Raw genomic sequence first — 456862 nt, forward strand, 5'->3', positions numbered from 1 at the left:
CGCTGTGGCAGTGGCTCGGCGGCACCGGGCCCGCGGCCGAGGTCGAGCTCTACGCCAACCTCAACCGGGCCCCCGGCGGCCGGGCCCCGAGCGAGCTGGCCGGCACCGCGGCCGCCGCCGTTCGGGCGGGCTTTCGCACCGTCAAGCTGGCCCCCTTCGACACTCCCGGCGGCGACCGGCTGGCCCACCTGGGTCTGGCCCGGGTGCAGGCCGTGCGCGCCGCCGTCGGCCCGGACGTACGGGTCCTGGTGGACTGCCGCGAGCGGCTGCCGCTCGCCGAACTCCTGCCGCTGCTCGAGCCGTTCGCCCGGCTCGGGGTCGGCTGGCTGGAGGACGGCGTGGGCATCTCCCGCCCCGCCGAGCTGGCCGAGCTGCGTCGGCGGACCGAGATCCCGCTGGCCGGCGGCGAGTTCGCCGACCATCCGTGTCAACTCGCAGCCGTGGACGGCCTGCTGGACATCGTGCTGCCCGACGTCAAGCACGCCGGCGGCCCCCGGCAGGCGCTCGCGCTGGCCCGCGCGGCCGGCCCGGCCCGGGTCTCGCTGCACAACCCCGCCGGACCGGTCGCCACCCTGCACAGCGCCCACCTGGCCGCCCTGCTGCCCGCCGAACCGCTGGAGTTCGCCTTCGGCGAGGTCCCCTGGCGGGCCGAGCTGCTCACCGCGCCCGAGCGGATCGGCGACGGCCGCCTCACCCTGCCCGACGGTCCCGGCCTGGGCGCCGAACCCGACCTGCGGCACCGGGCGATCGTCCCGGCCTGGCGCGGCTCCTGTCCCCTCCCGGAGTAGCCGACGCCGGAGGGGCTCCTTCGCCCGGAGGAGCGGCGGCTGCTCGAACCGGTCCTCCACCGGACGGGTGGCAGCCACCACCGCCAGGTGGACGGCGTCCCGCTGTGACCCGCCGGTCGACCCCCGCCGGTCAGCTGGATTTTGCCGAACCGGTACCAAATGTTGGGTGGTGGGCTGCCTGGTCGCAACTACGACAGGTCCGGGCCACGTCATAGGATCAACAGCACCGCGCGCCGCCCAGCAGTTGGATCGGCGCCGCCCGGACCCACCCCGCCCCCGGGGCCACCCACCCATCGGAAGTGTCGCACCGTGCAGCCGCCGTTCGCCCGTTCCCGTACCGTCCTGTCCGCAGCCGCCGTCCTGGCCCTGGCCACCGCGCTCAGCGCGTGCGGCGGCGGTAGCGGCAGCGGCGGCGATGCCAAGGCCGCCGCCAAGCCCGCGCCCAGCGGGTCGGCCTCCGGGAGCGGCTCGTCGAGCGCCTCGGCCGGCAGTTCCTCCGCGTCCCCGGCCGCACCGCCGGCCTCGCCGACCCCGACGCCGAGCGCGTCGAGCAAGGTGCTGATGCCGACCGGTCCCGCCACCCAGCTGACCAAGGCCCGCGACACCGCCGCCGGGCCGATCATGATGACCACGCTGGCGGGCCCGAAGTCCGGGGTCACCGGCAAGGTCTGGGTCTGGCTGCCGCCGGAGTACAACGACCCCAAGTACGCGAACTACGGCTTCCCGGTGCTCACCCTCTACGCGGGCGGCCAGAGCAACGGGTACAACACCTGGACCGACGACCAGCTGCCGATCCAGGTGGCCGACGAGGACCTGGTCAAGCAGAGCAAGGCACACCCCTTCATCATGGTGATGCCGGTGCAGAACCTGGTCTCCAACGAGAGCCAGAGCCTGGACTGCAGTGACATCCCCGGCCAGCCGAAGATGGGCACCTGGATGTCCCAGGACGTCCCCGACTTCGTCCGGGCCAACTTCCGCACCCTGAAGAGCCGGGACGGCTGGGGCCTGATGGGCGCCTCCACCGGCGCCTTCTGCAGCGCCAAGCTGGCGCTGGAGCACCCGGACCAGTTCAAGGCCGCCGTCCCGATCGACGGGTACTTCAACCCCGACTCCTCCTTCTGGAAGGGGCACGAGGCGGAGCGGCTGGCGGGCAGCCCGGACGTCATGGTCGGCCAGGGCAAGGCCGACGTGCGGATGCTGGCCACCGCGGGCGGCGCCACTCCGGACGAGGTCAGGCTGGTGAAGGCCTGGATCGCCAAGGCCGCGCCGCCGCTGAAGATCGACTACTACGAGCAGCCCGGCGGGAAGCACCTCACCTCGCACTTCAAGAAGATGATCCCGGACACCCTGCAGTGGCTCACCCAGAACATGGCGGGGCCGTCGGCGCCCTGAGCCGGCCGGCGTGCCAAGGTGTTGCTGACCAATCGTCAGTAACGTCTGTTTCGTCCCGCGCACGTCTGTGACCTGCACGGCAATCGAGCATTGATTCACTCCTGATCGACTGTCAGCACGCTGGACCTCGTCGTCCCCCGCTCGGCCCCCGCGGCCGGCGGGCGGCGACCGCCGAGTCCCGACGCCCGCCATGACAGTCCTGAAGAGAGTGCCATGCAGCCGCATCTGCTGTCCGTCCCCGCCCAGCGCGGCCCCAGTGAGGCGGTGCCGGCCGTGCGCCCTGTCCGTTTCGCCGGTATCCGCCTCGTCCACGCCGCCCTGCGCCGGGACCTCGCCCGCATTCCCACCGCCCTCCGGCTGCTGCAGCCCGGGGACGAGACGACCGCTGCCGCGCTGCAACGGCACTGGGACTTCCTCACCGCGATGCTCACCTGCCACCACGAGCAGCAGGACGTCCGGCTCTGGCCGCTGCTGCGCCGCTTCGCGCCCGAACTGCGACTGCTGGTCAACTGGCTGGAGGACGACCACCACAACCTGGACCACTCCTTCACCCGCACCACCACGCTGATGCGGGTCGGCACCCGGGACCCGGCCAGCGCCTGGCCGGTTGCCTACGCGGTCGAGGAGTTGGCCGCCCGCCTGGAGACCCACCTGCGGATCGAGGAGGAGCAGGTGCTTCCCGTGATGGGCGAGCTGCTCTCCGCGCAGTCCCGGGTCGGCACCCTGGGCGAGCTGCTCGACCTGCTGCGACTGGCCGAGGGGCCCGGCGCGCCGGATGCGCTGGCCTGGCTGCTGGAGGGCGTGGCGGCCGAGCAGGTCGATGCGCTGCTGGCCGAGTGCGACGATCTGACGGTTCGCCAGTGGCCGCACTGGCAGGCGGTCTACGCGCGGTGCTCGGAGCAGCTGTGGGGCGCGGTGCCGACCGGGGAGTGACGTCCCGTGCCGATCCGGCCCGGGCCCGCCCGGGTTGCGCCGGCCGGGACTTCCGGTGCTGATGTGACCGGCGTGGCGCAGAAGTTGACGCACATTCGGGCTACCCGCGCTGGCGCCCGGTGACAGCGCGTGCTCAAGGTGGAGACAGGCCGTAACGGCCCTGAACCCCCCCCCCTTGGAAGGAAGCTCAACCCCATGCGCAGTCCCATGCACGGCAAGTGGACCACGGTCCTGCTCACCACCGCGCTGGCCGGCAGCATCGCCGCCACCACCGGTATCGCCGCCAGCAGTGCCACGCCGGACCGGCACCCGATGATCCAGCCCGAGGTGGCCGCGCCGGACGCGGCCAAGACCCTGGAAGTCGTCGGCGACCTCGGCGCGGTGCTGAACAGCGTCGGCGAGCTGGCCACCGCGAGCCAGCCGACCGGCGGCGCGGCGGTGGACCCGGCGGCGCTGAAGTCGAAGCTGGCGCAGCTGGACGCGGCCTCGGGCAAGCTCAAGGCGGCGCTGCCGGCGGCCACGGCGCCGGGGCTGCCGACGCTCCCGTCCGGCCCCGCCGTCCCGTCGGCGCCCGGCGTCGGCTCCGCTCCTGCTGTTCCGTCCGCGCCGGGCGCACCCTCCGTGCCCAGTGCGGTCACGCAGCCGAGCGCTCCGGCGGCGCCGTCGGCTCCGTCCTTGCCGTCCGCTCCGTCTGTGCCGTCCGCTCCGGCCCTGCCGGCTGACCCGGCCGTGCCCGGTGCCGTGTCCGGTGTGCCGGTGCACATCCCGGTGCCGGTGGTCAACGGCGGACCGCTGCAGCGGGTGACCCCGCCGGTCGCGGTCGGCAGCGTCGAGGACCAGCTCGCCGCGATCAAGCAGCACGCGACCGACCTGGTCACCGCCGCCTCGGCCAAGAAGCCCGACGCGGCCGCCGTGCAGGCGGCCCTCACCCCGCTGTCCGCCGACACGCTCGGCCTGAGCACCGCCACCGTCACCCGCCTCACCGGCGTCTGACCGGCGACCGGCCGGCAACCCGACCGGCTTCAGGCCGACGGCGCCTGACCGCCGCCGGACCGAGCCTTCGCAGCAGGGCCGGGCCGATTCCGGCCCGGCCCTGCTAGCGTCCGGCGGGTGTCCGCCTTCTTCGAACCCCAGCTCCGCACCCGCCTGCGCGCCGCCGAGCGGATCCTGATCGCCGGCGCAGGCGGCGGATTCGACGTCTACGCCGGGCTGCCGTTGGCCCTCGCGCTGCGTGCGGCCGGGCACCAGGTCCATCTGGCCAACCTCTCCTTCAGCCACCTCTACGGCCTGCCCGACGAGGTCTGGCAGGCGCCGGACCTGGCGCGGATCCGCTCCGACACGGTGACCAGGGACAGCTACTTCCCGGAGCTCGCGCTGGCCCGCTGGCTGCGGCTGCACGGGATGCCCGACACCGTCTGGGCCTTCGCCTCGGTCGGCGTCCAGCCGTTGCGCGCCGCCTATCAAGCACTGATCGACCACCTGGGCATAGACGCCGTTGTGCTGGTCGACGGCGGCACCGACATCCTGCTGCGCGGCGACGAGGCCGGGCTCGGCACGCCCGAGGAGGACATGGCCTCGCTCGCGGCCGTGGCCGGCCTGGAGGGACTGACTGAGCGCTTGGTCACCTGCCTGGGCTTCGGCATCGACGCCTACCACGGCGTCAACCACGCCCTGGTGCTGGAGAACCTCGCCGCCCTCACCCGCACCGGCGACTACCTCGGCGCCTTCTCCCTGCCCGCCGACAGCCGCGAGAGCCGGCTCTACCTGGACGCCGTCGCCCACGCCAGGCAGGCCACCCCCGACCACCCGAGCATCGTGCAGGGCTCGGTGGCGGCCGCGCTGCGCGGCGAGTTCGGCGACGTCCGGTTCACCGCCCGCACCCGCGGCAGCGAACTCTTCATCAACCCGCTGATGACGCTGTACTTCACCGTCACGGTGAGCGGCCTGGCGGCCCGCAACCTCTACCTGGACCGCCTGGAACAGACCGTGTTGATGCGTCAGATCAGCACGCGGATCGAGGAGTTCCGTGACGAGCTGCCCCGGCAGCGGCCGCCGCGGGCGTACCCGCACTGACCGCGGGGAAAACCGCTTGCCGGTGGTTCGGTCGGCGGGGCAGGCTGCCTGGCATGTCCGACGTCTCCACGCTCTTCTCGCACGGCCGGCTGACCAGCGTCCCGCGCAAGGCGGCTCGCCGCGAGCAGCTCCTCGTGCACCTTGCCGACACCCTCTTCACCCCCGACCGGGCCTACACCGAACCCGAGGTCAACGCCGCCCTGTTGACCGTGCACGAGGACTTCCCGGCGCTGCGCCGCTACCTGATCACGGCCGGCCTGCTGACCCGCAGCCGGGACGGCAGCAGCTACCAGCGGGCCGGCGCCTGAGGAGGCACCGCCCTCGGTCCACCCGCTGTCCTCGCCTCACCCCTTCCGGGCCGCCGCGAGGATCTTCTCCGTGGTGTGGAAGAAGCGGCTGGTGCCCTGCCCGGCGTACGCCTTGCCGAACACCGCCGCAGGGTTCCCGGCCGGCCGGCCCGCGATGTGGCGCGCCACCACGTACGCCTCGCCCGGGGTGGCCGCGATCACCTCCAGGTCGCCCTTGGAAGAACGCACCGGCAGCACCAGGTCGGCCGGCAGCGGCTCGGAGAGGAAGACCACGCAGAGCCGGACCTCCGGTGTGATCTCCACCCCGGCGAACGGCTCGCCCGCGACCGCCGCCGCGACCTCGTCCACCGTCCGCAGCATCACCGGCACCGGATAGCCCAGCGCCGCCGCCAGGTGCTGCTCGATCCGCCGGGTCAGCGCTGCCCGGTCCACGTCCGGCTCGGCGCGGAAGAAGACGTTGCCGCTCTGTATGTAGCTGCGCACCTCCGCCAGCCCCAGCTCGCCGAAGAGCTCCCGCAGCCGCTCCATCTTGACCACCCGCCCGCCCACGTTCACCGCGCGCAGGAAGGCGATCCAGATGGTCGTCACGACGGCAGCACCGAGCGCAGCGCCTCCGGCGTCCGGGCGATCACCGCGTGCCCGTCGTCGGCCGTGATGATCGGGCGCTGCACCAGGATCGGGTTTTCCGCCAGCGCTGCCAGCCAGCGCGCCCGGTCGCCCGGCTCCCGCCCCCAGCTGCGCATCCCGAGCTCCTTGGCGACCGCCTCGTCGAGCCGGGTGATGTCCCACGGGTCCAGCCCCAGCCGCTCCAGCACCACCTCGAGCTCAGCCACCGAGGGCGGGTCCTCCAGGTAGCGACGCACCGTGTACTCGGCGCCGGCCTCGTTCAGCTCGGTCAGCGCGACTCGGCACTTGCCGCACCGCGGGTTGATCCAGATCTCCATGCCCTCAGCCTACGCAGCCCCACTGACACCCCCGCGTAACCCGCCACTCCCGATAAGGCTTGCTTACCGAACGGGACTTTGGTCCCGTCCAGCCAGGTCGTAGGGCCTCGGCCCGGCGGCGGATCGGTACGCGACGATGGGAGACACCGTCTGTACCCGGAGAGACGTCCTGCTTCGAGACATCGTCCCGCTTCGAGACATCGTCCCGCTTCGAGACATCGTCCCGCGTCCCGTTCCCACCGGCCCGAGGAGGTCCGCCGTGTCCTTTCGCGACGGCACCACCGCCACCATCGACCAAGGGGTCGGGTTCCCGCCGCACTGGGTGCGCTGGCTGCCCACGCTGCTGATCGTCATCGATCTCGTCGTGGAGGTCGCCTTCCCGCAGGCCACCGCGGCGGGCTTCCTGCTCACGGCGCTGCCGGTGCTGGTGGCCTTCGGTTTCGGCCCGTCGGTCACCGCGGCCTCCGGGCTGGGCGCGCTGGTACTGCAGATCGTGCTGGCCGCCCGGGCCGGGCACCTCTACGAGCACCACCACGTCTGGGTCTACCTCTCCACCCTGCTGGCCGCGCTGGCCGGCGTGATGCTGGCCCACCAGCGGATCCGGCAGGCCCGGCACCTGGTCCGGGCCCGCACGGTGAGCGAGGCGCTGCAGCGGACCGTGCTGCACCCGGTGCCCGAGCAGGTCGGCGAACTGCGCACCGCCGGACGCTACCGGGCCGCCCAGGCCGAGGTGGCGATCGGCGGCGACTTGTACGAGCTGTGCGAGACCGGGTTCGGCAGCCGGATCCTGCTCGGAGACGTCCGCGGCAAGGGCCTGGAAGCCGTCCGCACCGTTGCCGACCTGCTCGGCGCGTTCCGCGCGACCGCCCACGAGACGGCCGAACTGACCGAACTGGCCGAGCTGTTGGACCGTCAGGTGCGCCGCGGCGCGGTGGAGTGCGGGGACGACGAGCTCTTCGTCACGGCCCTGCTGCTGGAGCACCGGCCGGGCGCCGACCACCTCCGGGTGGTCAACCGCGGCCACCTCGACCCGGTGCTGCTGACCGGCGGCACGGTGCAGACCGTGCACTGCCGCCAGGACCTCCCGCTCGGCCTCGGCCACCTGCGCGCCCAGCCCGCCCCGCCCCCCGCGCTCGTCCCGCTCGCCGGCGGGCAGACCCTGCTGCTGCACACCGACGGCCTCACCGAGGCCCGCGACCCCGAGGGCCGCTTCTACCCCCTCACCGACCGCCTCGCCACCCGCTTCCACGGCCGCACCGCCGTCACCCCCGAACAACTCGTCGCCTTCCTCGGCGACGACGTCCAGTCCCACGGCGGCCCCGCCACCGACGACCTCGCCCTGCTGGCCCTGAGCCCGAGGCCCGACCCAGAAAAGCCATCGCTGCAGCTCAGACCCTGCTGAGCTGCAGCGATGGAATCGGAGGACTTCGCGTCCAGGGTCAGTGCTGGAGGGTGAGGACGCCCGGTCGCCAGGGGAGTTGGTCGTAGGGGCCGCCGGCGTTGGGGGACTTGCCCTGGTAGAGGAGCTGGAGGTTGCAGGGGTCGATGGTCATGGTCTGGTCGGGGTTGTTGCGGACCAGGTCGCCGTGGCTGATGTCGTTGGTCCAGGTGGCGCCGCTGTTGGCCTTGCCCGCGAAGGGGTTGTTCTCGCTGGCGGCCTGCGGGGTCCAGGAGCCGTTGAGGCTGGAGGCGGTGAAGGAGCGGAAGTAGCGGCCGCCGGAGCCCTGTGCCTCGACGATCATGAGGTACTGGTTCTGGTCCTTGACCTTGTAGACCTGCGGCGCCTCGAACAGGTTGTTCACCGAGTCGCTCATGACCGTGGTGTAGGAGGAGCCGAAGCTGCTGGGGAAGTTCCCGATCGGCATGCTGGCCCGGTAGATGCTGCCGTTGTCACCGGCGAAGAACAGGTACATGTTCTGGCCGTCGGCGATCAGGGTCTGGTCGATCGGGCCGGTGCCGGAGTTGGGGATGCTGCCGGTGAACAGCGGCTGCGGTGCGGACCAGCCGTTGGGGTTGGTGGGGTCGCTGGAGGTGCGGTAGATGAAGGGCCACTGGCCCCACTGGTAGGCCAGTACCCAGATGTTCTTGGGCGCGAAGTAGAACAGCGTGGGGGCCACCGTGGCCTGGCCCATGCCGGTCTGGCCGGCCGAGGCCATGTCCGACCAGTTGGTGAAGGGGCTGAACATCATCGAGCCGTACGAGGATCCCGACACGTTCGAGGCGTAGACGAGGTGCTTGCCGTTGTACACGACGTCGGTGAAGTCCTTGAGCGAGACCCAGCCGTTCGCCGGTTGGGCGAGCGAGCCGGTCGAGGACCAGCGGTAGGTCGAGGGCAGGGAGCAGTTGCCCGGCGGGGTCGTCCCGGACAGGCCGGTCCATTGTTGGTTGCTGTGGCCGTTGCAGGTCCAGATCTCGACCGCTGTGCCGTTGGCGGTGGCGGCGCCGGTGACGTCCAGGCACAGTCCGGACTCGACTCCGACGATGGTGCCGTCGGAGTTCACCCGCCACTGCTGGTTCGCTCCGCCGGTGCAGCTCCAGATCTGTACCCGGGTGCCGGCGGTGGTGGCGTGGTTCGGGACGTCCAGGCACTTGTTGCCGTAGACGGTCAGCTGGTTGCTGGACGTCGACGTCCACTGCTGGTTCGTCCCGTTCCAGCAGTCGTAGATCTGCAGGGACGCGCCGTCGGTCTGGCTGGCGTTCTGCACGTCGAGACACCGACCGGAACCCGTGCCGCGCAAGGCGCCGCTGGTGTCCGCCTGAGCCGGGGTGGCGACGAGCAGCGCCGCCAACGCCGCCACGGCCGCGACCACGGCGATGAACATCACGGACAGCTGCCCGCGACTGGAACTTCGTCCGCGCATGGGGACCTCCTTTGTGAACGGATGGAGCCGTGACCCGGCTTTGTCGCCGCCACCATGTGCGCGCCGCCGTGGGCGCGCATCAAGGGTCGGCCGTCTTCCCGGAGGGGCGCAGGGGCTCGGCAGAGCCGCGCGCCCCTGCGGCTCAGCTCACCTGAAGTTCCAGTGCTGGTTGGCGCCGCTGTTGGAGTCCCAGATCTGGACGGGAGTGCCGTTGGCGGTCTGACTGCCGGGAGTCTCCAGGGCTCGGCCGCTGGCGGCGTTGGTCAGCGTGTAGGAGCCGTCGCTGTTCTGGGCGGCCTTCCAGTGCTGGTTGGCGCCGCCGTTGGAGTCCCAGACCTGCATCCTGGTCCCGTTGCCCGTCTGGTTGCCCGGCTCGTCCAGGGCCCGGCCGCTGGCGACGTTGGTCAGCGTGTAGGAGCCGTCGCTGTTCTGGGTGGCCCGCCACTGCTGGTTGGTGGCGCCGCTGGCGTCCCACACCTGGAGCTGGGTGCCGTTGCCGTTCTGGCCCGCCGGCTCGTCGAGAACGCGCCCGGCGGCCACGTCGGAGAGCGTGTAGACGGTGCCGGAGGTGATGCCGCCGCCCGGAGGATTGCCGCCGCCGCCCCCGGAGCCCAGGGTGATGTTGGAGCTGCCGCTGCTCTGGTAGCCCTCGGTGGCCAGGATCTCGTAGTTCATGGTGCCGAGGTTCATGCCGGCCCTGGACCAGGCGTCGAAGTGGTTCCCGACGGTGATGGTTCCGCCGGTCCGCTTGGACTGACGGACGCTCCAGTACTGGTTGAAGGTCCTGATGCCCTCGATCGAGGGGGCGTTGACCCGCGTCGTCTCGTAGATGTCGTACGTGCCGCCGTCGCTGGTGACCGTGCCCTTGTACGTGCCGGTGGGCTTGTAGGAGCCGTAGTTGTCGACGATGTAGTACTCGACGAGCGGGTTGGTGCTCCAGCCGTAGAGCGACAGATAGGCGTTGCCGTTGGTGCTCCAGGTGCCCGAGTAGGTCACCGGGTTGCGGGACCCGGTGCTCCAGCCCTTGCCGGCCACGAAGTTGCCGGCGTTGCTCCAGGAGGTGCCATAGTTGCCGCCGCCGTTCAGCGACATCGAGGCCGCACCGTCGCCCTGGGTCCAGAACGAGTAGAAGTATCCGCCGTCGTTGCCGGTCTGGTTCGTGGTGATGGTCGCGGCCTCGGCGGTGCCGGGCAGGATCAGGACGGCCGCGAGGGCCGGCGCGAGGACGCGCGTCCTGCCGGCGATCCGCCGGAGGCGGCCGGCCCTGCGGCTCTTGGGGTGGGGGGAGTTCACGGGGGTGATCCGTCCTGTCGATGAGTGGGGGTGGGGGCGGCCCTGCGCCCGCACAGCGGTGCAGGAAACCGACTTGTCATCAACATCGCTTCGTCCGAATCCAGTTGGCACATGTGACCCGGATCCAAGGCCGTTCGGACTTGTCGACGGCGACAGTGTTGGCCTGCGCTCGACAGGCTGTCAATACTTTCGACTGATACCGCGAAAGTATCGCCTGTTCTCAAATCCACCCTCACCAACAAAAGTGCAGGCCGGGCACATGGCGGCCGATGCAAGCCCGGGAACTGGACCAATGCCTTGCCGATGCCCCACGATTGCCCTCGGGCGGGCTGTAACTTTCAACAGCAAGCGTTCGAAAGTTTCGCTATGGCTCGCACTGAGCGAAGCGGATCTGTTGTCGGCTTGACGTGATGATTGCGTCATTCTATCGTCGATGCATGCTCTTCCCTACGCCTTCTCTTGCCGTCGACGACAAGCGGGTGCTTGACGAGATCGAGCGCATGCGCCTCGCGCTGCGGAACCAGGTTCGTACGGCCCCGGTCAAGTGGACCGAGGGCCTGCGCAAATTCCTGACGGCCGATGCCGTGGCGGCTTCGAACTCCATCGAGGGCTTCAGGGTGTCCACTGTCGATGTCGAGGACCTGTTGGAGGGCGAGCGCGATGTGGAGGTGTCAGAAGAGAATCGCGAGGAGACGCTCGCTTACCAGCGGATGATGACGTACATCCAGGCATTGCACGACGTCGATGACTTCTCCTACAGCAAGGGGTTGCTCAACGCGCTGCACTGGATGCTGCAGGGCCATCGCCACACAGTGCGGAAGCCAGCCGGCCAGTGGCGCCGTGGACCGGTATACGTGACCGATGCCCGCGATCCGAGTATCGCCGCCTACACCGCACCTGACGCGGGGGATGTTCCTTCGCTGATGGAGGAGTTGGTGGACTGGCTAAATATCGGCGACGACATGCATCCACTGGTGAGGGCCGCGATGGCGCATCTGCACCTGGTGTCGATCCATCCTTGGGCCGACGGGAACGGTCGGATGTCGCGCTCGCTGCAGACTCTCGTGATCGCCCGAGAGGGCGTCCTCGCCCCGGAGTTCTCCTCGATCGAGGCCTGGCTGGGGCGCCCGGGAAACACCTGGGAGTACTACCGGGAACTGGGACGCCGAGGCTCCGAATACCTGCCCGACCAGGATGTCTCCGGGTGGATCCGCTTCAACTTGACGGCCTACCATCAGCAGGCGCAGACCGTGCAAGGCCGCTTGGACAGGTCCGGGCAGGTCTGGGGCCTGCTTGCGGACTTTGTCGAGGGCGCGAGCATGGACGAGCGGATGGTGACGGCTCTGCACGACGTGGCCATGGCCGGCCGGGTGCGACGCTCGCGTTACGAACACGCGGAGGGGCTGAGTGTGCAGCAGGCGCAGCGGGATCTGCGTGAGTTGGTCACCGCTCAGGTGCTTGAGCCGGTAGGCCGCACTCGGGCCAGGTATTACATGGCAGGACCGCGTTTCCCGGAGCGGGCACTAAGCGTGGCACGCACTCCGATGCGCCTCGTCGACCCGTTCGCTGGCTGAGATCGGTCGCGTCAGCCGGTGGGCCGACGCGTGGTCGCGCTTGTCGCGCAGTGGCCGGGGCCCGCGCGGTATCAGGACGGGCCCTCGGCCGGGCCGGCGGTCGTGCCTCGGCCGAGGGACTCCGGCGACGGTTCGAGCCAGCCGAGGCTGGTGGCGGTCATGCCGGCCTGGAAGCGTGACTTGGCCCCGAGGCGGCGCATCAGCGCTGCCATCATCCTTCGTACCGTGCGCAAGGAGACGCCGAGTTGGCGGGCGACGAAGTCGTCCGAGTGTCCCTGCCCCAGGAGGCGCAGCAGTTCCACCTCCTGTGCGCTGGCCTCGCTGACCGGGGCGTCAAGGGGGTCGGCGGTCCCCTTGAGCACCGACGCCGAGCGCCACACCTGCTCGAACAGTGCCAGGCAGACGCTCACGACGCCCCGGTGCCTGATGATCAGGGCCCCCTGCCGGGGGTCGTCGGGATCGACCGGGATGACCGCGAGCGAACGATCGGCGACGATGAGGCGCATCGGCAGCGTCGTGGCGGTTCGGATGTCCGCCCCCGAACTGAGCATCCACCGGGCGTAGCCCATGGTCTCCTGACTGTTCCGGATGCTCTCCACGTAGACGGTGCGCATCTGGACGCCGCGGGCGAGGGTCTCGCTGTCGAGGTCGTGACTGGCCTGCAGCACGTCCTTGGACTGGGGCCCGCCCGGCACCAGGGTGGCCACTTCGGAGCAGGTCTCCGCGGCCAGGCGTTCGAGTCGTTGCCGTACCTCGTCGAGCCCCACGACGTGCTCGACATTCGGAAGCGTGCCGGAGTGGCCGGCCTTCCGGTAGACGGCCGCCAACTCGGCGATGTGCCGCTTGGCCTGACGGACCGACTCCCAGCGGTGATGGACCTCGGCCTCCTCGGCGGCCAGGATCGCACTGAGCCTCATGTCGGGGTCGACCGGAACCCAGTCTCCCGCGGAGCCCGATCCGTGGTCCAGCAGTGCCATGTCCGCCAGGGCGTCCAGGGCGTCCTCGACCGTGCTGCTGTCAAGGCCCAGGTGGCGACCCAGCCCGTCCAGGTCCAGGTCCGGCCGCTCCAGGAGCGCCCGGTAGACCAGGTAGGAGGATCTGTGCAGCCCCAGAGCCTCGAACGGCTGAGCCGGAAGTGGATTCTCGTCTCGGTCGATCCGGATCGATGGCATCGTCGCATCCTTGTGAGGCCCAGGGCGGGGAGGAGTCGAAGCGCTTCGTCATCGAAGCCTTGAGATCTACAAGATCAGGACTATAAGCACCGAACTTATTCTTCGTCTACCGACTCCAATCGCTTCGACGATATTCGACAGAAAACCCTCGTCCTCACGTCCCAGAGGCGTGGATCAGGCCGTGTCGCCGCCAATGTCCGTGTGCCAGGCGCCCTCGGTATCCGGTTGCGCGGCACGGCCGTTGATCCGGACGGAGGTGGTGTGGGGGCCGCCGACGAGCGGGGGGAAGAACACCGCCCGGACGGGCAGCGGGCCGGTCGAGGTGAGTTCGACGGACGGGCCGGTGCGGACCAGCTCCAGGCGGGTCGTGCCGTTCTCGTCGTGCACCACGGCGTGGCCGTCCCCCGTGGTCCAGCAGACGACCGTGATGTCCGCCGAGTCACCGTCACCGACCGTGGCCCGTGGGGTGGTGGTGGGGATCAGCGCGCCGTTCCGCACGAACAGCGGGACCTGGTCCAGCGGCTTGGCCACCCGCAGGTGACGGCCGCCGGTGTGGAACTCCCCGGTCCAGTAGTCGATCCACTGTCCGTCGGGCAGGTACAGGTGCCGTTCCCCCTCGGGACTGGTGATCGGCGCCACGAGCAGGTCGGGGCCGAAGAGGTACTCGAGGTCGGCGGACCAGGTGCCGGGCTCCTGCGGTGCGTGCATGGCCAACGGGCGCATGATCGTGGCCCCGCTCGTCCCGGACTCGACGGCGGCCGAGTACAGGTACGGCATCAGCCGGTAGCGCAGCCGGACCGCGTCGACGACGGCCCGGTCCACCGCGTGCTCGAAGTCCCAGGGGTAGCGGGTGCTGGTGCCGTGGAACCGCAGCATCGGCGAGAAGGCGCCGAACTGGGCGGAGCGCGCCATGAGGTCAGGGGCGGGCGTTCCGGTGAAGCCGCCCACGTCATGGCTCCAGTACGGAACGCCGCTGAACGCGTACGACAGCCCCCCTCGCAGCGTGGAGGCCATCGCGGCGAAGCTCGTGTTGTTGTCGCCGGCCCACTGCCCGCAGTGGCGCTGGCCGCCGGTGAACGAGGAACGGGCCCAGACCACGCGGTGCCCGGCCACCTGCTCGGTCACGTCGGCGACGGCGTCGTTGAAGAGCAGTGAGTAGACGTTGTGGAGCTCCTCCCCGGTCATCCCGTTGGAGGCCGAGGCGTCGACCGGGACGCCCTCGCCGAAGTCCGTCTTGAAGACGTCCACCCCCTGTTCCAGGAGCGGCCGGAGCAGCCCCTGGAACCAGGCGGTCGCCTCGGGGTTGGTGAAGTCGGTGATGCCGCACTCGGGACGGGACCCGTGCCAGACGTCGGCGACATGGACGGAGCCGTCCGCGCGCTTGAGGAAGTAGCCCTTGCCCGCGCCTTCCTCGAAGAGCGGACTCTCGACGCTGACGTACGGGTTCATCCACACGCAGACCTTGAATCCGAGGTCGTGCAGCGCGGACAGCATGCCCGCCGGCTCGGGGAACCGGTCCTCGTCCCAGCGCAGGTCGGACCAGCGGTCGGATCGTTGCCAGTAGGCGTCCAGGTGGAGCACGTCGCAGGGGATGCCGTGCTCCCGGATCCGCCGCGCCTGCGCCAGGGTGCCCTCCTGGTCGACCTTCAGGTAGCCCGTGGAGATCCAGGCGCCCAGCGCCCACCGGGGAGGGGTCACCGGCCTGCCGGTGAGCCGGTGGTAGCGGTCGAGCGTCTCCGCGGGCGTCGGACCGGCGATCAGGTAGTAGTCCAACTGGTCGTCGGGCACGGTGATCTGGACGCAGGAGTGGGTGGAGTGGCAGATGTCGAACTCGGTCGCCATGCCGCTGTCGACGAGGACTCCGTAGCCGCGGCTGGACAGGTACAGGGGGACGTTCTTGTAGGAGCGTTCGGATTCGGAGCTGAAGGCGTCGTAGTTCCAGGTGACGATGCGCTGACCCCGCTTGTCGAGTCCGGTGAACTTCTCGCCGAGGCCGACGAAGTGCTCGTCGGGACGGGCCGCGAAGGTCTCGTGGTAGGCCAGCACCCCGCCGTCCGGGCCGAGGGACCTGCCGAAGGGCAGCACCCGCAGTTTGAGGCTGATGTCGGACTCGTCCGTGTTCTGCTCGGTCAGCAGCGTTCCGGTCGCGTCGTGGAACCGTATCCGCCACGGGTCGAAGTCGATGGTCGCGCTGACCGCGCCGGCCTGGAGCCAGGCACCGTCGGCGCCGATCTCGACCCGGGCCCCGGCATGGTGGCCCGGAGTCACCAGCCGGGTCGCCGCGGCCGAGCGCGTCACCGTCTCGGCGGTGGGGGCCAGCCGGACCCGGATGACGCCCTCCCCGGCGGCCCTGACGTCGATGAGCAGGTGGTCGCCGGTCGACATCAGCGCTCGCAGCCGCAGGCCTTCCCGATCGTGGGAGACCGGCTCGGCGGAGAGGACCCGACTGGGTCCCTCGTCTCCCGGAGCGAGGAGCGGGAGGTCACGGGGGTCGGCGACGTGGGTGATCCAGGGGGCGAGCGGTTGACGGTAGGGCATGCGGGTCCTCCTCAGGAAGTGGTGATGCCGTGCAGGGCGTCGTGGATGGTCAGGAGTTCGGCGTAGCGTCCGCCGCGTGCGAGCAGTGCCGTGTGGTCGCCCGCCTCGATCACCGCTCCCGCCTCCATGACCAGGATCAGGTCCGCTTCCCGGACCGTGGAGAGACGGTGCGAGACGATCAGGGTCACGGTGCCGCAGGCCTCGGCGAACCGCCGGGACATCGCCAAGTGGCGTCGGAAGACCGCCTGTTCGGTGGGGGCGTCCAAGGCGGCGGTCGGCTCGTCGAGGATCACCAGCAGGGGCGCGGTGCGCATGGCCGCCCGGGCCAGTGCCACACGCTGCCACTGGCCCTCGGACAGGTCGACGCCGCCGAGCTCCCGTCCCAGCGGGCTGTCCAGTCCGTCGGGCAGCCCGTCCGCCACGACCAGGGCGTCACCGTCGGCCAGCGCCCGGTGCAGGGCGTCGGGGTCGCTGCTCCGGCCGAGGTCGCCTATCCCGACGGCCTCACGGAGCGTCGTCTGGTAGCGCCCGAAGTCCTGGAAGGCGACGGACAGGCGTTCGCTCCACGAGGACGGGGCGAAGTCGCGCAGGTCGGTGCCGTCCACGGTGATCCGCCCCCGCTCCGGGGGGTACAGCCCGCACAGCAGTTTGACCAGCGAGGACTTGCCCGAGCCGTACTCGCCCACGACGGCCACCGTCGCGCCCGCGGGCAGGTGGGCCGACACCGAGTCGACCGCGGCCCTGGTCGACTCCGGGTAGCGGAAGGTTACCTCGTCGAGGGTTATCCCCTTCCTGAGCAGGTCCGGCGGGCGCAGGTGCGCTGACGCCGGCGCCGGCGCGTGTTCCGCGCTGTAGCGGAGCAGCCAGAGGCAGGGCTCCAGTGCCTCGGCGCCGTTGACGACGTTGCTGACGCCCTCGACAGTCAGCTCCACCTGACGCCGCAACTGCCCCGCGAGGGTTATCGCCAGCAGCAGGTCGCCGGCAGAGCAGGCGCCCGAGGCGGCCAGGTGGGCCGTGTAGGCCAGGCAGCCGGCGTAGGCCGCGGTGAAGACCAGCCAGCCGGCGGACGTCAGGACCGCCGCGCGCCGTCGGACCCGCTGCCGGATCTCGGTCGCCGTGCGCCACTGGTCGGCGCGCAGGGACAGCAGCCGGGGCGCCGCGCCGCAGATCATGATCTCCTTGGCCGAGCCAGGTGAGGTGAGGAGCCCGAAGAGGTCCTCCTCCAGACGGGTGCTCTCGGCGGTCGCCAGCATCGACGCCCGGATCGCCTTCTGCGTGTGGCGGTTCACCAGGAGCGGGACCGGTGTGAAGAGGATCAGCACAAGCAGGACCGGGTCGACCTGTGCCAGCAGGAAGACGCTGCCGACCAGGCTGGCCAGGCTGCCGATCGACTCCAGCGGGAGCCAGGCGGCCGCCACCAGGGTCGGACCGCTGCCCAGGGTCAGCGCGACCCGGTCCAGGTACACGGGCCGCTCCAGGTGGTCCAGATGGGGCAGGCCGGCCACGGCCCCGATGATCTCGCGCTCGAGGTCCATCCCGATCTGCTCGCTCAGGTTCCCGCGCAACGCGTGCCTGGTGTTGATCCCGGCGTTGACGATGAGAAGGCATCCGGCAGCACCGGCCGCCGCGGCCAGGACGTGGGCGGCGCTCCGCTGCCCGGTGCCCTCCACCAGGGCGCGCACGCTCATCGCGAGGACGGCGACGGCGACGCTCTCGGCGGCGATCAGCGCGGTCAGCAGAGCGCTCGTGCCGGGGGCGGAGCGCCAGCAGCGGCTGAGCAGGAGCTTCCAGAAGGCGATCCTGGCGTTCACAGGGCCTCCTCCTGCCCGGCGAAGAGTTCCGCGTAGACGCCGTCTGCGGCGAGGAGTTGTGCGTGCGTCCCGGTCTCGACCACCCTGCCGTCGGCGAGGCAGGCGATCCGGTCGGCCTGTTGCACCGTGGAGAGCCGGTGCGAGATCAGCACCACGCTGACGTCCGGCAACCCGTGGACCACTCTGCGGAACACCTCCAGTTCGGTGCGGATGTCGAGATGGGCGGTGGGTTCGTCCAGGACCAGGATTCGCGCGCCGCGCTGGACCGCGTGCATGGCGCGGGTGAGGGCGATGTGCTGCCACTGGCCTCCGGACAGGTCGACCCCCGCGGTGTACTTGGACGACAACGGGGTGTTCCAGCCGGCGGGCAGACGCTGGATCAGTTCCGTGCTGCCGGCCGCCCGGGCCGCGTCGGCCAACGCGGCCTGACCGGGCGCCTCCGAGCACGCGCCCAGGGTGACGTTGTCGACGACGCTCAACGGGTACTTGACGAAGTCCTGGAAGACCGCGGCGAGCCCGCGCCACCAGTCGGCGGGGGCCAGGGCCGCGATGTCGACGCCGTCCGCGGTGATCCGGCCGTCCGTCGGCCGGTACAGCCCGGCGAGCAGTTTGGTCAGGGTGGTCTTGCCGGCTCCGTTGCGGCCCACGAGGGCCAGCACCTCGCCCGGACGGATCTCCAGGTCGCATTCCTCCAGCACCGGCCGGTCCGCACCCGGGTAACGGAAGCCGACTCCTTCGAACCGCACCAGTGGAGCGCGGCCGGGGGCGTCCGGCCCCGGTGCGGCCGCCGTCGGCGAGGTCGGTGCCGTCGGGGTGCGCGGGCTCCGGCCGGCTGCCAGGCGCGCGCCCAGCCGGTCCAGTGCGGCGGTGCCCGAGGCTCCGCCGGCCACCACGACGGTGTCGTGGTCCGAAGCCGCGAGGGACAGCAGACCGATGACCGCGGCGAGCATCGCCCCCAGGTCGCCCGGGTCGACGTGCCCGCGCATCGCCCCGAGTCCGAGCGCGGAGAGTCCGGCGAGCGCGGACAGGGCCAGCAGCGCGAAGGCGGTCCACTGCCGCCAGTTGAGTTCGGAGCCCCGGCGCCAGACGGGCTCGACCCGGCTCCGGAAGCTCTCCTGCCAGTGGTCGCTCACCCATTCCCGCAGCCCGAAGACCCGTGTCTCCTTGGCTGCGCCAGGGGCGATCACCTGTTCCCGCCAGTAGCGTTCCCGGCGGGCCGCCGCGGCGCCGTTCGCCGACACCTCGGCGACGGCCATCGTGTTGCGGCTGAGGACGCCACGGGTGCCGAGGACCGCGAGCAGCATGAGCAGCAGCAGCCATGGGGAGTACCGGACGAGCACGGCCGCGCAGGCCGCCGCCTGGAGGCTCCGGAAGAGCAGCCTCAGCTGCGACACCGCGGCCTGCCCCGGCGTGCTCTCGGTCCAGTTGGTGGGAGGACGGGCGGAGGCGAGCAGCAGGTCGTCGCGCACGGCCGGCTCCTCCAGCAGCGTGATCCCCGAGGCCCCGGTGACCAGTTCGGCCACGCGCGCGCGTTGGGCGCCGTCGATCCGGCGCGCGGCGAGGACCCGCAGCGCCGAACCGGACACATCGGCGGCCTGGCCGACGAGGAGCGTCCCGGCGAGGAGGGCCAGGGGGGCGACCCAACTCCCTGAGTGGGCGGTTGAGCCGGTCACCGAGCGGATGAGCACGCCAGTGGCGATCGCGGCCACGGCCGGCTGCAGCGCCTGGACCAGGAACAGCAGCGCCAGCACGGTGACGGTGACCGCTCCGGCGGGCCGCAGCGCACGCAGGAGCCGCACCCGGCTTCGCACCAGGGTGGTGACGGGCATGGTTTGGACCGACCTTTGCGTCATGGGACGAGGAGCCCCCAGAGGAGTAGGGCGTTGAGACCGGTGATCAGCAGGGTGATCAGTGCCAGCACAGTCGTCGTGGCGGGGTGGTTCACCAGTTCGGCCATGACGTCGCGCCGAGCGCTGAACCACAGCAGCGGCAGCAGGGCGAACGGCACCCCGAAACAGAGCACCACCTGTGACCAGACGAGGGCCTGGGTCGGATCCACCCCGGCCGCGAGCACGCCGAGTGCGGGGACGAGCGTCACCGCTCTGCGCAGCGGGCGGGGCACGGAACGGCGCAGGAAGCCCGACATGACCGTCTGCCCGGTGTAGGTGCCCACGGCGGAGGCGGCGAGGCCGGAGGCCAGCAGGGCGAGCGCGAACATCAGCGCGGACGCGCCGCCCGCTCGGACGGCCACGGCCGCGTGGATCCCGACCAGGTCCTGCAGCACCCGCCCGGGCAACAGCTGTGCGGCGATGAGCAGTATCACCGTGTTGAGCAGCGTGGCGGCACTGAGGGCGACGGCCGTGTCCACCCGGGTTCCGCGCAGCATCCGCCGCCGCGCCGCTCGGGACGCGGCGCCGGGGCACAGGTCCCGACGGTGCTCGGCGCTGAGACTCGAGTGCAGATAGAGCGTGTGCGGCATGACGGTCGCTCCGACGATCCCCGCGGCGAGAACCAGGCTTTCCGGTCCGGCGAAGCCCGGTGCCAGGCCGGCGCCCAATGAGTCGACGGAGACGCCGGCTCCGGCCAGGTCGTAGAGGAGGGCGACGGCGATCAGCACGAGCAGTCCCGCCACGGCCGATTCGAAGCGCCGGACCCCCCTCGTCTCCAGGGCGAGGACGCCGATCGCGACCGCTCCCGTGATGAGCCCGCCCACCACCAGGCGGACGCCGACCAAGAGGTGCAGCGCCAGCGCACCGCCCACCACCTCGGCGAGCTCGGTGGCCACGAGCACCACCTCCATGAGCCCCCATAGCACGAGCCGCACCAGCCGGGGCAGGTGCAGCCGGCAGAGCTCGGCGAGGCCGTGCCCGGTGGCCATCCCGAGTTTGGCGGTGACCGTCTGCACCAGCACGGCCATGGCGCCGGCCGCGCAGACGACCCACAGCAGCCGGTAGCCGTAGGCGGACCCGGCGGCCATGCCGGTGGCGAAGTTGCCCGGATCGACGTAGGCGCTGGCGGCGACGAACGCCGGTCCGAGCATCGTCCTGGCGTTCGCGGTACGTCCGCCGGGCGCAGAAGTGGACAGCATGGTTCCCTCCAGCAGCTGACGGAAATGGGATTCGGCCGCCGACCGGGAGAGGGCGAAAGCGAGCATGCAGGCCCTGGGGCGGCATGTCAAGAAAGCGGCGATTGGCAGGAGAGTGCCGCCGCGCGTGGCTGCCAATGATTTCCCTGGCCGATTCCGGGGACCTGCTGAATCATCGGTGGAGGGATTCGGCCGAAGGGCTTCTATCGACTGCAGGAATGCTTCTCCGCCACGATGCAGAGGATTGCTATGACACAAATGGGATACCGGGTGCTCGAAGAGCGGCCCGTGCCGCCCGCACCCCAGGACGACGCCGAGACGGTCAGGACCGCGGTGAACGCCCTGGTCACGCTCTGGGACCCGGGCGCCCGACTGAGTGCTCCGATGTGGCGGCGCACCGAGCGGCTGGGCCGCCGGGTCCTGGCGCAGCTGGAGCGGGCCCTGCCGGAGGCCGAACGGGCCCCCGCGCTGGACCGGCTGCGGGAGGCGCCGCTGGACCGGGGGGCGCAGCACCGCCTGTCACACCTGGTCGAACAGGCGCTCGCCGCACCGGAGACGGACACGGACGGACTCCGCGCCGCGGCGGCGGAGTTCCGCGGCAGGAGCCGGATCGTGCTGGACACCGGCGCCCGCCACGACTCGAGTCCTGAGGCGCCCGGCCCGGACGGCTCTTCCGGCGGTTCCTGGGAGGTGACCGTCGTGCTCGACTTCCGTGACGTCTCGTCGGCCGACCGCCTGCGGAACACGGTGGCGTCGGTACTGGCGCTTCGGGACCAGAGCCTGGGCCGGGAGCGCTACCGCATCGTGGTGGTGGAGCAGGACGGCACGCCGCGGCACGCGGCGCTGCTGCACGGGCTGGTCGACCGCTACGTGCACGCCGGCAACGACGGTGACTACAACCGGAGTTGGGCGCACAACGTCGGCGCGGTGGCCACCAGCGGCGCGGAACGCTGGCTGTGCTTCCTGGACGCCGACGTGCTGGTCGACACCGGCTTCCTGGAACGCCAGCTCGACCGCCTCCGGCAGACCGGGGCCGCCGCCCTGCTCCCGCACGCGAGCCTGCACTACCTGGACGCCCGCTCCTCGGCGCGGGCGATCCGCCAGCGCCTGTCGCGGCCCGGCGGCGCCGTCGACGCCGAGTCCCTGCACGGTTACCAGCTGGTCACCAACCGGGGCGGCTGCATCTTCGTGGACAGCGACCTGTTCCACCGGATCCACGGGTTCGACGAGCGCTACGAGGGCTGGGGGGACGAGGACAACGAGTTCTACGAGCACCTCTCGGCGCACACCGGCATCACGCACACCGCGGAGGTGCTGCTCCATCTCGACCATCCGCGCCCGGAGATGGAGCGCGACGGGCACCGGGCCAACGAGTGGCTGCTCGGCCTGTCGGAGGGCAGGCCGACCCACATCGGGAACCGCGGCCGCTACCTGCGCGAGGGAGAGCACTGACATGACGACCCCCCTGACCGAGCTGTTCGACCGGCACTACCTCGCCTTCTGGCAGCGCGAACTGGGTGCCGACCGGCTGGAACGCGAACAGGGCCTGGCCGTGCGCCTCGGCGCCCTGGCCCCCGGCGACCGCGTGCTGGACGTCGCCTGCGGCTACGGGCGGATGAGCATCGGCCTGGCCGCGGCCGGAATGGACGTCACCGGCGTGGACATCAGCGAGCAGCTGCTGGCCGAGGCCCGTGTCCGGGCCGCCGCGGCCGGCGTCGAGGTGGCGTTCCGGCCGGCGGACATGCTGGACCTGGACGGATTCTCCGGCTTCGACTGCGCACTGCTCTGGTTCACCAGCTTCGGCTACTTCGACGACACCGACAACGAGCGGGTCCTGCGGCAGGTGTTCGACTGCCTGGCGCCGGGTGGCCGGCTGCTCCTGGAGACCAGGCACTGGGACCGGATGCGGCGACGCTTCGACCCGGTCACCGTGCGGACCGCCGGCGAGGACACACTGATCGAGCACCACAGCTACGACGCCCAGACCGGCGTCCAGCGGACGCAACAGACGCTGCTGGTCTCCGGCCGGCGACTGGAGCGGGTCGGCGTCCTCAGGAGGTACGGCGTGCCCGAACTCAGGGCGCTCTGCCGCGGCGTGGGCTTCAGCTCCGCCACGGCGTACGACGGGTTCGGCGAGCTGCTGGGGCCGGACAGCGACCGCTGTGTGCTGGTCGCCGTGAAGTAGCGGGCGCCGATGGCACCGAGTTGCCGTGGACTGCAGCTGCCAATGACGGCCGGGAAAATCGTTGTTCCGGTGCGTACGGCTCACTAGCATTGAAGTCGTCGGCAGGAATCCGTGCAGGTGTGATTAGTCGAACCACCGCAGATTTCATCCATTTCATTCTTCTATTTTCCGGAGAAACGCCTTGTACCGCTCCGTTCTGCTCGCCGCCCGAATTCTCTTGGTTTCGGCGCTGCTCGGCGCAGGCATTTCCGCGCTCGCCGGCACCGACTCCGACCGGGCTCCTTCCGCCGCCGGCGGACTCACCTCCACGTCGGACACCTGGGGATGGGGCTGAGTGCGCGCACTGATCATCACCTCCAGTTTCCACCCCGTCGTCGGGGGTGCCGAGACCTACGCGTACGAGGTCGCCCGGGGGCTGGCGCAGGCGGGTCACCTGGTGCACGTCGTCACCGACCTCCCCAGGGGCGCGCGGCCGGGGAGCGGTTTCCCCCAGGACCCCGAGGGCGTCACGGTCCGCCGACTGCACCGGTTCCGGGAGCTGCTGGCGGACGAGAGCAAGATCTACTGGGAGCAGATGGCATTCGGTCTGCACCCTGAACTGGAGTCCTGCGCCCTGGAGTTGCGGCCGGATGTGGTCCTGACCAACAGCCTGGACACCGCCGTGCTCGGAAAGACCCTCGCCCTCGCGCTCGGGATCCCCTGGGCGGCGGCGTTCCACGAGCAGGATCCGGCCGCCGAGCCGCTGGGCGGCGCCCGGATGCGGCTGGTGTACCAGGTGCTCGCGCCCGATCTGGTCCTGGCCGGCTCGGAGTTCTACGCGGACCGGGCCAGGCGCTGGGGGCGTCCGGAGCACGTCGAGGTCATCCACCACGGCGTGGACACCGACCGGTTCCACCCCGGGGCCGGCGGCTGCGGCGTCCGGAACCGGTACGGAGTCCCGGACGGCTCCGTGCTGGTGGTCTGCGCCGGGCGCTTCAAGGCCCGGAAGGGCCAACTGGAGACGCTCCGGGCATTCGCGGTGCTGCACGAGCACGACCCGGCCGCCCGGCTGCTGCTGGTGGGAAGCGTGAGTTCGGCCTCGGAGGAGTACGCCCGGCAGCTGGAGGCCGAAGTGGACCGGCTCGGACTGCGCGACGCCGTCCGGATCGACCGGGAGGTGACGTTCGACCGCATGCCGGCCGTGCTCGCGGCGGCCGACATCGTGGCCCAGCCGAGTCATGCCGAGGGCCTCGGACTCGCCGTGCTCGAGGCGATGAGCAGCGGGCGGGCGACCGTCACCACCGACATCACCGGCGTGCGGGAGATCCTCACCGTGCCGGGCATCGCCGAGACCGTGCCGCCCGGCGAAGTCGCCCCGCTCGCGGCGGTGCTGGTCCGGCTGGCAGCGGACCGGGACGGACGGTCGGCCCTGGGCGGACGGGCACGCGAGCACGTCACCGCCGCATTCTCACGACAGCGCATGGTGGCTCGGACCGAGTCCGCGCTGGCCGCGCTCGTCGCCCGCAACGACACCCGACTGGAGCGCCAGCATGTTTGACACACCGCCGTCCGTGATGTGGTGGAACGGACGACTCGTCCCCTGGGCGGCCGCCACGGTGCACGTGACCTCGGAGGTCGCCACCCGGGGAACGAACGTCTTCGAGGGCCTGCGGGCCTACTGGCAGCCGGGGGAGCGCCGGCACGCGGTCGTCCACCTCGACGCCCACCTGGAGCGTCTCGCGCAGTCGGCGCGGCTGATCCGGTTGCCGGAGGCGGCCACCGCCGAGCACATCGCCCTGCTGCGCACCGGGGTCGGCGAACTCGTCCGCGCGATCGGCGCCGCCCAGGACCTCTACCTGCGCCCCACCCTCTACATCGAGCAGGGCCGGTACGGCTGGCGGCCGGAGAAGGTGAAGCTCGGCAGCTACATCGCCGGCTACCCGGCCGATCCGACGCCGACCCGTCCGATGGACTGCATCGTCAGCTCCTGGCGGCGGACCCCCGACACCGCGGTCTCCCCGTTGATCAAGGTCGGTGCCGCCTACCAGGCATTCCGCCTGCCCCGCATCGAGGCGGAGGTTCAGGGCGCGGACGAGGCGATCCTGCTCAACACCCGGGACACCGTGGCCGAGACCGGCGGGGCCGCGGTCTTCCTGGTCCGCTCCGGTACGGTCGTCACCCCGCCGCTGGCGGACGGAGTCCTCGACAGCATCACCCGACGCACCGTCATCGGTCTGCTGCGCACCAGCATCGGCCTGCCCGTCATCGAACGCTCCATCCCCCGGAGCGAGTTGTACATCGCGGACGAGGCCTTCCTGTGCGGAACACTCGACGAGGTGCGGGCGATAGGGACCATCGACGGCCTGTCCATGGCCGCCGCACCCGGGCCGGTGACCGCCGCGGTCCGTGACGCCTACCTGGCGGCATGCCGGGAGGGGAAGGATGGCGGTCCTGCTTCACTGCACCTGATCGACACCTTGGAGGCGCACCGTGCAACAGCATGACGACCAGTGGATCGCGGAGTTCGCCCGGCTCGGACACCCCTCGGCGGAACCGCTCGCCGCAGGCATGGAAGGGGCCGTCTACCGGCTCGGCAACGGTCTGGTCGCGAAGGTCTGGGCCCGGCGGACCGAGGCCGAGCTGGCCCGGCTCAAGGAGTTCTACGACGGTCTGGCGGACCGGGGGTTGACCTTCGCGACTCCGCGGATCCTGCGGATCCACACCACCGAGCGCGGGAACTGCACGGTCGAGGCGGAGCTCCAGGGCCGGCCGCTGGCCGAGGCGGCAGCGGTCCCGGCCGGCGGGATCCCCGGTCCCGAGGTCCGCGACCGGGTCCTGGACGTGCTGGCGGAACTCGCCGCGGTGTCCTCCCCCGAGCAGCTCGGCCAACTGCCGGTACTGGACGAGACCGACCCGTTCCGCCGGCGGGACCAGGGCTGGACCGACTCGCTGAGCGCCCTGATCGACCGCCGGGTCCGTCAGTTCGCCGGCCCGCTCTGCGCCGTGGTGCCCGACCTCGACCACAAGGTGGAGCAGGTGCGGCGGCTGCTCAAGGACTGGGGTCCGCGCCCCGAGGGACTGGTGCACGGCGACCTGACTCCGGCCAACATCCTGGTGGACGCCGAACTGAAGCCGACCGCGGTGCTGGACTTCGGCTTCCTGTCCTGCCCCGGCGATCCGGCGTTCGACGCGGCGGTGACGGCGGGCATCGCCGACATGTACGGGCCCCAGGCCCGGCAGATCGAGGAGCGGTTCGACACCGACCTGGCGCAGCGGTTCGGCTGGCCCCGGGAGCTGCTGCAGCTCTACCGGATCGCCTACGCGCTCATCACCAGCAACGCCTACGATCCGCGGGGAGAGGACGGGCACTTCGCCTGGTGCGCGCGGATCCTGCTGCGCGAGGAGACCGCCGCCCTCCTGGAGGGCGCCGCGGCGGCGGGGCCGTGACGAGCCGTCAGGTGGCGGTCCTGGCCGGCGGCCGGGCCACCCGGCTCGGCGCCCTGGCGGAGCAGCTGCCGAAGGTCCTCCAACCGGTCGGCGGCCGTCCGTTCCTCGACGTCCTGCTCTCCGGCCTGGGACGGCGCGGCTGCCGGCGGGTGCACCTCTGCCTCGGGCACCTCGCGGAGCGGGTGGAGGAGCACCTGCGGGTGCGCCCCGGACACGCGGTGGCCGTGTCGACGAGTACGGAGAGCGGCGCTGCCGGCACCGCCGGCGCCCTCGTCGGCGCGGCCGACCACCTCGACGAGGTCTTCGCGGTGGTGATGGGAGACACCTACCTCGAGTTCGACGTGGCGGACCTGGTCCGGCAACTGCCGCCCGGGGCACTCGGTCTGATGCTGGTGACCCGTGCGGCGACCGAGGTTCCCGCCAACGTCGCGGTGAGGGACGGGCTGGTCACGGCGTACGACAAGCACGGTGTCCGCGGCGGGCTCACCGACACCGGAGTGGCGGTGCTGCGCAAGGAGGCACTGCGGCTGGTGGCCCACCGCCCGCTCCCCGCCGACCTGGCCGAGCTGTTCGGTCTGCTCATCGACCGCGGGCAGCTGGCCGCGACGGTGGTCGACTGCCGCTTCTTCGACATCGGCACCCCCGAGCGCATCCAAGTCCTCAACGACTGGCTGTCCGACGCAGCCACAGAAACGAGCCAGGAGCAAGCCTCATGCTGATCGACCATGGACCGGCGCTGGTCACCGGGGCCGCCGGGTTCATCGGTTCCGCGCTGGTCGCGGAACTGCTCCGGCAGGGTGTGCCGGTCACCGCCGTCGACCGCCTGCCCTGGACGGACGCCGACCGGCTCCACCAGCTGGCAGGGGCGAGCGGCTTCGGCTACCACCCGGTGGACATCGGCGCCGACGGCACCCTGACCGACCTGCTCCGGGGGCAGGACGTCGTCTACCACCTCTCGGCGAACACCGAGAACCGGCCCGACCGGGCCGGACGGGACAGCGATCTCCGGGACACTGTGGGCGGCACCGTGGCCCTGCTGGAGTCACTTCCCCGCGAGCACGCACCGACCGTGGTCCTGACCTCCAGCCAGCTCGTCTACGCGGCCGACGGACGCGGCGGTGCGGTCACCGAGGCGGCCGGGACGGTGCGGCCGATCACCCGTTTCGCCGCCGGCAAGGCGTCAGCGGAGGCGTTCCTGAGCGCCTACGCCCACGAGAACGGACTCCGGACGGCGGCGTGCAGGCTCTCCAACGTGGTGGGCCCGGGAATGCGCCGGGGCATCGTGCACGACATCGTCCAGCGGTTGCGGGAGGATCCGGAGCGGATCCGTCTGCTGGGCGACGGGTGGCAGACCCGAAGCTACCTGCACGTGGCCGACTGCGTTTCCGCACTGTGCGCCGCGGCGTCGCTGCGGGAGACGTTCCGCGCGGTCAACGTGTGCAACACCGACGCCATCAGCGCTGCCGAGGTGGCCGCGGTCGTCGCGGAGGAGTTCCCGCACGGGAACCCGTCGATCAGCACGGCCGGCGGCGGCCAGGGGTGGGCCGGCGACCTGCCGACCCTGCGGGTGCACCCGGAGGTGCTGCTGGGCCGGGGCTGGCGTCCCGTCCGGGATTCCGCCGCCGCGGTGCGGGACACCGCCCGGTCGCTGTTCGCGACCCTTGACGACCGGACGAGCGCATGAGCGCGCCGGCCGAGCAGTGGACCGTGCACGGCAGCAGGAACCTGTACACCAGTCCCTGGGTCGGACTCGACCTGGTGACGGTGCGGCCTCCCGGCCATGACGCCTACGACCACCATGTCGTCCGGCTCCCCGCGGCCGTGGGAGTGGTGCTCCACGATCCGGACCGCGGCGTCCTGCTGCTGCACCGGCACCGGTTCATCACCGACACCTCCGGATACGAGATCCCGGCGGGCGGCGTCGAAGCCGGCGAGAGCGTCGAGGCCGCGGCGGCCCGCGAGGCGCACGAGGAGACGGGCTGGCGCACCGGGCCGGTGAGCAGGCTGCTCACCTGCAACGCCTCGGACGGAGCCACGGACCAGCGGTTCCACCTGGTCCACGCCCGGGCCACCGAGTACACCGGGCCGCCGGCGGACGCGTACGAGGCGTCCTCGTTGAGCTGGGTGCCCGCGACGGAGATTCCCGGACTGATCCGGCAGGGACTGGTCCCAGGAACGCTCAGCACCGTCGCCCTGCTCTTCGCACTGCAGTTCAACTTCATCTGAGGCGAGGACTTCTCCCGCCGCGAAATCATGGCAGGAACGAGGATTGGCAGATGAGCGACGCTCATTCATGGGATTTTCCATGGTCGACGTCGGGGCCGGTGGTCCCCTACGGTGCGACGGAATCCGAAGGCACCCTCAACGCGGCGCCCAAGGCCGTTCTCCTGGACATCGGGATGACGATCATCCACCCGAGCGGGCGGGTGATGCTGGACGAGATCAGAGCCGACTTCCCGGGGCACCGGGCGACCGAGCAGGACTGCGTCGCCGCCCTGGTCTCGGCGGCCGAGGCCCGGCACCTTCCGCTGCCGCACGGTCTCAGCGGCGACGAGAAGGTGGGTGTCGCCTGGGGGGCGCTGCTCGGTCTCGGCCGGAGCCAGTCGCTGCGGATCTGGCAGCGGGTACACCGGCGTCAGGACCTCTACAGCGAGCTCGACCGTGAGGCCGAGGCGCTCTTCGCGGGCCTGCGGCAGCGGGAGGTGCGCGTCGCGGCGGTCTCCAACGGGGTCGGGATGCTCGACGGCGAACTCCGGCACTACGGGATCGACCGCCATTTCGATCTGGTGATCGACTCGCAGGACTTCGGCGCGGAGAAGCCGTCGCCGAGCATCTTCCTGGCCGCCTGCTCGGCGCTGGACATTCCGCCCCATGACTGCTGGTTCATCGGCGACGGACTCGTGAATGACGTCCTCGGTGCCAGCGCGGCGGGAGTCGGCGCGGCGTTCCTCTACGACCGTTTCGGCATGCATGCGAAGCTCCCCGGAATACGGCGCTTATCCCGACTCACCGAGATATTCAAGGAGTTCTAGTGGAGCCATTCCTCTATCACGTGCACGGTATGGGCCGGTTCGACTTCTCATCCATGCAGCCGGACGATCTGCTGCCGCTCGACGCGCTGGCCGCGGAGCGTGGGCAGGAGATCCTGCCCACGGTCTTCCTGCGACGCGAAGCCCTGCCCGGCCTCGTCGACCTGCTCAAGCAGTACGACGCCCTGCGCGCCGAGGGGCAGCTGACCAGGATCGCCGGATTCGCGGTCGAGGGTCCGCTGCTCGGCCCGGAAGGCGGTGTACCCCAGGCGGGGAAGTGGACCCCCCGCGAGGACGAGTGGCGTGCCCTGGCCGAGCTCGGCGATCTGGGGCTGCGCTACCTGGTCATGGCCCCGGACTCACTGGACCTGCACGACCGCGTGGGACCGGGCCTCGACTTCGCGGACCTGCTGGAGCTCTTCTACGACCACGGCTGCCGGGTCGCGCTGGGCCACTTCGGCCACCACGATCCGGAGACCAGCGCGAGGCGCACCCGTGAGCTGATCGCCCACCTGCACAGCGTCTACGAGCCCTCCCCCCACCTGGTACTGACGGACCATCTCTTCAACGACATGCCCCGGCGCTTCACCCATGCCTGGCGGACCCCCCAGGAGCGGATGCACCGGCCCGCCCAGCTCGCGGAGTTCCTGGCCCACGACTGGGAGACCAGCGACCTGGACGACCTGCTCGGTCCGGTGCCGGCCACCTTGCTGCGGGCCACCAGGGACGGCCTGGTCACCCCGTGCCTCAACTTCGACGGCCTGCACGTGGACCTCGAAGTGTGCCGCAGGACCGTCGAGTACCTCGGCGCGGACCGGCTGATCGCCCTGACCGACCACATCGAGGTGGACGCCATGGCGGGGGAGGCACTGCTCCTGGACGCCGACGGACTGTGGCGCCGCAAGGACGGCATCGTGGCCGCCGGCTCCACCGACTACGCCGGTCAGCGGGCGAACATCCTCGCCACCGGGTTCGACGAGTCGGTGGTCGCCGCGCTGTTCGACACCGTCCCCCGGGCCGCCATCGGCTACCGTCCGCGCCGCCGGCCGGCCCCGAGCGGGAACGGAGCCGCCCGGTGACCCCCACCCGGAGCCAGACGCTGGGCGCACCCCCCGTCCACGAGGGGCACGCGCGCACGGCGGCCGGATACCTGGAGGAACTGGCCCAGCAGGCGGCCCGGATCAGTGTCCACGACCTCGCGGACTTCACCGGACTCGTCGTGGAGACCCTGGTCGCCGGCCGGACGGTCTTCGTCGTCGGCAACGGCGGCAGCGCGAGCACGGCGGGGCACATCGCCTGCGACTGGCTCAACGCCTGTGCCCGGGCCGGGATCCGCGCCCGGATCACCAGCCTCGCCGACAGCGTCTCGACCATGACCGCCCTCGCCAATGACACCGCCTACGACGAGGTCTTCGCCCGCCAACTGGACCTCCAGGGCGCTCCGGGCGACCTGCTCGTCCTGCTCAGCGTCAGCGGCGACTCCGCGAACCTGCTCGCGGCGGCCCAGCGCGCCCGGCAGCGCGGAATGCGGATCGCGGGACTGCTGGGCAACGAGGGCGCGGTGACCCCCTACTGCGATTCGCTCGTGGTGTGCGGCGGAGGGGACTACGGCCTCGCCGAGGACCTGCACCTGGTGGTCAACCACATCGTGGTGCGCGCGCTGGGCGGCGGTGCCGCACTCCGGTACCCGAGGCCGGAGCCGGGCCGGTGACCGTGCACCGTCCCCTGTTCCTGCCCGGGTCGCCGGCTCCGGCCGAGCAGCGGCGCGGCCTGCTCCTGTGCGACCGCGACGGCACCGTCATCGAGAACCGGTCCGACTACGTCCTCTCTCCGGCGGACATCGTCCTGCTCCCCGGTGCCGTGGCCGCCCTGCGTGCGGCGGCCGGGCACGGCCTTGCCCTGGTCTTCGTCAGCAACCAGTCGCCGGTGGGGCGAGGGCTGCTGACGGAGGCCGACTGCCTGCGCATCCAGCGGACGCTGGTGGACCGCCTGGAGGCCGAAGGCGTCCCGGTCGCCGGCAGCTACCTCTGCCCGCACGCCCCGGAGAGCGGCTGCGGTTGCCGCAAGCCGGCGCCTGGCATGCTCCGCCTGGCCCAACGCCGGTTCGGCGCGGCTCCGGAGCAGTGCGCACTGATCGGAGACAGCGTCGAGGACATGGACGCGGCAGCCGGAGCCGGCGCCCGGCCGGTCCTGGTGCGCACCGGCAGGGGAGCCGAGCACGAGCCACGGGTGCGCGCCCGTGCCGATCTGGGACACGTGGCGGTGGTGGCCGACCTCGGCGCCGCGGTGGAGTCGCTCATCGGGGACGGGACCCGCTTCGGCCGGAGGTCGGCATGAGAATCGCGGGCGTCGTACTGGGCGCCGGTGCCGGCACCCGGCTGCGGCCGATGACGGACACGCTGGCCAAGCCGCTGCTGCCGGTCCTCGACCGGCCGATCGTCGGCTACACCCTTGACCACCTGGTCGCCTCGGGTGTCCAGGAGATCTTCGTCAACCTCCACCACCACGCCGAGCAGGTGCGGCGAGCGCTGGCCGTGCTCGGCTGCCCGGTGCCGGTCACCGGCCGGGTCGAACCCCGCCTGTCAGGACCGGCCGGCGCGCTGCGGCTCTTCGACCGGGAACTCGCCCGCTATGACGCCGTACTCGTGGCGTCCGGGGACGTCCTTGTCGAGCACGGGTTCGACGGCCTGCTGGCGCGCCATCTGGGGAGCGGCGCGCCGCTGACCGTGGCCGTCACCAGACGCCGTCGGGCGAGCAGGTTCGGCGTCCTCGATCTGGACGGCGACGGCCTGGTGAGGGGCGCCAGGGAGAAGCCCCCGGTGCCGGACGCGGAAGTTCACTGGGTCAGTGCCGGCGTCTACTGCCTGACCCCGGAGCTGATCCGGGCCTTCCCCGAAGGCGTGAGCTACGACTACGCCGCCCAGCTGATCCCGGATCTGCTCTCCAGCGGTTCCCCGGTGGCGAGTTGGGCCGTGCCGGGCTACTGGCGCGACATCGGGACGGCCCAGTCGCTGCGACAGGCCAACCTCGATGCCGTACGCGGAGGCGTGCACATCGGAGCGGGGGCCCGGATCGGCGAGGACGTGCAGCTCCGCGGGCCGCTGGTGGTCGGAGCGGGAGCCGAGGTCGGTGACGGCGCCTGGCTGGAGGACACCGTGGTGCTCCCCGGCGCCGTGGTTCCACCGGGCAGCGTGCTCATCGGCGCGCTGGTGGGACCTGCGGGCGACTGGACGCGGCAGCACGGCGGATGCGGGCGGGAGGTCGCACATGCCCCGGAGTGAAGCCGACAGCGGAGCCACGGTGATGGCGAGGGCGCCGCTGCGGGTCTCCCTGGCGGGTGGCGGAACCGATCTGCCGAGTTACGCCCGCAGGTACGGCGGTCAGGTGCTGAGCTTCGCGATCAACCGCTACGTGGCAGTGGCGGTCCATCCCCGACACTTCGACGGGACGCTGCGCGCGACCTGGGAACAGCCGGAACGGGCCACCCGGGCCGATGAGTTGGAGAACCCGTACGCGCGGGCCGCGCTGGCCCGCACCGGTCTCGACGGAGCCATGCAGCTGACCTCGTTCAGCGACGTCCCGAGCGGCACCGGCCTGGGCAGCTCGGCCGCCTTCACGGTGGCCCTGCTCCACGCCCTGCGCCACGGTGAGCAGCCGAGTCCGCGGGAACTCGCGGAGGAGGCCGCCGCCGTCGAGATGACGGACCTGGCACGGCCGGTGGGAAAGCACGATCACTATGTCGCCGCGTTCGGCGGCCTGCGGCTGCTGCACATCGATCGCCGGCTCGCGGTCACCGTGGAGGAACTGCCGGTCTCACCGGCTCTGGAAACCTACCTGCGGGAGGATCTGCTGCTGTTCCACACCGGCACGTCCCGGGACGCGGGCCGGATCCTGGCCGACCAGGACCGCAGGACGGAGCGCGACCACTCCGGGACCGTCGACGCGCTGCGGGCGATCCACACGCTCGTCGACCGGATGCGCGAGGCGCTGCGGGACGACCGGGTCCGGGACATCGGCCCGATCCTGCACGAGCACTGGCTGCACAAGTCAGGTCTGAGCACGAAGGTGTCCTCGGCCCGGATCGACCGGCTCTACCAGCTGGCGGTACACGCCGGCGCGGACGGCGGGAAGGTCCTGGGCGCCGGCGGCGGGGGCTTCCTCCTGGTCAGCTGCCGACCGGGGCGGGCGGAGAGCGTGCGTCGAGCCATGCGCCGGGCCGGAGCCCGGGAACTGCCCTTCGGAACGGAAACCGACGGATCCCGCACCACGGCGCTCGTCCCGGGAAGCCTGCGGGCGGGTGGCGACGCCGCATCGTCGGACACGACATGAGGAAGGCCCGTCGATGTATCCCGTGCGGGTACGCCTGCTTCACCCGGGCGTCCCGGAACCGCTTGACCACGAGAGGCTGCGGCACGAGCTCGTCGCGTCACCGGGCGCCCCGGAGGGCGGGGCCACGATCGCCTGGGCACGCTCCTGCGAGGCCAGCCGGGAGTTGCAGATCATCGTCTTCGTCACGGCGACGACGGCCGAGGACTCGGTACGGCACTGCCGCCTGAGCATCGTGTCCATGACATCAAAGCGGAGGCTGCTGGACGGCTGGACGATGACGTCCTGCAGCTTGGGGCTCGGCCCCGCTCCACGCCGCTCTTCGGATCGAATTGAGGGACTTTCATGACCAACCATCGGGGCTACGCCATCCTCGGCGCCCCCAGGACAGGGTCGAACATCCTGTGCGAGGTGCTCACCGACAGCGGGCGGGCCGGAAACCCGGACGAGTGGTACGGACCGTCGAGGCTTCACCAGCGGCTCGTCGACTGGGGCCTGGCACAGGCCGATTCCTCGCCCACCATGCCGCGGGCCACATCGTGGTACGACTACCGCCAGCGTCTGCTCAGCGAGACGTCGGCCGGCGGCGTCTTCGGCCTGAAGCTCTTCCACTACCAGGCACGGCCGTTACTGCGGAGCGGCCAACTGGACAGCCTGTCGGACTTCCTGCCCGAACAGTGCCGTGCGGACCTGAAGGTGATCCTGATGCGCCGCGACGACATCGTGGCGCAGGCCGTCTCCGTCGCCGTCGCGCACAACACCGGCGTCTACCTCGCCGGCCACCGACCTGTCCGCACGACGCGGCGGTTCTGGGAGCAGGACACGGAAGACGATGCGGCAGCGCAGGTGCTGCTCCGGTCGCAGGAGCACGACTACGCCCCGGAGTGGATCGACCGGATCGTCGCCGGGCTGCGGGCCGAGTACCGGGCCTGGGACGACTGGCTCTCCGGGCAGGACCTGCCGGTCCTGACCATCAGTTACGAAGACATGGTGCAGCGGCGTTCCGCCACCCTCGAACGTGTGTGGGACCACCTGGAACTGGGCCGCAGGAGCGAGTTCCCGCCCCCGCGGATCAGCAAGCAGGGCGATTCCCTCAACGCTTCGATCGCCGAACGGTACACGTCCTGGCTGGGCGGGACGTCCCGATGAACAGGAGGAGGACCGGTGCAGTCGATTGACTCGATCGTCGATTCGCTGTTGTCCCGGCTCTCGGTGGACGAGAAGGTCGGGCTGCTCCACCAGTACGCGCCCGCCGTCCCCCGGCTGGGAATGGCGTCCTTCCGGACCGGGACGGAGGTCGTCCACGGTGTGGGCTTCTGCGGAGTCGCCACGGCTTTCCCGCAGGCGGTGGGGCTGGCGGCGTCCTGGGATCCGGAGCTCATGCGACGCGTGGGCGACCTGGTGGGCAGCGAGGTCCGGGCGCTGCACGAGCGGGACCCGTCGATCGGCCTGAACGTGTGGGGGCCGGTCGTGAACCTCCTGCGCGATCCCCGGTGGGGCCGCAACGAGGAGGGGTACTCGGAGGACCCGACGCTGACCACGGCGCTCGCGGTGGCCTACTGCCAAGGACTGCGCGGCGACCATCCCACCCTGCTCCGGGTGACGCCGACGTTGAAGTCGTTCCTCGCCTACAACCACGAGACCGACAAGTTCGACCAGGATTCCCAGGTGCGGCCCAGGGTTTTCCATGAATATGATTCCCGGCCGTTCGTGGATTCCGTGCGAGCGGGTGTCGTCTCGGGTGTGATGCCGTCCTACGGACTGGTCAACGGGCGTCCGAACCACGTGGGCGAGCACCTGCGTGCGCTGTGCGAGGAATTCCCCGACCTCGTCGTCGTCTCCGATGCGTTCGCGCCGTCGGACCTCGTCGAGAAGACGGGGTACTTCGCCGAACGCGAGGTCGCCGCGACCTCGCTGATCCGCACCGGGCTGGCCAGCTTCACCGACCATTCGGCCGACCCCGGCCCGACGAGGGACACGATCCGCCGTGCCCTCGACCGCGGGCTCCTGGTGGAGTCGGACCTCGACGGCCCGGTGCGTCGGATGCTGCGCATGCGAGCGCTGACCGGAGAGTTCCTGCAACCCGGCGAGGACCCGTACGCGGGCCGGGAAGTCGAGGTCGGAACGGGAGCCCCGCAGCGCGAACTCGCCCGTGAGGCAGCCGCGCGGGCGATCGTGCTGCTCCGCAACGAGCGGGGGACCCTGCCGCTCGACCCCGGCCGACCCATCACGCTCGCCGTCGTCGGCCCGTTCGCCGACCGGGTGTGCAGCGACTGGTACGGCCCCGAGCCGCCGTACGAGGTGACGCCGCTCGCGGGGTTGCGGGAGCGCTTCGCCGGCAGTTCGGTGCGCCACGTCGAGGGTGTCGACCGGGTGGCGTTCCGGCTGGCCGGAACGGACCTGCACGTCACCGCGGTCGCCGAGGACGGCGGGGGAGCGCTGTGGCTGGAGCCCGGAGAGGTCGACGGCAACGGACTGTTCGACGTCTTCGACTGGGGCGAGGGGGGTCTGTCGTTCAGGGCCGTGGCGAACCGGCGTTTCCTCACCTGCTCCCGCACCGGAGAGCTGGTGAACGACAAGGAGCGGCCGTGGGGCTGGGTGATCCGCGAGACCTTCCGTCTCGTCCCCTCCGGTGACGGGCACCTGCTCTACAACACCGCTGTCCGCAAGTACGCCGCGGTGGTCCCGGGCAGCCGGACCCTGGTCGTGGCGGAGGACCCGGCGTCCGCCGCGGTGTTCGTCGTGGACCAGGTGTCGGACGGGGTGGCCGAGGCCGCGCGGGCCGCTCGTGACGCCGACGCGGTCGTGGTCCTGGTGGGCACCTACCCCCAGATCAACGGCCACGAGATGTGCGACCGCACGGAGCTGGAACTGGCGCCGCGTCAGACGGCGCTGGTCCAGGCCGTGGCCGAGGCCGACCCCTCGGCGGTGGTCGCGGTGGTCAGTGGGCACCCGGTCACCATGGAGGGCGTCGACGAACAACTGTCGGCCGTCATCTGGTCCGCACACGGAGGCCAGGAGTTCGGGACGGCGCTCGCCGAGGTGGTCGCCGGCGACCGGGCCCCGACCGGGCGTCTGCCCCAGACCTGGTACCGGTCCGTCGACCAGCTGCCGAGCCTCTTCGACTACGACATCATCAAGTGCGGCGGCACCTATCTGTATCTGCGGGAAACGCCGCTCTACCCGTTCGGGCACGGGCTGTCCTACACGTCGTTCGAGTATTCGGACCTCGGTACGGACACCGACACCGTCTCCGGGGAGCAGGGATTCACGGTACGCGTCACGGTGGCCAACACGGGCGGGGCCGAGGGTGAGGAGGTCGTCCAGCTCTACCTGCGCGCACCGGACGGCCCCGTGCCGCGGCCGCTTCGCCAGCTCCTGGCGTTCCGCCGGGTCAGCCTGGCCGCAGGAGAGACCGCAACGGTGGAGATCCCGGTCGACGCCTCGCAGTTGGCCTACTGGGACGTTGCGGGACGCCGGTGGCGGGTCGCACCCGGCTCGCACGAGATCATGGCGGGGAGCTCCTCGGGGGACATCCGGCTGAGCACGAAGGTGGACGTGCGGGCGGACGCCGCACCGCCGCGTGCCCTGGGGCCCGCCCTGGTGCGGGCAGCGGACTTCGACGACTACCGCGGGGTCCGCCTCGTGCCGGAGCACACCATGTCCGGCGACGCGGTCGCCGCCGACGGGGCCGGCAGCTGGCTGCTGTTCCGTGACGTCGACCTGAGCGGGGCGCCCGACACCTTCGTCGCCAGAGTGGCCGGCGTGACGGCCGCGGCCTGCCGCCTGGAGGTGCGCCTCGACGATCAGGAGCACGGCCGGATCCTCGCCAGTGTCCAGGTGGCGTCCGACCCGGAGAGCGGGGGATGGGCGACCGTCCGGGCATCCTGTGATCCGCTCCACCGGATGGAAGCGGTCCACGACGTCTACCTCAGGTTCACGGGTCCGGCGAAGGTGTCCGCTTTCGCGCTGTACCGCCTCGGTTGACATCGCATTCGAATCACTCTCAGATCGCGACTACCTCGTTCATGGAGCAGTGGAAATGAATTCATCGGGATTCGAGGCAAGTACCCTGGATTACTTGCAGGGGTGGGGATACATAGTCTTCGAGGGATCGTCAGGGGTGGAGGAGCAGGAATACCTGGCGGAACTCGTCCGCCGCACGTCGGCCCGGACCATCCTGGAGATCGGATTCAACGCGGGCCTGTCGAGCCAGGCGCTGCTGGCGGCGGCGCCGGACATCCGTGTGGTCTCGTTCGACCTGGGGGACCACGCGTACGTCCACCAGGCCAAGGAGTACGTCGACCGGCGTTTTCCCGGTCGGCACGAGCTGATTCTCGGTGACTCCCGGACGACTCTGCCGCGCTACGCGGCGAGGGCCGATCGGCCGCTCTTCGACCTGGCGTTCGTCGACGGCGGCCACGAAGTCGAGGTGGCGCGTGCCGATCTGCGCAACGCGAGGGCGCTGTGCCGGCCGGGCGCCCACGTCGTGATCGACGATCTGACGCCCTGGCGTCCGTGGGGCGTCGGTCCGACCGCCGCGTGGCGCGAGGCGATCGCGGACGGCTTGATCGTGCAGGAAGAGGTACTCGTGGACGGCGTACTCGTCGACGAGCCGAGCGAACCCGGGGACCGGGTCTGGGCATGGGGGAGGTTTCTGTGAGCAGCATGCAGGGCGAGGCGCACATGACGGATGTGGACATGACGATCCTCGCGGTGTCGGGAAGCCTGCGGGAGGGCTCCTTCAACAGCCGGCTGGTGAGGCAGGCCGTGGAACTCGCGCCGTCCGGAGTCCTCGTCGAGGTCTACGACCGACTGCGCGACATACCGCCCTACGACCAGGACGACGACGGCGAGGACGTGCCGGAGCCGGTCGCGGACCTCCGGCGCCGGATACGTCATGCCGACGGGCTGCTGATCCTCACACCGGAGTACAACTACAGCCTCCCCGGACAGTTGAAGAACGCCATCGACTGGATGTCCCGGCCGTTCGGCCAGTCCCCGCTGGCCCGCAAGCCCGTGGCCATCGGCGGAGCTTCGACGACGGGCTTCGGCACCGTCCGCGCGCAGCTCGCGCTGCGGCAGACGCTGCTGTGGACGGACTCCCGGCTGGTCGTCAAACCGGAGCTGCACCTGGCGAAGGCGCACGAGAAGTTCGACAGCTCGGGCGAACTGGCCGATGAGGCCGCCAGGATGATGCTCGGCGACCTGGTCGCCGCGCTCGCCGGACTCATCACCGAACAGCGCAAGCTCGCGGTGGATCTCCCGTAGCGACATGGGAAGGCGGTGGCCGTGAATCGACTCGACACGGCCACCTCGCCTTACCGGAACGGCCCTCACGGGCGCGCGGGTGGGGCGCGTCCGTGAGGGCCGTTCGGTCGGCGCCGTCACACTCCGACGGGCTGCCACTCCTGGTTGGTGCCGCCGACGGCGGGCCACTGGATGATCTTGGCGCCGTCGGCCGTCGAGCCGCCGTTCACGTCCGCGCACAGGCCGCTCTTGACGTTGATCAGGCGGTAGTAGCCACTGGACGTCGGTACGAGCTTCCACCATTGGTTGACGCCGTTGGTGTCCGACCACTGGTCGAGCGCCGTGCCGTTGGTGGTGGAGCCGCCGGGGTTGTCGAGCACCTTGCCGCTGTTGACGTTGGACAGGCGGTACGAGCCGTCGTAGTCGGGGATCAGCTTCCACTTCTGGTTGGCGCTGCCGGACCAGGTGAACTGGATGGCGGCGCCTCCGTCGGCCGTGGAGGCACCGGAGATGTCGATGACCTTGCCGCTCCTGCGGTTGACCAGCTTGAAGGCTCCGGTGAGCAGGCCGATCGTGATCGTGGTGCTCGTGCCGGCGGTCAGCGACACGGTTCGGGCGTGGTTGCCCAGCGAGGAGGTCGTCACCGTGGCGGCGGTGCTGACGGACGTGATGCCCCGTCGGCAGATGAAGGTGATGTCCTGGTCGATGTCCGAGGTGAGCTCGACGGTGGCGGTACGGGCCGCGGTGTCCCACGTCAGGGACTGGACGCTGATGCGGTTGCGGCCGCGGACGCCCTTGATGGTGCCCTGGGCCAGCTGGTCGGGCAGGGCGGGAAGGATCTCCAGGACACCGGGGCGGCTGTAGACCAGCGCCTCGGCCAGGACGGCGGGGATGGTGTTGGCCGCGTCGCAGTTGTAGATGTTCAGGTTGGGGTTGTGGGAGGTCATCAGCGACCGCCAGACCATGTTCTTGCCGTAGATCTTCAGCAGGTTGGCGTACACGCCGGCGCCGTCCTTGAGGCGGGCGCGGGCCAACGCGCGGTGCAGGCTGCCGTGGGCCGAGAAGTTCGCGTCGGTGCGCAGGTCCAGCGCCCTGGCCGCGACCTTGACGAGATCCGGCCGCTCCTCGGGGTTGATCTCGTGCAGCGGCCAGGCCCCGTACATGTGCTGCACGTGTCGGTGGTCGTAGCGGTCGGTCAGGCCCGGCCAGGACCATTCGGCCAGCGCCCCGTCACCGTTGACGGTGTAGTCGGGCAGCTTGGCGAGCAGGGCGGTCCAGCGGGCCACGCCCTGGCCGCTGCCCTGTTCCAGGCCGAGCTGGTTGGCGGCGTCGATGGCGGCCCGCAGGGCGTGCCGGCCGGCCATGATGTCGCCGGTGGCGTTGATGGAGAAGGCCTGGCCCGTGCTGGTCGGGGTGTTCTCCATGGAGAAGGAGGGGACGAAGACGGCCTTGCCGTTGGAGTCGGTGCGGGTGAGGAAGTCCTCGTAGAACAGGGCGAGTTCCATCAGGGCGGGGCCGAGCTTGTCCTTGAAGAAGGCGGCGTCGCCGGTGACCTGGTAGTACTCCAGCAGCGGGTAGAGCATCCAGTCGGCGCCGCCGGTCCAGGCCTCGCCGGGGAAGCTGGCGTTGTTGAAGTGCAGCATGTGCCCGTACTCGCCGTCGGTGCGGGAGGGGGCCATGAAACCGCGGGCGCCGTAGAGCCGGGCGGCGTTGTCGCGCCAGTGCGCCAACTGGCCGAGGACGAGGTCGAAGTACCCCTCCATGGCGTCGCTGAGGTCGAGGATGTTGCCGCCGGAGACCTGGAAGTTGACGTTGGCGTCGGTGGTGAAGTCGTCGGCCCAGGAGCCGGCCCAGGTGCCGGTCCAGATGCCGGTCAGGCGGGGCGGCAGGACGCCGCTCGAGCTGACGAACAGATAGCGGCCGGAGTCGTACATGCGCTCCAGCAGCGCCAGGTCGACCGCGCCGCTGTTGGCGTTCTGGCGGGCGATGAGGTCGCTGGTGGCCAGCTGCCGGTCGGCGGTGGAGACGTTCAGGTCGATGCTGGAACGGTCGTACATCGCCTGGTGCTTGGGGGCGTGTCTGCCCAACAGGGTGGCGTAGTCGGCGGTCAGTGAGGCCAGCGCGGTCTGCAGCGGCTTGGCGTCCCAGCCGGTGGAGGTCTCGTACCGGCCGAGCTTGGTCAGCAGCAGCACCTTGGTGGCCTTGGCGACCACGAGGGTGCTTCCGCTTGCCGTGACCGAGGCGCCGGTTCCGGAGACGACGACCCGGGTGACGCCCTCGTAGCCGAAGGCGCCCTGCCCGGCGGGGTAGGTGCCGCGCAGGTTCAGATAGCCGTCACCGCTGGAGACGGTGGCGGTGGTGGCGTAGGAGACGCTGGTCGGCGTGCTCTCCAGCGCGGTGTTGACGCTGAGGGTGGTGTCGACGGTGCGGCCGGTGGCGGGCAGCAGCTCGTGCACGATGACCTGGTCGGCGCGGGAGACGAAGACGTGGCGCTTCCAGGTGCCGAAGGAGTCGGTCCAGGTGTGGGTGACCTCGCCGGTGCGGAAGTCGGTGATCCGGGCGAAGTCGTTGACCGTGGTCATGCCCGGGGTGCTGAGCTGCAGCTCGTAGCCGGGGTGGAACGTCTGCGTCCACTTCAGGTTCCAGCCGTTGGCGAAGGTCGACGCGGCTCCGGCGTAGTCACCCGCCAGCGCCTTGTTCCGGGCCGGGTCCAGGACGGCGGTCAGGTCCGGGGGCATCGTGTTCCGGGTGCCGTTGGGCAGCACGAACCGGTGGTGGTTGAAGATCATCTTCTCGAGCGTGGGAGCCCCGTAATACACGGTGCCGTACTCGCCGTTGCCGCTCAGGAAGCCGTCGGTCCAGGCCGAGGCGGTGGCGTTGTCCCAGGTGCCGCGGTCCGGGAGGGTGACCTGGGGCGGGACGGCCGCGGCGGCCCGCTCAGCGAACACGAGACCGGGCAGGGTCGTGGCGCCGACGGTCAGCGCGGCGGCGGTGAGGAAGTGTCTGCGGTTCAGGGGGTGGTCGGGCAGGTTCACGAGGCGACTCCGTTGTCTGATGCCTGACGGTGGGTGGGGCCATGCGCCGACGGGCAGCGCCGGAAGGGAAGCCGTGGGGGGCTCTGGGCCGACCGGCGCTGCCTGCCGTGATCGTGGTGCGTACTCGGAGCGGTGGTGCTGCGGCCTACGGGGTCACGGTCAGCGCGGGCATCATGTCGGCGGTCGCGTTGGTGAGCTTCCCGGAGCCGTTGGCGCCTTCGGAGCTGATGAAGCGCAGCTCGTGGTTGGTGCCCGTGTCGCCGACGGCGAGCAGGAGCGTGGACTGATGGGCCGCGAAGGCGTTCTGGACGAAGGAGGTGATGTCGACGGTGATGTCACGGCCGTCGACGGCGTTGCCCTGGTGGGTCCCGCCGCCCTCGGGGATGACGGTCGAACCCAGCGCGAAGGTGGCAGACCTGGCGACGGAGGAGGTCGTGGCGGTGAAGCTCGGCCGGTTCTGCCAGGTCATCGTGGAAACCGGGCAGGACGTGCCGCCGCCGGTGCAGCTGGTGTCGCTGACGGGCTGCACGAGCAGCTGGTCGGTGTCGGTCGACGCGACCGTGGTGTAGCGGTGGCCGACGTAGGTGAGGTGGAGGGTCGCCTGGCTCGGGGCCTTGGTGAAGCTGCTGAGCGGGAACTGGAGGTAGGAGAGCTTCCCGTCCCCGGATCCGGTGGTGTACTGCTCGCCCATCAGGCCGACGCCGGTGTTGCGGGTGATCAGGGTCAGGTCCGAGGAGTTGTTCGTGCTCTGGTCGCCGACCCACGCGCCCACCCAGGTGTCGCCGCTGGTGGCGGCGCCGTTCTTGACGTTCTGGGTCTGGCCGTTCGCGGCCGTGTAGGTGGTGGTCAGGCTGCCGACACTGCTCGTGGTGAGCGGGAGCTGGCCGCTGTACTCGACGAGCTGGCCCGCGACGCGGAGGTTGTTCAGCGTCGCGTTCGTGACGCCGGTCATGTTGTTCGTGGTCTGCTTCGAGAACCACACGTTGTCGAGATTGATGGTGGGGATGGGGGACTTGACGTACGTGTAGGTGTTCCCGGACCCGTCGGGGTTGGGGGCGTACCCGTAGTTGGCCTGCTGGTCGGCGGTGACGGTCTGGGTGGTTCCGTTGCCGCCGTTCACGCTGATCGATCCCGAACCGAACCGGGACGAGTCGATCGAGCTGTTCTTCACCACGAGGCTCTGCAGGCGCGGGTACGTGTCGTGGCTGTTCATCACGGTGATGCCGCCGACCAGGGGCGACACCGAGTTGAAGTTGTCGAACGTGTAGTTGCTGATCTGGTGGCCGTTGGTCTGGTAGCCGAGGCGGATCGCGTTGCCGGCGTTGACGGCCCAGTTCAGGGTGTTGCTGACCGAGATGTTCTTCGAGTCCTGGTCGTCCCAGTGGTTGGAGTCGAACCCGAGCTGGCCCGCGACGGTGTCGTAGGCGCCGATCGCGTTGACGTAGCCCTGGACGTTGGCGCTCGAGGTGCCGAGTGCGAAGTTGTTCCAGACGCCGGAAGCGAGCGGGGTGAACTCGTTGCTGGGGTTGTAGTGACCGGACGCGAACGCGTCGTCGTTGCCGAGGGTGAAGACGTTGTTGGCGGTGATGTCCTGGCCGCTGGCGAAGTCCGTGCCGTCCACCCACGGCTGGGCGTACGGGGTGAGGGCCTTGATGTTGTTGAACGTGACGCTCTTGGCAGTGTGGGTTTCGAAGTTCCACTGCTTGGCGTTGCGCTCGTAGGTGTCGTTGAAGGTGATGTTCGAGGAGTGCAAGACCATGACGCCGCCCTGGTGCTGGCTGCGGTAGGCGTCGTGCAGGTCACCGCCGCCGGAGGAGTTGTAGTTCGCCACTCCGTTGGCGTCGAAGACCCCGCGGCCGTCGACCTCGACGTTGCTCGAGTTGACGATTCCGATCGCCGGCTCGAAGGCCTCCATGTAGGCCTGGACCCGGTTGAGCAGCAGGGCACCTTCGTCGGTGTAGACCTTCAGCTTGCCGCCCTTGAGCTTGCTGCCGTCCACCCCGTTGACCTGCAGGCCCGACCACAGGTAGGTGCCGTTCGGGAAGTAAAGGGTGTTGAGCTGCGTGGGGTTGGCCTTGATGGTCTGGATCGCGGCCTGCAGGGCGAAGGTCTGGTCGCCGGCGGCCATCACGCGCTGGTTCGGGTAGCGCACGTTGGAGGTGTTGACGCTCACCAGGCTGCCCGCCGAAGTGGCCTGGCCGGCCGGGATGGCGGTGCCGTCGACGGTGCGTCCCGCCATGGAGCTGGTCGTCGCGGCCGGCGCGGTCTGGGCCGCGCTGTTCGGGTGCGCAGCGAGGTACTTGGCGGCGAATTCCTGGAAGTTGACGACTCCGGTCTGCGTGTTGACGCCCGAACCGTCCGACGCGTCGGTGGTGTCCGGGCGCAGCGACGGGTCCTCGATCGGGTCGTTGACGACCGCCAGGTAGGGCTGGCCGGCGACGTTGGTCGAGTCGCCGTTGACCATCACGATCGCCTCGTTCAGCCCGGCGCCCGCCGCCAGCTGGAACGTCAGGGTGTGCTTGTCCGTGCTCACCGACACGCTGCCGGCCGGGTAGTAGCGCGCCGGGTAGACGTTCACCGTGTTGATCGTGGTGCTGGGCAGCGTGACCGTGATCGTCGGCGTCCGGGAGTCCGACGCGAACCGCGCGATGTCGAAGTTGTGGCCGTTCTGGGTGTACTGCACGGCCGGGACGGAGGTACCGGCGACCTGCACCTGGTACTTGGTCGACGTCACATCAGGCGACGTCGTCGTGCCGCCCCCCACGCCCGACGGTGCGTAGGTGTGGACCGTGACAGCGGTGGCGGCGTGGGCGGAGACGGCGCCGGTGAGCACGAGGCTCGCCGCCGCGATGGCGGCACTGGCGGTGACCGCGATGATGCGGTTGACGCGCGAGGTGCCCCGCGCCGACGTGGGGTTCGGGGCGGCTTCGTCGCCGGCCGGTCGGATCATGCTGGTCTCTCCTCAGGACTGGACCGTTCCAGGTCTGTTCGGCGCTCGCCGGGGACGGCGCGGAGCCTTGGCGACACCGCTGTCGAGCTGCTGCGACTGGTGGGGGCTGTCGCTACCGAGAGGACCGAGAGGGCCACTACGACGCACCTGGTGGGATGGCACGCGGTGACGTCGAGTGTTGGTTGGTGGGGTGGACCGGGACGGCTCCACGGCGTTGACCGATCCACACGATCGGCGTGGCGGGGATGTTAATGGCGCGTTTCCCGGGACGTCAACGGTCCGCGCGCTCGCAATGCGCGGGACCATGTAGGACATGCAATGCCTCTCGCCGTTCACGTAACGGCTACATCACGGTCTTCCGGCGCCGCCTTGCCCTCGCGCGGCGTGCGGTCCTACGCTGACGCCACTTCGTGGATCGATAAAAGTTCGGGAGCGCTCATGGTGACAATGGCGGAGGTGGCCGCTCGGGCAGGAGTCACCAAGCAGACCGTCTCCAACGTGGTGGCCGGCAAGAAGGTGCGACCGGAGACCCTGGCGAAGGTGAACACGGCGATCGCCGAACTCGGCTACAAGCCGAACCTGGTGGCGCGCTCGCTGCGCACCGGCAGCACCTCGACCGTGGGGCTGTTCGTGCCGTCGGTGGCCAATCCGTTCTACTCGGAGGTGGTCGAGGAGGTGGAGAACGTCCTGGTCGGCCACGGGTACAACCTGCTGCTGGCCACGACGCGCGACGACCCCGACTACACCCGGGCCCACCTGGAGAACCTCACCGCGCGCTCGGTGGACGCACTGCTGGTCGCCGGGGACAAGGGCGTCGAGCAGCAACTGCCGATGCTCACCGCGGCCAGCTTCCCGGTCGCGCTGTTCGCCTGGGAGAGCGACCCGCCGACCACGCTCCCGGTGGTGTCCATCGACTACGAGCACGCCGGATTCCTGGCCGGGCGCCACCTGCGCGAGCTCGGCCACCGGAACGTCGCGGTGATCGCCGACCTCCCCTCCCACGCGCTGCGCGTGGCCGGGTTGCGCCGGGCGTTCGCCGCCGACGGGCTCACCATCGACGACCGGAAGGTGTTCACCCGTACCAGCGACGACGCGGCCGGCGGGTACGACGCGGCCCGCACGGCACTGGACGCCGACCCGGAACTGACAGCACTCTTCGCCACCCACGACGTCCTGGCCGTCGGCGCCATCGAGGCGGTGGTCCGGTCCGGGCGGCGGGTCCCCGAGGACGTCAGCGTCGTCGGCTTCGACGACATCGCGGAGGTCGGCCGGATCGACCCGGCGCTGACCACGGTCACCTTCCCGAAGCGGGAGATGGCTCAGCAGGCCGTCGAACTGCTGCTGCGCGCCGTCGACTCCGGCCGGCCGCCGACCAACGTCCTCTCGCTGCTGCGCCCGACCCTGACGGTCCGGGACAGCAGCGCTCCGCCCCGAACAACCGCCTAGCACCCGAAGCCGCTCGACCTGCACGTGATCCAGGGAGCCGGCGGCAGGTCCCGCTGTGCCGTCTCCCGTCACCTCGACGACTTCCGAGAGGAACCTTCACCGATGAACGACCCCGACGCCTACGTCGAAGACCGGTCACCGGGCATCGGACGGCTGCGGCCGCGCGCCGCGTTCGCCTCCGACCTGCCCTCGATCGCGCTCGACGGCGACTGGAGATTCCGCCTGGCGTCAGGGCTGGACGACCTCACCGGTGACTTCGCCGCACCGGAATTCGACGACGCCGGCTGGGACTTGCTCGCCGTGCCGTCCTGCTGGCAGATGACCGGCCTGCCCGGCGAGCCGCGCTACGGCACCCCCGCCTACACCAACATCCTCTACCCGTTCCCGGTCGACCCGCCGCGGGTGCCCCGGCAGAACCCGACCGGCGAGTACCGCCGCGAGTTCGAGGTTCCGGACGGGTTCCCGGCGGCTGACGCGGTGCTCCGGTTCGAGGGCGTCGACTCCGCGTTCGCGGTCTGGCTCAACGGGATCCGGCTCGGCGACGCCAAGGGCAGCCGGCTGACGACCGAGTTCGACGTCCGCCCCGCTCTGCGTCCGGGGCGGAACGTGCTTGCGGTCCGGGTGCACCAGTGGTCGTCCGGCAGCTACCTGGAAGACCAGGACATGTGGTGGCTGTCCGGGATCTTCCGGTCGGTGTCCGTGGCCGCCCGAGGTGTCGAGGACTTCTTCGTCCACGCCGCCTACGACCACACCACGGGCCGGGGCAGCCTGGCCGTCGACGTCACCGCCGCGACCCGGGTGTCCCTGTCGGTGCCCGAGCTCGGCATCACCGGCGCCGACCCGGCCGGACCGCACGTGATCGACGGCGTCGAGCCCTGGTCGGACGAGAACCCGCGCCTGTACGCGGCGGAACTGGTCTCGGAAGCGGGCGAGCGGATCCCGCTGCGCATCGGCTTCCGCACCGTGACGGTCGTGGACGGGGTCCTGACCGTCAACGGCCGACCGATCTCCCTGCGGGGCGTCAACCGCCACGAATGGCACCCGTTGACCGGGCGGACCCTGACCGAGGACACCATGCTGGCCGACGTGCTGCTGATGAAGCAGCACAACATCAACGCGGTGCGCACCAGCCACTACCCGCCCGACCACCGCTTCCTGGACCTGTGCGACGAGCACGGGCTGTGGGTGTTCTGCGAGGGCGACCTGGAGACGCACGGTTTCGAGCCCGGCGGCTGGCGGCGCAACCCCAGCGACGACCCCGCTTGGCGCGAGGCCTACCTGGATCGGGCCGCGCGGCTGGTGGAACGGGACAAGAACCACCCCTCGGTCATCGTCTGGTCGCTGGGGAACGAGGCCGGCCGGGGAGAGAACCTGGCCGCCGCGGCCGCGTTGATCCGCCAGCGCGACGACAGCCGCCTGATCCACTACGAGGGCGACTGGGCGAGCTGCTCCTACGTCGACCTGTACTCCCGCATGTACATGGGCGTGGACGAGTTGGCCGCCGTAGGACGCGGCCAGGAGGCCCCGACCGCCGATCCGGCCGACGACGCCCACCGCCGTTCCCTGCCGTTCGTGCTGTGCGAGTACGGACACGCCATGGGCAACGGCCCCGGCGGCCTGTCCGAGTACCAGCAGGTCATCGAGACGTACCCGCGCCTGGCCGGCGGCTTCATCTGGGAGTGGATCGACCACGGGATCGCCCGGACCACCGAGCGCGGGGACTCCTTCTACGCCTACGGCGGCGACTTCGGCGAGGAGATCCACGACGGCAACTTCGTGGCCGACGGGCTGCTGTTCCCCGACCGCACGCCGTCGCCGGGCCTGGTCGAGTTCAAGAAGGTCATCGAGCCGCTCCGGATCCACATCGACTCGGCGGCACAGCAGATCGCCGTGCACAACCTGCACCACGTCCGTGCCAGCGCGTACCTGGGCTTCCGGTGGAGCGTCGAGGACGGCGGCGAGCCGGTCGGCTCCGGCGACCTGACCGTGCCCGCGGTCGCACCGGGCGCGACGACCGCCGTCGCATGGCCCGCCGACCTCGCCGCCGCTCTCGACTCGGCGCGCAAGAACGGCTCCGGCCAGGAGGTCTGGCTGACCGTCACCGCGGTGCTCGCCGGCGACGAGAGCTGGGCCGCGGCCGGCCACGAGATCGCCTGGGGCCAGGGGCTGGTGGTTCCGGCCGGCTCGCCCATCCCCTTCACACCGGCGCCGGCGACCGCCCACGACGGGTACCTCGCCCTGGGTCCCGCGCGGTTCGACAGTCGCACCGGCGCGCTCGTCCGGCTCGGCGACCTGGAACTCGACGGCCCGAGGCTTGACGTCTGGCGCGCCCCGATCGACAACGATCTGCTCAACGCCTTCGGTGAGCCGCAGATCCCCGCTTGGCTCGCCGCCGGGCTGCACCGGATGCGCCACGAGGTCCTGGGCGTCGAGCCCGACGCCTCGGGACTCACGGTCACCGCCCGGCTCGCCGCCGCCGGGTCCTCCTCCGGGCTCGACGTGGTCTACCGCTGGACAGCCTTCGACGGACCGGTCGCGGACCGGGCCCGGATCCGGCTGGAGACCACCGTCACCCCCGACGGCGCATGGTCGGTGCCGCTGCCCCGCCTGGGCGTCACGATGTCGCTGCCCGGCACCGACGCCGAGGTCGAGTGGTTCGGCCCCGGTCCCGGCGAGGCCTACCGCGACTCCCGAACCGCGGCGCGCGTCGGACGCTACCGGTCGAGCGTCTCGGCGATGCAGACCCCCTACCTCCGCCCGCAGGAGAACGGCAACCGCCACCAAGTCCGCCACGCCCGGATCACGGCCCCGGGCGGCACCTTGCTCATCACGGGCGACCCGGTCATCGACCTGACCGTGCGCCCCTGGAGCACCGAAGCCCTGACCACCGCGACCCACCAGCACGACCTGGTTCCCGGCGGCAGGCTCCATCTCCACCTGGACCAGGCGCACCACGGCCTGGGCAGCGCTGCCTGCGGACCCGGCCCCTCGGCAGCGTCCGTCCTGGCAGCGGTCCCGACCGTGTTCGGCGTCGAATTCAGCACCGGCTGGTAGGCGGGCCCAGCCCGCCCGCCCACCAGCGATCCAGCAAGGCTCCCCACCCCACCGTGACCAAGAGGTTCCCCACATGAACAGCACGACCATACGCACCCGCAGATTCCTGGCCTTCGCCACCGTGGCGGTCCTCGCGGCCGGCGTCAGCGCCTGTAGCAGCTCCGCCACCTCCTCCACCGGATCCGCCGCGGAGCCGAGCCAGAACGGCCCGGTGAGCATGGAGTTCTGGGGCTGGGCCCCCGGCTACGACAAGATCGTCGACCAGTGGAACGCCGCCCACCCGAACACCAAGGTCACCTTCAAGAAGATCCCGTCGGGCGGCAAGGGCGGCTACACCCAGATCACCAGCGCGATCACCGCGGGCAAGGGCCCGTGCCTGGCCCAGATCGAGTACGGCACCATCCCGTCGATGCTCGTGAAGAGCTCGATCATGGACATCACGCAGTACGCGAACGCCGACATGGGCAAGTACGTCCCGTCGACCGTCTCGGCCTCCACCATCGGCGGCAAGGTCTACGGCATCCCGGTGGATGTCGGCCCGATGGTCCTGTTCTACCGCACGGACCTGTTCACCAAGTTCGGCATCGACAAGCCGCCGGCCACCTGGGACGAGTACCAGGCCGACGCCCAGAAGGTCGCCGCCGCCGACGCGAGCGTGAAGTTCGGCACCACCCCCATGGACGGCAACGACCTGGCGGCCTTCAGCCTGCAGACCGGCCAGTCCTGGTACTCGACCAGCGGGGCCAGCTGGACCGTCTCCATCGCCAACCCCGGCACCCAGAAGGTCGCCGCCTACTGGCAGGGCCTGAAGGACAAGAACCTGGTGATGCCCAACGGCAACGCCTGGGACCCGCAGTTCGACAAGGCCGCCGAAGCCGGCAAGGTGGTGTCCTTCGTCAACGCGGCCTGGGCCGCCGGCGGTCTGAAGGACGACCTGAAGGACCAGTCCGGCAAGTGGGCGGTCGCCCCGATGCCGACCTGGAGCGCCGACGACAGCAAGACCTCCAGCAACGGCGGCTCGGCCACCTCGGTGATGACCGGCTGCAAGACCCCGCGCGAAGCCGAGCAGTTCGCCGCGTTCCTCTCCTCCGACCCCCAGGCCGTGAGCACGGGCATCACCGTCGGCGGCCTGTACCCGGCCTCGACGGCCGGGCAGGACGACCCGTCGCTCGCAACCGGTGACCCGTACTTCGGCGGCCAGAAGGTCAGCGACGTGTACAAGGCCTCCGCCGCGCACATCCCCACCACCTGGACCAACGGCCCGACCTACCAGCAGGTCGAGACGGACTTCACCACCGCCATGGGCCAGGGCAGCTTCCCGGACGCCGTCGGCAAGGTCCAGACCTCGACCGTCGCCGCGATCAAGCAGCTCGGCCTGTCGGTGACCGGAGGCTGAGGCAGCGGAACTCCCGCCGCTTCTATGGGTTCCCGCGGCCTCCGCGGGAACCCGCACCCTGATGACGAACCGCCCAGCGAGGTTTCCATGAGCAGTACCAGCAGCGCCCGGACCGCGTCACCGCCGCAGCCGGTGGCCGCAGTTCCCCGCGGCGCCTCCCCGGCCCGTAGGCCCCGGCGCGCCGGCCGCCGCCCTGCCGCGGTGACCGCGTCCGGGTTCCTGGCGCCGTTCGCGGCGCTGTTCCTCACCATGATGGTCGCGCCGATCGGCTATGCGATCTACGAGAGCTTCTTCACCGTCCAGCGCGCCGGTCTGTTCGGCGGTGCGCAGTCCACCCGGTTCGCGGGACTCTCCAACTACCTCGCCGCCTTCCGCGACCACGACTTCATGGCGTCGATCGTCCGGGTCGTGCTGCTGGGCTGCGTCCAGGTCCCGGTCATGCTCGGCCTGGCCCTGCTGCTCGCGCTGCTGCTGGACTCCCGCTCGGCCCGGCTGCGGAAGACCTTCCGGTTCATCTACTTCCTGCCGTACGCGCTCCCGGGGGCGATCGCCGCGGTGATGTGGTCCTTCCTCCTGGTGAAGAGCCTGTCGCCGTTCACCGGCCCGCTGTCCCACATCGGCATCACCACCGACTTCCTGTCGCCGTCCTGGGTCCCGGTCTCGATCGGGAACATGATCACCTGGGGCTGGACCGGCTACAACATGCTGATTATCTACTCCGCGCTGCAGACGGTCCCCGGCGAGGTGGTGGAGGCCGCCGCGCTCGACGGCTGCACCGGATGGCGCCTGGCGTGGCACGTGAAGATTCCCCTGGTGCGCCCCGCGCTGGTGATGACCACGATCTTCTCCATCATCGGGACGGCGCAGCTGTACACCGAGCCGGCGGTGCTGGTCGGCGCACGCATTCCGGGCGTCTCGCCGAAGTTCTCCCCGATCATGAACACGACCCTGGGCATGGACGTGGGCGGCCAGAACCTGGCAGCCGCCGAGTCTGTGGTCCTCGCCCTGGTCACCCTCGTGCTCTCGTTCGGATTCCTGAAGTACACCCAGCGCAAGGGAGCGATGGCATGAGCGTCGTCCTGGACAGCCGACCGGCCCGACCGGCCCGACCGGCCCGCCGCGGCGGCGAGATCGCGAGCAGGACCGTCGTCAACGGAGTGCTCGGCCTGATGGCCGTCTACACGCTGATCCCGCTGTGGTGGCTCTTCGTCTCCGCGACCAGGGGCTCGGGTTACCTCTACACCGGTACGCCGCTGTGGTTCTCCCACTTCGACCTGATCACCAACATCAGCAACGTGCTGAGCTTCGACGGCGGCGTCTTCTCCACCTGGCTCGCCAACAGCGCGCTGTACAGCCTCGTCGGCGCGACCGTCAGCACCCTGCTGTCCGCGATGGCCGGCTACGCGCTGACCAAGTTCAGCTTCCGCGGCCGCGAGAGCGTCTTCAACGTCATCCTCGCCTCGGTCCTCATACCGGCGCCGATGTTCGCCCTGCCGCTGTTCCTGCTCATGGCCAAGCTCAACCTCACCGACTCCTACTGGTCGGTGCTGCTCCCCAGCTGCGTCAGCCCGTTCGGCGTCTACCTGTGCCGGACCTTCGCCGGGTCGTCCGTCCCGGACGAACTGCTGGAAGCCGCGCGGATCGACGGAGCGGGCGAGGCGCGCACCTTCTTCAGGATCGCCCTGCCGCTGATGGCCCCGGCGCTGGTGACCGTCTTCCTGTTCCAGTTCGTCGGCATCTGGAACAACTACCTGCTGCCTTCACTCATGCTCAACTCCGCCTCGCGCCTGCCGGTGACGGTCGGCCTGGTGCAGTGGCGGTCGGAGTTCGCCAACGGCGTGTCACCGCTGCTGCCGATCACCGGTGCCTTCCTGTCACTGATCCCCTTGCTCGTCGCCTTCATCAGCCTCCAGCGCTTCTGGCGCAAGGGCCTGACCGCCGGCGCCGTCAAGTAGCGCATTCCCCCGAGCACGAACGAGCACGGGTTCCGCATGGACGTCGTCAACCTCGTGCCTGAATACCGTTTCCGCAGGTCAGCGAGGCGCTGACCTGCGGAAACGATGAGAGGTCGAACTGCGTTTCCGCAGGTCGGAGGGCCCTTTACAGGTTGAAGTAGAGCTCGAACATGCCTCTGACCTGCAGATATGGCGGGCTCACAGAAGATCGTTTCACGACCAGTGCACACGACGCTGCCCCAACTGATGAGATGCGTCGAGATGGACCGAGCAGTGCCGAGGGGTCGCGCCGGCTGCTCGCGGTGGGCGCTACGCAGTGCTATCGAACTCCTGCGTCCAAGGCGGCCTGCGACCAAACCGCGACCGCGCGACGCACCAGATCCGGTTCACTCGGCCGATGCCGGGAAGGCGGAGCCGTAGTCGGTGAAAAGCATCGACCTTGTGCCGTGTGACCTGCGAACTTTCGCCGGTCGCCGCGAATGGGCGAGGCCCGGGCACTGTCACGTCCAGACGGGCGTCTGCCAGAATCGACCGGTCGGTGGACAGAGGCGAGGAGGCTCGCGTGGGCGGGGACGAGGTGCGGTCGCGGATCCCGCAGCTGCGGCTGGACGAGCTGCTGGAGGAGTTGCAGGCGCGGATCGACGCGGCCCGGGGTACCCGTGACCGTGTGCACAGCCTGCTGGAGGCGGTGCTGTCGGTGGGCCGAGAGCTGGATCTGACGCAGGTGCTGCGGCGGATCGTGGAGGCTGCCACGGTGCTGGTGGACGCCCGGTACGCGGCGCTGGGGGTGATCGGTCCGGACGGCGAGTCGTTGTCCCAGTTCCTGACCGTGGGTCTGGACGAGGAGGAGATCGGCCGGATCGGGCCGTATCCGACCGGCAAGGGGATCCTCGGCGAGCTGATCCACCACCCCGAGGCGCTGCGGCTGGCGGATCTGGCCGCGCACCCGGCCTCGCACGGCTGCCCGGCGCACCACCCGGTGATGCGGACCTTCCTCGGGGTGCCGGTGAGGGTGCGGGAGGAGGTGTTCGGCAACCTCTACCTGACGGACAAGAGGAACGGGGAGCAGTTCGACGCCGACGACGAGTCGGTGATCGCGACGCTGGCGGTGGCCGCGGGGGTGGCGATCGACAACGCGCGCCTCTATGAGGAGGCGCAGAGCCAGCAACGGTGGCTGAGCGCGAGCGCGGAGATCACCCGTGGCCTGCTGTCGGGTGCCACGCGCGGCGAGGTGATGGAGCTGATCGCGCGGCGGGCGCTGGAGATCACCGGTGCCGAGCTGGTCGACCTGTCGGTGCGCGAGGGAGACGGCGATGGGCTGCGGGTCGAACTGGCCCTGGGGGGCGACCCGTCCGCGCGGTCGGGGATCCACCTGCCGCTGACCGGGACGCTGTCGGGGGAGGCGTTCAGCCTCGGTTCCCCGGTCACGACCCTCGATCTGGCCGAGGACCCCCGGCTGACCGGCGGGCCGCGCAGGTTCTCCGGCCTGGGGCCGGCGGTGGCCGTGCCGCTGGGCCGGGCGGACGGGCAGATCGAGGGGGTGCTGCTGCTGGCCAGGCAAACAGCGGAGCGGGCCTTCACGGAGCGCGAGATCGGTCCGCTGCTCGGGTTCGCCGACCAGGCCGCGCTGGCGTTGGAACTGGCGGACCGGCGCCGGGACGCCGAGCAGCTGGCGATGCTGGAGGACCGCGACCGAATCGCCCGTGACCTGCACGACCTGGCCATCCAGCGGCTGTTCGCGACCGGGATGACGTTGCAGAGCGCGGCCCGGTTCATCGAGCACCCCGGAGCTTCGGATCGAGTGCTGCGAGCTGTCGGGGACCTGGACGAGACGATCAAGATCATCCGCTCGACGATCTTCGGCCTGAGGGCGCGCGAGGATTCGGTGGCCCAGGGGCTGCGTTCGCGGGTGGTGCGGGTGGTCGAGGAGGCGCAGGCGGCGCTGGGCTTCGCGCCGAGGCTGAGCATGGAAGGCCTGCTCGACACGGACGTTCCGGGCCAGGTGGCCGATCACGTGGTGGCGGTGCTGGGCGAGGCATTGAGCAACACGGCCCGGCACGCGAAGGCCGGCCGGGTCGAGGTGGCGTTGCGGGCGACTGGAGCCGAGGTGGTGCTGACCGTGCAGGACAACGGTGTTGGCATCCCGGAGCAGGGGCGGCGCAGTGGGCTGCGCAACCTGGCGGACCGTGCCGAGAGCCTGGGCGGGGCGCTGGAAGTGTCGAGTCCGCCCGAGGGCGGGGCCCGGCTCGTCTGGACGGTGCCGTTGGAGGGCTGATCGCTGCCGAGGGGAACGTGGCCGCGCGTTTTCGGTGTCAGCGGTGCGGGGCAAGGGCGGCGGCGGGCAGGAGGCGGCCGGTTACCCACTCGGGGCGGATCCGGACGGTCACCTGGCCGGCGGGCGGCGCAGCGGGGGCCCGAGCGGCAGCACCTTCCCCGGTGGTCTCGGCCGTGCCGAGGAGGGTGACGCTCCAGCCGCTGCCGTCGGCTGTGCTGATTTCGTCGGCTTGGAAGGCGACGAGTGTCCCCGCGACCGCGCGAAGGAACTCGGAGCCGGCGGTGGCCTGCAGCACGACGCTGCCGTCATCGTCGAGGCGGTAGCGGGTCGGCAGGACAGCGGGCAGAGCGCCGACGGTGTAGACGACGCGCCCGACCGGTGCCCCGGCCAGCAGGCGCAGGCAGTGCCGCTCATCGAGCGGCGCGGTGTCAGGTGTCATGGCATTGATGGTCGTCCGGTGCCGGTGGGTGCGGGAGAGGCCGTTGGTCCCCCGGCCGGTGGCCGGGCGGCCCGACTGCCAGGGGCAGGAATCAGGGGACGCGCCGGCCGGCTGCCTTGTCGTGGGCGGCTAGGGCTTGAGTGGCGATGACGGCGGCCTGGACCCGGCGCTCCACGCCGAGCTTGGCCAGCAGACGGGAGATGTGGTTCTTGACGGTCTTCTCGGCGAGGTAGAGGCGCTGGCCGATCTGTCGGTTGGTCAGGCCCTCGCCGATCAGGGCGAGGATCTCCCGCTCGCGGTCGGTGAGCTGGGGGAGGTCAGAGGTCTGCGGGGCGGTGTCGCCGCGCAGGCGGGCCATCAGGCGGGTGGTGGCTCCGGGGTCGAGCATGGACTGCCCGGAGGCGACCGTGCGGACGGCGGAGACGAGGTCGGTGCCGCTGATCTGCTTCAGCACGTAGCCGGCGGCTCCGGCCATGATGGAGTCCAGCAGCGCCTCCTCGTCGTCGAAGGAGGTGAGGATCAGGCAGGCCAGCTCGGGCATGCGCGAGCGCAGCTCGCGGCAGACGGTCACGCCGTCGCCGTCCGGCAGTCGCATGTCGAGGATCGCCACGTCGGGACGGAGTGCGGGTACCCGGGCGAGTGCCTGCTCGACCGTGCCGGCCTCGCCGACCACGGTCAGGTCGGGTTCTGCGTCCAGCAGGTCGTGCACGCCGCGCCGGACCACCTCGTGGTCGTCGAGCAGGAACACCTTCACCGGGTCGCTCGCCCGGTCCGCCGTGCTGTCTGCCATCACTTCTCCGTACCTGCTGGACCCGCCGCCGGAACGGGACGAGTGGGGATCGTTGGGCAGTCTGCCTGTCGCTCAGCCGCGTGCGGTAGGGCCGGACGGCCCTACTTCTCCCGGTCACGGGCGGATGGAGCCGGCCGACTGGGCCGCAGCCGAGTCCTGACCGTCCGCCTCCGGTAACTCGACGCGGCGTCGGGGAGTGGGGCAGCCGGCCGGTCCATAGCCGATGCGCAGCAGCATCTGCGGGGCGCAGCGGCCGTGTTCCGGGTCAGCCATCCGCGCACGCAGGTCCGGTGTCGGAGGTACGCCGGGTTCAGCTGCGCCGAGGACCGTCGGTGCCGGGCCGGCGGGCGGCCCGTCCGGTCCAAACGGGTTCCAGCTCGGCCCAGGCGCGCTGCCAGGCAGTGTCGGCACGGTGGTCCAGCGATCGAAGGCGCAGGCCCAGGCCGGCGGCGATGAGGACGAACAGGAGGCCCACGGCGAGCAGGCCCACGATGACGGCGTCGGAGACGAGGTCGGCGGTGCCGGCCGGGGCGGTGGTCAGCCTGCCAGTGTCGGCGACCCAGACGCCGACGGTGGAGCCCGCCTGGGCCTGTCGGCTGACGCCCACGGTGCCGGACTGCTGTTGCCCGGCGGGGTACGTCCAGGCGGCCGTGGCCTGGTAGCGGGGGGCCGCGGTGTCGGTTGTGTCGGTCGTGGTGCTGGTCGAGGTGAGCAGGACGGCGTTCAGGTGGTGCAGGCGGGTCGCCGCCGCAGCGACGCGATGCTCGGCCGAGTCGAAATCGGTCCACGCGGCGGTAGCACCGAGCATGAGGGCCAGGGCGGTGGCCACGGCGGCGAGGAGCCCGGCTCGGCTGCGGGCCCGGTCCTCGGGCCGGGCCAGCTCGTTGCGTTCGGCGCCGAGTGCCCGGCACAGGCCGCGGCGCCACGGGCGGATGGGAGGGGTGCGGGGAGTGCGGGTCATGGTCGGACTGCCCTTCGGCGGTGGGTGAGCGGCTGGGAACGGGCGAGGCGGGCTCAGGCGTGCGGGATCACCGCGACCGGGGCGGCGGCGTGGTGGAGCACGGCGTGGGTGACGGGACCGAGCCGCATGCCCAGGGGGTGGTGGCGGTCGTGGCGGCCGACGATGACCAGGTCGGCGCCTTCACCGGCTGTGACGACGGCGCGGGCCGCGCTGCCGTGCCGGACCTCGACGACGAGCGGGACGTCCGGGTGAGCAGCTCGCCCCGCGGCGAGCGATTCGGTGAGCAGGCGTTTCACGGCGGCCTCCCGCGCGGCGATCTCCGAGCGCGGCGGAACCCAGCTGGTGGCGGCCCACAGCGGCACCGGATCCCAGCCGTGGACGGCCCGCAGGCGCACGCCGCGCCGGGCGGCCTCGGCGAAGGCGAAGTCGACTACGGCGCCGGCGGATTGACGGGTGTCGACCCCGACGACGACCTCGCCCCGGGACACCGCGCCGTTGTGGGCCGAGGCGGGCCGGTCGGCCCGGACCAGGACCGCCGGGGCGTTGACGCGAGCCGCCACCGCCAGTGCGACCGAGCCGGTCAGCAGGCCGGCGAAGCCGCCGAGGCCGCGTGAGCCGAGTACGAGGAGTTCCTGGCCTTCAGCCGCCTTGACCAGCGCGTCGACCGGATCGTCTCCGATCACGGCGGTCTCGATGACGAGCCCGGGGTGGTCAAGGCGGATGCGCTCGGCGCACTCGGACAGCGCCCGGAGCGCGGCCGGGCGCAGGTCGCCGGGCCGGAAGTCGCCGGTGTCCTCGGCGTCCTGTGGGCTGAGCCAGGGCCAGGCGTGCAGCAGCCGCAGCGGAGCGCCACGGCGTTGCGCTTCCCCGGCGGCCCAGGAGGCCGCGCTCTGGCTGCTCGGGGATCCGTCGATCCCGGTCAGGACATGGCGGGTCATCAGTGCTCTCCTCCAGGTCGTCGGCTGACCCTGCGGTCAGGACGTCTGCTCGGTCCTTCGCTGAGAGAACTCTCTCGGTGGGGATCCGGTCGGGCCCAGGGACCGACCGGACCGAGGGGTGGGCCAGTGGTCCCTGGCCGCAGCGGATCCCGGGCTGGTGGGGCCCCGGGACCAGTGGGGCGTGGGGAGGGGACCGGTGGCGCCGTGAACAGGGCCCGATGGTCCCTGGGGTGACCGTCGGTCGGGACCTCAGGATCTTCACCGTGAGCGACGGACGCACCGGTGTCCGTCTCCCCGGAGCACATCGCAAAGGAGTACTCGATGTCCGCACACGGTCGCGGAAGAACACAGCAGGGCAAGCCGGTTGACGGAACCGCAGGAGCAGGCGGCGGCTTCGGGCTTCCCGCCGCGACCGCGCTGGTGGTCGGCAGCGTCATCGGTACCGGGGTGTTCGCGCTGCCGTCCGCGCTGGCACCGTACGGGCCGATCGCGCTGGTGGCGTTCGTGCTGGTGACGATCGGCGCGCTGGCACTGGCGATGGTCTTCGGGCGGTTGTCGGAGCGGGTGCCGGGAAGTGGCGGACCGTACGTCTACGCCCGGGAGGCGTTCGGCGAGTTCGCCGGGTTCCTGACCGCCTGGTCGTACTGGATCACGGCCTGGGCCGGGAACGCGGCCATCGCGGTGGCCTGGGTCGGCTACGTCGAGGTGTTCGTCAACAAGGGCCACCACACCTGGGGTTCGGCCGGGATCGCGCTGGCGGGCCTGTGGCTTCCGGCGATCGTCAACCTGACCGGTGTGCGCAACATCGGCGCCTTCCAGGTGGTGACCACGGCGCTGAAGTTCCTGCCGCTGGCGTTCATGGCAACGGCCGGCCTGCTCTTCATCAAGGCGGGGAACTTCGGCGCGTTCAACGCGAGCGGCGGCTCGGCGCTGGGCGCCGTGTCGGCCGCCGGAGCGATCGCGCTGTTCAGCTACATCGGCCTGGAGACCGCCTCGGTGGCGGCCGGCCGGGTCCGGGAGCCGAAGCGGAACGTGCCGCGGGCCACCGTGTACGGCACGCTGGCCTGCGCCGCGATCTACCTCCTCGGCACCCTGGCGGTCTTCGGTACCGTGTCGCACACCCGACTCGGCTCCTCCACCGCGCCGTTCACCGACGCCATGAACAACATCGCGGGCGGCCACTGGGCCGGCAACCTGGTCGCCGCCGCGGCGATCATCTCCGGCCTCGGCGCACTGAACGGCTGGACCCTGATCTGCGCCGAGATGCCGCTGGCGGCGGCCCGCGACGGGCTCTTCCCGGCCGCCTTCGCCGGCACCCGCGGGCCCGGCGCGGTGCCGGCCTTCGGCATCGTCTCGGCCACCGTCCTGGCCTCGGTGCTGACCGTGGTCAGCTACACCCGCTTCACCAAGGTCTTCACCGAGATCGTGCTGCTGAGCGTGCTCACCGCCGTCATCCCGTACCTGGTCTCGGCCGCCGCCCAGCTGTCCTGGCTGGTGGTGCGCGGCCGTCAGCAACTGGAGCGGCGGCGCTTCGCCCGCGACGTCACCGTTGCGCTGCTCGCCCTCGCCTTCTCGTACTGGTCGATCCAGGGCAGCGGCTACCAGACCGTCTACTACGGCCTGTTCACCATCCTGCTCGGCATCCCCGTCTACATCTGGCTGAAGCGCCCGAAGACCGCGGCCCAGACCGCAGCCTTGACCGGACCCACCGAGGCCGAGCCCGCAGGCCCCACCGCTGCGCCCCTGCCGAAGGCGGCCCGCGCCGCCCACCCGGTGGGCCTGCCGACCATCCTGCGCCGTGCGCTGACCGCACGTCATCAGCACTGAACCCCGAAGGAGCACCACCCATGTCCACCATGCGTGTCGATTCCGAGGCGGGCCGCCTGCGCCAGGTGATCCTGCACCGCCCGGGACTGGAACTGTCCCGGCTGACCCCGCGCAACGTCGACGAGCTGCTCTTCGATGACATCCTGTGGGCCAAGCGGGCCCGCGAGGAGCACGACGCCTTCGCCCAGGTGCTGCGCGACCACGGCGTGCGCGTCCACCACTACGCCGACCTGTTCGCCGAGACGCTCGACCTCGCTCCGGCCAGAGCCTGGTTGCTCGGCCAGGTCGTCACCCCGGCCACCGTCGGCCCCGCCCTGGTGGAGCCGGTCCACGAGCTGTGCCGGCAACTCGACGGCCAGACCCTGGCCGAGTACCTGATCGGCGGCGTCCTCAAGACCGATCTGCCGCTGCGCAACCCGCACAGCCTGGTCTGGCGCACGCTCGGCGAGCAGGACTTCGCGCTGCCGCCACTGCCCAACCACCTCTTCCCGCGCGACAACTCCTGCTGGATCGGCGGCCGTTACAGCCTCAACCCGATGGCCAGGCCCGCCCGCCGCCGGGAGACCCTGCACACCGCCGCGATCTACCGCTTCCACCCGCTGTTCGCGCAAGCCCCGCCCCCGCTGCTCGACGGCACCACCACGGCTCCCGGCCTGAGCCTGGAGGGCGGCGACGTGCACGTGCTCGCACCGGGTGTGGTCATGGTCGGGATGGGAGAGCGCACCACCGCCCAGGCCGTCGAAGCCCTGGCCCAGCAGCTGTTCCTGACCAACACCGCGCACCGGCTGATCGCGGTGCGGCTCCCGGAAAGCCGCGCGTTCATGCACCTGGACACCGTCATGACGATGATCGCCCGCGACACCTTCGCCGTCTATCCGGGCCTGGCCGACCGGCTGCACTCCTGGACCCTCACCCCCGCCCCCGAGCGCCCCGCAGGCTTCGACGCCACCCCCGACACCGACCTGGCCGCCTCCCTCGCCGAGGCGCTCGGCCTGGACAAGGTCAGCCTCCTGTCCGCAGAGCAGGACGTGCGGGCCGCCGAGCGCGAGCAGTGGGACGACGGCAGCAACTTCCTCGCCCTCGAACCCGGTGTGGTCGTCGGCTACGAGCGCAACACCACCACCAACACCCACCTGCGCAAGCAGGGCATCGAGATCGTCACCATCGCCGGATCCGAGCTGGGCCGCGGCCGCGGCGGCCCGCGCTGCATGAGCTGTCCCGTCCAGCGCGACCCCGCCAACTAACTGTCCCCCAGGAGGAATCCGTCATGACCGCCAACCTGCACGGCCGCCACTACCTGCGCGAACTCGACTTCACCGCGGCCGAGATCCACCAGCTGCTCGACCTCGCCGCCGACCTCAAGGCCGCTCGCGCGGCCGGCACCGAGCGCCGGCACCTCACCGGCAGGCGCCTCGCGCTGATCTTCGAGAAGAACTCCACCCGCACCCGCTGCGCCTTCGAAGTCGCCGCCGCCGACCAGGGCGCCACCACCACCTACCTCGGCCCCGACAGCTCCCACATCGGCCACAAGGAGTCGGTGGCCGACACCGCCCGGGTGCTCGGGCGGATGTACGACGGCATCGAGTACCGCGGCTTCGCCCAGGACACCGTCACCGAACTCGCCCACCACGCCGGCGTGCCGGTCTACAACGGCCTCACCGACGAGTGCCACCCCACCCAGAGCCTGTGCGACGTGTTCACCATGCGCGAGCACAGCCGCAAGCCGCTGGAGCAGATCTCCTTCTGCTACCTGGGCGACGCCCGCAACAACACCGCCAACTCGCTCATGGTGATGGGCAGTCTGCTCGGCATGGACGTGCGGATCGCCGCCCCGCGCGAGCTGTGGCCCGACCCGCTGCTGGTCTCCGAGTGCCTGCTGCTCGGGCAGGAGAGCGGCGCCCGCTTCACCCTCACCGACCGGGCCGAGGACGCCGTGCGCGGCGCCGACTACCTCTACACCGACGTCTGGGTCTCGATGGGCGAGGACCACGACCGGTGGAAGGAGCGCATCGACCTGCTGCTCCCGTACCAGATCAACGCCAAGACCATGGCCGCCACCGGCAACCCGGACACCGCCCTTCTGCACTGCCTGCCGGCCCTGCACGACCGGCGCACCGACCTCGGCGCCGAACTCGCCACCGAACACGGCCTGGAGGGCCTGGAGGTCACCGACGAGGTCTTCGAGTCGCCCGCCTCCCTGGTCTTCACCCAGGCGGAGAACCGCATGCACACCATCAAGGCGATCCTCGTCGCCACCCTCGGGAGGGACTGACCATGCGCATCGTCGCCGCCCTCGGCGGAAACGCCCTGCTCCAGCGGGGCGAACACCCCGACGCCGCCGTCCAGCAGCACCACATCCATGACGCCGCCCGATCACTGGCCGAACTCGTCCTCGCCGGAAACGAACTCGTGATCACCCACGGCAACGGGCCGCAGATCGGCCTGCTCGCCGTCGAGAGCGAGAGCGACCCGGCCCTGACCGTCCCCTACCCGCTGGACATCCTCGGCGCGCAGACCCAGGGCATGATCGGCACCCTGCTCGCCCGCGAACTCACCGGCCGCCTGCCCGGCCGCGCCGTCACCGCCCTGGTCACCCACACCGAGGTCGACCCCCACGATCCCGCCTTCAAGCACCCCGACAAGTTCATCGGCGGCCAACTCACCGACCATCAGGCCAGGATGATGGAGCTCGACCGCGGCTGGACCTGTGCCCGCGACGGCGACCACCTGCGGCGCACGGTCCCTTCGCCCCTGCCGAAGGCGATCACCGAGGTGCCCGCCGTCCGCGCTCTGCTGGCGACCGGAGCCGTCGTGATCGCCGCCGGCGGCGGTGGCATCCCGGTCGTCCGCAACCCGGACACCGGCCAGGTGCGGGGCGTGGAGGCCGTGGTCGACAAGGACCGCACCGCCGCCCTGCTCGCCGAACAGCTCGACGCCGACGCCCTGTTGATCCTCACCGACGTCACCCACGTGTTCACCCGCTTCGGCGCGGCCCACCCCGGCCCGCTCACCACCGTCACCCCCAGCCGGCTGCACGAGCTCGACCTGCCCGCCGGCTCGATGCGTCCCAAGGCCGAGGCCGCCGCGGCGTTCGCCGAACGGACCGGCAACCTCGCCGCCATCGGCCCGCTGGACGACGCCCTCGGCGCGCTCCTCGGCACCACCGGCACCACGGTCCGCGCACTGCCCGCGCCGGGTGGTCGGGGACCTGCGGCCCTGCCGGCAGGACCTGCGGCCCACGGCCCCGCCGCACCGCACGCGGCAGCCTGAACCCACCACGAAGGGAACTGTGATGAACCGTCTGCAGACCGGGCCCACCACCGATGTCCTGGTGGAGACCCGCGGCGAGGTCACCCTGGCCGCACCCGACTACGCCCGGACGAAGATGCTCGCCGTGCTGGCGCGGCTGGACGAGCCGGTCCTCGCCGCCCGGGTGAAGCTCACCCAGGAGGCCAACCACGCGATGGCCAAGCCGTCGCTCGCCCAAGCCATCGTGGACCTGAACGGCAGGCCGGTTCGGGCCCACGTGGCCGCCGCCACCATGCAGGAGGCCGTCGACCTGCTCCAGGACCGCCTGAACGCCCGGATCGCCCGCGTCCGCCACCACCGGGAGCACCACCGCCACCACGCGAGCGCACCGGTCGGCCTGCCGGACGGCGCCCGACACGAGCACCGCCCGCAGCGCCACGCCCGCGGTGAACAGGAGCGGCGGATCGTGCGGCACAAGTCCTACAGCCTGGCGCGGCAGACGGCCTGGGAGGCGGTGTTCGAACTGGAAGCCATGGACTACGACTTCCACCTGTTCACCGACGCGGCGAGCGGCTGCGACAGCGTGGTCCACCGCGACCCGGCCGACGACGGGTACCGGCTGACCACCACCGACCCGCAGGCCGAACCGGTGCCCGGGCTGCCGGTGACCACGCTCGACGTGCCGCAGCTCGATGCGGCCGACGCGGTCGCGCGCCTGGACCTCAGCGGCCTGCCGTTCGTGTTCTTCACCGACGCTGCCACCGGCCGCGGGAATGTGCTGTACCACCGCTACGACGGCCACTACGGCCTCATCACTCCCGTGCTGTAGAGGCATGGGTCAGGCCCGGCGGCCGTGGGGGTTCGGCCGGGCACGAAGAGCAGAGCCGGGGACGGTGTGGGGCCGTCCCCGGCTCTCGCGTGCCCGCTGCACGGTGGCGGGGAACCCGGTCAGCGCAATTGCCCGGTGGGTCTTGCCTCGTCGGTCCGGCGCGCTGCTTGCGCCGTGCGCCGGCGGCGCAGCTCCGGTGGCGTGGCAGCGGTTCGCGTCGGACACGGTCCACTCGTCCAGGACTCCACGGCACTGGGCGGCGGTGACGGGTGGCAGGTCACGTTCCCGGCCGATCCGGGCGGATCACCGTCAGGTGCCGGGTCCGGCGAACGCCCTCGGAAGGTCGGTACAGGCCGGGACAGCGAAGAGGGTGGTGGACGCCCGGGCTTGCCGGAGTCCACCACCCTCGATGTTGTGGGCGGGTCAGTCGTGCGGGACGACAGCTACAGGTGACTGCGCGTGGTGGAGTACGGCGTGAGCGACCGGCCCGAGCCGCATGCCGGCGTGGTGGTGCGGGCGGCGCCGGCGGCCCACCACGAGGAGTTCCGCGTCGGCGCAGGCATCGACCAGGGCCGCCGCTCCGCTGCCGATCCGGCTGTCCCGGACCACCACGACCTCGGGGTACTTCTCCTGCCAGCCGGTCATCGCCAGCGTGAGGAGTTCGTCCTCGATCGTCCGGAACTGCTCGGCCTCCGGCTGCGGGGGCACCCAGCCGGCGTAGCCCCACACCGGCGGCGGCGTCCAGCCGTGCACGGCGCGTAGCACCGCGCCGCGCCGGACGGCCTCGCGGAAGGCGAAGTCGAGGACGTCCGCGGCGGGCTCGCGGGTGTCGACACCGACGACCACCTCGGGTCCGTCGGGCTGGGCGGGGCGCTCGGTCTCGCCGGAGCGGACCAGCACGGTGGGGACCTCGCTGCGGGCGGCGACGGCCAGACCGATGGAGCCGACCATGAGTCCGCCGAAGCCGCCGAGCCCGCGGGAGCCGAGGACCAGCATGTGAGCGTCGGCGGCCGCGTCGACCAGCACGTCGACCGGCTCGCCGCCCCCGATCAGCTCGGCGCGGATCTCCAGGCTCGAATGGGTGATCCGGATCGCCTGCTTGGCGTCGGACAGCATGCGTGTGGTCAGGGCGCGGACATCAGCCGGTTGGCCGGGGTCGGCGTGGAGGTCGTCGAGCCAGGTCTGGGCGTGGACCAGGCGCAGCGGAAGGCCCTGGCGGGCGGCCTCGTCGGCCGCCCAGCGGGCGGCGGCGATGCTCTGCGCCGAGCCGTCGATCGCGGCGAGCAGGTGGTCGGCCATGGGTGAATCCTTTCCGGAGTGGGGTACGCGGGACGCGTGATCGTGTCGGGCCAGTCTTCGTGGGCGCGGGTTGTCGGACCAGGGCCGGCCGGTGCCCGGCGCGCGGTCCGAAGGTCCTGTAGCGGGCACCGGCCCGGTTGCGGTGTTCACGCGAAGGCGGTCCGCAGGGCCCGCAGGGCTGTGGCGGGTTCGGCGAGCGCGTGGTGGACCGGCGGGATGGGCGGCTTGAGGCCGAGCAGCTGGTAGACGGCGTGCATGGCGCCGCGCACGGAGTACTCGACGGTGAAGACGACGTCCTCGGGGATCTCGACGTACTGGCCGAGGAAGGCGAAGTTGCGGGCGCCGTGCGGGATCACGCGCGGGCGGTCGTGAACGGCGCGGCGGGCGAACTGGCTGGTGATGTAGGGCATCATCACCGTGGTCACGGTCGTGGTGGCGCGGACCTCGTCGGCGATGGCCTCGAAGCCGAGCTGGCCCAGGAGTTCGCTGAGGATCTCCTGCCCGGTGCACTCGGCCATGGCCTTGCCGGTGTGCTCGCCGGGGTGTCGATGAACAGGCCGTAGCCCCACAGGGTGAACACATCGTCCGGCTGCCCGTCGAAGTGCGGCGGGCGGGGGACGACGATCGACATCAGCCAGGGCGAGTCCTTGAAGGTCATCAGGGCGCCCGTGCCCGGGGCGTTGCCGCTGAACTCCTCGATCCGCTTCAGCAGCGGATGTCGCCGTCCCGGATCAGGAAGGCCGCGGCGGCCAGGGCGGCGATCCCGCCGCCGACCAGGTAGGCATTCGTCTGACGCGCACTGTCGATCATGTCGTGTTCCGTTCGTTCGCTGAGGCCGGCCCTGCGACAAGTCAGCAGGGGGTGCCGCCAGCCTCCGCTGGCGCCTCCGCCGGCGCAGGCGCGCGGGCCGACGGGCCCCGCGCTCCAGGGCCGTTCGTCCTCGGCGTTGCGCCCATCACGCCCCGCCCGGGTTGTGCGGGAGGTTCGGCTGGGCCGCAAGTCCCTCTCCCAGCCGCTGGGCCATGACCCGGTCGGCCCTGTGTCCGGCCGGGTGCGGGGCGTGACGATGGACATGGCCCGCCGTCGGCGGCCAGCGAAGTCGACCGATTCCCAAGGAGACCGCCGCCATGACCGTGACCGCTTCAACGCCCGGAGAGCCGGACGAGGCCGAGCTGCGGGCGCTCGATGCCCACTGGCGGGCAGCCAACTACCTGGCGGCCGGTCAGATCTACCTGATGGCCAACCCGCTGCTGCGCGAGCCGCTGGCACCCGAGCACATCAAGCCCCGCCTGCTGGGCCACTGGGGCACCTCGCCGGGCCTGAACCTCGTGTACACCCACCTGAACCGGGTGATCTCGCGGCGTGACGTGGACACCGTCTGCGTCTGGGGCCCCGGCCACGGCGGCCCGGCGGTGCTGGCCGGCTCCTGGCTGGACGGCAGCTACACCGACACCTACCCGTCCGTCACCCGCGACGAGGCCGGGATGGCGAAGCTGTTCCGGCAGTTCTCCTTCCCCGGCGGAGTTCCCAGCCACGTCGCCCCCGAGACTCCCGGCTCCATCCACGAGGGCGGCGAACTCGGCTACGCCCTCTCGCACGCCTACGGAGCCGCCTTCGACAACCCCGCCCTGCTGGTCGCCTGTGTGATCGGCGACGGCGAGGCCGAGACCGGCCCGCTGGCCGCCTCATGGCACGGTAACAAGTTCCTCGACCCGGTCCACGACGGCGCCGTGCTGCCGGTCCTGCACCTGAACGGCTACAAGATCGCCAACCCGACGGTGCTCTCCCGGCTGCCCGAGGCCGAACTCGACGCCCTGCTGCGCGGCTACGGCCACGACCCGCTGTACGTCACCGGCGCGGACCCGATGGCCGTGCACCGCGCGATGGCCGCCGCGATGGACACCGCACTCGACAAGATCGCCGCCATCCAGTACGAGGCCCGCACCGACGGCTCCACCCGGCGCCCGCACTGGCCGCTGATCGTGTTGCGCACGCCCAAGGGCTGGACCGGCCCGCACGAGGTGGACGGTGTGCCGGTCGAGGGCACCTGGCGGGCCCACCAGGTGCCGCTCGACCAGGTCCGTGACAACCCTGAGCACCTCGCGCAGCTGGAGGCCTGGCTGCGCTCGTACCGGCCGGAGGAGCTCTTCGACGAGCACGGTAAGCCCACCGCGCAGGTGCTCGCCTGCCTTCCCGAGGGCCGCCGCCGTCTCGGCGCCAATCCGCACGCCAACGGCGGCCTGCTGCTGCGCGAGCTGCCCCTGCCCGCCCTGGAGCGCTACGCCGTCCCGGTCGACAAGCCCGGAGCCACCCTCCACGAACCCACCCGCGTCCTCGGCGACCTGCTCGAACAGGTGATGGCCGACACCGCCGAGCGCCGCGACTTCAGGATCGTCGGACCGGACGAGACCGCCTCCAACCGCCTCCAGGCCGTCTACGCCGCCACCGGCAAGGCATGGCAGGCCGACACCCTGCCCACCGACGAGCACCTGGCCCGCGACGGCCGGGTGCTGGAGATCCTCTCCGAACACACCTGCCAGGGCTGGCTGGAGGGCTACCTGCTCACTGGCCGCCACGGCCTCTTCTCCTGCTACGAGGCGTTCGTCCACATCGTCGACTCGATGGTCAACCAGCACATCAAGTGGCTGCGCACCAGCCGAGAGATCCCCTGGCGTGCGCCGATCGCCTCGCTCAACTACCTGCTCACCTCGCACGTCTGGCGCCAGGATCACAACGGTTTCTCGCACCAGGACCCCGGCTTCGTCGACCACGTGCTCAACAAGAGCCCCGAGGCCGTGCGGGTCTACTTCCCGCCGGACGCCAACACCCTGCTCGCGGTCGCCGACCACGTTCTGCGCAGCCGCGACTACGTCAACGTCGTGGTGGCCGGCAAGCAGCCCTGCTTCGATTGGCTGAGCCTGGAGGAGGCCCGCGCCCACTGTGCCCGCGGCGCCGGGATCTGGGAGTGGGCCGGCAGCGATGACGGCAGTCGCGAGCCGGACGTGGTGCTCGCCTGCGCCGGCGACGTGCCCACCCAGGAGGTGATCGCCGCCGCCGAACTGCTGCGCCGTCACCTGCCGGACCTGGCGGTCCGGGTGGTCAACGTGGTCGACCTGGCCCGGCTGATGCCCGCCGAGGAGCACCCGCACGGCATGCCCGACGCCGAGTTCGACGCCCTGTTCACCCGCGACAAGCCGGTGGTCTTCGCCTACCACGGCTACCCCTGGCTGATCCACCGCCTCGCCTATCGCCGCACCGTCCACCCGCACCTGCACGTACGCGGCTACAAGGAGTCCGGCACCACCACCACGCCCTTCGACATGGTCGTGCGCAACGACCTCGACCGCTACCGCCTGGTCATGGACGTCATCGACCGCGTCCCCGGCCTGGCCGTCCGAGCCGCCGGCGTCCGCCAGCAGATGGCCGACCAGCGCAGCCGGCACCACGACTGGATCCGCGAACACGGCACCGACCTGCCCGAGATCGCCGACTGGCAGCCGGGCAGCTGACCCGGACCCAAAGGCGCTCCACCCGAAGGAGACGATCACCATGGACCTGCCCGTCACTGTCGGCGTGGACGGCTCCGAGGCCAGCCTGGCGGCCGCCGACTGGGCCGCACGGGAGGCGCTGCTGCGCGGCCGCCCGCTGCGCGTGCTGCACGCCCTGCCCCTGATGCCGCACCTGCTCCCCAGCTGGAGCCGACAGGCCCGGGCCACTGGTGACCTGCTCCACGAGGTCCGGCACGTCCTCGCGGTGCGCCACCCGCAGTTGCTGGTCCGCACCGACGAGGTCCACGATGCCGTCACCTCGGCGCTGGTCGCCGCGGGCGAGGACGCCGAGCTGCTGGTCCTCGGGGCGCGCGGCAGCGGCGGCTTCCCGGAGCTTCGGGTCGGCTCCACCGCCCTGCACGTCGCCGCCTGGGCCGGCAGTCCCACGGTGCTGCTCCCGGCGAACGGCCCGGGCACGCATCCGCGCGAGCAGGTGGTGCTGGGGCTGGACGCCCGCCGCCCGGCCGAGGCGGCGCTGCTCTTCGCCTTCCTGGCCGCGCAGAGCTACGGCCTCCCGCTGCGGGTCGTGCATGCCGGGGCAGGTCCGGCGGGGGTGGGCGAGGGCCGCATCGGCGAGGCCGCGCTGCTCGCCCGGGTCCTGGAGCCCTGGAGGACGGCCCATCCCGAGGTCGAGGTGGTCGCGGACACCGAGGGTGCCGCACCGGGCCCGGCGCTGGTGGAGGCGTCGGCCAAGGCCCGGCTGCTGGTGCTTGGCCGCCGCCCGGCGGATCGGGTCGGCCTGCTCGGCCCGGTGGCCCACGCTGTTCTGCACCACGCCGACTGCCCGGTGGCGGTCGTGCCCGAGGCGTGAGAGCAGCCCCTGACCGGGACCTTCGGGACCGGTCAGGGGCTGCTCGGCCTCTGTGACCGGCCGTCGCCCGGCGCGAGCCTGTCCGTCAGACACGAGGTCGCGCACATCGGTCCGCGACCGCAGAAACGAAGGAGGTCGTGATCATGTCTCACGCTGTGGTGGTGGGGGTGGACAGCGCTCGGCCCGGTGCCGAGGTACTCGCCTTCGCCTTCGGGCAGGCCGCCGAACGGGGAGTGAAGCTGCGGGCGTTGGAGAGCCGAGATCTGCCCACCGGACGGTACGTGACGGCGGCTCCGGTGGACCCGCCGGAGATCACGAGCGCGCTGGCGGCTGCTGCGCTGGTCCGGCTCCAGGACGCGCTGGCGCCCTGGCGGGAGAAGTTCCCCGAGGTGCGGGTCGAGGCCGAGGTGACCGGCTGGCCGGCCGGGAAGGCCCTGGTGGAGGCATCCCGCAGCGCTTCGCTGGTGGTGGTGGGTCGACGGACCCCGAGGATCCGGCCGGCCGTGCCCGGACTGGGCGCCGTGGCCCACGCGGTGCTGCACCACACGCACAGCCCGGTCGCGGTCGTGCCGCACGACTGACCGGCAACGCGGTGGTGGCCGTGGCAGGACCGACACCAGGTCCTGCCACGGCCACCGGCGTGTCCGGCCCCCGGACGTGGTGACCCCGGCAGCCTGTGGACGAGGGACCTTCGGCCCGCAGGCGTACCCCAACGGCCGCCTCCCTGTACGGCGTTGCTCGGGAAGGCTGTGGGTGTAAGCGCGAGCGACGCCCGCCAGCGCACGATCCCCGGATGAAGAACCGAAAGGTGGTCCCGCCATGCCCCGCCGACCGCAGGTTGAGGAACCGACTCCTCCCGCCCCCGCCCCAGCCAGCACCACCGCCGTCGACGCCTTGGTCGCCCACGCGCTGACGGCTCTTCGGGAGTACGCCGACTTCACCCAGGAGCAGGTCGACCACATCGTCAAGAAGGCGTCCCTGGCGGCACTGGCCAAGCACACCGCGCTCGCGGCCCTGGCGGTCGAGGAGACCGGGCGCGGCCTGTTCGAGGACAAGGCCGTCAAGAACGTGTTCGCCTGCGAGAACGTCACCCACGTGATGGCCCGGACGAAGACCGTCGGGGTGGTGCGCCGGGACGAGATCGACGGGATCGTGGAGATCGCCGAGCCGGTCGGCGTGATCGCCGGCATCACCCCGGTCACCAACCCCACCTCCACCACCATCTTCAAATGCCTGCTGGCGCTGAAGACCCGCAACCCGATCGTGTTCGCCTTCCACCCCGCGGCGCAGCGCTGCTCGGCCGAGGCGGCCCGGATCGTACGGGACGCTGCGGTGGCGGCCGGAGCGCCGCAGTCCTGCATCCATTGGATCGAGCAGCCGTCGATGGCGGCCACCCACGCCCTGATGAACCACCCGGATGTGGCCACCATCCTGGCGACGGGCGGCAACGCCATGGTCCGGGCCGCGTACTCCTGCGGCAAGCCGGCCCTCGGCGTCGGCGCCGGCAACGTCCCCGCCTACGTCGAGAGGAGCGCCGACCTGAAGCGGGCCGTCAACGACATCGTGCTGTCGAAGACCTTCGACAACGGCATGATCTGCGCCTCCGAGCAGGCCGTCATCCTGGACGCGGAGATCCGCGAGGCCGCGCTCGCCGAGTTCCGCACGCTGAAGGCGCACCACGCGAGCGCCGAGGAGAAGGCGCTGCTGGAGCGGTACCTGTTCGGCGCAGGGGAGGGGAGCTCCTGCGCGGGGGAGCGGTTGAACGCGGAGGTGGTGGGCCGCAGTGCCCCGGAGATCGCCGCGGCGGCCGGGTTCGAGGTGCCGGGCGACACCTCGGTGATCCTGGCGGATGTGGAGCGGATCGGGCCGTCGGAGCCGCTGACCCGGGAGAAGCTGTGCCCGGTGCTGGCCGTGCTGACCGCATCCTCGCGTCGCGAGGGCGTCGAACTGGCCGCGGCGATGGTGGAGTTCAACGGGCTTGGGCACTCGGCTGCCGTACACACCGAGGACCCGGCGTTCGTCGAGGAGTTCGGGCACGCCGTCAAGGCCTGCCGGATCATCTGGAACGCGCCCAGCTCGCAGGGCGGCATCGGTGACGTCTACAACGCCTTCACCCCCTCGCTGACGCTCGGCTGCGGCTCCTACGGTCACAACTCCGTGGCCGGGAACGTCTCGGCACTGAACCTGCTGAACATCAAGCGGATCGGGCGGCGCAACACCAACATGCAGTGGTTCAAGGTCCCGCCGAAGATCTACTTCGAGCGCAACAGCATCAAGTACCTGGCGAGCATGCCGAATGCCCACCGGATCGTCATCGTGACCGACCGGACCATGGTCGAGATCGGCCACCTGGAGCGGGTCCGGGGCATCCTGGACCGCCGCCGGGAGCCGGTCGAGGTCCGGGTGGTCGACTTCGTCGAGCCCAACCCGAGCATCGACACCGTTCGGCGGGGCGCCGAGCTGATGCGCGATTTCCGGCCCGACACCATCGTCGCGCTCGGCGGCGGCTCGCCGATGGACGCGGCCAAGGTGATGTGGCTGATGTACGAGCACCCGGAGGTCGACTTCGCCGACCTGAAGGAGAAGTTCTTCGACATCCGCAAGCGCGCCTTCACCTTCCCCGACCTCGGCGAGAAGGCGAAGCTGGTGTGCATCCCGACCACCTCCGGCACGGGAGCCGAGGTCACCCCGTTCGCGGTGATCACCGACACCGCCACCGGCCAGAAGTACCCGCTCGCCGACTACGCGCTCACCCCGAGCGTCGCCATCGTCGACCCGGCGCTCACCACCCACCTGCCCAAGGACGTCACCGCCGACACCGGCTTCGACGCCCTCACCCACTGCATCGAGACCTACGTCTCCGTCTACGCCAACGACTTCACCGACGGCCTGGCCCTGCACGGCATCCGGCTGATCTTCGACAACCTGGAGCCGGCCGTCACCGACGGCCCGACCAACCCCGCCGCGCGGGAGAAGATGCACAACGCCGGCACCATCGCCGGCATGGCCTTCGGCTCCGCCTTCCTGGGCGTCGTGCACGCCATGGCGCACACCCTGGGCGCCACCTTCCACGTAGCCCACGGCCGCACCAACGCGCTGCTGCTGCCCCACGTCATCCGCTACAACGGCGTGGCCCCCGCCAAGGTCACCAGCTGGCCCAAGTACCGCAGCTACGTGGCCCCCGAGCGCTACCAGGCCATCGCCCGGATGCTCGGCCTGCCCGCCGACACCCCCGAGCAGGGCGTCGAGTCCCTGGCCGCCGCGGTCGAGGAACTGCGCGACCGGGTGGGTATTCCGCGCTCCTTCAAGGAAGTCGGCGTCGATGAGACGGCCTTCCTGGCGGCCCTGCCGCAGCAGGCGATGAACGCCTACGAGGACCAGTGCGCCCCGGCCAACCCCCGGATGCCGCTGCTCGCCGACATGCAACAGCTGATGCGCCAGGCCTTCTACGGCGACCGGTCCTGACCACCACCGAGCGAGAAGGGCACCCCGACCATGACCACACAGCAGCACGGGACCGCGAGCGCCTGGAACGGATTCCAGGGCGACCAGTGGCGCGAAACCATCGACGTGCGCGACTTCATCCAGCACAACTACACCCCCTACCAAGGGGATGCCTCCTTCCTGGCCGGGCCCACCGAGCGAACCCTCGCGGTCTGGAAGCAGATCAGCGACCGCTTCCCCGAGGAGCGGGCGAAGGGGGTGTACGACGTCGCCCACGACATCCCCGCCGGCATCACCGCGCACGCCCCCGGATACATCGACCGGGAACGGGAACTGATCGTCGGCCTGCAGACCGACGCCCCGCTCAAGCGCGCGATCATGCCCAACGGCGGCTGGCGGATGGTCGCCGGCGCGCTGAAGACCTACGGCTACCCGGTCGACCCGGGGTTGGAGAAGGTCTTCACCGAGTACCGCAAGACCCACAACGACGGTGTCTTCGACGCCTACACGCCCGAGATCCTCGCCGCCCGCAAGGCAGGCGTCATCACGGGCCTGCCCGACGCCTACGGCCGCGGCCGGATCATCGGCGACTACCGGCGGGTGCCGCTGTACGGCGTGGACCGGCTGATCGAGGTGAAGCAGGCGGAGAAGGCCGGACTGGACCACTTGCCGCACGATCCGTCGCGGCTGGAGGAGACCATCCGGGAGCGTGAGGAACTCGCCGAGCAGATCAAGGCACTCGGCGAGCTGAAGCAGATGGCCGCGAGCTACGGCCATGATGTCTCCGGCCCCGCCACGACGGCCCGCGAGGCGGTCCAGTGGCTCTACTTCGCCTACCTGGCCGCCGTGAAGGAGCAGAACGGCGCCGCGATGTCGCTCGGCCGCACCTCCACCTTCCTCGACATCTACCTGCAACGGGACCTCGAAGCAGGGCGGTTGACCGAGGAGCAGGCGCAGGAGCTGATCGACGACTTCGTCATCAAGCTGCGGATCGTGCGCTTCCTGCGCACACCCGAGTACGACGAGCTGTTCTCCGGCGACCCGACCTGGGTGACCGAGTCCATCGGCGGCATCGGCCAGGACGGTCGCCCGCTGGTGACCCGCACCTCGTTCCGCTACCTCCAGACCCTCTACAACCTCGGCCCGGCTCCCGAGCCGAACCTGACCGTGTTCTGGTCCCCGCAACTGCCGCGAGGGTTCAAGGAGTTCTGCGCCAAGGTGTCGATCGACACCTCCAGCATCCAGTACGAGTCGGACGAGCTGATGCGCCCGCGCTTCGGCGACGACACCGCCATCGCCTGCTGCGTCTCCGCGATGCCGGTCGGCAAGCAGATGCAGTTCTTCGGAGCCCGGGTCAACCTCGCCAAGACCCTCCTCTACGCGATCAACGGCGGCCGGGACGAGATCTCCGGCGCCCAGGTCGGCCCCGCCACCGGTGTGCTCAGCGGTGACGTCCTCGACTACGAGGAGGTGCTCGCCAAACTCGACCAGCAGCTCGACTGGCTGGCCGCCACCTACGTCCACGCGCTGGACGTCATCCACTACATGCACGACAAGTACGCCTACGAGCGCCTGGAGATGGCCCTGCACGACCGCGACGTCCGGCGCACCCTGGCCTGCGGCATCGCCGGCCTCGCGGTGGCGGCGGACTCGCTCTCCGCCATCAAGCACGCGACCGTCCACCCGGTGCGGGACGACACCGGCCTCGCCGTCGACTACCTCGTCGAGGGCGAGTACCCGGCCTACGGCAACAACGACGACCGGGCCGACGCCATCGCGGTGCGGCTGGTCGAGGAGTTCATGGACAAGGTCCGGAAACAACCCGCCTACCGCGGCGCCGAGCACACCCAGTCCGTCCTCACCATCACCTCCAACGTCGTCTACGGCAGGAAGACCGGCGCCACCCCGGACGGCCGCAAGGCCGGCGAACCGTTCTCCCCGGGCGCCAACCCGATGAACGGACGCGACCGCCACGGCTACGTCGCCAGCGCCCTCTCGGTGGCCAAACTCCCCTACGAGCAGGCCGAGGACGGCATCTCGCTCACCAACACCGTCACCCCCGACGCACTCGGCCGCACCCGCGAGGAGCGGAGCGCGAACCTGGTCGGCGTGCTGGACGGCTACACCGCCTGCCACGGCTTCCACATGAACGTCAACGTCCTGGACCGCGGCACTCTGCTGGAGGCCATGGAACACCCCGAGAAGTACCCGCAGTTGACCATCCGGGTGAGCGGCTACGCGGTCAACTTCGTCCGCCTCACCCGCGAGCAGCAGCTCGACGTGATCGGCCGCACCTTCCACGGCGCGCTGTAGTAGCGCCCACCAGCACGCGGTGCCGACGCCCTCCCCCGACCACGGGCGTCGGCACCGCGCCTTTGTGCAAGGAGAACCGCGATGACCGAAACCGCCGCCGCTCTGGCCGGCGTAGCAGCACCCCTTCCCTGCCCGGTGACCGGCATGCTGCACTCCTGGGACCTGTCGACCGGCGTCGACGGCCCAGGGACGCGCTTCGTCGCCTTCCTCGCCGGCTGCCCGCTGCGCTGCCTCTACTGCCACAACCCCGACACGTGGCACCTGCGCGACGGTCGGCGCACCACCGCCGACGAGATCGTCCAGGAGGCCGCCAAGTACACCGAGTTCATCCGCGCCTGCGGCGGCGGTGCGACGATCAGCGGCGGCGAGCCGCTACTCCAGCCGAGTCTCACCGGCGAGCTGTTGCACCGCTTCAAGCACGAACTCGGCCTGCACACCGCCCTGGACACCTCCGGCTTCCTCGGCTCCCGCGCCACCGACGCGCTGCTCGCCGACACCGACCTCGTCCTGCTCGACATCAAGTCCTGGGACCGCGCGCTCTACCGGCGCCTGACCGGGCAGCGGCTCGCTCCCACCCTGGACTTCGCCCGACGCCTGGCCGGCCTCGGCACCGAGGTCTGGATCCGCTTCGTCCTCGTCCCGGGCCTCACCGACCTCCCCGGGAACATCGAGGGCGTCGCCTCCTTCGCCGCCTCCCTCGGCAACGTCGCCCGGGTCGACGTGCTGCCCTTCCACAAGCTCGGCACCGCCAAATGGCGCGCTCTGGGCCTGGAGTTCACCCTCGACGACACCCCGATGCCGACCCGCGACCAGGTGGCCGCGGCTCGCGCGGGGTTCGCCGCCCACGGGTTGCACGCCGTCTGATCGCGCCTGCCACACCCGCTCCCCGGTACGGTCGAGCCTCACGGCTCGTTGACCGACCGGGGAGCTTCGTCGTGCTCGCGCCGCGTGCCCTGATGGAGCGGCGGCGCGGTTCCGGGCTCCGGAGCATGGTTGCGGGGCAGCGACCGGGAGCTCTGCAACGCAAAAGCGCAGTGGCCGGCCGCGATCGCGTCGCGGTCGGCCACTGCGATGTGGTGGGAGCTCAGCGCAGCCAGGAGTGGTCACGCACGACCGGGAGAGCGGCCCAGCGGCGGCTCAGCCCCCTGCCGTCACTTGCGGTGCATGGTGTGCAGGGCCTGGGCCAGAACGTGCGGGTCGTGGTGGCCCTTGTGGACGGCGGGCGGCTGCTTGTCGAGGCCGAGGAGCTGCGCCACCGCGGTCCAGGCGGTGCGCACGGAGTACTCGACGGTGAAGACGACGTCGTCCGGGACCTCGGCGTACTGGCCGATGAAGGCGAGGTTGGTGGAGCCCTTCGGGACGACCTGCGGGCGGTCGCCGTGGCTGCGGACCAGGAACTGGCTGGTGATGTAGGGCATCAGGCAGGGGACGACGGTGGATGCCTCGGCGACGCGCCCGGCGGTGGCGGCATCCACGGCCAGGTGGTGCAGAACCTCCTGGAGGATCTCCTCCCCGCTGCACTCCCGCATGGGCTTCTGGACGTACGTTCCGGGCTTGTCAGGGAAGAGCCCGTAGCCCCACCAGACGGACACGCCCTCGGGCTGCTGCTGGTAGACCGGCTGGCGGTTGACCACGACGGTGAGCAGCCAAGGGGATTCGGTGAGGGTGAGCAGGCCGCCGCGGCCGGTGGCACGGCCGGTGAACGTCTCCATCCAGTCCAGGAAGGCCGGGTCCTTTGCGGTGACGGTGAAGGACTCCCAGGTGGAGTCGGTGACACTGCGGTCGAACACCTCCGGGCGGCCGAAGTTCTCGCGGCCGCGGGCGATGCGGTGCCACAGCAGGAAGGAGGAGGGGCTGCGCGAGGTGCGCGGGCCTTCCGGCGGGGTGGTGTGCGAGCCGAGGCTGGAGTCCGCGGTCATCGAGCCGTTGGTGACGAACACCAGGTCCTCCGGGGCAACCGGCAGGTCGGCGTGGGCACCCGCGAAGTGGATCCGCTCGACGCTGGTGCCCGTCCCCGCCCGGAAGGACAGGTCGGTCACCCGGTGGCCGGTGTGGATCCGCACCCCGTGCTCCAGCAGCCAGGCGGTCAGCGGGCGGACGATCGAGTCGTACTGGTTGTACCGGGTGCGGTGGATCCCGGACATCGTCTCGAACTCGGGGAACAGGTGCACGAAGCGCAGCAGGTAGCGACGGAACTCGATCGCGCTGTGCCAGGGCTCGAAGGCGAAGGTGGTGCACCACATGTACCAGAAGTCGGTGGTGAAGAAGTCCCCGCTGAAGCAGTCCGTGATCCGCTTGCCGTCCAGCATCCGCTCGGGTGTGGCCAGGCAGGCGACCAGCTCCAGGCGGTGGCGCTCGGAGAACCCCATGGCGTGGCCGTCGCGGATCGCTCCTCCCGCGCCCACCAGCCGGGTGGCGTCGTCCCACGGGGACTCCTGGTGGGAGTCGTAGACGTCCTGGGTGACGGAGACTGACGGGTCGTCCAACGACGGGATGCCGGACAGCAGGTCGTAGGTGCACCGGAACTGGGCCTCGAACATCCGCCCGCCGCGCATCGTGTAGCCCGCCTCCGGGTTGCCGCCCGCGTCCAGGCTGCCGCCGACCTCCTCCTGCTCCTCGAAGACGTGGATGTCGCTGCCGGCGAAGCCGCCGTCGCGGATCAGGAACGCCGCGGCGGACAGGGCGGCTATGCCGCTGCCGACCAGGTATGCCTTTGCCATCGGAATACTCCTCAACTCTGCTGTGCGAAAAGTGGTGTTCGTGTCTGACCGGCCGGTCTGAGGGGCGCTCTGCTGATCGGGTTCGTCGATCGGGGTGTGGATGCCGGCCTGCCCTCGGCCGGCCGCCCGGGCCTTGGGCCATTGGTCGCTGGTGGGGGAACAACGGTCCCGGCGAGACGGCCTCTGTGGGCTGGGCGCGGATTCCAGGCGTCCTCGGCCCGCCAGGTGACCGGGCGGGCTGCGGGCGGTTTGGCGCTCAGGGAGCCAGGTCCCGGCGCAGCAGCAGCGGGTGCGCGGCGGCGATCCCGGCGAACCCGACGGCCACCAGGACGGCGAACGGGCCCCAGGCGATCGTCCCGTGGGCGAGCGCGTCACCGGGCGTGTAGTAGTGGAACGGGCTCAGGTACCGCAGCGGCGCCGCCGGGTGCCAGGCCATGGCGACGAAGTTGAGGGCGAAGCCGACAGCGCCGAACGCGATGGTGGCGCCGATCACCTGGGCCCGGTGGCGAGCCGCAGCCGAGACGGCCAGGGCCGGACCGGACAGGCAGAGCGTGAACGCACAGCCCGCCAGACCGGCCGCGAGCACGCCGCGCAGAGGGACCGCGTGGTGGAGGGCGGGAGTGAGGGCCACACCACCGGCGACCGCCAATGTGGCGGCGGCGTTGAGTGCCAGCGAGGCCGCGATCACGGCGGCCGCCCGTTCGGCCAGCAGCCTCAGACGGGAGACCGGACGGACCATCAGCAGTTCCACGGTCCCGGACTCGACGTCGGCCGCGACAGCAGCCGCCGCGAGCGAGCCGATCGCCGTCAGCTGCATGGCGATCCAGAACGGGTGCACCAGACCGGCCCCGAGCAGACCGGGGTAGCTGGCGATGGACACGTCACCGGTCGATCCGGAGAACGCCTTCAACGCATCCGGTCCGGCCGGGCCGGTCCCGGCGAACAGCTGGGCCGGCGGCACCGCCCGGATGACGGCCACGATCAGAGCCTCGAAGACGACCATGCCCGCTGCCAGGAATGCCAGCATCCTGCGGCGCCGGTGCAGAGCCAGCCAGAACAAGGGGAACCGGGCCCTCACGACCGCACCTCCGCTGCTTCGACGTCCTGCCGGTACAGGTCGAGGAACGCCTCGTCCAGCCCGGCCTCCTCCACCGACAGATCCGCCACCGGCAGCGCGGCCAGGAGCTCACGCAGTCCCGCGACCAACTCTGTCCGCGGGACGAGCAGTTGGACCTCGTCCCCGTGCCAGCGCGGTGACCAGCGCTCCGCACGCCCCAGGGCCCGGGCTCCCCGGCCGTCGGCCAGGACCAGCCGCACCCGCCTGGCGCGCTCCTCCCGCAGAGTGGACACGGACCGTACTGCGACCAACCGCCCCGCCCGCACGAGCGCCACCCGGCCGCAGGCCCGCTGCACCTCAGGCAGCACGTGGCTCGACAGCAGGACCGTACGTCCCGCGTGCGAGGCCTCGTCGAGCAGCGCGAAGAAGACCTCCTGAACCAGCGGATCCAGACCCTCGGTGGGCTCGTCCAGCACCACCAGCTCGGGATCGTGCTGGAGCGCCTGGACCAGGCCCAACTTCTGCTTCATTCCGCGCGAGTACTCCCGCACCGGACGGCCCAAATCGGCTGCCGACAGCCCGAGACGCTCGCACAGCTCCGAGCGGCGGAACGTCGCGGCGCCCTGCAGATCCCCGAGCAGCCGCAGTGTCTGAGTACCGGTCAGCTCCGGATACAGGCGAAGTTCTCCCGGCAGGTAGCCCAGGCGCGGGGCCAGGCGCCGGTGGTCGGCTGCCGGGTCCAGGCCCAGCAGCCGGATCCGTCCGGCGCTCGGCCGCAGCAAGCCCACCAGGCAGCGGATGGTGGTGGTCTTCCCGGCGCCGTTGGGGCCCAGGAACCCGAAGATCTCGCCGCGCCGCACGGTGAGATCGAGGTGGTCCACACCCGCCTTGTGGCCGTAGTACTTGCTCAGTCCGGCCAGCTCGATGGCCGGCCCCTGGCGCTCCATACCCGCCTCCCTACATCGCGGCCGCCTCTGTGGAGGCTTCGTCTCGCGCACCAACTGCACCGCACCGAGCCGGGCGGTGACAGGGACTCATGGGCCCTGATCGGCAGGCCCGTCGGTCCCGGGTACGGCAGTCGTCTCGCACCGGGGCTGAAGGTCCCGGCACGGCGGCCCCCTCGGCCCTTCGCCACCGCGTGCCGGCCGGCCGATGGTGGAGACGACCACAGCGAAGGGGAGCAGAACCGTGACCGAGCAGAATGAACCCCAGCGGCGGATCGTCGTCGGCGTGGACGGATCGCCGTCCTCGATCGACGCGCTGCGCTGGGCCGTCGACCAGGCCCGCACCCGCGGCGCCGTCATCGAGGCGCTCACTGCCTGGCAGTACCCGGTCTCCACCGGCTGGACCGTGCCGATCGAGGCCTACGAGGACCTTGCCGCCATCACACGCAAGGTCCTCGACGACGCCATCGTGCAGGCGGCCGGCTCGGCATGCCCGGTCGAGATCCGGCCCCGGGTGGTGCAGGGCGGCACCGTGTCCTGCCTGCTGGAAGCGGCCCGGGGCGCCGACCTCCTGGTCGTCGGCAGCCGAGGCCACGGCGGTTTCGTCGGCGCGTTGCTGGGCTCCGTCAGCGGCCACTGCGTGCAGCACGCGCCGTGCCCCGTCGTCGTGGTCCGCCACTCGACAGCCTGAACACCCGACCGCGCGACACCGTCCGTCCCGGACCTGAGCCGGACGCCACACCGTACCCACCACACCCGACCGCGCGGCCCTGGGGCCGCCGGCACCAGAGAAGGAGTGAGCCGATCATGCGACACCGCATCGTGGGAGAGCTGATGACCCGGGCCGTCGTGCCCGTCCGGCCCGAGACCGGCTTCAAGGAGATCGCCCGCCTGCTCGCCGAACACGACATCACCTCCGTGCCCGTCCTGGACCACGAGGAACGGCCGATCGGCCTGGTCTCCGAGGCCGACCTGCTGCTCAACGAGGCCGCCCAGGAGGACCCCGCCGGGCTGCTGCTCACCCCGCAGTTGTCGCCCGACGAGCACACCCGCAGCCGCGCCGCCACCGCCGAAGGCCTCATGACCAGTCCGGCGGTGTGCGCCCGGCCCGAGTGGACCGTGGTCGAGGCCGCTCGCCTGATGCAGCGCGAGCACCTCAAGCGCCTGCCCGTCGTCGACGAGGCCGGACGCCTGGTCGGCATCGTCAGCCGAAGCGACCTGCTGCGCGTCTTCCTCCGCCAGGACCGAGCCATCAACGAGGAGATCACCCACGAGATCCTCGACCGCACCCTGGGACTCGCCCCGGGCTGCGTCGACGTCCGGGTCGACGAGGGCCGGGTCACCCTGAGCGGCACGGTCGAGCACCGCGCCCTGGTGTCGGTGGTGGAACGGCTGTGCCGGAGCGTGGACGGTGTCATCGACGTGACCAGCCGCCTGGCCTACCGCACGGACGACACCGCTGCCCTGCACCCGGTCCGCTGACCAGCTGCGCACCACCCCGTGCGCCCGGAACCCGATGCTCGCGTTCGGCGGACACAGGGTCCCGGCGCCGGGGTGCGTCGCGCTGGTCCACCGGCCGCGCGCGCCAGGCGTGGCGTCGGGATGCGATGACCGACCAGCGATGGTTGGGCCGACCGTATCGGCAGCCGATCGAGGTCAGAGGCCGAGGATCTCCTCCACCGGCCGCCGGGCTGTCCGGCCGCTTGTGCCGCGATCGAACTCAGTGCACTCCCACTTCACATCGCGAGCCCCAGGGCCTTCGACACGAGTCAGCCGCACGGCGTTTCCGCACGTCAGAAGCCCCTTTACAGGTCGTAGTAGAGCTCGAACATGTCTCTGGCCTGCGGGAAAGACGGTCTCATAGAAGATCATTTCACGGCCAGCGCACACGCGGCGGCTTCAACGGGTGAGCGGAGTTGAGAAGCGCCGAGGGGTGACGAGGATACCGCGCTGGCTGCCCGTGTCGGTTGCTACGCAGCGCTACCGCCCATCGGCCCTGCAGGCCGGCGACGCACGGCTGGCTTCGGCCTCACGCAGAGGCGGCCAGCGGTGCGGGCAAGTCGACGCCGGGCAGCTGCGGGATGCCAACCGAGTGGCCGCTACGGTCCTCCCGGTGGCCGCGCGGGCCAGTCCGCGCTGACCGGCGGGTACGTAGGTTTCCCTCATCGGCGGTAGATCGCGACAGAGGGAGGCGGACCCGTGGAAGACACCCAGTACGACACGTGTGTGATCGGAGCGGGACCTGCTGGACTGGCGGTCGCGCGGGCGCTGGCGGAGCGGGATATCCCGTACACGCATATCGAGCGGCACACGGGCCCAGGGGGTCTGTGGGACATCGACAACCCCGGTGGTCCGATGTACGAGTCGGCCCACTTCATCTCCAGTAAGACCCTCTCGGGCTTCGGCGGGTGGCCGATGCCGGACCACTTCGCCGACTACCCGTCGCACCGTCAGATCTTCTCCTATCTGACGTCGTTCGCCGACGCGTACGGACTGACGGGCCGGATCGAGTTCGGCACCGAGGTCCGCAGCATCGGGAAGAACACGGACGGCAGTTGGACGGTGACGCGGGCCGATGGGCGGCAGAGCGCCCATGGGCAGGTCGTGGTGTGTACGGGCTCGCAGTGGCATCCCAACGTCCCCGACCTGCCCGGTCACTTCACCGGTGAGGTGCGGCACACGGTCGGTTACCGCAGCGCGGACGAGCTACGGGGAAAGCGCGTGTTGGTCGTCGGGGCCGGGAACTCGGGCTGCGACATCGCCTGCGACGCGGCCCGGGCCGCCGACCACGCGGTGATCAGCATGCGGCGCGGCTACTGGTTCATCCCCAAGCACCTGTTCGGCCGGCCGGTGGACACGATCGCGCAGAGCGGGCCGAAGCTGCCGATGTGGTTGGAGCAGCGGGTCTTCGGTGCTCTCCTTCGCCTCATCAACGGCGACCCGCGCCGGCTGGGCCTGCAGAAGCCCGACCACAAGTTGTTCGAGACGCACCCCGCGATCAACTCGATGCTGATCCATCACCTCCAGCACGGGGACATCACGGCCAAGCCGGGGATCGCCCGTACCGAGGGCAGGACGGTGCACTTCACCGACGGCACCCGCGACGACTTCGACCTCATCCTGTTGGCGACCGGATACGTGCACAGGGTGCCGGTCGCACAGCAGTACTTCGGCAGTGAGCAGCACCCCGATCTCTACCTGTCCTCGTTCTCCCGCGAGCACCGGGGGCTGTTCGGCGTCGGCTTCGTGGAGACGAACTCCGGGGCCTACCAACTCTTCGACACCCAGGCGCAGTTGATCGCCGGGTTCATCCAGGACACGCAGCGCGGGCTGCCGAGCGCGCAGCGCTTCGCCGACCTGATCCGAAACGACCGTCCGGATCTGTCCGGCGGACTCAAGTTCGTCGCCTCGCCCCGGCACACCGGCTATGTGGACGGCGGGGCCATCGTGAAGCACCTGGCCAAGGTGGCCGGTCAGATGGGCTGGCGCACCCAAGGCAACCCGCCCTCGGCCTCGGCCCGCCAGCCGGCGGTGCAGTCATGAGCTACGACTTCAGCGACAAGGTCATCCTGGTCACGGGCGGTGCGGGCGGGATCGGCAGTGCCCTGTGCCGCCGGTTCGCCGCCGGCGGCGCGCGGTGCATCGTCGTCGACATCGACGGGGTTCGCGCCAAGCAGGTCGCCGGTGACCTCCCCGGCCCCGGGCACACCGGGCTGGACTGCGACCTGCTGGACCGCGCCGCGGTGCAGCGGCTGTTCGACCAGGTCGCGGCCACCGACGGACGCCTGGACGTCCTGGTCAACAACGTCGGCATGACCAGCGCCGAACGCTTCGACGTGCGCAGCATCGAGAGCATCGAGCGGGAGATCAACCTGAATCTGCTCTCCCCGCTGATCACGACAAGGATCGCCATCCCGCTGCTACGTTCGTCGAGCGACGCCCGGGTGGTCACCATGGTCTCCCTCGGGGGCATCTTCCCGCTGGGCGAGACGCCGATCTACACCGCCTCGAAGTTCGGGCTGCGCGGCGCGATGCTCTCCATCTCGCTCGACCTGCGGGACAAGGGCATCCTGGCCGGGTCGGTGCTGCCGTCGGCCACCGACACCCGGATGCTCCGTCAGGAGGCCGTGGACGGCGGCAACGCCATGCAGTTCCAGGACCCGCCCCAGCAGCCCGCCGACGTCGTGGCCGCAGTGGTGAGTCTGCTGGACAGGCCCCGCCTGGAGGTCTATCCCAAGCTGAGCGAGTCCCTTCTGGTGCGGCTGGCGATGCTGGCCCCGAACCTGCTGCCCAAGGTCTTCCCGCTCTTCCGCGGGCGGGGCGAGCGCGGCATGGCCCGCTACCTGGAGGACCTGCGAAGCCGAGGGCTGGCGCGCCAGGTCGACGGCCGTTGGGAACTCGTGGAGGAGGCATGACCGTGACGGATGCGACCGACGAAACGGTGCTGCGGGTGACCAACCCGGCGACCGGAGAGCTGCTCACCGCACTGCCCGCTGTGAGCGCCCGCCAGGTCGCCGAGGCGGCCGAGCGGGCCCAGCGGGTCTTCGAGAGCGGGTCGTGGTCCCGACTGCCGCCCAGGGAACGGGCGTCGGTGCTGCTGCGGCTCGCCGACCTGATGGAACGGGACGCCGAGGCGCTGGCCCGTCTGGACAGCGAGGACGCGGGCAAGCCGATCACCGAGTGCCGCACCGGCGACGTGCCCGGTGCGATCGAGTCGATCCGCTGGTTCGCCGAGGCGGCCGACAAGCTCTTCGGCCGTCTCGCCCCCACCGGCCCGGACCACCTCGGGCTGATCAGCCGCGAGCCGGTCGGGGTGGTCGCGGCGATCCTGCCGTGGAACTACCCGCTGGCCATGGCCGCCTGGAAGGTCGGGCCCGCGCTCGCCGCCGGCAACTGCCTGCTGCTCAAGCCGGCCGAGGCGACACCGCGCTCGGCGCTGCACCTGGCGCGCCTCGCCACCGAGGCCGGTCTGCCGGAAGGGGTGCTGACGGTGCTGCCCGGTCACGGGCCGGTCGCCGGTGCGGCGCTGGCCCGCGATCCCCTGGTGGGGGCGCTGTCCTTCACCGGCTCCACCGCCACCGGGCGCCGGATCCTGACCGACGCGGCGCAGACCAACTTCAAACGCGTCTCGCTGGAGATGGGCGGGAAGAGCCCCCAGATCCTCATGGCCGACGCGCTCGGCTTCGGCGACGAGCTGATCGACAACATGATCGAGGCCGCCTTCCTGACGATGGGTCAGAACTGTACGGCCGGCTCGCGCGTGCTGGTCCACCAGGACATCGCCGAGGAGGTCCTGGCCCGGTTCGTCGCCGCCGCTAAGTCGCTGGTCGTCGGCGACCCCTGCGAACCGGAGACCCGCATCGGCCCGCTGATCAGCCACGCCGCCCGAGACCGAGTCGCCGCCGCCGTGGATGCCGCCGCCGCGGCCGGCGCGCACATCCACACCGCGGGCCTTCCCGGCGGTCTGCCCGGCGCCGGCGCCTACTATCCGCCCACCGTCGTCACCGGAGCCCCCGTCGCCAGCGACGTGCTGACGCAGGAGCTCTTCGGACCGGTCGTCACCGTCCAGACATTCACCACCGAAGCTGAGGCGATCCGCCTGGCCAACGCCACCGAGTACGGGCTCGCGGCCTCCGTGTGGACCCGCGACCTCGATACCGCACTGCGCCTGTCGCGCGACGTCCAGGCCGGCGTGGTCTCCGTGAACGCCTACAGCGAAGGGGACATCAGCACTCCGTTCGGCGGTTGGAAGCAGTCCGGATTCGGCGGTGCGGAGAAGTCCACCGCGGCCTTCGCCCAGTGGACCCGGGAGAAGACCATCTGGATCCGCACCCGCTGAAGGCCGACGATGACCCACCACCTTGCCCACCCCGTACAGCCGGCTGCGCCGGTCGAGGAGCGGCCGAGGCTTCGCGGCGTCCTGCACGCCGCGACCGCCCCGCTCGCCCTGGCCGTCGGCCTCGCCCTCACCGCCACCGCTCCCGACGGCCGGGGCCGAGCGGCCTGCGCGGTCTTCGCCCTCACCGCCACGCTGCTGTTCACCACCAGCGCCGCATACCACACCGGCCGATGGACCCGCGGCACGGAAGAGGCGTTGCGCCGCCTCGACCACGCCAACATCTTCCTGGTCATCGCCGGGACCTACACCCCGCTGGCGGTCCTGCTGCTGCCACCACCGGCAGGCCGGGACCTGCTCTGGACGGTCTGGGGCGCGGCGGCGGTGGGCACCGCGGTCCAGTTGCTGTGGCCCGCCGCCCCCCGGTGGCTCTCCGCCCCCGTCTACCTCGCGGTCGGCTGGATCGTGCTGCTGTTCATCCCGGACTTCGCCCACAGCGGTCGGCCCGCCGTCCTCGCCCTCGTCCTGGCCGGGGGACTGCTCTACAGCGCGGGCGGCATCGTGTACGCCCGCAAACGCCCCGACCCGTCACCGGCCTGGTTCGGCTTCCACGAGGTGTTCCACGCCCTGACGACCGCCGCGTTCGCCGCGCACGCCGCCGCCATCGGCCTGCTCACCGCCCGCTGACGCCGCCGGGCTCCTCGGACCGCTCGAACCGCCTGCGCAACTCCAGCGGGGCCACTCCGTGCCAGCGGCGCACGGCGCGGCGAAGGGCGCGTTCGTCGGAGAAACCGGCCTGGTGTGCGACCTCGCGCAAGGTCGGTTCGGTACGCCGCAGCAGCTGTTCGACCCGTTCGCGTCGTACCCCGTCGACGATCGCCTCATAGGTGGTGCCGCAGTCGGCCAGCCGCCGGCGCAGGGTGCGCTCGCTGGCCGCGTGCCGACGCGCCTGCTCGGCGAAGGACGGCACCGACGGGAGGCCCTGCGCGATCGAGACCTCCAGTACTTCGAGCAACTCCTGCTGGTCGCGGCGGGCCGCCACCTGAGCGTCCAACAGCTCGAGCACCGAGGCGAGGACGACCGGGTCGCGGCCCGGCATCTCGGTGCGAGCCCACGCCGGATGGACGACGTAGCGGTTGTCCTGCGCCGCGAAGCCCACCGGGCAGGCGAACAGGTCGCTGAACGGGGTGAGGTCACGCGGGGCGGGACAGACGAACGCGACCCGGCTCGGAGCGAAAGCCGGGCCGACGATCAGGCGGGTCAGCGTGAGGACACTGGAGAACGCCTCCTCGGTCAGGAAGACACCCACTGCTGGGTCGAGGGCGGGGTCGGGCAGCCTCGCCCGCAGCACGAAGCCGTCCTCCTCCGCCCCCGCCGACCAGACCGTCATCGCTCCGGACAGGTTCTGGTACTTCACTCCGGTCCTGATCGCGTGCTCCAGGGTGTCGCAGGCCATCAGCGCGAAGCCGAGCAATCCCCACGCGGTCAGTTGCTGCGCCGAGCCCACCCGCAGGCCCAGACGTTCGTCCCCGGTCAGCTCCAGCGCGCGGCGGATGACGGTGCTCCCCTGGCGGTACGAGACCCGCAGGGCGGCGGACCGCATCACGGCCTCCTCCAGGCCGACCCGGGCCAGTTCGGGCCGCAGGTCGATACCGTCCTCGGCGGCGACCATCGAGAGCGAGCGCAGGATGTTCGGCGGAATGGTCGCCGAGGTGCTGCGGCTGGTTCCCGGCGGACTCGCCGGGCCAGGGGTATCGGGCATCGCGGTCCCTCTCACCAGGACGTGGACAGGGCCGGTAGGACCACTGTAGACGGGCGGACACCTCCGGTTCGCGTGGTGGCCGCTGGAGTCCGGCGCCTGGCCTCCGGCGCCCTGAGTCCGGCCCGATCCGCTCCGTACGGTTGCGGCAATCCGATCCTTCGAGATGCGCCGGTGCCCATCGAGCGCCCGGCAGTCAGGCGCGCCATGACCCTCTTCTTGCAGGCCGCGGTACCGGCTGAGGACCGCCGAAGCGGCCCTCTCGCGGGCGCCCGACGAGTCACGGCAACCGCGTTCGCCGCCCAGGGCGCCGCCGTGGCGGCGGTGTTCACCACGGTGCCGGGCATCCAGCAGCATCTCGGGCTGTCGTCGCTGACGACCACCGTGCTGATGGTCACCGTCGCACTTGCCGCAGGCGCCGGCAGCTTCGCCGGGTTGGCTGCGATCCGCCGCGTGGGCGCGGTCGCCGCCATGCGCTGCGCCGCTGTGGCGACTGCCGCCGCCCTGCTGCTGATCGGGTGGGCGCCCGGTCAGGCAAGCGTCACCGTCGCCTACCTGCTGTTCGGAACGGCCCTGGGTGGCATCGACGTCTCCGTGAACACCCGGGCCTCGGCGGTCGAGCGGGCGTACGGGCGCAGCATCTTCTCGTCGTTCTACGCCCTCTGGAGCGTGGGAGGCGTCGCCTCGGCCCTGCTGACCGCGGGCCTGGCCCGCCTCGGCGGGCGGCCCGAGCAGATCCTGACCGCTCAGGCCGTCCTCGTCCTCGCTCTCGCCCTGACCATCCGCTCCCACCCGATCGCGGACACGACGGCATCCGGCACACCGTCCGAGACCGCCGCGGTGCCGCTCGGCCGGAGGACGTGGGCCAAGCTCGTCCCGTTCGGCCTGGTCCTCCTCGTCGCGTACGTCATCGACTCCACGGTCTCGGCCTGGTCGACCGTCTACCTCCACCAGGTCCTCGCCGCATCCCTGCCGACGGCTCCTCTCGCCTACGCGGCGTACCAGGCGGGCACCATCACCGGACGAGCCTGCGCTGACCATCTGATCCGCAGGACGGGGCCGGCCGCGGTGATCCGCGCCACCGCGCTGGTCGCCGCCACCGCCCTGGCCGCGCTCGCCGGGGCTCCCAGCTGGCCGTACGCGATTGCGGCAGCCGGGTTCGTGGGCCTTGGCGTCTCCGCGTTCACCCCGCTGTGTCTCGCCACCGCCGGGCGGCTGCAACCCGATGCCGCCGAAGCCATCCTCGCCCGCCTGAACCTCTTCAACTACCTGGGCGTCATCAGTGGGGCAGCCGTAAGCGGGCTCATCGGGTCCAGCGGCCACTTCCGTCTCGCATTCGCGATCCCCGCGGCCCTGGCCCTCCTGCCGCTGGTCACCGCTCGTGCTTTCGCCCACGACGCCCGACTCAACCCAGGGGCGCACCACTCCTGAGGTGCGCAGGGCCGACGCGCGGTGCTACCCGGCGTCTTGGGCAAGGGACTCGATGCCCACCTCGATGAAGCGCAGGGCAGTCACCATGGCCTGCTCAAGCTCGAACTTCTCGGTGCCCGTGAAGAGCTCGATGATGACGGCGGTCGCCGCGGCGGCCGCCATGCGCGGGCCGACGGTCTCCGGGGCGACGCCGAGGTCCTCGGCGACGACTCTGGTTGATTCCGGCACCGCGAGCAGTTGGCCGCCCAGAGCGACGACGAGCTCGACGTGCAGGACTCGATCGGTCGCGCCACCGCCACGGCGGGCAGCGCCGTGGCCTTCGCCGGCCTCACGGTGATCATCGCGCTGGCGGCCCTGTCGGTCACCGGTATCCCGTTCCTGACCGTCATGGGCCTGGCCGCGGCATTCACCGTGCTCCTCGCCGTCCTGGTCTCACTCACCCTCGTGCCGGCGGCGATGGCCTTCGCCGGTGAACGACTGCGCCCCCGCGCCGAAAGCGGCCACCGCACCCGGAGCGCACGCCGCGGCCGCGACTCCCGCGGCACGTGGGGCCTCGCCTGGGCGCGCATGATCACCCGCCGACCCGTCGCCGCACTGCTCGTCTGCCTGGCAGCTCTCGGCGCCGTCGCCCTGCCGGTCGGCCACCTGCGTCTCGGTCTGCCCGGCAGCGAGACCCAACCGGTCACCAGCACCCAGCACCGCGCCTACAACCTGGTCAGCCAAGGATTCGGGCCCGGCTACAACGCCACCGTCACCGTCGCCGTCGACACCACCCGTGTCCCGGCCACCCAGCGCACCGCAGTGCTCGACAACCTGGCCGACGTCAGAGCACCTACTACAGGTCGAAGTAGTGCTCGAACGTGCCCCTGACCTGCGAGAATGGGGGTCTCACGAAAGATCATTTCACAACCAGTGCACACGCGGCGGCCATGACGATGAGATGCGGTGAGAGGCGCCGAGCGGAGACCACGAGGTCGGGTCGGCGGCCCACCGTGAGGCGCTACGCGGTGCTACTGAACTTGAAGCAGTTCCTGTAGCCGGGGCTCCACCGCCTTCAGCTCTTCCCTCTTCCTTCCCCAGTGTCGGCGGGGTTAGTCGGACGGTCTGTGCGTTGTGGTGCCGAGCGCGGGCGTGCCGGTGGGTGTCGACGAAGCCGGGGTGAGGATGGTGCTGGTGGCGTCGACGACCACGGCGTCGCCCGCGCTGAGGTCCGAGCCGATGGCGGTGATGGTGTCGCCCTCGATGAGGAGGTCGCCGTGCTCGATGATGCCGAGGTCGGGGTCCAGTCACCCTGGCCGGCGACGGTGTCCGCCGTGGCCGGCCTGGGCGCTACCGCAGATAGTCGCTCGCCTTGGCGCCGAGGACGTTCAGCAGGGCCAGGGCCTCGGCGCCGGGGGATCCCGGTGGCGCGGTGAAGAGTACGAGGTACTGGTCGCGGTCGGTGAGGGTGAGGGTGTCGCAGTCGACGGTGACCTCGCCGACGGTCGGGTGGCGGAACGTTTTCGTGAGCATCGGCGCGGCCTGCACGTCGTGCCGTTCCCAGAGCCGGGCGAAGTCGGGGCTGGCTTGGCGGAGTTCGTCGACGAGGCCGGTCACCGCGGGATCGTTGGGGTAGCGGGCGAGGGTGGCGTGGAGCTGCATCACGACGCCCAGCCGGAAATCGGCGGCGTCGGAGATGCCGTAGAGCGCCGCCTCGGCGGGCTGCGGCCCGGGGAAGGCCCGGCGCGCGAGGTTGCGCTCCTCGGGGGCGAGCTGGGAGAAGTCCTCCATGAGCGCGGCCGCGAGGTCGTTCCAGGCGAGGACCTCGCACGCGGCGGACATCACGAAGCCGGCCGTATGCGGCAGCCGCTGAAGAAGCGCGAGCACGCTGGGGCGGACGTCGCGCCGGTGCAGTCCGGCACGGTTCGGCGCGGTGCCCGCGAGGACGTGGAGATGGTCGGACTCGGCGTCGGTCAGCCGCAGCGCTCCCGCGATCGCGGCCAGCACATCGCCCGAGGGGCGTGGCGCCCTGCCCTGTTCGAGGCGGATGTAGTACTCCGTGGAGATGTGCGCCAGGACCGCCACCTCCTCGCGGCGAAGACCTGGCGTGCGGCGTCGCGGGCCGGAGGGGAGGCCGACGTCCTGCGGGCGGAGCCGCTCGCGGCGGCTGCGGAGGAACGCCCCGAGTCTCTGTTTGTCCATCAGCCCAGTGTGCGCGCGGCGCGGTGACGGATCCTGGTACAGCCTGTGCCTGTATCCGGCCGGCAGCCGGCCGGACGCTGTTGCCATGACGAACAACACGAACTCCGCCGACAGCGCACCTATCGGTCTGCTCGCCGGCAAGGTCATCTTCATCACCGGTGCCAGCCGCGGCATCGGGGCGGCCGCGGCCCGGCTCTTCGCCTCCGAAGGCGCCGCCGTCGTGCTCGCCGCCCGCAGCACCGACGCCCTGGACCGCATCGTGAAGGAGATCCGCGCGGACGACGGCGTCGCCGACGCCGTCACCCTGGACCTCGCCGACCCCGCGAGCATCCGCGCCGCCGTCGACCGCGTCGAAGAGCTGCACGGACGGCTCGACGGCGCTTTCAACAACGGTGGGATCGCCCAGCAGCGGCCCGGCCCGCTCGACACCACGAGCGACGCGGACATCGACGGGCAGTTCGCGGTGGACTTCCGCTCGCACTGGACCGCCATGACCGCCGAGGCCGCGCTCATGCGGCAGCACGACGGCGGGGCGATCGTCAACACATCCAGCATCGGCAGCCGTCGCGCGGTGCCGCCCCTGCCCGCGTACGGCGCCATGAAGCGCGCGCTCAACAGCCTCACCGAAACCGCTGCGGTGACCTGGGCCCCGGAGGGCATCCGGGTGAACGGCATCACTCCCGGCGGCACGGCCACGGAGATGATGGAGGAGTGGGAGGCAGCGACTCCCGGCATCATCGAGGCCAGTACCGCGGCGACACCGCTCGGCCGGATGGCCGAGCCCCGCGAGGTCGCCGAGGTGGCCGCGTGGCTGCTCAGCGACCGGGCCTCGTACGTGACCGGCGCGATCATCCCGGTCGACGGCGGCGCCGGCGCCTGAACACGAACAGGGCCTCATACAACCGTGGTCTTCAAGTGCTGCCGCTCATGACCCCGACCTACTGGAGGGGGAATGCCGGCCGCCGGTGGACTGGACGTCCAAGTGTCCGGCCACGCTGCACCTGCGGGGCCGACCGTTTGAGCGTTTCAGGCCGCAGCTCGCCACCACCCAGCCGTGACCGCCGCCTGCGCGCCGCCGACCCGAACGCCGCGGCGGAGAGTTGGTTCGCCCTGATCAATGCCTGGATGTGTCGAGTTCGATGTGCTCGATGTCGTTGTCCAGGAAGGTGGTCAGGGCCTGGGCTTCGGTGTGGACGGCTTCCCGTTCCGGGGCGGTGAGAGGGCGCAGGGAGCTGATGTGGAGTCGGTGGTCGCGCACGGTCCAGGTCGCGGTGACGCGTCCGTCGACGAGGACGGTGCGGTGGCCCGCGACGGACAGACCGAGGTGGGGAGCGTCGATGATGCGGCTGCGGTCGTGGTAGCCCAGGATGGCGTTGTCGAAGGCCGGAAGGAACCGGACGGGGGCCGGGGTGTCGGGGTGCGGGCGGGGCGCGTCGGGCAGGTCGAGCAGTTCGCGGCCGCGTTCGTCACGGAAGACGACGAGTTCTTCGCGAGCGGTTTTGACGGCGGCGGGAAGGCCGGCGAGGCCGCACCAGGCGCGCACGTCCGCGCTGGCGGCGGGCCCGTACGCGGCGAGGTAGCGGAGCAGCAGTTGCTGTCCGACGGGATCACTGCCGTCGGCGGGCAGGGGGTCGATGTCCCGTGCCAGCCAGGTGCTCAGCGGCAGGTTGCGTACTCCGGCGGTCTGGCGCCACAGGCCGCGGGGAGGGAGTTGGGCCATCGGGATGAGGGCTGCGACGAGCAGCTCGCCCAGGACACGGCGCGGTGGACCGGGCCAGCGGTCTTCGAGAGCTCGAACCAGCTCGGTCATGGTGCGCGGCCGCTGGTCGGCCATGACCGAGCGGCCGGCGGCGGCGACCTCGTCCATGTCGATGCCGGCCAGTTCGCGCCGGTAGGTTCCCAGCACTCGCTGGCGCAGCATGGTGTCGTGGCGGGCTCGCCAGGCGAGCGCGTCGTCGGCGGTGACGAGGTGGACGGTGCGCCGCATCAGGTGGGTGCGCACCACCTTTCGACCGGTCAGCTCATCGTCCAGTTGGCCGGGTAGGAAGTCGCAAAGGCGGGACCACAGCCCGGTGAAGGGTTCGTGAGGCTCCTGCGCCTGCATGCCGCACAGATGGGCCACTGCCTGCGACACGGAGCTGTCGCTGCGCTCAAGCAGGTGTTGGCGGGCGAGGGTGGCGCGATTGAGGGCGCGGGTGTCGAGGACGGTCATGGCACTCTCACGCGACGGCCTGCCCGTGAGACGGGCACCGTCGGATGGCGTCCCGCTGTGTGGTGTAGCCGATCACGGGTGAGGTGTGCGCGGGCTCGCTCCCGGGGCGCACACCCGCAGGGGCCTCACACTCCCTGAGCATGGGTCAGCCACCGTGCAACTCTCCGATGTGAACGGGCAGTTCAACGAAGGAGACGCACGGTGGCCCTGTCCCAGTCTGACCTACTACGCCTGCTGGAGTCACTACGTTCGGCAGACGGGCTCGAACTCGTCCGCGGGGTGGCCGAGCGGATGCTCCAGGAACTCATCGAGGCCGAGGCCACCGCGAGGATCGGCGCCCAGTGGAACGAGCACACCGATACCCGCACCGCGTTCCGCAACGGGCACCGCGACAAGACGCTGACCACCGCGGCCGGCGACCTCGATCTGGCGATCCCCAAGCTGCGGGCCGGCAGCTTCTTCCCCGCCCTGCTGGAGCGACGCCGCCGGATCGACCAGGCCCTGTACGCGGTCATCATGGAGGCCTACGTCCACGGCGTGTCCACCCGCTCGGTCGACGACCTGGTCAAGGCCCTGGGCGCGGACACCGGCATCTCCAAGAGCGAGGTCTCCAGGATCTGCCAGGATCTTGACGGGCAGCTGACCGCCTTCCGGGGCCGGCCCTTGGACCACGTCCGCTTCCCCTACGTCTACCTGGACGCGACCTACTGCAAGGCCAGGGTCGAGCACCAGATCGTCTCCCGGGCCGTGGTCGTGGCCACCGGCATCACCGAGGACGGCGGCCGCGAAGTGCTCGGGGTCATGGTCGGCGACAGCGAGACCGAACTTTTCTGGACCGAGTTCCTTCGCTCGTTGCGCGAACGCGGCCTTGCCGGAGTCCGGCTCGTGATCGGCGACCACCACCTCGGGCTGGTCAAGGCCATCCGCAAAGTCATGCTCGGGGCCTCCTACCAACGCTGCAGGGTCCATTTCCTACGGAATGTGTTCAGCGTGATCAACAAGGAAGCCGGCGAGATGGTCGCCGCGACGATCCGCACGGTCTTCGCCCAGTCCACCGCCGAGGGGGTCCGCACCCAACTCGACACCGTCGCCGACATGCTCGGCGCCCAGTTCCCGAAGGTCAAAGCGATGCTGCTGGAAGCGAAGGACGACCTGACCGCCTTCGCCGTCTTCCCGGAACGACATTGGAAGAAGATCCAGTCCACCAACCCGCTGGAGCGGATCAACCGCGAGATCAAACGCCGCACCGACGTCGTCCAGGTCTTTCCGAACGACGACGCGCTCCTGCGACTGGTCACCGCCGTGCTCTTCGAGCTCCACGACGAGTGGATCGCCTTCCCCCGCCGCTACCTGCCCGAAGGCAGCATGGACCAGCTCTACCCTGCCAAGCTCCCCGAAAGCGCCCCCGCACTACCCAACACGCCCACCGACTGATCGGCTACACCACCAAGCGGGACACGACCCACCGTCGCAGGTCCGTGTGGGCGGGTTTCCGCTGTTGTACGTGTCCGGCGCCCGCGCCGTCCGGGCCGCCCACGGGGTGGCGGCGGCTCGGACGGCGCGGTTGGGCCAGGTCGGTCGGGTTCAGCCGTTGTACGGCGCGGTGACGTCCAGGACCCAGGTGACGCCGAAGCGGTCGGTGAGCATGCCGTACAGCGGCGCCCACTGTGCGGGCTCCAGGGGGCTCACGATGGTCGAGCCCGCGGCGAGCTTGCCCCACAGGGCGCTGATCTCCTCGGCGTCGTCTCCGCGGACGGAGACGAAGAACGAGTTCTCGCCCTGGTCCCAGGGCAGCTGCGAGGGCACGTCGTAGGCCATGACGTGGAAGCCGTTGTCGCCGACCACCTCGCCCCACATCACCCAGTCCGCCTCGCTCTCGTTCCGTACGGCGCCCGCGTCCTTGTAGGTGACCGCGACGGTGCGCCCGCCGAAGACGGACCGGTAGAAGTCCAGTGCCTCACGTGCGGTGCCCCGGAAGTTGAGGTGGGTGGTGGTCGTGACGGACATGATTCGTTCCTTGCCTCGGTGTGACAGATGTGCGCCGTCGGTCATCGGTGTCGAGCGGCGGCTGCCGTGACCTGGGGGTCGCGCCTCCCGAACGGCTCGTATGCCACGATGGCAAAGGTAGAGGACAGGAAGTGTCCGGTACTCCGGGGAGGATGGGTGTCATGCAGAAGACGTCCGCCCGGCTGCTCGCGCTGCTCTCGCTCCTTCAGACGCCCCGTGCCTGGTCCGGCGACGATCTCGCCGAGCGTCTCGGTATTGCCTCGCGCACCGTGCGCCGTGACATCGACCGCCTGCGCGAGCTCGACTACCCGATCACGACCGTCAAGGGACCGGCTGGCGGCTACCGCCTGGAGGCCGGCACCCACCTGCCGCCGATGCTGTTCGACGATGACCAGGCCGTTGCCCTGGCCGTCGCGCTGCAGACCGCGGCCGCCGGGACCACCGTCGCCGAAGACGCCTCCCGTGCGCTGGCCACGCTCCGCCAGGTCATGCCGGCCCGCCTGCGCCACCGCATCGACCTGCTTCAGATCACCCCGGTCCAGGCGCCTGTGGCAGCCGGCGACGCCGTCGAGGTCGACGCTCAGGTCCTGATGGAGCTGAGCCGTGCCATCCACGCCCGGGAGGAACTGCGCTTCGACTACGCCCCGGGTCCGGGCACCCCGCCCGACGCCGCGCGCCGCGTGCAACCCCACCATCTGGTCACCTGGCGCCATCGCTGGTACCTGGTGGCCTGGGACCTCCACCGCGAGGACTGGCGCATCTTCCGCGTCGACCGCATCCGGCCCCGCACGCCCACCGGCCCCCGCTTCGCCCCGCGAGACCTCCCCGGCGGCACCGTCTCCACCTTCGTCACCAGCCGGTTCCGCGGCAACGACGGCACCACCACCGACTGGCCGTGCCGGGGCGAAGTCATCCTCCACCTCCCGGCCGCACACGTCGCGCCCTTCGCCGAGGACGGAATCGTCGTGGACGTCGGCCCCCACCGGTGCCGGCTCATCCTCGGCTCCTGGTCATGGACCGGACTCGCCGCCGCGATCGGCCGCTTCGACACCGATGTCGAAGTCATCGACCCACCCGAACTGGCGGCCGCGTTCGGGGACCTCGCCGCCCGCTACGCCCGTGCAGGATCGTTCGCGGCGGCGTGGACCGACCGGACCAGGGAGGGGTCCGAATCGTCAGGGGCGAAGCCCTCAAGGACTTCCAGCAGCACCAGCACACCCATACTTCGACGGTGCACTCAGCGCCTGGACAGCGCACCCCGAGACCGCCAGCGCGCCCACCGTGGCGCGGACGCCTAGCGTGATGGGTATGACGTGGACAGACTTCGTTACAGACATCGCTCTGGAACGGGACACATTGCTTCGCGCCATGCCGCTCGTCCCCGCCACTGCCGGGGGTGACTTTCGCGGCACCCTCGATGTGGCGGCAGATCATGTACACGCCTTCGTGTCGGCCAATGATGCGTCGATGACGCCCGAGGGCTGTGTCGCCTTTCTCCGTATCCGTCCTCTGCTCTTCGGGATCGCGTGGAAGATCCTTGATCGCTTCCACGAGGAGGCGTTCATTCAGGCTGGCGAAACGCCGGATCAGAGCAGGGGATTCTCGATCAAGGAGAAACGCAGACTCGCCCGGAGCCTGGTCGGGCAGCCGGGGTTCCTGCCGGCCGAGGTCTGGGAGGCCGTAGCGCTCACCTACGACGGCACCGCCCTCATGCGTCACAGCATGGTGCACCAGAGCGTATGGGTGGACGGCGCGGACGCCCTTGTGGGCACTGACAGTGGCGGCGGGAGACTCCGACCAGTCACAGCAGACGAGCAGGAAGCGCTCGTGCACGTCGCTCTCCGCCGGGTGGAGGCGGCCGAGCTGTTTACGCTCGACACCCGAACCGAAGGCGATCTGCGAGCTCAGCTGGACCGGCTCAAGGGCATTCACAAGGTGACCCTCGCGGGGGCGGTAGTCCTGACCGGGGTTCCCGAGCTGACCGTCATCCTCGCCCCTGCGCCTGGTGGGGGCGGCTACGTCTTCGACACGCCGTATGTACGACAGCGTTCTCCGTTCAGGGCGGCGCAGTACTGCGACCTCGTGGTGAACTTCCGCGACATGCCCGGCGTTAGCCTGCGCGGTCGTCTGGAAGATGCACCGGACCGACAGGTGTTGTTGGAGCCCGATCAGCCGCCGGACTGGTTCAGAGAGATATCGGCCAGGCTCAAAGACGGTCCTGACGATGGCGAACTCCCAGTCTTCGTCAACCTCAGACGGTTCACGCAGGTTCTCAGCTGCTGTGGCTGCGAATCCGCTACCGTCCTTGGCCCAAGCAAGGGCAACGACGTTCCGCTGCACCGGTTCAGGGAACAAGCGCCCGCCAGGTGTGGGTGTGAACCGCATGGACGAATGCTAGTCATGGGGCCGGACGGTCGACAGAGGTGCTGCTGACGCGCAGTGGTCCAACCTGGTCGGGTTGAGCCCCGAGCGGAAGACGGCCCGGGCACCGTTGCTCTCTGTAGCTGGAGCAACGGGGCCCGGATGGGGCAACCTCGACTGGCGACCCGTCAGTCCGGCTTGGCTCCCGGTGCACAGCGGGTGCACATGAGGACGAGGACGGACGGGAATCGCCGAGAGCTCAGGAGAGGTATTTTCCCAGTTCAGGGGCCCTGTAGTGGTGGTTTGCCGAGCAGGTCCAACGACCCCGACTCAGAGGTCGTAGTTCTGATCGAACATGCCTCTGACCTGCGATAACAGGGAGCTCGCGGAAGATCATTTCACAACCGGTTCACACGCGGCGATGATGACGATGAGCAGCGGTGAGAAGCGCTGAGCGAAGACCGCGATGTCGAGCCGGCTCTTCGCCGTGTGGCGCGGTGCGGGGCTACTGATCGTGGCGGTGTGACGTCGTTCCACTCAGCGGTTTTGTGGGTCGACCACGGCGGCGAAGAAGTGTCGAAGCATGGTTGGAGCTGTCGCCTGTACGAGTCCGTGCCCGCCGAATCGGTACACCTGGTATCCCTTGAGCCGTAGGGCCCGGTCATCGGCGACCATCTTCGAGTACAGGCGTGGAGAGGCAATGTTGCCCTCGGTGGCGAAAGAAGCAACGCGCCCCGGTCCACGATGACCAGCATCCCTGCGGCCAAGCCGGCCTTCCTGATCATCAGCTCCGGCTCGCCGCCGTTGAACCCCCAGTGCCTCGTCGATCTGTGCGTGCGTGGCACACAATGTCAGCGTCGCCACCCCCACCTGCGGGAACCCCGCTTCGTGAAGCGGGTTACCCTCCGCAAATTAGGCCTGCTTCGGGCCGGCAGCCTCGTGGTCACTCAGAAAGACGGCCTCGATGCCGCGGAGGAAGACCTCAATGCTCAGGTCGAGCTGCTTCCTGTCGTAGGTGTCGACCCCGCGCGCGACGATGCGGGTGAAATTCTCGAACGCCTGCGGGTCACGCCCTTCGAGCCCTTCGCGGGTGAGTCGCAGCCGCAGACCTACTCCGATGCGCGCCACGAGGAGCGCATCGCGCGCGTACGCCCAGCAGATATTGGTCAACAGGGCGAGCGACCGCACGGCGGCCTCGTCGTCGAAGCCCGCCTCCGTCAGTTTCTTCACGACGGCTTCGGTCGGCTCCGCGAACCTCGCGAAGACCGAGCTGTCCGGCTGGAGGTGCACGGAGAGCGCATCGGCGGCGATCACATAGTCGGTGTAGGCCCTCGCGTAGAGGCGGTACGCCTCTTGCCATGAGGCGTCTGGCGGGATGTCGAGGTCCGACGAAGTCTCCGAGAACGCGTCGAGTGCTACCAGCCGCAGCAGCGATTCCCGGTCGCTGACGTGGTGGTTCACGGCCTTCCGGTCGACGCCGAGCTTGTCGGCGACGGCCTGCATGGTCAGCTCGTCGGCGTCGAGGGACCGCGCCGCAGCGATGATGCGCGCCAGGTCTAGCCCCGCCCTGCGCCCGCGCGTCCTCCGGCCGCCGGAAGGCGGTGTCCGTTCTGCGGCTTCCATGGTTGTTGTCTCCTGCGTCTCAGAGGGGTTGACGGGGCGCACACCCGAGCATAGCTTGCTGGCGAGTACTAATTCCCGGGCGGGAATTAATGGGTGAAGCAAACGAAGGAGTTCGATGATGGGCGCTGTCGCCGCAGGTCACGGCAACAAGCAGACCAAGAAGAAGATCACCAGGGAGGACTTGCTCGGTACGGAGAAGCGCTGGCGGCGCTTCGGTGAGCCGACGCCGGCCGGCGGTTCGCAGCACGAGGACGGCACTCCGGACTACGGCATCTTCGGCCCGGGCAGTGTCGTCTGGGAGGTCCTCCTCCACCCGGCGACCGTCGTCTTCCTGAACGCCGCCCAGGGAGCGGTGCAGACGAAGGCGTACAAGCCGATCGCCGCGGGCCTGCGCGATCGCGACCCGGTAACCCGCAAGGCGCGGGAAGGCACGCTGACCATGATGGACGTGTTCGACCGGCTGTCCCGTAACTCGGGCATGCACGCGCCCATGTGGCTCGGTGACTCAAAGACCGCCAAGCTGATGGCCAAGCACCTCCACAACATCCACAAGAAGGTGTCCGGCGATGTCATCGACACCTCTCGGCCCGAGCTCGGGGGCTACGCGGCGAGCGAGCCCCGCGACGCGATGTGGGCCGCGCTGACGGAGATGCACCCCATGCTGCGGGTCTACGAGGCCTTCGCCTTCCGCGATGGAAAGCTGCCGCACCGGCTGTCCCCGGAGCAGCGCGATCAGTTCATCGCCGAGGCGGGGGCGTACCTGAGGCTCGTCGGGGCCTCCGAGGAGGAGATCCCCACGACGATGGCCGAACTAGGGGCCCTCTATGAGACGTACGCCGGCCTCTTCGAGCCCAGCAAGACGTTCAACAACATGCCCGACACGGGCCAGGACTGGGTCAAGCTGTCTGGGCAGGTGGTTCTCAAGAACTTCCACATCTCGCACCTGCGCGCGCTCATCCCGTACCTGCTGCAGACCGCGCTGATCGATCTGCCCGTCACGGGCACGCTGCCGGCCAAGACCCGCCGTTCTATGGGCCTCAGCCCACGCAAGGACAAGGCCGCGGTCGTGGCGGCGAAGCTCTTCCTTCCGCTTGCCTGGCTGATGCAGCAGGGGCCGTACGAGCGTTATGTCCTGCGTCGCATGTGGGGGCCTGACAGCATCGCACTGCTCGAGTCTGCCCGCCGTCTGCACGAGCAGGCCCTCGCGCAGCGCGCCGTCAGCCAGCTCATCGGCCAGTCGATGGACACAGCAGCACACGCCTGAGAAACGCACCGGTCGAGACCATCCGGCCTGCCGGCTCGCCTCGGACCGGCAGGCCGGTCCTGGGTAGCCGAGCACAGCATGCAGGTCCTGCAGAACTCAACGATTCGAGGAGTACGTTCGTATGTCCCCTCTCATTCCCGCCCCTGCGCCCGAACACATACGCCGGGAAGAGCTCGACCGGCTCGTCGCCCTGCAGCGGGCGGCCTTCCGCGCCGAGGGAGATCCTACCGCTGAGGTCCGGCGCCACCGCATCGACCGGCTGGTGCTCGCAGTACTCGATGCCGCCGACGAGCTCGCCGACACACTGGCCGAGGACTACGGTCGACGCCCCAGCACCCTTACCAAGGCGAGCGAGATTCTCGGCCTGGTCGAGGAGGCTCGGCGCCTGCGCGACGGGCTCGAAGGGTGGATGAAGCCAACCCCGGTCGATGGTCAGGTCCCGGCCTTCATCCAGCAGAAGCCTCTCGGAGTCGTCGGCGTCATCACCGCCTGGAACTTTCCCGTGGGCCTGGCCGTCCGGCCGGCGCTGGACGCGCTGGCCGCCGGAAACCGCGTCATCCTGAAGTTCACCGACGTCCATGTCCGCACCGGGGAGGTCTTCGCCCGCGCGGTGTCCAAGTACCTTCACGAGGACCAGGTCACCGTCGTGTGCGGAGACGTCAAGACAGCCCAGGAGTTCTCCGATCTCCCCCTCGACAAGATCATCTTCACCGGCTCACCCGCCGTGGGCCGGCTGGTGGCCTCGGCCGCTGGGGCGAACCTCGTGCCCGTCACCCTGGAATTGGGTGGGAAGAACCCTGTGGTGGTAGCCCCCGACGCCGACCTGGATCTGGCCGCGCACCGCGTCGCGGGCACCCGGATGCTCAATGGCGGCCAGGTCTGCCTCTGCCCGGACTACGTCTTTGTACCCCGGCAGCACATCCAGGAGTTCACCGCCTCCCTGCAGGCTGAGCTGGCAGGGTTCTTCCCGACCTATGTGGACAACCCAGCGGCTGTCTCCCTGGTCAACGAGCGCAGCTTCGACCGGGTCCTGGGGCTGATCCAGGATGCGGAGGCGAAGGGGGCCAAGAAGATCACGGCCGTCGAGGAGGAGCCGTCCCGCAAGGTCCGACTGATTCCGCCGACGCTGCTGCTCAATGTCCCAGCCGATGCGTGGATCACGAGTGAGGAGGTATTCGGACCTGTACTGTCGATCCACCCCTACGACGACATCTCCGAGCCCCTCAACTACATCGCCGACCACCCGTCGCCTCTGGCTGCGTACTGGTACGGCGAGGATGGGGAGGATTTCCACCGCTTCCTGAACCACACTAATTCCGGTGGTGTCACCCGCAACGACGGCCTCCTTCACCACTCCGCCGACGCCCCCTTCGGTGGCGTCGGCAACTCCGGCACCGGCGCCTACGGCGGCAAGGCCGGCTTCGACGAGTTCACCCACCGCAGAACGGTGGCCGCCCAGACGAGCCCGCTCGGCTACACCGACGGCATGGTCGGCTCCGCCTTGCTGGCTCAGGGCCTGGTGGTTGGTATCGACCAGGCGATCAGCGGTGCGGCGGCGGAGATTCGCGAACGGCTCGGCCTGCGATGAGAATCGTCGGCGCGCCTCCCCCTCTTCCATCACCATCCACCTCCGTACGACCATTCCTCCCTGGATTCGTCGCGCCGGCAGAGATCCTTGGCGACCCCGTCCACCCGCGCCGAGGCGGCGGAGAGACGCCGGTTGCCGAGGCGGCGGTGTCGGCCTGGGCAGCCTTCGGGATACGAGCCTTAGGCTGCGCCGACCACGCAGTTGCAACGGTGTTCGGCCTGCATTGCGGGCCGGCCACCCAACTGCGGCTGCGTGGCGGGGCCGCGGTGAAGTTCTGGCATCTGTCGCCGACTGTCACGAGGCCCTGCGGTTGGCACACTGCGCCCGGAAAGACCTCGGCGAGGAGACATGGATCTCGGTCTCGGTGGCCTGGCGATCGTTCGAGGAGCAACCGAGCGGTGTGCGCGAGGTCGAGGACATCCTCAGGGTGGCGTGTGCGCTGAAGCGCCGGTCCGGGGTCTACCAGCTCGATGACGTGGCCGTGGAGTTCGCGGTGGCGAGCAGTCCGGAGGTGTCCTGGCACCTCGCGAGGCTGATCAAGCCGGTCGTCACCCGGCCCGAACTGCTGGAGACGCTGGAAGCATTGATCGCCTCGGACCTGACACAACCCCGGCCACGGCGTCAGCGAGCCGAACCGATCCGGCAGGACAGGCGTCAGCGAGCCGAACCGATCCGGCAGGACAGGCGTCAGCGAGCCGAACCGATCCGGCAGGACATAGGCAGCGCGGCAGGCGAGTGAATGGAGCGCAGCCGAACTGGACATTGACGCCGACCACATCGTCGTGCGCCGCCAGCGCAAACGGTGGTCCCTCCGGCGAACTCGCCCTGCTGCTGGAGTCGCCGTCTTGGTACTGCGGGCAAGTACGGGAGCACTCTCGGTCGTCTGGTCACCCCGGCAACGGTTGTTCGGCCCAGATCGTCTTGCCCAAGGCGGTTTGCCGGCTGCCCCATCGCTGGGTGAGCTGGGCAACCAACAGCAGTCCGCGGCCGCCCTCGTCGTAGATGTGTGCTCGGCGCAGATGCGGTGAGGTCGAGCTGCCGTCGGACACCTCGCAGATCAACGTACGGTCGCGGATCAGCCGCAGTTGGATGGGCGTATGACCGTACCGAATCGCGTTGGTGACCAGTTCGCTGACGACCAGCTCAGTAGTGAAGGCGGCGTCCTCCAACCCCCATACGGCGAGCTGCTCGGTGGCGTTCTGGCGAGCGGCCGCCACCTGCGCGGGGTCCGGCGGCAGCTCCCAGGTGGCCACCTGGTCGGCTCCCAAGGCCCTGGTGCGGACCAACAGCAGGGCCACGTCATCGGCGGGACGTTGAGGTAGCACGGATCTCAGCACCGTATCGCACACTGTTTCGAGCTGATCACTGGACGGAGTCAGTGCGCGGCACAGCTCGGAGATGCCGCGGTCGATGTCGCGGTCGCGGCTCTCGATCAGCCCGTCCGTGTACAGGGCGATCAGTGAGTCCTCTGGTAGTTCGAGTTCCGTTGCCTCGAAGGGGAGCCCTCCTATCCCCAGCGGAGGACCGGCAGACAGCGCGACGAGTTCCGCCACGTGGTTGGGCAGCGACACTACCGGAGGCGGATGTCCGGCGCTGGCCATCGCCAGACGGCGGGAGGCTGGGTCGTACACCGCATACAGGCACGTCGCGCCCAACTCGGCGACGTCCGCGCCGCCGCTTGTGTCCATGGCCAGATGGATCACCATGTCGTCGAGGTGGGTCATCAGCTCGTCCGGCGGCAGATCGACGTCGGCCAAAGTTCGCACGGCCGTACGCAGCCGCCCCATAGTCGCCGAGGAGTGGATGCCGTGCCCGACGACATCGCCGACGACCAGGGCGACCCGACTTCCGGACAGCGGGATCACGTCGAACCAGTCGCCGCCGATGCCCGCCACGGAGCCGGCTGGGAGATAGCGGTGGGCGACCTCCACCGCCGCCTGCCCGAGTAGCTGCTGCGGAAGCAGGCTGTGCTGGAGGGTCAGCGCAGTAGACCGCTCACGGGCGAACCTGCGGGCGTTGTCCACGCACACCGCGGCCCGGCTCGTCAGTTCCTGGGCGAGGGCCACATCGTCGGCGGTATACGGGTCGGGGCTCACCCCGCGGGCGAAGACCGCAACGCCCAGCGTGGTACCCCGGGCCTGCAACGGCGCTGTCAGCAACGAGCGGACAACCAACCCGCGCTTCTTGTGTTTCCGAGCCAGGGCGGCGCGCACCGGGTGCTCCGCAATCCACCGATCGAGACCAGGGTCTCCGGCCCTGTTGAGCACCGGGTGACCGTACGCCAGTGCCTGGGCGGGCGGCGAGAAGGGAGGGTATGCGTCCGTCTCCCCTATCGGGACGGCGGTCTCCAGAAGCTCCCCTACGTCTGATCGGTGCGCCACCCGGCGCATCACGACGTCAGTTTGCTCTGCGTTCGGGTTGGGTTCCTCGGCCCCCAGTACCCAGTCCAGCAGGTCTACGCTGGCGAAATCGGCGAAGCCTGGTACAGCGAGCGTCACCAGTTCCTCCGCGGTCTTCATCACGTCCAGAGTGGTCCCGATCGAGGTCGCGGCCTCGTTCAGCAGGGCCAGTCGCTGCCTGGCCCGATGCTGTTCGCTGCTGTCGAACGCTGCCATACCGACCGCGACCAGCTTTCCGCCAGCGTCCCGTACTGGCCACATCTCAACGTTCCAGGCGTGCTCGCCGCCTCTGGCAAGCGAACCGCCGTAGCCCTCGAAGTGCACGGACATGCCAGTTTCGAGCACCTTTTGCTGGTGCTGTAGCAGGAGACTGGCACTGGTTTCGGCCAGAGTGTGGTCGGTGAGCGGCCTCCCCACCAGCTCCGTCTCGGCAAGCCCCATCCCCTGGGATGCCTTGGTGTTGAGCCGCAGAATGCGCTGCTGGGTATCGAAAGCGGACAGTCGAACGGACGCCTGCTGAAACACCTGCTCGGCCACCGTCGGCTTCAGCGTCCCGGGCTCCGACACGGTGACCAGGAATCTCTGCGGTTCGCCCTCCCCCTCCAGCAGAGGGCAGGCCCTCAGGGCCAGCTCCATGGTGCGGCCGTCCCGGTGCCGCAGGGTGACCACACCGCTGAGCGCGGTCACCGCCTCATCAGGTATGTCCCCTACGACGAAACCCTTCGCTTTCCGGCCCACGACGTCCTCTGCGCCGTATCCCATCAGCCGCTGGAGAGCCTCGCTCCATCCCAGCACGATGCCCCGTTTGTCTATGATCGCCACAGGGTCGCTATGCGCCATACCACCAAGAATGACCCCCGCGCCGTATCCGAACAACCTGTCTGTGTGTCAAGCGGCCTGAGCGAGGTGGGTCCGTTGGTCGCCTTTCATGATCCGGTAGACCACGTTGGACAGCCGCCGTTTCAGGGCTCGTCGGGCCTCTGCCGGCGTCTTCCCTTCCGTGATCTTGCGCAGGTAGTACTCCTGCCCGACCTCCAGGTCGGCGCGCAGCTGCTCTGTCCGCACAAAGGCGAGAGAGCCGGAAGCGCTTGGGGCGGTATGCCCATAGGGCCGGGTGCTGCTGAGTTTGGTGTACGCGGCCTGCAGTGGTGCCATGTGATGGCACAAAAGGCCTACCACTCGGGGTTCCGTGAGGCGGAGCCGATCCAGTCGATTGAAGCTGGATCGCCGGCGAGCTGCCGGGTCAACCCAGGCGAGACTGGCGGACAGTCGCCCAGGACGCCTGGTGGCCGTCGCCAGCGAGCTGGACTGCCACCACGCATAACGCGCGGCTGGGAAGACCCCAGCTGCGCATATGCGCGGACGCGGCCTGATCAACTACACGCACAACGGTCCCCGGGAATCGCCGCCTTGGCGGAAGCACCGTTCTCATTGCTCACGCGGGGCGTACCAGGCCGCCGAGCATCCTTTCCAGCAGGTCGTTGTTCGCGTTGAAGCTGGCCACTGACGCGGCGATGTTCTCCTCCTGGTCCATGTCCTGCCAGGAGACGGTATATCCGGCTTCGCGGGCAAGCTGGGCGAGGAAGGCGCGCTGGGTGCGACCGTTGCCTTCTCGAAAGGGGTGGATGGCGTTCACGTCGCCGTACAGGTCGGCGAGGCCTCGGATGAACGCCGGGCGCTCCAAGCCTTGCAAGTGATCGTTGTCGGCGAGCTTGCGGAACACGTCCTCCGCGAAGGAGGCGATGTGGATAGACGGGCAGAACGATGTGCCCTTGGAGATCTCAATGGTGCGCAGCTCCCCGGCCCACGGGTACACGTTCCCGAAGATCCGCCGGTGGAATGCTTGCAGGTGTGCGAGGTTGTAGCTGCCTGGCAGCGGCTCAGCGTCCAGGATGGCGAGTTCTACGGTGGCGATGTCCGCTTCGGCTTCGGAGAGCTCTGCTGCATTGGTACTGACTTCGGCGTTTCAGGGTGATGGTGGTGGCAGGTCCAGGGAGAGGCCGGTCCCGGCGAGGAAGCCGTCGAGGATGTCGGGGCGGTACTGGAGCCGTTTGAGCCGGTTGCGGACGAGGGCTTCGAGACGGTCGACGGCGACCGAGGAGAGGTTGGCCAGGCTGTGCTTGACGTGCGCCCAGAGCCACTCCACGGGGTTCAGGTCCGGCGCGTAGGCGGGCAGGATGTATACGGTCAGCCAGTTCCTGGCGGCGACCAACTCGCGCATCACGTGGGAGACATGGGTGTTCAGCCGATCCCAGACCCGCACGATCGGCGCCTTCACCAGATGGTGGATGCCGTCGATCAGGCCGATGTAGTCGCGCTCGGAGAGGCTCCGCCGCTCGCCCTTGCGACCGGTGTGCCGCCGGATGCGGTGGGACAGCCTGGTCCGGGAGCCTGGCCGCACGGCGATCAGCCCAGCGACCGAGACACGTCCGGAGCGGCTGCCGGAGACCTTCACGACCGGGGTGATGCCCCGCCGTCCCCAGGTACGTCCACGGGGCGGCCTGCGCGTGAAGCCGGCCTCGTCTTCGAAGCAGACCCACCCATCGCAGTCCGCCCGGGCTCTTTTACCTCCGCCCAGGTCACCTCCGTCCACGCGGTGACGGCCTGCTCGTCACGTTCCGCAGCCCGCCTAGCGGGCATCTGCGGAGTGAAGCCAAGTCTGTGCATCAGCCGTGTAGCGCCCGAGACGCTGTACGAGACGTGGAACTTCCGCCCGATCAGCGTGGCCACCCGCGCTGCCGTCCACACCTGGTCCTCCACCCAGCCGTGCGCGGCCGGGCCCTGGTCCAGATACCCGGCGAGCTTCTCCAGGCAGCGCGGGGACAGGCGGCACCGCGACCCACCCGGGCCACGTGATGCCAGCGCCTCGACCCCGCCCTCGCGCCACAACTGGTGCCACTGGTAAGCCGACTTCCCACTCACCCGCAGGCGCCGGGCCACCTCCGCCGGCTTGACCTCCTGCTCGAACAGCTCGGCCGCCTGCATCCGCACCGTCTCCCGGCGCAGCCGTCCTGAAGCGGTCAGCCCGCCCCCATCCGCGTATCTCACACCCCATCGGATACAGCCACCACACCGAGCTCGTCAGGCAAACCGGGACAGTTCACCCTGGCGCGCCGAAGTCAGTAATGCCGAGACTGTTTCGGAGGACGCCGTTGGGCTCGCTGTAGGGGTCGGTCACTCAGCTGCCTTGCGGGTGTAGCGGGCGAGGGTGCGGGCGCGCAGGGCTGCGGCGTCGAGTTCTCCGCGCGCGTAGGCGTCGAGGTCGGTGGTGGTGTCTGCGCTGACGCGCAGCCCCTCGGCCTCGGTGGAGCCGATGGCGGACGCGACCGCCGCTTGGCGGCGCTGGGCTTGCTCGTTTTGTTCGTGTCGCTGGTATCCCTCCAGGGATGCGACGTCCACCCGGCGGTGGGTGCCGACCATGCGGAACTCGATCGCACCCTTGTCGAGTAGCTTGATCAGGTGCGGCCGCGAGACGCCGAGGGCCTTCGCTGCCTGGATGGTGGACACTTCCACGCTCGTAGCGATCACCTCGACCGCGCGGCCGGAGGCGATGAGCGCCATGGTCTCCATGAAGGCTGTCAGGGCTTCGCGCGGCACCTCCATGGTGACCTTGCCAGCCTCGGCGACAGTGACATGGAACGTCTCGGTGTTGCTGGTGAGGGCGTCACGCAGGCATGGCACGGCCTCCTCGACGGTGCGCTTACGCTGCTCTTTCCGCGTGCGCTGTGCCGGGCCCCCACGCAGCGCCAGCGGGTCCTCTGTGGGGCGCTTGCGCAGCTTTTTCCGGGCGCGGGACGTTCGGATCTCGTAGGCGGAGGCGGTCGCACTGTCACCGGTGGCGTGCTTCGCCTGCCTGATCGGTTGCTGTTCCTGGTGGGTCACGGACATAGGTGCGGTTCCCAGCTTCGAGTGGCTGCTTCACCCCTAACCATATGAAACAAGTGAGTCAAGTGCAATATGTGAAACTACTTGGAGTGACAGATGTGTCGCCTTGGGTTTCCGGAGGGACTCGTGCGGCAGGGAGCTGGCGCGGGCGAGTGCAAAGTGGCAGTCCTGCTGGCCAGACTCGGGACAACGGCGCACAGTCGACGACTACTTGGCGTCACGTGAGCATGGGGCGCGCCGTGGCGGTTCAGGTCGCTCAGGGGCTGTGTCCGGCGTCATGGTCGGTGAGTGCGGCCATGGCTTGCCAGGCTTCCCACATGGCCTCTTCGTCGTAGTCCGGCACTACTAGGTCAGGCGTCAGATCGTCGCTGACGGGGTCAGAACACACCCTCAGCTCCCACTCGTTAGTGAAGCGGAGCTGGTCCTGCACGGGGTGGCCTGGTTCGAGCTGTTGCTTCCAGCCTTGATTGCTGACCTTGGGGCCGTCGGTGGCTTTGATCTGGCTGCGCCAGGCTGGACCGAGCCGGGGGATCGACGGGCGGGCATCGACCTCGTCGATGTCCTTTCCCGACCCCTTGAGTACTTGCTGCATAACGCTAGCGATGTTGCTCTTGGCCACGTCGTTGTCATACGTGGGGTACAGGCTAGGGTCCACCACGAGCACGATCCGGTATCCCTCGTAGTCGTGGTCGGTGTTCCAGAGCCGGACCTCTGCCACCATCACGTCAGCGATCATCCGCGCCGTGTCCGTCTGCCCGAGGTGGTGAGCGAGCACGGCGCTCGTGCCGAGCAGCCGCTCACTCACCAGGGGCGCGTTCACATCGGCGTCCAACGGCAGGGACATGTTGGGTGACGCCAACTCAGCACTCATGCATGGAATTGTGGCAGGTGATGCCGACAACTTGCCTATCTGGGCGCGTATTCACTCAGCATGTGCCTGAACGTCGGCCACACCCGCAACCTCGGCGACCGCGTCATGCTCGCTGGAGGCTTGGGACGCCGCCGGCCTCACGCCTGGCAGTCGTTAGCTGAGCGGGGGGCGCTACCCGACCGTGATTGCGCTGCCCAGGGCCTCGACGGCGTTGGTGAGCACGGCGGCTCCGGCGATGTTGATCAGTAGTAGGCCCAGGGCGAAGGCTTTCTGAGCATTCGTCATCGTGCATTCGGTGAGGGGTCCTGACGGCCGTTGGCGCCGGCCAGGCCCTCGCCGAGCTCGAACAAACCGCCCGCCGCCACGACCCGGCCCGCGCCGACCAGTGGCTGGCCAAGGCCCGCAGTCTGCTGGATGGTCTTGGCGGTTGAGAGGGCGTTCCATCTCATTGTTTTGTTGAAGAATTACTAGGTTGGTGATGGTTCATGTGCCGCGCCAGGGCGGGGGTGGCGTTAGCCAGCCGGCGGGTCATGAAGTTAATCATCGCGAGTTGCCCAGGCTTCGGACCGGCGGAGACGTGCCGCGTAGTCCTGGGCGAGGCGTCGGTGGGCGGTAAGCCACGAGACCTGCGCTCGATTGCCCTCAGGGCGCGCGTGGTCTTGGCGCCGACGATTGGTCTGCACGATCCTGCCGTTGCGGATGTGTGCATTGTCGGCGGAGACAGGACTGCGTGCTTGGCGACCGTCTCTGGGTGTGGTCGGGGTCCGGCTTGGCGATGGTGATCTTCGGCGTCACCTCCGGCGAGGCCCTGGCCGACGGGGTCGGCCCGCTGATCGAGGTGCCGGTGCTGATCGCGATGGTGTACGTCTCCCTCGCCTGGCGCAGGAAGTTCCCTACCCGGGACCGCCTGAGCGCTACGTATAGCTCGAACGGGAAGATGTCCGCCAACTTTCCAGAACATCAAGAGAGTTATCGACAGGAACGACCTGATGTGCTACCAATTGACCTGGAACCTCGGGCAGGACCCGGGGCCTTCGGGTCAGGCATCCGAAGGTGCTACCTGGAGCAGCCAGCCCAGGACGCCCGTCCGCAACGGCCGGGCCGTGTCTTGGAAGCCGCAATGGCTTCGTTCGGGTCCTCCCCGCGATGGGGTGGACGGCCCCTTGTGCGGACCGGGGAGCGCAACGCCCCCCATCTCAGCAAGCGTTACCTGATCTCTCGCAGATCTCAACGAACACACCGCGATGGTGTGGCGCAGCCTCGGGCCCTGCGCCTTGACAGGTCACCTGTCGTCGTTGAGGTCCTGCCGTCGTGTCGGCCTCCTCGCGCGGGTGACTCCGTACACCGTCGAGGAGAAATGTGATGTGGTCCGTTCTCGGGGATATCGCTTCCGCGTCCCCGTGGCTCGTGCTGTTCCTGCTGTTCATCGTGGTTTCGGCTCTGGTCGCCTCCATGGCCCTGTGCCTGCGCGGTACCCAGGCGGTGGAGCGGCCGGCGATCATCCGGGCGCTCGCCGAGCTGGTCCGCGCCCTGCGGGGTGGGGCATGCCGCTGATCAGGCCCGGCGCAGGCCGCCCCGCACCGTCGGGGCGGCCTGCGCCGGCCAGTCGATCCGGCGAACTGACCGGCCGCCGCGGCAACATCGGGCCTGACTCGTGCGCTCAGGTCTCCAGCTTCGCGGCGTCGACCCAGCGGGCCAGGACGCTCAACGCGGTCAGCTGCTCCAGAGCCTCGTGCTCGGGCAGCTCCGGCAGGCCGGCCTCGTGGCTGTTGGGGTTCGAATCGCGGCGAAGCAGCCTTCCGCAAACGCCGCGACACCGCGGTGGATGCTGGCGAAGGTCTTGTTGCTGCCGTTGCCCATCCCCCTACCTTCTCGGGGGTCCTCTCGATCGGTGGGAACTGGCGAGCGGGGATGGTGCTTCGCGTGCGGGAGCGGCAGTGCTGGCAACAGATCGAACCTGTTGAGTCGGCAGCCTACGAGCGATGACTACTGAAAGTAGCGAGATAGCGTACTGCCCAGTGCTGGCAAGGGCAACGGAGTGATCATCGCGAGTTCGATCTACGCGTGCTCATTTCACACTCATTTCACATTGCGAGCCCCAGAGGTGCTGCAGCTGCCTCTTCTCCAGGCGTTTCCGCAGGTCAGGACCTTGCCTGACCTGCGGAAACGATGAGAGATTGAACTGTGTTTCCGCAGGTCGGAGCACCTACTACAGGTCGTAGTTCTGATCGAACATGCCTCTGACCTGCGGAAACAGAGGCCTCTTGGAAGATCATTTCACAACCAGTGCACACGCGGCGGCCATGACGATGAGACGCGGTGAGAAGCGCCGAGCGGAGACCACGAGGTCGAGTTGGCGGCTCACCGTGCGGCGCTACGCGGTGCTACTGATCGTGAAGGTGCGAGGTCTTACGCTGATGCCGCCGAGGACGGCCAGGGTCGGGCCCGCGCAGCACACCGCACAGGCGGCCATGGCCGCTGCACCGGCGCCGACGGCGCCCCAGGGCCGGGACGGACGCGAAGCCGGCGCGGTCATGAGGTAGCTCCGAAAAGGTCGGCCGGCACCCCTGCGGCGGCCTCGGGGGCCCGTGCCTCCAGTTGAAAGGCGGTCGGGGTCAGGTGCAGGGTGAAGTCGAAGAACGCGCAGCAGCCCTGCTCCGCCGCGGCGAGAACCGCGACCTCGCCGGCGAGCTCGGCATCGGCGGGGAAGGACAGGCGGAGGCCGTCGGCGATCTCCTTGCGCGACTCGGCCTTGCTGACCAGCCGCTGCCACTGCTCGGTGCGCTCGTCCAGCTCGGCGCCGCTCAGCGTGCACGCCACCGGGATGTCCCGCCACGGCTCGACACCCTCTTCCGGGCGGGTCGTTGACAGCGTCACCGACCCGGGCCCGGCGGCCGGGGCGCTGGAGGTGGTACAACCGCAGTCCGGACCGCATGCCCCTGCGGGCGCCGGGCCCGACAGCTCGGCGTGGACGCCGGCCAGGTGGGTGGAGAACGCGCGCAGCTCGGCGATCCGGCCGTCGGTCGCGGTGATCCGGTCGGCGACCAGCGGCAGCATCCGCGCCCGGACGGACGCACACACCCCTTCCTCGCGGACGCCCAGGAGCTCGCGGATCTCCTCCAGGGCCAGGCCCAGCTGCTTGGCCGAGGAGATGAAGGCCAGGCGCTCCACCGCGTCCTCGCCGTACACCCGGTATCCGGATGGGGTCCGGTCGGCAGGCAGCAGACCGGCGTCCTCGTAGAAGCGCAGCGTCGTTGCCGGAACACCGGAGCGCTCGGCCAGCTGCGAGATGCGGTAGGTCGTCACACCGCCGACGGTAAACCTTCGACCCGACTCGAAGGTCAACAGGACCGCCAGTGTTTGGCGAGGGAAGCCGTCACGTCGGTGGGCGGTTGGGTGATCGTGTGGCCGAGTGGCCGATGGTGAGGGCTGCGGCGGCGAGGAGGACGGCAAGGGTCGCGTAGCCGCTGGTGAGGGTGGCGGCGGTGGCGACGCCGCCGACCAGGAGGGGGCCGCCCGCGTCGCCGAGTTCGCGGCCGAGTTCGGCGGCTCCCATGGTCTGGCCGAGGCGCTCGGCGGGGGTGGTGGAGGCCAGGGCGGCGAAGCCGATAGGGGTGATCAGGCCGGTGCCGGTGCCGATCAGGGTTGCTGCTGCGAGGACGCCGGAAAGCCCACCGAGCATCGCGCAGGCCAGGCCGAGGGCGGTGGTCAACAGCCCGGCGGTGAGGCCGCGACCGATGGTGAGCTGTCCCGCGTCGAGGGCTCGGCCGGCCCGGGGCTGCACGATGGCCGCGCAGGCGGCGAGCACGGAGACGGCCGCTCCGGTGGCGACCGGGCCGAGGCCGGCTGCGGCTCCGGTGATGGGCAGGAACCCGACGCCGACGGAGAGCGCGGCGGTCGCGCAGGCCAGTGCGGTGGTGGGTCGAAGGAAACTGCCCTGGGTCATGCGGCGGGCGAGGTCGATGACGGTCTGTCGGGCGCGGGGCAGTGGTGGCACAGCGGGTACGGTGAGGGCGGTCCAGCCTGCGACGGCGGCGGCGAGTGCGGTCATGACGCCGAAGAGGAGTGGCAGGCCGCCGGCCCAGACGGTCAGTCCGCCGAGGAGGGGGCCGGCGGTGTAGCCGAGGCTCTTGTAGAAGCCGTAGGAGCCGAAGGCGCGACCGTGCTTGGTCGCCGGGTTGAGCCTGGCAACGAGGGCGGAGGCGGCGGGGGAGAAGGCGGAGGCTGCCGCGCCTTGGCCGAGGCGGGCGAGCCAGAGCAGCCCTGTGTTGTGGGCGAAGACGAAAGCGGCAGAGGCCACGGCGAAGCCGATGAGGCCACCGAGCAGGACGGGGCGGGCTCCTACCCGGTCGGCGAGGGTGCCGAAGACGGGCTTGAGGAGAACTTCCGCGCCGTCGTAGAGCGCGAGCAGTCCGCCGAGGACGAGCAGGGATTCGGCGCGGTGGGAGGTGAAGTTGCCGAGGTTGGCGGCGATGGCGTGGGCACCGAACGCGGTGGTGAACCCGGCCGCGTACAGCGGCCACATCTGTCGGCGCGACGCTGTGGGTGTAGTCATCGGTCGGGTTCTCCTCACGGCGGGCTGGGGCAATCGTCGCAGGATGCGCGCGTCCGCCAGTGGGTCCGGGGGTACCCACTGGCGGACGCGGTCGGTTAACCCGCAGCGATGGCGGTGAGCACCTTGGTCCGTGCTGCCTTGACGGCGGGCAGGACCGCCGCCGCCAGGCCGGCCAGGGCCGAGCCGGCGAGGACAGCGAGGATGGTGCTCCAGGGGATGCTGAGGGCGGTGATTCCGTAGAGGACGAGGACCCTCTGTCCGGCGATGCCCCATGCGAGGCCGAGGCCGAGGCCGAGCAGCGCGCCGTGGACGGCGATGAGCACGGATTCGAGCCGGATGAGCCGGCCGATCTGCCTGCGTGAGGTGCCCACCGCGCGCAGCAGGCCGATCTCGCGGGTGCGTTCGATCACGGACAGGGCGAGGGTGTTGACCACGCCGAGGACGGCGATCACGATCGCGAGGGCGAGGAGGGCGTAGACCAGGTAGAGGACGGTGTCGACCTGGCTGGTGATCGACTTCTTGTAGTCGGCCTGGCTCTGGACGCTGACCTGGGGGTAGCCCGCGAGCGTGGTGTCGAGGGCGGCCTGGACCTGCTTCTTGTCGGCGCCGGGAGCGGTGTTGAGGTAGAGGGTGAAGTCCTGGGCCTCGGGGGCGAACCGGCTGAGGGTGTCCAGGGAGACCTCCCAGCTGCCGCCGTCCTTGCCCGCGCCCGCCGGGGGCTTGCTGATCGCGCCGACGGTGAGGGTGCCCGCGTTGCCGTTGAGGAAGTGGAGTTCGACCTTCGAGCCGATGCTCAGGCGGTCGGCGTTGGCGGTGGTCTCATCGACCATCACCTTGCCCGCCGCGACGTCGGCGGTGGAACCGGCCACGTACTGCGGCTTGACGGCCTGGTCGACGGTGGCGACGTCCACGCCCGACAGGACGAGCTGGAACCCGTTGAGGTGCGCGACCGCATAGCGCTGGCGGGTGACGGCCTGGATTCCGGGGATGGTCTTGATCTTGGCGGTGACCTCGTGGCCGATGGGCTGCTGTCCGTTGCCAGACAGGGCGTAGTCGGCGCCGAAGGTGTTGTCGACGTCGCGGTTGACGGAAGTCGTGAGCGAGGCCGCGAGAACGGCGACCGCGCCGACCAGGGAGAGGCTGATCATCAGCGCGCCCGCCGTGGCGCCGGTGCGGCGCGGGTTGCGTACGGCGTTGAGGCGGCTCATCCGGCCCACCGCGCCGAACAGCGCCGGGTAGAAGGCGCCGAGGCCGTGGACGACGACCCGGGAGAGCGCCGGGCCCAGGACGACGAGCGCGACGAGGGTGGCGACGATGCCGCCGCTGAGCAGTCCGGCTCCGGTGGTCAGAGTGGCGTGGTACTTCGCCGCGCCGGCCAGGGCTGCGCCGCCCGCCAGCAGGAGCGCTGTGCCCAGGGCGGAGCGTACGGCCAGTGGCTTCGTGGCCGGGGTGGAGGCTTCGCGCAGGGCGGCCATCGGGGAGATGCGGGCGGCTCGGCGGGCCGGCAGGTAGGCGGCGACCAGGGTGGTAAGGACGCCGATCGCGTAAGCGGCCGCAGGGGTGGCCGGGTTGATGACCAGTGCGGTGCCGGACAGGTCGACGCCGAAGCTGGAGATCAGGCTCTTCAGCCCGGCGGCGAGCCCGATCCCTGCGCCCAGGCCGAGGGTGGAGCCGATGACGCCGAGCAGCAGGGCCTCGGTCAGGACCGAGCGGGTGACCTGGCCGCGTCCGGCGCCGAGCGCGCGGAGCAGGCCGAGTTCGCGGGTGCGCTGGGCGACCAGCATGGAGAAGGTGTTGAGGATCAGGAAGATCCCGACCAGCACGGCCAGCCCCGCGAAGCCGAGCAGGGCGAGGGTGACCACGCTCAGGAAGGAGCTGATCTGCTGGGCGGCGGTCTGCGCCTGCTCCTCCTTCGTCGCGATCGAGTAGCCGTCGCCGAGGGCGGTCTTGATCTGCTTCTGGGCAGTGGTGTGGCTGGTGCCGGGTGCGGTGTCCACGGTGACGCCGGTGAAGACGTCGGGTTTGCCGAGCAGCGCGTGCTGGGCGGTGGCGGTGTCGACGTAGACCATGGTCACGCCGGGGTTGCCAGTGGCGAAGGTGACGATGCCGACAACCGTGCCGGGGGTGGAGCCGGTCGGGGTGAGGATGTGCAGCGGGTCGCCGAGATGGATGTTCTTGTGCTGGGCGCTGGCCTGGTCGATGACCAACTCGCCGGTCTTCGTAGGTGCGTGGCCCTGGGCGAGGTGGACTTGGGGGTCGTCGCACCAGTTCTGGCCGAGCGTGGGCGCGCCGGTGGTGGGGCCGACCGGCTTGTTGTTCTGGTCGACGACGGTGAGGTTCTGGAGGCTGATCTGGCCGTGTGCGGCCTGGACGCCGGGTACGGCGGCGACCTTGGCCACCACACTCACGGGAAGGGTGGGCACCTCGCCGGACAGGGCGCGGTCCTCGATCTCCGGGGTGAATGCCTGCTTCGGCTTGACCGTGACGTCGGCCGCGGTGGAGCTGGAGATGGAGGTGAAGGCGGTGTTGATGGTGTCGGAGAAGACCAGGGTGCCGGAGACGAAGGCGACCCCGAGCAGGACGGCCAGGGTGGAGAGAGCCATGCGGCCCTTGTGGGCGAGGAAGTTGCGAAGGCTTGCCTTGATCATGGTGGTCCGTCAGCTCTTTCGTCCGGCGCCGTCGAACTTGCGCATCCGGTCGAGTACCGAGTCGGCTGTCGGGTCCAGCAGCTCGTCCACGACGCGGCCGTCCGCGAGGAAGACGACCCGGTCCGCGTAGGATGCGGCGACCGGATCGTGGGTGACCATCACGATGGTCTGACCCAGCTCGCTCACCGACTTGCGCAGGAACGCCAGGACCTCGGCGCCCGCCCGGGAGTCGAGGTTGCCGGTGGGCTCGTCAGCGAAGATGATCTCCGGTCGGCTCGCCAGCGCGCGGGCGCATGCGACTCGCTGCTGCTGGCCGCCGGACAGCTCGGACGGCCGGTGCTTGAGGCGCTCACGCAGGCCGACGGTGTCGATCACCTGGTCCGCCCACGCCTGGTCCGGCTTGGCGCCGGCGATGTCCATTGGCAGTGTGATGTTCTCCAGCGCGGTGAGTGTCGGGAGCAGGTTGAACGCCTGGAAGACAAAGCCGATCTTGTCCCGGCGCAGCTGAGTCAACCGCTTGTCCTTGAGTGCTGTGATCTCGGTGTCGCTGATCCAGATCTGCCCGGTCGAGGCGTTGTCCAGGCCCGCCATGCAGTGCATCAGCGTCGACTTGCCCGAGCCGGACGGGCCCATGATCGCCACGAACTCGCCGCGCGACACGGTCACGTCGACCGAGTCCAGTGCCACCACCCGGGTCTCGCCGCTGCCGTACGCCTTGGTCAGGCCCTGCGTGCGGGCCGCGATGGTCTGTTGCGGGGCGTGGACCGCCGTTGCTGTGCTCACGCACGTCCTCCTGGGTTCGCTGCCGAGGCATGCGCGGGCGCGAGGCGGCATGGCAGACTCTGGGCAGGCAAGCAGCTTCTACGAGAACGTAGAACTTCTACGTCGACGTAGAAGATAGCGCAGGAGGTGACCAAGTCCGTGGGCGTGCACGAACCCACTGCACCCGAGGGCAGGGGCAAAGGCGAGCTGGAGGCCGAGATCCTGGCCGCGCTGCACCGGGCGGCCCCCGAGGCGCTGACCCCGGGCGAGGTCCGCGAACTCCTGGATGGGCGGCTCGCTTACACCACCGTGGTCACCGGCCTGTCCCGGCTGCACGACAAGGGTCTGCTGAAGCGCAGCAAGCGCGGGCGGGCCTTCGCCTATGCCCCTGTGGCCGATGAGTCCGGGCTCGCCGCCCGCCAGATGCGCAAGGTCCTGGACGGCCGCCGCGACCGGGAAGCCGTGCTCACCCACTTCGTCGACGAGCTGTCCGCCGACGACGAGGAACTGCTGCGACGCCTGCTGGACACCGGGCAGTAGGGCTGCCGCGATGCGCTACGTCGTCTACTTGCCGCTGCTGTTCCCGTTGCTGGCCGCCGTGCTGGCTCGGCCGCTGGGCGAGCGGCTGCCGCCCCGCCTGGCCACGTGGCTGCTGAGTCTCGGGGCGCTCGTACTGGCCGCCGCCAGCACCACCGTCCTGGCCCTGCTTTCGATCACCGGTCTGATCCGCATTCCCCTGCTCGCCCGACTCGCGCACGGACACTGGTCGGCGCAGGCAGCCCAGCACCACGACCCGGCCTCGTTCTCCGTCGCCCTGCTGTCGGGCGCGCTGCTGGCCGCCGCCGCCGGGGCAGCGGCCCGGATGCTGTGGCGCCGGGTCCGCACCCTCGCGGCCTCCGCCGCTGAGGCCGCCTGCATGCCCGGCCGGGATCAGCTGGTCGTCGTCGACGATCCTGCCGCAGAGGCATACGCCGTCCCGGGCCTGCCGGGCCGCATCGTCGTCTCCACGGGCATGCTCGACGCCCTCGACCCCATTGAGCGCGAGGTCCTGCTCGCCCACGAACGTGCCCACCTGAGACATCATCACCACCTGTTCGTGGCCCTCGCCCAGTTGGCCGCCGCCGCCAACCCGCTGCTGCGGCCACTCGCCGGTGCTGTCACCTACACAGTCGAACGCTGGGCCGACGAGAGCGCAGCCAGCTGTATCGGTAACCGCCGCCAGGTCGCCCAAACCGTGGGCAAGGCCGCCCTCGCCGCCCAACGCACCCGAGCCCGGACCCGGCTGCGCGAAGCTCCCTGGGCGGCCGCCGCCCTCGGCATCCTCGGCCGCCTCGTGCCGAGCGGACCAGGCCCTGTGCCTCGCCGAGTCGCCGCGCTCCTGGCCCCACCGCTTCGCCGGCGCCCCCTACCTCTTGCCGTCATCGTCGGCCTTCTGCTGGCAACCGGCTTGTGCGCCGCCGAGGCCGTCCACGATCTCGAAGCCCTGCTCGAACTCGTCAAGCACGCGGCGTCGCGAGGTTGAGCCGGCCGAACGACGGTCACCTGAGGGGGGTACTCAGTGAGGTTTCTGCACGTCAGGACGACGGCGCACAGCCAACAACTACTCATCGCCCCGTCGCCGGGGGCTACGCTGTGGCGGTTCAGGCCACTGAGAGGGTTTTGTGCCGAGATCGAACTCAGTGCACTCTCATTTCACACCGCGAGCCGGTGAGCCTTCGACGGTAACCCTCTCGCAGACGTTTCCGCAGGTCAGCGAAGTGCTGACCTGCGGAAACAACGAGAGACCGAACTGCGTTTCCGCAGGTCAGAGGTGCCCCTACAGGTCGAAGTACTGATCGAACATGCCTCTGACCTGCGCAAATGATGGTCGAATAGAAGATCATTTCATAATCAGTGCACACTCGGCGGCTTCAACGGATGAGATGCGCTGAGAAGGACCGAGCAATGACGAGGGATCGCGTTGCTCTTCTCAGCCTGTCGCGTCTGGTCAGCGCGACTTGCCCGTGCTGGCGCTAAGGTCTCCGCCATCCATGGCCATCGCTTCACCCGTCGACGAGAACCGGCGGGGTATCTGCACGGCCATGACTTTGGGTGCGGGTGCGGGCCGGGCAGCCGCGCTGACCGCCGAGTCGGGCGGCGCACGGGCCGCCCGGGGGCGTGAGTCCGCGCACCGCCGTCCTGCGGGTGGCAGGTATCAAGGGCAACGAGAGCGGCTTGGACCCTTCACGCTCCCGCGTCTCATGCTGCGTGCACACCCCATCACCGGGCCCCGCAGGCCGCAGGCCCGGTCGTAGGGAGCATCGGAGAATGAAACTGATGCGGCAGCCGTTGGGCTGGCAGGCGACCCGCGGGCTCCAGTGCGGTTGGAGCCCAGGGTGCTGGTCCTGTGCGAGGGCGAACTTGCCGTGCGTCTGTCGTGGGCGCTTGGCGATGACATCGTCACCGCCGCGCTGACCGAAAGAGGCGAACCCGGTACCGCCGCACCTCGCGGACTCCTTCGCGCCGCCGCCGGCAACCATCAGGGCGGGTTCCGAATGGTTGGAGCGAGTGCTGCTGCTACTTCGGGTGTCACGGGCGATCGGTGAGGTGCTGGCGGAGGGCCGCGAGTCGGGCGAGGCAGGCGTCGATCGAGGCGATGGCGGTGTCGATCTCGGCGCGGGTGCGGTCGCCGACCTGGTCGAGCTGATCCTGGAGCCGCTGCCAGCGTTGCTCAACGGTGGCGTGATCAGGTACGTCGCTGGTCGTTGTCATGGCGGAGTTGTTCGGGTGGGCGGTCAGGATCTCGAGACGGAACGCGCGGTCCGGGTGGCCGCGGTTGGGCGCGCTGGGTGGGGCGGGTGTCTCCCTCATCAGCGTCATCCTCTGGATGGCTCAGAAACTTGTCATCGGATGGATGACATGTTAGAACGGATTCAGGTGAAGCGCACTGGCAACCCTTAGCCAATGGAGGTGTTTCGCGATGCTGATGCGCACTGACCCGTTCCGCGAACTTGACCGTCTGACCCAGCAGTTCCTGGGCACGAACGGCACTTGGTCGCGTCCGGCCCCGATGCCGCTGGATGCCTACCGCGTGGGCGACGAGTACGTGATCTCCTTCGACCTGCCTGGGGTGGACCCGCAGGCGATCGACATCGACGTCGAGCGGAACATGCTGACCGTCAAGGCCGAGCGCCGTCCGCGCCACGAGGGTGAGGGCGTGAAGTGGGAGCTGTCCGAGCGTCCGCTCGGCGTGTTCTCCCGCCAGGTCATGCTGTCCGACACGCTCGACCCCGAGGGGATCAGCGCCGACTACGACGCCGGGGTGCTGACGCTGAAGATCCCGGTCGCCGAGAAGGCCAAGCCCCGCAAGATCGCGATCAGCCACCGCAGCGACCGCAAGCAGATCCAGGCCTGACCCCACGTGAGCGGGGCTGTCCCGCGCGGCTCCCCCCACCGTGCGGGACAGCCCACCCCCGGGCCCCACCCGAACCCGCCCCCGAGCACGCCGAGTGCTGTGCAGGCCGAACCGACAGCGAGAACGCCATGCACACCCTCCACACGGCGGCCGCCCTGGTGACCGCCCGCGGTGACCTCGACCTCGCCACCGCCCCCGAACTGCGACGCAGCCTGAGCGCCGCACTCCGGGCGAGCCGCGAGGTGGTGTTCGACCTGGCCGGCGTGGAGTTCATGGACTGTGCGGGCTTGGGTGCGCTGGTGCACGCCCAGAACCAGGCCGACCGCCTCGGCGCCCGCCTGATCCTGCGCGGGGCCGGCCCCCGAGTGCTGCGCCTGCTCAGGCTCACCGGCCTGAACCGGCGGCTGATCGTCGAACCCCGACTGCGGGCGCGTGCAGCGCCCGCCCGGATGGAGGGAGATGCGAGGTGACCCTGCGATGGGAGGCGTTCTTGGAGCGCGTCCAGGAACGCGGCGAGTACACCACCGCCCAGGAGGCCGAGCGCGCGGCCCGCGTCGTGCTCGCCCTGCTCGGCGCACACCTGGTCGGGCAGGTCCGTGCCGAACTCGCGGCCAGGCTGCCCGAGACCCTCGCCCTGGTCCTGCTCAACCCGCTGCAGGCCGCCGAACCGCTCACCGCGGAACGGTTCGTGCACGCCACCGCAGCCTGGATCGAGGGCGCCACCGAAACCACCGCCGTGTGGGACATCGGCGCCGTGCTGTCCACAACCGCCGACGCCGCGGGCGACGACCTCATGGAGCGCATCCTGTTCCAGCTGCCGCCCGGCTACGACGTCCTCTTCGGCCGGCCCCAGCCCGGCCGGCGGCCCTGACCCACGCCTGCCGCCCCAAAAGCGGCCTGCCACGTACGGAAGGCACTCGACATGACCTGGCACCACCTCGTCCAGCGGGTCCGCGACCTCGGCCGCTACGACAGCGACCGCGAAGCCGAACACGTCCTCGACGCCGTTCTCGGCATACTCGGCTCCCAGCTCACCGGCGACGAACGCTGCGACCTGGCCGCCGCCCTGCCCGAACGCGCCCGCGCCGCCCTCGTCGCCCCGATCCCCCTGACCGAACCGGTCACCGCCCCCGCCTTCGTCGAAGCCGTCGCCCGCAACCTCAACACCACCCTCGCCGGCGCCCGCTGGGACGCCTCCTGCGTCCTTGCCGCACTCACCGACCTGGTCGGCGAGGAGCTCACCGACCGCCTCCTCGCCTACCTCCCCCGCGGCTACGCACTCCTGTTCGGCCGCGCCGACCTCACCCCCGCCGCCGCCTGACCCCGTACCGGCCAGGACGGCCGAAGATCCGTACCACGCGCATGAAAGGGCGAATACCGGTAAGCGGCGAGCGCGCGGGAGCGCTCCAGCAGCAGGTCGACGGTGTGTCGTATGTGCTCGGCGATGAAGTCCGCGTCCTCGGTGCGCCCGGCCGCGCGGGCGGCCAGCACGCTGGGGGTCACCTTCTCGACCACGTTCCGCACGTACCCGCCGGCGGTGGTGCCGTCGGCCACGGCGGCACGGGTGGCCGCGACCGCGCCGCACGCGTCGTGGCCGAGCACCACGACCAGCGGGGAGCCGAGCACGCTGACGCCGTACTGGATGCTGCCGAGCACCTCGGGCCCGGCGACGTGTCCGGCGGTGCGGACCACGAACAGGTCGCCCAGCCCCGGTCGAAGATGATCTCGGCGGCCAGCCGGGAGTCGGAGCACCCGAACAGCACTGCGAACGGGCTCTGGGCCGGCGCGATCTCCGTGCGGCGGGCGGCGTCCTGGTTCGGGTGCTCCGGTGAACCCGCGACGAACCGCGGGTTGCCGGCCATCAGCATCTCGAAGGCTTCCCGGGGCGTCGCAGCAAGAGCTTCGGTCATGGCCGCAGACCACGACCAGGCCCTGTCGTCCGCGCGGGCACCCCCTGTCCGCCGCCTCGCCCGCCGGTTGTGCCCGTCGTGCCCCGGCGGACGCACTGCTGCGGGGAGACAGAGTATCGAGCCGGGCGGCCAGTTGGCCTGCTGCGGCGATCAGGAATCGGAGTAGCTGAGGTCCCCGACCGTCCAGCTGCTGATGTCCTCGATGGCGATGCGGTACATGCCGCCGGTGTGGGGCAGTCCGAAGTCGCCCTGCAGGATCTTCGCCCGGTGGAGATGCAGATGGGTGGGCCGTGCGGGCGGGGCGTCGGTGGGCGGGGCGAAGAGAGCGGCGAAGGGCTTCAGGTGCTCCGAGGCATGGAGGACCTCGGCCACCCGCTCCAACCACAGGGCCACCGGGGCGAGCCTGCCGGTGATCACGGCCCCGGGGACCACTACGGTCAGGGACATCTGGTTGCTGTGCTCGGACTCGACCATCGCCGCGATGTCGATGAGCAGCCCGTCAGGGTTCGACATGTCCCACAGAATATGACACGGCCCTCCGCGGGCCCAAGGGCCTGGGCAGCTGCCATGGCAGCCACGAGCCTTGTGCCTGCCGCACGGCAGCCGTGAGGACCGGGCCGCCGCCTGGATCGCGCGGGCCGGCGGTGACGAGCAGGGCCGGCGCCGAAGGTGGTGACGGTGGAGCCAGCAGAGCCGAGGACCTCCGGCAGGTCCAGCATCAGCTCGCTGCACAGGGCAGGGTGATGTGCTCCTGTCGCGACCCGACCTGGTGGGGGCGGGACTTCTCGCTCTCGGGGCGGCCTGCGGTGAGCACCTGCCGCTCACCGCAGGCCGGTCTCGTCGGCCTGGCGGGCGGGTCAGGTGTCCGCGGTGGGCTCCTGGCGCTGTTGGGAGAGGCGGAGTTGTTCGTTGAGGCGCAGGGCTTCTTCGAGCTGGTCTTCGAGGATGACGATGCGGCAGGCGGCTTCGATGGGGGTGCCCTGGTTGACGAGGTCGCGGGCTCGCATGGCGATGCGTAGTTGGTAGCGGGAGTAGCGGCGGTGGCCGCCGTCGGAGCGTAGGGGGGTGATGAGGCGGTGTTCGCCGAGGGCTCGTAGGAAGCCGGGGGTGGTGCCGGTCATCTCGGCGGCGCGGCCCATGGTGTAGGCGGGGTAGTCGTCGTCGTCGAGCTTGCCGGGTGTGTCGGGGCTGGCCGTTGTAGTCACTGCACCTCTCTGGTTCTCGGGGAGAACGCGTCGAGGGGCCCCGGGGCCGTTTCGGCTCCGGGGCCCCGAAGGGGAACAACACCATCTACCGGCCTGGGCCGGTCCTTCTACTTCCGCACTGCCCCGAAGTAGGGGCGTGCGGGGATCGCGTATGCGTGACCGGAAACCACCGTCCTTGCCTTGGGGTCTGCGGTGTCCGCCCGGGCGAGTGTTCACGGGCCGGGCGATCCTGATGGCGCTTGCGCCCTCCGTTCATCCTCTGTACTGAACTGTCACTTCGGTACTGCTGGTACTGCACCTGCTGAACTGCGTACTGCTGGTCGGTGGCGGTAACGGCCCACCCGGTCCGGCAGCCCGGGCCCGCCGGCCGCCCCGCGTCTGCGGTGGCCTGGAACCCCACTGCCCGGACCCCTCGGCACGCGCGCCCGCAGTCTGGGCGCCTTTGCCGAGGCCGTGCCTGTCTTGCGACTGCCGGTACTGCACTCACTGAACTGCGTACTGCTCGATACCGCTGGTGGCGGCCCCTGATGCCTGCGGGCCGCCCGGTCCGGCAGCCAGTCCCGTCGCCGTCCTGCACCTGCCTGGCTTCGGAACTCCACTGCCGGACCGAACTGCGAACTTCGGTCCAACAACCCGGCCAGTTCGTGTCTGGCCGGTATCGCCGACTGCTGTCTACGAGAGAAACGTTAGACCCGCCCGCGAGCAATGTCTACTCCGGCGCGGATAGATTTTGCGGCGCCGGTGAGTGAGGTAGTCTCCCGCTGCGCGGCGGCGGCAACCCCCCGAGCCGCCGCCCGCCAGGCCAACAGCCAGGGGTCCTAGCGACTCTCGGCGGGGACACGCCCACAGACCTGCCCGACTCGGCGCACTGCCACTGGGCTTGACAATGATCGCGGGTCGTTGACCTGCGGCAATGCTCGCCGATGGGGTCGTGAAAGGCCGCTGGATCAGTGGCATTGCGGCTGGGCGGTGCCCGGTGCCGGTCGTGAAGGCTCAGCAGACGGTCCTGGTCGGGCTCGGCCTGATCCGTCCAATTCCGCTCAGGACAGGTGCAGCGCCGCCGCCGTGGGCGGGCAGGTCGAGGATGTCGATCCCGATCCGCGCCCGGCACAGGCACTCGAAGTCCACCGACACCATGGCTCCGCGATGCCCGAGGAGGGGCCGGCGAAGCGAGCCGGTCCCCAGGCCCACGCAGCTCCCCGGCGAGGCAGCGCGGCCAGACGGCCGGCGTCCCGGCACGATGCACAGATCGGTGTCGGTGAGGGATTCCAGGCGGAGCTTGTCGAGGGCGTCGGAGGCGTTGGAGATCAGCTCGCGCAGGAAGATGTCCTTGTTCGAGTAGATCGAGTGGATCACCAGCTGCAGCAGCTGGCGGGTCTCCGCCTGGAACTCCAGCGTCTGGGTCGGGCTGGCCACGGGGGGTGTCTCCTTCAGTGGAAGGGTTCGGGTCGGGTCAGGTCGCCGGGGCAGGCCGGGCGGGCGGTGCCGGGGCGGGCGGTGCCGTAGCAGGACAGGAAGAGTTTCCAGCCGTCGCGGCATTCCAGCGTCGCGCCGTAGCGCACCGCCGGCGGATCCGGGCGGGTGCTGTACCGGTCGACGCGAACAACATCACTGGCCGCGCCGTCGGCCGTCGCGGCGGCGACCAGGGCCTGCTCGACGAGGGCAACCGCCACAGGCCGGCCCGTCAGGTCCGGCACCTGCGTCTCCTCGGTGGCAGTACCAGCAACGGCCTGGGCGGGGGCGGAGCCGTCGGCACCGGTGATGGTTCACCACACCTGCCCACCGCCGTCCAGGGTCACGGTCAGTCCGTAGGGGCTGTCGTCGCCGCGCCTGTCGGCGGCGGCGATGCCCGGGATCTCGGGGGTGCGTGTGATCAGCAGCTGCTGCAGGTCGGCTGGAGTCATGGGCGTCGGCTGGGATCGGAGTACGGATGGTCTTCACATGAGGGCCCAAGGCGTCGGCTGGCGCTCTGCCTGCCGGGGCGGGCCTTCGACTTGGGAGCGGGTCAGCGGTGCGCAGGCCGCGGCCCGGAAGGGGCGCTACTGAGGGCGGTCACGCACCGGCCGGGGGTGTGCGGCGCTGCCGTCCGCTGTGGGCCCGCAGCTGGTCGGTTCGGGTGGTGAGCTCGTCGAGGCGGCCGGCGATCGTCGGGTGGTCCGCTTCCAGGAAGGGCCGGGTCTCGGCGAGCGGGGCGAGCAGGCGGGAGGGGTCGTTGTCGCCGAGCGCGTCCAGCAGGCGTTCTATGGCGGGGGCCGCCGAGGTGGTGAGGTCGTCCAGGGCGCCGATCTGCCCGGCGAGGCGGCGCAGGTCCGCGGCGTTGTCGCGGGCCCAGGTGGTCACCGCGCGGTCGGCGGCGCGCTGGTCGCGGACGGCCTGGACGCGCTGCTCGCCGGTGCTGCCTGCCACGGTGCCAGCGTCGGTGTTCGGGCGCATGCGCAGGTAGCGGCGCTCGGCGGCCTGGCGGCTTTGGACGCCCATCGGTTCGGCGAGGTCGGCCCAGGTGGCGCCGGCACCGCGGGCGGTCTCGATCAGACCGGTCTCCCAGCCGGCGAGTTCCTCACGCAGGTGGCGCAGCAGCAGGAGCGCGGACAGCGCACCGCCCGGGTCGTGCTGGCCCGCGTCGTCCGGAGGTGCGTGGCGGGCGGTGCGGGCGGCGGCGTCCATCATGCCCAGCGCGGCGGCGGCGGCCAGGAACGAGGCCGGGCCGACCCCGGCCGTGCCGGTGTCCTGCGAATACATGTCGTCACTCTTTCGCTGACTGAGTGTTTGTCATCCTCTGGATGACATGCTACAACGGTTCGTGTCGCGCCGCACCGGTGCGAGCAAGAGCTTCTGGACCGGAGGTGTCCGACGATGTCCATGCGCACTGCGGTGACCCACCAGGCGCCCCCCGCAGCCGGGTCGCAGCCGGCCCCGATTCCGATGGACGCCTGGCGCGAGGACGACCGTTTCGTGATCGCGCTCGATGTGCCCGGCGTCCCGCTCGAGGCGATCGAGGTCGAGGCACTGGGGCGGATGGTGACCGTGAAGGCCGAACGTCGTCCCGCCCCCCGCGGTGAGAACGCGCGCACCCAGCTCGCCGAGCGCTCCCACGGGGTGTGCGAGCGCCGGATCCAGCTGGCCGACAGCCTCGACCCGGGCCGTATCACGGCCCACCTGCAGGACGGCGTCCTGACCCTCACCGTCCCCACCGCCTCGGCCTCCCCGCCCCGCAAGATCACCATCCAGGCCGGCGAGGCCGGACAGCCGTCGCCCATGGAGAACGGACCGGCCGTCCCCGCCGCGGCGTGACCTGACCCCGCGCGAGGCCGACGCCGTACTGCTCGGGGTTGCCCACCACTTGCGGGCCTGGACCTGGCCGCAAGCGTTCAGCTGGCGGCATGGCGGCCGGAGCTGTACCTGTCGCACGTGGTCTTCGCCCCTGCCGGGTGGCCCGGTGTGTCGCTGTCTGCAATCGCGCCATGGCAGCGACCAGCCGCCCGCGCCGCTCCACGCCTGCCGGTGGCCTGTCCACGGAAGGCCACCGACACCGGAGCCTTGACTCCCCACGACGCCCGACCATCCGCTATGTCATCTATTTGGCGACATATGCCTCTTGTCACTGAAAAGGTGACATGCCTGAGCGGATGCGTGAGCGCGTCGAAGTCGCCCGTTGATACAACGAGGAGGTACTCGACAATGTTGATGCGCACCGACCCCTTCCGCGAGCTGGACCGACTCACCCAGCAGTTCTTCGGCACGACCGGCACGTGGTCGCGACCGTCCGCGATGCCGATGGATGCCTGGCGCGACGGCGACATGTTCTACGTCCAGTTCGACCTCCCCGGCGTCAGCCCGGACGCGATCGACCTGGACGTCGAGAAGAACACGCTCACCGTCAAGGCCGAGCGCCGCCCCGCCCAGCGCGGCGACAACGCCGAGGTCCAGCTCTCCGAACGCCCCCTCGGTGTCTTCTCCCGGCAGCTGTTCCTCGGCGACGCCCTCGACGTCGAGCACATCACCGCCTCCTACGAGGCAGGCGTACTCACCCTCACCATCCCGGTCGCCGAGACCGCCAAACCCCGCAAGATCCACATCAGCGGCGGCAGCGACCACAAGGAACTCCAGGCCTGACCCCCATCGGGCCTGGTGCCCCAGAGGAAACCTGCCGCACGGGCGGAACACCCCCGCCGCCCGTGCGGCACCCCTGACCCGGGCCCTGCGCCGAACCGCGCAGGCCACGAAACCCCGCTGTCCACGGCGCTGCCTGCTCAGGCCGCTCTCGCTGGTAACGGATGACTGCCGCGAGATGAGCGCCGGCTAGGAGTGTTTCCAGGTCAGCATGGACGGCATTCGGTCAGCAGTCGTGCGGTTTTGCGGGCAGGCTTCGACGCAGCGGTGCGGCAGTTGCGGCAGCGGTGTCCGGACGTCGGCGTACACGTCGAGGACAGTCTGCCGGGCGGTGACAAGGCCGCAGAAGCGACGGATCGCGACGGCCAAGTCACGCAGACCCGCCAGCCGGAGACCTGAACTGGCGCCCCGCAAAGTACGGCTCTAGCAGCTGAACAGGCCGATGGCGTGGCCGTCGTGGTCCACTACCGGCCACCTGTCCAGGCCGCGCGAGCGCATGGCGGTGGCCGCGTTGGCGGCGGGCATGTCGGCGGTTGCGAACGGGGCGCGGTCGAGGACGATGTCGCGCACCGCAGTGCGCTCGGTGTACCAGGACCGGGCCTGGAACGGCGCGAGGTGCAGGCGGGTCAGCAGCCCGGCGCAGCGGCCGTCGTCGGCGCGGACCAGAAGGTGGTCCGCGCCGGAGCTCTGCAGGATGTCCATTGCTATGTCGGCCGTGACATCGTCGCTGATCTGCAGCTCCGGGTATTTCATGAGGTCGCCGACGGTGGTGGTCACGGGGCGTTCGAGGGTGGTGGTCATGGGCGGATTCCTTCGCGTCTCCCGCCGGCGGTGGCGGTGATCAGGGCACTGGCGGTGGGACGGTCGGCGGTGCCGGGGGCGGGTTCCTCGCGCGGTCGTCGTGGCAACCGAGTGTCGCCCACCGGTGCATGGTGCGGGCCCGGGCCGTGTCGCGGCCCGGGCCCGCACGGCGTCCTATGCGGCGAGAGCAACGCGCCTCGGCGCTGCACTGCGCGAGCCGCCGGCGGTCTGCGGGTTGCGGCCGGCGTAGGCGGGTCGGCGGCGACGGCCCCGGCTTGCGGAGGCGCTGCGGCGCGGGCGCTCGACCACGGGGTCGGCGATCACGGCGGGGATGCCGGTGGGCACGCGGGCGCCGGTGATGCGGGCCAGCTCCTCGTCTCCGGCGCTGACCCTGGTGGTGACGGGGGTGATGGCGGCGGTGGCCATCATGCGGGCCATCTCACGGCGCTGGTTGGGCAGGACCAGGGTGACGACGGTGCCGGACTCGCCCGCACGGGCCGTGCGCCCGCCGCGGTGCAGGTAGTCCTTGTGGTCGGCCGGCGGGTCCAGGTTGACGACCAGGTCGAGCCCGTCGACGTGGATGCCACGCGCGGCGACGTTGGTGGCGATCAGTGCGGTGACCTGGCCGTTGCGGAACTGCTCCAGGGTGCGGGTGCGCTGCGGCTGGGACTTGCCACCGTGCAGGGCCGCCGCCTTCACGCCGTTGGCGAGCAGGTCCAGCACCAGGCGGTCCGCGCCGTGCTTGGTGTCGGTGAACATGATCACCCCGCCGTCACGGGAGGCGATGTGGGCGATCGTGGCGTTCTTGTCGAAGTTCTGCACGTGCAGCACGTGGTGCTCCATCGTGCTGACCGCTCCCGCGGACGGGTCCACCGAGTGGGTCACCGGGTCCTTGAGGAAGCGGCGCACCAGCCGGTCGACGTTGCGGTCCAGGGTCGCGGAGAACAGCATCGTCTGGCAGCCTTCGGCGACCTGGTCGAGGAGTTCGGTGACCTGCGGCAGGAAGCCCATGTCGGCCATCTGGTCGGCCTCGTCGAGCACCGTTATGGCGACGCCGTCGAGCTGGCAGTCGCCGCGCTGGATCAGGTCCTTGAGCCGGCCGGGGGTGGCCACCACGACCTCCGCGCCACGGTTCAGCGCCTGGGCCTGGCGCCCGATCGGCATGCCGCCCACCACGGCGGTCATCCGCAGGCGTACCGCGTGGGCGAAGGGAGTGAGCGCGTCGGTCACCTGTTGGGCGAGCTCGCGAGTGGGCACCAGCACGAGCGCCAGCGGGCGGCGCGGCTCGGTCTTCTGCCCGGCGATGCGGGCCAGCACGGCGAGACCGAACGCGATGGTCTTGCCGGAGCCGGTGCGGCCTCGTCCGAGGACGTCACGCCCGGCCAGCGAGTTCGGCAGTGTTGCGGCCTGGATCGGGAACGGAGTGGTGACGCCCTGGCGGGTCAGCACTGCCAGCAGTGCCTTCGGCATCTCCAGTTCGGCGAACGCCTCGACGGCCGGCAGCGCCGGGGTGGTGCTGACCGGCATCGCGAACTCGCCCTGCGGGGAGGAGTTCTGACGGCCTCCCCGCCCGGAGGAGTTGCGGCCGTCGGCGGGCCGGTCGCCGTAGAAGGAACTGCCGCCGGAGCGGGATCCGTGGCCGGTGCCGCCGGAGCGGGAGTTGGAGCTCTGGTAGGAGGAGCGACGGGAGCGGTTCATGTGGAGACCTTCCTCGGGGCGGCACGTCACGAGGAAGGCTCCGGAGCGCGGGGCGCCGGCGGAGACCGCAAGGGAACGGGCCAGAACATGTGACGGGCGAAGCGTGGACGGAAGAACCGTGCGGCACGTCACCTGGGGTCGGCGCTCACCGAAAGGGTCGGGAGCGCGAACCTCGAACCGTGGGATCTCACGGCAGGGCGCCGATCCGGACGCGGCGCTGGGCGTCTCGCGTGGGGATGGCCGCCAGTGGCGAAGCCAGGGGGCTTGAACAGCCGGGGATGCGCAATGCGGAGGGGCCCGCACCGAGCGTGTACGCGGTGCGGGCCCCTCGCTGCCAGGCGGGTGCCTCAGCAGAAAAACTACAGCGGACGAATGTTCTCGGCCTGCGGGCCCTTCTGGCCCTGCGTGACGTCGAACTCGACCTTCTGGCCCTCGAGCAGCTCACGGAAGCCGTTGGCGTTGATGTTCGAGTAGTGGGCGAAGACGTCAGCGCCGCCGCCCTCCTGCTCGATGAAGCCGAAGCCCTTTTCCGCGTTGAACCACTTCACAGTGCCATTAGCCATAAAGAAATCTCCTTCAAGGGGCTGTCCGAAACACGCACAGTGCGGGCCTCGAGTGCCGCGATGATGACCCACCCGGGGAAGAGCCGGGAAACAGAAATGCGCCCGCGAAACATCAGCAGGCGCACACAAAGTTCATGGGAACCACTACTGCAACTAAGACGACTCTTAGCAGGCCCCGGCCTTCCGTGGTGGATTATTTCACTCCCGGTTTTGCAGGGGCCTCCCCTCGGGCCCGCCGCCCCCGAGTCGCCAGGGACGCCAACGCTCGCTGCGGGCAGGGTGGTTGACGGCATAGCGCTTGTCCGGGGCGACGGCTCCACTGGCAGTGCGACCAGGGCGAGCCCCGAGGCGCGCCGCGTGGACTCTCGCCACTGCGGCCCCGGGTCGGCCCCGCCACTGGTTCCGGTGGAGACAGGGGACGGCACGATTCGAATTCCGGCCCGTCCACATTCGAGTTCCACCGAAAGGCCCCGCTCCCGCGATTTCCGGCGCATACTGCAAGGAATGACGAAATCAGCAGCAGTCCGCTGGCCCCTGCCCACCAGCCCCTTCAAAGTCCGGGGCCAGGCGCCGCTCAAGCGGTTCGCCGTCGGCGACCGAGTCACCCACGACCGCTACGGGCTCGGCCGGGCCATCGGCGTCGAAGGCGACGGCGACATCGCCGTACTCGTCGACTTCGGATCGCGGCAGGAGCGCATCACCCAGCCGTACGCCGCGATGTTCAAACTCTGACCGCGGGCGCCCCGCGCTTCTCGGCCGATCGTGCCGCACCGCTCGCGGGTGGTCCCTGCGCCGAGGAACGACGGCGCACCGTCGCCTCGGCATCATCCGGGGGCTCCTACCCCGGGCATTGATCCCGATGGCCGTGTCGAACGGGCCCCGCTGGTCCCTGCCCCGACGGTAGCCGGAAGGGAACATGACGATCGGCGCCGCGCTGGCCGACCGCCAGTGCGGCGCCGGCGGCCGTCAAGCCCCACGTGAAGAGGGCTCCAGTCCGCTCACCACCCCCCGAACAAGCCATGGACCACGTCCTCGGCTTCTGGGTTCAGCCACCCTCCAACACCTGACGACCGGCGAACCTCACATAGCGTCACCGTACGAGCAGCTGACTATCGCGAAAAGGGTGAAACGTCAGTTGTACGCCAGCGCCAGAACGACCGTGACCGTGCACAGGACGTAGTCGGTGCGGGCGCGGGGCTGCAGCGCCGCCAGTGGCCATGCCATCGCGGTGTACCACGGCATGGACCACGGCGCCGCGATGTTCCAGCCCAGCGCCAGCGCGTGCGCCGTGCGTGCCTGCTCCAGACCCGGCCCGACGGTCGCAGCGCCACGGCGAAGGAACACCCACCCCAGAATCAGCGTCAGCAGCGGCCAGGACACGCTGATCACGGCCGCCGCGACGGCCGGTCCGCTCCCGCCCCACGAGAGGCCCGCCCACTGCACCACCTGCCACACCGAGGATCAGTCCGGTGGCCAGGTACACCAGGGCGTTCGCTGCCATGAGCACACCGATCGTCACCAGGACTTGGCCGCCCCCGATGTCCGCGGCGACGCGCTGGATGAACGTCGCAACCGGCCCGTACACCGACGGAGTCCGCAACCAGACGGTGCTCACCAGATGGGCGTAGTCACCACCCAGGTCGGCCGGAACTACCCGTCGCGCACTACATCCGGAATCCCGCGGGGCCGCGTACCGCGGCGGTGGCGAGTTCCTTGACCCGGGCGCCGGGTACGGGCACTCCGGGGGCTTGCTGGGCCCAGGCCACGATGTCCGGCACGGCGGTGAGGCCGGCCGGTGGCTGCCCCAGCCCGTCATCGTGCTCGTCGCCGCCATCGGGGGCCTCTTCCGTGCCCCCCGCCAAGCCCCCAACGCCGACTCCTGAGTCGCTCGCCCCGCCCTCCTCAGCGGCAGCTCAGCAATAGAAGGTCGTACTGACAGCACTGCGGCTTGGGGGTAAAGCTCGAACTCGGCCTGTGCCGCAAGATCCTCGGAGCGGCTTCCGGTCGGGCGGGGGCCGCCTGTCGCCACGCCCAGGTGAAGCTGACGGATCGCAGCGGCTCCGCGGGCCCGTTCTCCGTTTCACACTCATTTCACATCGCGAGCCGTCAGGCCATCGGCGGCGGCTCCGAAGACAGCGTTTCCGCAGGTCAGAAGGGTGTCTGACCTGCGGAAACGCTGAGAGATCGAATTACGTTTCCGCAGGTCAGAGGGGGTCCTACAGGTCGTAGTTCTGATCGAACATGCCTCTGGCCTGCGGAAACATGGGTCTCACGGAAGATCATTTCACATCCAGTGCACACGCGGGGCCCTTGACGATGAGACGCAGCGAGAAGCGCTGAACGGTGCTGAGTAGGCCGCCTGTGCCGTCCAGGTCGGGTTGCTACACAGCGCCACCGACCTGGGCGGCGCGAGGACAGCGCTGGGCCCCGGATCGGAGGCTAGGCGGCCAGGCGGTAGCGCCGACCGAGTGCCTTACGGGCCTTCTCGAAGACCGGGCCACGCGGTGGACTTACCTGCGGATGGTGAAGGCCGGGTCTTCGTGGCCGAGGAGATCGGCGAGCGTGTAGATGTCGACTCCCTCGTTCAGCGCCTCAGACGCAAACAGGTGCCTGAGTGAATGCATCATCTTGTCCCGGCATCTTTCCCGCAGTCGGCCACGGCCAGGGTGATGTCCCGCCTCGTGGTGTATCCGATCAATCGACGGGCGCGTTGGTGGTGTTGGGTAGCGCGGGGGCGCTTTTGCGTGTCAGCGCCGTAGATCTTCTGCGCTGACCGGGGGCCGTACTGGCCAGATTGGTTCGGTCACGGCGGTCAGAACTCGTTCACCCACTCCGGTGACGGCGGTGGCAGCAGGGCGGGCGAGTCGTCGATGGCATGCCGAGAGACGTTGAATTCGTCGACTGGACAGTCCAGACGGACGCCGAAATGCGTCAGATGCTCGCTGCACGGTCAAGTGAGGCAGAGAACGACTTCGCCGCATCTCGACCGCAGAGTGGCAGCCGCGGCGACCGCACCTGACGGCTCGCCGCACAGCAACGGGCCTGTCGGCGGCGGCTGAACCGTGACCCACTTTGGTCGGTCGAGATCTGACCCTTTTCGCGTCGTCAGCGCTCGTGTTCAGTCGTTGTCGGTGGCGGGGACGCGACCGAGATCGCGGCCCCGCATGCGGTAGGACTCGCCCTTGAGGGAGTGGACCTCGGCGTGGTGGACGAGCCGATCGATCATCGCTGCGGCGACGGTCTCGTCACCGAACACCTCTCCCCAGCGCCCGAAGGGCTTGTTGCTGGTGACGATCACGCTGGCCCTCTCGTATCTGTTCGAGATCAGCTGGAAGAACAGGTTCGCGGCCTCGGCCTCGAACGGGATGTAGCCCACTTCGTCGACCACGATCAGCGGGTAACGGCCGAGTTTGATCAGCTCGTCCTGGAGCCGTCCTGTGTGGTGGGCGGCGGCTAGGCGGTCGACCCACTGGGCGGCGGTCGCGAACGCGACCCGGTGGCCGGCCTGGCAGGCCCGGACGGCGAGCCCGGTCGCCAGGTGCGTCTTGCCGGTGCCCGGCGGCCCCAGGAAGATCGCGTTCTCGCGGGCGGCTATGAAGTCCAATGTTCCCAGGTGGCCGAGTTGTTGGCGCGTCAGCCCGCGCAGATGGGTGAGGTCGAGTTCCTCGATCGTCTTGATCGCGGGGAAGCGGGCGGCGCGGATGCGGCCCTCGCCGCCGTGGCTGTCGCGGGCGGAGACCTCGCGCTGCAGGCAGGCGACGAGGTATTCGAGGTGGGTCCAGGACTCGGCCTGGGCGCGTTCGGCCAGCCTTTCGGCGGCGTCCAGCAAGGCCGGGGCCTTCAGTGCGCGGGCGCAAAACGCCAGGTCGGCTGCGGTCTGTCGCCCGGTGCGGGCCTGGCCGTCGGGCTTGGCCGCGCTGGTCGTGGGGGTGGGTGTCATCAGGGTTCCTCCTTCCCGGCGCCGCCCTCGATGAGGGTGAACATGCGGTCATAAGTCGCCAGTTCGCGTTGCTCGACCTCGATGCCGAGGCTGTCCGGGGCCAGCAGGGCGGCTCGGGCGGTGGCCGCGCGGGCGGCTTGCTGGCGGATCGCCTCGCCGCGAAGGAGCTGGGCCGCAGCTGCGTGCTCGGGGTCGGTCAGGGTCTGGTGGCGGGCCCAGCAGCGGGTGTGCCGGGCGACGACGTCGTTGCCCGCGATGACGCTGACCTCCTCGTTGTCCGCGCGGACCATCACGGTCTTGCCGATGGCGCGCGGGTGGACGGAGTAGTCGTTGGTGTCGACGCGGACGTAGTGGTCGCGGCCGATGCGGGTGTGGAAGCGCCACCAGCTGGGCGGCGACACAGGCGGAATCTGGAGCATCGCGGCCCGGTCCGCCTCCCAGCGGTCGATGGGCCGGGCGTCGATGGAGCGGTGGATCCGCCGGTTGGCGATCTGCAGCCAGGCTGCCAGCTGGGTGTTGAAGTCGGTGGGTCCGGTGAAGGTGCGGCCGGGCAGGAAGCTGGTCTCCAGGTAGCCGTTGGCGCGTTCGACCAGGCCCTTCGCTTCCGGGTCGCGGGGGCGGCAGAGGTGGACCCGGGTGGCCAGCAGTCCCGCGAACGCCGCGAACTCGCTGGTCAGCCTGCCTTTGCCGACTCCGGCTTCGTTGTCCCAGACCAGGGTCTTGGGGACGGCTCCCCAGCCGTCGGCGAGCAGGCGCCAGTGCCCGTCGATCAGGTCGCCGGTCTGGCGCGACGGCAGCATCCGAGCGGTGATCACCCGCGAGTAGCCCGAGACGATGACCAGAACCGGCGGGCGGCCGGACTGGCCGTAGCCGAGCGGGATGTCGACGGCCGGGAACCACAGGTCGCACTGCGCGAGCTCGCCCGGCTGGTAGACGGTCCGCGAGACCGGGTCGACGGGCAGGTAGGCCGGCCGCAGCTCACGCACTCGTTCCTTCAGGATCGTCAGCCCGCGGGTCCATCCGATCCGCTCGGCGATCACTGTCGCGGGCATCGTCGGCGTCTGTTTGAGCAGCTCGCGGATCGCGGGCTCGAACGCGTCGACCGCCGATCCTTTCAACGGACGCTGGTAGACGGGCGGCTGGTCGGTGGCCAGGGCCCGCTTCACCGTGTTCTTCGAGATGCCCATATGGCGGGCGATCGCCCGGATCGGCATCTGCTCGGCCCGATGCAGCCGACGGATCTCGGCCCAGTCCTCCACGTGGATCACCCTCTCCTCCTGACCCTCTATGAAGATCAGGATGATCAGACGATCGCGAGGTGGGTCACCTTTGATCCGCCGTTCAGCGGTCAGTTTTCACCCGTCGCCGAGAGGGCCTTTCGCGAGCGCATCCGGATGCAGGTCGCCGAGCTGTTCGCCCTGAGAACGACATGCAGCGGCCGCGAACCCCTTGACGGCATCTGGTCACTGCTTGATGCGGCATCACGCCGGCAAGTTCGTTCGACGAGGGTTAGTCGAACAGGTTCTCCAGGGTGCTGTCCCTGTCCGTAAGGTTCTGCTCCGCCCAGATGATTTTGCCGGTCGTTGTGTAACGGGTGCCCCAGCGGCGGGTGAACTGCGCGACGAGGAACAGACCACGGCCGCCTTCGTCGGTGGTGCGGGCGTGCCGCAGGCGGGGTGAGGTGCTGCTGCCGTCCGAGACCTCGCAGATCACGACGTCCTGCCGGATCAGGCGGAGGCGGATGGGCTCCGCCCCGTAGCGGATGGCGTTGGTGACCAGCTCGCTCACGATGAGTTCGGTGGTGAATGCCAGGTCGTCGAGTCCCCACGCCGCGAGTTGTGTGGTGGCCAGCTTGCGCGCGTTCGCGACCGCTGACGGTTCGGGGGGCAGGTCCCAGGAGGCCACCTGGTCCTGGCCGAGAGCGTGGGTGCGGGCGAGGAGCAGAACGACGTCGTCGGACACGGGCCCGTTGAGCAAGGTCTCGATCGCGGCACCGCAGACCGCGTCCAGCGTCGGACCGGGACGGGTGAGGGCGGTGCGCAGCCGGGAGACTTCCTCGTCGATGTCCCGGTCTCCGCATTCGACGAGACCGTCGGTGTACAGGGCGATCACCGTGCCTTCGGGCAGTTCCAGCTCGGCGGATTCGAACGGCAGCGTCCCGAGTCCTAGATGACCTATTCCAAGGGGTGATGTGCGGCGATGGGTGAGGGCGCCGTGATCATGGTGTGGGCCGAGCAACCCGGGGATCCCGGCGGTGCTTCTCTACGTCGAGATCGAGTAGGTGGATGCCGACCAGCAGCCCAGTGCTGACGTGGAAGGCGGGCGTGGAGCCGGGTGGCTGTTACACCCCGGTTCGGTATGCCTCCAGGTGGTCGGCCAGCGCTGTGGGGTGGCCGAGCATAGGGCAGTGGTCGCCCGGCAGTTCGTCGGGTGTAATGCCCAGGCGCTCCCGCACGATCCGGCGCATGTACTCGGCGGGGAAGAAGTGGTCGTCCCGGGACAGCAGGAACTTCGTGGGCACATCCGGCCACGCGGCCAGTGGCCATGGCTTCATGAACGGGGTGGCCGACTGCGTGCGCGTGTGCTTCTGAGCCTCGGCGGCGAGTTCTGGCGGGGTGTCGTGGTGGAACAGAGCGGTGTCGTCGTCGGGGTCCCTGCCGTCGCGTTCGTCTTGTTCGCGCCTGGCCTGCTCGTAGCCAGTGTTGGCCCACCACTGGCCCGGACTCTCGCCCGGTGCCGGGATCTGTGCCTGCAGCATCACCAGCAGGTCCACCGGCACGCGATCGCACACCAGCGGGGCGGTGAACCCGCCGAAGGAATGGGCCACCAGGATCAGGTCGGCGCGATCACCGATGGCGTCGACCACGGTGTCGGCGTACTCGGCCAGCCCAGCCGAGTCGTCGTCGCACGGCAGGTCCACCGCCACCACGTCATGGCCCCGCCCACGCAGCTCGGCCTCCAGCAGATGCCAGTACCACGGGCCGGACGCGGCACCGGGAATCAACACGTACGTAGCCATCGTCAGTGACCCCCTCGGTAGCAGACGCGGTGCCTCAACGCCGTCGCTCGGCCCGTCGAGGCACGGCGAGCGAATGCCCCACCGCTGGGCTGGAGTTGTCCACGCACTCGGGAGGACTTGGTCCACGCGGTGAGGAGGCGAGGGCATCCATGATCATTGTGTGACGAACAATCTGGACACCCTCGCGACCGCACTCTATGTGAAGACCGACGACTTGCTGAAGGAATCGCCGCAGTTCGCTCCGTGGCGGCCAGCCGTGGGCATCGCGCCGCAGCTCGGCGACGCCGAGCTGGTGACGCTGGCGATGATGCAGGCGATGCTCGGCTTCACCTCCGAAGCCCGCTGGCTGCGGCACGCCCACGCCCGCCTGCGGCACCTGTTCCCCTACCTGCCCCAGCAACCCGGCTACAACAAGCGGCTGCGCAAGGCCGCCGAATTGATCCGCTACGTCACCCGAACGCTGGCCCGCGATACCACGCTGTGGACCGACGACGTGTGGGTCGTGGACTCCACTCCGGTCGAGTGCGGACGCTCCCGTGAGACCGTCAAGCGCTCCGACCTGGCCGGATGGGCCCAGTACGGGTACTGCGCCAGCCACTCGCGCTACTTCTGGGGGCTGCGGCTGCACCTGGTCTGCACCCTGCACGGCCTGCCGGTCGCCTTCGCACTGACTGGGGCCAAGGCTGACGAACGCGAGACGCTGCTCGACCTGCTCGCTATCGAGCCGCAGCTCACCGCCGAGCGCCCGGGCCAGACGCTGATCGGCGACAAGAACTACTTCGGCCGGGAGTTCGAGCAGCAGCTGGCCGAGCTTGACATCCGTCTGCTGCGGCCGGCCCGCAAGGGCGAGGCCGAGCGGGCCGGATTGCAACTGTTCAAGCCGCTGCGGCAGGTCATCGAGTCGGTCAACGAAACCTTCAAGGGCCAGCTCGACCTCGAACGGCACCGCGGTCGCACGCCCGGCGGCGTGGCCGTCCGCGTCCTGCAGCGCATCCTCGCGCTCACCGCCGCCATCTGGCACAACAACCGCACCGGCCAGCCGATCATGCGGGCGTTGACACCCTACGACCACTAAACCTCTTGGAATCGACCATCTAGGGGAGGTCCCGGCGGCAACTCAGGCAGGGTGGCGGTGCCGTCCGGCCGGACGAGGACCGGCGGGAGGTGACCTGCGCGGGCCAGCGTGCACCGGCGGCTCACCGGGTCGTAGACGGCGTACAGGCACCTGGCTCCCATGGCGGCGGCGGCCTCCTCCTCGTCCCGGCTGTCCTGTTCCACGAGGCTGATGACGAGGTCGTCCAGATGGGCCAGGAGTTCGTCGGGCGGCAGGTCGAGGTCGGCGAGTGTGCGCACGGCCGTACGCAGCCGTCCCATGGTGGCGGCCGCGTGGATGCCATGACCGACTACGTCTCCGACGACCAGGGCGACCCGGGCGCCGGACAACGGGATGCTGTCGAACCAGTCACCACCCGCACCGAGTGAGGCGCCCGCCGGAACGTAGCGTGCCGCCACGTCCACTGCGGTTCCTCCGGTCAGCCCGTGGGGCAGCAGGCTGCGCTGCAACGCGAGGGAGGCCGTGCGCTGCGCCAGTTCCATGGACAGGACGGTGGCGCCGTGCTCCAGCGCGATCTGCGCCCGGTCCCCGGCCGTCCCGGCGGGATCCATCAGTACCAGTACGCCGAGTACGTCGGCGCCCGGGCTGGCGACGGCTATGAGTCTGTCGCCCTCTCTGACCGGTCGGCCCTCCTGTAGGGCCCGGCGGAGAATCCGGTCGCGCCGACTGCGGGGATCCCTCCGGTAGGGCTCTGGGCGGTCCGGTCCCGCCCAGGCCCGCAGATTTCCGTGACGGTCCTCGACCGCGACCGGGTGGCCGGTGAGCTCGTGTACGGCGCGGGCGATCCCTTCCTGGCCCTCACCGGCCACGGCGACCTGGGTCAGCCGTTCATGAATGCCGATAGTCCGTTCCAGCGCTTCGACCGCGTCGGCCAGTGCGGCGTTCACGCCCCGCAACTCCTCGGCCGCAGCCCGCTCCCTGGCATGCAGCCGCACGTTCGCCAGGGCCACCCCGATGTGCTGGACGAGAACACGAAGCAGGAACTGAACGGCCTCCGACGGCGCCTCCTGTGCGTCCACAACGCAGTAGCCCATGTGCTCCCGAAGACAACGCAGCGGCAGTCCCCAGCCCCACGCCCGGCCCGGAACGTCGACCGCCCCGCCGACAGGCCCGAGTCCGCGCAGCTGCTCCTCGACGCGGAGCCGTGCCTGTTTCGAGGGAAGGCGTGTGAAGCGATCCTGCCACCTCCCGTCCAGGTACACGCCCACCATCCGGCAGGAGCTGATCGAGGGAACCGATGTCGTTGCGAGGTCGAGGATCTTCTTCTCGCTGTCACTCTCGGTCATCACCATCGAGAGCATGAGCAGCCCGCGCAGGTTCGACAGCTGATCGCGCAGCTGCACGTCCCGGGCCGCTGCATCAGCGGGGCCGCCCACGGTCACTGCCTGAGGGTGTGCAACTCGTCGGGCTGGAGGTAGTAGGGGTTGTCCAACACCGTGCCCCCGATGAGCATCTTGGGATGGGTCTTAAGTACGTCCACGAGGACATCGCCGCCGAACTGGTCAAGTTCGTACAGGCATAGACCCACCATCGGGCTGCGCTGCACCACCTGGTTCAAGGCGGCCTCGTATCCCACCAACGCCTCGACGCCGGGCATCTGGCGCAGGGCCCACTCCATCTCTCCGACCATGCGGGTGAAGCCGAAGCCTGCCTGCTGGGCCTTGTCGATGTTGCGCTCCCAGAAGTCCAGCACGGTCTGCGCGGAGAACGGGGCGCCGCGCAGGATGCTCTCCGCCGACGTGTACATCTCCAGTTGGTGCCGGTCGAGTGCCGAGGGGACGTCGACCTGGCTCCGCAACGTGTCGAGAAGTCCTTCGGCGTCGGCGCTGTCCATCGTGCCGACGCACATGTGGCCGGCGTCGAGCCCCTGCCGCAGGTACGGGAGCACGACCGCGTCGCGATCCGCCCGGGTCGGGTAGAACACGCATATGTGGTCGCCTGGGAAGATCCGAAGGCCGGAGAGGCCGAGGGCTATGGATTCGGAAGCCATCTGCATCGTCCCTTCACTGGTCAGCATAATCGCCGGGTCCTGCTACCGCTCGTGCCGGAGAGCGGCACCGGCGGAGGGGCTCGGATACCGGCGATCCTGCCAAGGTGCGGGTGACGGACGCGGACGCAGAGCAGGGTGGCCTTCCTCGACACCCTCCTCGTCTCCGCCGACCCGGACGCCGCTGAACCCCACGAGGTCGAGATCTCGAACCGCAGCGGCCGTGCCGGCGTCCGCACCTCGCACGCCACCGAGCTCGTGGCGCGCGGCCGCTGATGGGCTGGGCCCCCGAGAGGGATTGCGCGACCTCGCAAAGGCCCGGCGGGTCGGCATCCATGCCGCGCTCGGTGGCGCCCAAGGCTGTCGCGTGCGGCTCAGTCTCTATGCTGCGATTGGTGGCATCCGGCCGCAGTCTGTACGACCACCCACCCCTCCGGCTGAGAGCTGGACAGGCTGGCTCTGTGCATGGTGACTATTGGTGACGGTAAGAAAACGACATGACAGCCCGCGCGAGATCGCGGACGTCGCCTTTGCCCCGCCGGTCGGCATACCGACCGGCGTCGAGGTCATGTCCCTGGCGGAACTGCGTGAGCGGGCCGCCGTCCGCATGGCCAGGGTGGGGCTGCGGACACCGCAGCGGCCGACGTTCCACCACCTGATCACTATCTCCAGCGGCTCCTTGTGGCACATGGTGGATTTCACCAGCTACGCCCTCAAACCGGGCTCCTGGCTGTGGGTCCGGCCCGGTCAGGTGCAGCAGTGGGGTGATCTGCACGAGGCCGAGGGCACTCTGGTTCTCTTCGAGCGCGATGTCGTTGATCCGGGCACCGTGGCAGCCGCGCGTGTGGACGATCCGCACGCACCCGTGCTCCTGGTTCCCGACCCGGAGGACGGCCACGCCTTGGAGATGGCCGTGCATCATCTGGCATTCGAGTTCCAGGCGCTGCGCGGCATTGCGCTGGAAGCTCATGTGGCGGTGCTGCGCCACCTGCTGGCGGTTCTGGTGCTGCGCCTTTCGCAGGGCACGGCGGCGGTCGGCAGCCCGGCCCCGGAGCCGGGGGAGACCTTCGTCCACTTTCGTGACGCGGTCGAACGCGACTTCGCCCGGACGCGCCGCCTGGAGGACTACGCCCGGGCGCTGGGCTACTCGCCCCGTACCCTCTCCCGGGCCACACTCGCCGGCGCAGGGGTGGGAGCCAAGGAATTCATCGACCGACGGGTGGTCCTGGAAGCCAAACGCCTCCTCGCGCACGGCGACCAGTCGGCCTCCCGTATCGCGGCACAGCTCGGCTTCACCAGCGCCACCAACTTCAGCAAGTACTTCCATCAGCGCACAGGTCAGTCTCCGATCGCCTTCCGCGCAACCGTGCGGGGTCACTCCTCGGAGAGTGGGGAGAGCGGCGGGGGCGATGGGATCGGTACCGGATGACCAGGGCGGGGAGGGCCGCTCCTGCGAGCGGTGCCACCAGGTAGATCCACAGATGTGACCAGTAGACGGGTTGGTGGGCCCAGACGGCGGGGCCGAACTGGCGGGCGGGGTTGGCGGACCCGCCGGTGAGGGTGCCGAGGATGACGATGACCACGGCCGTGGCGAAGGGCAGGGCGGCCGGGATCCAGCGTGTCCACGCGGGGCGGGACATCGCCAGCAGGGCGACAGCGAGGATCGCCGCGGTGGCGGCGGCTTCGGCGGTGAACAAGGCGGCGGCCGACAGGGAGGGAGCGGGCCGGACCGCAGCGTAGGCCATACGATCGCCGACAACCGGGCCCCAGACGAGGCGGGCCAGGCCGGTGCCGGCCAGGGAACCTGTGAGCTGGGCGGTCATGTACGGCAGGACGCGGCGGCCGGGGAAGGCGCCGGCCACCCACAGGGCGAGGGTGGCGGCCGGGTTGAGGTGGCCGCCGGACCGACGGCCCCACGGTGAGGACAGCGCCCATGCGAGCGCCGCCCCGACGATCACGGCCACGGCCGCGAGCTGGAGGTGCGGGTCGGGCAGGGCCAGGCCGGGCGGGGAGGCCATCACCCATCGGACGGCGGTGACCAGGACGAACAGCACGCCGCCGGTGAGGGCGAACTCAACGGTGGCCGCGGCCCGGGCGGTCGTGCCGCCCGAAGGCGCGGGGGTTCCGGCGGCCCCGGCTCTGCCGGTGCCGCCGGACGTCGTCCCGGTGGCCCGCCGCGCGGGCACACGGGCGGAGGTGAGCATCGCTCAGCCCCACGTCATCTCGCCGGTGGCGACCTTGGCGCCCAGGTCCAGGGCCACCAGGAGGCCCAGGTCCGGGTGGCGCTCCAAGAGCGCGGCCTTCAGCGCCTCGGAGTCGTTGCCGCTCGCGGCCAGCTCCTTCTCGAACTCGGCGAGGTAGTTGCGCGTGTACGCGATCACGGAGGCGTCGGTGGCGGAGTCGGCGGAGCGGTGGCCGGCCACAACGAAGCGCGGGGCGAGCCGCTCCATCTCGTCAAGCGTCTCCGCCCAGGCGGACCGCTCGCGCGGCTTGGCGGTGTCAGCGGTCCACACGTGGAGGCCGGCGAAGAGCAATACCCCGCCCACCACCGCGCGGTCCTCGGGCTGCCACAGGTACTCCGTGCGCCAGACCAGGTCCGGGTGGCCGCCGCGGAGCTCGAAGTCGTGGCCCTCGATGCTGACGCGGTCCCCGTCCAGCACCTCCGGAATGATCACCTCCGTGGGCAGATTCCGGCCCAGGTGCGCCCAGGTCTTGAGCTTGCCTTCCCAGCTGGCCTTGATCCTCTCCACGGTGGTGACTGTGGCGACGATCCGGACGTCCGGGAACGCCTGGCGGATCACTTCCAGGCCGAAGTAGTAGTCGGGGTCGGAGGTGGTGACCACCACGGTGGTCAGCTGCTTGCCGCTGTCGATGATGTCCGCCAGCACCCGGTGCTGCTCGGCCAGTGTGAACTGGCCGTCGACGAGCAGGGCTTCGCGCTCGCCGGTGATCAGGACGGACGACTTGTGCAGGCCGGTGTCGTCGGCGGTGTGGACGGTGTACGTCAGGGTGGTCGACATGGGGTACTGCCTTTCCGGGTGTTGTGGTCGAAGTGTTGTAAGGGTGGGTTCAGGCGCCTGTGGCGACGGCCAGGTGCTGGTCCAGGGCACAGGTGAGCGCGTCGGCCGAGGAGACGGGACCGCCCAGACGGTCGGTGCCGTGGGCGGTGTGCAGCAGCAGTGTCGGGTAGCCGTCAACGCCCAGACGGCGCACCTTCAGGAAGTCGGCCGCGGCCTCTGCACGGGTGGCGGTCGAGGCGTATGCGGCCGTCACCGCGTCGGCGTTCAGGCCCAGTTCGGCGGCTATGTCCCGGTAGACCTCGGCGTCGGAGAGGCTACGGCCGTCGACGTACCAGGCGCGCTGCATGGCGGCGGCGGCATCCAGGGCGTTCGCGCCCGGCTGGCTGCGCAGGGCGACCAGGCCTGTGGCGGCGTCGGCGGAGTCCATGACCACCGTGCCGTCCACCAGCGCGGCACCGTAGCCGTCGCCGAACGTGACACCCGTCAGCTGGGCGATGCGCTCGTTGGCCCCGGGGATGTGCGGGTAAGCGGACACCGGCAACGCGCGCGTGCCGGTGAACAGGCCGCCGGACAGCACCCTCAGCTCGATCCGGTCCGCGTTGGCGGCGGCGAACTCATGGAGGGCCGGGCCGAAGCCGTAGCACCACCCGCAGTAGGCGTCGAAGGCGTAGGTCAGTGGAATGCGCCCCGCGGAGGTCATCATGTGTCGTCCTTTCCGAATTCCGTCAGCCAGCTCCCTGTCTCTGCCGGCTGACACCCTCAAAGCTAGGGTCGGAACACGCGCACCCTCGGATACGAGGACGACAAGCCATGGTAGAAAACTGACACTCTCGTGATTCTCCTCAGCGGCGGACCGGTCTCGACGACGTCGTCGCAAATGTATGAGTGGCTGATCGGGCCGGGTGGCGTCGATCCGACGAAGATCGTCGTCGCAGGTGACTCCGCGGGTGGCGGCATGAGCGCCGCGCTGCTTCTCAGGCTCAGGGACGCCGGTCGGCCGGAGCGTTCCTGATCTCGCCGCACCTGTCGGGGAGACGTTGACGTCACGAGTGGCTGTCGACCCGTTCTTCGGGAACAGCGGCGTGCTCGCCGCGATCACGGGCGCGGCGCGGGTGCCAGCGACAGAGCCGGAGCCCCTGTGGCACAGAGAGCAGGGACCATTCGGTTCCATTGAGGGCAGACCGGGATCACGCCTTCCTCGCGTCGCGTATGAGGGTGACGAGCACCTTCTTGCCGGTGGGCGTCGTTTGGGCGCTGAGGCGCCCGTTGGAGAGATGGCTGAGCATGGCGAGTCCGCGGCCACGCTCTCCCATCTGCGTCAGTAGCGCGTCGGCGTCGGGTTCGCTGAGGGGCGAGTCGTGAGTCGGCGGTGCCGGACGGGGGTCGACGGGCGGGAGCGTGCTGCTGTGGTCGTGACACTCCAAGAGGTAGGTGGGCCCAGCGTTGTGGAGAAGGAGGCGGTAGGGGCCTTCGGCGTGTTCGGTGGCGTTGGCCGCGAGCTCGGAGGCGGCCAGGACGACGTCATCGATGCGGTCCTGCGCGAAGCCGAGCGCGTGCAGGGCTTCGGCGACATGGTGGCGGATGTGGACGGTCGGGTGATCCGTCGCCGCCGTCCACTCGCAGGAGAGCACGGCGCCCGCAATCGGTTGGCATGCGGACCTCGTGCGGTCCTCCTGACGAGGGGGACGGCGGTCGACGGCGGAGGCGAGCGCCTCATGCTCAGGTGCCTGTGTGATCCGACCACCGCGATGGTGCGGGGTTGCGGTAAGCATCTGAAGCTCGCGGTTCGGTATCAGTAGGTGTGGGCGGGTCGTCGCACCTGCCGAGCCCAGTCGAGGACGTCGTCCGCGACGGTCTCCCAGCCCTCGTGCAGGGCCGTGCCGTGGTCCCGGCCGGCGTACTCCTTGTACTCAGTGAGCGCCTTGGCCCGTCGGTAGCGGCGATGGGTCTCGCGGACCACCGCGGCCGGCACGATGTGGTCGGCCGTGCCGCCCACGAGCAGCAGCGGTGCGCGGTCGGAGTTGTCGAACCGGATGGCGGTGGCGGCGCTGCGCGCGGGGGTGAAGTTGGCGAAGCCGGCCTGGAACAGGGGACGGCCCACGCCGGGCACGGACCAGCGGGCGCGCTCGGTGGCGGCCTGCTCCTTGGTGACCGTGTTGGCGAAGGCGTAGCGGAACTGGCGGTCGGTGAGCTTGACGGTACGGCGCAGGTTGGCGGGGTTGCCGAGAACGGGCCGGGTGGCGAGCAGCGTGGACAGCGGCAGGCGCAGGACGCCCTTGGCCTGCGCGGGGTGCAAGGCGACGCCGGCGGCGCCGAGACCGCGGTCCAGCAGGATCTGGGTGACCAGGCCGCGAAGGAGTGGCCGATGATGACGGGCTGCTCGTCCAGGGTGCGCAGGAAACGCTCGTAGTGGTCGGCGATCTCTCGCACACCCAGGCCAGCGGGCGCCCGGTCGTGGTCGAGCGGCTCGTGCAGCTCGGAGACGCCGGGCCAGGCCGGGGCGTGGACGGTGTAGCCCTGGGCCTCGTACCGGTCGATCCAGGGCCGCCAGCTGTGCGGGCTCAGCCACAGACCGTGGATCAGGACGATGGACTTCGTGGACATGCTCACCACTCCTTCGATTGAGACAGACAGTTCTGTCTTGCCTCAAGCAGAGCATCCATGCAGGCCAGTGTCAAGACAGACCTGTCTGTTACTCTGGGGGCATGGATGCTGTGACCGACCGTGCCGCCCCGAAGTCGCAGCCGCGTGAGCGGCTGCTGGAGACCGCGTCCAAGCTCTTCTACGCCGAGGGGATCCAGGCCGTCGGGGTGGACCGGCTGATCGCCGAGGGCAGGGTCCCCAAGGCGACGTTCTACCGGCACTTCCGCAGCAAGGACGATCTGGTGCTGGCGTACCTGCGCGGTCGCGACGCCGCCATCCGGGCCCAGTTCACCGCCGGCGCCGCCGAGGTCGCCTCTCCCGAGCAGGTGCTCGACCTGCTCGTCGCCGGGATCGCTGAGGAGACCTGCGGCGCCGGCTTCCGGGGCTGCCCGTTCATCAACGCCGCCGCGGAATACCCCGACCCCGAGCACCCCGTCCGCCGGGCCATCGACGAGCACCGGGCTTGGTTCCGCGACGCCCTCACCTCCCTGGCGGCCGCCTGCGGACACCCCGATCCGTCCGCCGCCGCAGCCATGCTGGTCCTGCTGCGTGACGGCGCCATGGTCGGCGGCTACCTCGACGGTCCGGCCGTCTCCGGCGCGCTGGCACAGGGCGCACACGCCGTCCTGGGCCAGTCGTCGTCTGCTGCCTGAGTTCCCAGGTCGGCGGGCATCCAGGCGTGCCGGAAGGCTTGGGCCGCACCGATGGCCGCAGACGGGGTCCGCCGGACGCCCAGGATCGAATGGCCGGAACGGCGTGATCGCCTGGAGGCCACACCTTCATGGCAAGGCGCGAGGAGCCCCGGGCCGCAGCGCGGCTCGAGGCTCCTCGCCTTGTTCTACTTCGTCTCAGTTGGCGTGCAGGGCCTTGCGCAGGACGTCGACGGCCTGGTTGATGGCTGCCTCGGCGGCGGAAGTTTCACGCAGGGCATTGAGCATCACGAAGTCGTGGATGATCCCCTGGTAGCGGACCGCGGTGACGGACACGCCGGCTTCGCGGAGCTTGTTGGCATACGCCTCGCCCTCGTCGCGCAGGACGTCGGCCTCGGCGGTGATGACCAGCGCCGACGGCAGATCCCCGAGCTGCTCGGTCGTGGCCCGAAGGGGCGACGCGGTGATCTGGGCCCTCTCGGTCTCATCCGTCGTGTACTGGTCCCAGAACCACTGCATGCCGTCGCGGCGCAGGAAGTAGCCCTCGGCGAACTGGTGGTAGGAGGGCGTGTTGCAGCTCGCGTCGGTCACCGGGTAGAACAGGACCTGCTGGACCAGCGGGACATCGCCGCGCTCCTTGGCCATCAAGGTGAGCGCGGCGGCCATGTTGCCGCCGACCGAGTCCCCGGCGACCGCGATTCGGGTGGCGTCCAGGCCCTTGGCCGCACCGACGCGGACCACCCACTGCGCGACCGCGTAGTTCTGCTCGATGGCGACCGGATAGCGGGCCTCGGGCGACAGGTCGTACTCGGGGAAGACCACGGCGGCGTTCGCGCCCACGGCCAGCTCACGGACCAGGCGGTCGTGGGTGTGGGCATTGCCGAACACCCAGCCCGCACCGTGAATGTAGATGATCACCGGGAGAGGGCTCTGGCTCCCGACCGGCTTGACGACGCGGGCCCGGACGGAGCCGGTGGGGCCGCCGTCGACGGTGATCCATTCCTCGTCGACGGCGGGCTTGGCGATGTCGCCGGACTGCACCTCGTCGACGGCCTTGCGGCCCTCGGCCGTGGCGAGGTTGAACAGGTACGGCGGGTTCGCGGTGGCCTCGGCGAAGGCCTGTGCGGCGGGTTCGAGGACAGGACGGGGCACGGTGTTCTCGGTCATGACGACCTTCCATGGATCTTGTGCAGCGGGGTGAGAGGTGCCGGCGGGCTCCGCAGGGCGCGGTCACAGGGATGCCCTCGGCGGGGATTTGGACCCGGGCGGGGTGGGCCTCCGCCGCCCGTGGAAGCGGCGGAGGCCGATGGTAGGCCGGTCAGCCCCGGGCGACGACGGCCTTTTCGATGAGGCTCGTCACGGCGCCCGGGTCGGTCAGCGCGACCGCGTGCGGCGCGTTGACCTCGACGGTGTGGGCGTGGGCGCGCGCGGCCATGAACTTCTCGGCGGCCGGCGGGATGGTGTGGTCGTCGCTCGCGACGAGGTACCAAGACGGGATCGTCTTCCAGGCCGGGGTGCCGGAGGGCTCGACCAGCCCCTGCGCGGTCAGGGGGCGCTGGGTGGCCGCGAGCTCGGCGGCGGTCGCGTTGTTGAATCGGCCGCTGAGGAACACGTCGCGGTACTTGTCCGCCTTGAGGTAGAGGTCGATACCGGTGCCGCCGACGCCCTGCGTGAACGGGACGGCGTTCAGCGCGGTGGGGACCGGCGCCTTCGGGTCGTCGCTGAGGTGGCTGCCGGGGAACTCCGCGCTGATGACCGCGGCGCTCTCGCCCTGGTCCGGGGCCAGGGCGGCGATGTAGACGAGCGCCTTGACGTTCGGGTTGCCCGTGGCGGCGTTGGTAATGACCTCGCCGCCGTAGGAGTGGCCGACCAGGACGATCGGGCCCTGGATCGTCTTGAGGTAGTCGGCCAGGTAGGCGGAGTCGCTCTTCAGGCCGCGCAGCGGGTTGGCCGGGGCGTCGACCTGGTAGCCGGCCGCCTGGAGGCGCTTGACGACGCCGCTCCAGCTGGACGAGTCGGACCAGGCGCCGTGCACCAGCACGATCGTCGGCTTGACGGCGCGGAGCTGCTTCGCCTGAGCGACGGAGGCACTGACGGTGGTGCCGCCCGTGGCGGCGGAGGCGCTCACGGCCACTCCGGCGGCGAGGGCGAAGCCCGCCACTCCGGCGACGGCAACGCTGACCCGGCGGCGCTTGGCGCTGCGGTTCTTGGACATCGGCTTTCTCCCTACAAGTTGGCGGACGGCAAGAGCTGCCCTCCGCAGGAAAGGGCGCAGGACGGCGCCGACAGGGTGGCGGCGGCACTTCGCAGAGCACGGCAACGGCCGACATGCGATCCTGAGAGACAGACAGTTCTGTCTCCTATAATAGGCAGATCGGTGTCCTGGACAACCGAGAGCTCCGTGTCATGGCTCACAGGCGAGGGCAGTTCACGAGCCTCTTCCTTTTCCGGCTAATCGTCCGCGCCTTCGCCGGCGGTGTCCTTCTCCGCGTGCCGGTCGCGCAGCGGGCGTCGCCCCTGGGCCGGGCCAGTGGACGAGAAGGCGTAGCGGCCGTGGAAGTTGATGTGGCTGGTAAGCAGCGGCGACAGCCGCTTCACGTCCTCCTCCGCCACCGGCTCGCCCGTCGCGCGCGCAGGGCGGTGACCGCGGCGTCGAGGTTTCCACAGCACCGCGGCGTTCAGGACCAGCCCCAGCACCGCGAGCTGGCCTTCTCGGCCGTCTCGGTAGGCCTGCCGGATCTGCCCGTTGCCGCCGTGCGCGATGGCTCGGGCGAGACGGAGGCGAGACTCCTGCACGGTCAACTGCCGGTTCAGCGAATGCCGGTAGGTGTCGTCGACCGGGTTCGCCCACGCGAGCAGGTGCAGGGTCTTGTCGATGCGCCCGTACTCGGCGAACGCCGCCCCGACCAGGCTGGGATGGCATGGCCCTCGCGGCCGAGCATCCGCGCCGAGTCCGACCACGATCGATCCTGGCGCCAAATGCCGCACCGGTCGACGCTCAAGACAGCCGCGGCCCGTGTTATGGGCCCCTGCTCACCCCGCCGCAGGTCGGCGGCGGAGAGAAGGACCAGCACGCGACCTGGACCGAGCTGTTCTTCGACCTGGTCGTCGTCGCCGGCGTCGGGCAGATCGCCCACGTACTGCACGGCGCCCCGTCACTGGCCGACCTGGCCCTCTACACCGTGCTGTACTGCGCCTTCTGGATCGCCTGGACCGGCTTCACCGCCTACGGCAACATCCGGGCCGAGCAGGCCCGAACCTCCACCATCCTGCTCGGAATGCTCGGCATGGCCGTCCTCGCCGCATCGGTGCCCGGCATCCGCGGCACCCACGCCACGGCCTTCATCATCACCTACGTCCTGCTGCGCTGGCTCGCCGGCCGCATCTGGCAACGCGGCACCGTCGTTATGGACTGGCCCCTCGCCCAGCTCGGCGGCAGCACCGTGCTCTGGATCGCCTCCCTGTGGACCGACCCGCCCCTGCGGTACTGGCTCTGGGCCCTGAGCATCGTCCTCGACTTCACCGCCCTGTTCGCGGTCTCCGGCCAACGCCTCATCACTCGGACCCTGGAGCGCGTCGACAAGATCACGAAACACCGCGGCACACCTCCCGAGGCACCCGCGCGACCAGACCGCCTATGGCCAGGCTCGCACCTCACCGAACGCCTCGGCCTCTCCGCCATCATCGTGGTCGGCGAAGGCATCATCCAGGCCATCTCCGCCACCGCAGAAATGACCTGGAAACCCGCCGTGATCGCCACCGCGCTAGGCTCCCTCACCCGCCTCATGCCGAGATCGAACTCAGTGCACTCTCATTTCACATCGCGAGCCCCAGAGCAATCGACACGACTCGGCCAGCCGATGTTTCCGCAGGTCAGAGACGTGCTGACCTGCGGAAACGATGAGAGATCAAACTGCGTTTCCGCAGGTCAGAGGCACCCCTACAGGTCGTAGTACAGCTCGAACTCGTGCGGGTGCGGCCGCAGGGCGATCGGGGCGATCTCGTTGGTGCGCTTGAAGTCGATCCAGGTCTCGATCAGGTCGGGCGTGAAGACGCCACCGGCCAGGAGGTACTCGTGGTCCTGCTCCAGGGCCTCGAGGACGGCGGGGAGGGAGGCGGGGACCTGGGGGACGCTCGCGTGCTCGTCGGGGGCGAGCTCGTAGAGGTCCTTGTCGACCGGCTGGAGCGGCTCGATCTTGTTCTTGATCCCGTCCAGGCCGGCCATCAGCATCGCGGCGAAGGCGAGGTAGGGGTTGGAGGACGGGTCGGGGGCGCGGAACTCGATGCGCTTGGCCTTGGCGTTGGAGCCGGTGATCGGGATCCGGATCGCGGCCGAGCGGTTGCGCTGCGAGTAGACCAGGTTGACCGGGGCCTCGAAGCCGGGGACCAGGCGGTGGTAGGAGTTCACCGAGGGGTTGGTGAAGGCGAGCAGCGAGGGGGCGTGCTTGAGCAGGCCGCCGATGTAGTAGCGGGCGGTGTCGGACAGGCCCGCGTAGCCCTGCTCGTCGTAGAAGAGCGGTGCGCCCTCGGCCCAGAGCGACTGGTGCACGTGCATGCCGGAGCCGTTGTCGCCGAAGATCGGCTTGGGCATGAAGGTGGCGGTCTTGCCGTTGCGCCAGGCCACGTTCTTGATGATGTACTTGAACAGCATCAGGTCGTCGGCGGCGTGCAGCAGGGTGTTGAACTTGTAGTTGATCTCGGCCTGGCCGGCGGTGCCGACCTCGTGGTGCTGACGCTCCACCTGCAGGCCGGCGGCGGCCAGTTCCAGCGACATCTCGGCGCGCAGGTCGGCGAAGTGGTCGACCGGCGGGATCGGGAAGTAGCCGCCCTTGTACTTGACCTTGTAGCCGCGCGCGTCGCCCTCGGCGGAGCCGGTGTTCCAGGCGCCGGCCTCGGAGTCGATGTGGTAGTACGAGGCGTTGGCGCTGGTCTCGAAGCGGACCGAGTCGAAGACGTAGAACTCGGCCTCGGGACCGAAGAAGGCGGTGTCGGCGATGCCGGAGGAGGCGAGGTAGGCCTCGGCCTTCTTGGCCACGTTGCGCGGGTCGCGGCTGTAGGCCTCGCCGGTGATCGGGTCCTGGATGAAGAAGTTGATGTTGAGGTGCTTGTCCTTGCGGAACGGGTCGAGCCGGGCCGTGGCCAGGTCCGGCACCAGGGCCATGTCCGACTCGTGGATGGCCTGGAACCCGCGGATCGACGAGCCGTCGAACATCAGCGTCTCGGCGGGGTCGAAGGTGGCCGCCGGGACCGCGAAGTGCTGCATGACGCCTGGCAGGTCGCAGAACCGGACATCCACGAACTTGATGTCGTTCTCCGCGATGTAAGCCTTGACCTCGTCGGCGTTCTTGAACATCAATTCCTCCTCGTACCTGGCGATTCGGTCGGTCGTCCCAACCGGCCAGGGGTGGGCTCACGATAGGAACCGCCCGTTTCCTGGCGGTGACCCTATCGTTTCACCCATGTTAACCAGCCTGCTCGGACGGGTCGCAAAGCCACACGGGAAGGGGCAAAACGCGTCGCCGAATGGGGAGTTCTTCCGAAGTGGTCTGGACCACTTGTCGGGCCGCTGCGACGCGGATTCACCCGCAGGGGGAGTCGCCGCCGATCCGGGCGGTACGCCCGGCTACTGTGGCTTTCGTGGACAGTAGAGAAGCACTGGGATCGTGGCTGGAGGGCCCCAAGGCCGCGGCCGAGCGGATGGGCGCCGACTTCGGCTACCGCGGTGAGCGGCTCGGCCGCCCGCAGACCGGCTCCGGCTCGGTGGCCGGGCCCGGCCGACGGATCGGCGCGCTCTTCGTCGACGGTTGGATCGCCAACCTGATCGCCTACGGGCTGCTCGCCCACGGCAACCTGCAGAAGGCCAACCTCTACGGCCTGCCGGTCTTCTTCGCGATCAACGCGATCCTGCTGGCAACCGCCGGGACGACCTTCGGCAAGCGGCTCTTCGGCCTGCGGGTGGTCCGGCTGGACGGTGGCCGGGCGACCATCCCGCAGATGCTGCTGCGCACCCTGCTGCTCTGCATGGTGGTGCCGGCCGTGGTCTGGGACCGCGACTCGCGCGGGCTGCACGACAAGGCGGTCGGCACGGTCGAGGTCCGCAGCTGATCCCCGGAGAAGAACTGAGAAGGCCCGCTGCGGAGATCCGCAGCGGGCCTTGCTTTGACGTGTGGGAGACCTCAGCGAGCCTGCCCGCCGCCCTTGGGCATCCGGGCGCCCTTCGGCATCGGGCCCTTGGGGATCGGCGCCTTGGAGAGCAGGTCGCCCAGCGCACGCAGCCGGTCGTTGGTCTCGGTCACCTGGGCCGGCGAGATGGCGCGGGGCAGCCGCATCAGGGTGATCTGCAGCTTCTTCAGCGGCACCTCGCCCTCGCCGTCGCCGACCACGATGTCGTGCACCGGGATGTCGCCGACCACGCGGGACATCTTCTTCTTCTCGGCCGCGAGCAGCGGGCGCACCCGGTTCGGGTTGCCCTCACCGATCAGCGCGATGCCGGCCCGGCCCACCGCGCGGTAGACCGCGTCCTGGCTGCGGGTGACCGCCACCGGGGTCGGGTTGGCGCTCCAGCCGCGCTTGATGTTGTTGAGCACGGCCGCGGCAGCGCCGGGCTGGCCCTCCATCTGCCCGAACGCGGCCCGCTCAGCCCGACGGCCGAAGACGATGGCCGCGGCCAGGAACGCCACGATGAAGCCCAGGATCCCCAGGTAGATGGGGTGACCGATCAGGAAACCGATGGCGAGGAACACGCCGAAGGTGAGGAGGCCAACGCCTCCGATGATCAGGCCGATCTTGGTGTCGACCTTCTTGGTCATGATGTACGCCTGGCGGATCTGCTTGAGTCGCCCAGGAGTATCGGATGTTTCCCTCGCCATGAAGGTCATGGTACGTGGCAGGGGCGGCGGATAACGAAGCCCGGTCCCGATTCGGACCGAACCGTGATCCGTACGGTCCCGCCGCCGTGATCCGTACGGTCGCGCGGCAGTAATTCGTACCGTCCCGCGGCCGTGATCCGTACGGTCCCAGCGCTGCTCCTCGCAGCGTCCTAGCGACCCTGCACCAGGGCCAGCGCCGCCTCGCGGTCGGCCGCGTGCCGGCGGTTCTCGCAGACCGCGCTCCAGGCGTTCAGCCGGGCCTGGTTGCGGCCGCCGGCCAGCAGCACGCGATCCGCCAGCCTGATCGCCACTGAGATGGTGGTACGCATGTCGGGCCACTCCCCTCGCCGAGCCTGCTGCCAGTCTCGACGACCGCTGTTACCGGCCGATGACCTGTCGGTCAAGGGCGAATGAAAACGAGGGCCCGAGCCGCACCCGGCCCGGACCCTCGTCACACAGCGCCCTCGTCACACAGCGCCCTCGTCACACAGCGCCCTCGTCACTCAGCAACCTCGTCACTCAGCAACCCCACCGAACGCCGCGACCGCTCAGACCGCGGACTTCGCCCGGTGCTCCAGCGCCTGCCGGTACAGCCGGCCCGCGCGGTAGGAGGAGCGCACCAGCGGCCCGGACATCACGCCGGCGAAGCCGAGCTCCTCGGCCTCCTGCTGCAGCTCCACGAACTCCTGCGGCTTGACCCACCGCTCCACGGGGTGATGACGCACCGAGGGGCGCAGGTACTGGGTGATGGTGATCAGCTCGCAGCCGGCGCCGACCAGGTCGGCCAGCGCCTGGCTGACCTCCTCGCGGGTCTCGCCCATGCCCAGGATCAGGTTGGACTTGGTCACCAGACCGGCCGCGCGGGCCTGGGTGATGACGTCCAGCGAACGCTCGTAGCGGAACGCGGGGCGGATCCGCTTGAAGATCCGCGGCACCGTCTCGACGTTGTGCGCCAGCACCTCGGGGCGGGACGAGAAGACCTCGGCCAGCTGCTCGGGCACCGCGTTGAAGTCGGGGATCAGCAGCTCGACACCGGTGCGGCCGGCCTCGCGGGAGGCGGTCATCGCGTGCACCTGGCGGACCGTCTCGGCGTACAGCCAGGCGCCGCCGTCCTCCAGGTCGTCACGGGCGACACCGGTGATGGTCGCGTAGTTGAGGTCCATGGTGACGATGGACTCGGCGACCCGGCGCGGCTCGTCCCGGTCGAAGTCGGCGGGCTTGCCGGTGTCGATCTGGCAGAAGTCACAGCGGCGGGTGCACTGGTCACCGCCGATCAGGAAGGTGGCCTCGCGGTCCTCCCAGCACTCGAAGATGTTGGGGCAGCCGGCCTCCTGACAGACCGTGTGCAGCCCCTCCTTCTTCACCAGCGACTGGAGGGCGTTGTACTCCGGGCCCATCTTCGCCCGGGTCTTGATCCACTCGGGCTTCCGCTCGATGGGGGTCTCGCTGTTGCGGACCTCCAGGCGGAGAAGCTTCCTGCCGTCGGGTGCGACAGCGGACACATCGGCTCCTAGAAGTAGACGGGGTACCCCCAGGGTACGCCTGTGCTTGTACGGTCTTCGCCGGGCCGGTGCCCCGCAATCGCAGGGCAACAGCACTACCGGACGGTAGATTCCCGGATCAGTGGGTGAGGGCGGGGTCGGGTAGCTCGGCGAGGACCTCGGCCAGCCGCTTCTCGACCACCGGGACCACCTCGCCGACCGGCACGTCCCGGCCCAGCTCGGTGGAGAGCGAGCCCACCCCGGCGTCCCGGATCCCGCAGGGGATGATCCGGTCGAACCAGGTCATGTCCGGATTGCAGTTGAGCGCGAAGCCGTGCATGGTCACGCCGCGCGCCACCCGGACGCCGATCGCGGCCAGCTTGCGGTCGTCGCCGCGCTGGCCGGCGTTGGACGGCGCGTACTCGGGGCCGGCCAGGCGCGGGTCGATGCCCAGCGGCAGGCCCATCCGCAGGGTCAGCTTGCCGATGTCGACCACCTGGGCCGGGTCCACCGTCGCGTCCGGCAGCTCCTGGCCGAGCACCCAGACGCCGCTGCGGCCCTCGACCCGGGTGGACTCCACGCCCAGGTCGGCGCAGGCGCGGATCAGGGCCTCCTCGAGCCGGCGGACATAGGCGACCACGTCCATCGGCTCGGGCAGCTTGACGATCGGGTAGCCGACCAGCTGGCCCGGGCCGTGCCAGGTGCCCTCGCCGCCGCGGTTGACCTGGACCACGGGGGTGTCGTCCAGCGGCAGGTCCTCGGGCTTGGTCCGCTTGCCGGCGGTGAAGACCGGCGGGTGCTCCAGCAGCAGCACGGTGTCCGGGATCTCGTCGGCCATCCGCAGCGCGTGCAGCCGCTGCTGCTCCTCCCAGGCCAGCTGGTAGGGGACGGCGCTCTCGCCGATGCCCATCCGGACGAACCGCACGTTCTGACTCACCACTGCTCCTTGCCACGGGCCGACGTAACCAGTGCGACCAACCTCGCCACTGTACGCCTGCTCGTTCACCCGTCCGAGTGGCTGTCCGAGAGCAGCTGCAGCCGCAGTGCCAGCTGCAGCTCCAGCGAGCGCTCCGGGTGGCTCCAGTCGCGGCCGAGCAGCACCTCGACCCGGTCCAGGCGCTGCACCACGGTGTTCACGTGGACGTGCAGCTCGTCCTTGGCGCGGGTGAGGCTGCCGCCGCAGGCGAAGTAGGCGCGGACGGTGCGGACCAGCTCGGTGCCCCGGCGGGCGTCGTAGTCCAGCAGAGGGCCGAGGGTGCGCTCCACGAAGCCCGCGACGTCGTGCCCGTCGCCGAGCAGCACGCCGAGGAAGCCGAGCGACTGGGCCGAGGCGCCGTCCCCCGCCCGCCCCAGGGCCCGCAGCGCCCGCACGCAGCGCACCGCCTCCGCGTGCGCGGCGGCCAGCGCGGCGGGGCCGGCCGCGACCCGTCCGCCGCCGACCGTCACCGGCTGTCCGGCCAGCCGGGCCAGTCGTTCGGCGGCGGCCGCCGCGGCGGCGTCGGGGGAGGTGGCGCCGTCGTCCGGCAGCAGCAGCACCACGGCTTCGCCGTGCTCGGCGCTGACCCCGCGCGAGCCGGCCGGCGCCCGCTGCCCGAAGAGGTACTGCGCGGCGGCCCCGGCGAGGCGGGCCCGGCCGTCCGGAGCGGTCTCGGCGACCAGCACCAGGTGCCGGCGGGCCAGGTCCACGCCGAGCCGGCGGCCGCGGGCCAGCAGCCCGGCCGGGTCGCGCCCGGGCGCGGTCAGCAGGTCGGTGAGCAGCTCGCCGCGGACCCGGTTCTCCGCCTCCGCCACCGAGCGGCGCAGCAGCAGGAGCAGCGCGGTGACCACGCCGCCGCGCTCGAACAACCGCCGGTCGGCGTCGTCCAGTTCGGGCCGGCCGCGGAGCACCAGGCTGCCCAGCGGCTCCTGGCCGGCCAGCACCGCGCAGACCCAGCGGTCGCCGTGCCGGACCGAGCGGCCCTCGGTCCGCGAGCGCTCCACCGCCTCGGCGAGCCGCTGCGGCGCGGCGGGGCGCCCGGCCAGCGGGTGGCCCTCGGCGTCGTGCACCGCGATCTCGCACTCGAGCAGTCCGGCCAGCTCGGCGGCCACCTCGGCCACGTCGGCCCCGCGCAGCACCAGGTCGGTGAGCCGGTCGTGGGCCTGCTCGGCGCGCTGCACCGCGGCGGCGTGCGCCTGGATGACCGTGTTGGCGGCGTTCAGTTCGGCGAGCGCGGCCCGGGTGTCGGCCAGCGCCTTCGCCGTGTCCAGCGCGATCGCGGCGTGTGCGGCCAGCGAGCAGAGCAGCGCGACCTCGTCGGGGGAGAAGGCGCGTGGCGAGCGGTCGGCGGCGAACAGCACCCCGATCACGCTCTTGCCGAGCAGTAGCGGCACGCCCAGGATCGCGACCAGCCCCTCCTCCAGCACTCCCGCGTCGATCCGGCCGGTGTGCCGGAACCGGTCGTCGGTGCGGTAGTCGGGGGTGGCGTACGGGCGGGCGGTCTGCGCGACCAGGCCGCCGAGGCCGTCGCCGAGGCTGAGCCGCAGGTTCTGGAAGAGGGTCGAGACCGAGCCGTCGGTGACCCGCATGTAGGTGTCGCCGGCCGCCTCGTCCGGCAGGGTCAGATAGGCGGTGTCGGTGCCGAGCAGCATCCGGGCCCGGCGGACGATCGCCTGGAGGACGGCGTCCAGGTCGCGGGAGGCGGCCAAGTCGGTGGCGGTGTCGAAGAGGGCGGTCAACTCGGTCTCGCGGCGGCGGTGCTGACGCAGCGTCCGGTGCACCCGCAGGGCCAGCCAGGTGGCCTCGTCCAGTTCGGCCAGCAACCCCGGGTCGGCGCCCTGGCGGCGGGCCTCGGCGAGCACTTCGGAGAAGTTCTCGGTGGCCGCCGTGCCGCCGGCGAGCAGGTCGAGCAGCCGGCGCAGCGCGGGAGCGGCGCCGCTCGGCGTCGCCGTGCCGGGTGCGCCGTCGGACGGCGGGGCGGGGTGGCTCATGGTGCCGGACATGGTGTCAGAACCGGCGCGGCGGAGGGAAGGTCTCGGCATGTGCGCCACCGCCACAGTCCCAAGAGCGGCTGTGGCGGTCGAAACCATGGAGGCGTGAAGGCGCCATAACCGCGCATTTCCAAACCCCGAGCGCCCCACCTTCATCGGATCGGGCGCCGTAGCTTCACCCGTTCGGGGGATGGCCTGCCCTAATCCGCCCATAGCGCCCGAATGCTCGCTACATTCACGCCGATTCCCGACAGGGGCGTCGCGCAAGGCACCGGGGGGCCGGACTGCGGCGTCCGAGAGGTGTTGACTGACATGCCCCAACGGCCTGCAACCGACAGCCCGGCCTACGGTCCGCTCGAACCACTGGACCCGCACGGACGGCACAGCGAACCCGGATCGCACGGCGAGCCGCTGCTTCCCGGCGCCACCCTGCCCGGGCAGCGCCAGGACCGACCGCTGGCCGAGCACCATCCGGACGGGCTCGCGGCGGACGCCCCGCACTCCGACCCGAGCCGCGCCCAGAACCCGCTGCTCGCGGCACTGATCGAGGAGGCCGGCTTCTCGCACGCGGGCCTGGCCCGACGGGTCGACCAGCTGGGCCTGGAACACGGCCTGGACCTGCGCTACGACAAGACCTCGGTGACCCGCTGGCTGCGTGGCCAGCAGCCGCGCGGCGCCACGCCCGCGCTGATCGCCGAGGTGTTCACCCGCCGGCTCGGCCGTCGGCTCTCCGCCCAGGACATCGGCCTGGACGCCTGCGCGCCGGTGTACGCCGGCCTGGAGTTCGCCGAGACGCCGCAGGAGGCGGTGGACATCGTCGCCAGCATGTGGCGCAAGGACACCGGGCCGCAGTCCGAGCTGCGGCGGATCGCCTTCACCCCGGCCGGCCTGGTGGTGCCCAGCCGCGACTGGCTGATCGGGCGCGGCGACGAGCAGGTCGCCCGGGACGGCTCGGCGGGCATCTACGTGCCGGGCCCGGACGGCCCGCTGTCCCGGCTCGACCCGACGGCCGAGCACGGCGACCAGCCGGCCCGCGCCGGCATCCCGGCGGGCCGGGTGCCCTCGCAGGCCCGCCGCCCGCTGGTCTCCGGCACCCGGACCGCCGCGCTGCCGCCACCGCGTCCGGAGGACCGCCCCCGGGCGCCGCGTGCCGGGCTGCGGGTGGGACGCGGCGACATCGCCGCCGTCCGCGCGGTCGGCGACCTGTTCCGCGCGCTGGACAACGCCTACGGCGGCGGCCACGCCCGCCAGGCGCTGGTCCGGTACCTGGAGAGCGAGGCCGAGCCGATGCTGCGCGGCCGCTACGGCGAGCAGATCGGCCGGGCACTGTTCGCCGCCGTCGCCGACCTGACCCGGCTGGCCGGCTGGACCAGCTTCGACATCGCCGCGCACGGCCTGGCCCAGCGCTACTTCGTGCAGGCGCTGCGGCTCTCCCAGGCGGCCGGCGACCGGGTGCTCGGCGGCTACGTGCTGATCACCATGAGCCAGCAGGCGGTGCACCTGGGCCACGGCCGGGAGGCCGTCCAACTCGCCCGGGTGGCGCAGCAGGGCGTCGGCACGGCGTCCCCCGCCACCGTCCAGTCGCTGATGCACGCCGCCGAGGCGCGCGGCCACGGGGTGCTGGGCGACGCCCGCTCCTGCACCACCGCGCTGGTCCGCTCCGAGCGCGCCCTCGCGCTGGCCCGCCCCGGCGACGACCTGCCCTCCTGGGCCCGCTACTTCGACGAAGCCCAGCTCGCCGACGAGTTCGCACACTGCTACCGCGACCTGCAGCAGTGGCGCCCGGCCGCCCAGCACGCCGAGAAGTCACTGCGCCTGCGCTCGGCCACCTACGCCCGCAGCAGGGTCTTCTGCCGCATCGTGCTGGCCGCCGCCCGCCTGGGCCTCGGCGACCTGGACGAGTCCTGCGCCCTCGCCACTGAGGCCCTGCGCGCCGCCGGCGAGATGCGCTCCGCCCGCACCGTCGAATACCTGCGCGACTTCCACCGCCGCCTCGCCCCCTACCGCGGCAGCCCCGCCGCCCGCGCCTTCGAAGAGGCAGCCCGCCAGGCGGGGGTGATCTGAGGAAGCGCCATGGGGGACGTCGCCGAACGTCCCCCATGCTGTCGCGCTCAGGCCGCCGCCCGGTCCTGGCGGACCTGGGGGACGGTGGCCAGGCCGAGGTCGCGCAGCACCGCGTCGGCTGCTCGCCGGCCGGAGACCAGGGCGCCCTGGGCGCTGCTGGTGTCGCGGTGGTCGCCGCAGACGTAGAGGCCGGCGAGGACCCGCACCGGGCGGCGGAAGTTGTGCGGTGGCGGCATGGCCGGTACCGCGTCCGGCAGGTGACGGACGCTCAGGAACTCCCACTCGCGCGCCGAGACCCCGTACAGCTCGGCCAGCCGGGCCCGTACCGCGGGCTCGAGTGCGGCCGGCCCGCCGGCGCCGAAGGCCCGGCGGCCGAGCACGGTGGTGGCCACCAGGGAGCGGCCGGCCGGGGCGTAGGACTCGTGGACCTGACTGAGGACCAGCGAGTGCGAGACCGGGGCCGGGCCGGAGCTGCGGTCGGCGTCCAGCAGCAGCACCGCCTCGTTCAACGGCGACTGGGAGGCGGTGTGGTAGTAGGTCGTCACGGAGTGGAAGTCGGGTAGCCGCAGACCGGGCAGCAGCTCGGCCGCCGAGCGGGCGTCGGTGGCCAGCACCACCGCGCGGGCGCCGATCCGACCGTGCTCGGCGGTGGCCACCCCGTCGGTGCCGACCGCGGTCACCCGCACCCCGAGCCGTACCGTGCCCGGCGGCAGGGCCCCGGCGAGCTGTCCGGGGACGGCCGCGGTGCCGGCGGCGGGCAGGGCGAGGCGGCCGCGGGCGTAGCCGCGCAGCACCAGGTCGGCGACCCGGCTGCTGGTGCCCAGTGCGGGGTCGCTGAGCAGCGCGGTGAGCAGGGGGCGCAGGAAGCCTTCCACCACCTTGGGCGGCAGGCCGCGGTCGGCCAGCGCGCGGGCGGTGGTGGTCTCGGGCCGGGTCAGCAGCCGGGCGACCGGGGTGCCGGCCAGCCGGCCGAGGGTGGCGCCGAGCCGGGCCTTCTCCAGCGGGCTGCCCAGCGGTGAACGGGCGGCGGCCTGCCTTGCGGTGGGCAGTTGCGGGGCGCCGACCCGGTAGCGGCGGCCGCCGCTGTGCACCAGCACCCCGGGTGCCAGCGGGCACAGCGCCAGGTCGTCCAGGTCGAGCCGGCGGACCAGCTCGGGAAATCCGGTGTTGAGCAGTTGGCCGCCGTGGTCCAGCCGGTATCCGTCCAGCTGGTGGCCGGCCATCCGGCCGCCGAGCCGCTCGGTCGCCTCCAGCACCTGGACCTGTAGTCCGGCGGTGGTCAACGAGCGGGCGACCGCGAGGCCGGCCAGCCCAGCGCCCACCACGACCACGTCGGGGTCGTCGGGGCGGCTGCGGCGGGCTATGTCGTGTGGGGTCACGGGCGAGCTCCCTCCCTGGTCCCGGAGCTCCGGCCGGCAGACGGCTGCGGGCGTGCCGGGACGGTCCGAGTGGGTGATGCCCCGTCAGAACCTTGATCAGGCAAGGCCATCGGCACGGATCGATGGGTACCCTGTCACGCCGGTGGCACGCCGGGGGGCACGCGCCGTCCTCGTGCGCCGTGCCGTGTGCCCCTAGCGCCTGACGGGCTCAGCCGGACCGGCTCAGAGCGCGGCCCGCACGGCGTCGTCCACCTCCGGGTGGGCGAAGCTGAACCCGGCCGCCAGCAGTTTCGCGGGCACCACCCGGTGGCTGCCCACCACCTCCACCGCCATCTCGCCCAGCACCAGCTTCAAGGCGAACTCCGGGACCGCGAACAGCGTCGGCCGGCCCAGCACCCGCCCCATCGCCGCGGTCAGCTCGGCGTTGGTCACCGGGTGCGGCGCCGTCAGGTTGACCGGCCCGCTGACCTGCGCGTTGTCGATCAGGAAGCGCAGCGCCGCGATCTGGTCGGCCAGCGAGATGAAGCTCCAGTACTGCTCGCCCGAGCCCAGCCGACCGCCCAGCCCCAGCTTGAACAGCGGGAACAGCCGTCCCCCGGCCCCGCCCTCGGCACTCAGCACCAGCCCGGTGCGCGGATGCACCACCCGGATCCCCGCCTCGGCGGCCGGCCGCGCCGCACCCTCCCAGTCCACGCAGACCCGGGCCAGGAAGTCGTCCCCGGCCGGCGCCGTCTCGTCGATCAGCCGGTCCCCGGTCTGCCCGTAGTAGCCCACCGCCGAGGCACTGACCAACACCGCGGGCGGGGCGTCCAGTTCGGCCAGCGCGGCGGCCAGGGTGCGGGTGCCGAGCACCCGGCTGTCGCGGATCTCGCGCCGGTAGGCCTCGGTCCAGCGGCGGTCGGCCACCCCGGCGCCGGCCAGGTGGACCACCGCCTCGACGCCCAGCAGGCCGGCCCGGTCCAGCTCGCCACGGGCCGGATGCCAGCCGACACCGACCGTGCCGTCGGGCCGCGGCCCGAGCTCCGAGCGCCGGCGGACCAGCCGGACCACCTGGTGGCCGTCGGCCAGCAGCGAACGGACGAGGGCGGAGCCGATCAGCCCCGTGGAACCGGTGACAGCGATGCGCATGCCGCCATCCTGGCACCCGGGCGCGGACGAAGCGGCGCTGACCCGCGCTCAGGTCGCCCACGCTGTCTGCACCGCGCGGTCGACCGATACGGTAACGCCGTGAGCAACTCCACTCCTCCCGGCTGGTACCCGGACCCCGCGACGCCCGCGCACGAGCGCTTCTGGGACGGGCGCGACTGGACGACCCGCACCCGGCCGCTCGGGCCGGTGCAGCCGGTCGCGGTCCCGGTCTCCGACGCCTCGCCCGCGTACGGGCACCCGGCGGTGCCGGAGCCGGTGGAGTCGCTGGGGTACGGGTTTCCGCCGGCCGCCCCGGTACCGGTACCGGCATCGGCGCCCGCACCCCTGTACGGGTACCAGCCGGCGCCGGGGTACTTCCCGCCGCCACCGGCCCGCAAGCGCACCGGGCTGATCGTCGGGATCCTGGCGGGTGCGCTGGTGCTGGTGGTGCTGACGGCCGGGGTCTGCATCGCGGTGCTCAAGGGCTCGGCCCGCCCCGCGCCGAGCGCCGCCCGGCCGGTGCCGCTCGCCCCTGCGCCCTCGCCCCGGGCGAGTGGCCCGGGCTCCCCGTCGTCCCCGTCGTCCCCGTCCGCTCCGCGCTCCCCTTCCAGGCCCGCGACCCCGCCGGGCTCGGCCGCTCCGGTCGCCCCGGACGGCGCCTCGGTGCTGGACGCCGCCCATGGCTGGACCGTCCCGCTGCCGGCCGGCTGGACCTCCGAGGCGCACGACGCGGCCACCTCGGTGCTGCTGGCCACCGGCCCCTACGACTGCCCCACCCCCGGCGGCTGCGTACGCGGCAACTTCTCCATCGACACCGCCACCACCGCCGGCACCGACGCCCAGACGGTGGCCCGCCAGGCCATGGACTCCTACGCCCCGCAGCTCTTCGGCCCGCTCGCCGCGCACCAGGAGCTGACCAGTGGCCCGCTCACCGTGGCCGGCCTGCCCGGCTACGCCGTCCGCTGGCACGTGGTGCCGCAGCAGGCCGCCCAGGGCTTCCTGCTGCTGATCGCCCTCCCGGCCCCCGGCGGTGGCTTCACCACCCTGGTCGGCTCGGTGGACGACGACCCGAAGGCCCCGCTGCCCGCCGTGCTCGACCAGATCGCCACCGGACTGCGCTCCGCCACCCCCGCCAACGCGGCCTGAGCGAGTGGACCCTCTGATCGCTCAATCCCCGTACAGCTCCCACAACTTGGGGAAGCGCTTCGCCATCACGGCGGGGTCCGAGAAGTCGAACGGGGAGCCCTCCGGCTGTCGCGGCTGATTGTTCCCCAGATCCGGCAGCGGCATCCCGGTGAGCTGCTCGTGCGCCTCGTCCGCCGCGTACCCGAACTCCTCCGCGTCCCCGTCCTCCTCCTCGTCGAAGTCGGGCACCAGCTCCGCCAGGTCGTCCGGATGGTGCACCGCCCCCTCGAAGACCTCCCGCCCCTGCGCGATCAGCCAACACCGGAAGAAGTCGAACGAGTCCTCCGAGGCCCCGCCCAACATCAGCTGAGCCGCCCCCCACAGCTCCCTGGTGTACGCCCGCTGGAACCGCGCCTCGAACAACCGCGCGAAGTCGATCACCTCGTCCGGCGTCAACTGCGCAAGCCGCTCCACCAACAAGTCGGCCTGGTCCTCCGGATCCCCCTCGGCGGCGTCCCGGGTCTCGTCGATGATCTGCCAGAAGTCGGTCTCGTACATCACCGCTCCAGCATCCTCGCTCCACGGCGCGACTGCATAACATCCGCGCCCGCGCCACTCCCCATGCGCCCCCGATTCGGGTGAACGGGGCAGGGAAAGACACCGCTGGCCGGCACCCCCGAGGGGATGCCGGCCAGCGTGCGTGTCCGGACCTTACAGGCCGAGCTCGACCTCGAACTCGCCGCTCTCCAGGATCTCCTTGACGGCGACCAGGTAGCGGGCGGCGTCGGCGCCGTCCACCAGGCGGTGGTCGTAGGAGAGGGAGAGGTAGGTCATGTCGCGGACGCCGATGACGGTGCCCTCGGGGGTCTCGATGACCACCGGGCGCTTGACCGTGGCGCCGATGCCCAGGATGGCGGCCTGGTTCGGCGGCACGATGACGGTGTCGAAGAGCGCGCCGCGCGAGCCGGTGTTGCTGATGGTGAAGGTGGCGCCGGACAGCTCGTCCGGGGTGATCTTGTTGCCGCGCACCTTGGTGGCCAGCTCGGCGGTCTTCTTGGAGATGCCGGCCAGGTTGAGGTCGCCCGCACCCTTGATGACCGGGGTCATCAGGCCCTTCTCGGAGTCCACCGCGATACCGATGTTCTCGGTGTCGAAGTAGGTGATGGTGCCCTCGGCGTCGTTGATCCGGGCGTTGACCACCGGGTGGCTCTTCAGCGCCTGGGCGGCGGCCTTGACGAAGAACGGCATCGGGGACAGCTTCACGCCCTCGCGGGCGAGGAAGGCGTCCTTGGCCTTGCCGCGCAGCTTCATGATCTTGGTGACGTCCACCTCGACCACGCTGGTCAGCTGGGCCTGCTCGTGCAGGGCCTTCATCATGTTGTCGCCGATGACCTTGCGCATCCGGGTCATCTTGACCGTCTGACCGCGCAGCGGGGACGGCGCGGCGGCAGCGGCCTTCGGCGCGGCAGCGGCGGCGGCCGGGGCGGCCGGAGCAGCGGCGGCGGCCTTCGCGGCCTCGGCGGCGGCGAGCACGTCCTGCTTGCGGATCCGACCGCCGACGCCGGTGCCGGTGACGGCGGAGAGCGCGATGCCCTGCTCGGCGGCGAGCTTGCGGACCAGCGGGGTGACGTAGGCGTCACCGGCGTCGGCGACCGGAGCCGGGGCGACCGGGGCGGCCGGAGCAACCGGAGCGGCCACGGGCGCCGGGGCGGCGACCGGAGCCGGAGCGGCCACCGGGGCCGGGGCGACCGGGGCGGCCACCGGGGCCGGAGCCTCGACGACCGGGGCCGGCGCGGCCACGGGGGCCGGAGCAGCGACCGGAGCCGGAGCAGGAGCAGCAGCGACCGCACCCGCCGCACCGATCAGCGCGAGCTGCGCGCCGACCTCGGCGGTCTCGTCCTCGCCGACCAGGATCTTCACCACGACACCGGCGACCGGCGACGGGATCTCGGTGTCGACCTTGTCGGTGGAGACCTCGAGCAGCGGCTCGTCGACCTCGACGGTGTCACCCTCGGCCTTGAGCCAGCGGGTCACGGTGCCCTCGGAGACCGACTCGCCGAGCGCGGGCAGCAGTACCGGGGTGGCGTCGCCGGCCGGAGCAACCGGGGCGGCGGCAGCCGGGGCCGGAGCAGCCGGCGCCTCGACGACCGGGGCCGGCGCGGCCACGGGAGCCGGAGCAGCGACCTCGGCCACCGGAGCGGCCGCGGCCACCGGTGCACCCGAGCCGTCGTCGATGATCGCCAGCTCGGCGCCCACCTCGACGGTCTCGTCCTCGGCGACCTTGATCGCCGCGAGGATGCCGGAGACCGGCGCCGGGATCTCGGTGTCGACCTTGTCGGTCGACACCTCGAGCAGCGGCTCGTCGGCCTCCACTCGCTCACCCTCGGCCTTCAGCCAGCGGGTGACAGTACCTTCGGACACGCTCTCGCCCAGCGCGGGCAGCGTTACTGAGACCGCCATGGTTTCAGCGACTCCTATCAAGTCTTGCGTTCAGGACGTGGGAAAGGGGAGTGGGGCGAGCGCGATCAGTCGTGCGCGTGCAGCGGCTTGCCGGCCAGCGCGAGGTGCGCCTCGCCGAGCGCCTCGGACTGCGTCGGGTGCGCGTGGATGAGCTGCGCGACCTCGGCCGGCAGCGCCTCCCAGTTGTAGATGAGCTGGGCTTCGCCGACCTGCTCACCCATGCGGGCGCCGACCATGTGGACGCCGACCACAGCACCGTCCTTGACCTGGACGAGCTTGATCTCGCCGGCGGTCTTGAGGATCTTGCTCTTGCCGTTGCCGGCCAGGTTGTACTTGAGCGTGACGACCTTCTCCTTGCCGTACAGCTCCACGGCCTTGGCCTCGGAGATGCCGACCGAGGCGACCTCGGGGTTGGAGTAGGTCACCCGCGGCACGCCGTCGTAGTCGATCGGCACGGCCTTCAGGCCGGCCAGCCGCTCGGCGACCAGGATGCCCTCGGCGAAGCCGACGTGGGCCAGCTGCAGGGTGGGGGCGAGGTCACCGACGGCCGAGATGGTGGGCACGTTGGTGCGCATGTACTCGTCGACCAGGACGTAGCCGCGGTCCATCGCGACCCCGACCTCCTCGTAGCCCAGGCCCTGCGAGACCGGGCCGCGGCCGATCGCGACCAGCAGCAGGTCGGCGTCGATCTGCTTGCCGTTCTCGGTGGAGACCCGGACACCGGTCTCGGTGTACTCCACGCCCGAGAAGCGGGCCTTGAGCTCGAACTTGATGCCACGCTTGCGGAAGGCACGCTCCAGCAGCTTGGAGGAGTTCTCGTCCTCCAGCGGAACCAGGTGCGGCAGCGCCTCGACGATGGTGACGTCGACGCCGAAGGACTTCCAGACGGAGGCGAACTCGACACCGATCACGCCGCCGCCGAGGATGACGGCCGACTGCGGGATCCGGTCGAGCTTGAGGGCGTGGTCGGAGGAGATGACCCGGTCGCCGTCGATGGTCAGGCCCGGCAGCGACTTCGGCACGGAGCCGGTCGCCAGCACGATGTGGCGGCCCTCGACGCGCTGGCCGTTGACGTCCACCGAGGTGCCCGAGGAGAGCCGGCCCTCGCCCTGGATGAAGACGACCTTGCGCGAGGCGACCAGGCCCTGCAGGCCCTTGTACAGGCCGGCGATCACGTCGTCCTTGTACTTGTGGACGCCGTTGATGTCGATGCCCTGGAAGGTCGCCAGCACACCGAACTCGGCGGCTTCCTTGGTCTCGTCGGCGATCTCGGCGGCGTGCAGCAGCGCCTTGGTGGGGATGCAACCCCGGTGCAGGCAGGTACCGCCCAGCTCGCCCTTCTCGATCAGGGCCACGCTCAGGCCCAGCTGAGCGGCGCGGAGCGCCGCGGCGTAGCCGCCGCTTCCGCCTCCGAGAATGACTACGTCGAAAACGGTGCTGGCGTCGTTCGCCACGTCACGTCCTCCATGCAATGGGTGTGGATCGTCCGGGCCCGTTCTGGTCCGCCAGTCTGGTTGTCCAGCTGTCGGGATGCCCTTGTGAGGCGCCCAGTCGTGCCGGAAATACATCTTCGCACTTGTTCACCGCAGCTGAAGGCCGGGTCCACCCTGTGGGGGGTCGGGCGACCCGTGGGCGGGGCTTGGTCGACCCTCCAAAGGCCCTGTCTGTGCAGGTCAGAGGCCGTGGTGGCGCGTTGTTCGGCCGGTCTGCGCCGATCGACGCCGGCGTTGATTCCACTTTGTGGAACAAAGTTTCGCCGGAGGCGAACATGCAGGTGAGTGGCGTCCCGCGCTACCGATGGGTAACCCGGTGTGAAAGTCAACAGGGCCCGGTGCCGAAACACCGGGCCCTGTCGGTCGAGCAGCGTGGAGCCAGTTGAGCAGGGTGGAACCAGTCGAGCAGGGTGGAGCAGAGCGGGTGATCAGCCCTGCGCGGTCTCCGTCGCCAGCTGCACCAGGGTGCGCACGGCGCTGCCGGTGCCGCCCTTGGGGGTGTAGCCGTACGGCGCGCCCTCGTGGAAGGCCGGGCCGGCGATGTCCAGGTGCGCCCAGTCGATGCCGTCCGCCACGAACTCCTTGAGGAACAGGCCGGCCACCAGGCCGCCACCCATCCGCTCGCCCATGTTGGCCAGGTCGGCCACCGGCGAGTCCATGCCCTTGCGCAGCTCGGCCGGCAGCGGCATCGGCCAGGACTGCTCGCCCGCGCGCTCCGCCACCGCGTGCAGCTTCTCGCGGTAGGCGTCGGTGCCGGCCATCACACCGAAGGTGCGGTTGCCGAGCGCCAGCACCATCGCGCCGGTCAGGGTCGCGACGTCCACGATCGCGTCCGGCTTCTCCTCGCCGGCCCGGACGATCGCGTCGGCCAGCACCAGGCGGCCCTCGGCGTCGGTGTTGAGCACCTCGACGGTCTTGCCGCCGTACATCCTCAGCACGTCGCCGGGGCGGGTGGCCGAGCCCGACGGCATGTTCTCGGCCAGCGCCAGCCAGCCGGTGACGTTGACCTGCAGGCCGAGCCGCTTGGCGGCGACCACGGCGGCGAACACGGCGGCGGCGCCGGACATGTCGCACTTCATGGTCTCGTTGTGGCCGGCCGGCTTGAGCGAGATGCCGCCCGAGTCGTAGGTGATGCCCTTGCCGACGAAGGCGAGGGTGGCCTTGGCCTTCGGGTGGGTGTAGGCCACCTTCACCAGCCGCGGCTTGTTCTCCGAGCCGTTGCCGACGCCCAGGATGCCGCCGAAGCCGCCCTTGGCCAGCGCCTTCTCGTCCAGCACCTCGACCTTGAGGCCGTGCTCCTTGCCCGCGGTCTGCACGATCGCGGCGAAGGACTTCGGGAACAGGTCGTTCGGCGGGGTGTTGATCAGGTCGCGGGCGCGGTTCATCTCCTCGCCCAGCACGCCGGCGCGCTCCAGCGCGGCCTTGGCGTCCTTGCTGCCCTTGCGGGTGGTCAGCACGGTCAGCTCGCCGACCGGCTCCTTGCCGCCCTCGGCGGTGCGGTACGCGGTGAAGTCGTACGCGCCCAGCAGGCCGCCCAGCGCGACCGCCTCGACCTCCTCGGCGGACTCGGCCGGCAGCGCCAGGCCGGCCTTCTTGGCACCGGCCAGGGTGCGGGCGGCCACGCCCGCCGCCCGGCGCAGCGCCTCGGCGGCGAAGCCGTCCTCGGCGAGCTCGCCGAGGCCGACCGCCAGCACGTAGCCGGCCTTGAGCCCGGCGGGGGCCGGCAGCTTGGTGGTCTCGCCCTCGCCACCGGTGGCACCCAGGGTGCTGAGGATCTCGACCAGCTTGCCGTCGAACGCCTCGGTCACCACCTCGGCGCCGGAGGCCACCACCAGGCCCTTGGGACCCTTCGCCACACCGATCACCAGGGCATCCGCGCGCAGCGCGGCGGCGGAGGAGGTGCTCACAGACAATGCAGTCACGTAAATGCGTCCTGTTCTTTCGCGGTCCACGGCCGGATGTGCGGCATGGCTACAGCCCCAGCATGCTCCGCCGTGACGGCGCAGGGCTACGGTGCTCCCCGCATGGTAGTCCGCATAGTGGGATGGTGTGTCCCCTGGGATCAGGCCCAGAGCGCCAGGCACACCAGGGCACCGGTGGCCGACGTCTCCACCAGGGCGCCGAGCACGTCACCGGTGATCCCGTCGAACCGCTGCACGCACCGGCGCAGCAGCAGCGCCGCGGCGAGCTGACCGAGGACCAGGGCGAGTGCGTAGCGCGGATGAAGGACGGTCAGGAGCAGTGCCCCGAGGGCGGTGACGGCGAGCGCCTGCGCCGGGGCGACGGTGGCGGCCACCATCGCGCCCAGCCCACCGGGACGCGCGGGCGGCACCGAGCGCAGGCAGCCCCAGCCGAGCGCGCACCGACCGGCCACCGCGGCGGTCAGCACGGCGAGCGCGCCGCGCGCGGGGGAGTGGGCGAACTGACCCGCCAGGCAGGCCACCTGAGCGAACAGCACGAGAACCAGCGTCAGCACGCCGAACGGCCCGATGTCGGACTGCTTCATGATGCGCAGCGCGTCCTCGGCGGGCTTGCCGCTGCCCAGGCCGTCGGCCACGTCGGCCAGCCCGTCCAGGTGCAGGCCCCGGGTGAGCACCGCCAGTGCGGCGACGGCGGCCACCGCGCCGAGCAGCGCCGAGCCGCGCCAGGCGAGCAGCGCGCCGAGCCCGCCGGCCAGTGCGCCGAGCACCGCGCCGACCAGCGGCGCGGCGAGCATCGCGCGCCCGGCCGAGGGACGGTCCCAGCGCTCCACCCGTACCGGCAGCACCGACAGGGTGCCGAAGGCGAACCGCAGGCCGTGAGCCTTCAGAGCTGGCCCAGCAGTTCGGCCGCCGTCGGCAGCTTCGCCGGCTCGCGGGGCGCGGCCGGGGCGGACGGGACGAACGCCTCCTCGGCCAGCGCGTCCGAGGCGGCCTGCAGCAGCGGCAGCGCCAGCAGCGCGCCGACACCCTCGCCCATGGTGATCTTCTGGTCGTGCAGCGGGGTCAGGGTCAGCCGGTCGTAGGCCTTGGCCAGCGCGGGCTCACCGGTCAGCGAACCGGCCCGCCACCACTCGGGCGCGCGGAACGAGATCCGCTGCGCCACCAGCGCACAGGCGGCCGAGACCACGCCGTCCAGCACCACCGGCAGGCGGCGCACCGCGGCCTGCAGCAGGAAGCCGGTGATCGCGGCGAAGTCGGCGCCGCCGGTGGCCGCGAGCAGCGCCAGCTGGTCGCCGAGCACCGGACGGGCCCGGCGCAGCGAGTCGCGGACGGCGGCGCACTTGACCATCCACACCTTGTCGTCGATGCCCGAGCCGCGCCCGCAGACCGCGGCCGCGTCGGTCCCGCAGAGCGCGCCGATCAGCACCGCGGCAACCGTGGTCGAGCCGACCCCGAGGTCGCCCAGGACCACCAGGTCGGTGCCGAGCTCGGCCTCCTCGTCGGCGATCGCCATGCCGATCGCGAAGGCCTGCGCGGCCTCGGCCGCACTGACCGCGTTCTCCAGGTCGATCCGGCCGGAGCCGCGGCGCACCCGCTGCCGGGTGACCTCCTCGGGGAACTCCGCCTCGGGGGCGTCGACCGCCAGGTCCACCACCCGCACCTCGGCGCCGAACCGGCGGGCCAGCTTGGCCACCGGAGCGCTGCCGTCCAGCACCGCGTGCACCCGGCGGGCGGTGCCGCCCTCGGCGGGGAGCTTGGAGACGCCGAGCGAGGCGATGCCGTGGTCGCCGGCGAAGAGCAGCACCTTGGGCGCGGTGATCGCCCGGACCGGGGTGGCCCCCTGGACCGAGGCCAGCCAGTTGCCCAGCTCCTCCAACTGCCCGAGGCCGCCGCGCGGCTGGTCCAGGGCGAGCCAGCGTTCCTCGGCCGCGCGCCGGGCGGCGTCGTCGGGGCGCTCGACGAGCGAGGCGAAGGTATCGAGATCCACGGTGGTGTCCATCGCGGGGAACCTTACCAATCGGGGGTCACGGTGTCCGTGGCACGGCGTCGTTCACCGGTACTGCGTCGTTCACCGGTACTGCGTCGTTCACCGGTACTGCGTCGGTCGGCGCCGCGTCCTTGATGGCCAGCACCTGACCGGCCACCACCAGCAGCACCCGGTCCGCGGCCTCGGCGACCGCCATGTTCAGTCGGCCCAGGGTGTCCCGGAACCGTCGACCGGCGGCGGTGGCCGGCACCACGCCCATCCCGACCTCGTTGCTGACCAGCACCACCTGACGGTGGGTCAGTCGGACCGCCTCGGCCAGCTCGGTGCAGCGCTTGGTCACGGCGGCCTCGGAGAAGCGGGCCCAGTTGCCGTCGTCCCAGGCGTTCGCCCGGTCCATCACCGCGGTCAGCCACAGGCCCAGGCAGTCGACCAGCACCGGCGCCGGGTCCTCGCGGTCGGCCAGGATCCGGTCCAGCTCGACCGTCTCGGCGGTGCGCCACCCGGCCGGGCGCCGTTCGCGGTGCAGCGCCACCCGCTGCGCCCACTCGACGTCCCCCTCCCGGGTGCCACCGGTGGCCACGTAGAGGACGTCGGGATGTGCGAGCAGCAGCTGTTCGGCCCGGGTGGACTTGCCGGACCGCGCGCCGCCGAGGATCAGGGTGCGTGCCATACGCTCCATCCTGGCTCACCCGGGTTGAGCGATGCTTACCAGGGTTGAGCGACGGCACGGCGGGCAGCCTGCCAGCCTAGGAGAGGAGTTCGCATGGTGTGGACGTGGCGGTATGAGGCGGCCGACGGAACGGTGATCACGCCGGAGGGCGGGGTCGAGGAGTTCTCCAGCCAGGGTGACGCCGAGTCATGGATCGGCGAGGAGTGGAAGCGCCTGCTGGAGGAGGGCGTCGACAAGGTGGTGCTGCTCGAGGACGAGCAGGTGATCTACCCGATGAGCCTGCACGAGTCCTGAGCCGGTCCGCACGCGGCCGGACACCGTCGTTGCTCGGACACCGTCGGTACCCGGACACCGTCGTTACTTGGTCCCCACCAGGTGCAGCAGTGCGGCCACCTGACGGTACGGGTCCTCGCGGCCGGCCCGGTCCTCGGCGTCGAGCAGCTGGCCGAGCTGGCGGCCGTCCACCGGCGCGGCGTGGTCCGGCATGGCGTCGGTGAAGACCCGCACGCCGTACCAGGCCTGCAGCGGTACCGAGACCTCGCGCAGGGTGGTGGCCAGGTCGGCCAGCCGGTCGGCGCGGGCGGTCAGGCCCAGGCGGTTGGCGTAGTGGTCGGAGTCGAAGGCCTGCAGCGCCGCCCGCCAGTCGCCGCTCAGCCCGGCCCGCATGGCCAGCGCGTCCCGGTTGCGAGCCAGCAGCGAGAGCAGCCCGCCGGGGGCCAGCATCCGGGCCAGCGAGGCGATCAGGGGGTCCGGGTCGGGCAGGTACATCAGCACGCCGTGGCAGAGCACCACGTCGAAGCTGCCCGGGCCGAACCAGCGGCCGCAGTGGTGTCCGTCCCCGCTCAGCAGCCGGACCCGCTCGCGCACCTGCGGCGGCTCGGCGGCCAGCACGGCCTGTGCGGCGCCCAGGGTGACCGGGTCGGAGTCCAGACCGGTGATCAGGTGGCCGGCCCGGGCCAGCCGGACCGCCTGGGTGGCCTGGCCGCAGCCGACGTCCAGGACCCGCAGTGGGGCCGTGGTGGCCCGCTCGCCGAAGTGCGCGGTGATCCGCTCGGTCAGCTGGCGGCTGACCATCTCCTGGCGGACCAGGTTGTGCAGGCCGCCCTGCCGCTCCAGCCAGGCCCCGGCGCCGCCGGCGAAGGAGCCGCTGCGGGCGGGCAGGCCGTGGTGACCGTAGTCGTACCCGGTGGCGCGGTCGTAGCCGTGGCCGCGGTCGTGTTGGCCACCGGCCTGGCCGGGCAGCGCGTACAGACCGGGTCCCGGCGCGGCGGGGGCCCAGTCGTACGGCAGCGGATCCGCGGTCAGGGGTGCTCGCCCCGCTTCACCTGCGGCTTGGGCAGCCGCAGTCGGCGCATCTGCAGGTTGCGCATCAGGCCGTAGCCGACCGCGCCGCGCAGGTTCTCGTTCGGGAACCGGTTGGCGAGGGCCTTGCGCAGGCCCAGCCCCAGGCGCAGGAAGTCGATCACGACCAGCACGAAGAAGAGCAGGAAGAGCACCGTGGAGAGCAGCTGCAGGGTCTGCACCCGGACCACGCTGAGCACCAGGATCACCACCGCGAACGGCAGGAAGAACTCGGCCAGCGACCAGCGCGAGTCCATGTAGTCGCGGGTGAAGCGGCGCACCGGGCCCTTGTCACGTGCGGGCAGCGCCCGCTCGTCACCGTTGAGCAGTGCCATCCGCTGCTTCTCGCGCTCGGCGCGCATCCGCTCGCGCGACTGCTTGGCGGCCTCCTTGCGGTCCTTGGGCACGGTCACCCTGGTCCGTCGGTGGGCCTCTGCCTCGCTGCGCTTGGGCGTCGGGCGGCCCTTCTTGGCCTGCGGGTCGCGGGCGTTACTGGCTGCGTCATCCTGCTCGGCCAGCGCGGTGGCGGAGGAGGGCGCTTCATCTGAACGGCGTCGGAACACATGACAAGCGTACGTGCTGGCCGCACAATGCCGCGTCCCCCGGTTCTGCCGGGGTTCGGCCCTGTCAGGGGAAGGGCCTGCGGATCCACCCGTGGGATGAGGCAGGAACGGGTGTGGTCGTAGCAGTCTTGTTGCAGGTAGGTGTACTGCGGTGAGGGCCTCGCTACCCATACACTCGCAGTAGATTTCGGTACGAGATAGCAACCACAGCCCGGTAGAAGGGGGCACCCGAGGCCCATGAGCGACGGAATCATGAAGCGTATGGGGCTGATCTTCCGGTCCAAGGCGAACAAGGCCCTGGACCGGGCGGAGGACCCGCGCGAGACGCTCGACTACTCGTACCAGAAGCAGCTCGAACTGCTGCAGAAGGTGCGCAGGGGCGTGGCGGACGTCGCCACCTCGCGCAAGCGCCTGGAGCTCCAGCTGACCCAGCTCCAGCAGCAGTCCGCGAAGTACGAGGACCAGGGCCGCAAGGCGCTCTCGCTCGGCCGTGAGGACCTGGCCCGCGAGGCGCTGACCCGTAAGTCGGCGATGCAGTCCCAGATCAACGATCTGCAGGTGCAGTACCAGCAGCTGCAGGCCGAGGAGGAGAAGCTCACGCTCGCCTCCCAGCGCCTGCAGGCCAAGGTGGACGCCTTCCGCACCAAGAAGGAGACCATCAAGGCCACCTACACGGCTGCCCAGGCGCAGACCCGGATCGCCGAGTCCTTCTCCGGGATCTCGGAGGAGATGGGCGACGTCGGCCTGGCGATCCAGCGGGCCGAGGACAAGACCGCGCAGATGCAGGCCCGGGCCGGTGCGATCGACGAGCTGCTGGCCTCCGGCGCGCTCGACGACAACAGCGGGCTCGGCCGCAAGGACGACATCGAGGCCGAGCTGGAGCGGGTGGCCGGCGGCAGCGACGTCGAGCTGGAGCTGGCTCGGATGAAGGCCGAGCTCGGCGGTGGCGGGTCCGGCCCGGCCGCGATCGAGCAGGGCAACGGCGGCGCCGCGCAGCAGCACCAGGGTGGCCAGGGGGGCCAGCAGGACACCCCGCCGCCCACCATCAACTACCAGAAGTAACCCCCCCGTCTCGACAGCAGGGAGATACACCGGCATGATCATGCGGATCATGGGTGAGGGCCAGTTCGAGGTGGCGGACGAGCACCTGAACCGGCTGAACCAGCTCGACGACGAGCTGCTCGCCGCACTGGATTCGGGGGACGAGACGGCCTTCCGCGGCACCCTGGGCAAGCTGCTCGGTGCGGTGCGTGAGGTCGGCGCCCCGGTGGCCGACGACTACCTCGGTCCGTCGGACTCGATCCTGCCGCAGGACGGCGCGACCATCGAGGACGTCCGGCAGCTGCTGCGGACTGAGGGCGACGGGCTGATTCCGGGGATCCCGGAGTAGGTCGGCGGACATACGAGAGGGCGGCACCCCGGTCGGGGTGCCGCCCTCTCGCGTACGGCCGGGACTACGGCAGCGCCAGCATCCGGTCCAGCGCGGCCTTGGCGTACTTCTCGGTCTCCGGGTCGACCGTGATCACGTTCGGCACCCGGCCCTCGACCAGCGACTCCAGCGCCCAGACCAGGTGCGGCAGGTCGATCCGGTTCATGGTCGAGCAGAAGCAGACCGAGCGGTCCAGGAAGACGATCTCCTTGTCCGGGTGCGCCTTGGCGAGCCGGCGGACCAGGTTGAGCTCGGTGCCGATGGCCCACTTGGAGCCGGGCTCGGCGGCCTCCAGGGCCTTGATGATGTACTCGGTCGAACCGACCTGGTCGGCGGCGGCGACCACCTCGTGCTTGCACTCGGGGTGCACCAGCACGTTGACGCCGGGGATCCGCTCGCGGACCTCGTTGACCGAGTCCACGGTGAAGCGGCCGTGCACCGAGCAGTGCCCGCGCCAGAGGATCATCTTGGCGTTCCGCAGCTGCTCGACGGTCAGGCCGCCGTTCGGCTTGTGCGGGTTGTAGAGCACGCAGTCGTCGAGCGAGAAGCCCATGTCCCGCACCGCGGTGTTGCGGCCCAGGTGCTGGTCGGGCAGGAAGAGCACCTTCTGGCCCTGCTCGAAGGCCCACTCGAGGGCCCGCTTGGCGTTGGACGAGGTGCAGATGGTGCCGCCGTGCTTGCCGGTGAAGGCCTTGATGTCGGCGGAGGAGTTCATGTACGAGACCGGGACGGTCTCCTCGGCTATGCCGGCCTCGGTCAGCACGTCCCAGCACTCGGCGACCTGCTCGGCGGTGGCCATGTCGGCCATCGAGCAGCCGGCCGCCAGGTCGGGGAGGATCACCTGCTGGGCCGCGCTGGTGAGGATGTCGGCGGACTCGGCCATGAAGTGCACGCCGCAGAAGACGATGTACTCGGCCTCCGGGCGGGCCGCCGCGTCCCGGGCGAGCTTGAAGGAGTCGCCCGTGACGTCGGCGAACTCGATCACCTCGTCGCGCTGGTAGTGGTGCCCCAGGATGAAGACCCGGTCGCCGAGCGCGGCCTTGGCGGCGCGGGCGCGCTCGACCAGGTCGGGGTCGGAGGCAGGCGGCAGGTCGCCGGGGCACTCGACCCCGCGCTCGCTGTTCGGGTCGGCGTTGCGGCCGAGCAGCAGCAGGGCAAGCGGCGTCTGGGTCGGCTCGGCGAACGTGGTGTCAAGGGTGGTGGTCACGGGCGGGTGCCCTCCTGTGCGGCCGGACGCTCCCAGCCTTCTCGTCTATCTGACGCTATCTATGATAACCCGTTCGCGTCACTCTGACGATGGACATCGCGTCGATGTGACGCGATCGGCTGGACGCTACGTCACCTGGGCCTTCGTCGGACCGTCCGTTCCGGACAATGGACTGATCAACGCGGTTCGAGAGAATGGGAGCGCTGAAAGCGTCCGCAATCCGAACCGTGGAGACCTCGCACCGATGGGCACCAACAGAACTCCCGATGCGGGTGGGGTTTCCCTGGACGAGACCGACCGGCTGCTGCTGGCCCATCTGGGCCGCGACGGACGGGCCTCGTACGCCGAGATCGGCCTGCTGGCCAACCTCTCCGCCACCGCCGTGCGCCGGCGGATCGACCGGCTGCGGGCCCGCGGCGTGGTGCGCGGCTTCACCGTGGTGCTCGACCCCGAGCTGCTCGGCTGGCAGACCGAGGCCTTCGTCGAGGTCTACTGCCGGGAACGGACCGCGCCCGAGGAGATCCTGGCCAGCCTGCGGCAGTTCCCCGAGGTGGTGGCCGCCTGGACGGTCACCGGCGACCCGGACGCGCTGGTCCACCTGCAGGCCGCCGACACCCGCCATCTGGAGGCCGTGATTGAACGTATCCGCAAGGAACCAGGCGTCCAGCGCAGCCGCAGCTCGGTGGTGCTCTCCCGGCTGATCGGCTAGGGCCCCGCCGGTGCACGGCCCGTGCGGGCCGACGCAGGATTCCTGCGCCCCACCCGCCGAACACGCTCGAAACCGGCCCGGACCGGCGCATTCGGACGCGCGGACGAAAGCCCCCGCTGCCTAGGCTGATCATGCAGTTGGACAGCCGAAGGAGCACCCAGTGACCACCGCCCCGCACCGCATGCACCAGCCGGACAACGAGCTGGTCGACCTGGTCTTCGGCTACATGCGCGACCGGCTCCAGTACGACCCGGTGCCCCTGGACCACCCCGGGGACGGCGAGCAGCTCCGGGCCCACCTGGCCGGCCTGCTGAACGAGCACGGCAACGCCCCGGCCGACGTGCTCAAGCTCTACGACCACGAGCTGTCCCGCGCGGTGATCTCCGCCGACAGCCCGCGCTACCTGTCCTTCATCCCCTGCGCGCCGACCAAGGCCGCACTGCTCTTCGACATGGTGGTCTCCTGCGCCTCGCTGCAGGGCATCTCCTGGCTGGAGGCGGCCGGAGCGATCGCCGCCGAGAACCAGGTGCTGCGCCTGATAGCCGACCGGGCCGGGCTGCCCGAGACGGCCGGCGGCACCTTCGTCTCCGGCGGCTCGGCGGGCAACCTCTCCGCCCTGGTGGTCGCGCGCGACGTGGCCCGCCGCAGGCTTGGCGTCGGGCCCGAGGCCCGGCTGCGGATCGCGGTGGCCGACCAGGTGCACTCCTCGGTCAAGAACACCTTCAACATCATCGGCGTGGAGGCCTTCAAGGTCCCCACCGTCGACCGCCGCTTCACCGGCGAGGCGCTGCGCGCGGCCCTGGCCGCCGACCCCAACCCCGAGACCGTGATCGCCGTGGTCGGCACCGCCGGCACCACCAACGAGGGCATCGTCGACGACCTCCAGGGCCTGTCCGAGGTCACCCGCGAGCGCGGCATCTGGTTCCACGTGGACGGCGCCTACGGCGGCGCGGGCCTGTTCGCCCCCTCGGTGCGCGAGCGCTACAACGGCATCGAGCACGCCGACTCCTTCGTGGTCGACCCGCACAAGTGGCTCTTCGCGCCCTTCGACTGCGCCGCGCTGATCTACCGCGAGCCGCGGCTGGCCAAGGCCGTGCACACCCAGGACGCCGGCTACCTGGACGTGCTGCACCACGAGGGCGACGAGTGGAACCCCACCGACTACGCCTACCACCTGACCCGCCGGGCCCGCGGCCTGCCGCTCTGGTTCTCGCTCGCGGTGCACGGCACCCAGGCCTACACCGACGCGATCGAGGCCGGTCTCGAGCTCGCCCGGGACACCGCCCACCTGATCCGCGAGAGCGAGCACCTGGAGCTGCTGCACGACCCGCAGCTCTCCGCGGTCTGCTTCCGCCGGGTCGGCTGGACCGAGGAGCAGTACTACGCCTGGTCGCGGCAGCTGCTCGCGGACCAGATCGGCTTCGTCACCCCGACCGGCTGGGACGGCGAGACGGTGGCCCGGTTCGCCTTCCTGCACCCGGGGACCACCATGGAGATGGTCCGCGAGATCCTGGACACCATGGTCTGACCGGCCCTCGCCCTACAGCAGACCCCCGCTCGGCAGGTACGCCACCGGCGGCCGCAGCCCGCGCAGCGCGAGGTAGCCGCGGTTCTCCAGGGTCAGCCCCAGTTCCAGGCCGACGTCCACCGCCCACTCCTGCTCGGCGGTGAGCCACTCCACCTTGGCGTCGGCGCCCTCGGGCACCCGGGCCAGCGCCTCGCGCAGCAACCGCACCGCGAGGCGCTTGGAGGTGGCGGCCAGCAGCTTGACCGTGCCGGCGTCGCGGTAGCAGTACCCGCTGCCGGCCAGCGTGTCCACCACCAGCAGCTCGTCGTAGTGGGCCAGCATCAGCTCGTGGTCCACCCCGTGCGCGGCGCCGCGCAGCCGGCGGTCCACCGAGTCCAGCAGGTGCAGGTGGCCGGCGTTGCCCGGGTGCACCGGGATGTCCCCGCTGTCCAGCAGGCCGGAGCGGTCCACCGGCCCGGACAGCCGCATGGTCGGGTACAGGGTGAACCCGGCCTTGCGGTAGCGGCGGGCGGCGGCCGGGTCGATCGACACGGTCATCATCCCGCGCAGGCAGCCGCGCCCGTGCTCGGCGGCCCGGTCCAGCAGCAGCCGGCCGACCCCCTTGCCCTGGTACTGCGGCAGCACCGCGGTGAGCGACAGGATCCAGACGCCCTCGCGACGCGCCGACAGCGCGAAGCCGACCGGCTGGCCGTCCTGCACCGCCAGCCAGCAGCCCTGCGGGTCGGTGCCGGCCAGGTGCCGGGTCCGGGCCAGCTGGAAGATGTTCTCCCGCTCGGTCGGCAGCCGGCCGGAACCCGGGGTGAGGGCGCTGAAAGCGGCCGCCGATATCTCCCGGACGGCTTCGGCATCGGCTGGGCTGTCTCGGACCTGACGCAGAATCATCCGTCCATCCTGGCCGCTCAGCCGGCCGCGTGGGCCCGATTTTCGTGATCAGAAGCACGGGCCGGCCCACCGATCAGCCGGTTACCGCTTCCGCCGCGGTGTGCGAGCATGGACGGACAGGGAGCGGGTCAGCGCCCGAGCCCAGGATTCACCACAGTGGATCCACTGCCCGGAATCAAACCGGGCGGCCGCTGGTTGGCACTTGCGGCAGTATGTCGTCACAGACCGGGAGTAAGCAGATGACCGTCCAGGACGAGACCACCGTCGAGAGTGGTCTGCTCCTTACCGACGCGGCCGCGGCCAAGGTGAAGGGCCTGCTGGATCAGGAGGGCCGCGACGACCTCGCGCTGCGCGTCGCCGTGCAGCCCGGTGGCTGCTCGGGCCTGCGCTACCAGCTCTTCTTCGACGAGCGCTCGCTCGATGGCGACGTCGTCAAGGACTTCAACGGCGTCAAGGTCGTCACCGACCGGATGAGCGCCCCGTACCTCGGCGGTGCCACGGTCGACTTCGTCGACACCATCGAGAAGCAGGGCTTCACGATCGACAACCCGAACGCCACCGGCTCCTGCGCCTGCGGCGACTCGTTCAGCTAAGACCGGTCGGCCCAAGGCCGACTGCGCCTCGCTCCGACGGCGGCGGCCCCCCGGAACCACTCCGGGGGGCCGCCGCCGTCGTCATGCGCGCACGTGTGTGGCGACTGGCTCAGTTGTCGGCGCTGACCGGGCCGCCGTTGGGCACCGACTCCAGCGGCACGTCCGAGCCGTCCCGCAGGTTGATCACGGTGCGACCCTGCAGCGGCTGCGACAGGTCGGCCGTCACGGACTGGCGCTTGACCAGCGCGGGGCACATCTGGCCCACCTTGGCGGGCACGGTGATGACCACGTCCACGCCGACCTGGCCGGGCTTGGTCTCGTTCAGCTTCAGGCCGTACTTGTCGCAGGTGCCGCCGAAGAAGAAGACGGTCAGCTGGTTGTTCTGGGTCAGGTAGCTGAGCGGCTTGAGGTTCGCCTTGGCGTCGTTCGGGTTGTCGGGCGGGGTGGCCCCGGCCGGCGGGGCGGTGGTCGGCTTCAGCGGGGCCGAGGTGGCGGGCGGGTTGCCACCGCCGGCGGGCGTCGAGCTGCCGGCCGCGCCCGGGGTGCTCGCGGAGTCGGAGCTGCCGCCGGTCGAGGCCGCACCCGAAGGCGAGGCGGAGGCGCTGCCCGAGGCGGAGGCGGAGGCGGACGCAGCGGCCGAGGCGGAGGACGACGCACCGGCGGAGTTCGCCGAGCTCGCCACGGTCTTCGTCCCGCTGCTGCCGCCGCAGGCGCTGACCGCCGCCGTGACCGAGAGCAGCAGGGCGGCGGCCGCCAGGCGACGCCGGGCCGGGCGGGTGGCGGTGGTCTTGTCGTCCATGTGCGACATCCTCCAAGGTCAGAATCCGTACGGCAGCGGTGGCTGCCCGGATCTGACGTGTCACGGAGGAATCCGGTTCCCGTCGCGACAGGAGGGGATCTAGAGGCCGTACTCGGCCATCCCCGCGACCAGCGCGCGAGTCCGGTCCGGGACGGTGATCGAGCCGCTCGCGGGGTTGCCGGGCTGCGGGCCGCCGTCCAGCAGCGGCCAGAAGACGCCGAGCCGGCGGGACGAGTCCAGCAGCGCGTCGAGGGTGTCCGGATCGGCCTCGCCCAGCGGCGTGCCGGATACGCCGGGTACGCCGGGGATATGGACGGGGGAAAGACTGGGCAGCACCTGTGCTTCTCGCTCCATAGCGCGACCCTAGGCCGACTGCTCGGGCCCGGCCAGACCTACCCGCAGGTAGTCCCCCGGACGGTACCGTAGGGGGGTTGTCCTGCGTTCCCCTACCGAGGAGTCCACCCGTGCGCATCGCCGTCGCCGGCTCGATCGCCACCGACCATCTGATGACCTTCCCCGGTCGCTTCGCCGACCAGCTGGTCCCGGAGCAGCTGCACACGGTCTCGCTCTCCTTCCTGGTCGACACCCTGGACATCCGGCGCGGCGGGGTGGCGCCGAACATCACCTACGGCATGGGCCTGCTGGGCCTGCGCCCGGTGCTGGTGGGCGCGGCCGGCGCGGACTTCGCGGAGTACCGCTCCTGGCTGCAGCGGCACAACGTGGACACCGACTCGGTGCACATCTCGGAGACCCGGCACACGGCCCGGTTCATGTGCACCACCGACGAGGACCACAACCAGATCGCCTCCTTCTACACCGGCGCCATGGCGGAGGCCCGCAACATCGAGCTGAAGCCGATCGCCGACCGGATCGGCGGCCTGGACCTGGTGCTGATCGGCGCCGACGACCCGCAGGCGATGGTCCGGCACACCCAGGAGTGCCGCACCCGCGGCTACGCCTTCGCCGCCGACCCCTCGCAGCAGCTGGCCCGCCTGGAGGGCGACGACATCCGCGAGATCGTGGACGGCGCCGCGTACCTGTTCACCAATGAGTACGAGGCCGCGCTGATCGAGTCCAAGACCGGCTGGAGCGCGGAGGAGATCCTGGACCGGGTCGGCATCCGGGTCACCACGCTGGGCAGCAAGGGCGTGCGGATCCAGCGCAAGGGCGAGCCGGACATCACGGTGCCCTGCGCCCCCGAGCTGAAGAAGGCCGACCCGACCGGGGTCGGCGACGGCTTCCGGGCCGGCTTCCTGGCCGGGCTCTCCTGGGAGCTGGGCCTGGAGCGGGCCGCGCAGATCGGTTGCATGCTGGCCACCCTGGTGATCGAGACCGTCGGCACCCAGGAGTACGAGCTGCGGGCCGGCCACTTCCTGGAGCGCTTCACCGCCGCCTACGGCGAGCAGGCCGGCGCCGAGGTCCGGGCCAAGCTCGGCTGACGCCGCGGCCGGCTCGGCTGACGCCGCTGCTCAGCTGAGCCGTCGGACCAGATAGGCGAAGCCCCGGTCGCCGCCGTACTCGGCGGCCGGGGCTTCGCCCTCGTACGCCTGCTCGCGCATCTCGCACCAGGCGGGGATGTCCAGCCGGGCCGCCTCGTCGTCGGCGAGCACCACCACCAGACCGCCCACCGGCACCTCGCCGAAGTGCTTGGCCAACTCGATCACCGGCAGCGGGCACCGCTTACCCAGCGCGTCCACTCGCACGACGAGCTCCGAGGAGGCGGCTGCCGGCGCGGGCAGGTCCAGCCCCAGCGGTGCCCGGACGTCGGCCACCAGTTGGGGGAGGACGGTGAGGAAGCGGTCCACCTGGGCGGCGGTGGTCCCGGTGGGCAGGGAGAGTCGGATGTTGCCCTCGGTCAGCACGCCCATCGCCGCCAGCACGTGACTGGGGGTCAAGGTGCTCGAGGTGCAGGAGGAGCCGGAGGAGACCGCGAAGCCCGCCCGGTCCAGCTCGGTCAGCAGCACCTCGCCGTCCACGTAGAGGCAGGAGAAGGTGACCAGGTGCGGCAGCCGGCGCACCGGATCCCCGACCACCTCCACCTCCGGCACCAGCCGGGGCACGGCGGCCCTGATCCGCTCCACCAGTGCGTGCAGCCGGGCGTTCTCGGTCTGCGCCTCCAGCCGCGCGGCGCGCAGCGAGGCGGCCGCCGCGACGATCGCGGGGACGTTGACGTAGCCGGGGACCCGCCCGCTCTCCCGCTCGTCGGCCGGCAGCGCGGAGGCGAACCTGACGCCCTTGCGGACGGCGAGTACCCCGACGCCGGCCGGGCCGCCCCACTTGTGCGCACTGGCGGTCAGCGCCGCCCAGCCGCTCGGGACTTCGAGCCGGCCGACGCTCTGCGCGGCGTCCACCAGCAGCGGCACGCCGGCCTCGGCGCACCGCACGCCGACCTCGGCGACCGGTTGCAGGGTGCCGACCTCGTGGTTGGCGGACTGGAGCACCGCGAGCGCGGTGTCCGGGCGCAGCGCGGCGGCGAACTCCTCGGCCGACACCCGGCCGGTGCGGTCCACCGCGACCTCGGTCAGCTCGCCGCCGGCGGCCGCGTGCTGCTCGGCGGTGTGCAGCACGCTGGAGTGCTCCACCGCGGAGTGCACCAGGTGACGGCCGGTCCGGCGCCGCCCGGCCAGCGCGCCGAGCATGCCCAGCTGCACCGCCTGGGTGCCGCTGCTGGTGAAGGAGACCTCGTCCGGCCGGGCGCCGAGCAGCTCGGCCACCGTCTCGCGGGCCGCGTCCAGCAGCATCCGGGCCTGCCGGCCCGACCGGTAGAGCCGGGCCGGGTCGGCCCATCCCTCGTCCAGCGCGGCGGCCAGCGCCTGCTTGGCGACGGGGTGCAGCGGAGCGGTGGAGGCCGCATCGAAGTACACGTTCTCTGGGGACGACACACCCGACACCGTATCCGGGTCTCACGGTCCGTCAGTCGAGTACCGAGCTGCCATGCCATATGTCCGGTTCGTCCGTACCCGACGGACCGTCACCCGGTCGCCACAACGCCATCCCCCGATCGGGTGTACGGACCCCTAAAGCCTGCTATGACCAGGGAGTCCGCGTCCCCGGCGGCTGATCGGGTAGCGGGGCGGCGCGTTACTGGGACCTGCCCGTCAGGTGCGCATAAGGCTGGAGTAGGGTTTGGCCCGCATAAGCATTCAAACCGTGCCCGTGGACGGGTCGCTCGGGAGGCGCACAGCCCCCAGGGGGCGGCGCGATCGCGGGCGAGACTTCGGGAAGGCGCTACGTGAGTCCCAACGGCTCCGACCGCTCGCCGCGGCGCACGATGCGGCGGAAGCTGCCTCAGGCGCTGGCACTGGGCCTCGTCATCGCGACCGCTACCGGCTGCTCGGCCAACGACCTGCCCAGGCTTGGCCTCCCCAGCCCCGTCACCACGGATGGACATCTCGTCCTTCAGATGTGGCAGGGGTCCTGGATCGCGGCGCTGGTGGTCGGCGTACTGATGTGGGGTCTGATCGTCTGGAGTGTGATCTTCCACCGGCGCAGCCGCACCGGTATCGAGATCCCCACGCAGACCCGGTACAACATGCCCATCGAGGCGCTCTACACCGCGGTCCCCATCGTCATCGTCTCGGTCCTCTTCTACTTCGTCGCCCGCGACGAGGCGAAGCTGACGTCCGTCTCCGCCAAGCCGCAGCACTACGTCAACGTGGTGGGCTTCCAGTGGAGCTGGGCCTTCAACTACGAGAACACCGAGACGCCGGACCCGGCCAACCAGCTCGCCGCGTACGACGTGGGCACGCCCAAGGACATCCCCGTGCTCTGGCTGCCGGTCAACGAGTCGGTGCAGTTCCGGCTGACCTCCCGTGACGTGATCCACGACTTCTGGCCCGTCAACTTCCTGATGAAGATGGACGTCGTGCCGGGCGTGGTCAACAAGTTCGAGGTCACGCCGACCGTGCTGGGCACCTTCGACGGCAAGTGCGCGGAGCTCTGTGGTGTCGACCACTCCCGGATGCTCTTCAAGGTGAAGGTCGTCTCGCACGACGACTACGTGAAGCACCTGCAGGACCTGCGGGCCATCGGCCAGGCCGGTGCGGTGCCTTCGGGCGTCATCAGCATGGGAAGTGAAGCGAAGTGACCATCCTCAACGAACCCGCCGCGGCCGGTGGGGCGCATGGGGGCACCGTCGCGGCGGGCGGGGCCCAGCAGCGCACCCGCAAGCCCGGCGCCACCATCATCAAGTGGCTGACCACCACCGACCACAAGACGATCGGCACGCTGTACCTCGGTACCTCGTTCGCGTTCTTCCTGATCGGTGGCATCCTCGCGCTGGTGATGCGCGCCGAGCTGGCTCGTCCCGGGACCCAGATCCTGTCGAACGAGCAGTTCAACCAGGCCTTCACCATGCACGGCACGATCATGCTGCTGATGTTCGCGACCCCGCTCTTCGCGGGCTTCGCGAACTGGATCATGCCGCTCCAGATCGGTGCGCCCGACGTCGCCTTCCCGCGGCTGAACATGTTCGCCTACTGGCTCTACCTGTTCGGCTCGATGATCGCGGTCGGTGGCTTCCTCACCCCGCAGGGCGCTGCCGACTTCGGTTGGTTCGCCTACTCGCCGCTGTCCGACGCGGTCCGCTCGCCGGGCATCGGCGCGGACATGTGGATCATGGGTCTGGCCTTCTCCGGCTTCGGCACCATCCTCGGTGCGGTCAACTTCATCACCACCATCATCTGCATGCGCGCGCCCGGCATGACGATGTTCCGGATGTCGATCTTCGTCTGGAACGTCCTGCTGACCGCCGTGCTGGTGCTGCTGGCCTTCCCGGTGCTCGCCGCCGCGCTGTTCGCCCTGGAGGTGGACCGCAAGTTCGGGGCCCATGTCTTTGATCCGACGAACGGTGGAGCCCTGCTGTGGCAACACCTGTTCTGGTTCTTCGGTCACCCCGAGGTGTACATCATCGCGCTGCCGTTCTTCGGCATCGTCTCCGAGATCATCCCGGTCTTCAGCCGCAAGCCGATGTTCGGCTACTCCGGTCTGATCGCCGCGACCATCGGCATCGCCGGCCTCTCGGTCACGGTGTGGGCGCACCACATGTACGTCACCGGCCAGGTGCTGCTGCCGTTCTTCTCCTTCATGACCTTCCTGATCGCGGTCCCGACCGGTGTGAAGTTCTTCAACTGGGTCGGCACCATGTGGAAGGGCTCGCTGAGCTTCGAGACCCCGATGCTCTGGACGGTCGGCTTCCTGGTCACCTTCCTCTTCGGTGGTCTGACCGGTGTGCTGCTGGCTTCGCCGCCGATCGACTTCCACGTCTCGGACTCGTACTTCGTCGTCGCCCACTTCCACTACGTGGTCTTCGGCACCGTCGTCTTCGCGATGTTCGCCGGCTTCCACTTCTGGTGGCCGAAGATGAGCGGCAAGATGCTGGACGAGCGCCTCGGCAAGATCACCTTCTGGACGCTCTTCATCGGCTTCCACTCCACCTTCCTGGTGCAGCACTGGCTCGGCGCGGAGGGCATGCCCCGCCGCTACGCCGACTACCTGGCCTCGGACGGCTTCACCACCCTGAACACCGTCTCGACCATCGGCTCCTTCCTGCTCGGCCTGTCGATCCTGCCGTTCCTCTACAACGTCTGGAAGACCGCCAAGTACGGCGAGAAGGTCGAGGTCGACGACCCGTGGGGCTACGGCCGCTCGCTGGAGTGGGCGACCTCCTGCCCGCCGCCGCGGCACAACTTCCTCACCCTGCCCCGGATCCGTTCGGAATCCCCGGCGTTCGACCTGCACCACCCGGACATCGCCGCGCTCGACTACCTCGAGTACCACGGCCACCCGGCCAAGCACCTCGAGGGCGTCATCCCGGCGGAGTACGACAAGCCCGAGCTGAGCCGCGGCAACAAGAAGGAGGGCGACGCCTGATGAAGGAACAGGGCAAGATCTTCGCCGGTTTCGCCGCGTTCATCCTGATCATGGCCGTCGTGTACGGCCTGTGGACCACGCACAGTGGCCACGGCACGGAGGCGGCCGGCACCACCGCGCTCTTCCTGGCCTTCGGCCTGTGCGCCTTCATCGCCTTCTACCTGGGCTTCACGGCCCGCCGGGTGGACCTGGGCGCGGGCGACAACCCCGAGGCCGAGGTCTCCGACGACGCCGGTGAGATGGGCTTCTTCGCCCCGCACAGCTGGCAGCCGCTCTCGCTGGCCCTCGGTGGCGCCACCGCTTTCTGCGGTGTCATCTTCGGCTGGTGGCTGATGTTCTGGGCGGCGCCGTTCATCGCGGTCGGCCTGTTCGGCTGGGTGTTCGAGTTCTACCGTGGCGAGAACCAGAACCAGTAACGGTCGAATCGCCTCGCAGTACCAGGCGGGATCCCTCTTCGGAGGGGTCCCGCCTGTTCTGTTGCTGCTACCGGGGGGTGGATTCACCCGCCCGGCCGCAGTGGGGTGCGCGTCCCCCGTCCGGGTGCGGTGATGTTCCTACGATCTGATGCACCGTTCGAACCTCAGGAGGCTCCGGTGGCCCAGAGACGTGAAATCCGGTTCGTGCTCACCACGCTGCTGTTCGCCCCAGTGGCCGCCTGTTCCGGCGGCGGCGACGGCTCCGGAACGGCGGCGGTGGCCCCACCGCACCTGATCGACGCAAGCCACCTGGTGCACACCTCGGCAGCGGCCGACGCGGACCCGGGCAAGCCCTTCACGGTGACCGCCGAGCGCGGCACCAGCCTCACCGACGTCACCCTGAGCGGGCCCGACGGCCGCCAGGTGGCCGGCGCCCTCGACCCCGACGGGCACGGCTGGCACAGCACCGGCGCGCTCGCCGCGTCCACCCACTACACCGCCCGGATCGCCGCCAGCGACGGCCACGGCGGGCGCGGCGAGACCACCGCCGAGTTCAGCACCAAGCAGGCCGAGCGGCTGCTCACCGCAGCACTCGGCCCGGACCTCGGCCGGGACACCTACGGGGTGGGCGAGCCGCTCACCGTGCAGCTCTCCGAGGCGGTCACCGATCCGGCCGCCCGCCAGCAGGTGGAACGCTCCCTGACGGTCTCCTCGGAGCCCGCCGTGACCGGTGCCTGGCACTGGGTGGACGGCAAGAACCTGCACTTCCGCCCGCACGACTACTGGCCGGCCGGAGCCAAGGTGAAGCTCACCTTCGACGGCCAGGGCCGCGCGATAGACGGGAAGCTCTACGTCGGCGCACCGAGCAGCCTCGCCTTCAAGGTCGGCGACCGGGTGGAGGCACTGGTGGACGCCGCCACCGACCAGCTGACCTTCAAGCGCAACGGCCAGGTGGTCAACACCATCCCGGTGACCACCGGCAAGCCCGGCTTCGACACCCGCAACGGCATCAAGGTGGTGCTGGGCCAGGAGCGCTCGGTGCAGATGAAGAGCGAGACCATCGGCATCTCGCAGGGCAGCACCGAGGCCTACGACCTCAAGGTCGAGTGGGCCACCCGGGTGACCTGGAGCGGCGAGTACGTGCACGCGGCGCCCTGGTCGGTGGCCTCCCAGGGCGCGGAGAACGTCAGCCACGGCTGCACCGGGATGAGCACGGACAACGCCAAGTGGTTCTACGAGCAGACCCGAGTGGGTGACATAGTCCAGGTGGTCAACAGCAAGGGCCACCAGATGGAGCCGTTCGGCAACGGCTTCGGCGACTGGAACCTGAGCTGGGACGACTGGGTCAAGGGCAGTGCCCTGGGCAAGCCGGTCAGCACCGACGCCCCGGCGCCCGCCGCGATCGCCGCCGCGACCCTGCGGCCCCAGCTCTGAGGCAAGAGCCCGTCAGGAAGGACCGTAGACGAGGTCCAGCGCGCCGCTCACGGCCGCCAGGGCCTCGTCTCGCGTCACCCCGAGCCGCCTGGCCCGTTCCGCGAACTCGGCGGCGGCACCGGCCGCCAGCCGGTGGGCGGTGTCCCCGACGGCGGCCACCAGGGTGCCGCGCCGCCCGTGGGTCTCCACCACTCCGTCCGCCTCCAGCTCCCGGTAGGCGCGGGCCACCGTGTTGGCGGCCAGGCCCAGCTGCTCGGCCAGCGCCCGGACGGTGGGCAGCTTCAGCCCGGCCGGCAGGGTGCCGGTCCTGGCCTGGTCGGCGATCTGCGAGCGCAGCTGCTCGTACGGGGGAGTGGCGGCGGCGTGGTCGATGCTCAAGTGCACCTGTGAATCTCCTCACTGACGGACGATCAGCCCATTGTGGCGGGTTCGTCGGCGAATATGCCAAGGGCCCCTGCCCGGCGGATGCCGGGCAGGGGCCCTCAGGTGGCTGACTGAGCGTCAGTGATCAGTGTCGGTGATCAGTGGTGGCCGTGGCCGCTGGTGATCTCCTGGTGCTCCTCGACGGTCGGCTTGGGGATCTGGCTGCCCTCGCCGAACATGCCCTCGGAGAGCTTGGCCCGGGTCTTGGTGACCAGGCCGACCTTGCGCGCGACACCGTTCTCGTCGGTCTCGGCCGGCAGCTCAACCGGCTCGTACTGCTCGTGCGAGGTGAGCGTGTGCAGCCGCTCCTGCGGGAGCTGGGCGTGCACCTCGATGAACTCGCCGTGCGGCAGGCGCTTGATGACGCCGGTCTCGCGACCGTGCAGCACCTTCTCCTTGTCGCGGCGCTGCAGGCCGAGGCACCAGCGCTTGGTGACGATGTAGACGATCACCGGGACCACGAAGGAGCCAACCCGAACGAAGTACGTGATGTCGTTCAGCGACAGGTGGAAGTGGGTCGCGATCAGGTCGTTGCCACCACCGGAGAGCAGCACCAGGTAGAGGCTGATCCAGGCGGCGCCGAGCGCGGTACGCACCGGGGCGTTGCGCGGGCGGTCCAGGATGTGGTGCTCGCGCTTGTCGCCGGTGATCCAGCTCTCGATGAACGGGTAGACCGCGATCGCGACCAGCACCAGCGGGAAGAGCATCAGCGGGATGAACACACCCAGGTTCAGGGTGTGGCCCCAGGCGCGGACCTCCCAACCCGGCATGACACGGATCAGACCCTCGGCGAAGCCCATGTACCAGTCGGGCTGCGCGTCGGTGGAGACCTGGTCCGGACGGTACGGGCCGTACGCCCAGACCGGGTTGACCGAGGCGATCGCGGACATCGCCGCGATGATGCCGAAGACCAGGAAGAAGAAGCCACCGGCCTTGGCCATGTAGACCGGCATCAGCGGCATGCCGACGACGTTCTTCTCGGTCCGGCCCGGGCCCGCCCACTGGGTGTGCTTGTGGTAGAAGACCAGGATCAGGTGCGCCACCAGCAGGCCGAGCATGACGCCCGGGATCAGCAGCACGTGGATGGTGAAGAACCGCGGCACGATGTCGGTGCCGGGGAACTCCCCGCCGAACAGGAAGAACGAGATGTAGGTGCCCACCAGCGGGACGGCCAGGATCGCGCCCTCCATGAACCGGATACCGGTGCCGGAGAGCAGGTCGTCGGGGAGCGAGTACCCGAGGAAGCCGTCGAAGAAGCCCAGGAAGAGCAGCAGGAAGCCGAAGATCCAGTTGATCTCACGGGGCTTGCGGAACGCGCCGGTGAAGAAGACGCGCATCATGTGCACGAACATCGCGGCGACGAAGACGATGGCGGCCCAGTGGTGGATCTGACGGATCAGCAGACCACCGCGGACCTCGAAGCTGATGTTCAGCGTCGAGGCGTAGGCCTCCGACATCTTGATGCCGTTGAGCGGGGCGTAGGAGCCGTTGTAGACGACCTCGCCCATGCTGGGCTTGAAGAAGAGCGTCAGGTAGACGCCCGTCAGGATGATGATGATGAAGGTGTAGAGGCAGATCTCGCCCAGCATGAAGGACCAGTGGTCCGGGAAGATCTTGCGCAGGTTGGCCTTGGCCAGGGAGTAGATCCCCAGCCGGCCGTCCAGGTAGTCCGCGGCGGCCTCGGCCTTGTTGGCGGGCTTGGCGCGGGTGCTGGCCGGAGCGGCCTGCTTGGCACTGGTCGAGGAACTCATGCGCTGCGCTCCCAGAAGCTCGGTCCGACGGGCGCGTTGAAGCCCTGGGTGGCGATCAGGTAGCCCGAGGCATCGGTGGTGATCTTCAGCTGCGGCAGCGGGTGCCCGGCCGGGCCGAAGATGACGCGGGCACCGTCCGACAGGTCGAAGGTCGACTGGTGGCAGGGGCAGAGCGCGTGGTGGGTCTGCTGCTCGTACAGCGAGATCGGGCAACCGACGTGGGTGCAGATCTTGGAGTAGGCGAGCACGCCCTCGAAGCCGAGCGCCTTGGAGTTCGCGTCCTTGATGTCGTCCGGCTGGATGCGGATCAGCATGAGCGCGTCCTTGGCGATGGCCTGCTGGAAGTCCTCGTCGGACTCCTGCAGACCGGCCGGGCGGCTGGCCGACGGGCCGGGCTTCGCGAAGGTCAGCGAGCCGACCGCGACGTCCTCGGCCTTGAGCGGCTCGTCGGTGTTCATGTTGACCAGGCGGATCGGGGCGGCCGGGGTCGCCTCGTTCCAGGCGGTGACGTCCAGCTTCTTCTCGGGCAGCGGGCCGAGGTCGCGCAGCAGCACCACGCCGGACAGCGGCACCAGGGCCATCGAGCCGATCAGGGTGTTGCGGATCATCTTGCGGCGGCCGAAGCCGGACTCGGCGGCGCCGGTCTTGAACTGCTCGATGACGTCCGCGCGGACCTCGTCGTCGGCCTCGATCGGGTGGCGCTCGGCCGGCAGCTCGACGTCCGACATCAGGGTGCGGGCCCAGTGGACCGCGCCCGCGCCGATGCAGAACAGCGCCACGCCCAGGGTCATGCCGAGCGCGAAGTTGAGCGCGCTGATGTGGCCCAGCGGGAAGATGTAGACGATCTTGTCGGGGTCGATCGCCACGTAGGAGGCGATGAAACCGACCGTGGCCAGCATCGAGACGAGGAACATCAGCGACACCTGACGCTCGGCCCGCTTGGCGGCCCGCTCGTCGATGTCGGTCCGGCGCGGCTGGTGGGCCGGCAGGCCCGGGTCCGCGAACGGGTTGTCGGTCACGGCGACGTCGCCGTGTGCGTCGGAGGCGTCGTGCGCCTGCGGCAGCTTGTCGTCTGACATGTCGTGGCTCATGACTTCTTGGCCTTGGTGGTGTGAGCGGCGACCCAGATCGCGATGGCGATCAGGGCACCGAGCCCGAAGATCCAGCCGAACAGACCCTCGGTCACCGGACCGAGGCTGCCGAGCGAGAGACCGCCGGGGTTGGGCGCCTCGTTGGCCTGGTAGCGGACGAAGGCGACGATCTCCTGCTTCTGCTTCTCCGGCATGGTGCTGTCGGGGAAGGAGGGCATGTTCTGCGGGCCGGTCTGCATGGCCTCGTAGATGTGCTTCTCGTCCACGTTCTCCAGCGAGGGGGCGAACTTGCCCTGGGTCAGGGCACCGCCGGCACCCTCGAAGTTGTGGCACTGACCGCAGTTGGTCCGGAACAGCTGGCCACCCTTGGAGATGGCGTCGGTCTCGGTCGCGGTGTACTGGTCCTTGGTCGGGGTCACCGGGCCGGGACCCAGCGAGGCGACGAAGGCAGCCAGCTTGTCGATGTCGTTCTGGCTGTAGATGTTCTTCTTGCGCGGGACCTGGGCACCGGGCTGCTGAGCGGGCATCCGACCGGTGCCGACCTGGAAGTCGACCGCGGCGGAGCCGACGCCCACCAGGCTCGGACCGTCGCTGCTGCCCTCGCCGTTGAGGCCATGGCAGGAGGAGCAGCCCACGGCGAAGAGCTTCTTACCCTCGTCGATCTTGAGTGACTGCGCGGAGCTGTCGGCCTGCGCAGCCTCGGCGGGCGCGAACGCGGCGTACAGCCCCCCGATGGCCACGAGGGCGAAGAGTAGGACGACCAGCGCCGCCAGTGGGTGGCGCCGTCGTGCGGAGAGCTTTTTCACGGATACCCCGAGTTTCAGGATCTGGCCGGTGTCATGATCTGGTCTCTGGTCTGGTGGGCCCGGTGCCGGTCGATGATCGGCAGGGGGCCAGGCACGGGCAGATGACCCGGCGCCGGTGGAGGCTACGGGTCGGGCCGGCGGCCAGCGACCTGATCCGGGTTACTTGATCAGGTAGATGGTCGCGAAGAGGCCGATCCAGACCACGTCGACGAAGTGCCAGTAGTACGACACGACGATCGCCGCGGTGGCCTGCTCGTGAGTGAACCGCTTCGCGGCGTAGGTCCGCCCCAGCACCAGCAGGAAGGCGATCAGACCGCCCGTCACGTGGAGGCCGTGGAAGCCGGTGGTCAGGTAGAACACCGTGCCGTACGGGTCGGAGGACAGCGACAGGCCGTCGTCCTTCACCAGCGAGGTGTACTCGTAGATCTGCCCGCCGATGAAGATCGCGCCCATCACGAACGTGATCGAGAACCACGAGCGGAGCTTCTTCACGTCACCGCGCTCGGCGGCGAAGACGCCGAGCTGGCAGGTCAGCGAGGAGAGCACCAGGATCGTGGTGTTCACCGAGGAGAAGGGGACGTTGAGGGCATGCGCCTTCTCGGCCCAGAAGTCTGGTCCCTTCACGGAACGCGCCGTGAAGTACATCGCGAAGAGGGCCGCGAAGAACATCAGCTCGGAACTCAGCCAGACGATGGTTCCGACGCTGGTCATGTTCGGTCGGTTGACCGATCCATGTGCGTGCCCGGTTTCTACTGTTGCTGTCGCCACGACCGACATTATGTCGGTCCCTTATTCCGTCTTCACGCCGGGGGGTCTTCCTCGGAGTGTCCGGTGCGTGCGGTATGCCCGGATGGCCGCACCCGCGCCCGGACTCACGACCGGTCACCTCGAACGGGCCGTCAGACGGGAGTTGTGGGGCGCGGGTGACGGCCCCTCGCTCGGGAGGGTGACGGCGGTTCCCGGGACCGGCGAACCGGAGCGGGAAGGAAGGGGAAGAGATCGCGCCGCAGGCTCACCGGGACGGGTGATCGGGAGTAGCATCCGGAGGTGGTGGACGTGGTCCGGATCACATTCCTCTGACATCTGGGAGCAGGGCCCATGACGCACAGCAGCGACGAGACGCTCACCGTCCTCGTCTACAGCGATGACCGCAACACCCGTGCGCAGGTCACGGCGGCGCTCGGCAGCCGCCCGGCCGCGGACCTGCCCGAGCTGACCTACCTGGAGTGCGCCACCACCCCGGCCGTACTGCGTGCCCTCGAGAAGGGCGGCGTGGACCTCTGCGTGCTGGACGGCGAGGCGGTGCCGGCCGGTGGCCTGGGCCTGGCCCGGCAGGTGAAGGACGAGATCTACGGCTGCCCGCCGGTGCTGGTGCTGATCGGCCGCCCGCAGGACAGCTGGCTGGCCGCCTGGAGCCGGGCGGACGCCGCGATCTCCCAGCCGGTGGACCCGGTGGCGCTGGCCGAGGCGGCCGCCACCCTGTTGCGGGCCCGGCTCGGCGCACGCAGCCTGTCCCGCTGATCGGGACGGCCCCGCGGGTGCCGCGGGAGTCGGTGTCTCAGCAGGAGAGAAGGGTCGCCGTCGGCGGGACGGCGGCCCCTTCCCGCTCGCTAGGCTGGCCGCGTTCCTGTCCATCTGTACAAGAGACGCGAGCTGGAGTCGGCCATGGCGAACGTGAACCCCGCTCAGGACCCCGCGCCGGCGGCGGTCCACAGCTGGCCCGACCTGCTGACCGCGCTGCTCGGCGGCAGTGACCTGAGCCGGGCCGACGCGGCCTGGGCGATGGACCGGATCATGAGCGGCGAGGCCAGCCCGGCCCAGGTGGCCGGCTTCATGGTGGCGCTGCGGGCCAAGGGCGAGACGGTGGACGAGGTCTCCGGCCTGGTCGAGGCGATGTACGCGCATGCCGAGCCGCTGCACATCCCGGGTCCGGCGGTGGACATCGTCGGCACCGGTGGCGACCGGGCGAAGACCGTCAACATCTCCACCATGTCGGCGATCGTCGCCGCCGCGGCCGGTGCCAAGGTGGTCAAGCACGGCAACCGGGCGGCCTCCTCGGCCAGCGGCTCCTCCGACGTGCTGGAGCGGCTCGGGATCCGGCTGGACCTGGCCGCGAACCGGGTGGCCGAGGTGGCCGAGGAGGTCGGCCTCACCTTCTGCTTCGCCGCCAAGTTCCACCCCGCGATGCGGCACGCCGCCACCGCCCGGCGCGATCTCGGAGTGGCCACCGCCTTCAACATCCTCGGCCCGCTGACCAACCCGGCCCATGTCACGGCACACGCGGTCGGCTGCTTCGACACCCGGCTGGCCGGCCTGATCGCCGGCGTGCTGGCCGAGCGCGGCTCCACCGCGCTGGTCTTCCGCGGCGACGACGGCCTGGACGAGCTGACCGTCTGCACCACCTCGCGGGTCTGGGTGGTCCGTGCCGGTCAGGTCACCGAGACCGTGCTCGACCCGCGCGAGCTGGGCATCGAGCTGGTCGGCATCGAGGCGCTGCGCGGCGCCGACGCCGAGTACAACGCCGACGTGGCCCGCCGGGTGCTGGCCGGGGAGCGCGGTGCGGTGCGGGACGCGGTGGTGCTCAACTCGGCGGCCGCGCTGGTCGCGCTGGAGCTGACCGAGGCGCCGCTGGTCGAGCAGCTGGCCGCCGCGATGGAGCGCACCGCGGCCGCGATCGACTCGGGCGCGGCGCAGGACCTGCTGAAGCGCTGGGCGGCGGCCACCGCGCACTGAGGCCTGGTCGGCGCGGGGCCCGTCCGGATGGTGGAACGCTGTTTGACCACTCCTCGATCGTCTGCATAGAGTCTGCGACAGGTCATGAGTGACAGCGCGACTAGCCCCAGCTTGCTGTCCGGCAACCCTCCGTCCGTGGCGGGGTGCCCTGGGTGAAGACCAGGCCAGGCGGCGACAGGTCCGCGTGGCAAGCGCGGACCACCGGCATATCTGCACCTCCGGGGTCCTGACCCCAGGAGGAGTGCATCTCCATGTCTGCCACCGAACTGTCGCTCGCCTTCCGCGCCCCGCTCGCCGTGCTCGGCGCCGATGTCCAGGTCCCGCTGGTCTCCGGGGAGAAGGTCGGCTACGCCGCCCTGGACTACGCCGCCAGCTCGCCCGCCCTGCAGCGGGTCTGGGACGACGTGGCCGCCTACGCCCCCTACTACGGCAGCGTGCACCGCGGCGCCGGCTACCTCTCGCAGCTCTCCACCGACCTGTTCGAGCAGAGCCGGCGCACCGTGGCCGACTTCCTCGACCTGCGCGAGGACGACCAGGTGGTCTTCACCCGGGCCACCACCGACTCGCTCAACCTGCTGGCCGGCGCGGTGCCGGCCGGCACCCGGGTGTTCGCCTTCGAGACCGAGCACCACGCCTCGCTGCTGCCCTGGCGGCACGCCGGACTGCCGGTCAGCTACCTGCGGGCGCCGCGCTCGCACGCCGAGGCGGTCGCCGCACTGGACGAGGCACTCGCGCAGACCTCCCCGCACGGGGACCAGGGCGAGGGCCCGCGGCTGTTCTGCGTCACCGGAGCCTCCAACGTGACCGGTGAGCTGTGGCCGGTGGCCGAGCTGACCCGGGTCGCGCACCGGCACGGCGCCCGGGTGGTGCTGGACGCCGCCCAGCTGGCGCCGCACCACCGGGTCTCGGTGCGGGAGCTGGACGTGGACTGGGTCGCCTTCTCCGGGCACAAGCTCTACGCGCCGTTCGGCGCGGGCGTGCTGGCCGGGCGCAGCGACTGGCTGGACGCGGCCGAGCCGTACCTGGCCGGCGGCGGCGCCAGCCGGACGGTGGCCCGCGAGGCGGACGGGTCGGTGGCCGTCGAGTGGCACCAGGGCCCGGCCCGGCACGAGGCCGGCTCGCCCAATGTGATCGGCGCCTACGCCATCGCCTCCGCCTGCCGGGCGCTCGGCGAGGCCGGCTTCGACGCCCTCGAGGCGCGCGAGCAGCGGCTGATCGAGCGGCTCAAGGCCGGGTTGGCCGAGATCCCCGAGGTCAAGGTGCTCAGCCTGTTCGGGACCGACGCCGCGCGGGTGGGCGTGCTCTCCTTCGTGGTGCAGGGCTGGAACAGCTCGCACTTCGCGGCGGCGCTCTCGGCGGAGTACGGGATCGGGGTGCGGGACGGGCTGTTCTGTGCGCACCCGCTGGTGCGGACGCTGCTGGGCTCCGAGGAGGCGTCACCCTCGCAGTGCGGTGCGCCCGAGCCCTCGCTGCCGGGCGAGCGCAGCCTCAACGCGATCCGGGTCAGCTTCGGTGCCGGGACCCCGGAGGAGCACCTGGACCGGTTCCTCGGCGCCGTGCGCGAGCTGGTCAGTGACGGCGCCCGCTGGAGCTACCGCAACGAGGGCGGGCGCTGCGTCGCCGACACCCGCCGCTGAGGCAGCGAGCCGCTGGGCGGTTGAGCCGCTGAGCGGGCGTCAGCCGTCCAGGCCCAGCGCGAAGGCGGCCTCCAGGTCGTGCTGGGAGTAGGTGCGGAAGGCGATCTGGGTCTCGGTGTGCTCGACGCCCGGGACCTTGTTGAGCCGGCCGGGGATCACCTCGGCCAGGTCGTCGTGGTGGCGGACCCGGACCATCGCCACCAGGTCGTACCCGCCGGTGACCGAGTAGACCTCGCTGACCCCGTCGATCGCGGCGATCGCCTCGGCGATCTCGGGGATCCGGTCGACGCTGGTCTTGATGAGCACGATGGCGGTGATCACTGGGGGGCTCCCTGATAGGTCGTGGGATCAGCGTATCGGGCACGCCTGCTCCCGACCCACACCGCCAGGAACCCCGCCGCGAAGCCGATCACATGGGCCAGGTAGGCGACCCCCGGGAGGGCGTCGTGCGCGGACCACCACTGGACGGCGAACCAGAGGCCGAGCACCAGCCAGGCCGGGAAGCGCAGCGGCAGGAAGAACAGCAGCGGCACCAGCGCGGTGACCCGGGCCTTCGGATAGAGCCGCAGGTAGCCGCCGAGCACCCCCGCGATCGCCCCGGAGGCCCCGACCAGCGGCCGCAGCGCCTCCGGCCCGTTGCCGGTGGTCAGCGCGTACCCGTAGGCCGCCAGCGCGCCCGCCGCCACATAGAAGAGGAGGAAGCGCACCCGTCCGAGCCGCTGCTCCACCCCCGGGCCGAAGACGAAGAGGAAGAGCATGTTGCCCAGCAGGTGCAGCCACCCGCCGTGCACGAAGAGCGAGCTGAACACCGAGACGGCCGGCAGCTTGCCCGGGGTGGGCCGCAACGGGCAGTCCGGCAGCGGTGCGGCGGCCCCGGCCAGCTGAGCCGCGGTCAGCGGACGGTTGCTCAGCAGCTCCGCCGGGACGGCTCCCCAACGCTGCTGGTAGCGCTGCGCCGCACAGGCGCGCTCGGCGGTGGTCCGACCTCCCCCAGCCTCCGGCCGGGCTGATCCCCATTCCGAGTTGAGCCCGCTCGGTCCGGCCAGGAAGACCAGGCAGTTCAGGCCGATCAGCAGATAGCTGACCAGCGGGGCCGACTGCGTCCTCGGGAGCGCCATGGCCGGATCCATTCCGCGCGGTGCGGGTGCCGACACAGCGGTGTACGGCGACTGGGTGAACCAACCGGTCGGCTGTTCGAGCCGTCCGGATGCTGGTCGGGACCGGTATCCGGTGCCTGCGGTCGCAGGTCGAGGCCCTAGGCTTGAGGCCTGGCCGGAGCATCGGCCCGGACCAGGGACCAGCCGAGAGGACCCCGCCCCATGACTGTCCCCGTGCCCACTGCCGAGACCCGCTGGCGCTGCACGCTCTGCGGAAACCTGACCCGCTTCGACGTGACCCGGTCCTCCAAGGTGGTCGAGTACGTCCATCTGGACCTGGCGGGCGAGGCCAAGGTGGAGGAGCGCGAGGTGCTCAGCGAGAGCGTGGAGTCGATCCGCTGCCGCTGGTGCAACGCGGTCGACCAGGTCGAGCTGGTGGCACGGCCGGACGCCGAGAACGCGAGCTGACCGGCTGACCCTCCGGGTCGACCGGGGCGTGGTGTTCCTCGCGGCGCCACGCACGAGACAATTGCACCGAGTGGTGAGTCAGCAGACCAGGATCGGAGCCGAGGACGCGATGGACGCAGCGAGGGAGGCCGCCGAGCCCCAGGGGCAGCCGCCTGCTGCCGAGGACGCGCCCGACACCGGGACGTCCGGCAACGACGCGCCCCAGAGCGGTGCGGCCGGCCATGGTGCACCCGACGGCGGTGCGGCTGACGAAGGCGCGGCCGAGCAGCTGGAGCGTCCGCTCCCCGAGGGCGTCCGCCGCCGGGTGGTCGGCCTGGCCGCCGACGCGCTCGGCGGGCTGCCGGCCGCCGAGCTGCCGACCACCCTGCGTCCGTACGCCAAGTTCACCCCGGCCCGCCGCGCCAAGTACGCCGGCACCGCGCTGGCCGCGGCGCTGGAGGCCGAGCCGGTCTTCCGGCTGCGGATAGCGGACCGGCTGCGCCTGGGCCAGCCGGACCTGGTCAAGGCCCTGGAGGCCGGCCAGGTCCCCGGCGCAGCCGAGCCGCTGGACGTGGCGGCCGCCGCCTACCTGCTGCGCCCGCGCGGCTGGACCAGGTTGGTGGCCGAGGCCGGCGAACAGGCCGAGCGGGCCGGCGTCGAGGACGCCGCCGCGGAGGCCGCCCGGCTGGTGGAGAAGCTCCAGGAGGAGCTGGCCACCACCCGGGCCGCCGCCCGCACCGACCTGGAGCGTCAGCGGGCCGAGTCGGAGGGCACCCGCAAGGAGTTGGAGTCGCTGCGCAAGAAGCTGCGCAGCCTGGAGAGCGACACCCGCCGGGCCCAGGCCGAGAGCCGCAAGCTGCAGGGCGAGCTCACCGAGGCCAAGGCGGCGGCGGCCACCGAGCGCGGCGCCGCCGAGAGCGAGAACCGCCGGCTCAAGCACCGGGTGGCCGAGCTGGAGAGCGCGCTGGAGACCGGCCGGCGCACCGCCCGCGAGGGGCGCAGCGTGGAGGACATGCGGCTGCGGCTGCTGCTGGACACCGTGCTGCAGTCGGCCCAGGGCCTGCAGCGCGAGCTGGCGCTGCCGGTCACCCAGCTGCACCCGGCCGACCTGGTGGACGCCGTGGTGCCCGGCTCGGCCTCGCCGCACGACGTGGCCCGGCGCGGCCTGGCGGAGGACGACCCGGCGCTGCTGGACCAGCTGCTGGCGATCCCTCAGGTGCACCTGGTGGTGGACGGCTACAACGTGACCAAGACCGGCTACCCGACGCTGCCGCTGGAACAGCAGCGGCTGCGGCTGCTGGGCGGTCTGGCCATGCTGGCCCAGCGCACCCAGGCCGAGGTGACCTGCGTCTTCGACGGCCAGGACCTGGACGTGCCGGTGATCATGGCGCCGCCGCGCGGGGTGCGGGTGCGGTTCAGCCGCACCGGGCAGACCGCCGACGAGCTGATCCGCCAGCTGGTCCGGGCCGAGCCGCAGGGCCGCCCGGTGGTCGTGGTGTCGGCCGACCGGGAGGTCGCCGACGGCGTGCGCAAAGTCGGCGCACGCCCGGTGGCGTCGACCCTGCTGTTGAACCGGTTGTCGCGTCCCTGAAGTACCGTTCGGGTACTGACCGGGGTTCACCCGGTGAAGAGTCGGTGAAAGGCGCTGCGCCAAAGGTAGTTCGCACCGGCGGGGGAGTGGCGCGAAGATGTGATGTTCACTAGGGTCTGGCGTCAAACCTATTTTTCCGGTCACTTCACCCGATCGGGTGAGCCCGGTAGAAGAAGGAGCTGTCCCTTGGCGTCCCACCGCCGTCCCAAGCAGCCGAGCCGCGCGCGGGTGTCCGTGCTCACCGCCGCTGCGGCGACCGCGGTCGCCCTCTCCGCACAGACCGGAGCCTGGGCCGACCCCAAGCCGTCGAAGGAAGACGTCAAGGCGCAGATCGACGACCTGAACGGCCAGCAGGAAGCCGCCACCGAGAAGTACAACGGTGAGAAGGAGCGCGGCGACCAGCTGCGCCAGCAGGCCTCCCAGCTGCAGGACCAGGTGGCCCGCACCCAGCAGCAGGTGACCGAGCTGCAGTCCGGCCTGGCGGCCGTGGCGGGCGACCAGTACCGCAACGGGGGAATCGACTCCTCGGTGCAGATGATGCTCAACTCCAACCCCCAGCAGTACCTGGACCAGGCCGCCAGCATGCAGGTGGCGACCTCGACCCAGACCGACGCGCTGAAGTCGCTCCAGTCCGAGCAGCGCAAGCTGGACCAGGAGAAGAAGGAAGCCGCCGACACGCTGGCCGAGCTGGACCGCTCGACCCAGGCGCTGAACGCGGCCAAGGCGGACGTGCAGGCCAAGCTGGCAGCGGCGCAGAAGCTGCTCTCCTCGCTCAGCGCCGCCGACCAGGCCGCACTGCGGGCGGCCGACCGTGCCTCGCGCAGCGACGTCCGGGCCCCGCTGAACCTGCCGCCGGCCTCCGGCTACGCCGGCGCCGCGGTGCAGGCCGCGCTCAGCAAGCTGGGCCACGCCTACCAGTGGGGCGCCAGCGGTGCCACCTACTTCGACTGCTCGGGCCTGACCCAGTGGGCCTACGGGCAGGCCGGCGTCTCGCTGCCGCGCACCACCTACGAGCAGGTCTCGGTCGGCACCCGGGTGCCGAGCCTGGCCCAGGCCGAGCCGGGCGACCTGATCTTCTACGGCGGCGACCTGCACCACGTGTCGATGTACATCGGCAACGGCCAGGCCGTGCACGCACCGCACACCGGTGACGTGATCCGGATCGCGGACGCCGCCTCGATCGGGTCCATCAACACGATCCGCCGGCCCTGATCCGGCGGACCTGACGTTCTCTCACGCCTCGATGTGAGCCCGGACACCTGTTCGTACACTTCATGATCACCTTCCGGTGACCCGCGTATCACTCACAGTCAAAGTTGGACGATTCTTCCGACAAAGATTTGAACAGATCACGGATCTGTTACTAGGGTCGTCAACCGGACCACCGCGATGGCGTTCACCCGACCCGGGTGGCAGCGGGGGTTACCGCCGAGTCTGGAAAGCGGCACGGGCAGTTGACTGCCCGACGGGGAGCCCCTGCGGGGGAGCTGCGGACCGGAGCCGGGGAACCACACGTTCCTCCGGGGTGAATCGGCGCCAGGTCGACCTGACGGTCGGTGAGGCGTCGTAGGGCAGTCTTCCAGCCCGAACCCGTCAGCTCACCCGGTAGGCGGTCGAAGGAAGAAGGATTCGTGGCGTCCCATCGTCGTCCCAAGCCCGTCGGCCGAACACGCGCGTCGATCCTGACCGCCGCTGCCGCGACCGCCGTCGCCCTCTCGTCGCAGACCGGTGCGCACGCCGATCCGACTCCCACCCTCGACCAGGTCAAGACGCAGGTCGACGACCTGAACGGCCAGGCCGAGGCTGCCAACCAGAGCTACGAGGGTGCGCAGGTCAAGCAGCAGGCGCTGCAGAAGCAGGTCAGCGACATCCAGGACCAGGTCGCCCGCCAGCAGGACCAGGTGACCAACCTGCAGTCCGGACTGGCCGGGGTGGCCGCCGACCAGTACGCGAACAACGGCATCTCGCCGACCGTGCAGCTGATGCTCAACACCAGCCCCGACCGGTTCCTGAACCAGGCCGGCTCGCTGAACGAGCTGAACAGCACCCAGGCCGAGACCCTGAAGCAGCTTCAGCAGCAGCAGCGCAAGCTGGACCAGGACAAGGCCGAGGCGCAGGCCAAGCTCACCGAGCTGGACGCCTCCACCCAGCAGCTGAAGGCCACCAAGGACGAGGCCCAGGCCAAGCTGAAGAAGGCCCAGGACCTGCTCAACACGCTGACCGAGCAGCAGAAGCAGGCGATCGCCGCCGCCGAGGCGAAGGCCGCCGCCGATGCCAAGGCCGCCGCCGACAAGGCCGCTGCGGACGCCAAGGCCGCCGCCAGCCAGAGCGCCGCCGCCTCGCGCGACACCACCCGCACCGACCTGGGCACGCCGAGCGCGCCGGCCGGCACCCCCAGCGTGCCGAGCACCGGTGGCTCGCACGCGCAGGCCGCGATAGCCGCCGCCGTCAGCAAGCTCGGCTCGCCGTACGTCTACGGTGCCGCCGGCCCATCCACCTTCGACTGCTCGGGCCTGACCCAGTGGGCCTACGCGCAGGCCGGGGTCTCGCTCCCGCGCACCTCGCAGGAGCAGGCCGGGGCGGGGACCAACATCGGCACCAACATCGCCGACGCCCAGCCCGGCGACCTGATCGTCTTCTTCGGCGACATGCACCACATCGGCCTGTACGTCGGTGGCGGGCAGGTCATCCACGCCCCGCACACCGGCGCGGTGGTCCGCTACGAGTCCGCCACGGTGATGCCGATCTCGGCGATCGTGCGCCCCTGACGAGACGTCAGCAGACAGCCCGGCTTCCCTTGGGAAGTCGGGCTGTTCTCGTATAAATGTCCGATTGGTGATCAAATATTCGTATCGGTAGGGGTTTGGACTCGTCCGTCCTGACTCGCTAACGTCTGCGCTCGGACCTCAGTTGGACGATTGGAGTCGTCAAGCCCATGGCGATGCCGCAGCGCCCGGTACCTCCGGGCCGTACTCCCCCGCAGGGCGCCGCGCGGCGGCTCGCCCGAGTGCTGGCGGTCACCGCTGCCGCGACCACCGCGCTGGCGATAACGGCCGGCTCGGGCGCGCAGGCGGCACCACGGCCGGACCGGAACGAGGTCAAGGCGCAGGTCGACCAGCTCTACGCGGAGGCCGAGCAGGCCTCGGAGAAGTCCAACGCGGCCGAGGAGGACGCCAAACGGCTGCAGCGCGAGGCCGGCAGCCTGCAGCAGCAGGTGGCCGTGGCGCAGGACTCGCTCAACACCATGCGCTCCGACCTGGCCATGGTGGCCGCCGCCCAGTACCGGGCCGGCGGGATGGACCCGGGGGTGCAGCTGATGCTCTCCTCCGACCCGCAGGACTACCTGGCGAAGGCCCGCAGCCTGGCCCAGGCCGGGCAGCAGCGCGCCGACTCGCTGCGCGAGGTGCAGCAGCAGCAGCGCAAGCTGGACCAGCGGCGCGCCGAGGCCTCCGGCAAGCTGGTCGAGCTGGAGGCGGTGCGGGCCGCGCTGGCGCAGAGCAAGCAGCAGGTGCAGGCCCGGCTGAAGAGCGCCCAGGCGCTGCTGAACAGCCTGACCGCGACCGAGCGGGCCCAGCTGGTCTCCCAGGACGCCAAGGAGGCCCAGGAGCGGGCCACCCGTGGCACCGACCGGATCGACCTGGGCAACCTGCCGCCCTCCTCGGACCGGGCGGCGGTGGCGCTGGCTGCCGCGCTGAGCAAGGTCGGCTCCCCGTACGTGTACGGATCCACCGGGCCCGGCGCGTTCGACTGCTCCGGTCTGATGTACTGGAGCTGGCGGCAGGCCGGAGTGACCCTGCCGCGCACCTCGCAGGCGCAGGCGTTCGGGGGGCAGCGGATCAGCCTCGCCGAAGCGCGACCGGGAGACCTGGTGATCTTCTTCAAGGACATGCACCACGTCGGCATGTACGTGGGCGGCGGCACCGTGGTGCACGCGCCCTACCCCGGTGCCCGGGTCCGGTACGAGAACGTCTCGGCGATGCCGGTGGCCGCGGTGGTGCGGCCCTGAGCAGCGAGCAGGCGGCCCACGCCGGAGCCCGCCCCGCCGGAGCCCGTCCCGTCACGGCGATGCCGCAGCAGCGCGGCGGCGGGATGTCCCGGCGGGCCGCGCTGCTGCTGGTCGGCGGCGCCCTGGCACAGCTCTCACTGCCCCGGGTGCCGCCGCCGCTCGACCTACCGGTCGGCCAGGCCGGCAGCGCGAAGCTGGGCAGCGCCCGGCTCGACGCGCTGCTCGCCGCACACGCCGGCGCGCTGCGCGAGGGCGAGCTGGCCCCTCTCGAGCTGGCCGAGCTGGGCTACCGGGCGACCAGCTGGGACGCCGACAGCGTGCTGGCCGAACTGGACTACCGGCTGAGCGGCATCGACGAGTACCCGGCGGTGCTGCAGCGCCGGCTGACCCTCGCCGAGGGGGCGGTGACCGGCGAGAGCTCCGCACCGAACACCGCCGCCGCGCCCTGGGACCTGGGGCCGCTGCGGCCGGTGCACGGCGCCCGCTGCCTGGTGCTCGGGCCCGCCGCGCAGGACGAACTCACCGCGCTGGCCGCGACAGGGGACCGGGCGGTCTCGGCGGTCAGCGCGGTCTGGGGGAGCGGCTGGACCGAGCGACTGCTGCTCCAGCTGCCCGCCGGCGAGGACCAGTTCGCCCAGCTGCTCGGCGTCGACCCCGGGACCTACCAGGGCATAGCCGCCGTCACCAGCGCGGCCGCCGGCGCGCCGCTGCACACCCCCGCGGACCGGGTGCTGGTGAACCCCGAGGCGTTCCGGCAGCTCAGCGCCGTCGGCAAGCAGGTGGTGGTGACCCACGAGAGCACCCATGTGGCGACCCGGGCGGACACCCACCCGTGGACCCCGCTCTGGCTCTCCGAGGGGGTCGCCGACTGGACCGGCTACCTGGACACCGGCCGCACCGCCCGGCAGATCGCCCCCGAGCTGACCCAGGACGTGGCCGCCGGCAAACTGCCCGGCGCGCTGCCCGCGGACAGCGACTTCACCGCCGGCGCCGAGGGCATCGCGCAGGCCTACGAACTCTCCTGGCTGGCCTGCGACCTGATCGCCCAGCGGCACGGCCGGCCGGCGCTGGTGGACCTCTACCGCGCGGTCGGCGCGGCAGGGCCGGGTGCCGGGCGTGACCAGCAGCTGGACCAGGTCTTCCGGCAGCGGTTGGGCTACGGGCTGACGGAGTTCAGCAAGGACTGGATCGCCCACACGGAACGTCAGCTCTCGCCGCAGGCGTGACGCCCCCCGCAGGCATCAGGCCGGTTGGGCGTCAGTCGTCCAGCAGGCTCTGCTCGTAGGCGATGCCGGGGCGGACCGGGTACTTGCGCTCGGGCTCGGCGGGCAGCAGCACGGTGGTGGCGGGCAGTTCGCCGCGGGTGGAGAGCCACAGGCGGCGGCAGGAGACGATGGTCGCGGCCGCCAGCAGCAGGTTGCGGCCGCTCAGCACGGCGACGCCCCAGGGCTGGCTGTTGACGATCTCCCCGAAGATCATCGGGAACTCGATCGTGGTCAGCACGGTGGCGATCAGGATCATCACCGCCACCGGACGCTGGCTGCTGCCACGCACCGTCAGGCAGACGGCCGCCAGGCCGACCAGCCAGATCATGTACTGCGGGCTGATCACCCGGCTGGTCACGGTGAAGATGAGCAGGGCGGCCAACGCCGCGTCATAGGTGGTGGAGGCCTGCCAGCGGCGGGCCCGCAGCCGCCAGTAGAGCAGCCAGCCGAAGCCGACCACGGTGGCGGCCACCGAGACCTTGGAGATCACCGTGACCCACGGGCCGAGCAGCTCCACCGAGCCGTAGTTCATCGAGACCAGGCCGTGCCAGCCGCCGAACAGCCGGGCGAAGTGCAGCGGCAGCGCGCCCAGCGACTCCACCTCGATGCCGCGGTCCGCCTGGAAGGTGAGGAACTGGAAGGCCCCGTTCATCCCGGCGGCCAGCAGGAAGGCCAGCGCGCTGAGCGCGGCCAGCGCGGCCGTCCAGGAGCGGCGGGTGCGCCGTCCGCGCGGGGTGCCGGCCAGCGCCAGCAGCGGCCAGAGCTTGATCAGGCCGCCCAGCCCGAGCAGCATGCCGCCCAGCACCGGCCGGCGCAGCAGCACCAGCAGGCCGACCACGGCGATCGCGGTGACCAGGATGTCGTAGCGGCAGTAGACCGTCGGCCCGAGCAGCGGCACCCCGGCCACCCAGACCCAGGCGCCGGCGAAGCTGCGCCCCTTGCGCAGCCCGGCCCGCACCAGCATGCCCATGGCCAGCAGGTCGAAGACGCCGCACAGCACGTAGAAGGAGATCAGGTACGACCAGGGCAGCAGCCCGGGCAGCAGCATCACCAGCGCGGCGCCGGGCGGGTACTGCCAGGTGACGTCGTCCATCGGGAAGGTGCCGGTCTGCAGCACCTCGTACCAGCCGTGGTAGATCACCGAGATGTCGGTGGTCACGTCCAGGTTGCTGATCTTGAGGATGCCGGCCAGCAGCAGCACGATCAAGGTGCGGGTGACCAGCCAGCCGCCGCCCAGCCCCCAGAGCGCTCCGCGCGCGGGCGCTGCCGGGGTGACCGCGGTGGCTCCCTGGCTCGGGGGTGCGGCGAGGGCGAGAGTGCCGCTGCCGCCGCTACCGGCTTGACCGGTCGGGCCGTCCTCCGCCAACACCACAGCTCCCTCGTTCTTCGCTCCGCACACCGCTGTCGACCAGTCGCACCTCTGTGTGGACCAGGACATGCCTCAGGGGCCAAACGGTTCCGGGCTGCACGCTCGTTCCCGCCGAGTCGGCATGGTGACCTATGGTACGGATCAGCGAGCGGTGAACCGTACACCCCCCGACCGAGCGAGCCGTGGCCAGTATGCCGAAAACCCTCATCGTCACCAACGACTTTCCCCCGCGCCCAGGCGGAATCCAGCAGTTCATCCACAACATGGCGGTCCGCCAGCCGGCGGGCAGCATTGTGGTGTATGCCTCATCCTGGCGGGACCGCGGTGACGGCAAGGGGCGCGAGACGGCCCGGTTCGACGCCGAGCAACCCTTTCCGGTGATCCGGGACCGCACCACGATATTGCTGCCGACCCCACGGGCCACCCGGCGGGCCGCCGAGATCCTGCGGGCCGAGGGCTGCGACACGGTCTGGTTCGGGGCGGCCGCCCCGCTCGGGCTGATGGCCCCGGCGCTGCGCCGGGCCGGGGCGGGACGGCTGCTCGGCATGACGCACGGCCACGAGGCCGCCTGGGCCCAGCTGCCGGGCGCGCGGCAGCTGCTGCGGCGGATCGGCGAGGGCACCGACACGCTCACCTACCTCGGCGAGTACACCCGCTCGCGGATCGCCGACGCGATCGGCCCCGGACCGGCCGCGCGGATGGCGCACCTGCCGCCGGGGGTGGACGAGAAGACCTTCCACCCCGGCTCGGGCGGGGCCGAGGTGCGCGAGCGGCTGGGACTGACGGACCGTCCGGTGGTGGTCTGCGTCTCCCGGCTGGTGCCGCGCAAGGGGCAGGACACGCTGATCGAGGCGATGCCGCGGATCCTGGCGGCCCAGCCGGACGCCGTGCTGCTGATCGTCGGCGGCGGGCCCTACCAGGCGGACCTGCGGCGGCTCGCCGAGTCGACCGGGGTGGCCCGGTCGGTGGTCTTCACCGGCCCGGTGCCGTGGTCGGAGCTGCCGGCGCACTACGGCGCGGGCGACGTGTTCGCGATGCCGTGCCGGACCCGGCGCGGGGGGCTGGACGTGGAGGGGCTCGGGATCGTCTACCTGGAGGCCTCGGCCACCGGCCTGCCGGTGGTCGCGGGGGACTCCGGCGGCGCCCCGGACGCGGTGCTGGAGGGCGAGACCGGCTACGTGGTGCCCGGCGGGTCCGCGGCGGCCGTGGCCGAGCGGGTGGCCGAGCTGCTGGGCGACGAGGCGCTGCGCCGCAAGATGGGCGAGGCGGGCCGCCGCTGGGTGGAGGACGCCTGGCGCTGGGACCTGCTGGCCGAGCGGCTGGGCGTCCTCCTGGCGGGCGCGTAGCGCCGCGAGCGACGACAACGCGGCTAACGCTGGTACAGCGCCTCGACCTCGGCCGCGTAGTCCTTGAGGACCACGTTGCGCTTGAGCTTGAGGGAGGGGGTCAGGTAGCCGTTGGCCTCGGAGAAGACGGTGTCCAGGATGCGGAACTTCTTCACCGCCTCGGCGTGCGAGACCGCCTTGTTGCCCTCGTCCACCGCCTCCTGGACGGCGGCCAGCAGCGCCGGGTCGTCCTTCAGCTCCGCCAGGGTGGCGGGCTGACGGTTGTTCAGCTCCAGCCACTTGGGCAGGAACTCGTCGTCGATGGTGACCAGGCAGGCGATGAACGGCTTGCGGTCGCCGACCACCATCACCTCGCCGATCAGCGGGTGCGCCCGGATCCGGTCCTCGATCACCGCGGGGGCGACGTTCTTGCCGCCGGCGGTGACGATGATCTCCTTCTTGCGCCCGGTGATGGTCAGGTACCCCTCCTCGTCCAGCGAGCCCAGGTCGCCGGTGGCGAACCAGCCGTCGCGCAGCGCCTCGGCGGTCGCGGTGGGGTTGTTCCAGTAGCCGGTGAACACCTGCGGGCCCTTGAGCAGCACCTCGCCGTCCTCGGCGATCCGCACCGCGGAGCCGGGCAGCGGCTGGCCGACCGTGCCGATCTTCGGCTTGTCGTCCGGGTTGAAGGCGGTGGCCGCGCAGGTCTCGGTCAGGCCGTAGCCCTCCAGCACGGTGAAGCCGATGCCCCGGTAGAAGTGGCCGAGCCGCTCGCCCAGCGGCGCGCCGCCGGAGATCGCGTGGGTGGCCCGGCCGCCGAGCGCGGCGCGCAGCTTGCCGTAGACCAGCTTGTCGAAGACCTTGTGCTTGAGCCGCAGCGCAAGGCCCGCCCCGCCCTGCTCCAGCGCCCGGCTGTAGGCGATCGCGGTGTCCGCGGCCTGGTCGAAGATCTTGCCCTTGCCGTCCGCCTGGGCCTTGGCCCGTGCGGTGTTGAAGACCTTCTCGAAGACCCGCGGCACGCCCAGGATCAGGGTCGGGCGGAACGAGGCCAGCTCGGCGGTGACGTCCTTGATGTCCGAGACGTGGCCGATCTTGGTGCCGGAGATCGCGGTGGCGATCTCGGCGATCCGGCCCAGCACGTGGGCCAGCGGCAGGAAGAGCAGCACCGAGCTCTCGCCGCTGACGAACAGCTCCGGCATCCGGGCCGTCACGTTGCCCAGCTCGGACAGGAAGTTCCCGTGGGTCAGCTGACAGCCCTTCGGGCGGCCGGTGGTGCCCGAGGTGTAGACGATGGTGGCGATCGAGTCCTCGGTCGGGACGGATCTGCGCTCGGTCACCGTCGCGTCGGTGATCCGGGCGCCGGCCTCGGCCAGCTCGGCCAGCGCGCCGCGCTCGATCTGCCAGGTGTGCTGGAGCTCGGGCAGCCGCTCGCGGACCGACTCGACCATGGCGGCGTGGCTGTCGGTCTCGGTGATCACGGCCACCGCCCCCGAGTCGCCGAGGATCCACTGGACCTGCTCGGCGGAGGAGGTCTCGTAGACCGGCACGGTGATCGCGCCCGCGCTCCAGATCGCGAAGTCGAGCAGGGTCCACTCGTACCGGGTGCGCGACATGACGCCGACCCGGTCGCCGGGCTGCACACCGGCGGCGATCAGGCCCTTGGCCGCGCGGTGCACCTCCTTGAGGAACGCGCTCGCGGTGACGTCCTGCCAGCTGCCCTCCAGCTTCCGGCTCAGCACCGCGACCTCCGGGCGCTGTGCGGCGTTCTGGTGCACCAGATCCGAGAGGTTGCCACCGCTCGGGACCTGGTAAAGGGCCGGAAGGCTGAACTCGAGCACCACTGCTCCTGTCTGCGACGCTGCGGGACGGCAGGACGTTACTGCCCGGTAGGGAGGTTCGGGTAGGGGGGCCAGCCCCGGTGTTCGAAGTGTCACACCGCTGGTCCGACGTCGATCATTCCGATTCGCACCCTACGACAGCACCGCGGTGACCCGTGGGTAGCCCCCCACGGGCGCGGGAGGACCGCTCGGCCGCGATAGCCTTCGGGGGCACTGACTGGCACTGACGCCGGCACGGGACACAGCGGAGGCCCACCCATGGCGGAACACACCAGGTCGAGCATCGTCATCGCGGCGACCCCGGCCGAGGTGATGGCGGTGATCGCCGACTTCGAGGCGTACCCCGCCTGGACGGGTGAGGTCAAGGAGATCGAGGTACTCGGCCGCACCGAGCAGGGCCGGGCCACCGAGGTCCGTCTGGTGCTCGACGCCGGGGCGATCCGCGACGAGCACGTGCTCGCCTACACCTGGGACGACGACCGCGAGGTCTCCTGGACCCTGGTGAAGAGTCAGATGCTCCGCTCGCTGGACGGCTCCTACGCGCTCGCGGCGGTGGCCGGCGGCACCGAGGTCACCTACCAGCTGGCCGTGGACGTCAAGATCCCGATGCTCGGGATGATCAAGCGCAAGGCCGAGAAGGTGATCATCGACCGGGCGCTCGCCGGGCTGAAGAAGCGGGTCGAGACGCCCTGATGACCCGGGTGGTGCTGGTCACCGGTGACGCCGCCGCGGTACCGGCGGTGGCCGCCGCGACCGCCGTACGGGCCGCCGGCTCGGGGCTGCGCACGCTGCTGCTGGCCGCCGACGATCCGCACCGACTGCTGGACGAGCAGCTCGGCACCCGGCTCTCGGGGCGGGCGGTCGGCCTCGCGGACGGCCTGTGGGCGGTCCGGCTGGACGAGCAGGAGGCCTTCCGGCACGCCGTCGCCGGACTGGACGGCAAGCTGCGCACCGGCTTCGAGCTGCTCGGCGTCGACCCGCTGGAGTCCGACGAGCTGACCGCACTGCCCGGCACCCGCCAGCTCGCCCTGCTGCGCGCACTGCGGCTGCCCGACGGCGCCTACGACCTGCTGGTGGTCGCCGCCCCGCCGCCCGCCGAACTCACCGCCGCGCTCGCGCTCCCCGAGCAGCTGGACCGCTATCTGAGCCGGCTGCTGCCCGAGCAGCGCCAGGCGGCCCGAGCGCTGCGCCCGCTGCTGGCCGCCGTGGTCGGGATGCCGATGCCGGCCGACTGGATCTACTCCGCCCGCTCCTGGGCGGCCGCCGAGCTGGCCGCGACCCGGGCGGTGATCGAGTCGCCGCGCACCTCGGTGCGCCTGGCGGTCGACGCCTGGTCCTGCTCGCCGGCCGCGCTGCGCCGGGCGGCGGCCGGGCTGGCGCTGTTCGGGCACCGGCTGGACGCGGTGGCCGCGCATGCCGGTCTGCCCGCCGCCGCGCTGGACTCGGCCGACCCGTGGCTGGCCGAGCAGGCCGCCCGGGAGCGGGACAAGCTGGCCGCGATCGACCTGGGCGTGCCGCTGCTGACGGCGGACCGGACGGCCGAGGGGCCGGCGGCCGTCGCGGCGCAGCTGTACCGGGAGTACCAGGGGCGCGAGTTCGGGGCCGGCCCCGAACCGGCCGAGCGCTGGCCGTGGACCGCCGAGGACCGGCTCGCCGAGGACGGCGTGCTGCTGTGGCGGCTGGCCGCTCCCGGTGCGGAGCGGGCCGACCTGGAGCTGGTCCGGCGCGGCGACGAACTGGTGGTCGGGCTCGGACCGTACCGTCGAATCCTGCCGCTGCCCGGTGCGCTGCGCCGCTGCACGGTGGCCGGAGCGGCGCTGCGTGACGGCGAGTTGACGTTGCGCTTCGCTCCTGACCCGGACCTCTGGCCGGCCCGGAAGTAGCCGGTAGCGTCGAACTGGGCTGCCCGTTGAGGGCGGCGGAGAGGGAGGGGTGCCATGAGCGGTTCAGAACCTGTCGACAACCCCCTGGTCGACGAGGCGCGCAAGCTCGCCTCGGCCCTGACCGATCAGGCCCAGCAGGCCTTCGGCCGTTTCCGGGAGCAGAACCCGGAGGTGTTCGGGCACCTCGCGGCGGCAGGCAACGAGCTGCTGTCCGCCTACCGCGCGGCCATAGCGGGGCATGAACGCCGCTGGTCGGCGCCCGAGCGTGCGGAGTCGGAGCAGATCGACCTGGACGACTGAACGAGCGTTCAATCGGTTCCACGCAGCCCTTCAAGTCGTCTAGACCTCACTACCGAGCGGCACCTAGCTACTACCGACAGGTTCGAATCGTACGACTATTGAAGCCTTCCGGCGGGGTTCCCTGCGCCTTGTCTTCGGTTAATGTATGGCCAGGTGTGTACGGGAGCACGGCCGGGCGGATACCGTTCCGCCCATCGGGCACGAGCGAATGACTGAGGGACACATGGCTCTGACCATCGGCGTCGACGTCGGCGGTACCAAGATCGCGGCCGGCGTGGTCGACGAGACCGGCGAGATCCTGGCCCGGACCCGGGTACCCACCCCGGCCGACCCGCAGTGGGCGGTCGACGCCATCGCCAATGCCGTGCGCGAGCTCAGGGAGCAGTACCGCGAGGTCACCGCCGTGGGCGTCGGCGCGCCCGGCTTCGTGGACCGCGACCGCTCCACGGTGATCTTCGCCCCCAACATCGCCTGGGAGAACGAGCCGCTGCGCACCCGGATCGAGGAGCTCACCGGCCTCGACACGGTGGTGGAGAACGACGCCAACAGCGCCGCCTGGGCCGAGTTCCGGTTCGGCGCGGCGGCCGAGCACTCGGACATGGTGCTGATCACCGTCGGCACCGGCATCGGCGGCGGCATCGTGCTGGACGGGCGGCTGCACCGCGGCCGGTTCGGCGTGGCCGGCGAGATCGGCCACCTCAACATGGTCCCGGACGGTCTGCTCTGCGGCTGCGGCGGCAGGGGCTGCTGGGAGCAGTACGCCTCGGGCCGGGCGCTGCGCCGCTACGGCCGGGAGAAGGCGGCGGCCGACCCGGTGGCCGGCAAGCGGATGCTGGAGCTGAACGACGGGGTGGCCGAGACCATCCGCGGCATCCACATCACCGAAGCCGCCGAGGACGGCGACCCGCTGGCGCTGGACTGCTACGAGGAGGTCGCCGACTGGCTGGGTCGCGGCATGGCCGACCTGGCCGCGCTCTTCGACCCGGGCGTCTTCGTGCTCGGCGGCGGGGTCTCCGACTCCGGCCGGCTGCTGCTCGACCCGGTGGCCAAGGCCTTCGAGAAGTACCTGACCGGCGGGGTGCACCGGCCGCGCGCCGAGGTGGTGCTGGCCTCGATGGGGTCGGCGGCGGGCATCGTGGGCGCCGGCGACCTGGCCCGCACCCGCTGACCCTCCCTCAGGGCTGTTTCGTGGACTACCGGCTCCGCCACGGCGGAGCCGGTAGCGTGTCGGGGGTGACTGCTGCCGCCTCCGGTCGGATCGCCGACCTGCCGCCGTCCGGGCCCCAGGCCGACGGCGGCGAGATCGTCCGCGTGCTGAGCTACAACATCCGCTCGCAGCGCGACGACCGGCGCGCGCTGGTCCGGGTGATCAGGGAGTGCGGGCCGGACCTGGTCTGCGTGCAGGAGTCACCCCGGTACTGGCGGCCCGAGGGCCAGGCGGCCTGGCTGGCCCGCAACACCGGCACGGTGATCCTCTCCGGCGGCGGCCGCACCGCCGCCGGTCCGCTGCTGCTCGGCACGCTGCGGGCGCAGGTGCTGCGGCGGGCCGACCGGCTGCTGCCCAAGCGGCGCGGTCTGCACGCCCGCGGCTTCGCCACGGCGGTGGTGCGGATCGGCGGTGCGGTGCCGTTCGCGCTGACCAGTTGCCATCTGAGCGTCGATCCGCCGGAGCGGCTGACCCAGTTCCAGCTGCTGCCCGAGCAGTCCCTCGGCCTGCCCCACTCGGTGATCGGCGGGGACTTCAACGAGCACCCCGAGCACGAGGGTTGGGGCCTGCTGGCGAAGCGCTACCAGGACGGCTGGGCTACCGCCCCCTGGGGCGGCGAGTACACCTCGCGGCCCGGGGACCCGTTCCAGCGCCTCGACGCCGTCTTCGCCTCGCCCGGGATCGAGGTGCTGGCCTGCGGCGTCCCGTCGTTGCCGCGCGAGGAGCTGCTGGCGGCCACCGACCACCTGCCGGTGATCGCGGTGCTGCGGGTGCCGGCCGACCCCGAGCGCGCCGCGGGATAACGGTTTCTGACGGTGTGAACGTTCCGGTGAACGTTCCGCCCTGCTCGCCCGGACGGATGTCTTCACGGGCCATGTGATGTATGCAATGGTACATGTCACACGCCCCACCGTGTGCAAGCGTTGACGGAACCCCACTGCACTGACGATCCGTCATGCCCGCTGCCTGCCACGGTCCTCACCGTCCGGTCCGCACGTCCCAAGTGCGGCCCCCCACACCGGGAGACCCCCACGTGAGAGCCCTACCGGTCGGGAAGCACCTGCCCCGACTCCTGATAGCCACCCTGGCGCTGACCGTCGGTCTCGGCCTGGCCGCGCCGCAGGGCCAGGCGCACGCCGCGCCTGCCGCCGTCCACGCCGGCGCCAGTGCCAGTACCGGTGCCGCGCGACCCGGGCTGCCCCCACGGCCCGGCACCGGAAGCGCCACCGTCAGCGAGGACCAGCGCGCGAGCGCGAGTGCGGCCAAGGACCGCCCGCCGCTCTCCGCCACCCCGAAGGACCCCCGCAAGCCGGCCGCCGCTGCGCAGCTCGGCCGGACCGCGGCCGCCAGCTGCTCCACCGGCGCGTTCACCGGTGCCACCGGCAGCGCGCTGGTCCGGGCGATCAAGTCGGCCGGCGTCGACTGCGTCAACTCGCTCTTCAACCTCACCGGCAACGATGCCCATCTGGCCTTCCAGGAGTCCCAGATGACCACCGTCGCCTACGCGCTGCGCGATGCCGCGCCGAGCTACCCGGGCGACGACTCCACCCAGGTCGAGGAGTTGGTGCTCTACCTGCGGGCCGGCTATTTCGTGCAGTGGTACCACTCCGGTGATGTCGGCAGCTACGGCACCGCGCTGCAGACCGCGATCCGGTCCGGCCTGGACGGCTTCTACGCCGCCCCGCACAGCCAGGACGTGAGCGAGGCCAACGGCGCGGTGCTCGCCGAGGCCGTCACGCTGATCGACAGCGCCGGCGAGAACGCCCGCTACCTGTACGTGGTCAAGCGCCTGCTCAACGGCTACGACCCGTCCCGCTACAACGGCTCGTACTCGATGCTGCTCGCCGTCAACAACACCTACACCGTGCTCTTCCGCGGCCACCAGAACGCCGACTTCGTCGCGGCGACCGAGGCCGACCCGAGCGTGATCGACACCCTCGACTCCTTCGCCGGCGCCCACCTCGCCCTGCTCGGCACCGACCAGGGCTACCTGGAGTCCAACGCCGGCACCGAACTGGCCCGGTTCCTGCAGGACACCAACCTGCTCGGCACGGTCCGCCCGCTGGCCAAGGGCCTGCTCGACCGCTCCTCGATCTCCGGCACGACCGCCCCGCTCTGGGTCGGCATCGCGCAGCAGACCGACGCCTACGACCAGGCCAACTGCGCCTACTACGGCACCTGCGACCTGGCCAACCGGCTGCGCGCGGCCGTACTGACCATCAACTACACCTGCAGCCCGAGCATCCGGATCGTCGCCCAGGCGCTGACCTCCGACCAGCTGACGGCCGCCTGCGCCAGCCTGCGCAGCCAGGACGCCTTCTTCCACGGCCTGGTCAAGGACTCCGGCCCGGTGGCCAACGACAACAACACCACCATCGAGGTCGACGTCTTCCACTCCAACGCCGACTACCAGACCTACGCCGGCACCATCTTCGGGATGAGCACCGACAACGGCGGGATCTACCTCGAGGGCGACCCGGCCGCGCCCGGCAACCAGCCCCGGTTCGTCGCCTACCAGATCCCCGGAGACGGCTTCGCGGCCGACATCTGGAACCTCAACCACGAGTACACCCACTACCTCGACGGCCGCTTCGACACCCTCGGCGACTTCACCGCCGCCACCTCCACCGCCGACACCATCTGGTGGATCGAGGGCCTGGCCGAGTACGTCTCCTACACCTACCGCGGCGTCACCGACACCGAGGCGGTGGCCGATGCCGCCCGGGGCAGCTACCCGCTGAGCACGATCTTCGCCAACACCTACGACAGCGGCCAGGACCGGGTCTACCCGTGGGGCTACCTCTCGGTCCGCTACATGCTGGAGAAGCACCGGGCCGACGTGGACACCCTGCTCGGCGACTACCGGTCCGGCAACTACACCGCCGCGCTCAACCTGCTGACCGGTATCGGCACCCGCTACGACGCCGACTGGGCGAACTGGCTGGCCGCCTGCGGCGCCGGTGCCTGCAACGCGGGCAGCCAGCCGCCGACCGCCTCGTTCACCGCGCTGGCCACCGACCTGACGGTCTCCTTCACCGACACCTCAACGGGCGCCGCCTCGCGCAGCTGGGACTTCGGTGACGGCACCGCCTCCACCGCGGCCAACCCGGTCAAGACCTACCCGGCCGCCGGCAGCTACACCGTCCGACTGACCGTCACCAACAGCCAGGGCGTCAGCGCCACCAGCAGCCAGACCGTCACCGTCACCGGCGCCTCCGAGTGCACCGCGGCCGACAAGCGGCAGCTGGGCCAGAACTGCAGGCGCTCCAACCTCTCGGCCACCGCCGGCAACTACTCCTACCTCTACCTCTCCGTCCCGGCCGGCACCAAGTCCCTCACCATCACCAGCACCGGCTCCGCCGACCTCTACTACAACCCCACCGGCTGGGCCACCAGCAGCGCGCACACCGCCGCCGCCACCGGTGCCGGTCCGCACACCCTCACCATCAGCAACCCGCAGCCCGGTTGGAACTACATCAGCCTCTACAACGCCACCAGCCCCTTCACCGGAGCCTCGGTGACGACCCGGTTCTGACCGTCCGTCAACAGAACGAAGGCGGGTGTGCCCCGATGGGCACACCCGCCTTCGCACTTCAGGCGTCAGGGGTCAGACGACCGCGCCGCCGTGCGGGTCCGGGGGCTCGTCCTCGTTGCGGTCCTTCATCCGGATGACGAGAGTGGTGAAGCCGCCCAGGAAGGCGGTGAGGCCCACCCAGGCGGGCCAGCCGGCCACCTCGCGCCAGACCAGGGCGTCGAAGAGCAGCAGGGCGGGGCCGCCGAGGACGGCGATCCAGGCGAACTTGGCGGTGGTGTCGCCGGCCGGCAGCGGCGGCGGCTCGGGCGGGACGAAGTGGCCCTCGTCGGGGTCCTCGGCGGCGTCCCAGTCGCGCGGGCCGGGGGTGGGCCGGGGACGGGGCTGGGGGGTCAGGCCGGACAGGTCGTTCTTGGCCCGCAGGTTCTCGATCTCGGGCCAGTCGGGGCGGTTGAGGTCCACCGGGTCGTCGAACTGGGCGACCAGCGCGGCGAAGATGGCGTCCTGCTCGGCCTGGCTGCCGGGGGCGGGGCGTCGTTCGGTCTCCGGGGGGCGCTCCTCGTCGTCGCCCGCGGGGGTGTTCTCCTGCTCGTGCTCGTGCACTGCCGGCCCTTCGGTCCTGGTGGCCCTCAGCCCCGCTGGTCGGTGGCCTCGGTGGGCTGCGTCGCCTTGGACAACCGTCGGACGAACCCGAGAGATTCCTCGAAGATCAGTTCGGCGTCGTGGTCCAGGGTCGCCACGTGGAAGCTGCGCTCGCACAGCCGCTCCGTCACATCGACCGAGGATATCCGGGACAGGACGAGTGCGGAGTTCGCCGGCGAAACCACGTGGTCCTGCGGGCTGCGCAGGAGCAGGACGGGCTGCGAGACCCGGGGGAGGGACTGCTGGACCTCGTGCCAGAGCCGGCTGAGCGACCAGGCGGCGTGCAGCGGAACCCGGTCGTAGCCGAGCTCGGTGGCGCCGGGCAGCGCGATGTCGTTGGCGATCCCGGGCAGGCTGGGGACCAGGTGGCGCAGCACCGGGAGCAGCACCGTCGCGGGGTTGTCGGAGCGCACCGAGGGGTTGACCACGACGACCCCGGCCACCCGCTCGCCGAAGTCGGCGGCCAACTTGAGCGCCAGGCCGCCGCCCATCGAGAGACCGAGGACGAAGACCTGCTCGCACTCCTCGGCGAGCAGCAGCAGCTCCCGGGAGACCTCGGCGTACCAGTCCTCCCAGCGGGTCACCTGCAGGTCCTGCCACCGGGTGCCGTGACCGGGCAGCAGCGGCAGCGCCACGGTCAGGCCGGCTGCCGCGAGGTGCTCGGCCCAGGGACGCAGCGATTGCGGGGAGCCGGTGAAACCGTGGCACAGGAGCACGCCGGTCGGGCCACCGCGGTGGTGGAACGGTTCGGCTCCGGGCAGCAGGGGCATCCGCGGGCTCCTCGATCGGCGACGGCGTCGGGAGCCGCATCGTCCCACGCCCCCGGCGGTCCGTACAGACCCGGCCCGGTGCCGGGTGCGCTGCGGGGGCCGTCGGGGCATTAGGATCGACCGGTCTGCAATACAGGAGGTCCGGGTTGTTCTACCGACTGATGAAGATGATCGTCGCGCCGATGCTGCGGATCTTCTTCCGGCCGTGGATGGAAGGTGCGGAGAACATCCCCGACGAAGGTGCGGCGATCATCGCGAGCAACCACCTCTCGTTCTCGGACTCCTTCTTCCTGCCCGCCCTGATGAAGCGTCGGGTGACCTTCATCGCCAAGGCCGAGTACTTCAACACGCCCGGCATCAAGGGCAAGCTGACCGCCGCCTTCTTCAAGGGCGTCGGCCAGCTCCCGGTGGACCGCTCCGGGGTGCGCGGGGCCGGCGAGGCGGCGATCCGCAGCGCGATCGCGGTGATCGACCGCGGCGAGCTGTTCGGCGTCTACCCCGAGGGCACCCGCTCGCCCGACGGCAAGCTCTATCGCGGCAAGGTCGGGGGGCTCGCCCGGGTGGCGCTGCAGACCGGCGCGCCGGTGATCCCGGTGGCGATGATCGACACCGAGAAGGTGCAGCCGCCCGGCCAGGTGATCCCCAAGTTCGGCATCCGCCCCGGCATCCGGATCGGCCGCCCGCTGGACTTCTCCCGCTACCAGGGCATGGAGAACGACCGCTTCATCCTGCGCTCGGTCACCGACGAGGTGATGTACGAGATCATGCGGCTCTCCGGCCAGGAGTACGTGGACATCTACGCGACCGCCGCCAAGCGGCAGATCGCCGATGACAAGAAGCGTGCCGACGCCGAGCGCCGCGCCGAGCAGCGGGCCGAGCGCGCCGCGGAGCGGGCCGCGGAGAAGGAGCGGCAGGCCCTGGAGAAGGCCGAGCAGGAGAAGCAGGAGAAGGACGCGAAGCAGGACTAGTACGCGGTCGGGGGACAGCGGTCGGGGGGAGCGGGGGATGGCAGTACTGCGCAGTGGCCCGGACGGGGCGGTGGCAGCCGGCGGCATGTCGGTGGAGCTGCCGCTCTGGCGGGCCATCAGCGTCTTCCGGGTGCTCGCGCTCGGCTACGCGCTGGCCCGCTACGCCGCCTCCTACCACCGGTTCGCCCACCCGGTCTCCGGCTGGATCTACCTCGGCGCCCTGGTCATCTGGACCTTGGCCACGCTGCGCGCCTTCGCCAGCCCGACCCGGCTCGGCTGGCCGGTGCTGGCCCTGGACCTGGCGGTGGCGGTGACCGGCATCGTGCTCAGCGGCTTCTACGACACCCCGGCGCGGGTCGCCGCCGGCTCGCTGACCCTGCCGACCATCTGGGCGGCCGGCACCGTGCTCGGCTGCGCGGCCAAGGCCGGCTGGCGGCCCGCGGCGGTGGCCGGGTCGGTGATCGGCGCGGCCAACGTCCTCGGCCACGGCGGCTTCACCGGCGACAACGTGCACAACTGCGTGCTGCTGATGGTGGCCGGATGCGCGATCGGGTACGTGATCGAACTGGCCCGGGCCGGCGAGGCGACGCTGTCCGAGGCGCTGCGGGTGGAGGCGGCCACCCGGGAGCGGGAGCGGCTCTCCCGGGACATCCACGACGGGGTGCTGCAGGTGCTGGCCCTGGTGCAGCGCCAGGCGGCGGGCGAGCTCGGCCGGCTGGCGGGGGAGCAGGAGCGGGCGCTGCGGGCCCTGATGACCGGCGTGACGATCCCCCGTCAGACACCGGGCGCCGAGCGGGACCTGCGCGAGCTGCTGGCACCGTACGAGGACGAGCGGGTGAGCGTGGCGATGCCCGCCACGCCCGTCCTGCTGCCCGGCGCCGCCGCGGCCGAACTGGCGGCGGCGGTCGGCGCTGCGGTGGACAACGTGCGCCGGCACGCCGGCCCGACCGCCCGGGCCTGGATCCTGCTGGAGGACGAGCCGGCGGAGGTGACCGTCTCGGTCCGCGACGACGGCCCGGGCTTCCCGGCCGGCCGGTTGGCCGAGGCGCGGCAGGCCGGCCGGCTCGGCGTGGCGCAGTCGATCGAGGGCCGGCTGCGTGACCTGGGCGGCTCGGCGCAGTTCTTCGCCGCGCCCGGGGAGGGTGTCGAGGTGGAACTGAGAGTCCCCAGGGAGGGGTCATGACGCAGGCGCTGCGGGTGATGGTGGTGGACGACCACCCGATGTGGCGGGAGGCGGTGGCCCGGGACCTGGCGGACGCCGGGTTCGAGGTGGTGGCCACCGCGGGGGACGGGCCGGAGGCGGTGCGTCGGGCCCGGGCGGCCCGGCCGCAGGTGCTGGTGCTGGACCTCAACCTGCCCGAGCTGCCCGGGGTGGAGGTCTGCCGACAGGTGGTGGCGCAGGACCCGACGGTACGGGTGCTGGTGCTCTCGGCCAGCGGGGAGCACGCGGACGTGCTGGAGGCGGTGAAGTCGGGCGCCACCGGGTACCTGGTGAAGTCGGCCGGGCGCGAGGAACTGCTGGACGCGGTGCGCCGGACGGCGGTCGGCGACCCGGTCTTCACCCCGGGGCTGGCCGGCCTGGTGCTCGGCGAGTTCCGCCGGCTGGCCGCCGAACCGGCCGCCGCCGAGCCCGGCCCGGGGCAGTCGGCCGTGCCGCGGCTGACCACCCGCGAGACCGAGGTGCTGCGGATGGTGGCCAAGGGCCTGTCGTACCGTCAGATCGCCGACCGGCTGGTGCTCTCGCACCGCACGGTGCAGAACCACGTGCAGAACACCCTCGGCAAGCTGCAGCTGCACAACCGGGTCGAGCTGGTCCGCTACGCGATCGAGCAGGGCCTCGACGAGGGGTGAGCGGGCGGACCCGCCCACCCCCACGACGGTCGGCTGAAGGTCAGCGCGGGAGGGCCGCCCCCACCCGGAGCAGCTCGGCCACGATGCCGACGCCGTCGGTGGTCAGCACCGACTCCGGGTGGAACTGCAGGGTGGCGAAGCCCGGACCGCGCAGGCCGTGCACATCGCCGGTCCGCGGGTCCCGGGAGACCTCGATCCCCAGGCCGGCCAACCGGGCCTGGTCGGCATCCGAGCAGCGCGCGGTGAAGGTGTTGTAGAAGCCGACCGTGCGCGGCGTGCCGAACAGGTCGACGGTCTCCTGGGCGCCCTGGTAGACCACGGCCTTGCGGTGCAGCGGCAGGCCCAGCTCGGCGCTGACCAACTGGTGGCTGAGGCAGACGGCGAGCAGCGGCGCGGTCCGGGCCCCGGAGCGGGCGGCGGCCAGTGCCTCGGCGGCGATCGGCCGCAGCACCGCCATCTTCGGGTCGGCGGCGTCGGCCGGGTCGCCGGGGCCGGGGCCGAGCACCAGCGGGCCGGTGTGCGCGGCGACCAGTTCGCGCAGGCCCGGGGTGTCGTAGCGCAGCACCGAGACCTGGTGGCCGAGCGAGCGCAGCAGGTGGGCGAGCATCGCGGTGAAGGTGTCCTCGCCGTCCACCACCAGGGTGGGCTCCGGCTGGGCGGGCGCCGGCGGCTGCTGCATCCGCAGCCAGAACGGCGCCAGGTCGGCCCGTCGGGCGTCGAAGGCCGCCTGCACCCGGTGGTCGTCGGCCAGCCGCGGGCTGCCCTCGCGGGCGGTGCTGCGGGCCGGGCCGGGCCGGGCGCCGATCGCGGCCAGCACGCCGGCCGCCTTGGCGTGCGTCTCGGCCACCTCGGAGTCCGGGTCGGAGTGCCGCACCAGGGTGGCGCCGACCCGTACCACCAGCGAGCCGGTGGCCGGGTCGATGTCCGCGGTGCGGATGCAGATCGGCGAGTCCAGCTGCTGCCCGCCGCTGGCCGAACGCCCGATCAGCGCCAACGCGCCCGCGTAGTAGCCGCGCCCGGTGGGCTCGTAACGGCGGATCACCCGGGTGGCGTTCTGCACGGGGCTGCCGGTGACGGTGGCCGCGAACATGGTCTCCTTGAGCACCTCGCGCACGTCCAGCGAGGTGCGCCCGCGCAGCTCGTACTCGGTGTGCGCGAGGTGGGCCATCTCCTTCAGCCGCGGGCCGAGCACCTGGCCGCCGAGGTCGCCGACGGTGCACATCATCTTGAGTTCCTCGTCGACCACCATGGTGAGCTCCTCGCGCTCCTTGGGGTCGTGCAGGAAGGCCAGCAGCGAGTCCAGGCTCGGGCCCTCGGCCGGATAGCGGTAGGTGCCGGAGATCGGGTTCATCACCACCGTGCCGCCGGACTGGCGGACGTGGACCTCGGGGGAGGCCCCGACCAGGGCCCGCTCACCGGTGTGCACCAGGAAGGTCCAGTAGGCGCCGCGCTCCTGCGCCAGCAGGCGACGGAAGAGGCTGAGCATCAGCTCCGTGGAGCAGTCCGCCAGGGTGGCCCGGAAGTCGCGCCGGATCACGAAGTTGGCGCCCTCGCCGTTGCCGATCTCGTCCTTGATCACCCGGCGGACGATCCCGGCGTACTGCTCGTCGTCGATGTCGAAGGCGCCGCCGGTCAGCCGCACCGGCAGTTCGGGCAGCGCGGCCAGCACCTCCGCCAGCGGCAGCGTGTACTGCTCGGCCACCCGCAGCGCCTGCAGCGGGGTGCCGTCGTCGTGCGCCTCGAAGCCCCGCTCGCGGATCTGCCGGTAGGGCACCAGGGCGAGCAGGTCGTGGCACGGCCGGCCGTCGGCGGGCGCGCCGGTGGGCAGTGGCAGCTCGGCAAGGGTCTGGTAGCAGCCGACCTCGCCGATCAGCAGCTCCACCGTGTCGGGCGCCAGCCGCGGTGCCCGGCGGTGCAGCAGGGCGAAGGCGGGCGCTCCGGGGGCGGTCAGGCGTGCGAGCAGGGCGGCGGTGCCTGTGGAACTGGTCACGTGCGGCTTCTTTCCGGGAGAAGGGGGTCCGCTCTACCGGGAGGCCGTCCGCAGTCACACAGACGGCCGCCCCGAGGGGCGGCCGTCGTGTCGTCAGGGACGCGCGATCAGTGGGCCACCCGGGGGATGGTCCACCACCAGGAGAAGGTGTGCGGCGCGTTCATGGGAGCGACAGTAGCCGATCGGATCGCCGCGACGAGCGCCCTGGGACGAGGACCCGGGAAATGTCCGTCAGGTGTCTCACCACGCGGGCAGCACGCACAAATCGGTTGTCGCACCCCGTAGCCTTGCTGGCGTGACCGTGAACGAACCCCACTCCTGGCAGTCCCTGCCCGCGGCGCAGCAGCCTGAATGGCCGGATCCTGAGGCGCTGCGCACCGCTCTTGCGGACCTCGCCTCGTATCCGCCCCTCGTCTTCGCCGGCGAGTGCGACCAGCTGCGCGCCCGGCTCGGTGCCGTCGCGCGTGGCGAGGCGTTCCTGCTGCAGGGCGGCGACTGCGCCGAGGCCTTCGACGGCGTCTCGGCCGAGCAGATCCGCAACAAGCTGAAGACCCTGCTGCAGATGGCGGCCGTGCTGACGTACGCCGCCTCCGTCCCGGTGGTCAAGGTCGGCCGGATCGCCGGCCAGTACTCCAAGCCGCGCTCCAAGCCGACCGAGACCCGCGACGGCGTGACCCTGCCGGTCTACCGCGGTGACTCGGTGAACGGTTTCGAGTTCACCCCGGAGTCCCGCCGCCCGGACCCCGAGCGCCTGAAGCGGATGTACAACGCCTCCGCCGCCACGCTCAACCTGGTCCGCGCCTTCACCACCGGTGGTTACGCCGACCTGCGCCAGGTGCACGCCTGGAACCAGGACTTCGTGCGCAACTCGCCGGCCGGGCAGCGCTACGAGCGCCTGGCCAAGGAGATCGACAACGCGCTGAGCTTCATGCAGGCCTGCGGGGTCGCGCCGGAGGAGTTCAAGACGGTCGAGTTCTACTCCTCGCACGAGGCCCTGGTGCTGGACTACGAGACCGCCCTGACCCGGGTGGACTCGCGCACCGGCGAGCTCTACGACGTCTCCGGCCACATGGTCTGGATCGGCGAGCGGACCCGGCAGCTGGACCACGCGCACATCGAGTTCGCCTCCAAGATCCGCAACCCGATCGGTATCAAGCTCGGCCCCACCACCACGGTGGACGAGGCGCTGACCCTGATCGAGCGGCTCGACCCGGAGCGCGAGCCGGGCCGGCTCACCTTCATCACCCGAATGGGCGCGGGCAAGATCCGCGACCACCTGCCCACCCTGGTGGAGAAGGTCACCGCCTCCGGCGCGCAGCCGGTCTGGATCTGCGACCCGATGCACGGCAACACCTTCGAGGCGGAGACCGGGCACAAGACCCGACGCTTCGACGACGTGCTGGACGAGGTCAAGGGCTTCTTCGAGGTGCACCGCGGCCTCGGCACCCACCCGGGCGGCATCCACGTGGAGCTGACCGGCGACGACGTCACCGAGTGCGTGGGCGGCGGCGACGAGGTGCTGGTGGACGACCTGCACCAGCGCTACGAGACGGCGTGCGACCCGCGGCTCAACCGCAGCCAGTCGCTGGACCTGGCCTTCCTGGTGGCGGAGATGTACCGGGGGCACTGACCGCCGAGCGACTGAGCTGCGACGTAGTGGAGGAGCAGCTCACCAAGCGGCCACCTAAGGCCAGTGTGACGAAGGCCCTGTCCCTCGATGAGGGGCAGGGCCTTTTTCGTCCCGGGAACGCCAGGTAAGGTAAGGCTTAGCTGAAAGACCTCAGTCCCCGCACCACCCTGGGAGAGACCGCGATGTACGTGTGCATGTGTCATGCGGTCACCGAGGACCAGGTCAAGCAGGCCATCGACAAGGGCGCCAACTCGCCCCGTCAGATAGCCCAGGGCTGCAGGGCGGGCACCGACTGCGGCTCCTGCGTGCGACGGATCCAGGCGCTGCTCGGCGAGCACGGCGGCCGTCCGTGCCCGACAGCCAGGCTGGCCGCCAAGCTGGGGCTGGCCGACCCCGAGCTCAACCTCCCGGCCGAGCCGTTGCCCCAGAAGCTGCCCGCGAAGGTCCGGCGGATCGCCTGAGCCGGTCGGTCTGAGGGTCAGCTCTCCTCGGGCTGCTCGATCAACGTCGACAGGTAGAGCGCCTCGCCGAGCTTCTCGACCAGTTCCAGCTGGGTGTCCAGGTAGTCGATGTGGTTCTCCTCGTCGGCCAGGATCGACTCGAAGACATTGGCCGAGGTGATGTCGTTCTTGGCCCGCATCACCACGATGCCGCGCCGCAGCCGGTCGATCGCCTCGACCTCCACCTGCCGGTCCGCCTCGAACATCTCCTTGACGGTTTGGCCGATCCGGACGTGGAAGAGCCGCTGGTAGTTGGGCAGGCCGTCGAGCATCAGGATCCGGTCGGTGAGCGCCTCGGCGTGCTTCATCTCGTCGAAGGACTCGTGCCGGGTGTACTTGGCGAGCTTGGTCCAGCCGAAGTTCTCCTGCATCTTCGCGTGCAGGAAGTACTGGTTGATGGCTGTCAGCTCGGCGGTGAGCTGCTCGTTGAGGAACTCGATGACCTCGGGGTCGCCCTTCATGGCGTTGCCTTCCTGACTGCGTCGCGCGCTCTGGTTGGACGCATCCTGGCACCGCTGCGGGTGATATTTCCAGTAAGTTCACGCTCACTCGTTTATGTGTCGCATTGACCGATTTGAGGCTGATTAAGGCATTCGGAGGAGCGTGCGGAACCCGCTGAGGGGCGCGCGACTGGCGCCGTCCGCCGTCTGTCACCATGGAGCCATGGGTCAGTCCGAGCAAGAACCAGCGTCGCCGTCTGACCCCAGGCTCCCGCCCGGCCAGCGCATGCAGCGCGGCTGGCCGGTTCTGCACTACGGGCCGGTTCCCAGGTTCAAGCCGCTGACCTGGGACTTCCAGGTCTTCGGCGCGACCGCCTCGGGCGAGAAGCACAGCTGGGACCACGAAGGCTTCCACCTGCTGCCCCGGGTCACCGTGCGGGCCGACTTCCACTGCGTGACCCGCTTCTCGATGCTGGACAGCGAGTGGAGCGGAGTGGCGGCGCGCACCGTCCTCGAGCTGGTGCCGCCCGCCCCCGAGGTCACCCACGTGATGGTCTGGGCCGAGTACGGCTACAGCGCCAACCTCCCGCTGGCCGTCTTCGCCGACCCCCGCACCGTCTTCGCCACCCACCACAACGGCGAGCCGCTGACCGTCGAGCACGGCTTCCCGGTCCGCCTGGTGGTCCCGCAGCTGTACGCGTGGAAGGGCCCCAAGTGGGTGCGCGCGGTCGAGTACATGACCGCCGACCGGCGCGGCTTCTGGGAGGAGCGCGGCTACCACAACCGCGCCGACCCGTGGACCGAGCAGCGCTACTCCTACCAGGAGGAGCCGGGCGACGGCCCGCTGCGCTAGCCGGCAGCCGGCGGTCAGAACTTGATCGTCACCGTCGAGCCCTTGGGCGCCTGCTGCCCGGCCGTGGGGCTCTGCGAGGAGACCGAGCTGAGCCCGAAGAAGTTCAGCCCGGTGCTCTTCACCTTGAACCCGGCCGCGGTCAGCGCCTTGGTGGCGTCCGACTCGTTCAGCCCGGTCACGTTGGGCACCGCCACCGGCTGCGGGCCCTTGGACAGGGTCAGGGTGACGGTGGTCCCGGGCGCGGCGGTCCCGGTGACGTCCTGCGCCGCGACCGCACCGGCCGGCGCGGTGTCCGAGTAGGCCTGGTCGGTGCCGAGCGCCACCTTGAAGCCCGCGCCGGTCAGCAGGCTCTGCGCCTGGTCCACCGGCTTGCCCGTGGTGTCCGGCACCGGTACCGGCTGCGGGCCCTTGGAGACCACCAGCGCCACCGGCGCGTTCACCGGCAGCGGCTGCCCGGCGGCCGGCGAGGTGGAGATCACCGAACCCTGCGGCACGGTCGCGCTGAAGTCCTCGGTGCTGGTGCCGGGGGTCAGCCGGGCCGCGGTCAGCAGGCTCCGCGCCTGGTCCAGCGGCTTGCCGGCGACGTCCGGCACGCCGATCCGCTCCGGACCCTTGGAGACGGTGACCTTCACCCCGTCGCTCTTGCGGACCTTCTGCCCCACGCCCGGGTCGGTGCTGATCACCTGCCCCGACGGGACGGTCTCGCTGAACGCCTGCCCGAACTTCCCCTGCAGCCCGGCGCCGCCCAGCGTGCTGACGGCCTGCGCCTGGCTCTGACCGAGCACGCTGGGCACCTTGGTGTAGACGGCGCCGGACAGCAGGTAGCTGGTGGCGGTGACCACCGCGAGCAGGGCGGCGAGCACCGCGCCCCAGACCAGCGGGCGGCGCGAGCGCCGGGACCGGGCCGAGCGGGCCGGACGGACCGGCGTGGGCTCGTGGTACGGCCGGACCGGCGGCAGCAGCGGCTCGGCCAGCACGCTGGTGCGCTCCGGCGGCGCCGCGATCACCGAGGTGGCCTCGGTCGAGGCGAACCGCGGGGTCTGCCGGGTCGAGGCCGGCGGCTCGGCGTCCAGCTGAGCCGGTGTCAGCTGGCGCCGCAACCGCTGCAGCGCGGCCAGCAGCTCCACCGCGTCCCACGGCCGGGCCTGCGGGTCGCGCGCGGTGGCGGCCGCGACGATCGCGTCCAGTTCGGCGGGCAGTGCGGGGACCACCAGCGAGGGTGCGGGCACGTCCTCGTGCAGGTGACGGTAGATCACCTGCATCGGGTTCTCACCGAGGTACGGCTTACTGCCCGTCAGCAGCTCGTAGAGCATGATCCCGGCGGCGTAGACGTCCACCCGCTGGTCGGTGCCGCCCTGCGACTGGATCTGCTCGGGCGCCAGGTAGGAGACCGTGCCCATGATCACGCCGGGCGTGGTGGTGTCGGTCACCGAGGCGCCGGTCAGCTGGCGGACCAGGCCGAAGTCGGCGACCTTGACCAGGCCGCCGTCGGTGATCAGCACGTTCTCCGGCTTGACGTCGCGGTGCACCAGCCCGGCCCGGTGCGCGGTGCCCAGTGCGGCCAGCACCGGCTCCAGCACGTCCAGCGCGGCCCGCGCCGAGAGCGCGCCGCGGTCGCTGAGCAGGTCCCGCAGGGTGCGCCCGGGTACGTACTCCATCGCCAGGAAGACCACGCCGTCGTGCGCGCCCTGGTCGAAGACGTTGACCACATTGGGGTGCGACAGCCGGGCGACGGCCTTGGCCTCCCGGATGAACCGCTCGGTGAACTCGGCGTCGCCGGCCAGCCCCGGGTGCATCACCTTGAGCGCCAGCACCCGGTCGAGCCGGGTGTCGGTGCCGCGGTAGACCGTGGCCATGCCGCCCACCGCGATGCGCTCCTCGACCCGATAACGGCCGTCCAGCAGCGCACCGATCAGAGGGTCGTTCAACGTCATGTCCACCCGAGGAGTGTAGGGGTGGCCAGAACACGGTTGGGTGACCCGGATGTCATGGTTCGGCACGGCCCGTCAGAACGCGGGCCGCTCGCGGTGGTCCAGGTCGGCGCGGCCGGCCATCGCGGAGGAGGCCTCGGCGTGGAACCGGCGCGGGATCCGGCCGGCCCGGTAGGCGAGGCGGCCCGCCTCGGTGGCCCTGCGCATCGCGTCCGCCATCAGCACCGGCTCCTGGGCCCGGGTGACCGCCGAGGCCAGCATCACCGCCGAGCAGCCCAGTTCCATCGCCAGCGCGACATCGGAGGCGGTGCCCGCGCCGGCGTCCAGGATCACCGGGACGTTCGCGCTCTCCACGATCAGCTGGAAGTTGTGCGGATTGCGGATGCCCATGCCGGAGCCGATCGGCGAGCCCAGCGGCATGATCGCCGCGCAGCCGAGGTCCTCCAGCTTCCGGGCCAGCACCGGGTCGTCGTTGGTGTAGGGCAGCACCGTGAAGCCCTCGTCCACCAGGGTCTCGGCGGCGTCCAGCAGCTCGACCGCGTCCGGCAGCAGGGTCCGCTCGTCGGCGATCACCTCGAGCTTCACCCAGTCCGTGCCGAGTGCCTCGCGGGCCAGCCGGGCGGTCAGCACGGCCTCGCCGGCGGTGAAGCAGCCCGCGGTGTTGGGCAGGATCCGGATGCCGTTGCGGGTCAGCACGTCCAGCACCGAGCCCTGGGTGCTGGCGTTCACCCGGCGCATCGCCACCGTGGTCAGCTCGGTCCCGGAGACCCGCAGCGCCTGCTCCAGCACCTCGAGGCTGGGCGCCCCGCCGGTGCCCATGATGAGGCGGGAGCTGAAGGTGGTGTCGGCGATGGTCAAAAGGTCGTCGGCCATGGCGGTCAGCCTCCCTGCACGGCGGTGAGGATCTCCACCCGGTCCCCGGCGGCCAGCCGGGTGCCGGACCAGGAGCCGCGCGGCACCACCGTCTCGTTGACGGCCGCGGCCACGCCCGAGGGCGCCTTGCTCAGCTCGGCGACCAGCTCGGCGAGGGTCGCCTCCTCGGCCACCTCGCGCGGCTCGCCGTTGACGGTGAGGGGGATCTGGCTCATGAGGAGGTCTCCAGGACACGGAAGCGGCTGGGGGAGAAGGGGGTGGCGAGGGCGGGTACGGCGCCGGTGGCCAGGTACTCGGCGAGCAGGTCGGCGGTGACCGGGGTGAGCAGCACGCCGTTGCGGTAGTGACCGGTGGCGACGGCCAGGCCGGGCAGTGCGGTCGGACCGAGCAGCGGGGCGTTGTCGGGCGAACCCGGGCGCAGGCCGGCGCTGGTCTCCACCAGCGGCAGTTCGGTGATCCCCGGGACCAGCTCGTGCGCGTCCCGCAGCAGCTCGTAGACGCCGCCGGCGGTGACGGTGGTGTCGTAGCCCTGCTCCTCGCTGGTGGCGCCGATCACCAGCTCGCCGTCGGCGCGCGGCACCATGTACAGGTGCCCGCCACGGACCACCGCGCGGACGTTGCGGGAGAGGAAGGGGGCGTACGGCTGCGGGATCCGCAGGCGCAGGATCTGGCCCTTGACCGGGCGGATCGCCGGGATCAGGTCGGCGGGCAGGCCGGGCAGCAGGTGGCTGCGGGAGCCGGCGGCGAGCACCAGCTGATCGGCCGTCAGCGTCCCCCAGCCTTCGACCGGGGGGACCCCCGTGCCTGTGCCGAGCCTGACGCCGCGGGCCCGGTCGCCCTCGACCAGCAGCTCGACGGCCTCGGCCCGGAGCAGGCCGACGCCGGCCAGCTCGCAGGCGCGCACCAGCGCGGTCGACAGTCGGCGCCCGTCCACCTGGTGGTCGTCGGCCACGTGCAGGCCGGCCCGGATGCCCGGGGCCAGCATCGGCTCGAGCCGGCGGGCCTCGCGGCCGGTCAGCCACTGCGAGTCCAGACCGAGGCGCTGGTGGAAGGCGTGCAGCTCGCTCAGCTCGGCCTTGTCGTCGGCGTCCAGCGCGACCGCGAGGGTGCCGGTGGCGCGGTAGCCGGTGTCCAGGCCGGTGAGCTCGGTCAGCTCGGCGCAGAAGTCGGCGTAGCGGGTGTTGGAGGCGATGCCCAGCCGCAGCAGCGGCTCCTCGCCGTACTGCAGCTCGGTGACCGGGGCCAGCATGCCCGCGGCGACCTGCGCCGCCCCGCCGCCGTGGGCCGGGTCGACCACCGTCACCCGCAGCCCGCGCTGTGCGGTGCGCCAGGCGAGACCGAGGCCGATGATGCCGCCGCCGATCACCAGCACATCGGTGTGTGCACCGTCCTTGAAGCGTGACAAGAGAACGGTTCTCCCTTCGCCGGAATGACCCGGATCAGGTTCGGACGGTCGCAGGCCGCCGCAGCCCGCCTCTCAGCCCGGTGCGCCGGGCTCCCGTGAGGACGCCCCCACCATAACGCCGGGCCATCGGGTGGCTGAAGCGGCGGACCATGGGCTGGGACGTGACCGCCTCGCTGGGGCCTCTCTTCTGGATCTTGCCGGGCGCGCCCAGCCGGGCGCCCACCGCCGCGCGCTGACCCGACAAGATCCAAAGAGAGGCCCTACAGTGGCCCGGTGGCAGATGAGCGGGTGGTGATCGTCGGCGCCGGGATGGCGGGGGCGCAGTGTGCGGTGGCGCTGCGGGAGGGCGGCTGGCGCGGGCCGGTCAGACTGGTCGGCGCGGAGCCGCACCTGCCGTACGACCGTCCGCCGCTCTCCAAGGACGTGCTGCTCGCCAAGGCCGACCGGACCGACTTCGACCTGGACTGGGCGCAGCTCGGCGTCGAGCTGCTGCTCGGCCGGACGGCCACCGGCGTGGCGCCCGGAGTGCTGCGCACCGACGCGGGGGAGCTCCCCTTCGACCACCTGGTGATCGCCACCGGCGCCGCCGCGATCCGACTGCCCGGCGCGGCCGAGGAGAGGCTGCTGCGGACCGTCGACGATTCGCTGGCACTGCGTGAGGTGCTCACCCCCGGCACCCGGCTGGTGCTGGTCGGCGCCGGCTGGATCGGCGCCGAGACCGCCACCGCCGCCCGGCAGCTGGGCTGCGAGGTGACCGTGCTGGAGGCCGCCGACGCGCCGCTGGCCGGCGCGCTGCCGCCGGAGCTGACCACGCCGATGGAGCGCTGGTACGCGGCAGCCGGGGTGGACCTGCGGCTCGGCGCCCGGGTGGTCGCGGTCGAGTCGGGCGCGGTGCTGCTCGCGGACGGCAGCGAGCTGGCCGCCGACCAGGTGGTGGTGGGCATCGGCGCCCGCCCGGACACCGGGTGGCTGGCCGGCTCGGGCATCGCGCTCGACGCGGCCGGCGCGGTCCTGGTGGACGAGCAACTGCGCACCTCGCTGCCCGGCGTCCGGGCGGTGGGCGACTGCGTCAGCTACCCGTCGGCCCGGTTCGGCGAGCGGATCACCGTCCAGCACTGGGACCACGCGCTGCACTCCGGCCGGGCGGCCGCCGCCGGGCTGCTCGGCGGCGAGGCGCCGTACGACCCGGTGCCGTACTTCTGGTCCGAGCAGTTCGGGCGGATGGTCCAGTACGCGGGCCGGCACGCGCCGGGCGACCGGCTGCTCTGGCGCGGCTCGCCCGAGGACGCCTCCTGGAGCGCACTGTGGCTGCGCGACGGCGCGCTGACCGCCGTGCTCGCGGTGGACCGGCCGCGGGACCTGGCCCAGGGCCGGCGGCTGATCGACCAGGGCCGAGCGGTGGACCCGGCCCTGGCGGCGGACCCGGAGGTGCCGCTCAAGAACGCGGTTGGTGCGAGTCCGGCCGGATAGATGGCAGGCTGGTGCTGTGAGTAGCGAGACGGAATCCACCATCGAACGCCTGGTCCAGGACTGGACCTACCTGCCCGACATCTCCGAGCGCTGGGGTGTGCAGGTCACCGAGGTCCGCCAAATGGTCAAGGACCACAAGCTGATCGCGGTGCGCCGCGGTCCCAACAACGCGCTGCAGGTCCCGGCGGCCTTCATCGAGGACGACGGCCTGGTCAAGCACCTGGCCGGCACGCTGACCGTGCTGCGCGACGGGCGGTTCACGGACGAGGAGATCCTCGAGTGGCTCTTCACCGAGGACCCGTCGCTGCCCGGTAGCCCGATCCAGGCGCTGCGTGAGAACCGCGGTACCGAGGTCAAGCGGCGCGCCCAGGCCATGTCGCTGTGACGGCCTTCGACGACTACCGGGCGAAGCTGGCCGACGCCCGGCTGTACCTGTGCACCGACGCCCGGCGTGAGCAGGGCGACCTGGCCGAGTTCCTGGACGCCGTGCTGGCCGGCGGCGTCGACATCGTCCAGCTGCGGGACAAGGGCCTGGAGGCCAAGCAGGAGCTGGAGTACCTGGAGCTCTTCGCGGACGCGGCCGCCCGGCACGGCAAGCTGTTCGCGGTGAACGACCGGGCGGACGTCGCGCACGCGGCCCGCCCGCAGGTGCTGCACCTCGGGCAGGACGACCTGCCGGTCCCGGCGGCCCGGGCGATCCTGGGCACCGACGTGGTGATCGGGCGCTCCTGCCACGCCGAGGCCGAGGTGGCCGCGGCGGTCGCCGAACCGGGGGTGGACTACTTCTGCACCGGGCCGGTCTGGCCGACCCCGACCAAGCCGGGCCGGCACGCGCCGGGCCTGGGCCTGGTCGAGTACGCGGCCGCCCAGGTGACGGACCGCCCGTGGTTCGCGATCGGCGGCATCGACCTGGGCAACCTGGACGAGGTGCTGGCGGCCGGCGCCAACCGGGTGGTGGTGGTCCGGGCGATCACCGCGGCCGAGGACCCGGGCGCGGCCGCGGCCGAGTTCGCCCGCCGGCTCGCGGCCCAGGCCTAGCCCGGACTCAGTACCGACTCAACACCGACTCAGTACCGACGGACCGTGGCGGCCCGGGCGAGCGCGAGCAGCGTCTCCCGGGCCGCCTCGTCGGTCAGCGGGGCGTCGGCCAGGGCGGTGAGCGAGCGGTCCATCAGCTGCTCGATCCGCTCCTCGACCTGCTCGGGGGCGCCGCTCTTGGCCACCAGGTCGCTCAGTTCGGCGATCTGTGCCGCGCCGAGGCCGGGCGCGCCGAGGCGGGCGTCGAGCAGCGCCGCCTCGGCGGGCGGCAGGGCGCGCAGCGCGAGTGCCACCAGCAGCGTGCGCTTGCCCTCGCGCAGGTCGTCGCCGGCCGGCTTGCCGGTCACCGCGGGGTCCCCGAACACCCCGAGCAGGTCGTCCCTGAGCTGGAAGGCCTCGCCCAGCGGCAGGCCGAACTCGCCGTAGGCGGTGACCAGTTGGTCGCTCGCCCCGGCGAGCCGGGCGCCGACCTGGAGCGGGCGCTCGATGGTGTACTTCGCCGACTTGTAGTGCAGCACGGTCTGCGCCCGGGTCAGCGCGCCGGCGTCGGTGGAGTCGCCGGCCACCGGCTCCAGCACGTCCAGGTACTGACCGGCCATCACCTCGGTGCGCATCAGGTCGAAGACCGGCTTGGCGGTCAGCACCGCGGCCGGGTCCAGCCCGCAGCGGACGAAGAGCTCGTCGCACCAGATCAGCAGCAGGTCGCCGAGCAGCACGGCGGCCGCCGCGCCGTACTGCTCGCGGTCGCCGCGCCAGCCGCGGTCGCGGTGCAGCGCCTCGAAGCGGCGGTGGATCGAGGGCAGGCCGCGCCGGGTGTCGCTGCGGTCCATCAGGTCGTCGTGCACCAGCGCGCTGGCCTGCAGCAGCTCCAGCGCGGCCGCCGCGTTGGCGATGCCCGCGCTGTCGGCCGCGCCGCCCGCGCCGCGCCAGCCCCAGTAGCAGAAGGCGGGGCGCAGCCGCTTGCCGCCGTCCAGCAGGAAGTCCCGCAGCGCGTCGGCGGCGGCCAACAGGTCGGGGGAGATGCCGCTCAGCAGGGTGTACTGCTCCGCCATGAACCGGGCGAGCGCGGCGTCGACCCGGGTGCGGACCGCCTCCACGTCGAGGGGCAGCGCGGGCGCGGGGCTGGGCGAGGTCACGAGGCACTCCGAAGTACGGGGAATGGTCATCAGACTAACCGCCGCGCAGGTCACCGGCGTCCCAGCCGCCCCCGGGATCACGGGTGTCCCGACCTGCCTCAACTGGTGGACAGATCGTCTCAGCTCGTGGACGTGGTTTGTTCGCTCCGGCCCTGCGGCGGATAACCTGCGGACATGGCACTCGGCGTTCCCTCCACCAGAACCGACCGCGCTCAGACGGTCCGCGATCTCCTGGCGGCCGGCAAGCGCTCCTACTCCTTCGAGTTCATGCCTCCGCGCAACGAGGCCGCCGAGCACAAGCTCTGGGACGCGATCCGCCGTCTGGAGCCGCTCAACCCCAACTTCGTCTGCATGACCTACGGCGCCGGCGGCTCCTCCCGCGAGCGGACCGTCAACATGGTCGGCCGGATCGCCACCGAGACCACCCTGACGCCGGTCGCCCACCTGACCGCCGTCGACCACTCGGTGGCCGAGCTGCGCAACATCATCGGCCAGTACGCCGACCAGGGTGTGCGCAACATCCTCGCGGTCCGCGGCGACCCGCCCGGCGACCCGACCGGCGAGTGGGTGAACCACCCGCAGGGCCTCACCTACGCCTACGAGCTGGTGGAGCTGATCAAGGGGATCGGCGACTTCTGCGTGGGCGTCGCCGCCTCGCCGAACATGCACCCGCGGTCCACCAACTGGGACGACGACATCCGGCATTTCGTGGCCAAGATGCGGGCCGGTGCCGACTACGCGATCACCCAGATGTTCTTCGAGGTGGAGGACTACCTGCAGCTGCGCGACCGGGTCGCGGCGGCCGGCTGCGAGTCGCCGATCATCCCGGAGATCATGCCGGTCACCAACGCCAGGCAGCTGGAGCGCTTCCCGCAGCTGAGCGGTTCGGCCTTCCCCGCCGAGCTGGAGGCCCGGCTGCGCGCCGTGGTCGACGACCCGGTGGCGCTGCGCGAGGTCGGCATGGAGCACGCCACCGAGATGGCCGAGCGGCTGCTCGCCGAGGGTGCGCCCGGCCTGCACTTCATCACCCTGAACGGTTCGACCGCGACGCTGCAGATCTACCAGAACCTGGGCCTGCACCGGAGCTGAGACCGGTCCCCGTACGGGATGTGGGGCGGTAGCCGGGGAACCGGTACAGTCGCGGCACACGCGCGCCGCGCGCCGGGCTGTGGTGGAGGACGCAGATGGGCATCGGGATGCTGGCCTTGTATGCGGCCCTCGCCGTGGTCGCGCTCTGGTTGATCGCCGAGCTGCTGCTGCAGAACCGGGCCCCGCTGCACTGGCGGGCCGTCGCGCTCGGCGGGTTCCTGCTGGTGGTCGCCGGGATGGCGATCCGCTCGGTGCCGGTGATCGGAGTGGGGGCGGCGGCCTTCGCCGCCGGCCAGGTCTTCGTCACCCTGTCGGTCAAGCACGGCTACCGGGACGGCTGGTCGCTGCGGCGGGCCGACGGCGCGCTGCCCGGTCCGCTCGCCAAGGTCCCGCTGCTCGCCGCGGCCACCAGCGGGGTGGCGGCGGCCGCGGTGGTGGCCGAGCAGGAGCGGGTCGGCGAGGTCGGTCCGGTCGAGGAGGCCGACCCGGAGGGCGGGTCGCAGTTCCCGGCCGGGTCGCCGGAGTCGGGGGCGGAGGAGGAGGACTACGGCGTCTACGAGACGGTCGCCTCCTACCAGGAGCAGCCGCAGCTGCCGGAGCAGGTGGCTTACCCGTACGCCGAGCAGCAGCAGTACGACTACCAGCAGTACGGCTACTACGAGCAGCAGCAGTACGTGCCGTACGAGCCGCAGTGGCAGCAGCAGTACGACCCTTCACAGGGGCAGGGGCAGGGGCAGCCGCAGTACCAGTACGGCATCCCGCAGCAGCAGTCCTACGAGTACTACCAGCCGCAGCCGATGCCCGAGTCCGAGCAGCCGGTCCAGCCGGTCCAGCCCCAGCAGCAGCCGCAGGCCGAGCAGCACTGGCAGACCTGGCAGTAGGCCGCCGGTCGGTGGGCAGCCCCCAGCCGTAGCCCCGCGCGAGGCCGCAGCTCAGGCCGGCCCGATCAGCCCCGCCACCACGCAGGCCGACATCCCCGCGCGCGCCACGCCGCCGCCGGGGTGCGCCGCGCCGCCCACCAGGTACTGGCCCGCGATCCCGCCCGCGTTGGCCGGCTGCAGGTACGACCCGTCGGCCCCCGCCAGTGCCGGGCGCGGCACCGCACCGCCCGGCGCGAGAGTCTCCCGCTCGGTGTCCACGGGGGTCCGCACCATCCGCCAGAGCAAGCGCTCGCTCAGTCCGAGCCCCGCCGCGTCCGCCTGGGCCAGCAGCCGGTCCGCGAAGGCCGCCGCGACGCCCGGGGCCGTCCAGTCGAAGCGGGCCCGGGAGGGGACGGTGACCGTCAGGGTGACCGCCTCGTGCTCCTGGTCCGGGAGAAGTGACGGATCGTCAGGACGCAGGACCTGGACGGTCGGCCGCTCGCAGAGCCGGGCGGTGGCGCCGAACAGCGCGTCCAGCTCGGCGGCCCGGTCGGCGGCGTGCAGCACGGTGCGCTGCGCGGTCCCGGGCGGCCGGGCGCCGCGCAGCGCGAGCAGCACACTGAACCGGCCCGGCACCGTCGCCTCGCCCGTCCCGGGCCGCAGCACCAGGTCGGCCTCCGGCGCCTGGCTGGCCGACGGATCGAGCGAGGCTTCGTCGATCGAAGCGTCGTCGATCGAAGCGTCGTCGAGCGAGGTGTCGTCGATCGGGGTGTCGAAGCGGAACTCCACCCCACGCTGCTCGCAGCGCCGGTAGAAGGCCTCGGCCAGGGCCCGCATCCCGCCCCTGACCGACCAGACACCGAAGGTCTGCTCCATGTACGGGATCACCGTCGCCCCGGCGGGGGTTGCGCGCGAGTCGAAGCCGAAGCGCAGCGCGTACTCGGTGAGCAGCGCGGTCAGCGCCGGATCGGCGCCGAGCTCGCGCGCCGCCACCTGGTCCAGGGTCGGGGCGCCGCCGCCGCGCAGGCGGGCCAGGCCGCGTCGGGGGGCCGCCGGGTACGGGTCGGTCCGCAGCGCGGCCAGCGCGCCGGGCCCGGTGGGCAGCGGTTCCTCGAGCAGCGGGCGGCGGGTGGCCTCCCAGACCGCCCGGCCGCGGTTCATCACCGCTGCCCAGCGCTCGCCGGCACCGGCCCCGAGGGCGGCGTCCAGGGCCTGCGCGACGCCGCCGCGGGAGGCGTTGGGGAGGGTCAGCACGGTGCCGTCGGCGAACAGGTGCCGGCTCTCCGGGTCCGCCGGGGCCAGCTCGACCAGCTGCTCCAGCGGCTCGCGGCCGGTCTTCAGTGCCAGGTCACGGTAGACGGCCGGCAGCGTGAGCAGCGTCGGGCCGGTGTCGAAGGCGAACCCGTCCCGCCGGTACTGCCCGAGCATCCCCCCGTAGGTCGGCCCCGCCTCACAGACCGTCACCCGATGCCCCAGCGTCGCCAGCCGCGCCGCCGCGGCCAGGCCGCTGATACCCGCTCCGATGATGACGATCCGTGCCATGAGGGGTGATCTTAGACCGACCGGCCTTGGACCGACCCGCGTCGGACCCCGGGGTGGAACGCCTCGGCCAGGGCTGCCGCGAAGGCGTCCGGGTTGTCCAGCATCAGGTTGTGGCCCGCGTCCGGGATCGCGACCTGGCGCACGGCGGTGCCGGGGAGCGGGGGCTCCTCGTCTGCCGGGTGCAGGAAGGTGCGGGGGATGTCCAGGGCCAGCAGGCGTTCCCGGGTGCTGCTGCGGCCCAGCTCGACGGCGCTGCGGTGCAGCGCGGTCCGACCGGCCAGCCGCATGGTGGACCACCAGTGCGGGCCGACCGCCTCGCGCACCTCGCGCCAGCCGCCGGCCAGGAACTCCTGCTCGGTGTAGGTGGCGAGCCCGCTGCTGCCGGGCCGCCGGGCCGGGGCGACCGGGTCCAGGTTGGCGTCGGCCAGCACCAGCCTCGCCACCAGCTCCGGGTGCCGGGACGCCAGCACGATCGCCACCGCCCCGCCCATGCTGTGCCCGACCAGCTGCACGCCGGTCACCCCGGCCGCGCGCAGCGCCGCCGCCACCGCGTCCGCGTGCGCCTCCAGCGTGTACGGGAACCCGGTGGGCCGGTCGCTGATCCCGAACCCGAGCAGGTCGACCAGGAACGAGCGGTGCCCGGCCAGCAGCGGATGGGCGGCGGTGGCGGCGAAGTACGCGGGGGAGCTGGCGCCCAGCCCGTGCAGGAAGACCCGCACCGGTTCGACGCCGGGCAGCTCCACCCAGAGGGCGACCGCCCGATCGCCGCGGAGGAGCTCACCGATCCGTTCCGGCAGGGTCTGCTGCTGATCGCCCGGGCCACCAGCAAGGCCGAACTCGGTTGGCTGCGCACCACCCTGGCGGCACTGGCCGACTGAATTGTCAGTGGCGGCGGTGAGCATGGGGGCAGACGGGTCAGATCGGCCCGGCTGCCCGCTCCGGATATTTGGGGGAGTACCGACCATGACCGTCACCGACCTCCCGAACTCGATCCCGCTGCGCTCCGTCGACGTCCACCCGGTGCTGCTCAAGGCCGGTGCACCACCCGCCGGCCGCGACCTGCTGGACCAGGCACAGCGCACCCTGCTCGCGGCCGACGCCGCCGAGGACCCGTTGGAGCGGTACGCCACCGCGCACCTGGCCGCGCTGCGCACCACGGCTGCCGTGCTGGCGGTGCGCGGCCGGCCGGAGAAGAACCCGCGCCGGCGCAAGGCGATCCGCAGCGCCTGGGAGGTGCTGCCCGAGGTGGCCCCCGAACTCGCCGAGTGGGCCGTCTACTTCGCGGCCGGCGCGCGCAAGCGGGCGGCTGCCGAGGCCGGGGTGACCGGCGCCGCCTCGGCCCGGGACGCCGACGACCTGATCCGGAACACCGCGCTCTTCCTGCGCCTGGTCGAGCGAGTGCTGCAGCTGGGAGGCAATAGGGTGGAGTAGTCCCACCCGACCTGCCCCGCCCGCCTGCCGAGGAGCCCAGCCTTGTACCCGACGCGTCCCCGCAGCGCCCTGCGTACCGCCGTGGTGTGGGAGGTGGTCCGTGCGGCGCTGGAGCGCCGGGCCGCCGAGCTGGACCAGCCGGTGCTGGACGTGCTGGACACCGGCGGCGGCACCGGCAACTTCGCCGTCCCGGTGGCCCGCCTCGGCCACCGGGTGACCGTGGTCGACCCCAGCCCGGACGCGCTCTTCGCGCTGGAGCGCCGGGCCGCCGAAGCCGGGGTGACCGAGCTGGTCCGCGCCGTCCAGGGCGACACCCAGACGCTGCCCGAGCTGATCGCCCCCGCCTCGGTGGACGCGGTGCTCTGCCACGGCGTGCTGGAGGTCGTCGACGACCCGGCCGAGGCGCTCGGCCACCTCACCGCCACCCTGCACAAGGGCGGCCTGGTCAGCCTGCTCGCCGCCAACCGCAACGGCGCCGTGCTGGCCCGCGCGCTGGCCGGCCACTTCGACGAGGCCCGCACCGTGCTGGACGCCCCCGACGGCCGCTGGGGCGTCGGGGACCCGATGCCGCGCCGCTTCACCGCCGAGGAACTGCACGGGCTGGCCGACGACGCCGGGCTGCGGGTGGAGTCCGTGCACGGTGTGCGGGTCTTCGCCGACCTGGTCCCCGGAGTCCTGGTGGACACCGAGCCGGGTGCCATGGAGGCGCTGCTGAAGCTGGAGGAAGCGGCCGCCTCGCAGCCCGCCTTCCACGCCGTCGCCACGCAGCTTCACCTGCTCGCCGCACTCGCCTGAGCCGCCCGCGGACCCGGTGCGCGGTCGCCGGGCACTTCCTGGCCCGCCAGCGCGTTTCAACCGGTGCGGAGCGGGGCGAAATGTGGCGGACACGACCGATCGTCTCCCCCTCCGGATCCGGCCGACGGACCGTATGATCTGGGTAAAGCCAGAACGCATGACGGCCAGACGCATGGGGCATATGGACCACGACAAGGCCAGGTGGCGGACCGGTCGCCCCGCGACCGACGAGTAGGAGGACTCCGTGCCGCTCTCGGAGCACGAGCAGCGACTGCTCGATCAGATGGAGCGAGCGCTGTACGCCGAAGATCCCAAGTTCGCGACGGCGCTTGAGGGAACCGGGCTGCGCACCTACACCCGTCGACGGGTGTACCTGGCGGCGGCGGGATTCGTGCTGGGAGTCGGCCTCCTGATGGGAGGCATGATCGCGCAGCCCAAGTTCATTTGGCTGAGCGTGGTCGGCTTCCTGGTGATGCTGGGCTGCGCCGTGGTCGCGGTGGCCGGCTGGCGTCGGCATCCGGCCGTCGGCCCGGGCAACGGACCGCGCAGCGCCCCGCCGGCCCGCCGCAAGGCGGGCGTGATGGACCGGATGGAACAGCGCTGGCAGCGCCGCCGGGACGAGCACGACGGGCTATAGCCCGCCCCGAAACCGTATTGCCGCTGAGACCGCACGTGGGCGGGTGATCCTCGGATCACCCGCCCACTCGCTTGTCCCGGCCCGGGCCCAGGGCCCTAGCGGCGCAGTCCTCGGCCGGCCCGGCGCAGCGGCCCGGTCAGCCGCTCGCCCGCCCGGCGCAGCGCCGCGCCGATCCGGTGCCGCAGGCCGCGCACCGCGTCCCCGGTCCGCCAGGCCAGCCGCACCGTGGAGGGCGGCAGCAGCACCGCGCGCAGCCGCTGCCCGCGCTTGGCCGAGGCCCGCAGCCCGTCCCGGGCGGTGCGCAGATCGGGCCCCAGCGGCGCCGTGGGCCCGGCCTCGCGGGCGTACAGCACCCGCTCGGTGGCCAGTGCGACCCGCCCGACGGCGGCCCGCCCCCGCTCGTCCAGCGCGCCCGCCTCGCTGATCCGGCGCACCGTGTGCCGCGGGCTGAGCGCCTCGTCCGGCGGGATGCCGAGGTCCCAGGCGGTGTCGATCAGCTCCTGCCAGGCGGCCAGCACCTGGGCCTCGGTCAGCTCACCGCCGCCGGGACCGCCGGGCCGCCGCCGCCCGCCGCCCAGCCGGCGCCGGCGCAGCCGCCACCGCCAGGCCATCGGCGACAGCAGCAGGAGCAGCACCAGGCCGGCCGCCGCGAGGACCGCCAGCAGCTGCCAGGAGGTCCCGCTGCTGACCGGTGCGACCGCCACCGGGGCGTCCTGCTGCTGGTCGGCGCAGCCGCCCTGGCGGCGCAGGATCGGCGCGCAGCTGGTGTCGGCCGAGGGCTGGGAGCTGCCCTGGTCGGTCGGTGTCGCGCTGGGCATCGCGGTGGCCGTCGGGGTGGGCGCGACGGCCGTGCCGCCGTAGTCCGGGGTGGTGCCCCGGCTCGGGGTCGGTTCGAAGCGCAGCCAGCCGGCGCCCGCGAAGTACAGCTCCGGCCAGGCGTGGTAGTCCTTGCTGCCGACCTGGTAGTTGCCGTCGCCCAGGTCGTCGCCGGGCGCGAAGCCGACCGCGACCCGGGCCGGGATGCCCAGCTCGCGGGCCATCGCCGCGTAGGTGGCGGCGAAGTGCACGCAGAAGCCCCGCTTGTCCTGCAGGAACTTGGCGATCGCGTCCGGCCCGGTGCCCGGGTCCACCGAGGGGCTGTAGAGGAAGCCACCGGTGGTGGTGAACCAGTCCTGCAGCGCGACGGCCTTGTCGTAGACGGTCGGGTGACCGGCGGTGACCTTGAGCGCGGTCTCCCTGACCACGGACGGCAGGTTGGCCGGCACCTTGGTGTACTTCTCGAGGATCGGCGGGGGCACCGGCCCGGCCCGGCGCAGCTGGTCGGCGGTCGGGTCGACGTTCAGCGAGGTCACCGTGTACCGCATCCCGCCGGCCTTCTGGCCCTGGGCACCGATCACCGAGCCGGTCTCCGGCTCGAACCGCCAGTCGCCCTTCAGCTCGGCCTGCCGCGCCGGGAAGGGCATCGGCAGCCACTGCGAGCTGAGGCCGTTGGAGATCGCGATCCGGGTGGTCATGCCGGGCGAGCTGATCGCGTCGGACGGCCCGTCGGGGTACGGCAGCGGGTTGGACAGCGGCTGGGTGCTCTGGCTGCCGGGCTTCCACTCGACGCCGTTGAACTCGTCCAGCGCGGTGGTGCGCAGGTACGTGGTCTTCAGCGCCGGGTCGTCGCCGGTGTAGGTGATCAGGACCTGGTTCTCCGGGCGGCGCAGCCCGTCGGTCAGCGAGACCACCGGGTTGAGCGCGCTGATGCCGCCGCCGCGCCCGCCCCCGCCGCCGTCGCCGAAGCCGCCGTTGACCAGGTTCAGGCCGTCCCAGGCCGGCGCCAGCCCGCCCAGCACCACGGCGCAGCTCAGGGCCAGGATGCCGATCAGGTGCCCGCCGGTGGACAGGTCGCCGCGGTTGGCGCCGGCGCCGTTGCCGCGGAAGACCCGGCCCCAGCGGGAGAGCCGGTCGCGGCCCTCGGCGAAGAGCAGCATCAGGTAGCCGGCACCGGCCAGCAGGAACCAGAGCCAGAGCGCGCCGTTGTCGCTGCCGGCCAGCCCGGTGCCCACCGAGTACAGGGCGAGCAGCGGAAGGCCGGCCAGCGCGGCCCGCCGGTAGGTCACCGCGAGGGCGTCCACCACGATCGCGACCAGCGCCACCGAGCCGACCAGCACCAGCCGCAGGCTCGCGGTGGCGGGCGCGGGGATGGCGTAGTTGTGGATGTCGTCCAGAGCGCCGTTCAGCAGTTGACCGAAGTCCCGCAGCGCCTGCGGGCCCGGCAGCAGGCCGAAGCTCAGCGAGGTCCGGACCGAGCCGAAGATCAGCAGGTAGAGCACCACCACCAGCTGGGTCGGCGGCACCAGCGGCCGGGCGATCGACAGCCGGCGCAGCCCGGCGCCGACCAGGGCGACGACGGTGATCTGCAGGCAGGCGGGCAGGATCCAGCCGGACGGCCGCAGCAGGGGGGACAGACCCATCATGGCCAGCGCGGTGGCCAGGGCCGCGTAGACCGTCAGTCGCGCGCGCGTGGTCATGCGCTCGCCTCCTTCCGCAGCGAAGCGCCCGAGGCGCCGCCCACGGGGCCGCTCGCCTGGGCATGCACGTCGGCCATCCGCCACAGCTCCGGGACGGAGTCGCCGGCCCGGGCCGACAGCACCGTCCAGCCGGCCTCGCGCAGCAGCCGCAGCTGGCGCTCGCCGGCGGGGTCGGAGGCGCCGGGGAAGACCTGGCGCAGGCCGGCCCAGGTGCCGGTGTCCAGCACGATGGCGACGGCCGCGCCGGCCCGGCGGCGCAGCCGGCCCAGGCTGGCCGCCTGCTCGTCGTCCAGGCTGCCGAGGATCGCCACCACCAGGCCCTCGCCGCCCAGCCGCAGCACCTCCTCGGCGCGGGCCAGCCCGCCGCCGCTGGAGTGCTGCACCACGGCGAGCGCGTCCAGCAGCAGGCCGATCGACTCGCTGACCGAGCCGCCGGTGCCGCCGGTGGAGGTCTGCGGCACCTGGGTGCCGCTGTCGGTCAGCAGCCGGGTCCGGTAGCCGCGTTCCAGCAGGTGGCTGCCGATCGAGGCGGCGCAGCTGACCGCCCACTCGAAGGAGGAGGCCGGGCCGCTGCCGCGGTGCCCGACCTCGCGGGTGTCCAGCAGCACGGTGGCGCGGGCGCGCAGCGGCTGCTCCTCGCGGCGGACCATCAGCTCGCCGTACTTCGCGGTGGACTTCCAGTGCACCCGGCGCAGGTCGTCGCCGTGCCGGTACTCGCGCGGCACGGTGTCGTCCTCACCGGCCAGCGCAACCGCGCGCGAGGCGCTGTCGCCGTAGCCGGCCCACTCGCCGGCCAGCTTGACCGTCGGCAGCGGCTGCACCAGCGGCACCACGGTGAGGGTGTCGGCGGAGTTGAACGCGCGGGTCAGCTCGCACATCCCGAACGCGTCGGTCAGCCGCAGCTGCAGCGGGCCCAGCAGGTAGCGCCCGCGCAGGTCGGAGCGGACCCGGTAGGAGACCTCGCGAAAGCCGCGCGGCTCGACCCGGTCCAGGACGAACCGGGGCCGCGGGCCGAGCAGGTACGGGACCTTGTCCTCCAGCATCAGCAGGCCGGTGAGCGCCCGGGAGATGTTGTCCACCCGCAGGTGCACCCGGGCCTCCTGGCCGGCCGGCACCCGGTGCGGGCTGAGCCGGCGCCCGCTGGCCACCCGGTAGCGGGTGCGCAGCAGCAGCGCGGCGGCCACCAGCGGCAGCGCCACCAGCAGGACGCCGACCCGCAGCAGGGCGGTCTGGCCCAGCAGGAAGGAGCAGAGCACCGCGGTCAGCCCGGCGGCGACGAAGGAGCGGCCGCGGGTGGTCAGGCCGCGCAGACCGGTCCGCCAACCGGCGGCCGGGTCGCTGTCCGAGGCCACCTCAGCGGCCCTGCGGGACAGGCAGGCGGTGCACCAGCTCCAGCACGATCTGCTCGGCGCCGCGGCGGCTGAGCTGGGCCTCCGCGGTGGGCAGCAGGCGGTGCGCCAGGATCGGCACGGCCAGCGCCTGGATGTCGTCGGGGACCACGTAGTCGCGGCCCTCCAGGGCGGCGGCGGCGCGGGCGGCCCGGATCAGGTGCAGGGTGGCGCGGGGCGAGGCGCCGAGGCGCAGCTCGGGGGAGTTGCGGGTGGCGGTGACCAGGTCGACCGCGTAGCGGCGGACGCTGTCGGCCACGTGCACGGTGCGCACCAGTTCGATCAGCTTGAGGATGTCGGCGGCGTGCGCGACCGGCTGCAGGTCGTCCAGCGGGGAGGCGCCGCCGTGCACGTCGAGCATCGCCAGCTCTGCCTCGGGGCTGGGGTAGCCGATCGAGATCCGGGCCATGAAGCGGTCCCGCTGGGCCTCGGGCAGCGGGTAGGTGCCCTCCATCTCCACCGGGTTCTGGGTGGCCACCACCATGAACGGCGACGGCAGCTCGTAGGTGGTGCCGTCGATGGTGACCTGACGTTCGGCCATCGACTCCAGCAGCGCGGACTGGGTCTTGGGCGAGGCCCGGTTGATCTCGTCGCCGACCACGATCTGCGCGAAGATCGCGCCGGGACGGAACTCGAAGTCCATCCGCTGCTGGTCGAAGACGTTGGTGCCGGTCACGTCGGAGGGCAGCAGGTCGGGGGTGAACTGGATCCGGCGGACCGTGCAGTCCACCGATCTGGCGAGCGCCTTGGCCAGCATCGTCTTGCCGACGCCTGGGACGTCCTCCAGCAGCAGATGGCCCTCGGCCAGCATCACGGTCAGGGCAAGCCGGACCGCTTCCGGCTTGCCCTCGATCACGCTCTCCACCGAGGCGCGAACCCGGTCGATGACCGCGTTCAGCTCGGGCAGACCCACCGGACCCATCGAACCCCCCAGGGCCGGTGCACTCGACCGCGGGTCGCCCCCGCGCCTGTCGAGACCGGTCTGCTCGTTGTAGGTCGTCACCCGTCCGCTCCTCGCCCCTCCTCGCGCCGGTCCGCCTGTCCGGATCCGACCGTAGGGCGCATTCTTCCCTGAGCCACGGTTGAAAGTCACCCGAAGGAGCGAGGTGTGCAGGCCCTGGTCAGAAGATCTCGCGGAGCAGACCGGTGTGCACGTCGAAGACGAAGCCACGGACATCGTCCGTGTGCGGCAGGAAGGGGGAGGTGCGGACCCGCTGCATCGACTGCCGGACGTCGCCGTCCAGGTCGACGAAGGACTCCACGGCCCACTGCGGGCGCTGGCCGACCTCCAGCTCCAGCTCGCGGCGGAAGTCCTCGGTGAGCCCGAGCAGGCCGCAGCCGGTGTGGTGGATCAGCGCGATCGACCGGGTGCCCAGGGCGCGCTGGCTGATCGTCAGGGAGCGGATGGTGTCGTCGGTGACCACGCCGCCGGCGTTGCGGATGACGTGCGCGTCGCCGAGTTCCAGCCCCAGCGCGGCGAACAGGTCGAGCCGGGCGTCCATGCAGGCCACGATGGTGACGTTTTGGACCGGGCGGGCGTCCATTCCGCCGTCACGGAAGGTGACGGCGTACTTGCGGTTGGCGGCGACGAACCGGTCGATGATCGTCTCGGTGTCCGAAGCGTCAGTCATAGGTACGACGTTAGTAGGAATTGACGGCCGGTGGGGGCTTCGCGGCCCAGGTCAGGGGCCGGTGTGATGGAGCACATAGGGCGCGCGTGGCGCCGCAGGCCGGCGTGGGCGCGGGCGGTAGTCTGACGGTCCGTACGCAGCCCGCGGCCTCCTCCCGCTCCGTGCCACCTGGCGCACCTTCCCCGGCGCCGGGCGGCCGCGCTCCTTCCCCAGCGAGCGGGCGGGGACCACGGGTGGCGTGGGGCGGCGGCGAGGTGCGTGAGAATGGTGGGATCACCCAGCTCCGAGACACCCTCGCTTTCGACAGAAAGGCGCCCGCGCGCATGGCCACTGGCAGTCCGGAACCCAAGCACGTCCCGGTCATGCTGCAACGCTGCATGGACGCCCTGGCCCCCGCGATCTCGGTGCCCGGCGCGGTGGTGGTCGACGCCACCCTGGGCCTGGGCGGACACAGCGAGGCGCTGCTCACCCAGTTCCCCGAGGTCCGGCTGGTCGCGGTGGACCGCGACCCGGTGGCGCTGCGGCTGTCCGGCGAGCGGCTGGCCCCGTTCGGCGACCGGGCCACCCTGGTGCACGCGGTGTACGACGAGATCCCCGAGGTGCTGGCCGAGCTCGGCATCCGCGAGGTGCAGGGCCTGCTCTTCGACCTCGGCGTCTCCTCGATGCAGCTGGACGAGGCCGAGCGCGGTTTCGCGTACGCCCAGGACGCGCCGCTGGACATGCGGATGGACCAGACCCGCGGACTCAGCGCGGCCGAGGTGCTGAACACCTACAGCCACGGCGACCTGGCCCGGATCCTCAAGGTCTACGGCGAGGAGCGGTTCGCCGGCAAGATCGCCTCGGTGATCCTGCGGGAGCGCGAGAAGGAACCGTTCAGCAACAGCGCGCGTCTGGTCGATCTGGTGCGAAACGCGATCCCGGCGGCGACCCGGCGCACCGGCGGCAACCCGGCCAAGCGGACCTTCCAGGCGCTGCGGATCGAGGTCAACGGCGAACTGGAGGTGCTCGACCGGGCCATCCCGAACGCCCTCGAGGTGCTCGCGCTGGGCGGCCGGATCGCCGTGATGTCCTACCAGTCGCTGGAGGACCGCCTGGTGAAGCAGTACTTCGCGGCCGGTGCGACCAGCACCGCGCCGCCCGGGCTGCCGTTCATCCCGGAGGAGCACCAGCCCTGGTTGAAGCTGATCACCCGAGGCGCCGAACTGGCCACCGAGGCGGAGATCGAGGAGAACCGGCGCGCCGCACCCGTGCGGCTGCGGGTGGCGGAGAGGATCAGAGCCGCCAAAAACAGGTAGGGCACCCGGGGTCGCGCACTGGCCCGAGCGGGGGGCGACGGCGGGCGACGGCGTGCGGGGAAACAGGGAGAGCATGGTGCAGTCGGGCGGTGCAGGCATCCAGCCGGGCAGGCTGCTGCCCGGGCAGCTGGGGCGGGCACGGATCACCGTGCGGCCCGGACGGCCGCCGCGCGGCGCCGGGCGCGGGCGGACCCCGTTCGCGGTGCTGGTGGTGCTGCTGCTGGCCGGCGGACTGCTCGGCCTGCTGATGCTCAACACCGCGCTCAACGAGGGCGCCATCGAGCTGACCAAGGTGCAGAAGCAGACCACCGTGCTGACCGACCAGCAGCAGGGCCTGCAGCAGCAGATCGACCACGACGCGGCGCCGGACGCGCTGGAGAAGAGCGCCCGCCAGCTCGGCATGGTGCCCGGCGGCGACCCGGCCTTCCTGCAGGACGACGGCACGGTGCTCGGCTCGCCCGGGCCCGCCAAGGACAGCCCGCCGGTGAAGCGCTCGGGCGCCGACCTGTGGCCGACCACCGCGCAGCCCGCGCCCTCGGCGGCGCCCGCGCCCGCCCCGGCCGCCTCGCCGTCCGCGGCCGCGCCGACCGCACCCGACCCGGCGGCCAGTGGCGAGGGCGCGCTGCGGGTGGACCCGGTGAGCCCGAGCAGCGGAGGCGGGCGATGACCGAGCCTCGTCGCCCGCGCACCCCGGGCGAGCGCCGGGAGCGGCCCGCGGCACCGCAGCAGCGCCGGGTCGCGGGGGAGCGCGACCCGCGGCGGTCGGCTCGCCCGGCCGGCGAGCGCGCACCGCAACGGGAGTCGCAGCGGGAACCCCAACGGGAGTCGCAGCGCCCGCGCAAACCCGCGCAGCCCGGCCAGCCCGCGAAGGCCGGGCAGTCCGCGAGGCCCGGGCAGTCCGTGAAGGCAGGGCAGGCCGCCCGCCCGGACCGCTCGGGACGGCCGCCGGTCAAGCGCCGCCCGCCGGCCCGCCCGCAGCCGCGCCGCCTCAAGCTCGCCGACCCCAAGCGCCGGCTGCGCTCGGTGACCGTGGTGATGGCCGTGGTCTTCTCGGTCTTCGCCGGCCGACTGGTGCAGCTCCAGCTGCTGGACTCCGGCCCGCTCGCCGCCGACGCCAGCACCTACAAGTACGTGGACGTCACGCTGCCCGCCGCGCGCGGCTCGATAACGACGGCCGACGGCGTGTCGCTGGCCGCCTCGGTGGACGCCTACGACATCACCGTCGACCCGACCATGTTCGCGCCCGAGGCACTGCACGTTCCCGACGGCCCCGAGCAGGCCGCCGACCTGCTGGTGCCGATCCTCAACATGCCGCGCGACAAGGTGGTCGCCAAGCTGCGCACCCCCAAGACCCGCGGCCTGACGCTGGCCGCCCGGCAGAGCCCGCAGACCCGCAACCAGATCATCGACCTGCGCGCCGCGCTGACCAAGAAGGTCGACACCAAGGTCTGCCGGGCCCAGAAGACGCTGCTCGGCAAGTCCGCCGAACAGGGCGGGCGGACCACCGTCGACAACGCCTGCGTCAACCCGCTGGAGGGCGTCTTCGACAAGCCCACCACCACCCGGGTCTACCCGGCCGACGGCCTGGCGGCCAACCTGGTCGGCTTCGTCAACGGCGAGGGCGCCGGGGCCGGCGGCCTGGAGCTGCAATACCAGAAGCTGCTGGCCGGCCAGGACGGCCACCGGGTGTCCGCGGTCTCCGGCGGCCAGCCGATCCCCACCGGCGGCGGCACCCAGCAGGACGCGGTGCCCGGCAGCGACGTCCGGCTGACGCTCAACCGGGACATCCAGTGGGCCGCCCAACGGGCCATCACCGACCAGGTGGCCGCCGCGGCCGCGGAGAAGGGCTATGTGGTCGTCCAGGACGTGAAGACCGGTCAGATCCTGGCCATGGCCACCTCGCCCGGCTTCAACCCGAACGACCTGAACAGCGCCAAGCCCGAGCAGCTCGGCAACCCGGCCCTGCAGGACGCCTACGAACCGGGCTCCACCGCCAAGCTGATGACCATGGCCGCCGTGCTGGACACCGGCACCGCCGGCGCAGACACCCACGTCACCGTCCCCGGCACCCTGCAGCGCGGTGACCACGTCTTCCACGACGACGTCCCGCACGACACCTGGTACCTGACGCTGGCCGGGGTGCTCGCCAAGTCCTCCAACATCGGCACCATCGAGGCCGCCGAGCACCTGGGCAAGGACCAGCCGGAGTCGAACCGGATCCTCAACGGCTACCTGCAGAAGTTCGGCATCGGCCAGCCGACCGGCCTCGGCTTCCCCGGCGAGACCCAGGGCCTGCTGGCCAAGCCGGCGAACTGGGACATCTCGCAGCAGTTCACCATCCCGTTCGGCCAGGGCCTGTCGGTCAACGCGCTGCAGGCCACCTCGGTCTTCTCCACCATCGCCAACGGCGGGGTCCGGGTGGCGCCCAGCCTGCTGGCCGGCACCACCGCGCCGGACGGCCGCTTCACCCCGGCCGGGCCCGGCGCGCAGACCCGGGTGGTCAAGCCGGAGACCGCCAAGACGCTCGGCGAGATGCTGGAGTCGGTGGTCACCGACGAGCAGGGCACCGGCAACGCGGCGCAGATCCCGGGCTACCGGGTGGCCGGCAAGACCGGCACCGCCAACCGGGTGGACCCGAAGACCGGCAAGTACTCCGGCTACACCGCCTCCTTCATCGGCTTCGCGCCCGCCGAGGCCCCCCGGGTGACGGTCTCCTGCGTGATCCAGAACCCGGTCAACGGCAAGTTCGGCGGGCAGCTCTGCGGACCGGTCTTCAAGCAGGTGATGGAGTTCGCGCTGAAGACCCTCCAGGTGCCGCCGAGCGGCAGCCAGGCCCCCAACCTGCCCGTCGAGTGGAAGCCCTGAGTTGTGAACCCGATCACACCCGACCCCGCCTCGTCCCGCTCGTCCCAAGGGAGCGGCGGTGACTCACTTGGCTTCCGGAGCCCCACGCCCGATAGCCTGCCCGCCGTGCCGAAATCAGACCAAACCAGTGTGAGCCCTCCCCGCCCGACCACGGCGGCGCCCACCCCGCTGGCCGAGCTGGCCGAACTGCTCGGCCTGGCGGTGCCCGACGGCGGGCCGGGCACCCTGGTCACGGGCATCACGCACGACTCCCGCGCGGTCCGTCCGGGCGACGTCTACGTGGCCTTCGCCGGCGCCAACCACCACGGCGCGGCCTTCGCCGGCCAGGCGGTGGCGGCCGGCGCCGTGGCCGTGCTCACCGACCGGGCGGGCGCCGAGCAGGCGGCCGGGCTGGACGTGCCGCTGCTGGTGGTGGAGAACCCGCGGGCCTGGATGGGCGCGCTGGCGGCCCGGATCTACGGCGACCCCTCGCGGGCGCTGCTGACCATCGGCATCACCGGCACCAACGGCAAGACCACCACCTCCTACCTGGTCGAGGGCGGCCTGCGCGGAGCGGGCCGGACGCCCGGGGTGATCGGCACCGTTGAGATGCGGGTCGGCGCCGAGCGGATCAAGAGCGAGCGCACCACCCCCGAGGCCACCGACCTGCACGCGATCCTCGCGGTGATGCGCGAGCGCGGCGCGGACGCGGTGGTGATGGAGGTCTCCAGCCACGCCCTGGTCTACGGCCGGGCCGACGGCGTCCAGTACGACGTGGCGGTCTTCAACAACCTGACGCCCGAACACCTGGACTTCCACCCGGACATGGAGGACTACTACCGGGCCAAGGCGCGCCTCTTCGAGGCCGGCCGCAGCGGCGCCGCGGTGGTCAACCTGGACGAGGCCTACGGCCGCCGGCTGGCCGGCGAGGCGGCGATCCCGGTCACCACCTTCTCCGCCAAGGGCGCCGCCGAGGCCGACTGGCGAGCGGTGGACGTGCAGCTCGGCCCGATCGGCTCCACCTTCCGGGTGCTCGGCCCGGACGGGCAGTCGGCCGACGCCGCCGTCCCGCTGCCCGGCCCGTTCAACGTCTCCAACGCGCTGGCCGCGATCACCGCCCTGGTCACCGCCGGCCTGCCGCTGGCCGACGCGGTGGCCGGCGTGGCCGCCGTGCCGGGCGTGCCGGGCCGGCTGGAGCGGGTGGACGCCGGGCAGCCCTTCGTGGCCGTGGTGGACTACGCGCACAAGCCGGACGCGCTGAACGCCGTGCTGGAGTCGCTGCGCGAGGTCACCAAGGGCCGGCTGCACGTGGTGGTCGGCTGCGGTGGCGACCGCGACCCGTTCAAGCGCGCGCCGATGGGCGCGAGCGCCGCACGGCTGGCCGACACCGCCGTGCTGACCAGTGACAACCCGCGCTCCGAGGACGCGCTGGCGATCCTGGCCAGCATGCTCTCCGGCGCGGTGGAGGTCCCGGAGACCGAGCGCGGCGACGTGCTGGTGGTGCCGGACCGGGCCGAGGCGATCGCCTTCGCGGTCGCCCGCGCACACGCGGGGGACACCGTGCTGGTGGCCGGCAAGGGTCACGAGCTCGGCCAGTACGTCAAGGGCGAGGTCCGTCCGTTCGACGACCGGGAGGTGCTGCGCGACGCCATCACGCACACCACACCCGAGCGAGGAGTGCAGCAGCCGTGATCGCACTGACCCTGGCCGAGGTGGCCGCCGCGACGGGCGGTGAGCTGGTGGGCGGCGCCGACCCGCAGACCGCGGTGACCGCGCCGCTGGCGATCGACTCGCGCAAGGTGGTGCCGGGTGGGCTGTTCGCGGCCTTCCTCGGCGAGCACGTGGACGGGCACGACTACGCCGAGCGCGCGGTCGGGGCCGGTGCGGTCGCGGTGCTGGCCGAGCGCCCGGTCGGGGTGCCCGCGGTGCTGGTCGCCGACGTGCAGGAGGCGATGGGCCGGCTGGCCCAGGCGGTGACCGAGCGGGCCAAGCAGGTCCGGCTGGTGGCGCTGACCGGCTCGGCCGGCAAGACCAGCACCAAGGACCTGATCGCCCAGCTGCTCGGCCGGCTCGGCCCGACCGTGTACACCGAGGGCTCGCTCAACAACGAGCTGGGCTTCCCGATGACCGCCACCCGGGTCGAGGAGACCACCCGCCACCTGGTGCTGGAGATGGGGGCCCGGCACAAGGGCGACATCGCCTACCTCTGCTCGCTGGCCCGCCCCTCGGTCGGCCTGGTGCTCAACGTGGGGAGCGCGCACCTGGGCGAGTTCGGCTCCAAGGAGGGCATCGCGGCGGCCAAGGGCGAGCTGGTCGAGTCGCTGCCGGAGGACGGCGTCGCGGTGCTGAACGCCGACGACCCGCTGGTGAGGGCGATGGCCGAGCGCACCCGGGCCCGGGTGGTGCTGTTCGGGGAGAGCCGCGAGGCGCACGTGAGAGCACAGGACGTTCGCCTGGACTCCACCGGCCGTCCATCGTTCACGTTGACCACCCTGGCCGGTTCCGCGCCGGTCCAACTGCGCCTGTACGGTGAGCACCACGTCTCGAACGCCCTCGCCGCCGCCGCGGTGGCGATGGAGCTCGGACTGTCCGTCGACGACACCGCCGCCGCCCTCGGCGAGGCGGGTGCGCTGTCCCGCTGGCGCATGGAGGTCGTCGAGCGGGCCGACGGGGTCACCGTCGTGAACGACGCGTACAACGCGAACCCGGAGTCGATGCGGGCCGCGCTGCGCGCGCTGGTCTCGATCGGCGGCCGCGGCCCGCAGCGCCGCCGTACCTGGGCGGTGCTCGGCGAGATGCGGGAGCTCGGCGAGGACAGCCTCGACGAGCACGACGCCATCGGGCGGCTCGCGGTGCGACTCGACGTCACCAAGCTGGTGGCGGTGGGAGGGCGCGAGGCGGCCTGCATGGAACTGGGCGCGAGGAACGAAGGTTCGTGGGGTGAGGAGTCGGTGCTGGTGTCCGACGCGGACGCGGCGGTCGAGCTGCTGCGCGGTCAACTGCGGCCAGGGGACGTGGTGCTGGTGAAGGCCAGCCGTTCGGTGGGTCTGGAGAGGGTGGCCGAGGCGCTGCTGGCGGACGGTGCCGCCCAGTGAAGCAGATCCTCTTCTCCGGCATGATCGGCCTGGTGCTGTCGCTGTTCGGCACCCCCGCCCTGATCAAGCTGCTGGCCAAGCAGGGCTACGGCCAGTACATCCGCGACGACGGGCCGAAGGCGCACCACAGCAAGAAGGGCACGCCCACCATGGGCGGCATCGCCTTCATCTCGGCGACCCTGATCGCGTACTTCGCGACCAAGGCGATCGTCGGGGTGGCGCCGCGGGCCTCCGGCCTGCTGGTGCTCTTCCTGATGGCGGGCCTGGGCCTGGTCGGCTTCCTGGACGACTACATCAAGGTGGTCAAGCGCCGCTCGCTGGGCCTGCGGGCCAAGGCGAAGCTGGCCGGTCAGTCCATCGTCGCGCTCACCTTCGCGATCCTGTCGCTGCAGTTCAGCGACAGTCGCGGGATCACCCCGGCCTCGACCCACATCTCCTTCGTGGAGGACTTCAGCTGGTCGGTCGGCCCGGTGCTGTTCGTCATGTTCGCCTACTTCATGATCGCCGCGATGTCCAACGGCGTGAACCTGACGGACGGTCTGGACGGCCTGGCCACCGGTGCCTCGGTGGTGGTCTTCGGCGCCTACACCTTCATCGGCGTCTGGGAGTACAACCAGAGCTGCGCCAACGTGATCACCGCGACCGCCAAGTGCTACGAGGTCCGCGACCCGCTGGACCTGGCGGTGGTGGCCTCCGCGCTGATGGGCTCCTGCTTCGGCTTCCTGTGGTGGAACACCTCGCCGGCCAAGATCTTCATGGGTGACACCGGCTCGCTGGCGCTCGGCGGGGCGCTGGCCGGTCTGGCGATCTGCTCGCGCACCGAACTGCTGCTGGCGCTGCTCGGCGGCCTCTTCGTGATCATCACCCTCTCGGTGATCATCCAGGTCGGCTCGTTCCGGATGACCGGCAAGCGGGTCTTCAAGATGGCACCACTGCAACACCACTTCGAACTCAAGGGCTGGAGCGAAGTCCTGATCGTCGTGCGGTTCTGGATCATCCAGGGCCTGTGCGTGGCGGTCGGCCTCGGGCTCTTCTACGCGGGCTGGGTGACCAACTGATGCAGTGGCAGAGCCTGCCGGTCGTGGTCGCCGGCCTCGGGGTCTCCGGGGTCAGCGCCGCCCGGGTGCTGCGCGACCTGGGCGCCGAGGTCACCGTCGTGGACGGCGGCGACAGCCCCGTGCTGCGCGACCGCGCCGCCGAGCTGACCGGCATCTCCGTCCGACTGGGCGACGGCGACACCCTCCCCGAGGGCACCCGCCTGATCGTCACCTCGCCCGGCTGGCCGCCGAGCAGCCCGCTCTTCCTGGCCGCCGAGCAGGCCGGCGTGCCGATCTGGGGCGACGTCGAACTCGCCTGGCAGCTGCGCAAGCCGCTGCCCGGCACCGGCGAGCCGGCCCCGTGGCTGGCCGTCACCGGCACCAACGGCAAGACCACCACGGTGCAGATGCTCGCCTCGATCCTCACCGCCGCCGGCAAGCGCACCGCCGCCGTCGGCAACGTGGGCGTCTCGGTGCTGGACGCGGTGCTCGCCGGATTCGACAACGAGGCCGAGCCGTACGACGTGCTCGCCGTCGAGCTCTCCAGCTACCAGCTGCACTGGGCGCCCTCGCTGCGGGTCCACTCGGCAGCCGTGCTCAACCTGGCACCCGACCACCTGGACTGGCACGGCTCGATGGCCGCGTACGCCGCCGACAAGGGCCGGATCTTCAACGGCAACCAGGTGGCCTGCGTCTACAACCTGGCCGACCCGGCCACCGAGGAACTGGTCCGCGAGGCCGACGTCGAGGAGGGCTGCCGAGCGGTCGGCTTCGGCCTGGACGCGCCGGGCCTGTCCCAGTTCGGCGTGGTGGACGACCTGCTGGTGGACCGCGCCTTCGTGCCGGACCGGGCCAAGAACGCGGCCGAGATCGGCTCGGTGGCCGACGTCAACCCGCCGGCCCCGCACAACATCGCCAACGCCCTGGCGGCCGCCGCGCTGGCCCGCGCCTACGGGGTGGACGCCATGGCGGTCCGCGACGGGCTGCGCGCCTTCCGGCCCGACGCGCACCGGATCGCGCTGGTCGGCGAGGTCGCGGGGGTCACCTACATCGACGACTCCAAGGCCACCAACACCCACGCCGCGGCCGCCTCGCTGCGGGCCTACGACCCGATCGTCTGGATCGCCGGCGGGCTGGCCAAGGGCGCGACCTTCGACGAGCTGGTCCAGGGCGCGGCGAGCCGGTTGCGGGCCGCCGTGCTGATCGGCGCGGACCGCGCGCTGATCCGCGAGGCGCTGGCGCGACACGCCCCGGATGTACCAGTGATCGAAGCGGCCGAGGGCCAGACTGGCGCGGTGGCGATGGCCGAGGTGGTCACGGCGGCCGCGTCCCTCGCCCAGCCGGGCGATACCGTGCTGCTCGCCCCGGCCTGTGCCTCGATGGACATGTTCACCAACTACGGCGAGCGGGGGGACCTCTTCGCCGAGGCGGTGCGGGGGCTGACGAAGTAACAGACCAGGGGAGAAGGGGCAGCGCGGTGGCGGGTCAGGTCAAGGCGGACACGTCCGCCCCGCCGGAGCGCGGCCCCGCTCTGATCTCGGCGACCACCACGGTCTTCAAGGCCGAGGGCGCGCTGGGCCGGCTGAAGGCGCTGCGCGAGCGGCTGCGCTGGACCATCAACCGGCCGCTGACGCCCTACTACCTGATCCTCGGCTCGGCCTCGCTGCTGGTGGTGCTGGGTCTGGTGATGGTCTTCTCCTCGTCCACCATCACCGCGATCCACCAGGGCCTGCCCGGACCGTTCTACTTCCGCAAGCAGCTGGTCGCGGTGGTGCTGGGCACGGTGCTGCTGGTCGCCGCCGCCCGGGTGCCGGTCGCCGTGCACCGGGTGCTCGCCTACCCGGTGCTGCTCGGCTCGATCGGCGCCATGGTGCTGGTCGCCATCCCCGGCATCGGGATGAAGGTCAACGGCAACCGGAACTGGCTCAACTTCGGCTTCTTCCAGGTCCAACCCTCGGAGTTCGCCAAACTGGCGCTGCTGCTCTGGGCCGCCGACCTGCTGGCCCGCAAGCAGAAGGCGGGCACCCTGACCCAGTGGAAACACCTGCTGGTGCCGCTGGTGCCGGGTGCGCTGGTGCTGCTGATGCTGATCATGCTCGGCGGCGACATGGGCACCTCGATGATCCTGGTCGCGATGGTCTTCGCGCTGCTCTGGATGGTCGGCGCCCCGCTGCGGCTGTTCGTCGCCACCCTCGGCATCGCCGTGGTGGCCTGCACCGCACTGATCATCACCGTTCCGCACCGGCTGGACCGGCTGGCCTGCATCGGCTCCACCAAGCCGGTGCCCGGCCACGACTGCTTCCAGGCCCTGCACGGCCTCTACGCCCTGGGCCTGGGCGGCCTGTTCGGCACCGGCCTGGGCGCCGGCTACGAGAAATGGGGCCAGCTGCCGGAGGCGCACACCGACTTCATCTTCGCCGCCACCGGCGAGGAGCTCGGTCTGGTGGGGACGCTGTCAGTGATCGGTCTCTTCGCGGCACTAGGGTATGCGGGTATCCGAGTGGCCATCGGCACGAAGGACCCCTTCGTCAGGTACGCCGCGGGAGCCGCCACCACGTGGATCACGGCGCAGGCCGTGATCAACCTGGGGTCGGCACTGGGACTGCTCCCCATCGCGGGCGTACCCCTGCCGCTGTTCTCCTACGGGGGATCCGCCATGCTGTCGGCCATGACGGCACTCGGGATGCTGCTCTGCTTCGCACGCAGCGTCCCGGGGGCCAAGGCGGCACTCGCCGCCCGGAGCTCCAAGTCCCGGTTCAGGACAGGTCTGCGCCGGGTGCTGCCACGACGACGAACCACAGCGCGTCCGGCCCCCGGGTCGGCGCGCAGGGAGCGGTGAATTTCGGTGCATGTCGTACTCGCCGGCGGAGGCACCGCCGGTCACATCGAGCCGGCCATGGCGCTCGCGGACGCGCTGCGCAGGCACGACCCCAGCATCGGCATCACCGCGCTCGGTACCGAGCGCGGCCTGGAGACCCGGCTGGTGCCCGAGCGCGGCTACCAGCTGGAGCTGATCCCGGCCGTCCCGCTGCCGCGCAAGCCCACCCCCGAGCTGATCACCGTCCCGGGCCGGCTGCGCGGCACCGTGCGGGCCGCCCAGGAGATCATCGAGCGGGTCAAGGCGGACGCGGTGGTCGGCTTCGGCGGCTACGTCGCGATGCCCGCCTACCTGGCCGCCAAGCGGGCCGGGGTGCCGATCGTGGTGCACGAGGCCAACGCCCGCCCCGGCCTGGCCAACAAGATCGGTGCCCGGTACAGCGACTTCGTCGCGGTCTCCACCCCGGACAGCAAGCTGCGCGACTCGCGCTACATCGGCATCCCGCTGCGCCGCACCATCGCCACCCTGGACCGCAACGCGGTGCGCCCGGAGGCCCGGCACTACTTCGGCCTGGACCAGCGCCTGCCCACCCTGCTGGTCTCCGGCGGCTCGCAGGGCGCCCGGCGGCTGAACGAGACCATCCAGGCGATCGCGCCGCGGCTGCAGCAGTACGGCGTGCAGATCCTGCACGCGGTCGGCCCGAAGAACGAGCTGCCGCGGGTCGACGACATCCCCGGCATGCCGCCGTACCGCGCGCTGCCCTACGTGGACCGGATGGACCTGGCCTACGCCGCCGCGGACCTGATGCTCTGCCGGGCCGGTGCGATGACGGTGGCCGAGCTGGCCGCCGTCGGCCTGCCGGCCGCCTTCGTGCCGCTGCCGATCGGCAACGGCGAGCAGCGGCTGAACGCCCAGCCGATGGTCAAGGCGGGCGGCGGCCTGCTGGTGGACGACGCCGAGCTGACCCCGGACTGGGTGCTGCGCAACGTGCTGCCGGTGCTGACCGACCCGCAGCGGCTGTGGGACATGAGCCGGGCGGCCGCCGAGTTCGGCCGACGGGACGCCGACGACCTGCTGGTCGGCATGGTCTACGAGGCGATCGACGCCGCCAGGGGCGGCCGCCGCCGTGGCTGACCGGCTTGTCGATCCGACGGTCGAGGAGGAACTCTCCTCCTCCGCCGAGGACTTCGAGGACGAACGGCCCCCGCTGCGACTGTCGCGGCGCGGGATCGTGGTGCTCAGCGGATTCGGCGCGGGACTGCTCGCGCTGATCGGCTGGCTGGTCTTCTTCTCCTCGGTGCTGGACGTGCGCACGGTCGCCGTCCAGGGGCTGAAGAACGACAAGCTGACGGTGGACCAGGTGCGGGACGCGATAGGGCCGGTGCAGCACGGACCGCTGGCCCGGGTCGACCTGGACGCGGTGCGCCGCCGGGTCCAGGCGATCCCCCGGGTGGCGAAGGTCGAGGTCTGGCGGGGCTGGCCGCACACCCTTCGGGTGAAGGTGGTCGAGCGGCAGCCGGTGGCGGCTGTCAAGGGAGCTGACGGACAGTTCACCCAGGTGGATGCCGATGGGGTGAGCTTCGCCACCGAGTCGGCGCCGCCTCCGGGCGTCCCGGTGGTGGAGCTGCAGCTCAGCCAGCCCGCCCAGGACGCGACCGCGGCGCTGCCGCAGGTCGAACTGGTGCGCGGCGCGGTCCGGGTGGCGGCCGGACTGCCGGCCGAGGTGGCCAACCAGGCCCCCGCGCTGCTGGTCCGTTCGTATGACGACATCGAGTTGCGGCTGGCCGGCGGCGCCACCGTCCGGTGGGGGAGCCCGGAGCGGACCGAGCGCAAGGCGACGGTGCTGCGCGCACTGCTCAAGCAGGCGGCCAGGACCTACGACGTGACCGCCCCGGACGCCCCTGCGATCTCTGGCTGAGGAAATCCGGTAGGTTCTCTGCCGGGGGCACCATTGACGATCCGTCGGTGATTGGCTGACCCTGGGTGGTCCACCCCCGGTGCCTGGCACCCGGTGGTGATCACATAGGCTCAAAAGAAAAAAGGGAAGCTCGGCGTGTTCGTTGAACACGGGCCCGCCCGACACTTAGTGTCCTGTGTCACCAGGCTCTGTGTCGCCGGACCTGACGCTCCGTTCGGAAACCGGTCCGCAGGCACAGTGTGAACCCTCAACGTCAAGTTTAGGGTTCGGGTCGCCGGTTCTATTTCGGACAATCAGTCAGGAATCGGGCTCCCCATTCATCTAGACCGTCGGCTTTCACGACCCAGGAAGCCGACCCGGACATCCGAGGCGAGAGGCCTTCGACGTGGCAGCACCGCAGAACTACCTCGCAGTCATCAAGGTCGTCGGCATCGGCGGCGGTGGTGTCAACGCCATCAACCGGATGATCGAGGTCGGTCTCAAGGGCGTCGAGTTCATCGCGATCAACACCGATGCGCAGGCCCTGCTGATGAGCGACGCCGACGTCAAGCTCGACGTCGGCCGTGAGCTCACCCGCGGCCTCGGCGCCGGGGCCAACCCCGAGGTCGGCCGCAAGGCCGCCGAGGACCACCGCGAGGAGATCGAGGAGGTCCTCAAGGGGGCCGACATGGTCTTCGTGACGGCCGGCGAGGGCGGCGGCACCGGGACCGGTGGCGCTCCGGTGGTGGCCAACATCGCCCGCTCGCTCGGCGCGCTGACCATCGGCGTGGTCACCCGCCCGTTCACCTTCGAGGGCCGGCGCCGCGCCAACCAGGCCGAGGACGGCATCGCCGGGCTGCGCGAGGAGGTCGACACCCTCATCGTCATCCCGAACGACCGGCTGCTCTCCATCTCCGACCGTCAGGTCAGCGTGCTGGACGCGTTCCGCTCGGCCGACCAGGTGCTGCTCTCCGGCGTGCAGGGCATCACCGACCTGATCACCACCCCCGGTCTGATCAACCTGGACTTCGCCGACGTCAAGTCGGTCATGTCGGACGCCGGTTCGGCGCTGATGGGGATCGGCTCGGCCCGCGGCGAGGACCGCGCCAAGGCGGCGGCCGTGATGGCCATCTCCTCCCCGCTGCTGGAGGCCTCGATCGACGGCGCCCGCGGCGTGCTGCTCTCCATCTCCGGCGGCTCCGACCTCGGTCTCTTCGAGATCAACGAGTCGGCCCAGCTGGTCAGCGAGGCGGCGCACCCCGAGGCCAACATCATCTTCGGTGCGGTGATCGACGACGCGCTCGGCGACGAGGTCCGGGTCACCGTGATCGCCGCCGGCTTCGACGGCGGTCAGCCGCCGGCCATCGTGCGCGACCCGGTGGTGAAGTCGACCCCGGCCGCCGCACCGGAGCGCCCCACCACTCGTCCCTACGGCGGGATGGGTTCGGTGACGGGCCGTTCGGAGGAGAGCGCCGCGGCCGCGCCGAAGATCGAGACCGTGGTGGCCCCGCCGGTGCCGCCGCAGGTCCAGCCGGCCCGACTGCCCTACGTGGAGAGCCCGGCCGAGGAGCTCGACGTGCCGGACTTCCTGAAGTGATTTTGTAAGATTTCCGCAGGGTTCGATGCCCACTCCGCCATCGGCTGGGGTGGGCATCGTCGTGTGCGAGACATCTCGCCGTGGGCATGAAATATGACGAACCAGCAGGAGGCTGAGTTCCCGGTGGCCGACCGTCTTGAGCAGTTGAGAGCGGGCCTCGACGCCGTCGAGCGGCGGATCGACGCCGCCTGCGCGGCGGTCGGCCGGCCGCGCTCGGAGGTGACCCTGGTCGTGGTCACCAAGACCTACCCCGCCTCCGACACCCGGCTGCTGTCCTCCCTCGGCGTGCGCGAGGTGGCCGAGAACCGCGACCAGGACGCCGCGCCGAAGGCCGCCGACTGTGCGGATCTTCCGCTGATCTGGCACTTCGTCGGGCAGTTGCAGACGAACAAGGTGCGCTCGGTGGTGCGCTACGCACACCACATTCACTCCGTCGACCGACCGCGCCTGGTCACGGCGCTGTCCGAGGCGGTGCTCAAGGCCGAGCGGCCGGAGCTGGGTTGCCTGGTGCAGGTGGCCTTCGACCTCGGCGGGGGGCAGGGGCGGGCCGGGGTGGCGCCCGAGGACGTGCCGGTGCTCGCCGATCTGATCGCCGACACGCCCGGGCTGCGGCTGGACGGTGTGATGACGGTCGCTCCGTTGACCGGTCCACTGGCCGGCGACCCGGCGGCGGCGTTTACGCGCCTGGCGGAAATCTCAACCGGCGTACGCGCGGCGCATCCTGCTGCCACGATGGTCTCGGCGGGCATGAGCGGCGACCTGGAGCAGGCGATCGCCGCCGGAGCGACACATGTACGCGTCGGTACGGCGGTGCTCGGTGCGCGGTCACCCCTCGGGTAACGTCACCGGGTAGTAGATCAGACTGCAGGACAAATCAGGACAAAGCACCGATTGGTCCTGATGAAGCCAGACTGAAGCTGACAACAAATCGTGGATCGTATGTCCGCGGCCACGCTAACGGACTGACGGACCATCGGCTTACCGTAGCCGATATCTGACGGAATGTGAGCGGACCGCACGTCCCAAGCCCCACGCTTCGACTGCGGGTCAACCGTACTCGAAGCGTGCGGGTCTCGCGGGACTGGCCGGTGACGAAGCCGATCCACCACAGAGCGGAGGACAGGAGCATGGCCGGCGCAATGCGCAAGATGGCGGTCTACCTCGGCCTCGTGGAGGACGAGACGTACGACGGCCAGGGTTACGACCCGGACGACGACTACGACACGGACCCCGAGCCGATCCGGACCGGGCGGACCGAGGACATTCCACGGCCCGCAGCCCCCACGCCCCCGGCGCAGGTCGCCTCGATCGCGCCCCAGCCGGTGCCGGCCGCCGTGCCGATCCGGCAGGAGCCGCCGCGGATGGCCCCCGTGTCGTCCATCACACCCGAACGCCGTCAGAACCTGGAGAAGAGTGCCCCGGTGATCATGCCCAAGGTCGTGAACGAGCGGGAGCCCTACCGCATCACCACGCTGCACCCGCGGACCTACAACGAGGCCCGTACCATCGGGGAACAGTTCCGCGGCGGGACCCCGGTGATCATGAATTTGACCGAGATGGACGACACCGACGCGAAGCGCCTCGTAGACTTCGCCGCTGGACTCGTCTTCGGTCTGCACGGCAGCATTGAGCGGGTGACGCAGAAGGTGTTCCTGCTGTCTCCTGCTAACGTCGATGTCACGGCGGAGGACAAGGCTCGGATCGCCGAGGGTGGGTTCTTCAACCAGAGCTGACCCGGCCACGACGCCATGTGTGGACCTGATGGACAGTGAGTGACCAAGCAGTCTTCAGATCAAGCAGGGCCGGAAGAAACTGGGAGAGGGATACCCGATGGGGATCGTGGGGGCAGTGCTCTATTACGCACTGACCGTCTTCCTGGTGATTCTGCTGTTCCGCCTGGTCATGGACTGGGTCTTCCAGTTCGCCCGCTCGTGGCGTCCCGGCAAGCCCATGGTGGTGGTCCTGGAGGCCACGTACACTGTCACGGATCCGCCACTCAAGCTTCTTCGGCGGTTCATCCCGCCGTTGCGTCTCGGGGGCGTGGCGCTCGACCTGTCCTTCTTCGTACTGATGATCATTGTGTATGTCCTGATCTCGCTCGTGCAGCGTCTGCCGTGGTGAGCGATGCGGCAGGATGCCAGTGTGCCGACGATCACGTTGAGGTGAAGAGATGCCGTTGACCCCCGAGGACGTTCGGAACAAGCAGTTCACGACCGTCCGGCTGCGCGAAGGCTATGACGAGGACGAGGTCGATGCCTTCCTCGACGAGGTCGAAGCCGAGCTGACCCGCCTGCTGCGCGAGAACGAGGACCTGCGGGCCAAGCTCGCCGCCGCGACCCGGGCCGCCGCGCAGAACCAGGCGAACATGCGCAAGGAGCAGCCGCAGGACGGCCAGCGCCCCGGCGCTCCCGTGCCCGCCGCCATATCCGGCCCGCCGGTTCCCGGCCAGCAGCAGGGCCCGGGACAGCAGCAGCCGCAGCAGGGCCAGGGCGGTCAGCTCCAGCTCCCGCCCGGTCAGGGCATGCCGCAGCAGCAGGGCCAGATGCCCGGCCAGGGCGGCCAGCTCCAGCCGATGCAGCAGGGCATGCCGCAGCAGCAGGGCGCTCCCATGGGCCAGATGCAGCCGCAGATGGGCACCATGGGCGGCCAGCAGCAGCTGGTGCAGCCGATGGGCGGCCAGATGCTGCAGCCGATGGGCAACCCCATGCAGCAGCAGATGCAGCAGCAGATGGGCACCATGGGCGGCCAGCAGCAGCTGGCTCCGATGGGCGGCCCGATGCAGCAGCAGCTCGGCGGCCCGCTCGGCGCCCCGATGCAGCAGCAGCAGGGTCCCGGTGGCGACAGCGCCGCCCGGGTGCTCGCCCTCGCCCAGCAGACCGCCGACCAGGCGATCTCCGAGGCGCGGTCCGAGGCCAATAAGATCGTCGGCGAGGCCCGCAGCCGCGCCGAGGGCCTGGAGCGCGACGCCCGCGCCAAGGCCGACGCGCTGGAGCGGGACGCGCAGGAGAAGCACCGTGTCGCGATGGGCTCGCTGGAGTCCGCCCGCGCCACGCTGGAGCGCAAGGTCGAGGACCTGCGTGCCTTCGAGCGCGAGTACCGCACCCGCCTGAAGTCCTACCTGGAGACCCAGCTGCGCCAGCTGGAGTCGCAGGCGGACGACTCGCTGGCCCCGCCGCGGATCCCGGCCACCGCCTCGCTGCCGCCGGCCGCGTCCTCGATGGCCTCCACCGGTGCCCCGTCCTTCGGGGGCCAGTCCTCCTTCGGCGGCGGCAACCCGTCCTTCGGTGGCAACCAGTCCTTCGGCAACGGCAACGGCCAGCCCTCCTTCGGTGGCCAGCCCTCGGGCAACGGCGCGCCGCAGATGGCCCCCGCCGGCATGACCCAGCCGATGGCCGCGGTCCGCCCGCAGCCGCCGCAGCCCATGCAGCCGATGCAGCAGGCTCCGGCCCCGATGCGCGGCTTCCTGATCGACGAGGACGGGGACAACTAAGTCCTCGATCCCGAAAGGCCCCCGACCGCTCCGCGGTCGGGGGCCTTCGCACGTGCCGAGCCATCGCGCGTTTCCAGCCATCGCGCTTCCGGGCCTGCGCGCTTCCCGTGGTGGAGCGCGCACGAAACGGTGGTGGGGTGCCCGCCACGCGCTCAGCGCGCGGCGGACACCCCACCACCGTTCAGGCCGCTACGCCTTGCGCAGCTGGAAGGTCAGGCCCAGGCCCTCGTCCGTGAAGCTCTCCGACTCCCAGTCGGCCGCGCCCTGGGCGAAGTCGGTGGCCAGCACCTCTTCCGCGACCAGCGGGCCGTGCTCCGTGACGGATGTCACAGTCTCCGGCTCGGCCGACTGCCAGCGCAGCACGATCCGGTCCGAGACGTCCAGGCCGGAGTTCTTCCGGGCCTCCTGGATCTGGCGGATCGCGTCACGCGCGATGCCGAGCAGCTTGAGCTCGGGGGTGATCGCCAGGTCGAGGGCGACGGTGGCGCCGGACTCGTTGGCGACGGCCCACCCCTCGCGCGGGGTCTCGGTGATGATCACCTCGTCCGGGGAGAGCGCGATCGTCTCGCCGTCCAGCAGCACCGAGGTCTCACCCGAGGCCCGCAGCTCGGCGGCCAGCACGGCGGCGTCGGCGGCCGCGACCGCCTTCGCCACCTCCTGCACGCCCTTGCCGAAGCGCTTGCCCAGCGCGCGGAAGTTGGCCTTGGCGGTGGTGTCGACCAGCGAGCCACCCACCTGCGCGAGCGACTCCAGCACTGAGACGTTGAGCTCCTCGGCGATCTGCGCCCGCAGGTCGGCCGGCAGCTCCTCCCAACCCTGAGCCGCGATCAGCGCGCGGGACAGCGGCTGACGGGTCTTCACCCCGGACTCGGCGCGGGTCGCCCGGCCGAGCTCGACCAGTCGGCGGACCAGCGCCATGTGCCGGGACAGGTCCGCGTCGATCAGCGCCTCGTCCGCCACCGGCCAGGAGGCCAGGTGCACCGAGGCCGGGGCCTCCGGGGTGACCGGGACCACCAGGTCCTGCCAGACCCGTTCGGTGATGAACGGGGTGAGCGGGGCCATCAGCCGGGTGACCGTCTCCAGCGCCTCGTGCAGGGTGGCGAGCGCGGCGGCGTCGCCCTGCCAGAAGCGGCGGCGGCCGCGCCGGACGTACCAGTTGGACAGGTCGTCCACGAAACCGGAGAGCAGCTTGCCGGCCCGCTGGGTGTCGTAGGCCTCCAGCGCGGCGTCGGTCTCCCGCACCAGGGTGTTCAGTTCGGAGAGCACCCAGCGGTCGAGCTGCGGCCGCTCGGCCGGGGCGGGGTCGGTCGCGGACGGCGCCCAACCGGCCGTGCGCGCGTACAGCGCCTGGAAGGCGACGGTGTTCCAGTAGGTGAGCAGTGTCTTGCGCACCACCTCCTGGATCGTCCCGTGCCCGACCCGGCGGGCCGACCAGGGCGAGCCGCCGGCCGCCATGAACCAGCGCACCGCATCGGCGCCGTGCTGGTCCATCAGCGGGATCGGCTGCAGGATGTTGCCCAGGTGCTTGGACATCTTCCGGCCGTCCTCGGCGAGGATGTGGCCCAGGCAGACCACGTTCTCGTAGGAGGACTTGTCGAAGACCAGGGTGCCGACCGCCATCAGCGTGTAGAACCAGCCGCGGGTCTGGTCGATCGCCTCGGAGATGAACTGCGCCGGGTAGCGGCTCTCGAACAACTCCTTGTTCTGGTACGGGTAGCCGTACTGCGCGAACGGCATGGAGCCCGAGTCGTACCAGGCGTCGATCACCTCGGGCACCCGCACGGCGGTGCCGGAGCACTCGCGGCAGGCGAAGGTGACCTCGTCGATGAACGGGCGGTGCGGGTCCAGCCCGCTCTGGTCGGTGCCGGTCAGCTCGCTGAGCTCGGCCAGCGAGCCGACGCAGGTGAGGTGGTTCTCCTCGCAGCGCCAGATCGGCAGCGGGGTGCCCCAGTAGCGGTTGCGGGAGAGCGCCCAGTCGATGTTGTTGTTCAGCCAGTCGCCGAACCGGCCGTGCTTGACCGTCTCCGGGTACCAGTTGGTCGCCTCGTTCTCGCGGATCATCGCGTCCTTGACGGCGGTGGTCCGGATGTACCAGGACGGCTGCGCGTAGTAGAGCAGCGCGGTGTGGCAGCGCCAGCAGTGCGGGTAGCTGTGCTCGTACGGGAGGTGACGGAACAGCAGGTCGCGGGCCTTGAGGTCGGCGACCAGCGCCTCGTCGGCCTTCTTGAAGAAGACCCCGCCGACCAGCGGGACATCCGCGGCGAAGGTGCCGTCCGCCTCGACCGGGTTGACCACCGGCAGGCCGTACTTGCGGCAGGTCGCGAGGTCGTCGGCGCCGAAGGCGGGCGCCTGGTGGACGATGCCGGTGCCGTCCTCGGTGGTCACGTAGTCGGCGTTGAGGACGTAGTGCGCGTCCTCGATCTCCACCAGGTCGAACGGGCGGCGGTAGGCCCAGCGCTCCATCTCGGCGCCGGTGAAGGACTGCCCGGTGGGCTCCCAGCCCTCGCCGAGCGCCTTGCCGACCAGCGCCTCGGCGACCACCAACTGCTCGGTGCCGTCGGTGGCGACCACGTAGGTCACCTCCGGGTGCACGGCCGCGGCGGTGTTGGAGACCAGGGTCCAGGGGGTGGTCGTCCAGACCAGCAGCGCGGCCTGGCCGGCCAGCGGGCCGCTGGTCAGGGGGAAGCGGACGAAGACCGAGGGGTCGACCACGGTCTCGTAGCCCTGGGCCAGCTCGTGGTCGGACAGGCCGGTGCCGCAGCGCGGGCACCAGGGGGCCACCCGGTGGTCCTGGACCAGCAGGCCCTTGTCGAAGATCTGCTTGAGCGACCACCAGACCGACTGGATGTACGACGGGTCCATGGTCCGGTACGCCTGGTCGAGGTCGACCCAGTAGCCCATCCGCTCGGTGAGCTTGACGAACTCGTCGGTGTGCCGGGTGACCGACTCGCGGCACCTGGCGTTGAACTCGGCGATCCCGTACTTCTCGATCTCCGGCTTGCCGGAGAAGCCCAGCTCCTTCTCGACGGCCAGCTCCACCGGCAGGCCGTGGCAGTCCCAGCCGGCCTTGCGGGCCACGTGGTAGCCCTTCATGGTCCGGTAGCGCGGGAAGACGTCCTTGAAGACGCGGGCCTCGATGTGGTGCGCGCCGGGCATGCCGTTGGCGGTCGGCGGACCCTCGTAGAAGACCCACTCGGGCCGGCCCTCGGACTGCTCCAGGCTGCGCTGGAAGACCTTCTGGTCCCGCCAGAAGCTGAGGATGCCATGCTCGAGGACGGGGAGGTCGACCTGGGCGGGGACGGGGTTGTACGTGGTCACTGTGCCTCCGGCGGATGCGTGGACTGGCTTCCGACGGAGGGACGAGACGCGACCAGCCGTCCCGCGGTACCACCCTCCTTGACCGCCGCGAACTGCCGACGGCCCACTCCTTGGGCTTTGCGACCGGTTCTACTGGGCCCCTCGAAAGGGGCCGTTCTTCCGGCGGCTCCGGGGTGATCTTCCCGCCGCGCACACCCCCGGGCTCACACCGTCCCCGGGTCGCTCAAGGCTGCGTGCGTCGGTACTCGTCCCATCTGCGCCTTGCCGGCCCAGTCTATAGGGATCGCGCAACCGGATTGGGCCACCGCGCGCATCCGCGCTGAGCTGGGCGGCTGCCATGCGGTTAGCCGCTGGTGATCTGGGCACAACCTTGGCAATGCCCAGGCACGGGATGTATTGGCGGCTGCCCGAGTGGGATCGGCGAGTGGCATCGGTATGTCCCGTTGTGACCGGATTCGATCAGGATTATCGTTCCGGCACCAGAGGCCGACGGGAACCGTCGGCCGGAGTCATTCGTAGATGGGGTCGAAGCCATGGCTGAGAAGGCAACGGGCGCGGGTACCGTCACCAGGCGGATCCGGAAGGCCGTGGCAGGCGACCAAGGGGAGGGTTCCGTGACCACGACACGGCGGAAGACCAGCACCACCACCGGACGCGGCGCGGCCACCAGCCGTAACCACACTCCCGCCGGGACGGGCGCCCGCGCGGCGGCCGCCGGCGCCGAGTCGGTGGACCCGGCCGAGCTGCCGGTCCGCCCGGGGGAGGACCCGTGGACGGCGGCCGAGGTCGCCGAGGTGCACGCCGAACTGAACAGCGAGCTGGTCCGGCTGCGCGAGGAGATCGAGGCCGCCGAGGCCGCGCTCACCGGCCTGATGCGCGACTCCAACGACGGCGCCGGCGACGACCAGGTGGACGCCGGGACCAAGAACATCAACCGGGAGAGCGAGCTCTCGCTGGCCAACAACGCCCGCGACATGCTCGACCAGACCGAGCGCGCGCTGGCCCGGCTGGAGGGCGTCGGCTTCGGCGTCTGCGAGTCCTGCGGCCAGGCGGTCGGCAAGGCCCGGCTGCAGGCCTTCCCGCGGGCCACCCTCTGCGTCGCCTGCAAGTCCAAGCAGGAACGCCGCTGACCCGCTGCCCGACGGGTTCGGAACGAGCCGGGGTCGAGCCGGTGCGGCTGTCACGTGCCGTACGCTCGACCCCGTAACGTCGGCCCCCTTTTCGGCAAGCGGAGCGGATCATCACTACGCCAGGTTCCCCCCAACCTCACACGCAGGACGAGCTGACCGAGCCCACCGAGCCCGCCTCGGCCGACCTGCCCGCCGCTGAGGCCCCCGCAGCCGAGGCGCCCGGGGCGAGCGCGGCCGACGGCGGCCGGGCGGCGCTGCGTCGTCGCCGGCTCGGGGTGCTCTTCTCGGTGGCGCTGTTCGCCTACCTGATCGACCTGGGCAGCAAGCTGCTGGTGGTGGCCAAGCTGGAGGGCCGCTCGCCGATCCGGATCATCGGCGACGTGATGACCCTGCAGGTGATCCGCAACCCCGGTGCCGCCTTCGGCATGGGCCAGACCATGACCATCGTCTTCACCCTGATCGCCGCCGCGGTGATCGTGGTGATCTGGCGGATCTCCCGCCGGCTCTACAGCCTGCCCTGGGCGATCGCCCTCGGCCTGCTGCTCGGCGGTGCCTTCGGCAACCTGACCGACCGGCTGTTCCGGGCCCCAGGGGTGCTGCGCGGCCATGTGGTGGACTTCATCTCGGTCCAGCACTTCGCGGTCTTCAACCTCGCCGACTCGGCCATCGTCTGCGGTGGCGTGCTGGTGGTGCTGCTCTCCTTCCGCGGCAGCAACCCCGACGGCTCCACCCACCGCACCGCGGCGGCCCCCGTCGAGGAGTCCGCCGCGGTCCCCGCCGAGGAGTCCGCCGAGTCCGCCAAGGACGAGTAGCGCTGGGGCGCTGCGGACTACGGCATACTCGTACGGGTGAGTACCGCAGCGCAGATCCGCACCCTTCCCGTACCGGACGGCCTCGAGGGCGAGCGTCTCGACGCCGCCCTGGCCCGGATGTTCGGCTTCTCGCGGACCAAGGCCGCCGAGCTGGCCGCCGACGGGAAGGTCCGGATCGACGGCTCCACCGTCGGCAAGTCCGAGCGGGTGACCGCCGGCGCCTGGCTGGAGGTCGAGATCCCGGCCCCCGCCGCCCCCGTGCAGATCGTCCCGCAGCACGTCGACGGCATGCGGATCGTCCACGACGACCAGGACATCGTGCTGGTCGACAAGCCGGTCGGGGTGGCCGCCCACCCGAGCCCCGGCTGGACCGGCCCGACCGTGATCGGCCACCTGGCCGCCGCCGGCTACCGGATCTCCACCTCGGGCGCCGCCGAGCGCCAGGGCATCGTGCACCGGCTCGACGTCGGCACCTCCGGCCTGATGGTGGTCGCCAAGTCCGAGCGCGCCTACACCGACCTCAAGCGCCAGTTCCACGACCGGATCACCGAGAAGCGCTACCACACCCTCGTCCAGGGCCACCCGGACCCGATGAGCGGCACCGTGGACGCCCCGATCGGCCGGCACCCCAGCTCGGACTGGAAGTGGGCGGTGACCCGTGAGGGCAAGCCCTCGATCACCCACTACGACCTGATCGAGGCCTACCGGGCCGCCTCGCTGCTCGCGATCAAGCTGGAGACCGGCCGCACCCACCAGATCCGGGTGCACATGTCCGCGCTGCGCCACCCCTGCGTCGGCGACCTGACGTACGGCGCCGACCCGACGCTGGCCAAGCGCCTCGGCCTGACCCGCCAGTGGCTGCACGCCGTCTCGCTCGGCTTCGAGCACCCGGCCGACGGCGAGTGGGTGGAGTTCTCCAGCGAGTACCCGCAGGACCTGCAGAAGGCGCTGACGATCATCTCGGCGGAGAGCTGATGGAGATCCGCGTGGTCGCCTCGGCGGCCGACTTCGCGCTGGCCAAGCAGGTGCGGCGGGACGTCTTCGTGGTGGAGCAGGAGATCCCCGAGGAACTGGAGTACGACGAGCTCGACGCCACCTCCACGCACCTGCTCGCGGTCGCGGCCGACGGATCGCCGGTCGGCACCGCGCGGCTGATCGGCAGCGCCGAGGCGTACCGGCTCACCGGTGTGGTCGGCCGGGTGCTGCTCGGCCGGCTCGCCGTGGTCAAGGCCGCGCGCGGTACCGGTCTCGGCGCCGCGCTGGTGCGCGCCGTCGAGGCGGCCGGGCGGGAGCTGGGCGCCGAGGAGTGCGAGCTGCACGCACAGGTCCAGGCGCTGGGCTTCTACGAGCGCCTCGGGTACGTCGCCGAGGGGCCGGTCTACGACGACGCGGGGATCCCGCACCGCACGATGGTGCGCGCGCTCTAGTCCTCGCTCCGGTCTTCCCGCTCTAGTCCTCGTTCGTCCTGATCCGCGGGAGTGCCTCCGGGTGCTCCTCGCGCAGGTAGGCGATCAGGTCCTCGCGCACGGTGCAGCGCAGCGCGAAGGTCTCGTCCGGGCTGCGGGCGGTCATCGTCGCCCGTACCAGGATGGTGCTCGGCGTGCTGTCGACCACCCAGAGCGCCCACTCCGCGCCGTCCCAGTGCGTGCTGCCCGCCAGGGTCCGGCGCAGCCGCTCGCGCAGGGCGGGCACCGGCGTCGAGTGGTCCAGGTGGAGCAGCACGGACGCGAGCAGACCCGGGTCCTTGCGGGTCCAGTTCTCGAACGGCTTGCTGACGAAGTACGAGACCGGCACGATCAGCCGCCGGTAGTCCCAGAGCCGGACCACCAGGTAGGAGAGGGTGATCTCCTCCACCGTCCCCTGCTGCGCCTCCATCACCACGGTGTCGCCGATCCGGACCGTGTCGCTGAAGGCGATCTGCAGCCCGGCGAAGAAGTTCCCCAGGGTGCCCTGCGCCGCGACGCCCGCGACGATGCCGATGATCCCCGCCGAGGCCAGCAGGCTGGCCCCGATGGTGCGCGCGGCCTCGAAGGTCAGCAGTATCACCGCGATGGTGACCACCGCGATCAGCGCGCCGACCACCCGGCGCAGCATCCCGATCTGGGTGCGCACGCGCTGCAGCCGCGCCGGGTCCTCGGTGGTGCTCTCGTAGCGGGCCAGCACCGCTTCCAGCACGGCCGCCGTGATCCTGACGATCAGCCAGCCGGTGCAGGCGATCAGCAGCAGGAACACGCTGTGCCGCACGTCCCCGGTGAGCAGCCGTGGCGCCGCGAGCAGCAGGCCGGCGACGGCCACCAGTTGCAACGGGATCCGGCAGCGCCGCAGCAGTGCCCAGACCGGCGAGCCGGGGTGGCGGGCGCCGGCCCGCTGCAGGGCCTGGTCGACCAGCCACCCGACCGCGAGGGTCGCGGCGGCCACCGCGAGCAGGGTCAGCAGGAGCCGGAGCACAGGGCCACGATACGCGCCAGAACCGGACAAACCGTCACATCGCCGATCGGCTGTCCGTGCTGATCGGGTGTCTGTGCTGATCGGCTGTCAGCAGGCGCCGCTGCCCGCTCCGCCGAGGTGGAAGGAGGTCGCGGTGCCCCGCCCGGCGTCGTAGAGGCCGGGGCTGGTCGCGGAGACGGTCAGCTGCGGATCGTCGGTGGAGTCGGCCAGCTGGAACTCGTCGATCCAGGAGGAGCCGCGCGCGGCGCCGGTCAGCCCGTTGCCCATGTCCTCGCAGGTCGCGCCGTCGGCGTGGGCGACCTCGCCGAAGGCGGTGATGGTCTGGGCCCTGGTGTAGGAGCCGTTCCAGAGCGAGCCGGGGAAGTAGCCGACCGGCTGGCTGTTGTAGAAGAGCCACCAGTCGCCGCCGAAGTTCTGGATCGCGAACCGGGCGGCGGCGCCGGTCCGAACGGCCATGCCCGGCTTGACGGTCCGCGAGACCTGGACGAAACCGCAGCCGTTGTAGCAGCTCTCGGCGCCGTCCACCCAGTGGTAGACGAACAGGTGCGGGCGCAGGTCGCCGTTGAGGCCCAGGTCGACGGTCCAGCCGATCTCCACGGTGGACTTCTGGTCGGCCGACTGCAGCGCCAGCTCCTGGAGCGAGTGCGACTGGGTGTCGCCCGGCTTGACCTCGGGCGAGGCCTGCAGCATCCGGATCGAGGCGCCGGCGGCGTCGGTCTTCTGACGCCCCGAGACGTAGTCGTAGCAGGCGCCGAACCAGCAGACCGGGCCGGTGGTGGCGGTGGCCGCCGGCGGCAGGGGGGCCCGCGGGGCCGGTGAAGCGGCCTGGGCGGTGGGGGCGAGGGCGAGCAGGCCGAGGGTGGCGGAGAGGGCGAGGAGGGTCGCGGATATGCGCATGGAGGGCTCCGGGTGGGGGATTAAGCGCTGATGTAACCTCACTTACGGCGCGAGTTAAGCTAGCCCCGCCACCTGGGCGGCGCAATACCCTGAACCGTCGTCATTTCCCTTGCCGTGGAGGGCAGCATGGAGTCCGTCGGCCAACGAGTGCTGAGGCTGCGCACCGAGCGCAGCCTGACCCAGCGAGCCCTGGCCGAGCCCGCGTACACCGCGGCCTACGTCTCCACCGTCGAGTCCGGCAAGGCACGCCCCTCGGAGGCGGCGCTGCGGCACTTCGCGGACCGACTGGGCGTCAGCGCCGAGGAGCTGGCCACCGGGCAGCCGGCGCACCTGGCCACCGACCTGCGGCTGCGGCTGACCGACGCGCGGCAGGCACTGGCGAGCGGTGACGTCTCGGGGGCGGCCGGGTCCTTCGCGGAACTGGCCGAGGAGGCGCGGGGCCACGCACTCGTCAGCGAGCAGGCCACCGCTCTGACCGGCCTGGGTGAGTGCGCCCTGGAGACCGGCGACCTGGACCAGGCCATCTCCTCCTTCCAGGCCGCCGAGGAGCTGCTCGCCGCTGCCCCGCTGCCGCGGCGGATCACCGCCCTGCGCGGCCGCGCGGTGGCGCACCTGCTGGCCGGCGACCTGCGCTACTCCTGCTACCTGCTCGAGACCGCCATCGACCAGCTCAACGCCGCCGGCCTGCCCGATCCGGCCGCGCTGCTCCTCCTCTACTCCACCGTGATCGCCCCCTACATGGACATGGGCGCCCAGGCCCGGGCCGCCCACGCCGCCTCGCTCGCCCTGGCGCTCGCCCCCCAGGTGGACGACCCGGCCCTGGTCGCCCGGATGCACCGGGGCGTCGCCCGCACCCTGCTGGCCGAGGGCCGGGCCGCCGAGGCCGACGCCTCGCTGGCACGCGCCCAGGAGCTCTACCAACAGCTCGACCTGCGCACCGAACTCGCCCACTGCCACTGGATGCGCGGCTACCTGCGCTCCCAGGACGGCGACACCGCCCAGGCCGAGCGCGAACTGCGCACCGCCCGCGAACTGCTGGCCCGCCCGCGCCCCACCCTGTACACGGCGCAGCTGGACGTCGAACTGGCCGACGTCCTGCGCCGCCGGGGCCATGCCGACGAGGCCTCCCGGCTGCTCACCCAGCTGACCGTCACCTGCGGCCCGGTGCATGCCGCCGCCGCCCACCGCCTGCTCGGCCTGATCGCCGAGGACCACGGCGACCTGGTCGTGGCGGAGTCGCAGTACCGCACCGCCCTCACCCTGCTCGATCAGCTCGGCGCCAACGGCGACCTGGCCGACCTGTGCCGCCTGCTCGGCGACCTGCTCCGCCGGACCGGCCGTACCGAGGCGGCGCTCGACGTCTACCGCACAGGGCTGGGGCACCGGGCCGCGCCGGGGACCACGACGCTGGGGCCGGCGCCCGCGGAGCCGTTGGCGCACCTTTGAGGGGCGCCGGCCCTTGCGCGCCCGATGTGCTTAACCAGCCTTTAGGGGCCACGGATAGGATCACTCTCCGTGGACCTTCGCGGACGACTCAAACTGACGCGACGTCGGGTACTGGCCGCTGGGCTGGCGCTGAAGGCTGTCGTGGGGCTCGGCACGGCGGCGGTCGCGTTCGGGGGTGAGCAGGCGGTCCGGGAACAGGACCAGTTCCTCGCGATGCCCGAGGCGCCCGGCAGCAGCGCGCAGGTGTCGATCGACACCTCCTTCTTCACCACCGGCAGCGCGCCGAGGCCTGCCGTCCTGCTCGCGCACGGGTTCGGTGGCAGCAAGACCGACGAGGTGGGGGAGGCCAAGAAGCTCGCGCGCTCCGGGTACGCGGTGCTGACCTGGTCGGCGCGCGGGTTCGGGAAGTCGACGGGGAAGATCGGGCTCAACGCACAGGACGGCGAGGTGCAGGACCTCAAGCACCTGGTGGACTGGCTGGCGCAGCGGCCCGAGGTGCAGTTGGACGGACCGGGGGATCCGAAGGTCGGGATCACCGGGGCGTCCTACGGCGGCGCGATCTCGCTGCTCGGGGCGGCGGCGGATGCGCGGATCGATGCGATCGCGCCGGTGATCACCTGGTGGGACCTGTCACAGGCGCTGTTCCCGCAGAACGTGCAGGGCGGTTCGCCGGCTGACGGGGTGTTCAAGAAGCTCTGGGCCGGGATCTTCTTCACCTCGGGGTCGGCCGGGGATCTGACCGCCTCCACCACCGGCAAGCCCGCCAAGTCCGCGCCCGCGAGCGGCCCACCGGGCTGCGGTCGGTTCACCGACGAACTCTGTGCGATGTACAACCGGGTGGCCACCGCCGGGCGCCCCGATCCGGACGCGGTGGCGTTGCTGCGAAAGTCGAGCCCGTCGACTTTCGCGTCGAGCATCAAGGTCCCCACCCTGGTGGTCCAGGGCCAGCAGGACTCGCTCTTCCCGCTCGACCAGGGCGACCGGATGGCCAAGGCGATCGCCGCCAACGGCGCGCCGGTCTCGGTGGACTGGTTCGCCGGCGGGCACGACGGCGGCACCGAGACCAGCGACCGGGTGGACGGCCGGATCACCGCCTGGTTCGACCATTACCTGAAGAAGGACGGGGCTGACACGGGACCGGCCTTCCGGGTCACCCGCACCGGCGGGGTGGACTCCACCGGCTTCCAGGCGGTGCTGCGCGGCGCCGACGCGGACCAGTACCCCGGCCTGGGCGGGACGCAGACCCGCGAGGTCCAGCTGACGGGAAGTCAGCAGACCGTCTCGAACCCGCCCGGCGGCGCGCCCCCCGCGATCTCCACCGTCCCCGGCCTCGGCGCCCTCGCACAGGCCTCGCAGCTCGGGCTCGGGCTCTCGATCGACTTCCCCGGCCAGTCGGCCACCTTCGACTCGGCACCCCTGTCGAGCGGCCTGCAGCTGACGGGAAGTCCGACCGTCAGGATCCAGGTGCAGTCCGACCGCCCGGACGCCGTGCTCTTCGCCAAGCTCTACGACGTGGGCCCCGACGGCAAGCAGACGCTGCCGCAGCAACTCGCCGCCCCGGTGCGGGTCGGCGACGCGGCGACCATCACCCTCCCCGCCGTCGACCACGCCTTCCCCGCCGGCCACCGCCTGCGCCTGGTGCTGGCCGCGACCGACCTCGCCTACGCCTCGCCCGCCGAGCCGGCCACCTATCACCTGGCGGTGGCCGGCCCGCTGGTCGTCCCCACCGTGCCAGGACTGCACACCGAAGCGACCCCGCTGCCCGCTCGTACCTGGGTGCTGCCGCTGGTGGCGCTCGCCCTCGCGGCGCTGCTCCTGCTCACCGCCCGGCGGCGCCGCGCGATGCCGCCGCCCGACCCGGCCCTGGCCGAGGTCCCCCTGCAGATCACCGGCCTGAGCAAGCGCTACAAGGGCGCCACCGACCGCTACGCCGTCCAGGACCTCGGCTTCCAGGTGGAACGCGGCCAGGTGCTCGGCCTGCTCGGCCCCAACGGCGCGGGCAAGACCACCACCCTGCGCATGCTGATGGGCCTGATCCGCCCGGACGAGGGCGAGATCCGGATCTTCGGCCACGCCGTCCGCCCGGGCGCGCCGGTGCTCTCCCGGGTCGGCGCCTTCGTGGAGGGCGCCGGCTTCCTGCCGCACCTGTCCGGGCGCGCCAACCTGGAGCTCTACTGGCGCAGCACCGGTCGCCCGGCCGCGGACGCGCACCTCGAGGAGGCGCTGGAGATCGCCGACCTCGGCGAGGCCCTGGAACGCGCCGTGCGCACGTACTCGCAGGGCATGCGCCAGCGGTTGGCGATCGCGCAGGCCATGCTCGGGCTGCCGGACCTGCTGATCCTGGACGAGCCGACCAACGGGCTCGACCCGCCGCAGATCCGCGAGATGCGCGAGGTGATGATCCGCTACGCCGCGGCCGGGCGGACCGTCATCGTCTCCAGCCACCTGCTCGCCGAGGTGGAGCAGAGCTGCACCCATCTGGTGGTGATGGACCGCGGCCGGCTGGTCACCGCGGGCGAGGTGGCCGAGATCGTCGGCGGCGGCGAGCTGCTGCTGGTCGGCACGCCCGCCGAGTTCGGACCGGACGAGCTGGCGGCGGCCGCCGAGAAGCTGGGCCAGCTCGCCGGGGTCGCCGAGGCGGAGGTGGCCGGGCACGGCCTGCTGGTCCGGCTGGACGGCCTGACGGCCACCCAGCTGATCGCCGAACTCGTCCGGATGGACGTCCCGGTGGAGCGGGCCGGTCCGCACCGCCGCCTGGAGGACGCGTTCCTCTCGCTGATCGGAGGCGCCTCGTGACGACCGCCCAGTTCCGGCCCCGGGCCGAGCCCGACGACCGGGCGGCCGGCTACCGGCCGCAGCACACCCTGCCGCTGCGGGTGGAGGCGCTGCGCCAACTTCGGCGCCGGCGCACCCTGATCATCGCGGCGGTGCTCTTCGCGATGCCGTTCATCGTGCTGGCGGCCTTCCAGATCGGCGGCATGCCGAGCCGGGCCGACCGCACCACCTTCATCGAGCTGGCCACCGCCTCCGGGCCGAACTTCGCGGCCACCATGCTCTTCATGGGCACCGGGTTCCTGTTGGTGATCCCGGTCGCGCTGTTCTGCGGGGACACCGTGGCCGCCGAGGCGGGCTGGTCCTCGCTGCGCTACCTGCTCGCCGCGCCGGTGCCCCGGGCTCGGCTGCTGGCCCGGAAGCTGACCGTCGGCCTGCTCTTCTCGGCGGCCGCGATCGTGCTGCTGCCGCTGGTCGGACTCGGGGTCGGCACCGCCGCCTACGGCTGGGGCGACCTCAAGCTGCCCACCGGCGGCAGCCTGTCCGGCGCCGAGGCGCTGCCCCGGCTCGCCATCGCGGTGGGCTTCATCATCCTCAGCGAGCTGGTGGTGGCGGCGCTGGCCTTCTACCTCTCCACGGCCACCGACGCGCCGCTCGGCGCGGTCGGAGGGGCGGTCTTCATCTCGATCATCACCGGGGTGCTGGACGCCATCACCGCCCTGGGCGGTCTGCGCGAGTGGCTGCCCGCGCACTGGCAGTACGCCTGGGCGGACGCGCTGCAGCCGCAGCTGGAGTGGGGCGGCATGGTGCAGGGCGTGTCGGTCTCGCTGTCCTACGCGGTGATCCTGCTGGCGCTGGCCTTCCGGGGCTTCGCGCGCAAGGACATCGTGTCGTAGTAGCGGGTGCGTTGGGAGAGGATGGGACGGTAGCGACCCGAACAACGACGGAGAACCCGTGGCCCAGATCCTCCTCCTCCACTCCGCCTACGGCCTGCGCCCGGCCGTGCACGCGGCCGCCGACCGGCTCCGGGCGGCCGGGCACCAGGTGCACCTGCCCGACCTGTACGACGGCCGGCTCTTCGAGACCGTCGAGGAGGGCATGGCCTACCGCGAGGAGGTCGGCACCGACGAGCTGCTCCGACGGGCCGTCAGCGCGGCCGCCCCGCTGCTCACCCCGGGCACCCGCCTGGTCTACGCGGGCTTCTCGCTCGGCGGCGCGCTGGCGCAGAACCTGGCGCTCGCCGATGAGCAAGCGCTTGCTCTGCTGCTCCTGCACGGCACCTCGGACGTGCGCGACGAGGCGAGCACCGAGATCCCGGTCCAGCTGCACGTGGCCGAGCCCGACCCGTTCGAGACCGAGGACTGGCTGAACGCCTGGTACCTGCGGATGCGCAAGGCCGGGGCGGACGTCGAGGTGCACCGCTACCGCGGGGCCGGCCACCTGTTCACCGACCCCGAGCTGCCGGACTACGACGCCGAGGCCGCCGAGCGGACCTGGGCGGTCGCGCTCGACTTCCTCCGCGAGGTGGAGCGGGGCTGACGGGAGGTCGGTCAGCGGACGGGCGGGTATCCGTACGGTGGCTGGGCAGGCGGCGGCGGGACGTTGTAGCCAGGCGCCGCCCGCGGCACGTCCTGCGGCGGCATCGGGGGAGCGAACGGCGGCTGGGCCGGGGCGGCGAACGGCGGCGCCGGAGCGGCGGCGAACGGTGGCGCGTACCCGCCGCCGAAGTCCTGCCGCGGGGCGGACTTCATGGTCGAGGCGACCACCAGCGCGAACACCAGCCCGAGCAGGACCTGCACGGCGAGGTCGATGGTTCCCCACATGACCGGCCAGGCCGGGGTGGTGAGGTAGTGCCAGCCGTTCTCGTCGGTGCCGGTCGAGATCAGGAACCCCGCGATCCCGTACGCGTTGGTCAGCAGCAGCACCGCCCCGGCCGCGCGGATCCAGCCGCGGCCGCCGATGGCCGCGATGATCATGGTGATCAGGGCGAGGCAGGTGGCCGTGTCGCTCGGGCCGAAGAGGAAGGGCGTCTGCACCAGCCGCAGCTCGCTGAGGTGCCCGAAACCGAACGAGTACGGCAGCATCTTCGCGCCCACCTGGCTCAGGTCGATGCCCAGGATCGTCAACTCCAGTGCCAGGACGACCATCATGATCACCGCCAGCCCGGGCAGCGCTGCCGCCCGGCTCCTGGCCCGGGGCGGGCCTGGTACCGGGGCGAACCCTCCGACAACGGGCGGGCCGTAACTCATGTCTCCCCCTCCGGGCGGCGCGGTCCGTGGCGTCTCCACAACCCGTCGCGGGCCGAGACTAGCGCCCCGGCCGCACAGTGTCAGGCGCTCCAGGCGGACGGCCCGAGCAGCGTCTTCACCTCGCTGGCGAAGGCGGTGTCCGGGTTCACCAGGAAGCCCAACTCGTAGAGCACGTCCTTCTGCCGACTGGTGGTCAGCAGCCGCACCGGCACATCGCCGGGGTGCGCCCGCAGGGTGGCCTTCAGCTCCCGGACCATGTGCGCGGTGACCTTCGGGTAGGGCACGGTGATCTGCACCGGCGGCTTGCCGCCGTGCTCGGCCGCGGAGATGTCCAGCGTGGTCAGCTCCTGGCCGAAGATGGACAGCGCGCCGTCCCGCTCGTTCAGCCGGCCGCGGACCGAGACCACGTTGTCCTCGACCATCTGGTCGGCCATCAGGTTGTAGGTGGCCGGGAAGAAGAGCACCTCGACCGAGCCGTCACGGTCGGCCAGGGTGATGATCGCCCAGGCGTTGCCCGCCTTGTTGATCCGCCGGTCCACGCCGGTGATCAGCCCGGACAGCCGCACCTCGCCCTCGGTCCGCCCGGAGCCCATCAGTTCGGCGATCGAGATGTCGCGGTTGCGGGCCAGGATGTGCTCGGCGCCGTCCAGCGGGTGGCTGGAGACGTACAGGCCGAGCATCTCGCGCTCCAGGCTGAGCAGTTGCTTGCGCGGCCACTCCCGGTCGGTCAGCTCGAAGTCCAGGCCGATGGTGGGCGTGTCGGCGCCGGTGTCCAGCGCGCCGAACAGGTCGTCCTGCCCGATCGCCTGCTGCTTCTTGACCCCGGTGACGGCGTCGATGGCCTGCTCGTGCACCGCGACCAGCGACTGGCGGGTGTGCCCGAGCGAGTCGAAGGCGCCGGACTTGATCAGCGAGTCGACGGTGCGCTTGTTGCAGGCGACCAGCTCGACCTTGTCCAGGAAGTCCGCGAAGGAGGAGTACTTGCCCTTCTCCTTGCGGGTCTTGATCAGCGACTCGATCACCGGGACGCCGACGTTGCGCACCGCCTTGAGGCCGAACCGGACGTCGGTGCCGACGGCGGTGAAGTCGACCACCGACTCGTTGACGTCGGGGGAGAGGATCTTGATGCCCATCGCCCGGCACTCGGCCAGGTAGACGGCCATCTTGTCCTTGTCGTCCGCCACCGAGGTGAGCAGGGCGGCCATGTACTCGGCGGGGTAGTTCGCCTTGAGGTAGGCGGTCTGGTACGAGACCAGGCCGTAGGCGGCCGAGTGCGATTTGTTGAACGCGTAGCCGGCGAACGGGACCAGCACGTCCCAGACCGCCTGGATCGCCTCGTCGGAGTAGCCGCGCTCCTTGCAGCCCGCGTGGAAGGGGACGAACTCCTTCTCCAGGACTTCCTTCTTCTTCTTGCCCATCGCGCGGCGGAGCAGGTCTGCCTGTCCGAGCGAGTAGCCGGCCAGCACCTGGGCGGCACGCTGCACCTGCTCCTGATAGACGATCAGGCCGTAGGTGGGGCCGAGGACCTCCTTGAGCGGCTCCTCCAACTCCGGGTGGATCGGCAGGATCTCCTGCTGGGCGTTCTTGCGCAGCGCGTAGTTGGTGTGCGAGTTCATGCCCATGGGGCCGGGGCGGTACAGGGCGGAGACGGCGGAGATGTCGGCGAACTCGGTGGGCTTCATCAGCTTGAGGAGCGCTCGCATGGGGCCGCCATCGAGCTGGAAGACGCCCAGGGTGTCACCGCGGGCCAGCAGTTGGTACGTCGTCGGGTCGTCGATCGGAATGTTCTCGATGTCGATGTCGACACCTCGGTTGGCCTTCACGATCTTGATGCAGTGGTCGATGATGCCCAGGTTCCGCAGCCCCAGGAAGTCCATCTTGATCAGGCCCATGGCTTCGCACGACGGGTAGTCGAAGCCGGTGATGATCACGCCGTCCTTGTCCCGCATGTGCAACGGGATCAGGTCGAGCAGTGGTGTCGAGGAGAGGATGACGGCCGCGGCGTGCACGCCGGTGCCGCGGATCAGGCCCTCGATGCCGATGCCGGTGTCGATGATCTTCTTGACGTCCGGCTCGTTGGCGTACATCGTGCGGATCTCGGTGCCCTCGTTGTAGCGAGGGTGCTTCTCGTTGAAGAGGTCCGCGAGCGGGACGCCCTTGCCCATCACGTCCGGCGGCATCGCCTTGGTGATCCGGTCGCCCATGGCGAAGGGGTAGCCGAGGATGCGGCTGGAGTCCTTGACGGCGGCCTTCGCCTTGATGGTGCCGAAGGTGTTCACCTGGGCGGTGTAGGCGGCGCCGTACTTCTCGGTGACGTAGCGCACCATCTGGTCGCGCTGGCGGTCGTCGAAGTCGATGTCGACGTCCGGGGGGTTGATGCGCTCGGGGTTGAGGAAGCGCTCGAAGAGGAGATCGTGCTCCAGCGGGTCCAGCTGGGTGATCCCGGTGAGGTAGGAGACCATCGAGCCGGCCGCCGAACCACGGCCGGGGCCGACGGGGATGCCGTTGTCCCGCCCGTACTGGCAGATGTCGGCGACCACGAGGAAGTAGGCGTCGAACCCCATGGGGGTGATGACGCCCATCTCCAGCTCGACCCGGTCCAGCACCTCCTGGCTCGGGTTGTCGCCGTAGCGCTTCTGCAGACCGATCTCGATCTTCTTGCGCAGGTAGGAGGCCTGGGTCTCGCCCTCGGGCACGTCGAACTGCGGCATCCGGTCGACGTAGTCGAAGACCTCGTCGTACGGCTGGATCCGGTCCGCGATCAGCAGCGTGTTGTCGCAGGCCTCGGGCAGCTCCCTGAAGAGCTCGCGCATCTCGGCGGGCGTCTTGATGTAGTAGCCGGAGCCGCCGAACTTGAGCCGGTTCGGGTCGTCCTTGTTCTTGCCCGTGCCGACGCAGAGCAGGTTGTCGTGCGCGTCGGCCTGGTCCTCGGTGACGTAGTGCGAGTCGTTGGTGGCCAGCAGCGGGAGACCGAGCTGCTTGCCCAGCCGCAGGAGGTCGGCACGGATGTCCCGCTCGATGGACAGGCCGTGGTCCATCAGCTCGAGGAAGAAGTTCTCCTTGCCGAAGATGTCCCGGTAGGTGGAGGCGGCCTCGATCGCCTCCTCGTACTGGCCCAGCCGCAGGCGGGTCTGCACCTCGCCCGACGGGCAGCCGGTGGTGGCGATGATCCCCTTGGCGTGCTGGGCGAGCAGCTCGCGGTCCATCCGGGGCTTGGTGTAGTAGCCCTCCATGGACGCGAGCGAGGAGAGCTTGAAGAGGTTGCGCAGACCGGAGGCGTTCTCCGCCCACATGGTCATGTGCGTGAACCGGCCGCCACCCGAGACGTCCTTGCCGCCCTCACCGTCCGTGTTCGCCGGCCGCTTTCCGCCCGGCGACCAGAACACCTGCTTCTTGTGGAAGCGGGACTCCGGAGCGAGGTATGCCTCGATGCCGATGATCGGCTTGACCGAGCTGCCCTTGGACTTCTGGAAGAACTCGTAGGCACCGAACATGTTGCCGTGGTCACTCATGGCGATGGCCGGCATGCCCTGCCGCTCGACCTCGGCGAACAGCTTGCTGTTCTTCGCCGCCCCGTCGAGCATCGAGAACTCAGTGTGGACATGCAGGTGCACAAAGCCGTCGGGCACAGGGGATCTCCTCATTCACCACCGGGGGCTCTCCACCCTAATGCGTTCGGACCCGGCCCCCGGTCGGCCCGCCGCGGGTACCGTTGGGCGAGGCCGAGGACCAGAGGCAGAGGAGGTGACCGATGAGCATCTCAGCCGATCACCGCCCACAGATGAGCGCGGAAGAGTTCGAGGAGCTCGCTGCTCACGCCCCCGAGACCGTCACCTTGGAGTTCATCGACGGGAAGATCGGGGTGAAAGCGGTGCCCGATGGTGACCACGGGGCGATCATCATGTGGCTGCTGAGGCGGTGCATGCAGAGCCGCCCGGAGCTGGACCTGCACATCGAGCAGGGGCTGCTGGTGGAGGCCTACCGGTCGGGCCATGCCCGCCCGGACGGGGTCCTGGCACCGATCGCGCATTTCGCCGGGCAGGGGGAGTGGGCCGACCCTGACGGTGTGCTCATGACGGTCGAGATCACCTCCTACGATCCGGACACCGACCGACGGGACAGGGTCGAGAAACCGGCCGCGTATGCGGCGGCAGGTATCCCCGTGTACCTGCTGATCGACCGGGACAGCTGTGACACGGTGATCCACAGCGAGCCGGAGGGCGGGAAGTACCGCAGCATCCGGTCGTACGACTTCGGGGTGGAGTTCGTGATCCCCGAGCTGGGGATCCCGCTGGAGACCGAGATCCTCAAGAGTTTCGTTCGCTGATCCTCGGCACCTCGCGCTGATCCTCAGCATCTCGGCCCCGACGCGCGGTGCGTCGGGGCCGAGTCCGTGCGGGCCTGACTCAGGCCTCCTTGACCACCACGGTCTTGCCGGCCTTGTCGTGGAAGCACTGCTGCAGCGGCTTGTCCCAGAGCAGGGACAGCACGTTGACCAGGGCGAACAGCGAGCCGACGCAGTAGACGGCGGAGGGCAGGCCGTAGACGGCGGAGCGGGCCCACAGCTCGTTGTCGGTGGGGCGGCCGCCGTGGGCGGCGGAGACCACGCGGATCTTCATCGCCTTCTTGCCGATGGTCTGCTGGCCCTGGGTGATCATCATCAGGGCCTCGTAGCCGAAGACCACGACGGCGCCGATGACGCCCGCGACGATCCCGTTGGTGGCCGCGGCGATCATGAACTGGACCAGGATCAGCGGGATCAGCAGGACGCCGAAGTCGATCAGCCGGGCCAGGAAGCGGTCGCCGGGGGTGGCCAGCGGGAGGCCGGCCGGGGTCGGTGCGCCGTAGGGGTACTGCTGGCCGTAGCCGGGCTGCGGCTGCTGCGGCTGCTGCGGGTAGCCGTAGGGCTGCTGCGGCTGCTGGGGCGGCACGCCGTAGCCGGGCGGCGGGGGCTGCTGGCCGTAGCCCGGCTGGTCGTAGGGCTGGCCGTAGGGCGGCTGCTGCGGCGGTACGCCGTACCCGGGCTGCGGGTCGTAGGGCCCCTGGGGCACGCCGCCCTGCGGGGGCTGCTGGCCGTAGGGGTTCTGCGGATCCGACGGGTAGCCGTACCCAGGTTGGTTAGTGCTCATCAATCCCGCTCACGTGGTGGTGAATTGTCCTCGACTGTGCTACCCGAATTTCTATCCGGACAGACCGTCAGCGGGATAGGGCGGGGGGCCAACTGTTACCCGAACCGCACAGATCCGCTGCCGGTGGCCCGGCGCACCGCTGCCGTGAAAGCGGTGATCCCCGGGTGCCCGGCCGAGCCCTGGCGGAAGGCGACGGCGGTTCGCCGCGCCATCGCCAGCTTCCGCAGCCGTACCCCCACCGGCGGTTCCCGCAGGCCGAGTTCGGGCACCAGGGCGACCCCCTGCCCGGCCGCCACCAGGGCGAGCACGGTGCTGAAGTCGTCGGCGCGGTGCCGGATCCGGGGCAGGAACCCGGCGGCCTGGCAGGCGCGGATCGCCATCGCGTGGCAGAGCGTGCCGTGGGTGGCCAGGATCCACGGATCTTCGCGGTGGTCGGCCAGCAGGCCGCTCGACGGCGTGGTGGACGCCAGGTACATCGCCTCGGCGAAGAGCGGCTCGCGCTGGATGCCGGGCTCGGGCGGGGCAGGCACGAAGTCGTAGTCGTGCACCAGGGCGACGTCCAGCTCGCCGGACCGCAGCAGGTCGGCGACGCCGGCCGGGTCGACCTCGGCCACCATCGGCTCCAGTTCGGGACAGTCGCGGGCCAGCGCGACCAGCGCGGGCGGGATCACCACCCGGGCGGCGGACGGGAAGGTGCCGATCCGCAGCGGTCCGGACGGGCCGCTGCGGGCCTCGGCCAGCTCGGCGGCGGCCTGCTCCAACTGGGCCAGCACCGCCTCGGCATGGCCGACCAGCCGCAGCGCGGCCGGGGTGAGCGCCACCCGGCGGCCGGTGCGCTCCAGCAGCGCCACCCCCGCCTCGCGCTCCAGCGCGGTCAACTGCTGGGAGACGGCGGACGGGCTGAAGGCCAGCGCCTCGGCGACGGCCGCGATGGTGCCGCGGTGGGCGAGTTCGCGCAGCAGGCGCAGGCGACGGACATCGAGCATCAGCTCAGCTTACGGGTTGCATCACCAATGCGAACTGGACCTGAACGATCGGGCTGCGGCAAGGTCGACGGCATGGACACGCTGCAGGGCATCTACGTTCCGCTGGTCACCCCGTTCACCGCCGACGGCGAGCTCGCGCCCGGGGCACTGGAGTCGCTGGCGCACTCGATCCTGGCGGACGGCGCGGCCGGGCTGGTCGCGCTCGGCACCACCGGCGAGCCCGGGGCGCTGGAGCCGGCCGAGCAGGCCGAGGTGGTGCGGATCTGCGCCCGGGTCTGCCGGGAGCACGGCGCCGCGCTGCTGGTCGGAGCCGGCGGTGGCTCGACCCGGGCGGTGGCGGCGGCGCTGGCCGGGCTCAAGGAGGTGCCGGAGGCGGTGGCCGCGCTCACCCTGGTGCCGCCGTTCGTCCGGGCCGGGTCGGCCGGCGTGCTGGCGCACTTCCAGGAGCTGACCGCGCACAGCCCGGTGCCGCTGATCGTCTATCACGTCCCGTACCGCACCGGCCAGCAGCTGGACGCAGCGACGCTGGCCCGACTCGCCGCACTGCCCGGAATCGCCGGGGTCAAGTACGCCGCCGGCGGGATCGACGCGGACACCGTGGCGCTGCTCGGCGCCGCGCCGGACGGCTTCGCGGTGCTGGCGGGGGACGACGCGGTGCTCTCCCCGCTGCTGGCGCTCGGCGCGACCGGCGGCATCCTGGCCTCCGCACACCTGGCCACCGACCGGTTCGTGGAGCTGCTGGAGGCCTGGCGGGCGGGGGAGGCGACGCGGGCCCGGGAACTCGGACACCGGCTGGCCGCGCTCTCGGCAGCGTGCTTCGCCGAGCCGAACCCGGCCGTGGTCAAGGGCGTGCTGCACGCCCAGGGCCGGATCCCGAGCCCGGCGGTGCGGCTGCCGCTGCTCCCGGCGGGCCCCGAGACGGTGGCGGCGGCGCTGGCCCGGGCCGCCGAGCTGTCCACCTGGTGAATGGCCTGCCGGTGGAGAACCGGTGAACAGGCAAGATGGGTCAGAGCAGGTAGACCGAGGAGGAAGAATGAAGATCGGCATCGTGGGGGCCACCGGTCAGGTGGGCGGCGTGGTCCGGGAGATCCTGGCGGAACGCGGCGCCCTTCTTGGGCAGATCCCGGTGACGCAGCTGCGGCTGTTCGCCTCGGCCCGCTCGGCCGGCAAGACGCTGCCCTGGCAGGGCCAGGAGGTCACCGTCGAGGACGCCGCCACGGCCGACTACACCGGTCTGGACATCGTGATCTTCTCGGCCGGCGGCGCCACCTCCAAGCAGCTGGCGCCCAAGGTGGCCGCGGCCGGCGCCGTGGTGATCGACAACTCCTCGGCCTGGCGCCGCGACCCCGAGGTGCCGCTGGTGGTCGCCGAGGTCAACCCGCACGCGATCGCGAACCGCCCCAAGGGCATCATCGCCAACCCGAACTGCACCACCATGGCCGCGATGCCGGTGCTGCGCCCGCTGCACGCCGAGGCCGGGCTGACCGCGCTGGTCGTCGCCACCTACCAGGCGGTCTCCGGCAGCGGCGTGGCCGGCGTGGCCGAGCTGCAGGAGCAGACCGCCAAGGTGGTGGACGGCGCGGCCGCCCTCGCACTGGACGGCTCGGCGGTGGAGTACCCGGAGCCCAAGGTCTACGCCCGCCCGATCGCCTTCAACGTGGTCCCGCTGGCCGGCTCGCTGGTGGACGACGGTCTGAACGAGACCGACGAGGAGCAGAAGCTGCGCTTCGAGAGCCGCAAGATCCTGGAGATCCCGGAACTCAAGGTGGCCGGCACCTGCGTCCGGGTCCCGGTCTTCACCGGCCACTCGCTGCAGGTGCACGCCCGGTTCGCCGCCCCGCTCAGCCCCGAGCGGGCCGTGGAACTGCTGGCCGACGCGCCCGGCGTGGAGCTCAGCGACATCCCCACCCCGCTGCAGGCGGCCGGCCAGGACCCGAGCTACGTGGGCCGGATCCGCCGGGACGAGACGGTGGAGCACGGGATCTCGCTCTTCATCTCCAACGACAACCTGCGCAAGGGCGCAGCCCTCAACACCGTGCAGCTGGCCGAGCTGGTCGCGGCCGAGCTGGTGGGCTGAGCCGAGCCGGTGGGCCGAACAGCAGCCCGGAAGGGCTGAGCAGTGCCCCGCAAGGGTTGAGCAGTACGAGGCACCCCGCCACCTGGAGGCGGGGTGCCTCGCGCGTTCAGCACGCGCAGCCGGGTGATTCGCGCCGCCTTCGGAGGGTAAAGGTGACCGCAACGGTCCGACCGGGTGCCCACCGGGACCTTGCTCGGGCAGACTGCCTTCAGGCGGCGTCAGCAGCACAGACCAAGGGGGCCGACCGGGAGAAAGGTGCGGATGTGGACCGCTGTGTTGTCCTCGTGGACGCCGGATACCTGCTGGGCGCGTCCGCCAGCCTGCTGGCCGGCGAGCCGTCGAGGTCCCGGGTGACGGTGGACCACACCGCCCTGATCGCCTCCCTGCGCGAACGCGCCGAGGAGGAGACCGGGCTGCCGCTGCTGCGGATCTACTGGTTCGACGCGGCCCCCGAGCGCCGCCCGCTGCCCGAGCACCGGCGGCTGCGGGTGCTGCCCCGGGTCACCGTCCGCCTCGGCGCGCTCACCCGGGCCGAGGGCCGCTGGGTGCAGAAGGGCGTGGACGCCGCGATGCACGCCGAACTCTCCGAACTGGCCCGCAACCGGGCCTGCGCGGACGTCGTCCTGGTCACCGGCGACGGCGACCTGCTGCCCGGGATGATGTCGGCCAAGGAGCACGGGGTGGCCGTGCACCTGTGGGCGCTGCAGGCCGCCGACGGAGACTTCAACCAGTCCGAGGACCTGGTCGGCGAGGCCGACGAGCGCCGGGTGCTGGACCGGGAGTGGATCAACCGCTCGGTGCGGCTGCGCGAGCCGGCCGTGGCCTTCCCGCCGGCCGGGCCGCCGCCGGAGATCGCCAAGATCCTCGCCGCGCCGCCGGCCGTCCGCCCGGCCGCCGCGGAGGCACCCGAGCCGCCCGCCGAACCGCAGCTGCCGGCCGCCGCGCTCAAGGTCGTCCCCACCCCCAAGGACCTGGCCGGACGCACCGCCGCGCATCCGCACCCGCAGCCGCCGGCGGCCGCCGGGGCGAGCAGCGGCCCGGTGCTGCGCTGGTCATCCGACCGCGGCTACGTGGAGCGCCCGGCCGCCGAACTCACCACTGCCGCCGACGCGCTGCCCACCCTGGCCCAGCTCACCACCGCCGAGCAGCGCTGGGCCGACCGCGAGGAGGACATCACCGCGATCGGCGGCGACCCGCACGAGGTCGGCCAGGTCTTCGCCCGCCGCTGGACCGAGCGCCTCGCCGACAAGGAGCGGCTCACCCCCATCTGGTCCGACTACCCGCGGATCCCGCACCGGGTCGACGGGGAACTGCTGCGCTACGCCGCCCGGTTCGGCCTGCTCGCGCACAAGGACGACCAGATCGACGAGCACGACCGGTACGCGATCCGGGCCGGTTTCTGGAAGGAACTCGCCACCCGGGTCCCCGGCGGCGAACTGATCGTGGTCGACGACTGACCACTTCCCGGACGCTCTGACCGCGCTGGTGGCGACCGACCCCGCTGGTGGGGACGGGGGCGATCGGCGCGTAGAGTCTTCGCTCGTGAGTGACGCCCCACTGCCCTGCTGCTCCGTCCGCGGCCTGCGCAAGAGCCACGGCGAGATCCGGGCCAACGACGGGGTCGACCTGGAGATCCACCAGGGCGAGATCTTCGGGCTGCTCGGGCCGAACGGGGCGGGCAAGTCCACCCTGGTGCGCCAGCTCACCGGCCTGCTGCGCCCGGACGCCGGCAGCGTCGAGATCCTCGGCCACGACGTGGTCCGTCACCCCGAACGCGCCGCCCGGCTGCTCGGCTACCTCGGCCAGGAGTCCACCGCGCTGGACGAGCTCACCGTCGCCCTGGCGGCCGAGACCACCGGACGCCTGCGCGGCCTGAGCCGGGCCGCCGCCCGCGCCGAGGCCGCCGAGGTGATCACCGAACTCGCCCTGGAACCGCTCGCCTCCCGCCCGCTCGCCAAGCTCTCCGGCGGCCAGCGCCGACTGGCCTGCTTCGCGGCCGTCCTGGTCGGCGAGCGCCCGCTGCTGGTCCTGGACGAGCCCACCACCGGCATGGACCCGGTGGCCCGGCGCGCCGTCTGGACCGCCGTCGACCGCCGCCGCAGCGAGCGCGGCACCACCGTGCTGCTGGTCACCCACAACGTCATCGAGGCCGAGACCGTGCTCGACCGGGTCGCCGTGCTGGACGAGGGCAGGGTGATCGCCTGTGACACCCCGGGTGGACTGAAGGCGCTGGTGGACGGCGACGTCCGGCTCGACCTGGTCTGGCGCACCGAGGCCCCGCTGGAGGTGCCCGCCGTCGCCCGGCTGGCCGAGCGCGCCGAGCGCAGTGGCCGCCGCTGGACCCTGCGCACCACCCCGGAGGAGGCCAGGGAGCTGGTCGCCGCCGTCACCACCGGGCCGGCCTTCGCCGCCCTGGACGACTTCACCCTGGCCACCGCAAGCCTGGAGGACGCCTACCTCCGGCTCGGCGGCCGCCACGGAGGACTGGCGAAGTGACCGTGCTCACCCCATCCACCACCCGGACACCCTCGCCGTCCCACCCGGTCACCCCCGCCCCGCTCGGCCCGGCCGCCCGGCTGCTGCCCGCGCTGGCCGCCGTCTACCGGGCCCAGCTGGCCCGCGCCAAGGTGGCCCGGATCCCGTTGATGTTCGTCGCCACCTTCCAGTCCGTCGGCATCCTGGTGATGATGCGCGGCGTGGTGGACAGCGGCGACAACCCGTCGGCCCGGGCCGTGGTGGCCGGCTCCAGCGTGCTGGTGGTGGCCTTCGTGGCGCTCAACCTGCTGGCCCAGTACTTCGGCCGGCTGCGCGCCACCGGCGGCCTGGACCACTACGCGACGCTGCCGGTCCCCGCCGCCTCGGTGGTGCTCGGCTCGGCCGCCGCCTACGCCTCCTTCACGCTGCCCGGGGCGCTGGTCACGGCCGGTTTCGGCGCCTGGCTCTTCGGCCTGTCCTTCGCCCACCTGTGGGTGCTGCTCGCGGTGGTCCCGCTGGCCGGCGCCGCACTCGCCGGCCTCGGCGCCACCCTCGGGCTGCTCGCGCCCCGGCAGGAGATCGCCACCATGCTCGGCCAGCTCGGCATGTCGGCCGCGCTGCTGCTCGGCGTGCTGCCCGCCTCGCACCTGCCGCAGGCCGTCCGCCTGCTGCGCGACCTGCTGCCGTCCAGCTACGGCGTGGACGCCTTCGCCCGCAGCTTCGCGGCCGCCCCCGCCTGGCCCGCCGTCCTCGGCGACCTGGCCGTCTGCGCCGTCGTCGGACTGCTCTCGCTGACCCTGGCGACCTACTCCTACCGCCGCGCCACCACCCGTTAGCGCTGCGCCGAGGCACGGCGTGAAACGATGGACCCCGTGACCGAACCGAACACCCCCTTGGACGGCGAGCTGCTGCTGCCGCCCCCGCCGGCCAAGCCCTCCCTCCTCGCCCGGCTGCCCGGCGAGCTCGGGCTGGGTGCCCTGATCGGCGTCTGCTGCCTGCTGCTCGGCCTGCTGATGGGGGCGATGTGGTACTGGCTGGCGCCCGAGGTGCCGCTGGTGGTGCACGGGCAGTCGGTGCTCTACATGGACCCGGAGGGGGAGCAGCGGGCCGGTGCGGACGGCACCTTCGTGCTGCTCGGCCTGGGCTTCGGCCTGGTCACGGCCACGGCGGCGTTCCTGGCCACCCGGCGGCGCGGCGGCGGCATCGCGGTGGCGGTGTCGCTCGGCGCGGGCGGCTTCCTCGCCTCGCTGATCGCCATGTGGCTCGGTGTCGCACTCGGCCCCACCACGGACCTGGCCGCCGCCGCCCGGCAGGCAGGGGACGGGCACAGCTTCAACGAGGCGCTGGGGCTGCAGGCCAAGGGCGCGCTGTTCGCCTGGCCGATGTGCGCGATGGTGGCGCTGCTGGCGCTGACCGCCACCTTCGGCAAGCGGGAGCAGGACCCGCCGCCGTACTGGGCCGGACCGCAGTGGTCGCCGATGGGGGCGCCCGACGCGGCGGCCGACCCGTGGGCTCCGCCGGCTCCGGTCACCCCGCCGGGTGCGCAGGCGCCGCCTGTCGCGGATGCGCCGCCGGTGACCGACACGCCCCCGGCCACACCTCCTGCCACGCCCCCGGCCACACCCCCTGCGCAGCCCGGTCCGCCCGGTGCTTCAGCGTCGGCTGATCTCGGCGCTGACGGCTCCCGTCAGACGCAGTAGGTCCCCCGGCGCCAGCTCCACCTCGAGGCCGCGGCGCCCCGCCGACACGTAGATCGTCGGGTGCGCCAGCGCGCCGGCGTCCAGCACCGTGCGCAGTGCCTTGCGCTGCCCCAGCGGCGAGATGCCGCCGCGCACGTACCCGCTGCTGCGCTCGGCCGCCGCCGGATCGGCCATCGCGGCCCGCTTGCCGCCGACCGCCGCCGCCAGCGCCTTCAGGTCCAGCTGCCCGGCCACCGGCACCACGCCGACCGTCAGCGCGCCGTCCACCTCGGCCACCAGCGTCTTGAACACCCGCTCCGGGTCCACCCCGAGCGCGGCGGCCGCCTCGCCGCCGTAGGAGGCGGCCGCCGGGTCGTGCGGGTAGGCGTGCACCGTGAAGGCCACGCCCGCGGCCTCCAGCGCCACCGTCGCCGGGGTGCCCTTGCCGCCGCTCTTCTTCGCCATCGCTCGACTCCCCGTCAGTTCGGACTGAACGCCTGCCGGGTCAGCTCCACCGCGGGAACCGACGGCAGCCAGGCCAGCAGCGCGGTCTCCCGGCGCAGCAGCTCCAGCTCGCCGGCCAGCCGCGCGGCGGTGTCGGGGCAGGCCAGCAGGCGCTGCTTGACCGGGACCTCCAGCACCGAGGCGGCGGCCACCAGGTAGGAGAGCACCTGCGGGTCGTCCGGCAGCTCCTGCTCGCCGGCCAGGCTGGCCTGCCGGGCGCCGGCCAACCGCTTCTGGTACGCCCGGAACGCCCGCTCCACGCCACCGGCCAGCGCCCCGGCCCCGGCGCCCTGCTGTTCCTCGATGGGCTCGCACTCGCCGATCAGGTACGGGCCGCCGGTGTCTACCGCGCGCAGCCGGAACCGGGTGGTGCCGGTGACCAGCAGCTCGTACCGGCCGTCCGCCTGCGGGGTGACCGAGGCCACGTCCGCCACACAGCCGATGTGGTACAGCGCCTCCAGCGGGTCGCCGCTCTCGGTGCCGAGCCCGTCCAGCGGCCCGGCCGGCTTCTCGCGCTCGGTCACCGGAGCCACCTCGCGGCCGTCCTTGATCGCCAGCACGCCGAACCGCCGCGGCTGGTCCTCGGGTTGTGCCAGCAGATCGGCGACCAGCCGCCGGTAGCGCTCCTCGAAGACATGCAAGGGGAGCACCAGGCCGGGGTAGAGCACGGCATTCAGCGGGAAGATCGGCAGCCGTTCTGTCACGGCGCACAGCGTAGCCGCCTGCCGCCCCCTCAGGCTCACCCGTTCAGGCGGGCCGGCCGGACGGGGCTTCGCCGGCCGGGAGCCGTGGCTGCCCCACAACCGGGCTCGTGGGTGGGAGGATGACGGCATGGTCGAGTTCCAGATCCCTGAACGTCATGCGCAGCTTCTTGAGTACGCGCAGACCTTGACGCCGCCGTCGGGTTGGAAGGTCGAGGTGTCGGGCGACGAGATCATCATGATGGCCGGGCCGTCGGTGATTCACCAACGGAACCTGTTGGTCGTGCGTGAGCAGTTCGACGCGCACCGTCCGGGCGATCTGATGCCGAGTGAGAACACCGATCTGGCGTCGCCGAACGTCGGCAAGCTTCGGAACCCCGACCTGACGTACATCCCGTTCTCGGTGGTCGGGCTCGGTGGCAACGAAGTACCGGCAGAGCTGGCCGCGATCGCGGTGGAGATCGTCTCACCGTCGAACCCCGAGAACGACCTGGTCGGCAAGGTCCGCGACTACCCGTTGATGGGGATCCCGGTGTATCTGCTCATCGACCCGCGCGAGGGCACCGTGACGCTTTACTCCGAGCCTGCCGACGGGGTCTACCACCGTCAGTGGAGCGGTAAGTTCGGCGACATCGTGCCGGTCCCCGAGCCGTTCGCGTTCGACCTGGCCACCAGCGAGCTGGTCCGGTACCCCGTTGTCCGGGACTGACGGCTCAGGCGCCGACCTCGCCGTCGATGCCCTCGCGCAGGAGGTCCGCGTGGCCGTTGTGGCGGCCGTAGTCCAGCAGGACGTGGAGCATCACCATGCGCAGTGAGACCTCCTCCTCCCAGCGCGGCTGGTAGCCGGCCGTGTCCAGCGAGTCGAGAGCGGCCTCGACGCGCCGCGAGTGCTCAACTTCCGCCTCCCAGGCGGCGAACGCCTCGGAGCGGGTGGACCCGCTCGCGTCGTAGGCGGCCTGGAAGTCCACCTTGTCGGACCAGACCATCGGGGCCTCGTGGTCCTCGAAGGTGCGGCGGAACCAGGCGCGTTCCACCTCGGCCAGGTGGCGCACCAGACCGAGCAGGGTGAGGGTGGAGGGCGGCATCGAGCGCTCGCGCAGCTGATCGTCCGTCAGGCCCTGGCACTTCATCGCGAGGGTGTCGCGGTGGAAGTCCAGGAAGGCGCGCAGCGTTTCGCGCTCGGTGCCGAAGTGGGGCGGGCCGATCCGGTCGTCGGTGGTCATGGGCCCGACCCTATCGACTACCCCCGTTGCAGCACCCGGGTCGCCCCGGTGACCACCGTCGAGGCCAGCACCCAGCCGGTCAGCACCATCCCCGCGCTCAGCCACTGCCCGAAGCCGGCCGGCGCCCACCCGTCCTGGCCGAGGTTGACGATCGGCAGCACCAGGCTGGCCGCGTACAGCGCGGCGTTCCAGTGCGGGTGCTCGTCGGGCTTGACGGGGGCCGGCGGGTGGCCGGTGAACCAGAAGGTGCCGACCGCCCAGGCGGCCAGCAGCCAGAGCGCGGCCCGTCCCGGGCGGTAGCCGTAGCCGACCGTGATGTCCTGCAGCCGGGACCAGAAGCGGCCCGGCAGCGGCAGGGTGCGGGCCCGGCGCTGCTGCTTGGCGTACAGCACGTGGCGGGCGTCGTCGTCCGAGCCGTCCCGGCGCAGCGCGGCGGCCAGCTGCTCGTACGGCTCGGGGTGGAACTTGTCGAGTGCGCTGTCCAGCCAGCTGATCCGGTCCTGGATGGTGTAGTAGGCGCCCTCCGGCGGGCGCAGCGACTCGTAGGCGAAGCCGGTCAGCCGGACCTTGTGGTTGCGCGGCCAGGCCTCGGGGATGTCGACCAGGTTGCCGATCCGGGCCCGGGACAGCGCGACGGTGCCGGTGGGCGGGGTGCGGCAGGTGAACCGCAGCTCGGGGGTCTGGATCCGGCGCAGCGAGAGCTCCTGCTTCTCCTCCAGGTGGAACTCGGCGTTGTTGATCAGGCAGGCGCTCTCGAACCGGGCGTCGTCCAGCCGGACGCCGCCGAAGGCGCGGAACGGGGTGCCGGTGGCCGGATCCTCGCCGAAGTCCTGGCCGTAGACGGTCTCCTCCGGCTCCTCCGGACCGTCGCCGCCCTCGGCCGCCTCGTCCTCGTCGAGGCCCTGCGTCCGCTGGCCGGGCAGCCCGCGGCGGTAGTACGGGCCGGGATTGCCGTGCCCGCGGCTGTACCGGATGTCCGGCACGTTGTTGGCCTGCGCCAGCGCGGCCGCCTCGGCTGCCGCGGTCGCCTCGACGGCCTCGGCCGACTCGGAGCTCTGCGGGGTCCGGCCCACGGCGGTGACGGTGCGCGGGTCGCGCCAGCCGGTCAGGTAGAAGGTGCTGCCGACGCTCAGGCGGGCCGCGTTGAAGCAGTTCGGCTTTCCGGCCCGTCCGTGCAGCTGGGCCCCGCGCAGCGAGAGCCGGCCGCCCACCCGCGCGGTGCGCAGGCTCAGCTCGCCGTCGCACTCCAGCCGGTCGGCCTCGAAGTCCTGGTGCACGGTCAGTCCGTCGGCGGAGAACCCGCGGCCGTACTGGTCGGCGCCCACCGTCAGGTAGTTGGCGATCAGGTCGGTGCCGATCTGCGCGTCGGTCAGCCGCACGCCGTACGGGACGGTGCAGCGGGCCAGCACCAGGTCGCCGGCCGTGTCCAGCCGGGAGGCGTCCAGTCGGGGCAGCCAGCAGCCGTCGATCCGGACGGTGCCGGCGTGCGCCTCGGAGAGCACCGCGCCGGTGTCGAAGTGGCAGTCGTGCAGTTCCACGAAGCTCTCGAACCGGCCGCCGGCCAGCCATAACCGGCCGGTGATCCGGGCGCCGACCAGCTTGAGCCCGCGCACCCGGCCGGGCTCCGGCTCCGGGCCGGCCAGCAGCAGCCGGGCCAGCACGTCGGCGCGCACGGTCCGCTCCAGACCCCAGTCCCCGCCCTTGGCCGGATCGTCCAGCACCGGATCGCCCGCCGACAGGTCGCAGATGTCACTGCGACTGAACGTCCCCCACAACCGCCGCTCGACCGGACTCCAGTCCTGCGGTGCCTCGTCCACCCCGTACCCCCTCGTCAACTGAACGTCTCAGGGTTCGTATCACGGACTGAAATGCGGGGCCACCGATTCCGGCCACTCCTTACACTTGGGCCTGTGATCTCTCGAATCGACCTGCGTGGGTCCACCGACGACCCGCGCGACCTGCTGCCCCGTGCCGAGTTCGACGTGGAGGACGCCCTGGAGAAGGTGCGGCCGATCTGCGAGGACGTACGGCATCGCGGCGTGGCGGCGTTGATCGAGATCACCGAGCGCTTCGACGGCGTGAAGCTGGAGTCCACCCGCGTCCCGCAGGCCGAGATCGCCGCGGCGCTGGAGACGCTGGACCCCAAGGTCCGCGCCGCGCTGGAGGAGACCATCCGCCGGGTGCGGATCGTCCACCGCGAGCAGCGCCGCACCGACCACACCACCCAGGTGGTGCCGGGCGGCACGGTGACCGAGCGCTGGGTGCCGGTGGACCGGGTCGGCCTGTACGTGCCGGGCGGCCTGGCCGTCTACCCGTCCTCCGTGGTGATGAATGTGGTCCCGGCCCAGGAGGCCGGTGTCCAGGGCATCGCCGTCACCTCGCCGCCGCAGAAGGCGTTCGGCGGGCGGGTGCACCCGGCCGTGCTGGCGGCCTGCGAGCTGCTCGGCGTCACCGAGGTGTACGCGGTCGGCGGCGCCCAGGCGGTCGCGATGTTCGCCTACGGCACCGAGGAGTGCGCGCCGGTCAACCTGGTGACCGGCCCGGGCAACATCTTCGTGGCGGCCGCGAAGCGGCTGCTCAAGGGCCGGATCGGCATCGACGCCGAGGCCGGTCCGACCGAGATCCTGGTGCTGGCCGACGACAGCGCCGAGCCCGCCGACGTGGCCGCCGACCTGATCAGCCAGGCCGAGCACGACCCGATGGCCGCCTCGGTGCTGGTCACCGACTCGGTGGCGCTGGCCGACGCGGTCGACGCCGAACTGGTCAAGCAGGTGGCGCAGACCAAGCACCGCGAGCGGGTCACCACCGCGCTCACCGGCAAGCAGTCCGGCACCGTGCTGGTGGACGGCATCGACCAGGGCCTGGCCGTGGCCAACGCCTACGCCGCCGAGCACTTGGAGATCCAGACCCGGGACGCCGCCGCCGTCGCCGCCCGGGTGCGCAACGCCGGCGCGATCTTCGTCGGCCGGTACGCGCCGGTCTCGCTGGGCGACTACGCGGCCGGCTCCAACCACGTGCTGCCCACCGCCGGCTGCGCCTGCCACTCCTCGGGCCTGTCCGTGCAGTCCTTCCTGCGCGGCATCCACGTGATCGACTACAGCCGCGAGGCGCTGGCGGACGTCGCCGCGCACGTGGTCAACCTCGCCGACGCCGAGGACCTGCCCGGTCACGGCGACGCGATCCGAGCCCGCTTCGACTGGACGGTGCCGAACTCTTGAAGATCGACGACCTGCCGGTCCGCGACGAGCTGCGCGGACAGTCGCCCTACGGCGCCCCCCAGCTGGACGTCCCGGTCCAGCTGAACACCAACGAGAACCCGTACCAGCTGCCCGAGCCGCTGGTCGCCCGGATCGCCGAGCGGGTCGCCGAGGCGGCCCGCAACCTCAACCGCTACCCGGACCGGGACGCGGTCGAACTGCGCACCGAGCTGGCCCGCTACCTGACCCGGACCACCGGCTTCGAGCGGACCCGCGAGCAGGTCTGGGCGGCCAACGGCTCCAACGAGATCATCCAGCAGCTGCTGCAGACCTTCGGCGGCCCCGGCCGCAGCGCGCTCGGCTTCGAGCCGAGCTACCAGATGCACGAGCTGATCTCGCGCGGCACCGGCACCCGCTGGATCGCCGGACCGCGCAACGCCGACTTCACCATCGACCTGGACGCGGCCGTGGCGGCGCTCGCCGAGCACCGCCCGGACGTGCTCTTCGTCTGCTCGCCGAACAACCCGACCGGCACCGCGGTGGCGGCGGACACGGTCGTGCGGCTCTACGAGGCCGCCCAGGCGGTCAAGCCGACCGTGGTGATCGTGGACGAGGCCTACGTCGAGTTCTCGCACCGCGCCTCGCTGCTGTCGCTGCTCGACGGCCGCCCGCTGATGGTGGTCACCCGGACCATGTCCAAGGCCTTCGGCGCGGCCGGCCTGCGCCTGGGCTACCTGGCCGCCGACGCCGCCGTGGTGGACGCCGTCCAGCTGGTCCGGCTGCCCTACCACCTGTCGGCCGTCACCCAGGCGACCGCGCTGGCCTGCCTGGAGCACACCGACACGCTGCTCGGCTACGTCCAGCGGCTCAAGGCCGAGCGCGACCGGGTGGTGGACGGGCTGCGCGCGATGGGCCTGGAGGTCACCGACTCGGACGCCAACTTCATCCAGTTCGGTGTCTTCGAGGACCCGCACGCCGTCTGGCAGGCGATCCTCGACCGCGGTGTGCTGATCCGCGACAACGGCGTCCCCGGACGCCTGCGGGTCACCGCCGGCACCCCCGAGGAGAACGACGCCTTCCTGGACGCCGTCTCCACCGTGATCAAGGAGCTGTAATCCGAATGTCCCGCATCGGGCGCGTGGAGCGCACCACCAAGGAGACCTCGGTCCTGGTCGAGATCAACCTCGACGGCACCGGCCAGACCGACATCTCCACGGGCGTCGGGTTCTACGACCACATGCTCGACCAGCTCGGCCGCCACGGCCTCTTCGACCTCACCGTCAAGACCGAGGGCGACCTGCACATCGACACCCACCACACGATCGAGGACACCGCCCTCGCGCTCGGCGCCGCCTTCAAGCAGGCGCTCGGCGACAAGGTGGGCATCTACCGCTTCGGCAACTGCACCGTCCCGCTGGACGAGTCGCTGGCCCAGGTCACCGTGGACCTCTCCGGTCGCCCGTACCTGGTGCACACCGAGCCCGAGAACATGGCGCCGATGATCGGCAGCTACGACGTGACGATGACCCGGCACATCCTGGAGTCCTTCGTCGCGCAGGCGCAGATAGCGCTGCACGTGCACGTCCCGTACGGGCGCAACGCGCACCACATCGTGGAGTGCCAGTTCAAGGCGCTGGCCCGGGCCCTGCGGTACGCCGCCGAGTTCGACCCGCGTGCGGCCGGCATCCTCCCCTCGACCAAGGGCGCACTGTGAGCAAGTCCGCGATCGCACTGATCTTCGTCGGTCTCTTCCTGGGCGGCGGCGTCTACTCGTTCTGGAAGCAGAAGCTGCCCAAGGGCGTCATCGCCGTGCTGGGCATCGGAGCGGTGCTCTGCCTGTCCGCCGGCATCATGCGCCTCTAACCCACGGGAGTAGTCCGGTCATGGGCAAGAACAAGAACGTCGTGGTCCTCGACTACGGCTCCGGCAACCTGCGCTCCGCGCAGCGTGCCGTGGAGCGCACCGGCGCCGAGGTCACCGTCACCTCCGACTTCCAGGCCGCGCTCGACGCGGACGGCCTGCTGGTTCCCGGTGTCGGCGCCTTCGAGGCCTGCATGCGCGGGCTGAAGGCGGTCCGCGGTGAGCAGATCATCGGCCGCCGGCTGGCCGGCGGCCGTCCGGTGCTGGGCATCTGCGTCGGCATGCAGATCCTCTTCGAGCGCGGCGTCGAGCACGGGGTGGAGACCGCGGGCTGCGACGAGTGGCCGGGCACGGTCGAGCCGCTGCAGGCGCCGATCATCCCGCACATGGGGTGGAACACCGTCCAGGTGCCCGAGGGCAGCCGGCTCTTCGCCGGCCTGGACCCGGACACCCGGTACTACTTCGTCCACTCCTACGCGGTGCGCCGCTGGGAGCTGGAGGTCCACAGCGCCCGGATGAACGCCCCGCTGGTCAGCTGGGCCACCCACGGCGAGCCGTTCGTCGCCGCGGTGGAGAACGGCCCGCTCTGGGCCACCCAGTTCCACCCGGAGAAGTCCGGCGACGCCGGCGCCGCCCTGCTCGACAACTGGGTCAACACCCTCTAAAGCCAGGAAGTTGTAGACGATGAGCCGCCTCGAACTCCTCCCCGCCGTCGACGTCCGCGACGGCCAGGCCGTGCGCCTGGTCAAGGGCGCCTCCGGCACCGAGACCTCCTTCGGCGAGCCGCTGGCCGCCGCGCTGGCCTGGCAGAGCGCCGGCGCCGAGTGGCTGCACCTGGTCGACCTGGACGCCGCCTTCGGCACCGGCAGCAACCGCGAGCTGCTGCGCGAGGTCACCGGCGCGCTCGACATCAAGGTCGAGCTGTCCGGCGGCATCCGCGACGACGAGTCGCTGGCCGCCGCGCTGGCCACCGGCTGCACCCGGGTCAACCTGGGCACCGCCGCGCTGGAGAGCCCGGAGTGGGTGGCCAAGGTGATCGCCGAGCACGGCGACAAGATCGCGGTCGGCCTGGACGTGGTCGGCACCACGCTGCGCGGGCGCGGCTGGACCCGCGACGGCGGCGACCTCTACGAGGTGCTGGCCCGGCTCGACTCCGAGGGCTGCGCCCGCTACGTGGTCACCGACGTCAACCGGGACGGCACCCTGACCGGCCCCAACCTCGAACTGCTGCGCAACGTCTGCGCCGCCACCGACAAGCCCGTGGTGGCCTCCGGCGGCGTGTCCTCACTGGACGACCTGCGGGCGATCGCCACTCTGGTGCCGGAGGGTGTCGAGGGATCGATCGTCGGCAAGGCCCTCTACGAGCAGAAGTTCACTCTCGAAGAGGCCCTGGAGGCTGTTTCATCGTGACGGACCGTCAGATCGTGCGCGGCCGGGTCAGTGGGTTCTCCCCCTGGGAGGAGGAGTTCGGCTACGCCCGGGCGGTGGCCGCCGGCGACCATGTGCACGTGGCCGGCTGCACGGCCTGGGTGGACGGCCGGATCGAACGCGAGGGCGACCCCTTCACGCAGGCGCTGACCGCCTTCGGCATCGGGCTGCAGGCGCTCGCCGCGTACGGTCTGACGGCGGACGACGTGGTCCGCACCCGGATGTACCTGACCCACGTCCGGGACGCCGAGGCGGTCGGCCGGGCGCACAAGCAGCTCTTCGACGCCGCCCGCCCGGTCGCCACCATGGTGGTGGTCGCCGGACTGATCGACTCCCGGATGGTGGTCGAGGTCGAACTCGACGCCTACCGCGCCGGGTTGGCGCGCGCCCTGGAATCCCCGGCAGCCCTGGAAGGTAGCGAGCAGTGACCCTGGCCGTACGTGTGATCCCCTGCTTGGACGTGGACGCGGGCCGGGTGGTCAAGGGCGTCAACTTCCAGAACCTGCGCGACGCAGGCGACCCGGTCGAGCTGGCCCGGGCCTACGACGCCCAGGGTGCCGACGAGTTGACCTTCCTGGACATCACCGCCTCGTCCGGCGACCGGGAGACCACCTACGACGTGGTGCGCCGCACCGCCGAGCAGGTCTTCATCCCGCTGACCGTGGGCGGCGGCATCCGGGCCGTCGAGGACGTGGACAAGCTGCTGCGGGCCGGCGCCGACAAGGTGGGCGTCAACACCGCGGCGATCGCCCGGCCCGAGCTGGTCCGCGAGATCGCCGAGCGGTTCGGCCGCCAGGTGCTGGTGCTCTCGGTGGACGCCCGGCGCTGCCCGCCCGGGACCGAGACGCCGTCCGGCTTCGAGGTGACCACGCACGGCGGGCGCCGCGGCACCGGCCTGGACGCCGTCGAATGGGCCGCCCAGGCCGCCGAGTTGGGCGCCGGCGAGATCCTGCTCAACTCGATGGACGCGGACGGCACCAAGGACGGCTACGACCTGGCGATGATCCACGCGGTGCGCGAGCGGGTGCAGGTCCCGGTGATCGCCTCCGGCGGGGCCGGCAAGCTCGCCGACTTCGCCCCGGCCGTGGCAGCGGGCGCCGACGCGGTGCTCGCCGCCTCCGTCTTCCACTTCGGCGACCTGCTGATCCCCGACGTCAAGGCGGCGCTGCGCGAGGCGGGCCACCCGGTCCGCTAGAGCCTGACCTCAGAGGCCGTCCCGCGCCGGGACCGCTTCCTTGGGGACCAGGCTCCAGGTGGCGGTGGTCTCGATGACCAGCAGACCGGAGCGGGGGACCAGCAGGGTGCCCCGCTCCTTCTGGGTGCCGCGGCCGCTGATCGAGCCGGCCTGGGCGAGTTCGGCGGAGAACCCCTGCGGCGGCGGGCACGGGCAGGCGCCCTCGTCCGCGCCGCAGCCGCAGACGAAGCGGATCCGCCACGGCCCGGGCTGCAGCCGCGCCGAGACCAGGACCGGCGCGCCGGTCTCCACCCGCAGCACCTCCGGGCCCTTGCCGGTGCGCTGGTTGCTCAGCCGGATCAGCTGATCCGTCGTCAGCAGGTCCGCCGACCAGCGCCAGTCGCGGCCGTCGGCGCTGACCCTGAGGTGGGTGGCGTCGGGGGCCAGCAGCACCCGACAGGTCCCGCCGCGGTGGGACACCGGCAGTGGGCCGGCCGGCGCCGGCGGCTCGCCGCCACGCAGCACCGTGAGCCGCACCGCGTTCTTGGTGCCGCCGTCGACGCTCAGCCGGACCACGCGCGGGCCGTGTCCGGTGGGCCGGGGGAGCTCGTAGTCCCGCTCGGTGCGGCGTTGGCGGGTGAACCGTCCGGCCAGTGCGGGCACGGTCGGGCGGGCGTCCTCGGGGACGGCGGGCTCCTTCACCAGTCGCACGGCGGCAGCCGGAGCCACCGCGTCCACCACCGGCACGACCGGCTCGCTGGCCACGGCCGCCGGCGCGACCGCTCCCGCCGCCACGGCCTTCGCTGCCGCTGCCCGCCGCTCGGCCTTCCGCGCAGCCAGACGATCAAGAAAGAACACCCGTCCCCGCCCCTCCGAGACTCAGCCGACCGGCTTCAGTGCCGCCGTCAGCTTTGTACCACCCTCACGCTGTGACGCGGTCAGCAGGCAACTGACGTCCCGAAGGCCCTGGTTGTAGTAGGCCAGCGAGGGTCCCATCGGGAAGCTGTACCAGGTGCCGCCGCCCTGCACGGCCTCCCAGGCCGTCACCGCGGAGTCACAGGCCTTCAGCATCGCCTGGGAGATCTGGCTCTCCTTGGTCAGCCCGTCCGGCAGCAGCGGATTGGCGATCGCCTCGGCGTCGTGCGGGCCCTGGCAGGGGCGCGCCTCGGCCACCGTGATCACCGGGCTGAGCTGCGGATGGTCCAGGCAGGTCCCGACCGCAAACCACGGGTACGGGACGTGCTTGGTCGGGCTGGGCGAGGGCGACGGGGACGGCGAGGCCGAGGGGCTGGGCGGCGGGGGCGCGGCGGCCGGGTGCTTGGCGCTCGGCCACAGCAGCACCGCCGTCACCCCGGCGGCGACGAGCAGCAGCACGACGGCGAGCGCGGCCAACCGGCCGACGGGACGCGCGGACTGGGTCATGCGCACCAGAATCCCGCAGCGCGACCGCTCCCGTGCGGCTTTCCACGAGATCGTCGCCCCCGGGCCTGCCAGAATGGTCCCCATGTCCTCCGTACCGACGCCCAGCCCCGCCGCTCCCGGCAGCACCGACCTCGACCCGGCCGTCGCCGCCCGCCTCAAGCGCACCGCGGACGGCCTGCTGCCCGCGATCGCGCAGCAGTACGACACCGGCGAGGTGCTGATGCTCGGCTGGATGGACGACGAGGCGCTGCACCGCACGCTGACCACCGGCCGCTGCACCTACTGGAGCCGCAGCCGCCAGGAGTACTGGGTCAAGGGCGACACCTCGGGCCACCTGCAGCACGTCAAGTCGGTCGCGCTGGACTGCGACGGCGACACCCTGCTGGTCCAGGTGGACCAGGTCGGCGCGGCCTGCCACACCGGCGCCCGGACCTGCTTCGACGAAGACGTGCTGCTCGCCTCCTGACCCCGACCCTGACTCCAAGGACTGGTGCCCTCCTCATGGACCTCGACGTCTTCCGCAAGCTCGCCGTCGACACCCGGGTCATCCCGGTCACCCGGCGGCTCCTGGCGGACGGCCTGACGCCGATCGGCCTCTACCGCAGCCTGGCGGCCGAGCGGCCCGGCACCTTCCTGCTGGAGTCCGCCGAGCAGGGCCGCAGCTGGTCGCGCTACTCCTTCGTCGGGGTGCGCAGCGCCGCCACGCTGACCGTGGACGAGCAGGGCCAGGCCCGCTGGCTCGGCACCCCGCCGGTCGGCATCCCGCGCGACGGCGACCCGCTGGAGGTGCTGCGCGCCGCGCTCACCGCCCTGCACACCCCGCGCCACCTGGACGACGGCCTGCCCCCGCTCACCGGCGGCCTGGTCGGCTACCTCGGCTACGACATCGTGCGCCGGCTGGAGAAGCTGCCCGAGCTCACCCCGGACGACCTCAAGCTGCCCGAGCTCACCATGATGCTGGCCACCGACCTCGCGGTGCTCGACCACGCGGACGGCACGGTGCTGCTGATCGCCAACGCGGTCAACCACAACGACCAGGCCGGCGGCGTGGACGAGGCCTACGCCGACGCGGTGGCCCGGCTCGACGCGATGGAAGCCGAGCTGCTCAAGCCGGTCGACCCGGGCCTGGCCACCTTCACCCCCATGGCCGCTGACGCCGTGTCACCCTTCGGCGGGGCGCCCTACCGGGCCGCCGTCGAGGAGGTCAAGGAGAGGATCCGGGCCGGCGAGGCCTTCCAGGTGGTCCCCTCGCAGCGGTTCGAGGCGCCCTGCCCGGCCTCCGCGCTCGACGTCTACCGCGTGCTGCGCACCACCAACCCCAGCCCGTACATGTACCTGTTCCGCTTCCCCGCCCCGGACGGCGGCGCCGAGGGCGGCTTCGACGTGGTCGGCTCCAGCCCCGAGGCCCTGGTCAAGGTGACGGAGGGTCAGGCGATGATGCACCCGATCGCCGGCACCCGGCACCGCGGCGCCACCCCGCAGGAGGACGCCGACCTGGCCGCCGAGCTGCTCGCCGACCCCAAGGAGCGGGCCGAGCACCTGATGCTGGTCGACCTCGGCCGCAACGACCTGGGCCGGGTCTGCACCCCGGGCAGCGTCGAGGTGGTCGACTTCATGTCGATCGAGCGCTACAGCCACGTGATGCACATCGTCTCCACCGTCACCGGCGAGGTCGCCCAGGGCCGCACCGCCTTCGACGTGCTCACCGCCTGCTTCCCGGCCGGCACCCTCTCCGGCGCCCCCAAGCCGCGCGCCATGCGGATCATCGAGGAGCTCGAACCCACCCGCCGCGGTCTGTACGGCGGCTGTGTCGGCTACCTGGACTTCGCCGGCGACGCCGACACCGCGATCGCGATCCGCACCGCCGTGCTGCGCGACCACACCGCCTACGTCCAGGCCGGCGCCGGCGTGGTCGCCGACTCCGACCCGGCCAGCGAGGACACCGAGTGCCGCAACAAGGCCGCGGCCGTCCTGCGGGCGGTCGCCACGGCCAACACCCTGGTCACCCCGAAGCTGGGTTGACCCGGTGCGGGGGTGAATCGGTGCTCGGTTGACCCGGTGCCGGGTTGACCCGGTGCTCGGTGCGCGGCGGGCTCGGGGGATAGTGGAGCGGTGACCGCTATCCCCGCTCCCCGTACCGAGCCCGTCCCCGATGCCCGCGCCGCCGCGCGGCGCAGTCTCGGGTCGATGCTGCTGTTCACCGTGCTCGGCGCGGTGCTGGTCCTGTGGGCCGTCGGGCGGACCTGGGCCGAGGGGAAGGTGGCCGGCGGGCTCGAGGTGAGCGCCTCGGGGAGCGAGATCTCGGGGCTGCCGGGGGCGCTGGCGCTGGTCGGGCTGGCCTCGGCGGTGGCGGTCTTCGCGGTGCGCGGGCCGGGGCGGCTGGTGGTCGGGGTGCTGCTCACCGTGGCCGGCCTGGGCGCTGCCGCCGGTGCCGCGCTCGGGGCCGCGGACAGCGGCGCGGTGAACGCCACCGCCGCCCGCAAGCTCGCGCTCACCGGCACCACGGCCGAGCAGGTCAGCCACACCGCCTGGCCCTGGCTGGCGCTGGTCGGCGGCCTGCTGCTGGCGGTGGCCGGAGCGCTGACGCTGCTGCGCGGCCGTGACTGGCCGAGCATGGGCGCCCGCTACGACGCGCCGACCTCCGCCGCTCCGGCCAAGCAGGCCAAGGCCGCGAGCACCCCCGCCGACCTGTGGAAGGCCCTGGACCGCGGCGAGGACCCCACCGCGAGCTGAGCGGGCCGGCCGGCGCCGGCTGACCAGGCGCTGCCCGGGTCACGGTTTCGTCAACCGTGACGGTCCTCACTGCGACCCCGCTTTGGGGCGCCGAACGGCGTCCGCAACAATGGGGGAGACAGGACCGCAGAACCAAGGAGTACCCGGATGTCAGCGCAAGCCCATGGACACACCCCCGCGGCCTGGACCGGGGTCGTCATCTCCTTCGTCGGCTTCTGCGTCAGCGGCGCTGCCATGATCATGGCCTCGGTGCTGCTGTTCTGGGTCGGCATCCTGGTGATCCTCGGCGGCGGCGCCGTCGGCCTGGCCATGAAGATGGCCGGCATGGGCAAGCAGCCCAACGAGCAGGTCGAGAAGTACAAGGCCGAGTTCCGTGCGGCCCGCGAGGGCGCGACCGCGCCCGAGGCGGTCACCGCCGGCGCGCACTGACGCCGACTGACCGCATCCCACCACGTCCCGGACCGGGGCGCCGGGCCCACCAGCCCGGCGCCCCGGTCCGCGCGCGTTTCGGGCCGGGTTGGGTTCGGCCTGAGCGGCGTTCGGCCCGAGCCGCGTTCGGGCCGAGCCGCGTTCGGGCCGAGCCGCGTTCGGGCCGGGTTGGGTTCGGGTCGCGCGCGTCTCCCGTCCCGGCGCACGGGCCGGCCCCGCACTCCGGCCACTCGCGCGGCGTAGCGCGGCGGGCCTGCGAACGGGGGGAGAATCACCCCCGTGACCGCCTCCAGCACCCCGGCCGGCGCGCCCGCCGCGCTACGCCGCCTCGTCCGTCCGCTCACCGCGCTCGCCGCCACCGCCGTGCCCACGCTGTTCGTCGCCACCGTGGACCCGAACAGCCCGGGCCACTACCCGACCTGCCCGTTCCTGCAGGCCACCGGCTGGTGGTGCCCGGGCTGCGGCGGGCTGCGCTGCGTGCACGCGCTGACCCGGGGCGAGCTCGACCAGGCGATGCACGACAACCTGCTGGCCGTGGTGCTGTTCGGCGTCCTCGGCGTGCTCTGGGTGCGCTGGGCCTGGGCGGCGCTGACCGGTGGCCGCCCGCCCCGGGTGGAGATGGGCAGGGGTCGGCTGGTCGGGCTGGTGCTGGTGCTGCTCGTCTTCACGGTGCTGCGCAACCTGCCCGCCGGAGCCGGTCTGGCGCCCCCGCTGGTCTGACGTTCCATTCTGCGGCCGTACCTGCCCCGACCTGCCCGGCTGCAGGTCCGCTCCGCGAGACGCGCGCCGGGCGGATGCGCCCCGCGCGCCCCGGTGCCGATACCATCGAGTTGCCGATGGGGGCGCCGGAGCAGTTCCATTCCGCGCCGCCGATCGGATCATCCGGCTGGCAGATTGATGGGGGCGCCCGTCGTGAGCGAGCGAAGCGAGCGAGCCAAGGAGGCGGGCGCATGAGCGTGCTCGACGAGATCATCGACGGGGTCCGGCAGGATCTCGCGGAGCGGCAGGCCCGGGTCTCCCTGGACGAGCTCAAGGAGCTGGCCGCCAAGGCTCGCGACGCCAAGGACGGCGTGGCCGCCCTGCGCGGCGAGGGCGTGCGGGTGATCTGCGAGGTCAAGCGCTCCAGCCCGTCCAAGGGCGCGCTGGCCGCGATCGCCGACCCGGCCGCCCTCGCGGTCGACTACGCGGCCGGCGGTGCCGCGGCGATCAGCGTGCTCACCGAGCAGCGCCGGTTCGGTGGCTCGCTGGCCGACCTGGACGCGGTCCGCGCGGCGGTGGACACCCCGCTGCTGCGCAAGGACTTCATCGTCACCGCCTACCAGCTCTGGGAGGCCCGGGCGCACGGCGCGGACCTCGCGCTGCTGATCGTGGCCGCGCTCGACCAGCCGGCCCTGGTCTCGCTGATCGAGCGGGCCGAGTCGATCGGGCTGACCCCGCTGGTCGAGGTGCACGACGAGGAGGAGATCGCCCGCGCGGTGGACGCCGGTGCGCGGATCATCGGGGTGAACGCCCGCAACCTCAAGACCCTCGAGGTGGACCGCAACACCTTCGCCAACGTGGCGCACGCGATCCCGGACCACATCGTCAAGGTGGCCGAGTCCGGTGTCCGCGGCCCGCACGACCTGATCGCCTACGCCAACGAGGGCGCGGACGCCGTCCTGGTCGGCGAGTCCCTGGTGACCGGCAAGGACCCGAAGGCGGCCGTCGCCGATCTGGTCGCCGCCGGCGCCCACCCGGCCCTGCGCAACAAGGGCTGAATCGACATGTCCCTCGCCTCCCGCCTCGCTCCCGGTTGCCGCCCGCGCGGCTGCCGGGCTCCGGCTCGCCGGGTCCTGGGGCGGCGGGTGCGGTACGTGATCGGCTGCGAGCCCGGCCAGGTCCCGGGTCGGCGATGGCGTCGGACGCACGGCTGAGCTCCGTTTCGTCCGTTTCGTCATCTAAGGATTCAGCATGGCTGACAATCTGACGGGCCCTCAGGTGCCCGATGCCCGTGGCTACTTCGGTGCCTACGGCGGCCGTTTCATCCCGGAGGCGCTGATCGCCGCCGTGGAGCAGGTCGCCGAGGAGTACGAGAAGGCCAAGAACGACCCGGCCTTCATCGCCGAACTCGATCTGCTGCTCAAGGACTACACCGGCCGTCCGAGCCCGCTCACCGACGTGCACCGGTTCTCCGCCGAGGCCGGCGGGGCCCGGGTGCTGCTCAAGCGCGAGGACCTCAACCACACCGGCTCGCACAAGATCAACAACGTGCTCGGCCAGGCGCTGCTCACCCGCCGGATGGGCAAGACCCGGATCATCGCCGAGACCGGCGCCGGCCAGCACGGCGTGGCCACCGCCACCGCCTGCGCGCTCTTCGGCTTCGAGTGCACCATCTACATGGGCGAGGTCGACACCGAGCGCCAGGCACTCAACGTGGCCCGGATGCGGATGCTCGGCGCCGAGGTGGTGGCGGTCAAGTCCGGCAGCCGCACCCTCAAGGACGCCATCAACGAGGCCTTCCGCGACTGGGTGGCCAACGTCGACAACACCCACTACCTGTTCGGCACCGTGGCCGGCCCGCACCCGTTCCCGGCCATGGTGCGCGACTTCCACCGGGTGATCGGCATCGAGGCCCGGGCCCAGGTGCTGGAGCGGACCGGCCGACTGCCGGACGCCGTGGTCGCCTGCGTCGGCGGCGGCTCCAACGCGATGGGCATCTTCCACGAGTTCATCCCGGACGCCGGCGTGCGGCTGATCGGCTGCGAGGCGGCCGGCGAGGGCGCCGACACCCCGCGCCACGCGGCCACCCTGACCAAGGGCGACCCCGGCGTGCTGCACGGCGCGCGCACCTACGTGCTGCAGGACGAGGACGGCCAGACCATCGAGAGCCACTCGATCTCGGCCGGCCTGGACTACCCGGGCGTCGGTCCCGAGCACGCCTGGCTGAAGGACACCGGCCGGGCCGAGTACCGCCCGGTCACCGACGACGCGGCCATGCAGGCACTGCGCCTGCTTTCCCGCACCGAGGGCATCATCCCGGCCATCGAGAGCGCCCACGCACTGGCCGGCGCACTGGTGCTGGGCCGCGAGCTCGGCCCGGACGCCACCATCCTGGTCAGCCTCTCCGGCCGCGGCGACAAGGACATGCACACCGCCGCGCAGTACTTCGGCCTCTACGACGACGCTGCCAACGGGGGTAACTGACCATGGGATCCAAGCTGAGCGGCCTGCTCGCCGCCGCCAAGGCCGAGAACCGCGCCGCGCTGATCGGCTACCTGCCGGCCGGCTTCCCGAGCGTCGAGGGCGGGATCAAGTCGATCAACGCGCTGCTCGAGGGCGGCTGCGACATCGTCGAGGTCGGCCTGCCGCACTCCGACCCGGTGCTGGACGGCGCGACCATCCAGACCGCGGACGACATCGCGCTGCGCGGCGGGGTGCGGATCAAGGACGTGCTGCGCACCGTGCAGGAGGTCGCCGCGGCCCACCCGGCGGCCGCGGTACTGGTGATGACCTACTGGAACCCGGTGGACCGCTACGGCACCGCACGGTTCGCCGCCGACCTGGCCGCCGCGGGCGGTGCGGGGGTGATCCTGCCGGACCTGCCGGTCGAGGAGTCCGAGGAGTGGCGCAAGGCGGCCGCCGAACACGGGCTGGACACCGTCTTCGTGGTCGCTCCGTCCAGCCAGGACAAGCGGCTGGCGCAGGTCACCGCGGCGGGCAGCGGATTCGTCTACGCCGCCGCCGTGATGGGCGTGACCGGCAGCCGGGCCCAGGTCGGCGAGCTGGCCGAGGACCTGGTCGCCCGCACCCGGGCCACCACCGAGCTGCCGGTCTGCGTCGGCCTCGGGGTCTCCACCGCCGCCCAGGCCGCCCAGGTGGCGGGCTTCGCCGACGGTGTGATCGTCGGCTCGGCCTTCGTCCAGCGGATCCTGGACGCGGACGGCGACGAGCCGGCCGCGCTCGCCGCGGTCCGCGAGCTGGCCGCCGACCTGGCGCAGGGCGTGCGCTCGCGCTGAGCAGCTCTCCTGACGGCCCGTCACTCCCGCAAGGGGTGGCGGGCCGTCGTGCTACGCCGACCCGAACGGGTGAATTCGACGGGCCTGACGTGTCATCGCCTCGGTGCTGGCGTTGCATCAGGTGTCGCACGGGGAACGCATTCGACCTCTGCCGTTCGTACACTTCTCAACCATCGGGAGATGTCGCCGTGGTCGGCCTGCACCGCGCGGTACTGCTCAGGGCGGCCGCCGCCGCACTGGTGCTGGCGGCGGCCTTCGGCGGCGAGCACGCGGTGGGGCACGCGTTGGCCAAGCGGGGCGCGGAGCTGACGGCGCACCAGGCGGACCTGCATCCCGGGCGCCACGCCGGCAAAACGGACAGGTGACCCATCCTCACCCAATCGGGTGAATAGGGCAATGTGGAGTAAACAGTGGAAATCCCCTACGGTTCATCAGGTGGCTCCGGCGAGAGCTGATGTCCGAGAGGGGGAGCGCCATGCAGGAGTGGATCAGTACCGCGGCCAGGCTCGGCCTGGCGGTGGTCTGGGCCTGGGCCGGACTCGCCAAGATCTCCGACCCGGCGGTGGCCGCCCAGGCGGTGCGGGCCTACCGGATCCTGCCGGAGGGGCTGGTCAAGCCGGTCGGCTACGGCCTGCCGTTCCTGGAACTCGCCCTGGCGCTACTGCTGATGGTCGGCCTCGGGGTGCGGATCGTCGCAGTGATCTCGGCGCTGCTGCTGCTGACCTTCATCGCCGGGATCAGCTCGGCCTGGGCGCGCGGCATCTCGATCGACTGCGGCTGCTTCGGCGGGGGCGGGGCGGTGGACTCCTCCAAGACCCAGTACCTGCAGGAGATCCTGCGCGACTGCGGGTTCCTGCTGCTGGCGCTCTGGCTGGTGTTCCGGCCGCGCTCCAAGGCCTCGCTGGACGCCTGGCTGTCGCTGTGACCGCCGTCCCCGCGACCGCCGTGCACGTGAACGCTGTGAACTAATCCTCCTGGAAGCTGAAGGAATTGAGCGAGAAGAACCGAGAAGGCAAGCGCACGGCCCGCGAGAAGATGATCGAGGAGCGGGCCGCCCAGGAGGCCAAGGACGCCCGCCGTCGGAAGCTGATCATCCTCGGTGCGGTGCTGGTGGTGATCGGGGCCGGTGTCGGCGTCGGCATCGCGGTGCAGAACAACCGGTCCAGCTCGGACACCCCGAAGGCCGCACCGGCCGGCGCGATCGGCAACAAGAACCTGGTGATCCCGGACGGCCCGGCCAACGCCCCCTCCACGCTCACCGTCTACGAGGACCCGCGGTGCCCCGCCTGCGGCCAGTTCGAGCGTGAATTCGCGCCCACCGTCGACCAGTTGCAGGACCAGGGCAAGCTCTACGGCAACTACCACATCGTCTCGTTCATCGACCGGCACGACGGTGGCAAGGGCTCCAAGAACGCCGCCAACGCGCTGGCCTGCGCCCAGGACGCCGGGTACTTCCGCGCCTACCACGACGTGCTCTACAAGAACCAGCCGGACGAGACGGTGGACACCTGGAAGGACAAGTCCAAGCTGATCGACCTGTCCAAGCAGGTCCCGGGCCTGGACTCGCCGACCTTCGAGGGCTGCGTCAACACCAACAAGTTCGGCAGCTGGGTGTCGGCCGTGGAGCAGGACTTCGACAAGTCCGGCTACTCCTCCACCCCGACCGTCCTGCTCAACGGCAAGCCGATCTACCCGAAGAACGGCAATGACGAGATCACCCCGGACAACCTGGTGAAGTGGGTGAACGAGGCCAACCAGGGCAAGCCGCTGGGCACCACCGGCAACGCCTCGGCCAGCCCCGCGCCGACCAGCACCGCCGCTGAGAGCGACCCCAACCTGCAGCCCTCGGGCGGCGCCACGCACTGAGTACCCCTCCCGTTCGGGATGCCGTGTCCGAACCGGTATCCCGGGCGGTGCAGGTCTCAAGGTCACGACACGGTAGCGTCGGTGGTGCCATGGAACTCGCTTACATCCCGAGCCCGTCGCGGGGCGTCCTCTACCTGGGACCGATCCCGCTTCGCGCGTATGCCTTCTGCATCATCATCGGTGTCGCCGTTGCCGTCTGGCTCGGCAGCAAGCGCTGGGTCGAGCGCGGTGGAGCCAAGCACACGGTCGGCGACATCGCGGTCTGGGCGGTGCCGTTCGGCCTGGTCGGCGGCCGGCTCTACCACGTGATCACCGACCACCAGCTCTACTTCGATCCCGGGCAGAACCCCTGGAACGCCTTCAAGATCTGGGAGGGCGGCCTCGGGATCTGGGGCGCGATCGCGCTGGGCGCGGTCGGCGCCTGGATCGGCGCCCGCCGCCGCGGCGTCCCGCTGCCGGCCTGGGCCGACGCGGTCGCGCCGGGCATCGCGCTGGCCCAGGCCTGCGGGCGCTGGGGGAACTGGTTCAACCAGGAGCTGTACGGCCGGTCGACCTCGCTGCCCTGGGGCCTGCACATCCACAAGGTCAACGCCGACGGCACGGTGACCGACGGGATCTTCCAGCCGACCTTCCTCTACGAGTCGCTCTGGTGCGTCGGGGTGGCGTTCCTGGTGATCTGGGCCGACCGCCGTTTCCAGCTGGGCCACGGCCGGGCCTTCGCGCTGTACGTCGCGGCCTACACGGTGGGCCGGTTCTGGATCGAGTACCTGCGGATCGACGAGGCGCACAAGCTCCTCGGCCTGCGGCTCAACGACTGGACCTCGATCCTGGTCTTCATCGGCGCGGTGGCCTACTTCGTGATCGTCGGCAAGAAGCGCCCGGGCCGCGAGGACCCGGACAGCATCGACCCGGCGGCGAAGGTCGTGGCCGACGCCGAGGAGAGCAGCAACAGCACCACCTGACCCACTCGTGGTCGGCAGCCGTGGTCAGCAGTCGAACGCGCTGGTCAGCGAGGTAAGCCAGGACTTGCTTGCTAGAAAGTGTCAGATCATCGGACTACTTTCAGTGCCATGAGCGCCGTCACCACTGAACCCGTCACCCACGAACCCGCCATGCCGCGGGTCCCGGCCGAGGGCCACCACCGCGACGTCAACGGCGGCTGGTTGCGCCCGGCGGTCTTCGGTGCGATGGACGGACTGGTCTCCAACTTCGCGCTGATGACCGGTGTGGTGGGCGGCGCGGCAAGCAGCAGCACGGTGATCCTCACCGGCCTGGCGGGCCTCGCGGCCGGCGCGTGCTCGATGGCGGCGGGGGAGTACACCTCGGTGGCCTCGCAGCGCGAGCTGGTCGAGGCCGAGATCGAGGCCGAGCGGCTGGAGCTGAGCCGCAACCCGCAGGGCGAGCTGGTCGAGCTGGCGGAGGTCTACATAGCCCGCGGGGTCGAGCCGGAGCTGGCCCACGAGGTGGCCCGCCAGCTCACCCGCGACCCCGAGAAGGCGCTCGAGGTGCACGCCCGCGAGGAGCTCGGGATCGACCCGCACGATCTGCCGAGCCCGCTGGTCGCCGCCGTCTCCTCCTTCGGCTGCTTCGCGCTCGGCGCGCTGCTGCCGCTGCTGCCCTACCTGCTGGGCGCGACCTCGCTGCTGCCGGCACTGATCCTGGCGGTGCTCGGCCTCTTCCTGTGCGGCGCCGTGGTGGCCCGGGTGACGGCGCGCAGCTGGTGGTTCAGCGGCCTGCGTCAGCTGGTGCTGGGCGGCGCGGCGGCCGGGGTCACCTACCTGCTCGGCTGGCTGATCGGCGGCCACATCGGCTGACCCGCCCTGTGCGGAACGTCACGCGGATGAGCGCATAACCATACGGAATCTCAGGCATGGGCGGCTGTTGACCATCGGTCGACAGCCGCTCGCTTGCTCCGGACGGGTGGAATCGCAGGCGGGCTGTCGGCGGTCGCTGTCGACGATCGTTTCGCCCCTGTTTCGGCAGGCGACCGGCAGGGCACACTGGAGGCAGTCGCGCCGCCCGGTTACCACCCAGTAATGGCCTCTGACCTGGGCGAGTGTCCGCCATGTGGACGAAGAATTCCACTTCCCGGGATTTGCGGCATCATGTAACCTGCACGAAATCGCAGAGGGCCAACGTCGTCCCTGTTGCACTTGCACCTTTTGCCAAAGACGACGACGGGAGAGCCGATGCTGTCTGCATCCATGCACTCCGCCAACGAGCCCCAGGGCAGCAGCCGCTCTCCCTATGCGCTCGTTCCGGATGCGCGACCTGCTGCTCAGGGCCTGTACGACCCGCGAAACGAGCACGACGCCTGCGGCGTCGGCTTCGTCGCCACGCTGACCGGCATCGCCGACCACACCATCGTCGAGCAGGCGCTCACCGTCCTGCGCAACCTGGAGCACCGGGGTGCCACCGGCGCCGAGCCGGACTCCGGTGACGGCGCGGGCATCCTGACCCAGATCCCGGACGCCTTCCTGCGCGCCAACGTCCCGTTCGAGCTGCCCGAGGCCGGCTCCTACGCGGTCGGCATCGCGTTCCTGCCCGACGAGGACGCCGCTGACGCCGCCGCGGTCGCCCAGGTCGAGGCGATCGCCGCCGACGAGGACGTCACCGTGCTCGGCTGGCGCGAGGTGCCCGTCGCTCCCGACCTGCTGGGCGCCACCGCCCGCTCGGTGATGCCGCGCTTCCGTCAGGTCTTCCTGGCCGCCGAGGGCAAGGCCGGCATCGAGCTCGAGCGGCTGGCCTTCGTGGTCCGCAAGCGCGCCGAGCGCGAGGCCGGGGTGTACTTCCCCTCGCTGTCGGCCCGCACCATCGTCTACAAGGGCATGCTCACCACCGGGCAGCTGGAGCCGTTCTTCCCCGACCTGTCGGACCGGCTCTACGCCTCCGCGATCGGCCTGATCCACTCCCGGTTCTCCACCAACACCTTCCCGAGCTGGCCGCTGGCCCACCCGTACCGGTTCGTCGCGCACAACGGTGAGATCAACACCGTCAAGGGCAACCGGAACTGGATGACCGCGCGCGAGTCGCAGCTGGCCACCGACAAGATCCCTGGCGACCTGAGCCGGATCTTCCCGATCTGTACCCCGGACCACTCCGACTCGGCCTCCTTCGACGAGGTCCTGGAGCTGCTCCACCTGGGCGGGCGTTCGCTGCCGCACTCGGTGCTGATGATGATCCCGGAGGCCTGGGAGAACCACGCCACCATGGAGCCGGCCCGGCGCGCCTTCTACCAGTACCACTCCAACCTGATGGAGCCCTGGGACGGCCCGGCCTGCGTCACCTTCACCGACGGCACCCAGATCGGCGCCGTACTGGACCGCAACGGCCTGCGCCCGGCCCGGTACTGGATCACCGAGGACGGCCTGGTGGTGCTCTCCTCCGAGGTCGGTGTGCTCGACATCGACCAGGAGAAGGTGGTCAGGAAGGGCCGGCTGCAGCCCGGCAAGATGTTCCTGATCGACACCGCTGAGCACCGGATCATCGAGGACGAGGAGCTCAAGTCGGCGCTGGCCGCCGAGCACCCGTACGAGGAGTGGGTGGCGGCCGGTCAGATCCAGCTCTCCAAGCTGCCGGAGCGCGAGCACATCGCGCACACCCACGCCTCCGTGACGCGCCGTCAGCAGACCTTCGGCTACACCGAGGAGGAGCTGCGGGTCATCCTCGCGCCGATGGCCAAGACCGGCGGCGAGGCGCTCGGCTCGATGGGCACCGACTCGCCGATCGCCGCGCTCTCCGAGAAGCCCCGGCTGCTCTTCGACTACTTCGTGCAGCTCTTCGCACAGGTCACCAACCCGCCGCTGGACGCGATCCGCGAGGAACTGGTCACCTCCCTGCTGAGCAACCTCGGCCCCGAGGGCAACCTGCTGGCCGCCGAGGCCGCGCACTGCCGCTCGGTCGGCATGCCGTTCCCGGTGATCGACAACGACGAGCTCGCCAAGCTGATCCACATCAACGCCGATGGGGACCAGCCCGGGCTGAAGGCCGTCACGCTGTCGGGCCTGTACAAGGTCTCCGGCGGCGGCGAGGCGCTGGCCGCGCGGCTCGCGGCGATCGCGGCCGAGACCGACGCGGCGATCGCCGACGGCGCGCGGATCATCGTGCTCTCCGACCGCCACTCGGACGCCGAGCACGCCCCGATCCCCTCGCTGCTGCTCACCTCCGCGGTGCACCACCACCTGATCCGCACCAAGCAGCGCACCCTGATCTCGCTGCTGGTCGAGGCCGGCGACGTCCGCGAGGTCCACCACGTGGCGCTGCTGATCGGCTACGGCGCGGGCGCGGTCAACCCGTACCTGGCGATGGAGACGGTCGAGGACCTGGTCGCCCAGGGCACCTTCCTGACCGGCATCGAGCCGGAGAAGGCGATCAAGAACCTGATCAAGGCGCTCGGCAAGGGCGTGCTGAAGGTGATGTCCAAGATGGGCATCTCCACCGTCGCCTCCTACCGCGGCGCTCAGGTCTTCGAGGCGATCGGCCTGTCCCAGGAGACCGTGGACGCCTACTTCGCCGGTACCACCACCAAGCTCGGCGGCATCGGCCTGGCGGAGATCGCCAAGGAGACCGCCGCCCGGCACGCCAAGGCCTACCCGGCCTCCGGCATCCCGGCCGCGCACCGCGCGCTGGAGATCGGCGGCGAGTACCAGTGGCGCCGCGAGGGCGAGCCGCACCTGTTCGACCCGGACACCGTCTTCCGCCTGCAGCACTCCACCCGCAGCCGGCGCTACGACATCTTCAAGCAGTACACCGAGCGGGTGAACTCGCAGTCCGAGCGGCTGATGACGCTGCGCGGCCTGTTCAAGTTCAACGGCCAGGGCCGGACGCCGATCTCGATCGACGAGGTCGAGCCGGTCTCCGAGATCGTCAAGCGGTTCTCCACCGGCGCCATGTCCTACGGCTCCATCTCGATGGAGGCGCACGAGACGCTGGCCATCGCGATGAACCAGCTGGGCGGCAAGTCCAACACCGGTGAGGGCGGCGAGGACCCGGAGCGCCTCTACGACCTGGCCCGCCGCTCGGCGATCAAGCAGGTCGCCTCCGGCCGGTTCGGCGTCACCTCCGAGTACCTGGTCAACGCGGACGACATCCAGATCAAGATGGCCCAGGGCGCCAAGCCCGGCGAGGGCGGCCAGCTGCCCGGCCACAAGGTCTACCCGTGGGTCGCCAAGACCCGGCACTCCACCCCGGGTGTCGGCCTGATCTCGCCGCCGCCGCACCACGACATCTACTCCATCGAGGACCTGGCTCAGCTGATCCACGACCTCAAGAACGCCAACCCGGCGGCCCGCATCCACGTGAAGCTGGTCTCCGAGGTGGGCGTGGGCACCGTCGCGGCGGGCGTCTCCAAGGCGCACGCGGACGTGGTGCTGGTCTCCGGCCACGACGGCGGCACCGGCGCCTCGCCGCTCACCTCGCTGAAGCACGCGGGCGGTCCCTGGGAGCTCGGCCTCGCCGAGACCCAGCAGACCCTGCTGCTGAACGGGCTGCGCGACCGGATCGTGGTCCAGACGGACGGTCAACTGAAGACCGGCCGCGACGTGGTGATCGCCGCGCTGCTCGGCGCCGAGGAGTTCGGCTTCGCCACCGCGCCGCTGGTGGTCTCCGGCTGCATCATGATGCGGGTCTGCCACCTGGACACCTGCCCGGTCGGCGTCGCCACCCAGAACCCGGTGCTGCGCGAACGCTTCTCCGGCAAGCCGGAGTTCGTGGTCAACTTCTTCGAGTTCATCGCCGAGGAGGTCCGCGAGATCCTCGCCGAGCTGGGCTTCCGCTCGATCGAGGAGGCCGTCGGCCACGCCGAGCACATCGACGCGACCGCCGCCATCGACCACTGGAAGGCCGCCGGCCTGGACCTGGCGCCGCTCTTCCACGTCCCCGAGCTGCCCGAGGGCGCGGCCCTGCACTGCACCACCACGCAGGACCACGCGCTGGACAAGGCGCTCGACAACCAGCTGATCGAGCTGGCCGAGGACGCCCTGGAGCGCGGCGACGCGGTCCGGATCCAGCTGCCGATCCGCAACGTCAACCGCACGGTCGGCACCATGCTCGGCCACGAGGTGACCAAGCGGTACCGCGGCGAGGGCCTGCCGGAGGGGACGATCGACGTCACCTTCAGCGGTTCCGCAGGTCAGTCCTTCGGTGCCTTCGTGCCGAACGGCATCACGCTGCGGCTGGAGGGCGACGCCAACGACTACGTCGGCAAGGGCCTGTCGGGCGGTGTGATCGTGGTCCGTCCGGCCCGCGAGGCCGCCGCGATCGGCGCCGACGCGCAGGCGCACGTGATCGCCGGCAACACCATCGGCTACGGCGCCACCTCGGGCCGGATCCACCTGCGCGGCAAGGCCGGTGAGCGTTTCGCGGTCCGCAACTCCGGTGCCACCCTGGTGGTCGAGGGCGTGGGCGACCACGGCCTGGAGTACATGACCGGCGGGCGGGTCGTCATCCTCGGCGAGACCGGCCGCAACCTGGCAGCCGGTATGTCCGGCGGCATCGCGTACGTCCTGGACCTGCGTCCGGCCAATGTCAACGGCGGCATGGTCGGCATCGAGGCCCCCGACGCCGAGGACCGCGACTGGCTGCGCGAGATCGTGCAGCAGCACTACGAGGAGACCGGCTCGACGGTTGCCGCCGAGCTGCTGGCCGACTGGGGCGGCGGTGTCAGCCGCTTCACCAAGATCATGCCCACCGACTACAAGGCTGTGCTCGCCGCCAAGGACGCCGCTGAGCGCGCTGGTCTCACCGAGACCGCTATCACTCGCAAGATGATGGAGGCGGCACATGGCTGACCCCAAGGGCTTCCTGACCACGCCCAAGCAGCTGGCGGAGCGCCGCCCGGTCGACGTTCGCCTCCGTGACTGGAACGAGGTCTACGTCGAGCGCAGCCTCCTGCCGATCATCACCAAGCAGGCCGGCCGCTGCATGGACTGCGGCATCCCGTTCTGCCACAACGGCTGCCCGCTCGGGAACCTGATCCCCGAGTGGAACGACCTCGCCTTCCGGGACGACTGGTCCGGCGCGATCGAGCGGCTGCACGCGACCAACAACTTCCCGGAGTTCACCGGGCGGCTGTGTCCCGCGCCGTGCGAGTCGGCCTGTGTGCTGGGGATCAACCAGGACGCGGTGACCATCAAGAACGTCGAGGTCACCATCATCGACAAGGCCTGGGACAACGGCGGGGTCCGCCCGCAGGCCCCCGAGCGGCTGTCCGGCAAGACGGTCGCGGTGGTCGGCTCCGGCCCCGCCGGCCTCGCCGCCGCCCAGCAGCTCACCCGGGCCGGGCACACCGTCGTGGTCTACGAGCGGGCCGACCGGATCGGCGGTCTGCTGCGGTACGGCATCCCCGAGTTCAAGATGGAGAAGCGCCACATCAACCGCCGCATCGAGCAGATGCGCGCGGAGGGCACCCGGTTCCGCACCGGCGTGCACGTGGGCGAGGACATCACCGGCCAGCAGCTGCGCGACCGCTTCGACGCGGTCGTGGTCGCCGCCGGCGCCACCACCGCCCGCGACCTGCCGGTGCCCGGACGCGAGCTCAAGGGCATCCACCAGGCGATGGAGTACCTGCCGCTGGCCAACAAGGTGCAGGAGGGCGACTTCGTCGAGCCGCCGATCAGCGCCGAGGGCAAGCACGTCATCGTGATCGGTGGCGGCGACACCGGCGCCGACTGCCTGGGCACCGCGCTGCGCCAGGGCGCCGCCTCGGTCACCCAGCTGGAGATCATGCCGCGCCCCAGCGACAACCGGCCGGCCGGCCAGCCCTGGCCGACCATGCCGATGACCTACAAGGTCACCTCCGCGCACGAGGAGGCCATCTACGTCCGAGAGACGAAGACGGTGGCCGGCCAGGCAGAGGGACCCTCCTCGCCGGAGGCGGGCAAGGAGGGACGGGTCTACTCCGTCAACACCACCCACTTCAGCGGCGACGAGGACGGCAACGTCCAGGAACTCCACCTGGTCGAGGTCGAGTTCAAGGACGGCCGGTTCGAGCCGGTCCCCGGCACCGAGCGCGCCATCCCCGCGCAGCTGGTCACCCTGGCCATGGGCTTCACCGGCACCGACGTGAAGAACGGCCTGGTCGAGCAGCTCGGCGTCGAGCTGGACGCGCGCGGCAACGTCGCGCGGGACGGCAAGTTCGCCACCAACGTGGACGGCGTCTACGTCTGCGGCGACGCCGGCCGCGGCCAGTCGCTGATCGTCTGGGCGATCGCCGAGGGCCGCTCCGCGGCCGCCGCGGTCGACTCCTACCTGGGCGGCAAGACCCCGCTGCCCGCCCCGATCCGCCCCACCGACCGCCCCCTGGTTGTCTGACAGTCGGCGGTCCGACCCTCCCGCACACCGCCCGGCACGCCGGGCCGCACCAACCGCTGACCCGTCAGAGCCGCCGGTCCCTCAGCGGAGCACCACGACGGCGCCTGCCCCCACCCCGACCAAGCGGGGGGCAGGCGCCGTCGGCGTGCTCGGCCGCTGATCCGTCGGTGCTGAGCTTCACCGTGCCGAGTTTCAGCGTCCCGAGCTTCAGCGTGCCGAGTTTCACCGCGCCGAGTTTCACCGTGCTGACCTGATCGGCACCGCCGTGCACCGGGACCGTCCCGGTCCCGTCACGGCCGGTGCGAGCGCCGGCACCACGGGTACCCCCTCCAGTGCCCGCGCCTCCCGAGCAGGGGGAGACGCCGCACGGAGGGGAAGCCACCGCATGAGCAGCACCGCCGACACCACCAGACCCGTCAGACCTGCCAGACCCGGCAGGACCGCGGGTCTCGCGCTCACCGCGGCCGTCCTCACGGCCGCCCTGGCGACCGGCTGCGCCGGCCACGCCACCACGATCTCCAGCCGGCCGGCGGCGAGCAACGCGGCCCCGCCCGCCGCCACCGCCGTCACCACCGGTGCCGCCGCGAGCGGCTCCGCGTCGGCCCAGGCGAAGAGCGTCCAGATCGGCAAGTCCGTGTACTGGGGCGGGTTGCGCTTCGACGTGAAGTCCGCCGCCTACCAGCCCACCGGGGGCGGCGCGTACCAGGTGGTGCTGGACACCACCGTCACCAACACCTTCAAGACCTTCGCCGTCCGGGACTGGCCCGAGTTCGCCATCGACCTGGCCGGCACCCCGCTGCCCGGCCAGTACGGCAATGCCGTACCGCCCACCCCCGGCGCCTCGAACCCGCTGACCATCACCTTCGACGGCGCCGCGGGACCGAACCGGCCGTTCAGCTTCGACGGGGCCTCCTTCGTGCTCGGTGACGCGGCCCTCGCCCAGGCCGTGGTGCCGCTGGGCACCGGCGGCCGCGAGGCCATCTCGCTCAAGCCCGTCGACCTGGCGCTGCCGGCGGGCGCCGCGCTGACCTCGGGGCGCCTCACCCTCAACCTCAAGTCGGCCCAGCTGCGCGCCGACTTCGGCGACGGCAACGGCGTCACCACGCTCAAGCGCGGCCAGCGCGCGGTGCTGGTCGTCTTCGACATGACCGGCCGTGTCGGGGATGCCGGGATGGCCGTCGACGGCTCCTTCCTGCGGCTCAAGCTGCCCAACGGCCAGGTGGTCGGCCCGACCAGGGCGCCGATCGAGGCGCTCTACCCGGACCGCCCGACCCGGCAGGACCAGGCCGCCTGGTTCATCTTCGAGGGCGCCACCGATGGCGACTACACGCTGTCCGTCACCGACCAGCCCGCCGCCGCGGCCTCGCTGGCACTGCCGGCCACCGGGGTGAAGGACAGCGGCCCGGTGAGCTGATCACTCGTCACCGCCGACCAGGGCCTGGGCCAGCGCGGTGCGCAGGTACAGCACGGTGCGGCCGGTCCGGTGGCGCGCCACCAGGTTCGCGGCGAGCAGCACCGACAGGTGGTGCGCCACATTGGGGGCGGACTGGCCGGTGCGCAGGGCGAGTTCGGTGGTGGAGGCGGGGGCGGCGAGTTCGCTGAGGACGCGGGCGCGGCCGTGGCCCAGCAGGGCGGCCAGCGCGGACGGGGGCGCCTGGCCGCCGCGTTCCCAGAGGGTGGCGATGCCGCGCGCCGGATAGACCAGGCCGGGTTGGGCCTGGGTCTCGTCGACCTCGAAGACCGCGCCGGGCCAGACGAAGACCGAGGGGACCAGGACCAGGCCGCGCCCGGCGGCCAGCCGGTACTGAGCGCTGTGGCGGCGGCTGTCGATCCGGAGCCGGTCGTCCTGCCAGCTCACCTTGGGGTGCAGGCCCTCGAACAGGGCGGCCGGGCCGCCGGCCGCCATCCGGCGGGCGCGGTGCAGGATCTCGCCCTCGATCAGCCGCTCGATCCGCGGCCAGTGCGGTTCGACGGCGGCCCGCCAGAAGAGCAGGATCTCCTGGGCCAGCCGGGTGAGTCCGGCCGCCGGGTCCGCCTGCAGCTCCGCCACCAGCGGGGGCAACGGGCGGGGCAACCGGTCGAGTTGGGCACGGGCCAGGGCCGGATCGGTGGCGGTGAGCTCGGCGAGTTCCTCGGCCATGCCGGGGGCGGTGGCCACCGGGACGGGAGCCAGGAAGTCCGGCAGGTACCAGGCCGGCATCGGGACCAGCTGGTCGAGCAGCGCGTAGTCGACGCCGCGCAGCCGGGTGCGGCTCTCCCGTACCCAGGGCAGGTGGATCGCCCGGGCGGCGACGTCCTTGAGCACCTGGACAGCTGACACCACCTCACGCAGCCGCGAGCAGGCGAACCGGGTGGCGGCGACGTCCTGGGCGGAGAAGCGCACGCTGAGCATGTCCGCGCCTCCGGAGGATCAGCGAGCGGCTTGCTGTCCGAGGATTCGATCAGCAAGAAATCTGTGGGCAGTGACGATCATGCCGCACAGGCTCGTGCCATGGCCATATCGCTCTCCCTCGGACTGCCCCGCACCGCCGGGCAGCGCCCGCTCGTCGGCGCCCACCTGGTCGACAGCCTCGGCACCGGGCTGGTGCTCAGCTTCGTGGTGATCTACTTCGCCCGGACCACCAGCCTCGGCATCGCCACCATCGGCGCCGCCCTCACCACCGCACGCCTGCTGGCGCTGCCCACCGCGATCGTCACCGGGCGGCTGATCGACCGCTTCGGCGCCCGCGCCACCGCCGCCGCCGGCAATGCGCTCTCGGCGCTCGCCTACGCCGGATTCCTGACGGTCCATCAGGTATGGCAGATCGTGCTGGTCGGCTGGCTCGCCCAGGTGGGAGCGGTGGCGTACTGGACCAGCAGCACCGGCCTGGTGGTGCTGGCCGCGCCCGGCGGCGAGCGGACCCGGTGGTTCGCCCTGGTGCAGACGCTGCGCAACGCCGGCCTCGCGGTGGGTGCGGCGCTCGGCTCGGTGCTGGTTGGGGCCGGGGAGTTGCGGGCCGTGGTGGCGCTCAACGCCGTCAGCTACCTGGTCGCGGCGGCCCTGCTGGTGCTCTGGCGCCCGGCCGGGCCGGCGCCGCGGCAGCAGACCACCGCCCCGAGCCCGGGCAGCTACCGGGACGTCCTGCGCGACGGCCGCTACCTGCTGCTGGTCGGCATCAACCTCTGCAACGTCTTCGGCTCGCTGGTCACCAGCCTGCTGATCGCCGTCTACCTGGTCCAGTCCCTGCACCAACCGGCCTGGCTGGCGGGCTCGTTGCTGATGATGAACGGCCTGCAGGTGGTGCTCACCCAGGGCCCGGTGGCCCGGCGCCTGGAGCACCTGCGGCCGACCCGGGTGGTGGCCGCCGCCGGTGCGGTCAACGCCCTCGCCTTCGCGCTCTTCGCGCTGCTCGCGGCGGCGCCCGGCTGGGCGGTGGTGGCGGGCCTGTACGCCGCGATGTTCCTCTACAACCTCGCCGAGACGATGGCGACCCCGTTCGCCGAGGAGCTCAGCGTCGGCCTGGCCCGCCCCGACCTGCGCGGTCGCTACCTGGGTGTGTACCAGCTCTCCTGGAACACCGGCCAGGCACTGGCGCCCGGGTTGCTCACCTTGCTGCTGAGCCACGGCGCCGTCTGGCCCTGGGTGTTCCTGGCGGTGACCGCGGTGGCGGGCGTCCCGGCGCTGCTCCTGCTGGAGCGGCTGGTCACGGGGACGGGAACGAGTACACCGACGGCGGGGTGAGCAGCACCGGCCAGCGGGAGGCGGCGTCCAGCACGGCGCGGGAGCCGAGCGGTCGGCTCAGCCGGAAGTCGACCGGGTAGAAGGCCAAGTTCGCGGGGCAGGCCTCCATTGCGGACGGAACGGTGGTCCGCCCGATCAGGACGACCACCTGGTCGGTCTCGTACACCTCGCCGGGCAGTGCCTTGTGGCAGCCACCGCCGGTCACGTGGGCCTTGAGGGTCAGTCCGTCCGGCGAGATGGCGTTCCAGCCCCCGGCCTGTTCCAGGCCGGGGATCGTCGGCCCGTCGAACGGCGCGTACCACGCGATGCTCGGGCGGGCCGGTGTGGTGACCGCGGGATAGACGAACGGGGCCTGGTAGCCGTCGAGGCTGACCTCCCAGGTCGGGATCGTCGCCTTGCCCCGGCTGGTGGTCACTTCCCGGGTGCCGGCCTGGACGGCGGTGACGGTGAGCCGGCCGCACGGGCCGGGCCGGCAGCTGTGCTTCTTGGTCAGGTCGTCGAACTGCTGGGTGGCGGGGATCAGCGGCAGCTCGGTTGCCGTGCCGTCCGCCCAGCGCACCGTACCGGTGGCCGGAGCGTGCGGCAGCGCGCCGCGCAGCTCCAACTGCCCCGAGGTGAAGGCGACTTTGTCGGCGTCGTTGTGGAAGGCGTCCGGCGGGAGCCACTCGGTCGCATCGGTCAGTGGCACGTACCCGGTCCGCCACTGCTGCCCGGCCGTCGAGCCCGGCCAGGCGTCGGCCACCTCGTGGGCCCGCTTCATCAGCGTCGCGTCGTCGGCTGCCGCGTGGGCGGCGGGGTGCGGCCCGCAGCCGGCCGCGCCTGCCGTCAGGAAGCCAACCAGCAGTGCCAGGAACACTCTTGGTCTTCTCACGGGCTCTCCTGACGAACTGTCGGAACCTATCGGTCGCCTGAGCGAACTCACAGGTTCCCACCGTAGTTGTTGACGGTTCTACATGGCAGACTGCGGACCGTATCGGCGCCAGGGGAGGACAGCGCGATGAACAGCATGGGGCAGACCGGCGGCGGAGTGACCGTGCGCCGGCTGCTGTTGGGTTCCCAGCTACGCCGGTTGCGGGAGTCCCAGGGCGTGTCGCGGGAGGACGCCGGCTACGAGATCCGCGCCTCCGAGTCCAAGATCGGGCGGATGGAGCTGGGCCGGGTCAGATTCAAGGAGCGCGATGTCGCCGACCTGCTGACCCTCTACGGCGTCAGCGACGGTGCGCAGCGCGCCGAACTGCTCGGCATGGTGCGCAGTGCCAACGCGGTGCCCTGGTGGCAGGAGTACACCGACGTGGTGCCCGCCTGGTTCCAGACCTACCTCGGCTTCGAGGAGGCGGCCGGCGCCATCGCCTCCTACGACGTGCAGTTCGTGCCGGGTCTGCTGCAGACCGAGGAGTACGCCCGCGCGGTGATCCGGCTCGGCTCGCACAGCGCGCCGAGCGCCGAGATCGAGCGCCGGGTCGCGGTCCGGATGCGCCGCCAGCAGTTGCTCGCCGACGAGGCGGGACCGCGCCTGCGGGCGGTGCTCGACGAGGCCGTGCTGCGCCGTCCCTGTGGCGGACCCGAGGTGATGCGTGGTCAGCTGGCCCGACTGCTGGAGCTGGCCGACCACCCCCGGATCGAACTCCAGGTGATGCCACTGGGCTTCGACGGCCTGGCCGCCGAGAGCGGCACCTTCTCGCTGCTCTCCTTCCGCGAGCCCGACCTGGCCGAGGTGATCTACCTGGAGCAGTTCACCACCGCGCTCTACCTGGATCGGCCGCGCGAGGTCGCCGAGTACCGCGCCACGTTGGACCGGCTGCGAACCGACAGCCTCACGGTCGAACAGAGTCGCGGTCTTCTGCGGACCATGCTCCAGGAGCCGTGACATGTCAGTAGGATGATCCTCAGTCAGCTCGCGGAAGATCACGCAAGCTCGCGAAGGGGAGTCAGGTGTCCTACTTTTCGGAACTCGCCCTGCAGTTCATCGACGGCCAGTGGCGCCCCGGCAGCGGCTCCTGGGACATCGTCGACATCAACCCCTACGACGGAGAGAAGCTCGCCTCGATCACCGTCGCCACCGTCGACGAGGTCGACCAGGCCTACCGGGCGGCCGAACGGGCCCAGAAGGAGTGGGCGGCGGTCAACCCGTACGCCCGCCGACTGGTCTTCGAACGCGCGCTGCGGATCATCGAGGACCGCGAGCAGGAGATCACCGAGACCATCATCGCGGAGCTCGGCGGCACCTACCTCAAGGCCGCCTTCGAACTCGCGCTGACCAAGGACCTGCTGCGCGAGTCGATGCAGCTCGCGCTGCGCCCCGAGGGACGCATCCTGCCCTCGGCGGTGGACGGCAAGGAGAACCGCCTCTACCGGCTGCCGGTCGGCGTGGTCGGGGTGATCAGCCCCTTCAACTTCCCGCTCTTCCTCTCGATCAAGGCCGTCGCGCCGGCCCTGGCGCTCGGCAACGGCGTGGTGCTCAAGCCGCACCAGGACGCCCCGATCGTCGGCGGCACCCTGCTCGCCAAGGTCTTCGAGGACGCGGGCCTGCCCGCCGGCCTGCTCAACGTGGTGGTCACCGACATCGCCGAGATCGGCGACGCGCTGCTCGAGCACCCGGTGCCCAAGACCATCGCCTTCACCGGCTCGGACCGGGTCGGCCGGCACGTGGCCACCGTCGCCGCCTCGCACTTCAAGCGCGCGGTGCTCGAACTCGGTGGCAACAGCGCGCTGATCGTGCTGGACGACGCCGACCTCGACTACGCGGTGGACGCCGCCGTGTTCAGCCGCTTCGCGCACCAGGGCCAGGTCTGCATGGCCGCCAACCGGGTGCTGGTGGACCGCAAGGTGCTCGCCGAGTTCACCGAGAAGTTCGTCGCCAAGATCGCCTCGCTCAAGGTCGGCGACCCCAAGGACCCCAGCACCCAGATCGGCCCGCTGATCAACAGCACCCAGGCCGACTCGATCACCGCCCAGGTCGACCAGGCCGTCGCTGCCGGCGCCCGGGTGCTGCTGCGCGGCAACACGGTCGGCACCCTGATGGACCCGGTGGTGCTCACCGACCTGCCCGCGGACTCGCCGGTGCTGCGCCGCGAGCTGTTCGGCCCGGTGGTGCTGCTGGTGCCGTTCGACGGCGAGGACGAGGCGGTGGCGCTCGCCAACGACACCCCGTTCGGCCTCAGCGGCGCCGTGCACAGCGGCTCGATCGAGCGCGGGGTGCAGGTGGCCCAGCGGATCGAGACCGGCATGATCCACGTCAACGACGGGACCATCCACGACGAGCCGATCGTGCCCTTCGGCGGCGAGAAGAACTCCGGTGTCGGGCGACTGAACGGCGAGTCGACGGTGGAGGCGTTCACCACGGTGAAGTGGATCTCGATCCAGCACGGGCGCAGCCGCTTCCCGTTCTGAGTGCTCGGGCGTTCTGAGTGCTCGGGCGTTCTGGGTGCCCGGAACAGAGGGTGAAACCGGTCAGAACTGGACATACCATCGCAGAGGGATCGTCGATGGGAGGCCACTGATGACCAAGCGACCGACGGGCAGTACGAGCAAGCTCCGCCGCGGCACCCAGGACCTGCTGGAGCGCCGCGGCATGATGACCGGGCTGGGCGCCAAGCCACGCCCGATCGGACCGGTGCTGCACACCGACCTGTCCGGCGGCACGAAGTCGGCCGGATACGGAGCGTACGCGGCACTCTCCGGTGAGGGCCCCTTCGCGCACCGCAAGGCTCCCGAGGAACGGGCGCACACCGGCGCGACGGCGGCCCACCCCGAACTCAAGGGCCACCGCCACCGCGGCGCCGAGAAGCACTCCGCGCACTGAACGCACGACTCGGCCCCCGCACCCCTGGACGGGTGCGGGGGCCGAGTGCTGCCTGCTAGAAGACCGGCACGCCCGCGCGCACCAGGCGCCAGGAAACCGCCGCGAAGTCGGCCGGGTCGATGACACCCTTGGCCTTCACCCAGGCGATCATCGAGTTGCGGATCTCGTCCGAGTTCGTCCACACCTGCTTGGCCGTCGCCACGTGCGGGAAGTTGCCGCCGCCGTTGGCCCGGTAGTTGTTGACCGCCAGCACGAACTGCGCCGCCGGGTCGACCGGCTTGCCCGCGTACGACAGGTTGACGATCCGCGAGCCCACCGGCTGCGCGATGTCGATGTCGTAGCTCACCCCGTACACCGAGTCGAAGTTGTAGTCCGGGGTGTTCTGCTGGTTGGTCAGGGTGTCCGGGTTGATCGCCGCACCCGGGGCCACCTGGGCGAAGTACTTCATCGAGTACTCCAGGTAGTCCTTGATCTGAGCACCCGTCAGGATCCGGGCCTCCAGGGTGTTCTCGTAGATGTACAGGCCCGCCACGTCGCGCAGCTTGAGCGTGCCAGCCGGGATGTCCGCGGTCCGGTTGAACGGCGCCGCCTGGGCCACCACCGGCAGGTTGGCGTAACTGGTGCCCGCCAGCGCCGCCTTGACGGTGTCCTGCTGCACCTTGCCGATCAGGTCGATGATCGCGACGTCCTTGAACCGCGCGTCCGCGATCGACAGGTCCACCTTGCTCGACCCGATCACCTGGTTGACGTAGGCGACGACCTTCTCGTGCTGCGCCTTCAGCAGCGAGACGATCTCCGGGTCCTCGTCCACCGTGTTGGAGTTGAGCACCTGGGAGCTGAGCGAGGAGACCGTCCAGGCGCCCTTGTCGAACTCCACCTCGAAGTCGAACCGGGTCAGCCGCTGGCCCCAGCAGAGCGGCTCGGAGAGCACCACGTTCTTGCCGGTCGCCTTGTTGACGATCAGCCGCTGCGCCACCTCCTTGTGGGTGTGGCCGACCAGCACCGCGTCGATGCCCGGCACGTCGGCGGCCATCTCGCCGGAGGCGTCCTCGGGGTAGGGCAGCTGGTCGCCGTAGGAGGACGGCTCGTCGATGCCCGAGTGCGCGGAGACCACGACGATGTCGGCGCCGGCCGCCTTCATCTTCGGCACGTAGACCTTGGCCATCTCGACGATGCCGGAGAAGGTCATCCGGCCCTGCACGTTGGCCTTGTCCCAGATCGCGATACCCGGGTTGGTCAGGCCCAGGATGCCGACCTTCAGCGGCCGGCCGCCGCCCAGGTGCAGGGTCTTGATCACGTACGGCGGGAAGGCGGGCTTCTCGTTCTTGGCGTGCAGGGCGTTGGCGCCCAGCAGCGGGAAGTCCAGCTGCTCCTCGAAGGCGCGCACGGTCGGGATGCCGTAGTTGAACTCGTGGTTGCCGAGCGCGGCCGCGTCGTAGCCCATGTTGTTCATGGCGGTGGCCATCGGGTGCTCGGGGACCTCGTCGGCGTCGCTGGCGATCGGCTCGACCCGGGCGAAGTAGTAGCTCAGCTGGGTGCCCTGGATGATGTCACCCGCGTCGATCAGCAGGGTGCGGTCCCAGCCCACCTCGTCGCGCACCTGGTTGGCCAGGGTGGAGATCTTGGCCAGGCCGACCGCGTTCTTCTGCTTGTCGGCGTAGACGGCGTCGGTGAAGTAGTCCCAGTTGACGGCGTGCCCGTGCAGGTCGGTGGTGCCCATCACGGTGAACTTCGCCTTGTGCGGGTGGTTCTGGCGGTTCTGCGGCTCGACCTCTGCAGCGGCCGCGGGGTCGCCGGCGGCCACCGCGAGACCTCCCACCATGGCGGCGCCGGCCGCGGTCGCGGCGGACCGGGTGACGAAGTCGCGGCGGTTCAGGGGCATGGGTCACTCCAGATGGTCGAACGGAAGCGGGTGCGACGCGCGTAGAGATACGCGCGTAGAAGTTTGCCGTGTGCAGGCCGCCCAGGGATAGACCCCGGACGTTACCGGCAAGTGAGGAGTTGTTGACGAGGCGGTGCCGGGCGGGGCGGGTGAGGTCAGTGGGACGGGAGCTGTGCGAGCAGCCGGGTGGCCCGGGTGACGAACTCGGGGGTGGGCTCGGCGCCCTGCGGCTCGATGCGCCACCAGCACAGGGCCCGCTCGTACCAGTCCAACTGGGCCGGGACCAGCTCATGGACCCACCCGGTCGGATCGGCCGGGCCGCCGGCTTCCAGCAGATCCGCCGCCGCGTCGAGCAGCAGCCCGGCGTGGTCAGCCGCGGGGGCGGGCCAGGCCGCCAGCGCCAGGTGCTCCCGCTGGAGGGCGAGTTCGGCGCGGAGGGTGGCGCGTCGGCGGGCCGACAGGCCTCGCGAGGGCTCGGCTTGGGGGTCGGGTTCAGGTTGGGGGTCGGGTTCGGCGGGAGGCGGAGGGCCGGGGAGCGGCTCGGGCTGGGCCGCGGCCTCGGGCGGGGGCTGGGACTCGGTCTGGGCCGCGGCCTGGGGATCGCTCGGGCCGAAGGTCACCCCCAGCACCGCCCCCGCCGCGTACAGCCCCGCCACCACCGCAACCGACCACAGGCCCGCCCCCGCGACCAGCGCGGCCACCAGCCCGACCAGCGCGCCCCCACTGCCCAGGTAGTGCGGCAGGCTGCCGAACCAGGCGGCCACGCCCGAATTCTGCTCCGGCCTACTGGTAGCCACGGATCTCCTCGAAGACTCCGGTCAGCGAGCCCGTCCCGTCGAAGAGCTTGCCCCCGGTGGTGTCCGCGATGCCCTGCAGTTGCTGCTTGGCGCCCTCGCCGAACAGGATCGGGAAGACCGGCACCGCCTGCCCGGACGGCGGCAGCGCCTTGTAGAAGGCCGCGAAGTCCTGCGCGCTGGCACCCAGGTTGCTCTCGCCGTCGGTCATCAGCACGATCGAGGTGAACCGGTCGTCCTTGGCGGCCGCCTGCTGCTTGGCCACCTCCTGGTACGCCGCCTCCAGCGTGCTGTAGATCGCCGTGCCGCCGTCCGCGGCCAGGCTCTGCACGTCCGCGTTGATCGCGGCCAGCTCGGCTTCCGGTGCGGTGGCCGGGACTTGGTGCGTGCGCTGCCACTTCACCACGTCCGCGAACGACATCAGGGTGACCTCCTCACGGTCCCGGAAGCGGTTCACCGCGCGGGTGTCACTGGCCCCCGTGAGGATCCCCAGCGCCTGCTTGAGCGAGGTCAGCCGGTCGCCCTCCATCGACCCCGAGGTGTCCAGCACGTACACCGTCCGGGACGGCCGGCGCAGCTCGTTCTGGTAGGCCGCCAGCAGCGCGTCGGCCACCGACCGGCTGCCGGGGAACGGCAGTTCGGGCCGTCGGTCGGCGCCGAGGCCGGGCCCGGGGGTGACCCCGGCGACCACGGGGCGGCGCTCGGTGGTGTCGGAGATCCTGCGCTGCACGTCCTCGCGCAGCAGGTAGGCGCTCAGCCGGTTGAACGCGTCCTTGGCCGGCGCGGCGGCCGAACTGAGCAGGGTGAGCGGGTAGTCGGCGGAGACCACGCCGTCGGTCGGGCGCAGCACGGTGAGTTGGGCATCGCCCGGCAGCGTCCGGTTGAGCGAGAGCAGCACCGACTCGTAGTTGACCAGCGCCCCCACCGACTGCCCCGAACCGCCCTGCGCGGTGCGCTGGTAGGCCTGCGCCAGCCAACCGGAGGAGCCGGAGGTCAGCTTCTGGCCGCTGAAGAAGGTCCGCAGCGCGGGCGAGGCCTTCGCCACATCGGCCTCGGTGAGCGCGGCCTGCGCGCCGGAGAACGCCGAGGCGAGCCCGATCAGCGCGGAGAGACCGGAGTTGGAACGCGACGGGTCGGACATCCCGAAGCTCAGCTTGCCCTGGTTGACCGCGTCGCCGACCTGCGCCCAGCTCACCTTCGCCGGATCCCAGTGCAGGTCCGCCAGCACCGAGGAACGCACCCCCAGCGCCACCGGCGACACCATCACCGGCGTCTCCGAGAGCAACTTGCCGCCGGCCGCCTGGTCCAGCCGCAGATACCGGTTGGACGGGAACCAGAGCGCGTCGTACGCCCCGTCGGCCTTGCCCGAGCTGACCGTGTCGGCGCCGTCCAGCGTGCCGGTGTAGGTGAACTGGACGGTGACCCCGGTGGCCTTCTTGGCCTCGTCCAACACCGGCTGCATGTCCTGGAGTTCACTTCCCGCGAGGACCCGCAGGGTGGTGGCGGCGCCGGAGGCGGGCGCACTCTGGGCGGCGGCGCCGGGGGAGGACGGGGCGGCGGGCGCGGGCTTGGGGGAGGAGGTGCAGGCGGTGGCGGCGGCGAGCAGCAGGGTGAGGGCGGCGCGGCGAATGGTGCGGGCGCTCATCAGTTGGTCCGTCCAGTCATGGCGACATTGATCAGTTCCCGCAGGTTGTCGGTGGACGGCGGTACGGCCTGGGCCACCTTCAACTGGGTCACGTCCGCGACGAACCGCTTCTCGGTGCCGCCCATCGCCTTCCCGAAGGCCGCCGGGTCGCCGGACGGCCGGAAGCCGAACTGGGCCTCCAGGGTGGTCAGCGTCGGGTCCTCCTGCAGAGCCTGGGAGAACGACTTCGCCGAGTCCGTCAACTCGACGATCGTGTGGTCACTCTGGATACCGGTATCCGGGTAGAGCACCATGACATCGCTGGGCAGCTTGCCGTTCCTGGCCCGCTCGGCGGCCTCCGACTCGTAGGTCCAGATCAGCGGGTTGCCCACACCCGCGATGAAGTCCTTGAAGAGCTGATCACTACTGGCGTGCTGCGAACCCTGACGGGCCATCAGATCGTGCAGTTCCGCTCCAACCCGGTCGGCATCGGCCGTCGTCGAAACCACCTGGTTCTTGTTGCGGAGGTAGGCCATGGTCGCCAGATAGAGCGCGGCGGAGGAGGAGGTCTGCGGGTTCGTGGTGGAGACGAAGATCTGGCCGCGCAGCGCGGGGTGCTTCTGGTCGCCCGTGTCCAGGCCTTGCCAGGTCTGGGTGCCGGTGGCCAGGTCCAGGTAGTAACTGGTCTTGAAAGTCAAGATGCCGTTGGAGTCGGAGGCGAGACCGACCTGCTTCATCAGGTCGACCGCGTCCGAGCGGGCGAGCACCACCAGTGGCGAGTAGAACGGTCGGGCCGGCACAGTGGTGATCTTGGTCTTGATGGCGGCGGCCGCCACCGAGCTGGCAGGGAAGGCGAAGTCGTAGCTGCCGTTCTCCGTGTCCGTGGCCATCTGCCAGGAGCCGGCGTGATCCACATGGACCGTGAGCCCCTTGGCGGTCAGTGCCCGCTGGACGTCCCGGTTGTCGAAGAAATCGCTCTTCTCCGAGCCGATCAGCCCGCGCAGGGTGATCGAGGTGTCCTTTCCGGGCGGTCTGCAGCAGTTCTGCTCGATGATCACCGCCACCCCCGCTACCAACCCCAGCGCCACCACAACTCCCACCAGGCGCTTCATCAACGCACCATCCCCCGCCGCGTGCGATTCGTCATCGGATCCAGAGCCTCCCGCCGGGCGCCGAGCGGGACCCGACCCCCCGGTGAACCAGGGGTGAACAGGCTTTCACGGATCGGCATCAGCTGAAGGTCCGTTCGGTCAACTGGGCAGTCGTGCAGGCGCTGTCAGCTTGCGTCAGAGAGTTCAACGAAGCTTCCGGTACTGGTCACATGACTGTCCGTCGGAACGTCGTTGTTACGCACGGGTAATGCATACGCTCGGAGTTATGCGCCGAGCAAAAATCGTCTGTACTCTCGGGCCCGCCGCCGACTCGTACGACCAGATCAAGGCCCTGGTCGACGCCGGCATGGACATCGCCCGATTCAACCTGAGCCACGGCTCCCACGCCGAGCACGAGGAACGGTACCGCCGCGTCCGCAAGGCCGCCGACGAGACCGGTCGCAGTGTCGGCGTCCTGGTCGACCTTCAAGGTCCGAAGATTCGCCTGGACACTTTCGCCGAGGGGCCGGTACTCCTCGAACGCGGCGACGAGTTCACCATCACGGTGGAGGACGTCCCCGGCGACCGGGAGATCTGCGGCACCACCTACAAGGGCCTCGCGGGCGACGTCTCGCGCGGCGAGCGGATCCTGGTCGACGACGGCCGGGTCTGCCTGGAAGTCACGCAGGTGGACGGGCCGCGGGTCCGCTGCATCGTCATCGAAGGGGGCCTGGTCTCCGACCACAAGGGCCTCAACCTGCCCGGAGTCGCCGTCTCGGTGCCCGCGCTCAGCGACAAGGACGTCGCTGACCTGCGTTGGGCGCTGCGGATCGGCGCCGACCTGATCGCGCTCTCGTTCGTCCGCAGCGGCAAGGACATCGAGGACGTGCACACCGTGATGGCCGAGGAGGGACGTTTCCTCCCGGTGATCGCCAAGGTGGAGAAGCCGCAGGCGGTGGAGGCTCTGGACTCCATCGTCGACGCGTTCGACGGCATCATGGTCGCCCGCGGCGACCTGGGCGTCGAAATGCCGCTGGAGCAGGTGCCGTTGGTCCAGAAGCGGGCGATCAAGCTGGCCAAGCGCAACGCCAAGCCGGTGATCGTGGCCACCCAGATGCTCGACTCGATGATCAACGCCTCCCGGCCGACCCGCGCCGAGGCCTCCGACGTGGCCAACGCCGTGCTGGACGGCACCGACGCGGTGATGCTCTCCGGCGAGACCTCGGTCGGCAAGTACCCGGTCGAGACCGTCAAGACCATGGGCCGGATCATCGAGGCGGTGGAGGCCGAGGTGCTGGACGCCGGACTGCCGCCGCTGACCATCCGCAACAAGCCGCGCACCCAGGGCGGCGCGGTGGCCCGCGCGGCCGCCGAGATCGGCGACTTCCTCAACGCGAAGTACCTGATCGCCTTCACCCAGTCCGGCGACACCGCCCGGCGGCTGACCCGCTACCGCTCGCCCATCCCGGTGCTCGCCTTCACCTACGAGCAGGCCGTGCGCAGCCAACTGTCGCTCACCTGGGGCGTGGAGACCTTCCTCGGCCCGTTCGTGCCGACCACCGACGAGATGGTCGCCCAGGTGGACGCGCAGCTGCTCAGCCTCGGCCGGTGCGAGCGCGGCGACATCGTGATCATCACCGCCGGCTCGCCCCCCGGCCTCGCCGGGTCCACCAACCTGGTGCGGGTGCACCACGTCGGGGAGTTGGACAACTGACCTACGGGGAGTTGGACAACTGACCCACGCGCACGCGGCCGACGCCCGCCCCGCAACCGGGGCGGGCGTCGGCCGCTTGTAAGGGCACGAGAGGTGACGGGTGACCCTTGGCCGTTGCTCGGGGCCCCGTCAGGAGGAGGCCCGACCGGTCACCGCCGTCCGCGCGATCTGGGTCAGCTTCGCCACCTCGAACGCGCTGTACGCGCCGCCCGCGAGCAGCGAGAACTTCACGCCCTCACGCCCGGCCGGGCGGCGGAAACCCTCCGGCAGCCGCCGCCGGTAGTGCTCGGCCGCCCGGTGGAAGAACTGCGGACGCTCAGCCCGACTGACACAGCCCGCCAGATCCAGCACGAACAAGTAGTGCCGGATCATCCGCCCGAACAGGAAAGGCCGCGCCGCCTCCGGCCCGCCCATCGCGGCCAGCAGCTCGAAACTGCGCTCGTACTGGTCGAACAGGTCGAACTCGCTGTCGCCCGGCGAACCGGCCGGATGCACCGTCTGCCGCCGCCGCAACTGCACCAACTCCTGGTTCAGCACCGCGATCCGCCGCGCCGCCAGCAGCGCCTGGTGAACCAGCGGCACCTCCTCGTACCGCCCGTCCGGGAACGCCAGCTCGGCGCTCGACCAGAGCCGACGACTGATCAACCGGTCCCAGGCCAGCGCCGGCGCCCCGAACAACTCCGGATGCTCCGACGGTCCGAACACCGCCGACCCCGCCTGCGCCAGCAACGCCTCCGCGGCCCCCGCCCACACCCGACCCGCATGCAGCCGGGTGTGCCCGAAGAGCAGCAACTCGGGCCGCTCGGCCTCGTCGAAGTCCCGCAACCGGTCCAGGATCGCCAGGAACGCACCAGGGGTGAGCAGGTGGTCGCTGTCCAGGAAGAGCAAGTACTGCCCGGTGGCCCGCGCCGCCCCCGCGTTCCGCGCCCGCCCGACCCCCACCGAGGCGTTCAACCGCAACACCGACACCCGCGGATCCGCAGCCGCCTGCGGGATCTCCGCCGGACAGTCCGGCGACTGATCCGCGACCACGATCACCTCGAAACCCCCGAACGACTGGTCGAGGATCGACTCCAGGCAGTCGGAGAGCTGTCTGTGCTGGTCATAGGCGGGAACGATGACGGAAATGAGCGGCTGCGGCATGAGGCCAGAAGGTAGGTCTCGGTCAGGGCCATGGCAAGCGGCGCAGACGGACAATCCAGGCAAAGCAGTTGGAACTCCCCGGAGTGCTCACGCTCTCCTCACCTGACATCCCGATCTCCCACCACGGCGGCCGCCACGGGCCAGGCGGGCGCGCAGCACGGCCACGCCCTGACCGGCCGCGACCTCACCGCACGGCCGCCGGCAACTCGCGCAGCCGGCTGACCGGCGACAGCGCCAGCGGCACCAGCATCAGCGCCGAACCGGCGGCCACCGCGATGAGCGCCGCGCGCGGGCCGACCGCGTCGCCCAGCACGCCGCCGAGCAGGCCGCCCAGCGATCCGCCACCGAACAGCACGGTGCGGAAAGCAGCGTTCATCCGGCCCATCAGAGCGGGCGGGGTAACGGTCTGGCGCAGGCTCAGGACCACCACGTTGGAGACGCCCCCCTGCGGGGCGCACTACGCGCGCTGCTGACGGCGACCGTCGAAGGAGCCGCCGCTGCGCCCGAGGACCTCACGGTGCTCAACGCGGCGTCCGCAGCCGCGCCCGGATGGGTGGAACTGACGGCCGATGTGGCACCGGTCGAGCACTGCACGGTGACGGGCCAGGAAGCGCGGCTCGCGGCCATCGCGCGCGACGCGATCTCCCTGCTGGCCGGGCCGCGAAGGGCGCAACTGCGGGCCTGCCAGGGCCCAGGGTGCATCCAGTTCTTCGTGAAGGACCACCCCAGGCGCGAATGGTGCTCGGCCGGCTGTGGGAACCGGGCCCGGGCAGCCCGGCACTACCGGCGAGTGCGGGACGGGGCGGGGGAGGGGGAGGGGTAGCGGTTAGTGCTTGGGGCCGATGTGGCGGTCGAGCAGGGCGACGCAGTCGCGGCGGGCGATGGAGATGTTGGTAACGCCGTTTGTGCGTCGCACGGATTTCCAGCTCACTCCGACTGAGTCAAGCGCGCGGGTGAAGATGCCGATGATGTCGGTGGACGTGTTGGTGAGGAAGGAGCGGGGGTACTCGTAGCGCTTGGCCGTGCCGTTGACGGTGCGCGTGCTTCGGGTGCCCGCACCGGGCACCGCGCGCATGGCCTGCGCACAGAGCTCGATGAGCCCGGGCCAGGCATTGCCGCACGCGATGCGCAGCGCGTAGACGGACTTGCGGCCCTCGCTGAGACAGCCGTCGCCCAGGTAGAGGCCGAGCAGGTAGCTGTAGTCCGCAGACGGCCGGTCGGCGGCGAGGCCGCTGGGTGTCAGGGGGCACTCGGCGGTCATGCGGGGGCTGGGGGTGGCGCCGAGGGCCCACTCGCGGATCGAGAAGCGGGAGATTCCAGCGGCCCGGCTGACTTCGCTGAAGGTGAGGCCCGAGCGGTGGAGGGCTATCGCGCGGGCTCGGGTTGCCTGGTCGTACATGCGACGAAAATTCGCAGAGAAACGGCCGACCGGCAGTGGGGATTGAGAGGAATCACCCGTACGTGCGATGGTCGACAGCCGTTGGGTCAGTACAGGCTGCCTTCGAAATGAAGGAAAAGTGCCCCGAGTGGGACTCGAACCCACACTGTAAGGTGTTTGAGACCTTCGCCTGCTGCCAATTGGGCTATCGGGGCCTAGCAATCGAAGGTGGACTCCCCTCCGAGTTAACTCAAACATACAGGGTCTGGGTACTCTCGTGCATGCAGCCCCCGCCGGAACGAGGAGTCACGTGAGCACCGCCGACGAGCAGCCCCAGGCGCTTGAGACCGACTCGCCCCAGATCACCCGAATTGTCATCGCCGAGGACGAGGCCCTGATTCGGCTCGACCTGAAGGAGATGCTCGAGGAGGAGGGCTACACCGTGGTCGGTGAGGCCGGGGACGGGGAGACGGCGGTGAGGTTGGTGGAGGAGCTGAAGCCCGATCTGGCGATCCTCGACGTCAAGATGCCGATCCTGGACGGGCTCTCCGCGGCTGAGCGGATCCATGAGGCGCACCTGGCGCCGGTGCTGATGCTGACCGCGTTCTCGCAGCGGGAGCTGGTGGACCGGGCGCGGGACGCGGGCGCGATGGCGTACATCGTGAAGCCGTTCTCGAAGAGCGACCTGGTGCCGGCGATCGAGATGGCGGTGTCGCGGTACACGGAGATGCGGACGCTGGAGGAGGAGATCGCGGATCTCACCCAGCGGCTGGAGACGCGCAAGCTGGTGGACCGGGCGAAGAGCGTGCTGCAGACGAAGTTCGGGCTCACCGAGCCTGCCGCGTTCCGCTGGATCCAGAAGACCTCGATGGACCGTCGGATGACGATGGCGGCCGTTGCGGAGGCTGTGATCGAGGAGGGCGAGGCGCAGGACCGCAAGAAGGCCGAGGACCAGTAGGTAGCAGGCAGGACAGCGCAGAGGGCCGGTCACGCGGATGCGTGACCGGCCCTCTTGCGTTCTGCGAAGGCCCTCAGTCCTCGCCGAGGTAGGACTTGCGGACCGACTCGTCCTGCAGCAGCTCGGCGCCGGTGCCCGTCAGCACGATGCTGCCGGTCTGCATGACGTATCCGCGGTCGGAGAGCGAGAGCGCGGCCTGGGCGTTCTGCTCGACGAGCAGGATGGTGGTCCCGGCGGCCTTGAGTTCCACGATGGTCGCCATGATCTTCTGCATCATGATCGGCGAGAGTCCCATGGAGGGCTCGTCGAGCATCAGCAGTTTCGGACGGGACATCAGGGCCCTGCCCATGGCGAGCATCTGCTGTTCGCCGCCGGACAGGGTGCCGGCGGCCTGCTTGCGGCGTTCGCCGAGGATCGGGAAGAGCGTGTAGGCGCGTTCGATGTCCTCGGTGATGCCGGGGGTGTCGCGGCGCAGGAAGGCGCCGAGGAGGAGGTTCTCCTCGATGGTCATGCGCGGGAAGATGTGCCGGCCCTCGGGGGAGTGGGCCAGGCCGAGCGAGACGATCTTGTGTGCGGGGACGGTGGCCAGCGGCTGGCCGTCGAAGGTGATGGTGCCGTGGGTGGGGCGCAGCAGTCCGGAGAGGGTGCGCAGGGTGGTGGTCTTGCCGGCGCCGTTGGTGCCGATGAGGGTGGTGACTTCGCCGGCTGCGACGGTGAAGCTGATGCCCTTGACGGCTTCGATCTTGCCGTAGGCGACGCGGAGGTCCTGGACTTCGAGGAGTGCGGTGGTCATTCGGACGTCTCCGTGGGCTGCTCAAGGGGGGTGCCGAGGTAGGCGGTGATGACGCGTTCGTCGTTCTGGACGGTCTCCCGGTCTCCCTCGACGATCTTCTGGCCCTGGACCAGGACGGCGGTGCGGTCGCACAGGTTGAAGATGAACCGCATGTCGTGCTCGATGACCAGGATGGCGATGCCGCGGTCGCGGATGGCGAAGACGAGTTCCTCGGCGGCCCGGGTCTCCTGGGGGTTCATGCCGGCGGTGGGTTCGTCGAGCAGCAGGAGTCCGGGTTCGCTGGCCAGGGCGCGGGCGATCTCGAGCTTGCGCTGTTCGCCGTAGGGGAGGTTGCGGGCCAGGTGCTCGGCCTTGTCGGCGAGGCCGGTGAACTCGAGGAGTTCCATGGCCTTCTGGCGGCTCTCGGCTTCGGCGCGCCGGTAGCCGGGGCCGCGGACCAGGGCGGACAGCAGGCCTTCCTTGGTGCGGCTGTGCCGGCCGACCAGGACGTTCTCCAGGACGGTCATGTTGGCGAAGAGCCGGATGTTCTGGAAGGTGCGGGCGATGCCGGCCTGGGTGACCAGGTGGGGTTTGGGCGGAAGGATCTTGTCGCGGTAGCTGACGGTGCCTTCGGTGGGGACGTAGAGGCCGGTGAGGCAGTTGAAGAAGGTGGTCTTGCCGGCGCCGTTGGGGCCGATCAGGCCGATGATCTCGCCTTCACTGACCGTCAGGTCGACGTTGTTGACGGCGGTGAGGCCGCCGAAGCGCATGGTGACGCCGCGAACGTCCAGCAGGGGGGCCGCAGTTGTGGTGCTCATGGGTCACGCCCCTGCCTTGCTGAGGTTGGTCGCGTCGGCGGAGTCGCCCTGCGCGGGGATGTCGGCCTCGTGGAACTCGAGTTGGCGGCGCCGGTTGGCGACGATGCCCTCGGGGCGGAAGCGCATCAGCAGGATCAGGGCGACGCCGAAGGCGAGGAGTTGGTAGTTCTTGAGGAAGGTGAGCTTCTCGGGGAGCAGGTAGAGCAGCGAGGCGCCGAGCAGCGGGCCGCTGACGGTGCCCATGCCGCCGAGGACGACGGCGGCGAGCAGGAAGGCGGAGTTGGGTGCGGTGGAGCCGGCGAAGACGTAGGGGGTCGGCACCACGTTGTAGGTGACGTGGGCGCTGACGGTGCCGGCCAGGCCGGCCAGTGCGGCGCCGAGGGCGAAGGCGGTGAGCTTGGTGCGGAAGCCGTTGATGCCCATGGCTTCGGCGGCGGTCTCGTCCTCGCGGATGGCGATCCAGGCGCGGCCGATGCGGGAGTTGCTGGCCCGGCTGAAGACGGCGACCACGATCAGGGTGACGATCAGCATCAGGAAGAAGTAGTTGGCGAAGCGCCCGATGGTGAAGGAGCCGATCTGGTGGGCGTCGCCGAGGTTGAGGCCGAAGAAGCTGATGTCGGGGATCTGGGCGATGCCGTCGGGGCCGTTGGTGACCTTCGGTCCGGAGGCGCCGTCGAGGTTGTTCACCACGATGTGGAAGATCTCACCGAAGCCGATGGTGACGATGGCCAGGTAGTCGCCGCGCAGCCGCAGGGTGGGTGCGCCGATCAGCACGCCGAACACGACCGAGACCGCGGCGCCGATCAGGGCGGCGGCGAGGAAGGGGACGTGGGCGTCGCGGTAGGGGGAGAACTGGGAGCCGGAGATCAGGGCGGCGGTGTAGGCGCCGACGCCGAGGAAGGCGACGTAGCCGAGGTCGAGCAGGCCGGTGAGGCCGACGACGATGTTGAGGCCGAGGGCGACGGTGGCGAAGATCAGGATGTTGACGCCGAGGTTGGCGAACTGGTCGTTGCTCTGGGTGAGCGGGAAGAGTGCGGCGGCGATGAAGGCGGCGGACATCGCGTACGGGCGTCGGCGGGTGAGCAGCGCGGAGGCGCGCTCGAAGAGGCCGGACTTCAGGTAGGCGGCGGCGCTGAACGCGATGACGATCAGGAAGCCTGCGAAGAGTTCGCCGTACGGGGTCTCGATGCCGTAGGTGAAGATGCCGAGGCCGGCTGCGGCGATGGCGGCGATGACGATCAGGTCCTGCCAGAGCGCGGTGGCCGCGGGCTTGGTGGCCGGGTGGCGGTCGGCGGGCAGGGCCAGGGTGCCGTAGAGCGCGGGCAGCACGGCGATGCCGGCGATCCAGCCGCCGACGGTGAGGTTGGCGAGGCCGCCGAGTTCGTAGCTGATCGCGCCGAGGGTGAACCAGGTGACGGCGAAGGCGCTGACGGCGAGCCAGCGCAGTGGCTGGGTGTGGCCGGTGGGAGCCAGCCAGCCGAGGCCGCGCAGTCCGTAGGCGGCGAGCGTCTGCAGGAGCAGCAGCAGGCCGGCGGTGAGGGTGAGCAGTTGGAGGCCGGCGGGGTAGCCGACGACGGTGAGGTCACCGGGGAAGTCGGAGGTCCAGGTCCAGGAGAGGAAGACCGAGACGATGGTGAGGACGGCTCCGGCGGCGGTGATCGCGCGGGCGGTGGCGGTGGGGATGCTTCCTTCGAGTGTTTCGAGGAGCTCGCCGACCTGCTTGCGCACCCGGGCGGTGATGATGGGGACGGTGATGGTCATCTCTGGGTCTCCTTCGCCCTCAGGCCCGGTCCGCGACGCGTTCGCCGAGTAGTCCTTGTGGCCGCAGCAGCAGGACCAGGATGAGCAGCACGAAGGCCCAGACCGGAGCCCAGGCCTGGCCGCCGAGTTGGTGCAGGCCGGGCACGTCGGCGATGTAGGCGGTGGCGAGTGCTTCGGCCAGGCCGAGCACGAGGCCGCCGAGCATGGCGCCGTAGATGTTGCCGATGCCGCCGAGGACGGCGGCGGTGAAGGCCTTGAGGCCGGCCTGGAAGCCCATGTCGAAGCTGACCTGGCCGTAGCGCAGGCCGTAGCAGACGGCGGCGACGGCGGCGAAGAGGGCGCCGATGGCGAAGGCGGTGGCGATGATGCGGTTGGTGTCGATGCCCATCAGCTGTGCGGTGTCCGGGTCCTGGGCGGTGGCCTGCATGGCGCGGCCGGTGCGGGACTTCTGGACGAAGAAGGCCAGGATGATCATGCACAGGGGGGCGGCGAGCACGGTGAACAGGTCGCCGGACTGGATGCTGATGCCGGCGAAGTGCCAGGGGCCGCTGGGGATCTGGGGGAAGACCCGGGGGCTGGTGGCCTTGGGGTAGAGGTTGTGCACGGCTTGCTGGAGGGCGAGCGAGAGGCCGATCGCGGCGATCAGCGGCGCGAGCCGTGGGGCGGTGCGCAGCGGCCGGTAGGCGAATCGTTCGGCGCCGAGGGCGATCAGTACGGCGATCAGGGCGCCGCCGATCAGCATCAACGGCAGTGCGATCCACAGGGTGGTGCCGGCGGGCAGGACGAGGTAGACGGTGAGGGCGCCGAATCCTCCGGTCATGAAGATCTCGCCGTGGGCGAAGTTGATGAGCTGCACGATGCCGTAGACCATGGTGTAGCCGATGGCGATGAGCCCGTATGTCGAGCCTAGGAACAGGCCGTTGGCGAGTTGTTGCGGCAGGGTGTGCACCGCAAGCCTCCATGTCGCTGTGGAGAGGTCGCTGTGGAAGCGGGGCGTCTCGTGGGATGGGGGGCGAGGGACGCGGGGCCGCGGGCGCAGGGGTGTGCGCTCGCGGCCCCGGGGGTCAGGCTGTTCAGCCGGTGAAGGTGCCGGTCTTGACGGAGGCCCACTTGCCGCTCTTGACCTGGTACACGGTCAGCTGCTTGTTGGTGGTGTCGCCGAACTCGTCGAAGGAGACGTGGCCGGCGATGCCGTCGAAGTTGGAGTTCTGCACAGCGGTGACGATCTTGGCGCGGGCGTCGGTGGGCAGCTTGCCGTTGTTGTCGGAGACGACCTTGCCGATGGCCTTGATGATGGCGGTGGCGGCGTCGTAGGAGTAGCCGCCGTAGGTGCCGTAGTCGCCCTGGAGGTTGGCGGCCTTGTACTTGGCGATGAAGTCCTTGGCGGTGTCCAGGGTGTCGATCGGGACGCCGACGGAGGTGACCAGGTCGCCCTCGCTGGCGGGGCCGGCGGTGCTGATGTAGGTGTCGGAGAACATGCCGTCACCGCCGAACAGCGGGATGGTGGAGCCGGCCGCCTTGAGCTGCTTGGAGAGCAGCGAGGACTCGTCGTACTGGCCGCCGTAGTAGAGCAGGTCGGCGCCGGAGTCCTTGATCTTGGTGACCAGGGTGGAGAAGTCCTTGTCGCCGGTCGACACGTGGTCGGTGCCGGCGATGGTGCCGCCGTCCTTGGTGAAGGAGTCCTGGAAGATGGCGGCCAGGCCGGCGCCGTAGGTCTGCTTGTCGTCGACGACGAAGGCCTTCTTCTTGCCCGCGGTGGCGGTGGCGTACTGGGCCGCGAAGGCGCCCTGCAGGGCGTCGGTGGTGGCGGTGCGGAAGTAGGTCTTGAAGCCGCGGACCTTCTTGCCGGTGCCCCAGTCCGGGCCCTGGGTCAGCTTCGGGTTGGTGTTGGAGGGCGAGATCTCGACCAGGTTGGCGGTCGCGAAGACCTGCTGCATCGAGGCTGCCACGCCGGAGTTGAGCGGGCCGACGACGCCGAGCACGGAGCTGTCGGCGACCAGCGAGGTGGCGTTCTGCTGGCCGGTGGCGGGCTGCGCCTGGTCGTCCAGGGCCTTGACCTTGAAGGTGACGCCGGGGACGGTCTTGTTCTTGTTGGCGTCGTCCACGGCGATCTGGACGCCGCCCTGGATGCCCAGGCCGGTGGCGGAGTTCTGGCCGGAGAGCGGCGCGTCGACGGCGATGGTGACGACGGTTCCGCCGGAAGAGTCGCCGGCCTTGCTGCCGCCGCGGGAGCCGCAGGCGGTGACGGTGAGGGCTCCGGTGAGGGCGATGCTCAGGACGAGCAGTGAACGATGACGCACGAGGGTCCCCTTCTGGTGTGAAGGCGGCGGGCCGGGGGCGGCCGGTCGCCAGTTCGCGCGCTGGGGCAGCCCTAAGTGCTGTGCCCGGTCCGGTGGCGCGGTGACTGGCCGTGACTCTAGAACGCTTGAGGCGGCTGGGGCAGGGGTGTGCCGTTGCTGTGATTCTTCTGTTATGAGCACAGCATGCTTTGTCTCAAATATTGGATGATTTGAGGTTCGCTCGGCGGCGCTCTGCCAGGCCTGGGGCGCTCGGCGGCTGATGGGAGCCTTAAAACGGAGAGGTGATGGACGATCCGTCCGGTGTTCGGATATAAGTGTCCGGGACGATTGGGCCGGTCGCGTGCGTCCGAATTCCGGACGTCACGTAGTCCGGGTGGCGCTGGCGGGCCATTCCGCGAAGTGTGCGCGGCGTGTTGGGCAGATTGCTTGGATGTTACGCAGCGTTACAAACGGATGAGTCGGATCCGGAAACGCCGACGCCCCCTCGCTGGCGAGCACCTGCCCAGCGGGGGCGGTGGCCAAACGAGGGGGCGTCGAAGGTGCGGGCGGGCGGCTACAGGTCGCGCAGCGCGCAGGTGAGGCGGCAGCTGGTCAGCCGGCGCCCGGTGTCGTCGGTGACCGCGATCTCGTAGGTGGCGGCGGTGCGGCCCTTGAAGACGGCGGTGGCCACGCCGGTCACCAGGCCGGAGGTGGCCGAGCGGTGGTGGGTGACGTTGAGGTCCACGCCCACCGCGTAGCGGCCCGGTCCGGCGTGCAGCATCGCCCCTATCGAGCCGAGCGTCTCGGCCAGCGCCGCCGAGGCCCCGCCGTGCAGCAGACCGTAGGGCTGCTGGTTGCCCTCCACCGGCATGGTGCCGACCACCCGGTCGCCGGACGCCTCCACCACCCGGATGCCCAGCTTGTCGCCCAGCGTGCCGCCGGAGAAGGTGCTGGGCTCCACTCCGAGCTTGGCGAAGTGGTCGAGCACGTCCTGCGGTACGTCGAGCTTGAGGGGGGCGCGGTCGGTGGGGGGCAGCTCGGTCATCCGTGTCTCTCCTGCCGGTCGAGGGTGGACCGCGGGGGCGGCCCTTTCGTGATCGTACGACTGGCGGGGCCGGTATCCCTGGTGGGGTGCCTCGTGGCTGGTCGGCGTTGTCAGTCACGCGGCCTAGGATCGTGGGCGGCAGTTGGAGTCGGCAGGAACGGACGTTGACGTGGCTACGCAGAGTACGGTGCAGGGCGCGAGCGGTGCTGGCGGGGCTGCGGCCCGGCCCCGGCTGATGCTGCTCGACGGGCACTCCCTGGCCTACCGGGCGTTCTACGCCCTCCCGGTGGAGAACTTCAACACCCAGACCGGCCAGCCGACCAACGCGGTCTACGGCTTCGCCTCGATGGTCTCCAACACCGTGCGCGACGAGGCCCCCACCCACCTCGCGGTGGCCTTCGACGTCTCCCGCAAGACCTTCCGCTCCGAGGAGTTCCCCGACTACAAGGCCAACCGGGCCAAGACGCCGGACGAGTTCCGCAGTCAGGTCGGCCTGATCGGCGAGCTGCTGGACGCGATGAAGGTGCCGCGGATGGCGCTCGAGGGCTTCGAGGCAGACGACATCATCGCCACCCTGGCCACCGCCGCCGAGGCGGCCGGCTTCGAGGTGCTGATCGTCACCGGCGACCGGGACTCGCTGCAGCTGGTCACCGAGCACACCACCGTGCTCTACCCCACCAAGGGCGTCTCCGAGCTGACCCGCTACACCCCCGAAAAGGTCGCCGAGAAGTACGGGGTGACGCCCCGTCAGTACCCGGACCTGGCCGCGCTGCGCGGCGACCCGTCCGACAACCTGCCCGGCATCCCCGGCGTCGGCGAGAAGACCGCCGCCAAGTGGGTCAACCAGTTCGGCTCCTTCGACGAGCTGGTCGCCCGGGCCGACGAGGTCAAGGGCAAGATCGGCGAGAAGCTGCGCGAACACCTCGACTCGGTCAAGCGCAACCGGGTCCTCACCGAGCTGGTCCGCGACGTCGAACTCCCGCTCGGCGTCGACGACCTGGCCCGGGTCCCGTTCGACCGCGAGGCCGTCGGGCAGCTGATGGAGTCGCTGGAGTTCCGCAACCCCAACTTCCGCGAGCGCCTGTTCAACCTGGACGTCGGCGCCGCCGCCGCGGCCGAGCAGGCCGTGGCCGCCCCCGGCGTCGAGGTCGAGGGCGAACTGCTCACCGACCCCGGCACCCTGGCCGCCTGGCTGGAGCAGCACGCGCACGGCACCGTCGCGCTCGCCTCGGTGTACCAGTGGGCGCTGGGCAGCGGCTCGGTCCAGGAGGTGGCGCTGGCCACCGCCGACTCCGCCGCCTGGTTCGACCCGGCCCAGTTGGCCGAGCAGGACGAGCGCGCCTTCGCCGCCTTCCTCGCCGACCCGAAGCAGCCCAAGGCGCTGCACATCGCCAAGCAGGTGATCCGGGCCTTCGCCGAGCAGGGCTGGACGGTCGCCGGGGTCGCCGCCGACACCGCGCTCGCCGCCTACCTGGAGAAGCCCGGCCGGCGCACCTTCACCCTGGAGGTGCTCGCCGAGGAGTACCTGAGCCGCTCGCTGACCCCCGCCGCCGCCGCCGAGAGCGGCCAACTCGCCTTCGACGCACCGGAGGAGGACGCGGCCGCCGGTGCCCAGGCGCTGATGGTCCAGGCCCGCACGGTGCTGGACCTCGCCGAGCTCTTCGACACCCGGCTCGCCGAGGTCGGCGCGGTCGAGCTGATGCACGACATGGAACTGCCGATCGCCGCCCTGCTGGCCCGGATGGAGCGCACCGGCATCGCCGCCGACCGGGAGTGGCTGGACTCGCTGGAGAAGCAGTTCGCCACCGAGATCCAGCGCGTGGTGGAGGAGGCGCACGCCGCCGCCGGACACCCGTTCAACCTCGGCTCGCCCAAGCAGCTGCAGGAGATCCTGTTCGGCGAGCTCAACCTGCCCAAGACCAAGAAGATCAAGACCGGCTACACCACCGACGCCGACGCGCTGACCTGGCTGGCCACCCAGACCGACAACGAGCTGCCGGTCATCCTGCTGCGCCACCGCGACCAGGCGAAGCTGCGCACCACCGTCGAGGGCCTGCTCAAGACCGTCTCGCCGCAGGGCCGGATCCACACCACCTTCAACCAGATGGTCGCCGCCACCGGCCGGCTCTCCTCGCAGGACCCGAACCTGCAGAACATCCCCGTGCGCACCGAGGAGGGCCGGCTGATCCGCCGCGCCTTCGTGGTCGGCGAGGGGTACGAGTCGCTGCTCACCGCCGACTACTCGCAGATCGAACTGCGGATCATGGCCCACCTGTCCGAGGACGAGGCGCTGATCGAGGCCTTTGCCAGCGGCGAGGACCTGCACACCACCGTCGCCTCCTCGGTCTTCTCGGTCGAGCCCGGCGCGGTCGACGCCGAGATGCGCCGCAAGATCAAGGCGATGTCCTACGGCCTGGCCTACGGGCTGTCCGCCTACGGCCTGTCCCAGCAGCTCGGCATCAAGCCGGCCGAGGCGCAGGGCCTGATGGACACCTACTTCGAGCGCTTCGGCGGCGTGCGCGACTACCTGCACCGGGTGGTCGAGGAGGCCCGCGCCACCGGCTACACCGAGACCCTGCTCGGCCGTCGCCGCTACCTGCCCGACCTGACCAGCGACAACCGCCAGCGCCGAGAGATGGCCGAGCGGATGGCGCTCAACGCCCCCGTGCAGGGCTCGGCCGCCGACATCGTCAAGATCGCCATGCTCCGGGTGGAGGAGGAGCTGACCAAGGCCGGGCTGAAGTCCCGGATGCTGCTCCAGGTGCACGACGAAATCGTCCTCGAGCTGGCCCCCGGCGAGCGCGGGCCGGTCGAGAAGATCGTCCGCGACCAGATGGCCGGCGCCTACGACCTGCGCGCCCCGCTGGACGTCTCGGTCGGCATCGGCGCCAACTGGGAGGCCGCCGCGCACTGACGGTACAACTGAGGTAGGGCCGCTGCCGCCGTGCAAGGAGATGAGAGCGATGTACGCACGCTTGAGCACCTACCAGGGTGAGCCGATCGAGGCCGAGATCGACCTCGCCGCCGGCAGCGAACTGCCGATCAAGCAGGTGCGGGAGCTTCCCGGCTTTCGCGGCGTGTACTTCCTGGCCGACCGCGCCTCCGGCAAGACCCTGACCCTCACCCTCTGGGAGGACGAGGCTGCGATGCGTGCCAGCGAGCAGGACGCCACCAAGATCCGCAAGCAGAGCGCCGAACGGGAGCGCACCACCATCCTCTCCGTCGAACGCTTCGAGGTCGGCTTCAGCCGCCTGGAGAGCTGACCACCTCCGTCACTTGCGCGGGTTGGCCCGTCTGGTCGGCTCGGCGGTGGTGGGGTCCTCGGGCCAGGGGTGGCGGGGGTAGCGGCCGCGCAGCTCGGCGCGGACGGCCCGGTAGCCCCCGCGCCAGAAGCCGGCCAGGTCGCCGGTGACGGCGGCGGGGCGTCCGGCCGGGGAGAGCAGGTGGACGGTGAGCGGGACGCGGCCGCCGGCCAGGGCGGGGGCGGCGGCCCAGCCGAAGAGCTCCTGGAGTTTGACGGCCAGCACCGGGCGCTCGCCCGTGTAGTCGACCCGGATCCGGGAGCCGCTGGGCACGGTGATCCGCTCGGGGGCGAGCTCGTCCAGCCGGCCCGCCTCGCCGGTGGCCCAGGGCAGCAGGCGCTGCAGGGCGGCGGTGGTGTCGATCCGGTCCAGGTCGGCCCGGCGGCGGGCCCGGGAGAGCTCCGGCTCCAGCCACTGCTCGGCGGCGGCAAGCAGGGCCGCGTCGCCGACCTGCGGCCAGGGCGCGCCGATCGCGTGGTGCAGGAAGGCCAGACGGGCACGGAGCGAGGCCGCGCCCTCCGGCCAGCGGAGCAGCTCGGTGACGCCCTCGCGGGCCAGACCGTCCAGCAGCGCGGCCCGGACCAGCGCGGGGTCGGGGGCGGTCAGCGGCTCGGTGTCGAGTTCCAGGGCGCCCAGCGCGGTGAGCCGACGGGCCGTCAGCTCGCCGCGACGGCTGCCCGGCGGGGTGGCCCAGCGGACCTCGTCCCGTTCGGTGAGCAGGTGGGCGGCGGCGCGGCGGGCGGTGCTCTCGTCGGTGATCGCGGCGCGCTGGATCCGGGCCGAGGGCGCGCCGGCCGGGCGGTCGGCCACCGCGACGGCCAGCCAGGTTGCGCTGGCCAGAGCGGAGCCGGTGGCGGCCTGCGCGGCGGTGCCCGAGGCCATCAGGAAGGCGTCGCCACGGGCCCGGGCCACCCGTTCGGGGTGGGCGAGGGCGACCAGCAGGCCGGCTGCCGCCGCGTCCGGCACCCCGGTGTCGGGAGCCTGCCCCCCATCCACACGGGCCCCACCCACGCGGGCCCCATCCACACGCGCGTCGTCCACGTGCGCGCGCAGCCGGCGGGTCTCGTCGCGCCAGCGCGCGGCGTACGGGTCGCGGGTACCCCGGACCGCGCGCCAGACCGCTGACAGGTCGTCACCGAGTTCGCGCGGCGGCTCCTCGGAGAGCAGCGCCACCAGCTCGGCCGCCCGCCGGGCCCCCACCAGCGGCGCGCCGTCCAGCAGGGCCCGGGCCAGGCGCGGGTGCAGGCCGGTGCGGGCGAGCCGGCGCCCGCGCTCGGTGACCCGGCCGTCGGCGGGCTGCACCGCGCCCAGCGCGACCAGCACCGCCCGCGCGGCGGCCATCGCCCCGGCGGGCGGCGGGTCGAGCGGGGCCAGCGAGCCGGCGTCCGGGTCGCCCCAGCAGGCGGCCTGCAGTGCGAACGGCGCCAGGTCGGCGAGCGCGATCTCCGGGGCGGCGAAGCGCGGCGCCCGGGCGTCCTCGACCTCGGCCCAGCAGCGGTACGCGACACCCGGCGCCTCGCGGCCGGCCCGCCCGGCCCGCTGGCGTCCGGCGGCCAGCGAGGAGCGCACGGTGACCAGCGCGGCCAGCCCGCGCGCGTGGTCGGTGCGCGGTTCCCGGGTGAGCCCGCTGTCCACCACGATCCGCACACCGGGCACGGTCAGCGAGGACTCCGCCACCGAGGTCGCCAGGATCACCCGGCGCCGCTGACCGACCGTCAGCGCGGCGTCCTGCACGGCGGCCGGCGCCCGCCCGTGCAGTTGCAGGACCTCCGCGTCCACCCCGGCCAGCTGCCCCGCGACCCGGGCGATCTCGCCGACGCCGGGCAGGAAGCAGAGCACGTCCCCCTGATGCTCCGCCAGCGCCTGCCGGACCACCGCCGCGACATGGGCCAGCAGCGCCGGGTCGGTCCTGGTCCCCCGCGGGGGGCGCGCGGCGCGCGGCGGCGGCGCCCAGCGGATCTCGACGGGGTGCGCGACTCCGTGCGCTTCCACCACCTCGGCGCCGCCCAGCAGTTCGGCCCAGGCCGCGGTGTCCGAGGTCGCCGAGGCGACCAGCACCCGCAGCTCGGGCCGCAGCGCGGCGCGCACGTCCAGCAGGAAGGCCAGCGCGGTGTCGGCGTCCAGGTGCCGCTCGTGGCACTCGTCCAGCAGCACCACGTCCACGCCCGGCAGTTCGGGATCGCGCTGGAGTCGCTGGAGCAGCACACCGGTGGTGACCACCTCGACCACGGTGGCCGGCCCGACCACCCGCTCCCCGCGCACCGTGTGCCCCACCCGACCGCCTGGCTGCTCGCCGAGCAGCCAGGCCATCCGCCGCGCCGCCGCCCGCACCGCCAGCCGCCGCGGCTCGGCGACCAGCACCCGGCGCACCGGGGCGCCGGCCTCCAGCAGCCCGGCCAACGCCAGCGGGACCAGGGTGGTCTTGCCGGTGCCGGGCGGGGCCGAGAGCACGGCGACCCCGGCCGAGTCGAGCGCGGTGGTGAGCGCGGGCAGCGCGGAGCGGACGGGCAGCTCGGCGGAGTGGACGGGCAGCTGGACAGTCACAGCGGCAAGTATTCAGCCCCGCTGGGCCACGAAGATCGCGGTCCCGGGAATGTGCCGCCCGCGCAGCGGACTCCAGCCGCCCCACTCCGAGGTCAGCCCGGCCGGCCACTCCGGCTCGACCAGGTCCAGCAGGGTGAATCCGGCCGCGACCAGCTCCCGGACCCGGTCGCCGAGGGTGCGGTGGTGCTCCACGTAGCTGGCCCGCCCCTGCTCGTCCTGCTCCACGTACGGCGTGCGGTCGAAGTAGCTGCCGCTCGCGGTCAGCCCCTCCTCGCCCGGCTCGTCCGGGAACGCCCAGCGGATCGGGTGGGTGGTGGAGAAGACCCAGCGCGCACCCGGGCGCAGCACCCGGTGCACCTCGCGCATCAGCCGGGCGGTGTCCGCGCTGAACGGGACCGCCCCGTAGGCGGAGCAGGCCAGGTCGAAGGAGCCGTCGGCGAACGGCAGCACGGCCGCGTCCGCCTGCACCAGGGGGAGCGGCCGCTGGTCGCGGGAGAGGTCGATCCGGCGGGCGTGCTGCAGCTGGCGGTAGGAGAGGTCGAGCGCGACCGGGCGGGCGCCCTGGGCGGTCAGCCAGCGCGAGCACTGGGCGGCGCCGGCGCCGATCTCCAGCACGTCCAGGCCGCGGACCTCGCCGAGCAGCCGGGCGTCGGCCTCGTCCAGGCCCTCGGGGCACCAGACGAACCGGTCGTCACCGAGGAAGGCACCGTGCTCGTCCTGGTACTCGTCGGCGTTGCGGTCCCACCACAGCCGGTTGGCCCGGCTGCTCTCGGCGGCCTCGGCCGGGCGGCGCAGGGCGAGGTCCTCCGCCTCCTCGCGGTCGGCCTTGCCGGGGGTGGTGTCCAACGTCATCATGCGCCTCGCGTAGGGTATGGGGTGCGGAAAGCGCCGCTGCGTGGGACCGGCCCCTGGGGGTCGGGATCAGGCGGTGGCATCCGGGGAGAAGGGCCCCTGAGGCTGCCACTCCGCACGTCGGCCGGAAGGCCGCGTGAGGTGCGCAGTTGGAGGATATGGCCTGATCCATACCGGCCTGGACGGTCTCGTCAGCTTCGACGTTGACCGTGCCTGGCTGTCCCCGTATGCTACAAGTTGCGCTGCGGGCCTGCGCGCCTCGGACGGAGCAGGTCGCGCTCGCATCTGTCGAAGACCTCCAGGGCTTTTCGGTGGTAGCGAATACGGGCCCCCGCGTGGCATTACCTACGACTTCATGTCCGTACCGGAGCCCTTTTCCTAATGACGAGCCCCACCGACACCTCTGTCAGCACCACCCCGCAGGTCGCGGTCAACGACATCGGCGACGCGGAAGCGTTCCTCGCGGCGATCGACGAGACCATCAAGTACTTCAACGATGGCGACATCGTTGAGGGCATCATCGTGAAGGTCGACCGTGACGAGGTGCTCCTCGACATCGGTTACAAGACCGAGGGTGTCATCCCCTCCCGCGAGCTCTCGATCAAGCACGACGTCGACCCGCACGAGGTCGTCAAGGTCGGCGACGAGATCGAGGCCCTGGTTCTCCAGAAGGAGGACAAGGAGGGTCGTCTGATCCTGTCCAAGAAGCGCGCGCAGTACGAGCGCGCCTGGGGCACGATCGAGAAGATCAAGGAAGAGGACGGGATCGTCACCGGTACCGTCATCGAGGTCGTCAAGGGTGGTCTCATCCTCGACATCGGCCTCCGCGGCTTCCTCCCGGCCTCGCTGGTCGAGATGCGCCGCGTGCGCGACCTGCAGCCCTACGTGGGCAAGGAGCTCGAGGCCAAGATCATCGAGCTGGACAAGAACCGCAACAACGTGGTCCTGTCCCGCCGTGCCTGGCTGGAGCAGACCCAGAGCGAGGTCCGCCAGACCTTCCTCACCACCCTGCAGAAGGGCCAGGTGCGCTCCGGCGTCGTCTCCTCGATCGTCAACTTCGGTGCCTTCGTGGACCTGGGCGGCGTCGACGGTCTCGTCCACGTCTCCGAGCTGTCCTGGAAGCACATCGACCACCCGTCCGAGGTTGTCGAGGTCGGCCAGGAGGTCACCGTCGAGGTTCTCGACGTTGACATGGACCGCGAGCGCGTCTCCCTGTCGCTGAAGGCGACCCAGGAGGACCCGTGGCAGCAGTTCGCCCGGACCCACCAGATCGGTCAGGTCGTCCCGGGTAAGGTCACCAAGCTGGTTCCGTTCGGTGCGTTCGTCCGCGTGGACGAGGGCATCGAGGGCCTGGTCCACATCTCCGAGCTGGCCGAGCGCCACGTCGAGATCCCGGAGCAGGTCGTCCAGGTCGGCGACGAGATCTTCGTCAAGGTCATCGACATCGACCTCGAGCGTCGCCGCATCAGCCTCTCGCTGAAGCAGGCCAACGAGGCCCTGGGTGCCAACCCGGCCGAGGTCGAGTTCGACCCGACCCTGTACGGCATGGCTGCCTCCTACGACGACGCGGGCAACTACATCTACCCGGAGGGCTTCGACCCCGAGGCGAACGACTGGCTGCCCGGCTTCGAGAAGCAGCGTGAGGAGTGGGAGCGCCAGTACGCCGAGGCGCAGGCCCGCTTCGAGCAGCACCAGGCCCAGGTCATCAAGAGCCGCGAGGCCGACGCCGAGGCCGCTGCCGAGGGTGGCGACGCTGTTGCCGCCGCTGCCGGTGGCTCCTACTCGTCCTCCAGCGACGAGGGCTCCGGCGCTCTCGCCTCGGACGAGGCGCTGGCTGCCCTGCGCGAGAAGCTGGCCGGCGGCCAGAGCTGAAACGCGTAGTGCTGTGAGGCACTGAGCTGGAACACAGGTCCCCACCCGGTCTCCGGGTGGGGACCTGTGGCGTTTCCTGTGGCGTTTCCGGTGACAACTCCTGTCGCGTTTCCGGTGGTGTTTGCTGCCGGTTGCGGCGCGCGCACTCCGTGTTCGTGTGCGGATCGTCCCTGTTCAACTGCGGAAAGCTTTGTGACCAGGGGCTCACTGCGTTTTTATGGGTCTTTTAGGACAGAACACCTAGCTTGGGATGAGTTGCCCGACGGGCTCTCCCCGTCCCGAACGCTAGGCAGACACCGCTTGATGCGCCTCCTTGCCGCTCCTCCCACCACCCCCGCCGCCGCTCCCGGCCGGCTCGCCGCCCTCGGGCGGGCCTGCCGTCGCCACCGGCGCTGGGTGCTGGCGTTCTGGGTGACCGTCCTCGCGCTGGGCGTGCTGATCGGGGGCCGGGTCTTCGAGGGCTCGGTCGCCCACACCGCCTCCGGGGGCGCCGAATCCGCCAAGGGCACCGCCGTGGTCGCCGCCGCCGACCCCTCGGCGGGCAGCATCACCGCCGTGGTCAGCGGCGAGCCGGTGGACACCTCCGCGGTGCGCGACGCCGTCACCGGCACCGCCCAGGACGTCGCCAAGCTGCCCGGCGTGCTCTCGGTGGCCGACGCCTACCAGGGCGGCGCCGGGGCGAGCGCGCTGCGGTCGGCCGACGGCAACGCGAGCCTGGTCTCGGTGCGGATGGCCGACGGGGCCACCAGCAAGCAGCAGGACGCGGTCGGCCAGCGCCTCGCGGCCCTGCACGCGCCCGGCACCCAGGTGACCGTCGGCGGGGACCTGGTGGTCCAGCAGGAGGTCAAGGCGCAGACCCAGTCCGACACCACCTTCGGCGAGATCGTCACGCTGCCGCTCACCCTGGTGGTGATGGTGCTGGTCTTCGGCGGGCTCGCGGCGGCCAGCCTGCCGGTGATCGGCGCGGTCGCCTCGGTCGGTGGCGCGCTGCTGGCCATGTTCGGGTTCAGCCGGATCATGGACCTGGACACCTCGGTCCTGCCGATCGCCACCGTGCTGGGCCTGGGGCTGTCGATCGACTACGCGCTGCTGATGGTCAACCGGTTCCGGGAGGAACGCGGCCGCGGCGCGGAGATCGCCGCCGCCATCGAACGCACCACCGCCACCGCCGGCCGCACCGTGGCCTTCTCCGGGCTGACCGTGGCGGTCGCGCTGAGTGGGCTCTTCGTCTTCACCAGCCCGGTCTTCCGGGCCGTCGCGGCCGCCGGGGTCAGCGTGGTGGTGATCGCGGTGCTCGCCGCGCTCACCCTGGTGCCCGCGCTGCTCGGCTTCGCCGGGCACCGGATCAAGCCGCCCAAGCACCGCGAGCCCGACGAGGGCTTCTTCGCCTGCACCGTGCGCCTGGTGCAGCGCCGGGCGGTGCCGGTCGCGCTGGTCTGCGTGGCGCTGCTGATGGCCGCCGGCGCCCCCTTCCTGAGCGCCCAGATGCGCAGCACCGGAGCGGCCGCGCTGCCCAGCGGCTCGGCGGGCCGGCAGGTCGCCGAGATGGTGCAGCAGCGCTTCCCGCAGACCGCTGCGGCGCCGGTGACCGTGGTGGTGCAGGGCAGTGAGCAGGCCGCCGAGCAGTACGCCGACCAGGTGGTGGCCAAGCTGCCCGGGGTGGCCGGGGTACGGGCGGTGCAGCCGGTGAGTGCGCAGCTGAGCACCGTCGAGGTGCTGGTGCACGGTGATCCGCAGGGCGCGCAGGCCAAACGGGTGGTGGGCGAGCTGCGGGAGCACCGGGGCGGGCTGAACACCTATGTGACCGGGGACGCGGCGAGCGTGGTCGACTTCCAGCACGAGCTGAGCAGTCGTGGGCCGTGGGCGCTGGGGCTGGTCGCGGTCGGGACGCTGGTGCTGCTCTTCCTGATGACCGGCTCGGTGGTGATGCCCGTCAAGGCGCTGCTGATGAACCTGCTCTCGCTGGGGTGTTCGCTCGGCGCGCTGACCCTGGTCTTCCAGCACGGCTGGTTCGCCGGGCTGCTCGGCTTCACCCCGACCGGGGGGTTGGAGACCTTCATCCCGGTGCTGGTCTTCGCCTTCGCCTTCGGTCTCTCGATGGACTACGAGGTCTTCCTGCTGGCCCGGATCAAGGAGCTGCGGGACCAGGGGTACGGCTGTCGCGAGGCGGTCCAACTCGGCCTGCAACGCAGCGGGAGGATCATCACCTCGGCGGCGCTGCTGATGGTGATCGTCTTCGCCGGGTTCGCGGCCGGGCAGATGCTGATGGTCAAGGAGATGGGCATCGCGCTGGCGGTGGCCGTCGCGGTGGACGCGACGCTGGTGCGCTGTCTGCTGGTCCCGGCCGCGATGTCCTTCTTCGGCGAGTTCAACTGGTGGGCGCCGGCGCCGCTGCGCCGGCTGTACGCCAGGTTCGGGCTGCGCGAGCACGTGGCGCTGCCGCCGCTGGAGGAGGAGACCCCGACGGTGAGCGTGCCGGCGCCGCGCAGCCCGGTGGCGGAGCTCGCTACTCGTTGACGCAGGCGTTGCCGAAGCCCGAGTTCAGCGCCCCGCCGAGGTTGGCGGTGTCGCAGGCCGCCGCGGCGCCCGCACCGGCCAGGATCAGGCCGCACAGGGCGGCGGCGACGAGCAGCGAGTTGCGCAGGGTGGTCACGGCGGGTCCTTAGAGCTCAGGGGGGACGGTGCGCCCTGCTCAACGCGTGACGGGGGCAAAGGTGTCTCAGGCGAGTCGGCGCAGCAGCTGCACGGCCTGGTGCAGGGTGAGCTGCTCCTCAGGGGAGAGGTCGCGGCTGATCGTGGTGGCGAGCCGGTTCTCCCGACGGGTGCGCTGGTCGTGCAGGGTGGCCACGCCCGCCTCGGTGGCGTGCAGCACGAGCTTGCGGCCGTCGGTGGGGTGCGGCTGCTGGCCGATCAGGCCGGCCTGGAGCAGCTGGTGCACCGTGCGGGCCATCGACTGGTGCCGCACCCGCTGGCGCTCGGCCAGCTCGGCGGTGGTGTGCGGGCCCTCGCGGACCAGCCAGCCCAGTGCTCCCAGCTGCGGCTGCGGCAGCACCGAGTCGGCCGCGCGGACGTGGCGGACCAGCTCGCCCAGGGCGGCGCGCAGTTCGGCGGCCAGCAGCAGTGGGTCGATCTCGGTGGTCATGGCTCCACTGTAGTCCTACAGGAAAACTGTGCAGCACTACTGTGCAGCTGTGCTGTAGTCTTTTCCCATGCGACTGACCAAGTTCGGACATGCCTGCGTACGGATCGAACAGAACGGGACGACCGTGGTCATCGACCCCGGGATGTTCACCGAACCCGAGGCGACCCGGGGCGCCGACGCCCTGCTCATCACCCACGAGCACGCCGACCACTTCGCCGAGGACCGGATCCGCGCGGCCCTGGAGGCCAACCCCGGCCTGAAGATCTGGACCAACCGCGCGGTGGCCGACCAGCTGACCGGCCTCGGCGGCGCGGTCACCGTGGTGGGCGCCGGGGACGCCTTCGAGGTCGGCGGGATCGACGTCTCGGTGCACGGCGAATGGCACGCCGAGATCCACCGCGACGTGCCGCTGGTGCGCAACATCGGCTTCCTGCTGGGCGGGACGCTCTTCCACCCCGGCGACGCGCTCACCGTGCCCGAGCAGCCGGTGCAGACCCTGCTGGTGCCGCTCTCCTCGCCCTGGAACAAGATCGGCGAGCTGGTCGACTACATCCGCGAGGTCAAGCCCGGGCAGGCAGTGGGCATCCACGACGTGCTGCTCAGCGAGATCGGCCTCGGGCTCGGCGGCTGGTTGAGCCAGGACCAGCCGGGCACCGGGGCGCCGTACGCGCACCTGGCCTCGGGTGAGTCGCTGGAACTGGCGGCCGAGTAGTCTGCCGCCATGCGGAAGATCGGACTGACGGGCGGAATCGGAGCCGGCAAGAGCGCGGTCTCCCAGCTGCTGGCCTCCTACGGGGCGGTGCTGGTCGACTCCGACCTGCTCGCCCGCGAGGTGGTGGCCCCGGGCACTCCCGGACTCGCGGCCGTGGTCGAGGAGTTCGGCCCGGGGGTGCTCGGCCCGGACGGTGCACTGGACCGCCCGGCCCTCGGCGCGATCGTCTTCGCCGACCCGGCGCGACTCCAGGCGCTGAACGCGATCGTGCACCCGCTGGTCCGGGCCCGCTCCGCCGAACTCGAGGCGGCCGCCGCACCCGACGCCGTGGTGGTGCACGACGTGCCGCTGCTCGCCGAGAACGGCCTCGCCCCGCTCTACGACCGGGTGATCGTGGTCGACGCGAGCGAGCAGGTCCGGCTCGACCGCCTGGTGCGGCTGCGCGGCATGGCCGAGCAGGAGGCGCGGGCCCGGATGGCCGCCCAGGCCACCCGCGAGCAGCGGCTCGCCGTCGCGGACTTCGTGGTGGCGAACAACGGCTCCCTGGCCGAGCTCGAACAGCAGGTCAAGGCTGTCTGGGAGCAGCTGACCGCCTAGGGCCTGTCCGGCCCTTCGACGCCGCCGGCCCGTGCGCGAGGATCGTCAGCTTCCGGTCGACGTGATCACGCAGGAGCGCGGGCCCAGCCTGGTCCCGGTCACCTCGCCCCAGCTCGCCAGTACGGTGCCCGGCGGCAGTTCGGCCGGCTTCTCGCCGAAGTTCAGCGCGATCCGGACCTCGCCCCGGTGGACCGTCAGCTGCCCGGCGTCCTCGTCGAACTCGACCCGGACGGCCGACAGGTCCGGGTCGGTGAGTGCCGGGTGGGCGCGGCGCAGCCGGATCAGCTGCTGGTACCAGGCCAGCAGCGCGGCGTGCTCGCCCGAGCGCGGCTCGGTCCAGTCCAGCGTGGAGCTGAGCACGGTCTCGGGCGCCTGCGGGTCGGGAACCTCCTCCGCCGTCCAGCCGTAGGCGGCGAACTCCCGGCGGCGGCCCTGTCGGACGGCCTCGGCCAGGTCCGGGTCGGTGTGGTCGGTGAAGTACTGCCAGGGGGTGGCGGCGCCCCACTCCTCGCCCATGAAGAGCATCGGGGTGAACGGCGAGGTCAGCACAAGCGGCGCGGTCAGCGCGAGCTGAGCCGCTGTCAGCCGGTCGCCGAGGGCCCGGTTGCCGACCTGGTCGTGGGTCTGCGCGTAGCCGAGCAGCCGGTGCCCGTAGGCATGCGGGAACGGGCGGCCGTGGTGGCGGCCGCGGAACGAGGACCAGGTGCCGTCGTGGAACCAGCCGCGGGTCAGGGTGCGGGCCAGCGCCGCCATCGGCGCCTGCCCGAAGTCGGCGTAGTAGCCCTGCGCCTCGCCGGAGGCGGCCGCGTGCAGCGCGTGGTGGAAGTCGTCGCTCCACTGCGCGGTCAGCCCGTAGCCGCCGGCCTGGCGGGGGTCGGTGACCCGGGGGTTGTTGAGGTCTGACTCGCCGATCAGGAAGAGCGGGCGGCCCACCGAGGCGGCCAGGGTGTCGACGGCGGTCGAGAGTTCCTCCAGGAAGTGCACCGCCCGGTCGTCGGCCAGCGCGTGCACCGCGTCCAGCCGCAGGCCGTCGATCCGGTAGTCGCGCAGCCAGGTCAGGGCGGACTCGCGCAGGTAGGCGCGGACCTCGTCGGAACCGGGCGCGTCGAGGTTGACCGCGGAGCCCCAGGGGGTCTGGTGCCGGTCGGTGAAGTACGGGCCGAAGGCGGGCAGGTAGTTGCCGGAGGGGCCGAGGTGGTTGTGCACCACGTCCAGGATCACGCCCAGGCCCTTGCGGTGCGCGGCGTCCACGAAGCGCTTGAGCCCGTCGGGGCCGCCGTAGGGCTCGTGCACGGCCCAGAGCGAGACGCCGTCGTAGCCCCAGCCGTGCCGGCCGGGGAACGGGCAGACCGGCAGCAGCTCCACGAAGTCCACGCCCAGCTCGACCAGGTGGTCGAGCCGCTGCTCGGCGCCGGCGAAGGTGCCGGCCGGGGTGAAGGTGCCGACGTGCAGCTCGTAGACCACCGAGCCGGGCAGGGCACGCCCCTGCCACGGGGTGTCGGACCAGTGGAAGGCGCTGTGGTCGACCAGCCGGCTCAGGCCGTCGGGCCCGTACGGCTGGCGGGCCGAGCGGGGGTCGGGCAGCGCCCGGCCGCCGTCCAGCCGGAAGCCGTAGTCCTGGCCGGCCGGTGCCTCGCCGTGCCACCAGCCGCCCTCGGCCCGGTCGAGCGGATGGGCCAGGCCGTCCACCTCGACCTCGACGCGGCCCGCGGACGGGGCCCAGACCTGGTACTTCACGCAGACTCCCGGGTGAGCAGAGCGACCGTCTCGACCGTGCCGTCGAACTGGCGGTCCGTCAGCAGATCGCGCCAGCGGCCCGGCAGCTCGAGCGTAGTGGGCTCGTCGCGCTGGGCGAGGGTGAACGGCAGGCGGGTCGCGATGATCGTCAAGTCGGGCCCGCGCTGGTAGGCGACCAGGTGCGGACCGGCCTCCAGGGCCCGGTAGGCGCCGAGCGGGCGGGGCAGGTGCAGCGCGGTGCGGGTGAGGTGGAGTTTGCGGCGGGCGAAGTCGGACAAGCCGACTTCCGGCGCGGAGAAGTCCACCGGCGCGCGGTTGTCCGGGTCGACCAGGGTGTAGAGCGGCTTCTCGGCCCCCTGGTACAGGTCGGGCACCCCCGGCATGGTCAGCTGCAGCAGCGCGGCGGCCAGGCTGTTGGACTGCGCGTACGGCTCCAGGAAGGCCACGAAGCGGCCGATCCGCTCGGTGAGTTCGGGCGAGGCCAGGACGGCGCGGGCGTAGTCGGTGAGCTCGGCCTCGTAGGCCGGGTCGGGGGAGGTCCAACTGGTCGCCAGCTTCGCCTCCCGGACCGACTTGAGCAGCACGCCCACCAGCCGCTCCGGCTCGATCGGCCAGGCCGCCACCAGGGTCTGCCAGAGCAGCCACTCGGCATTGCGGTCCGCCAGGTGGCCGCCGGCCAGCTCGGCCCAGGCCGCGCACTCGGCCACCCACTGCTCGGGCAGCTCGGCCAGCACCGCCAGCCGGGCCCGGGCGTCGGCGCTGCGCTTGGTGTCATGGGTGGAGAGCGTGGTCATGGTCAGCGGCCAGTGCCGCTGGATGTCCTCGCACCAGCGGTGGAAGTCGCCCGTCACGATGCCCGGGTGCGCCGGGTTGCCGCCCACCTCGTTCAGGCTGAGCAGCGGGTACCAGCGGAAGAAGGCGGTGTCCTCCACGCCCTTGGCGGCCACCGCCGAGGCGGTCTGGGCGAACCGGGTGCGGAACTCCTCCTTGGCCGGGCTGGCACCCAGGTGACCCTGGGTCAGCAGTTCGACGAACTGCTTGGTGGACTCCGGCGTCCCTATCGTCCGCTCGGCCGGGAACGGGTAGGGCCGGTAGACCGTGTAGTGGGTGAACAGCTCGCAGAGCGCCTCGCGGACCGCCAGCGGCTCGTGGTCGGCCAGGGCCGGCTCCTCGGCGCAGATCCGGCCGGCCAGCCGGACGAGGCGGTTCAGCTCGGCGGCCAGCTCGCCGCGCGGGGCGGTCATCTCGGCGCGGCCCTGGCGGGCGGCCTCGCCGGCGCTGCCGCGGATGCCGGTGTAGTCGGCGTACAGCTCGGTGAGCCGGCACACCCCGGGGCCGTCGGTGAGTACCCCGTCGATGTGCCGCAGCGCGTCGTAGCCGGTGGTCCCGGCGCACGGCCAGTCCTCCGGCAGCCGCTCCAGGCCGGTGAGGATCTTCTCCACCACGGTGTAGGCGCCGCCGCTGGCCTCGGCCAGGCAGCGCAGGTAGCCGCGCGGGTCGGCCAGGCCGTCCGGGTGGTCCACCCGGAAGCCGTCGATCACGCCCTCCGCGTGCAGCCGCAGCAGCACCCCGTGGGTGGCTTGGAAGACCTCGCGGTTCTCCACCCGCAGTGCGATCAGGTCGTTGATGGTGAAGAACCGGCGGTAGTTGAGCTCGGTGCCGGCCAGCCGCCACCAGGCCAGCCGGTAGTGCTGACGGTCCAGCAGCTGCGGCAGCGGCAGCCGCTCGGTGCCCGGGCGCAGCGGGAAGACGTGGTCGAAGTAGCGCAGCGTGTCCTGGTCGACCTTCAGCTGGTCCAGTACCGCGCCGAGCCGGTCGCCGAGCACCGGCAGCAGGATCCGGCCGTTCTGGGCCGCCCAGTCGATGTCGAACCAGTGCGCGTACGGCGAGTTCGGGCCGTCCCGGAGGACTTGCCACAGTGGGCTGTTGAGTCGCTCGGGGACCGGCACCGCCATGTGGTTGGGCACGATGTCGGCGATCAGCCGCAGTCCGTGCTCGTGCGCGGTGGCGGCGAGCGCGCGCAGGGCGTGCTCGCCGCCGAGCTGCTCACTGACTCTGCTGTGGTCGACCGTGTCGTACCCGTGGGTCGAGCCCGGGGTCGCCTCCAGCAGGGGTGACAGGTGCAGATGGGAGACGCCGAGCCCGGCCAGGTACGGGACGGCGGACGCGGCGTCCGCGAGCGTGAACGAGGGCTGGAGTTGCAGCCGGTAGCTCGCCGTGGGAGGTGAGATCACACGCCATTGCTACCCGCTTGATCGACCCGGTACGACCCGAATTGATCGGACGACACCGGACTGTGTGTCAAGCGGGTCGCTGAAGTACCAGCAAGGAGCGGTCGGCGAGCCAGAGTCCGTCGCCCGCCTTGACTCGAAGTCCGGTCCCCGGAGTCGGGAGTGTCGCCTCGGTGGTGTCCACCACCACCTGCCACTCCTCACCGTGCTCCTTGGGCACGGTGAACTGCAGCGACTCATGGTGCGCGTTGAACATCAGCAGGAACGAGTCGTCGGTGATCCGGCCGCCGCGCCGGTCGGGCTCTGAGATCGCGGCGCCGTTCAGGAAGACCGACAGCGACTTGGCGTAGCTGGCGCTCCAGTCCTGCTCGGTCATCTCCTCCCCGCCGGGGGTGAACCAGGCGATGTCGGTGAGCTCGTCGTGCGCGGTGGCCACCGGGCGGCCGCGGAAGAAGCGGCGGCGCCGGAAGACCGGGTGGTTGCGCCGCAGCCAGACCATGCCCTGGGTGAACTCCAACAGGTCCGACTGCTGCGGCCAGTGCACCCAGGAGAGCTCGTTGTCCTGGCAGTAGGCGTTGTTGTTGCCGAACTGGGTGCGGCCCAGCTCGTCGCCGTGCGCGAGCATCGGCACGCCCTGGGAGAGCAGCAGGGTGGCGATGAAGTTGCGCTGCTGGCGGCCCCTCAGCTCCAGCACCTGCGGATCGGTGGTCGGGCCCTCCGCACCGCAGTTCCACGAGCGGTTGAAGGATTCTCCGTCCCGGTTCTGCTCGCCGTTGGCCTCGTTGTGCTTGTCGTTGTAGGAGACCAGGTCGCGCAGGGTGAAACCGTCGTGGCAGGTGACGAAGTTGATCGAGGCGATCGGGCGCCGGCCGTCGTGCTGGTATAGGTCGGAGGAGCCGGTCAGCCGGGAGCCGAACTCGGCGAGGGTGGCGTTCTCACCGCGCCACAGGTCCCGCACGGTGTCCCGGTACTTGCCGTTCCACTCGGTCCACAGCGGGGGGAAGTTGCCCACCTGGTAGCCGCCCTCGCCGACGTCCCAGGGCTCGGCGATCAGCTTGGCCTGGGAGACCACCGGGTCCTGCTGGACCAGGTCGAAGAACGAGGAGAGCCGGTCCACCTCGTGGAACTGGCGGGCCAGGGTGGCCGCGAGGTCGAAGCGGAAGCCGTCCACGTGCATCTCGGTGACCCAGTAGCGCAGCGAGTCCATGATCAGCTGCAGCACGTGCGGGCTGCGCATCAGCAGGCTGTTGCCGGTGCCGGTGGTGTCCATGTAGTACCGGCGGTCGGCGGCCAGCCGGTAGTACGAGGCGTTGTCCAGGCCGCGCATGGAGAGCGTGGGGCCAAGGTGGTTGCCCTCGGCGGTGTGGTTGTAGACCACGTCCAGGATCACCTCGATCCCCGCCGCGTGCAGCGCCTTGACCATCGACTTGAACTCCTGGACCTGCTGGCCCCGGTCGCCGACCGAGGAGAAGGAGCCGTGCGGGGCGAAGAAACCGATCGTGTTGTAGCCCCAGTAGTTGGACAGGCCCAGATCGCGCAGCCGGTGGTCGCGGACGAACTGGTGCACCGGCATCAGCTCCAGCGCCGTCACACCGAGCTTGCACAGGTGCTCGATCAGCGCCGGGTGGGCGAGCGCCGCGTAGGTGCCGCGGATCTCCTCCGGGATGCCCGGATGCAGCTTGGTGAGGCCCTTGACGTGCGCCTCGTAGATCACCGACCGGTGGTAGTCGGTGCGCGGCGGCCGGTCGTTGCCCCAGTCGAAGTAGGGGTTGATGACCACCGAGTGCATGGTGTGCGGTCCCGAGTCCAGGTCGTTGCGGCGCTCGGGCGCGCCGAAGTGGTATCCGTAGACCGACTCCTCCCAGTCGATGGTGCCGCTCATCGCCTTGGCGTAAGGGTCGAGCAGCAGCTTCGCGCTGTTGTGGCGCTGGCCGCGCGCCGGATCGTAGGGACCGTGCACCCGGAAGCCGTACCGCTGGCCGGGCTGGATGCCCGGGAGGTAGGCGTGCCGGACGAACGCGTCGGTCTCCCGTAGCTCGACCGTCTGCTCGGACCCGTCCGGGCCGAGCAGGCACAGCTCGATACGGTCGGCGCTCTCGGAGAACACCGCGAAGTTGGTGCCCACCCCGTCATAGGTGGCACCCAGGGGGTACGGTTGCCCTGGCCAGACCTGCATAAGCCTCAACTTCCCTGGTGTCAAGAGGAGCTGACGCTCCATCGGGACGTTGGCGCACCGCTGGCTGCGGTATGCCCGGCGATGCGCTCGGCAATGTCTGCGCGCCGCCCAGCTGTGACGTACGGCATAGTGCCGATCGACATTCTGTTATGTGGCATGGTTGCCGCTCCGATCGCATTCTGACGCTCTTTTGGGCCGCTTTCGCCCGAACGGGTGTCCGGCGGGCCGGTTCTGACTGTCCTTACGGATGTTTCGCCGCATGCTGTGGGAGACGACACCGCGCCCTGCTGGCAGTACCCTTGATCGTCACGCCGCCTCCGTCGGGGAGGGCGGCCGAGAGGTGAGGTTGCGCATGGGCGTCTTTGTCGGTGGCGGTCCCGCCGACGAGTGGCCCGACGGTCCCGGCGGAGCGTCCCCCCTCACCCCGCGCACCGAGGCGCCGACCGTGGTGCTCGGCTCGCCCGGCGGCGGCCGGCTCATCCCCGGTCAGAACAGCGGCGACAGCACCGCCCCGGGCTGGAGCCCCGAGCAGTGGCAGCGCGCCTACCAGCGGGTCCGGCTGACCGGCCGGGCCTACGTCTGGCTCAACCTGGTCGAGCAGCGGCTGCGGTCACTCCTGGACGAGCTGCTGCGCCCGGTCTACGCCCCCGCCCACGGCGCCGACTGGGTCACCGCCGCGGCCGGGCCGGTCGGCGAGGAGTGGGTGCGCCGGGCCGCCGCCGTGCGCGAGGTCAGCCGGCGCAAGGGCTTCCTGCTCGACCCGGCCGACGACGACCCGCTGGTCTTCCTGACCCTGCCCCAGCTGCGCGAGCTGATGGTCCAGCACTGGCCCTGCTTCGAGCCGTACCTGGACGACCGCCGGGAGATCGAGCTGGCGCTGGACGAGCTGGAAGTGGCCCGGCACGTGGTCTCGCGCAACCGCAGCCTCTCGGCCACCGTGCTGGCCCAGACCGAGCGGGCCGCGGCCCGGGTGCTCGGCCTGCTGGACGGACGCCCGGCCGGCGCCGTCGGGCTGCCCGCCGACGTCATCGAGGAGCTGGTCGCCGGCCGGTACGCGGACGTGGCCGCGGTGCACGCCGACCGGGTCCGGCTGCAGCGCGACCTGCCGGTGGAGGACCTGTTGGCGGGTGCCCGGCGGCTCGACGCGCTCGGCATCGGGCTGGGCATGCTCTGTCAGAACTTCACCGGCAAGCGGCTGGTGCGGCTGGCCGCCGAGGGCTGCCGGGTGCGGCTGCTCTTCCTCAACCCCGCCAGCAGCGCGGTGCGCCGCCGCGAGCGCGAACTCGGGCTCGGGCGCGGCGAGCTGTCCCGCTCGATCGAGATGAACATCATGCACGTCCGCCGGGTCCGGGCCCGGCTGCGCGACCAGGGCGCCTTCGAGATCCGGGTGTTCGACGAGACCCCCCGGTTCACCGCCTACCTGGTGGAGGGCGCCCGACTGCCCGGCTCGCGCCGCCGCACCGGGGACCTCGGCGTGGTCCAGCCCTACCTGCGCCGGGCCCGCGGGATCGAGTCCCCGGCCCTGGTGTTGCGCGCTTCGCCCGGTGCCCCGGAGGACGCCGAGCCGGGCCTGCTGGACGTCTACCGGGAGGAGTTCGAGGGCGTCTGGGCGGACTCACGGCCAGTCAGCTGAGCCTTGCCTAACTTTGTGACGTACCCCGCGTGGACTCCTGCTTCCAGGGCTAGCTAAGGTATGCCTAAGCTAAGCGCGGTTGTCGCGCTTGGCGGCACACGGACGCCAAGGGGAGTTCAGCACCCATGTGGGACGACGCTTTTCCAAGCTTTCTGATCGGGCTCAGGGAGGGGCTGGAAGCGGGACTCGTCGTCTCGATCCTGGTCGCGACCCTGGTCCGCTCGGACCAGAAGGGGCGCCTGCCGCAGGTCTGGACGGGAGTCCTGGCCGCGATCGCGCTGGCACTCAGCTTCGGCGCCGTCCTCACCTTCACCGCGGCCAACCTCTCCGGCACCGCCCAGGAGGCCTTCGGCGGCACGCTCAGCCTGATCGCGGTGGCCTTCGTCACCGGCATGGTCTTCTGGATGCGCCGCTCGGCCCGTACCCTCTCCTCGGAGATCCGCGAGAAGGTCACCGCCGCGCTCACCATGGGCACCGGAGTGCTCGTCGTCACCAGCTTCCTGGCGGTGGGTCGGGAGGGCCTGGAGACCTCGCTCTTCCTGTGGACCACCGCGCGCTCCGCCGGTGAGGCGACCGGCCCCGCGATCGGCGCGGCGATCGGCCTGGTGCTGGCCGCCGGCCTCTGCTGGGGCCTGTACCGCCGGGTGCTGAAGATCAACCTGACCAGGTTCTTCACCTACACCGGCATCGTGCTGATCGTCATCGCGGCCGGCGTGCTCAGCTACGGCCTGCGCGACCTGCAGGAGGGCGGCGTGCTGCCCGGCGCGCACGCCTACGCCTTCGACCTCAGCGGCTCGCTGGACGCCGGCTCCTGGTACGCGACGCTGGTGCAGGGCGTGTTCAACCTGACCGTCACCATGACCTGGCTGCAGGTGGCCGGTTACGTGCTCTACCTGGCGATCGTGATGACCCTGTTCGTCCGCGGCCTGAAGGGTGCGGCGGCGACCGCGCCCAAGGCCGCAGAGTCCGCGACCTCGCCGGCGGACGAGCGGCCCGGCGGTTCCCGCAACCGCTGGCTGGTCCCGGCCGCCCTGGTGGCCGTCCCCGCGGTGCTGGCCACCGCGGTGATCGCCGCCAGCAACGGCAAGCCGGCCGCCGCCGCGACCGTCACGGTCTCCGACGCCAAGGAGGAGTGCGGAAAGGGCTTCAGCACCCCGCAGCCCGGCCAGCAGACCTTCCAGATGCACAACACGGGCAGCAAGACCTCCGAGGTGTACCTGGTCAACCCGGCCACCAACGCGGTTTACGGCGAGATCGAGGGCCTGGCCCCCGGCACCACCCGCCCGCTCACCGCCACCATCGGCAGCGGCGACCTGGCCTGGCGCTGCGTGCCCACCGGCGGCGACGCGGTCACCTCGGCCGCCGTGCACGTCACCGGCGGACCGGCCGTCAAGGCGGTGCTGCCGGTCGCCGAGGACGACCTCAAGGCCCCGCTCGACCAGTACAAGAGCTACGTCAACACCGGCCTGGCCGAGCTGCTGACGCTGACCCAGCACCTCCAGGTCGACGTGCACGGCGGCGACCTGACCACCGCCAAGGCCAGCTGGCTCACCGCCCACCTCAAGTACTCCTCGCTGGGCGCCGCCTACGGCACCTTCGCCGACCTGGACAAGAAGATCAACGGCCGTGCCGACGGCCTGCCGGACGGCGTGAACGACAAGGACTTCACCGGCTTCCACCGGGTCGAGTACGGCCTGTGGCACGGCCAGAGCGCCGCCGACCTCACCCCGGCCGTCGACCAGCTCGTCGCCGACGTAGCGGACCTCGGCCAGAAGTTCCCCGGCCAGGACTTCGACGCCACCGACCTGCCGCTGCGCACCCACGAGATCCTGGAGAACACCCTCCAGTTCGAGCTCACCGGTGACACCGACGCGGGCAGCGGCAGCAACCTGGCCACCGCCCAGGCCAACGTGGCCGGCACCCAGGAGCTGCTGACGGTCCTTCAGCCGCTGATCGAGGCCCGCAGCCCGGAGCTGCTCGGCACCGTCAACGCCGGCATGAAGCGCCTCGGCGACCTGCTGGCCGCCGCCCACCGCGCGGACGGCAGCTGGACCCCGGTGCAGCAGCTCGACCCCAAGGCGCGGACGCAGCTCAACGGTGCCACCGGCCAGCTGCTCGAAGACCTCGCCCCGATTCCCGACCTTCTTGAGATCCGGAAGTCCGCCTGATGACCAGCCAGTCCACCACCTCCGGTTCCTGCCCGTTCCCGCACGCCGCCGCTGTCGCCGCCACCGAGCCGGTCTCCGCCTGCCCGGCGGCGCCCGCCCGGCGCAGCTTCCTGGGCGCTGCGCTCGGCGTCGGCGCGGCGGGTGCCGCGCTGGCCGGCGGCGCGCTCGCGCTGGGCGGCTCGGCCGCCCCGGCCGCGGCCGCCGCCCCCGGCGACACCGTGGTCCCGTTCCACGGCGAGCACCAGGCGGGCGTCCTGACCGCGGCGCCGGCCTACGCGATGTTCGTCTCCTTCGACGTGATCGCCGCCGACCGCCCGGCGTTGGAGCAGCTCTTCCACACCCTGACCGAGCGGATCCGCTTCCTGACCGCCGGCGGCACCCCGCCGGACCTTGGTGTCGGCGCCCCGCCGGCCGACAACGGCATCCTCGGCCCGACCGTGCCCAGCGACAGCCTCACCGTGACGGTCGGCGTCGGCGCCTCGCTCTTCGACGACCGCTACGGCCTGGCCAAGGCCAAGCCGGTCAAGCTCGGTCCGATGAAGACCTTCCCCAACGACAACCTGCAGGCCGCCGAACTGCACGGCGACCTCTCGCTGCAGATCTGCGCCGGCAGCCAGGACACGGTGCTGCACGCGCTGCGCGACATCGCCCGGCACACCCGCGGCGCGATGCAGGTCAAGTGGCGGATCGACGGCTTCCAGAGCGCCCCGCGTCCGACCGGCGCGCAGCGCAACCTGCTCGGCTTCAAGGACGGCATCGCCAACCCCGACGTCAAGTCGGGCCGGGAGATGGACAAGCTGGTCTGGGTCAAGGACGGCATGGGCGAGCCCGGCTGGGCCACCGGCGGCAGCTACCAGGTGATTCGGATCATCCGGATGCTGGTCGAGTTCTGGGACCGGGTCTCGCTGGCCGAGCAGGAGAAGATGTTCGGCCGCCGCAAGGACACCGGCGCCCCGCTGGACGGCGCCAAGGAGACCGACGCCCCCGACTACGCCAAGGACCCGGACGGCAAGGCGATCCCGTTGGACGCCCACATCCGGCTGGCCAACCCGCGCGACGAGAAGACCGACGACTCGCGGATCCTGCGCCGCGGCTACAACTACGACCGCGGCGTGGACAAGGTCGGCAACCTCGACATGGGCCTCGCCTTCTGCTGCTACCAGCAGGACGTGGTCCGCCAGTTCGAGGCCACCCAGACCCGGCTGATCGACGAGCCGCTGGTGGACTACATCTCGCCGACCGGCGGCGGCTACTTCTTCGTGCTGCCGGGCGCGCGCGACACCAACGACTGGCTCGGCCGGGGGATGTTCGCGGCCGCCTGATCCCTCCGTGCACCCCCTGCTGCCGCCTCGGGCCCCGGGCCCGAGGCGGCACTGTCACAGGTGGCGGCGATGATGGGGCACGTCAAGGTGACACTCGGACGGAAGGCGCGGGTGATGGGTGAGCTGAGCTGGGCCTGCGGTCCGTTGACGGCATTCGATCTGGAGACCACGGGGACGGACGTCGAGCACGACCGGATCGTCACCGCGGCGTTGATCAGACTGGAGGACGCCACGGCGCCGCCCAGCGCGCGCACTTGGCTGCTCGACCCGGGGATGGCGATACCCGACGGGGCGGCCGCCATCCACGGCATCTCCACCGAGTACGCCCGGGCCCACGGTGGCCCGGCCGCCGAGGGCGTCGAGGAGATCACCCGAGCGGTGGCCGAGTCGCTTTCCTCGGGCATCCCGCTGGTGATCATGAACGCCAGGTACGACCTCTCGCTGCTGGACCGCGAGTGCCGCCGACACGGCGTCACACCGCTCTCCGCGCGGTTGGGCGGCGCCCTCTCGCCGGTGATCGACCCGCTGGTGCTGGACAAGAACCTGGACCGCTACCGCAAGGGCAAGCGCAACCTCCAGGCGCTCTGCGAGCACTACGGGGTGCCGCTGGACCACGCGCACGAGGCCGGTGCCGACGCGGTGGCCGCCGCCGGGGTGGCCCGCCGGCTCGGCGAGCTCTTCCCGGCCGCCGGCGCCGTCTCGGCGGCCGAGCTGCACGAGCTCCAGGTGCGGGCGGCGGCCGAGCAAGCGGCTTCCTTCGAGCAGTACCTGCGGCGCACCTCCGACCCGCGGGCCTCGGTGGAACCGGCCTGGCCGGTGATTCCGTACGCGGTGGTCGGGTAGCAGTCTGACGGTACGTCAGATGATCGCGCGGCAGTGGGACTTGGACTCGGTGCAGAGCCGGGCGTCGATGTGGTCGTCCTGGTGGTAGCGGCCGTCGTTGGGGTAGCGGGTGTGATACTCCACGAGGGTGGCCACCTGGTCCGGGCCGGGCTGGATGGTGCGCTGGTGGACCGGGCTGTACAGCGGGTCGCCGGTGAGACTGACCTTCTCGACGGTGTTCAACCAGACCGAGAAGAACTCGAACCCGGCCTGGGAGGCGACCATGCCGGGTGCGTTTCCATTCCCCTTGTCCTGGGTGAGCGTGGACACCCTGGTGTACATGCTGCAGACCCCCAGGGCAAGAAGTGCCAGCGCTGTCACAGCCGTTGCGGTTCTTCGTCCCACGGCGTCCCCCCCACGGTGCCTGCCCCGGACGGGTCCTAGCCCGCCGGGAAGTCGAAGGTGTACCCCTGCTGGACCAGCCACGGAAGCAGCTGGCCCAGCGCGGCGACGGTCTGGCTGCGGTCGCCGCCGCCGTCGTGCATCAGGATGATGCCACCGGGCTTGAGCTGCTTCTGGGCGGTGGCGAGGATCTTGTCGGCACCGGGCTTGGCCCAGTCACGGGTGTCCACGGTCCAGCCGAGCGGGCGCAGGCCGTCCTGCACGGCGATCTGGCGGTTCTCGGCGCTGAAGTCGCCGCCGGGCGCCCGGAACCAGCCGACCTGGGTGCCCGGGCCGCCGGCCTGGATGATCATGTCCTTGGCCGCGGTGATCTCGAAGACCTGGCGGTCGTGCAGCAGCGTGTGCATCGGCTGCGGGTGGTGCACGGTGTGGTCGCAGAGGCGGTGGCCGTCGGCCAGGATCCGCTTGACCAGGGCCGGGTTGGCGGTGGCCTGCGGGCCGATCTCGCAGAAGGTCGCCTTGGCGTGGTACTGCGCCAGCAGGTCGAGGATCGGGCCGGTGGCCGGGCCCGGGCCGTCGTCGAAGGTGAGGGCGACGGTCCTGCCGTTGCCCGGGCCGGTGGCGGTCGAGTAGACGATCGCGGAGCCGGGGGCGTCCGGCGCGGGCAGCGGCGCGGCCGCGGTGGTCGCGGGGGAGCCGGGGGTGCTCGGGGCGCTGGGAGTGCCGGGAGCGCCGGTTGCGCCGGGGGTGCCGCTCGGGTGCCTGGTCGGCTCGGCCGCGGCGCCGGTCTGGGTGCCGGTCGGGCTGCTCGGACCGGTGGGGCTGCTGCTCGGGCTCGGCACGGCGCTCGGGCTGCCGCTCGTGCTGCTCAGGGTCAGGTTCGCGGTCGGGCGGGCCTGGGACTGGGTGGCGCCCTGGGCGGCGCCGCACGCGCAGGCGAGGGCGAGCGTGAGGACTGCCGCGCAGCCCGCGGCGGCGCGACGGAGCGGGGTGCGGCGGGTGCCGAGGTCCGACATGCGGCAGCTCCTGACGTGGTACCTGCCGCCCGGTGTGGATGCGGCTGCTCCCTACGACGATGGCTGCTCAACAGGCAGTTCCGAAAGGATGTAAGTATCTTGAGATCTTTCTCACCGGCAGCTGGGAGCCCGCTCTCAGAACGCCTGCCAGCGCACCGAAGGGTCCGCCTCGCGCAGTGAGGCCACCCGGCGCCGGAACTCGGCCAGAGCCGCCGCGTTGCCCGGCACGTGCTGCGCCACCCAGGCCGCGCCCGCCGTCTCCCGGGCCGCCTGCAGCACCCCGCAGCCGGCCCAGTCCCGGACGTCCCAGCCGTAGCCGCGGGTGAAGGCGAGGTAGTCCTCCTCCGGCACGCCGTAGCGCAGGCAGCCGAGGGCGAGTACCACCAGGTCGTGCTCGCGCAGGTCGTCCGCCACGGTCTCCAGGTCCAGCAGGATCGGTCCGTCCGGGCCCAGGTGGACGTTGCGCGGCAGGGCGTCGCCGTGGATCACGCCGGTGGGCAGCAGCGGGACCAGGGTGGGGATCTCCTCGGTCAGCTCCGCGGCCCGCTTGAGCAGGAAGTCGGCGTCGGCCGGGTCGAGGTGCCCCTCGGCGGACCGCAGCCAGCGCGGTACCGGGGCCAGCAACTCCCGCCTGGGCAACGGCGCGACGGGTGCCGGTGGCGCGGACAGCAGGTGCAGCGCCCGCAGCAGCGGGCCGAGGTCACCGAAGCCGGCCGGCCGCACGGCCGGCGCCAGGCGATGCCAGAAGGTGACCGGATGGCCGGCCGCGTCCACCGGGGTGCCCGCCGGCTGGTCCGCCAGGTCGTCGGCCGGGCGGACCACCGGGATGCCCGCGCCGTCCAGCCAGCGGGCCACGGTCAGCTCGTGTGCCGCCCGGCCGGTCAGGGCACCGCTGCGGCCGACCTTGGCGACCAGTGCCGGGGCGCCGAGGTCGAAGACCGCGTTCTCGCCGAAGGCGAGCAGCCGGGCGCCGGACGGATCGGGCAGGCCGGCCGTGGCACAGGCCAGGGCGAGCAGGGCGCGCGCCCGGGGCTCGTCGAAGCGCGGTTCGGTGCGATCTTGCATGGCAATGACGGTACCGGCCGTTCCCCCCTGGGGAGGGGGAACGGCCGGTGGATGAGGCGTTGTCCGGTGTCGTCGGGCGGGCTCAGGCAGGTGTCAGGCGTTGACCCGGCGGTGCCGGGGGCCGTCCACCGGGTCCGCCGGCGGGTCCAGCGGGCCGTTGGCGGCCGGGCTGGCCGGGGTGCCGACGGTGGCCGGCGGGGTCGGCTCCTCGTGCGAGAGGTTCGGCAGCCAGGACAGCCAGCTCGGCAGGTACCAGTTGCGCTCGCCCAGCAGGGTCATCACCGAGGGGAGCAGCACCCCGCGGATCACCGTGGCGTCGATCAGGACGGCGACCGCCAGGCCCACGCCCATCTGCTTCATCGACTGCATCGACAGGGTGCCGAAGACCGCGAAGACCGCCACCATGATGACCGCCGCGCTGGTGACCACACCGGCGGTGGAGCGGATGCCGTGGGCCACGGCGGCCCGGGTCGGCAGGCCCCGGTCGTGCGCCTCCTTGATCCGGGAGACCACGAAGACGTGGTAGTCCATGCTCAGACCGAAGAGGATCACGAAGAGGAAGAGCGGCACCCAGGACTCCACCGCGCCGACCCCGGAGGTGCCGAGCAGCGAGGCGCCCACACCGTGCTGGAAGACCAGGGTCAGGACCCCGTACGCGGCGCCGACCGAGAGCAGGTTGAGCACCACCGCGGTGACCGCGATGCCCAGCGAGCGGAACGAGGCGAGCATCAGGACGAAGGCGAAGACCACCACGAAGGCGAAGACCGGCAGCATGCTGGAGGTCATCTGCTGGTTGAAGTCGTGCGAGCCGGCGGTGCTGCCGGTCACCGGCGCCTCGGTGCCGGGGACCTTGAGCAGGGTGTTGGGGACCACGTCCTGACGCAGCGTGGAGAGCGCGGCCGTGCTGGCGGCGTCGTTGCCGCTGCCGTTGAGCGGGACGTCGATGGTGGCGACGTTCTGCTCCGGGTGCAGCGTGACCTCGATCGGGCCGTGCATCCTGCCGGTGGCCAGGGCCCGGGTCTGGAAGTCGGCGATGGCCTGCTTCATCGCCGGGGAGTTGATGTCGGCGGCCTTGACCACCACGGTGGCGGGGGAGGGGCTGCCCGGGAAGGCGGCCTCGATCCGCTGCGAGGTCTGGACCAGGGCGTTGCCCTTGGGCAGCGACTGCTGGAAGGTCAGGTTCGCGGTGTGCATGGTGAGCAGCGGGGCGGCCACCGCCAGCAGCAGGCCGCCGGCGAGCAGGGTGGCGGCCAGCGGGAAGCGCAGCACCGGGGTGAGCACGGCGTTCCAGACCCGGCTGCCGCTGTTCGGGTCCTTCGCCTTCAGCTTGTGCAGGAAGGGCACCCGGCCCTTCTCCACCCGGTCGCCGAGCATCGAGAGCAGCGCGGGGAGCACGGTGAGCGAGCCGAGCACCGCGGTGACCACCACCACGATGGTGGCGTAGGACATCGCCTGGAAGTCGGCGATCCCGGTGAAGAACATCCCGGCCATCGCGACCACCACGGTGATCCCGGAGACCAGCACGGCCCGGCCCGAGGTGGCGGCGGCCACCTTGAGGGCGGTCGCCGCGTCGCGTCCGGCGGCCCGCTCCTCCCGCTCGCGGCGCAGGTAGAAGAGGCAGTAGTCGACCCCGACCGCGAGGCCGACCAGCAGCATCACCGAACTGGCGTCGTTGCTGGTGTGCAGGAAGCGGCTGCTCAGCGCGACCAGGCCGCCGGCCGCGACGAACGCGGTGAGGGCCAGGCCGACCGGCAGCACCGCGGCGACCACCGCGCCGAAGGCGATCAGCAGGATGCCCAGGGCCAGCGGCACGGCGGTCCACTCGGCGCTGGCGAAGTCGTTCTTGAACTGCTCGCTGATCCACTTGTGCGCGGTGGCCTCGCCGAACTCCGCCACCGTGAAGGAGCCGTCGCTCTTCTGCAGCGCGGTGATCGCGTCGTTGGTGGCGGCGACGTTCTTGACGGCGTCGTCACTGGTCCCCGGCAGGTTGAACTGGACCAGGGCCGAGTGCTGGTCGGCGGAGATCGCCTTGGTCTGGTACGGCGAGCGCAGGTCGGCGGCCTTGCCGGTGCCGTTGATCGCGGCGACCACCTGGTCGACCTTGGCGTGGAAGGCCGGGTCGGCGGCGGTCAGCGTGCTGCTCTGGACCAGCACGGTCTCGCCGGCCGGGCTCTTGATCCCCGCGTCGTCGAGGATCTTGGCGGCCCGGGCCACCTGGCCCGGCATCGACTCGGAGTCGGTGATCTCGTGGCTGCCGGAGACGCCGCCGAGGAAGGCGGCCAGGACGACGAAGAGCAGCCAGCCGAAGACGGCGGTCTTGCGGTGACGGGCGCTCCAGGCGCCCATCATGGCGGCCAGGCCCTGCTTCGTCGACCTGTTCGTCAGTCTCGAGGCTGACCTTGAAGTGGATGACACGGGAGTCTCCCCTGGGACGCGACGGTGCGGGTCGCGGTGAGCGGCGGGCGGCGGTCGGTGGCCCGGGCGGTGCTTTCGGGCTCGCAACTGACACTAGAGAGCGCGCACTTGACGGGTAATCCGGCCAGCGGGTGAGTCCACCCTGGGCCTGCCCCCAGGAGCGGGGTGGGGTTTTCCCTACTGTCCGCTCCACCCTGAGTACTGGCAAAGCTCCACCCTGAGGCGGAGGTATCTCCACCCGGGGGACGAGGTCTGGACCGGTGTTGCCAGGTCAGGATGGTTCGGGGCAGAAGGAAGGCCCCTTAGGGGAGCGTCTCCACGCGACTAGGTGACCACCCCGGTGCGGGCCCGCGGCGTCACCGCGGGTCGCTTGCCGGGCGGCCAGTAAGTTCTCGTATGATGCTTCCTCCGAATACTTACCTGCCGACCGGCTAAGGACTGCGCTGCGGCGCCGTACCCGAGGCCGTCAGCCGCTCGCCCAGCGTCCCGTCCCCCAGGGCTGCGGTGAACCATGCCAGGAGGCATCGCAAGCATGTTCCACCGAATCGGACAATTCGTCGTCAGGCGCGCCTGGTGGGTGATAGCCGGCTGGGTGATCGCCGCGATCGCGATCGTCGCGAGCGCGCCGACGTTGACGGCACAGACGGACGAGAGCGCGTTCCTTCCGAAGCACTACGAGTCCATCCAGGCGATGGACGTGCAGCAGAAGGCGTTCCCGGCCAACTTCACCCCCAACGCGATGCTGCTCTTCGAGCGCACCGACGGGGCGGCGCTCGGTCCTGAGGACCAGACCGCGATGAAGAAGGTCACGGACGGCCTGACCGCCGAGCACATCAAGTACGTGCAGACGATCGTCCCGGTCAACGACAAGTCGACCTCCAAGGACGGCAAGTACGCGCTGTCCATGATCGGCTTCGACAAGAGCGCGCCCAAGCAGGGCACCGAGACCGCGGACACCGCCAAGAAGCTGCGCGAGGACGGCAAGTCGCTCGCGGCCGGCAGCAACCTCAAGGTGCAGCTGGGCGGTCAGGCCGCGCAGAACCTCGACCAGCAGGACTCGTCGAAGCTGGCGAACGTGCTGATCGGCGTCGGCACCGTGGTGATCATCCTGTTGACGCTGTTCCTGATCTTCCGCAGTCCGCTGATCGCCTTCCTGCCGGTGGCGCTGATCCTCGTCTTCTCCTCGGTGGCGAACGGCCTGATCGCCGACGCCAGCAAGGCCTTCGGCCTCAAGGCGGACAGCTCGGTCTCGGCGATCCTGATCGTGGTGCTGTTCGGCGTCGGCACCGACTACTTCCTCTTCCTGATCTTCCGCTACCGCGAACGGCTGCGAGCGGGCGAGGAACGCCGGGACGCGATGGTCAACGCCGTCGGCCGGGTCGGCGAGGCGATCAGCTCGGCGGCCGGCGCGGTGATCGTGGCCTTCAGCGTGCTGGTGCTCTCCAGCCTCGGCATGTTCAAGGCGATGGGCCCCTCGCTGGCGATCGCGGTCGCCGTCACGGCGCTGGCCTCGGTCACCCTGGTGCCGGCCGTGCTGTCGCTGATCCCGGAGCGGGTGCTGTTCTGGGAGAAGGGCCTGATCTACGCCTTCCGCAAGGTGATCCTGCGGCACCAGCCCAATCCCGCCACCCGCTGGCGGGTCGAGCCGAAGGGCGCCAAGTTCGCCGCGCTCGGCAACACCGTTCAGCGTCGCCCCGGCATGGTGGCCGCCGTCTCCGGGCTGATCCTGGTGGCGCTGGCGATCGGTGTCACCGGCTACAAGGGCACCTTCGACCTCGCTTCGAGCTCGATGCCGAAGACCAAGGAGTCGATGGTCGTCCAGACCACCCTGATGACCTCGTTCACGGCCGGCGCCGCCGATCCTTCGGACGTCTACGTCACCTCCACCACCGGCGTCCCGCTCGACAAGGCCGCCTTCCCGGCTTACGCCCAGGCGCTCGGCGGGGTCAGCGGTGTCGGCCAGGTGGCGCCGCAGCCCAAGGCCAGCGCCGACGGCCTGACGGCCGACTTCACCGTCATGCTGAAGGACGACCCGGCCTCCAACAAGGCCATCGACACCGTCGGCAAGCTGCGCTCGGTGGCGCACGGCCAGGCGCCGCAGGACACCAAGGTCTACGTGGGCGGTCTGACCTCCGTCTACAAGGACATCAACACCGCGATGGCCCACGACTACTCGTTGGTCTTCCCGATCGCGGCGCTGCTGATCATGGTGATCCTCGGCCTGCTGCTGCGCAGCGTGGTGGCCCCCTGGTACCTGATGGCGGCCGTCGGCCTCGGCTTCGGTGCCACCGTCGGCGCCACCACCCTGGTGTTCCAGAACATGAAGGGCGAGTCGGGCCTGATGTTCATGCTGCCGATGTTCATCTACCTGTTCGTGGTGGCCATCGGCACCGACTACAACATCCTGATGATCGCCCGCCTGCGGGAGGAGGCCCAGGAGGGCCGCAGCCCGCGCGAGGCGGCGAGCATGGCGCTGCGCCACGGCGGTCCGACCGTCGCGGCGGCCGGCGGCATCCTGGCGGCGACCTTCGCCACCATGTGCTTCGCGGGGAACACCCTGTTCAGTGAGATCGGGTTCTCGGTGGCCTTCGGCATCGCGGTCTCGGCCTTCGTGATGGCGATGTTCTTCACCCCGGCGCTGACGGCGCTGCTCGGGCGCAAGGCCTGGTGGCCCGGCCACCAGGGGCTTTCCAACCAGGGCGGCCCCAGCCACGTGGTAGCCGGTTCGGTGGCTGTGCACGACTCGGAGCCCGCCGGGCGCCGCTGACCCAGCACCTGGGCAGCACGTAGCGCGAGGCGGGCCGTCCCCGGGAGCACTCCCGGGGGCGGCCCGCCTACCTGTGTCCACCCGGTGTTCACCTGGAGACCTGCCAGAGTCAGGACCGGTCGGAACGGGCCAAAAATTATCCGATCATTCCGCCGAGCACCGTGCTACAGTCGAAGCAGTTGCAGTTTTGGTTCCCATGAACGTTTGTGTGCGCCTGCTGGTATCAACCATCAGGCGCATTTGTTTTGTCCGGCGGTCATCTCCGGATGGGGATCGCGGCGACGCGAGGTCCACGAGGTGTGGGTCTCGTTGCCCCAGGTATTAAGGAGACGGTTATGGCTACCGGCACCGTGAAGTGGTTCAACAGCGAAAAGGGCTTCGGCTTCATCGAGCAGGAGGGTGGCGGCCCGGACGTGTTCGCCCACTACTCCAACATCGCGGCTCAGGGTTTCCGTGAGCTGATCGAGGGCCAGAAGGTCGAGTTCGACGTCACGCAGGGCCAGAAGGGCCCGCAGGCTGAGAACATCGTCGTCATCGGCTGACGTTCGGCACCTGCTGAACGCGCACTGACGCAGCGAAGGCCCGTACCGCACGGTGCGGGCCTTCGCCCATGCCGCCGAACGGCCGGGGCGGCGCACTCTCTCCTGACGGCCGAACCCACGGGTCACCCATCGACGGTGACCCCTCAGGACGGAGTACCCGTACATGACTGATCAGGCACGTCGCTCCACCGGTCGCGGCCGCCCCCGTACGCAGGGCGCCAACACCACCGGTGGCTTCAGCGACGCGCAGGCCCGCGCCGGGCGCAGCTCGGGCGGGCTGCGCAGCCAGGCCCAGAGCCGCAGCCGCGGCGCCGGGCGGCCGCGCACCGCCGAGCCCGCCGACTTCACCGCGGTGACCGGCACCCCCGCCCGTCCGCCGGCCGCGACCTTCGCCGAGCTGGAGATGCCGAAGGCGCTGCTGAGCGCGCTGACCCGGGAGGGCGTCACCGAGCCGTTCCCGATCCAGTCCGCCACCCTGCCCGACTCGCTGGCCGGCCGTGACGTGCTCGGCCGTGGCCGCACCGGCTCCGGCAAGACCCTGGCCTTCGGCCTGTCGGTGCTGGCCCGGATCGCCGGTCGCCGGGCGGACGCCCGCCGACCGATCGCGATGGTGCTGGTGCCCACCCGTGAGCTGGCCCAGCAGGTCACCGACGCGCTCACCCCGTACGCGACCGCCGTCAACCTGCGGATCGCCACCGTGGTCGGCGGTATGTCGATCACCCGGCAGGCGAACGCGCTGCGCCGCGGCACCGAGCTGCTGGTCGCCACCCCGGGCCGACTGGACGACCTGATCAACCGTCAGGACGTCCGACTGGACGACGTGGAGATCACCGTCCTCGACGAGGCCGACCAGATGGCCGACATGGGCTTCCTGCCGCAGGTCACCAAGCTGCTGGAGCAGGTCGCCGAGGGCGGCCAGCGGATGCTCTTCTCGGCCACCCTGGACAAGAACATCGACCGGCTGGTGCAGCGCTTCCTGACCGACCCGGTGGTCCACTCGGTGGACCCCTCGGCGGGCGCGGTGACCACCATGGAGCACCACGTGCTCCAGATCGACCCCGCCGACAAGGCCTCCGCGACCGCGCACATCGCCTCCCGCGAGGGCCGGGTGATCATGTTCGTGCACACCAAGCACGGCGCCGACCGGCTGGCCAAGCAGCTGCTCGCCAGCGGGGTCAAGGCGGCCGCGCTGCACGGCGGCAAGTCGCAGCCGCAGCGCAACCGCACCCTGGACCAGTTCCGGGACGGGCACGTCAGCGCACTGATCGCGACCAACGTGGCGGCCCGCGGCATCCACATCGACGGCCTCGACCTGGTCGTCAACGTGGACCCGCCGATCGACCACAAGGACTACCTGCACCGTGGCGGCCGCACCGCGCGGGCCGGCGAGTCGGGCACCGTGGTCACCCTGGTGCTGCCCGAGCAGCGCCGGGACATGTCCAAGCTGATGACCACCGCCGGCATCCGCCCGGTCACCACCAAGGTCCGGCCGGGCGACGCCGAGCTGACCCGGATCACCGGCGCCCGCACGCCCAGCGGCGTCGCGGTCACGCTGGCCGCGCCGGTGGTGGCCGAGCCGGCCGCCGCCCCGAAGACCAGCTCCGGTGGCGGCAACGGCGGTGGCAACCGCCGCCGTTCCGGCCCGCGCTCCGGGCTGCCCACCGACGTGGACAGCAACGGCAACCCGAAGCGTCGCCGTCCGAAGCAGCGCATGGGCACCGGCACCGCCGGCTCCGCCGCGAGCGGCTCCGGTGGCGGCACCCGGATGGCGGCCGGCTTCATCGGCAAGGCCAGCGGCGCCCCGAAGGCGGGCAGCGGCTCGAAGACCGGCTCCAACTACGGCACCGGCCGCCAGCGGCGCGCCGCGCGCTGACGCTCACTGAGACGGCGAAGGGCCCCCGTACTCCGGTACGGGGGCCCTTCGCCGTGCTGGGCTAGGGCCGGACAGGCTCTAGGCTTCGGCCACCACGATGTAGAAGGTCACCGCCGCGAGGAAGGGGCCGCCCGCGAGGTGGTCCAGCCAGCGCTGCGCCCCGTCCGGGGTGAGGTATCCGGCGGCGACGGCACGCCGGGTGGTGCGTTCCAGCCCCAGGATCCCGTCGGCGGCCAGGACGTCCCGGAAGACGGGCGTGATCGCGATGACGTCGGGTACCGCGAACCCGGCCGCCACCGCCAGCCGCGGGAGCCGGCTACCGATACGGGCGTTGCGCACGGCCTGGTCGGTGACGTACCGGGTGTACGCGTGGGAGAGGTCGCCGTCCGGGTGGTCGACGGTCAGGGTGCCCCAGTCGGGTTCGCCCATGACGAGCCGTCCGCCGGGCCGCAGTACCCGTCGGATCTCGTGCAGTGCCCGGGCGGGGTCGGCGACGTGCTGCAGCACCCGGTCGGTGCGGGTGCGGTCGGCGCTGTGGTCCGCCAGCGGCAGCTCATGGAGGTCGCCGAGCCGCACCTGGACGGCCCTGTGCCCTGCGGTGCGCTCGATCGCGGCGTCGACCGCGGCCTGGTCGTGGTCGACGCCGATCACCGTCCCCGTCGCGGTGACCGCCTCGGCGAGCGCGCCGAGGTCGGTGCCGGGGCCGCAGCCGAGATCCACCACCGTCTGGCCCGGCCGGACGTCGAGTTCCTCGAGCATCCGGCGCTTGTAGGACCGGCCCAGGTCGGTCGCCGCGACCCGGTCGAGGTAGCTGAGCGGGTCGGGAGTCTCGGTCTCGAACTCGGTGGAGGTCATCCGCTCATTCAACCAACTAGCGCGAACTCTCGGCCACTTCACGGATGGTCAGGGCCAGCGGCGGCAAGCGATCCGCGGTGGCCTCGTCGCGTGGGGAGAGGACCACCAGTTGGAGTCCGTCGGGGGCGCGCAGCAGGACCTGGTCGAAGTGCAGTGGGCCGAGCTGCTCGTGGATCAGGTCCTTGGCGGTACCGGAGCGGTCCTGCACCTGGTGCTCGTCCAACCAGCCGTTGGCCTCGGGGAAGGCTTCGCGCAGGCGGCGGATCAGCTCGGCCAGTCGGCGGCCACCAGGGGTGGTGTCGCCGCCGCGTTCGGCGTAGGCGGCGCGCAGTTGGGCCAGGGTGCGGCGGGCGTGGTACTCCCAGCCCACGGTGCGGGTACGGGCCGGTCCGTGGGCGAAGACGATCCAGGCGAGGTTGCGGTCCTCCGCCTCCCAGCAGGAGAAGTCGAGCAGCGCCTCGGCCTCGGGGTTCCAGGTCCGGACGTCCCAGTCCGCGTCCATCAGGAAGGCCGGGGCGGGTGATTGCGCCCGCACCAGTCGCTCCAGCGCGGCCGGGACGCGGGCCGCCGGGTGCCCGGCGTGCGGGGCGGGCTGACTGCCCGCCAGCCGGAACAGGTAGTCGGTCTCCGCCTCGTCCAGCCGCAGCGTCCGGGCCAGGCTGGTGAGCACCTCGGGGGACGGGTTGATCTCGCGGCCCTGCTCCAGCCAGGTGTACCAGGTCACCCCGACCCCGGCGAGCAGTGCCAGCTCCTCCCGGCGCAGCCCGGGTGTGCGACGGCGCAGCCCGGGCGCCATACCGACATCCTGCGGAGTCAGCCGGGCCCGGCGGCTGCGCAGGAAGTTGGCGAGGGCGTCGCGCCGTACCTGCTGCCGACCGTCCTGCTGAGTGTCCGACATGCGTCCCCCTCGTTCGATTGCTCGGCTTCCAGTGTGCGGGTTCGATGCCGAGGCCAGGACCCTGGGCAATGTTTTGAATCTGTTCAAATTTCTCTGGCGCACGCCCGGGTCGCGGACTAGCATTTCCTCGCGCCAGTGGACCGCTGCACACGGGAGGGCAGCGGACGCGGGCGTCCATGGGAGGGGATCCACTTGAGCACGACTCGGGGTACGCGGGCGCGTGTCGCCCTTGCTTCGCTGGGCGCCGTTGGCCTGGCGCTGGCCGTGGCCACGCCCGCGATCGCGGCGGGCGGGACGCCTGCGACGCCCACCCAGCTCTTCAACGGTCTGCGGAACTGCTCGACCGACCCGGCCGCCCCCAGCTTCCTCGACGGGCGCGGCAACATCACCCTGGAGGGTGTGGCGCAGGAGGCCGACGCCCCGGCCTACCAGCGGGTCGCCGAGCAGTTCCGGCTCTGGCCGGTCAGCGACCCGACGCAGGTCACCACGCTCAGCAACTCCAGTGTCCTCGTGGGCAACGCGGGCTCGGTCATCGTGCCGTCCGCCGCCGTCGCCGACGGGCAGACGTATGCCTGGCAGGCGCAGGTGACGGACGGCGGCGTGGCCTCCGACTGGTCGGCGACCTGCTACTACACGGTGGACGGCACGCCTCCGGCCCAGGCGCCGGTGGTCTCGTCGGCGAACTACCCGCAGGGCGGTTGGGACCAGGGCGGGGCGCCGGTCCAGTTCACCCTGGACGCGGCCGGTGTCGGCGACGTGGCGGGCTTCGAGTACTCCTGGAACGACCTGACGGCGCCGGTCCTGGCACACACCGGGCCGGGCGGCATCCCGCAGATCAACGACCCGTACAGCGACTTCCCCGACACCTTCGTGCGCGCCACCACCCTCGGCGGCAAGGCCACGCTGAGCCTGATGCCGCCGCGCGGCAGCGGCCCGGTGACCCTCCAGGTGCGGAGCCTGGACCGGGCATTCAACATCTCGGAGACGACGCGCTACCAGTTCTTCATCAAGCCGTCGGTCCCGTCGGTCACCACCCCCGTCCCCGCGCCGCAGTTCGACGAGCCGACCCCGTTCAAGTTCACCCCCGACCCCGCGCTGCAGGCCGTGAGCCCGGTGGTCAGCTACACCGTGCGGATCCAGGCCGGTCCGAACTCCCGGACCGTCACCGTCCCGGCGGGCGGCAACGGCCAGGGCGAGCTGAACATCCGGCTCAACGGCGCCTACGGGACGGACATCAACGTGTCCAGCACCAGCGCCAACGGCTGGGTCAGCGGCGAGGGTCAGTGGCGGACCGGCTACCTCGACAGCACCCCGACGGTGAGCTCGGACGTCTACCTCGAGAACGGCACCAGCGGCGGAGTCGGCGTCGCCGGCAGCTTCACCTTCGCGCCGAAGGTGAAGGGAGTGGCGAGCTACACGTACTCGTTCAACGGAGGCCCGGCCACCACGGTCTCGGCAGGTGACGGCGGTACGGCGACGATCAGCTGGACCCCGACCACGAGTGACTACCAGGACCTCACGGTCTACGCGACCACCGGGGACGGCATCGTGCTGAGCTCCTACGACTACGGGTTCTGGGTGAACTGACGCCCGAGCACTCCCTGGTGGGCGGCAGCCAAGGCGGCTGCCGCCCACCAGGCGTGTTACGGGGTGGGGAAGCGGCCGGCCCTGAGGGCGCCGGTGAAGGCGGCGAAGGCGGTGGCGGGGAAGAGGAGGGCGGGACCGTCGGGGTCCTTGGAGTCGCGGACGGGGACGGTATTCGCAAAGTCCGAGCAGGCGGCCGTGCACGTGCAGGCGGTGCGCTCCGTGCGACGGTGACGAGGTCGCCGGGACGGGAGCCGTAGCGTGATCGAGCTCCCGGTCCCGGTCCCCGTCCCGGGGTGCGCCACCTGCGCCGAGTTCCAGAAGGACCTGCGGGCCGTCGAGCCGCAGACCTCGGCCGAGACCGACGTGCGGGTGCTCTGGCGCCGGCACCAGGCTGCCGAGCACGGGATCACGGTGCCGGAGGTACGGATCTGAGAGGGCGGTAGGTTTCTCGCCGGCCGTCGCACCCCGGAGCCCGACTATCCGAGAGTCCACCGCTGGTTGCCGCCGCCGTTGCACGACCAGAGTTCGACCGGGGCGCCGTTGGCGGTGGAAGCTCCGGTCACATCCAGGCACAGGCCGGACTGGACGCCCGTGATCGTGCCGTTGGAGTTGAGGTTCCACTGCTGGTTGGTCTGGCCGTTGCAGGACCAGAGGATCGCCTTGGTGCCGTTGACGGTGCCCATGGCGTTGGCGTCCAGGCACAGCACGCTGCCGCCCACGGTCACCGTCAGCTGGTTCGACGCCGTCCGGGTCCAGGTCTGGTTCGCGGCGCCGGTGCAGCTGTAGATCTGCTGCTGGGTGCCCAGCGTGGTGGTCGAGTTCGGGTCGTCCAGGCACTTGCCCGCACCCACCGCGTGCAGCGCGCCGTTGTTGCCGCCGCCGGAGGGGGTGCTGTCCAGGCCCATGAAGTGGATGGCGTTGGCGGCCATCGCGGTGCCCTTGACGGGCAGTTCGTGGCCGGCACCGGAGATGCTGTACGCCTCGACCTGGGTGGTGCCGGCGCCGTTGTTGTACCGGGTGCGGGTCCAGTTGGCCGCCGGGGTGTCGGTGGACGACGGGTTCTGGCTCACCCCGAGGACGTCGGTCCACTGCTTGATCTCTTCGGCGAGGTTGTTGTAGTTCACGGTGGTGTCGTTGGTCCCGTGCCACAGCTGCATGCGCGGCCGCGGGCCGGTGTAGCCGGGGTACGCGGTGCCCCGCACCAGGTCGCCCCACTGCTGCGGGGTCTTGTTGACCTGCCCGCCGCCGCAGGGCCCGTTCCAGCCGCGCACCGTGCCGGTGGCGAAGCAGTGGTAGGGCACTCCCATGAACGCGGCGCCCGCCTTGAACACGTCGGGGTAGTCGGCGAGCATCACGTTGGTCATCATGCCGCCGGACGACTGCCCGGTCACGAACACGGCGTTGGGGTTGCCGCCGTAGTGCTGCTCGGTGTAGGTGATCATCGACATCAGCCCGACCGGGTCACTGCCGCCGTTGCGGGTCAGCGCCTGGTCGGAGGAGACGTCCCAGCAGGCTGCGCCGGGGGTCGAGGGGTAGATGACGAGGAACCCGTACTGGTCGGCCAGCGACGCGAAGTCCTGGCTCTGGTACAGGTAGGGCCCGGAGCCCTGACACCCGTGCAGGGCGAGCAGGATCGGCGGGTTGGCCTTGACGTTGTTCGGCCGGTACAGGTTCATCTGCAGGCCGGTCGGGTTGGTGCCGAAGTTGCTGATCGGGGTCAGCGAGGCGACGGCGGCCTGGGGGGCGGCCGGCAGGCTCAGGCTGACCGCGATGCCGAGCGCGGCGGCGACGCCGAGCACGCGGGTCATCAGGTACCGGGAACGCAGCGTGGAACCTCTCTTCCTCCGCGGGCTCTTGACAGATGGGCGAGGGAACATGTCGATGCTCTCTTTCAGCCGTTGCCTCTGACCAGACCGCCTGTCCGGACACCACCCAGTTGTCACCGCCCCCGGAAAGGTTGCACGGGACCGCGAAGATCTTTTTTGGGCAGCACGTCACTTATCGCCCTCTGATACCTGCGGCGTAGTGGTCAAGCGCCCAACTCGCGCCCGGAGTTGTGCAAGTAGGCCAGGCTGCGCAGGAGTTCGGCTCGCAGGGTCGGGGTGAGGTGGCGGGCCCAGGCGGGGGTGGGTTCTCCGCGCAGGTGGGCCCAGCAGGCCAGCGCGTAGCCGAACTGGCGGTCTGTCAGGTATCCGAGGTGGTGGGTGGTGCCGAGGAAGGAGCCGGCCAGCATCTGCTCGGTGAGGTCGCCCATCGGGAGGGCCGACCAGCCGTGGGCGGTCCTGGCGAAGGTGTGGGCGGCGTTGGCGGTGAAGACGCCCATGCCGAGGTGGACGGTCAGGAGGTCGGTGAGCTTCTCCTCCTCCCGCTCCCAGTCGGGCAACCGGCCCTCGCCGCGCAGCCGGACGTGGGCCAGCTCGTGGGCGATGATCGCGGTGAGGCGGGCCGGGTCCTCGCGGGCACGCAGGTCCAGGGATATGACGGCGTGGCCGTCCTCGTGGTGGTAGGTGCCGACCCATGCCGGCGCGTGGCTGCGCGCGATCTGAGCGGATGTTGAGGCGGTCACGGCTCAATCGGCGACCTGATCGCCGCTCAGCGGCGGGCGGGTGGCCCGGTCGGTGAAGGGGCAACGCGCGTGGCCGGCGTCCTCACCACGGCAGTGCCCCGACCCTGCCCGCCGGGCGGCGGCGTGAGTCGGCCCGGCAGTGCCAGGCGTGCGGCGGCTGCGCCCAGCAGGCAGACTCCGGCGGCGACCACGCAGGCGAGGTGGAAGCCGTACATGAACGAGGTCTGGACGTCGCTCAGGAGGCTCTGCCGGGCGGCTGGTTCGGCAGCCGCGGTGATCCCCAGCGCCGATGCGACCGAGTCCTTCGCGGCTGCCGCGGTGTGCGCCGGAAGGTCGGCGAAGGCGGTGGTGGCGAGCCGACTCGCGTACAGGGACGTGAAGATCGAACCGATCACCGCCACACCGAGGGTGCCGCCGGCCTCGCGGGTCGCGTCGTTGACGGCCGACCCGACTCCGGCCTTCGCCGGCGGCAGCACGCTGAGGATCGACTCGGTGGCGGGCGCCGTGGTGAGCCCGAGCCCCAGTCCGAGCATCACCATCTGGCCCACGATCCGCGGATAGGACATGAAGGTCGGTGACAGGGCGATCCACCCGAAGGACGAGCCGAGCAGGACCAGGCCGGTGGTGACCACCGCGCGGGTGCCGAGCCGGTTCACCAGCGCGACCCCGCCCACCGACCCCAGCGCGATGCTCAGCGCGACCGGCAGGATCCGCACGCCGGTGGAGAGCGTGCCGTAGCCGCGGATGAACTGGAAGTACTGGGTCACCAGGAAGATGAACCCGAAGAGCGCGAAGAACGCGACCGTCACCGAGCCGCTCGCCGCCGAGAACGCCGGTGTCCGGAACAGCGTCATGTCGATCATGGGCTGCCGTCGGCCCCGCTCGACCCGGACGAACAGCGCCGTCAGGAGCACCGAGCCGGCGAATCCCGCCAGGCTGGCGGGAGCGGCCCAGCCGCGGTTCGGAGCCTCGATGATGGTGTAGACGAGCAGGCCGATCGCCGTCGAACTCGCGGCGAGCCCCGGAAGATCGAGGCGGGCGGCGGCGGGATCGCTCGACTCCGGCACCCACACCCAGGTCGCGACCAACGCGGCCAGTGCCACGGGCACCAGGGCGAGGAACACCGAGGGCCAGCCGAAGTGCGCCAGCAGGACTCCGCCCGCCACCGGCCCCACGGCCACCCCGAGTCCGGTCACCGCACCCCAGACGCCAACCGCCTTGGCGCGGGAGCGGCGTTCGGGAAAGGTGTTGGTGATGATCGACAGAGTTGTGGGGAAGATCGTCGCCGCGCAGGCGCCCATCGCGAAGCGCACGGCGACCAGTGCGCCGGGTGAGCCGACCAGGCTTCCGATCGCACTGGTGACGGCGAAACCCGCAAGTCCCGCAAGGAGCGTCGGCCGGCGCCCGAAGCGGTCGCCGAGCGAGCCCGCGGTCAGGACGAGCGCGGCGAAGGCGAGGTTGTAGCCGTCGACGACCCACTGCAGGTCCCGGGTCGTCGCCCCGAGCTGTCTGCTCAGCTCCGGCAGGGCCACGTTGACGATGGTGGTGTCCAAGTTGATCGCGAACGCCGCCAGGCAGACCGTGGCGAGGACCAGGCCCTGTCGGCGAGCGGTGAGGGCGGGCATGAGGGTCTCCATCCGCCGCGCATGTTGACTGCGGTAACATGCGATTAATGCCACAATTCCACTCAAAATGGACAGTGTCAACATCGCTCGGGAAGTGGGAGCCCACATTGCCGAAGACGGCCTATCACCACGGTGACCTCCGCCAGGCCCTGATCCGCGCCGGTATCGATGTCGCTCGCACCGGCGGCCCGGCGGCCGTCGTGCTCCGTGCGGTGAGCCGGGAGGTCGGCGTCTCGCACAATGCCGCCTACCGGCACTTCGCCGACCGGGAGGACCTGCTGGCCGCCGTCGCGGCCGGCTGCATGGAGCGCCTCGGCCGCCTGATGGTGGAGCGAACCGCCGAGGTCCGCAGCCCGGACCCGGTCGAGCGGGCCTGGGCCAGGCTGGAGGCGATCGGTCGGGCCTACATCGAGTTCGCCCTCACCGAGCACGGGTGGTTCCGGACCGCCTTCTCCGGCGCCGCCGCCCACGGCGGCAAGCCGCCGGTCCCAGCGGCCGACCAGTGCGCAACCGATCCCTACACACTCCTCGCCCAGCGGCTCGACGAACTCGTCGAGGTGGGCGCGCTGCCCGCCGAACGCCGGCCCGGGGCCCAGTACGCGGCATGGGCCGCGGTGCACGGCCTGTCGAGCCTCCTGGTCGACGGCCCGCTCCAGGACCTGCCCGAGGGCGAGCGGCGGGCCGCGGCCGACAGCGTGCTCGCCACCGTCTCCCGCGGCCTCTGACGGCAAGGGCGGGCGCTTCGCTCGCTCACCGCGGCGGCGCCGGGAGGAGCGCCCGCAGGCGCCGGGCGGGGGAGCAGCTCGGCGGAACCGGCCGAAGCCGGCCGGCGGCCGGCCGCCGCGGTGGAGCGGAGGGGCTGGCCGACCATTCGCGCCGGAACACCTCGTGCGCAGCCTCAGCCCCGGTCCTGGGCCTGCCGGTTGTCCACGTACTCGGTGACGACCGAGAAGAACCGCGCCGGGTCCTCGAACGGCAGGCCGTGGCCGCCGGGGACCTGGAGGTAGTCGGACCGGCGGATGGCGGCAGCGAGTTCGCGCTGGTGGTGGGGCGGGAGGATCCGGTCGTCGGCGCTCGCCAGCACGAGGGTGGGCGCGGTGATCCGGCCCACCGCGTCACGCAGGTCGATCCGGGTGTCGAGTTCTATCTGCCCCAGGATCCGCTCGTCGAGCATGGCCGTGAAACCGGCGGCCAGTTCGGCGAACTGCGCGTCGTCCAGGGTGTCCAGCAGGCCGGGTCCCATCGCGGTGAGGATCAACTCGCGGGCCAGCAGGGCCGGGTCGGTGCGCAGCAGGCGGGTCCAGAGGTCGAACATGAACGCTTCGCGCGGGGCGGTCCTGACCCAGCCCGCGTGCAGGAGGAGCGAGGTCACGGCGGCGGGGTGCCGGGCGGCCACGGCCGTGGCGAGGGCCGCGCCCAGCGAGTGGCCGACCAGGTGGAACCGCTCCAGGCCGGCGGCGCGGGCGGTGGCCACGACCCGGTCGGCGAGCGCGTCGAGGTCGATCGGCGCGGGGTCGACGGGGGTGGCGCCGGCGCCGGGCAGGTTCGGGGCGAGAACGGTGTACCGGTCGCGCACGGCCTCGATGAGGGGTCCCCAGTTCGAGGTGGCGTCGGCGCCGGTGCCGTGGATCAGGACCAGGCCCGGGCCGGATCCGGCGACGACGTGATCGAGCGGTGTGAAGCCGGGCAAGGGTGCCTCCATGGGTGAGCGCGGAGTCGATGCTGAGTGATACCCAGAAAGATAGCAGAGCTCTGGCATGTTCGCAGAGCTCTGTCATCAGGCAGGGTTCGATCTGGTGACGTAGGATCGGGCCCATGAAGATGCCGGTCACCGAGCGCCTCGGGCTGCACATCAAGCGGGTGGAGCAGGAGCTGATGGCGGCCAAGCACGCCGCGCTCCGACCGTTCGGGCTGACGGTCCCGCAGTACGCCGTGCTGTACGCGCTCGACGACCAGCCTGGGCTCTCCGCCGCCGCCCTCGCCCGCGCCTGCCTGGTCACCCCGCAGACCATCGCCACCGTGCTCGCCAACCTGGAGGCCAAGGAGCTGATCACCCGTCGGCCGCACCCGTGGCACCGCAGGGTGATCGAGGTGACCCTCACCGACGAGGGGCGCAGCCTGCTCGCCCGGGCCGACGCGGAGGCCGTCGCCGTCGAGCGGCGGATCGCCGACGGCTTCAGCGCCGAGGAGCGCGCCCTGCTGATCGACCTGCTGGCCCGCGCATCGGCTCAGCTGACCGCGGCGCCGCAGCCGGCCCCGGAGCGCTGAGGTCGGCAACGCGGACTGACGGGCCGTCGGATGCTGGTAGTGCCGCTACCAGCATCCGCACGCACTGCTGCGAACGCTCCGCCGACGGGAGGCTGGACCCAGTCGAGAGAGCTGAGGAGCAGCCGAGATGAGTGTCAACACGCCTCGTACGATCACCCGCCGCACCGCCCTGGCCGCCGCGTTCACGCTGTCCACGCTGCTGGGCGCGGGCGCGGTGGCGGCGCCGGCCGAGGCGAGCCCGGTGGTGGCCGGCCAGTGGCAGGGCGCGGTACTGCACGGGCACGGCGAGAGCCTGCACCCGGAGAGCGCCGCCTGGGACCCGATCCGCCGTCAGTTCGTCGTCGGCTCGCTGCGGCACGGGACGGTGAGCGTGGTGCGGGCCGACGGCGGAGTGCGCACGCTGGTCGCGGACCCGCGGCTGGTGTCGGTGGTCGGGGTCAAGGTGGACGCCGCGCGGGGGCGGGTGCTGGTCTGCAACGCCGACCCGGCGGGGCTGTCGGTGCGCAGTACGGCCGACAGCAAGGGACGCGTGGCCGGTCTGGGCAGCTATGACCTGGAGACGGGTCAGCGACGGTGGTACGTGGACCTGGCGGCGGTGGCGGGGGACGGTGGCCCGCATGTGGCCAACGACGTCGCCTTCGACGCCGACGGAACCGCCTACGTCACGGACTCGTTCGCGCCGATCGTCTACCGGGTGACGGCCGACGGGCGGGCCTCGGTGCTGGTGCGCGACCCGCGGATCGGGGCCGGACCCGGCCAGTTCGGGCTGAACGGGATCGTGCTGCGCGGCGGCCGGCTGTGGCTGGGCAACTATCAGACCGGCGCGATCTGGCAGCTGCCGCTGCGCCACCCCGAGCGGGTCGAGCTGCTGGTGCAGGACCCGCGTCTGGTCGGCCTGGACGGGATGGCCGCCGGTCCGGACGGGACGCTGGTGGGCGTGACCAACCGGATCGGCACCGACGCCACCGGCACCGTCGTGGTGGTGCACCCGGGCGAGGGCGGGAGGGTGGAGTCCCGCCCGGCGGCGGACCCGGCGCCGACCGCCGTGACCAGGGGTCCGGGCGGTGCGCTGTACGTGCTGTCGGGCCGGATGGACCTGCTGTTCGCCGGGCAGCTGTCGGACGAGTTCACCCTGCGCCGGATCTGACCGCGCCTGAAACTGACGTCGAGTCAGGCGGCCTGGGCGGAGAGGCTGTTGAGCCGAGCAGCGGCGAACCGGTGCAGCAGCAGTTCGGCGATCTCCGGAGCCGCGCCGAGGACCGGGGCGAGCACCCCGGCCTCGGCCTCGGTGGCGGCCGCAGCGATCCGGTCCGGGAGCAGGCCCGGGGCAAGCAGGTAAGGGGCGACCGCGGTGCGCGTCACACCACGGGCCCGCAGCGCCGCCAGTGCGTCGGGGACCCGGGGCCCGCCGGCCGAGGCGTACGCCACCTCCACCGCCCCCAGCCCCGGCGCCGCTGCCAGTCGGCGGCCAGCGCGCGGGTGGCGGCGTCGGCGGCGGGGTCGGAGGAGCCGGCGGCCGCCAGCACCACACCGGTGCCGGCCCGGACGGCGGGGGAGGAGACGTCCAACCCGGCCTGGGCCAGTCGCCGCTCCAGCGCCGCGAGCAGCAGCGGGGAGGGGCCGAGCACCTCCGCGACCGGCACGGCCGCGCCGGCCGCACCGGCCGCCCGCAGCGCGGCGGGGATGTCGTGCTTGGCGTGGAAGGCGCGGTTGAGCAGCAGCGGCACCGCCACGGCGTCGGTCAGCCGACCCAGCACCTGCGGGATGCGCGGCGCGCAGTGGTCCAGGTAGGCGGTGGCCACCTCCAGCCCGGGCCGCTGCGCCCGCACCTCCCGGACCAGCGCGTCGACCGTCGCGGCGTGCCGCGGGTCACGGCTGCCGTGGGCGATCAGGAGCAGGGCGGTCATGTCAGCGCTTTCAGCGGGCTTTCAGCGGGTGTTCTGCAGCAGGCCGCGGCTGCGCAGCACGCGGCGCTCCAGGGGGGAGAAGATCAACAGGTCGATGGCGACCCCGACGACCAGGATCAGGATGATACCGAGCAGCACTCCGGACATGTCGTTGGAGTCGCGCTGGTTCTCCAGGTAGCGGCCCAGGCCGATGCCCAGGTCGGGGGAGCTGGCGATCAGCTCGGCGGCCATCAGCGAGCGCCAGGAGAACGCCCAGCCCTGCTTGAGACCGGACAGGTAGCCGGGCAGCGCGGCCGGCAGCAGGATGTGCCGGGCGCCGCTGAGCCCGCGCGCCCCGAGGGTGCGACCGGCCCGCAGGAAGAGCGGCGGCACCTGGTCGATGCCGGAGATCAGGCCGTTGGCGATGGACGGCACCGCGCCGAGCAGGATCACCGCGTACATCGCCTGGTCGTTGATGCCCAGCCAGATCACCGCGGCCGGCACCCAGGCCACCGAGGGCAGCGACTGCAGACCGGAGAGCACCGGGCCGACCGCGGCCCGGACGAACTTCACCCGGGCCACCACCAGGCCGATCGGCGTGCCGATCACCACCGCCGCCAGGAAGCCGGAGATCCCGCGCCAGATGCTGGTCCAGATGATCGAGAACAGCGTCCCCTGGTACCAGAGGTCGGTCAGGCTGTGCCAGACGTCCAGCGGGCTGGGCAGCTTGTACGAGGCGGTGACGTGCAGGCTGTAGAGCAACTGCCAGATCGCGAGCACCAGCAGCACGCCGAGCACCGGCGGCAGCGCCTTCTCGCGCAGCACCTGGCCGATCGGGGCGCGCTGGATCTGCACGGCGTCGAGCGCGTCCAGCCCGGCCTCGACCCCGTGCAGGTCGTCGGCGGAGCTCTCCTTGGAGAGCGGAGCGGGGGCTGTCTCAGTGCTGGCCATGGCGGCGGATCTCCCCACGCAGGTCTTCGGTGATCTCGACGGACAGGTCCGCGACGGCGGCGGACTCGATTCGGCGCGGCTGCGGCAGGTCGACCTGCCACTGCTTGGCCACCCGGCCGGGCCGGGAGGAGAGCAGCACCACGCGCTGGGCCAGCCGGACGGCCTCGCGCACGTTGTGCGTGACGAACAGGACGGTCAGCTGCCGTTCCTGCCAGATCCGGGTGATCTCCTCGTGCAGCACGTCGCGGGTGATCGCGTCCAGGGCCGCGAACGGCTCGTCCATCAGCAGCACGCTGCTGCCCTGGGCGAGCGCCCGGGCCATCGCGACCCGCTGGCGCATGCCGCCGGAGAGCTCGTGCACCCGCTTGCCGTAGGAGCCGCCGAGCCGCACCAGTTCGAGCAGCCGCTCGGCCTCGGCCTTGCGGTCGGCCCGGGCCACGCCGTTGAGCCGCAGCGCCAGCTCGATGTTCTTGCCGGCGGTCAGCCACGGGAAGAGCGCGTGCTCCTGGAACATCAGCGCCGGGCGGCCACCGGGCACCTCGATGCTGCCGGCCGTCGGCTTGTCCAGCCCGGCGACCAGGTTGAGCAGGGTGGACTTGCCGCAGCCGGACGCGCCGAGCAGGCAGACGAACTCGCCGGCGGCGACATCGAGGGTGATGTCGTCCAGCACCGGGGTGGCCGCGCCGGGGCGGCCGAAGGACTTGTGCACGCCTGCGATCCGGACGGCAGGGGTGCCGGTCCGGTCCGCGATGTCGGGGGCCTCGTTCGGGGTGGTCAGTGCCGTGCTCATAGCGGGCACCTCCTGGCGTGAGTGGGGCGAGCGAAAACTGGAGCGGGGCCGGGGTCCACCCCCGCCCGACCCTGTGACTGGGCATCGACCGGGACGGGCGGGGGAGGACACCGGAGCTACCGGTGCGGGGACAACGTCAGTGAGGGTGCTACGGGGTGCCGAGGCCGGCGTCGGCCGCCACGGGCTGACCGGCGGCCTTGAGCACCTTGTTGAGCAGCGACAGGTCGTAGATCCCGGCGATGTTGGGCTTCTTCAGCAGCCCGGCGGTCACCGCGTGGTCGGCCTCCGCCTGCAGGGTGCTGGCCAGCGGGTCGTCCAGGAAGTCGATGCTCTTCCAGGCCGGGGCGAGCACGTTGGCCGGCAGCGCGTTGCCGCCGGTCGCCTTGATCGCGTCGTTGGCGTCCTGCTGGGCCTTGTCCGGGTTGGCCTTGATGAAGGCGTTGGACTTCACCGAGCCGCGCAGCACGGCCTCCACCACGTCCGGGTGCTCCTTGAGGAACTTCTGCGAGACGATGATGTTGGTGATCACGAACTGCTTGTTCGGCCAGAGGTCCTTCTCGTCCAACAGCACCTTGGCGCCCTTGTTCACCAGGGTGGAGGCGGTGGGCTCGGGCACCCAGGCGCCGTCGATCGAGCCGGAGGAGTAGGCGTCCGGGGTGACCTTGTTGTCGGTGCGGACCACCGAGACGTCACCGGCGCCGGACTGCGGGTCCACCTTGTAGCCCTTGCCCGACAGGTAGTTCAGCAGCGCCACGTCCTGGGTGTTGCCGAGCTGCGGGGTGGCGATCTTCTTGCCCTTGAGGTCGTCCAGCGACTTGATCTTGTCCGGGTTGACCACCAGCCCGACGCCACCGGAGGCCGAGCCGCCGATGATCTTCAGGTTGGTGCTGTTGGACTTCACGTAGCCGTTGATCGCGGGGGAGGGGCCGATCCAGCCGATGTCGATCGAACCGGCGTTCAGCGCCTCGATCTCGGACGGGCCGGCGTTGAAGACCTGGGTCTTGATCTGGGTGCCGCCGAGCTCCTTCTGGAAGAGCCCTTCCTGCAGGCCGACCAGCGCGGTGCCGTGGGTCAGGTTGGCGAAGTAGCCGATCTTGACCGTGTCGGCGGACAGCTTCGCACCCGAGGTGGCCGCTGCCGGGGCGGCGTTGGCCTTGGTGTCGGCCTTGGAGCCGTAGCCGCCGCAGGCGGTCAGCAGGCCGACGGCGGTCAGACCCGCCACGCCGGTCAGCGTGGCGCGTCTGGCGCGCCCGGCGTTGGGGCGAAGCGGGCTATGCGTCTGAGAGGAAGCCATGGGAGGTGTCCTTCGCTGGAACGGTCAAGGGAAGCTGGTGCGTTGGCACGCCGGGTGCCGTCTTCTGGAGGTGCGGAAGGCGGCGGTGCACCCGGTGACGGAGTGTCAGAGACCCCGTCCGGACCCACATCGGCCGATGCCGCCCTGGCCACTGCCACGGACGCCGCTGCCGATGCGGCCGCCTTCCTTGTCCATGCCGGAGAACGCCTCTCCTGACATCAGACCCAGTCCCCCTCTTCCGCCTGCGGCTCGGCCACCGCGAGGGCGCCGCCGAAGGCCTCGCCCGCCATACCGGCGGTGAGCGTGGTGCCGTCGGCCGGGTCGATCAGCAGGAAGGACCCGGTCCGGCGGTTGTCGGTGTAGTCGTCCAGCGCCAGCGGCTCGGCGGTGCGCAGCACCACGCGGCCGATGTCGTTGACGCCCAAGCCCTCGGCGCCGGAGCGCTGTTCGAGGGTGTCGATGTCGATCCGGTAGGAGATCTCCTTGACCAGCGCGCGCACCGTGCGGGTGGTGTGCTTGAGCAGCACCTTGTCCCCGGCGCGCAGCGGGCGCTCGTGCAGGTGGCTCACGGTCGCCTCGACGTCCTTGGTGGGCACCGGCACCGGGCCCGCCGCGATCAGGTCGCCGCGCGAGATGTCGATGTCCTCGGCCAGGCGCACGGTGATCGACTGCGGCGCCCAGGCGACGTCGGTCGCCTCGCCGAGCAGGTCGATGCCCGCCACCGTGGTGGTGTGCCCGGAGGGCAGCACCGTGACGGCGTCGCCGGTGCGCAGCACGCCGGAGGCCAACTGCCCGGCGTAGCCGCGGTAGTCGGGGTTCTCGGCGGACTGCGGCCGGATCACGTACTGGACCGGGAAGCGGGCCGGCTCGACGCTCGGGTCGGTGCCGACCGGCACCGTCTCCAGGTGCTCCAGCAGGGTCGGGCCGCCGTACCAGTCCATGTGCGCGGAGGGCTCGACCACGTTGTCGCCGGCCAGCGCCGAGATCGGGATCGAGACGATGTCGCTCACCCCGAGGGAGGCCGCGTAGGCGGTGAACTCCTCGGCGATCGCCGCGAAGACGGGCTCGGCGTAGTCGACCAGGTCCATCTTGTTGACGGCCAGGACCACGTGCGGCACCCGCAGCAGCGCGGCCACCGCGGCGTGCCGGCGGGTCTGCTCGACCACGCCGTTGCGCGCGTCCACCAGCACCACGGCCAGCTCGGCGGTGGAGGCGCCGGTCACCATGTTGCGGGTGTACTGCACGTGCCCGGGGGTGTCGGCCAGGATGAACCGCCGCCGGGGCGTGGCGAAGTAGCGGTACGCCACGTCGATGGTGATGCCCTGCTCGCGCTCGGCCCGCAGGCCGTCGGTGAGCAGCGCCAGGTCGGGAGCCTCCTGGCCGCGCTTGCGGGAGGCGTGCTCGACGGCCTCCAGCTGGTCGGCCAGCACCGACTTGGAGTCGTGCAGCAGGCGGCCGACCAGGGTCGACTTGCCGTCGTCCACGGACCCGGCGGTGGCGAAACGCAGCAGCGAGGTGGCGGTCAATTCGGTGGTGCTGGACATTTTAGAAGTACCCCTCGCGCTTGCGGTCTTCCATGGCGGCCTCGGAGAGCTTGTCGTCGGCCCGGGTCGCCCCCCGCTCGGTCAGCCGGCTGGCGGCGATCTCGGTGATCACGTCCGCGATGGTCGCGGCGGCCGAGTCGACGGCGCCGGTGCAGGACATGTCGCCGACCGTGCGGTAGCGGATCAGCCGCCGCTGCACCGTCTCGCCCTCCTTGGGGCCGCCCCACTCGCCGGCGGTCAGCCACATGCCGTCGCGGGCGAAGACGTCGCGCTCGTGCGCGTAGTAGATCTCCGGCAGCTCGATCGCCTCGCGCTCGATGTACTGCCAGACGTCCAGCTCGGTCCAGTTGGAGAGCGGGAAGACCCGGACGTGCTCGCCGACCGCGTGCTTGCCGTTGTAGAGGTTCCACAGCTCGGGGCGCTGGCGGCGCGGGTCCCAGGCGCCGAACTCGTCGCGCAGCGAGAACACCCGCTCCTTGGCGCGGGCCTTCTCCTCGTCCCGGCGGCCGCCGCCGAAGACCGCGTCGAACTTGCCGGTCTCGATGGCGTCCAGCAGCGGGACGGTCTGCAGCGGGTTGCGGGTGCCGTCCGGGCGCTCGCGCAGCCGGCCGTCGTCGATGAAGTCCTGCACGCTCGCCACGTGCAGCCGCAGGTTGTGCTCGGCCACCACGCGGTCGCGGTAGGCGATCACCTCGGGGAAGTTGTGGCCGGTGTCCACGTGCAGCAGCGAGAACGGGATCGGCGCCGGGGCGAAGGCCTTGAGCGCCAGGTGCAGCATGACGATCGAGTCCTTGCCGCCGGAGAACAGGATCACCGGACGCTCGAACTCCCCCGCGACCTCGCGGAAGATGTGCACCGCCTCGGCCTCCAGGGCGTCGAGGTGGGAGAGCGCGAAGGGATTGTCGCTGCGCTCGATCGGGCTGGCGGTCGCGGTCGTCATGCGAGGCCCCTCTCGGACAGGAAGGTGTGCAGTTCGGCGGCGGACTCGGCGACCGAGCGGCCCTGGGTCTGCAGGCGCAGCTCGGGGTGCTCGGGAGCCTCGTACGGGTCGTCGACGCCGGTGAGGCCGGAGATCTCACCGGCGGCCTGCTTGGCGTACAGGCCCTTGACGTCGCGCTCCGAGCAGAGCTCGACGGGGGTGGCAACGTGGATCTCCAGGAACTCGGCGCCCTGCTCGGCGTGCCGGGTGCGGACCGCGGCACGGGAGTCGGCGTAGGGGGCGATCACCGGGGCGAGCACCTTCACACCGTTCTTGGCCAGCTTCTCGGCGACGAAGCCGATCCTGGTCACGTTGGTGTGCCGGTCCTCCTTGCTGAAACCCAGTCCCTTGGAGAGGAACTCGCGGATCTCGTCCCCGTCCAGCACCTCGACCTTGTGGCCCTCGGCGCGCAGCCGGTCGGCCAGCGCGAAGGCCAGGGTGGTCTTGCCGGCGCTGGGCAGCCCGGTCAGCCACACCGTGGCGCCGCGCTCGCAGGGGGCGGCCACGGGGGCCGCCTCCGCGGCTTCCCCGGCGGCGGCCAAGGTGTCGGCTGTGGTCACGTTTCGCTCCAAAATTAAGTAACTGACAAAAAAAGAGGATTCAGAGGTGGCTGTATCCGTTGACCATCAGAGGTGGCTGTATCCATTGACCATCAGAGATGGCTGTATCCATTGACCATCAGAGATGGATCCCGCACTCGGTCTTGCCGGACCCGGCCCAGCGGCCGGCCCGGCCCTCCTCGCCCTCGCCCGGCTTGCGGGTGCAGGAGAGCGGCGAGCAGCCGACCGAGGTGTAGCCCTCCCACAGCAGCGGGTTGAGCAGCACCCCGTTGGCCTGGACGTAGGCGTCCACGTCCGCCTGGGTCCAGCGGGCGATCGGCGCGATCTTCACCTTGCGGCGCTTCGCGTCCCAGGCCACCACCGGGGTGTTGGCGCGGGACGGCGACTCGTCGCGGCGCAGGCCGGTCGCCCAGGCGTCGTAGGCGCCCAGTCCGCGCTGCAGCGGCTCGACCTTGCGCAGCGAGCAGCACAGGTCCGGGTCCCGGTCGTGCAGGTTGGGCCCGTACTCGGCGTCCTGCTCGGCCACCGTCTGACGCGGGGTCAGGGTGATCACGTTGACCGGCATGGTCGCGGCGACCGCGTCCCGGGTGCCGATGGTCTCCGGGAAGTGGTAGCCGGTGTCCAGGAAGACCACGTCGATGCCGGGCAGCGCGGTGGAGGCCAGGTGGGCGACCACCGCGTCCTCCATCGAGGAGGTGACGCAGAGCTTCTTGCCGAAGGTGCCGGCGGCCCAGCGCAGGATCTCCTGCGCCGAGGCCTCCTCCAGATCGCGCCCGGCCGCGGTGGCCAGCGCCTCCAGATCAGTGGTGGTGCTCACTTGTGCTCCCCCCGTTCGAAGCTGACAGCAGACCAAGGAACTTCACTTGGAAAGCGCGGCGGCAGCTCGCGCATTCCCAGGCGCCGTGTCCGCCTTCCGCGGACGGGCGAAGGTCCTCGTCACCGCAGTACGGGCAGTAGAACGGGGCCGCGCGCTCGCTCATGCGGCCACCTCGCTTCGCTCGGCGGTCGCTTCGCGAGACGCGCACCTCTTGATGGTTCGCTCGCTTCGCTCGCTCACGACAACTGCTCCTCGCTGGCCCGGGCGGTCCACTGGGCGAACCGCTCGCCCTCCTCGCGGTCGGCCTGGAAGCGGGTCAGCACCCGCTCCACGTAGTCCGGCAGGCCGTCCTTGGTGACCTTCAGCCCGCGCACCTTGCGGCCGAAGCCGGCCTCCAGGCCGAGCGCGCCGCCCAGGTGGACCTGGTAGCCCTCCACCTGGTTGCCGTGCTCGTCGGTCACCAGCTGGCCCTTGAGACCGATGTCCGCGACCTGGATCCGGGCGCAGGCGTTCGGGCAGCCGTTGATGTTGATGGTCAGCGGCTCGTCGAACTGCGGCAGCCGTGCCTCCAGCTCGTCGATCAGGGTGCGCCCGCGCTCCTTGGTCTCGACGATGGCGAGCTTGCAGTACTCGATGCCGGTGCAGGCCATGGTGCCGCGGCGGAACGGGGACGGGGTGACACGCAGGTCCAGCGCCTCCAGGCCGGCCACCAGGGACTCGACGTGCTCCTCGGGCACGTCCAGCACCAGCATCTTCTGCTCGGCGGTGGTGCGCAGCCGGTCCGAGCCGTGCGCGGCGGCGAGTTCGGCGACCTTGCCGAGCAGGGCGCCGTCCACCCGGCCGACCCGCGGCGCGAAGCCGACGTAGTAGTTGCCGTCCTTCTGCTTGTGCACGCCGACGTGGTCGCGCCAGACGCCGGTGGGCTGCTCGGGCGCGGGGCCGTCGACCAGCTGGTACTTGAGGTACTCGTCCTCCAGCACCTGGCGGAACTTGTCCTTGCCCCAGTCGGCGACCAGGAACTTCAGGCGGGCGCGGTTGCGCAGCCGGCGGTAGCCGTAGTCGCGGAAGATGCCGATCACGCCGCCGTAGACGTCCGCGACCTCCTGCAGCGGCACCCAGGCGCCCAGGCGCACACCCAGCTTGGGGTTGGTGGACAGGCCGCCGCCGACCCACAGGTCGAAGCCCGGGCCGTGCTCGGGGTGGTTCACGCCGACGAAGGCGATGTCGTTGATCTCGTGCGCCACGTCCAGCAGCGGGGAGCCGGAGACCGCCGACTTGAACTTGCGCGGCAGGTTGGAGAAGTCCGGGTTGCCGATGAAGCGGCGCTGGATCTCCTCGATGGCGGGGGTGCCGTCGATGATCTCGTCCTCGGCGATGCCGGCCACCGGGGAGCCGAGGATGACCCGCGGGGTGTCGCCGCAGGCCTCGGTGGTGGACAGGCCGACGCCCTCCAGCTTCTGCCAGATCGCGGGCATGTCCTCGATCCGGATCCAGTGGTACTGGATGTTCTGGCGGTCGGTCAGGTCGGCGGTGCCGCGCGCGTACTGCTGCGAGACCTCGGCGATCGCCTGCAGCTGGGCGACGGTGAGGCGGCCGCCGTCGATCCGGACCCGGAGCATGAAGTACTCGGCGTCCAGCTCGTGCGGCTCCAGGATCGCGGTCTTGCCGCCGTCGATCCCCTCCTTGCGCTGGGTGTACAGACCCCACCAGCGCATCCGGCCGCGCAGGTCGGACGGGTCGATCGAGTCGAAGCCGCGGTGCGCGTAGATCGTCTCAATGCGTGTCCGCACATTGAGACCGTCATCGTCCTTCTTGAACTGCTCGTTGGCGTTCAGCGGAGTGAAGTGCCCCATGCCCCACTGGCCCTCGCCACGGTGGCGGGTCACCTTGCGGGCGGCGGCAGCACGGGGCGCGGGCTGGGGCTCGACCGGGTCGGAAGTGGTTGGCATGTGAGGGTCCTTCGGGGAGGTGGCTCTGCTGCTGGAGGTGTGCGTCTTCCCGGGACCGTGCCTACTCCGACCTGCGAACCTGTGGTACCAGGTGGATGGCGGTGATCGTGGCCCTGGGCGCCGGCACATCCGCTACGGCGGGGATGGCGAGGCGGGTGGCGCCGGTGCGGTGGTGGCGGCTGGGGTGGGGCTCAGATCACCGGACAGATGGCGCTGGACACGCGAAGGAGATCGACGTGGAGTCGACCTACTAGGGTGGTTCCGGCGCTAGGCATGGCAAGAGATTCGCACGCCGAGCGAGGCGCGGTCCACTGACGTCCAGAATGCGGACGAGTTTGTTCCGAATCGCGAGATCGGCGCGCAGTCGCCGAGCTGGCGACGGTACCGGCCCGCCGGTGCGCCCGAAGCTCTGGGCCTGCCCGATACCGTATGGGTGTGCAGCCACCAGGTGAAGTCAGCAGAGCGGGCGCCGAGCGGCCCTCCCGGCGACGGGGGAAGGGCGCCCGGCGGGCGGCCCGGCGGTCGAGCTGGCGCGGCACCGTCTGGGCCCTGGTCAAGGACACCACCAACACCTGCGTCGAGTACCGGGTCACCGGGCTGGCGGCGGAGGCGGCCTTCTTCACCCTGCTCTCCATCCCGCCGCTGCTGCTCTGCCTGGCCGGCACCCTCGGCTACCTGGACGAACTGCTCGGCGCCGGGACCATCCAGAAGCTGCAGCACGACATCCTCTCGGCCGCCGGCACGGTGCTCTCGCAGTCCTCGATCCACCAGACCGTGCAGCCACTGCTGGACGGCGTCTTCGCGCACGGACGCCCCGACCTGATCTCGATCGGCTTCCTGCTCTCGCTCTGGTCCGGCTCCCGGGCGCTCTACATCTTCATCGACACCATCACCGTGATGTACGGGCTGGACGGCAAGCGCGGGATCGTCAAGACCCGGACCATGTCGCTCGGCCTCTACCTCGGCGCCCTGGTGATCGGCTCCCTGGTGCTGCCCCTGCTGGTGGCCGGCCCAGGGCTGGTGGTGGCGGCGGTGCCCAACATCGCAGGCCTGGTCAGCGCGCTCTACTGGCCGGTCGCGATCCTGCTGCTGATCATCTTCCTGACCACCCTCTACCACCTCTCGGTGCCGGCCAACACGCCCTGGCGCGAGGACATCCCCGGCGCCCTGGTGGCGCTCGGGGTGCTGGTGCTGTGCAGCCTGGTGCTGCGGGTCTACCTGGTCAGCTCGGTGGAGGGCCACTCGGTCTACGGCTCGCTGGCCGCGCCGGTCGCGGTACTGCTGTGGATCTTCGTGCTGGCGCTCGCGGTGCTGATCGGCGCCGCCATGAACGCCGCGCTAGACCGCCGCTGGCCCAGCGTGGAGACCGCCGACGCCCGGGCCGAGAGCGAGCGGGCCAGCGAGCAGCGGGCCGCCGCACTGGTCCGCCAGGTGGGCGTGCGCCGGGCCGCCGAGCGGGCCCAGCGGGCCCGGACGCTCGGGCTGGCCGACAGCTACGACGAGGAGTTCGGCGAGGAGGGCGCCGAGGACGACGAGGTGCCCTCGGAGTACCCCGAGCGGTGGGCCGACTTCCTGGCGCCCGGAAATGTGCGCGGACGGCTCGGCGGCCTGCGCCGCCGTCGCCGGCGGACCCCGCCGCCCCCGCCGGACACCGACCGTCCGGTCGCCCGGCCCGCCCCGCACCACGCGGCCGACCCCACCGGAGCGGTGGAGCACCCGGCCGGGCCGTGGGCCTCCGACGGGCGGTTCCCGGGAGAGCTGGGGCCGGTGGACTCGGCGCTGCCGAGCTACCCGCCGCGGCCGCCGTGGGACGGGCCGTGACGCCCCCGTCGAGGAAGAACCGCTGGTCAAAAACCTGATGCGAGCCGCGGGGCAGGTGTTCTAGGCTGCCACCGCAGGCGATCGCGCATGATCGCCCAGCCGATCGCCAGGACCGTTGATCCGGTCCGGGAAACAGAAGCAGGAGGTGGGCCCGATGGTTGTCGCCGCGCTCACGGCTGCCCAGGGCAGCACTCGTACTCCCCTCTTCCTCCCGGCCGCCGGCTGACGTTTCGCTCAGCCCCGGGAAAACTTCCTCCCGAAGGGCTTCACCGCGTTGTTCGAGGCATTCGCTTCTGACGTTCTCTCTTCCCTCTCCGGCTACGGCTGGACCCCCGAGCTCGACGAGCTCTTCGCCCCCCTCGCCGAGGCGGGGCTGACCCCCGGACGACTGGCCCGCGTCGATCGCGGCCAGGCCGACGTGCTGGTCGCCGACCCCGAGACCGGCGAGGTGCGCACCGTACGGGCCGACACCCGTCCGGTCAGCGGCGCCGAGGCCGTGGACAATCCGTGCACCGGTGACTGGGTGGCGATCGACCTCGCCGCCGAACCGATGATCGCGGTCAGTGCCGTCCTGCCGCGCCGTACCGCGATCGTCCGCAAGGTCGCCGGCAAGACCTCCGAGGGCCAGGTGCTGGCCGCCAACGTCGACACCGTCCTGATCGCCTCCTCATTGGCGGCCGAACCCGACCTCGGCCGGGTCGAGCGCTTCCTGGCGCTCGCCTACGAGAGCGGCGCCGAGCCGCTGGTCGTGCTCACCAAGGCCGACCTGGTGAGCGACGCCGAGTTCGTCCGCGAGGACGTCGAGCGCGTCGCGCCCGGCGTCACCGTGCTGGTGGTCAGCGCCGAGACCGGCGCCGGCCTGGACGTGCTGCGGGCCTGCATGGGCGCCACCACCGCGCTGATCGGCCAGTCCGGCGCGGGCAAGTCCACGCTGACCAACGCGCTGGCCGGGCATCAGGTGATGACCGTTCAGCAGACCCGCGACAGCGACGAGAAGGGGCGGCACACCACCACCACCCGCGAGCTGTTCGCGCTGCCCGGCGGCGGAGTGCTGATCGACACCCCCGGCCTGCGTGGCGTCGGCCTCTACGGTGGCGAGGGGCTGCAGCAGGCCTTCGCCGAGATCGAGGAGTTCGCGGCGCAGTGCCGCTTCCCGGACTGCTCGCACCAGTCCGAGCCCGGCTGCGCCGTCCGGGCCGCGCTGGCCGACGGCACCCTCGCCCACCGTCGCTGGGAGAGCTACCTCAAGCTCCAGCGCGAGAACGAGTGGATCGCCTCCCGCGCCGACGCCCGCCTCGCCAAGGAGCGCGCCAACCTGTGGAAGCAGCGCTCCAAGGCCGCGCGCGGCAACATCCGCCCCTGGCACGGCTCGCGCGCTCCCGGCGCCAGCTGATCGCGGGATAGGGGCACCGGCTCATCCGTCCGGTGCCCCGCCCTGCGTGCGGCTAGTTCGCCGGGAAGGTGAACCAGTGCAGGCTGACGTACGGTTGGCCGACCGCGCCGGAGCTGAACTTCAGGTACACGGTGTGCTTGCCGGTGGTGCGGGAGATGTTTGCCGGCACCGTGCGCCAGGCGGACCAGCCACCGGTGTTGGCGACGGCGAACGAGCCGATCGGCGCGTTCGCCGGACTGTCCAGCACCACGTTGACCAGTCCGCTCACCCCGCCGGCGGCGCCGGAGGCGACCCGGGCGTCGAACTGGGTGGAGCCGGCGCTGCCGAAGTCGACGTTGTCGTAGCGCAGGTAGGCGCCGTCGGAGAGCTGGGCCAGCTGGTTGCCGTCCACCCCGGGCGGGTTGCTGTCACCCGTGCCGGTCCGGGTGGCCGAGCCGAGTTGGGCGGCGGCGTAGCAGTCGGCGGAGATGTCGGCGGTGGCGAGTTGGGCGCAGTTGGTGCCGCCACCGGATCCGGTCGGCGAGGGCGTGGGTGTGGGCGTGGGGGTAGGCGTGGGTGTGGGCGTGGGGGTAGGCGTGGAAGTGGGTGTCGGGGTGGGCGTGCTGCCGCCGCCCGTCTGGTAGACCGCGAACCAGTCCACGCTCATTCCCGCCCCCGAGCTGGTTGCCGCCGAGGGTGAGCCGCAGCCGCAGATCGCGTTGGGATAGGCCCCGCCGATGGCGACGTTGAAGATGGCGAAGAAGCCGTGGTCCACCGCGGCCTGCCAGGTGGCGACCGGGACTTGGCTCTCGTTGACGGTGAAGGTCTGGGTCCCGTCCAGGTAGAAGCGCAGCTGCTCGGCAGCGGTGTTGGTGCGGTCGAGGATCACCGAGTAGGTGTGGTAGCCGGTCTGGCAGCCCGGGCAGGCCTGCAGTCCGCTGCCGATCCCGGTGGTCTCGTTGCACGGGCCGCCCGGATCGACACCGCAGTGCAGGGTGGTGGAGTGCTGGCTGAGCGCGTTGACGTCCTCCATCACGTCGAGTTCGCCGATGCCGGGCCAGTTGGTGGCACCGACCGGCCGGGCCGCCGCGCCCAGCGCCCAGAAGGCCGGCCAGTAGCCCAGTCCGTTGGCCGGGTCGGGCTGCTGGATCGAGGCGCTGATCTGCAGTTGGCCGCCGGGAGGTGCGGCGAAGTCGGTGCGCTGGGTCTCCACCCGGCCCGAGGTCCAGTTGCCGGCGGCGTCCCGGATCGGCTTGATGACGAGGTGTCCGCCGCCGTCCTGGTAGACGTTGGCGGTCGAGTTGGTGACCGTCTCGATCTCGCCGGTGCCCCAGTTGCCCGCGCCGCCGGGGTAGCTGGTGCCGATGTCGTAGAGCCAGTTGGCGGTGTTGAGACCGGTACCGGCGGCGCCGGTGAAGTCGTCGCTGAAGACGGTGCTCCAACCACTGGGCGCGGGTGGCACGTTGCCCGCTGCGGCGGTGCCGGTGCCGGTCCCGCCGACCAGGCCGAGCAGGCCGGCCAGCGGGAGGGCGAGGGCGGTCAGCAGTGCGAGCGGTCGGCGTCTGCGCGCGCCGGCCGCGGGGGAGTGCGGGATGGTCCTGCGCATGGTGGGGGCCTCTCTGGGCATGCGTCGTCAACCCGGACTGTTCATACAGGAAGTGAAGGAGATGGGGGCTCGGACGCGACGATGGTGGGGCTGTCCGAGGCAGGATTGGAAGCGCTCTCAAGCGATCTGATGGCCCATCACCTGCCAGTTATGGAGTGTGTGTCATGACCGGGGTCGGGTCAAGCGCCCCGGCCATGTTCACTTAGTGGAGAAACGCCGGGCCTTGACAGCTGTGGCGAGGTCTCGTCATGCTCCTCTTGAGAGCGCTCTCAGCGATTGCTGCCGACCTCAGGCCGACTCGCGGTGCACCAGGTGGGTCGGGGTGATCACCGAGGAGAGTGCGCTGACCCGGCCCGGAACCGGCTCCGCCGCCGCGGCGAGCTTGCGCAGCAGCAGGCGTGCCATCAGGCGGCCCATTCCCTCGATGTCCTGACGGACCGTGGTCAGCGGGGGATCGGTCCAGGCGGCCACCGACTCGACGTCGTCGAAGCCCACCACGGCCACGTCCTGCGGCACCCGTCGGCCGCGGTCGCGCAGTACCCGCAGGGCGCCGGAGGCCATCGAGTCGGAGGCGGCGAACACGGCGTCCAAGTCCGGTCGGCGATCGAGCAGTTCGGCCATCGCGAGGCCGCCGCCGTCGGGCGTGAAGTCGGCCTCGGCGATCAGGCCGGGATCGCCGTCCGGCAGCAGGTCGCGGTAGCCGTCCAGCCGGTCGATCGAGGAGGTCTGGTCCAACGGACCGGTGATGGTGGCGATCCGGCGCCGCCCGAGCGAGAGCAGGTGCTCGACCGCCAGTCGGGCACCGCCGCGGTTGTCGCTGTCGACGTAGAGCAGGTCCTGGTCCTGCTCGGCGCCGGGCCAGCCCGGGCGGCCGCCGATCACCGTGGGCAGACCGACCCGGCGGGCCATCGACGGCAGCGGGTCGGCCTGGTGCAGCGAGAACAGCAGGGCGCCGTCCACGTGGCCGCCGGCCAGGTAGTGGCCGACCCGGGTGTAGTCGCTCTGGTCGGCGATCAGCAGCAGCACCATCTGGTTGTCGGCCGCCGCGAGTTCGCGACTGATTCCGCGCAGCTGCTGGGCGAAGAACGGGTCGGAGAAGAGCCGGCTCTCCGGCTCGGCGACCACCACCCCGATCGCCTGGTTGCGCCGGGTGACCAGGGTGCGGGCGGCCAGGTTGGGGACGTAGCCGAGCTCGTCGACGGCCAGTCGCACCCGCTCGCGCAGCGGTTCCCGTACGCCGGCCCCGCCGTTGATCACCCGGGAGGCGGTGGCGCGGGAGACGCCCGCGAGTTCGGCGACGGCCTCCAGCGTCGGGCGGACGATCCGGCTGGGCGTCGGGCCGTTGCCCACCTGTTCGATCGACGGCTGGTCGGTCACCCGGATCTCCTCTACTCGGTGGTGCACGACTCGGAAGGATCAGCGTAGCGGGTGGCCTCCTGCTACTGAGAGCGCTCTCTCAACCGGCTCGGCCTGGCCAGGCCCGGACGCCGATGTCCGATTCCCGCCAGTCGATGCCCGCACGGTGGAGCAGACTGGACGGCGTGATCGACGACGAGACCCGCTACCGAGCCGTGGACAGCCGAGACGCCCGCTTCGACGGGATCTTCTTCACCGCTGTCACCACCACCGGGATCTACTGCCGGCCGAGCTGCCCCGCGGTCACACCCAAGCGGGCCAACTGCACCTTCTACCCGACCGCCGCAGCCGCCCAGGGCGCCGGCTTCCGAGCCTGCCGGCGCTGCCGGCCCGACTCGGTGCCCGAGTCACCGGAGTGGAACCACCGGGCCGACCTGGTCGGCCGGGCGATGCGGCTGATCGGCGACGGAGTGGTGGACCGCGAAGGGGTGGCCGGCCTGGCGGCCCGGCTCGGATACAGCGCGCGGCAGGTGCAGCGCCAGCTCACCGCCGAACTCGGCGCCGGACCGATCGCGCTGGCCCGGGCCCAGCGGGCACAGGCCGCCCGGCTGCTGCTGCAGACCACCCGACTGCCCGTCACCGAGGTGGCGTTCGCGGCGGGTTTCGCCTCCGTCCGCCAGTTCAACGACACCGTCCGCGAGGTCTACGACCGCACCCCGAGCGGCCTGCGCGCCGAGGTGAGCGCGGCCGCCGAGGCGGCCCCGGGAGCACTGAGCCTGCGCCTGGCCTACCGGGGCCCGATCGACACCGAGCACCTGATGGACTTCCTCGCACTGCGCGCCGTGCCGGGCGTGGAGGAGGTCGTCGCGGGCGGCAAGCGCGGGATCCGGACCTACCGTCGCACCCTCGCCCTCCCGCACGGCCCCGCGATCGTCGAGGTGGACTCACTGGGCGAAGGCGTGCCGCCGACCCGGGGGTGGCTGGACTGCCGGCTCCGGCTGACCGAGCTGCGCGACCTGACCACCGCCGTGCACCGGCTGCGCGCACTCTTCGACCTGGACGCCGACCCGCAGACCGTCGCCGAGCAGCTCGGCGACGACCCCGTGCTCGGCCCCGCCGTCGCCGCACGGCCCGGACTGCGCTCGCCCGGCCACGTCGACCCGCACGAGCTCGCCGTGCGCGCGGTGCTGGGGCAGCAGATCACGGTCGCCGCCGCCCGCACCCTGGCCGGCCGGCTGGCGGCCCGTTACGGCGTGCCGCTGCCCGAGCCGAGCGGTGGCCTGAGCGTGCTCTTCCCGACCGCCGCCGCGCTCGCCGAGGCCGACCCGGCGGACCTGGCGATGCCCGTCTCCCGGCAGAACGCGGTGCGCGGCCTGTGCGCGGCCCTCGCCGACGGGACGCTCCGACTGGACCCCGGCGTGGACCGCGAGCAGGCCGCCGCCGAACTGCTGGCGCTGCGCGGCATCGGCCCCTGGACGGTCGGATACCTGCGGATGCGGGCGCTCGGTGACCCCGACGTGTTCCTGCCCGGCGACGTCGGAGTGCGGCACGGGCTGCAGCGGCTGGGCCTGACCGGCGACCCGAAGTCGGCTGCGGCGAGTGCCACCGCCTGGGCGCCCTGGCGCTCGTACGCCGTGCACCAGCTCTGGGCGTTGGCCGGCGGGGTGTGACGCGGGGGCACACGGGCGGGTGAAGCGGGGGTCAGGCTGGCGAGGTCAGTGCCTGCTCGGTCAGTGCCCGCTCGGGCCCGAGCCGCCGGCCAGCGCCTTCGCGAGCCGGTCCAGCGCCGGCAGCGCCGCCATCACCACGGACTGGTCGGCGGGGGAGAGGGTGTCCAGCGCGGCCGCGATCCGGCGCTCATGGGCCCCGCGCCAGTCCGTCAGCTGCTGCTGCCCCGCCTCGGTGAGGCCGATCCGCGCCGTGCGCCGGTCACCCGGGTCGGGCTGGCGATCCACGAACCCGGCGTCCAGCAGCTTGCCGACCAGGCCGCTGACCGTGTTCGGCGCCAGCCGCTGACGCGCCGCCAGCTCCCCGACCCGCAACGGCGCCGCGGCCAGCGTCTGCAGCAGCTCCACCTGCGCCATCGGCAGCGACTCCCACGGGTAGTCCGTGCGGATGCTGCTGCGCAGCGCCCGGCGCAGCCGGGTGACGACGTCCGTCAACCGCTGCGCGCGCTCGATCGCGGCCCCTTCGCCGCTGCTCAGAGCGGCCTCGCTGGTCGGAGCTGCGTGATCGGTGGGCATGGCGGACAGCGTATCGGGTCGGCTGCGGGGTTCCGGCGGCAGACGCGGGTACCCCGGCCAGGGCGGGCCGGGGTACCGAGATGCGCCGTCGGCCGGGGTGCCGAGGTGCGCCGTCGGCCGGGGTGCCGAGGTGCGCCGCCGGTCGGAGTCCCCGATCGCCATCGGCCGGGGTGTCCGGGTGTCCGGGTGCGCGGCTGGGCCGGCTGATCAGGACAGCGGCTTGGCGCCGCGCTCGGCGAGCATGTCCGTCATCAGCTGGATCTCCGAGGTCTGCGCCGTGACCATCGACTGGGCCAGCCGCTTCTCGGTCGCGTTCTGCGCCTCGTCCACGTAGCCCTGGGCCATCCCGGCGCCGCCCTTGTGGTGCTCGATCATCAGCTGCAGGTAGAAGACCTCCGCCTGAGCACCGCTCAGCTTCCGCAGCTGGTCCAGCTGGGTGTTGGTGGCCATGCCGGGCATCAGCGAGCCGTCGTGCGCCTGGTAGTCCATCTTCATCCAGGCCATCGGCTTGGCCGGGGAGTTCTGGGTGAGCCCCCACTGGTCCAGCCAGCCCATCATCATGCCCCGCTGGTTGGCCTGGGTGTTGATGACGTCGAAGGCCAGGTTGCGGACCTCGGCGTTGTCGGTCCGGTCACGGACGATGAACGACAGGTCGATCGCCTGCTGGTGATGGGTGGCCATGTCGCGGGCGAACCCGGCCTCGGGCGAGTCGGTGGCCGGGGCGGCCGCCGCCGAGCCGGAGGCCGAGGAACCGCTCGCCACCAGGGCCGGCACGCCCAGGCAGAGCGCGACGGCCGCCGCCAGCGCGGCCGGCCACCAGAGCGTGCGCCGACGCCGGGGAGCGCTCGGGTCCTCGGTGACCGGCTGGTCGGCGGTCACTGCATCGCGCCGGAGCTGCAGGACGCCCCGGGCTCCTGGGTCTGCGGACCCTGGACGTACTTGGTGAGGAACTCCTCGACCCGCGGGTCCTTCGCGCTGTCCACCACCAGCTGGGTGCCCCAGGCGCTCAGCGTGATGGTGCCGGTCTCCGTCGGGTACGGGCTCATCATCGTGTACGGGGTGGCCTTGACCTTGTCGGAGAGCGTCTTGATGTCGTCCTGCGAGGCCTTGTCGTTGTAGGTCACCCAGACCGCGCCGTGCTCCAGCGAGTGCACCGCGTTCTCGTTCTGCACCGGCTTGTCGTACACGTTGCCCATGCAGGTCAGCCAGACCGGGTTGTGGTCGCCGCCGACCGGCGGGGTCATCGGGTAGCTGACCGGCGTCTGGACGTGGGTGCGGCTGAGCTTGTCCCAGGTCTTCACGCCCGGGATCGGCGCCTTGGCGGCCGCCACCTGCTTGTCGTGCTTGGCGTTGGCGTTCTGGATGATGTAGATGCCCGCGCCGACGGTGCCCGCGATCAGCACGCCGGCCACCGAGAAGGCGATGACCTTCATCCGCTTCTCGCGGCGCTGCTCCTCGGCCCGCAGCTGGGCGATCCGCTCGCGGCGGTCGGCGGTGGCCTGCTTGCCGCCGCCCTTGCCCTTGGCCGAGCGGGAGGTCACCAGCTGCTCGGCCTGCTTGCCGGAGCCGTTCTGGTTGGTCTGCTTCGAAGCGGAACCCACGGAGATCTTCCTTGTCCCCGCCGGCGGTCTGCGCGCGGCGGAATGAGGTGGTGCGGAGGGAGGGGGAGACCGCAGGTCGGCCGTCCGGCCGCGGCACCGGGACGACCGTCGGTGACGATCGGTGGTGACGGGATCGGACGGGACCGGCGGGGTTCCGCTTAGGTCCGATTGACCTGGAGCAGGTGGAGATCGGGAGTGCGCCCCGGCCGGTCGACGGCGCTCGCCGGCTTGGGCGCCGCAGGCGCGCTCGGCGGCACCAGCAGCGGCAGGTTGGCCGCGCCGGGCTGCGGCGGAGCGTTCGGCAGCTGGGCGTCCTGGCCCGGGCAGGGGTGGCTGGAGCAGCCGTGCCCAGGGGCGGGCTGGGAGCCGTCGGCGGCGCACAGGGTCGGCGGCACCAGGGGCGACGGGGCGTGCACGGAGCTGTGAGCGACGGGGCTGCTGTGACCGGTGGCGGGTTTGGGGTGCTCCGCCACGGGCGCGGCGTGCTCCGGAGCGTGAGCCGGCGCGGCGCCGGCCGAGCTCGCATTGGGGAGCGTCACCAGCAGCGCGACCAGTAGCCCGACCAGCGGCAGCGCCCAGGACCACGACACGCCGACCGGGCGGCCCGCGGAAGCGGCGCTCCCCGGCATCGGTCGGACAGGTCCTGGCGCGGTCATGCGCACATATTAATCAGCCGAGTGGGTGAAGCGGTCCCCCTCTCCGGTCCCTTCTTTCGGATTAATACCGCGGGTCGCGGGTGACATCCATCCTGCGGAAAGCCCGGACAGCGGGCTCCGGGCCGGGGAGAATGACGAGATCGCCCGGCCCGAACAGACCGACAGGAGCCGCCGGATGAGCAACCAGGGCGCACCCGTACAGGGGCGGCCGGAGGACGGCTGGTGGGGCAGGGTCTACCAGGGACCGGCCGGCGGCCTCCCCGACACCCCCGACGCGGAGGCGGGCGAGGGGAGCGTGGACGACTGGTTCGACTCGATCGCCTCGGTGGTCGGGCTGATCGGGCGCCAGCGCAGCGGGGAGGAGGAGGACGCGCCGGGGCCTGAGGCGGTGGCGCCGGAACCTGAACCAGCGGCCGTCGTGGCACCCGAACCCGCTGCGGCTCCCGAACCCGCTCCCGAGCCCGAGCCCGAACCCGGCCCGCTCACCCCCGTCTCCCTCACCAAGCCCGACCGCCCAGCCACCTCCGCCCTCGAGTCCGCCGCCCCCGCTTCCGCCTCCGCCCCGCACATCGGCTCCCGCCCGCCCACCTACGGACCCGAGCCCACCGCGGTCCCCGCCGCCCACCCCGAGCGGGTGGCCGTCGTCGTCCCCGACACCGTCCTCGACGGTGCCCAGTACCCCGGATTCACCCTGCGCGCCGCCTCGATCCGCGGCGACTCCGCCCGCTACCGGGGCGAACCGCGCGGCGACGCGCTGCTGGTCACCCGCTTCGGCGAGGCCCCCGACGGCCTGCTGCTCGCCGTCCTGGGCAGCCGCGCCCGCCCGGTCGCCGATCCGCGCGCCGAGACCGACCCGCAGGGCCCACTCCCCGACACCGTCCGCCGGGCCGCCGAGCAGCTTGCCGAGGCGATCGGCCGCAGCCGCGCCGAACTCGCCGCCGACCTGCGCGAGGGCGCCCGCGACCGGCTCCGCTACGGACTGCAGCGCCTCACCGCCCGGGCCGCCGCCGGCCTGCGCGCCTCGACACCCGAGGCCGGCTCGCTGCACTGCCTGCTGGTCTCACTCGACCCGGCCGCTACCCACCGGGCCGCCTTCGGCCTCGGGACCGGCGGCCTCTACCTGCTCCGCGCCGGCCACTGGATCGACGCCTACGCCGCCCGCCTGCTGCACCACCCCGACGGCCCGATCAGCGTCCCCGAGCCGCGCCCGTTCCGGTTCCGACTGGTCCCCACCACCCCCGGCGACATCCTGCTGCTCTGCTCACCGGGACTGGCCGAGCCGATCGCCGAGGAGCCGGCCGTCGCCCACTTCCTGGCCACCCACTGGTCCCACCCGCACCCGCCCGGCTCCGTCGACTTCCTGCGCCAAGTCCAGGTCCGCGCCAAGGGCTTCGCCGACGACCGCACCGCCGCTGCCCTCTGGACCGACTGATCAGCCGCCGGCCGTGCCCAGCAGCGCCGCCGCCACCGCCCGCACCCGCGCCGCCGACCGCTCCCGGTCCGCCCCCGGCAGCCCGATCGCCAGCGGCACCGAGAACCCGTCCAACACCGCGCGCAGTTGCACCGCCCGCTCCTCCGCCGACCCCGGCCGGAACTCCCCGGCCGCCACCCCGTCCTCGATCAACGCCTCCAGATCCGCCTGCCAGGGCGCCTCGATCTCCAGCTGCCCGGCCCGGATCTCCGCACTGGCAGGCGAGCGCCCCCACACCTCGACCCACAGGATCCACCGCGGATCCCCCGGCCCGTCCGCCAGGTACAACTCCGCATACGCCGCGAACCGCTCCCACGCACCGCCCCGCGCCAGCGCCACCCGCCGCCGCTCCCCGAGCTGCTCCTCACTCCACCGCAGGGTCTCCAGCAGCAGCTGGTCCTTGCTCCCGAAGTAATAGAGGAGATGCCCCGCACTCATCCCCAGCTGCTTCCCCAACCCCGCCATGGTCAGCTTCGCCAACCCGTGCTCCGCGATCGCCCCCATCGCCACCGCGAGCACCTCCTCCCGCGGCCGCGCGGGTCGCCGAGGGCGGGGGTCGGTCATGGCGGCGTGCTCCTTGGGGGTAGTGCCGAGGCAATCGCTCCAGCCTACGGCGCGGGCTCAGGCCCGCCGGACGGCCGGCCCACCGAGTCCGCGGACGGGTGGAAGGTCGAGGTGACCAGTCCGACTGTCTACGGGATCTCGTCACTCGTTCGTGGGAAGGCTTGCCGGAGTGGCTCAGATCGCTACCCTGCGGCCATACCGTCGAGGTGATTCGTCCACGGAGAGGAGGTGGCCCGTGCAACTTGTGACTCGCGCGGCGTGGGGTGCCCAACCGCCCAGGAGTGGCTGGACGTACATGGCGAGCACCCAGGGTGTGAAGGTCCATTACGAGGGGACCGAGGTACCCGCTGACCTGCCGGACCATCATGAATGGTGCGCGGGGCGGGTGCGGGACATCCAGGCCGCTCATCTGGCGAACACCAGCGAGGGTTGGATCGACGTCGCCTACAATGCCTTGGTTTGTTGTCATGGCTATGTCTTCGAAGGCCGCGGCCTGCACCACGAGACCGGCGCGAACGGCAACCAGCCGCTCAACCGCGCGCACTACGCGGTCTGCGGGATGATCGGGGATTCCGGTCTGACGCAGCCGACGGACGCGTTGCTCAACGGCCTGCGTGACGCCATCGAGTGGTTGCAGCAATACGGCGGGGCGGGGCCCGAGATCAAGGGGCACCGGGACGGGTACGCCACCGACTGCCCCGGCGACCCGCTCTACGCCTGGGTTCAGGCCGGCGCTCCCCGCCCCGGCGGTGGCGCTGGCGGGGTCAGGGGTGGCGGCGGGACCGGGGCGCAGTCGGCGCCGCCGTGGCCGGGGGAGTACCTGCAGCTCCAGGACCCGCTGCTGCACGACGACAACGTCCGTACCTGGCAGCAGCGGATCGCCGACCGCGGCTGGCCGCTCACGGTGGACGGCTGGTACGGCGAGCAGAGCAGGAGCGTCTGCGAGCAATTCCAGCAGGACTCCACCGCGAACGGCTGGCCGTTGACTGTCGACGGGGTTGTCGGGCCAGAGACCTGGCGGGCTTCCTGGGAGCGGCCGCTGAGCTGACGGTGTGTCAGGCCTTCGGCTGCTGCTGGGTGATGCAGTGGATGCCGCCGCCGTTGGCGAAGATCTCGCGGGCGTCGACCAGCTCGACGGTGCGGTCGGGGAAGGCCTCGGCGAGGATGGCTGCTGCTTCCTCGTCGCGGGGGTCGTTGAAGGCGCAGAGGATCACGGCGCCGTTGGCGACGTAGTGGTTGATGTAGGAGTAGTCGACCGGCTCGCCGTCCTCGTCGTGCAGGGCGGTGGGGGCCGGGACTTCGATGACCTCCAGCTGGCGGCCCTGGGCGTCGGTCGAGGCGCGCAGGATGGCGACCAGTTCCTGGCAGACGGTGTGGTCGGGGTGGGCGGGGTCGGGCTGGACGTGGGCGAGGACGACGCCGGGGCGGACGAAGGAGGCCACGATGTCGATGTGGCCGCGGGTGCCGAACTCGTCGTAGTCGCGGGTGAGTCCACGGGGGAGCCAGATCGCCTTGGTGGTGCCGAGGTGGGCGTGCAGCTCGGCCTCGACCTGTTCCTTGGTCCAGTCGGAGTTGCGGCCCTCGCCGAGCTGGACGGTCTCGGTGACCAGTACCGTGCCCTCGCCGTCCACGTGGATGCCGCCGCCCTCGTTGATCAGGCGGGAGGCGAAGCGCTGGACACCCGTCAGCTCGCTGATGTGTTCGGCGATGTGCTGGTCGTGCTCCCAGTTGGCCCAGGACTGGGCGCCCCAGCCGTTGAAGATCCAGTCGGCGGCGGCGAGTTGACCGTCGGGCCCGAGCAGGAAGGTGGGGCCGATGTCGCGCATCCAGGCGTCGTCCAGCGGGCGCTCGACGATCTCGACCTCCGCGGAGACGTACTCCTGCGCGGCCTTGGTCTCGCCGAGGTTGACGATCAGCGTCACCGGCTCGTAGCGGACGATGGTGTTGGCCACCTTTGCCCAGGCGAGGCGGGCCGCGTGCAGGTCCTCGGGGTTGTCGAAGGTCTGGTTGTCGGTGGGGAAGGCCATCCAGGTGCGCTCGTGCGGGTGCCATTCGGCGGGCATCGAGAAACCGAGAGCGGAGGGGGTGGTCATCAGAACAAGTCCTAAGAGGTGAAGGGCTCTTACAAGAAGTACAGGCGGCTGAGCGAGACGCTCTCGGAGGGCTCGGAGCGCAGCGGTTCGCCGTTGAGCGAGACCAGGCCGTTGGCCGCGTCGACGCTGACCGAACCGATCTGCGCGTTGCGGACCATGTCGCGCGGGCCGATCCCGCGGGTTCCGCGCACGCCCACCCGTCGTCGTCGGGTGGGGAGTTGGTCGGCGGCCTGGTCCAGGTAGGCGCCGTCGGCGGCGGCCTGGGCGACGAAGGCGACCGAGATGTCGGCGGCGGTGGCGCCGTGGGCGCCGAACTGTGGGCCGAGGAGCAGGGGTTCGCAGCGGTCGGTGGAGGCGTTGGGGTCGCCGACCACGCCGTACGCGGGGAAGCCGCCCTTCAGCACCAGTTGCGGCTTGGCGCCGAAGTGGTCGGGGCGCCAGAGCACGATGTCGCCGAGCTTGCCGACCTCGATCGAGCCGACCTCGTGCGAAAGGCCGTGCGCGATGGCGGGGTTGATGGTGAGCTTGGCGATGTAGCGGAGCACCCGCTCGTTGTCGTCGCCGCTCTCCCTGGTGCCGTAGCCGCCGTCCAGCGGGCCGCGTTCGGCCTTCATCTTGCCGGCCATCGCGAAGGTGCGGCGCACGGTCTCGCCGGCCCGGCCCATGCCCTGGGCGTCGGAGGAGGTGATGCCGATCATGCCGAGGTCGTGCAGCACGCCCTCGGCGCCCATGGTGCCGGCCCGGACCCGGTCGCGGGCCATGGCGGCGTCGCCGGGCAGGTCGAGCTTGAGGTCGTGGGCGGAGACGATCATGCCGGCGGCCTCGGCCAGCGCGTCCCGGCCGAACGGCAGGGTCGGGTTGGTGGAGGAGCCGATGACGTTGGCGACGCCGGCCATCTTCAGCACGTTGGGGACGTGGCCGCCGCCGCAGCCCTCGATGTGGAAGGCGTGGATGGTTCGGCCCTCGAGCACCGCGAGGGTGTCCTCGACCGACAGGCACTCGTTCAACCCGTCGGTGTGCAGGGCGACTTGGACGTCGTACTCCTCGGCTACCCGGAGCGCGGTGTCCAGCGCCCGGGTGTGCGCGCCCATGTCCTCGTGCACCTTGAAGCCGCTGGCCCCGCCCTCGGCCAGCGCCTCGACCAGCGGGCCCGGGTCGGAGGAGGAACCCCGGCCGAGGAAGCCGATGTTGACCGGCCAGGCGTCGAAGGCGTTGAAGGCGTGCCGCAGCGCCCAGGGGGAGTTGACGCCCACGCCCCAGACCGGCCCGAACTCCTGGCCGATGATGGTGGTCACGCCGGAGGCCAGCGAGGCCTCCATGATCCGTGGCGAGAGCAGGTGGACATGGGTGTCGATGGCGCCGGCGGTGGCGATCAGGCCCTCGCCGGAGACGATCGTGGTGCCGGTGCCGACCACCACGTCCACGCCGTCCATGGTGTCGGGGTTGCCGGCCCGGCCGATCGCCGCGATCCGGCCGTTGATCAGGCCGATCGAGGTCTTCACGATGCCCTGGACCGCGTCGATCACCAGCACGTTGCTGATCACCACGTCGCAGGTGGAGCGGACGGTGGCGGCCTTGAGGTGCAGGCCGTCGCGCGCGGTCTTGCCGAAGCCGGCCAGGAACTCGTCACCGGGGGCCTGTGAGTCGGCTTCGACCCGGACGATCAGTCCGGAGTCGCCGAGCCGGATCCGGTCGCCGGTGCGGGGACCGTGCACGGAGATGTAGTCGTGGGGAGAAATCGACGTCACGACTCGACCTCCGAGTTGTCGAAGTTGATCAGGTAGCCGGTGGCGCGGGCCTTCTCCAGGGCGGCCTCGCGGGCGCCGGGGGCGTCGAGCGGGCCGTCGACCAGGCCGGCGAAGCCGATCGCCACCCGCGCGCCGGCGATCGGGACCAGTCCGACCTCGACCACCGCGCCGGGGTCGAAGCGCACCGAGGAGCCGGCCGGCACGGCGAGCCGGGTGCCGTAGGCGGCCGCCCGGTCGAAGGCGAGGCGGGGATTGACCTCGAAGAAGTGGTAGTGCGAGGTGACCGAGATCGGTACCGGCGAGGTGTTGTGGACGGGCAGGACCACGGTCTCCTCGACCGGGTCGTAGCCGGCGCCGCTGCCCGGCAGCGCCGCGCCCGGGGCCTCCTCGCCGAGTGAACCGGCGCCCTGGAACGGGTCGTTGATCACGGCGAGCCTGGTGCCGTCGTCGAACACGGCCTCCACCTGCACCACGGTGACCACGTCGGGCACGCCGGGCAGCACGTCGGCGGCGCTGAGCACGGTGCGGCCGGCCTCGATCGCCTCGGCCAGTCGCAGCCCGTCGCGGGCGGCCTCGCAGACCGTGTCGGCGATCAGCGCTGTGGCCTCGGGCACGTTGAGCCGCACGCCGCGGGCGCGCCGGGCGCGGGCCAGTTCGGCGGCTGTGAAGATCAGCAGCCGGTCCCGTTCGGTGGGGGTGAGTCGCACGGTGCCTCGCTCGCGGGTCGGCGGGGATCGGGTGAAGGACGTCAGAACGTGGAGGAAGTTAGAACGGCGTTCAAAGTCGTGCTGGCCATTGAACCCGGAACGGGTCGCCGTGTCCAGCCTTGCCCGGCTTGCGAGGTTCTGCGCGTTGGGGTGACCGGTGGGGGTGTCACTCGTTTGCCAGCGCGAGGAGGTCGCTCATGGTGAGTCGGCGTGCGGTGCTGGGAGCCGGAGCCCTGGTGGTGCTGCCCGGGCAGCGGCGGGCCGCCGTCCCCGCCGTGAACTCGCCGAGCGACGCGACCCAGGCGCTGGCCCGGTTGCGCGAGGGCAACATGCGGTGGGTGCGCGGCGCGGCCCGGCACCCGGACGCCTCGCTGCCGCGCCGGCAGGACCTGGCCGGCGGCCAGGCGCCGTTCGCGGTGGTCTTCTCCTGCATCGACTCCCGGGTGCCGCCCGAACTGGTCTTCGACCAGGGGCTCGGTGACCTGCTGGTGGTGCGGACCGCCGCGCACACCCTGGACCGGCTGGTCACCGGCAGCCTGGAGTACGGCCCCGCCGAACTGGCGACCCCGCTGCTACTGGTGCTCGGACACCAGCGTTGCGGGGCGGTCACCGCTGCCGTCGGGGCGCTGCGCGGCGGCGAGCCGCTGCCGGGACACCTGGCCGAGGTGGCCGAGGACCTGCGGCTGCCGTACCAGGCGGTGCTGGCCCGGGGTGTCGCGGAGGCGGACCTGGTGGACGCCGTGGTCCGCGAGCAGACCCGGCAGACCGTCGAGAAGCTTCGGGCCGACCGGCTGTTGGCGCCGGCGGTGGCGGCGGACCGGCTGTTGGTCTGCGGCGGCTACTACTCGCTGGACAGCGGCACGGTGGCGTTCGACTCCTTCGAACGGTAGCCACCACCCGGCGGGAAGTTGACAGCATGTCAGCAAGACGTGCGCCGCGAGCCCCCCGTGCACCTCGGCCGACGTCCTGCGCACCGTTGCGGTCGAGCCCGTGCCCGGCTGACGATGGATCAGGAGTTGGGGGGCGGGCCTGATGGACAGCCGACGCAAGACCGAGGAGCGCTTGCGCGTCGCCCTGGCCCCCGCCGACCTCGCCGCACTCTCGCCACTGCGGGCCGAGCTACGGGCCGCACTGTGCCGCTGGGGGCGGGCCGAGCTGGCCGACACCGCCGAGCTGCTCGCCTGCGAGCTGGCCACCAACGCACTGCGGCACACCGACGCGGGCGCCGTACTGGAGGCGGGGCTCACCGCTGGCGGTCGGCTGCGGGTGGCGGTCCGCGACGGCGACACCCGGCTGCGGGGCCAGGTACGGGTGGGCGAGGGCGAGAGGGTGGGCGCGGGGGTGGAACCGGGCGCGCTGCTGGAGACCAGCGGCCGGGGCCTGCTGCTGGTCGACGCACTCTCGGAGAACTGGGGCGTGCGGCTCGGCGCCGAGGGCAAGACCACCTGGTTCGAGCTCGGGCCCGGCCGGACCGGGTCCCCCGGCGGCGGACCGGGCGGCGACGCTGGTGGCTGGCGGGATGGAGAAGTCGGCGGCGCGCCGTAGCCACGCGGCGGCATTGCTCCTTTGCCGAACATTCGACAGGATAGTGAGAATGTGTGTCCGGACCTGGACCCCCCGGCGCGGGCCGTGTCCACCGGCCACCACCACCGAGCACCACCATCGACCACCGTGCACCGACCACCGTGCAATTGACCCGGCAGGGGCAGGAGAACCATGGCGACTGAGCCCGAGCCGCAGGGGCCCGCACGCCTCCCGCTCGGCCCGCCGGCCCAGGGCGGCCGCCGGTCCGGCACCCGTACCAGCTCACTCGCGGCGGGCCGGATCGCGGTACCCGCCGCCCTCCCGGCCGTCCAGTCCCTGGCCACTCGGACCGGCGACTCCACACCGGAGTGGCTCGAGCCGGCGATGGCCGCCAACGGCATCGGCTCCTTCGACTGGGACATCCGGCGCGACCTGATCGAGGCCGACCAGCGCGCCGTCGCGATCATCGGGGGCTCCGGAAGCAGCTTCCGGCTCAGTTCGGACGCCTTCCTGGCCCTGCTGCACCCCGAGGACGCGCCGGTGGTGCGCCGCCGGGTCGAGCGCGCGGTGGCCGAGCTCGGCCAGTGCGGCGCCTACTACCGCACCGTCTTCCCCGGCGGCGCGCTGCACGCCGTCCGGTTCCGCGGCCGGGTGCTCGCCGACGCCTTCGGGCGGCCTTCCCGGATGGTCGGCTTCGTCTGGGACGCCACCGCCGAGCTGCACAAGCGCGAGGACGCCGGCCGGATGGCCGCCCTGCGCGAGGAACGGTCGCGGTTCATCAAGGAGGCCGCCCGGGCGCTCTCCGAGGCGGTCACCGTGCGTGACGTGGCCAGGGTCTTCACCGAACTGCCGCTGCCCGGGCTGCCACCCGACGGACTGGTGCTGGCCGCCTTCGAGACCGGCCGGCTGCAGATCCTGGGCGCCAGCGGCTACCGCCCCGAGGACGTCAGCTCCTACGACCGGGCCCCGCTGGAACCGTTCCAGCCGGCCGCCGAGGCGATCCGCAGCCGGCTGCCGGTGTTCCTGTCCAGCCCCACCGAGTACCGCGAGCGCTACCCGCAGGCCTGGCCGCGGGCCTCCAGCACCGGCCGCCGCGCCTGGGCCTTCCTGCCGCTGGTGGCCAGCGGCCGGGCGATCGGCCTGTGCGTGGTCAGCTTCGACGACTCGCGCGAGCTGGACGCCGACGAGCGCACCCTGCTCTCCACCCTCGGCGGGCTGGTCGCCCAGTCGCTGGCCCGGGCCCGGCTGCACGACGCCGAGCACGAGCTGGCCGCCGGCCTGCAGCGGGTGATGCTGCCGCGCACCGTCCCCGCCGTGCCCGGGGTGACCACCGCCGTGCGCTACCTGCCGGCCGGCTCCGGCCTGCAGATCGGCGGTGACTGGTACGACGTCGTACCGTTGCCCGGCGGACACGTCGGCCTGGTGATCGGCGACGTGCAGGGGCACGACGTGCACGCCGCCGGCATCATGGGCCAGCTGCGGATCGCCCTGCGCGCCTACGCCGCCGAGGGCCACCCGCCGGCCGCCGTGATGGCCCGGGCCTCCCGCTTCCTGGCAGACCTGGACACCGACCACTTCGCCACCTGCACCTACGCCGAGGTGAACGTCGACTACGGCGTGGTCTACGCCGTCCGGGCCGGCCACCTGGACCCGGTGGTGCGCCGCGGCGACGGCAGCAGCGCGGTGCAGAGCGTGGTCGGCGGCCTGCCGCTGGGCGTCTCGGCCGACCAGGAGTACCAGGTCACCCGGTTCAGCCTGGACCCGGGCGAGACCGTGGTGCTGTGCACCGACGGCCTGGTCGAGTCGCGCACCATGGACCTGGACACCGGCATGGCCCGGCTCTGCGAGTCGGTGGCCGGGGAGCTCGAGTCCACCGGGGTGGACCCGATCGAGGACCTCGCCGACCGGATCGCCGCCCGGGCCGCCGACTCCGCCGAGCGTGAGGACGACATAGCGCTCCTGCTGCTGCGCTGGGACGGCCCCGAGGGCGGGCTGGCCGCCCAGCAGCTGCGCCGCCGGATCGGGCAGGCCGACCTGGCCCGGGTCGCCGAGCTGCGCGGCGAGCTGCGCGACGCACTGCGCCGCTGGGGTGTCGCCGAGCTGATCGACACCGCCGAGCTGCTGGCCTCCGAGCTGGTCACCAACGCGATCCGGCACACCGACCGGGACGCGATGTTCACCGCCCGCCTCTACCGCGAGGACGGCCGTGAGCCGCGGCTGCGGATCGAGGTGGAGGACGAGTCCGACCTGTGGCCCAAGCGCCGCACCCCCGGCGAGCAGGCCTCCTCGGGCCGCGGCCTGATGCTGGTCGAGGCGCTGGCCGATGCCTGGGGCGTGGAGCCGCGCGGGACGGGCAAGCGGATGTGGTTCGAGCTGACGGCGGGCGAGGCGGCCTGACCTCGGCCGAGGCGGCCTGACACCTGGTCAGGCCGCCGGTCGGCGTACGCCGCCGACCGGCGTACGGCGCTCACCCGGAGCTGCCGGCGGGTGGTCACCCGAACTGGCGCTCCAGGTCTTTGAGCTTCTGTTCCAGGGAGTCGAGGCGGGGCAGGGTCATGGTGTCCTCCTCGGTGGTCAGGTCGATGGTCCGCCGGCCCGGGCGGGCCGGCAGTCCGGGGGCGACGGCGGGGCCGCCCGTCGGCTCGGGGGCGGACGCTATCGCAGGCTCCGCACTCCCGCCCGGCTCCAGTTGCCGGGCGGCTGTCGTGCGGGTGCGGCCCCAGCCGCCGTGCTGGCGGTTGATCGCACGGATCTCGGCCCGTTCGCGGCGGCTGGCCAGGCGCTGGCGCTCGCGGTTCTCCACCGCCTCGCGCCTGGTGTCACGGACCTCCTCCACCGCCTCGTCCAGGCTGCGCACCCCTTCGAGGAGCATCAGCGACCAGGCGGCGTACGTCTCCAGCGGGGCCCGCATCCAGCGCACGATCCGGATCTGCGGCAGCGGCCGCGGCACCAGACCCTGCTCGCGCAGTGCGGCCCGGCGGGTCTGCTTGAGCGCCCGGTCGAAGAGCACGGCGGCGGAGAGCGACATCCCGGCGAAGAACTGCGGGGCGCCCGCATGCCCGAGCCCGCGCGGGGCGTGCACCCAGTTGAACCAGGCGGAGGCGCCGGCGAAGAGCCAGACCAGCAGGCGGGAGCCGAGGGCCGCGTCACCGTGGCTGGCCTCGCGCACCGCGAGCACCGAGCAGAACATCGCGGCGCCGTCCAGACCGAACGGGACCAGGTACTCCCAGCCGTCGCTCAGCCCGAGGTTCTGGATGCCGAAGCCGACCAGGCCGTGGAAGGAGAGCGCGGCGGCGACGGCCGCGCAGCAGAAGAGCAGGGTGTAGGAGGCGGCTCCGTAGAGGGACTCCTTGCGCCGCCGCCGTTCTTCGGTGCGTTCCCAGGAGTCGGCCCCGCGTGCGGCGGCCGCCCCTCGGCTGCGCAGGTAGGCGACCAGCACCGCGCTGGGGAGCAGGACGGCGATGGTGGCCACGGCCCAGCCCAGTGGTATGTCCGACAGTTTCATTGCGCTGACCCAGCCTCGCTTTCGGCGGTCGTGGTGGCGGGGCCACCAGGGGACGTCCATCATGGCCGATGGCTGGGCTCGGCACGGGCGGTTTGCGGTCAAATACCCTGATGGGTGAGCGAACTGACGTCTCGTCAGTATGACGGTATGACAATTACAGGCGGGTGCGCGGGCAGCCGACGCAGCTCTCCGCCGGGCGCAGCGTGTAGAAGAGGCAGCAGCTGACCCGGGTGCGTGCGGGTGCTGGAGCCGGTACGGGTGCGGGTGCGGGCGCCGGTGCGGGTCCGGCGGCGCCGCGGAAGGCGGCCGCGCCGGTGAACGGGGCGGTGCCGCCGGGCAGGAGGGCGTCCAGGGCCGGCACCGCGCGCGACTCCAGTCCGAGCAGGCCGGCGGCGTACCAGAGGCTCTCCACCAGTTCGTCGGTGGCCAGGCCCCACAGGGTGCGCGGCCCGCGCCGCAGGTGCGGGCGGAAGGCGGCGAGCAGCGGGTCGAGCTGTTCGGCGACGGCGCCGCGCAGGGCGGCGCCCAGTGCGGCCTGGTCCGGCACGAGGTGGGCGCCCGGATGCCGGGCCGCCGGGTCGGTGGGCAGGCAGGCGAAGCGGTGCGGTGCGGCCGGCGGCAGGGCGAGTTCGGCCGGGCCGCCGCAGCTCGGGTGACGGAACGCGAGCTGCTCGGCCGCAGGCAGCGGAACCCGCTGTTCCAGCAGCCAGGGGAGGGTGAAGAGCAGGCAGAGCGGCCAGGTGTAGCGGTGCAGCCAGAAACCGGCGGCGACGTCGGGGCGCGGGGTGGTTCCGTAGCGCAGCCGGGCCTGCCGGGTCTCGGTGGCGATCACCCGGGCCTGCAGGGCGGGGTCGGCGAGCAGTCGACCGGTGGTCAGCCAGCCCTCGTCGGGCCGGACCGGGCCCAACCGGATCCGCAGCTCGGGGAAGACGCGGGCGAACGCGCCGTAGGCTGCCGCATAGGGGGCCGCCCCGGGGTGCGGTGCGCGGGTGCGGTGCGCGGTCCTCATCGCTCGGTCCTCGTCGCTCGGCGGGAAACCGAAAGGGTGAGGCGCGTACGCCTCACCCAATCAGGTTAGCCTCACCTTAGCTGACGGGGCGTTGGACGTCCTGCTCCCCGCGTCCGTCCGGGGGACGCCGTGGTGTTGCGGCGGTCGTCGCGGTGGTCGTGGCGGCAGGCGTCGCGGCGGTCGGGACCGCCGTTGTGCCGGCGCGTGCGCCGCGGGTGCCCGGCAGGCCGGGGCGCGCGCTCGGCGGCGCTCCGCGCGGGGCGCCCGGTGGACCGCCGGTGGCCGCGACCTCGCCCAGGCGACCGACCAGCCAGACCGGCACGCCGCCCAACGCCTGCACCAGCCGTCCAGCCTCGGCCCGCAGTTGCTGGGCCTCCTCCGGCTCGCTGACCTCGGCCAGCGCGGCCAGGGCCGGTGCCACACCCACCATGAAACCGAGTTCCTCGCGCAGCCGCAGCGAGGCGGCGAACCCCTCGCGGGCCCGCACCCGGTCGCCGCCGGCCAGCGCGAGCGCCGCCAGATGCCGCCAGGTGGACGAGGCGAGCAGGGTGTCGCCGTGCGCCAACGCCCCTTCGTGGGCCCGCCGGTAGGCGATCCAGGCGGCGGTCTGGTCGCGCAGCAGGTTCTCCGCGACCAGCCCGCGCCGGAAGTCCAGCAGTGGCCGTCCCGGTGCGTGCGGCGGCAGCAGCGCGGAGGTCCGGCCGAGCGCGGCCTGGGCCTCGTCCAGCCGGTCGCGCGGGCCGAGCACGCTGCCCAGGTAGGCCAGGAAGCCGCGGGCGCAGGCGGCCGCCGCGCGCTGCTCGGTGCTGGTCACCCCGGCCTCGGCCAGGCGCAGTGCGGCCTCCGCCTGCTCCCAGTGATCGGCGGTGAACAGGCACTGTTCGATGAGGAGTTCGGCCCGGCACAGGGCCGTCCTGGCATCCCGTTCGGCGGCCGGCATGAGCAGTTCGGCCGCCTCCTGCCAACAGGCGCGCGAGCGCAGCCGCCAGACCGTGCCGCTGGTGATCTCGTCCAGATGGCCGTCCGTGCCCGGATGCAGCCCCCCACCGTGCGGCGGTACCCCCGGCGGGCCGCCGCGCGCGCGATCGGGCTCCGCCCCCCGCCCGCGCGTCCCCCCGCTCAGCGGGGCCGTTCCGTGCTCCGACAACGCCACCTCCTTGTGCGCGGTGCCCCACGGTCATGCGGCGCTCCCCGGCAGGGCCGAGGAGCACCGCAATTCAACACGGGGGCGAGCTTGTGCACCAGATCACGAGCGTGACCTTTTTGGTCGGGGAGGTTAGCGGTCCGTTGGCAGGTGTCGTTGCGTCAGGAGGTCCAGCCGGTCTCCAGGAGTGCTTCGGCGGCGCCGTTGACGGGGCGCGGGAGGCCGGCCTCGTCGAGGGTGAAGAGGGCGACCAGGAGCTGCTCGCCGCGCACGGTGGCCTGGTGCGAGTAGCCGGCCATGGTGAACATCGCGGCGGCCGTCTCATCGGCGTGCAGGGTCTGCAGCCACAGGCACTCGACCGAGCGCAGGTCGGCCTGGTCCGGCCAGGTGTCCACCTGGGCCACCAGCCGCTCACCCAGCAGGGTGACCGCCTCGCGCTCCTGGCCCTCGCAGAGCTCCAGGTCGTTGAAGCCCAGCCACTCCAGGTAGCGGGCGGCGGCCAGCACGGCGTCCTGGGTGCTGCGGACCGGGTGCGGGCGGAACGGCGGCCGGTGCTGCCGGCCGGTGTGCGGGACGGACGGCATGGCGGGGCTGCCCGGGTGGACGGGGGTGCCCGGCTGGCTGGCGGGGCTGCCCGGCTGGCCGGGGCCGCTCGGCCCGGGGCTGATGGAGCCGGGACCGGTCGTGCCTGGACCGATCGAGCCTGGGCCGGTCGAGCCGGTCGAGCCGGTCGAGCCGGCCGGGCGGCCGCCGTCCGCGTAGAAGGGGGCGGGCGGGTCGCCGTACCGGCGCGCACCGAGCGGGCGCGACCCCTGCGCGCCCTGGCCGCCGGGTCGCGGCGAGCGGTCCACCGGGAGGCGGACGGTGGCGCCGCAGTTGCAGGTGAACTCCGGCTGCGGCCACTGGTCGGAGCGGCCGCACTGCGGGCAGCGCATGCTCAACCAGGAGTCCTCCCAGGAGCGGAACCGCACCTGCACCGGCACGCCGCCCTGCAGCAGCGGCACCCGCAGGGCGGCACCGCACGGGCAGGGCAGGGTCGGCGGCTCGTAGACGTGCTCGCGGCGGCAGGCCGGGCAGCGGATGCTGCGGGCCGCAGTGGGGGTGGTGGCCGCTTCGGGGAGGTCGGGGGGTGTGCCGGGGCCGGTGAAGTCGTCGGGGAGGGAGGGTCCGGACAAGGCACGCACCGTCCGTTCGGGTGGAGTGGGCGGGTCGCCTCCCATGGTCCCCGATCGGGATGGCGGGCGGCAGGGAATACCCGGAATGATCAGGGCATTTTCAGGGTCGCCGGTCGATGGACGGTTGGTCCTGCCGAGCTGCCGGCCTGCCGATCTGCTGATCTGCCGAGCTGCCGGGCCCGCTGAGCGACCGTCAGCCGCCAGCCGACCAGCGCGACTGTCAGCCGGCCGACCAGCGCGACCGTCAGCCGCCAGCCGACCAGCGGAGCAGGTCGGCGGGCGTGTCCAGATCGTCCGGCACGGCCACATCCCCGCACTCGACCAGTCGCAGCCGCTCCTGATGCTCCTTCAGCAGCGCCCGCGCTCCTGCGTCGCCCCGGGCCCCGGCGGCCGCCTCGGCCAGGTACTCGGCGCCGATCAGCACCGGGTGCCCGCGCCGGCCGTCGTAGCCGGCGGCGGCCAGCGCGGCGCCCTCGCGGTGTGCGGCGAGCAGCCGGGCGACGGCGGCGGGGGAGACCCCGGGCGTGTCGACCAGCGCGACCAGCACCGCCGGGCTCTCGGCCGGCAGCGCGGCCAGGCCCGCGCGCAGCGAGCTGCCCATGCCCTCGGCCCAGTCGGGATTGGCCACCACGGTGCAACCGGTCAGGTCGGCCTTCGCCAGCACCTGGTCGCGGGCCGCGCCGAGCACCACCAGGACCGGGCCGCAGCCGCCCGCGCGCACCACGCCGACGGCGTGTTCGACCAGCGGCCGGCCCCGGAAGCTCAGCAGCGCCTTCGGCCGTCCGCCGAGCCGGCGGCCGCCTCCGGCGGCCAGCACCAGGGCGGGGATGGTGGATTCGGGCATGCCACCACCATGCCCCTCGACGCGGCCCCGTGGACTTGTGTGATTCCACAAGACTGCCGCGCTGACGTTGGTGGGAGCCCGGGCCATCCGCCCCTGGATCTTCGGCGCCGGTCCGTTTCTACTGGCTGCTATGCACACCGCACCTGCCCCGTTGGTCGACCGGTTCGGCCGGGTCCACACCGACCTGCGGGTTTCCCTGACCGACCGCTGCAACCTGCGCTGCACGTACTGCATGCCGGCCGAGGGCCTCAACTGGCTCCCGAAGGCCGAGGTGCTCACCGACGACGAGATCGTCCGGCTGGCGCAGATCGCCGTGCGGCGCCTGGGGATCGCCTCGGTGCGGCTGACCGGTGGCGAGCCGCTGCTGCGACGCGGGCTGCCCGGGCTGGTGGCCCGGCTGACCGAGCTGGGCGTGGACCTCTCGCTGACCACCAACGGGATCGGGCTGGCCCGGATGGCCGGCGAGCTGAAGGCCGCCGGGCTGCGCCGGGTCAACGTCAGCCTGGACACTCTGCGGCCCGAGCGCTACCAGGCGATCACCCGCCGTGACCGGATCGCGGACGTCTTCGCCGGCCTCGCGGCGGCCCGGGACGCCGGCCTCGCGCCGGTCAAGGTCAACGCGGTGCCGGTGCGCGGAGTGAACGACGACGAGATCGTCGAGCTGGTCGAGTTCGCCGCTGGGCACGGCTACCTGATGCGCTTCATCGAGTCGATGCCGCTGGACGCCCAGGGCGCCTGGGACCGGTCGGCGATGATCACGGCGGACGAGCTGCTCGGGATCCTCGGCGCACGTTGGGAGCTGGAGCCGCTGCGCCGGGAGCCGACGCGTGGCGGGACCCCGCCGGCCGAGGAGTTCCGGATCGCGGGGACGGACACCGTGGTCGGGGTGATCGCCTCGGTGACCCGCCCGTTCTGCGGGACCTGCGACCGGGTCCGGCTCACCGCCGACGGGCAGCTGCGCAACTGCCTCTTCGCCACCGAGGAGTCCGACCTGCGCGCGCTGCTGCGCGGTGGCGCCGACGATTCGGCGATCGAGCAGGCCTGGCGCAACACCATTGCCCGCAAGGGCCCCGGGCACGAGATCAACTCCGCTGACTTCGTCCAGCCGGAGCGTCCGATGTCGGCGATCGGGGGTTGAGAGCGGTGGGTTGAGGTCGGGCTGCGACCCCTCTGTGTGTTCATGTGAAGAGCAGGTGATATGCCTCTGCAGTGAACATCGCTCTGGCGCGCCTGTCGCGCCGCATCCTGCCCGCAGTTCTGGGGGTCACCGTGGTGGCCGGTTGCAGCGGTTCCGGGGGGACAGGGGTCGCCAAGGGTTCTGCCAGCCCCGCACCGTCGATCTCCGCCGCGCCGTCGCCGTCCGCCTCGCCCACACCGTCCGCCTCGCCGACACCGACGGTGAAGCCGACCGGGGCTGACGATCCGGCACTCAAGTCCTTCTACGGCCAGCAGATCGCCTGGGCGCCGTGCGCCGACGACCCGGAGACCAAGAACGTCGACGAGTCGACCTTCCAGTGCGGCACCGCGCACGTCCCGCTGGACTACGCCAACCCCGCCACCGACACCATCGACCTCGCCCTCGTCCGCAAGCCGGCCGCCAAGCAGGACCAGCGTCTCGGCTCGCTCTTCTTCAACCCCGGTGGCCCCGGCGGCTCCGGGATCGGCGAGGTCACCAACGGGGCGGCCAGCCGGTTCCAGAGCCTGAACGACCGTTACGACCTGGTCGGCTTCGACCCGCGCGGCGTCGGCAAGAGCACCCCGGTGCACTGCCTGGACGACGCGGCCCGCGACCAGTGGGTCACCGAGGACCACCCGGCCCAGGCCGCCAAGGGCAAGGCGCTCGCTGACGGCTGCCAGGCCAAGTCCGGCAAACTGCTGCCGTTCCTCGGCACCGCCGACGGGGCCCGCGACCTGGACGTGCTGCGCGGGGTGGTGGGCGACCAGAAGCTCAACTTCCTCGGCTTCTCCTACGGCACCTACCTCGGCAGCGTCTACGCCGAGCAGTTCCCCGCCCGCACCGGGCACCTGGTGCTGGACGGGGCGATGGACCCGACCCAGACCCTGCTGGACTCCGACGTGCAGCAGATGATCGGCTTCGAGGGCGTCTTCGAACGCTGGGCCGCCGACTGCGTCACCCACGACGGCTGCCCGCTCGGCAGCAATCCCGACACCGCCGCGAAGAAGGCCGCCGACTTCCTCGACGGTCTGGCCGACAACCCGATGACCACCAAGGACGGCCGCCAGCTCACCGCCTCCCAGGGCTGGACCGGCACGCTCAGCATGCTCTACGGCTCGGGAAAGTCCTGGGAGTACCTGCGCAACGGCCTCGACTGGGCGATGAAGGGCCACAAGGCGGACTACCTGCTCGACTTCGCCGACGGCTACAACGGCCGCGACGCCCAAGGGCACTACGACAACAGTGCTGACGCCTACGCCGCCATCACCTGCGCCGACCACGGCGCCCTGATGCCGACGGACGACCAGATCCAGCAGGCCCTGCAGCAGTTGCACGACAAGGCGCCCTACCTGACCCGGCACTACACCAAGGACGACCTCTTCGACCCCGACTGCCGGGCCTGGCCCTACCGTTCCACCGTCCAGCCCCACCAGATCAAGGCCCCCGGCAGCGCCCCCATCCTGGTGGTCGGCTCCACCGGCGACGACGCCACCCCCTATGCCTGGGCCCAGAACCTCGCCGCCGGCCTGCCCGGCGCCGTCCTCCTCACCCGTGACGGCGACGGCCACACCGGCTACGGCAAGAGCGCCTGCATCAAGTCGGCGGTGGACGCGTTCCTGATCAACGGCACCATGCCGGCGGCCGGGACACACTGCGCCAGCGACTGACTCGGCGCCACACGTTGAAACCCCTTACGGCAGCAGTGGCGTAATGACCGAGGGGCCGGCGAAGTCTGCGGCGAGCGCGTCCATGATCACCTCGTCGTCGGGACGGGCTGGTTCGTTCCCGAGTCCAGACGCTGCACCGCAGGCTCGACGGCCCGGCACACCAGCGACTTGGGGAGGCGCTGGCGAGTTGATGCGGTGTCCTGAGGGCCGGATGGGGCGACCCCGGGGTGGGTTCGTGTGAAGAGAGGGTGATATTCCTCTGCAGTGAATATCGCTCTGGCGCGTGTGTCGCGTCGCGTGCTGCCTGTTGTGTTGGGGGTCACCGTGGTGGCCGGGTGCAGTGGGTCCGGGGGGACGGGGACTGCGAAGGGGGCCGCCAGCCCGTCGGTGGCGGTCTCTGTCGCGCCGTCGCCGTCCGCCTCGCCCACGCCCACGGTGAAGCCGACCGGGGCTGACGATCCGGCGCTGAAGTCCTTCTACGGGCAGCAGGTCGCCTGGGCGCCGTGCGCGGACGACCCGGAGACCAAGAACGTCGATGAGTCGACCTTCCAGTGCGGCACCGCGCACGTCCCGCTGGACTACGCCAACCCCGCCACCGAAGCCATCGACCTCGCGCTGGTGCGCAAGCCCGCGGCCAAGCAGGACCAGCGTCTCGGCTCGCTCTTCCTGAACCCCGGCGGTCCGGGCGGTTCCGGGATCGAGGAGGTCACCAACGGGGCGGCCAGTCGGTTCCAGAGCCTGAACGACCGTTACGACCTGGTCGGGTTCGACCCGCGCGGGGTCGGCAAGAGCAGCTCGGTGCACTGCCTGGACGACGCGGCCCGGGACCAGCTCAACGCCCAGGACCACGCGGACGCCAACACCGGCAAGGGCTTCGCCGATGCCTGCCAGGCCAAGTCCGGCAAGTTGCTGCCCTTCGTCGGCACCCGCAACGCGGCCCGCGACCTGGACGTGCTGCGCGGGGTGGTGGGCGACCAGAAGCTCAACTACCTGGGCTTCTCCTACGGCACCTACCTCGGGGCCAGCTACGCCGAGCAGTTCCCCACCCGCACCGGACACCTGGTGCTGGACGGCGCGATGGACCCGAACGCCGATCCGCTGGACGCCAACGTGGCCCAACTCGCCGGCTTCGAGGGCGTCTTCGAGCGCTGGGCGGCCGACTGCGTGAGCCACGACGGCTGCCCGCTCGGCAGCGACTCCGGCGCCGCCGCGAAGAAGGCCGCAGACTTCCTGGACGGCCTGGAGCAGCACCCGATGACCGCCAAGGACGGCCGCCAGGTCACCTCCGCCGAGGGCTGGACCGGCGCGATGGACATGCTCTACGGCGACGCCAAGTCCTGGGAGTACCTGCGCGACGGCCTGGCCTGGGCGATGAAGGGGCACAAGGCGGACTACCTGCTGGCCTTCGCGGACGACTACAACGGTCGCGACGACAAGGGCCACTACAACAACATGGCCGACGCCAACATAGCGATCGACTGTGCTGACTACGGCGCCCCGACGCCCTCCGACGACCGGATCCAGCAGGCGCTGCAGCAGTTGCACGACAAGGCCAAGTACCTGACCGCCCGGATGACCGCCGAGGACCTCAAGTCCCAGGACTGCCGGGCCTGGCCGGTCCACTCCGGCGAGGCGCCGCACGTGGTCAAGGCCGCCGGCAGCGCCCCGATCCTGGTGGTCGGCTCCACCGGCGACGACGCCACCCCCTACACCTGGGCCCAGAACCTCGCCGCCGGCCTGGCCAACGCCACCCTGCTCACCCGCGACGGCGACGGCCACACCGGCTACGGCAAGAGCGCCTGCATCAAGTCGGCGGTGGACGCGTTCCTGATCAACGGCACCATGCCGGCGGCCGGGACACACTGCGCGACGGGCTGACAGGCTGTCGCAGAGGTACGAAGGGCGGGCCACTCACGTGGCCCGCCCTCACTCATACGTTGATGTTAGGGGTTTGCACTCCAGGTGCCGCTGTTCCACACCGGATTGTTGTTCGCGTCGTAGATGACGAAGTTGGCATCGTCCTGCACTGAAGCGCGAGCGCCCCTCAAGGGGGTTTTGGAGCTCCAGAGAGCGTCGCCGGCCACCCCCGGAGAGGGGTACACCGGGTTGCCGGTCACCGGGTCCTGCTTGGGCTGGTAGACGACGAGATTGCCGTCGCTCTGGAAGGTGGCCCATGCACCGTAATGGTAGTTTGTGCCCGTACTCCACAGGGGGGTACCTGTGCTGAGTGAGTACAGCACCAGATTCCCGTCGGTCTGCATGGCCAGCCGGGTGTGGGCGGCGTAGACGGTGTCACCGGGGTGGAGCACTGTGCCGGGGGTGATGTTGGTACTTCCGCCGGTGCTCGGGCCGATGGCCACCGAGACCGCACCGAGGTCGGCTGCGGGAGCGTTGTTCTGAGCGGCGCTGAACGAGGTGACGGCGTTGCTGTCAATCCCCTGTAACAGGGCTCGGTCATGATTCTCGACCTATTCGGCCAAGTAGCTGACTGACTATGGCCGTTGGGGCGATGGTCAGTCCATGGAGCTACAGGCCATGCCCGCGCTGGACGCGGACCTCGCGGAGTTCACCGGTGACATCTTCAAGTACCTGGCCTATGAGGGCCAACGCAGGTATGGACAGCAGTACTTGCGGGGGTTGATGCTCGACGGCAAACGCAAGTCGGTGGAGCCGATGGCTGAGCGCCTGGGCATCCCACGACAGAATCTGGGCCACTTCGTCGCCCAGTCCACCTGGGACTACTCCGAGGTGATGCGACGGGTTGCGGCGCGGGCGGTCAATGTCATCTCACCGTCGGCCTGGCTGATCGACGACCATCCGTTCGTCCGCTACGGCCACGGCACTGCGGGGGCGATCGTGCAGCACTGCGGCGAACGCAACCAGCACTTGTGCCAGGTCGGAGTGTCCGTGCACGCGGTGTCCGGGCGAGGGTCGACCCCGCTGCACTGGCGCCTGTTCCTTCCACAGAAGTGGGCAGAGGATCCGGTGCAGTGCGCGAAGGCCGGGGTCCCGCCCGGGCTCGCGCACCGCACCAAGCAGCAGATCGCCCTGGACCTGCTCGACGAACTCGCCGAATGGGGGAACGCCCCGCCTCTGGTCATCGCCGACAGTGACTACGGCACCAACGTCGCGTTCCGGACCGGGCTCACAGCCCGCGACATCCGCTGGCTGCTGGCAGTCCAGGGGGACACGGTGGTCCTGCCTGCCACGGGTACGCCGGTCACCGCCTGGGCGAAACGACGCCCCACCGTCTCCGTCGACACCCTCGCCGGGGCCAACCGGCACCGGGCCACCCGATTCATCGACCGCGCCAAGACCGCGAGCCACCGAGCCCGCTCTGGCTGGTTCGCCGCCATTCCCGTGCACATCGCCGGCATCATCGAACGCGGACACGTCGCGGAAACCGACAGCCGGCTCCTGCCCCAGCGCACCCTGCTGGTTCAGTGGCGGCGCAAGAACGGCGGAGGGGTGTTCCGCTCCTGGATCACCGACCTGCCCCCGGATACTCCACTGTCGGCCCTGGTCAGGCACGCCACCAGCCGCTGGCGTATCGAGACCGACTACCGCGAGATGGAGCAGGCCCTGGGTCTGGGAGACTACGAGGGCCGGACCTACCGCGGATTCCACCACCACGTCACCCTGGTGTCAGCCGCGCACGTGTTCTGCCTGGAACAGCGCCTCAACCCAAAAGATCAGGACACGCCCTGAGCCTGTATCAGGTCGTGTCCTTCCTACAGATCGCGCTGATCACCACCCTGTGGCGTTGCCTGGCCTGCCACCGAAACCCGAACGACCTCACCGGCCTTGGTCAAGGACCATGACCGAGCCCTGTGTAATCGTGGAGTCCTTCGCTATGCGGCCTGGGCCTCCTGATGAGCCTTGGCTCGTGCCTTGCTGATGATCCGTTCGAACTCCACAGGCGGTAGGCCGCCGGCCGCGCTGTGCCGGCGGCGGGTGTTGTAGAAGTCGGCGATCCAGGTAGCGACACGAACTCACCCTGGACACGACGAGCAAGTCGCTCTCCGATGTTCGCTACTACCCGTCGCCGGGAGGCCTGACGATCACTCGGGTCACTGCGGCAACCGGCGGCGGGACCCTGGTGTACCAGGCGGCCGACCCGCACGGCACCACCGGTGTGCAGATCGATACCGGCACGGCGCAAAACGTGACGCGCCGGCCGACCGACCCGTTCGGCAACCCGCGTGGCAGCCAGCCCGCTCCGGGCAGTTGGTCCGGTGACAAGGGCTTCGTCGGCGGCACTCTGGACACCGCCACCGGCCTGACCGACCTCGGTGCCCGTGAGTACGACCCGCTGCACGGCCGCTTCCTCAATCCCGACCCACTACTCGACCTGACCAGCCCGCAGCAGTGGAACGGCTACGCCTACAGCGACAACCACCCGGTCAGCAGTTCCGACCCGAGCGGGCTGATACACCAGGCCGACTTCTACTCCGGCGGCGCTGGCGACGGGACCGCCTGCGACGCCACCTGCCAGGCCACGCTGCCGACCACCTCCTCCGCTCCGATGCCGGACACCAGCGGCTTTGGTCAGCCCGCGCACCCGACCACCCCGAGCAACGGCGGCGGCAAGGGCGGCAACGGTGGCGGCGGCTGGCTGGACGGCCTGAAGTCGGTGGGACACGCCATCAGCAGCGGGGCGAAGGCGGTGGCCCACGGTGTCGAAACCGGCGCCAAGGCTGCCGGCAACGGCGTTGTCAGTGGCGCCAAATGGGCCTGGGACCACAGGGCGGACATCGGCCAAGCGATCGTCGAGACGGTCGTCTACTCGGGCTGCATCGGCGGCTCCCTGGCGGGCGCTGCCGAAACCGGCGGCGCGAGCCTGCTCGCCGTCGCCGGGTGCGGGGCCGTGGCGGGTGCGGCCGGTGCGGCGACGTACGACCTGCTGAGCCCGGACGCGCCCAGTACGCCTGGCGGAGTCTTCAAGGACATCGCCAGTGGCGCTGCCTTCGGAGCCGTCGGCGCGGTGATCGGCGAGGGCGCGAGCTACGTCGGCAAGAAGGTGGTGCAGAAGGCTGCACCTCTGCTCGGGGACGCGGCTGACTGGGTGGCGAACAAGCTCAGCAAGGCCTGTGCGAACAGCTTCCCGGCGGGCACGCTGGTGCTTCTGGCGGACGGAAGCACCAAGGCCATCAACACGGTTGCCGTCGGCGACCAGGTGGCCTCGGCGGACCCGCAGACCGGGCAGAGCAACGGTGAGCCGGTCACCCAGACCATCGTCACTCCGGACGACCAGGCGTTCACGGACCTGACCTTCGCCCCAGATGCTCCCAATGCGGCAGCCACGGAGGTGAGTTCACTATCATCACCCACCGACGGTGCCGTTACGTCCACCCAGCATCACCCGTTCTGGGATGTCACTGCCCAGCGCTGGACCAACGCGGCGGACCTGAGGCCGGGCGACCGCATCGCGGTGGACACCGCTGCCGGAACCGCCACGGTGACCTCTGTCCGGAGCTACAGGACGGACCCTGAGACCGCCTACAACCTGACTGTTGATGAGCTTCATACTTACTACGTTGTGGCGGGCGGGACCCCGGTTCTCGTCCACAATGATGCTTGCCCGTACGGGTACCACGTCGACGGTGACCCGGATTGCGAATGTCAGCCCCCCGTCGGTGGAACCGCGGTAGCCGGAACCCGACAGCCCCCGCAAGAGGCCCCTTGGAAGGGGTCCCTGAAAAAGGCCGGCGACCTGGTCGGTGGCCTAGAGAAGGGAGCCTCCGAGCTTCACGCGGGCACCATGCACTCGCACGACTTCACAGGTACGGATCTGGAGCACCCCTTCGCCGATCCGTACTCAACCCTGCTGATCACCGGCCTTCGCGTAGGCACACTAGCCCGGCAAGGCGCGAAGAAGCTCTTCTCGCGAAGGGATGAATGAGAGTTGAGGCCAACGGTAATGAATGGTCGTGGTGGCGGGGGGCAGGAGGGGATCGGCCAGGCCGTGGCCGGCGTCTGGGCGGCAGCAACTGCCCAGGACCTCGCACGGGCACTTGCCGAGTGCAACTCGTACCACCCAATAGCCGCTGCCCGGTTCTTCCGGGGAGCGATTCGGTTGAGGTTCCCGATGCCGTGCGACCCACGCCAGGTCAGTCAGGCACTCTCCGATTGGCTGGCCAGGTTTCCGCAGATGAACCAGGAGATGCTGGTCCCGCGTGAGGCCGAGGCGTTCATCAGGGCGGAGTTGAACGGCGAGGCCGACTTGGTCGCCGACGTGGCGATCGACTCCAATCCGGTGCGCACTACCCTGATGGTGGTCACTCGGTGCGTATTTGAGGAGGCGCTGGCGAGTGCGCCTTCCTTCGCCGACCTTCGCCGGATCACGGCGCAGGCGGCCCAGGACCATCGCGACCTCGCCGCCATCACGAGCCTGAAACTGGACAGCATCTTCGTCCGTCGCGACTTGAACGCAGCTGAGTTCGAAGCGCTGATCGGCGAGGCCGATACAGTGAGGTGGACATGAGGAGTTGGCGCTTCAACCGGCCTGCGCTGGCGCCGAGGTCAGTGTTCGGCAGTTGGTTCCTCGCTGTGCTGCTCAACCGACCGGAGCAAATCGCTCACTACAGGGCGTTGATGGAGGAGCTGATCCCCGAGGGAAGCACGGAGCATTTCGCGATCGCTGAGCGCGTCTTCGCGCAGCTCATGTTGATGAGGTTCACACCTGACCAGCCGGTGCGGGACATCTCGGACTTCGTCGCGGCCGTGCGTGGGGTGATGGCTCACCCCGAGGCCATTGGCCGACTGGAGGCGGAGGCCCTGATCAGGCACGCGCTCGGCGAGCAGACGGTCTGGCTGGCCGGCATCGACGCCCAGCAGGCGGGCACTGTCTACGGGGGCCTGTCGGTCCGGGTCATTCAGGAGAAGAGGCTCTCCGAGGGGGCCGTCAGGCGCCTTGTGGTAGAGGCCGAGGGCTGGGCGGAGGCCAACGGGATCCGGCTTGTGGTTGCCGAGTAGCCGGACAACGCCCGTGTGCCGCGGAGCGCAGGCTCCGCGGCCACACGGGGCGCCAGACGGCGTGGCTAGCGAACTGAGGGCTCGTTAGCTGTGGTCGACTGCACCGTACTTGGCAGAGGGATGCTGCCCTTTGGAAGGTGGCGGGCAGTCAACCGGCCAGTGCAGGGCCGTGCAACGCACTGGCGACCGGTCGGCTGCTGATGAACTGGTAGTCCCGGGCGATCCGGCCGTCCTCGTCCAGCACCACGAACTCCAGCCCGCCGCCGACCACCTGCTCCGTGTTCGGGTCCACGGCTTCCCAGTGGAACTTGACCACGCTCTGCAGGCGGTCGGCGTCGGGGCGGGCCCGGAAGCGCATCTGGCCGGAGGCGACGAACTCCTGGTAGGCGGTGCGGACCCGGACCTCGAGCGCGGCGTGGCCGCGCAGTTCCAGGGCGGCGTCCGGGAAGCCGATGCCGATGGCGCGCTCGCGCATCTCCTGCGGGGGCTGCACCAGGTGGACGGCCTCGGGGGACCAGAGTTCGGCGATCAGGGTGCGGCGGACGGTGGGGTCGGGCTCGTTCCAGACGGCGATGTAGCGGTCGGCGAGCTGCTGGGTGGCTGCGGTGGCCGTGGTGGCTGTGATCTCCATACGGCGATCGTGGGAGACGGCGGAACTGGCGGCAATTCCCCGGCGGGAATCAGGGGTTGGATCAGGGATTGGCTCAGGGGCTGGATCACGGGTTGCAGAGGTGGTCGACGGGGCGCTGGTCGAGGAGGTCCTCGTAGACGGCGACCTTGTGCTTGATCAGGTCCAGGCAGCGGCCGAGTTCGGTGAGTTGGGCCTCGACCCGGGTCTGGTGCTCGCGCAGCAGGGCGATCCGGTCGGGTTCGGTGCCGGAGCCGGTGCGGGCCAGTTCGGTGTAGCGGCGGATCTCGGGGAGCGGCATGCCGGAGCCGCGCAGCACGACGCAGAGGTGGAGCCAGTCCACGTCGTGCTCGGAGTAGACCCGCTGGCCGCCCGCGCGACGGCGGACCGGGCCGGCCAGGACGCCCTCCTTCTCGTAGAAGCGCAGCGCGTGCACGCTCAGTCCGGTGCGTTCGGCGACCTGGCCGATGCTCAAATCCATGCTGGTGAGCATACGGACTTGACCTAGAGTCGGCTCTAGTTCCTAGCGTGGATCGCATCGGTTGGCGATCAGTTGGCGATCAAGGGAGCAGCACCATGCGTTACCGCAGCCTCGGTGGGACCGGGATCGAGGTCAGCACGTACTGCCTCGGGACCATGATGTTCGGGTTCGTCGGCAATGCCGACCGGGAGGAGTGCGTCCGGATCGTGCACGAGGCCCTGGACCAGGGGATCAACTTCGTGGACACGGCGGACATGTACTCGGCGGGGGAGTCCGAGGAGATCGTCGGGAAGGCGCTGCGCGGCCGCCGGGACGAGGTGGTGCTGGCCACCAAGGTGCACTTCCCGATGGGGGAGGGCCGCAACCGGGGCGGCAACTCGCGGCGGTGGATCCTGCAGGCGGTGGAGGACAGCCTGCGCCGGCTGGACACCGACTGGATCGACCTCTACCAGGTGCACCGGCCCGACCCCAGCACCGACATCGAGGAGACCCTCGCCGTCATGGGGGACCTGGTCCGGGCCGGGAAGATCCGCGCCTTCGGCATCTCCTCCTTCCCGGCCGAGGAGATCGTCGAGGCCCAGCACACCGCCGAGCGGCGGATGCTGGCCCGGCCGCGCACCGAGCAGCCGCCGTACTCGCTGCTGGCCCGCGGTGTCGAGGCCGCCGTGCTGCCGGTCTGCCGGCGGTACGGGATGGGCGTGCTCACCTGGAGCCCGCTGGCCTCGGGGTACCTGAGCGGGCGTTACCGGGCCGGCCTGCCGGTGGACCTGAGCCGTGGGCGGGCCGCGCTCACCCCGGCCCGGTTCGACCCGGAGGTGCCGGGCAACGCGGCCAAGCTGGCCGCGGTGGAGCAGTTGGCCGAGCTGGCCGAGAGCATCGGGTGCACGCTGCCCGAACTGGCGGTCGCCTTCCCGCTGGTGCACCCGGCGGTCACTTCGGTGATCCTCGGCCCGCGCACCATGGACCAGCTGGCCGGCCTGCTCAAGGGCGCCGAACTCACGCTGGACGACGAGACCCTGGACCGGATCGACGCGATCGTGCCGCCCGGGACCAACCTCTACCACCCGGACGGCGCCTGGCAGCCGCAGTCGTTGGCCGACCCGGCGCAGCGCCGTCGCCCGCCGGCCGAGCGGTGAGCAGGCGTGAAGTCCGCGGCGGGCTGCCGCGGACTTCACGTGATCCGAGTGGTATCGGGTCAGCTGCTGGTGGGTGCGGTGAGGTCGTAGACGGTGGTGGAGCCGACCGTCCTGGCGGTGTAGTGGGCGGCGACCCAACTGGCGATCTGCGAGCTGTCGGAGGAGCCGCCCTGGCTGCCGCCGAACCCGCCGCCACCGATGAAGTAGTGGATCTTCCCCTGCTTCACGTACTCCTGGAAGCCGGCCAGGCTGAGCGAGGGGTCCGATCCGTTGAACCCGCCCAGGGCCATCACCGGTACTCCGGTGGCCAGTTGGTAGCTGGCGGCGTTCTGCGAGCCGACGCCGGCGGCGGCCCAGGTGTAGTGGGAGGCGTCGGTCCTGATCAGGTCGGCGAGCTCGGTGCTGACCTTGGCGCCGCCGAGCAGGCCGCCCATGCCGCCACCGCCCATGCCACCGCCCATGCCGCCACCGCCCGTGCGTCCGGGAGAGGTGGTGCCCTGCGTGGGCGCGCCACCCGGGAAACCGCCCTGCCCGCCGCCCGGGAAACCACCCCGGCCGCCGCCCGGGAACCCGCCGGGGAACCCGCCCCGCGCACCGGTGCCGCCCCTGCCCGTGCCGGGCCCGCCGACCCGCATGCCGCCCGGCCCGTCCCCGCCCGCGACCCGCGGTCCGGCCGTCGGGATCGAGCCGGTGTGCCCGGTCGAGACGGTGTCCAGCGCGTACGCCGTCGGCCCGGCCAGCGCCGAGGCCAGCGCGACCACGCCGACCACCGCGGCCAGTCGTGCCGTCAGCCGGCCGGCCAGCAGCAGCGCCGGGGCGGCTGCGAGCCCGCTGATCAGCACCGCCCAGCGCAGCCACGGGACGAACGAGGAGCTGCGCCCGAGCAGCACGTACGCCCAGACCGCCGTGACCGCGAGGACCACCGCGAGCACCGCCGCGTACGGCAGCCGCCGGCGGGCCCGCCACAGGCCGTCCACGCCCATCCCGACCAGGGCGGCGATCGCCGGGGCCAGCGCGATCGTGTAGTACTGGTGGAAGATCCCGGACATGTAACTGAACGTCAGCCCGGTGCCGAGCAGCCAGCCGCCCCAGACCAGGAACGCGGTGCGCGCCGAGTCGGTGCGGGCGTAGCGGCGGGTGGCCCAGAGGCCGAACAGGAGCAGCAGCAGCGCCGCAGGCAGCAGCCAGGCGATCTGTCCGCCGATGTCGGTGCCGAACATCCGGGTGATCCCGGTGCTGCCCCAGCCGCGCATACCGGGGCCGGTCGGGCCGCCGGCCGCGCCGGCCAGGCCGTCCAGCCCGGTGGTGCGCGGCGCCCCGCCCCCGCCGACGCTGCCGGTCTCGTTGCCGGTGAGCCGGCCGAAGCCGTTGTAGCCGAAGGTCAGCGAGAGGAAGCTGTTGTCCTGCGAGCCGCCGACGTACGGCCGGTCGGCCGCCGGTACCAGCTGCACCACCGCCACCCACCAGCCGCCCGCGACCACCATGGCGACCCCGGCCGCCAGCAGCTGGCGCACCCGCCGCCAGAAGCCGGTGGGCGCGACCACCAGGTAGACCACCGCGAAACCGGGCAGCACCAAGAAGGCCTGCAGCGTCTTGGTCAGGAACCCGAAGCCGAGCATCACCCCGGCGAGCAGCAGCCACCGGGTGCCGGCGTTCTCGCTCGCCCGGACCACCGCGTAGGCGGCCAGCGTCATCAGCAGCACCAGCAGCGCGTCCGGGTTGTTGAACCGGAACATCAGCGCCGCGATCGGCGTCACCGCCAGCACCGCGCCGGCGACCAGCCCACCGAGCGCGGAGAACCGCCGGCGCACGGTCGCGTAGACCACCCCGACGGTGGCCACACCCATCAGCACCTCGGGCAGCAGCACGCTGAACGAGCTGAGGCCGAGGATCCGCGCCGACAGCTCCATCGGCCACAGCGACATCGGCGGCTTGTCCACCGTGATGAAGTTCGCGGCGTCGGAGGAGCCGTAGAAGAACGCCTTCCAGCTCTGGGTGCCGGCCTGGACGGCGGCCGAGTAGAAGGAGTTGGCCCAGCCGGAGGCGGTCAGGTTCCAGAAGTACAGCACCCCGGTGAGCAGCAGCAGGGCGAGCAGCGCGGGCCGGGCCCAGGCCGGGTCGTCGGGCCGGCCGCGCCAGGCGCGAGCGGGGAGCGTGCGCAGCCGGTCCGGCCGGCTCCGCGGGCCCTTTGGCCCGCTGGCAGGCGGCTCGGCGGCCGGGAAGATCGGCTCGGGTGAGGCCGGCGCGGCCGGGGCAGCCGGCTCCGGCGGCGGGTAGTCCGCGGCCTCCGGCCACGGGACGCTGCTCTCGGGGACGGAACTGGTCGTGGTCATGGCCCATACGCTCGGGGCCGTGCCTGAGAGGGTGATGAAGCCCGGCTATGAGCGCCCTGTGATCTGCGCACCGGGCGGTGACGAGGAGTCAGGGAGCGGAGAGCCGGGTCAGGCGGCAGGGGCGGCGAACTGCTTGCCCAGCCACTCCAGGGCCGGCGGGATCTCCCGGCCCCAGGTGTGGAAGTTGTGGCCGCCGCTGTTCAGGGTGATGGTGGAGAGCCTGGTCGGGGCCTTGAAGGCCTTCACCATCTCCTGGGTGGGCTGGTAGTTGTCCTCGTCGTAGCTGGTGGCCAGCAGCAGCGAGACCGGCGCCGCCGGGGCGTTGCGCAGCCGCCAGAGCAGGTCGTTCTCCTGCCGCAGCTGGGTGCTGCCGGCGAACAGGTCACCGGTGCTGGTGTCGTTGGAGACGCTGTAGTCGGCGGAGAGCGAGATCGCGGCGCGGTAGGCGTCCGGCTTGCGCAGCGCGAACTTCAGCGCGCAGTAGCCGCCGGTGGAGTCGCCGATCGCGGCGTGCGCCGAGGCCTGCGGGGCGATCCGGTAGCCGGAGGCCAGCGCCTTCGGCAGGTCCTCGGTGAAGTAGGTCTCCACCTTCGGGCCGCCGGGGACGTCCATGCACTCGGTGTCCCGGTTGGCGATCGGGCTGGGGCGCATCATCACCAGCACGGTGGGCGGCAGCGCCTTGTCGTTGATCGCCTGCAGGGTGCTGGTCGGGTACTGCATCAGCGAGATCAGCTTCTCGGCCGAGCCGGGGTAGCCGGAGAGCACCAGGATCATCGGGAACTGGTGGCCGGCGTACTCGGGCTGGAAGTACTGCGGCGGCAGGTAGACGTAGCCGGCGTTGGTCAGGCCCGAGCCGGCGCCGGTCAGCTTGACCTGCTGGATCAGGCCCGAGCGCTCCTTGGCCGAGCCCTGCGAGCTGTACACCTTCTGCTCACCGGTGACCGAGAGCGCGTTGCCCGGCTTGTGGTCCACCACGGTGCCGGGCCCGCCGGCGGTGCCGAGCAGGTCGGTCCAGGTGGTGTAGAAGCCGAAGTAGGAGTTGGCCACCAGGGCCATCGCGACCAGCACCATCACCTGGGTGCCGAAGAAGGCGCCGAGCCGTCCGAGCACGGCACGCCAGCCCTTGCCGCCGAACCGAGGCCAGAGCCACAGGGTGACGGCGAAGGCTGCCACGGCGAGCAGGCAGGCGATGATCTGCAGCGGGATTCCGGTCAGCGCGAGCACCCGGCCGATCCTAGTTGACCAGCTTGAACTCTCGGTCCACGCCCCCGCACGCCCCCTGTGCACGCCCTCTCACGCCCTGTTGACCCGGGAGCCTCGACTGCGGGAGTCTGATCACGCACGCGCACGCGAAAGAGGCCTTGGGGGGCTTGAGTTGCTCAGTTCAAAGACGTTGAGCCGCACTGCTTTGCTGACCGGCGGCGTGCTGCTGCTCAGCGCCTGCAGTTCCGCGCAGTACCCGCAGAGCCGTCCCGCACCCCTGAAGACCGTCGACGGCGGCGCGGGCGAGCCGACCACGGCCGCGGCCAGGACCCCCAGCCCGACGCCCACCCCGTACGGCACCACGCTGACCGGCCTGGTCGGCCCGGTCAACGACGCGCTCGCCAAGCTTCCGCAGGCCGGCAGCCTGGACGAGCTGAAGACCGCGCTCGGCGCGGTGGAGAAGGCGGCGGGCGACGGCTACACCGGCCTGCAGAGCGCCATCCCGCCGACGGGGGCCGGCGACGCCAACCGGCAGCTCTACGTCGCCCTGAACACCCTGGTCGACAACTTCACCGCGGTGGAGACCGACATCTCCGACCAGAAGGTCTGCGCGACCTCCGCCGCGCTGGCCGAGGCCGGGCAGGCGCAGGGGCTCAAGGACATCCAGCAGGCGCTGCAGACCCTGTCCGGCGCCGGCTACCCCGCCACCTTCACCGTCCCGCAGACCGGCCAGTTGCAGCACCGCGCGCTGGACAACGGCTCCTTCGTCCGCGAGGGCCAGGACGACGGCAACGGCGAGCTGACCGTGGACAACGGCGGCGGCAACGTGGACGCGGTGCTGACACTCACCCAGGACGGCCAGTCCGCCTACTCCTTCTACGTGGTCAAGGGCCAGACCGCGAAGATCAGCGGGATCCGCGACGGCAAGTACGACGTGTACTTCGCCGGCGGATTCGACTGGGACACCGGCACCAAGAAGTTCACCCAGAGCTGCGCCTTCACCAAGTTCGACGACGGCCTGGACTACACCACCACCAACAGCACCTACTCGACCTGGACGCTCACCCTGAAGCCGGTGGTCGGCGGCAACGCCAGCACCAGCGACGTCCCGGCCAACCAGTACCCCGTGCCGTGAGGCTCCACGGACGCGCGGTCAGCCGGCGGTGCGCGGGATCCGGCGCTCCCAGCCGCGCTCGTAGAGCACCGAGCCGCCCTCCCAGGCGGTCAGCCGGCTGCGCGCGGTGAAGGCCTCGGCGTCGCAGTCGAGTTCGGTGGAGGTCCGGACCATGGCGTCCCAGCCCTGGTCCGGCCGCTGCAGCCGGATCGTCCAGTCCGAGCGGCAGCGGGCGCTGAGCGGGTCGCCCTCGGTGATCCGGTAGGTCTCCAACGCCTCCTCGCTGTGGACCAGCCCGTCGGGGTAGCTGCGGGTACCCCCGGAGCGGGGAGCCACCTCCAGCCGCCATTCGCCGGCCGCGAGGTCGCGGACCACCAGCCGCTCGGGCCGGGCTTCGGTCGGGGTGGCGTACCGGATCTCCAGCGGCACGGCCTGCTCGGGCTCGGCGAAGGTGATCGGCGCCCGGCCGACGTCCGCCGCCAGGTGCCGGACCGGCAGCATCAGGGTGCTGTTGCCGGGGTCGACCAGGAACCCGGCGGTGCTCGGCTGCGGCCAGACCCAGGGCCAGTAGGCGGAGGAGAGCGCCAGCCGGATCCGGTGGCCGGGCGGGAAGGCGTGCGCGATCGACAGCAGCTCGAACTCGACCTCCTCGACCGCGCCCGGCTCCCAGTCCACCACCGTCTCCGGTCCGCGCCGCGCGGAGAGGTTCAGCGCACCCCGGGTGACCAGGGTCGAGGACCCGTCGGGTGCCACGTCGCAGAGTCGGGCGACCACCTGGCCGCGGGTCGCCTCGGCGGGCAGCCGCAGTCGCAGCCGGACCGCGGGACGGCCGAGGACCTCCATCCGCTCGGGCAGCGGGGCGGCGTCGAAGCAGACCGAGCGGCCGTCCTCCTCGCGCTGGTCGGGCGGCAGGTCGGCGGCGTCACCGAGGGGCAGGAACCGGCCCGCGTCGATCCCGGTGTGCTGGGGCGAGCGGACCAGCACGAACCGTTCGGTGGAGGGGGTGCCGGCGGTGCGCAGCGTCTCGGCCAGGTCGTAGTGGATCTCCCGGACGTCGTCCGAGGGCCACTCGTCGTCGCCGATCCACCGCCCGGGCCGCTGCGGGTAGGAGGTGGCGGGCCGGACCGACTCGTTCATCCAGCTGCGCAGTTTGGGCTCGGCCATGATCCCGGTGTCCCGGCCCTTGAGCCACTGGTCCCACCAGCGCAGGGTCTCCTGGAGGAAGCCGATCGCCTGGCCGGGCGGCAGGCCGCGGTCGGGGTACTGGTGCGACCACGGCCCGATGATCCCGCGCACCGGCGCGTCCAGGTGCTCGACCAGCCGCAGCACGGTGTCCCGGTAGGGGTCGGCCCAGCCGCCGACGGCGAGCACGGCGGCCCTGACCGCGCCGTAGTCCTCGCGGACGCTGCCCTGACGCCAGTAGGCGTCCCGGGACTGGTGGCCCAGCCAGGTGTGCAGGTAGGGCTCCACCGCCTCGAGTCGTTCCAGCCAGCGGTGCCGCCAGTCGTCGCCGACGTACCGGGGGTCCGGCGGGCGGGCGGCGAAGGCGAGCATGGCGGCGGACCAGGCGTGCATGTCGACGGCGAGCACCGAGCCGCCGAAGTAGTGCACGTCGTTGTCGTAGCGGTCGTCGGTGGCGCAGACGGTGACGACCGCCTTGAGCGGCTCCGGGGCGAGCGCGGCGATCTGCAGGGAGTCGAAGCCGCCCCAGGAGGTGCCGAACATCCCGACCCCGCCGCTGCACCACGGCTGCGCGGCCAGCCACTCGACCACCGCGACCCCGTCGGCCAGTTCCTGGGCCGAGTAGGCGTCGCCGGGCAGTCCGTCGGAGTTGCCGTGCCCGCGGATGTCCACCCGCACGCTCGCGTACCCGTGGCCCGCGTACCAGGGGTGGCGCTGGGCGTCGCGCGGGGCGGTCCAGTCGCCGAGCCGGTACGGCAGGTACTCCAGCAGGGCCGGGACGGGCTCCGAGGTGACGGGGCGCCAGATCCGGGCGTAGAGCCGGTCGCCGTCGGAGAGCGGGATCCGGAGGTCCTCGCGGGTGACCTGGTACGGGTACGAGGTGGGGTGATGCACTTCGGGCATGCCGACAATATAGGACATAATGCCGCATTAGCTGATGAACTGTGAGTCGCATATCGACGCTAGTTGCGAATGACTTGCAACTGCAGACAGTCCGGGGGAAAGATGTAGCGGTTCCGCCCGTCCAGAGAGAGCAGAGGCAGATGACCAGCGCGCCCCGGTGGACCTCGCGGCTGACCCGGGAGGAGCGGCTGCGACTGTTCGGCATGGGCGCCTTCGTCCTCGCCCTGCACGTGATCGGCTGGTTCACCCTGCTCGCGGTGATCGCCCCCAGGCACTACGCGATCGGCAACGAGGCCTTCGGCGCCGGCATCGGGCTGACCGCCTACACCCTGGGCATGCGGCACGCCTTCGACGCCGACCACATCGCGGCCATCGACAACACCACCCGCAAGCTGATGGGCCAGGGCAAGCGACCGCTCTCGGTCGGCTTCTGGTTCTCGCTGGGCCACTCCTCGATCGTCTTCGGCCTCTGCGCGCTGCTCGCCTTCGGCGTCCGCTCGCTGGCCTCGGCCGTCGAGGCGGACGACTCGCAGCTGCACCGGACCACCACCCTGATCGGCACCTCGGTCTCCGGCACCTTCCTGCTGCTGATCGGCCTGATCAACCTGGGCGCCTTCAACGGCATCCTGCGGGTCTTCCGGAAGATGCGCGGCGGCCGGTTCGACGAGGCGGAGTTGGAGGAGCAGCTGAACAAGCGCGGCTTCCTCAACCGGATCCTCGGCCGGGTCACCCGGGCGGTCAGCAAGCCCTGGCACATGTACCCGGTGGGTCTGCTCTTCGGCCTCGGCTTCGACACCGCCACCGAGGTCTCGCTGCTGGTGCTGGCCGGCGGCGCGGCTGCCTTCTCACTGCCCTGGTACGCGCTGCTGGTGCTGCCGGTGCTGTTCGCGGCGGGGATGAGTCTGCTGGACACCATCGACGGCTCGTTCATGAACTTCGCCTACGAGTGGGCCTTCTCCAAGCCGGTCCGCAAGATCTACTACAACCTCACGGTGACCGGGCTCTCGGTGCTGGTGGCGCTGGTGATCGGGGCGATCGAGCTGGTCGGGCTGCTGGCCGACCGGTTCTCGATCACCACCGGGCCGATCGGCTGGATCGGCTCGCTGGACATGAACAACGTGGGCTTCGCGATCGTCGGCCTCTTCGTGGTCACCTGGCTGGGTGCGCTGGCGTTCTGGAAGTTCGGCAGGGTCGAGGAGAAGTGGTCGGCGGGGGTGCCCGACAGCGTGCTGCCGGAGGCGGAGTGAGCCCGTCCGGCAGCACCTCGGGCTGAGCTGATCAGCAGGTCAGGACCGGTCCCGCCCAGTCGGCGTGGTCGTTGGTCGGACCGTCGCCGCCGTCCGTGATGACCAGGTGCAGCTCGTCGGCACCGGTCAGGTCGGCGGTCAGCTGCCGGACGCCGGAAGCGGCGGTGACCAGTCCGCTGTCGGCCACCAACGCGGCGTCCTTCCACAGCTGGAAGGAGACCGTGGCCCGCTGGTTCTCGTCGTCCACGCCCACGTCGGTGCTGAGCGAGCGGCAGGAGCCGCCGAGGTAGTAGACGACCTCGCTGGGCGCGTTGGCACCCAGGCCCTTGGCGTAGGTGGTGCCGTGGATGCTGATGGTCCGGCCGTCGCCGACCCCGTTCTCGCCGTTGCTCATGTCCTTCTCCACCGGGCCCCAGCCGTTGCTGGCCGAGGACCAGGTCAGGTCGGAGAGCTGGTGGGCGCCGGCCGCCGGGCCGGAGCCGCAGGCGAGCTTGGCACCGGCCCAGTCGGCGTGGTCCCAACTGGTGCCGTCACCGCCGTCGGTGACCACCAGGCGGAGCTGCTGAGCGCCCGTCAGATCGGCGGTCAGCGTCCTGGCCGGGTCCTTGCCGGTCAGCAGGCCGCTGTCGGCGACCTTCCGGCCGTCGGCGAAGACCTGGAAGTCGACCGATCCGGCGCCGTTGGTCTCGTCGTCCACGCCGACGTCGGTCACCAGGTGCCGGCAGCTGCCGTTCAGGGTGAAGCCGACGCTGCTGGCGGCGTTGGTGCCCAGGCCCTTGGCGTAGCCGGCGCCGCGGATGCTCAGGGTGCGGCCGTCGGCCGCGCTCCAGTCACCGTTGCTGTGGTCGCGTTCGATCGGGCCCCAGCCGTTGGTCGGCGCCAGGAACGGCAGGTCGCTGAGGTAGCTGATGCCGGTCGGCGGCGGCACCGGGGCGCTCGGGGTGACCTTGAACATCGCGGTGCCGTGGCCGGGGACGGTGGCGCTGATGGTGCCGGCGCTGGTGCTGTTGGTGTGCGCCCACAGGTCCCGGACGGCGTACGAGGGCGCGCCGGCGATGCCCAGGGTGGCCGCGGTGGTGCTGATCGTCGCGTCGTAGGAGCCCTCGTTGGTCAGGGTGACGGCCCGGCTGCCGTCGGCCAGCGGCTTGGACATGACGACCAGTCCGTTGGCGCTGGAGACCACCGAGCCCTGCTTGCCCAGCGGGTCCTGGTCCACCGCGATCACGTCGGTGTTGGTCAGTATGTCGAAGGTCGGCTGCTGGGCGGTGCGCAGGTCGGTGCCGATCATCAGCGGGGCCGACATCTCGGACCAGAGGCTGAAGTGGGTCTGGTACTCGGTGCCGGTCATGCCGCCGTTGCCGACCTCCAGCATGTCCGGGTCGTTCCAGGCGCCGGGCTTTGCAAAGTTTGCAAGGCCCTGGTTGGCATGGGCGATGCCGATCATGCTCTGCCAGGTGTCGCTGATGTCGCCGGTGGTGCGCCAGGAGTTGCCGACCGGTCCGGCCCAGCTCCACGGCGCGTTGGCACCCCACTCGCAGATGCTGTAGAGGATCGGGCGGCCGGTGGCCTTGAGCGCGTCGCCCATCGCCTTGTAGCGGGTCTGCGCGTCGACGCCCTGGTTGTTGCAGTTGTCGTACTTGAGGTAGTCCACGCCCCAGGAGGCCCAGAGCTTGGCGTCCTGCTGCTCGTGGCCCAGGCCGCCGGGGAAGCCCTGGACGTCGCAGGTGTGGGTGCCGGCGCTGGAGTAGAGGCCGAACTTCAGGCCCTTGGCGTGCACGTAGTCGGCCAGCGCCTTGATGCCGTCCGGGAACCGGACCGGGTCGGGGACCAGGTTGCCACTGGCGTCCCGGTTGGGCAGCGCCCAGCAGTCGTCGAGGTTGACGTACTGGTAGCCGGCCGCCTTGAGGCCCTTGCTGACGAACAGGTCGGCGATGCCCTTGACCATCGCCTCGTTGAACTGGCCGCCGCAGTGGGTGGAGTTCCAGTTGTTGAAGCCCATCTGCGGGGTCAGCGCGATGCCGTTGTCCAGCGCCATCGCGGCCGGGGCGGTGGCCAGTTGGAGGCCGACGGCGAGGGCGCCGCCGCCGGCGAAGAGAGTCAGCGCGGTGCCGAAGGCGCCTAGGCGGCGGGTCAGGGCGCTGCGTGGGGTACCCAAGAGAATCCTCCCGAAGCAACAGAATCGAACGGGTCCGAATGGAACTTCACATATGACAGTGCGCTTCTGAGGCCCTGTCAAGAGAGTTGGCGTTCTGTTCTGTTCGGTTGTGTTGGATCGAGAGCGGCTGGGCATGCCAGTGGGGCGTGACCGGTGTCGGTCACGCCCCACGTCAGGAAGCTGCGGGCCGGGTTGGCCAGGATCGGCCGAGGGTCGGTCGGGGTCAGTGCGGGGTCAGTGCAGGGCGCCCAGTACGGCGCTCGCCATGACCTGCTCGCCGGTCGCGTTCGGGTGGAACGGGACGGCCGGCGAGCCGGGCAGCGCGCCCTCGATCCACCGGTCGTCCGAGCAGACGTCGTGTCCCTGGGTGGGCGTGGCGGTGTCCACGAAGGTCGCGCCGTTGGCCGCCGCGGTCTGCGCCAGCATGCCGTTCAACTGCTCCAGGACGCCGTGCAGGTAGGCGACATCGCCGACGGTGACCGGCTGGCGCCACGCGCAGCTGCTCGCGTCGGCGGGCAGCACCGACGGGTAGCCCACCAGCAGCACCTTGGCCTGCGGCGACCTGGCGTGGATCTGCTGCAGCGCGTCCGCCAGTCGGGGGGCGGCGCTGTTGATCCGGTCGACCAGGGTGTCCTCGCCGTACTCCCACTGCCAGCTGAACGAGGACCACTCCCAGGCCCAGTGGCCGTGCTCGTAGACGTCCTTGCAGGGGGTGCCTGCGGGGTTGACCACCGCGCCGCCGATGCAGGTGGCGATCACCTCGCCGATGCCCAGGCTGGACCCGCCCAGGTCGTTGCCGCCGACGCCGAGGGTGACCAGCCGGGTGTTCGGGGACAGGGCGTCGAACTGCGGGTCGTTGACCCTGATGATCGCGTCGTACTGGGCCGAGTCCAGGTCCTGGATCCGGGCCGCCGCGCAGGTCACGTCCGTGTAGGAGGAGCTGCCGATCGCCGCGGCGACCAGGTGGCCGTAGTTGTGGTCGGAGCGCAGGCACAGGCCGGCCGACTGGCCGGGCACGCCGGCGCCGGCCGCGTAGGAGTCGCCGAGTGCGACGTAGGACGGGCCGGTGTCGGCCGAGGCGGGCACGGCCGAGAAGGCGGCCAGTGAGGCGGCCAGGAGCAGGCCGCCGAGTAGTTTCCGGGCAGGGCTGAGCACGGGTTCCTCCTGGGGGAGAGAAACGAGAGGGTGGGGGTCGGTGCGTTGCAAAGCCGCAGCTGCTACTGACAAGTAAGTTACCGTCAGGTTACGTACGCGTCTACTGAAAAGGTGGGGGGAATTCGTGAAATGGAATTCCGCGTCATTGTGGAGCGAAATTAAGGCCGGTCGATTCGGGGAAATGGCGTCCGGTTGACGCGCTGAACCCCGGAGTCGGAGGATCACCCCAACCGCAGCAGCCCTTGGAGGTCCCCGGATGGCACTGGACGCCGATGTGATCGTGATCGGAGCCGGCCTGGCCGGACTGGTCGCCACGGCCGAACTGGCCGACGCCGGACGCCGGGTGATCGTGCTGGACCAGGAGCCCGCGGCCTCGCTCGGCGGCCAGGCGCACTGGTCCTTCGGCGGCCTCTTCCTGGTCGACTCGCCCGAGCAGCGCCGGCTGCGGATCCACGACTCCTGCGAACTCGCCTGGCAGGACTGGCTCGGCACGGCCGGCTTCGACCGCCCCGAGGACCGCTGGCCACGGGCCTGGGCCCGGGCCTACGTCGACTTCGCCGCCGGCGAGAAGCGGGCCTGGCTGCACGCCCAGGGCGTGCGGTTCTTCCCGGTGGTCGGCTGGGCCGAGCGCGGCGGGCTGCTGGCCAGCGGTCCCGGCAACTCGGTGCCGCGCTTCCACATCACCTGGGGCACCGGGCCCGGACTGGTCGAGCCCTTCGTTCGGCGGGTCCGCGCGGCCATCGCCAAGGGACTGGTGGAGCTGCGCTTCCGGCACCGGGTGACCGAACTGGCCGCCACCGCCGGAGTCACCGACACCGTGCGCGGCGAACTCCTGGTGCCCAGCACGGTGCAGCGCGGCGAGGCCAGCTCACGCATGGTCGAGGGCGCCTTCGAACTGCGGGCCCAGGCCGTGATCGTGGCCTCCGGCGGCATCGGCGGCAACCACGAACTGGTCCGCAAGGCCTGGCCGGCCCGGCTCGGCACCCCGCCCGCCCGGCTGCTCAGCGGCGTCCCGGCCCATGTCGACGGACTGATGCAGCAGGCGGCCGGCGCGGCGGGCGGCCACCTGATCAACGGCGACCGGATGTGGCACTACACCGAGGGCATCGAGAACTGGAACCCGATCTGGGCCAAGCACGGCATCCGGATCCTGCCCGGCCCCTCCTCGCTCTGGCTGGACGCCCGCGGCAACCGGCTGCCGGTACCGCTCTTCCCCGGTTTCGACACCCTGGGCACCCTCGAGCACATCATGCGGACCGGGTACGAACACACCTGGTTCGTGCTCACCCAGAAGATCATCGAGAAGGAGTTCGCGCTTTCCGGCTCCGAGCAGAACCCGGACCTGACGGGCCGCAGCATCCGCCAGGTGCTCAGCCGCGCCCTGCCCGGCGCGCCCGGACCGGTGGAGGCCTTCAAGCGGTACGGAAAGGACTTCGTGGTCGCCGAGCGGCTGGCCGACCTGGTGGCGGGGATGAACGCGCTGGTCGATCGTGAGGGGGCCGAGGAACCCCTGATCGACGAGGCCGCGCTGCGCCGCGAGATCGAGGCCCGCGACCGCGAGGTGGCCAACCCGTTCAGCAAGGACCTGCAGCTGACCGCCATCCGCGGCGCCCGGCGCTACCTGGGCGACAAGCTGATCCGCACCGCCGCCCCGCACCGGCTGCTCGACCCCAAGGCCGGCCCGCTGATCGCGGTGCGCCTCAACATCCTCACCCGCAAGTCGCTCGGCGGCCTGGAGACCGACCTGTCCTCCCGGGTGCTGCGGGCCGACGGCTCGGTGCTGGACGGCGTCTACGCGGCCGGCGAGGCGGCCGGCTTCGGCGGCGGCGGGGTGCACGGCTACCGCTCGCTGGAGGGCACCTTCCTCGGCGGCTGCCTCTTCTCCGGCCGTACGGCGGGCCGGGCGGCGGCCGTCGCCACCGCCTGACCCGCCGCCGGCTGACCCGCCGCCGACTGACTCGCCGTCAGCCGGCCGGGTGCTACGGCAGCGCCCGGTAGCGGCCGACCATGCCGCCCATCATGTGGTCGGTGACGTGGCAGTGGTAGATCCAGTCACCCGGGTTGTCCTCGGTGTACTCCACCGTCAAGGTGGTGGACGGGCCGAGCAGTTCGGAGTCCACCCACTGGCTGCCGCGCCGCCAGCGGTGGCCGTGCAGGTGGAAGACGTGGAACTCCTTGCCGAGCGCCGCGATCCGCCAGCGCACCCGGTCGCCGCGCTTGGCGGTGAAGGTCGGCGTGTTGTCCAGGAAGGCGCCGCCGTTGAACATGTCGGTGTCCTGGGCCAGCGAGGGGATGTCGGCCGCGTACGCGTCGTGGAAGAAGAGGATGAACTCCTTGTCCACCACCGGGGTGTGCCGGTCGGTGATCGCGATGATGCCGAGCAGCCCGAGCTCGGCGCCGATCTCCATCACCCCGCCGCCGCCCATGTCCATCGCCGGGTGCTTCGGGGCGGCGCTGCCGGCCGTGGTGGTCGGGGCCGGGATGGTCTGCGGCACCGAGTGGTCGTGGTAGGGCCAGGTGCCGACCGAACTGGGCAGCGCCGTCCAGGTGTAGGTGTAGCTGCCGCCGTACGGGACCGCGGTGCCGGGCCGGTCGGGCTCGACGGCCAGCCAGCCGCCGTCGTTGTCGCGGTCGTAGCGCACGCCGTGCGGGTGCATGCTGTGCGGCCACTGGTAGTGCGCGTCGTTGTTGCGGAAGTGCACCACCAGGGTGTCGCCGACCTCGGCGCGCAGCACCGGGCCGGGGATCCCGCTGTTGGTGCCGATGCCCTGCGGGCTGGTGTCGGCGGGCAGCGGCGTGCCCCAGTTCGGGGTGTAGGCGCGGAAGCCGATCGCCCAGAAGGTGGTCTGCTCCGGCGTGTAGTGCGTACCCATCATGCCGTCGTACCCGTTGGGGACGGCGTTGTGCTCGAAGGAGTCGGCCTGGATCCAGTACTCGCGGATCCGGCCGGTGGGCGCCTGCTCCAGGGCGAACGGGTCGAGCGTGGTGGCCGACGGGTCCTCGGCCTGGGCGCTGGCCGAGACGCCGAGCGCGGCCGAGCCGGCTATCGCGGCGACGGCGCTGCCGGCCAGCAGGGTGCGGATGGCACCTCGGCGTCCGGGGGTCGGAGTGCTCGCGGTCGGTGCGCCTAAGGTCGCGGCGGTTGAGCCCGGGGTGGCGTCGGTGGGACCGCCGGCCGTGGGGTCGCTGGGCATGAGGGGTCGCCTCTCGAGGATGAGGATTGATGGGCGCGAGTCAAGGGGAAGGACTGAGGGTGCGTCAATAGGTCGGCCGGACGGCGTTCGAGTGGTTCCTAGTGCGTCAGTTCGAGCTGTCGGTAACTCACTCGTCTACGCGCGTTCACCGAAACTCGGGACAGAGTCCACCGGTTCCTGAGAGAGTCCCGCCCATGGACATGGATATCCCGAACATGGGTGTGCCCGAGAAGCTCGCCGCCCGCATGAGCATGGCCGAGCAGCACGAGTACCTGCGCAGCCGCTACTCGCGGCGCAAGGTCCTGCGCTCCGGCGCGATCACGGTCGGTGCGCTGGCCGTGGGCGGCGTGCTGGGCACCGGCAACGCCTATGCCGCGCCGGCCTCCGGGTCGACCGTGCTCGGTGACGCCGCGTCCGCCGTTGACGGGTCCAAGGTGATCCCGGTCGGCCGCCACCTGCAGTTCGGCGCCGAGCCGGACACCCAGTTCCGGATCTCCTGGCAGGTCCCGGTCCCGGTCAAGAAGCCGTTCCTGCGCTACGGCAAGACCCCGTGGGAGCTGAGCCACAAGGTCGAGGCCGAGGTGCGCGCGCTGCACACCCCGGCGCTGGTCCCCGGCCAGACCCCGGTGGACCAGTACTACCTGCACGTGGCGCTGGAGGACCTGCACCCCGACACCACGTACTACTACGGCGTCGGCCACGAGGGCTTCGACCCGGCCAAGCAGCAGCAGATCTCGACGCTGGGCACCTTCCGCACCGCCGCCTCGCGCGACCACCGCTGGGGCAAGGTCTACGAGCCGTTCACCTTCACCGCCTTCGGCGACCAGGGCGTCAGCGCCCACGCCGCGGCCAACGACAACGTGATCCTGGCCCAGAACCCCAAGTTCCACCTGCACGCCGGCGACATCTGCTACGCCGACCCCAAGGGCCAGGGCCTGGACTCGGACAAGGACGCGTTCAACGCGACCACCTGGGACTCCTTCCTGGTGCAGACCGAGGCGGTCGCGGCGAAGATCCCGTGGATGGTCTCCTACGGCAACCACGACATGGAGGCCTGGTACTCGCACAACGGCTACGGCGGCGAGGACGCCCGCTGGTTCCTGCCGGACAACGGCCCGGACCCGCGCGTCGCCCCCGGCGTGTACTCGTTCCGGTACAGCAACGTCGGTGTCATCTCGCTGGACGCCAACGACGTCTCGTACGAGATCCCGGTCAACCTCGGCATCACCGCCGGTCGTCAGACCAAGTGGCTGGAGCGGACCCTCAAGGACTTCCGCAACGACGAGACGATCGA

411 protein-coding genes, 1 tRNA gene, 7 pseudogenes and 3 riboswitches (2 of these 422 cut by a window edge) are annotated in these 456862 nt (G+C 71.4%); of the genes and pseudogenes, 223 read left to right on the forward strand and 196 right to left on the reverse strand.

Annotated elements, in window-relative coordinates; genetic code table 11:
• From BR98_RS30430 to BR98_RS30455, 6 genes are all read left to right on the forward strand, one after another.
• A protein-coding gene (locus BR98_RS30430) for an enolase C-terminal domain-like protein (RefSeq protein WP_035849797.1) crosses the window boundary here: on the forward strand, positions 1-788 show its 3' portion. Its footprint begins 259 nt before the window's first position; only the last 788 of its 1047 coding nucleotides appear in the window; the start codon falls outside the window, past its left edge; it ends in the stop codon at positions 786-788.
• A 309-nt stretch (positions 789-1097) separates the two neighbouring features.
• Entirely contained in the window at positions 1098-2180 is a 1083-nt protein-coding gene (locus BR98_RS30435) for an alpha/beta hydrolase (protein WP_035849803.1), read from the forward strand.
• 213 nt (positions 2181-2393) lie between these two features.
• On the forward strand, positions 2394-3113 hold the full coding sequence (locus BR98_RS30440) for a hemerythrin domain-containing protein (RefSeq protein ID WP_035849808.1): 720 nt from the start codon (positions 2394-2396) through the stop codon (positions 3111-3113).
• Between the two features lie 195 nt (positions 3114-3308).
• A complete protein-coding gene (locus BR98_RS30445) occupies positions 3309-4106 on the forward strand; it encodes a hypothetical protein (protein ID WP_157537993.1) in 798 nt (265 codons plus the stop codon).
• A gap of 117 nt (positions 4107-4223) precedes the next feature.
• Positions 4224-5186 carry a DUF1152 domain-containing protein gene (locus BR98_RS30450; RefSeq protein ID WP_035849820.1) on the forward strand — a complete coding sequence of 321 codons (963 nt, stop codon included), beginning with the start codon at positions 4224-4226 and terminating at the stop codon, positions 5184-5186.
• A gap of 53 nt (positions 5187-5239) precedes the next feature.
• Positions 5240-5494 (forward strand): DUF2087 domain-containing protein, encoded by a 255-nt coding sequence (locus tag BR98_RS30455; RefSeq protein WP_035849825.1) that lies wholly within the window; start codon positions 5240-5242, stop codon positions 5492-5494.
• Positions 5495-5530: 36 nt separating this feature from the next.
• On the opposite strand, the gene BR98_RS30460 is transcribed toward BR98_RS30455, so the two are convergent.
• Both BR98_RS30460 and BR98_RS30465 read right to left on the reverse strand, forming a co-directional pair.
• On the reverse strand, positions 5531-6082 hold the full coding sequence (locus BR98_RS30460; protein WP_232247688.1) for a DUF1697 domain-containing protein: 552 nt from the start codon (positions 6080-6082) through the stop codon (positions 5531-5533).
• Complete coding sequence (locus BR98_RS30465; protein WP_035849836.1) at positions 6079-6438, reverse strand: ArsC/Spx/MgsR family protein; 360 nt, start codon at positions 6436-6438, stop codon at positions 6079-6081. Before BR98_RS30465 ends, BR98_RS30460 begins: the two co-directional genes overlap by 4 nt.
• A gap of 259 nt (positions 6439-6697) precedes the next feature.
• Here BR98_RS30465 and BR98_RS30470 point away from each other — a divergent pair, with 259 nt between their 5' ends.
• Positions 6698-7840, forward strand: a complete 1143-nt coding sequence (locus tag BR98_RS30470; protein WP_051970459.1) for a PP2C family protein-serine/threonine phosphatase — start codon at positions 6698-6700, stop codon at positions 7838-7840.
• Between the two features lie 37 nt (positions 7841-7877).
• On the opposite strand, the gene BR98_RS30475 is transcribed toward BR98_RS30470, so the two are convergent.
• Both BR98_RS30475 and BR98_RS30480 read right to left on the reverse strand, forming a co-directional pair.
• Positions 7878-9299, reverse strand: a complete 1422-nt coding sequence (locus tag BR98_RS30475) for a non-reducing end alpha-L-arabinofuranosidase family hydrolase (RefSeq protein WP_051970461.1) — start codon at positions 9297-9299, stop codon at positions 7878-7880.
• 147 nt (positions 9300-9446) lie between these two features.
• On the reverse strand, positions 9447-10592 hold the full coding sequence (locus tag BR98_RS30480; RefSeq protein WP_407639513.1) for a glycoside hydrolase family 11 protein: 1146 nt from the start codon (positions 10590-10592) through the stop codon (positions 9447-9449).
• 437 nt (positions 10593-11029) lie between these two features.
• On the opposite strand from BR98_RS30480, the gene BR98_RS30485 reads away from it, so the two are divergent.
• A complete protein-coding gene (locus tag BR98_RS30485; RefSeq protein WP_035849839.1) occupies positions 11030-12166 on the forward strand; it encodes a Fic family protein in 1137 nt (378 codons plus the stop codon).
• A gap of 71 nt (positions 12167-12237) precedes the next feature.
• On the opposite strand, the gene BR98_RS30490 is transcribed toward BR98_RS30485, so the two are convergent.
• From BR98_RS30490 to BR98_RS30510, 5 genes are all read right to left on the reverse strand, one after another.
• The gene (locus BR98_RS30490) at positions 12238-13338 is read right to left on the reverse strand and encodes a helix-turn-helix transcriptional regulator (RefSeq protein WP_051970463.1); all 1101 of its coding nucleotides are present in this window, start codon (positions 13336-13338) and stop codon (positions 12238-12240) included.
• 174 nt (positions 13339-13512) lie between these two features.
• Positions 13513-15876 (reverse strand): TIM-barrel domain-containing protein, encoded by a 2364-nt coding sequence (locus tag BR98_RS30495; protein ID WP_063774862.1) that lies wholly within the window; start codon positions 15874-15876, stop codon positions 13513-13515.
• A gap of 11 nt (positions 15877-15887) precedes the next feature.
• Complete coding sequence (locus BR98_RS30500) at positions 15888-17687, reverse strand: ABC transporter ATP-binding protein (protein WP_035849848.1); 1800 nt, start codon at positions 17685-17687, stop codon at positions 15888-15890.
• A complete protein-coding gene (locus BR98_RS30505) occupies positions 17684-19516 on the reverse strand; it encodes an ATP-binding cassette domain-containing protein (RefSeq protein WP_035849850.1) in 1833 nt (610 codons plus the stop codon). The genes BR98_RS30500 and BR98_RS30505 overlap by 4 nt, the downstream gene beginning before the upstream one ends.
• A gap of 20 nt (positions 19517-19536) precedes the next feature.
• Complete coding sequence (locus BR98_RS30510) at positions 19537-20775, reverse strand: Nramp family divalent metal transporter (protein ID WP_198042308.1); 1239 nt, start codon at positions 20773-20775, stop codon at positions 19537-19539.
• A 246-nt stretch (positions 20776-21021) separates the two neighbouring features.
• Here BR98_RS30510 and BR98_RS36760 point away from each other — a divergent pair, with 246 nt between their 5' ends.
• The 19 genes from BR98_RS36760 (at position 21022) to BR98_RS30605 (ending at position 39009) form a co-directional block, all read left to right on the forward strand.
• Positions 21022-22224: a glycosyltransferase family 2 protein gene (locus tag BR98_RS36760; protein ID WP_157537994.1), complete on the forward strand. Its 1203-nt coding sequence runs from the start codon at positions 21022-21024 to the stop codon at positions 22222-22224.
• 1 nt (position 22225) lies between these two features.
• On the forward strand, positions 22226-22957 hold the full coding sequence (locus BR98_RS30520; protein WP_035849854.1) for a class I SAM-dependent methyltransferase: 732 nt from the start codon (positions 22226-22228) through the stop codon (positions 22955-22957).
• 181 nt (positions 22958-23138) lie between these two features.
• The gene (locus BR98_RS39760) at positions 23139-23291 is read left to right on the forward strand and encodes a hypothetical protein (RefSeq protein ID WP_157537995.1); all 153 of its coding nucleotides are present in this window, start codon (positions 23139-23141) and stop codon (positions 23289-23291) included.
• Positions 23292-24494: a glycosyltransferase family 4 protein gene (locus tag BR98_RS30525; protein ID WP_035849857.1), complete on the forward strand. Its 1203-nt coding sequence runs from the start codon at positions 23292-23294 to the stop codon at positions 24492-24494.
• The gene (locus tag BR98_RS30530) at positions 24487-25440 is read left to right on the forward strand and encodes an aminotransferase class IV (protein ID WP_083977173.1); all 954 of its coding nucleotides are present in this window, start codon (positions 24487-24489) and stop codon (positions 25438-25440) included. The genes BR98_RS30525 and BR98_RS30530 overlap by 8 nt, the downstream gene beginning before the upstream one ends.
• Positions 25427-26383 (forward strand): phosphotransferase family protein, encoded by a 957-nt coding sequence (locus BR98_RS30535; protein ID WP_035849858.1) that lies wholly within the window; start codon positions 25427-25429, stop codon positions 26381-26383. Before BR98_RS30530 ends, BR98_RS30535 begins: the two co-directional genes overlap by 14 nt.
• Complete coding sequence (locus tag BR98_RS30540; protein WP_198042309.1) at positions 26380-27102, forward strand: nucleotidyltransferase family protein; 723 nt, start codon at positions 26380-26382, stop codon at positions 27100-27102. The genes BR98_RS30535 and BR98_RS30540 overlap by 4 nt, the downstream gene beginning before the upstream one ends.
• The gene (locus tag BR98_RS30545; protein ID WP_035849862.1) at positions 27096-28067 is read left to right on the forward strand and encodes an NAD-dependent epimerase/dehydratase family protein; all 972 of its coding nucleotides are present in this window, start codon (positions 27096-27098) and stop codon (positions 28065-28067) included. Before BR98_RS30540 ends, BR98_RS30545 begins: the two co-directional genes overlap by 7 nt.
• A complete protein-coding gene (locus BR98_RS30550; RefSeq protein WP_035849863.1) occupies positions 28064-28609 on the forward strand; it encodes an NUDIX domain-containing protein in 546 nt (181 codons plus the stop codon). Before BR98_RS30545 ends, BR98_RS30550 begins: the two co-directional genes overlap by 4 nt.
• 50 nt (positions 28610-28659) lie before the next feature.
• Entirely contained in the window at positions 28660-29415 is a 756-nt protein-coding gene (locus BR98_RS36765; RefSeq protein WP_083977175.1) for an HAD family hydrolase, read from the forward strand.
• A gap of 53 nt (positions 29416-29468) precedes the next feature.
• Entirely contained in the window at positions 29469-30491 is a 1023-nt protein-coding gene (locus BR98_RS40585) for an amidohydrolase family protein (protein ID WP_198042310.1), read from the forward strand.
• Entirely contained in the window at positions 30488-31123 is a 636-nt protein-coding gene (locus BR98_RS40590; RefSeq protein ID WP_051970475.1) for an SIS domain-containing protein, read from the forward strand. Before BR98_RS40585 ends, BR98_RS40590 begins: the two co-directional genes overlap by 4 nt.
• Positions 31120-31749 carry a D-glycero-alpha-D-manno-heptose-1,7-bisphosphate 7-phosphatase gene (locus BR98_RS30570; RefSeq protein ID WP_051970478.1) on the forward strand — a complete coding sequence of 210 codons (630 nt, stop codon included), beginning with the start codon at positions 31120-31122 and terminating at the stop codon, positions 31747-31749. The genes BR98_RS40590 and BR98_RS30570 overlap by 4 nt, the downstream gene beginning before the upstream one ends.
• A complete protein-coding gene (locus BR98_RS30575) occupies positions 31746-32693 on the forward strand; it encodes a sugar phosphate nucleotidyltransferase (RefSeq protein ID WP_035849865.1) in 948 nt (315 codons plus the stop codon). Before BR98_RS30570 ends, BR98_RS30575 begins: the two co-directional genes overlap by 4 nt.
• Positions 32680-33741 carry a GHMP family kinase ATP-binding protein gene (locus BR98_RS39765; protein WP_051970482.1) on the forward strand — a complete coding sequence of 354 codons (1062 nt, stop codon included), beginning with the start codon at positions 32680-32682 and terminating at the stop codon, positions 33739-33741. Before BR98_RS30575 ends, BR98_RS39765 begins: the two co-directional genes overlap by 14 nt.
• Positions 33742-34083: 342 nt before the next feature.
• Complete coding sequence (locus BR98_RS30590; RefSeq protein WP_035849869.1) at positions 34084-34887, forward strand: Stf0 family sulfotransferase; 804 nt, start codon at positions 34084-34086, stop codon at positions 34885-34887.
• A gap of 15 nt (positions 34888-34902) precedes the next feature.
• Complete coding sequence (locus BR98_RS30595; protein ID WP_051970485.1) at positions 34903-37725, forward strand: glycoside hydrolase family 3 protein; 2823 nt, start codon at positions 34903-34905, stop codon at positions 37723-37725.
• Positions 37726-37861: 136 nt separating this feature from the next.
• A complete protein-coding gene (locus BR98_RS30600) occupies positions 37862-38401 on the forward strand; it encodes an O-methyltransferase (RefSeq protein ID WP_198042311.1) in 540 nt (179 codons plus the stop codon).
• 5 nt (positions 38402-38406) lie between these two features.
• Positions 38407-39009, forward strand: a complete 603-nt coding sequence (locus BR98_RS30605; protein ID WP_232247946.1) for an NADPH-dependent FMN reductase — start codon at positions 38407-38409, stop codon at positions 39007-39009.
• Positions 39010-39125: 116 nt separating this feature from the next.
• Here the strand turns inward: BR98_RS30605 and BR98_RS42155 are convergent, their stop codons facing one another.
• Positions 39126-42023 (reverse strand): glycosyl hydrolase family 95 catalytic domain-containing protein, encoded by a 2898-nt coding sequence (locus tag BR98_RS42155; RefSeq protein WP_051970489.1) that lies wholly within the window; start codon positions 42021-42023, stop codon positions 39126-39128.
• A gap of 145 nt (positions 42024-42168) precedes the next feature.
• Positions 42169-44973, reverse strand: a complete 2805-nt coding sequence (locus BR98_RS30615) for a glycosyl hydrolase family 28 protein (RefSeq protein ID WP_035849871.1) — start codon at positions 44971-44973, stop codon at positions 42169-42171.
• Between the two features lie 438 nt (positions 44974-45411).
• Here BR98_RS30615 and BR98_RS30620 point away from each other — a divergent pair, with 438 nt between their 5' ends.
• The 6 genes from BR98_RS30620 to BR98_RS30645 all read left to right on the forward strand — a co-directional run bounded on the left by BR98_RS30620 (position 45412) and on the right by BR98_RS30645 (position 55099).
• Positions 45412-46419, forward strand: coding sequence for a LacI family DNA-binding transcriptional regulator (locus tag BR98_RS30620; RefSeq protein ID WP_035849873.1), 1008 nt, complete (start codon positions 45412-45414; stop codon positions 46417-46419).
• Between the two features lie 102 nt (positions 46420-46521).
• A complete protein-coding gene (locus BR98_RS30625; RefSeq protein ID WP_035849875.1) occupies positions 46522-49473 on the forward strand; it encodes a glycoside hydrolase family 2 TIM barrel-domain containing protein in 2952 nt (983 codons plus the stop codon).
• 73 nt (positions 49474-49546) lie between these two features.
• Positions 49547-50869: an ABC transporter substrate-binding protein gene (locus BR98_RS30630; protein ID WP_035849877.1), complete on the forward strand. Its 1323-nt coding sequence runs from the start codon at positions 49547-49549 to the stop codon at positions 50867-50869.
• Positions 50870-50956: 87 nt separating this feature from the next.
• Positions 50957-51940 (forward strand): carbohydrate ABC transporter permease, encoded by a 984-nt coding sequence (locus BR98_RS30635; RefSeq protein WP_035849879.1) that lies wholly within the window; start codon positions 50957-50959, stop codon positions 51938-51940.
• Positions 51937-52824 carry a carbohydrate ABC transporter permease gene (locus tag BR98_RS30640; protein ID WP_035849887.1) on the forward strand — a complete coding sequence of 296 codons (888 nt, stop codon included), beginning with the start codon at positions 51937-51939 and terminating at the stop codon, positions 52822-52824. Before BR98_RS30635 ends, BR98_RS30640 begins: the two co-directional genes overlap by 4 nt.
• Positions 52825-53386: 562 nt before the next feature.
• Positions 53387-55099, forward strand: coding sequence for a GAF domain-containing sensor histidine kinase (locus tag BR98_RS30645; RefSeq protein ID WP_035849889.1), 1713 nt, complete (start codon positions 53387-53389; stop codon positions 55097-55099).
• A gap of 37 nt (positions 55100-55136) precedes the next feature.
• Here the strand turns inward: BR98_RS30645 and BR98_RS30650 are convergent, their stop codons facing one another.
• The 5 genes from BR98_RS30650 to BR98_RS30665 form a co-directional block, all read right to left on the reverse strand.
• Positions 55137-55538, reverse strand: a complete 402-nt coding sequence (locus tag BR98_RS30650; protein WP_035849891.1) for a pyridoxamine 5'-phosphate oxidase family protein — start codon at positions 55536-55538, stop codon at positions 55137-55139.
• 91 nt (positions 55539-55629) lie between these two features.
• Positions 55630-56328 (reverse strand): response regulator, encoded by a 699-nt coding sequence (locus tag BR98_RS30655; protein WP_035849893.1) that lies wholly within the window; start codon positions 56326-56328, stop codon positions 55630-55632.
• A 114-nt stretch (positions 56329-56442) separates the two neighbouring features.
• Positions 56443-56601, reverse strand: coding sequence for a hypothetical protein (locus BR98_RS39770; RefSeq protein WP_157537997.1), 159 nt, complete (start codon positions 56599-56601; stop codon positions 56443-56445).
• Positions 56602-56638: 37 nt separating this feature from the next.
• Positions 56639-57289, reverse strand: a complete 651-nt coding sequence (locus BR98_RS30660; protein WP_035849895.1) for an Rv1733c family protein — start codon at positions 57287-57289, stop codon at positions 56639-56641.
• Between the two features lie 53 nt (positions 57290-57342).
• Entirely contained in the window at positions 57343-58227 is an 885-nt protein-coding gene (locus tag BR98_RS30665) for a universal stress protein (protein WP_035849897.1), read from the reverse strand.
• A 420-nt stretch (positions 58228-58647) separates the two neighbouring features.
• Between BR98_RS30665 and BR98_RS30670 the strand changes: the two genes are divergently transcribed.
• The 5 genes from BR98_RS30670 to BR98_RS30690 are packed head-to-tail and all read left to right on the forward strand — an operon-like array spanning position 58648 to position 64132.
• Positions 58648-60054 (forward strand): amino acid permease, encoded by a 1407-nt coding sequence (locus BR98_RS30670; protein WP_035854424.1) that lies wholly within the window; start codon positions 58648-58650, stop codon positions 60052-60054.
• A 20-nt stretch (positions 60055-60074) separates the two neighbouring features.
• A complete protein-coding gene (locus BR98_RS30675; protein WP_035849900.1) occupies positions 60075-61298 on the forward strand; it encodes an arginine deiminase in 1224 nt (407 codons plus the stop codon).
• Between the two features lie 23 nt (positions 61299-61321).
• Positions 61322-62326, forward strand: a complete 1005-nt coding sequence (argF, locus tag BR98_RS30680; protein ID WP_035849902.1) for an ornithine carbamoyltransferase — start codon at positions 61322-61324, stop codon at positions 62324-62326.
• A 2-nt stretch (positions 62327-62328) separates the two neighbouring features.
• Positions 62329-63324 (forward strand): carbamate kinase, encoded by a 996-nt coding sequence (locus BR98_RS30685; RefSeq protein WP_063774863.1) that lies wholly within the window; start codon positions 62329-62331, stop codon positions 63322-63324.
• A gap of 22 nt (positions 63325-63346) precedes the next feature.
• Complete coding sequence (locus tag BR98_RS30690; RefSeq protein ID WP_035849905.1) at positions 63347-64132, forward strand: ribosome hibernation promotion factor; 786 nt, start codon at positions 63347-63349, stop codon at positions 64130-64132.
• Positions 64133-64555: 423 nt separating this feature from the next.
• Here BR98_RS30690 and BR98_RS30695 read toward each other — a convergent pair whose 3' ends face one another.
• From BR98_RS30695 to BR98_RS40595, 3 genes and pseudogenes are all read right to left on the reverse strand, one after another.
• On the reverse strand, positions 64556-65431 hold the full coding sequence (locus tag BR98_RS30695; protein WP_035849907.1) for a universal stress protein: 876 nt from the start codon (positions 65429-65431) through the stop codon (positions 64556-64558).
• Between the two features lie 146 nt (positions 65432-65577).
• Positions 65578-66089, reverse strand: a pseudogene (locus BR98_RS30700) (oleate hydratase).
• A gap of 47 nt (positions 66090-66136) precedes the next feature.
• Complete coding sequence (locus BR98_RS40595) at positions 66137-66241, reverse strand: oleate hydratase (RefSeq protein WP_198042312.1); 105 nt, start codon at positions 66239-66241, stop codon at positions 66137-66139.
• A gap of 317 nt (positions 66242-66558) precedes the next feature.
• On the opposite strand from BR98_RS40595, the gene BR98_RS30705 reads away from it, so the two are divergent.
• From BR98_RS30705 to pflA, 6 genes are all read left to right on the forward strand, one after another.
• Positions 66559-68940 carry a phosphoketolase family protein gene (locus tag BR98_RS30705; RefSeq protein WP_035849909.1) on the forward strand — a complete coding sequence of 794 codons (2382 nt, stop codon included), beginning with the start codon at positions 66559-66561 and terminating at the stop codon, positions 68938-68940.
• A gap of 40 nt (positions 68941-68980) precedes the next feature.
• A complete protein-coding gene (locus BR98_RS30710) occupies positions 68981-69790 on the forward strand; it encodes a universal stress protein (protein WP_035849912.1) in 810 nt (269 codons plus the stop codon).
• 143 nt (positions 69791-69933) lie between these two features.
• Positions 69934-70371, forward strand: a complete 438-nt coding sequence (locus BR98_RS30715) for a universal stress protein (protein WP_083977183.1) — start codon at positions 69934-69936, stop codon at positions 70369-70371.
• Positions 70372-70609: 238 nt separating this feature from the next.
• Positions 70610-73255 carry a bifunctional acetaldehyde-CoA/alcohol dehydrogenase gene (adhE, locus tag BR98_RS30720; RefSeq protein WP_051970495.1) on the forward strand — a complete coding sequence of 882 codons (2646 nt, stop codon included), beginning with the start codon at positions 70610-70612 and terminating at the stop codon, positions 73253-73255.
• Between the two features lie 30 nt (positions 73256-73285).
• Positions 73286-75547 carry a formate C-acetyltransferase gene (pflB, locus tag BR98_RS30725; protein ID WP_035849915.1) on the forward strand — a complete coding sequence of 754 codons (2262 nt, stop codon included), beginning with the start codon at positions 73286-73288 and terminating at the stop codon, positions 75545-75547.
• An 81-nt stretch (positions 75548-75628) separates the two neighbouring features.
• Complete coding sequence (gene pflA / locus BR98_RS30730) at positions 75629-76411, forward strand: pyruvate formate-lyase-activating protein (RefSeq protein ID WP_051970497.1); 783 nt, start codon at positions 75629-75631, stop codon at positions 76409-76411.
• A 287-nt stretch (positions 76412-76698) separates the two neighbouring features.
• Here pflA and BR98_RS30735 read toward each other — a convergent pair whose 3' ends face one another.
• From BR98_RS30735 to BR98_RS30745, 3 genes are all read right to left on the reverse strand, one after another.
• A complete protein-coding gene (locus BR98_RS30735) occupies positions 76699-78267 on the reverse strand; it encodes an oleate hydratase (protein ID WP_035849917.1) in 1569 nt (522 codons plus the stop codon).
• A 256-nt stretch (positions 78268-78523) separates the two neighbouring features.
• Positions 78524-79345 carry an ABC transporter permease subunit gene (locus BR98_RS30740; RefSeq protein WP_035849919.1) on the reverse strand — a complete coding sequence of 274 codons (822 nt, stop codon included), beginning with the start codon at positions 79343-79345 and terminating at the stop codon, positions 78524-78526.
• The gene (locus BR98_RS30745; RefSeq protein ID WP_035849920.1) at positions 79342-80271 is read right to left on the reverse strand and encodes an ABC transporter ATP-binding protein; all 930 of its coding nucleotides are present in this window, start codon (positions 80269-80271) and stop codon (positions 79342-79344) included. Before BR98_RS30745 ends, BR98_RS30740 begins: the two co-directional genes overlap by 4 nt.
• Positions 80272-80512: 241 nt before the next feature.
• Between BR98_RS30745 and BR98_RS30750 the strand changes: the two genes are divergently transcribed.
• The 6 genes from BR98_RS30750 (at position 80513) to trhA (ending at position 86791) form a co-directional block, all read left to right on the forward strand.
• On the forward strand, positions 80513-80959 hold the full coding sequence (locus BR98_RS30750) for a universal stress protein (protein WP_035849922.1): 447 nt from the start codon (positions 80513-80515) through the stop codon (positions 80957-80959).
• A gap of 116 nt (positions 80960-81075) precedes the next feature.
• A complete protein-coding gene (locus BR98_RS30755) occupies positions 81076-81750 on the forward strand; it encodes a CBS domain-containing protein (RefSeq protein WP_035849925.1) in 675 nt (224 codons plus the stop codon).
• 717 nt (positions 81751-82467) lie between these two features.
• Entirely contained in the window at positions 82468-83811 is a 1344-nt protein-coding gene (locus tag BR98_RS30760; protein WP_198042313.1) for a flavin-containing monooxygenase, read from the forward strand.
• On the forward strand, positions 83808-84683 hold the full coding sequence (locus tag BR98_RS30765; RefSeq protein WP_035849927.1) for an SDR family NAD(P)-dependent oxidoreductase: 876 nt from the start codon (positions 83808-83810) through the stop codon (positions 84681-84683). Before BR98_RS30760 ends, BR98_RS30765 begins: the two co-directional genes overlap by 4 nt.
• Positions 84680-86107, forward strand: a complete 1428-nt coding sequence (locus BR98_RS30770) for an aldehyde dehydrogenase family protein (RefSeq protein WP_051970500.1) — start codon at positions 84680-84682, stop codon at positions 86105-86107. The genes BR98_RS30765 and BR98_RS30770 overlap by 4 nt, the downstream gene beginning before the upstream one ends.
• A 9-nt stretch (positions 86108-86116) precedes the next feature.
• Positions 86117-86791 carry a PAQR family membrane homeostasis protein TrhA gene (gene trhA / locus BR98_RS30775; RefSeq protein ID WP_035849930.1) on the forward strand — a complete coding sequence of 225 codons (675 nt, stop codon included), beginning with the start codon at positions 86117-86119 and terminating at the stop codon, positions 86789-86791.
• Here trhA and BR98_RS30780 read toward each other — a convergent pair.
• Complete coding sequence (locus BR98_RS30780; RefSeq protein ID WP_035849932.1) at positions 86778-87866, reverse strand: AraC family transcriptional regulator; 1089 nt, start codon at positions 87864-87866, stop codon at positions 86778-86780. The genes trhA and BR98_RS30780 overlap by 14 nt on opposite strands.
• Before the next feature lie 204 nt (positions 87867-88070).
• Here BR98_RS30780 and BR98_RS30785 point away from each other — a divergent pair, with 204 nt between their 5' ends.
• Entirely contained in the window at positions 88071-89294 is a 1224-nt protein-coding gene (locus BR98_RS30785) for an MFS transporter (protein WP_051970502.1), read from the forward strand.
• Between the two features lie 24 nt (positions 89295-89318).
• Here the strand turns inward: BR98_RS30785 and BR98_RS30790 are convergent, their stop codons facing one another.
• Positions 89319-89522: a hypothetical protein gene (locus tag BR98_RS30790; protein WP_035849935.1), complete on the reverse strand. Its 204-nt coding sequence runs from the start codon at positions 89520-89522 to the stop codon at positions 89319-89321.
• Between the two features lie 9 nt (positions 89523-89531).
• On the opposite strand from BR98_RS30790, the gene BR98_RS30795 reads away from it, so the two are divergent.
• Positions 89532-90164: an MMPL family transporter gene (locus BR98_RS30795; protein WP_035849946.1), complete on the forward strand. Its 633-nt coding sequence runs from the start codon at positions 89532-89534 to the stop codon at positions 90162-90164.
• A 459-nt stretch (positions 90165-90623) separates the two neighbouring features.
• On the opposite strand, the gene BR98_RS30800 is transcribed toward BR98_RS30795, so the two are convergent.
• Entirely contained in the window at positions 90624-91475 is an 852-nt protein-coding gene (locus BR98_RS30800) for a helix-turn-helix transcriptional regulator (protein WP_035849950.1), read from the reverse strand.
• An 85-nt stretch (positions 91476-91560) separates the two neighbouring features.
• Here BR98_RS30800 and BR98_RS30805 point away from each other — a divergent pair, with 85 nt between their 5' ends.
• A complete protein-coding gene (locus tag BR98_RS30805) occupies positions 91561-92355 on the forward strand; it encodes an SDR family NAD(P)-dependent oxidoreductase (RefSeq protein WP_035849956.1) in 795 nt (264 codons plus the stop codon).
• A 234-nt stretch (positions 92356-92589) separates the two neighbouring features.
• Here the strand turns inward: BR98_RS30805 and BR98_RS30810 are convergent, their stop codons facing one another.
• Positions 92590-93687: a winged helix DNA-binding domain-containing protein gene (locus BR98_RS30810; RefSeq protein WP_035849963.1), complete on the reverse strand. Its 1098-nt coding sequence runs from the start codon at positions 93685-93687 to the stop codon at positions 92590-92592.
• Positions 93688-93888: 201 nt separating this feature from the next.
• On the opposite strand from BR98_RS30810, the gene BR98_RS30815 reads away from it, so the two are divergent.
• Positions 93889-95121, forward strand: coding sequence for an IS256 family transposase (locus BR98_RS30815; RefSeq protein WP_035838848.1), 1233 nt, complete (start codon positions 93889-93891; stop codon positions 95119-95121).
• A gap of 150 nt (positions 95122-95271) precedes the next feature.
• On the opposite strand, the gene BR98_RS30820 is transcribed toward BR98_RS30815, so the two are convergent.
• Positions 95272-95694, reverse strand: a complete 423-nt coding sequence (locus BR98_RS30820) for a VOC family protein (RefSeq protein WP_035849967.1) — start codon at positions 95692-95694, stop codon at positions 95272-95274.
• A 161-nt stretch (positions 95695-95855) separates the two neighbouring features.
• On the opposite strand from BR98_RS30820, the gene BR98_RS30825 reads away from it, so the two are divergent.
• Both BR98_RS30825 and BR98_RS30830 read left to right on the forward strand, forming a co-directional pair.
• The gene (locus tag BR98_RS30825; RefSeq protein ID WP_083977185.1) at positions 95856-96992 is read left to right on the forward strand and encodes a helix-turn-helix transcriptional regulator; all 1137 of its coding nucleotides are present in this window, start codon (positions 95856-95858) and stop codon (positions 96990-96992) included.
• A 10-nt stretch (positions 96993-97002) separates the two neighbouring features.
• Positions 97003-98127, forward strand: coding sequence for a hypothetical protein (locus BR98_RS30830; RefSeq protein ID WP_157538000.1), 1125 nt, complete (start codon positions 97003-97005; stop codon positions 98125-98127).
• A gap of 840 nt (positions 98128-98967) precedes the next feature.
• Here the strand turns inward: BR98_RS30830 and BR98_RS30835 are convergent.
• A complete protein-coding gene (locus BR98_RS30835; RefSeq protein ID WP_051970505.1) occupies positions 98968-99678 on the reverse strand; it encodes a TetR family transcriptional regulator in 711 nt (236 codons plus the stop codon).
• Positions 99679-99793: 115 nt separating this feature from the next.
• On the opposite strand from BR98_RS30835, the gene BR98_RS30840 reads away from it, so the two are divergent.
• The 3 genes from BR98_RS30840 (at position 99794) to BR98_RS30850 (ending at position 103269) form a co-directional block, all read left to right on the forward strand.
• Positions 99794-100942 carry an oxygenase MpaB family protein gene (locus tag BR98_RS30840; protein WP_035849975.1) on the forward strand — a complete coding sequence of 383 codons (1149 nt, stop codon included), beginning with the start codon at positions 99794-99796 and terminating at the stop codon, positions 100940-100942.
• Positions 100943-101063: 121 nt separating this feature from the next.
• Positions 101064-102530 (forward strand): aldehyde dehydrogenase family protein, encoded by a 1467-nt coding sequence (locus tag BR98_RS30845; RefSeq protein ID WP_051970507.1) that lies wholly within the window; start codon positions 101064-101066, stop codon positions 102528-102530.
• 400 nt (positions 102531-102930) lie between these two features.
• Positions 102931-103269 carry a CdaR family protein gene (locus BR98_RS30850; protein ID WP_035849977.1) on the forward strand — a complete coding sequence of 113 codons (339 nt, stop codon included), beginning with the start codon at positions 102931-102933 and terminating at the stop codon, positions 103267-103269.
• A gap of 148 nt (positions 103270-103417) precedes the next feature.
• On the opposite strand, the gene BR98_RS30855 is transcribed toward BR98_RS30850, so the two are convergent.
• From BR98_RS30855 to BR98_RS39790, 7 genes are all read right to left on the reverse strand, one after another.
• Entirely contained in the window at positions 103418-105769 is a 2352-nt protein-coding gene (locus BR98_RS30855) for a SpoIIE family protein phosphatase (protein ID WP_035849979.1), read from the reverse strand.
• A 48-nt stretch (positions 105770-105817) separates the two neighbouring features.
• Positions 105818-106084 carry a hypothetical protein gene (locus BR98_RS40600; protein ID WP_035849982.1) on the reverse strand — a complete coding sequence of 89 codons (267 nt, stop codon included), beginning with the start codon at positions 106082-106084 and terminating at the stop codon, positions 105818-105820.
• A gap of 280 nt (positions 106085-106364) precedes the next feature.
• Positions 106365-106844, reverse strand: coding sequence for a Fic/DOC family protein (locus tag BR98_RS30865; RefSeq protein ID WP_083977187.1), 480 nt, complete (start codon positions 106842-106844; stop codon positions 106365-106367).
• Positions 106845-106895: 51 nt separating this feature from the next.
• A protein-coding gene (locus BR98_RS42810) for an IS630 family transposase (RefSeq protein WP_456152115.1) occupies positions 106896-107977 on the reverse strand; the annotation gives its coding sequence in 2 pieces (ribosomal slippage) (positions 106896-107492 and positions 107495-107977; 1080 coding nt in all).
• Positions 107978-108103: 126 nt separating this feature from the next.
• Positions 108104-108817, reverse strand: coding sequence for an antitoxin VbhA family protein (locus BR98_RS36770; protein WP_051970509.1), 714 nt, complete (start codon positions 108815-108817; stop codon positions 108104-108106).
• Between the two features lie 253 nt (positions 108818-109070).
• On the reverse strand, positions 109071-109685 hold the full coding sequence (locus BR98_RS30885) for a hypothetical protein (RefSeq protein WP_232247694.1): 615 nt from the start codon (positions 109683-109685) through the stop codon (positions 109071-109073).
• A 281-nt stretch (positions 109686-109966) separates the two neighbouring features.
• On the reverse strand, positions 109967-110134 hold the full coding sequence (locus BR98_RS39790; protein WP_157538002.1) for a hypothetical protein: 168 nt from the start codon (positions 110132-110134) through the stop codon (positions 109967-109969).
• A 320-nt stretch (positions 110135-110454) separates the two neighbouring features.
• On the opposite strand from BR98_RS39790, the pseudogene BR98_RS41700 reads away from it, so the two are divergent.
• Both BR98_RS41700 and BR98_RS30890 read left to right on the forward strand, forming a co-directional pair.
• Positions 110455-110577, forward strand: a pseudogene (locus tag BR98_RS41700) (ACR3 family arsenite efflux transporter); the annotation flags it as partial.
• A 470-nt stretch (positions 110578-111047) separates the two neighbouring features.
• Entirely contained in the window at positions 111048-111239 is a 192-nt protein-coding gene (locus BR98_RS30890) for a hypothetical protein (protein WP_035849986.1), read from the forward strand.
• 978 nt (positions 111240-112217) lie between these two features.
• On the opposite strand, the gene BR98_RS30900 is transcribed toward BR98_RS30890, so the two are convergent.
• The 4 genes from BR98_RS30900 to BR98_RS30915 all read right to left on the reverse strand — a co-directional run bounded on the left by BR98_RS30900 (position 112218) and on the right by BR98_RS30915 (position 117671).
• A complete protein-coding gene (locus BR98_RS30900; protein WP_035849990.1) occupies positions 112218-112991 on the reverse strand; it encodes a heavy metal-responsive transcriptional regulator in 774 nt (257 codons plus the stop codon).
• 70 nt (positions 112992-113061) lie between these two features.
• Entirely contained in the window at positions 113062-114240 is a 1179-nt protein-coding gene (locus BR98_RS30905; protein ID WP_232247696.1) for an MFS transporter, read from the reverse strand.
• A gap of 95 nt (positions 114241-114335) precedes the next feature.
• On the reverse strand, positions 114336-116888 hold the full coding sequence (locus BR98_RS30910) for an ABC transporter permease (RefSeq protein WP_035849992.1): 2553 nt from the start codon (positions 116886-116888) through the stop codon (positions 114336-114338).
• A gap of 9 nt (positions 116889-116897) precedes the next feature.
• The gene (locus BR98_RS30915) at positions 116898-117671 is read right to left on the reverse strand and encodes an ABC transporter ATP-binding protein (protein WP_063774864.1); all 774 of its coding nucleotides are present in this window, start codon (positions 117669-117671) and stop codon (positions 116898-116900) included.
• Positions 117672-117797: 126 nt separating this feature from the next.
• On the opposite strand from BR98_RS30915, the gene BR98_RS30920 reads away from it, so the two are divergent.
• Both BR98_RS30920 and BR98_RS30925 read left to right on the forward strand, forming a co-directional pair.
• Complete coding sequence (locus BR98_RS30920; RefSeq protein WP_232247697.1) at positions 117798-118190, forward strand: BlaI/MecI/CopY family transcriptional regulator; 393 nt, start codon at positions 117798-117800, stop codon at positions 118188-118190.
• 10 nt (positions 118191-118200) lie between these two features.
• On the forward strand, positions 118201-119172 hold the full coding sequence (locus tag BR98_RS30925; RefSeq protein ID WP_051970517.1) for a M48 family metalloprotease: 972 nt from the start codon (positions 118201-118203) through the stop codon (positions 119170-119172).
• 1046 nt (positions 119173-120218) lie between these two features.
• Here BR98_RS30925 and BR98_RS30930 read toward each other — a convergent pair.
• The gene (locus tag BR98_RS30930; protein WP_035849994.1) at positions 120219-120500 is read right to left on the reverse strand and encodes a hypothetical protein; all 282 of its coding nucleotides are present in this window, start codon (positions 120498-120500) and stop codon (positions 120219-120221) included.
• Between the two features lie 109 nt (positions 120501-120609).
• On the opposite strand from BR98_RS30930, the gene BR98_RS30935 reads away from it, so the two are divergent.
• The 4 genes from BR98_RS30935 (at position 120610) to BR98_RS30950 (ending at position 122365) form a co-directional block, all read left to right on the forward strand.
• Positions 120610-121044 (forward strand): Hsp20/alpha crystallin family protein, encoded by a 435-nt coding sequence (locus BR98_RS30935; RefSeq protein ID WP_035849997.1) that lies wholly within the window; start codon positions 120610-120612, stop codon positions 121042-121044.
• Positions 121045-121172: 128 nt separating this feature from the next.
• Positions 121173-121514 (forward strand): STAS domain-containing protein, encoded by a 342-nt coding sequence (locus BR98_RS30940; protein ID WP_035849999.1) that lies wholly within the window; start codon positions 121173-121175, stop codon positions 121512-121514.
• Between the two features lie 2 nt (positions 121515-121516).
• On the forward strand, positions 121517-121915 hold the full coding sequence (locus tag BR98_RS30945) for a DUF2267 domain-containing protein (RefSeq protein ID WP_407639546.1): 399 nt from the start codon (positions 121517-121519) through the stop codon (positions 121913-121915).
• A gap of 51 nt (positions 121916-121966) precedes the next feature.
• Positions 121967-122365: a DUF2267 domain-containing protein gene (locus BR98_RS30950; protein ID WP_035850004.1), complete on the forward strand. Its 399-nt coding sequence runs from the start codon at positions 121967-121969 to the stop codon at positions 122363-122365.
• Between the two features lie 65 nt (positions 122366-122430).
• On the opposite strand, the pseudogene BR98_RS30955 reads toward BR98_RS30950, so the two are convergent.
• From BR98_RS30955 to BR98_RS30980, 7 genes and pseudogenes are all read right to left on the reverse strand, one after another.
• Positions 122431-122954: pseudogene (locus tag BR98_RS30955) on the reverse strand (carbonic anhydrase); the annotation flags it as partial.
• Positions 122955-123104: 150 nt separating this feature from the next.
• On the reverse strand, positions 123105-123467 hold the full coding sequence (locus BR98_RS30960; RefSeq protein ID WP_035850008.1) for a hypothetical protein: 363 nt from the start codon (positions 123465-123467) through the stop codon (positions 123105-123107).
• A gap of 344 nt (positions 123468-123811) precedes the next feature.
• Positions 123812-124159, reverse strand: a complete 348-nt coding sequence (locus BR98_RS30965; protein ID WP_035850012.1) for a helix-turn-helix domain-containing protein — start codon at positions 124157-124159, stop codon at positions 123812-123814.
• A 993-nt stretch (positions 124160-125152) separates the two neighbouring features.
• On the reverse strand, positions 125153-125575 hold the full coding sequence (locus tag BR98_RS30970) for a hypothetical protein (RefSeq protein WP_035850015.1): 423 nt from the start codon (positions 125573-125575) through the stop codon (positions 125153-125155).
• A gap of 14 nt (positions 125576-125589) precedes the next feature.
• On the reverse strand, positions 125590-125856 hold the full coding sequence (locus BR98_RS30975; protein WP_035850017.1) for a hypothetical protein: 267 nt from the start codon (positions 125854-125856) through the stop codon (positions 125590-125592).
• Between the two features lie 69 nt (positions 125857-125925).
• The gene (locus BR98_RS39800) at positions 125926-126063 is read right to left on the reverse strand and encodes a hypothetical protein (protein ID WP_157538003.1); all 138 of its coding nucleotides are present in this window, start codon (positions 126061-126063) and stop codon (positions 125926-125928) included.
• A gap of 148 nt (positions 126064-126211) precedes the next feature.
• Positions 126212-126898 (reverse strand): hypothetical protein, encoded by a 687-nt coding sequence (locus BR98_RS30980; protein WP_035850019.1) that lies wholly within the window; start codon positions 126896-126898, stop codon positions 126212-126214.
• Positions 126899-127012: 114 nt separating this feature from the next.
• On the opposite strand from BR98_RS30980, the gene BR98_RS30985 reads away from it, so the two are divergent.
• Both BR98_RS30985 and BR98_RS30990 read left to right on the forward strand, forming a co-directional pair.
• Complete coding sequence (locus BR98_RS30985; RefSeq protein ID WP_051970519.1) at positions 127013-127450, forward strand: Hsp20/alpha crystallin family protein; 438 nt, start codon at positions 127013-127015, stop codon at positions 127448-127450.
• Between the two features lie 387 nt (positions 127451-127837).
• Positions 127838-128272, forward strand: a complete 435-nt coding sequence (locus tag BR98_RS30990) for an Hsp20/alpha crystallin family protein (protein WP_035850021.1) — start codon at positions 127838-127840, stop codon at positions 128270-128272.
• A 420-nt stretch (positions 128273-128692) separates the two neighbouring features.
• Here BR98_RS30990 and BR98_RS30995 read toward each other — a convergent pair whose 3' ends face one another.
• The 3 genes from BR98_RS30995 to BR98_RS31005 form a co-directional block, all read right to left on the reverse strand.
• Complete coding sequence (locus BR98_RS30995; RefSeq protein ID WP_035850023.1) at positions 128693-129070, reverse strand: CBS domain-containing protein; 378 nt, start codon at positions 129068-129070, stop codon at positions 128693-128695.
• 174 nt (positions 129071-129244) lie between these two features.
• Positions 129245-130768 (reverse strand): DEAD/DEAH box helicase, encoded by a 1524-nt coding sequence (locus BR98_RS31000; RefSeq protein WP_035850025.1) that lies wholly within the window; start codon positions 130766-130768, stop codon positions 129245-129247.
• 359 nt (positions 130769-131127) lie between these two features.
• Complete coding sequence (locus tag BR98_RS31005) at positions 131128-131331, reverse strand: cold-shock protein (protein ID WP_035850027.1); 204 nt, start codon at positions 131329-131331, stop codon at positions 131128-131130.
• A gap of 504 nt (positions 131332-131835) precedes the next feature.
• On the opposite strand from BR98_RS31005, the gene BR98_RS31010 reads away from it, so the two are divergent.
• Positions 131836-132063, forward strand: a complete 228-nt coding sequence (locus BR98_RS31010; RefSeq protein WP_035850029.1) for a hypothetical protein — start codon at positions 131836-131838, stop codon at positions 132061-132063.
• A gap of 399 nt (positions 132064-132462) precedes the next feature.
• Here the strand turns inward: BR98_RS31010 and BR98_RS31015 are convergent, their stop codons facing one another.
• Positions 132463-132675: a hypothetical protein gene (locus BR98_RS31015; RefSeq protein WP_157538004.1), complete on the reverse strand. Its 213-nt coding sequence runs from the start codon at positions 132673-132675 to the stop codon at positions 132463-132465.
• A gap of 155 nt (positions 132676-132830) precedes the next feature.
• On the opposite strand from BR98_RS31015, the gene BR98_RS42160 reads away from it, so the two are divergent.
• The gene (locus BR98_RS42160; RefSeq protein WP_267886104.1) at positions 132831-132959 is read left to right on the forward strand and encodes a hypothetical protein; all 129 of its coding nucleotides are present in this window, start codon (positions 132831-132833) and stop codon (positions 132957-132959) included.
• A gap of 36 nt (positions 132960-132995) precedes the next feature.
• Here BR98_RS42160 and BR98_RS31020 read toward each other — a convergent pair whose 3' ends face one another.
• The 6 genes from BR98_RS31020 to BR98_RS31040 all read right to left on the reverse strand — a co-directional run bounded on the left by BR98_RS31020 (position 132996) and on the right by BR98_RS31040 (position 138290).
• The gene (locus tag BR98_RS31020) at positions 132996-133193 is read right to left on the reverse strand and encodes a hypothetical protein (protein ID WP_035850033.1); all 198 of its coding nucleotides are present in this window, start codon (positions 133191-133193) and stop codon (positions 132996-132998) included.
• A gap of 648 nt (positions 133194-133841) precedes the next feature.
• On the reverse strand, positions 133842-133958 hold the full coding sequence (locus tag BR98_RS42690) for a tyrosine-type recombinase/integrase (RefSeq protein WP_083977192.1): 117 nt from the start codon (positions 133956-133958) through the stop codon (positions 133842-133844).
• Between the two features lie 491 nt (positions 133959-134449).
• Complete coding sequence (istB, locus tag BR98_RS31025; RefSeq protein WP_035839004.1) at positions 134450-135271, reverse strand: IS21-like element helper ATPase IstB; 822 nt, start codon at positions 135269-135271, stop codon at positions 134450-134452.
• Positions 135271-136539 carry an IS21 family transposase gene (gene istA, locus BR98_RS31030; RefSeq protein ID WP_035839006.1) on the reverse strand — a complete coding sequence of 423 codons (1269 nt, stop codon included), beginning with the start codon at positions 136537-136539 and terminating at the stop codon, positions 135271-135273. Before istA ends, istB begins: the two co-directional genes overlap by 1 nt.
• A 241-nt stretch (positions 136540-136780) precedes the next feature.
• A complete protein-coding gene (locus BR98_RS31035) occupies positions 136781-137509 on the reverse strand; it encodes a SpoIIE family protein phosphatase (protein ID WP_407639514.1) in 729 nt (242 codons plus the stop codon).
• 103 nt (positions 137510-137612) lie between these two features.
• Complete coding sequence (locus BR98_RS31040) at positions 137613-138290, reverse strand: alpha/beta hydrolase (protein ID WP_035850037.1); 678 nt, start codon at positions 138288-138290, stop codon at positions 137613-137615.
• A gap of 160 nt (positions 138291-138450) precedes the next feature.
• Between BR98_RS31040 and BR98_RS31045 the strand changes: the two genes are divergently transcribed.
• Entirely contained in the window at positions 138451-139365 is a 915-nt protein-coding gene (locus tag BR98_RS31045; RefSeq protein WP_035844502.1) for an IS982 family transposase, read from the forward strand.
• Positions 139366-139385: 20 nt separating this feature from the next.
• Here BR98_RS31045 and BR98_RS41705 read toward each other — a convergent pair.
• Positions 139386-139874: pseudogene (locus BR98_RS41705) on the reverse strand (PP2C family protein-serine/threonine phosphatase); the annotation flags it as partial.
• 908 nt (positions 139875-140782) lie between these two features.
• Positions 140783-141421, reverse strand: a complete 639-nt coding sequence (locus BR98_RS31055) for an MEDS domain-containing protein (protein ID WP_232247699.1) — start codon at positions 141419-141421, stop codon at positions 140783-140785.
• 108 nt (positions 141422-141529) lie between these two features.
• Between BR98_RS31055 and BR98_RS39810 the strand changes: the two genes are divergently transcribed.
• On the forward strand, positions 141530-141667 hold the full coding sequence (locus BR98_RS39810; protein WP_157538005.1) for a hypothetical protein: 138 nt from the start codon (positions 141530-141532) through the stop codon (positions 141665-141667).
• Between the two features lie 202 nt (positions 141668-141869).
• On the forward strand, positions 141870-142820 hold the full coding sequence (locus tag BR98_RS31060) for a helix-turn-helix domain-containing protein (protein WP_035850045.1): 951 nt from the start codon (positions 141870-141872) through the stop codon (positions 142818-142820).
• Here the strand turns inward: BR98_RS31060 and BR98_RS38555 are convergent.
• From BR98_RS38555 to BR98_RS31075, 3 genes are read right to left on the reverse strand one after another with little or no spacing between them, the layout of a single operon-like run.
• Positions 142702-143595: an aquaporin gene (locus tag BR98_RS38555; protein WP_198042314.1), complete on the reverse strand. Its 894-nt coding sequence runs from the start codon at positions 143593-143595 to the stop codon at positions 142702-142704. The genes BR98_RS31060 and BR98_RS38555 overlap by 119 nt on opposite strands.
• Before the next feature lie 3 nt (positions 143596-143598).
• Positions 143599-144411 carry an MBL fold metallo-hydrolase gene (locus tag BR98_RS31070; protein ID WP_035850049.1) on the reverse strand — a complete coding sequence of 271 codons (813 nt, stop codon included), beginning with the start codon at positions 144409-144411 and terminating at the stop codon, positions 143599-143601.
• Between the two features lie 49 nt (positions 144412-144460).
• Complete coding sequence (locus BR98_RS31075; RefSeq protein WP_035850051.1) at positions 144461-145114, reverse strand: DsbA family protein; 654 nt, start codon at positions 145112-145114, stop codon at positions 144461-144463.
• 129 nt (positions 145115-145243) lie between these two features.
• Here BR98_RS31075 and BR98_RS31080 point away from each other — a divergent pair, with 129 nt between their 5' ends.
• Positions 145244-145423 (forward strand): alpha/beta hydrolase fold domain-containing protein, encoded by a 180-nt coding sequence (locus BR98_RS31080; protein ID WP_035850053.1) that lies wholly within the window; start codon positions 145244-145246, stop codon positions 145421-145423.
• Between the two features lie 175 nt (positions 145424-145598).
• Here BR98_RS31080 and BR98_RS31085 read toward each other — a convergent pair whose 3' ends face one another.
• From BR98_RS31085 to BR98_RS42700, 3 genes and pseudogenes are all read right to left on the reverse strand, one after another.
• Positions 145599-146042, reverse strand: coding sequence for an ATP-binding protein (locus tag BR98_RS31085; RefSeq protein WP_035850054.1), 444 nt, complete (start codon positions 146040-146042; stop codon positions 145599-145601).
• A gap of 161 nt (positions 146043-146203) precedes the next feature.
• Positions 146204-146521, reverse strand: a complete 318-nt coding sequence (locus BR98_RS42695) for an alpha/beta hydrolase (protein WP_407639547.1) — start codon at positions 146519-146521, stop codon at positions 146204-146206.
• Positions 146506-147015: pseudogene (locus BR98_RS42700) on the reverse strand (alpha/beta fold hydrolase); the annotation flags it as partial. The gene BR98_RS42695 and the pseudogene BR98_RS42700, both read right to left, overlap by 16 nt.
• 101 nt (positions 147016-147116) lie before the next feature.
• Here BR98_RS42700 and BR98_RS31095 point away from each other — a divergent pair.
• Entirely contained in the window at positions 147117-147707 is a 591-nt protein-coding gene (locus BR98_RS31095) for a TetR/AcrR family transcriptional regulator (protein ID WP_035850057.1), read from the forward strand.
• Positions 147708-147902: 195 nt separating this feature from the next.
• Here BR98_RS31095 and BR98_RS31100 read toward each other — a convergent pair whose 3' ends face one another.
• The 3 genes from BR98_RS31100 to BR98_RS31110 form a co-directional block, all read right to left on the reverse strand.
• Positions 147903-148871 (reverse strand): alpha/beta hydrolase, encoded by a 969-nt coding sequence (locus tag BR98_RS31100; protein WP_035850059.1) that lies wholly within the window; start codon positions 148869-148871, stop codon positions 147903-147905.
• Between the two features lie 151 nt (positions 148872-149022).
• A complete protein-coding gene (locus BR98_RS31105; RefSeq protein WP_035850061.1) occupies positions 149023-149919 on the reverse strand; it encodes an alpha/beta fold hydrolase in 897 nt (298 codons plus the stop codon).
• 236 nt (positions 149920-150155) lie between these two features.
• Entirely contained in the window at positions 150156-150665 is a 510-nt protein-coding gene (locus BR98_RS31110; RefSeq protein ID WP_198042315.1) for a Tn3 family transposase, read from the reverse strand.
• Here BR98_RS31110 and BR98_RS31115 point away from each other — a divergent pair.
• The gene (locus BR98_RS31115) at positions 150626-151657 is read left to right on the forward strand and encodes a low temperature requirement protein A (protein WP_063774866.1); all 1032 of its coding nucleotides are present in this window, start codon (positions 150626-150628) and stop codon (positions 151655-151657) included. The genes BR98_RS31110 and BR98_RS31115 overlap by 40 nt on opposite strands.
• On the opposite strand, the gene glnA is transcribed toward BR98_RS31115, so the two are convergent.
• Complete coding sequence (gene glnA / locus BR98_RS31120; protein ID WP_035850063.1) at positions 151645-153057, reverse strand: type I glutamate--ammonia ligase; 1413 nt, start codon at positions 153055-153057, stop codon at positions 151645-151647. The two genes, BR98_RS31115 and glnA, sit on opposite strands and share 13 nt — an antisense overlap.
• 284 nt (positions 153058-153341) lie before the next feature.
• Between glnA and BR98_RS31125 the strand changes: the two genes are divergently transcribed.
• Entirely contained in the window at positions 153342-153809 is a 468-nt protein-coding gene (locus BR98_RS31125; RefSeq protein ID WP_083977711.1) for an RDD family protein, read from the forward strand.
• 71 nt (positions 153810-153880) lie between these two features.
• Here BR98_RS31125 and BR98_RS31130 read toward each other — a convergent pair whose 3' ends face one another.
• The 5 genes from BR98_RS31130 to BR98_RS31145 form a co-directional block, all read right to left on the reverse strand.
• Positions 153881-154573: a DUF4191 domain-containing protein gene (locus tag BR98_RS31130; RefSeq protein ID WP_035854463.1), complete on the reverse strand. Its 693-nt coding sequence runs from the start codon at positions 154571-154573 to the stop codon at positions 153881-153883.
• A 170-nt stretch (positions 154574-154743) separates the two neighbouring features.
• Positions 154744-154902 (reverse strand): hypothetical protein, encoded by a 159-nt coding sequence (locus tag BR98_RS40605; RefSeq protein ID WP_198042316.1) that lies wholly within the window; start codon positions 154900-154902, stop codon positions 154744-154746.
• A gap of 219 nt (positions 154903-155121) precedes the next feature.
• Entirely contained in the window at positions 155122-156075 is a 954-nt protein-coding gene (lipA, locus tag BR98_RS31135; protein WP_035850073.1) for a lipoyl synthase, read from the reverse strand.
• Positions 156076-156193: 118 nt separating this feature from the next.
• A complete protein-coding gene (gene lipB, locus BR98_RS31140; RefSeq protein WP_035854465.1) occupies positions 156194-156964 on the reverse strand; it encodes a lipoyl(octanoyl) transferase LipB in 771 nt (256 codons plus the stop codon).
• Positions 156965-157056: 92 nt separating this feature from the next.
• A complete protein-coding gene (locus BR98_RS31145) occupies positions 157057-159021 on the reverse strand; it encodes a helix-turn-helix domain-containing protein (RefSeq protein WP_051971227.1) in 1965 nt (654 codons plus the stop codon).
• A gap of 312 nt (positions 159022-159333) precedes the next feature.
• Between BR98_RS31145 and BR98_RS31150 the strand changes: the two genes are divergently transcribed.
• The gene (locus BR98_RS31150; protein ID WP_232247702.1) at positions 159334-161085 is read left to right on the forward strand and encodes a regulator; all 1752 of its coding nucleotides are present in this window, start codon (positions 159334-159336) and stop codon (positions 161083-161085) included.
• 47 nt (positions 161086-161132) lie between these two features.
• On the opposite strand, the gene BR98_RS31155 is transcribed toward BR98_RS31150, so the two are convergent.
• Both BR98_RS31155 and BR98_RS31160 read right to left on the reverse strand, forming a co-directional pair.
• A complete protein-coding gene (locus BR98_RS31155; protein WP_232247703.1) occupies positions 161133-162464 on the reverse strand; it encodes an NAD(P)/FAD-dependent oxidoreductase in 1332 nt (443 codons plus the stop codon).
• Positions 162465-162686: 222 nt separating this feature from the next.
• Positions 162687-163592 (reverse strand): TIGR01777 family oxidoreductase, encoded by a 906-nt coding sequence (locus BR98_RS31160; RefSeq protein WP_035850080.1) that lies wholly within the window; start codon positions 163590-163592, stop codon positions 162687-162689.
• A gap of 99 nt (positions 163593-163691) precedes the next feature.
• Between BR98_RS31160 and BR98_RS41715 the strand changes: the two genes are divergently transcribed.
• The gene (locus BR98_RS41715; RefSeq protein ID WP_035850082.1) at positions 163692-164738 is read left to right on the forward strand and encodes a DUF2510 domain-containing protein; all 1047 of its coding nucleotides are present in this window, start codon (positions 163692-163694) and stop codon (positions 164736-164738) included.
• 21 nt (positions 164739-164759) lie between these two features.
• On the opposite strand, the gene BR98_RS31170 is transcribed toward BR98_RS41715, so the two are convergent.
• The 7 genes and pseudogenes from BR98_RS31170 to cobU all read right to left on the reverse strand — a co-directional run.
• The gene (locus tag BR98_RS31170) at positions 164760-165275 is read right to left on the reverse strand and encodes a DUF4240 domain-containing protein (protein ID WP_035854475.1); all 516 of its coding nucleotides are present in this window, start codon (positions 165273-165275) and stop codon (positions 164760-164762) included.
• 153 nt (positions 165276-165428) lie between these two features.
• Positions 165429-167177 (reverse strand): 2-oxoglutarate dehydrogenase, E2 component, dihydrolipoamide succinyltransferase, encoded by a 1749-nt coding sequence (gene sucB, locus BR98_RS31175; protein WP_035850084.1) that lies wholly within the window; start codon positions 167175-167177, stop codon positions 165429-165431.
• A gap of 65 nt (positions 167178-167242) precedes the next feature.
• Positions 167243-168631 (reverse strand): dihydrolipoyl dehydrogenase, encoded by a 1389-nt coding sequence (gene lpdA / locus BR98_RS31180; RefSeq protein WP_035850086.1) that lies wholly within the window; start codon positions 168629-168631, stop codon positions 167243-167245.
• Positions 168632-169098: 467 nt separating this feature from the next.
• On the reverse strand, positions 169099-170592 hold the full coding sequence (locus BR98_RS31185; RefSeq protein WP_035850088.1) for a leucyl aminopeptidase: 1494 nt from the start codon (positions 170590-170592) through the stop codon (positions 169099-169101).
• Positions 170593-170732: 140 nt separating this feature from the next.
• On the reverse strand, positions 170733-171479 hold the full coding sequence (locus BR98_RS31190; protein ID WP_035850090.1) for an adenosylcobinamide-GDP ribazoletransferase: 747 nt from the start codon (positions 171477-171479) through the stop codon (positions 170733-170735).
• Positions 171476-172591: a nicotinate-nucleotide--dimethylbenzimidazole phosphoribosyltransferase gene (locus tag BR98_RS31195; protein ID WP_035850092.1), complete on the reverse strand. Its 1116-nt coding sequence runs from the start codon at positions 172589-172591 to the stop codon at positions 171476-171478. The genes BR98_RS31190 and BR98_RS31195 overlap by 4 nt, the downstream gene beginning before the upstream one ends.
• A gap of 118 nt (positions 172592-172709) precedes the next feature.
• Positions 172710-173243, reverse strand: a pseudogene (gene cobU / locus BR98_RS31200) (bifunctional adenosylcobinamide kinase/adenosylcobinamide-phosphate guanylyltransferase); the annotation flags it as partial.
• 99 nt (positions 173244-173342) lie between these two features.
• Here cobU and BR98_RS31205 point away from each other — a divergent pair.
• Positions 173343-173543 (forward strand): hypothetical protein, encoded by a 201-nt coding sequence (locus BR98_RS31205; RefSeq protein ID WP_035850094.1) that lies wholly within the window; start codon positions 173343-173345, stop codon positions 173541-173543.
• A gap of 63 nt (positions 173544-173606) precedes the next feature.
• Here BR98_RS31205 and BR98_RS31210 read toward each other — a convergent pair whose 3' ends face one another.
• Entirely contained in the window at positions 173607-174323 is a 717-nt protein-coding gene (locus BR98_RS31210; RefSeq protein ID WP_198042317.1) for a class I SAM-dependent methyltransferase, read from the reverse strand.
• Between the two features lie 227 nt (positions 174324-174550).
• Positions 174551-175153, reverse strand: a complete 603-nt coding sequence (locus BR98_RS31215; RefSeq protein ID WP_407639515.1) for a DUF3043 domain-containing protein — start codon at positions 175151-175153, stop codon at positions 174551-174553.
• A 252-nt stretch (positions 175154-175405) separates the two neighbouring features.
• Here BR98_RS31215 and BR98_RS31220 point away from each other — a divergent pair, with 252 nt between their 5' ends.
• Both BR98_RS31220 and pspAA read left to right on the forward strand, forming a co-directional pair.
• The gene (locus BR98_RS31220; RefSeq protein WP_063774867.1) at positions 175406-176215 is read left to right on the forward strand and encodes a PspA/IM30 family protein; all 810 of its coding nucleotides are present in this window, start codon (positions 175406-175408) and stop codon (positions 176213-176215) included.
• 34 nt (positions 176216-176249) lie between these two features.
• Positions 176250-176543 (forward strand): PspA-associated protein PspAA, encoded by a 294-nt coding sequence (gene pspAA, locus BR98_RS31225; protein WP_035850100.1) that lies wholly within the window; start codon positions 176250-176252, stop codon positions 176541-176543.
• A gap of 64 nt (positions 176544-176607) precedes the next feature.
• Here the strand turns inward: pspAA and nadA are convergent, their stop codons facing one another.
• Positions 176608-177789, reverse strand: coding sequence for a quinolinate synthase NadA (gene nadA, locus BR98_RS31230; RefSeq protein WP_035850102.1), 1182 nt, complete (start codon positions 177787-177789; stop codon positions 176608-176610).
• Positions 177790-178033: 244 nt separating this feature from the next.
• On the opposite strand from nadA, the gene BR98_RS31235 reads away from it, so the two are divergent.
• Complete coding sequence (locus BR98_RS31235; protein WP_035850104.1) at positions 178034-178498, forward strand: Lrp/AsnC family transcriptional regulator; 465 nt, start codon at positions 178034-178036, stop codon at positions 178496-178498.
• Positions 178499-178658: 160 nt separating this feature from the next.
• Positions 178659-180026, forward strand: a complete 1368-nt coding sequence (locus BR98_RS31240) for a pyridoxal phosphate-dependent decarboxylase family protein (RefSeq protein ID WP_232247715.1) — start codon at positions 178659-178661, stop codon at positions 180024-180026.
• A 12-nt stretch (positions 180027-180038) separates the two neighbouring features.
• Here the strand turns inward: BR98_RS31240 and BR98_RS31245 are convergent, their stop codons facing one another.
• On the reverse strand, positions 180039-180908 hold the full coding sequence (locus BR98_RS31245) for a GNAT family N-acetyltransferase (protein ID WP_035850106.1): 870 nt from the start codon (positions 180906-180908) through the stop codon (positions 180039-180041).
• A gap of 239 nt (positions 180909-181147) precedes the next feature.
• On the opposite strand from BR98_RS31245, the gene erpA reads away from it, so the two are divergent.
• A complete protein-coding gene (erpA, locus tag BR98_RS31250) occupies positions 181148-181501 on the forward strand; it encodes an iron-sulfur cluster insertion protein ErpA (protein ID WP_035850108.1) in 354 nt (117 codons plus the stop codon).
• A 109-nt stretch (positions 181502-181610) separates the two neighbouring features.
• On the opposite strand, the gene BR98_RS31255 is transcribed toward erpA, so the two are convergent.
• Entirely contained in the window at positions 181611-182300 is a 690-nt protein-coding gene (locus BR98_RS31255; protein WP_035850110.1) for a hypothetical protein, read from the reverse strand.
• A gap of 99 nt (positions 182301-182399) precedes the next feature.
• Positions 182400-182654 carry a hypothetical protein gene (locus BR98_RS31260; protein WP_157538006.1) on the reverse strand — a complete coding sequence of 85 codons (255 nt, stop codon included), beginning with the start codon at positions 182652-182654 and terminating at the stop codon, positions 182400-182402.
• Positions 182655-182764: 110 nt separating this feature from the next.
• On the opposite strand from BR98_RS31260, the gene BR98_RS31265 reads away from it, so the two are divergent.
• A complete protein-coding gene (locus BR98_RS31265) occupies positions 182765-183739 on the forward strand; it encodes a carbohydrate kinase family protein (RefSeq protein ID WP_035850114.1) in 975 nt (324 codons plus the stop codon).
• Positions 183740-183769: 30 nt separating this feature from the next.
• Here BR98_RS31265 and BR98_RS31270 read toward each other — a convergent pair whose 3' ends face one another.
• Positions 183770-185182 (reverse strand): cysteine desulfurase/sulfurtransferase TusA family protein, encoded by a 1413-nt coding sequence (locus BR98_RS31270; RefSeq protein WP_232247717.1) that lies wholly within the window; start codon positions 185180-185182, stop codon positions 183770-183772.
• A gap of 350 nt (positions 185183-185532) precedes the next feature.
• Between BR98_RS31270 and ctaC the strand changes: the two genes are divergently transcribed.
• From ctaC to BR98_RS31290, 4 genes are all read left to right on the forward strand, one after another.
• Positions 185533-186387, forward strand: a complete 855-nt coding sequence (gene ctaC / locus BR98_RS31275) for an aa3-type cytochrome oxidase subunit II (RefSeq protein ID WP_035850117.1) — start codon at positions 185533-185535, stop codon at positions 186385-186387.
• Positions 186384-188171 (forward strand): aa3-type cytochrome oxidase subunit I, encoded by a 1788-nt coding sequence (gene ctaD, locus BR98_RS31280; RefSeq protein WP_035850119.1) that lies wholly within the window; start codon positions 186384-186386, stop codon positions 188169-188171. The genes ctaC and ctaD overlap by 4 nt, the downstream gene beginning before the upstream one ends.
• Entirely contained in the window at positions 188171-188587 is a 417-nt protein-coding gene (locus BR98_RS31285) for a cytochrome c oxidase subunit 4 (protein WP_035850121.1), read from the forward strand. The genes ctaD and BR98_RS31285 overlap by 1 nt, the downstream gene beginning before the upstream one ends.
• 177 nt (positions 188588-188764) lie before the next feature.
• A complete protein-coding gene (locus BR98_RS31290; RefSeq protein ID WP_051970530.1) occupies positions 188765-190021 on the forward strand; it encodes a L,D-transpeptidase in 1257 nt (418 codons plus the stop codon).
• A 12-nt stretch (positions 190022-190033) separates the two neighbouring features.
• Here the strand turns inward: BR98_RS31290 and BR98_RS31295 are convergent, their stop codons facing one another.
• The 5 genes from BR98_RS31295 to ctaE all read right to left on the reverse strand — a co-directional run bounded on the left by BR98_RS31295 (position 190034) and on the right by ctaE (position 194869).
• Entirely contained in the window at positions 190034-190405 is a 372-nt protein-coding gene (locus BR98_RS31295) for a GntR family transcriptional regulator (protein WP_035850122.1), read from the reverse strand.
• 137 nt (positions 190406-190542) lie between these two features.
• Positions 190543-192195 carry a cytochrome bc1 complex cytochrome b subunit gene (qcrB, locus tag BR98_RS31300; protein ID WP_035850124.1) on the reverse strand — a complete coding sequence of 551 codons (1653 nt, stop codon included), beginning with the start codon at positions 192193-192195 and terminating at the stop codon, positions 190543-190545.
• Positions 192192-193286 (reverse strand): cytochrome bc1 complex Rieske iron-sulfur subunit, encoded by a 1095-nt coding sequence (gene qcrA / locus BR98_RS31305; protein WP_035850126.1) that lies wholly within the window; start codon positions 193284-193286, stop codon positions 192192-192194. The genes qcrB and qcrA overlap by 4 nt, the downstream gene beginning before the upstream one ends.
• Positions 193283-194092 carry a cytochrome bc1 complex diheme cytochrome c subunit gene (qcrC, locus tag BR98_RS31310; RefSeq protein WP_035850128.1) on the reverse strand — a complete coding sequence of 270 codons (810 nt, stop codon included), beginning with the start codon at positions 194090-194092 and terminating at the stop codon, positions 193283-193285. The genes qcrA and qcrC overlap by 4 nt, the downstream gene beginning before the upstream one ends.
• 159 nt (positions 194093-194251) lie before the next feature.
• Complete coding sequence (gene ctaE / locus BR98_RS31315; protein WP_035850130.1) at positions 194252-194869, reverse strand: aa3-type cytochrome oxidase subunit III; 618 nt, start codon at positions 194867-194869, stop codon at positions 194252-194254.
• 321 nt (positions 194870-195190) lie between these two features.
• Between ctaE and BR98_RS31320 the strand changes: the two genes are divergently transcribed.
• The 3 genes from BR98_RS31320 to BR98_RS31330 all read left to right on the forward strand — a co-directional run bounded on the left by BR98_RS31320 (position 195191) and on the right by BR98_RS31330 (position 198462).
• Positions 195191-195613 carry a hypothetical protein gene (locus tag BR98_RS31320; protein ID WP_035850132.1) on the forward strand — a complete coding sequence of 141 codons (423 nt, stop codon included), beginning with the start codon at positions 195191-195193 and terminating at the stop codon, positions 195611-195613.
• Between the two features lie 144 nt (positions 195614-195757).
• Complete coding sequence (gene trpD / locus BR98_RS31325; protein WP_035850134.1) at positions 195758-196825, forward strand: anthranilate phosphoribosyltransferase; 1068 nt, start codon at positions 195758-195760, stop codon at positions 196823-196825.
• Between the two features lie 80 nt (positions 196826-196905).
• A riboswitch (SAM riboswitch) is annotated at positions 196906-197025 on the forward strand.
• Positions 197026-197076: 51 nt separating this feature from the next.
• Positions 197077-198462 carry an aminotransferase class V-fold PLP-dependent enzyme gene (locus BR98_RS31330; protein WP_035850140.1) on the forward strand — a complete coding sequence of 462 codons (1386 nt, stop codon included), beginning with the start codon at positions 197077-197079 and terminating at the stop codon, positions 198460-198462.
• Between the two features lie 39 nt (positions 198463-198501).
• Here the strand turns inward: BR98_RS31330 and BR98_RS31335 are convergent, their stop codons facing one another.
• Positions 198502-198783, reverse strand: a complete 282-nt coding sequence (locus BR98_RS31335) for an Lrp/AsnC family transcriptional regulator (RefSeq protein ID WP_035850143.1) — start codon at positions 198781-198783, stop codon at positions 198502-198504.
• Positions 198780-199580, reverse strand: a complete 801-nt coding sequence (locus BR98_RS31340; RefSeq protein ID WP_051970532.1) for a rhomboid family intramembrane serine protease — start codon at positions 199578-199580, stop codon at positions 198780-198782. Before BR98_RS31340 ends, BR98_RS31335 begins: the two co-directional genes overlap by 4 nt.
• A gap of 201 nt (positions 199581-199781) precedes the next feature.
• On the opposite strand from BR98_RS31340, the gene BR98_RS31345 reads away from it, so the two are divergent.
• From BR98_RS31345 to BR98_RS31370, 6 genes are all read left to right on the forward strand, one after another.
• Positions 199782-200027: a hypothetical protein gene (locus BR98_RS31345; RefSeq protein WP_035850145.1), complete on the forward strand. Its 246-nt coding sequence runs from the start codon at positions 199782-199784 to the stop codon at positions 200025-200027.
• 109 nt (positions 200028-200136) lie between these two features.
• Complete coding sequence (locus BR98_RS31350) at positions 200137-201597, forward strand: NYN domain-containing protein (protein WP_083977715.1); 1461 nt, start codon at positions 200137-200139, stop codon at positions 201595-201597.
• Positions 201598-201783: 186 nt separating this feature from the next.
• Positions 201784-202809, forward strand: a complete 1026-nt coding sequence (locus BR98_RS31355; protein ID WP_035850147.1) for a C40 family peptidase — start codon at positions 201784-201786, stop codon at positions 202807-202809.
• A gap of 263 nt (positions 202810-203072) precedes the next feature.
• Positions 203073-203224, forward strand: a riboswitch (cyclic di-AMP (ydaO/yuaA leader).
• Positions 203225-203228: 4 nt separating this feature from the next.
• Positions 203229-204365: a C40 family peptidase gene (locus BR98_RS31360; RefSeq protein ID WP_035850150.1), complete on the forward strand. Its 1137-nt coding sequence runs from the start codon at positions 203229-203231 to the stop codon at positions 204363-204365.
• Positions 204366-204532: 167 nt separating this feature from the next.
• The gene (locus BR98_RS31365) at positions 204533-205603 is read left to right on the forward strand and encodes a C40 family peptidase (protein ID WP_035850152.1); all 1071 of its coding nucleotides are present in this window, start codon (positions 204533-204535) and stop codon (positions 205601-205603) included.
• 59 nt (positions 205604-205662) lie between these two features.
• The gene (locus BR98_RS31370) at positions 205663-206829 is read left to right on the forward strand and encodes a hypothetical protein (RefSeq protein WP_051970535.1); all 1167 of its coding nucleotides are present in this window, start codon (positions 205663-205665) and stop codon (positions 206827-206829) included.
• Between the two features lie 31 nt (positions 206830-206860).
• Here the strand turns inward: BR98_RS31370 and BR98_RS31375 are convergent, their stop codons facing one another.
• Positions 206861-208237: a glycosyltransferase 87 family protein gene (locus BR98_RS31375; RefSeq protein ID WP_232247728.1), complete on the reverse strand. Its 1377-nt coding sequence runs from the start codon at positions 208235-208237 to the stop codon at positions 206861-206863.
• A 191-nt stretch (positions 208238-208428) separates the two neighbouring features.
• Between BR98_RS31375 and BR98_RS31380 the strand changes: the two genes are divergently transcribed.
• Positions 208429-209583 carry a glycosyltransferase family 4 protein gene (locus tag BR98_RS31380; protein ID WP_035850154.1) on the forward strand — a complete coding sequence of 385 codons (1155 nt, stop codon included), beginning with the start codon at positions 208429-208431 and terminating at the stop codon, positions 209581-209583.
• A gap of 23 nt (positions 209584-209606) precedes the next feature.
• Here BR98_RS31380 and BR98_RS31385 read toward each other — a convergent pair whose 3' ends face one another.
• Entirely contained in the window at positions 209607-211397 is a 1791-nt protein-coding gene (locus BR98_RS31385) for an AMP-dependent synthetase/ligase (RefSeq protein ID WP_035854487.1), read from the reverse strand.
• 258 nt (positions 211398-211655) lie between these two features.
• Between BR98_RS31385 and BR98_RS31390 the strand changes: the two genes are divergently transcribed.
• From BR98_RS31390 to BR98_RS31415, 6 genes are all read left to right on the forward strand, one after another.
• Positions 211656-212090: an SRPBCC family protein gene (locus BR98_RS31390; RefSeq protein WP_035850156.1), complete on the forward strand. Its 435-nt coding sequence runs from the start codon at positions 211656-211658 to the stop codon at positions 212088-212090.
• Positions 212090-213280, forward strand: a complete 1191-nt coding sequence (locus BR98_RS31395; protein WP_035850158.1) for an ArsA family ATPase — start codon at positions 212090-212092, stop codon at positions 213278-213280. Before BR98_RS31390 ends, BR98_RS31395 begins: the two co-directional genes overlap by 1 nt.
• 54 nt (positions 213281-213334) lie before the next feature.
• Positions 213335-213580, forward strand: coding sequence for a DUF5304 family protein (locus BR98_RS31400; protein ID WP_051970537.1), 246 nt, complete (start codon positions 213335-213337; stop codon positions 213578-213580).
• A 223-nt stretch (positions 213581-213803) separates the two neighbouring features.
• A complete protein-coding gene (locus tag BR98_RS31405) occupies positions 213804-214748 on the forward strand; it encodes an ROK family glucokinase (protein ID WP_035850160.1) in 945 nt (314 codons plus the stop codon).
• Positions 214749-214813: 65 nt separating this feature from the next.
• Complete coding sequence (locus BR98_RS31410; RefSeq protein WP_035850162.1) at positions 214814-215590, forward strand: endonuclease/exonuclease/phosphatase family protein; 777 nt, start codon at positions 214814-214816, stop codon at positions 215588-215590.
• A 230-nt stretch (positions 215591-215820) separates the two neighbouring features.
• Positions 215821-218322 carry a collagenase gene (locus tag BR98_RS31415; RefSeq protein WP_035850165.1) on the forward strand — a complete coding sequence of 834 codons (2502 nt, stop codon included), beginning with the start codon at positions 215821-215823 and terminating at the stop codon, positions 218320-218322.
• Between the two features lie 72 nt (positions 218323-218394).
• Here the strand turns inward: BR98_RS31415 and BR98_RS31420 are convergent, their stop codons facing one another.
• Entirely contained in the window at positions 218395-218922 is a 528-nt protein-coding gene (locus tag BR98_RS31420) for a hypothetical protein (RefSeq protein ID WP_063774868.1), read from the reverse strand.
• A 26-nt stretch (positions 218923-218948) separates the two neighbouring features.
• Complete coding sequence (locus BR98_RS31425; RefSeq protein WP_035850167.1) at positions 218949-219731, reverse strand: alpha/beta hydrolase; 783 nt, start codon at positions 219729-219731, stop codon at positions 218949-218951.
• 161 nt (positions 219732-219892) lie between these two features.
• Between BR98_RS31425 and BR98_RS31430 the strand changes: the two genes are divergently transcribed.
• The 3 genes from BR98_RS31430 to BR98_RS31440 are packed head-to-tail and all read left to right on the forward strand — an operon-like array spanning position 219893 to position 222550.
• A complete protein-coding gene (locus BR98_RS31430) occupies positions 219893-220699 on the forward strand; it encodes a lysophospholipid acyltransferase family protein (protein WP_035854492.1) in 807 nt (268 codons plus the stop codon).
• A gap of 37 nt (positions 220700-220736) precedes the next feature.
• Positions 220737-221882: a MacS family sensor histidine kinase gene (gene macS, locus BR98_RS31435; RefSeq protein ID WP_232247729.1), complete on the forward strand. Its 1146-nt coding sequence runs from the start codon at positions 220737-220739 to the stop codon at positions 221880-221882.
• Entirely contained in the window at positions 221879-222550 is a 672-nt protein-coding gene (locus BR98_RS31440; protein ID WP_035850170.1) for a response regulator, read from the forward strand. Before macS ends, BR98_RS31440 begins: the two co-directional genes overlap by 4 nt.
• A gap of 40 nt (positions 222551-222590) precedes the next feature.
• On the opposite strand, the gene BR98_RS31445 is transcribed toward BR98_RS31440, so the two are convergent.
• Positions 222591-224540, reverse strand: coding sequence for an anthranilate synthase family protein (locus tag BR98_RS31445; RefSeq protein WP_035850176.1), 1950 nt, complete (start codon positions 224538-224540; stop codon positions 222591-222593).
• A gap of 295 nt (positions 224541-224835) precedes the next feature.
• On the opposite strand from BR98_RS31445, the gene BR98_RS31450 reads away from it, so the two are divergent.
• Both BR98_RS31450 and BR98_RS38565 read left to right on the forward strand, forming a co-directional pair.
• Positions 224836-226170: a class II 3-deoxy-7-phosphoheptulonate synthase gene (locus BR98_RS31450; protein ID WP_035850178.1), complete on the forward strand. Its 1335-nt coding sequence runs from the start codon at positions 224836-224838 to the stop codon at positions 226168-226170.
• Positions 226171-226352: 182 nt separating this feature from the next.
• On the forward strand, positions 226353-226631 hold the full coding sequence (locus BR98_RS38565) for a (2Fe-2S)-binding protein (protein WP_083977212.1): 279 nt from the start codon (positions 226353-226355) through the stop codon (positions 226629-226631).
• Positions 226632-226648: 17 nt separating this feature from the next.
• Here BR98_RS38565 and bfr read toward each other — a convergent pair whose 3' ends face one another.
• Positions 226649-227131, reverse strand: a complete 483-nt coding sequence (bfr, locus tag BR98_RS31460) for a bacterioferritin (RefSeq protein WP_035850180.1) — start codon at positions 227129-227131, stop codon at positions 226649-226651.
• Between the two features lie 202 nt (positions 227132-227333).
• Here bfr and BR98_RS31465 point away from each other — a divergent pair, with 202 nt between their 5' ends.
• The gene (locus BR98_RS31465) at positions 227334-227963 is read left to right on the forward strand and encodes a sulfite oxidase-like oxidoreductase (RefSeq protein ID WP_035850182.1); all 630 of its coding nucleotides are present in this window, start codon (positions 227334-227336) and stop codon (positions 227961-227963) included.
• Between the two features lie 14 nt (positions 227964-227977).
• On the opposite strand, the gene pknB is transcribed toward BR98_RS31465, so the two are convergent.
• The 4 genes from pknB to thiO form a co-directional block, all read right to left on the reverse strand.
• Complete coding sequence (gene pknB, locus BR98_RS31470; RefSeq protein ID WP_232247949.1) at positions 227978-229897, reverse strand: Stk1 family PASTA domain-containing Ser/Thr kinase; 1920 nt, start codon at positions 229895-229897, stop codon at positions 227978-227980.
• 72 nt (positions 229898-229969) lie between these two features.
• Positions 229970-230767 carry a thiazole synthase gene (locus BR98_RS31475; RefSeq protein WP_035850186.1) on the reverse strand — a complete coding sequence of 266 codons (798 nt, stop codon included), beginning with the start codon at positions 230765-230767 and terminating at the stop codon, positions 229970-229972.
• A gap of 5 nt (positions 230768-230772) precedes the next feature.
• Complete coding sequence (thiS, locus tag BR98_RS31480; RefSeq protein WP_157538008.1) at positions 230773-230982, reverse strand: sulfur carrier protein ThiS; 210 nt, start codon at positions 230980-230982, stop codon at positions 230773-230775.
• Positions 230979-232172, reverse strand: coding sequence for a glycine oxidase ThiO (gene thiO, locus BR98_RS31485; RefSeq protein ID WP_035850188.1), 1194 nt, complete (start codon positions 232170-232172; stop codon positions 230979-230981). Before thiO ends, thiS begins: the two co-directional genes overlap by 4 nt.
• Positions 232167-232279, reverse strand: a riboswitch (TPP riboswitch). (Overlaps the previous gene by 6 nt.)
• 202 nt (positions 232280-232481) lie before the next feature.
• Between thiO and BR98_RS31490 the strand changes: the two genes are divergently transcribed.
• The 3 genes from BR98_RS31490 to thiE are packed head-to-tail and all read left to right on the forward strand — an operon-like array spanning position 232482 to position 234680.
• Positions 232482-233642, forward strand: a complete 1161-nt coding sequence (locus tag BR98_RS31490) for an NAD(P)/FAD-dependent oxidoreductase (RefSeq protein WP_051971230.1) — start codon at positions 232482-232484, stop codon at positions 233640-233642.
• 16 nt (positions 233643-233658) lie between these two features.
• Positions 233659-234027, forward strand: a complete 369-nt coding sequence (locus tag BR98_RS31495; protein ID WP_035850192.1) for an Rv2175c family DNA-binding protein — start codon at positions 233659-233661, stop codon at positions 234025-234027.
• Positions 234024-234680 (forward strand): thiamine phosphate synthase, encoded by a 657-nt coding sequence (gene thiE, locus BR98_RS31500; RefSeq protein ID WP_035850194.1) that lies wholly within the window; start codon positions 234024-234026, stop codon positions 234678-234680. Before BR98_RS31495 ends, thiE begins: the two co-directional genes overlap by 4 nt.
• Before the next feature lie 29 nt (positions 234681-234709).
• Here thiE and BR98_RS31505 read toward each other — a convergent pair whose 3' ends face one another.
• Positions 234710-235816: a polyprenyl synthetase family protein gene (locus tag BR98_RS31505; protein ID WP_035850196.1), complete on the reverse strand. Its 1107-nt coding sequence runs from the start codon at positions 235814-235816 to the stop codon at positions 234710-234712.
• A gap of 174 nt (positions 235817-235990) precedes the next feature.
• Between BR98_RS31505 and metF the strand changes: the two genes are divergently transcribed.
• Positions 235991-236905: a methylenetetrahydrofolate reductase [NAD(P)H] gene (metF, locus tag BR98_RS31510; RefSeq protein ID WP_035850198.1), complete on the forward strand. Its 915-nt coding sequence runs from the start codon at positions 235991-235993 to the stop codon at positions 236903-236905.
• Positions 236906-237000: 95 nt separating this feature from the next.
• Positions 237001-237786: a hypothetical protein gene (locus BR98_RS31515; RefSeq protein WP_051970542.1), complete on the forward strand. Its 786-nt coding sequence runs from the start codon at positions 237001-237003 to the stop codon at positions 237784-237786.
• A gap of 51 nt (positions 237787-237837) precedes the next feature.
• Here the strand turns inward: BR98_RS31515 and BR98_RS31520 are convergent, their stop codons facing one another.
• Both BR98_RS31520 and BR98_RS31525 read right to left on the reverse strand, forming a co-directional pair.
• Complete coding sequence (locus tag BR98_RS31520) at positions 237838-239307, reverse strand: phytoene desaturase family protein (RefSeq protein WP_035850199.1); 1470 nt, start codon at positions 239305-239307, stop codon at positions 237838-237840.
• An 11-nt stretch (positions 239308-239318) separates the two neighbouring features.
• Positions 239319-240026, reverse strand: a complete 708-nt coding sequence (locus BR98_RS31525) for an alpha/beta fold hydrolase (RefSeq protein ID WP_324606696.1) — start codon at positions 240024-240026, stop codon at positions 239319-239321.
• On the opposite strand from BR98_RS31525, the gene BR98_RS41720 reads away from it, so the two are divergent.
• From BR98_RS41720 to BR98_RS31540, 4 genes are all read left to right on the forward strand, one after another.
• The gene (locus BR98_RS41720) at positions 240009-240185 is read left to right on the forward strand and encodes a hypothetical protein (protein WP_407639516.1); all 177 of its coding nucleotides are present in this window, start codon (positions 240009-240011) and stop codon (positions 240183-240185) included. The two genes, BR98_RS31525 and BR98_RS41720, sit on opposite strands and share 18 nt — an antisense overlap.
• Before the next feature lie 85 nt (positions 240186-240270).
• Positions 240271-240738, forward strand: coding sequence for an SAV_6107 family HEPN domain-containing protein (locus tag BR98_RS31530; protein ID WP_051970545.1), 468 nt, complete (start codon positions 240271-240273; stop codon positions 240736-240738).
• 42 nt (positions 240739-240780) lie between these two features.
• Positions 240781-241533, forward strand: a complete 753-nt coding sequence (locus tag BR98_RS31535; RefSeq protein WP_035850201.1) for a methyltransferase domain-containing protein — start codon at positions 240781-240783, stop codon at positions 241531-241533.
• Positions 241534-241777: 244 nt separating this feature from the next.
• Positions 241778-242170 (forward strand): DUF3040 domain-containing protein, encoded by a 393-nt coding sequence (locus BR98_RS31540; protein WP_035850203.1) that lies wholly within the window; start codon positions 241778-241780, stop codon positions 242168-242170.
• 95 nt (positions 242171-242265) lie between these two features.
• On the opposite strand, the gene BR98_RS31545 is transcribed toward BR98_RS31540, so the two are convergent.
• The 4 genes from BR98_RS31545 to BR98_RS31560 all read right to left on the reverse strand — a co-directional run bounded on the left by BR98_RS31545 (position 242266) and on the right by BR98_RS31560 (position 247705).
• Complete coding sequence (locus tag BR98_RS31545; RefSeq protein WP_035850205.1) at positions 242266-244686, reverse strand: transglutaminase family protein; 2421 nt, start codon at positions 244684-244686, stop codon at positions 242266-242268.
• Positions 244683-246038: a DUF58 domain-containing protein gene (locus BR98_RS31550; protein ID WP_035850207.1), complete on the reverse strand. Its 1356-nt coding sequence runs from the start codon at positions 246036-246038 to the stop codon at positions 244683-244685. The genes BR98_RS31545 and BR98_RS31550 overlap by 4 nt, the downstream gene beginning before the upstream one ends.
• A 1-nt stretch (position 246039) precedes the next feature.
• Positions 246040-246996, reverse strand: a complete 957-nt coding sequence (locus BR98_RS31555) for an AAA family ATPase (RefSeq protein WP_051971232.1) — start codon at positions 246994-246996, stop codon at positions 246040-246042.
• A gap of 199 nt (positions 246997-247195) precedes the next feature.
• Entirely contained in the window at positions 247196-247705 is a 510-nt protein-coding gene (locus tag BR98_RS31560; RefSeq protein WP_035850209.1) for a beta-class carbonic anhydrase, read from the reverse strand.
• Between the two features lie 323 nt (positions 247706-248028).
• Here BR98_RS31560 and rsmH point away from each other — a divergent pair, with 323 nt between their 5' ends.
• From rsmH to BR98_RS31635, 15 genes are all read left to right on the forward strand, one after another.
• Positions 248029-249000, forward strand: coding sequence for a 16S rRNA (cytosine(1402)-N(4))-methyltransferase RsmH (gene rsmH / locus BR98_RS31565; protein ID WP_035850211.1), 972 nt, complete (start codon positions 248029-248031; stop codon positions 248998-249000).
• Positions 249001-249073: 73 nt separating this feature from the next.
• Positions 249074-249667, forward strand: coding sequence for a hypothetical protein (locus tag BR98_RS39820; RefSeq protein WP_051970549.1), 594 nt, complete (start codon positions 249074-249076; stop codon positions 249665-249667).
• Positions 249664-251865, forward strand: coding sequence for a peptidoglycan D,D-transpeptidase FtsI family protein (locus tag BR98_RS31575; RefSeq protein WP_083977721.1), 2202 nt, complete (start codon positions 249664-249666; stop codon positions 251863-251865). Before BR98_RS39820 ends, BR98_RS31575 begins: the two co-directional genes overlap by 4 nt.
• A gap of 3 nt (positions 251866-251868) precedes the next feature.
• Positions 251869-253536, forward strand: coding sequence for a UDP-N-acetylmuramoyl-L-alanyl-D-glutamate--2,6-diaminopimelate ligase (locus BR98_RS31580; RefSeq protein WP_407639517.1), 1668 nt, complete (start codon positions 251869-251871; stop codon positions 253534-253536).
• Complete coding sequence (locus tag BR98_RS31585; RefSeq protein WP_035850215.1) at positions 253533-254939, forward strand: UDP-N-acetylmuramoyl-tripeptide--D-alanyl-D-alanine ligase; 1407 nt, start codon at positions 253533-253535, stop codon at positions 254937-254939. Before BR98_RS31580 ends, BR98_RS31585 begins: the two co-directional genes overlap by 4 nt.
• 20 nt (positions 254940-254959) lie before the next feature.
• Positions 254960-255997, forward strand: coding sequence for a phospho-N-acetylmuramoyl-pentapeptide-transferase (gene mraY, locus BR98_RS31590; RefSeq protein WP_035854510.1), 1038 nt, complete (start codon positions 254960-254962; stop codon positions 255995-255997).
• Positions 255997-257427, forward strand: coding sequence for a UDP-N-acetylmuramoyl-L-alanine--D-glutamate ligase (gene murD, locus BR98_RS31595; RefSeq protein WP_035850217.1), 1431 nt, complete (start codon positions 255997-255999; stop codon positions 257425-257427). Before mraY ends, murD begins: the two co-directional genes overlap by 1 nt.
• A 26-nt stretch (positions 257428-257453) precedes the next feature.
• Entirely contained in the window at positions 257454-258815 is a 1362-nt protein-coding gene (ftsW, locus tag BR98_RS31600) for a putative lipid II flippase FtsW (RefSeq protein ID WP_035850219.1), read from the forward strand.
• A 6-nt stretch (positions 258816-258821) separates the two neighbouring features.
• The gene (murG, locus tag BR98_RS31605; protein WP_035850223.1) at positions 258822-259928 is read left to right on the forward strand and encodes an undecaprenyldiphospho-muramoylpentapeptide beta-N-acetylglucosaminyltransferase; all 1107 of its coding nucleotides are present in this window, start codon (positions 258822-258824) and stop codon (positions 259926-259928) included.
• Positions 259921-260712 (forward strand): cell division protein FtsQ/DivIB, encoded by a 792-nt coding sequence (locus tag BR98_RS31610; RefSeq protein ID WP_051970552.1) that lies wholly within the window; start codon positions 259921-259923, stop codon positions 260710-260712. Before murG ends, BR98_RS31610 begins: the two co-directional genes overlap by 8 nt.
• A gap of 385 nt (positions 260713-261097) precedes the next feature.
• The gene (gene ftsZ / locus BR98_RS31615; protein ID WP_035850225.1) at positions 261098-262288 is read left to right on the forward strand and encodes a cell division protein FtsZ; all 1191 of its coding nucleotides are present in this window, start codon (positions 261098-261100) and stop codon (positions 262286-262288) included.
• A 93-nt stretch (positions 262289-262381) separates the two neighbouring features.
• Positions 262382-263128 (forward strand): YggS family pyridoxal phosphate-dependent enzyme, encoded by a 747-nt coding sequence (locus BR98_RS31620; RefSeq protein WP_051970554.1) that lies wholly within the window; start codon positions 262382-262384, stop codon positions 263126-263128.
• Positions 263129-263415: 287 nt separating this feature from the next.
• The gene (locus BR98_RS31625) at positions 263416-264021 is read left to right on the forward strand and encodes a cell division protein SepF (protein WP_035850228.1); all 606 of its coding nucleotides are present in this window, start codon (positions 263416-263418) and stop codon (positions 264019-264021) included.
• A 97-nt stretch (positions 264022-264118) separates the two neighbouring features.
• Positions 264119-264409, forward strand: coding sequence for a YggT family protein (locus tag BR98_RS31630; RefSeq protein ID WP_035850231.1), 291 nt, complete (start codon positions 264119-264121; stop codon positions 264407-264409).
• 49 nt (positions 264410-264458) lie between these two features.
• Positions 264459-265778 carry a DivIVA domain-containing protein gene (locus tag BR98_RS31635; protein ID WP_035850233.1) on the forward strand — a complete coding sequence of 440 codons (1320 nt, stop codon included), beginning with the start codon at positions 264459-264461 and terminating at the stop codon, positions 265776-265778.
• A gap of 189 nt (positions 265779-265967) precedes the next feature.
• Here BR98_RS31635 and ileS read toward each other — a convergent pair whose 3' ends face one another.
• Entirely contained in the window at positions 265968-269096 is a 3129-nt protein-coding gene (ileS, locus tag BR98_RS31640) for an isoleucine--tRNA ligase (RefSeq protein WP_035850235.1), read from the reverse strand.
• A gap of 614 nt (positions 269097-269710) precedes the next feature.
• Between ileS and BR98_RS31645 the strand changes: the two genes are divergently transcribed.
• The 4 genes from BR98_RS31645 to BR98_RS31660 all read left to right on the forward strand — a co-directional run bounded on the left by BR98_RS31645 (position 269711) and on the right by BR98_RS31660 (position 272465).
• Entirely contained in the window at positions 269711-270226 is a 516-nt protein-coding gene (locus BR98_RS31645; protein ID WP_324606697.1) for a TraR/DksA family transcriptional regulator, read from the forward strand.
• Positions 270227-270333: 107 nt separating this feature from the next.
• Complete coding sequence (gene lspA, locus BR98_RS31650; protein ID WP_083977220.1) at positions 270334-271038, forward strand: signal peptidase II; 705 nt, start codon at positions 270334-270336, stop codon at positions 271036-271038.
• 36 nt (positions 271039-271074) lie between these two features.
• Positions 271075-272013, forward strand: a complete 939-nt coding sequence (locus BR98_RS31655; RefSeq protein WP_035850238.1) for an RluA family pseudouridine synthase — start codon at positions 271075-271077, stop codon at positions 272011-272013.
• Positions 272013-272465, forward strand: a complete 453-nt coding sequence (locus BR98_RS31660; protein WP_035850240.1) for a GNAT family N-acetyltransferase — start codon at positions 272013-272015, stop codon at positions 272463-272465. Before BR98_RS31655 ends, BR98_RS31660 begins: the two co-directional genes overlap by 1 nt.
• A 22-nt stretch (positions 272466-272487) precedes the next feature.
• On the opposite strand, the gene BR98_RS31665 is transcribed toward BR98_RS31660, so the two are convergent.
• Together BR98_RS31665 and BR98_RS31670 are read right to left on the reverse strand one after the other, a co-directional pair.
• On the reverse strand, positions 272488-273486 hold the full coding sequence (locus BR98_RS31665; RefSeq protein ID WP_035850242.1) for a mechanosensitive ion channel family protein: 999 nt from the start codon (positions 273484-273486) through the stop codon (positions 272488-272490).
• A gap of 87 nt (positions 273487-273573) precedes the next feature.
• On the reverse strand, positions 273574-274383 hold the full coding sequence (locus BR98_RS31670) for a neprosin family prolyl endopeptidase (protein WP_035850243.1): 810 nt from the start codon (positions 274381-274383) through the stop codon (positions 273574-273576).
• Between the two features lie 126 nt (positions 274384-274509).
• On the opposite strand from BR98_RS31670, the gene BR98_RS31675 reads away from it, so the two are divergent.
• The 4 genes from BR98_RS31675 (at position 274510) to BR98_RS31690 (ending at position 280140) form a co-directional block, all read left to right on the forward strand.
• Entirely contained in the window at positions 274510-275829 is a 1320-nt protein-coding gene (locus BR98_RS31675; protein WP_035850245.1) for a helix-turn-helix domain-containing protein, read from the forward strand.
• Positions 275830-275898: 69 nt separating this feature from the next.
• Complete coding sequence (locus BR98_RS31680) at positions 275899-278625, forward strand: alpha/beta fold hydrolase (protein ID WP_035850246.1); 2727 nt, start codon at positions 275899-275901, stop codon at positions 278623-278625.
• Positions 278622-279497: an ABC transporter permease gene (locus BR98_RS31685; RefSeq protein ID WP_035850248.1), complete on the forward strand. Its 876-nt coding sequence runs from the start codon at positions 278622-278624 to the stop codon at positions 279495-279497. Before BR98_RS31680 ends, BR98_RS31685 begins: the two co-directional genes overlap by 4 nt.
• Before the next feature lie 58 nt (positions 279498-279555).
• Positions 279556-280140: a dienelactone hydrolase family protein gene (locus tag BR98_RS31690; RefSeq protein WP_035850250.1), complete on the forward strand. Its 585-nt coding sequence runs from the start codon at positions 279556-279558 to the stop codon at positions 280138-280140.
• An 11-nt stretch (positions 280141-280151) separates the two neighbouring features.
• Here BR98_RS31690 and BR98_RS31695 read toward each other — a convergent pair whose 3' ends face one another.
• Both BR98_RS31695 and dnaE read right to left on the reverse strand, forming a co-directional pair.
• Positions 280152-280850, reverse strand: a complete 699-nt coding sequence (locus tag BR98_RS31695; protein WP_157538009.1) for a hypothetical protein — start codon at positions 280848-280850, stop codon at positions 280152-280154.
• An 80-nt stretch (positions 280851-280930) separates the two neighbouring features.
• On the reverse strand, positions 280931-284479 hold the full coding sequence (dnaE, locus tag BR98_RS31700) for a DNA polymerase III subunit alpha (RefSeq protein ID WP_035850254.1): 3549 nt from the start codon (positions 284477-284479) through the stop codon (positions 280931-280933).
• Between the two features lie 122 nt (positions 284480-284601).
• Between dnaE and BR98_RS31705 the strand changes: the two genes are divergently transcribed.
• Positions 284602-285177 (forward strand): Uma2 family endonuclease, encoded by a 576-nt coding sequence (locus BR98_RS31705; RefSeq protein ID WP_035850256.1) that lies wholly within the window; start codon positions 284602-284604, stop codon positions 285175-285177.
• 79 nt (positions 285178-285256) lie between these two features.
• Here BR98_RS31705 and BR98_RS31710 read toward each other — a convergent pair whose 3' ends face one another.
• Positions 285257-285979 carry an RDD family protein gene (locus BR98_RS31710; RefSeq protein WP_035850258.1) on the reverse strand — a complete coding sequence of 241 codons (723 nt, stop codon included), beginning with the start codon at positions 285977-285979 and terminating at the stop codon, positions 285257-285259.
• 95 nt (positions 285980-286074) lie between these two features.
• Positions 286075-286965 (reverse strand): LysR family transcriptional regulator, encoded by an 891-nt coding sequence (locus BR98_RS31715; protein ID WP_035850259.1) that lies wholly within the window; start codon positions 286963-286965, stop codon positions 286075-286077.
• Between the two features lie 72 nt (positions 286966-287037).
• Here BR98_RS31715 and BR98_RS31720 point away from each other — a divergent pair, with 72 nt between their 5' ends.
• The 6 genes from BR98_RS31720 (at position 287038) to BR98_RS37160 (ending at position 293217) form a co-directional block, all read left to right on the forward strand.
• Positions 287038-287931 carry a dihydrodipicolinate synthase family protein gene (locus BR98_RS31720; RefSeq protein ID WP_035850261.1) on the forward strand — a complete coding sequence of 298 codons (894 nt, stop codon included), beginning with the start codon at positions 287038-287040 and terminating at the stop codon, positions 287929-287931.
• A gap of 67 nt (positions 287932-287998) precedes the next feature.
• Positions 287999-289042 (forward strand): aspartate-semialdehyde dehydrogenase, encoded by a 1044-nt coding sequence (locus BR98_RS31725; RefSeq protein ID WP_035850263.1) that lies wholly within the window; start codon positions 287999-288001, stop codon positions 289040-289042.
• 263 nt (positions 289043-289305) lie between these two features.
• Entirely contained in the window at positions 289306-290499 is a 1194-nt protein-coding gene (locus BR98_RS31730) for an NYN domain-containing protein (RefSeq protein WP_035850265.1), read from the forward strand.
• A gap of 85 nt (positions 290500-290584) precedes the next feature.
• On the forward strand, positions 290585-291538 hold the full coding sequence (locus BR98_RS31735; RefSeq protein WP_035850267.1) for an ABC transporter ATP-binding protein: 954 nt from the start codon (positions 290585-290587) through the stop codon (positions 291536-291538).
• 2 nt (positions 291539-291540) lie between these two features.
• Entirely contained in the window at positions 291541-292353 is an 813-nt protein-coding gene (locus BR98_RS31740; protein ID WP_407639548.1) for an ABC transporter permease, read from the forward strand.
• Positions 292354-292389: 36 nt separating this feature from the next.
• Entirely contained in the window at positions 292390-293217 is an 828-nt protein-coding gene (locus BR98_RS37160) for a hypothetical protein (protein WP_063774870.1), read from the forward strand.
• Here the strand turns inward: BR98_RS37160 and ybaK are convergent.
• Positions 293170-293661, reverse strand: a complete 492-nt coding sequence (gene ybaK, locus BR98_RS31750) for a Cys-tRNA(Pro) deacylase (RefSeq protein WP_035850271.1) — start codon at positions 293659-293661, stop codon at positions 293170-293172. The two genes, BR98_RS37160 and ybaK, sit on opposite strands and share 48 nt — an antisense overlap.
• Positions 293662-293675: 14 nt before the next feature.
• Complete coding sequence (locus BR98_RS31755) at positions 293676-294404, reverse strand: LON peptidase substrate-binding domain-containing protein (RefSeq protein ID WP_035850274.1); 729 nt, start codon at positions 294402-294404, stop codon at positions 293676-293678.
• Between the two features lie 127 nt (positions 294405-294531).
• Here BR98_RS31755 and BR98_RS31760 point away from each other — a divergent pair, with 127 nt between their 5' ends.
• The gene (locus BR98_RS31760) at positions 294532-295110 is read left to right on the forward strand and encodes a Uma2 family endonuclease (RefSeq protein WP_035850276.1); all 579 of its coding nucleotides are present in this window, start codon (positions 294532-294534) and stop codon (positions 295108-295110) included.
• A 4-nt stretch (positions 295111-295114) separates the two neighbouring features.
• Here BR98_RS31760 and BR98_RS31765 read toward each other — a convergent pair whose 3' ends face one another.
• The gene (locus BR98_RS31765) at positions 295115-295624 is read right to left on the reverse strand and encodes a DinB family protein (protein ID WP_035850277.1); all 510 of its coding nucleotides are present in this window, start codon (positions 295622-295624) and stop codon (positions 295115-295117) included.
• A 17-nt stretch (positions 295625-295641) separates the two neighbouring features.
• Positions 295642-297441 (reverse strand): hypothetical protein, encoded by a 1800-nt coding sequence (locus BR98_RS31770; protein WP_051970559.1) that lies wholly within the window; start codon positions 297439-297441, stop codon positions 295642-295644.
• Between the two features lie 93 nt (positions 297442-297534).
• Between BR98_RS31770 and hisD the strand changes: the two genes are divergently transcribed.
• The 8 genes from hisD to hisF are packed head-to-tail and all read left to right on the forward strand — an operon-like array spanning position 297535 to position 303304.
• The gene (gene hisD, locus BR98_RS31775) at positions 297535-298842 is read left to right on the forward strand and encodes a histidinol dehydrogenase (protein ID WP_035850281.1); all 1308 of its coding nucleotides are present in this window, start codon (positions 297535-297537) and stop codon (positions 298840-298842) included.
• A complete protein-coding gene (locus tag BR98_RS31780; RefSeq protein ID WP_232247740.1) occupies positions 298839-299936 on the forward strand; it encodes a histidinol-phosphate transaminase in 1098 nt (365 codons plus the stop codon). The genes hisD and BR98_RS31780 overlap by 4 nt, the downstream gene beginning before the upstream one ends.
• Positions 299937-299941: 5 nt before the next feature.
• Positions 299942-300535, forward strand: a complete 594-nt coding sequence (gene hisB / locus BR98_RS31785; protein ID WP_035850285.1) for an imidazoleglycerol-phosphate dehydratase HisB — start codon at positions 299942-299944, stop codon at positions 300533-300535.
• The gene (locus tag BR98_RS40610) at positions 300532-300684 is read left to right on the forward strand and encodes a hypothetical protein (RefSeq protein ID WP_035850287.1); all 153 of its coding nucleotides are present in this window, start codon (positions 300532-300534) and stop codon (positions 300682-300684) included. Before hisB ends, BR98_RS40610 begins: the two co-directional genes overlap by 4 nt.
• Positions 300685-300704: 20 nt before the next feature.
• Complete coding sequence (gene hisH, locus BR98_RS31795; RefSeq protein ID WP_035850290.1) at positions 300705-301346, forward strand: imidazole glycerol phosphate synthase subunit HisH; 642 nt, start codon at positions 300705-300707, stop codon at positions 301344-301346.
• 19 nt (positions 301347-301365) lie between these two features.
• Positions 301366-302091 (forward strand): bifunctional 1-(5-phosphoribosyl)-5-((5-phosphoribosylamino)methylideneamino)imidazole-4-carboxamide isomerase/phosphoribosylanthranilate isomerase PriA, encoded by a 726-nt coding sequence (gene priA, locus BR98_RS31800; RefSeq protein ID WP_035850294.1) that lies wholly within the window; start codon positions 301366-301368, stop codon positions 302089-302091.
• Entirely contained in the window at positions 302088-302537 is a 450-nt protein-coding gene (locus tag BR98_RS31805; RefSeq protein WP_035850298.1) for a RidA family protein, read from the forward strand. Before priA ends, BR98_RS31805 begins: the two co-directional genes overlap by 4 nt.
• Positions 302534-303304: an imidazole glycerol phosphate synthase subunit HisF gene (gene hisF, locus BR98_RS31810; protein WP_035850302.1), complete on the forward strand. Its 771-nt coding sequence runs from the start codon at positions 302534-302536 to the stop codon at positions 303302-303304. Before BR98_RS31805 ends, hisF begins: the two co-directional genes overlap by 4 nt.
• A gap of 9 nt (positions 303305-303313) precedes the next feature.
• Here the strand turns inward: hisF and BR98_RS31815 are convergent, their stop codons facing one another.
• Positions 303314-304141, reverse strand: coding sequence for a hypothetical protein (locus BR98_RS31815; protein WP_157538010.1), 828 nt, complete (start codon positions 304139-304141; stop codon positions 303314-303316).
• A gap of 21 nt (positions 304142-304162) precedes the next feature.
• Positions 304163-304705, reverse strand: coding sequence for a hypothetical protein (locus tag BR98_RS31820; protein WP_035850306.1), 543 nt, complete (start codon positions 304703-304705; stop codon positions 304163-304165).
• Positions 304706-304787: 82 nt separating this feature from the next.
• On the opposite strand from BR98_RS31820, the gene hisI reads away from it, so the two are divergent.
• From hisI to BR98_RS31895, 17 genes are all read left to right on the forward strand, one after another.
• Complete coding sequence (hisI, locus tag BR98_RS31825) at positions 304788-305171, forward strand: phosphoribosyl-AMP cyclohydrolase (protein ID WP_035850308.1); 384 nt, start codon at positions 304788-304790, stop codon at positions 305169-305171.
• A 35-nt stretch (positions 305172-305206) separates the two neighbouring features.
• Complete coding sequence (locus BR98_RS31830) at positions 305207-306727, forward strand: anthranilate synthase component I (RefSeq protein WP_035850310.1); 1521 nt, start codon at positions 305207-305209, stop codon at positions 306725-306727.
• Positions 306728-306817: 90 nt separating this feature from the next.
• Positions 306818-307438 carry a TIGR02234 family membrane protein gene (locus BR98_RS31835; protein WP_035850312.1) on the forward strand — a complete coding sequence of 207 codons (621 nt, stop codon included), beginning with the start codon at positions 306818-306820 and terminating at the stop codon, positions 307436-307438.
• 147 nt (positions 307439-307585) lie between these two features.
• Positions 307586-307867, forward strand: coding sequence for an HGxxPAAW family protein (locus BR98_RS31840; protein WP_035850314.1), 282 nt, complete (start codon positions 307586-307588; stop codon positions 307865-307867).
• 279 nt (positions 307868-308146) lie between these two features.
• The gene (locus BR98_RS31845) at positions 308147-308587 is read left to right on the forward strand and encodes a DUF2752 domain-containing protein (protein WP_232247742.1); all 441 of its coding nucleotides are present in this window, start codon (positions 308147-308149) and stop codon (positions 308585-308587) included.
• Between the two features lie 230 nt (positions 308588-308817).
• Complete coding sequence (gene trpC / locus BR98_RS31850) at positions 308818-309624, forward strand: indole-3-glycerol phosphate synthase TrpC (RefSeq protein ID WP_035850318.1); 807 nt, start codon at positions 308818-308820, stop codon at positions 309622-309624.
• A 6-nt stretch (positions 309625-309630) separates the two neighbouring features.
• Positions 309631-309780, forward strand: coding sequence for a tryptophan biosynthesis modulator TrpM (gene trpM / locus BR98_RS42705; protein WP_368666561.1), 150 nt, complete (start codon positions 309631-309633; stop codon positions 309778-309780).
• Positions 309781-309817: 37 nt separating this feature from the next.
• A complete protein-coding gene (gene trpB, locus BR98_RS31855) occupies positions 309818-311050 on the forward strand; it encodes a tryptophan synthase subunit beta (protein WP_035850321.1) in 1233 nt (410 codons plus the stop codon).
• Positions 311051-311052: 2 nt separating this feature from the next.
• Positions 311053-311862 (forward strand): tryptophan synthase subunit alpha, encoded by an 810-nt coding sequence (gene trpA, locus BR98_RS31860; RefSeq protein ID WP_035850322.1) that lies wholly within the window; start codon positions 311053-311055, stop codon positions 311860-311862.
• Positions 311863-312050: 188 nt separating this feature from the next.
• Positions 312051-312227 (forward strand): hypothetical protein, encoded by a 177-nt coding sequence (locus BR98_RS39825; RefSeq protein ID WP_157538011.1) that lies wholly within the window; start codon positions 312051-312053, stop codon positions 312225-312227.
• Between the two features lie 110 nt (positions 312228-312337).
• Positions 312338-312787 carry a MauE/DoxX family redox-associated membrane protein gene (locus tag BR98_RS31865; RefSeq protein WP_035850324.1) on the forward strand — a complete coding sequence of 150 codons (450 nt, stop codon included), beginning with the start codon at positions 312338-312340 and terminating at the stop codon, positions 312785-312787.
• 65 nt (positions 312788-312852) lie between these two features.
• Positions 312853-313728 carry a DsbA family protein gene (locus BR98_RS31870; protein WP_035850326.1) on the forward strand — a complete coding sequence of 292 codons (876 nt, stop codon included), beginning with the start codon at positions 312853-312855 and terminating at the stop codon, positions 313726-313728.
• An 89-nt stretch (positions 313729-313817) separates the two neighbouring features.
• On the forward strand, positions 313818-314690 hold the full coding sequence (gene lgt, locus BR98_RS31875; RefSeq protein ID WP_051970563.1) for a prolipoprotein diacylglyceryl transferase: 873 nt from the start codon (positions 313818-313820) through the stop codon (positions 314688-314690).
• A gap of 108 nt (positions 314691-314798) precedes the next feature.
• A complete protein-coding gene (locus tag BR98_RS31880; protein ID WP_035850329.1) occupies positions 314799-315542 on the forward strand; it encodes a VIT1/CCC1 transporter family protein in 744 nt (247 codons plus the stop codon).
• Positions 315543-315917: 375 nt separating this feature from the next.
• Positions 315918-320516, forward strand: coding sequence for a glutamate synthase large subunit (gene gltB, locus BR98_RS31885; protein ID WP_083977226.1), 4599 nt, complete (start codon positions 315918-315920; stop codon positions 320514-320516).
• Positions 320509-322038, forward strand: coding sequence for a glutamate synthase subunit beta (locus BR98_RS31890; RefSeq protein WP_035850333.1), 1530 nt, complete (start codon positions 320509-320511; stop codon positions 322036-322038). The genes gltB and BR98_RS31890 overlap by 8 nt, the downstream gene beginning before the upstream one ends.
• A 385-nt stretch (positions 322039-322423) precedes the next feature.
• The gene (locus BR98_RS31895) at positions 322424-323452 is read left to right on the forward strand and encodes a hypothetical protein (RefSeq protein ID WP_035850335.1); all 1029 of its coding nucleotides are present in this window, start codon (positions 322424-322426) and stop codon (positions 323450-323452) included.
• Here BR98_RS31895 and BR98_RS31900 read toward each other — a convergent pair whose 3' ends face one another.
• The gene (locus BR98_RS31900; protein WP_035850337.1) at positions 323453-324430 is read right to left on the reverse strand and encodes a winged helix-turn-helix domain-containing protein; all 978 of its coding nucleotides are present in this window, start codon (positions 324428-324430) and stop codon (positions 323453-323455) included.
• Between the two features lie 99 nt (positions 324431-324529).
• Between BR98_RS31900 and BR98_RS31905 the strand changes: the two genes are divergently transcribed.
• The gene (locus BR98_RS31905; RefSeq protein WP_051970565.1) at positions 324530-325759 is read left to right on the forward strand and encodes an MFS transporter; all 1230 of its coding nucleotides are present in this window, start codon (positions 324530-324532) and stop codon (positions 325757-325759) included.
• Here BR98_RS31905 and BR98_RS36775 read toward each other — a convergent pair.
• Positions 325722-326630: a hypothetical protein gene (locus tag BR98_RS36775; RefSeq protein ID WP_157538012.1), complete on the reverse strand. Its 909-nt coding sequence runs from the start codon at positions 326628-326630 to the stop codon at positions 325722-325724. The genes BR98_RS31905 and BR98_RS36775 overlap by 38 nt on opposite strands.
• A gap of 126 nt (positions 326631-326756) precedes the next feature.
• Here BR98_RS36775 and BR98_RS31915 point away from each other — a divergent pair, with 126 nt between their 5' ends.
• From BR98_RS31915 to BR98_RS31925, 3 genes are all read left to right on the forward strand, one after another.
• Entirely contained in the window at positions 326757-327626 is an 870-nt protein-coding gene (locus BR98_RS31915; protein WP_035850339.1) for a helix-turn-helix domain-containing protein, read from the forward strand.
• A gap of 65 nt (positions 327627-327691) precedes the next feature.
• Entirely contained in the window at positions 327692-329149 is a 1458-nt protein-coding gene (locus tag BR98_RS31920) for an aldehyde dehydrogenase family protein (RefSeq protein ID WP_035850341.1), read from the forward strand.
• Positions 329150-329258: 109 nt separating this feature from the next.
• Positions 329259-329561 (forward strand): hypothetical protein, encoded by a 303-nt coding sequence (locus BR98_RS31925; RefSeq protein ID WP_035850343.1) that lies wholly within the window; start codon positions 329259-329261, stop codon positions 329559-329561.
• A 55-nt stretch (positions 329562-329616) separates the two neighbouring features.
• Here BR98_RS31925 and BR98_RS31930 read toward each other — a convergent pair whose 3' ends face one another.
• From BR98_RS31930 to BR98_RS31945, 4 genes are all read right to left on the reverse strand, one after another.
• The gene (locus BR98_RS31930) at positions 329617-331443 is read right to left on the reverse strand and encodes a bifunctional metallophosphatase/5'-nucleotidase (protein ID WP_035850345.1); all 1827 of its coding nucleotides are present in this window, start codon (positions 331441-331443) and stop codon (positions 329617-329619) included.
• A 155-nt stretch (positions 331444-331598) separates the two neighbouring features.
• Positions 331599-332240 (reverse strand): hypothetical protein, encoded by a 642-nt coding sequence (locus tag BR98_RS39830; RefSeq protein WP_157538013.1) that lies wholly within the window; start codon positions 332238-332240, stop codon positions 331599-331601.
• Positions 332227-333882 carry a VWA domain-containing protein gene (locus BR98_RS31940; RefSeq protein ID WP_198042318.1) on the reverse strand — a complete coding sequence of 552 codons (1656 nt, stop codon included), beginning with the start codon at positions 333880-333882 and terminating at the stop codon, positions 332227-332229. Before BR98_RS31940 ends, BR98_RS39830 begins: the two co-directional genes overlap by 14 nt.
• Positions 333882-334973, reverse strand: a complete 1092-nt coding sequence (locus BR98_RS31945) for a hypothetical protein (protein WP_035850349.1) — start codon at positions 334971-334973, stop codon at positions 333882-333884. The genes BR98_RS31940 and BR98_RS31945 overlap by 1 nt, the downstream gene beginning before the upstream one ends.
• Positions 334974-335220: 247 nt before the next feature.
• Here BR98_RS31945 and pyk point away from each other — a divergent pair, with 247 nt between their 5' ends.
• Positions 335221-336666: a pyruvate kinase gene (gene pyk / locus BR98_RS31950; RefSeq protein WP_267886106.1), complete on the forward strand. Its 1446-nt coding sequence runs from the start codon at positions 335221-335223 to the stop codon at positions 336664-336666.
• A gap of 129 nt (positions 336667-336795) precedes the next feature.
• On the opposite strand, the gene BR98_RS42165 is transcribed toward pyk, so the two are convergent.
• Together BR98_RS42165 and BR98_RS31960 are read right to left on the reverse strand one after the other, a co-directional pair.
• Complete coding sequence (locus BR98_RS42165; RefSeq protein ID WP_035854535.1) at positions 336796-337809, reverse strand: glycosyltransferase family 2 protein; 1014 nt, start codon at positions 337807-337809, stop codon at positions 336796-336798.
• Between the two features lie 184 nt (positions 337810-337993).
• Positions 337994-338185: a hypothetical protein gene (locus tag BR98_RS31960; protein WP_157538014.1), complete on the reverse strand. Its 192-nt coding sequence runs from the start codon at positions 338183-338185 to the stop codon at positions 337994-337996.
• Between the two features lie 69 nt (positions 338186-338254).
• Between BR98_RS31960 and BR98_RS42170 the strand changes: the two genes are divergently transcribed.
• Positions 338255-338632 (forward strand): CGNR zinc finger domain-containing protein, encoded by a 378-nt coding sequence (locus tag BR98_RS42170; RefSeq protein ID WP_267886130.1) that lies wholly within the window; start codon positions 338255-338257, stop codon positions 338630-338632.
• A 3-nt stretch (positions 338633-338635) separates the two neighbouring features.
• Here the strand turns inward: BR98_RS42170 and BR98_RS31970 are convergent, their stop codons facing one another.
• Together BR98_RS31970 and BR98_RS31975 are read right to left on the reverse strand one after the other, a co-directional pair.
• On the reverse strand, positions 338636-339208 hold the full coding sequence (locus tag BR98_RS31970) for a hypothetical protein (protein WP_035850355.1): 573 nt from the start codon (positions 339206-339208) through the stop codon (positions 338636-338638).
• Between the two features lie 119 nt (positions 339209-339327).
• Positions 339328-339402: transfer RNA gene (locus BR98_RS31975), tRNA-Leu, on the reverse strand.
• Between the two features lie 95 nt (positions 339403-339497).
• On the opposite strand from BR98_RS31975, the gene BR98_RS31980 reads away from it, so the two are divergent.
• Entirely contained in the window at positions 339498-340145 is a 648-nt protein-coding gene (locus BR98_RS31980) for an ANTAR domain-containing response regulator (protein ID WP_035850359.1), read from the forward strand.
• Between the two features lie 73 nt (positions 340146-340218).
• On the opposite strand, the gene BR98_RS31985 is transcribed toward BR98_RS31980, so the two are convergent.
• The 6 genes from BR98_RS31985 to BR98_RS32010 form a co-directional block, all read right to left on the reverse strand.
• Positions 340219-340938, reverse strand: a complete 720-nt coding sequence (locus BR98_RS31985) for an ABC transporter ATP-binding protein (RefSeq protein WP_035850363.1) — start codon at positions 340936-340938, stop codon at positions 340219-340221.
• Positions 340935-341735 carry an ABC transporter ATP-binding protein gene (locus tag BR98_RS31990; protein WP_051970575.1) on the reverse strand — a complete coding sequence of 267 codons (801 nt, stop codon included), beginning with the start codon at positions 341733-341735 and terminating at the stop codon, positions 340935-340937. The genes BR98_RS31985 and BR98_RS31990 overlap by 4 nt, the downstream gene beginning before the upstream one ends.
• Positions 341736-341738: 3 nt before the next feature.
• Complete coding sequence (locus tag BR98_RS31995) at positions 341739-343496, reverse strand: branched-chain amino acid ABC transporter permease (RefSeq protein WP_083977230.1); 1758 nt, start codon at positions 343494-343496, stop codon at positions 341739-341741.
• Positions 343497-343515: 19 nt separating this feature from the next.
• The gene (locus BR98_RS32000; RefSeq protein WP_035850367.1) at positions 343516-344445 is read right to left on the reverse strand and encodes a branched-chain amino acid ABC transporter permease; all 930 of its coding nucleotides are present in this window, start codon (positions 344443-344445) and stop codon (positions 343516-343518) included.
• A gap of 124 nt (positions 344446-344569) precedes the next feature.
• Positions 344570-345796 carry a branched-chain amino acid ABC transporter substrate-binding protein gene (locus BR98_RS32005; protein ID WP_051970578.1) on the reverse strand — a complete coding sequence of 409 codons (1227 nt, stop codon included), beginning with the start codon at positions 345794-345796 and terminating at the stop codon, positions 344570-344572.
• A 553-nt stretch (positions 345797-346349) separates the two neighbouring features.
• Positions 346350-346820 (reverse strand): PaaI family thioesterase, encoded by a 471-nt coding sequence (locus BR98_RS32010; protein ID WP_035850371.1) that lies wholly within the window; start codon positions 346818-346820, stop codon positions 346350-346352.
• A 235-nt stretch (positions 346821-347055) separates the two neighbouring features.
• On the opposite strand from BR98_RS32010, the gene polA reads away from it, so the two are divergent.
• Complete coding sequence (gene polA, locus BR98_RS32015) at positions 347056-349734, forward strand: DNA polymerase I (protein WP_035850375.1); 2679 nt, start codon at positions 347056-347058, stop codon at positions 349732-349734.
• A 49-nt stretch (positions 349735-349783) separates the two neighbouring features.
• Positions 349784-350083: a hypothetical protein gene (locus BR98_RS32020; RefSeq protein WP_035850379.1), complete on the forward strand. Its 300-nt coding sequence runs from the start codon at positions 349784-349786 to the stop codon at positions 350081-350083.
• A gap of 9 nt (positions 350084-350092) precedes the next feature.
• Here the strand turns inward: BR98_RS32020 and hrpB are convergent, their stop codons facing one another.
• Positions 350093-352666 carry an ATP-dependent helicase HrpB gene (gene hrpB, locus BR98_RS32025; RefSeq protein ID WP_232247747.1) on the reverse strand — a complete coding sequence of 858 codons (2574 nt, stop codon included), beginning with the start codon at positions 352664-352666 and terminating at the stop codon, positions 350093-350095.
• 12 nt (positions 352667-352678) lie between these two features.
• Positions 352679-353521 carry a class I SAM-dependent methyltransferase gene (locus BR98_RS32030; RefSeq protein WP_051970582.1) on the reverse strand — a complete coding sequence of 281 codons (843 nt, stop codon included), beginning with the start codon at positions 353519-353521 and terminating at the stop codon, positions 352679-352681.
• Positions 353522-353899: 378 nt separating this feature from the next.
• Between BR98_RS32030 and rpsA the strand changes: the two genes are divergently transcribed.
• Together rpsA and BR98_RS32040 are read left to right on the forward strand one after the other, a co-directional pair.
• Positions 353900-355390: a 30S ribosomal protein S1 gene (gene rpsA / locus BR98_RS32035; RefSeq protein WP_035850388.1), complete on the forward strand. Its 1491-nt coding sequence runs from the start codon at positions 353900-353902 to the stop codon at positions 355388-355390.
• 303 nt (positions 355391-355693) lie between these two features.
• Positions 355694-357907: an MMPL family transporter gene (locus BR98_RS32040; protein ID WP_051970584.1), complete on the forward strand. Its 2214-nt coding sequence runs from the start codon at positions 355694-355696 to the stop codon at positions 357905-357907.
• Here the strand turns inward: BR98_RS32040 and BR98_RS39835 are convergent.
• Positions 357897-358043, reverse strand: a complete 147-nt coding sequence (locus BR98_RS39835) for a hypothetical protein (protein ID WP_157538015.1) — start codon at positions 358041-358043, stop codon at positions 357897-357899. The genes BR98_RS32040 and BR98_RS39835 overlap by 11 nt on opposite strands.
• A 66-nt stretch (positions 358044-358109) precedes the next feature.
• Positions 358110-358532 carry a MarR family winged helix-turn-helix transcriptional regulator gene (locus BR98_RS32045; RefSeq protein WP_232247749.1) on the reverse strand — a complete coding sequence of 141 codons (423 nt, stop codon included), beginning with the start codon at positions 358530-358532 and terminating at the stop codon, positions 358110-358112.
• A gap of 67 nt (positions 358533-358599) precedes the next feature.
• On the opposite strand from BR98_RS32045, the gene BR98_RS32050 reads away from it, so the two are divergent.
• Positions 358600-359244: an MBL fold metallo-hydrolase gene (locus BR98_RS32050; protein ID WP_035850391.1), complete on the forward strand. Its 645-nt coding sequence runs from the start codon at positions 358600-358602 to the stop codon at positions 359242-359244.
• 9 nt (positions 359245-359253) lie between these two features.
• On the forward strand, positions 359254-359841 hold the full coding sequence (gene coaE / locus BR98_RS32055) for a dephospho-CoA kinase (RefSeq protein ID WP_035850394.1): 588 nt from the start codon (positions 359254-359256) through the stop codon (positions 359839-359841).
• Positions 359842-359886: 45 nt separating this feature from the next.
• Here the strand turns inward: coaE and treZ are convergent, their stop codons facing one another.
• From treZ to glgX, 3 genes are all read right to left on the reverse strand, one after another.
• A complete protein-coding gene (treZ, locus tag BR98_RS32060) occupies positions 359887-361578 on the reverse strand; it encodes a malto-oligosyltrehalose trehalohydrolase (protein ID WP_035850396.1) in 1692 nt (563 codons plus the stop codon).
• The gene (treY, locus tag BR98_RS32065) at positions 361575-363812 is read right to left on the reverse strand and encodes a malto-oligosyltrehalose synthase (protein WP_051970586.1); all 2238 of its coding nucleotides are present in this window, start codon (positions 363810-363812) and stop codon (positions 361575-361577) included. The genes treZ and treY overlap by 4 nt, the downstream gene beginning before the upstream one ends.
• A 67-nt stretch (positions 363813-363879) precedes the next feature.
• Positions 363880-365985, reverse strand: a complete 2106-nt coding sequence (gene glgX / locus BR98_RS32070; protein ID WP_035850398.1) for a glycogen debranching protein GlgX — start codon at positions 365983-365985, stop codon at positions 363880-363882.
• A 352-nt stretch (positions 365986-366337) separates the two neighbouring features.
• Here glgX and BR98_RS32075 point away from each other — a divergent pair, with 352 nt between their 5' ends.
• The 4 genes from BR98_RS32075 (at position 366338) to BR98_RS32090 (ending at position 371951) form a co-directional block, all read left to right on the forward strand.
• On the forward strand, positions 366338-367618 hold the full coding sequence (locus tag BR98_RS32075) for an SAV2148 family HEPN domain-containing protein (protein WP_232247750.1): 1281 nt from the start codon (positions 366338-366340) through the stop codon (positions 367616-367618).
• Positions 367619-367743: 125 nt separating this feature from the next.
• Complete coding sequence (gene efeU / locus BR98_RS32080; RefSeq protein WP_035850401.1) at positions 367744-369786, forward strand: iron uptake transporter permease EfeU; 2043 nt, start codon at positions 367744-367746, stop codon at positions 369784-369786.
• The gene (gene efeB / locus BR98_RS32085; RefSeq protein WP_035850407.1) at positions 369786-371108 is read left to right on the forward strand and encodes an iron uptake transporter deferrochelatase/peroxidase subunit; all 1323 of its coding nucleotides are present in this window, start codon (positions 369786-369788) and stop codon (positions 371106-371108) included. The genes efeU and efeB overlap by 1 nt, the downstream gene beginning before the upstream one ends.
• Positions 371109-371231: 123 nt before the next feature.
• Entirely contained in the window at positions 371232-371951 is a 720-nt protein-coding gene (locus BR98_RS32090; protein WP_035854551.1) for a 3'-5' exonuclease, read from the forward strand.
• 15 nt (positions 371952-371966) lie between these two features.
• Here BR98_RS32090 and BR98_RS32095 read toward each other — a convergent pair whose 3' ends face one another.
• The 4 genes from BR98_RS32095 to BR98_RS32110 form a co-directional block, all read right to left on the reverse strand.
• On the reverse strand, positions 371967-372272 hold the full coding sequence (locus tag BR98_RS32095; RefSeq protein ID WP_157538016.1) for a hypothetical protein: 306 nt from the start codon (positions 372270-372272) through the stop codon (positions 371967-371969).
• Positions 372273-372370: 98 nt separating this feature from the next.
• Positions 372371-373348 carry a polysaccharide deacetylase family protein gene (locus tag BR98_RS32100; protein WP_083977234.1) on the reverse strand — a complete coding sequence of 326 codons (978 nt, stop codon included), beginning with the start codon at positions 373346-373348 and terminating at the stop codon, positions 372371-372373.
• 135 nt (positions 373349-373483) lie between these two features.
• A complete protein-coding gene (locus tag BR98_RS32105; protein ID WP_035850415.1) occupies positions 373484-374413 on the reverse strand; it encodes a phosphotransferase enzyme family protein in 930 nt (309 codons plus the stop codon).
• Positions 374414-374506: 93 nt separating this feature from the next.
• Complete coding sequence (locus BR98_RS32110) at positions 374507-376762, reverse strand: MMPL family transporter (RefSeq protein WP_051970590.1); 2256 nt, start codon at positions 376760-376762, stop codon at positions 374507-374509.
• A gap of 598 nt (positions 376763-377360) precedes the next feature.
• Between BR98_RS32110 and BR98_RS32115 the strand changes: the two genes are divergently transcribed.
• From BR98_RS32115 to BR98_RS32125, 3 genes are all read left to right on the forward strand, one after another.
• The gene (locus tag BR98_RS32115) at positions 377361-379595 is read left to right on the forward strand and encodes an MMPL family transporter (protein WP_035850418.1); all 2235 of its coding nucleotides are present in this window, start codon (positions 377361-377363) and stop codon (positions 379593-379595) included.
• A gap of 335 nt (positions 379596-379930) precedes the next feature.
• Positions 379931-380137, forward strand: a complete 207-nt coding sequence (locus BR98_RS32120; RefSeq protein WP_035850426.1) for a cold-shock protein — start codon at positions 379931-379933, stop codon at positions 380135-380137.
• Between the two features lie 163 nt (positions 380138-380300).
• Positions 380301-382010, forward strand: a complete 1710-nt coding sequence (locus BR98_RS32125) for a DEAD/DEAH box helicase (protein WP_035850430.1) — start codon at positions 380301-380303, stop codon at positions 382008-382010.
• A gap of 78 nt (positions 382011-382088) precedes the next feature.
• Here BR98_RS32125 and BR98_RS32130 read toward each other — a convergent pair whose 3' ends face one another.
• Together BR98_RS32130 and BR98_RS32135 are read right to left on the reverse strand one after the other, a co-directional pair.
• On the reverse strand, positions 382089-382865 hold the full coding sequence (locus BR98_RS32130; RefSeq protein WP_035850433.1) for a methyltransferase domain-containing protein: 777 nt from the start codon (positions 382863-382865) through the stop codon (positions 382089-382091).
• A gap of 16 nt (positions 382866-382881) precedes the next feature.
• Positions 382882-383763 carry a helix-turn-helix transcriptional regulator gene (locus BR98_RS32135; protein ID WP_035850434.1) on the reverse strand — a complete coding sequence of 294 codons (882 nt, stop codon included), beginning with the start codon at positions 383761-383763 and terminating at the stop codon, positions 382882-382884.
• A gap of 192 nt (positions 383764-383955) precedes the next feature.
• Here BR98_RS32135 and BR98_RS32140 point away from each other — a divergent pair, with 192 nt between their 5' ends.
• Positions 383956-385350: a hypothetical protein gene (locus BR98_RS32140; protein ID WP_035850437.1), complete on the forward strand. Its 1395-nt coding sequence runs from the start codon at positions 383956-383958 to the stop codon at positions 385348-385350.
• A 56-nt stretch (positions 385351-385406) separates the two neighbouring features.
• On the opposite strand, the gene BR98_RS42175 is transcribed toward BR98_RS32140, so the two are convergent.
• On the reverse strand, positions 385407-385652 hold the full coding sequence (locus BR98_RS42175) for a DUF397 domain-containing protein (protein WP_267886131.1): 246 nt from the start codon (positions 385650-385652) through the stop codon (positions 385407-385409).
• Between BR98_RS42175 and BR98_RS40615 the strand changes: the two genes are divergently transcribed.
• A complete protein-coding gene (locus BR98_RS40615) occupies positions 385609-385782 on the forward strand; it encodes a hypothetical protein (protein ID WP_198042411.1) in 174 nt (57 codons plus the stop codon). The two genes, BR98_RS42175 and BR98_RS40615, sit on opposite strands and share 44 nt — an antisense overlap.
• 44 nt (positions 385783-385826) lie before the next feature.
• On the opposite strand, the gene BR98_RS32145 is transcribed toward BR98_RS40615, so the two are convergent.
• From BR98_RS32145 to BR98_RS32155, 3 genes are all read right to left on the reverse strand, one after another.
• Entirely contained in the window at positions 385827-387158 is a 1332-nt protein-coding gene (locus BR98_RS32145) for an extracellular catalytic domain type 1 short-chain-length polyhydroxyalkanoate depolymerase (protein WP_035850440.1), read from the reverse strand.
• Positions 387159-387379: 221 nt separating this feature from the next.
• Entirely contained in the window at positions 387380-387916 is a 537-nt protein-coding gene (locus tag BR98_RS39840) for a hypothetical protein (RefSeq protein WP_035850441.1), read from the reverse strand.
• Positions 387917-387942: 26 nt separating this feature from the next.
• Positions 387943-389541, reverse strand: coding sequence for an MFS transporter (locus BR98_RS32155; RefSeq protein WP_083977240.1), 1599 nt, complete (start codon positions 389539-389541; stop codon positions 387943-387945).
• A gap of 107 nt (positions 389542-389648) precedes the next feature.
• Here BR98_RS32155 and BR98_RS32160 point away from each other — a divergent pair, with 107 nt between their 5' ends.
• Positions 389649-390266 carry a TetR/AcrR family transcriptional regulator gene (locus BR98_RS32160; RefSeq protein ID WP_035850442.1) on the forward strand — a complete coding sequence of 206 codons (618 nt, stop codon included), beginning with the start codon at positions 389649-389651 and terminating at the stop codon, positions 390264-390266.
• A 173-nt stretch (positions 390267-390439) separates the two neighbouring features.
• On the opposite strand, the gene BR98_RS32165 is transcribed toward BR98_RS32160, so the two are convergent.
• Positions 390440-391231, reverse strand: coding sequence for an alpha/beta fold hydrolase (locus tag BR98_RS32165; protein WP_232247751.1), 792 nt, complete (start codon positions 391229-391231; stop codon positions 390440-390442).
• Positions 391232-391356: 125 nt separating this feature from the next.
• Between BR98_RS32165 and BR98_RS32170 the strand changes: the two genes are divergently transcribed.
• Together BR98_RS32170 and BR98_RS32175 are read left to right on the forward strand one after the other, a co-directional pair.
• Positions 391357-391809 (forward strand): MarR family winged helix-turn-helix transcriptional regulator, encoded by a 453-nt coding sequence (locus tag BR98_RS32170; RefSeq protein WP_232247753.1) that lies wholly within the window; start codon positions 391357-391359, stop codon positions 391807-391809.
• Positions 391810-391936: 127 nt separating this feature from the next.
• Entirely contained in the window at positions 391937-392956 is a 1020-nt protein-coding gene (locus BR98_RS32175; protein WP_051970597.1) for a hypothetical protein, read from the forward strand.
• A 23-nt stretch (positions 392957-392979) separates the two neighbouring features.
• Here the strand turns inward: BR98_RS32175 and BR98_RS32180 are convergent.
• The 11 genes and pseudogenes from BR98_RS32180 to BR98_RS42710 all read right to left on the reverse strand — a co-directional run bounded on the left by BR98_RS32180 (position 392980) and on the right by BR98_RS42710 (position 402854).
• A pseudogene (locus BR98_RS32180) lies at positions 392980-393716 on the reverse strand (sirohydrochlorin chelatase).
• A 21-nt stretch (positions 393717-393737) separates the two neighbouring features.
• Positions 393738-394646: an ABC transporter permease gene (locus BR98_RS32185; RefSeq protein ID WP_035850444.1), complete on the reverse strand. Its 909-nt coding sequence runs from the start codon at positions 394644-394646 to the stop codon at positions 393738-393740.
• Positions 394633-395436 carry an ABC transporter ATP-binding protein gene (locus tag BR98_RS32190; protein ID WP_035850445.1) on the reverse strand — a complete coding sequence of 268 codons (804 nt, stop codon included), beginning with the start codon at positions 395434-395436 and terminating at the stop codon, positions 394633-394635. Before BR98_RS32190 ends, BR98_RS32185 begins: the two co-directional genes overlap by 14 nt.
• 148 nt (positions 395437-395584) lie before the next feature.
• Complete coding sequence (locus BR98_RS32195; RefSeq protein WP_051970599.1) at positions 395585-396730, reverse strand: aliphatic sulfonate ABC transporter substrate-binding protein; 1146 nt, start codon at positions 396728-396730, stop codon at positions 395585-395587.
• A 218-nt stretch (positions 396731-396948) separates the two neighbouring features.
• Complete coding sequence (locus BR98_RS32200; protein WP_035850446.1) at positions 396949-398274, reverse strand: sulfate adenylyltransferase subunit 1; 1326 nt, start codon at positions 398272-398274, stop codon at positions 396949-396951.
• Position 398275: 1 nt separating this feature from the next.
• Complete coding sequence (gene cysD, locus BR98_RS32205; RefSeq protein ID WP_035850453.1) at positions 398276-399214, reverse strand: sulfate adenylyltransferase subunit CysD; 939 nt, start codon at positions 399212-399214, stop codon at positions 398276-398278.
• A complete protein-coding gene (cysC, locus tag BR98_RS32210) occupies positions 399211-399759 on the reverse strand; it encodes an adenylyl-sulfate kinase (RefSeq protein ID WP_035854562.1) in 549 nt (182 codons plus the stop codon). The genes cysD and cysC overlap by 4 nt, the downstream gene beginning before the upstream one ends.
• Positions 399760-399931: 172 nt before the next feature.
• Complete coding sequence (locus tag BR98_RS32215) at positions 399932-400630, reverse strand: phosphoadenylyl-sulfate reductase (RefSeq protein WP_035850460.1); 699 nt, start codon at positions 400628-400630, stop codon at positions 399932-399934.
• On the reverse strand, positions 400614-400793 hold the full coding sequence (locus BR98_RS41740; protein ID WP_083977244.1) for a hypothetical protein: 180 nt from the start codon (positions 400791-400793) through the stop codon (positions 400614-400616). Before BR98_RS41740 ends, BR98_RS32215 begins: the two co-directional genes overlap by 17 nt.
• Before the next feature lie 73 nt (positions 400794-400866).
• Positions 400867-402579 carry a nitrite/sulfite reductase gene (locus BR98_RS32220; protein ID WP_035850465.1) on the reverse strand — a complete coding sequence of 571 codons (1713 nt, stop codon included), beginning with the start codon at positions 402577-402579 and terminating at the stop codon, positions 400867-400869.
• A 191-nt stretch (positions 402580-402770) separates the two neighbouring features.
• Positions 402771-402854 carry a putative leader peptide gene (locus BR98_RS42710; RefSeq protein ID WP_329492070.1) on the reverse strand — a complete coding sequence of 28 codons (84 nt, stop codon included), beginning with the start codon at positions 402852-402854 and terminating at the stop codon, positions 402771-402773.
• Between the two features lie 154 nt (positions 402855-403008).
• On the opposite strand from BR98_RS42710, the gene BR98_RS32225 reads away from it, so the two are divergent.
• Both BR98_RS32225 and rsgA read left to right on the forward strand, forming a co-directional pair.
• The gene (locus BR98_RS32225) at positions 403009-404400 is read left to right on the forward strand and encodes a YihY/virulence factor BrkB family protein (RefSeq protein WP_083977246.1); all 1392 of its coding nucleotides are present in this window, start codon (positions 403009-403011) and stop codon (positions 404398-404400) included.
• 274 nt (positions 404401-404674) lie between these two features.
• Positions 404675-405793 (forward strand): ribosome small subunit-dependent GTPase A, encoded by a 1119-nt coding sequence (rsgA, locus tag BR98_RS32230; RefSeq protein WP_051970602.1) that lies wholly within the window; start codon positions 404675-404677, stop codon positions 405791-405793.
• A gap of 52 nt (positions 405794-405845) precedes the next feature.
• On the opposite strand, the gene BR98_RS32235 is transcribed toward rsgA, so the two are convergent.
• Together BR98_RS32235 and BR98_RS32240 are read right to left on the reverse strand one after the other, a co-directional pair.
• Positions 405846-407399, reverse strand: coding sequence for a carbohydrate-binding protein (locus BR98_RS32235; RefSeq protein ID WP_232247756.1), 1554 nt, complete (start codon positions 407397-407399; stop codon positions 405846-405848).
• Between the two features lie 267 nt (positions 407400-407666).
• Complete coding sequence (locus BR98_RS32240) at positions 407667-408755, reverse strand: LacI family DNA-binding transcriptional regulator (RefSeq protein WP_232247758.1); 1089 nt, start codon at positions 408753-408755, stop codon at positions 407667-407669.
• Positions 408756-408868: 113 nt separating this feature from the next.
• Between BR98_RS32240 and BR98_RS32245 the strand changes: the two genes are divergently transcribed.
• Positions 408869-410404: an AlkA N-terminal domain-containing protein gene (locus BR98_RS32245; RefSeq protein ID WP_035850468.1), complete on the forward strand. Its 1536-nt coding sequence runs from the start codon at positions 408869-408871 to the stop codon at positions 410402-410404.
• Positions 410405-410464: 60 nt separating this feature from the next.
• Here BR98_RS32245 and BR98_RS32250 read toward each other — a convergent pair whose 3' ends face one another.
• From BR98_RS32250 to BR98_RS32265, 4 genes are all read right to left on the reverse strand, one after another.
• Complete coding sequence (locus BR98_RS32250; protein ID WP_051971236.1) at positions 410465-410977, reverse strand: MarR family winged helix-turn-helix transcriptional regulator; 513 nt, start codon at positions 410975-410977, stop codon at positions 410465-410467.
• 207 nt (positions 410978-411184) lie between these two features.
• Positions 411185-411856, reverse strand: coding sequence for a DUF305 domain-containing protein (locus tag BR98_RS32255; RefSeq protein ID WP_051970605.1), 672 nt, complete (start codon positions 411854-411856; stop codon positions 411185-411187).
• Positions 411853-412518: a DUF3105 domain-containing protein gene (locus tag BR98_RS32260; RefSeq protein ID WP_035854573.1), complete on the reverse strand. Its 666-nt coding sequence runs from the start codon at positions 412516-412518 to the stop codon at positions 411853-411855. The genes BR98_RS32255 and BR98_RS32260 overlap by 4 nt, the downstream gene beginning before the upstream one ends.
• Positions 412519-412736: 218 nt before the next feature.
• Positions 412737-413207, reverse strand: a complete 471-nt coding sequence (locus BR98_RS32265; RefSeq protein WP_035850469.1) for a hypothetical protein — start codon at positions 413205-413207, stop codon at positions 412737-412739.
• A gap of 202 nt (positions 413208-413409) precedes the next feature.
• Here BR98_RS32265 and BR98_RS32270 point away from each other — a divergent pair, with 202 nt between their 5' ends.
• Entirely contained in the window at positions 413410-414666 is a 1257-nt protein-coding gene (locus tag BR98_RS32270; protein WP_035850473.1) for a protein phosphatase 2C domain-containing protein, read from the forward strand.
• On the opposite strand, the gene BR98_RS32275 is transcribed toward BR98_RS32270, so the two are convergent.
• A complete protein-coding gene (locus BR98_RS32275; RefSeq protein ID WP_035850476.1) occupies positions 414667-415269 on the reverse strand; it encodes a TetR/AcrR family transcriptional regulator in 603 nt (200 codons plus the stop codon).
• 295 nt (positions 415270-415564) lie between these two features.
• Between BR98_RS32275 and BR98_RS32280 the strand changes: the two genes are divergently transcribed.
• Positions 415565-416317 carry a peptidoglycan recognition protein family protein gene (locus BR98_RS32280; RefSeq protein ID WP_051970607.1) on the forward strand — a complete coding sequence of 251 codons (753 nt, stop codon included), beginning with the start codon at positions 415565-415567 and terminating at the stop codon, positions 416315-416317.
• 7 nt (positions 416318-416324) lie between these two features.
• Here BR98_RS32280 and BR98_RS32285 read toward each other — a convergent pair whose 3' ends face one another.
• Genes BR98_RS32285 through ureA form a run of 3 tightly spaced genes read right to left on the reverse strand, consistent with a single transcriptional unit; the run spans position 416325 to position 419817 of the window.
• Entirely contained in the window at positions 416325-417362 is a 1038-nt protein-coding gene (locus tag BR98_RS32285) for an agmatine deiminase family protein (protein ID WP_035850488.1), read from the reverse strand.
• Between the two features lie 29 nt (positions 417363-417391).
• Complete coding sequence (locus BR98_RS32290) at positions 417392-419110, reverse strand: urease subunit alpha (protein WP_407639519.1); 1719 nt, start codon at positions 419108-419110, stop codon at positions 417392-417394.
• Entirely contained in the window at positions 419107-419817 is a 711-nt protein-coding gene (ureA, locus tag BR98_RS32295; protein ID WP_035850490.1) for an urease subunit gamma, read from the reverse strand. Before ureA ends, BR98_RS32290 begins: the two co-directional genes overlap by 4 nt.
• 197 nt (positions 419818-420014) lie before the next feature.
• Here ureA and BR98_RS32300 point away from each other — a divergent pair, with 197 nt between their 5' ends.
• The 3 genes from BR98_RS32300 (at position 420015) to BR98_RS32310 (ending at position 423738) form a co-directional block, all read left to right on the forward strand.
• Entirely contained in the window at positions 420015-420707 is a 693-nt protein-coding gene (locus BR98_RS32300) for a carbonic anhydrase (RefSeq protein WP_035850492.1), read from the forward strand.
• A 142-nt stretch (positions 420708-420849) separates the two neighbouring features.
• Positions 420850-421362, forward strand: coding sequence for an ATP-binding protein (locus tag BR98_RS32305; RefSeq protein WP_051970609.1), 513 nt, complete (start codon positions 420850-420852; stop codon positions 421360-421362).
• A gap of 171 nt (positions 421363-421533) precedes the next feature.
• Positions 421534-423738 (forward strand): ATP-binding SpoIIE family protein phosphatase, encoded by a 2205-nt coding sequence (locus tag BR98_RS32310; RefSeq protein ID WP_051970612.1) that lies wholly within the window; start codon positions 421534-421536, stop codon positions 423736-423738.
• Between the two features lie 94 nt (positions 423739-423832).
• On the opposite strand, the gene BR98_RS32315 is transcribed toward BR98_RS32310, so the two are convergent.
• The 5 genes from BR98_RS32315 to BR98_RS32335 form a co-directional block, all read right to left on the reverse strand.
• A complete protein-coding gene (locus BR98_RS32315) occupies positions 423833-424846 on the reverse strand; it encodes a DUF2637 domain-containing protein (protein ID WP_035850495.1) in 1014 nt (337 codons plus the stop codon).
• A 154-nt stretch (positions 424847-425000) separates the two neighbouring features.
• Positions 425001-425855 (reverse strand): (2Fe-2S)-binding protein, encoded by an 855-nt coding sequence (locus BR98_RS32320; protein ID WP_035850497.1) that lies wholly within the window; start codon positions 425853-425855, stop codon positions 425001-425003.
• Between the two features lie 76 nt (positions 425856-425931).
• Positions 425932-427008 carry a hypothetical protein gene (locus tag BR98_RS42715; RefSeq protein ID WP_407639520.1) on the reverse strand — a complete coding sequence of 359 codons (1077 nt, stop codon included), beginning with the start codon at positions 427006-427008 and terminating at the stop codon, positions 425932-425934.
• Between the two features lie 152 nt (positions 427009-427160).
• Complete coding sequence (locus tag BR98_RS32330) at positions 427161-428174, reverse strand: hypothetical protein (RefSeq protein ID WP_051970614.1); 1014 nt, start codon at positions 428172-428174, stop codon at positions 427161-427163.
• A gap of 244 nt (positions 428175-428418) precedes the next feature.
• Complete coding sequence (locus BR98_RS32335) at positions 428419-429018, reverse strand: nucleotidyltransferase family protein (protein ID WP_035850499.1); 600 nt, start codon at positions 429016-429018, stop codon at positions 428419-428421.
• A gap of 130 nt (positions 429019-429148) precedes the next feature.
• On the opposite strand from BR98_RS32335, the gene moaA reads away from it, so the two are divergent.
• The 3 genes from moaA (at position 429149) to BR98_RS32350 (ending at position 433740) form a co-directional block, all read left to right on the forward strand.
• Entirely contained in the window at positions 429149-430156 is a 1008-nt protein-coding gene (moaA, locus tag BR98_RS32340; RefSeq protein WP_083977248.1) for a GTP 3',8-cyclase MoaA, read from the forward strand.
• A 71-nt stretch (positions 430157-430227) separates the two neighbouring features.
• Entirely contained in the window at positions 430228-431862 is a 1635-nt protein-coding gene (locus tag BR98_RS32345) for an alpha/beta hydrolase (RefSeq protein WP_232247761.1), read from the forward strand.
• Between the two features lie 387 nt (positions 431863-432249).
• On the forward strand, positions 432250-433740 hold the full coding sequence (locus BR98_RS32350; RefSeq protein ID WP_232247766.1) for an alpha/beta hydrolase: 1491 nt from the start codon (positions 432250-432252) through the stop codon (positions 433738-433740).
• Between the two features lie 65 nt (positions 433741-433805).
• On the opposite strand, the gene BR98_RS32355 is transcribed toward BR98_RS32350, so the two are convergent.
• Complete coding sequence (locus BR98_RS32355; protein ID WP_035850503.1) at positions 433806-434222, reverse strand: hypothetical protein; 417 nt, start codon at positions 434220-434222, stop codon at positions 433806-433808.
• A gap of 160 nt (positions 434223-434382) precedes the next feature.
• Between BR98_RS32355 and BR98_RS32360 the strand changes: the two genes are divergently transcribed.
• From BR98_RS32360 to BR98_RS32375, 4 genes are all read left to right on the forward strand, one after another.
• Positions 434383-435570, forward strand: a complete 1188-nt coding sequence (locus BR98_RS32360) for an IS701 family transposase (protein WP_063774872.1) — start codon at positions 434383-434385, stop codon at positions 435568-435570.
• A 391-nt stretch (positions 435571-435961) separates the two neighbouring features.
• On the forward strand, positions 435962-437764 hold the full coding sequence (locus BR98_RS41745; RefSeq protein ID WP_035850506.1) for an RHS repeat-associated core domain-containing protein: 1803 nt from the start codon (positions 435962-435964) through the stop codon (positions 437762-437764).
• Positions 437765-438013: 249 nt separating this feature from the next.
• Complete coding sequence (locus tag BR98_RS39850) at positions 438014-438346, forward strand: hypothetical protein (protein ID WP_157538018.1); 333 nt, start codon at positions 438014-438016, stop codon at positions 438344-438346.
• A 110-nt stretch (positions 438347-438456) separates the two neighbouring features.
• Positions 438457-438837 (forward strand): hypothetical protein, encoded by a 381-nt coding sequence (locus tag BR98_RS32375; RefSeq protein ID WP_157538019.1) that lies wholly within the window; start codon positions 438457-438459, stop codon positions 438835-438837.
• A 148-nt stretch (positions 438838-438985) separates the two neighbouring features.
• Here the strand turns inward: BR98_RS32375 and BR98_RS32380 are convergent, their stop codons facing one another.
• The gene (locus BR98_RS32380) at positions 438986-439468 is read right to left on the reverse strand and encodes a hypothetical protein (RefSeq protein WP_051970619.1); all 483 of its coding nucleotides are present in this window, start codon (positions 439466-439468) and stop codon (positions 438986-438988) included.
• A gap of 85 nt (positions 439469-439553) precedes the next feature.
• Positions 439554-439946, reverse strand: coding sequence for a MerR family transcriptional regulator (locus tag BR98_RS32385; RefSeq protein WP_198042319.1), 393 nt, complete (start codon positions 439944-439946; stop codon positions 439554-439556).
• Positions 439947-440041: 95 nt separating this feature from the next.
• Between BR98_RS32385 and BR98_RS32390 the strand changes: the two genes are divergently transcribed.
• A complete protein-coding gene (locus tag BR98_RS32390; protein ID WP_035850522.1) occupies positions 440042-441082 on the forward strand; it encodes an aldo/keto reductase in 1041 nt (346 codons plus the stop codon).
• Positions 441083-441141: 59 nt separating this feature from the next.
• On the opposite strand, the gene BR98_RS32395 is transcribed toward BR98_RS32390, so the two are convergent.
• Together BR98_RS32395 and BR98_RS32400 are read right to left on the reverse strand one after the other, a co-directional pair.
• Positions 441142-443415, reverse strand: coding sequence for an ArnT family glycosyltransferase (locus BR98_RS32395; RefSeq protein WP_035850525.1), 2274 nt, complete (start codon positions 443413-443415; stop codon positions 441142-441144).
• A gap of 108 nt (positions 443416-443523) precedes the next feature.
• On the reverse strand, positions 443524-444639 hold the full coding sequence (locus BR98_RS32400) for an alpha/beta hydrolase (RefSeq protein ID WP_035850529.1): 1116 nt from the start codon (positions 444637-444639) through the stop codon (positions 443524-443526).
• A gap of 169 nt (positions 444640-444808) precedes the next feature.
• On the opposite strand from BR98_RS32400, the gene BR98_RS36780 reads away from it, so the two are divergent.
• Positions 444809-445753: a hypothetical protein gene (locus BR98_RS36780; protein ID WP_157538020.1), complete on the forward strand. Its 945-nt coding sequence runs from the start codon at positions 444809-444811 to the stop codon at positions 445751-445753.
• Positions 445754-445771: 18 nt separating this feature from the next.
• Here the strand turns inward: BR98_RS36780 and BR98_RS32410 are convergent, their stop codons facing one another.
• A complete protein-coding gene (locus BR98_RS32410) occupies positions 445772-447817 on the reverse strand; it encodes a CocE/NonD family hydrolase (protein ID WP_035850532.1) in 2046 nt (681 codons plus the stop codon).
• A 140-nt stretch (positions 447818-447957) separates the two neighbouring features.
• Between BR98_RS32410 and nicT the strand changes: the two genes are divergently transcribed.
• Positions 447958-449064 carry a Nickel transporter NicT gene (gene nicT / locus BR98_RS32415; protein WP_198042320.1) on the forward strand — a complete coding sequence of 369 codons (1107 nt, stop codon included), beginning with the start codon at positions 447958-447960 and terminating at the stop codon, positions 449062-449064.
• Between the two features lie 31 nt (positions 449065-449095).
• On the opposite strand, the gene BR98_RS32420 is transcribed toward nicT, so the two are convergent.
• Both BR98_RS32420 and BR98_RS32425 read right to left on the reverse strand, forming a co-directional pair.
• Positions 449096-451219, reverse strand: a complete 2124-nt coding sequence (locus BR98_RS32420) for an NPCBM/NEW2 domain-containing protein (RefSeq protein ID WP_407639521.1) — start codon at positions 451217-451219, stop codon at positions 449096-449098.
• Positions 451220-451453: 234 nt separating this feature from the next.
• The gene (locus tag BR98_RS32425; RefSeq protein WP_035850535.1) at positions 451454-452374 is read right to left on the reverse strand and encodes an SGNH/GDSL hydrolase family protein; all 921 of its coding nucleotides are present in this window, start codon (positions 452372-452374) and stop codon (positions 451454-451456) included.
• Between the two features lie 256 nt (positions 452375-452630).
• Here BR98_RS32425 and BR98_RS32430 point away from each other — a divergent pair, with 256 nt between their 5' ends.
• Entirely contained in the window at positions 452631-454301 is a 1671-nt protein-coding gene (locus BR98_RS32430) for an FAD-binding dehydrogenase (RefSeq protein ID WP_035850536.1), read from the forward strand.
• A gap of 52 nt (positions 454302-454353) precedes the next feature.
• Here BR98_RS32430 and BR98_RS32435 read toward each other — a convergent pair whose 3' ends face one another.
• Complete coding sequence (locus BR98_RS32435) at positions 454354-455568, reverse strand: multicopper oxidase domain-containing protein (protein ID WP_035850540.1); 1215 nt, start codon at positions 455566-455568, stop codon at positions 454354-454356.
• A gap of 200 nt (positions 455569-455768) precedes the next feature.
• Here BR98_RS32435 and BR98_RS32440 point away from each other — a divergent pair, with 200 nt between their 5' ends.
• Positions 455769-456862, forward strand: the 5' portion of a protein-coding gene (locus BR98_RS32440; RefSeq protein ID WP_083977735.1) for a purple acid phosphatase family protein. The gene runs 574 nt beyond the window's last position; 1094 of the gene's 1668 nt are visible here — the first part of the coding sequence; the start codon lies at positions 455769-455771; the stop codon falls past the right edge of the window.

It is taken from the genome of Kitasatospora azatica KCTC 9699, assembly GCF_000744785.1.
In the GTDB taxonomy this organism is placed as follows: domain Bacteria; phylum Actinomycetota; class Actinomycetes; order Streptomycetales; family Streptomycetaceae; genus Kitasatospora; species Kitasatospora azatica.

Excerpts from the sequence above, each read along its gene's own strand:
- BR98_RS30440 (WP_035849808.1), top strand. The coding sequence starts at position 2,394 with ATGCAGCCGCATCTGCTGTCCGTCCCCGCCCAGCGCGGCCCCAGTGAG.
- BR98_RS30445 (WP_157537993.1), top strand. The coding sequence starts at position 3,309 with ATGCGCAGTCCCATGCACGGCAAGTGGACCACGGTCCTGCTCACCACC.
- BR98_RS30455 (WP_035849825.1), top strand. The coding sequence starts at position 5,240 with ATGTCCGACGTCTCCACGCTCTTCTCGCACGGCCGGCTGACCAGCGTC.
- BR98_RS30465 (WP_035849836.1), bottom strand. The coding sequence starts at position 6,438 with ATGGAGATCTGGATCAACCCGCGGTGCGGCAAGTGCCGAGTCGCGCTG.
- BR98_RS30475 (WP_051970461.1), bottom strand. The coding sequence starts at position 9,299 with ATGCGCGGACGAAGTTCCAGTCGCGGGCAGCTGTCCGTGATGTTCATC.
- BR98_RS30485 (WP_035849839.1), top strand. The coding sequence starts at position 11,030 with ATGCTCTTCCCTACGCCTTCTCTTGCCGTCGACGACAAGCGGGTGCTT.
- BR98_RS30490 (WP_051970463.1), bottom strand. The coding sequence starts at position 13,338 with ATGCCATCGATCCGGATCGACCGAGACGAGAATCCACTTCCGGCTCAG.
- BR98_RS30495 (WP_063774862.1), bottom strand. The coding sequence starts at position 15,876 with ATGCCCTACCGTCAACCGCTCGCCCCCTGGATCACCCACGTCGCCGAC.
- BR98_RS30505 (WP_035849850.1), bottom strand. The coding sequence starts at position 19,516 with ATGCCCGTCACCACCCTGGTGCGAAGCCGGGTGCGGCTCCTGCGTGCG.
- BR98_RS30510 (WP_198042308.1), bottom strand. The coding sequence starts at position 20,775 with ATGCTGTCCACTTCTGCGCCCGGCGGACGTACCGCGAACGCCAGGACG.
- BR98_RS36760 (WP_157537994.1), top strand. The coding sequence starts at position 21,022 with ATGACACAAATGGGATACCGGGTGCTCGAAGAGCGGCCCGTGCCGCCC.
- BR98_RS30520 (WP_035849854.1), top strand. The coding sequence starts at position 22,226 with ATGACGACCCCCCTGACCGAGCTGTTCGACCGGCACTACCTCGCCTTC.
- BR98_RS30530 (WP_083977173.1), top strand. The coding sequence starts at position 24,487 with ATGTTTGACACACCGCCGTCCGTGATGTGGTGGAACGGACGACTCGTC.
- BR98_RS30545 (WP_035849862.1), top strand. The coding sequence starts at position 27,096 with ATGCTGATCGACCATGGACCGGCGCTGGTCACCGGGGCCGCCGGGTTC.
- BR98_RS30550 (WP_035849863.1), top strand. The coding sequence starts at position 28,064 with ATGAGCGCGCCGGCCGAGCAGTGGACCGTGCACGGCAGCAGGAACCTG.
- BR98_RS36765 (WP_083977175.1), top strand. The coding sequence starts at position 28,660 with ATGAGCGACGCTCATTCATGGGATTTTCCATGGTCGACGTCGGGGCCG.
- BR98_RS40585 (WP_198042310.1), top strand. The coding sequence starts at position 29,469 with ATGCAGCCGGACGATCTGCTGCCGCTCGACGCGCTGGCCGCGGAGCGT.
- BR98_RS30575 (WP_035849865.1), top strand. The coding sequence starts at position 31,746 with ATGAGAATCGCGGGCGTCGTACTGGGCGCCGGTGCCGGCACCCGGCTG.
- BR98_RS39765 (WP_051970482.1), top strand. The coding sequence starts at position 32,680 with ATGCCCCGGAGTGAAGCCGACAGCGGAGCCACGGTGATGGCGAGGGCG.
- BR98_RS30590 (WP_035849869.1), top strand. The coding sequence starts at position 34,084 with ATGACCAACCATCGGGGCTACGCCATCCTCGGCGCCCCCAGGACAGGG.
- BR98_RS30605 (WP_232247946.1), top strand. The coding sequence starts at position 38,407 with ATGCAGGGCGAGGCGCACATGACGGATGTGGACATGACGATCCTCGCG.
- BR98_RS30615 (WP_035849871.1), bottom strand. The coding sequence starts at position 44,973 with ATGATCCGACCGGCCGGCGACGAAGCCGCCCCGAACCCCACGTCGGCG.
- BR98_RS30620 (WP_035849873.1), top strand. The coding sequence starts at position 45,412 with ATGGTGACAATGGCGGAGGTGGCCGCTCGGGCAGGAGTCACCAAGCAG.
- BR98_RS30625 (WP_035849875.1), top strand. The coding sequence starts at position 46,522 with ATGAACGACCCCGACGCCTACGTCGAAGACCGGTCACCGGGCATCGGA.
- BR98_RS30630 (WP_035849877.1), top strand. The coding sequence starts at position 49,547 with ATGAACAGCACGACCATACGCACCCGCAGATTCCTGGCCTTCGCCACC.
- BR98_RS30635 (WP_035849879.1), top strand. The coding sequence starts at position 50,957 with ATGAGCAGTACCAGCAGCGCCCGGACCGCGTCACCGCCGCAGCCGGTG.
- BR98_RS30640 (WP_035849887.1), top strand. The coding sequence starts at position 51,937 with ATGAGCGTCGTCCTGGACAGCCGACCGGCCCGACCGGCCCGACCGGCC.
- BR98_RS30650 (WP_035849891.1), bottom strand. The coding sequence starts at position 55,538 with ATGACACCTGACACCGCGCCGCTCGATGAGCGGCACTGCCTGCGCCTG.
- BR98_RS30655 (WP_035849893.1), bottom strand. The coding sequence starts at position 56,328 with ATGGCAGACAGCACGGCGGACCGGGCGAGCGACCCGGTGAAGGTGTTC.
- BR98_RS39770 (WP_157537997.1), bottom strand. The coding sequence starts at position 56,601 with ATGGCTGACCCGGAACACGGCCGCTGCGCCCCGCAGATGCTGCTGCGC.
- BR98_RS30660 (WP_035849895.1), bottom strand. The coding sequence starts at position 57,289 with ATGACCCGCACTCCCCGCACCCCTCCCATCCGCCCGTGGCGCCGCGGC.
- BR98_RS30665 (WP_035849897.1), bottom strand. The coding sequence starts at position 58,227 with ATGACCCGCCATGTCCTGACCGGGATCGACGGATCCCCGAGCAGCCAG.
- BR98_RS30675 (WP_035849900.1), top strand. The coding sequence starts at position 60,075 with ATGTCCACCATGCGTGTCGATTCCGAGGCGGGCCGCCTGCGCCAGGTG.
- argF (WP_035849902.1), top strand. The coding sequence starts at position 61,322 with ATGACCGCCAACCTGCACGGCCGCCACTACCTGCGCGAACTCGACTTC.
- BR98_RS30685 (WP_063774863.1), top strand. The coding sequence starts at position 62,329 with ATGCGCATCGTCGCCGCCCTCGGCGGAAACGCCCTGCTCCAGCGGGGC.
- BR98_RS30690 (WP_035849905.1), top strand. The coding sequence starts at position 63,347 with ATGAACCGTCTGCAGACCGGGCCCACCACCGATGTCCTGGTGGAGACC.
- BR98_RS30695 (WP_035849907.1), bottom strand. The coding sequence starts at position 65,431 with ATGGCCGACCACCTGCTCGCCGCGATCGACGGCTCGGCGCAGAGCATC.
- BR98_RS40595 (WP_198042312.1), bottom strand. The coding sequence starts at position 66,241 with ATGATCGACAGTGCGCGTCAGACGAATGCCTACCTGGTCGGCGGCGGG.
- BR98_RS30705 (WP_035849909.1), top strand. The coding sequence starts at position 66,559 with ATGACCGTGACCGCTTCAACGCCCGGAGAGCCGGACGAGGCCGAGCTG.
- BR98_RS30710 (WP_035849912.1), top strand. The coding sequence starts at position 68,981 with ATGGACCTGCCCGTCACTGTCGGCGTGGACGGCTCCGAGGCCAGCCTG.
- BR98_RS30715 (WP_083977183.1), top strand. The coding sequence starts at position 69,934 with ATGTCTCACGCTGTGGTGGTGGGGGTGGACAGCGCTCGGCCCGGTGCC.
- adhE (WP_051970495.1), top strand. The coding sequence starts at position 70,610 with ATGCCCCGCCGACCGCAGGTTGAGGAACCGACTCCTCCCGCCCCCGCC.
- pflB (WP_035849915.1), top strand. The coding sequence starts at position 73,286 with ATGACCACACAGCAGCACGGGACCGCGAGCGCCTGGAACGGATTCCAG.
- pflA (WP_051970497.1), top strand. The coding sequence starts at position 75,629 with ATGACCGAAACCGCCGCCGCTCTGGCCGGCGTAGCAGCACCCCTTCCC.
- BR98_RS30735 (WP_035849917.1), bottom strand. The coding sequence starts at position 78,267 with ATGGCAAAGGCATACCTGGTCGGCAGCGGCATAGCCGCCCTGTCCGCC.
- BR98_RS30745 (WP_035849920.1), bottom strand. The coding sequence starts at position 80,271 with ATGGAGCGCCAGGGGCCGGCCATCGAGCTGGCCGGACTGAGCAAGTAC.
- BR98_RS30755 (WP_035849925.1), top strand. The coding sequence starts at position 81,076 with ATGCGACACCGCATCGTGGGAGAGCTGATGACCCGGGCCGTCGTGCCC.
- BR98_RS30765 (WP_035849927.1), top strand. The coding sequence starts at position 83,808 with ATGAGCTACGACTTCAGCGACAAGGTCATCCTGGTCACGGGCGGTGCG.
- BR98_RS30770 (WP_051970500.1), top strand. The coding sequence starts at position 84,680 with ATGACCGTGACGGATGCGACCGACGAAACGGTGCTGCGGGTGACCAAC.
- trhA (WP_035849930.1), top strand. The coding sequence starts at position 86,117 with ATGACCCACCACCTTGCCCACCCCGTACAGCCGGCTGCGCCGGTCGAG.
- BR98_RS30780 (WP_035849932.1), bottom strand. The coding sequence starts at position 87,866 with ATGCCCGATACCCCTGGCCCGGCGAGTCCGCCGGGAACCAGCCGCAGC.
- BR98_RS30785 (WP_051970502.1), top strand. The coding sequence starts at position 88,071 with ATGACCCTCTTCTTGCAGGCCGCGGTACCGGCTGAGGACCGCCGAAGC.
- BR98_RS30800 (WP_035849950.1), bottom strand. The coding sequence starts at position 91,475 with ATGGACAAACAGAGACTCGGGGCGTTCCTCCGCAGCCGCCGCGAGCGG.
- BR98_RS30805 (WP_035849956.1), top strand. The coding sequence starts at position 91,561 with ATGACGAACAACACGAACTCCGCCGACAGCGCACCTATCGGTCTGCTC.
- BR98_RS30810 (WP_035849963.1), bottom strand. The coding sequence starts at position 93,687 with ATGACCGTCCTCGACACCCGCGCCCTCAATCGCGCCACCCTCGCCCGC.
- BR98_RS30820 (WP_035849967.1), bottom strand. The coding sequence starts at position 95,694 with ATGTCCGTCACGACCACCACCCACCTCAACTTCCGGGGCACCGCACGT.
- BR98_RS30825 (WP_083977185.1), top strand. The coding sequence starts at position 95,856 with ATGCAGAAGACGTCCGCCCGGCTGCTCGCGCTGCTCTCGCTCCTTCAG.
- BR98_RS30830 (WP_157538000.1), top strand. The coding sequence starts at position 97,003 with ATGACGTGGACAGACTTCGTTACAGACATCGCTCTGGAACGGGACACA.
- BR98_RS30835 (WP_051970505.1), bottom strand. The coding sequence starts at position 99,678 with ATGGAAGCCGCAGAACGGACACCGCCTTCCGGCGGCCGGAGGACGCGC.
- BR98_RS30840 (WP_035849975.1), top strand. The coding sequence starts at position 99,794 with ATGATGGGCGCTGTCGCCGCAGGTCACGGCAACAAGCAGACCAAGAAG.
- BR98_RS30845 (WP_051970507.1), top strand. The coding sequence starts at position 101,064 with ATGTCCCCTCTCATTCCCGCCCCTGCGCCCGAACACATACGCCGGGAA.
- BR98_RS30855 (WP_035849979.1), bottom strand. The coding sequence starts at position 105,769 with ATGGCGCATAGCGACCCTGTGGCGATCATAGACAAACGGGGCATCGTG.
- BR98_RS40600 (WP_035849982.1), bottom strand. The coding sequence starts at position 106,084 with ATGGCACCACTGCAGGCCGCGTACACCAAACTCAGCAGCACCCGGCCC.
- BR98_RS36770 (WP_051970509.1), bottom strand. The coding sequence starts at position 108,817 with ATGTCCGTGACCCACCAGGAACAGCAACCGATCAGGCAGGCGAAGCAC.
- BR98_RS30885 (WP_232247694.1), bottom strand. The coding sequence starts at position 109,685 with ATGAGTGCTGAGTTGGCGTCACCCAACATGTCCCTGCCGTTGGACGCC.
- BR98_RS39790 (WP_157538002.1), bottom strand. The coding sequence starts at position 110,134 with ATGAGATGGAACGCCCTCTCAACCGCCAAGACCATCCAGCAGACTGCG.
- BR98_RS30890 (WP_035849986.1), top strand. The coding sequence starts at position 111,048 with ATGTGGTCCGTTCTCGGGGATATCGCTTCCGCGTCCCCGTGGCTCGTG.
- BR98_RS30905 (WP_232247696.1), bottom strand. The coding sequence starts at position 114,240 with ATGACTACACCCACAGCGTCGCGCCGACAGATGTGGCCGCTGTACGCG.
- BR98_RS30910 (WP_035849992.1), bottom strand. The coding sequence starts at position 116,888 with ATGATCAAGGCAAGCCTTCGCAACTTCCTCGCCCACAAGGGCCGCATG.
- BR98_RS30925 (WP_051970517.1), top strand. The coding sequence starts at position 118,201 with ATGCGCTACGTCGTCTACTTGCCGCTGCTGTTCCCGTTGCTGGCCGCC.
- BR98_RS30930 (WP_035849994.1), bottom strand. The coding sequence starts at position 120,500 with ATGAGGGAGACACCCGCCCCACCCAGCGCGCCCAACCGCGGCCACCCG.
- BR98_RS30935 (WP_035849997.1), top strand. The coding sequence starts at position 120,610 with ATGCTGATGCGCACTGACCCGTTCCGCGAACTTGACCGTCTGACCCAG.
- BR98_RS30940 (WP_035849999.1), top strand. The coding sequence starts at position 121,173 with ATGCACACCCTCCACACGGCGGCCGCCCTGGTGACCGCCCGCGGTGAC.
- BR98_RS30950 (WP_035850004.1), top strand. The coding sequence starts at position 121,967 with ATGACCTGGCACCACCTCGTCCAGCGGGTCCGCGACCTCGGCCGCTAC.
- BR98_RS30960 (WP_035850008.1), bottom strand. The coding sequence starts at position 123,467 with ATGTCGAACCCTGACGGGCTGCTCATCGACATCGCGGCGATGGTCGAG.
- BR98_RS39800 (WP_157538003.1), bottom strand. The coding sequence starts at position 126,063 with ATGACTCCAGCCGACCTGCAGCAGCTGCTGATCACACGCACCCCCGAG.
- BR98_RS30980 (WP_035850019.1), bottom strand. The coding sequence starts at position 126,898 with ATGTATTCGCAGGACACCGGCACGGCCGGGGTCGGCCCGGCCTCGTTC.
- BR98_RS30985 (WP_051970519.1), top strand. The coding sequence starts at position 127,013 with ATGTCCATGCGCACTGCGGTGACCCACCAGGCGCCCCCCGCAGCCGGG.
- BR98_RS30990 (WP_035850021.1), top strand. The coding sequence starts at position 127,838 with ATGTTGATGCGCACCGACCCCTTCCGCGAGCTGGACCGACTCACCCAG.
- BR98_RS30995 (WP_035850023.1), bottom strand. The coding sequence starts at position 129,070 with ATGACCACCACCCTCGAACGCCCCGTGACCACCACCGTCGGCGACCTC.
- BR98_RS31000 (WP_035850025.1), bottom strand. The coding sequence starts at position 130,768 with ATGAACCGCTCCCGTCGCTCCTCCTACCAGAGCTCCAACTCCCGCTCC.
- BR98_RS31005 (WP_035850027.1), bottom strand. The coding sequence starts at position 131,331 with ATGGCTAATGGCACTGTGAAGTGGTTCAACGCGGAAAAGGGCTTCGGC.
- BR98_RS31010 (WP_035850029.1), top strand. The coding sequence starts at position 131,836 with ATGACGAAATCAGCAGCAGTCCGCTGGCCCCTGCCCACCAGCCCCTTC.
- BR98_RS42160 (WP_267886104.1), top strand. The coding sequence starts at position 132,831 with ATGAGCACACCGATCGTCACCAGGACTTGGCCGCCCCCGATGTCCGCG.
- BR98_RS42690 (WP_083977192.1), bottom strand. The coding sequence starts at position 133,958 with ATGATGCATTCACTCAGGCACCTGTTTGCGTCTGAGGCGCTGAACGAG.
- istB (WP_035839004.1), bottom strand. The coding sequence starts at position 135,271 with ATGACACCCACCCCCACGACCAGCGCGGCCAAGCCCGACGGCCAGGCC.
- BR98_RS31040 (WP_035850037.1), bottom strand. The coding sequence starts at position 138,290 with ATGGCTACGTACGTGTTGATTCCCGGTGCCGCGTCCGGCCCGTGGTAC.
- BR98_RS31055 (WP_232247699.1), bottom strand. The coding sequence starts at position 141,421 with ATGCTGACCAGTGAAGGGACGATGCAGATGGCTTCCGAATCCATAGCC.
- BR98_RS38555 (WP_198042314.1), bottom strand. The coding sequence starts at position 143,595 with ATGCTCACCTCCGCCCGTGTGCCCGCGCGGCGGGCCACCGGGACGACG.
- BR98_RS31070 (WP_035850049.1), bottom strand. The coding sequence starts at position 144,411 with ATGTCGACCACCCTGACGTACACCGTCCACACCGCCGACGACACCGGC.
- BR98_RS31075 (WP_035850051.1), bottom strand. The coding sequence starts at position 145,114 with ATGATGACCTCCGCGGGGCGCATTCCACTGACCTACGCCTTCGACGCC.
- BR98_RS31095 (WP_035850057.1), top strand. The coding sequence starts at position 147,117 with ATGGATGCTGTGACCGACCGTGCCGCCCCGAAGTCGCAGCCGCGTGAG.
- BR98_RS31100 (WP_035850059.1), bottom strand. The coding sequence starts at position 148,871 with ATGACCGAGAACACCGTGCCCCGTCCTGTCCTCGAACCCGCCGCACAG.
- BR98_RS31105 (WP_035850061.1), bottom strand. The coding sequence starts at position 149,919 with ATGTCCAAGAACCGCAGCGCCAAGCGCCGCCGGGTCAGCGTTGCCGTC.
- BR98_RS31115 (WP_063774866.1), top strand. The coding sequence starts at position 150,626 with ATGGCCCTCGCGGCCGAGCATCCGCGCCGAGTCCGACCACGATCGATC.
- glnA (WP_035850063.1), bottom strand. The coding sequence starts at position 153,057 with ATGTTCAAGAACGCCGACGAGGTCAAGGCTTACATCGCGGAGAACGAC.
- BR98_RS31130 (WP_035854463.1), bottom strand. The coding sequence starts at position 154,573 with ATGGCGAGGGAAACATCCGATACTCCTGGGCGACTCAAGCAGATCCGC.
- BR98_RS40605 (WP_198042316.1), bottom strand. The coding sequence starts at position 154,902 with ATGCGTACCACCATCTCAGTGGCGATCAGGCTGGCGGATCGCGTGCTG.
- lipB (WP_035854465.1), bottom strand. The coding sequence starts at position 156,964 with ATGGGCATCGGCGAGAGCGCCGTCCCCTACCAGCTGGCCTGGGAGGAG.
- BR98_RS31145 (WP_051971227.1), bottom strand. The coding sequence starts at position 159,021 with ATGAGCCACCCCGCCCCGCCGTCCGACGGCGCACCCGGCACGGCGACG.
- BR98_RS31150 (WP_232247702.1), top strand. The coding sequence starts at position 159,334 with ATGCCCCAACGGCCTGCAACCGACAGCCCGGCCTACGGTCCGCTCGAA.
- BR98_RS31160 (WP_035850080.1), bottom strand. The coding sequence starts at position 163,592 with ATGCGCATCGCTGTCACCGGTTCCACGGGGCTGATCGGCTCCGCCCTC.
- BR98_RS31170 (WP_035854475.1), bottom strand. The coding sequence starts at position 165,275 with ATGTACGAGACCGACTTCTGGCAGATCATCGACGAGACCCGGGACGCC.
- sucB (WP_035850084.1), bottom strand. The coding sequence starts at position 167,177 with ATGGCGGTCTCAGTAACGCTGCCCGCGCTGGGCGAGAGCGTGTCCGAA.
- BR98_RS31195 (WP_035850092.1), bottom strand. The coding sequence starts at position 172,591 with ATGGACACCACCGTGGATCTCGATACCTTCGCCTCGCTCGTCGAGCGC.
- BR98_RS31205 (WP_035850094.1), top strand. The coding sequence starts at position 173,343 with ATGGTGTGGACGTGGCGGTATGAGGCGGCCGACGGAACGGTGATCACG.
- BR98_RS31210 (WP_198042317.1), bottom strand. The coding sequence starts at position 174,323 with ATGGTCAGCCGCCAGCTGACCGAGCGGATCACCGCGCACTTCGGCGAG.
- BR98_RS31220 (WP_063774867.1), top strand. The coding sequence starts at position 175,406 with ATGAAGCGTATGGGGCTGATCTTCCGGTCCAAGGCGAACAAGGCCCTG.
- pspAA (WP_035850100.1), top strand. The coding sequence starts at position 176,250 with ATGATCATGCGGATCATGGGTGAGGGCCAGTTCGAGGTGGCGGACGAG.
- BR98_RS31235 (WP_035850104.1), top strand. The coding sequence starts at position 178,034 with ATGGGCACCAACAGAACTCCCGATGCGGGTGGGGTTTCCCTGGACGAG.
- BR98_RS31245 (WP_035850106.1), bottom strand. The coding sequence starts at position 180,908 with ATGATTCTGCGTCAGGTCCGAGACAGCCCAGCCGATGCCGAAGCCGTC.
- erpA (WP_035850108.1), top strand. The coding sequence starts at position 181,148 with ATGACCGTCCAGGACGAGACCACCGTCGAGAGTGGTCTGCTCCTTACC.
- BR98_RS31255 (WP_035850110.1), bottom strand. The coding sequence starts at position 182,300 with ATGGACGACAAGACCACCGCCACCCGCCCGGCCCGGCGTCGCCTGGCG.
- BR98_RS31260 (WP_157538006.1), bottom strand. The coding sequence starts at position 182,654 with ATGGAGCGAGAAGCACAGGTGCTGCCCAGTCTTTCCCCCGTCCATATC.
- BR98_RS31285 (WP_035850121.1), top strand. The coding sequence starts at position 188,171 with ATGAAGGAACAGGGCAAGATCTTCGCCGGTTTCGCCGCGTTCATCCTG.
- qcrB (WP_035850124.1), bottom strand. The coding sequence starts at position 192,195 with ATGAGTTCCTCGACCAGTGCCAAGCAGGCCGCTCCGGCCAGCACCCGC.
- qcrA (WP_035850126.1), bottom strand. The coding sequence starts at position 193,286 with ATGAGCCACGACATGTCAGACGACAAGCTGCCGCAGGCGCACGACGCC.
- ctaE (WP_035850130.1), bottom strand. The coding sequence starts at position 194,869 with ATGTCGGTCGTGGCGACAGCAACAGTAGAAACCGGGCACGCACATGGA.
- BR98_RS31320 (WP_035850132.1), top strand. The coding sequence starts at position 195,191 with ATGACGCACAGCAGCGACGAGACGCTCACCGTCCTCGTCTACAGCGAT.
- trpD (WP_035850134.1), top strand. The coding sequence starts at position 195,758 with ATGGCGAACGTGAACCCCGCTCAGGACCCCGCGCCGGCGGCGGTCCAC.
- BR98_RS31330 (WP_035850140.1), top strand. The coding sequence starts at position 197,077 with ATGTCTGCCACCGAACTGTCGCTCGCCTTCCGCGCCCCGCTCGCCGTG.
- BR98_RS31340 (WP_051970532.1), bottom strand. The coding sequence starts at position 199,580 with ATGGCGCTCCCGAGGACGCAGTCGGCCCCGCTGGTCAGCTATCTGCTG.
- BR98_RS31345 (WP_035850145.1), top strand. The coding sequence starts at position 199,782 with ATGACTGTCCCCGTGCCCACTGCCGAGACCCGCTGGCGCTGCACGCTC.
- BR98_RS31350 (WP_083977715.1), top strand. The coding sequence starts at position 200,137 with ATGGACGCAGCGAGGGAGGCCGCCGAGCCCCAGGGGCAGCCGCCTGCT.
- BR98_RS31365 (WP_035850152.1), top strand. The coding sequence starts at position 204,533 with ATGGCGATGCCGCAGCGCCCGGTACCTCCGGGCCGTACTCCCCCGCAG.
- BR98_RS31370 (WP_051970535.1), top strand. The coding sequence starts at position 205,663 with ATGCCGCAGCAGCGCGGCGGCGGGATGTCCCGGCGGGCCGCGCTGCTG.
- BR98_RS31380 (WP_035850154.1), top strand. The coding sequence starts at position 208,429 with ATGCCGAAAACCCTCATCGTCACCAACGACTTTCCCCCGCGCCCAGGC.
- BR98_RS31390 (WP_035850156.1), top strand. The coding sequence starts at position 211,656 with ATGGCGGAACACACCAGGTCGAGCATCGTCATCGCGGCGACCCCGGCC.
- BR98_RS31395 (WP_035850158.1), top strand. The coding sequence starts at position 212,090 with ATGACCCGGGTGGTGCTGGTCACCGGTGACGCCGCCGCGGTACCGGCG.
- BR98_RS31400 (WP_051970537.1), top strand. The coding sequence starts at position 213,335 with ATGAGCGGTTCAGAACCTGTCGACAACCCCCTGGTCGACGAGGCGCGC.
- BR98_RS31405 (WP_035850160.1), top strand. The coding sequence starts at position 213,804 with ATGGCTCTGACCATCGGCGTCGACGTCGGCGGTACCAAGATCGCGGCC.
- BR98_RS31425 (WP_035850167.1), bottom strand. The coding sequence starts at position 219,731 with ATGCCCCTGCTGCCCGGAGCCGAACCGTTCCACCACCGCGGTGGCCCG.
- BR98_RS31430 (WP_035854492.1), top strand. The coding sequence starts at position 219,893 with ATGAAGATGATCGTCGCGCCGATGCTGCGGATCTTCTTCCGGCCGTGG.
- macS (WP_232247729.1), top strand. The coding sequence starts at position 220,737 with ATGGCAGTACTGCGCAGTGGCCCGGACGGGGCGGTGGCAGCCGGCGGC.
- BR98_RS31440 (WP_035850170.1), top strand. The coding sequence starts at position 221,879 with ATGACGCAGGCGCTGCGGGTGATGGTGGTGGACGACCACCCGATGTGG.
- BR98_RS38565 (WP_083977212.1), top strand. The coding sequence starts at position 226,353 with ATGTACGTGTGCATGTGTCATGCGGTCACCGAGGACCAGGTCAAGCAG.
- bfr (WP_035850180.1), bottom strand. The coding sequence starts at position 227,131 with ATGAAGGGCGACCCCGAGGTCATCGAGTTCCTCAACGAGCAGCTCACC.
- BR98_RS31465 (WP_035850182.1), top strand. The coding sequence starts at position 227,334 with ATGGGTCAGTCCGAGCAAGAACCAGCGTCGCCGTCTGACCCCAGGCTC.
- pknB (WP_232247949.1), bottom strand. The coding sequence starts at position 229,897 with ATGACGTTGAACGACCCTCTGATCGGTGCGCTGCTGGACGGCCGTTAT.
- BR98_RS31475 (WP_035850186.1), bottom strand. The coding sequence starts at position 230,767 with ATGGCCGACGACCTTTTGACCATCGCCGACACCACCTTCAGCTCCCGC.
- thiS (WP_157538008.1), bottom strand. The coding sequence starts at position 230,982 with ATGAGCCAGATCCCCCTCACCGTCAACGGCGAGCCGCGCGAGGTGGCC.
- BR98_RS31490 (WP_051971230.1), top strand. The coding sequence starts at position 232,482 with ATGGCGGGGGCGCAGTGTGCGGTGGCGCTGCGGGAGGGCGGCTGGCGC.
- metF (WP_035850198.1), top strand. The coding sequence starts at position 235,991 with ATGGCACTCGGCGTTCCCTCCACCAGAACCGACCGCGCTCAGACGGTC.
- BR98_RS31515 (WP_051970542.1), top strand. The coding sequence starts at position 237,001 with ATGGGCATCGGGATGCTGGCCTTGTATGCGGCCCTCGCCGTGGTCGCG.
- BR98_RS31520 (WP_035850199.1), bottom strand. The coding sequence starts at position 239,307 with ATGGCACGGATCGTCATCATCGGAGCGGGTATCAGCGGCCTGGCCGCG.
- BR98_RS31530 (WP_051970545.1), top strand. The coding sequence starts at position 240,271 with ATGACCGTCACCGACCTCCCGAACTCGATCCCGCTGCGCTCCGTCGAC.
- BR98_RS31545 (WP_035850205.1), bottom strand. The coding sequence starts at position 244,686 with ATGACCACGCGCGCGCGACTGACGGTCTACGCGGCCCTGGCCACCGCG.
- BR98_RS31555 (WP_051971232.1), bottom strand. The coding sequence starts at position 246,996 with ATGGGTCCGGTGGGTCTGCCCGAGCTGAACGCGGTCATCGACCGGGTT.
- BR98_RS31560 (WP_035850209.1), bottom strand. The coding sequence starts at position 247,705 with ATGACTGACGCTTCGGACACCGAGACGATCATCGACCGGTTCGTCGCC.
- rsmH (WP_035850211.1), top strand. The coding sequence starts at position 248,029 with ATGGCCACTGGCAGTCCGGAACCCAAGCACGTCCCGGTCATGCTGCAA.
- BR98_RS39820 (WP_051970549.1), top strand. The coding sequence starts at position 249,074 with ATGGTGCAGTCGGGCGGTGCAGGCATCCAGCCGGGCAGGCTGCTGCCC.
- BR98_RS31575 (WP_083977721.1), top strand. The coding sequence starts at position 249,664 with ATGACCGAGCCTCGTCGCCCGCGCACCCCGGGCGAGCGCCGGGAGCGG.
- mraY (WP_035854510.1), top strand. The coding sequence starts at position 254,960 with ATGATCGGCCTGGTGCTGTCGCTGTTCGGCACCCCCGCCCTGATCAAG.
- murD (WP_035850217.1), top strand. The coding sequence starts at position 255,997 with ATGCAGTGGCAGAGCCTGCCGGTCGTGGTCGCCGGCCTCGGGGTCTCC.
- BR98_RS31620 (WP_051970554.1), top strand. The coding sequence starts at position 262,382 with ATGACGAACCAGCAGGAGGCTGAGTTCCCGGTGGCCGACCGTCTTGAG.
- BR98_RS31625 (WP_035850228.1), top strand. The coding sequence starts at position 263,416 with ATGGCCGGCGCAATGCGCAAGATGGCGGTCTACCTCGGCCTCGTGGAG.
- BR98_RS31630 (WP_035850231.1), top strand. The coding sequence starts at position 264,119 with ATGGGGATCGTGGGGGCAGTGCTCTATTACGCACTGACCGTCTTCCTG.
- BR98_RS31635 (WP_035850233.1), top strand. The coding sequence starts at position 264,459 with ATGCCGTTGACCCCCGAGGACGTTCGGAACAAGCAGTTCACGACCGTC.
- BR98_RS31660 (WP_035850240.1), top strand. The coding sequence starts at position 272,013 with ATGGAGATCCGCGTGGTCGCCTCGGCGGCCGACTTCGCGCTGGCCAAG.
- BR98_RS31670 (WP_035850243.1), bottom strand. The coding sequence starts at position 274,383 with ATGCGCATATCCGCGACCCTCCTCGCCCTCTCCGCCACCCTCGGCCTG.
- BR98_RS31675 (WP_035850245.1), top strand. The coding sequence starts at position 274,510 with ATGGAGTCCGTCGGCCAACGAGTGCTGAGGCTGCGCACCGAGCGCAGC.
- BR98_RS31695 (WP_157538009.1), bottom strand. The coding sequence starts at position 280,850 with ATGAGTTACGGCCCGCCCGTTGTCGGAGGGTTCGCCCCGGTACCAGGC.
- BR98_RS31705 (WP_035850256.1), top strand. The coding sequence starts at position 284,602 with ATGAGCATCTCAGCCGATCACCGCCCACAGATGAGCGCGGAAGAGTTC.
- BR98_RS31710 (WP_035850258.1), bottom strand. The coding sequence starts at position 285,979 with ATGAGCACTAACCAACCTGGGTACGGCTACCCGTCGGATCCGCAGAAC.
- BR98_RS31715 (WP_035850259.1), bottom strand. The coding sequence starts at position 286,965 with ATGCTCGATGTCCGTCGCCTGCGCCTGCTGCGCGAACTCGCCCACCGC.
- BR98_RS31720 (WP_035850261.1), top strand. The coding sequence starts at position 287,038 with ATGGACACGCTGCAGGGCATCTACGTTCCGCTGGTCACCCCGTTCACC.
- BR98_RS31725 (WP_035850263.1), top strand. The coding sequence starts at position 287,999 with ATGAAGATCGGCATCGTGGGGGCCACCGGTCAGGTGGGCGGCGTGGTC.
- ybaK (WP_035850271.1), bottom strand. The coding sequence starts at position 293,661 with ATGGCGAAGAAGAGCGGCGGCAAGGGCACCCCGGCGACGGTGGCGCTG.
- BR98_RS31760 (WP_035850276.1), top strand. The coding sequence starts at position 294,532 with ATGGTCGAGTTCCAGATCCCTGAACGTCATGCGCAGCTTCTTGAGTAC.
- BR98_RS31765 (WP_035850277.1), bottom strand. The coding sequence starts at position 295,624 with ATGACCACCGACGACCGGATCGGCCCGCCCCACTTCGGCACCGAGCGC.
- hisB (WP_035850285.1), top strand. The coding sequence starts at position 299,942 with ATGTCCCGCATCGGGCGCGTGGAGCGCACCACCAAGGAGACCTCGGTC.
- hisH (WP_035850290.1), top strand. The coding sequence starts at position 300,705 with ATGGGCAAGAACAAGAACGTCGTGGTCCTCGACTACGGCTCCGGCAAC.
- priA (WP_035850294.1), top strand. The coding sequence starts at position 301,366 with ATGAGCCGCCTCGAACTCCTCCCCGCCGTCGACGTCCGCGACGGCCAG.
- BR98_RS31820 (WP_035850306.1), bottom strand. The coding sequence starts at position 304,705 with ATGACCCAGTCCGCGCGTCCCGTCGGCCGGTTGGCCGCGCTCGCCGTC.
- hisI (WP_035850308.1), top strand. The coding sequence starts at position 304,788 with ATGTCCTCCGTACCGACGCCCAGCCCCGCCGCTCCCGGCAGCACCGAC.
- BR98_RS31830 (WP_035850310.1), top strand. The coding sequence starts at position 305,207 with ATGGACCTCGACGTCTTCCGCAAGCTCGCCGTCGACACCCGGGTCATC.
- BR98_RS31840 (WP_035850314.1), top strand. The coding sequence starts at position 307,586 with ATGTCAGCGCAAGCCCATGGACACACCCCCGCGGCCTGGACCGGGGTC.
- trpC (WP_035850318.1), top strand. The coding sequence starts at position 308,818 with ATGAGCGTGCTCGACGAGATCATCGACGGGGTCCGGCAGGATCTCGCG.
- trpM (WP_368666561.1), top strand. The coding sequence starts at position 309,631 with ATGTCCCTCGCCTCCCGCCTCGCTCCCGGTTGCCGCCCGCGCGGCTGC.
- trpB (WP_035850321.1), top strand. The coding sequence starts at position 309,818 with ATGGCTGACAATCTGACGGGCCCTCAGGTGCCCGATGCCCGTGGCTAC.
- trpA (WP_035850322.1), top strand. The coding sequence starts at position 311,053 with ATGGGATCCAAGCTGAGCGGCCTGCTCGCCGCCGCCAAGGCCGAGAAC.
- BR98_RS31865 (WP_035850324.1), top strand. The coding sequence starts at position 312,338 with ATGCAGGAGTGGATCAGTACCGCGGCCAGGCTCGGCCTGGCGGTGGTC.
- lgt (WP_051970563.1), top strand. The coding sequence starts at position 313,818 with ATGGAACTCGCTTACATCCCGAGCCCGTCGCGGGGCGTCCTCTACCTG.
- BR98_RS31880 (WP_035850329.1), top strand. The coding sequence starts at position 314,799 with ATGAGCGCCGTCACCACTGAACCCGTCACCCACGAACCCGCCATGCCG.
- gltB (WP_083977226.1), top strand. The coding sequence starts at position 315,918 with ATGCTGTCTGCATCCATGCACTCCGCCAACGAGCCCCAGGGCAGCAGC.
- BR98_RS31890 (WP_035850333.1), top strand. The coding sequence starts at position 320,509 with ATGGCTGACCCCAAGGGCTTCCTGACCACGCCCAAGCAGCTGGCGGAG.
- BR98_RS31895 (WP_035850335.1), top strand. The coding sequence starts at position 322,424 with ATGAGCAGCACCGCCGACACCACCAGACCCGTCAGACCTGCCAGACCC.
- BR98_RS31900 (WP_035850337.1), bottom strand. The coding sequence starts at position 324,430 with ATGCTCAGCGTGCGCTTCTCCGCCCAGGACGTCGCCGCCACCCGGTTC.
- BR98_RS31905 (WP_051970565.1), top strand. The coding sequence starts at position 324,530 with ATGGCCATATCGCTCTCCCTCGGACTGCCCCGCACCGCCGGGCAGCGC.
- BR98_RS31915 (WP_035850339.1), top strand. The coding sequence starts at position 326,757 with ATGAACAGCATGGGGCAGACCGGCGGCGGAGTGACCGTGCGCCGGCTG.
- BR98_RS31925 (WP_035850343.1), top strand. The coding sequence starts at position 329,259 with ATGACCAAGCGACCGACGGGCAGTACGAGCAAGCTCCGCCGCGGCACC.
- BR98_RS31930 (WP_035850345.1), bottom strand. The coding sequence starts at position 331,443 with ATGCCCCTGAACCGCCGCGACTTCGTCACCCGGTCCGCCGCGACCGCG.
- BR98_RS31940 (WP_198042318.1), bottom strand. The coding sequence starts at position 333,882 with ATGAGCGCCCGCACCATTCGCCGCGCCGCCCTCACCCTGCTGCTCGCC.
- BR98_RS31945 (WP_035850349.1), bottom strand. The coding sequence starts at position 334,973 with ATGAAGCGCCTGGTGGGAGTTGTGGTGGCGCTGGGGTTGGTAGCGGGG.
- pyk (WP_267886106.1), top strand. The coding sequence starts at position 335,221 with ATGCATACGCTCGGAGTTATGCGCCGAGCAAAAATCGTCTGTACTCTC.
- BR98_RS42165 (WP_035854535.1), bottom strand. The coding sequence starts at position 337,809 with ATGCCGCAGCCGCTCATTTCCGTCATCGTTCCCGCCTATGACCAGCAC.
- BR98_RS31960 (WP_157538014.1), bottom strand. The coding sequence starts at position 338,185 with ATGAACGCTGCTTTCCGCACCGTGCTGTTCGGTGGCGGATCGCTGGGC.
- BR98_RS31970 (WP_035850355.1), bottom strand. The coding sequence starts at position 339,208 with ATGTACGACCAGGCAACCCGAGCCCGCGCGATAGCCCTCCACCGCTCG.
- BR98_RS31985 (WP_035850363.1), bottom strand. The coding sequence starts at position 340,938 with ATGACCACCGCACTCCTCGAAGTCCAGGACCTCCGCGTCGCCTACGGC.
- BR98_RS31990 (WP_051970575.1), bottom strand. The coding sequence starts at position 341,735 with ATGAGCACCACAACTGCGGCCCCCCTGCTGGACGTTCGCGGCGTCACC.
- BR98_RS31995 (WP_083977230.1), bottom strand. The coding sequence starts at position 343,496 with ATGACCATCACCGTCCCCATCATCACCGCCCGGGTGCGCAAGCAGGTC.
- BR98_RS32010 (WP_035850371.1), bottom strand. The coding sequence starts at position 346,820 with ATGACCGAGCTGCCCCCCACCGACCGCGCCCCCCTCAAGCTCGACGTA.
- polA (WP_035850375.1), top strand. The coding sequence starts at position 347,056 with ATGCTGCTCGACGGGCACTCCCTGGCCTACCGGGCGTTCTACGCCCTC.
- BR98_RS32020 (WP_035850379.1), top strand. The coding sequence starts at position 349,784 with ATGTACGCACGCTTGAGCACCTACCAGGGTGAGCCGATCGAGGCCGAG.
- BR98_RS32030 (WP_051970582.1), bottom strand. The coding sequence starts at position 353,521 with ATGATGACGTTGGACACCACCCCCGGCAAGGCCGACCGCGAGGAGGCG.
- rpsA (WP_035850388.1), top strand. The coding sequence starts at position 353,900 with ATGACGAGCCCCACCGACACCTCTGTCAGCACCACCCCGCAGGTCGCG.
- BR98_RS32040 (WP_051970584.1), top strand. The coding sequence starts at position 355,694 with ATGCGCCTCCTTGCCGCTCCTCCCACCACCCCCGCCGCCGCTCCCGGC.
- BR98_RS32045 (WP_232247749.1), bottom strand. The coding sequence starts at position 358,532 with ATGACCACCGAGATCGACCCACTGCTGCTGGCCGCCGAACTGCGCGCC.
- BR98_RS32050 (WP_035850391.1), top strand. The coding sequence starts at position 358,600 with ATGCGACTGACCAAGTTCGGACATGCCTGCGTACGGATCGAACAGAAC.
- coaE (WP_035850394.1), top strand. The coding sequence starts at position 359,254 with ATGCGGAAGATCGGACTGACGGGCGGAATCGGAGCCGGCAAGAGCGCG.
- glgX (WP_035850398.1), bottom strand. The coding sequence starts at position 365,985 with ATGCAGGTCTGGCCAGGGCAACCGTACCCCCTGGGTGCCACCTATGAC.
- BR98_RS32075 (WP_232247750.1), top strand. The coding sequence starts at position 366,338 with ATGGGCGTCTTTGTCGGTGGCGGTCCCGCCGACGAGTGGCCCGACGGT.
- efeU (WP_035850401.1), top strand. The coding sequence starts at position 367,744 with ATGTGGGACGACGCTTTTCCAAGCTTTCTGATCGGGCTCAGGGAGGGG.
- efeB (WP_035850407.1), top strand. The coding sequence starts at position 369,786 with ATGACCAGCCAGTCCACCACCTCCGGTTCCTGCCCGTTCCCGCACGCC.
- BR98_RS32095 (WP_157538016.1), bottom strand. The coding sequence starts at position 372,272 with ATGTACACCAGGGTGTCCACGCTCACCCAGGACAAGGGGAATGGAAAC.
- BR98_RS32100 (WP_083977234.1), bottom strand. The coding sequence starts at position 373,348 with ATGTCGGACCTCGGCACCCGCCGCACCCCGCTCCGTCGCGCCGCCGCG.
- BR98_RS32105 (WP_035850415.1), bottom strand. The coding sequence starts at position 374,413 with ATGCAAGATCGCACCGAACCGCGCTTCGACGAGCCCCGGGCGCGCGCC.
- BR98_RS32110 (WP_051970590.1), bottom strand. The coding sequence starts at position 376,762 with ATGATGGGCGCCTGGAGCGCCCGTCACCGCAAGACCGCCGTCTTCGGC.
- BR98_RS32115 (WP_035850418.1), top strand. The coding sequence starts at position 377,361 with ATGTTCCACCGAATCGGACAATTCGTCGTCAGGCGCGCCTGGTGGGTG.
- BR98_RS32120 (WP_035850426.1), top strand. The coding sequence starts at position 379,931 with ATGGCTACCGGCACCGTGAAGTGGTTCAACAGCGAAAAGGGCTTCGGC.
- BR98_RS32125 (WP_035850430.1), top strand. The coding sequence starts at position 380,301 with ATGACTGATCAGGCACGTCGCTCCACCGGTCGCGGCCGCCCCCGTACG.
- BR98_RS32130 (WP_035850433.1), bottom strand. The coding sequence starts at position 382,865 with ATGACCTCCACCGAGTTCGAGACCGAGACTCCCGACCCGCTCAGCTAC.
- BR98_RS32135 (WP_035850434.1), bottom strand. The coding sequence starts at position 383,763 with ATGTCGGACACTCAGCAGGACGGTCGGCAGCAGGTACGGCGCGACGCC.
- BR98_RS32145 (WP_035850440.1), bottom strand. The coding sequence starts at position 387,158 with ATGACCCGCGTGCTCGGCGTCGCCGCCGCGCTCGGCATCGCGGTCAGC.
- BR98_RS32155 (WP_083977240.1), bottom strand. The coding sequence starts at position 389,541 with ATGCCCGCCCTCACCGCTCGCCGACAGGGCCTGGTCCTCGCCACGGTC.
- BR98_RS32170 (WP_232247753.1), top strand. The coding sequence starts at position 391,357 with ATGAAGATGCCGGTCACCGAGCGCCTCGGGCTGCACATCAAGCGGGTG.
- BR98_RS32175 (WP_051970597.1), top strand. The coding sequence starts at position 391,937 with ATGAGTGTCAACACGCCTCGTACGATCACCCGCCGCACCGCCCTGGCC.
- BR98_RS32185 (WP_035850444.1), bottom strand. The coding sequence starts at position 394,646 with ATGGCCAGCACTGAGACAGCCCCCGCTCCGCTCTCCAAGGAGAGCTCC.
- BR98_RS32190 (WP_035850445.1), bottom strand. The coding sequence starts at position 395,436 with ATGAGCACGGCACTGACCACCCCGAACGAGGCCCCCGACATCGCGGAC.
- BR98_RS32195 (WP_051970599.1), bottom strand. The coding sequence starts at position 396,730 with ATGGCTTCCTCTCAGACGCATAGCCCGCTTCGCCCCAACGCCGGGCGC.
- BR98_RS32200 (WP_035850446.1), bottom strand. The coding sequence starts at position 398,274 with ATGTCCAGCACCACCGAATTGACCGCCACCTCGCTGCTGCGTTTCGCC.
- cysD (WP_035850453.1), bottom strand. The coding sequence starts at position 399,214 with ATGACGACCGCGACCGCCAGCCCGATCGAGCGCAGCGACAATCCCTTC.
- BR98_RS41740 (WP_083977244.1), bottom strand. The coding sequence starts at position 400,793 with ATGAGCGAGCGCGCGGCCCCGTTCTACTGCCCGTACTGCGGTGACGAG.
- BR98_RS32220 (WP_035850465.1), bottom strand. The coding sequence starts at position 402,579 with ATGCCAACCACTTCCGACCCGGTCGAGCCCCAGCCCGCGCCCCGTGCT.
- BR98_RS42710 (WP_329492070.1), bottom strand. The coding sequence starts at position 402,854 with ATGCCTAGCGCCGGAACCACCCTAGTAGGTCGACTCCACGTCGATCTC.
- BR98_RS32225 (WP_083977246.1), top strand. The coding sequence starts at position 403,009 with ATGGGTGTGCAGCCACCAGGTGAAGTCAGCAGAGCGGGCGCCGAGCGG.
- BR98_RS32235 (WP_232247756.1), bottom strand. The coding sequence starts at position 407,399 with ATGCCCAGAGAGGCCCCCACCATGCGCAGGACCATCCCGCACTCCCCC.
- BR98_RS32245 (WP_035850468.1), top strand. The coding sequence starts at position 408,869 with ATGTCCGATTCCCGCCAGTCGATGCCCGCACGGTGGAGCAGACTGGAC.
- BR98_RS32250 (WP_051971236.1), bottom strand. The coding sequence starts at position 410,977 with ATGCCCACCGATCACGCAGCTCCGACCAGCGAGGCCGCTCTGAGCAGC.
- BR98_RS32265 (WP_035850469.1), bottom strand. The coding sequence starts at position 413,207 with ATGCCGGGGAGCGCCGCTTCCGCGGGCCGCCCGGTCGGCGTGTCGTGG.
- BR98_RS32270 (WP_035850473.1), top strand. The coding sequence starts at position 413,410 with ATGAGCAACCAGGGCGCACCCGTACAGGGGCGGCCGGAGGACGGCTGG.
- BR98_RS32275 (WP_035850476.1), bottom strand. The coding sequence starts at position 415,269 with ATGACCGACCCCCGCCCTCGGCGACCCGCGCGGCCGCGGGAGGAGGTG.
- BR98_RS32280 (WP_051970607.1), top strand. The coding sequence starts at position 415,565 with ATGGCGAGCACCCAGGGTGTGAAGGTCCATTACGAGGGGACCGAGGTA.
- BR98_RS32285 (WP_035850488.1), bottom strand. The coding sequence starts at position 417,362 with ATGACCACCCCCTCCGCTCTCGGTTTCTCGATGCCCGCCGAATGGCAC.
- BR98_RS32300 (WP_035850492.1), top strand. The coding sequence starts at position 420,015 with ATGGTGAGTCGGCGTGCGGTGCTGGGAGCCGGAGCCCTGGTGGTGCTG.
- BR98_RS32305 (WP_051970609.1), top strand. The coding sequence starts at position 420,850 with ATGGACAGCCGACGCAAGACCGAGGAGCGCTTGCGCGTCGCCCTGGCC.
- BR98_RS32310 (WP_051970612.1), top strand. The coding sequence starts at position 421,534 with ATGGCGACTGAGCCCGAGCCGCAGGGGCCCGCACGCCTCCCGCTCGGC.
- BR98_RS32315 (WP_035850495.1), bottom strand. The coding sequence starts at position 424,846 with ATGAAACTGTCGGACATACCACTGGGCTGGGCCGTGGCCACCATCGCC.
- BR98_RS32320 (WP_035850497.1), bottom strand. The coding sequence starts at position 425,855 with ATGAGGACCGCGCACCGCACCCGCGCACCGCACCCCGGGGCGGCCCCC.
- BR98_RS32335 (WP_035850499.1), bottom strand. The coding sequence starts at position 429,018 with ATGCCCGAATCCACCATCCCCGCCCTGGTGCTGGCCGCCGGAGGCGGC.
- moaA (WP_083977248.1), top strand. The coding sequence starts at position 429,149 with ATGCACACCGCACCTGCCCCGTTGGTCGACCGGTTCGGCCGGGTCCAC.
- BR98_RS32360 (WP_063774872.1), top strand. The coding sequence starts at position 434,383 with ATGGAGCTACAGGCCATGCCCGCGCTGGACGCGGACCTCGCGGAGTTC.
- BR98_RS39850 (WP_157538018.1), top strand. The coding sequence starts at position 438,014 with ATGAACCAGGAGATGCTGGTCCCGCGTGAGGCCGAGGCGTTCATCAGG.
- BR98_RS32375 (WP_157538019.1), top strand. The coding sequence starts at position 438,457 with ATGGAGGAGCTGATCCCCGAGGGAAGCACGGAGCATTTCGCGATCGCT.
- BR98_RS32380 (WP_051970619.1), bottom strand. The coding sequence starts at position 439,468 with ATGGAGATCACAGCCACCACGGCCACCGCAGCCACCCAGCAGCTCGCC.
- BR98_RS32385 (WP_198042319.1), bottom strand. The coding sequence starts at position 439,946 with ATGGATTTGAGCATCGGCCAGGTCGCCGAACGCACCGGACTGAGCGTG.
- BR98_RS32390 (WP_035850522.1), top strand. The coding sequence starts at position 440,042 with ATGCGTTACCGCAGCCTCGGTGGGACCGGGATCGAGGTCAGCACGTAC.
- BR98_RS32395 (WP_035850525.1), bottom strand. The coding sequence starts at position 443,415 with ATGACCACGACCAGTTCCGTCCCCGAGAGCAGCGTCCCGTGGCCGGAG.
- BR98_RS32410 (WP_035850532.1), bottom strand. The coding sequence starts at position 447,817 with ATGCCCGAAGTGCATCACCCCACCTCGTACCCGTACCAGGTCACCCGC.
- nicT (WP_198042320.1), top strand. The coding sequence starts at position 447,958 with ATGACCAGCGCGCCCCGGTGGACCTCGCGGCTGACCCGGGAGGAGCGG.
- BR98_RS32430 (WP_035850536.1), top strand. The coding sequence starts at position 452,631 with ATGGCACTGGACGCCGATGTGATCGTGATCGGAGCCGGCCTGGCCGGA.
- BR98_RS32435 (WP_035850540.1), bottom strand. The coding sequence starts at position 455,568 with ATGCCCAGCGACCCCACGGCCGGCGGTCCCACCGACGCCACCCCGGGC.